This is a genomic window from Methylobacter tundripaludum SV96, from assembly GCF_000190755.2.
Classification (GTDB): domain Bacteria; phylum Pseudomonadota; class Gammaproteobacteria; order Methylococcales; family Methylomonadaceae; genus Methylobacter_A; species Methylobacter_A tundripaludum.
Genome location: NZ_JH109152.1, coordinates 1,156,167 through 1,617,539, shown reverse-complemented (window position 1 = coordinate 1,617,539; position 461,373 = coordinate 1,156,167). Strand labels below are relative to the sequence as shown.

The following is a 461,373-nucleotide window of genomic DNA, read 5'->3' as shown; positions in this document are numbered from 1 at the left end:
CGATATTGATAAAGCCGGTACGGCGTCTGTCGAAGGCGGGCAAATAAAAGCCGAAACGATAGCGGACCATAGTTCGGCGCAGGCCAACATTCTTGCCGAGGGAAGTTGGGTCGTATTCACTTCGGAATCGGGACGGCAATGGGGCAAGTTGCTTTGGAAAAATGCCGAAAATATGCTGTTTGTCGGAAAAAGCGGAGCAAAAATATTTGAAATTCAAGTGGCCGAGTTGGCGGAAAAGCTGCGCTTAGGGCAGGCCGCCCTTGTTAAGGCTAGTGAAGAAAAAATCACCGAAAGAGTACTTTCAAAATTAATGAGCTTATGACAGAACAATCGAAAATGGTAGACATAAAACGCTTCCTCGAAGAAGACATCGGTTCCGGCGATATAACCGCAGCCATCATTCCTGAAGCGATGACGGCTGAAGCCGAAGTCGTTACCCGTGAAGACATGGTGCTTTGCGGTCAGGCATGGTTTGATGCGGTATTCAAATCTCTGGATGGAAGCGTTAAGATCAACTGGCTGGTCGCTGAAGGCGAGTCGGTCGGTAAAAATACGCTTTTATGCACACTCAGCGGAGCGGCGAGAGGATTACTGACCGGCGAACGCACCGCGCTGAATCTGTTGCAAACCTTGTCTGCGACAGCAACGGTTGCCAGACAATATGCCGACGAGGTTTCCGGCACGGGCTGTAAAGTGCTGGATACCCGTAAAACCATTCCGGGTCTCCGAAATGCGCAAAAATATGCGGTCGCCTGCGGCGGTTGTTATAACCATCGGATCGGGTTGTATGACGGGGTCCTGATCAAGGAAAACCACATCATAGCGGCAGGTTCCATAGCCCAGGCAATCCGGTCGGCGCGTGAATTGACCTCGGTTCCTGTGGAGGTGGAGGTCGAATCCATGCAGGAATTTTTGGAGGCTGTCGCGGCAAAGCCTGACCGGATCATGCTCGATAATTTCAGCTTCGATGATATGGTTGCGGCGGTAAAATTGAATGCCGGAGCCATAGAACTTGAGGCTTCCGGCAATATCGGCCTGGACAATATCAGGGTTGTTGCCGAAACAGGCGTCGATTATATTTCCATCGGCGCCTTAACCAAGCATGTCAGGGCGGTCGATTTGTCCATGCGCATCAAGCTGGTTCACTAACATGATTGAAAATGCGGAGACATTGGTTAAACAGATCAATCACGGTGTTTATGTGATCGGTGTCGGCGTTGGCGAGCGGCAAAACGCCTTTACAGCGGCCTGGGTGATGCAGGTGTCTTTCGATCCTCTGTTGCTGGCGATCAGCATTAATCCCGAGCATTACTCCTATCAATTGATGAAGGAAAGCGGCGTTTGTACGGTCAATGTGCTGGGGCGGGAGCAGTATGCGCTGGCGGAGCATTTTGGCCGGTCCGCTCCAGATAAAATGGCAGGATTTCAATGGCAACAAGCCGAAACCGGTGCGCCGGTTTTATCCGAAAGTTTGGCTTATTTCGACTGCCAGGTGAGTCATTACACCGATGCGGGCGACCATAAAATCGCCGTTTGCAAAGTGGTCGCTGCGGCAACGCTTAATCAGGGGCGGCCGTTGCTATACAGCCAGACCGGCGACATGGACGGCAGCAGCGAGTTATATGGATAAACTGTGCGTATTCAGGTCTGTTATTCACCACGAACGACTTGCATGGATGCAGGAGGTAGAGCAATGAAGGAGCAATTGCCGAGACACGAAGAGCACGAAGAAAAAAACATAAACTTCGTGCTCTTCGTGTCTTCGTGGTGAAAATTATTAAACCAGCGGAAACATCTTATCCGGATTGAGTATGCCGTTCGGATCGAATTGGCGCTTGATGTCCCGCATCAGTTCCAGAGAATTCGCATCCAGTTCCCGATCGACAAAATCCCGCTTTTCCAGACCTACGCCATGCTCGCCGGACAGTGTGCCGTTTAGCGCCAGCACCAACGAAAAGATCTCATCCAGGCACGCGTGGGCTTTTTTGCCTTGTTCGGGCTGATCAGGATCGAGCAATAAATTCACATGGATATTGCCGTTGCCCGCATGACCGAAGTTGATAATGGGCAGGTTGTATTTCTTTGAAAGCTCGCCCAATCCCGCTATCAACGCAGGCATTTCGGTAACCGGGACCACCACATCTTCATTGATTTTTTTCGGAGCCACCTTGCGCAACGCCGGAGACAGCGCTTTCCGTGTTTGCCAGAGCGCTTTGACTTCGGCGTCAGTCTGAGCCAGTCTAATATCCAACAGTCCGTCATTTTTGGCGGCAGCGGCCACCTTTTCAGCGGCCCTGTCCAACCCTTCCAGCTGTCCATCGACTTCGATCATTAACATCGCGCCCGCATGTTCGGGCAGATCGGATTCCGAATATTGCCGAATCATGTTGATCGCATTACCGTCGATAAATTCCAGCGCACAGGGAATCACCGGTTGCGACATGATCGCGGAAACCGCTTTGGCTGCATCGAAAACCGAATTGTAGATGGCTCGGAGCGTTTTGGTCGCTTCCGGCAGCGGCGTCAGTTTTAAGGTGGCTTGGGTAATAATCGCCAGCGTTCCTTCCGAACCGAGGATCAGCCGGGTCAGGTCATAACCGACCACGCCTTTGCTGGTATGGACGCCGACGCGGATTTCCTTGCCCGCACCGGTGACGGCGCGCAGTCCTAAGGTATTTTCCCTGGGCGTGCCGTATTTTACCGCTCTGGGACCTGCGGAGTTATAGGCCAGATTGCCGCCGACGCTACAGAAGGCGGCGCTGGTCGGATCGGGCGGCCAGAAAAAGCCCCGCTCTTTGGCGATGTCCTGCACCTGCTGGTTGGTCATGCCCGGTTCCACGATGATGTAGCGATTATCGGGAGAAAATTCGACCAGTTTGTTCATGCGTTCCAGCGACACAATCAGCCCGCCTTTAAGCGGAGTGGTCGCGCCGGTGGTGCCGGTGCCGCGTCCCCTGGCGGTCAGCGCAACATGGAACCGGTTGCAGGCGTTAACGACGCTGACGACCTGTTCATGCGTGGTCGGAAAAACTACGGCTTGAGGCAGCACATGGCGACGGCTGTTGTCATAGCCGTAAGTCCAGCAATCTTCAGGCGCAGTCAGAATATCTTCGGCAGCAAAAATCTCAGCTAACAGATTTAAGAAACCGGCAGGTAAGGGGGCTATATTAGTCAATGTATTCAAAAACCGTAATGATTTGGTTGACGTCGGATTGGTGTCTGGCCGCGTCTATGGCGGCAGCACCCTCGTTTCTATGCACCAGTCCCATCAGGTAAACCGTGCTTTTTTCAGTGATGACTTTTACCCAGGATGCATCGAATCCGGGTATTTGAGTTAACGCGGTTTTGACTCTGCCGGTAATCAGCGTGTCGTTGGCGCGGAAATTAAAAGGGCTGGGCTGGGCAATAGTCAGCTTGTTGTGTACCAGTTTCACGTTGGGAATGACGCGAACGATGTCGATAATCCGGCTGCGAAATTCTTCCTTGGGCGCCTCGCCGGTGACCAGCACCGCGCCGTTGTAGGCGGTTATATTAAAGTGGCATTTGTCGCGCAAGTCGTAATAGGCATTCAGCTTGGCGCCGGCATTATCTTCGATAGCCTCGTCAGCCAAGATGGCATCGCGGCTGCGGCGGTCGTTTAATAACGACAGCCCGGTAATTTCGGCTCCGCCCGCCGTAATCGTTGAACAGCCGGAAATAAAAAGGCTGTGTGCCAGCAGCAGTAATAACAGCGTTTTCATGATTCAGCCGCCAAATAATTGATGGTCGATTAAGTCGCACAAGCAATGGGTAATCAATGCATGTACTTCCTGAATATGTATGCTGGAGTCTGACGGTACGCGAATTTCTATGTCGATTTCATGGAGCAACGGCGCAATCATGCCGCCGTTATTGCCGGTCAGGGCGATGACGGTGATGTCTTTATCGTGGGCTGCGCTAATGGCTTTGGCGATATTGGCCGAATTGTTGCCGTCGGTATAAGCAACCAATATATCGCCGCTTTGCCCCAAGGCTCTCAGCTGCTTGGCGAAAATATCGTCAAAATGATAGTCGTTGGCGATGGCGGTGATGGTGGTTGTGTCGGTGGTCAAGGCAATGGCGGGTAGCGAAGGCCGGTCGCGTTCGTACTGGTTAAGCATGGCCGATGACAGCAACTGGGCGACGGCCGCCGAACGGCCATTGCCGCAAGTGATTATTTTTTTATCATTCAGTAAGGTTGCGACCAGTCGTTGCGAGGCGAACTCGATGAGTTCGCCGAGGCTGGTCATCGTATCCTGCTGGGCTTGAATGCTGTTTGTGAAATGGTTGATTATGCGATTTTGTAGGCTCATGGCGAACGATTATAAAGACTATCATTCGAGCCTGCGATATTTTTTAAGTTCAACAGCTTGAAGGTTTTTTGACTGCTTCAGCAGTTAGAAAAACGGAACGCTGATGACGCAGATGAATATGATGATCACAGATCATTCAATGAAAATCCTATTTCATCATAATTATCAGCGTCATCTGCGATCCAACACAAACACTGTGCCGAATCGATACTAAAAAAAATCAATAAATAGTGTCCAGTTTGGAAATGCTGAAACGTCGTTAGGGAGTCACATTAAAAATTTACCAAGGACTCCCCCAACATGAAACAACTCGCTTTACCGTTAATCGCCGGTCTGTTCTATTGCCAGAATGTACTGGCCGAACAGAAACTGCGCGTCGACATTCCCTCTCAACCGTTGGCAACCGCACTGGAGCAGTTCGAGCAACAAACCGGCGTACAAATTCTCTACGCCGCCGATGCGATGTCGGGAAAAACATCGCCGCCGCTTGCCGGGCAATACACGGCGCAACAGGCGCTGAAAATCCTGCTGGATAAATCGGGGCTTGCCTACCGGTTTACCGACGATCATACCGTTGCGGTCAAGCGTGTCGAACCGGCCGGCGCCAATGACGTTGCCGAGGATAAAAAAAACGCCGTCCATAAATTGGATACGATCGTGGTGACCGCCACCAAAACCGAGCGCCCTATATCGGAGGTGACCGCCACCACGGCGGTTATCGACGAAAAACAGATCGCCAACATGTACAGCCGCGATACCACCGATGTGCTGACGCGGGCGGCCGGCGTCGATATCGCCCGTAGCGGCACGAGCGGCATTGCGACGCTTAATATTCGCGGCACCGGCTCGCGCCGTTCCTCGGTTTTGGTCAACGGCCAATATGCGGAGTTCCTGGACACCGGTATCGGCAACCGCAATACCTTGCAGACTGTCGACTGGGACGATGTCGAACGGGTCGAAGTCGTTCGCGGCGCCGGTTCGGCGCTGTACGGCCCCAATGCGATGGGCGGCATGGTCAACGTCATTACCAAGGAAGCGCCCAAGGAAAAGAATGTGACGCGGCCGTTCTTTGTCTTCGACAGCTTGCCCACTTATGGCGGCGGCGCATCGACGGGCGGCACCTTGGACGACTTCAGTTACCAGCTCAACGTCAAACACCTGAGTTCGGAAGGCTATAAAAGCACACCGGCCCCCGCCTTTTTTCCCGGCTCTACCGGGACGGTATCGCATTCGCTGCAAAACGGCGGCTGGGACAAAACCATGCTCGGCGGACGCCTGGGCTACCGGTTGTCCGAACAATCGAAGCTGAAGTTTGCGTTCAATTATATGGACGAATCCGACCTGGCGTTCGACCGGGTCAATACGCCGCAAAACGGCCAATACGGTCAGTACAGCCTGGAGTTCAAACACGATTTTTCCGACCGCTTCGATGTGACCAGCACGGTCAGCCATCGCAGCCATGTCGCCGACCTGACCTTCGACAATTATTTTTATCCGTCGACGACCACGAATATCACGCCGAGTACGACCTTATTCGAAGATGCGCAGAAGCTCACCGGAGAAGTGCGGGCCCGCTGGATGCCTGCGCAAGGCCATACCCTGCTGTTCGGCTATAACGCAGCCCAGGATTGGACCAAGGTTCGTAACATTACCACCCTGACCGGCGTTGAAACAGATCGCCGCAATGCGGAAATTCAGAACCACGGCTTGTATCTGCAATACGAACTGGAGCTTTCCAAAAAGCTGTTCGTATCGATAGGCGGCCGTTACGACTGGTTCAACTACGACATCAACGCCAATATTGCCACGCCCAACACACAGCGGCTCAGCAAAACCACGTTCGAAACCTTTAATCCCAGGGGCGGCATCCGCTATAAATTCAACGACGATATTTCGGTTCACGGCAGTATCGGCACCGGTTTCCGTGCGCCCGAACCCAGCGCCGTGGTCGGCGGCGTGAACAGCGCATTTGTTGAATTACAACCCAATGCCGGTCTGAAACCGGAAACCTCGGACAGTTACGATCTGGGTATCGATTTTGACACCCCGTTCGGTCTGCATGCCGCCGCGACCGGTTTTTTCAACGATATTTCCGACTATATTCTGTCATCGCGTACCCGCGCCGGCAATAAAACCATCCTTCAATCCCAAAACCTCGCCAAGGTGCATACCTACGGTGCGGAACTGGAGTTGACGCAGCAGATCACCGATCGCTTCAGCCTGTTTACCAACTACACCCACACCATTGCCCGAACCGCAGCGCCGCTGTCGGCCACAGCCAGCGGGCTGCCGCAAGAAGGTTATCAATTGCCCAATGTTCCAGAACATAAAGCGGCTTTCGGCCTGCTGTTCGACTCCTCGCGTATCAGCGGCCGTCTGGAAGGCCGTTATGCGAGCAGGCGTTTCATCAGCGGCGACAGTTTTAATCAATCTAGTTACGCCTTGGGGTCTTATGTCGTGGCCGACATCAACGCCACCTACCGGCATCCGATCGGCAACAAGAAGACGCTGGATTTGACCGCCGGTATTAACAACATCCTCGATCGGCAGTACGAATCTCGCGGCCAAGGCGTCTATAACGAACCGCGGATCGGTTTCATCAAACTAGGGCTTGAGTTCTAAAAACTGTTTGCGGCGCTGGGGTAACCCGGTGCCTCCGATACCCGGACGGTATCGGTTTGTTTCCAAATGTTTCATCGTTTGGAAGTAACGGAGCGTCGGTCAACATAACCGGCGCTCCAGCGGACGGCGTCAAAGAGGATTCTGTCCGCATTTCGCCCTTAAGGGCAGCATTAATAATGAGGTATCAACCATGTTAAATGAAATCAAAATCGACGATCTGAGTGTCGCTATCAAAAACAGCATCCATACGGCAATGTGCTGTCATGGACCTATGTGCGATACGGATTGCGCACACTAACCTTGCCATTCGATCGGGAAGTCTTCGGGTTTCCCGATCCCCTCTTATGTTGGAGTTTGTTGATGGAAAAATTACTGAAGGAATTTCATGTATTAGGCACACGGATCGGTCCTGTCGGCTTCCATGGCCCGTCTGCCAAGTTTTTCGAGCTGTCGCCCGACATTGCCGCGACCGTGTTGTCGTTGGAAAAAGACGAACAATCCTGGTACGCGCTGCCGCCGATGGAACGCGAACGCATTGCGCTGGCTTTGCAGGCGGCGTTACCGGACGAGCCCGACTCAAGAACCAACCTGTTAGGCGAGAGCAGCCGGTTGACCGGTTTTTATTTGTTCGTCAGCCAGGAATGCAACTTGGCTTGCAGCTATTGCTACGGCGACGGCGGCGGCGAATATCGCAAAGGCAAAATGATTATGGACGAACGCACTGCCGACAATTTTATCGATAAATTCATTACCGATCAGAACCCCGGTTACCTGATCAATTTTTTCGGCGGCGAGCCCTTGCTTAACCTGCCGCTGATCCAAAAAATCATCGATCGCGTCCGGGCCAAGACCGAACCGCTCGGCATCCGCACGGTGTTTAACATGACCACCAACGGCACTGTCTGGAGCAGCAAAATTGCCGATTTTGTTAGCAAAAACATCGATACCCTGACCGTCAGCCTCGACGGTCCCAAGGACATTAACGATGCGCAACGGCCTGCATGCGGCAATTTCTCGGCGTACGACAAGACCGTGCGCACTATCGGCGATCTCCAGAAACAAGGCTCGCGTTATACCATCCGCACCATCATGACCAAAAACAGCTTCGGCCGGTTAAAAGAAATCTATAGCCATAATTCCGAACTGGCCGGCAAAGGCGGTGTCGGCTTGAGCACCGTCGATGTCGACGATAATCATGCGCTGGGCTTCACCGATCATGAACACCAAACGCTGGTCGATGAGATCGTCGAAATTAACTCGGAAAGCTTGCGTTCGCTGGCGGATAGCGCCAACCCTCAATTCAACGAATACACCAGCGAACTGTGCAAGTTGCTGTTCGGCCGCCAATACCGGCCGCGGCCCTGCAACGCAGGACAAACCGTGCTGGCGGTCGCCGCCGACGGCGAGCTATATCCCTGCCACCGCTTTGTCGGCTACCAGGAGTTTTGCGTCGGCAACGTCAACGACGACCAGCCGCTCAACGCCAATTACAGCGAACTTTGCCGCTCGTTCAAGGAAACTTCGGTCGATAAAAACCCGCATTGCAGCGGTTGCTGGGCGAAGCAGCTATGCGGCGGCAGCTGCTATGTGATCTCCCATTTGCGCGAAGGCGACGTGTTCAAGCCGCCCGCCCGCTATTGCCACCTGAAAAAAACGGTTTACGACCGCCTGTTGAGCGAGTTTGCCGAGATCATGGCCGATCCGGCCAGAAAAACCCGGTTTGTCGATAATGTTACCAGCTACTTTCACTGAGCAAGGGGCTCTATTATGAAAAAGATACTTTATTGGCTGTCGGCCGCTCTGCTGGCAGTATTGACGCAAAACTGTTTCGCCGCCGCCTGCGGGCCGGTCTATGGCGCGGACAGTATCGCCGAGGATAAGGACGGCAATATCTGGGTTGCCCATTATGAGGATGTCCGGCTGGGCCGGCTTGAGCCGAACAGCGGTCGTTTCGAGGAATATTTGCCCACCACCCAGGCCAATTCGGCGGTATTGAACCGGAATAACCAAGACGGCTTTAGCTACAAATTCGATTTCGGTTTCAACGGCTTGGCGCTGGACGATAAACGCGGCCTGGTTTGGTCGCTGATCTTCAATTCGGACAAGGTTGTCCGTTTTTCGCGTAGCGACCGCCTGTTTACCGAGGTCGAGCTGCCCGGCCGCAGCTTTGGCCGTTTCGTCTTGCCTATCGACGGCGAGGGCAATCTGTGGATATTGGCCGGGCCGTGCTGCGGCCAGGAAGGCGCTATGCAGCTGGTGAAAATCAGCCCGGATGCTTCGAAGCAGATTTTTCCTCTGGAAGTGACGCGCGCCGTTGCACCCAACGTGGCGTTTGCCAACAACGGGCAGGGCTGGGTGTCGCTGACCCAGGACGATGAAAAGCAGGCCGCGCTGTATGCGTTCCGCGATCAGCGTTTCGAGCGCATTACTCTTCCGTCCGAGATAGGCCGAATCATTACCCGCCTGCATGTCGATGCGCAGGGCGATTTGTGGCTGGCCGAGGGCGACGCTATCTGGCTGCTGCACGATAAGGAATTCAAGCGCTATACCATCCCGACTCCCGGCGCTCATCCGTCGGTTCTAGCCGACGACGGCCAAGGCAATCTGTGGTTTACCGAATGGCACGGCAATAAAATCGGCCGGATTGCCGCCAACGGCGAAATCACTGAGTTCCCTATCCCCGCCGAGGAGGAGTCGCCGTTGGCGTTGACCGTTGCGGCTGACGGCAAGGTCTGGTTTTCGACGATGTTCAATTACGAGCTGTTCCGGCTCGATCCGGCTACCGGCAATATCCAGAGCTTTCCGCTGCCGACACCGAGCAACTGGTCGAAAAATGCGGCCGCCGGATTGAGCGCTTGTGTGATCAAGCCTAAGGATGCGTTAACCATAGCTTCAGCTAAAGCGTCCCCTGTTGCCGTGGCACCGGGTGGGACTACTCCGCCGTTACGTCATCCCAAAGGTTACCCGGATGAACCCGGCGCGGCGGCATTCGAGCAGAATTGCCACACCGCTTGCCACAGTTGGTATCGGATGGATAAGGCGGCGAACCGGCGTAGCGATTGGCGGCCGACCGTGGAACGAATGATCGATTTCAACAAGGCCGCTATCCCGGCCGAACAGCGCGATGTGATCGTCGATTACCTGAACCGGCATTACACGATGGTCAAGCATTGATGCTTAGGATTTGGCAAAAAATAACTTCCTCTTATGGTTCCCACGCTCTGCGTGGGAACCCAGTGAGGGACGCTCCGGCGTCCCGAACCCGAACCGCAGAGCGGTTCAGACTGCATTCCCACGCGGAGCGTGGGAACGATAAGTTCAAGTTTCGGGAAGTTATTGTGGCCCAAATCCTTAGACGGATGTTTCGGGCTTGCCTGCTGCTATGTTGCTTGGGGACAGCCTTGGCCGATAACAGCCGGGAAATCATCAGTGCTGCGGAGATCGAGCGGGAAAAACCGGCCAGTCTGATGGAGCTGTTGCGCAAGCGCGGCGGTCTCGGCGACAGCTCCGGGGCGCTGAGTTTGCGCGGCGTACCCAAGATAGCGCTATACGTCGACGGCTTTTCGCGTGGCGGCGCGGTAACTGAACTGGAAAAAATCAAACCGCAGGATGTCGCCACTATCGAAATTATCCGCGGCGCCGCCTCCAACCGCTACGGCGCAGACGCGTTGGGCGGGGCGATCATCATCACCACGTTGCAGGCCAAACCGCAGTGGGAGCTGGGGCTGGTACAAGGCTACGACAGCCTGGACAGTCATTACAGCCGGGCCATTGGCTCAGGCGCTGTCGGCGGCATTGATGTTCGTGCCAGCTTTGAAGACAGCCTCAGCAACCGTTGGATGATCCAGCGCGATAACAGTCCGCTACTGTCGATGGCGCAAACCCAGCATAGCGGGTTCGCCAAGCGCGGCGGCGACATCAAGGCCGGCTATCGCAACGACTGGCTGACCGTCGGCGCGGAACTCAACTACCTGGAACAGACCCGCAATTACGGCCGCCCCAATAATTACAACGAATACACCACGGTGCGGCCGAAATTGTTCTCGGAAATGCGCTTCGGCGAGCTGAAACTGAACGGCAAGCTGATGTACGAAGACAACCGTACCGATGTGTTTCGCGACGTCGGCGGCACGGAAAATTTGGCGCTGTATATGCAAGGCCCCGAAACCGAAAACAGCGTCAACCTGGAAGTGCAGGCCGATTACCGCAATTTCAACGCCGGGCTGGTTTACGCGGTCAATCAGGCCGGTATCGAGCAACGTCTGGCAAGCAACGGCCAGCGTTTATTCGCGATGGACAGCACGGTGAACCGGATCGGCCTGTTCGGCGGCTACGGGCTGGATTTTTGGGACGACTGGCATCTGGATGCCAGCGGCCGCTACGATCAATACGATTATTCCGGCATATCGATTTACGATGCGGGTCTGGACAGCCGCGAGCCCGATGCGTTCAAGAAAGCCTTCAATCCCAAGCTGGCGCTGTCCTGGAAAACCTTGCCCTGGCTGACCTTGCGCAGTTCGGCAGCCACCGGCTTCATGCCGCCCGATCCGGCCACGCTGTATTTCCGGCAGACGCGGCCTAATTACGTCGTTCTGCCGAACCCCACATTGAAGCCCGAGCAATCGACCACGTTGGATTTCGGCACCGAAGCCAGTTGGCAGGGCGGCAAGGCGGAATTAACCTGGTTCTACACCCGCTGGACCGACAAGATGGAAAGCCTGGTGACTTCCGGTACGCCGAACATCAAGCAGACCGTCAATCTCGGCGCATCGGAATCGAAAGGGCTGGAATTGAGCATCAATCAGAGCCTGGTGGATGCTTGGAATCTGGCGCTTAATTACACCTTGACCACGACCAAAATCACCGAGAGTCTGAACAGCGCGATTATCGGCAACGAACTGGCGTTCCAGCCGCGCCACCGGATTAATGCGGTATTGACGTACACCGGCATTCCCGGCCTGACAACCCGGCTTAATCTGCATCACGAATCGGAGCAATACATGGATTTTCGCAATCTGGGCCGCGACGCCAACGGCTATGCCTGGCTTAACAAGGCTTATACGACGCTGGACTTTTTGGTCACCAAGAAAATCGGCATCGACAAGCACAGCGTCAACCTGACGCTGGCGGTCAACAACCTGCTCGACAACCGTTTTGAAAAAAGCCTGTTCCAAAGTGATCCCGGCCGTATCGTGCGCGGCGAAATAGGAGTCAATTTTTGAGAACGTCGACGAGCAGCTGGGACATCGATGCCGACAACATAACCAAGCGCTACCCTAACGGCCATCTCGCCCTCGACGGCATCAATCTGCAAGTGGCTTGCGGCGAAGTGCTGGGATTGCTGGGGCAGAACGGCGCGGGCAAAACCACGTTGCTGAAGATACTCTGCGGACTGCTGCAACCCAGCCGGGGGCGTTTGACGGTGCTGGGCATAGACGGTCGCAGCAAAGCTCATGAGATCAAGCGCTATCTGGGCGTTGTTTCTCAGGACATCAACCTCGATCAGCCGTTGACGGTGCGCAAAAATCTGGAACGCCATTGCAGCTATTTTTCCGTTCCGCGCCGCCAAGCCAAGCGGCGCATCGACGAATGGCTGGCGGTGCTCCAGCTTGAACAAGCCGCGCAGCAAAAGATCCACCAGTTATCCGGCGGCAACAAACGCAAAGTGATGATTGCCAGAGCCTTTATCACCGAACCTAAAGTGTTGATTCTGGACGAGCCGACCAATGCGCTCGATCCGTCGGTTCGAGCCGTGGTTTGGGACAGGATTCGCGCCTTTTCGCTGGCCGGCGGCACGACGCTGTTGTCTACGCATCATTTTGAAGAAGCCGAGCGTCTGTGCGACCGCGTCGAATTAATCCATCAAGGCCGGCTGTTGAAGCTGGACGGCGAGGAATCTTTGGAAAGCCGTTTCCATGCATTGACCTCCGAGGCCGGGCAATGAGCGGCTTTTGGGCGTTTGTCGGCCGCGCCTTGGGCGAATCTTTGGATAACTGGCGTTCTGCGCTGTTCCGGATGTTGTTCCAACCGCTGATTTACCTGCTCGTTTTCGGCAAAATCCTGGGCCGGGCGTTACCGGATAGCGATTATTCGCTGGTTGTCGCGCCCGGCATCGTCTCGATGCTGGTGATGAGCGCGGCGCTGAGCAATATCGGCGGGATCTTGACCCGGGGCTATTATTTTCGCAGCATGGAAGGCTGGCTGCTGGCGCCGTTGACGCTCAGAAGCCTGATGCTGGCGTGGATTACCGGCACGGTGGTGACTGCAACCGCCGCAGGTCTGATCGGCAATCTGCTGATTTACGGACTATTGGGCTACGTGCCGGTATCGTTGTCTGCCGATCTGGTTTGCCTGATTTACGGTGCGACGGTTTTCTCTCTGCTCGGCTGCATCGGATACACGTTGCCGCAGACACCTGCCAAGGCACAGGATTTCATCGCTTTCTTGCTGATGCCGATGATGTTTCTGGGCTGTACTTTCTTCAGTTACGCGATGCTGCCCGAGCCCTGGAATATCGTGGCGTTGCTGCTGCCGACCACCTATCTCAGCGAAGCTTTGCGCATCGTCTACGGCAGCCAGCCGTCCGCTCTCGATCCGGCAAGCATCGCCATCGGCGGGATGTGTGTGCTGCTGTTGTTATTCGCAATTGCCGACTGGTCGTTCAGGCGCAGGTTCCGCAATTTCCTCTGGTAACCGGCAAGAGGTCTGTCTGGCGCTGCTGAAAATAGGCCATATCACCTGTTTTGTGTTTTTTCACGCAACAAAATGCTCAACAAAAACAATAACCAATTGAATTGCAAGGATTGCAATGTTGGCGCGCATCCTGCTTGTCTAGCTTGAATAATATGCTGACAAAGGGCGCCCGATTATGACAGAAAAAATATCCCGCAATATTTTGCAGGGTTGGTTTCAGCATTACTCATCCGATCTGCTGGTATTTTTTTGCCGAAAGGTGGGCGAACCGGACGCCGACGATCTGGTTCAGGAAGTTTATTTGCGTGCGCTGACCTATCCGCTGTCGGCCACCATTATCAAGCCTCGCGCCTTTTTATTCAGGATCGCCACCAATCTGGTCGTCGACCATGTCCGCAAACAAAGTTACCGCCAATGCGACAATTATGAAGAGATTGAAGACAGGACGATTACCAGTCTACTGGGACCGGAGGACAGTTTGTGCGGGACGGAGCGGTTGAAAAAATTTCGCGATGCGCTGGCGCAATTGCCTGCGGATCACCGTCAGGCATTCCTGCTGAATCGTTTCGACGGCCTGTCGCATATGGAAATCGCTCAATTCATGGGGATTTCCGACAAGACAGTACAACGTTATATCGCTAAAGCCTTCGATCATTGCCTGAGCTGTCTTGAGTTTTAATGGTTAGGCGATTTATGGCGCTTGTGCCTGGCATCAAGAACCTGACAAAATAACCGTTGTTTCTTGAAAGCGTCGGGGAACCGCCGTTATAAAGTTTTTTAAACGGTTCCCGGCAAGTATTATGTGGACTTATCGAATAATAATGACAATTTATGATAGAACAACCTCATTCCAGCACCGTCCGGCAGCAGGCCATTGACTGGTTGGTGCGCAAGCAGTCCGGGGCTTTTGCCGTTGCCGAGCGGCAGAGATTTGAGCAGTGGCTTGCCGCCGATCCTAGGCACCGCCGTATCTATGAGCAAGTAGAGCGCGCTTGGGGAGGATTGCCTTGTCCGCAGGCCGAATTGTCCATCGCGCGTAAAAAAACAAGTCGCTTGCGATTGTTGTACCGCCCTTTGATGTTGGCTAGCGCCGCTAGTCTGCTGTTTGCCGTCGGGCTCGGCATCAAGGAAGGTTGGCCTTTAGTCGACGACAGCGTGTTTCAGACCGCAAAAGGCGAGTTGCGGCAAATAACTCTGGCCGACGGTTCGCTGGTTGAACTTAACTCGGATACCGAGCTTGCCGTTCATTACAGTTGGCTAGGCCGGTCGCTGGAGTTGGTGCGCGGCGAAGCCTTGTTCAGTGTGGCTCCCGGCAAGTGGCGTCCTTTTGAAGTATCGGCCGGAGGCGGCAAGCTTCGCGACATCGGCACCCGCTTCGATGTCGCAATCGGCCCGTCGGCAAACCGGATTTCGGTATTGGAAGGCGCGATTGATCTTCGTTTACCGGCGACAGGCGAGCAACGCCAAACCGAGGCCGGGCGGATGATGACCTACAATGCCGCCACCGTCCTTTCCGAACCCGCAGCCGCCGATGTCAAAACCTTTGCCGTTTGGCGAAACCGCAAGCTGATTTTTCGCAATACGCTGTTGTCGGAAGTGGCCAGGGAGCTGGAGCGTTATCATCCGGTGCATGTCCGTCTTGTCGACCCGTCCCTGAACGGTTTGACGCTTGGCGGGGTTTTCGACAATAACGATCTTGAGCGTTTTCTTTCCACCCTGGAAGCGGTTTTACCGGTTGATATTAAGCGCGGCAAAAACGGCGATGTGTTGATCGATCGCCGCCGGTCATGATCCTGCAAGCGCTTGGCTGGTCGCGTGGCGATTTAAAACGCATTTTGTACCCAGTCGATGTTGCCATTGCCGGAAATGGCAACCACGTCAAAGCGGATAGGACCGTCTGTTTTGTGGGATGACAGGTAAATATGCGTTGCCGCTATGATACGGGATTGTTTGGCGCGGGTGATGCTCTCAACGGCGCTGCCGTATTTATCGGTTTTACGAAACCGGACTTCGATGATAACCAGTGTCAGTTTGTCGGTCATTATTAAATCGAGTTCGCCTTGTTTGCAGCGGAAATTCCGGCACACCGGCTTGAGTCCTTTGTCGATCAGGAAATCGTGGGCTTGTTCCTCGGCGCTTTCGCCGCGAAGTAAATGCGCCGCTTTGGTCTTGAGCTTAGTAAACAGCATGGTTGATCGGGGTTTTTGGCTCGGGTATCGCTCCGGTATTTTCGGTGCTAAAGCCGCTTATTTCAGGTTGTCCGTCCATGAACTTGGCGCAGATCAGTTGGCGCTTGATGCGTTGATCGGCGGTCAGCGATAGATTTCCGGTTGCGCCGGGATAGGGATCGGTTTCCAGGTTATCCAATCGTGTAGCCAGATTATAGGCATCGATACCCATTGCAATCAGGCGTAAATAAGCGCTGGGAAATTGCTTCCAGGTTTCTTTTAGTGCGTCCATGTTGAGTTCTCCCTGATAGGCTTTGTTGAATAACCAAGGGGTGTCGCAAAAAGTTATTTTATTGAGGTCGGTATCCAGCGATGCGTTGACTTGTCCGGTGTAAACGGTAGGCATTGCATAAACGGGAAGGTCGCCCGCTTGATAAAATTGGAGTTGGGGATTGATGGAGCGTGCTTCTGCGCTATAGGCGCTTAACAATATGGCATCGGCATCCTGCCGTCTTCTCGGCGTGTATTTTACGCCGGGTATCAACGCAAGGATTTTATTGTAACGTTGTTCGCTTTCATCCAGGTTAAGCAGCTTTTGAATAGGCGCAGAAAAGTCGGTTTCCTTGGGGTTATAGGTTTGTGTTTCCAGGACGGTGCCGCCCCGATCTTGCCAGTCTTCTGTCAGATAGTTGGCGATACGTTTGCCCGGCGCGTTTTCAGGAACAAGCATCAGTGCTCTTTGATGGCCGTCCTCCCACGCTTTATGGGTGATTTGATCGGTATCATCCAGCGGGCTGAGGCTGAACTGGTAGAGCCGGTTTTTTTGCAGGCCCGGAATATGATTTAATGCCAGCACGGGGATGTTAAAGGTAACGGTATCGGCCAGGCTTTGGATCTGTTCTTTGGCCAGAGGGCCGATGATCAGTTGGGCGCCTTCTGCGACAGCTTGGGTATATAAGGTTTGCGGGGACGATTGTTCGCTGTCGTAAAATCGAAGGGTAGGTTTGGTCGAGTTATCCGCATGGTTGTAGGCTGCCATAAACCCAGCACGGATGGCTTTACCGGCTTGGACGAAAGTCCCCGATCCGGGCAACAAGAGCGCGATTGCTTTGGCTTGGGGCGCATTTTTCGGCGAGTCCTGAGGACGATCCAGGAAGCTTAAGTCGGCAGGATGTGTCGGAAAGGTTGCGCGCCATTGGCTTATTTGAGTATCAAAATCAGGCTGGTTTATATTTTTTAAAATGATGGTCAAAGACATCCAACCGGCTAAGGCGTCTGTTTGGTTGGTCTGTAAGGCGGTGTCAGGCAGCAGGCGCAATGTTTCAAGAATGGATGCCTGATTTTTTTCAAGTTCAGCGGGAGGCGTTATTAGCCGGTGCAGCTCAATTCTGGATTTGGCGCTGTCCAGCAGGTTTCCGGTTAATGAGTAGGCAAAGGCCTGCGATTGAAAGTATTTAACCTGATTGTCCCGGTTCAGCTGTTGCGGTTGAATCAGGGCCAAGCTTTCAATGGCTTGTTCAGCCTCGCCAAAGCTGAGCTGGATCTGGGCATAAAGAAGACGCAGCTGAGCATGTTGTTCGGGCGACAGCTCGGTAGGGTTAATGGCGTCGGCACCCTGTTTTGCGGAATTGCCGTCCCCGGCCTGGATTAAGGATTCGACGGACTGTAAGCGCTGCTGATTTTGTTCCAGAGACGATGGCGTTGAGGGATGCTGGTATAATTCAACCATTTGACCCGGCTGGTCGTTCCTTATTAAGGGTTGTGTTACCAATGCTTCGTGCTCAGGCAGTCGCTCCTGCATTGCCATATTTTCTGCATCTGTGGGATTCGTGGCAGCGCAACCGGAAAAAAACAAGAGGCCGGGAAGCAGGGCGCACAATAATGGCGGCTTATATTTTGGTCGCATCTTTTTAGAGATTTTCAAGTGAGTGTATCGAATGTCAAGTGAATGCGGCAAATTATACGTTGTTGCTACTCCGATAGGTAATTTAGCGGATATTAGTTTCAGGGCGGTTGAAATATTAAAACAGGTTGATTTGATTGCTGCGGAAGACACTCGGCATGTAAAAATGCTGCTACAGCATTATGGCATCAGCAATAAACTGATTTCGTTGCATCAACATAATGAAGATAAGGCCTCCGCCGGATTGCTGGAAAAGCTGCGCGAGGGTTTGTCTATTGCGCTGGTTTCTGATGCGGGAACGCCGCTGTTAAGCGATCCGGGTATGCCGCTGGTGAAAATGGTCAAGGATGCGGGTGTCGATGTTGTGCCTGTGCCGGGCGCCTGCGCGTTGATCGCTGCATTGTCCGCTGCGGGATTGCCGGTTACTCAGTTTGTATTTGAAGGCTTTTCGCCGAGAACCTCGTCGGCGCGAAAAGCGTTTTTTAGTGAACGGTTACTGTGTCCGATAACCTGGGTATTTTATGAGTCCAGTCATCGAATTCTGGCTTCATTAAAGGATATGGCGGAGATACTGCCGTTGGATCGGCAGATTGTTATTGCCAGGGAATTGACCAAGCTGCACGAAACTATCGTGAAAACCAGTTTGGGCGAAGCGCTTAAGTTGGTTGAAGATGATGCCAATATGAGGAAAGGTGAGTTTGTGGTTATTGTCGATGGCGCTGCCATCGATAAAAAAGAGCAGATCATTACGCCTGAACAGGAAAAAATATTGAGGGTGTTGCTGGGCGAGTGCTCGATTAAGACCGCAGTTGCACTAGCCGTGGAGATTACCGGCGTCAGGAAGAAATTGTTGTATCAGGCCGCATTGGATATGGAGAAGGCGAAAGAGGCTTAGAAGTTCCGTTAATGCTGAGTGAGGCATATTTCTGGTCTGTTTTTTGCTTATTAATATAGCCATCGCATATCGCATTAATGTGAATGTGTGATACACTAGGCGCTGAAAGAGTCGGCTGGACAGTCGCTGTTTTATCGCAAGATAAGATGGAGGAAAGTCCGGGCTCCATTGGGCAGGGTGCCAGGTAACGCCTGGGAGGCGTGAGCCTACGGAAAGTGCCGCAGAAAATATACCGCCTGTCACTTGTGACCGGTAAGGGTGAAAAGGTGCGGTAAGAGCGCACCGCGCAACTGGTAACAGAAGTGGCATGGTAAACCCCACCCGGAGCAAGATCAAATAGAGGGACAGACGCGTGGCCCGCGCGGTTCCTGGGTAGATTGCTTGAGCTGCAGGGTGACTTGCAGCCTAGATGAATGACTGTTCTCGACAGAACCCGGCTTATAGGCCGACTCTTTCTTCCTTTTTCCGAGCATTTCTGCTCGGGATTCATGGCGCTGCTAAAGGCGCAAAAACTGCCCGATAATTATTGCGGCAGTATCTTTGATTCAGTCCTCATTTTTTATCAAAAAAGCTGGAAATTTTCGATAGCTTTACACTTAAAGTACTTTCTCACCAATATTACACATTTTATTGATAAAGAATGGGAATTATTTTTCCATTTTTTGTGTGGTTATAGTCCATTCTGATGGTGATGTAAGTCATTGTCGAAAAAGAAAGAATCCAACATGAAATCGTCCTTGACTAGGGGTTATTTGAAATCTATAGTGGACACAAGTGGAGAAAAATGGGAAAAAATGGTTTTTTTTGGGTATCCGGGGTAAATCTTGTTTCGAGGCATTAGTTCAATCAACTTAGATGGCAAGGGGCGTCTTGCTATTCCTACCCGTTACCGGGAGGAGTTGCAGGATTGTTGCGAGTGTCAGATGGTTGTTACGGTCGCTGTAAATGAACGATGTGTTGGAGAGAATGGTTGCTTGTGGCTTTATCCGATGCCTGAGTGGGAAAAGCTTGAGCAAACGATCAGTAAATTGCCTACCTTAAATAAAATGGCCGGTAAGTTAAGACGGTTTGTTATCGGTAATGCATCTGAATGTGAAATGGATGGTCAGGGGCGTCTGCTGCTGCCGGAAAAGTTGAGAACATTTGCAAATGTGGACAAGAAAATTGTCCTGGTTGGTCAACTCAATAAATTTGAACTCTGGAATGAAGAAGCCTGGGGTGCAAAGGAAAGTGAATGGCTGGATGGTGACGATAATGAAGGGTTGGAAGATTTAGGTTCATTATCATTTTAATGCGGGAGACTTGTTAGTGGAACATTTGCCCGTTATGTTTGCAGAAGCTTTGCAGCAGTTGGCTATTAAAGAAGACGGCGTTTATCTGGACTGTACTTTTGGTCGGGGTGGTCATAGTCAGGGGATTTTAAATCTACTGGGTCCATCGGGGCGATTGCTGGCTTTTGATCGGGACTTGGATGCGATTAACTCCGATTATGCGCAGGCCATGCTGGAAGATAAACGGTTTAAGCTGAAACACACACATTTTTCTGCGCTGGAAAATATAGTTGTAAGTGAAGGTTTAGCTGGAAAAGTTGACGGTATATTGATGGACCTGGGGGTGTCGTCGCCTCAATTGGATAATCCGGAAAGAGGCTTTAGCTTTTTGCGCGACGGACCCTTGGATATGCGGATGGATGGCAATTCAGGTGTTACGGCGGAACAGTGGCTGGCCGGTGTTGATGAAAAAGCGCTGGTTAAGGTTTTATTTGAATACGGCGAGGAGCGGTTCGCACGGCGCATTGCTCGCGCGATTGTTGAAAAAAGAGCCGTATCGCCAATTACAACAACCAGAGAATTGGCAAAGTTAATTGAAGACGTAGTGCCGGGCAAAGAGAAACACAAGCATCCGGCAACCCGCAGTTTTCAGGCAATCCGTATCGAAATCAATAGCGAGTTGGATGAGTTAAAGGCTGTTTTGCAACAGTCCGCCCGGATTTTGAAACCCGGTGGGCGATTGGTAGTTATCTCTTTCCATTCATTGGAAGACCGAATCGTTAAACGCTTTATCAGGGCCGAGTCCGGAGCTAAATATAACCCCGGCAAATTACCCATTAAAGAAATCGATATAGCTAAGGGTATCTTGAAGATAACAGGTAAAGCCTTAAAAGCAGGCGCGCAAGAAATTGCTCAGAATCCAAGGGCACGAAGCGCAGTCATGCGCGTAGCCGAGAGAGTCTGAGTGGCAACAAGTCGCTATTTAGGGATGGCCGGGTTGATATTGGTGTTGTTGGTATCCGCTTTGGTCGTAATTTACAGCAAATATCAGTCGCGATTAATTTTTATTGAGATCCAAAAGCAAGAAAGAGCGCTGGATCAGTATGAAGTGGAATGGGGGCAGCTGCAATTGGAGCTGACAACCTTGGCAGAACAGAATCGGGTAGAACAAGTGGCGCGGGAACAATTGAAACTGGTTATGCCATTGCGGGAAAAAATCATTTATATAAAACCGTAAATGATACATTTTCAAGGCAGAAACAGGGTAAACAAGCCGGTCGGCAATTTTTCAGGGCGGTCGCATCGGTTCTCTACCGATGGCGATGCTTCCACCATCCATGGCGGTCGCAGGAAAATAGTAGTCGTTTTTATAATGGCTTGTATGGCGGTGCTGGTTGGTCGGGCTGTCGATTTGCAGGTGTTGAATAAACAGTTTCTTAAAGATCAGGGAGATATGCGTCATGTCAGCGATGTGCCGGTTTCGGCATACAGGGGCATGATAAAGGATAGAAATGGAGCGCCGTTGGCAATCAGTACGCCCGTCGAGTCCATTTGGATGAATCCGCAAGAGGTGGAATCGACAAAAGAAAACGAAATCAGGCAAATGGAAAAGTTGTTGAATTTGCCGAAGGGAAAAGTCAATGAACTGGTTAAGGGCGATGCGCACAGGCAGTTTGCGTATATTGCCCGCCAGATCAGTCCGGTGGTTGCTGACCAGGTCAAGGTATTAAAGCTTGCGGGCATTTATTTCGAGCGCGAATTCAAGCGTTTTTATCCGGCAGGAGAGGTTTCCGCGCACTTAGTCGGTTTTACCGATATTGATGATATTGGTCAGGCGGGACTTGAATCGGGATATGAAAAATCATTAAAGGGAATTCCAGGCAGCAAGCGGGTTATCAGGGATGGACAGCGTCGAATTATTGAAGATGTAGAAAATATAAAGGAGCCGGTTGCAGGCCGGAGTCTGGAGCTAAGCATTGATCAACGCATCCAGTACTTGGCGTATCGGGAATTGCAGCTGGCCGTTAACCTTAACAAGGCAAAATCAGCGGCGCTGGTGGTATTGGATGCAAAGAGCGGGGAAATTCTGGCGGCAGTGAATCAGCCGTCATTTAACCCGAATAGCAGGAAGAGTTTAAAGGAAAGCCTGTACAGGAACAGATCGTTAACCGATGTATTCGAACCTGGATCGACGGTCAAGCCATTCGTTGTCGCGGCTGCCCTGGACGGGGGATATGTCAAGCCAAATGAGGTTTTTGAAACCCACGGTTTTTATCAGGTTGGGAATCATCTGGTTAAGGATGTGCATAATTACGGAACGCTGGATTTGACAGGCGTGCTGAAAAAATCCAGCAATGTTGCGGTCAGTCAAATGGCATTGCGAATGCCGCCGGAATATTTTTGGGGGATTTACAATAAGCTCGGTTTTGGCGTTGCCGCCGGTTCCGGCTTTCCCGGAGAAGCCAGCGGAAGCTTGCTTGATTACCAAAGCTGGCACGAATTTGATAGGGCGACTTTGTCATTCGGCTATGGAGTAAGTACCTCTGCACTCCAGTTGGCAAGAGCCTATACGGCATTGGCAGACGACGGCATCTTACACTCGGTTAGCCTGTTAAGGCGGGATGAAGATGTTGATCAACAGCGGGTGTTTTCAGCCAAAACGGCCAAGAGAGTCAGAGCCATGCTGGAAACGGTGCTTATGAAAGACGGTACCGCTTACGAGGGCAGGGTCGATGGCTACAGCGCAGCCGGTAAAACCGGGACGGTAAAAAAAGCCGGTGCGGGCGGGTATGTCGAGAAAAGTTATTTTTCTGTTTTTGCGGGCATGGCACCTGCCAAGAACCCGCGATTGATTATCGTGGTCATGGTTGATGAGCCTTCTGCAGGCCAATACTACGGGGGGATAGTCTCAGCCCCGGTATTTTCCAAAGTGATGGCGGGGGCTTTGAGAGTGTTGGAGGTTGCTCCTGATCAGCAGGACAATATGCCCATCTTGTTGACACGAAAAGGCCAATAATATGACTACAGGGCTGAATGATCAGCGTAGCGGTGTGCTGCGGCTGAAAGACTTATTAACCGGACTGGCCACATTTTTAGATCAGGACGATATACCGGTCGCCGGCTTGGTTTTGGATAGTCGTGAGTTGGTTTGCGGTGATGTCTTTGTTGCGCTGGCCGGTGCCAAACAGCATGGCTTGGCTCATGTTGAACAGGCTGTTAATAATGGCGCCTGTGCAGTCATTTTTGATCCTGCCGGGAATGGTCGGCAGCTGGCGGAAGCTTTTCGGTGCGACAGCTCTACGCCGGTACCGATGATTGCTGTGGAAAATCTGGGTTTAAAACTGGGCGAACTGGCCGCACGTTTTTACTGCGATCCATCGCAGTTTATGACAGTTATCGGCATTACCGGCACTAACGGAAAAACGTCTTGCAGTCAGTTTTTAAGCCAAATGCTGGATGACTGCGGGATTATAGGCACGCTCGGCTGGGGCGAGTGGGACAAGCTTAACAAGACGTTGAACACCACGCCCGACGCTTTGGCAATTCAGAAAATACTGGCTGAATTATTAAAGGATAAAAAGCGCACCGTGGCGATGGAAGTTTCATCGCATGGTTTGGAGCAAGGCCGGGTCAACGGCGTGACATTTAAAGGTGCGGTATTTACCAATATCAGTCGCGATCATCTGGATTATCACGGCACGATGGACGCTTATGTACAAGCCAAGCTGGCGTTATTAAAACAGCCGGGCTTGGCTTTCGCGGCGGTGAATTTGGATGACGGGTACAGCGAGCGGGTTATCGCCGCCGTACCCGAATCGGTGCAGTTATGGCAATTTAGCGTTAAGGGAAAAACAGCGGATTCAGGCGAGTGTGTTAGTGCGGAAAATATACTGCACAAAACGGACGGCATCGAATTTGACGTGCGTTTTCGGGATGAACTTCAGCGGGTGCAAGTGCCTCTGTTCGGCGACTTTAATGTAGAGAACGTCCTGGCCGTTTTGACCGTCATGCTGGCCATGGAGGTTTCGTTGCAGGAGGCCGTTAAAAAACTTGCCGGTATAAAGCCGGTTAATGGCCGCATGGAGCGATTTGGCGCGGAAACCGATCCAATGATTTTTGTGGATTACGCCCATACCCCCGATGCCTTGGACAAGGTTTTATCCAGTTTGCGCAAGCATTGCAAACAGGCTTTATGGGTGGTTTTCGGTTGTGGCGGAAACAGGGATACGGGCAAACGTCCGCAAATGGGAAAAATTGCCGAACAATGGGCGGATCATGTGGTGATTACCGATGACAACCCGCGTTACGAAAACGGACTGGATATAGTTAATGATATTTTGGCTGGTTGCAGTTCGACTGCCAAGGATGGCGGGAGTGTCGCAACCGATATGGAACCGGTGCGACCAGCTAAGGTTGAAGTTATTCAAAACAGAGAACAGGCGATACAAAAAGTGGTGGCAAGCGCGGCTAAAAACGATTGCATAGTGATTGCGGGTAAAGGCCATGAGCAATACCAGGAAAGCAATGGCGTGTGCGTACCTTTTAGCGACAGACAGGTTGTGATCGATGCGTTGGATAGGCGCAAGGTTCTCGGTAATTGCTCCTGCATCCATGCAATCGAAGGCGAACGATGAATATGATGCTGAGTGAAATTGCGGCATGTGTGCAGGGAAAATTGGTCGGGGAGGATGTTGCCATCTCATCGGTCAGTATCGATACAAGAGCGATAAAGCCGGGACAGCTTTACGTGGCGATTAAAGGCCATAACTTCGACGGCAATGAGTTTGTGGCCGAAGCTGAACAGGCAGGGGCTGTGGCGGCCATCGTACATCAAGGCATTACCGCGACCGCCATCGATGGTGGCCACGACTGCTCCCGGCAGTCGTCGGCATTTCCTCCATCCATGGAGGTCAGAAGTGTCGCAATCAGTACGACTGCATGGAAGCAGGACGACTGCAAGGATGCAGGAGGTAGAGCAACGCAGGGAGCGGTTGCCGAGGTAGAGCAACGCATGGAGCAGTTGCCGAGGGAACTGATGCGACCAACGATACCACACATTGTTGTTGACGATACGCGGTTGGCCTTGGCTGAATTGGCAGGCGTTTGGCGGAAAAAAGCGGCAGTGTCTGTCGTCGGCATTACCGGCAGCAACGGCAAAACCACCGTCAAGGAAATGGTGGCGGCAATATTGAGTGTGAATGCTGACACGCTGTTTACACAAGGCAACCTGAATAACGATATTGGTGTGCCCTTAACCTTGTTGCGCTTGAACGAACAACACCGGTATGCAGTCATCGAGATGGGCGCAAACCATCCCGGCGAAATTGAGTACACCAGTCAATATGCACAGGCTGATGTTGCCATTATTACCAATGTGGGAGCCGCGCATATAGAAGGTTTCGGCAGCATTGACGGTGTCGCCAAAGCGAAAGGGGAAATAATCCAGACGCTTAAGCAGGACGGCGTGGCGGTGCTTAATCGCGATGATGCCTATTTCGACTACTGGAAATCGATAGCCGGAACAAGAAAGGTCATTTCGTTTGGGATAGATGAACGGGCCGACGTGACGGCGCATTCCGTTAAAACGGAAATTATAAATCATGCATTCGCCACTACCTTTGAATTGGTGACTGCAAAGGGCGAGTTGACGGTAAAGCTAAAGCTCGCAGGACGGCATAATGTCGTGAACGCATTGGCGGCCGCTACGGCATGCCTGGCGCTGGACACGGATCTGCAACAGATTAAACAGGGGCTGGAAAGCGTAAAACCGGTCACAGGGCGATTGCAGCCGCTGGTAAGTCGCTTAGGCAATATCGTTATAGATGATACCTACAACGCCAATTCGGCCTCACTGAAAGCGGGGCTGGATGTGTTGGCTAACTGTGACGGGAAACGCTGGCTGGTTTTAGGGGCTTTTGGCGAATTGGGGCCGGATAGCCCGAAAATACATGAACAAATGGGTGAACTCATTAAATCAAGCGGTGTCGTGCGTCTTCTGGCTGTAGGTTCCGATGCCGGAAATACGGTAAAGATTTTTGGCGAAGGAGCCACTTTTTTTGACACCCAAAATGATTTAATTGAAATGTTAAAGCAAGAACTCAAAGGTGATGAAGCGATTTTGATCAAGGGGTCAAGGGCTCAGCGCATGGAGAATGTAGTGGCCGCATTGGTTGAGAACTTCAGGAAATAAATAATGTTACTTTATTTTGCAGATTATTTGATGACCTTTGATGGGGGGTTCAGGGTATTTCATTACCTGACCTTTCGCGCCATTCTTGGTGCCTTAACTTCGCTGGTCATCTCTTTTATTATCGGGCCGGTAATGATCAGGAAGCTAAGCCGCAACAAGATCGGGCAAAGCATCCGCGAGTTGGGTCCTCAATCGCATTACGAGAAAGCCGGTACGCCTACCATGGGCGGAGCCTTGATATTGGTTGCAATTGCGATCAGTACGCTGTTGTGGGCTGATCTGGGCAATCGCTATATCTGGGTTATTTTGCTGGTGACTATGGGTTACGGCATTATCGGTTTTGTCGATGATTATAGAAAAGTCATCAAGGGCAACAGTGACGGTTTGTCGGCTAAAGCCAAATATTCCTGGCAATCCGTTATAGGTCTAATGGCGGCTGTTTTTCTGTACAAAACCGCAATACTGCCGGCGGAAACGCAATTGATTGTCCCGTTCTTTAAAGACGTCATGCTGAATATGGGCTGGATATATATCGTTCTGACTTATTTTGTCATTGTTGGAACCAGCAACGCAGTTAACTTGACCGATGGACTGGACGGACTGGCGATTATGCCGACCGTGATGGTTGCAGCCGGCTTGGGGATTTTTGCCTATTTATCAGGCCATGTGACTTTTTCGCAATATCTGGCAATACCCTATTTGCCTAATGCAGGAGAACTCATCGTATTTTGTGCCGCATTGGTCGGTGCCGGGTTGGGTTTTTTGTGGTTTAACGCCTATCCCGCGATGGTATTCATGGGCGATGTCGGCGCGCTGGCGCTGGGCGCAGCTTTAGGCGTATTGGCGGTGCTGGTCAGGCAGGAAATCGTACTGATGATCATGGGCGGTGTATTTGTCATGGAAACGGTATCGGTGATTATTCAGGTGGCCTCGTTCAAAATGACCGGAAAGCGTGTTTTTCGTATGGCGCCGATACATCATCATTTTGAATTGAAAGGCTGGCCGGAACCTCGGGTTATCGTGCGATTCTGGATTATTACCGTCATTCTGGTGCTGATCGGTTTGGCTACCTTGAAGCTGAGATAAGCAATGAATAAAGCTCACGCCTCTGTCCATGATTCTGTAAGCAACGCAGCCATTACCGCATTGTTAAAAAAGAATTTTGCTTTGGACCCGGAAACGGCCAAGGTTTTGGTTGTGGGGCTTGGCAATACGGGAATTTCGGTTGCGCATTATTTGCAAGGTTTAAACTTTAACTTCGCCATCATTGATAGTCGCGGCAAGCCGCCGATGATGGATGAGTTTTTTCAGCAAATGCCCGATACGCCGGTGTTTACCGGCGGATTTGACGAGGCCGCGTTTAAAGTGGCGACGCATCTGGTGGTCAGTCCCGGCGTATCGCTGAATGAGCAAGCGATAATGAAAGCCATTGCCAACGGCTCGAAAATAGTCAGCGACATTGACCTGTTCGCCTGTTCTGTCGATGCCCCCATCGTCGCCATCAGCGGCTCCAATGGTAAAAGCACGGTGACCACCATGCTGGGTGAAATGGCAAAAGCGACGGGGATGAAAGTGGGCGTAGGCGGAAATCTGGGCACGCCGGCCTTGGATTTATTGGCGTTAAATGCCCAACTCTACGTGCTGGAACTGTCAAGCTTTCAACTGGAGCGAACTTCAGCCTTGAATGCCGTTGCAGCGACCGTACTCAATGTCAGTGCCGATCATCTGGACAGGCATGTTGATATGGCCGAATACGCACGGGAAAAACAAAGAGTTTTCAGGGGCGATGGGGTTATGGTCATCAATGCCGATGATCCTGTTGTCTATGCCATGCGGGACGACGGCAGAAAGGTATTTACCTTTTCGATTAACAAAAAAGCCGATTTCTATCTTGGCTACAAGGACGATACTGAATACCTGATGCACGATGAAGCGTGCCTGATGCCGCTGGCCGAATTGCCGCTTGAAGGCAGGCATAACGCGGCCAATGCCCTGGCGGCATTGGCCTTGGGCGTGGCTGTCGGATTGGATGAACAGATTATGTGCGATGCCTTGCGCATATTTAAAGGGCTAAGCCACAGGATGCAGCGGGTTGCGGAAATACGCGGCGTTACCTGGGTTAATGATTCAAAAGCGACCAATATCGGCGCCTGCGTTGCGGCATTACAGGGTTATGCGCGCAAGGTGATTTTGATTGCCGGTGGTGACGCGAAAGGCGCAGACATGAATGAATTGACGCCTGCAATCAAAGAAAAAGCAAAAAGCGTGGTGTTGATGGGTAAGGACGCGGGCCTGATAAAGCAGGCCCTGAATGGTTGCGTCCCTGTTTATTCGGCAGACAATATGGCGCAAGCGGTAGAGATTGCAGCGGGTCTTGCCGATGTCGGCGAAAGCGTCTTACTGTCTCCTGCATGCGCCAGTCTTGATCAATATAAAAATTATCAGGATAGGGGAGAGAAGTTTACCAAAGCAGTATTGGCGTTGGTTGACCGCTCCGGTGGTTTTCCTCCATCCGTGGCAGTCATATGAGCGAGCAGCTATCCGGAGGGTGGTCGCATCTGTTTCTTACCGATTGCGACACTTCCGCTACTCTTGGAGGTCGGTCACATTTGTTCCAGACAAATTGTGACACTTCCTCCATCCATGGAGGTCGGCCGCATTTGTTCCTGACAAATTGCGACACTCCCTCCTTCCTTGGAGGTCGTAAATGAGATTATCGCGAGCACGGATCGGTCGATTTCATTTTGATCCGGTGTTGCTGATCGTGACTACCAGTTTATTGTTGATCGGCTATGTGATGGTGGCATCCGCATCATTGCATCTGGGTATCAAAATGACCGGTAACGGTTTGTATTATCCTGTCAGGCAGTTGCTGCACATAGGTTTGGGACTGGTTTTCGGCGTGATCGTGGCGGCAGTTCCAATGCGGATCTGGGAAGAGAATGGCCCCCGGTTGTTTTTAGCGGGATTGCTGCTGCTGATTATTGTGCTGATCCCCGGTCTCGGCGTAAAGGTTAACGGCAGTGTGCGTTGGCTGTCGATAGGCGGAATGAGGATACAAGTATCCGAAGTGGTCAAGTTTTTTTCCGTCATCTATATGGCCGGGTATGTCACTCGATATCAGGAGTCGGTGCAGAACGCGGCTTTCGGGTTGGTTAAACCGCTGGGACTGTTTTCGGTGGCCAGCTTCTTGTTGTTGCTGGAACCGGATTTCGGTTCAGCCGTCGTTATTATCATGATCGCCATGGGCATCATGTTTTTAGCCGGAGCCAGATTATCGCAATTCATAGTGCTGCTGTTGATCATTGGCATGCTGGCAATGTTGTTGGTTTATTTTTCGCCTTATCGTCTGGTTCGGGTCACCAGTTTTATGGATCCATGGGCTGATCCTTTGAAAACCGGATTTCAATTAGTCCAGGCGCTTATTTCGTTCGGGCGCGGGGAATGGTTGGGGGTGGGCTTGGGTAGCGGTGTGCAAAAATTGTTTTATTTACCCGAAGCGCACACGGATTTTTTGTTCTCAGTGATCGCGGAAGAATTGGGTTTGTTGGGCGTGGTTACTGTGATTGGTCTGTTTTCGTTATTGGTCTGGCGCACTTTTGCAATAGCAGTGGCCGCCGAACAGGCAGGCCTACGGTTTTCCGCATTTATTGCCTATGGATTGGGGATTTGGTTCGGCTTTCAGTCATTCGTCAACATGGGCGTCAATATGGGGATTTTGCCAACTAAGGGCCTGACATTGCCGTTGATGAGTTATGGCGGCGGCAGCATGATGATCATGTGCTGTGCGGTTGCATTGTTATTCCGGGTGCAAAGTGAAGTCGCAGAAATAAATGCCGGTACGCCAAAGAGAAATCGGCATGGCTAAGCGCATCGTAATTATGGCTGGAGGAACCGGCGGACATGTTTTTCCTGCGTTGGCGGTGGCTCAAACGTTGATCGAAAAAGGCTGGCAGGTCAGTTGGTTGGGTACGCAGAAGGGTTTGGAAGGCCGAGTGATTCCCGAACAGGGTATAGAGATCGACTGGTTGTCGGTTGCCGGTGTACGGGGCAAAGGCTGGTTGTCGAAAATAACAGCCGTATTGTTGTTGATAAAGGCCTGCATCCAGGCGGCGAAAATATTACGGAAGCGCAAACCCGATGTGGTATTGGGGATGGGTGGATTTGTAGCGGGGCCTGGCGGATTGATGGCAAAACTATTAGGCATACCGCTGATCATTCATGAGCAGAACCGGGTGCCCGGTACCACTAACCGGTTGCTGGCAGGTATGGCTAATCAGGTATTGGAAGCGTTTCCGGACAGTTTTAATAAAAAGCTGAATGCCAGATTTACCGGCAATCCGTTAAGAAAACAATTTGTAGAATGCGCTTCACGCAGAGAAACGCATCCGGGCATTAACATATTAGTTGTCGGCGGCAGTCAGGGCGCCCAGATATTGAATGAAGTTGTGCCTGACGCTCTGGTCGAATTAAACGGTGTAGAAGTAAGGCACCAAACCGGCACGGCAATGCAGGAGCAAGTCGAGAGCCGGTATAAAGAATTAGGCGTGAAGGCGGAAGTGAATGCCTTTATTGAAGATATGGTGTCGGCCTATCAATGGGCGGATCTGGTGATTTGCAGGTCCGGCGCAATGACCGTCAGTGAAGTGGCCGCAGCAGGGATTCCGGCCATATTTATACCGTTGCCTAACGCAATTGACGATCATCAAACGGCCAATGCCCGGTATTTAGCCGATGCCGGTGCGGGGCTGATATTGAGGCAAAAAGATTTGAATGCAGCAACGCTGGTAGAACATATAACAAAGGTACTTAAGCAATTGGATGTCATGAGTAAAACTGCAAAAGAACACGCACGTTTGGATGCGACGGAAGTTGTTGCCGGTGTCTGCATGACCGAGGCGGGGCTATGAACCTTCCTAACAGTCAGATGCCGACCAAAGCATTAGGCAGCATCGATCGGGTACATTTTGTCGGCATAGGCGGAACCGGCATGAGCGGCATTGCCGAGGTGTTATCGAACCTCGGTTATCAAGTCTCAGGTTCGGACATCAAAGAAAGCGTGGTGACAGAAAGGTTGGCCGGTTTGGGCGTGACCATCAACATCGGGCATAAACGGGAAAATATTGCTGATGTGGATGTCGTGGTGGCTTCCAGCGCGATCGACCGCAGCAATGAAGAAATTGACGAAGCTTATATTCAAAGAATACCGGTAATCCCGCGCGCGGAAATGCTGGCTGAGTTGATGCGTTTCAGGTTCGGCATAGCTGTTGCCGGAACCCATGGCAAAACCACAACCACCAGTTTGACCGCAAGTATTCTGGCCGAAGGTGGGCTTGATCCGACCTTTGTGATCGGCGGACGCTTAAACAGCGCAGGCAGCAATGCCAAATTAGGTTTAGGGCATTATCTGGTTGCCGAAGCCGATGAAAGCGACGCTTCATTTTTATATTTGCAGCCGATGATGGCGATAGTCACCAATATTGACCAGGATCATATGGCGACCTATGAAGGCAGTTATCAGCGCTTAAAAGACACGTTTAAAGAGTTTTTACATCATCTTCCTTTCTACGGGTTGGCGGTGATGTGTCTCGATGACGAAGGCGTCAGGGCGGTCCTGCCGGAAATATCCAAGCCGGTCACGACTTACGGCGTCCATGAAGATGCCGATGTACGTGCGGTCAATATTAAACAAGAAGGCATGCATACTTCTTTTGATGTGATACGAAGAGGCGACTATCCGCCGTTGCAGGTTACGCTGAATATGCCGGGCTGGCATAACATGCTCAATGCGCTGGCGGCTATTAGTGTCGCAACCAAACTGGCGGTGGGTGATGCCGCCATTATCAAGAGTTTGGGGGCATTTAAAGGCATAGGTAGGCGTTTTCAACTTAACGGTGACTTGCCGATGGGTGAGGGCAAACTGACACTGGTTGACGACTATGGACATCATCCGCGCGAGATCGCTGCGACGCTTGAAGCCTTGCGTCAGGCTTGGCCGGATCGGCGCTCAGTCATTGTGTTCCAGCCGCACCGGTATACCCGGACCAGGGACTTATTCGAAGATTTCGTGCAAGTGCTGTCCACCGTTGATGTGTTGATCCTGATGGACGTTTATGCCGCAGGTGAAACGGCGATTCCAGGCGCGGACGGCCGGGCATTAAGCAGGGCCATCCGTGTGCGCGGACAAGTTGATCCGGTCTTTGTCGAAAACTGGGAAGAATTGCCGCAAATATTGGCGGGTATCGTCTTAGCAGATGATGTGATCTTGACCATGGGTGCAGGCAATGTCGGGCAGATTGCCGCACAGTTACCGCAGTTGTTGGCAGCTACTCTCGATTTGGCATGTTAAATAAGTAAAAGCAACTTACTTTTCAATTTGGAAGGCGTTGTTTTGTAATGTCTTCTATTGGGATGTCAGCATGGCCTAGGTGGTTTTGCGTATATATTTCTGCTGGTTAATGCCATACATTAATATCGCTAAATCTTAAAATGGGGGAGTGTTGTCATACATTATTGGCAATCCCCTTAAAAATAGACAGATCGTACTAATATTTTGTCGATATTTACCAATTAAATCGATTACTTAATAAATTATGCAAGTGCTAATAAGTTATTGTTTTAAAATGATGTTTTATGAAATATCAACTACGCCTTGTAGAGGCATTGTAGAGCAGGGTCTCTACAAGAAATGACCATTGAAATGACGACTTCATCGACGCAGGAGCAATTACCGAAAGGCCGTTTGCTAAAGCGTGAAAAACTGGCGAAGTATACCAGTTGGCGAGTCGGTGGCCCGGTGGATCAGCTGTACATCCCGGCAGACCGGCAGGACTTGATCGCATTTATAAAGACGCTGCCTGAATCCGAACCAGTGTTTTGGATGGGGCTAGGCAGTAATTTATTAGTCAGGGATGGCGGTATACGCGGTACGGTGATTAATACCAAGGGACGGTTAAAAGAGATGAGCTTGACCGCTGACGGCTCGGTTTATGTTGAAGCGGGGGTTCCCTGCGCACATGTGGCGCGCTTTTGTGGAGAGCGGGGCTTAACCGGAGCAGAGTTTTTGGCGGGCATACCCGGAACCATGGGCGGAGCCTTAAAAATGAATGCCGGAGCCTTTGGCGGGGAAACCTGGGCTATCGTTAAAAGCGTGGAAATGCTGGGTGCAGTAGGTAACGTAACGTACAGAAAGTCAGAAGATTTCAAGGTAAGTTACAGATCTGTGAAGGGTTTTGACAATGAATGGTTTCTATCCTGTTTGTTGACTTTACAGCAAGGCGATACCGTAGTGAGCCAGCAGAAAATAAAAGGTTTATTGGAAAAACGGGGGGCGACGCAACCGACCAATCAGCCCAGTTGCGGGTCGGTATTTAAAAACCCGGAAGGCGATTATGCGGCAAGGTTGATAGAGCAGACCGGTTTAAAAGGCTACGCAATTGGCGGTGCTTGTGTGTCGGAAAAACATGCGAATTTTATTGTCAATACCGGCAATGCAACGGCAGCGGATATCGAAGCCCTCATTCATTATGTACAGGATAAAGTGGAACAGCAGCAGGGGATAGTCTTGCAGACTGAAGTTTGTATGGTAGGTGACGCAATATGAAAGCATTGGAGTTAAACAAGCCTGAGCAATTCGGCCGTGTCGCGGTAATGATGGGCGGTTCGGCGGCGGAAAGGGAGGTCTCGTTAAGAAGCGGGGCGGCTGTTTACGAAGCTTTGAAACGTAAAGGTGTGGATGCGATTGCCATTGATGTAACGGGCAGCCCGATTGAAGCGTTGGCAGGACAGAAGTTTGACCGGGTATTCAACATTATCCACGGCCGCGGCGGTGAGGATGGTGTGCTGCAAGGGGTTCTGGAAGTATTGGATATTCCCTATACCGGCAGTGGCGTGATGGCATCGGCATTGACCATGGATAAGCTTCGAACCAAGTTGTGCTGGCAGGGTTACGGCTTGGTTACGCCTAAATGGTGTTTATTGATAGACGAATCTGATCTTGACGGCTGCATTGAAAAGCTGGGATTTCCGGTTATCGTCAAACCGGCACAGGAAGGTTCCAGCATCGGCATGAGCAAGGCAAGCAATCGGGATGAGTTGTTGGCGGCCCTGAGCGTTGCGGCGAAATATCGCTGTGATGTCTATGCGGAGGCCTGGGTTACCGGTAAGGAATATACCGTTGCGGTGTTGGATGGCGAGGCATTGCCGGTTATTCGTCTGGAAACGCCCAATACATTTTATGATTACGAAGCAAAATATCAGGCAACGACAACGCAATATCATTGTCCTTGCGGCCTGAGTCAGGACCAGGAACTGTTTATAAGGGATTTGGCGGTAACGGCCTGCAAGGTAGTTGGTGTTAAAGGTTGGGGAAGAGTGGATGTATTTATCGACGACTTGGGGCAATACCAGTTGATTGAAGTTAATACCGTCCCCGGCATGACCGACCACAGCTTGGTGCCGATGGCGGCCAGGCAGGCGGGTATGGATTTTGAAGAATTGGTTTGGCGTATTTTGGAAACCAGTTGCGGGTAATGGGTCATGCATAGCTATTCCCGCCATACCCCCTTACGGGTAAGTGCAAAGCAGCTTCAGGCAGATTTGTGATGGCCGCTGTAAAAATCATGATGGCCGTATTGCTGTTGACAGGTCTGGTTTGGATGACCGGTTACGGCGTTAAGCGCATCCCGATTAAATATGTGCGTACCGAAGGAGTTTTTCAATACCTTAGTAAGGACGAGATAAAGACGGCTTTGCAGCCTTTGGTGATGACCGGTTTTTTCGATGCCGATATGCAGGCTATTCATCAAGCTGTTTCGCAATTGACCTGGGTCGATACCGTTACGGTTAAACGAGTCTGGCCTGATGCGATAGACATAAAGATACGCGAAAAGAAGCCTTATGTGCGGTGGGGGCAACAAAGCCTGGTCAGCGCACGGGGCGAGATAATTACACCGAAGAATATAGACCAATTTAAAACCTTGCCCATATTGCAAGGGCCTGAGCTGCAGCAGGTGAAGACGCTGGAAATAATGAAGGGCGTTAACACGGCATTAGCGGATCAGTCCATGAAAATGGCGGAGTTTACTATTAATGATCGGTGGGCATGGAAGATTAAATTAACAACGGGCTTGGAAATACTGTTGGGACGAAATGAACAGTTAAAGAAATTACAACGGTTTTTGAAAACGCTGGACGTACTGGGGCAAGAACAGGTTGAAAAAATAGCAATAGTGGATTTGAGATATCCCAACGGATATGCGGTTTCATGGAAACCTGGAACTGAAGAAATTGACTGGTCGCATCGGTTCCTTACCGATCGCGACACTTCCGCCATCCTTGGCGGTCGGAAGAAAATTGCCAATCCGCAACATGAAATAGATGGCTAATCTTATAAAAGTGACACAGAGTAAACAAAATGGCGAAAAAAACAGAGCGTAATTTAATAGTCGGGCTGGACATCGGTACGTCAAAGGTCGCGGCTATTGTTGGTGAACTTACCAGTGATGGCAATATAGAAATAATAGGCATTGGGTCAACACCATCGCGCGGTCTGAAAAAAGGGGTTGTGGTAAATCTGGAATCGACGGTGCAATCGATACAGCGCGCTATTGAAGAAGCTGAATTAATGGCGGGATGCCAGATCAGGTCGGTTTATGCGGGCATTGCGGGCAGTCATATCAGAAGCCTTAATTCTCACGGTATCGTGGCCATTAAGGACAAGGAAGTGACCCAGTATGATATAGACAGGGTGATTGATTCCGCTCGCGCGGTGGCAATTCCTGCGGATCAGAAAATCCTGCATATTTTGCCACAGGAGTTTGTGATCGATCTTCAGGAAGGTATCAAGGAGCCTATCGGGATGTCGGGCATTCGTCTGGAGGCCAAGGTTCACATGGTCACCGGCAGTGTCAGCGCTTCGCAAAATATCGTCAAATGCATTCGGCGCTGCGGCCTGGAAGTTGATGACATCGTGTTGGAGCAATTGGCATCCTGCAATTCGGTGCTGACCGATGATGAAAAAGAATTGGGTGTTTGCCTGATCGATATTGGCGGCGGCACCACGGATATTGCGATTTTTGTAGAAGGCGCGATAAAACATACCGCGGTGATCCCCATAGCGGGCGATCAGGTGACCAATGATATTGCTGTCGCGTTGCGTACGCCGACGCTTAATGCCGAGGATATTAAGCGAAAATATGCCTGTGCTTTAACGCAGTTGGCGAATGTGGATGAAATTATCGAGGTGCCTAGTATCGGCGATAGAGCGCCGCGCAAGATCTCAACGCAAAATCTGGCAGAGATTATTGAGCCTCGCTATGAAGAATTAATGCTGCTGGTTCAGTCGGAATTAAGGCGTAGCGGGTATGAAGAATTAATTGCCGCCGGGATAGTGTTAACGGGCGGCAGTTCAAAAGTAATGGGATTGATCGATTTGGCGGAAGAAATTTTCCATATGCCGGTGCGTATGGGCGGTCCGCAAAATGTGACAGGGTTAACCGAGGTGGTAAAAAATCCGATTCACTCTACAGGGGTCGGCTTATTAATGTACGGAAAAGAACACCAGGGTGTTGGCAGGAGCATTGATTCTGACGGCCCCAGCGTGTTCTCAAGAATGAAAAATTGGTTTCAGGGTAATTTCTAATAGTTTTGTAAATAATTAAGGGGCAGCGGCAATGGCAATGAAATATGAATTAATGGATATGAGCAATGAACATGCGGTCATCAAAGTTATTGGTGTCGGCGGTGGCGGTGGCAATGCGGTTAGCCACATGGTTGGCAGTCTTGTGGAGGGCGTTGAGTTTATCTGTGCAAATACCGATGCGCAGGCATTAAGAAAGTTAAATATTGATACGATTATCCAGTTAGGCGTTGAATTAACCAAGGGTCTGGGCGCAGGTACCAATCCGGAAGTTGGAAGAATGGCCGCAGACGAAAACAAAGAACGTATCAGGGAAGTTTTACAGGGCGCCGATATGGTTTTCCTGACTGCGGGTATGGGCGGCGGCACCGGTACCGGTGCGATTCCTGTGATTGCCGAAATTGCCAGAGGTATGGGTATTTTGACGGTTGCCGTGGTGACCAAACCGTTTTCATTTGAAGGCAAAAAGAAATTGGCAACTGCGGAGCAAGGTATAGCGGAGCTTGAACGGTTTGTCGATTCATTGATTATCATTCCAAATCAGAAATTATTGCCGGTACTGGGCAACGATGTATCGTTGGTTAATGCATTTAAAGCAGCTAACGATGTGTTATTGGATGCTGTGCAGGGCATTACCGAGCTTATCGTTCATCCCGGTATGATTAACGTCGATTTTGCGGATGTCAGAACGGTCATGTCCGGTATGGGCGCTGCAATTATGGGTACAGGCTCGGCAAAAGGCGAATATCGGGCGCGTGAAGCGGCTGAGAAAGCTATTGCCTGTCCATTGTTGGAAGACATCAATTTACAAGGTGCGCGCGGCATTTTGGTTAATATTTCCGCCGCCGATATGGGCATTGCAGAGTTCGATGAGGTGGGTAATATTGTTCACGAATTTGCTTCTGAGGACGCGGTTATCAAAATCGGCATGTCGATTAATCCCGAGTTAGGCGATGAGATTAAAGTGACTGTTGTTGCAACAGGAATGGGCTTGCCGTCCCGAGTGGTTAAGCTTGCGCCGAAAGCGACAGCCGGATACGTTAATCAAAATGTGGCTGGTGAAGTCAGTTATGAAGGCCTGGATAAGCCCACGGTGATGCGTCAAAACAAAACTGAAGGCAGAGAAACCCGTTTTGGAGCACAACCTAAAAAAGACATGGATTTAGATTATCTGGATATTCCGGCTTTTTTAAGGCGTCAAGCTGACTAACGAGTGCGGGTAACAATGGAATCAGTCTCCATTTTGGAGGCTGATTGTGATAAGATTTGCGCTTTTTGCCCTCTTTACTTAGCGTTATTGATTTTATGATTAAACAGCGAACTTTAAAAAACACAATCAGGGCAACAGGTGTAGGGCTACACACGGGCGATAAAGTCTATTTAACTTTACGCCCGGCTGAAGCGAATACGGGGATCCGGTTTCGCAGAGTCGATTTGGAAACTCCGGTGACTATTGAAGCAACGCCGGAAAATGTTGGCGAAACTATGCTCTCGACAACCCTGGTTGCGGGCGATGTGAAAATTTCAACCATAGAACATTTGCTTTCGGCTTTTGCCGGATTAGGTATAGACAATGCGATTATCGATGTCAGCGCCGCAGAGGTTCCGATTATGGATGGCAGTGCCGGGCCTTTTGTATTTTTGCTCCAGTCTGCCGGGGTCGAAGAACAGGACAGCCCGAAACAGTATATCCGCATAAAGCGTAGCGTAAGAGTTGAAGACGGTGATAAATGGGCTGCTTTTGAACCATTTGAAGGATTCAAGGTCACTTTTACGATTGATTTTGAACACCCGGCTTTTGAAGAGCATGTGAAAACCGCCACTATGGATTTTTCATCGACTACTTTTGTCAAGGAAGTGAGTCGAGCCAGAACTTTCGGCTTCATGAAAGACATTGAGATGCTGCGGCAAAATAACCTGGCTTTGGGTGGAAGTCTTGATAATGCCATTGTGGTCGATGATGATAAAGTCATCAATGAAGACGGTCTGCGCTATGCAGACGAATTTGTTAAGCATAAAATTCTTGATGCGATAGGCGACTTATACCTTCTGGGGCACAGCTTGATTGGCGAGTTTACCGGTTATAAATCGGGCCACGGCTTGAACAATAAATTACTCCGCGCTTTATTAAATGATAAAGATGCCTGGGAAATGGTTACCTTTGACGATGAAGAAAACGCCCCGATTTCTTTCATGCGTTCTGCAGAGTCACCCAGACCTGCTGCATAAGGCGGCTGCGAGCGCCAAGCGCCTGGCTGATTTATCAGGCCGGGGCTTGATGCTTCGACAGTTTTGCCAGCGTTGTACTTAATCTCAGCAACGCCAACTTCAATTGCTCGTCCGAAACAGTCAGGCTGTGGTTATGGATGAACTCTATTTTTTCTGCCGAAGGAATGTTCGGTTTCCTGCTCGGAGACGCTGTTTGCAACGTCTCTACTCTAACTTTAATCTGCATAATCGAGACCGAATCCCGGGTTACCGGAGCGATAGCGGCGAGAATCGCGCTGTTATAAAAGCGCAGTTGCGACGCCCAGGCAGCCGTATCGGTGTAAACCAGCAGTTTCTTGCCATTAACAACACAGTGCAGTGCATGCTGGGCTATCGTCGCCGGCAATACCTCATGAATACGCTGTAGTACCTGTTTTTGCTGCTCAATCTGGCTGTAAAAGTGAGCGATAGTACGGCTTGGGAATGATAATGCCGCTTTAAAAGAAGTCGGTTTTTTGGCCATGAGTATTCGTCCGTCAATCAGCGTAGAAAAGTCTTCACCGAGTTATTGGTTTATCCAGGATAGTGGGATATAGTTAGACTTTGTAAGGGAATAGCCGCTTTAATGTAATAATCCACTAGTATCATATCCACAAACATCCAGAAAGATAAGGCCAGGGAGATAAAGTGAGACAGTTTATTCAGGGTATAGCAGAAAACAGCCATTATCAGGCAACGCATTTGTTGCAGATTCTAAGACAGATCCAATCCCGTTATCATTATATACCGGAGGCAGCGATAGAACAGCTGTCCGGCTTGCTAAACATTCCCCGGACGCAAATCATCGGCGTCGTTGAATTCTACAGTTTTTTTCATCTGGCCCCCAGAGGGCAATATGAGCTATTGATCAGCGATTCAATAACGGATCATATGTTGGGCAAGAAAGACTTGTTCGACTATCTGGCAAAGAAGTTGGATGTTGCCGTTGGCGAGGTCCGGGAAGATGGCGTGGTCAGCCTGGATAATACCTCATGTACCGGCATGTGCGACCAGGGTCCGGCCGGTTTGGTTAACGGCCTTGCATTGACCCGCCTGGACCAGTCCGGAATTGATAAAATCGCAGAGCTGATTAATCAACAAAAACCCTTGGACGAATGGCCTGAGGAGTTATTTCAGGTAGATGACAATATTTATAAATCCGGCTTACTGCTGAATCAACAGATTGAACAAGGTGCAGCGCTTAGATCGGCTTTTAAACGAGGCATCAAGGAAACGCTGAAAGAAATTGACTACTCGGGTTTGAGAGGCCGGGGCGGCGCCGGATTTAAAACGGCGATCAAGTGGCAATTCTGTTCGGAAGAGCAGCAGACTGAGCGCTACGTGGTTTGCAATGCGGATGAGGGCGAGCCCGGTACGTTTAAGGACAGGGTGTTGCTAAACGCTTATGCAGATCAGGTTTTTGAAGGCATGACGGTGTGTGCCGCGATTATCGGAGCCAAACAGGGATTTTTGTATTTGCGCGGCGAGTATTTACATCTTTACGACAAGCTGCAAAGTATTTTGGAGCAACGTCGTCAGAACAGTTTACTAGGCAACAATATTCTGGACACAGGTTTGGATTTCGATATTGAAATCTGCTTGGGTGCGGGCGCTTATATTTGCGGTGAAGAATCGGCGTTGATCGAGTCGCTGGAAGGCAAAGCCGGTATTCCACGCAATCGCCCGCCTTATCCCGTCACTCAGGGCTATTTGGGTAAACCGACCGTAGTCAATAACGTGGAAACGTTTCTGGCGGCGGCCGGCATTGCGGTCAATGGCAGCGACTGGTTTGCAAATATCGGCACTGAAAAATCTAAAGGCACCAAGATACTCAGTATCAGCGGCGATTGTGCGCGTCCCGGCATCTATGAATATCCGTTTGGCACGACAATCCAAACCATCTTAAATGATTGCGGGGCGGACGATGTGCTCGGTGTGCAGGTCGGCGGACCATCGGGAACCTTTATTTCCAATCAGGAGTTCGACCGCAAGCTGGCTTTTGAAGATTTGGCCACCGGTGGGTCATTCATTATTTTCAACTCCAGTCGTAATATTCTCGACATGGTTCATAACTTCGCGCATTTTTTTGCGCATGAAAGCTGTGGATTTTGTACGCCTTGTCGGGTAGGTACTTCGTTGCTGCAAAAACAGATCGACAAGATAGTCGAAGGTCACGGTTCGGCGGGCGATGTGGTAGCGCTTGAAGAATTGTGCCAGCTGGTCAAAAACTATAGTCATTGCGGTCTCGGCCAAACGGCTGCGAATCCGATATTAACAACACTGGAGCGCTACCCTGATTTGTACCAAAGCCGATTAAAAGAAATCAGCTTTGAACCGGGATTCGATTTGGACGGCGCGCTGGAAACGGCGCGGCGTATGGCAAATCGGAATGATGCCGGCGCGCATTTGGCTCAGACGGACGCATCCGGTTCCCGACCAGTTGCGTCACTTCCACCATCCATGGCAGTCGGAGAATGAACATGAGTAAGACAATTACCATCGACGGAAAAGTCATCCCTTTTGAAGACGGTCAGACCATCATGGATGCCGCGATGGCGGCCGGAGTCTATATTCCGCACTTATGCCATCAGCCGGAATTTACCCCACACGGCAGCTGCAAGCTGTGTACGGTAAAAGTAAACGGGCGCAACTGTTCGGCTTGCACCTATCCGGCAATGGACGGTCAGGAGGTGCTGAATGAAACCCAGGAGCTGATCGACGACCGGAAAAGAATTACCCAGATGCTGTTTGTGGAAGGCAACCATTTGTGCCCAGGCTGCGAAAAAACCGGTAACTGCCAGCTGCAAGCTGTCGCCTATCATTTGAACATGCTCGACAACCACTTTCCGGCGTTTTACCCGGAGCGGGAAGTGGATGCCTCTCATCCCGAGGTGATGATCGACCATAACCGCTGCATTTTTTGCACGCTGTGCGTTCGCGCCAGCCACGAAAAAGACGGCAAGGACGTGTTTGCGATCAGCGGGCGAGGCATCCACAAGCATTTGATCGTAAATGCAGAAAGCGGCTTGTTGAAAGATACCGACATGGCAGCGACGGATCACGCGGCGCACATTTGTCCGACCGGCGCAATTTTGATTAAGCGTACCGGGTATCAGGTGCCGATTGGCGAGCGTATTTATGATCATAAAGAAATCGACCAAGTGAGTTTGGCTACGGAGCATCTTAAACATGGCGAATAAAATTAGAGTAGCAACAACATCGCTGGCAGGCTGCTTCGGTTGTCACATGTCGTTTTTAGATATAGACGAGCGGATGCTGCAACTGGTTGAAGTTGTCGAGTTCGACCGCTCGCCGATTACCGATATAGAACACTGCACGAACTGCGACATAGGCTTGATTGAAGGCGGCGTATGCAATTCCGAAAACGTGCATGTGTTGCGGGAGTTTCGTAATAACTGCAAAATCCTGGTTGCGGTTGGGGCCTGTGCAATTAACGGCGGACTGCCCGCAATGCGTAATCACATTCCGCTCGAAGAATGTCTGAATGAGGCATATTTGGACGGTATTGGCGTGGAAAATCCGCAGATTCCCAGTGATATAGAATTACCGTTGCTGTTGAATCAGGTACACCCGATACATGAAATCGTCAAAATCGATTATTACCTGCCCGGCTGTCCGCCATCAGCGGACGTGTTCTGGAAATTTCTGACCGATTTAATTGAAGGGCGCGAACCATCCTTGCCTTATGAGTTGGTTCATTACGATTGAACGATTTTGATAGTAGGCCGGAATAAGCTGGTTCGAGCGAGAACTGGCGTTTCCGGCAAACACCGTTCGGCTTCGCCGGAAACGCCACCTCGCGCTACTCGCTTGGATGGTCTTATTCCGGCCTACTGGGCTGTGTTCCCATAAAGCCAGCATCTATACAAATACGGGAATTATTATGTACGAACATTTAGAAACAGCTGAAAACAGGGACAGTTTAAAACGTGTTGTCGTAGATCCTGTCTCGCGCGTTGAAGGACACGGCAAAGTCACGTTATTGCTGGATGCAGATAACAAAGTCCAGCAAGCCAGATTGCATATCGTTGAGTTTCGAGGTTTTGAGCGTTTTATTCAAGGCAGGCCGTATTGGGAGTTGCCGGTTTTGGTGCAGCGTTTGTGCGGTATCTGCCCGGTCAGTCATCATTTAGCCGCCGCCAAAGCCATAGACCAACTGGTCGGCATCGATCCTGAAAACTTGCCCGTCTCAGCGGACAAGTTAAGACGCCTGTTGCATTTCGGGCAAGTGCTGCAATCCCACGCCCTGCATTTTTTTCATTTATCCAGCCCGGATTTATTATTCGGTTTTGAAAGCGACATCAGCAAGCGTTCGATTGTTGCGGTATTGAGCGAATATCCCGAAATCGGCGTACAGGGCGTAAAACTGCGCAAATACGGCCAGGAAGTCATCCGCATGGTGTCGGGCAAACGCATTCACGGCACCGGCGCGATTGCCGGGGGCATGAATAAATCACTGACTAAAGCCGAGCGCGATTATCTGTTGGAAGATATAGACCAAATGATAACCTGGGCGGAAGGTTCGGTTGCGCTGATAAAAAAAGTGCATTGCTCCAACCTGCCTTATTACGATGATTTTGCCACTATACGCACCAATTACCTGGGGTTGACCAAACCTGACGGCGCACTGGAGCTTTATCATGGCGGCATCCGCGCCAAGAATGAGCACGGCGAAACCATTATGGATCATATCGATTATTGCAAATATAACGATTATATCCATGAAGAAGTCCGCTCATGGACCTACATGAAATTTCCGTACCTGCTGTCACTGGGGCAGGAACAAGGCTGGTATCGGGTCGGGCCTTTGGCGCGGGTCAATAACTGCGACTATATCGACACGCCGTTGGCGGAAGCCGCCCGCGTCGAGTTTAAAGCGCACAGCGGCGAGGCGATGGTGCATAGCACCCTGGCATTTCACTGGACGCGTTTGATTGAAGTCCTGCATTGCGCCGAAAGCATTAAACAGTTGCTCAATGACCCGGACATCATGGGGTCTGATCTGGTCGCGCAAGGCGAAAAGCGTTATGAAGGCGTGGGTGTGATTGAAGCACCGCGCGGCACCTTGTTCCATCACTATCAAGTTGATGAAAACGACATCGTCACCAAAGCCAACCTGATCGTCTCGACCACCAGTAACAACATGGCGATGAATGAATCGGTGCGGCAAGTGGCGGCGGAATATTTGTCAGGCCGGGAGCTGACCGAACCGTTGTTGAACAACCTGGAAGTGGCGATACGCGCTTACGATCCCTGTTTGTCCTGCGCGACCCATGCTGTCGGTAAAATGCCGCTGCAACTTGAGTTGGTCGATGCCGAAGGCAATTTGATCGATAAATTGGTCAAGCACAGCGACGGTCAAATTGAGCGGAATAATGCTTAAACCGGTATTGCTGTTCGGCTATGGTAACCTCAGTCGCGGCGACGATGCGCTGGGGCCGCTGCTGCTGGAATATGCCGAAAGCCATTGCGGTTTGGGCGAGGTTGAAGTCTTGACCGACTTCCAGTTGCAAATCGAACATGCGCTGGATCTGGAAAATAGGCGCTTGGTGTTGTTTGTCGATGCATCCGTAGCCTGCGTCGACGCGTTTGATTTTACCGTGCTGGAACCCGCCAGGGATAAAAGCTACACAACTCACGCGATGAGTCCTGCCGCGGTTTTAGACGTGTATCAATCGATAAAAAACCAAACGCCGCCGCCGTGTTTTCTGTTGAGCATCAAAGCCGAGCAATTTGAACTGGGCGATGGATTGAGCGCGAATGCCGAAACTAATTTAGTTGAAGCGTGCTCATTTGCAGGGCGGTTATTAAGCAATCCCGACCTTGGTTTCTGGCTGACACAGGCGAATGCAGTATGATGGCAGATTCATACCTGCACGAATGGTACATGTCAATCTGACTACAAACGATTGATTGAATATAGGGGTTTTTTGCTGAGATTGATGGGTGGCTGGTGGGCACTTTTATCGCAAGATGCCTAATTATTAAGATCGTCGGGGCGAATTGCATCCGCCCCGAAAAGTGAGCTCAGAGTGAAATATTATTTTCTTTCCTTGAGCAAGTCCCTGATTTCAGTCAATAGCAGTTCTTCTCTGGATGGTTCTGTCGGTGCTGCCGGAGCCGCGGCTTCTTTTTTCTTAAGGCTGTTGATGAATTTCACCGCCATAAAAATAACAAAGGCGATAATCGTAAAATCAACCAGGGCTTGAATAAAATTGCCATAATTAAGCGTCACGGCAGGCGCGTTTCCAGCTGCTTCTTTTAGGGGGAATGCCAGCTTGGTAAAATCTACACCCCCGATTAATACGCCAATCGGCGGCATGAATACGTCGGCAACAAGGGATGAAATAATTTTGCCGAAAGCGGCGCCGATTATGATGCCCACGGCCATGTCAATAGCATTGCCCTTGACGGCGAATTCTTTAAATTCTTGTAACATGCTCATAATCGGTATCCTTCATTTTTGGGTTGTATTAACGAAGTGACGCTTTGTCTTCGCCCCTGGCAGAAAGCTTAGGGCAAGTGGGCGGATGGACGATTTCGGGTTGAAGCCCCCCGTTTTCTCCTTCCTGATACATTTACTTTTTATGTTCCTGCATCTTTTGTTGGCGATGCTCCATCATTTGAGCATGATGTGCCTTCATAAGCTCCAATTGCTGTTTTTTTAACGCTTCTTTTTTTGCGGCATCTTTCTCTGACAAAATCTGATTTGACAGGTCATGCATCTGTAGCATGTGTTCCTGCATGGAGCGCATATGTTCATTTTTTTGTTCTTCAGACTGGCAACACTTCATGTCCATGCCTCCCATGCCCTGATGCGCGCCCATTTCTTTCATTGGCTCGTCGGCTTTTTGCGGTTCAGCCGCGTAACTGATCATGCTTATGGGTAACAACAGTAATAGGACGGCAGTTGATTTATATAAATGTTTCATCGGGATTACCTTTTGGAGTTGGGTTGATGGGGAGTCAATTGTATGTAAAATCAGAATCCTGCAGAAGTAGAATGTCCGCTATTGGCGGACGAATAAACAACACAGGTCATTTTAGATTTATTTGATTGTACTTCAATAAGTTAAAACACCTAGAAAAACTGTCTCAATAGAATTTTATGACTGAGCAATGTTCATTTTTTTACCAGAAAGCGCTTTGCCAAAGTCCATCACAGCCAGTGAATCAAGCTGAAAAACAGTGAGGTGTCATCGCGATCAAAATCGTGTTGCACCCTAAAGCTGGATTCAATGTTGTCGATGCGTTTGTGATAGCCCAGCAGGCCGCTGACGCCGTTTTGCCCCGGATTCGGGCTGGTTATGCCAACCCCCACAAACAGGGCGCTGATCAGGCTGTCAGTGCCGAGCAATTGGCCGGGATAAAGGGCGGTTTCCAGTGTTTCTTCACGGATGCTGTTAGGCAGGGTTTTGTGAATAAAGCGGAAATTGACAAAATCGCCGACTTCCCACGCGGTAAGGCGACGGTTGAAATTGGGATTCAGGAAGCCCAGCGGATTGGCAAACTCCACGCCGGTCGGTCCCATGGCGCGGCCCAGCCGGGATTCATGCCCCAAAAAACCTTTGCGAAACCCCAGGCTGCCGGTCACCATCATATCTTTGGAGCCGTTAACTTTGCCAATGGTGTTATCAACATAAAACATTTCGATGGCCGGGCGCAGTTTGTTTGCACCTTGGTCGGGCGCGACATAACCCACGGTGCTGCGCCATTGTTCGCCATCGCTTCCCCAACTCGCCATTAATTGCTTGTTGTACAGGGCGAGGTAGCCGCCGGGGGCATCTTGTCCTTGAAAGCTCTGCCATTGCGTGGACACAATATATTTAATGGACTGCCACTCGTTCCGGTAAGAAATTTTGGCGAATTTAATGTCCTGATTGCTGAGATTCCTATCGACAAATCCGCCGCCAAAGCCCAAGCCGGACGGTAAGCGGTATTCGCCTTGTACCTCGGTTTGTTTGCTATCGCCCTGCAGAACTTCCTGTGCGCCCAGAATTAAATCGCCGAGTTCGGGGCGCGTCAGCAAGGGACGGGCAAAGCCGCCAAAGTAGTTAATGTCCTGTCCGCCTGTTTCAGATACCTGTACTCCGTGACCGCCTTTAAAAATCGGAGTCCATAAGATACTGTTGACCTGAAAATCGCCGTTATCCTTACGGTCGTAGAAAGCGTCAAGCTTGCCGCCTTTGAAGTAGGGAGAATCGATGCCGCCTGCGTAAAGGCAAGGCTGAGCGGCCATCAACAAGGTAAAAAGCAGGATCTTGGGCGGCACGGCAAAGTTTTTCCTTGCGCTGAATGGAATGAAGTTATGAGGTTGGTGGCCCCTTATTTATATAGGCATATCGTCCCGAAGCGCCTGCTTTTTGTACCCTACTGCACTCCGTCCAGGGCGTTATGCATTGATGGTTTTTTCGCTTGTCCCACCAATAGGCTCTGTTTGAAGGCGTCCGCAGGAACCGGTCGGCCGAATAAATATCCCTGGAATTTCTGACATCCGTAACGTGTCAGAAGCTCACGTTGAATCGTCGTTTCTACCCCTTCGGCAATGACGTTAATATCAAGATTTTTTCCCAGTGCCAGAATGGTCCGGATGATAGCGGAATCATGGTTGTTAAAAGCCATATTCCTGACGAATGATTGGTCTATTTTTAACTGCTCCAAGGGCAGTTTTTGCAGATAAGACAGCGAGGAATAACCGGTGCCGAAATCATCCATTGAAAAATTGACGCCCAAATCCCTGACAGCATGCATTTTAGCGATAGTGTCATCCACATTATCCAATATCACCGACTCGGTAATTTCCAATTTGAGCAAAGCGGGGTTGGCGCCGGTTTCCGCTAACATGGCACACACGCGCTCAACAAAATCAGCCTGACTAAGCTGTCGGCTACTGATATTTACCGCCAATTTCAGCTCGCGGGTTTCAGGATGTTTTGCCCAGTCGACCAAGGTTTCGCAGCCTTGTTTCAATATCCAATAACCGATAGACAGGATCAGGCCGGTTTCTTCGGCAAGCGGAATAAATTCGGCTGGCGAAATCATGCCGCGCTCGGCCTGATTCCACCGAATCAGCGCCTCCGCACCGACCGGCCGCCCTGATGCATCGACCTGCACCTGGTAATGTAAACTCAATTCGCCGCGATCCAACGCATTGCGTAAATCGGTCTCCAAAGATGCCCGTAAATTTAAAGCTTCCTGCATTTCAGGAATAAAAGCGCGTATCACATTCCGTCCGGCTTGTTTGGCCTGATACATGGCCAAATCGGCGCGTTTAAGCAGTTCTTCGCTGCTGGTTTCGTGGCCCAGGAACAGTACAAAACCGATGCTTCCCGTGGAATAATGTTCGACAAATGGTTGCAGTTTATTGTCGATATTACTCTTCAACAGGTAGAATTCAGCCAGATTGCTGCGGATTTTTTCGGCAACGGTGTGGGCCTGAACGGCCGCCTCAATCTCCTGTTCGTCGAGGCACTCCAGCATCACCACAAACTCATCGCCGCCCAGTCTGGCCACGGTGTCGACTTCCCGTACACAGCTTTGCAAGCGTCGTCCCACTTCAATCAGCAATTGATCGCCGCGATCATGGCCCAATGTATCGTTAAGCGTTTTGAAGTTGTCAAGATCGAGGAACATCAACGCGCCGTGAGTCTTGTTACGGTTGCTGGCGTTGAGCGCCAGGTTGAGTCGATCGAAGAGTAAAGTGCGGTTGGGAAGCTTGGTCAGGGAATCGTAGTAAGCCAGATCCTTGATGCGCTCTTCATCGGCTTTACGCTGACTAATGTCGGTGAAGGTGCCGACATAGTTGGTAACCGCCCCTTCCGGATTGGTAATCGCGGTTATGCACAGCCATTCAGGATAGATGTTGCCATTTTTTCTTTTATTCCAGATTTCGCCTTGCCAGTATTTATCACGGTTGATGCTTTCCCACATGGCCGCATAAAATTCAGGGGCCTGCCGACCGGATTTAAGTATGCCTGCGGATTTGCCGATCACCTCATCAGCACTGTAACCGGTTAACTGGGTAAATGATTTATTGACGCGCAAGATATTATTATCGGCATCGGTAACGAGTATGCCTTCCTGGGATTCAAACGCCGCTGCCGCAATGCGCAGTTCATGCTCGGCTTTGAGTCGCAGCTTTTCGCGGTCGAAATTATCCAGCGCATAGGAAAGATCCTCAGTTAGGCCGCGCATCAGGTCGATCAGGTCGGGGGTAAAATAGTCTTGTTCAGCTGAATAGACGGCAATCGCTCCGATGCAGTGGCCGCCACGCATCAGCGGGAATGCCGCCGACGCGTTAATGTTTTCCGCAGCGGCCATGGGTTGCCAGGGCTTGGTACTGGGCTCATTGAGAAAGTTGTTGAAAATTTTCGGTACGCCTTCCCGGATTGCCGTTCCCATCGGTCCTCGCCCTTCCGGCAATGTCTCATCCACCGAGACTTTGATATTCAGGAGGAGGGGCGAATCGGGATGACTGGCGGCTACTGTACGCACCCAGCCATCCGGTTCAAGCATGCCCACCCAAACCAGCTTAAAGGCGACATGATCGGCTATGATTCGGCATACCTCATTCAGCAACTTAACTTCGTCCGACTCGCGCACAATAATGTCGGCGCTTTGAGTCCATGCTGCATACAGGTGGTTGATTCGCTCTCGCTGCCGTTCGGAATTGCACAGGGCGTCCAGCATTTGATTAAAGCCGTGCGCCAGTATACCAACCTCATCATTGCCCGAGATATGTGCGCGCACGTTAAGGCTTCCTTTCTCGACCTCGGCGGCTACCCGCATCAGGTGATGCAATCTTCTCGTAAGCCTTCGCGCGAGCAGTATTGCTGCGGTCAGTACGGTCAGCGCCGCGAACACTATAAAGTTTACGCCCATGGTCACAACGGAACGAAGATTGGCATTGACCCCGTTCATGGTCATTTCTATCCGCGCCCATCCAACATGGCGCAGTCCGGCCATTACCGGTGCGGCAACATCGATTTGCCGGGTATTGGCCAGCAACACTTGAGTTTGGGGAGGCGCGCTTAACAATTTTTGATTTTGTGCGTCAGTAACGAATAGCCCGGCCTCGTCAGGACGCGAGGAACTCAACACTTCGCCGCTCAACGATAAAATATAGGCCCGTTCGAGATCGGGTAAGTCGACAAAGCCCTGCAACACTTCCTTTAATCCGGCAATATCATTGGCCAATACCCATGAAGAGCTGCTGTTGGCTAGCGATGTCGTCAGCGATTTACTCTGCTGCATGGCGGCGCTATAAAGAAAATTACGTTGCAGCTCGAATAACAGGCCTGCAAGTCCTATCATCATGACCAGCGCAACACCGCCAAATGACCATGCTAATTGATGTCGAATGGAGCCGCTAAAAAGAATCCGCTGCATTTTGCCTCGATCACGGGCGGTCGTTTTTATGTCCATTTATTCTAAAGGCCGTACTGTTTTGATAAAGGTTGCAATAAATGCCTGCACCGGTTCATAACTGTCGTCATTAGCCGGTTCAAAACGGGTAACCGGAATACGTGCCAACATAGCTCGGCCTTGCTCATGTTTGGCAAGATCAAACAGCAGTGCGGCAAATTTGTCTATCACTGCAGTCGGCAGGTCTTTACGCACTACCCAGCCGTTGTTTTGTAACGGCTCGGTTTGCCATTTGACTTCGAGCTGATCGGCTAACTGGGGATTCTCTTTGCTGAATGTTTTCCACGGCACCGGCCAGGTTGCTCCAGCCGCGACATGTCCGCGCAAGACGTTGATGATGGAAGATTCCTGCGAACCGACATAACGGTTTTCGATGTCGCGGTTAATGTCAATGCCGTGGGTATGCAGATAATACTGAGGCATCATGGTTGCAGCCAGCGCAGTCGGCGCAGGGTAGGATACGGCTTTGCCCTTGAGGTCGGCGACGGTGTTAATGCCGCTGTCGCGACGTACCAGAATAATACCGCGAAAATCATCGTCATCGGCCATCTTGCCAAATACGCGGTAGCCATGCTTAAGCGAGTTAACGGTTTGATAAGGATTGGGCATGGCAAAATCAAAATGTCCGCTGTAGAGTTTCCGGTCGAATTCTTCATAATTGCGCGACGCTTCCAGGGTAAAATCCGCTTCAGGCATGTTCGCATTAAGAAAATCGACGATGGGACCGTAAACTTCAAATAGCCGTTTAGGATTATGCAATGGATGGATACCTATTATATATTTGGGCGCCTTGGATTTGCTTTGCGTGCTGAAGCTGGGTTCGTAAATATCGTCGGACTGCTTGTTCCAACCCGCAAGCAACGGTAAATCCAGTAATAATTTCCACCATTTCATGATGACGGTTTCTTGGTGTTGTTCGGAACCCTCTTTCGATATTTGGGCGGTCTTGGCTTTGTCCGTTACGGATTCCAAGGGGGAGGCGGCGGCAGAAACAGTGAAGTTAAAGATCACCAGCAGCGTTATGAGACTATATCGGCGTAAAATTTCAATCATTATATTAAGGTCGAAGCTCTGCGGCAGCGGTCATCAAGTTACGCTACGTTAATCTGCAAAATAGGTATTATTACGTAAGCGAGGCCAATGAAATGATACTCGTAATGAATAAGTTTTGGAATTTTTTTGAACCGCTCTTGTGCAGGGCGGGCCTTAACTTCACCATGACAATAAGCAAATCCTGATTGTCATAAAAGGGTAATATGTAGTTTGTTAAAATGTTCCGTTTATTCTTATTTCAATTTAATTATGCCTAATTTAAATATTCTCGTTGTTGAAGATGAAGATGCCATCAGGGAGATGTTGATGATGGTGCTTGAGCAGGCCGGCTTTAGGTCGATTGCGGCGGCGGATGCCGAAGACGCACAAAAAGCCCTGGACGAGGCCTTGCCGGACTTGATTCTGCTGGACTGGATGTTGCCGGGCGTCAGCGGTGTCGAATGGGCAAGGCGCTTAAAGAAAGATCCCATGTACCGGGAACTGCCTATTATTTTGCTGACGGCGCGAGGCGAGGAAGAGGATAAGGTGAGAGGTCTTGAAATCGGCGCGGACGATTACATGACCAAGCCCTTTTCCCCCAAAGAGCTAGTGGCGCGTATCCGTGCCGTTTTACGCAGAAGCGGAAAAATAAACGACCTGGCGCAGATCACCTTGGGCGACCTGGTGCTGGATACCGAACAGCACCGGCTCAGCATCGGCGATAAACAACTGGAAGTGAGCCCGACCGAGTTCCGTTTAATGCAGTTTTTTATGACCCATCCCGACAAAGTATTCAATCGCACCCAATTACTGGATCAGGTCTGGGGGCGTAGCGTATACATCGAAGAACGCACCGTTGACGTGCATATACGAAGGTTACGAAAAATTCTGGGCGAACACGGCCGGGAGGATTTGGTTCAAACCGTGCGCGGTTTCGGCTACCGGTTTTCAGTAACGGATTCGGCAACCCCTTTTGCATCCCTGTCGTCGTAATCAATATGGATGTTTGGCAAAAAGAACTTATTACCGCATTACTGCTGTTTTTAGCAGTGTCGATAGTCGGTGGAATGACCGGGCTTTTTATGCCCTTGGCGCTGTTGCTGACGCTGGGCATTTTAATGCGCCAGCTGTTCCAGATTAGCCGCTTTGAAAAATGGATACGAACCGGGGGCCGAGCCAAATACCCCAAGACCAGCGGCATCTGGGAAGAAATTTATTACCACGTGTACCGCATCAAAAAGAACGAAAAAAAACGTAAAAAGAAACTGGGCAAAATGGTTGACCAATTTCGCCAGTCCACCGAAGCGTTACCGGATGCAGCCGTCGTTTTAGGCGCCAATGACGAGATTGAGTGGGCGAATAAAGCGGCCAGGGAAGTTTTCGGCTTGCAGCAATCGGATAAAGGCCAGCGCATCCCCAATCTTATTCGATTCCCTGAATTTATCCGCTACCTCAAATCCGGAAATTATAACGAACCGGTCATATTGCCTTCCCCGGTAAACCATCGCATAACGCTGGCGGTGCGGATTATCACTTATGGCGCAGGCTTGCGCCTGTTATTGGCTCAGGACGTTACGGAGCTGAAAAAGATGGAAAGGATGCGCAAGGATTTTGTGGCCAATGTGTCGCATGAACTCAGGACGCCTTTGACCGTACTAAAAGGTTATCTGGAAACCTTGCAGGACATGGATGACGGAGAGTCGCCCTTGTTGACCACCTCGTTTCAGCAAATGCAGGGACAGACTGATCGTATGCAGCATCTGGTCGATGATTTGCTGTTGTTGACACGACTGGAAACCCGGCAGAAGAAAACCGAGTGCGTTAATATCCCCGCTTTATTAATCCAGATCTGCAAGGAAGCGGAGAGGTTGCACGGCAACGTTTCTTCCCGGATCGAATTAACGCTGGAAACGGATAAACATATCGCCGGCGAAGAGCATGAATTGCGTAGCGCTTTCACCAATTTGTTGGGCAATGCACTTAAATATTCGCCGGAAGATTCGGCGGTAAAAGTGCGCTGGTATCGGTCCAACGATAGTATCGTGCTGGATGTTGAGGATCAGGGCGAAGGTATTGCGGCGACCGATATTCCCCGCGTGACCGAACGATTTTACCGGTCTGAAGTCAAGCGCGTTAAGAAAGTGGGCGGCACCGGGTTGGGCTTGGCTATCGTCAAACATGTGTTGATGCGGCATGACGCCAAGTTAAATATAGTCAGTGAATTGGGCAAGGGCAGTTGTTTCAGTTGTTATTTTCCGGTTAAGCGGGTTTGCAATTAACCGAGTCATGCCCGACACGTTATGACAGCAGTGCGCCGCATACCTTACCCGATCGAACTGTAGACATCCTCACGATTCGCTATTTACCCCGCCTAAACAGTCCGCTTGAAAACAAGCGGACTACCCCCCATGTTAGCAGTAACTTAAAAAACTCCCAGATGAGGCAAATATTATGCGTATGGACAAATTAACCAGCATGTTTCAAACGGCATTGGCGGATGCACAGAGTATGGCCTTGGGCAAAGACCATCAATTCATCGAGCCGATTCATCTGATGATGGCCTTGCTGGACCAGCAGGGCGGCAGCATCAGGCCGTTGCTGGCCCAGATGGGCATCAACACGCAATTGCTGCGCACCGAGCTGGTTAGGGAACTGGATCGTCTTGCAACGGTCAGCGGCTCCGGCGGTGACGTGCAGATTTCCAATGAATTATCGCGACTGCTGAATTTAACCGACAAACTGGCCCAAAAGCGCAACGACAAATTCATCTCCAGCGAGCTGTTTTTATTGGCGGCTTTTGATGAAAAAGGCTTGCTCCAGGACTTGCTCAAAAAAGCCGGAGTCACCAAGCAGGCGGTGGAAAAAGCCATCGATGCGATGCGCGGCGGCCAGCCGGTCGATGATCCTAATGCCGAAGAGCAGCGTCAGGCCTTGAAAAAATACACCATTGACCTGACCGAACGCGCGGAACAGGGCAAGCTTGATCCTGTTATTGGACGGGATGATGAAATCCGCCGCACCATTCAGGTTTTGCAGCGGCGCACCAAAAACAATCCGGTGTTAATCGGCGAGCCGGGCGTGGGCAAGACGGCGATTGTTGAAGGTCTGGCGCAACGCATCGTCAACGGCGAAGTGCCTGAAGGCATCAAGGGCAAGCGGGTATTGGCTTTGGATATGGCGGCATTGATTGCCGGCGCCAAGTTTCGCGGTGAATTTGAAGAACGCCTGAAAGCGGTGTTAAACGATCTGGCAAAGCAGGAAGGTCAGGTGATTTTGTTTATCGACGAGTTGCACACCATGGTTGGCGCGGGTAAGGCCGAAGGCGCAATGGATGCGGGCAATATGCTGAAACCGGCGCTGGCGCGCGGCGAATTGCATTGCGTGGGCGCTACGACGCTGGATGAATACCGCAAATACGTCGAAAAAGATGCGGCCTTGGAGCGCCGTTTCCAAAAGGTGCTGGTTGATGAACCGTCAGTTGAAGACACTATCGCCATCCTGCGCGGCTTGAAGGAAAAATACGAAGTGCATCACGGCGTCGATATTACCGACCCGGCCATTATTGCAGCGGCAAACCTGTCCTACCGTTACATCGCCGACCGGCAATTGCCGGACAAGGCTATCGACTTGATCGACGAAGCGGCCAGCCGTATCCGCATGGAAATCGACTCCAAACCGGAGGAAATGGACAAGCTGTACCGGCGATTGATTCAATTAAAGATTGAGCAGGTGGCGCTTAAAAAAGAAAAAGATGCCGCCTCCAAAAAACGCCTGGAAATTTTGGAAGAGGAAATCGCCGATCTGGAAAAAGAATATTCCGATCTGGAAGAAATCTGGAAGGCCGAAAAAGCTTCGTTGCAGGGTTCGGCATCGATCAAGGAAAAGCTGGAGCAGGCCAAAACCGAACTGGAAGCGGCCAGCCGCGCCGGTGATCTGGCCAAGATGTCCGAGTTGCAATACGGCATTATTCCGGCGCTGGAAAAACAGCTGCATTCAGACGTACCGGCTGAAGCACAGAAAATGACCCTGTTGCGTAACAAAGTCACCGAAGAAGAAATCGCCGAAGTGGTGTCGAAATGGACCGGTATTCCGGTGTCGAAAATGATGGAGGGCGAGCGAGACAAACTGTTGCGGATGGAAGAGCAGCTCGGCAAGCGGGTGATCGGTCAGGAAGAAGCGCTGAAAGCGGTCAGCAATGCGATCCGCCGTTCCAGGGCGGGGTTATCCGATCCGAACCGTCCGAATGGCTCGTTCCTGTTTTTGGGGCCGACCGGCGTCGGTAAAACCGAGCTGTGCAAGGCGCTGGCCGAGTTCATGTTCGACACGCCCGATGCGATGGTGCGTATCGACATGTCCGAGTTTATGGAAAAGCATTCGGTGGCGCGTCTGATCGGTGCGCCTCCGGGTTATGTCGGTTATGAAGAAGGCGGTTATCTGACCGAACTGGTTCGGCGCAAACCGTATTCGGTCATCTTGCTGGACGAAATCGAAAAAGCCCATCCCGATGTGTTCAATATCCTGTTGCAGGTGCTGGATGACGGCCGCTTGACCGACGGGCAGGGCAGAACGGTCGATTTCAGGAATACCATCATCGTGATGACTTCTAACCTCGGTTCGGATGTGATTCAATCGCTGTCCGGCGAGGCGCTGTATTCGGTGATGAAAAACGCGGTCATGGACATCGTCAGCACCAAGTTCCGGCCTGAATTTATCAACCGGATCGATGAGGCGGTGGTGTTTCATTCCTTGGGCCGAGGACAGATTCGCGCTATTTCCGGCATTCAAATCGATTACTTGCGTAAACGTTTGCAGGATCGCGAAATCGGCTTTGAGATTTCAGAAGAAGCGCTGGATTTGTTAGGCGAGGCGGGCTTTGATCCGGTTTACGGCGCAAGGCCGATGAAACGCGCTATACAGCAACAGCTTGAAAATCCGCTGGCTCAGAAGATACTGGCAGGCGATTTTGTCGCCGGAGATACCATCAAAGTCGATGTTGAGCATGAGACGTTGCGGTTTTTGAAGGGTTAAGACGTAATGCTTTGATGCGTCGAAGCCGGACGGGGCATGTTACCCCGTCCGAAACCTAAGGCGTTGATTAAGTGTCAGAGTATTGCGGAAACGTTAGGATCGAGGTTGCAAACCCCGCTCCGCTTGAGAAAATAAACTTAAATTACCTTAAAACTTCAAAACACATTGGTACAGGATTCCCTAACTTCCTTAAGCTCTACAGCAATTTCCCGACGCATACGGAAATCCCGCCTCGTATGAGCAATGTTGTAAGGAATATTAGGGTTTTTTTCATACTTTACGGCGGTACGGATAATACCTATCCATTGCCGGTCATTATCTTCCATTTCTTTAAAGCGATTACGAATGCGCTCCAGTTCCTGATTACAATAGGTGATAAAGCCGGCCGCATAAAATACGCTGTTTTTCAGGTAATCCAGCAAAGCCGTCAAATCGCCATTAATTTCGGCAACAACCGCTTCAAAATTGTCCGGCTCATTGACTGACATATTTTCCGGTTCTTCGGCAGCTTTTTTGGCTGGGGGCATCGCTTCAGCAGCAACCGCATTAACAATATCTTGTATCACCTGACTTTTGGCAGGCGGCTTTTCCGCCGCTTTGGCGCGGCTGCCGGCTCCGCTGCTTTGGGTTAATTTTGTCCACAATCCGTAACGTAAATAATGCGTCAGGCCGCCTTCGTGCTTAGCTTTGTCGTCGCCCTGATAAAATGCTTCCAGGGTTTTGATTTCGGCAGCCCGCTCATTTAACAACCGTTCCCTTGCGTGCAAGGGTTTGGCGATAAATGCTTCAACGGCAACTCGGCTAAAGCGTAAAAACAGCACTTGAAAACCGTGACGGATACGCGCTTGCTCAAGGTTTTCATCAACATCGGAATGCAGCAGGGTTTTGCGTACTTCTTCGGTTTCCCATAGCAGGCTTTGAGTTTTAAACGCAATTTGGTCGATAAGCGCCTGTAGCGCTTGCGCCAACTGATCGGTCAGCTCCGTCTCAAATTTTTTCTGGATTTCCCGAAATAATTCCTCGCGAATTTTGTAATTGCCCTCGCGCGGGTCAGGCATGGAGATCGTACCGCCTGCCGTGTAAATACGTTTTAATTCATCCGGCTGGGCTGTGGTCAGATTGGTGAGCAAAAATTCGATTTTTTCATCGTAAGCGACATGCAGAGCGGCCAGTTCAAAATGTTCCGAACCCAACGCATCGGCTTCTTTGCGGCCCTGGATAACCTCGGCATACCAGGTGTCGAAGTCTTTTTTGATGCGTTGCCATTCGCGGCCCCACCACTGATTAAAATCTTTGCCGAGCAAATCGTCTTCTTGGATTTCGGTTTCATCAAATACACCGTAAATCGGTTCAAGCTTAAACAACACTTCGTTGGCAATTTGTCGAATACCGCTAACCAGCGCATCGCAACGCCTTTCCAAAACGCCCGAACGCTCGTGGTCGATGTAGTAATTGATTGATTCTTTTAAAGCAACCATGCCGTCGTTAATGCCAAGCTTTTTCATTTTAGCTTTATCGTCAGCGTTTTTAGTGCGTCTTAGGGTGTCTTCGGAAGGGATACCGAACTCGACCAAATGGGCGCGTGCGCAAACCGGGATCAATCGGCGCTCAGGCACTGATGGCCAATAGCTGCGGTGCTTGGTATAAGTCTCCTTGAAATCGATCTGGTCATCCATGGCGTCGGCTTGGGTCAGCACCACAAACACCTTGTCAGACACTTTTACACTGGGGTCTTCGGAATCGGCAATGACCAGCATTTCTTTTTCAGGGCCGGTGATGGACGGCTGCTTCATTTCCTTGGCGTAAATAATGGCATCGCAGTTTTTTAGCCGCTCGGTCGCTTGCTCGGCATGCATTAAAATGCCTGAGTTAAAGCCCGGCACATCATGGAAAATAATGTCTCGGTCGCTGCGCAAACGCACGGTTTTTAACTGAATGCGCTTAATAGCCAGGGATTGGGCCCGGTTTTTAAACACGGCCGACTGCAATTGCTCGCTGATTTCGCCAATATCGACAAAGTGTTGGCTAAAGCCGCTCTTCTGTTTTGAAAACACCGAAATCTCGCTAAGATGTTTTTCCGTATCATCAAAGTCTTCTTGTATTTCTTTGCGCTCGCGTTCGCTTAAAATGCCTAACAGCGCATCGCGCCGCTGCATTTGAAGTTTGCCGATTTCTTCTTTACTGTAATATTGTATAAACAGCAGTTGATCTTCTTCGGTTTGGGCGGACCATATTTCTGTACTGGTGAAGGTGCAGCGCTCACGCGCAGACGGCAAAATTTCCTGCCCTAACCAAGCATTCAGTAACGCGCTTTTACCTGCCTTTTCTAAGCCAATCACGGCGACCTCGAAACGGTTGGTATGCAGGCGCTCCAATTGCCTGTTTAATCGCGGCCGCTCAATATTGAGTCGTCTTAGCAGATCAGGAGGAATATCCACGCCGGTCTTATTGCTCAAAGTAATCAGTTTATCTGCCAATACCGATGTTTTTTCGAGTCTGGCCAATTGTTTTTGACAGGTTTCTAACCAAGTAGTCATAAATATTCCGAAATTACCAAAGAGATGAGACGAATTAAATTACCATAGTTTACCGCATTGCGAATTGCCTCAAATAAAAAACCGGTAAAACGCAATCTGCAGGGCGTCAATAGCCTAGCGTATGCGGGCTCAAGGCATGACAAGGCTGATTGTTCGGCGCATTGCCCTACACCAACATCAACTCCTGCAACACCTTAATCTCGTCCCTGATCTTCGCCGCCTGCTCGAATTCAAGATTTTTTGCATGCTGATACATGGTGTCTTCCAGTTGTTTCAGTTTTTTGCTCGCCTGCTTGGGGGTCATGGCTGCTTTATAGTCGGCCGGGAATTCAGCTACCTTGTCTAGCAGTTTATTGGCGCTGGTCATGCCTGCACCGGGTATCGAGACTTGCATAATATCGGTGACCGACTTGAAAATGGTCTTCGGTTCTATATGATGCTCGATATTAAACTGGTGCTGTTTCTCGCGGCGGCGGTCGGTTTCGTCTATCGCCTGCTGCATCGATTTGGTGATTTTATCGCCGTACAAAATGGCCTTGCCGTTGACGTTTCTCGCCGCCCGGCCGATGGTTTGCACCAGCGATACGACCGAACGCAGGAAGCCTTCCTTGTCGGCATCGAGTATCGCAACCAGCGACACTTCCGGTATATCAAGCCCTTCGCGCAGCAGGTTGATGCCCACTAGCACATCGAACTGTCCCAGCCGCAAATCCCGGATGATTTCGACCCGTTCCACGGTATCGATGTCGGAATGCAGATAACGCACCCGTACCCCGTGTTCCATCAAATATTCGGTCAAGTCTTCCGACATTCGTTTGGTGAGCGTGGTGACCAGCACCCGCTCTTTTACGACAACGCGTTTGTTGATTTCCGATAACAAATCATCGACCTGGGTGGTGGCCGGGCGCACTTCCACGACCGGGTCAAGCAAGCCGGTCGGCCTGACCACCTGCTCGGCAAACACGCCTGAATGCTCCCTTTCGTAGGGCCCCGGCGTTGCCGATACGTAAATCCGTTGCGGCGCTTTCAGCTCAAACTCATTAAACATCAATGGGCGGTTATCCAGCGCGGAAGGCAGCCTGAAGCCGTATTCGACCAGCGTTTCCTTGCGCGACCGGTCGCCTTTGTACATCGCGCCGATCTGCGGCACGGCGACGTGACTTTCATCAATAATCACCAGCGCATTGTCGCGCAAATAATCGAACATCGTAGGCGGCGATTCGCCCGCGCTTCTGCCGGACAGGTAGCGGGAATAGTTTTCGATGCCGGAGCAATAGCCGACTTCCAGAATCATTTCAATATCGAACAGCGTCCGCTGTTCCAGCCGCTGGGCTTCGACCAGTTTATCCAGCGAGCGTAATTGCTCTAGGCGCTCCTTGAGTTCCACCTTGATGGCTTCAACCGCTTCCAACAGCTGCTCTCGCGGCGTGACGTAATGGCTTTTCGGGTAAATCGTATAGCGCGCCAGCCGCCGGATGATTTCGCCGGTCAGCGGGTCGAATAACGACAGGCGTTCCACTTCGTCATCGAACAACTCTATCCTTAACGCTTCGCTGTCCGACTCGGCCGGGAACACATCGATGACCTCGCCGCGCACCCGATAAGTCGCACGGCGTAGGTCGATGTCGTTGCGGGTGTATTGCATTTCCGCCAGCCGCCGCAGGATGTCGCGCTGGTTAATCATGTCGCCCTTGACCAGATGCAACACCATTTTGAAATACGATTCCGGCTCGCCCAAGCCGTAAATCGCCGAAACCGTGGCGACGACTATGGTATCGTCCCGTTCGATCAGCGCCTTGGTCGCTGACAAGCGCATCTGTTCGATATGCTCATTGATTGCCGCATCTTTGTCGATGAAGGTGTCTGAGGCCGGGACATACGCTTCCGGTTGGTAATAGTCGTAATACGAGACGAAATATTCGACGCTGTTTTCCGGGAAAAACTCCTTCATCTCGCCGTAGAGTTGCGCGGCCAGGGTTTTATTGGGCGCCATAATCATGGCCGGGCGTTGAACCTGGTTAATCACATTGGCGATGGTGAAGGTTTTGCCGGAACCGGTCACGCCCAGCAAAGTTTGGTGTACTTCGCCGTCACTCAAGCCCTCGACCAAGGCTTGTATTGCGGTAGGCTGGTCACCGGCAGGCTGGAATCGGCTGTGGAGTTTGAACTTCTTTTTCACTTGGATTTCTCAATGAACATAACTACTTTAATTGTTCCCATGCCGGAGCGTCACTAGCTGCATTACCGCAGCGGGGCGTGAAACCGAGGTAATTCACAAAAATTGGTTAAAAAAATTAAAAGATTATCACCACGAAGACACGAAGGACACGAAGTTTTATTTCTTCGTGTCTTCGTGGTGAATAATAAACTTTTAACGCCGGATTGTTAGTAAGCCATTATACATAGGGTATAATTCGCTTCACCTTTGACATTGATTTTACACGGGGAAACATGAGCATCAAACTTTCTAACAGAGTCCAGGCAGTAAAACCATCACCTACGTTGGCGATTACCGCCAGAGCCGCGCAAATGCGTGCTGCGGGCAAAGACATTATCGGCCTTGGCGCCGGTGAACCGGATTTTGATACCCCGGATCATATCAAGGCTGCGGCAATTAAGGCTATTGACAGTGGTTACACCAAATACACCGCGGTTGACGGTATACCCAGCCTGAAAAAAGCCATTATCGCCAAGTACAAGAACGATAACGGTCTTGATTACCAGGCCAACCAGATCCTGGTTTCCTGCGGCGGCAAGCAAAGCTCATTCAACCTGACCCAGGCTCTGCTTAACTCCGGTGATGAAGTTATCATTCCCGCGCCATTCTGGGTTTCTTATCCTGATATGGTGTTACTGGCTGACGGCGTACCGGTTATTATTGAAACCACTCAGGCGCAGAATTTTAAAATATCGCCGGAGCAATTGCGCGCCGCCATCACCGATAAAACCCGGTTGATCTTTATCAATAGTCCGTCCAACCCTTCCGGCGTTGCGTATAGTTTGGAAGAGCTTAAAGCGCTGGGCGACGTGTTGAAGGATTTCCCCAACATCATTATCGCAACCGACGATATGTACGAACACATCCTTTGGAAGAAAGGCACATTCGTTAATATCTTAAATGCGCATCCCGAGTTTTATGACCGCACGGTAGTTATGAATGGCGTATCCAAAGCCTATTCGATGACCGGCTGGCGTATCGGTTATGCCGCAGGCCCTGCGGATTTGATTGAAGCGATGACCACTATCCAGTCGCAAAGCACCTCCAATCCGACCTCGATTTCACAACATGCCGCCGAAGCCGCGTTAATCGGCGACCAAAGTTTTATTGACAATATGTGCGTTGAATTTAAAAAGCGCCATGATTATGTCGTTGCCGAACTGAACAGCATTGACGGCGTTGAATGTCTTGAAACCGACGGTACCTTTTACGTGTTCCCTAACGTGGAAAAGCTGATTGCCAGGTTGGACAACATCGATGATGATCTTGGCTTCTCTGAATATTTGATCAAGGAAGCAGGCGTTGCGTTAGTGCCGGGTTCAGCGTTCGGCACACCTGGTCATATCAGAATTTCGATAGCCACCAGCATGGCGAATCTGCAAAATGCTTTGGAGCGGATTAAGAAGGCGATTTAAGCTTTCGTAAAAAAGCAGCTTGGTAGGATGGGTACGACTGCAAGGATGCAGGAGGTGGAGCAACGCATGGAGCAGTTGCCGAGAGGCGTTAGCCGAAACCCATCCTAATCAATCGACGATGCGATGGTTTTCGCGTTGATCTACCCATCCTACGCGCTAAACAAATATAATAGCCCTGTTGAGCAACGAAAAGCTGTTGCCCGATCTACCCTGACCAAATTGGTTCAGAAGAGTTCTTCACAACAAACGAGGTCACATCAATGGCTGGAAAACGACGCTGGAAACTTTGGCCTTCACGCATTGCCAGCAAGCTCAATGGTATTTCAGGTGTAGCAGGTGTTGGCGGTACGGCAATGGGGATTGCAGGTTGGACAGCGTTGGCTGGCACTGCCATAGCAACCTCGTTGATGGCTGGTGGAGCTATTCTGGCTGGCGGTGCGATGGTGCATGCAGTTTACAAAGCAATTCCTCCACGTCTAAAGCGGCCAGAAGACTTTGTAGGTGAAACGATAGATATTTCTGAACTGGAAAATATAGACCCACCGGTTCTCACGCTGGCAATTGTTGGACCTACACGCGCAGGTAAAACCACTTTAAAGAATCGTCTATCGATTAAGAGAAAAGCTGTTGGACGAACCCAGTCCGCGACAGCGTCCATAGTATCTATACCGATGACGCCGCCCAAATATGTGGCAATTCTTGACGGAGGTGGAGAGCAGTTTGTTCAGCAGTTTCGAATATCAGAAGCTGCGAACTGTCTGTGTCTCGTACTCGATCACAATGCTTCCGACATTGAAACGGCAATCGATCAAGAGCGTTTAGACGATCATGCAAATTTCTTAGCCCAAGTCCGTTACCACTTAATAGAGACCAAATGCGCACGTAAGAAATGGATCGAGATCCTCATAAACAAAAGAGATCTATGGGAAAAAACTACTCCGCAAGAAAAAACATATTTCGAAGCCTTCTGTAATAAGGAAGTCGAGAAATGGAAATCTGGAAATTTTGCTGACAGTGTGACGACCACTTCACACTCTAACGAGATCGGCGACGATATTGCCCAACTCATGCCCAAAATAGCAACTGCGGTAAGACCATGACAGATCAATCACAATTCACTCATATGATAATTATAGAAAATTCGCCGATCGAGTTTCTCATCGTAGGTCCTCACGATGGACGTGACAAGGTGATCGTGCGAAGTGCTAATGCTGGCCTTGATCTTTTGGGGCTCGCAGTAGAATCCTCAAGTAGTTCTGCTAAATCGGATATGCCATCATCCACAATATCTAGTTTGATAGGAAGTTCACGTCAGTTAAACGTCGTCAATAGTTACCCTGTTGATGATCTCAAGCCTCGATCGGATGCTCGCAAATCGAAAATGAAATTTGCATGGGTAGGCGATTGCGGATCTATTCGACGAGAACAAATTCAGCAATCATTCGAAAGATCGTTATCTGATTTGCGAAATGCACTTAATGATACCAACGAAACATTAGTAGAATGGAGTATTGCCCCCGTAGTTTTTCAGTGCTCTATGGCAAAAGAACAACGTTTGAGCTTCCGTCGTTTTTTTTACGTAACGTTAGCGATATACGGAATTGCTGGACTATTTGCACTCGGCTATTTGGTTGCCCGCAACTTATTTATTTTTTGACTAAAAAGGTTCTGCGATAAGTTTTGTGGTTGCCTATGGGACTAGGCAAAGGTAAAGAAAACATTACGAACGGGGTGAATATCTCGCCCGGCCTTCGATGTCTAATATGGCATTGGTTTCATCCATGTGTTGCTGCTCGGCAATATCCTGCTCGTTAGTGGAATCCAAACGGTTGAAATCCACTCGACCTTCAGGCAGAGATGCCGGGTTTTCTGGATCAATGCTTATTTTTACTGTTTTCATGGTGATTCATCCCACATTGATTAGTCTTGCTCATTTGAGAGCGCGCAATTTGTGTGTAACGTTTTTTTTCATTTTCTACATTATCAATGCTTACGGCGCTATCGCTTTCAACGTATACGGCAATGGCTTTTTCTTCGGCAGAAAATTTAGCTGTTATGCTTGGCTCCTTCCAAGGATTTCTCTTGGTTTTAGATAAGTCCAAGGCATTTTGAATGTCATCGCCTTCATCAAAATTCTTGTCAAATTCATTAGCTTTCATATAAGGCTACCTTTTCTTTTTGTGATCTGCGGACGGATATAATTCTGAAGCTAAGCAAACGGGCATGAGCCGCTTAGATTCTTACCAACTCCCCGTATTTTCCATAGAACCCCACGGTTCCGCAGGTGCCAGCGCCGCACCTTTTTGCAACAGCTCGATAGAAATCATATCCGGCGAACGTATAAACGCCATATGCCCGTCACGCGGAGGGCGGTTGATGACCACTCCTGCATCCATCAGTTTTTGGCAGGTTTCGTAAATATTATCGACTTCATAAGCCAGGTGCCCGAAGTTGCGGCCGCCCTGATAATCTTCGGTATCCCAGTTATAAGTCAGCTCCAGCAACGGCGCATGCATCTTTTTCGCCTGACCGGCATCCTGCGGCGCATGCAGGTAGACCAGCGTAAAACGCCCGGCTTCGCTGTCCATTCTGTGGCTTTCGGCCAGCCCCAGTTTGTTGCAATAAAAATCGAGGGATTCGTTCAGGTCACGGACCCGAACCATAGTGTGTAAATAACGCATAGCGATGAACTCCTTCAAGATAGAATTAAATAACGCCAGCCGTGCCGGTTAATCCTCCAAGGCATGGCCGCAGTGTTTGCAATAATCGGCATCGAAATCATGCCCGGTCTGGCCGCAAGCGGGACAGGCGTCATTCCTGACTTTTCCCGCCGTGTACGTCCTGATCAACTCGGCGCTATAGATGCCGGTGGGCACCGCGATAATGCCATAGCCCATAATCATGATCGCCGAAGCGAGCAGTTGGCCCAGCGGCGTTTGCGGCGAAATATCGCCATACCCGACCGTGGTCAGCGTCACAATAGCCCAGTAGACCGATCTCGGAATACTGGTAAAACCGGCTTCCCTGCTTTCCACGACATACACTAGCGAGCCGAACACAATCACGAGCATGAATACCGCATAAAGAAACACCATGATTTTACGCGAGCTTTTATGCAATGCCGCCATCATAACCTCAGCTTCGTCCATGTAAGCCGACAGTTTAAGAATACGAAAAACCCGCAGCAGCCGTAAAATGCGTATCGCGAGCATAGCCTGGGTGCCGGGAAACAGCAGAATCAGGTAGCTGGGCAGTATCGAGATCAAATCGACCAGGCCAAAGAAGCTTTTGAAATACAGCCCGGGCCGGCGAACGCTGATCAAGCGCAAGCCGTACTCCAGTGTAAACAGCAGCGTAAATAGCCATTCAATAATATATAAGGCTTGCGCGTACCGGTTTTGAATCGCTTCGACGCTATCGAGCATGATCACAATCACGCTGAGCACGATGCTGATGCTCAAAACGACATCGAACGCCTTGCCCATCGGCGTCTCGGAGCCGAAAATAACGGTATTGAGCGATTCCCGCCACGGCGATAGCGTTTCGCCGTCGTTATAATAAGGGTCTGTCGTTGTTGGCGCTTCTTGTGTACGCATGACTTTTTAGATTTGCCCATATCTGAAACAATCGACCGTATGATCATTAACCATGCCGGTCGCCTGCATGTAAGCATAACAAATGGTGCTGCCGACAAATTTAAAGCCGCGTTGTTTAAGGTCTTTACTCATCGCATCGGATTCCGGCGTAGAGGCGGGAATATCTGCGTGAGTTTTGCGTGCATTGCATAGCGGCTTGCCGCCGACAAACTGCCAGATATAGCTATCGAAATGCGCAAATTCCCGCTGAACTTTTAAAAAAGCCTGTGCGTTGGTGACGGCCGCATTGACCTTCAACTTGTTTCTTACGATGGCCGGATTAGCCAGCAGCGCGTTGATTTTTTGGTCATCGTAACCTGCAACCGTTTCGGCATCAAAATTATCGAAGGCTTGTTTGTAGCCGTCGCGTTTGTTCAAAATGGTTGACCAGCTTAAACCCGCCTGTGCGCCTTCAAGAATAAGGAACTCAAACAGCAGCCGGTCGTCATGCACCGGTACGCCCCATTCAAGATCGTGATATTGCTCTTCAGACGGACTGGACAGCGCCCATGTGCATTTTTTCATTGGTGACTCTGATGTTAAAGTTTAAGTGCTTGTTCCCAATCTCCAGATTGGGAATCCCGAAGACTGCTCCTGCGTTGCTCTACCTCCTGCATCCATGCAGTCGCAGTTTCGCGACACGGGAAGCTGGAGCTTCCCAAACTGAGTTCCCAAGCTTGAGCTTGGGAACTAGCGTAAACTTCGTGGTTTTATGCTTTATGGCCCGTTGATAGCTGCATTGTTGACAATACCCACCTCAAACCGCATCATCAATCCACGTTATCTGCCGACTATTTTAACCTATGAGTAATGACACCCTGCAAATTCGCCGTATCGCTATCGATACCTATCATGAAAACGTCGCTTACCTGCATCGCGAGTGCGGCATTTACCGGGCCGAGGGTTTTCAGGCGCTGTCTAAAATTCTGGTTAGTACCAACGGTTCCAAGGTGCTCGCGGTTCTTAACGTAGTCGATGACAGCTCCATCGTTCAGCCGGGAGAACTGGGCCTGTCCGAACAGGCATTCGCGCAGCTCAATGTCGCTGAAGGCTGTCTGGTCACGGTCAATCATGCGGAAGCGCCGAAGTCGATGGATGCGGTGCGCCGCAAAATCAACGGCGAACGTCTCGATCAGGATGACTTTATCAGTATAACCACCGATATTGTCGAAACCCGTTATTCCAAAATGGAAATGGCTGCGTTTTTGGTCGCGACCGGGCAAAACAATCTGGATCGTGACGAACTGTTTTTTCTTACCCGCGCCATGCTGCAATCTGGCGACACCATGAATTGGCATGAATCGCTGGTCGCCGACAAACATTGCATCGGCGGCATCCCCGGCAACCGTACTTCGATGCTGGTGGTGCCTATCGTTGCCGCGCACGGCATGTTGATACCGAAAACCTCCAGCCGCGCGATCACCTCGCCGGCGGGGACGGCCGACACCATGGAAGTGCTGGCCGAAGTCAATCTGACGCCGGACCGGCTGCACGACATCGTGCGCAAGGAACGCGGTTGTTTGGCCTGGGGCGGCACGGCCAGACTTGCACCGGTCGATGACATGCTGATTTCTGTTGAGCGCCCGCTGGGCATCGATTCGCAGGGGCAAATGGTGGCGTCGATTCTGTCCAAAAAGCTGGCCGCCGGTTCCACGCATCTGCTTATCGATATTCCGGTCGGCCCCACCGCCAAGGTGCGGCACATGAATCAGGCGCTGGCCTTGCGTAAACTGTTTGAGTTTGTCGGCGACCGGCTCAACATTCATCTGGAAGTGATGATTACCGACGGCCGCCAGCCGATAGGGCGGGGCATAGGTCCGATACTGGAAGCTCGGGACATAATGCAGGTATTGCAAAACGATCCTGATGCGCCGTTCGACTTGCGCCAGAAGTCTTTGCAGCTGGCAGGACGAATCATTGAGTTCGATCCCGATGTGCGCGGCGGACAAGGTTATGCCATTGCCCGCGACATACTCGAATCGGGCCGGGCCGGCGCTAAAATGAATGCATTGATTCAGGCGCAAGGCGCAAAAACGATAGACCTGCACCCCGGCAGTCGTTGTCATGAGGTTGTTGCCTGTTGCGACGGCGTAGTTACCAGTATCGACAACTTTCAAATGGCCAGAATAGCCCGGCTTGCCGGTGCGCCGATGATGAAAAAAGCGGGCGTCGATTTGTTAAAGAAGCTGGGCAATCCGGTAAAGAAGGGTGAAATCTTATATCGCATCTATGCCGAATTCCCCGCCGATTTTAAATTCGCCCAGGATTTAGCCGCACAAAATAATGGCTACACGATAGGCAGCGAAGAACAGATTATCAAGTCGCTGATTGCCTTTTAACTTAGTCCATGTTGATACTTGCCTTCCCCGACTATATAAGCCAGGCACAACGCCTGGCGGCCCGGCTTGATGCACCGCTGGCGGAGGTCGTCCTGCATCATTTTCCCGACGGCGAAAGCCTGATCCGCTTGCCGCCATCATTGCCGGAACACGTTATTGTTTGCCGCAGCCTTAATCAACCCAACGACAAATTGATCGAACTGTTGCTGTGCGCCACCACCGCGCGGGAATTAGGCGCTAAACGGCTTACGCTGATTACGCCTTATTTAAGCTATATGCGCCAGGACATCGCCAACCAGCCGGGCGAGGCGGTTAGCCAGCGCATCGTCGGCAAATTGCTCGCCGACCTGTTTGATGACGTACTCACCGTAGATCCGCATTTGCACCGTATCTCGGCATTGACTCAGGCGATTCCGATAAAAAACGCGATCAGCCTGACCGCCGCCGATGAAATCGGAACGTTTCTGAAACAACAATTCAACCATGCGCTACTGTTGGGGCCGGACAGCGAATCGAAACAATGGGTTGCCGCTATCGCCGAAAATATCGGTTTCGATTACGCCATTGCCAAAAAAAACCGGCTCGGCGACAAACAGGTTGAAATGAGTTTGCCGGATGGCGATTACCGAAACAGACCAGTGATCATCATCGATGACATGGCCAGCACCGGCAGGACGCTGGCTAAAGCGGCCGAACTGCTGCAAGCCGCAGGCAGCAAGGACATTTACGCGGTCGTCACCCACGCCCTGTTTTGCGGCGATGCTTACGCCCACATCCTTAAATCCGGCATCAAAACCATCTGGAGCACCGACAGCATCGATCATCCGAGCTCCTGCATCAAGCTCGACGCTCTGCTGGCGGACGCGATTAAGGCAATTACTCGATAAAGCGTTGACTGCTGAGTCGGGCGTGCCGTGCGCGCCTGCTCCGTCTAAATCTAACGCCCTATGGCGCGCGCGGCACGCCCTACATGAAGTAACATGCACGGTACTTTTAATCACAGCTATAAGTTGGATAAAGCGTTGACAGACCTAAGGCCAGTTAATAGACTGAGGCCTTTTTTACAGCAACGATAGACTGCAAGCTTGCCGAACATTGTTCACCCCGATTTAACAACTTTAACAGGATTCATTTATGCGCATTAAAAACTGGCTGATTGCCGCCTTATTTCTCGTATCACCCTCGCTCTATGCTCATACCGGAGGCCATATCGAGCACAGCTTGATGAACGGTTTACTGCATCCTTTAACCGGCATCGACCATTTGCTGGTATTGCTGGCGGTTGGCCTGATCGCGGCCAAGCAGGGCGGTAAGGCCTTGTTTGCATTTCCCGCTGTTTTTCTGGCATTGATGGCTGCCGGAGCCTTGCTTAACGCTTATGCAGTGCAAATTCCGTTTGTTGAATCGTTAATCGCCTTATCGCTGGTGGCGTTTGGCTTGCTGGTCACTATCAGTCAAAAACAACGCGCTAAAATACTCTTTCTGGGCGTATCGTTTTTCGCCGTATTCCACGGCTATGCGCATGCCGCAGAAATTCCGGCCGATTCCAGCGCCGTCATGTACTTCTCGTCGTTAATGTTGATGAGTCTGGCCATTTGCCTGATCGGTTGTGTAATCGGACTGAGCACGGGTAAACGTATGAACACCCTGTTTTCATTGATATGCTTAAGCAGCGGCCTGTATTATTTAGCAGCCGGTTAGTAAGCCGGTTACGAACAAGATTGTGCCCCGCTAAATAAAGAATCCTTTAAAATAGCCAAGCCGGTAAAAAGCTATTTTCCAAATACAGTCGAAAAAACTAACACCGCGTAAAATCGGGGCTACTTGTAGCCCCGCCATTTCCTAAAGCAGGATAAGTCACCTTGTGTAACACCCATAAAGAAGTTGTACCGGCAAGAATCGATTATATTGATGCTTGGCGGTTTCTGGCCGTTGTCATGGTCATTCAGTCGCATATTTTCGTTTACAGCGGCTTAAAAGTCCCCCTATTAACACCTTATTTAGACCAGCTGGACCGGCTCGGCGAGCTGGGGGTTTTGGTGTTTTTTGTGATCAGCGGTTTTGTGATTTGTTCCGGCCTGGTCGCGGAGAAAGGCCGGACGGGGACGATTTGCTTGCCCGCATTCTATGTGCGCCGGTTTTATCGGATTATTCCGCCGCTTTGGCTGTATCTATCCTGTCTTTTGCTGCTTAACGCAACGGACATGATTGAAATATCGCCGCAACAAGCGCTGACCTCAGCCTCGTTTTTATGCAATATGCCGTTTCCTGACGGCTGCTCGTGGTTTGCAGGACACACCTGGACGCTGGCTTACGAGGAGCAGTTCTACCTGATTTTTCCGCTGCTGATCCTGTTCGTACCCCTGATCAATAACAGTTTGCGCTTTGCTTTGGCAATAGCCGGTCTGACTATCGCCTCGGTGTTATTGAACAGGGCAGGGCATCTGTTTTTTGGCGAATATTTCATGTACTTTATTTTTCTGCTCATCGGCTGCTGCTCCGCACTGTTGCCTGAAAATATGATCAGCCGCATTCGTCAGATGCATATTGCCGTCTGGTTAATCGTTATTGCGCTGTTGCTGATTTGTATAGGCTATGTGCCGGATGGCATCGAAAAACAGGTGAAGGTGATTTGTTACCCGGTGTTGATTCTGCTGACGGTGCTGGGTACGCCCACGCAGATTAAAGCGATTACCCTTGTTTTTAAAAACAAACAGTTATGCTATTTAGGGCGGATTTCTTATACGGTGTATTTGTGGCAGGAATTAGTGACGGGGAATTACGTCGGCTGGTTAACTTTTGTTTACATCGCCGTTGTTTTTGGGTTCGCAATGATTTCGTATCGGTATATTGAATCTCCGTTTCAAAAAATGGCCACTTCGATGTCCAATGATTTGAAGGCCGCCGCTGTCGCCGCATCGTTAACCGGGTATAAACAAGATCGACAATACTAAACCCTCGCCCGGAAAGGCCGAGGGTTTTATGCGCTTAGCTACTCCGCTTGAACCGCAAAACTATGCACCCATACCAGAGCGTCGGCTTCCCAGGTCATCCCGGCGTGCATTTTCAAGATAATATCCCGGTACATGTCAAGACTGGGATAGCCTTCCGCCTTGGCATCGGCATCGGTCATGTCACCTAAGCGCTGACGTTTTAAATCGGTAACAACAAAAGTCATCCCGTCCAGGTCGAAAGTTTCGCCGGGCAAGCCATATATGCCATCACGGCGTTGCTGCGTTTTCATTCCGGCTTTTGTCGCTTCTACCAATTTCGCATGAGTGACCAGGCGGTCTATGGAACAGGTTTTCTCTGGGTAAGCTTCCATTGTTGATCCTATCTAAATAAAAAAGTTCTATTGTACACCAAGCAATCCAGGCCTGTAGCGGCGGGCATCCGCCATTGTTCATATTGCCTAAACTAATTTCGGTACGAGCCGATAATAAAATATGAGTAATTTTTATTTCAGGGGCCAAAGCTAATGATCATAAAAAGTTCCGCAATCCAGTTAAATAGCCAACATCAATTGTTGAAGAGTTCTCAGGAGTCCGAGTCGCTTCGATTTTGGAAAACCCAGGCGCAGCCGACAGGCAGAAATGGGACGAGCCAAAAACAGCCGCTGACAGATGCAGTCAGTCTGAGTAAAACGGCCCAAACGCTTAAACCCGAAAAACAATCGCTCGATCTGAGTGAGGCGCCTGATGCCGAGCATGGGGTCATGATGCTGATTATAAAACAGATGGTTAGAGAGTTAACCGGCAAGGAGTTCAAGCTCTTTTCGCCGAGTGAACTGACGGCCAATGCTGATAATGTAGCGGCAACCGACGCTAAAAACGTGGAAATAGCAACAACGCCTCCGCCTGCAAGGCAGCCGCCCTCTGCGGGTTTCGGCCTTGTTTATGAGCATCATGCTTCTTACCAGGAGTCTGAAAGCGCAAGCTTTTCCGCCACAGGTTCGATCAAAACCCAGGACGGAAAAAGCATCGAGTTTTCCGTTCAATTGAATATGAGTCGCGAATTTATGATGGAAACAAATACTTCCATCACGGCCGGCGATCCCGAAAAGAAAGTCGATCCTCTCGTTATCAATTTTGCCGGCAATGCGGCGGAATTATCGCAAACCCACTTTGAATTCGATATTGATGCCAACGGCACCGCTGAACAAATCGCCGCATTAAGGCCGGGCAGCGGTTTTCTGGCGCTGGATAAAAATAAGGATGGCGTTATCAATAATGGCTCTGAGCTGTTCGGGCCGAATTCCGGCAACGGATTTTCAGAACTGGCCCAATATGACAGCGACAGTAACGGTTTTATTGACGAAGCCGACCCCATCTATAAAAGTCTAAGAATCTGGCAACGACACGAGGACGGCAGTCAGCAGCTTATTGCGCTGGGCGATAAAAACATCGGCGCCATCTATCTGGGACACGCCACCACGCCATTTCAATTACGCAGCGCCGATAACCAATCGCTGGGGGAAATTACCGATACCGGCGTTTATTTAACGGAAGACGGCAAAACCGGAACCGTTCAGGAGATTAACTTGACGGTATAACAAGGAAATGCGGGATAGTGATTGTTGATATAGGTATTCGTACCGATAAATTTCATCGGCCTATTTTGTTAATCTATAAGTGACAAAGAAGGGCGGGACGCCCTGTTTTTGTCGCATTATCTCTCTTACAAAGACCACCCCCTTTTCTCTCTGGGGTGGTCTTTTTTTTGATCGGCATTGTAATCTTCCATCGTCCTGAGCGGATGTATCATTCCTGAACAATCCTTAACGACCTGATCCTGTTGATAGCGGCAGCCAGTTCATACTTGCGCGGCATGGAAAGGGTGCCCGGATAATCAGGCTTCAATATGTCTAATCCGTGTTTGTTTATTTGGTCCTCCAGCCAGTCTATCCAGAAACGGATAGTCTCAGGTTTATCGCCCAACCGCTTTAGTTGAGCCCGTAGCGCCAACAGGCAATAGCCGATAGCTAGAATTTGCGGCGCTTCCGCGATTTGCGCCACCGTATCCAGATTGATCAGATCCATGCCGTATTCCAGTTGCCTCGGTGCGTTGCGTAAGTCTTTTATGCGTTTGGCTAGGGTCTTGTTCAGGCGCCGATTGATATAGGCGGGGTCGAAATTATCGATTGCCAGGCGGCGCGACGCGGAAAAATCGGGGAACGGTGTATCTTCCTCCGCTATCGCCCCAAGTTTGTCGCGCACCTTGGCGGTAATATCGTCGCAACGGTAATTGTCCATCAGCAAGCAGGTATCGGCTTTCTGCAAAAAATAACCCAGGCCGCCGACTACAAAAATCATCGAGACACGCTGTTTTTTCCACAGCGACCGCACCGTCGAATAAAGCGGCTTGATGGGCTCTTGCGTCGCATCCAGGATTTTTTTGATCAACTCATCGCGCACCAGAAAATTGGTTGCGCAGGTATCTTCATCAAATAGCAGCAACCGGCTGCCGCTCTCAATGGCTTCGACAATATTGGCCGCTTGCGAGGTGCTGCCGCTGGCGTTGTCGGATGAAAAACAATCGGTTTTAAGGCCATTCGGTAAGTCGCTGATAAAAGGGCTGATGTCGACATCCCGAATGCTGCGCCCCTCTTCGGCCCTGATAAAAAAGGCATCCTCCCGAGTCACTGCATATTCCCGTCCGTCGCCCGGAATATGCGCGTAAACCCCGGCTAAAATCGCCTGCATCAAGGTCGACTTGCCGTGATAGCCGCCGCCGGTAATGCAGGTGATGCCATCTTTAATGCCCATGCCGGTTATGCTGCGGCCATTCGATAAAGGAATTGTTATTTGTAGCGATGCGGGGGATTGAAAGGTTTTAACAAGCCCGGATAGAGAAGGCCGGTCATCGACGCCGCTATGCCGCGGCAGTTTGGCATCATTGGCGATAAAAGCGACCAGAGCCTGCTGCTGTATAAACTGAATGATTTCGGCGCGTGTTTTTTGCACATCGACAAACTGCTGAAGCAGCGCTCTAGTTTGCTCGTCGTAGTGTTGGTAGAAAAATGTCGCGTCAACAATTGCAGTCAGTTCCCGGCTCAACATGATCCACGCCTGCTCGGCATCAAAAACCCCGCCGCCTTGCCCTTTAGCAGGGAGGCTGATGATAAAGCGCAAATAAACGGCATCGTCATCAAACAAAACGCTATCCCTGTTCAGCATCTTTTGGCTCAAGGCAATGGTGTTAAAGGAACCGCTGCCGTCTTTGCCGCGGTTTTGCTGCGCAAATCGGTCAATGCCGTAACGAAAGCGCCGAATCAAAAAATCGGCTACCGCCAGTTTGTACTCGGCGGTCTGCAAAAAATGCTCGGGGAGTTGACTGTCCGATAGCGCTATTTTTACGGATGCAATGGAAGCAGGGTTAGCGCCGGGGCTACCCTGCATTTTGATAAAGCTGAGTTCAAATCGGGGGAAATGATAGGAACCGCGCAGCTTCCGGATGTTCTGGAAAGACTGGTCGGCGAGAGAAGAGAGTAGCGGTTGTAATTTGTTCACATTCCCTCCTGTCTTGTGGTTTTAAAAACCGGAGAAGTTAATGCGCTTTAACATCCTTTACCTGAAAGTCCAAAGCAGCAATCAACTTCATTTTCACTAAATTATCATCGATACCTAATGTTTTAAAAGCGGCTTTTATATTCATGGTTTTTAAGGCATCAACAGAACCGAACCTCAAACTAAACAGCCTGTTTTTCTTGCCTTCAGGAAAGCTACGCATTATTTCATTAATGCGATCATCGATAAGCTTCCTTGCTTTATTCAACTCCGTGGCGACTTCCGGTTTCAGCCCGGCTGATAATTGCTTGCCCGGCAATGCCCCGGCTTCAACCGGAAAATCCGGCTGAAGCTTTTTGCGCATATCCGCCAATTTTTTACTTTGCCCATGAGCCACCAACAGATTACGCTCAGTAATGCTCACTTTTTGCCGGTCTGTTGCAGGGTTATCGGATATTTTTTTCATCGATTAGAACGGGATGTCGTCATCATACGGCGCATCGAAATTGTCATGGCTAGGGCCTTGTGGGGCGGATGGCTGGCCTTGACCGGAAGATTGATAATTTTGTTGCGGCGGCTGGTTGGACTCGTTTCTTTTGCCGACCAAATCGATAATGTTGGCGTTAAGCTCCAGGCTGGTTTTAGTCGAACCGTCTTGCGCCCGATATTCACTTTGGCTCAGTTCGCCGGAGACAAATACCTGTTGGCCTTTTTTCAAATAATTTTGCAACTGTCCTTCTGCGCGCTTGCCCCACACCGCACACCTGATCCATAGCGTTTGCTGCTTATCGCCAAAGCCGATATTGTTGGCTACGGTAACGTTCAATACCGCTTGGCCTGACGGCAAATACCGGACTTCTGCATCGCGGCCCACAGTGCCGGTAAAACTAAATACGTTGCTCATTTTTTTCTCATTGCTAGTTAAATTAATAATGCGGCTATTATCGACTGGTTCCATCAAAAAGAAAAATGCAAAAGCTCGGATCGGTTTTGATTATTCCCCGATAAAGTCCTATTGCTTAATCGAAGCACTGGAAAGCCAGGCTAATTTAAGAGGGTTGATTCAAAGATACTGTAAACGAAACTGGATGCATGCCAGCTAAAGATTGTTTCGGGTTATGACGCAAAATGGCTCAAACCCAGAGTAATGATTTTTTTTGCTAATTTAATCAATGGATTGTCGAGCTATGCTTTCTTTTTTAGAAAGTTAAGCATTACGCACACTCATGCTTTTACAACAATCCAAGCATTGCAGCTTTTATCGTAGCTGAAGTTTTGTTGGCAGCATTCAACTTAGTGACGACATTATTGATATGAAAGTTGACAGTACGCTCCGCAATATTGAGGATGCACGAGATCTCGCTAGATGTTTTGCCATCAGCCGTCCACCGAAGCACCTCTATCTCGCGGTTTGACAATGTCACATTAACTTCCTGCATCAATTTCGGCGTCAAGCACCGCGACATGCCTAAATGCGCTACTTGGGTCAGCCAGGCCATTTTGAATTTGTTGGCATCAAGCTCTATTTCAGTGATCGGCTCATTTGAGCGCGCAAGCGTTAACATGCCGACAAACCCGTTGAAATCACGGCTGGATTGCGCCCAGCCAACGCGCAGTCCAAATGAGCACGCTTCCTCCCATAGATCACTCGCTGGACTGAATAAGTCATCTGTCCATATAATTGGCAAAAGTGAGCGCATGGCGTGTTGCACCGTGGGGTCAATTGCAAGGTAATTTTTGGCTTGATATTGGGCTTGCCAAGCTGTTGGGTAATTATTAAACATCAATGTCTTTGGGTTCGTTAAGGGAAGTGGCATACGCAGGCCATAGGCGCAATGGTCAAAGCCAAGTTCCTTACTAAACGAAAGAATCGTTTGAAAAAGCTGGTGTGCGCATTGAATAGACTGCAATGCCTGAAGTTGAGTTTCTTGCCAAGCCTTCATAGATTCCTTTGCGTACGAATATCGGGTTTTGCTAGTGCGTAGGTTATGTCGCCTTCGGCCGAAAGATGCTCGGCGAAAGCGTAAGTCTGTCAGATTTGACACTATCGACAAGTATTGACTTTGTGTAGTGTGTTTTGTTTTATCTTGTTCTTAGCTTAGTTGAGAAAAACATGCATCCTGAAAATATAACTGGAGTAGATATCATCACTATTTCCCCTGATGGCTATATACGCCTAACTTTTGAAGAGTTTCAGCAAGTTTCACTTGTACATTTAATGTCTGGTCTTGATGAGGGGGATAATCTTCCTTTGGTACAGGAAGGAGCAACCTTTGCTGAGTTTACAGGCTACACGACTGGGTCAGTGCCACCAGTCCAGCCATTAGCATTGGGTGGGACTGGATGAATCAGTTTTCTCAGGTGGGGGGAGTCTACTATAAAAGGGTGAGTAAATCGAGAAGTAATCTCATGCTGGTTGACGCGAAACAACGCGACCTAGGACCTGACAAGACTGCCGCACTGATTGAAACAGTAGTTGATGGGATTGTCTGGCAAATCGTAGTTCAAAACTATATAAGCACACGATACGCGTCATAAGCTGTAAATATTGACAGTTGTTTCTAGCGGCAAAAGTCATTCAAACGTGCCTTAAGAAAAATTTTTTCGGAGAGACGTACGTTGTTACGGGTAGACCGGAAGAACTCTCGCAAGGCTATACTCGAAACTCGCCTGCTACCGCCACAAAGTATTTGTGGCACGATTTGGCCGGCAACTTCAAACATTTAATTATACGGAACAGGACCTATTCGGCCGTTTTGCAGTAACCGTAGTGAGAAAGAAAGTTTTCGTCAAACACCGACGCACATCTTGAGCAGTTGCATGGAAGTGGGTCTGTTGTTGATCGTTGCCGACAGCACGCCCTATACGGCGAAAATACTGCAAGACCTTGGCGATTTGCCTTGGATAACGCGTGTCCCGGAAACGATCGGCGGTACCCGTGAATTAATTCTAGCGGTATCTGATGAGTGGATGAATACTCAGCCGGAACGAGCTTACACCGCTTTAGGGGCTACTTATGCCTGTGTCGCAGATGCCGAGGCTGCCTTGGCGCCGTTGTAAAAAACGCCAAAGGTCACTGCCTTACATGATCCGCGCATCGTCGAAATTGAACATTTCAAAGGCAAGGGGCGACCTTGTAAAGGCCGCACGCCCGATGCCGTCACCTATTGCATTGGCGCAGGCATAGCCCCGTATTTGAAGCGCAGCACCGCAAGATTCAGCAGAAAGCTGCTTTATTCTCGCCGGCAACCAATTGGATAAAGTCCAGCTTAGGATTTGGCTAAAAATAACTTCCCGAAATCAGTAATCTTTAGGGATGGCTCGGTAGTTCCAACGAGGAAGATAGTCATCAAACGCAATAGTCATGGTTTTGAGGAAATCAGTGGCGCATTTTTTACCCGTCGCATAGACCCCTGTCAAAATATCAACCGTCACGTTCAATCCCGTGTTAGTTTTCGCCTTCTCCATAAATTGCTTGGCGATGGTGAGCGAATGAAAAACAACACCCCGACAAGCACGCGTAATATGCGGAAACAACCGATGTTCGATGGGATTGTGTTTCGAGCAGTACGGTGGATAGTGCGCTATACGTATGTCCAGTCCCAGCCGGTCGGCCAGCTTTTGTAACGCTTCCTTGAAGACATGCCGATTACTGGCGTTGCTACCGCCACCATCACAAAGCAGCAACAAACGGCGGGCATTAGGATAATGCGTGCAGCCATGCTGCTGCCACCCATGTGCAACACTGTCACAGCAAAACTCACTGGTGTCGTGGCTGGTATTGAGGTGGACATAGCCCTCGTTTCGCGCCAAATCATAAAGGCCATGCGGAATCACTTTGCCTTCGCCGGCACTGGGAAAATCATGGTCCAGCGTATCCACCTGAGTCTGCGTATAGGTGTGGCCTTCGCGGGCAAAATTTCCGATTAGCTCTTTCTTCTTGGTGTCCATGCTGATGACCGGATCACCTGCATTCTGATACGCCGCCTTGAGTTTGGCAATATTTTGAAACTGCGCATCTCGGTCAGGGTGATTGCCCAGAGACTTTTTCTTACGCGCTTTACGCTGTCCTAAGCCGTGCTTTTTCAATAGCTTGCGAACCGTGTGCCGACTCGCTGGCGACCCCATCTCAGCCAGTCGTCGGCTGATCTCCCGCCGCGACAAGTTCGTCCATAACACGCCTTCACGCATCGGATCGCCCGCTGTGAACTCGCCAAGCAGCTTGAGAAAGTTGCTTTCCAGCGACTCACTTTGCCCGTTTATGCCTTTCCGTCCGCCCCTTTTTTTCGGATCCGGTTGGGTGCGGGATCCTCCGCTACATCCAATTCGGACAATCCACGTCGCACCGTTTTGGGATCAATGCCAAACAGCCCGGACACATATTCAATGCCACCATGCCCTAACTTGACTGACTCAATCGCCGCATAACTTCGCTTATCTTTTTCTGACAGCCTCGCAAACAACCGTTGCATTTTTAGTTCAATGTCCTTTGGGTATGCTGTCACTCTATAACTTTTTTCAGTGTGAATTTTCCAATAATTATCACTTAACTGGTTTCGGTATGCCAACTCGATTTCGGGAAGTAATAGTTAGCCATATCCTAACATCATCAATACGGACAGTAAAAAGCGCCACCATCTTTGACGATTTCCAAAATATCGCAGTGATGAGTAATGCGATCTAAAAAAGCCATCGTCATCTTGGCATCTCCGAAAACCTCAACTCACTCGGCAAAATTGAGACTGGTGGATCGCGGGACGAGATATATTAAAGAATATTCGCCAGAGACATGAGCCTCATGGCCTACATAAAAACGCCACCTGATTTCGGCAATATACGCCACTGAGCCGCCCGAACGTAATATCCACAAAAAGGCACTAACAAACTGCCTACAGATATCCGGTAGACCTATGCGAACTCCAGGCAATTTTTAATTGCCGGCCAAAATACAAGCCCACTCTTTATCGCTTACTTTTATCCGGTTCATTCCCTACAAAACGCTCTATTCTGACTGATTGGTAAAGCGTCAACAGAACCTGGAATTCCTATGAGTCAGGTTAACTTCAGGTATTCGGTGAGGGTGCTTTTTCTCTGTCACGTCTAATATCTAATTTAATACTGTGGCTCATCCGCAATATCAATCCAACAAGCAAAAATCGGATGCCCATCAACAACCATTGGCGGCCCCGCTCGATGTGAGTGAAACCCGGTACGCTTTAGCAACCGCTCGACACCAACCGGGGACACCGTGATTACACGCTTTGCGCCTTGTGAAGCAGCATAGGCGATAGCCTCCTGAAGTAACGTTATTGTAATGGGCGAAGAAAATTGCCCTAATGCGCATGATGTTTTCGCATTAAAATCCACGGCGGCAAAACGTGATAACTCCCAAACATCCGGTGAATTTGGCGGAGGCATTCCATTGAGGAGCTGTGGAAAAACGTCCCCAAGAAGATAAGGTTGAGTGGTAGGCAGTAGGCGAGCACATCCGGAAATATTTCCCCGCTCGTCGCGCGATATAACGTAGACCGTATCGAAACGATCGAATTGGTCTTGTTCCGCATAATTAAATGTTTGAAGTTGCCAACCAAGTCGCTCCACAAACACTTTGTGGCGGTAGTGGGCGACTTTCGAGTAAAGCCCATGTGGGAGTTCTTCTTGTCTACCTGTAACAACGTGAATCATCATGCCTCCTAAAAAGTGTTTCTTAAGGCGTATTTGACTGATTTTGGTTACTAGAAACAACTGTCAACATTGACAGGTCGAGCCTGGTCTTCGTTATCGGTACAGATCGAACCGCACTATCCCGGCACCGATCGCCGCGGTCGACAGCCAATGCCATTCTGCGTATACACTATTCGTAACAGTGATTCAGTTGCTCGGTCGGCAAATAGAAGATGCCTTGCATGAGATCGACAGCGTCTGCCGTTTTGCGGCTTTGGCCGCGTTACCGATCGATGTTTTGCCGGACGAAACCACGATTCTCAAGTTTCGCCATTGGCTCGAAAAACACAACCTGACCGCCATACCGCTCAACACTACAAACATCCGCTCTAAATTTTGAAGGGGCTTTTGCCAATGACTTTAATTTGCGCATCAACGCCCAATGAACTTTCAAGGATTACATCCATAATTAATCCGACCTGTATTTTTTAGTGCGATTTACTGTATAGTTACCGCGTAATTTTGAGGGAACGCTTTTATTCTTCCGGGAACTCGAATATTTCAGTATTTCAGGCCCCATAATCTTGTGGAAAGAAACCGATTAATCATTTCTAATTTAGAGTTAACTGAATGAATACGGTAGCAATTATCGACTACGGAATGGGTAACCTCCATTCTATCTCCAAAGCCATTAAGCATGTCGCTTCTTATTCCGGGCTTGAAAATACAAAAGTACTGGTCACTTCTGATGCGGCAACGATTCGGGAAGCTGACCGGGTTGTTTTGCCTGGCGTCGGAGCAATTCGGGATTGTATGTCCGAGATTCGCCGCTTAGGATTTGAAGAGCTGATAAAAGAAGTTTCCCAAGACCGTCCTTTTCTGGGAATCTGTGTTGGCATGCAGGCGTTGATGACCCATAGTGAAGAAAATAACGGTGTGGATTGCATCGATCTATTCTCCGGTCATGTGCGCTTTTTTGGCACCCCTTTAATGGAGAAAGGCGTAAAGCTAAAGGTTCCTCACATGGGGTGGAATCAGGTCAAACAAACGCGAAATCACCCCTTGTGGCATAGCATAGACGATGAAGAAAGGTTCTATTTCGTACATAGCTTTTTTGTAGAAAAAGAATCTAATGATGATAGCGGCTATGTGATGGGTGAAGCCCATTATGGAAAAGAAATTTCCGCTGCAATCGGCAAAAACAATATCTTTGCTGTGCAGTTTCACCCAGAAAAAAGCCAGCATGCAGGATTGGCGCTACTGAATAACTTTGTCCGATGGGACGGTAAGCCGTAAGATGCTCTTGCCCGGATTTCACGGACACTTAACTAAGCGACTTTTTTAGCTTGAAAAATTTCTGAGCTGACATAGCCCAATTTGGAGTGAAGCCGTTTGCGGTTGCAATAAGTAGTAATGCGAAAGTTATTAGGAAGTAAATTTATTGTGTCAAACTGGAAACGATTGCAATAACAGACAAAAATTAGGAGTCCACCTGAAATTCATCGCCAAACTGACCCCGGAAGAGGAAGTAACGTTAACCGAAGCCTATCGTAACCACCCATTATTCCGGGTTAGACAACGGGCACATGCTATCTTATTGAATAATAGAAGGTATGTAATTGCACGGCTGAGCGAATTGTTTGAGTCCCAGCATGAGACTGTCAGCTCATGGTTAGACAAATGGGAAACAGAGGGATTAATAGGGCTTTACGATTGTCCACGAAGCGGTAGGCCTGTGCGCTTCACGGTTGAGGAACAAGCCGTTTTTCTGGGCTATATTGACAAAAACCCACACCAGCCCAAGGCCGCCGCAGCACGATTGCTGGAGGAGACGGGCAAGGAAGCCAGCCTTGACACCTTTAAACGAATTTTAAAAAAAGTGCCTATGCCTGGAAACGTTGTCGGCAATCAGTGAAGGGAAAGCGTAATGAAGCAGATTTCCAACGTGATAAGGCATATCTGAAGGCCTTGAAACAGCAAGAGGATGATGGGGAATTGAAGCTTTACTACTTTGACGAATCCGGATTTAGCACGACACCCTGTGTACCCTATGGATGGCAACGGATTGGCGAGACCCGACAAATACCCTGCTATCGTAGCAAGCGCATGAATGTGTTAGGTTTTTTGAGTCGCAGCAATGATCTGATTTTCCACAGCTCCGAACAATCGGTGACAACGGATACGGTTGTCAATGCCTTTGATGCGTTTGTCGAAACGTATGCAGGCAAGTACGAAGAAACTAAAGTGCCGTGCTGTGTGGTGTTGGATAATGCTTCCATTCATCGTAGCGGCGTATTCAAAGAAAAGCTGGCGGGCTGGCAACAACGTGGTGTGTACTTACATTTTCTTCCGCCTTACAGCCCGGAGCTGAACCTGATCGAAATACTCTGGCGTAAAGTTAAGTACGAATGGTTGCCGCTTGATGCGTATCAAAGTTACGGACACTTGAAAAAGTGGGTGTTGGAAATCCTGAGTGACATCGGTAAAAAATTCCAAATAACTTTTGCGTAACTACTTACACTTCAAACTATTCGAACACTTGATACTTGGCTTCCGAACGCGTCAAAAACCGTTCGCCATGAACCGCTTCGACCTTAAAGCTATGGTTCCAGCTTTTCATTGCCGCATTATCGTAACAGTCGCCTTTCTTACTCATGCTACAAACCAATTGATGTTGCTTAAAAAGTTTCTGATAAGCGGCAGAACAATACTGGCTATACCCCCGATCTGAATGCACAATGCCCTCCTTCGGTATGGGCCGACGCCACAATGCCATTACACCAAAGCGGCTGTCATACGCTCGCCGATAGCCCAACCAATTATCCTGCGGGAATAAAGCTCAAGCACCACCGCCAAATATAAAGTATTCGTCCAACCCGACCATCTAGATTGAAATATCCAAATCGAACATCCTTATGCTTTTTGACGAGGATAAGAAATGGCGCTAACGATCAAGTGGATAAATCATATTGAAGCCTGGCAGCATAGTGGTCTAAAACAATCTGAGTATTGTCGGCAGCAGGGTTTAAATGACAATACCTTTGGAGCCCGATTAAGTGATTATCGAAAAGAGCAAAAAGGCACGCTGCCGGCGTTGATTTCCGTTCAGTTACAAGCATCAGTGACAGGGAATATCGTCTTGAAACATGCCAAAGGCCATCAAGTCGATATGCCCACATCGACTTCTGCCCCCTGGCTGGCGGAACTGCTGCGATGCCTGGATTAATTGCCAGCCCACCTCAGATTTGGTTAGTTGTTGCCCCCGTTGATATGAGACGCGGTATTGATGGATTATCGTCTATTGTCCAACAAGTGCTAGGTGAATCACCGTGCGCAGGTTCGGCATTCGTGTTTCGCAATCGGGCGGGCAATCGCTTGCGGCTGTTAGTGTGGGATGGCAATGGCGTTTGGTTGTGTCAACGCCGTTTACATCAAGGTGGTTTTGTTTGGCCCAAGGTGCTGGACGCCGGTTTTGCTATCAGTCAGGCGCAATGGGATTGGCTGGTAACCGGCGTGGATTGGCAGCGTTTATCGGCGATGCCCCAAGCACATTGGCAGGTCTAAATAGAGTGATTTTTTCGCCTAAAAAACAGAGAAAAATCAGAGATAAATCCAGTAAACATAAGGCTTTTAGGCGAAATTTCTTGTATAATATCGCCCATGCAATTACTCGCTGAGCTTGATCATTTAGACCTTGATCCGACCGCTAAATCTCAAGTAGCGGCCTTGATTCAATCGCTCCTTGATCAAGCAGAACGCGACGCCGCTCTATTACAAGCCAAAGACGCCATCATCAAAGCCAAAGACTTAAAAATCGAAGCTTTGACGCATGAAGTGGCCTATTACCGGCGTATACGCTTTAGCGTGAAAAGTGAAACGCTATCGCCTTTACAACGCGATGTGTTTGAAGAAACCTGGAATACGGATGTTTCCGCGATTGAAACGGAACTTGAACAGCTCAAAGACAATGAACCCGGCGAGACGGTTGTTAAACCTAAACGCCCACGCGCAGGTCGACAACCCTTGCCGACGCATTTGCCGCGCATCGAACACCATCATGAACCCGAGTCATGCGCTTGTGGGAAATGCGGCCAAGACTTGGTCAGAATCGGTGAAGACGTCACCGAACAATTGGATGTCGAACCTGCTAAGTTTACTGTCCATCGTCACATTCGCCCTCAATATGCATGCAAAAACTGCGAAACCATCACCGCCGCGCCGATTCCACCTGCTGTGATTGATGGCGGCATGGCCGCCGTGGGTTTGCTGACCTGGGTGATCATCAGCAAATACCAGGATCATCTGCCGCTCTATCGCCTGGAGCAGATCGCCGCCCGCGATAATGTTATCCTGTCTCGTTCAACCTTAGCCGAATGGGTGGGGCGAGTGGGCGTGGCGTTACAACCACTTGTGGATCGCCTGGTTTGGCATTTGCTGCAAGGTAATACCTTGCATGCCGATGAAACGCCGGTGGCGCAGCTTGACCCTGGCAAGGGCAAAACCCGCAAAGCCTATTTGTGGGCCTACCGCAGTAATGATCTTCAAGAAGATCAGCCGCGACTCATCGTCTTCGACTACCAACAGGGACGAAGCGGTGAGCATGCCCGCCAATTTCTGGGAAACTGGAGCGGCCATCTGCTCGTGGACGATTATGTCGGCTACAAAGCGTTGTTCACAAACGCCGGCAATCGGCAAGGCTGTATCGAGCTGGCTTGTCTCGCGCATGCGCGGCGTAAGTTCTTCGACCTGCATCAGGCTAATCAAAGCCCAATGGCGCTAGGAGGCTGTCGGATTAATAGAGCGAGCCTCCCCACTTAATCACGATTAAAATTTAAAAAAGTGGTTTATTGGGATTTTTTAATGCCCATAGTTCTGTTTTATGGGCAGCTCAATGCTCTTTTTCCTCTCTCACCCTCTTAATACATGCATTCTTTTTAAATTCCAGCCTATACAGACTAAATTCCATTCACTTTGGACGGATTCCAGGCCTCGAAGCTGGAATTGCCTGAATCCCTGGACGTGTTTAATGATGCCAAACACGGTTTCGACAGTAGATTTTCGCTTGCCGTAGAGTGCTTTGCCCGCTTTGGTTGTTAAGCGATGGGTCATGGCCTCAACCGGCGGTAAGGTGCTTTCGCCTATTTCCGGCTGATGCTGAAACCGGGCGTCAAGGGCTTGGTTATGGCTTTGCCGCTTTTGGGCGATGTACGGTTTTATCTTTGCATCAGCACACGCCTTTACATTGGCTTGGCTGAAGTAGCCGGTGTCGGCCAACAGGTTGTCAACACTCCCCAAGCATTCCGGGAGCTGTTCCAGTTTGGCTAAGGCCGGTTCGATTTCTTGTTTGTCGTTGGTGTGTTGGGTGATGTGATGAGCAACGATCAGGTGGGTGGCAATATCAACACTGGCTTGGGCGTTATAGGCTTGTTCAAAACCATTAGGGGTCGGCATGATGCGGGACTCTTCATCGGTCAGGCTGACTTGATCTTTACCTTGAGGCGCATCGGTAGGCGCTTGGGGGGCTTTGCCGCCCATTTTCTTGCCGGTTTCACTCAGGTGTTGTTCACGCTTAGCCTGCTTTTCGTCATACTCGGCCTTTTCTTGCGCGTAACGCGCCTTGGCACGGGCCTGGATTTCCTGTTTGGCTTTGGCAATCACTGCTAAACGGTCTTGGCGGCGTTTGAGTTCCTTGGGTACATCCATGTCTTCTGGAAGCGGGGAATTGTCGGCGGCTTCAGCCAGTTTCATCAAGGTTTCAACTTCCTGTTTGAACTGGGCTTCCAGTTGATTGGCGTAATCCCAGCTCAAGGCTTTATGCTTGCTGGCATTGGCTTTAATCTTGGTGCCGTCCAGGCTCACCGTACCCAGCTTAAGCAGCCCCAAGGTTTGTGCAAGTACCAATATCTCGACAAATAGGCTTTCGATCTCTTTGCCAAAGCGCTTGCGAAAGCTGTTGATGGTGTCGTGATCTGGGTTTTCGTTGGCGCAGATGTATTTAAAGGCCATCGAGTCATGAGTGGCTTTCTCCAGTTTGCGACTGGAAAATACGCCGGTCGCGTAACCGTAGAACAGCAACGCCAACAGCATCGCCGGATGATAGGGGCGCTTTCCTTTGCCCGCATAGACGGCTGATAGCGTCCGTAAATCCAGTTGATCGACAATCTCGACAACAAAACGGGCCATATGATCTTCAGGCAAATAATCCTGAACACACGGGGGCAGAATGTAGGGGGTATCGCGATCAATCAGGATGAATTGGGTAGCCATTTTTGTTTTTTGATTTGGTGTTTCGATAGGGTTATTTTAACACTTTTTGCACTGCTAAATCCGACAGTCTCCTAGAAGCCTTGCAACGCATTGCGACGCTATATGCCATCGAAGCAGAAAGCCAGGCATTGAGCATCGACGCGCGTCAGCAGCTACGCGCAGAAAAAACCCTGCCACAGCTTCAAGCCTTCCATGGCTGGCTAATCAAAACCCGTGTCGGCATTGCCAACGGCAGCGCGTTGGCCAAGGCTATGGACTATACCCTAAAGCGCTGGCCCGCCATAATCCGCTATGCTGAAACTGGGCATTTACCCATCGATAATAATCCGGTGGAAAACTGTATTCGGCCCATTGCTCTTGGAAAAAAGAACTGGCTATTCGCCGGTTCCGAGCGTGCCGGTAAACGGGCGGCTGCTATACAGACCTTGCTGGGCACGGCTAAGCTCAATGGCATTAATCCAGCCGATTGGTTAAGGGATACGCTCGAAAAACTGCCTACTTGGCCTAATCGACGTATTGATGAATTACTACCCTTGATGCCAGAGTGGATTGATACGGTTAAACAGAACGCTCCTGAAAAATCTACCTGGTAGCGACTGACGCATACAATATAACCAGCCTTCTTCCATCCAAACATAAGTAATGTCCGACACCCACTTTGGGTCATGCATATCCGCCGTAAAATTTTGTTACAACAGGTTGGGCGCGACAGGCAAGGAGTGGTTGCCGTTGGTTGCGGCTTTATATTTCTTGGCCGCTTTCGCACACAAGCCATTGTCCCTCATCAATAGCCACACGATGCCGGCTGGCCGGTTTGCCTTCTTCTTGAAGCCGCCTGGAGATTCTGGGTGAACCCGGCTGGCCTTTTTCGTCATCAAACACACGTTAGATTTCAGCCACCAGCTTTTGGTTGGCTTAATCCCTGCCGGAAAGTGGCCGATTTTTCCAACTGTAGTAACTACTGCGTGAAACCGATAGCATGCGGCACATCATGCCCACGGAAAAATGATCTTCGTTGCCCTTAATCATGGCGCACTTCTCGGCAACTACTCCTGCGTTGCTCTACCTCCTGCATCCATGCAGTCGACTTGGGCATTTTTGCAAAGTACGCTGCCGCCTTTTTTAAAAAGGCCACCTCTGGGCGTTTTCTCGTTTAAGACGCGCCAGTTCAGCTTGTTGGAGCTTTTGCTCTTCAAAAGGCTGACTTGTCTGACGGCGTTTTGACCGCCATGAATAGGGTATTGATTCGGCAAGTCCCAAATCCTGGGCTACCTTGGGAATACCATCACACTCGGCACGAACCAATGCCTGTTCTTTAAACTGAACAGTGTATTTGTTGCGGACAACTGAAGTTGTTGATTCTTTTTTTGGTTTCATCATTGACCTCAGTTTTAGAGATTACTCTCTTAGCCGAGTGTCTGCTGGATCGGGGCAAGATCAGACTACCGCGTTGTTGGATCGCATTACATGCCAGTGCGATATTTTGAAAACTGGCAACGATTCTTATAAATTTAAACAGCGGAAAAAGACAGTAGAAAATCAATAACCTTACAAGCTAACCGGAAACTTTTCGACGATCTTTCCTGGAAAATCATGGAAACTTTTTAAAGCCGTTTGACAGCGAGGTATCGATTCTGACCTTCGATTACCTTTTCCATGTGGAAATGACTATATAAAAATCGATGCGCATCTTGACCTGTCATTGTTGACAGTTGCTTAGAATACCGAAACGATGTGAAATACCTTCAATACAGCAACTTATTTGGAACGTTAATACGTACGTTGTTAAAGGCAGACAAGAAGACCTTCCAGATGAACTCTACTCACAAGCAGCAAACTATCGCCACAAAATCTTTGGTGAGCGACTTGGTTGGCAACTTCAAACATTTAATTATGCGGAACAAGACCAATTCGACCGTTTCAATACGGTCTACGTTATATCACGCGGCGAGCAGGGAAATATTTCCGAATGTGCTCGTTTGTTGACGAGCACTCAGCCTCATCTTCCATGAGAAATCTTTCCTCAATTACTCAACAGTATGCCTATACCAAGTTAATCAGATGTTTGGGAAATATCACGTTTTGCAGCAGTAGACTTCAAGGCGAGAAGCTCCACTGAATCGGGGCAATTCTCTTCACCCATTAGTGTAATGCTGCTTCATGAGGCTATTGCTTTCGCCGCTGAACATGGCGCGAAACGTTTAATTACCGTGTCACCGGTGAGTTGAGCGCTTATTGACGTGTATTGATGGACAGCCGAATTTGCGTGTTGGATTGAAATTTGTGTTCTGTAATTATTTTTTATTAGCCGTAAAAGCGAGTTGTTTTTATGCAAATAAAACGCAATCTGAATTAAAACGCTCAATATTAATAAATTCTAGGCCATATTTAATAAATACAAACAAAGGGACTATATGTGGCGTTTAAAAAATAAAGTTTATGTTAAGTAAGAGTATGGAAGTCTGTGCATTTTTTGATGTAGATGAAACCATTTGGAATGAAAAAAGTGTAATAACATTTTATCAATTTTACTTGGATATTACTAAAGGTGATAAAGCTGATTTTTTTTGGGAACAGTTCAATAAAAATGTAAAAAATACTATTAGTGCAGGTATATCAAGAGAAGAGCTAAATGCATGGTTCTATCTTGAACACTTTAGTGGAGTGTCAGTATCACACTTACGCGAAATTGCAGAACAATGGAGTATAAAAAAGTTTAATCAGCCAAGCTTTTGGCAAGATAAAGTTATTGAAAGAATCGAATATCACAAAAATAAAGGGCACGCAATTGTATTGGTTAGTGGATCCTTCAGAGAAGTTCTAGCGCCTCTTGCAAAGCGTTTGGGCGTAACAGATATTCTTTGTTCGCCCTTGGAAGAAAAGGATGGATGCTATACAGGGAATATGCTTGGCTCTCCTATGATTGGATATGGAAAAGCAAATGCAGTTTCAGATTATCTGCGTGAGCATCATATTGATCCAGTTCATTGCTACGGATATGGAGATGATACTACCGATATCCCTTTTATTGGCACAGTGGGAAACTCTTACATCGTTATAAATAATAACCACGATGAACTAAGTGTCTTAGCTGAGATTATGGGCTATCAAACACTGAACGTTTAAATATATCTATTTTAATTTTGAAATTATGACTAATAGGAGTCACGTAAAATGATGAGTTTAGAAAATCTACTTGGAGATGATAATGCAGCAAGTATTAAAAGACAGCTCGACCATGCCCCATTTAGACGTTTGTCTGAAAAGAATGAGACTTATATTAAGCCAGAGTGGCTTTGCCAAGCTTTTCATATCAATCGACTAACAGGTGAGCCTAAGTTAATACTTGGCGATCAAGTCGGCGGTTATTACATGCACTCGATCGAATCCATTAAGTCAAGCGTTGACAAAATGCTTAATCAGAACATTAAACGAGTATATTTAGGAACCGATGCTGTTATTGGAGAAGAAGGTAGCTACCTTGCCAAGCTAAATGATTTTGCAAACATATTAGTATCCTTGCGTACAATTGTAGGGCCTGATGTAGAAATTATTGTAGATCCTGCGGGACTTTGTTTACGTAAGGATTTGCGCTGGGGAGTTACTGCCGAGGGTGGAGACATCAACGCCCAAGAAACGCTTGCTTTGTTAGCTCAGGCCGCAGTCACATTTGAAGAGACTGGAGCAAATGCGCTTTTGACTATTGGCAGATCAAATTGCGAAGTAGCTGCTGTAAAGCAAGCGTTGCAGTCTAAAAATAAGGACATGAGAGTTCTTTCTTTTTCTACCAATTCAGAAACCACCTCGGCTTATTTTGAAGTAACTCAACATGACATTCTTAGATCAAGAACGGGGCAAAAAATATTTGTTGGTAATATTGAAGAAATGTTGGTTCGGGCAATTTGTGATTTTGGCGAAGGCAGCGATGTTATCGTACAAAAACCGGTCGAGTCGTTTCACTTACCCGCTATTTTACGACTACTATCGGAAGGCCTAATCTCATTTGAGTCCTTAATGGATAACTCAGAAACCATAGATATATTATTGAATAATAATCCTCATATCCGTCCTGCTTTTAATGCCGGTGTAGAACTGCTTAAATCTAAAAAGCGCATTCTTAAAACAGGTACGTACGAGGTTTCCGGTACCTATAGCACTATTCAGCTGATAATTAATCGTTATAGCGAACAATTAGGCTGGTCTATGCTTGACGAAATACTACTTAACGCAGCCAGCGCAGCGGGTAAATCGTTGGATATAATGATTTCGCGTAATGCGACATGGTACCTGGAAAAGCGCGGACTATACAGTATCAAGGAATCTTAACTAAGTTATTTGGGCAACTTAAATTAGGATAAAGGAAAGTTCATGTCTAAAAAAATGATACTCGTAGGCGATCAATTTAAAGAATTTGCTAATGAAGAGAGCGTTCTGACATTAACACACTTCCGATCGGCATACCAACAAGATAAGAACATTAACTCAAGAATAGTTGTGGGACAGGGTCTGAGTCACGATGAGGTCAATCACTGGCGTAATTCAGGGTTGAATGTGGAAGCGCCATCCAACCCTGCATCGCTAAAAGTGACACACAAGCATCATTTAGATCACGTAATGATTAGCGAACCCAAAAAAGGTGGAGCATTTAACTACCAGATGGATTTAATGCTAAATGATGAAACAGATCGTCTCCTTGACCATATCACCAGTTTGCATGTTAGTGGCATGGTTTTGATAGAGGCGGCTAGACAGGCTTCTATAGCATGTACAGAAATTGAGTACGATTTTCTTAATAGGGAAAAACCATCCGGTTATACATGGACAAACATGAATGTTAGGTTTTCACAATTCATATTCCCTGTTCCTACAAGAATTGAATTGGAAATAGTTGAACGGGAGAACAACGAAAAAAGATTCACCTTATCATCAAAAGTAAATTTTATTCAAGGGGATAATGCAGTTTGCGATATGGAAATGATGTTTGATGTATTACCTTTAAAGCTTATTAATCAGATTGAAAGGCGTTCTTCGGCAAAGATAATTAGGAATTTAACTTTAACGGATTAAGATGAAAATAGGCACTCATATTGTGAAAGTTCTAATTGTCGGAGCCGGCCCGACGGGCTTGACTTTAGCGGCATGCTTGGAAAAGTTTGGTATTTCCCCTGATATTGTCGATTTTAAAAATTGTCCTAATAATCAGAGCAAGGCGCTGGCAATCAATCCGGTAGCCCAAGCTCAATTAGGAATTATTTTTGGAAAAAACAATGTTGGCAAAAATTCAAATATAGTCACAAAGCTAAAGGTCATATTTAACACCGATAAACGATTAACGACTATCGATTTAAAGCATCTTGGATGGCCTTGCAACTCTATGTTAGTGCAAAGTCAATATGATACCGAAAAGGACCTTATTGAACTTGCTAAAAATAATAGCGTCAATGTGCGATGGGGAACTCGGGTTGTAGAGGTCATCGAACATGATGATGCGATTCAAGTAGTATTTGAAGGCCCCGACAATCAAACCATCAAGCAACAATATGATTATGTAATTGGCTGCGAAGGCAAGCAAAGCTTGGTGCGCGAAGCTATCGGTGCGACTATGACACCGCTGCCTTATTCAATGTACTTGGCGCTTGCCGATTTCAAGTTAGATATCGATTTGAGCGAAGACAGTGCATATTATTTTGTATATGAGGACACTTTTTTTGTCTTCGTGCCATTAGGTAAAAGTATTTGGCGTATTGTTGTAAAGCATAATGGCGACCCCAAGAGAGGGGAATACATTAATCTTGTAACCGACCCCGTAATGGAAAAATTTGGCCGCAATATTTTTTGCGGCGAATGCCTGTGGTTTTCGCAAGCGCCACTTTATGTAAGTTACGCCAATAAATTACAAAGCAAACGCTTGTTTATTGCAGGCGACTCTGCCCACCTGTTCAGTCCTATTAGTGGAACAGGTATGAACACGGGTATAGTCGATGCCGTAAACCTGGCTTGGAAGATTGCTTTTACTATAAAAGGAAATGCCTGCGGCAATACCCTTATTCAGTCATATCAGGAAGAAAGAATCCCTGCTATTAAAGAAAATGCTATGGCGACGGACCGCTTAACAAAATTGATATCCAGGCAAGAAGAACATACCGATCAATTTATGCCGAAAATGTCTAATAGGGCTTACATACGGAATTTGTTTCCCTTGAGTGTTTCTGGATTCGGTTTTTCCTACCCGTCAAACCCGGTTTTATTTGGCAAGACCGATGATCCTAGTATTGGACGTATGGATTCAAAACTGACTAAGCTGTTGATGTCTTCATCTGAATTTATTCCAGACCTTAGTTTATACATTAGTGTATTGCATTTTTTGGATCAAGACCTTAATAAAACAGCTCTACCGTGTCCAAAACAAACAAGACTCAAAGGTGTGAGGGATGTTGTCGTTCAGTGGATTAATAACGACGAAGTTGCAGATTCTTCTTGTATGCAAGTGCAACAATCACCAAATATCATAAATATTGCGTTACTTAAAAAAGATTGGCAGGAGCTACGCCAGTTAGGCGATCTTCAAGTATTAAGGCCGGATGGAATTGTAGTATTTCGCGGTCCAATTGAAGAGCATGGCGAGGTAGTTATAAATTTGTCGGAATATTTAAATTTACAATAAGGGATATTTAGTAATGAACAATAAAAATATTTTATCTAATGCCATCCGTATAGGTTTAGGATGTATGGGCATGAGCGAATTTTACGGTGAAACAGATGATGACAATTCCTTTGATATATTACATGCAGCTTATGACTTAGGTTATCGTCATTTCGATACAGCAGATATGTATGGTAAAGGTCACAACGAACGTCTAATTGGTACTTTTGTTAAAGAGCTCGGTAGTCGAGGCAAGGATATTTTAATTGCAACAAAAGTTGGTATTAAGCGGGATGTGAATGGACCTGGCACTCTAGTAATTGACTCAACGCCGGAATATATTCTTCAGGCCTGCGAGCAATCCCTGAATCGACTTGGAGTAGAGCAAATCGATTTGTATTATCTTCATCGTCGTAACCCCGATGTTCCTATTGAAGAAACAATGGGAGCAATGAAGCAGTTACTAGATGAAGGAAAAATTGCCGCAGTTGGTTTGAGTGAAGTTTCTACAGAAACGCTCAAACAAGCAAATAGTATAGTGAAAGTTAGCGCACTACAAAGCGAATACAGTTTATGGTCACGCGATATTGAAGACAGTATTTTACCCGCATGTAACGAACTCAATATCAACTTAGTGGCCTATTCTCCGATAGGGAGAGGTTTTTTATCAGGCACACTCAAAAAAGAGCAAGTTCATAATGAGGGAGATTTGCGTGGCAAATTACCCCGATTTCAACAAGAATCCTTCGAAAACAATCAAAAATTATTAGATGCAGTGAAACATGTTGCCGACGAAAAAAATTGCTCGTTGGCTCAAGTCGCTTTGTCATGGTTGTTGGGACAAAATCCATTGGTGACGGTTATTCCTGGCGCTCGAAAATTAAATCATTTAATAGATAATTTTGCCAGCCAGGATATTCATCTCTCAAAAGAACAAATCTCATATTTATCGGAAGCGTTCAAGCCCGATAATGTGTCTGGTTATCGCTACCCTGAACCGCTTTTAAAAACTACCAATACTTAATATATAAAATTAATGTATGCCAAGGCAGAAAACAAATGGTTGGTGGCGGCATCTGTAACTACTGGCGCTGTTATGGCTGCAGTGGACACTTCTATTCTCAACATTGCAACCCCTCATTTACGCGGGGTTTTTTCAGCCACAACAGCAGAAATCAGTTGGATCAGCACTGGATATTTGTTAGCTGTGGTAATTGGTATGCCGCTTACAGGCTGGTTATGCAGTCAATTTGATCGTAAAAATGTATGCCTTGGAGGATTGGCTGTTTTTATTTTTGCGTCGATTTTATGTGGTTTCGCAACGGAGCTTGGTTTGCTTGTCGCTGCACGTGTTTTACAGGGATTGGGAGCGGGCGTGTTATTGCCAGTGGAGCAAGTCATTCTTCGGCAAGCTTTTCCTCCAAAAGAGCATGGCTTGGCTATGGGATTATATGGTGTGACGGTTATGATCGGTCCAACAATAGCTCCATTATTGGGCGGCTTAATTATTGATAATTATCACTGGTCGTTGATTTTTTTTGTCAATGTCCCTGTTGGTCTGGCAGGTGTTTTTATGGTGCATCGATTTGTTCAAAACAAACCGGTGCAGGGTGACCCAGTTGTTTGCATTAAGCCAGACTGGATAGGAATAATTTTGTTGGCTATGGCATTGTTTTTTTGTTATGGCTATTAGAAAGAGGCGAAAGGTTAAATTGGTTTGAAACACGATCCAATGTCTGGTTATTAGTTGTTTCAATTTCCTCATTTACCCTGTTTTGTGCGCACGAATTAATAACGAAAAAACCTGCTGTAGATTTGCGTATTTTGAATAATCGGGCTTTTTCTTCAGCTGTATTTATGAGTTTCGTCCTTGGTTTTGTGGTTTCTGCAACCCTTTTTGTTTTACCGATTTACATGCAAGATGTCCTTGGTTTTTCTGCTACTCATGCAGGCGAGGCTCTTGTCCCTCGTGCTTTGGTTATGATGATTGCATTTCCGCTTATAGGTCGCTTGTATAACCATGTTTCGACAAAGCTATTAATGGGTATCGGACTAGCGCTTGGTTTTTTCAGCGCTATATTGATGAGCAAGTTTACTAAAGTAACCGGCATACACGATATTATCTTGCCTCAAATACTACAAGGAGTCGCAGTATCATGCATTTTAACGCCGTTATCGACAGTTGCTTTACTTCACGTTGCTGCCGACCGCTTAGCCGCAGCAGCCGGTTTAAATGCATTTTCCAGACAACTGGGCAGTAGTATTGGCATTGCTATTTGTTCAAGCTTAATCAGTCACTTTGAGTTAGTCGTCAGAGGGGCTCTTATCCATCATATCAATTGGGCTAATCCAGTTCTCCGCGACAGATTTACGGGGGTAATTAAATATTTTTATACAAAGAGTATTAATGACTATACAACAGCGATGCACCAAGGGTTTTCACAGCTAAATAGCAATGTGACCAAGCAAGTAGTGGTTATTTCCTATCAAAAAACTTTTGAATGGCTGGCCGTTGCCTTTATCGTCATGTTCATTTGTTTGTTTTTTATGAAAACAAAACGTCATGAGTATATATAGATTCTTTCGCATGAGGAAAAAGAGAGATTCTCCTACCTACATACTCAACCCGCTGCTTAAAGAAGCTCTAGTATAGCTATGATTAATAAATTGAAAACGGATTATCGGATCTGGGCAGGGAGTATAGTTATTATTTTCTGCTCTTTGTTAGCTGGCTGGCAGAGTATAAATTTCGACAAAGAGTCCACTGATAATGCAATTGTTAGGTGCGATGTGGTCGATGTGACATCTCAAGTCAGCGGCATAATACAATCAGTTCATTTTCACGATGACCAGCTTGTGAATGTGGACGATGACTTAATTAATATAGATCCTGATTTATATCGTGCCCGCTTAGATAGAGCGGAAGCTCGACTCAATATCGCCGAACTTTCTTATAGTGCTGCGCTTAAAGATGAGTTGCTTTCAGAAATTAATGCCAAAAGCGACTTCGAACGCTCAAAAGATTCTTTAGATGCGGCTTTAGCAAACTTGGAGGTCATAAAGAGTCAAATGGATGAAGCAAAAGCATCCTCTCGTTCAGCCAAAGTAGACTTAAAATTGGCGGAAGCAAATTATCAAAGGGTTCTCAGTATTTTTCAAAAAGGGATGACTTCAAAAGCGAGTTTCGATAACGCAGAAAGTAATATGGATTCGAAAAAAGCACTTCTTGCTGCCTCTCAAGCTAATGTTGAAGCACAAGAAAATCAATTTGGCGCAGAAAAGGCGCGGGTGGCTGAAATTAGAAAACGTTCTAACGTTTATGGGCAATCAGAGGGAAGCCTTATATCAAAAGCTCAGGCTAACACCGAAATTTCCAGCGGTAATGTAAAGGTGGCGCGTGCCGAGCGTGACTTGGCAGCGCTGGATTATTCCAGAACAAAAATAAAGGCTTTTCGGTCTGGAATTATTACCAACCGGAAAGTGGCTCTTGGTCATTTTGTTGAAGCCAACCAGCCGATTGGCAGCATTGTAACATGTACGGAAAAAGCATGGATTGAAGCGAATTATAAAGAAACGCAAGTAGGAAGGATGAAACCTGGGCAGCCTGTTAAGTTTACTGTAGATGCCTATCCTGATGTCGAATTTTTGGGTGAGGTTGAAAGTATATCCGGTGGTTCCGGTGCAATTTTCAGTTTATTGCCTCCTGAAAATGCAACGGGAAACTTCACTAAGGTGGTTCAAAGAATTCCTGTCCGCATAAAAATAAACCAAGAGCAAAATGTGAAAATGCGCGTGGGAATGTCCGTCGTTGCAACTGTCATAACCGAATAACTTCTATAGGATATATGTTTGTGGAAATTGAAAAAAATCTTTTAAATGCGCTTAGACAATCAATGCCTAAGCCAATAGCAGACCGGGTTATTGAAGCGGATTCAAATCTTTCATTTGATTTAGGCATTGATTCTCTTGGCTTGATGACACTATCTGTAAACATTGAAAACGCTTATGCAATAAATTTGGTTGATCATGTGGAAGCATTAATGACGGTCAAATCAGTTTCTGAACTTCAAACGCTTATTCACAGCGTTTTATAGAGTTTGATATGGAAAAAATTCGTGAATTGGGTTTTGGTGAGCTGAGAATGCACTTACTGCATTCCCTAGGGGATGGTACAACCCAAGGGGCCTTGCATGTCAGAATCGAAGGGGAGCTTGATGATAAATATTTAGAATCAGTCGTTGAATCTCTATTAATTAAATTACCGGTATTAAGAGCGACAATTCAAAAAATTGATGGGCGGTATTATTTTTGTTTAGCTGACAGAAATCATCATAGGAATGGTTTTTTAGATATTACCGTAGATAAGAACTCCCCAAACCTTTGGCAAGCTAGGCTTGAGGCGGAAAATAATTTGCTTCTCAATTCTGAAGAGCAGCTTTGGAGGCTGGTAGCGGTGAATTATCAGTCAGTAAATTGTTGGGATCTTATATTGGTTATGCATCATGCGCTCATGGATGCAGCAGGTAGTGAATTTTTGCTTGATCAAATCTTGGGCTGTCTTGGTAATTTATATGAAATTGGATCGCTAGAAAGCACAGATAATGTTTTTCCTTCTCTAGAAGAGGATGCTGTAACAGCTTGCGAATGGGAAAAATATGTTGGTATTCAAAATAATATAAAAATTAAATTGGCATCATTAAATCTGCAAAAGCATCTGAGTTCAGTTGGTCTCAACGAGCGGAATACAAAGTCTCAATACTTCCAGGTCAACCAAGACCTAGTTGCGCAACTAGAGGACTTCTGCGAGATTAATCAGATTTCCCTCAATTCATTATTTTCCGCCGCCCTATTGTCATCAATCGCCTTATGTACGCCAGATAGAAAATCATTTGCACTCTTTTCTGCCGTTTCATTGCGCCCATTGTGTCAGAACGTAAAAGAAAGAAGTTTGGGGTGTTACCTAAATGTTATGCCCACGGTTCATTCATTCTCAGATGACAGTGTTTCTAGCATTATATCCCTTAGCCGTGAACATAAAATTGAAGTTCAGCGAGCGTTTCTTAATACTGGACGTTGGATACCGAGAAATTATGATGTTGCGATAGTCGAGAATATGATTTCAACTCTCGCTAATTCGAATACATTTGGCAATGATATTGGTATCACCTATGCAGAGTCAGGATTAGCTCCACAGTACGGTAAGCTTAAAGTCAAGCATCAATATGTTACCGCAAGACGCAATATAGGCAATGTAGCTTTAATCCTCCATGGTTTAAAGTCCGATCGAGATATATATTTTTCTTTAAGTCATGTTGAGCCTTTGCAATCAAGAGAATGGGCTATTTTGGTAAAAAACAAATTCCTTGACTTGCTACTTATGATTAATAAGTCCTCATTTGATACCGTTAAAATTTAAAGACATATGTTATGGAACAATACACTATTTTAGATTTACATAAACGCATAGCGACAAACTCGACTAACTGCTTAACATTTTTCAATAAGCAGGGCGAACTTATTTCAAAACCTTATACCGAGGTTTTTCGCGACATTCGCAAAACGCTTATCCATATGCGCGAATTTGATATTGCAAATTCAGGGACTAGATTTGTAGTCTGCGGTGAACCTAGTTATCACTGGATTTGCGCTGCTTTAGCTGCCATTTTTAATGGCGCACAGTTAGTCGCTTTGCCCGAGAGTATGTCAGAAGAAGAAATACTTGCCTCTATTGATGGATTAAGTATTGAATCAGCATTGGTAGCAGATAAATATAAGGCCAGTAAAGCATTTGCTTCCGTAAAAACATTCGAATTGTCTAATTTCTGCGCGCAGATAAGCTCTATTGATTGTGATGACGATATAGTACTTAGTTTTATGGTATCTGAAAAAGTAATAGCATTTACTTCCGGCTCTACTGCCGAAGCTAAATTCAAGGCATTTGAGGTGCCATTACAGACCTCCATTGCTTTTACAAACAGATTCCGAAAATTATATTCAATTAATAAAGAAGATAATTGGCTAATTTGCCATTCATTTTCTCATATTGTACATTTCGAGTATTTATTAGGAGGGCTTTATTGGGGATACAACGTAACTATTGCTACGGCTTTTCAGATACTAATGAAGGGGGCTTCTTTTAGTCCTTCCGTATTAGTTACCGTTCCAAGTGTTTACGAGCAGATTGCCAGCCAAATTCGCAATAAATTCCGCTTAGCCGACGACGGGGAAAACAGACTACATGCTTTGGAATCCAGGCCAATATCAAATGAAAATGGAGATGTTATTAGGTATCCTCTTTGCGAGGAAGCAAAGCTCGTTTTAGGCGACAAATTGAAGATGCTATTGATAGGAGCGTCTCCAAGTTCTTTGGAGTTACAAACCTTCTTGCTGCAAACCGGATTGCCATTGTATGAAGGATATGGCATGACAGAGCTTAACATGATAAGTTGCAATACGCCTGAAAAATCAAAACTTTCAACTGTTGGGCCTGCTTGGCCCGGTATAGAAATAAAGTTAGATGATGACAACTGCATACTTGCTCGGGCTACACCGGAGAGAGCTTGTTTTTATTTAAATGCCAATCAAGAAACCAATCAATCAACATTTTTAGATAACGGCTGGGTTAATACTCAGGATCTGGGTAGAATCGACGATGGCGTGTTGCGTATTGTCGGTAGAAAAAAAGATATTATCGTTAACGCCGGCGGTAAAAATATTAGCCCTTCTTCGATAGAAACAAAATTAACTTCTATTCCAACTGTCAATCATGCAGTAGTTTATGGCGATATGAAACCTTATTTAGTCGCTGTCCTTTCCTCAACAGAGAAAGATCGTTTTTTATTAGAAGATATTCGGTGTTCTTTGGACAGGATCAATACGTCGTTACCACTGCATGAAAGGATTATGGGTTTTATTTTATCTGAGGAACCTTTCACTGTAGAGAGTGGAACATTAACGAGGTTAGGTAAAGTTAGAAGGACAAAAGTCATTGAACGATATCAGGCTGAATTAGAAAAACTTTATGCCTAACTATTCAGTTATAAAAAGCGAATTAAACGGACAAGTACTTATTTAAAAGTGCATAACAAACTTGGCTTAATAATCCGCGTAAATCAGTCCAGTCCGCACTCTATTAATCATGGTTAGCATTCACCTTTATGCTTGATAAGGTTTTATTATGAAAAGATCACTTATAGAAATTAATAATTTATTTATTGATGTGGTGATGACTGAAGGCCATGGCGATGCAATTATTTTATTACACGGTAATTCCAGTTCATGGCGCAGTTTTGAATTCTTATTCTCGTCAAAATTAGCGGAAAAGTACCAGATAATAGCTATTAATTTACCTGGACATAGTAACTCAAATTTGCCAATTGACTTTTATTTGTCTATTCCAAGTCTTGCTGATCTTATTGTTGAAGTAGTTCATGCCATTTCGCCCAGGCGTTACTTGTTGGTTGGTCATAGTGTTGGGGGACACATCTTCAGCCATTCCATTCAGCGTATGACGGACTGTAATGGATTGATATTAATTAGCGCCCCGCCTGTTTCCATGAAAACTTTATCTGCTGCCTTCAAAAGCGATCCATGCGAAGGTGCGATTTTTACCTCTGAATTAACATCAGAGAAAAAAGAACTCATGGTGAAGGCTCTGCTGGGTGATATTGCTGGCGATAGCAAAGCATTCAATCAATTATATGAATCTATCACGGGAACGGATGGTCTTTTTAGGCAAAAATTGGGTGAGAGTCTGATGCAAGGAAAATTGCTAGATGAATACGAAGCCATTCAGAGTTCGAAAACACCAACGGCTTTAATGTGGGGTGGGCAGGATTCTTTTATTCAACCTGATTTTTGCACAGGCATAGCATTTAACAATCCCCTTGGTTTAGGCGCCTATTTATTCAAAAATGCAGGACACAGCCCACACTTATCTGACTCATTGATGTTTGAGAAGATATTAGGCGAACTTGCAAAGGAAAGCATGTCTTGAAACAGTGGGGTAATGAAATAGTTGCATTCCGATATCGTAATTGATGTGCGAGGCACCTTGAGTTTCTGGTTTGCACAGTTGAGTTTTTTATAAAATTTATATCACATGAACACAGGTTTAATGCCGTATCAACAGTTAGCTCTTATTATTTCGATTGTTTGTGTAATGACTACATTGACGACTAAAGCATTCGCTGAAGACAAACCACAATCTCTGGTGGAGATCTATAGTAAAGCGCTGGCGTATGACCCAACACTGGCATCTGCGCTAACGGCTAATAAGGCAATACAAGAAATTATCGAACAAGCCAAGGCACTTTATCGACCGATGGTTAATTTTACAGCTGGCGCAAACGTCTCTCGTTCTAATATTAAATTCATCGGAACGGAAATCCCGTTTAATGGTGGCGTACAATCTTTTGAGGGCTACAATTATGGGGTCGAGGTACGTCAGCCCCTATATCGCAAACAAAACCTTGTGCAGATAGATCAAGCCAAAACGCAAGTAAGCCAAGCAGATAAACAATTACACCTAAGCCAGCAAGAGCTTATCTTACGCACTACACAAACTTATTTTGATGTGCTAATTACGCAAGATAAAGTGGATTTAATTGCTGCACAAAAAGAATCTATTTTAAGTCAGTTAAATCAGGCTAAAACGAATTTCGAGGCGGGCACCGTAACGATCACCGATGTGAATGAAGCGCAAGCACGCTACGATTTGATTGTGGCGCAAGAAATAGCCGCCATTAACGAACATCAAATCGCCATGCGTACGATGCAGGCTATTACGGGAGAAACGCCACAACAATTAGCAACGGTAAAAGCCGACATTAAAACCAATGCCTTAGAACAAGGCATGGAAAAATGGCTAGACGTCGCATTACAAAATAATTTGAGCATCAAAGTTCAAGAAGATCTAGTTCAGTTGTCAGATCAGGAGTCTGAACGCGCACAGGCAGGACATTTGCCCACTTTAGATGCGGTGGCTAGCTATAACGATAGCTATGCAAATGGTGGTTTTTATGGTTTTGGCAATGAACTTAAAAATGCCACGATTGGAGTACAGTTACAGATTCCCTTGTATGAAGGCGGTTCCACTAGTTCGCGCGCCAGGCAAGCGGTGCTCGGTAAACAAAAAGCACGAAATGATTTAGATATTGCACGTCGCAAAATTGAGCTGGATACACAACGTGCTTATTTGAACTTGAGCACAAGTATCGCTCAGGTAAAAGCCTATGAACAAGCGTTAACAAGTAGTCAAAGCCAGATTGACTCAACAAAAATAGGCTATGAAGTTGGCGTACGCACCATCGTTGATGTGCTAAATGCACAACAACAGTTCTTTGGAGCCAAACGCGATTTGCTTCAAGCTCGCTACAGTTATTTGGTGAGCATCATCCGCTTAAAGTTTATATCCGGCATTGTAGCGGAGATAGACTTAATTGATATTAATCAACAATTGGCAGTTAATTAACTGAAGGTAAATTGACAGATTTACTGTTGAACTTACAAAGTTTAACGATCACGGAAATCATTGAGAGTCGCCCTATCAGTGAATAGCCCCAGGCTCTGAAGAGAAGGGAACACCACTTTGCACGAAGCCGCCTCAGTAGCACCTTCGTGATTGCATCATAAAGCACACTTAACCTTAGGCATGAACATGACCATAAATTCCCGAAGTTACCGCTTTGCCAGATCAGGTGGAGCAAGCAATCTTGTCCGCTGCAATAATACTATGCTCAGTCCCGGCCCTCGCGAGGTACTGATTCGGGTTAGCGCAGCCAGCCTCAACTACCGAGACCTGCTTACCCTGCAGGACATAAACTCAAATCACGAAGGGCTGATTCCGCTGTCTGATTGTGCGGGCACCATCGTGGACGTGGGTACTGAGGTGGCGCGTTGGAAAGAAGGCGACCGCGTTAGCCTCAATTTTTTCCCCGATTGGCATGACGGTGCTTGCTCGCTCGCATACCTTCAAAGGTCCCTAGGTGGCGGCCAGACCAATGGTGTGCTGAGTGACTTCATCGTTGCCGAAGAAACATCTTTGGTCGAAATTACATCGCACCTGACGCTGTCCGAAGCGGCTACTTTACCCTGTGCAGGCTTGACGGCTTGGCAAGCACTATTCGAGCGTGGTGCGTTGAAAGCCGGTGAAACTGTTCTCGTTCAGGGCACTGGAGGAGTCGCCTTGTTTGGCTTACAGTTGGCCGCAGCACAGGGCGCGCAAGTGATAGTGATCTCATCGTCAGACGCCAAGCTGGAACGAGCGCGAACACTCGGTGCTTGGCAGACCATCAACTACTGCACTCAACCCGAGTGGGACAAAGTCGCACTTGAACTAACCGATGGCAAGGGTATGGATCACATTCTTGAGCTCGGCGGGCCTGAAACCTATGACCGCTCCATCGCTGCGATCGCTGCCGGTGGACGAATCGCTCAAATTGGTGTGCTGACCGGCTTCGCTTCGCAGCCTAATATTTTGCCGCTACAGTTCAAGAACGCCAGTATTAACGGCATCTGCGTGGGCTCAGTCGAGCACTTTAAACGGCTCAATGACTTTCTCTCCGACCAACAGATCCACCCCGTGATCGACCAGGTCTTTGACTTCGATGAGGTGCCGGCGGCCTATGAACGCATGAAGTCCGCCGTACATTTCGGCAAGATTGTGTTCGATCTTGCCTGAGCTGACGTACGGACGCCAGATGGCTTATGCCAATCCACATGACAACACTGTTTCAGCTCACCTGACTCACTGTCAGAGCCGACGAATTAAACAACATTTACTTTTGCCGCTGCGGGTAGTCGACGGCAAATTGGAACAAACGTTTCGGAGTGGCATCCCGGCTTTCGAGCTGCGAATGCTGAAAAACTCAAAAAAGTTGCTTCGCTGCCCCCTGTTTTCAAACTCTCTATTTGCAATAGCTTATAGCGCGTACTACAATACTAGTACATGAATACACAGAAACAATATCGACGGCAATTAGTGAATTTGCTTTGCGGCATATCCGACCCGAAGCTTATGGGGGCTGCATTAGAAGCTATTTTGACGTCCCAAGAACTGGAAGACATCGAGAATCGCTTGCAAATTTTTCAGATGCTTACAGAAAACACCCCTCAGCGACAAATTGCCGCCAAATTAAAAGTTGGTATTGCAACTGTTACTCGAGGAGCTAGAGCATACCGTAACGGCAAATTTTTTGAACTGGAACGGAATGCCTTACAACATATTCGCAGCAATCCTGATATAAATAAATCTAATATGGACAGCCAACACATCCCCAAAATACAACTACCCGGAAAATCCAACTATATAAAGCTTTCCGAAGACGATTGTTTTTTCGAATTATTTAGAAAAATTGAAAAAAAATATCAACACTGTTTTTTATTCGAATCCCTTGGAGAGGAGAGCGGGGTTTCCCGTAATCATATTATAGGATTTGACCCCGCTCAAATTGTATACGCGGAAGACAAGCATACGCTCTGTATTACCGACACCCGCACAGAAAAAACTGAAAAATATCAGTGTGAAAATTCTTATTATGCGCTTAGAGAAATTGTTCCTCAGGACATTATATCGCGCCGGTATGCGGGCGGATTAGTTGGCTATTTAGGATACGACACTATAAATTTTTTTGAGCCGACACTTAATCTTCAAACAAGTGAATCGTTCGAGCCTTTTAAATTTGGAGTATATCTTGATGGGCTAGTTTACGATCAGATGACAGGTGAAATATTTTACTATTACTATAATAAAAACCGTATTGAAGAAATAAAGGCCTTACTTCATCAAGAAGAAGAGGATTTTGGAGAAACCGAATGCACTTGCCTTGGAGACTCGATGTCTCGTGAAGAACATGAACAAGCAGTGTTAAAAGTTAAAGAATATATCCGATCAGGGTTAATTTTTCAATGTGAGGTAGGCTTCAAAACTCGCTACAAGATCATTGGTGATACAACCCATATTTATTCCAAATTACGGGAAGTAAACCCTTCTCCGCACATGTTTTACCTTAAGTTTGATCGGCAAAAAATTATTGGAGCATCGCCCGAACTTTTGTTTCGTTTACGTGATGGCGAAATGGAAACTTTTCCGCTTGCAGGCACCGCAAGACGAGGTGCGGATGCCATTGAAGACATGCAACTGGCAAGGGAATTATTAAACGACCCTAAAGAAATAGCAGAGCACAATATGTTAGTGGATTTGCACCGTAACGACCTAGGTCGGGTAGCGCGCTATGGTACTGTCAAAGTCCGTAGTTTAATGGATATAAAACGCTTCTCTCATGTACAGCATATTTCTTCAGAAATTGTTGGCATTCTGAATGAAAAGGAAGATATGTTTTCTGCCCTGGCTTCAAATTTCCCAGCCGGAACTCTATCCGGGGCACCTAAAATTGAAGCCATTAAAATTATAAACGAGCTAGAATCTGATCCTCGCGGTCCGTATGGTGGCGCCGTTGGCCAATTTGGTTTTAATGGCGATTGCACGTTTGCTATTCCCATTCGCTCGGTGTTTATCAATGGTGAAGACGGCTATGTGCAAACGTGTGGAGGCAATGTCTATGACTCTAACCCGGCTGACGAGTATCAGGAAATTGAACGCAAGCTTTCCGCAATGCGCAGTGTTCTTGCCAGCTTTGAAAAGGAACAATAATCATGCGCGTGTTAATTATAGATAATTACGATTCTTTTACTTATAACCTGTACCAGTACGTTGGCGAAATTCTATCGGCAAAACTGGGGTTCGCTGGTTTTGATGTGAGTGTCAAACGCAACGATGAGATAACTATCAATCAAGTTATTGATTTTAACCCTGACCGTATCATTATCTCACCGGGGCCAGGAACCCCCAGCGATAAACATTATTTTGGGATCTGTAGTGATGTCATATTAGAACTAGGTAAATCAACTCCATTGCTGGGGGTTTGCCTTGGTATGCAAGGTATTGCGTATTGTTTTGGTGGGAAAGTTGTGAGTGCTCCAGTACCCATGCATGGAAAAATATCACTGGTGCAACACGACGAACGTGGATTGTATCGCTCCATGCCACAAAACTTTGAAGTAATGCGTTACCACTCGCTAATGGTAGATGCGGCTAGTTTGCCCAACTGCCTGGAAATTACATCAGTTGTCGCAGATGAAGTAACCGGGCAAAAACAAAACTTAGTCGACGCCGCTTTAAATGGCAGTGTAATTATGGGAGTTCGCCACAAGAAATATCCCATCGAAGGTATTCAATATCATCCCGAATCTTTCGCAACTGAAGGTGGTAAAAAGTTATTAGCAAACTTTCTTCTATAAAACATATTCTTGAAAAATATTTACAACTTTTAGTAACCACCGAAAAAAGCAGTAAATTACAGCATTCTTTTTACTATTACGGAAATCATTATGATTAATTTATGCGGCTTAGCAGTCAGTAATTATTACAGTAAAATAAAACTGGTTCTACTTGAAAAAGGCATTGAATTTAAAGAGGAAATAGTGATTCCTTCTCAAGATTCTGCTCTGCTAAAACGATCTCCATTGGGCAAAATACCATTTATTGAAACCGAACAAGGCAATTTAAGTGAATCGCAAGTAATTCTCGAATATTTGGAAGAGATATATTCTGAGCAGCCGCTCTATCCCGCAGATAACTATCAACGAGCCAAGTGTAGAGAATTAATTCAGCATTTGGAGCTCAATATTGAATTGAATGCTCGCCGATTGTATACAGAATCATTTTTTGGTGGCACTGTCTCTGTAGAAACTAAGGATCAAGTTAAAGATCTATTAGAGCGCGGCTTAAAAGGCTTAGCACGTTTAGCAAAATTCTCCCCGTATATAGCTGGCAATTCTTACACTGCGGCAGATTGTGTTGCCTGGTCTCATTTTTTCGCGGTGAGGTTAGCAACGCAAAAAATTTATGGGGTTGATATGGTTGCTGAATATTTACCCGGTGTGAACGAGTATATGTTGCTTATTGAAACACGTCCTTGTGTACAAAAAGTTATCGCCGACAGGGCGGCAGCAATGACACAGTTTTTAAATGGTTAGTCGTTTCTTCCACGGACGGATAGTAACTTTGATGTGTCAACACTTTTCCGGACACAAAGTTAAGCAGATTTTAGCTGCATTTCGTAGTCCACTGGCGACACATAGTGATTTGCGGAATGAAGTCGCTCACGGTTGTAAAACACCTCGATATATTCAAATATATCCTGCTTAGCCTCAGCTCTGGTTTGATAACGCTGATGATGAACCAGTTCTGTTTTCAAGGTATGAAAGAAGCTTTCTGAGACGGCATTATCCCAGCAGTTGCCTTTGCGACTCATGCTTTGGATAATGCCATGCTCCTGCAATAGCGCTCGATGACTGTCAGAGGCGTACTGACTGCCTCTATCGGTATGCCATCAAGCCTTTACCGGGTTTACGCTGCCAAACGGCCATCAATAACGCATCGTTCACCCGTTTGGCTCGCATGTGCTCAGCCATTGACCAGCCGACCACTTGCCGCGAGTACAGGTCAATCACGACAGCCAAATACAGCCAACCTTCCAGTGTATGAATATAGGTGATGTCGCCGACATAGGTTTGATTCGGTTGCGCCACCGTGAATTGCCGATCCAAGTGATTGGGGGCAATGGGCAAATTATGCTTGGAATTCGTGGTCGCTTTGAATTTGCGCTTGGTTTTACAGGCTAAACCCGCAGCAGCCATTAACCGGCCGATACGACGTCGACTGACCTGCCGATCCCGGTTGATTAAGGCCTCCTTGAGGCGACGCGTACCGTAGTTTTTCCGACTCTTCTGGAACAGGGTCTTTATGACCTCAACCAGCTCGGCATCGTCTTTTTCAATGGCTGTCTGAGGGCGCTCCTGCCAAGCATAGTAAGCGCTACGAGAAACGCTCAGGAACCGGCACATCGATTTAACCGAAAATTCGCTCTCATGTTGTTTGACCCAGGCGTACTTCTCGGCAACTGCTCCTGCGTTGCTCTACCTCCTGCATCCATGCAGTCGACCGTTGCTCCTTGGCAAAGTACGCCGCTGCTTTTTTTAACAGGTCACGTTCCTCTATTAATCGGGCGTTTTCCTTCTTCAGCCGCTTCAATTCTTCGTATAGATGCTCATCGGTTCGCACGGTTTTGCTGTACTCCTTCGGCTGGCTATATTTGTTGATCCAGGTATGGAGCGTATTGGCATTGACTCCTAAATCCCTGGCTGTTTGGGTAATCGGCTTATCAGAACCTATCGCCAGCTTCACCGAGGATTCTCTAAATTCGGCGCTATATATTTTTACTTTTTGTTTTTCTTGATCCATTTTCGACACACTCTCTATTTTCAGATTATTTTAGATTGTGTGTCCGGTTTAGTGTAGCCACTTCAGTTGTTCTATGGAGATCATTATGACGACACCTTCAATCACAACCAACCTTGCTCCTGCCATTGATGTCCTGGCTAAATGTCTGGTGCAAACCTGTGAAAATTATCAGCAGCTGTTGAATCAGCCCGAGTTCTATGATGCCTGTCTTGAGGCGGGTCGCAGTATGCGGCGACTGTCCAAGTGTTATACCGAGGTGGTGCTGGCGGCATTGCCTTACCAGTCGGTATTAGAGGGGGACAGCGAAGAGTGGGATGACGACAACGAGTTACCTTTTGGGGAGGATCTGGATTAAATCGATACCTATTGGCGACTGATTTTCAGTGCTAGTTAGGCTACTGTGTCCAGTTGTTTATCGAATCGTCCTCGTGTTTTTTTGATGTCAAACCCTTTAACCACAGGAGAACCTTATGGAATCTACCATCACAGGCACGTCCACACAGGCCGCACCCCGTTTCGAGCTCGGCCAGTTGTGTTACACGCCAGGAGCACAGGAGGTCATGCAACGCTACCAAGTGAGTCCTTTTCAATTAATCGCCCGCCATGTGACAGGCGACTGGGGCGATGCTTGTCCCGAGGATGCGCAAACCAACGAGGAAGCCCTTCAGCAGGGCTCACGCATTTTTTCGGTATATGTGCTGCCACCGCCGTTGTCCGAAAGCAAAACCTTGGCAGCAGCCAAGGTCTGGATCATCACGGAAGCAGACCGAAGTGTGACCACTATTTTGTTGCCTGAGGAATATTGATCGGGGCAACTCAATAGTTAACCATCGAGCAAGACCGCTCTTGTTCATTCATATTTTATTTAATCCATTTGGAGATGTACCCATGACGCAAAAGAACGAAATCCCAGCCGAATCAAAAGCAGTTACTGAAGCCAAAAACGGTTCGGCAAAACCGACAGAAACCCTGAGTACTTCGCCTGAGCAGGAGAAACCATCAGCCAGCGCTGGTCGAGGCGTCACAGGTAACCTGTCCCCGGAGCTAATGGAATTGGTGACGGAGTTGCGCGATACGGTGAAGCGTATTGATCCTCGTAGACATACAGAAAAGACCTTGCGCCGTTCGTTAGTCAATGTAAGCGATATTCTTGCCGACATCGATAAGCTCTATCCTCAGAATTGATGGGCTTCATTCCCAGTAATTCTTTCTTGTCTATTGTCAGCCTTCGGGTTGATTAATAGGCCTCAATAAAACCAGACGTGACGACTTGATGGGCAATCCTGCTCAGGGTTAGTCACGTCCATTGATTGGAGAATTCCCATGCCTATCATAGGAGTTAAGTTTTTATGATTATTCAAAACGCCGATTACCCCTTAGTGATCAGCGACCAGTTGGCATTGATCCTCATTCATGAAATTGAGCAACACAGCGAGGTCGATATTTCATCAGGTTGCATCATCAATTTTCGAGACCCCGATTTCAGCGTTGAACGTAATGGCTATCACCCGGTAGAGATTCGCCTTAATAAATTAGGCCGAGTTCAATACATCGCAAACTTTGCCTATGTGGGTGATGGACATGAGGATGAATTAGTTAAAGAGTTAGACTTTAATTTTGACTATTGCAAATTTCAACATAGGGGCCGCGAATACCCCATCTCTTTATGTGCAGAGCTGTTCAATGTCTGGCAAAGCAATTTTTGCGCCTATTATCTATGTAAGGTTTTTAACGTCACCATTCAAGCGATAGCAAACTGCCAACATCAGCAAAGGCCTTGTCAGCTTGTCGGCTTAGTTGGGAGTAAGCGCAGCTGCGACCAAGCCTAAGTGAATCGAACAAACCATCGACTGATAACCACCTATAAATCCCAAGGAGCACACTATGAACACAACACATTGCAGACACGCCAAACAACAGATACAAGACAAATTCATCTCTTACTATCGGCAGAATCGCGATCAGAAAACCGGCACAGTTAGCCTATATCTAAGAAGCTTGGCGCCTGTGACTTGTCGTTTAATCAAAAGCGAGTATCACCAGTCGTACAGGCCTAAAACGTTAATATACATTAACATGCCTGCGCTGACGTTGCGGTACTGCGAGGAGACTGCGGTATGAACAACAAATTAACGTCATGCATAACACAACATCAACAGTCACCGTCTTGCGTCGCATTGACGCTCTATCTCGGTAATTTGGCACCCAGTGGTCGCCGGTCAATGCGTTCATTATTGCAACAGGTGGCAACGTTGAACAAATGGTCAGGCCCTTTGGAGCAAATGCCGTGGCTGACATTGCGTTATGAGCACGTGGCTAAAATTCGTGCGGTATTAAGACAGGTCCAAAAATCGCCGAATACCATCAATACCACCCTGGCGGCAATTCGTGGCGTTTTGAAAGCGGGCTTTTTATCAGGCCAGTTTCCGGCGCAGGAATGGCAACGCATTCAGTCTATTGATCGCGTTAATGGTAAACACTTGCCAGCCGGTCGCCAATTACGCGCGGTGGAAATTAGCCGCTTATTCAAAGCTTGTCAGCGCGACCCTGCTCACGGTATCCGCGATGCGGCTATTTTGGCGCTATTGGCATACGCCGGATTAAGGCGCAGCGAGGTCGCTGGCTTGAATGTGAATGATTACACCCGTCGTAACGGCCAGCTCATCGTCCGTGAAGGCAAAGGTCAACGTCAGCGTGAATTGATATTGCCAACGGTCGCCCGTTCATATGTACGGCAATGGTTGCAATGTCGTGGTAATGAGCCGGGAGCGATGTTTTGCCAATTGGCGAAAAATGGCAATTATCTGCCAGCTCAACGAATAAACGCGCAACGCGTCTATGGCATTTTGAAACGTCGGGCCAGGGATGCCGGTATTGAGCATTGTTCACCGCATGATCTTCGTCGAACGTTTGTCACCCGATTACTGGAGCAAGGCGTTGACTTTAACACCGCCCGGCAATTAGCGGGTCATGAGCAGATTCAGACCACTGCGTTGTATGACCGGCGACACATCAAAACACAACGGCAAGCCATGGCGAATTTTTACTTATAAATGTAAATCGTACCGGAAAAGTTTTTATAAAAAAGCATCCGGCAAAATCGGCAAATCGAAATGATTTTTTAAATCAGAACACAAACAAAAATAAGCAAAAAACAATCGGAAAAACACTGCGAAAAATGCAAAACATAACACAGTAAAAACTAAATGTTTTTTATTTGAAAAATAGTTGTTATCAAAAAACACCGTAAAAACGCGGGAAAAATCGCATTTTTAAAAACTGTAAATGAACTGCACCTCAACTTTATGCGGTGCAATTTATGTCAGCAAAAACACCTGAAACATTCAATTACATCCTCCCAAGGATCATCCGTATTCGTGATGCACCTTTCTATCTTGGGATGGATAAAAATCGTTTTAACGCAGAGGTCAGACCTTCGCTAACCGAGATGAAAATCGGTACGCAAGGTATTGCCTTTGATCGCCTCGAATTAGACGCCTGGGTTGATGATTTGAAAAGTCGTATCGGCAAACCCGGCACCAAAAAACTGGAGAAAAAAACATGTCCAAAAAAATCCCCGGCCTCGTCAAAAGGGGCGAGTGTTGGCACATCGACAAAGTTATCAAAGGCAGACGCGTTTGCCAAAGCACTGGCACAAGCGACCTCGAAGAAGCGCAATGCTACCTAGCGCGTTTGATGGAAGAGCATCGTCAAGCAACAGTGTATGGCGTTCGTCCGAAAAGAATTTTTAAGGAGGCAGCGACTAAATATTTATTGGAGTCGCAGAAGGCCAGTCTTAAAGACGCGGCTCTTCATCTCAAATTACTGGATGAGTACATCGGCGACCTGCCGTTAGAATCGATCCATATGGGAACCTTGCAAAGTTACATACAAGATCGGAGAACGCAGGGTGTTAAAAACAGAACGATCAACTATGCCTTACAGACCGTGAGACACATTCTGAATCTTGCCGCCATGGAATGGATTGATGAGCATGGCCTGACTTGGCTGGCAACCGCTCCCAAGATAAAGTTGTTGTCTCAACTGGACGCCAGGAAGCCCAGTCCATTGTCCTGGGAACAGCAGGCGAGGTTATTTGGTGAGCTGCCTGAGCACTTGGCTAAGATGGCACTGTTTAAGGTTAACACCGGTTGCCGGGAGCAAGAGGTCTGTTCATTGCGTTGGGAATGGGAAGAGTATATCCCGGAGCTTAAGGCCAGTGTGTTTGTTATTCCTGCCCATGTTGTCAAAAACCGGATGGCACGGGTGGTGGTTCTAAACAGCGAGGCTAGGGCAGTGATTGATCAGTTGCGAGGTCAGCATTCTGAGTATGTGTTCACTTACAAAGGTAATCGTGTTTTGACCATGAATAACACGGCCTGGCAGAAGGCAAGAAAACGCGTGGGTTTAACGCAGGTGAGGATTCATGATTTAAAGCATACCTTTGGTCGTCGCTTAAGGGCAGCAAGTGTATCGTTCGAGGACAGGCAGGATTTGTTGGGCCACAAATCGAGCAGGATCACAGATCATTATTCGTCAGCCGAATTAGGAAATTTGATTGCGGCTGCCGAAAAGGTCTGCGTAAGTGAGTCACGCAAAAGTCACGCAACGATTTAGAGCGGACATAAAAAAAGGGAATCAAGACGTTATATGTCATTGATTCCCTTTACTTTATTTGGAGCTGGCGATGGGAATCGAACCCGCGACCGGCTGATTACAAATCAGCTGCTCTACCGACTGAGCTACACCAGCAAAGAAGCGCGTATTATACACAACAAATCTTCTTTGGCTAGTGCTTTTGTGGATTATTTTGGCTTTCTTTTCGTTTTATTTTTGTTTGCAGAATACGGTTTGCTTTTTCCGGAACGGGGATTGTCCAGTCCGGTGTATTTGGTTTTAAAGCGTTGAATTTTGTCGGGCGTTTCAACCGTGCCTTTGGGCTGAAAGGTGGGGATCAAATGCTGCTTGCCGTTGCCGATTAAATCGCTGCGACCCATGTCTTTTAAGGCTTCGCGGAGCAATGGCCAGTTCTTGGGGTCGTGATAACGCAGGAAGGCTTTGTGCAGACGACGCTGTTTGAAGCTTTTGGGTATGGCAATGTCTTCAGCAGTTCGGCTGACTTTACGCAAAGTATCTTTGCCGGAGTGATACATGGCGGTGGCGATGGACATTGGTGATGGCAGGAATGCCTGCACCTGGTCGGCCCTGAAACCGTTGCGTTTTAGCCATAATGCCAGATTAAGCATGTCGTTATCGGTGGTGCCGGGATGCGCGGCGATAAAGTACGGGATCAGGTATTGCTCTTTACCGGCTTCCTTGGAGTATTTGTCGAACATCTCTTTAAAGCGGTCATAAGTGCCCATGCCCGGCTTCATCATTTTGGATAATACGCCTTGCTCGGTATGTTCCGGGGCGATTTTAAGGTAGCCGCCGACATGGTGGGTAACCAGTTCCTTGACGTATTCCGGCGATTCCACGGCCAGATCGTAACGCAAACCGGAGGCGATAAAGATTTTCTTGATACCGGGCAAGGCGCGGGCTCTGCGGTAGAGCTTAATCAGCGGCGTATGATCGGTGTTCAGGTTAGGGCAAATACCGGGGTAAACGCAGGACGGCTTACGGCAAGCGGCTTCGATTTCCGGGTCTTTGCAGGCCAGCCTGTACATGTTGGCGGTTGGGCCGCCCAAGTCGGAAATATGGCCGGTAAAGGCGGGCGAGGTGTCGCGGATGGCTTCGATTTCCTTGATGATCGAATCTTCCGAGCGGCTTTGGATGATGCGGCCTTCATGCTCGGTGATCGAGCAGAAGGTACAGCCGCCGAAACAGCCGCGCATGATGTTGACCGAATGCTGGATCATTTCAAAGGCGGGCACGTTGGCGCTGCCGTATTCTTTATGCGGTACGCGGGAGTAGGGCAGGTCGAACACGCCGTCCATTTCTTTGGTGGTCAACGGAATCGGCGGCGGATTGATCCAGACCTGCCGCGTACCGTGCAGTTGAATCAATGCGCGCGCGTTGCCGGGGTTGGTTTCGCCATGCATGACGCGCGAGGCGTGAGCGTACAGTATCGGGTCGTCTTTTACCGCTTCATAAGCGGGCAGGCGGATGACGGTTTGTGAGCGCCGGTTTCTGATCTGCAATTTATCAAAATGAATGACTTTTTCGTCCGCATTGCTCGGTTCCGGTTTTTTATCGCACGCAGGCTGTTCCTGGTACGGGTCGATAGGCGTCATCGTCGCACCCGGTTTATCCACATCGGTGGAATCTTTAACCGCCCAGCCTTCCGGTATTTGTTTGACGAAATGCACCGTGCCGCGTATGCCTTTCAGCTCCGATATGGCTTCGCCGTTAGCCAGGCGATGAGCGATTTCTACGACTTGGCGTTCGGCATTGCCGTAAACCAGCAGGTCGGCTTTGGAGTCCAGCAGCACGGATTTCCTGACCTTGTCCGACCAGTAATCATAATGCGCGATGCGGCGCAAGCTGGCTTCGATGCCGCCGATGATAATCGGCACGTCCTTGTAAGCTTCGCGGCAGCGGTGCGAGTAAACGTTGACGGCGCGATCAGGGCGTTTGCCGGCCGCGCCGTTCGGCGTGTAGGCATCGTTGGAGCGGATTTTCTTGTCCGAAGTATAACGATTGACCATGGAATCCATATTGCCGCCGGTCACGCCGAAAAACAGGTTCGGGCGGCCAAGCTTCATGAAATCTTTGGCGCTGGTCCAGTCGGGCTGGGAGATGATGCCGACCCTGAATCCCTGCGCTTCAAGCAGTCGTCCAATCAGCGCCATGCCGAAGCTGGGGTGATCGATATAGGCATCGCCGGTTACCAGGATCACATCGCAGGCATCCCAGCCCAGTTCGTCCATTTCAGCCTTGCTCATCGGCAAAACAGGGGCAACGCCAAAGCGCTGCGCCCAGTATAAGCGGTAACTAAAAAGGTTGGGTTCGGTTTGTAAGGCGCTAGACATTATTTTTGTATCGAGTTGCTGAGGACGCTGGCATTGTGTTTGGCAATCTCTTTTAAATAAGAGATAAATTCAATCTGGTAAATCTGTTCAAGGATGATGGCTCTGGTTCTCAAGTCTTTCATGGAATGGATAGGGGCTTCTTCATTAAAGGCCAGGCCGATAATATTGCCGCGGTCCGGAACGGGAAGAAACAGGATTCTCCAGTCAAAAGTACGCCCTAGCCACAGGGCAACCTGCTTGAATAGGGGGTTGCCGGCACCGCCCCAAAGATTGATGACCAGCATGCCGTCTTTTTTTAACAGCATTTTGCAGGCATCGAAAAACGCATGGTTACTGATTGATGGGGCCATGCCTTCATGGTCGAACGCATCAACAAACATCAGGCTGTATTGCTCGCTTTGGCTCTCGGTCCGTTGGCGTACATATTTCGCGCCGTCGTCGATAATAACCTTCAGGCGCGGGTCGAGCGGCAGGCCGAAATGACTGCGTGCGATTTTGACCACGCTTTCCCGGTATTCCACGACTTTCAAGCGGCAGTCCGGGAAATGATGCAGTAAATGCTTGGTTAATGAGCCGCCGCCCAAGCCGATAATCAAGGCCTCGTCATCCAGCGTGGGTTTGAATAATAGCCAGCTGGTCATGGCCCGCACATAATTCAGGTACAGCTTATCCGGCTCGGCCAGCAGCATACTGCTCTGCCGGGGAAACGAGCCGAAGTGCAGCGACCTTACGCCGTCACTCTCGACAACTTCTAAAATGCCGTCATCATCGTGGCTTTCGTGGATAACGCGGCCTTCATATCTATACATAAACGCGGTAAGTTCTTAAAAGATTGGCTAAACATTATACAGGAGAATAAGGTTTAACTTGTGAGTGTTGATTCGGTTACTGCGGGAAATCAGCGAATGTAGCGGAATGGAAAGAATTTATTGGCCGTAAAGTCGGACCGGTTTTTAAGCGGGAATACTGATGAGCGAACGCAAAATATGCCCTTTTGACATAGGGCAGGGTGACGATGTTGTCGCGGTCGTTAATATCGATAATGCTATTCTGGACGAAGATAAGGCCGGGGTTCAAGAGATTGAACCCCGGCTTGAGGCTAAAACAATCCGGTGATTTTACCGTTATCATCAATATCGATTCTTTCCGCCGCAGGAACCTTTGGCAAGCCGGGCATCGTCATCATGTCGCCGGCAATCGCGACGATAAAGCCTGCGCCGTTTGCCAGCCGGACATCGCTGATTTCAACGACATGCCCGGAAGGCGCGCCCTTGGCGTTCGGGTTAGTTGTAAACGACATTTGGGTTTTCGCCATGCAAATCGGGAACTTGCCGTAATCCGCATTCCATGCGGCCAGTTGCGCTTTGACTTTAGGATTTGCGGTGACGCTGCCGGCCCCGTACAGCTTGGTAGCGATGGCTTCGATTTTTTCCCAGAGACTCAGGTTTTCGTCGTAGACATAGTTAAACTCAGGTTCGCGGTTGTCAACGATGTCGCTGACTGCGTGGGCCAGTTCTTCCGCACCGGCGCCGCCGTTCGCCCAATGCTTGGAAACCACGCATTTTGCGCCCAAGGCTTCGCATTTGTTCTTCAGCAAGGCGATTTCCGCATCGGTGTCGAACGTAAAGTGGTTGATGCACACGACGCAAGGCAAGCCGTAATGATGGGTGATGTTGTGCAAGTGGCGCTCAAGGTTTTCAAAACCTTGTTCCAGTGCCGCCAGATTCTCCTGGTTTAATTCTTCCTTAACCACGCCCCCATGGAATTTAAGCGCTCTTACCGTAGCCACCAGTACCACGGCAGACGGTTTGAGTCCGGCCATGCGGCATTTGATGTCGATAAACTTTTCAGCGCCCAAGTCGGCCCCGAAACCCGCTTCGGTTACCACATAATCGGCCAGTTTCAGCGCGGTTTTGGTGGCGCTTACGGTGTTGCAGCCGTGAGCGATATTGGCAAACGGCCCGCCGTGGATAATCGCGATATTGTTTTCAAGCGTTTGCACCAGATTCGGTTTGATCGCGTCTTTTAACAGCGCCGCCATCGAGCCTTGCGCGTTCAAGTCGCGGGCGTAAACCGGCGTTACCCGATCGGATTTATAGCCGATCACGATACGGCCCAGACGTTCTTTAAGATCCGCGCGGCTGGTCGCCAGGCATAAAATCGCCATGACTTCGGACGCGACCACGATGTCGTAACCGTCTTCACGCAAATAGCCGTTGGCCGGGCCGCCCATGCCGACCACAATGTTGCGCAAGGCGCGGTCGTTCATGTCGACAACGCGTTTCCATTGGATGCGCCGTGGGTCGATATCCAGATCGTTGCCGTGATTTATATGGTTGTCGATCAACGCCGACAGCAGGTTATGCGCCACGCCGATAGCATGAAAATCGCCGGTAAAATGCAGGTTGATGTCTTCCATCGGCACCACTTGCGAGTACCCGCCGCCCGCCGCACCGCCTTTTACGCCAAAGCACGGGCCTAATGAAGGCTCACGCAGGCACATCATGGTCTTTTTGCCGATGCGGTTCATTGCATCGCCGAGGCCCACCGTGGTGGTGGTCTTGCCTTCGCCGGCCGGAGTAGGGCTGATCGCGGTGACCAGAATCAGCTTGCCGTCTTCCTTATCGGACAGGCTGTTGACGTATTCCAACGACATCTTGGCTTTGTAATGACCGTAAGGGTCAAGGTGTTCGGCGTCGATGCCGTATTGTTCTTTAACCAAGCCGATGATCGGTTTCATGTTGGCTTGTTGGGCGATTTCTATGTCTGACATGTTTATATTTCAAAAAAGGAGTTAGTTGAATTTTTGCTATTGGCCATTTTTGAGCATTTGTAAAATGGCGCTTATTACTTTTTCATGTGAAGCATTTGTAAGCGTGGCTACGTTTTTATTGATCAGCGCTATATTGGCAGTGAATAGTTTGCCGGGTCGAACAAAGCTGACCACGTTCAGGCCACCGTTTTTATAATCGGCCTCATCAATCCGTATAGCCTTGTCGTCGTTATATGAGTTACTGGTGATTTGACACAATATCCAATCGTTTCGTTGAGCATAGGCTAGCACTAACGCAGGTCTTAACTTCGCGTGGCTTAAATCCGAGAATGGGAATGAGACAAAAACAATATCGGCTACTGATAACTCGACCATGCTTCATCCTCTTCAGGCCGATTCCAGTCAGTGGCTAATGCTTGCTCGCTTAACAAGGCAGATTCATACTTGGACTGCAATGCTTGGCGAGCAACTTTGGCCTGTATGAACTCAATAAAATCGAACACTTCTTGTTGCATAGGTTCAGGAAGTGCGCTAATTTTTGCGGTTATTTCTTGGATAGAATGTGTCATCAGTTTATCCCCGTTTAAATCTTTGGACATGGAAGCTTAGGTTAGCGATTGTTGGTTCAATAAACATAAACTTACACACCCTTGTTGGGGTTCGCAAGCTCAACTATAAACCGGAAACCGCGCGCACAGATTGCTGACTTTTTCGCGCACTGCGGCGATTACGCTTTCGTCTTCCATGTTTTCCATCACGTCGCACATCATATTGGCGATTTCGATCATTTCCGGCTCCTTGAAGCCGCGTGTAGTCGGCGCAGGCGTACCGACACGAATGCCGCTGGTGACGAATGGCGATTGCGGGTCGTTAGGCACGGCGTTTTTGTTAACGGTGATGTGCGCTTTGCTCAATGCCGCATCGGCCGCTTTGCCGGTGATGCCTTTGGCAATCAGCGAAACCAGCATTAAATGATCGTCCGTGCCGCCGGAAACCACATCGAAGCCGCGTTTCATGAATACTGCGGCCATAGCTTGGGCATTTTTAATAACCTGTTGCTGATAAATGCGGAATTCAGGCTGCATGGCTTCTTTAAAGGCCACGGCTTTGGCCGCAATCACATGCATCAACGGGCCGCCCTGAATGCCGGGGAAGATGTTGGAGTCGAATTTTTTCTCCAGTTCCGGGTTGCTTTTGCACAAAATCAAACCGCCGCGCGGGCCGCGCAAGGATTTGTGCGTGGTGCTGGTGACTACGTCGGCAATCGGCACGGGGTTGGGGTATAAACCTGCTGCAACCAAACCGGCGACGTGCGCCATGTCGACAAACAGGTAAGCGCCTACTTTATCGGCGATGTCGCGGAATCGTTGCCAGTCCCAGATGCGTGAGTAGGCGGAAAACCCGGCAACAATCACTTTAGGTTTGTGTTCCAGCGCCAAGGCTTCAACTTGTTCATAATCGATTTCGCCGGTTTCAGGGTGCAAACCGTATTGAATTGCGTTGTAGATTTTGCCCGAGAAGTTGGGTTTGGCTCCGTGCGTTAAGTGGCCGCCATCGGCGAGGCTTAAGCCCAGAATGGTGTCGCCCGGTTGAATCAAGGCCATGAACACCGCCATGTTGGCTTGCGAGCCGGAATGCGGTTGGACGTTGGCGTAATCGGCGCCGAACAAGGCTTTGGCGCGGTCGATGGCTAATTGCTCGGCTTTATCGACGAATTCGCAGCCGCCGTAGTAACGTTTGCCGGGGTAGCCTTCGGCGTATTTGTTGGTTAACTGCGAGCCTTGCGCTTCCATAACCCGTGGGCTGCAATAGTTTTCAGAGGCGATCAGTTCGATGTGATCTTCCTGGCGTTGACGTTCTTCTTCGATGGCCTGGAATAATTCGTCATCGAAGCCTTTGATGGTCATTGATTTTTTAAACATGGTGTTCTCCTGGATTAATATTTTTTGTTTAGGGTGCGGGCTGGATCAACAGTATTTGCAGATCGGCGACATTGGTGCCTGTCGTGCCGGTATTCACTAAGTCGTCAGACGTTTTTAAAGCGGTGTACGAATCGTTATTCTCAAGTAGTTCTGTCGGATTTGCGCCTGCTTGAACCATACGTTGTATCGTGTTTCGGTCAACGATGCCTCCGGCCGCATCGGTGGGGCCGTCGCGGCCGTCGGTGCCGCCGCTAAGGAATGCCCAGTTGCCGGTTAGGCCTTGTTGTTCTGCGGCAATCGCAAAAGCCAGCGCCATTTCCTGATTGCGACCGCCGCGTCCATTACCTTTTAAGGTGACCGTGGTTTCGCCGCCCGCCAACAGGGCCATGGGCTTGTTTTGTAGGGTTATTTCGCCTAAAGCACCTGCTTTTTGTAGTCGCCCTTCAATACACTGGGCGACTAAAGTCGGCCCTACAGTTCTGGCCTCGCCGCATAAATGATCGCTGTACAGTTTCGTCTCGTAGCCCAGATTCTTAGCCGCTTGCAGCATTGCGTTGACGCTGATGGCATTGCTGCCGATCAGGGTATGCCCGGTGTTTTTAAATACATCATCGCCCGGCTTGGGTGTTTCTTCAATATTGCCCAGCATACCCTGTTCCAGATGCTGGCGAACATTGATCGGCACCTGATCCCAAACGCCCTTGGCTTTCAAAATATCGATGGCATCAGCATAAGTGGTGCTGTCGGCTACAGTGGGGCCGCTGGCAATGGAGCTTAGATCATCGCCCAACACATCGGACAAAATCAATGCATGCAAACGGGCAGGCGCAGCCATCCGGGCCAGGCCGCCGCCTTTTAGTCGCGACAAATGTTTGCGTACACAGTTAACCTGGTTGATGGTCGCACCGGAGGCCAACAATAAATCGGTGGTGGCAATTTTTTCCTGCAAGGTAATTTGATCGGCAGGGTAGGGGATCAGCGCCGAGCCGCCGCCGCTCACCAGTACCAGAACCAGTTCATTCTGTTGAGCATTACGCACTCGCTCGGCAATGATCTTCGCGGCGTTAAGCCCGGCCGCATCGGGCAGCGGATGCGATGCGCCGATCACGTCAACATTATCGATGCCGGTTACATTCTCGTAATTGGTAACGGCTATGCCTCTGTCCGCCAGCATTCCGGCAGGAATGATTTCCGAAGCGGCCTGCGCCATTGCGCAAGCCGCCTTGCCGAACGCGATAAGATGGACTTTTGAGCAAGAGCCAAACAGCTCCGGGACAAGGTGGCGTTTAACCGCCTGATAAGGATCGGCCGCCGCTATGCCTGCCTGAAAAATGTTGAAGGCATCTTGTCTTATCGATGCCATGTCGGCTTGATCTGCTAAAAGGCTCATGTCAGGTTATATGAAGGCAATGGGTGCTGTTTATGCCATTTCCTTAGCCAGCGCGAAGATATTCTCGGCATCGAAAACCTGTTTATTGTCTTCAAATAGCTTTGCGATACAGGCGCGGTGTAAGGCCAGTTTTAACGATCCAAAACCTATGGCGCCCCAGATGATTTTGCCGTTGCGCAGGTTGCCTTTGTCCATCACGTCAGTGCCGCCTATCCCCAAAGGAGGCGTGGCGTTGGCATCGGCGATCATCTCAATGTTGGCATTATGTTGCCATTGGTCAGCCGAGAGCAGTTCTACCCCAGCCGCACCGGTTGCAAACACGATATTTGCATGTTCGATGGCCTTGGCGCGGGCATCGTTATCGAATGCTTCAACAGGGGTCAGGTCTACGCCAAAGCGCGCTTTCATGTTATCGCAAGCTTGAACGGCGCGCTCCATTTTACGAGCGGTCAATGATACCTCTGCGCCTTCCTTTGCCAGCATCGCCGCAGCGCGTTGACCTACCGGGCCGGTACCGGCCAGTACCACCGCTTTTTTACCGGCCAAAGCGCCGCTGGATGCAAGTTTTGCAACAGCGGCGGCGGCTGTGGTGTTGCTGCCGTTACTGTCGAGCATGACCGACACTTGAAAGCCTGGGAAAAAGTGTTTTTGCACGGCAGTAAATAGCGCCTGACCGGCGATCATGTCGCTGCCGCCAACAAAAATAGCGGTATTTTTCTTGTCTTTGGGCGCACGGGTAAAGATCGTGCCTTCTACCAGAGCCGTGATATTTTCAGGCGTCAATCCTCCGTGTCCGATGACATGATCTGCACCGCCGTCATAGGCTACAACAGTATCGAAAACTGAAGGGTGAGTGTCTGTATCGAATTGGAATAACAGTTTTTTCATTAACTTACTCGTGGTGGGTTTGGCTAGTACGCATGAATACGATTATTAAACCGGCATATTATACTCAATAAACTCAACAGTGCCTTATTTAGCCTGCTTCCTGTTTGGGCGCGGCTTGAATCTCGGGCATGTTTTTTTGATATGCTTGCTTGTAGAGGCTTATCTTCGTTATTATCTGTAAGAATGGATTAATGCTGCGGTTGTTGTGCGTTATCGGGAATGGATTTAGTGGCAATATTTTCCGATTATCTTGGTAGCTTTATCGAATAAGCTTAGGAAAAAATATAAAAATCAAAGGAAAAACAGATGAAAACACCCGTTCACATTGCTGTAACCGGCGCCGCAGGCCAAATCAGTTATTCTTTGTTGTTTCGATTGGCTGCCGGCGCGTTATTGGGCTACGATCAGCCGATCGTATTGCATTTGCTTGAAATAACCCCGGGAATGAGCGCCTTGCAAGGCGTGGTCATGGAGTTAAAAGATTGCGCTTTCCCCTTACTGCATCGCATTGAAGTCACCGACGATCCCAAAGTGGCATTCAAGAATGTTGACTATGCATTTTTGGTTGGCGCGCGGCCAAGAGGGCCGGGCATGGAACGCAAGGATTTATTGGAGGTCAACGCAGAGATTTTTGCGGTTCAAGGTAAAGCCTTGAATGACGTCGCAAGCAGAAAGGTAAAGGTCTTGGTGACCGGTAACCCGGCCAATACCAACGCCCTGATTGCGTTGAGCAATGCACCGGACTTAAAGCCGGAGAATTTTTCCGCAATGACACGGTTGGATCATAATCGGGCGCTAAGCCAATTGGCTGAAAAATGCGGCGTTTTGCCGGTCGATGTAAAGAACATGACAGTTTGGGGCAACCACTCGACGACGCAATATCCCGACATTCATCATGCCAAGGTCAAAGGCCAGGATGCCTTGTCGTTGGTTGATAATGATTGGTATGTCAATGAGTTTATCCCCGTCGTTCAGCAGCGGGGCGCGGAAATCATTAAAGCCAGAGGGCAATCCAGCGCCGCATCGGCTGCCAATGCGGCGATAGGCCAGATGAAAACCTGGGCTTTGGGCACCGAGCCGGGCGACTGGGTGAGCATGGCGGTGTTATCGGACGGCCATTACGGCATTGAATCCGGGTTGGTTTACTCTTTCCCGGTAACGGTAGTTGACGGCGAAGTTAATGTTGTAAGAGGCCTCGAAATTAACGATTTCAGCCGACAAAGAATGCGCATTACCGAGGCTGAATTAAAAGAAGAAAGGGATGCGGTTAAACATTTGTTGAGATAAACAATGGTTTAACTCAAGCCTCTTTTAATGGCTTCGCGGTGGAATAAAAAATCAGATTTGCAGGACTATTATTTACCGGACATGGTCTTGTCAGCTTTTCAGGCAGCCGTCATTAAAGGGCACATGACTGAAGATTGTAGTCATCTGGAAACGTACAATAGCTTCATGGTTTCGCCACGGTGAATTCAATTTTAATGTCCCCTATCATTCGATTCGACCGCGTCTCGGTCATTGTCCACGAAAAAACGATTCTATCCGACATTAGCTTCACGCTATTTCCCGGAGAAAAAGCCGTGTTATGCGGTAAATCCGGCTCCGGTAAAAGCAGTGTGCTGAGAACTTTATTGGGACTCCATCCTATAAAGTCAGGCACGGTTTACTTTCAGGAACAACCGCTAACGCCATCATCCGTTCAGACCGTTCGAAGCTGCACCGCTTACATTGGGCAAGAACCGATGTTGGGCGCTGAAAGCGTGCGAGAAGCACTGCTGCTGCCTTTTCAATTCAAAACGCATCGCGATCATAAACCTACGGAAGCGCAACTGATTGAGGTCTTGCAACGACTGCACTTGCCCGCGGACATTTTACGTCAGGAAAGCAGCCGTATTTCCGGCGGCGAAAAACAGCGGATTGCGCTGGCTCGAGGCCTGTTATTGGGCAAAAAACTGTATCTGCTGGACGAGGTGACCAGCGCATTGGACGCGGAAAGCAAACAAGCCGTGTTCGATGTTTTTTCCGATCCGCAGCTGACGGTCCTTTCAGTGGCTCACGATCCTGAGTGGTTGGAACGTTGCGGCATTGTTTTTGAACTTGAAGCGGGTCGATTGACTCAGGTGAAGCGTAATGGAAACACTTGATATTGCGCTGCCGCGGATGGCGCTGCTCTACGGCCTCTGTTTACTGCCCTGGCTGCTGCTCTGGCTGATCGGTTTGCGCTTGAGCCGGGATATCGGCATCAGCATCCTGCGCATGAGCATCCAGTTAGCGCTGGTTGGGATCTACCTGAAAATGCTGTTCGATCTCAACCATCCCTGGCTCAACGGCTTATGGATATTGGTGATGTTGTTAGTCGCGGATTTAAGCATTCTGCGCCGCGCCGGACTTAAAGCTCGCTATTTCGTACTGGCTACCTTTATGGCCATTGCTTCCAGCATACTGTTCTCCACCGCTTACCTGGTGATTCTGGTCATCCAGCCGACGCACTTTTACGACGCCCGATATATCGTGCCTTTGGCGGGCATGATCCTCGGCAACTGCCTGCAAGGCAACGTCATCGCGTTGGAGCGCTTTTATTCGGCGCTCCGCAAGAACGAAAACGAATACGCGACCTTTCTAATGCTGGGCGCGACGCGATGGGAAGCGGTGCGTCCGTACTTTCGGGATGCCGTCAAAGCCGCGATCAATCCGACCATCGCCGGAATGGCTACCATGGGACTGGTCTCCTTGCCCGGCATGATGACCGGTCAAATACTGGGCGGCAGCGAACCGTGGCTGGCGGTGAAGTACCAAATCGCCATCATGATCTGTATCTTCACCAGTACCACCATCGCCTGCATCATCAACTTGAAACTCAGCCTGAATATTGCCTTCAATGAATTCGATGTGTTGAGGGATGAAGTGATTGATAAGCCTTGATCCTAAAAAACGCAGTTGAAGATTCCAAATGGGTGAGCGCATGTGAAAGCTGCGGTTTTTTAGCTATCCCTTCTGTTTAGCCGTGAAATGAAGCGTGACGACAGTGCCTTGGTTGGGTTCGCTGTTAATGACCACCGATCCGCCATGCAGATCCATGATGGATTTGACGATGGCGAGACCCAGCCCGGTTCCTTCCGCCGAGCGAGCAGGATCGACGCGATAAAACCGGTCGAACAGCTTGGGCAGGTGTTCCGCCGCGATACCGCAGCCTGTGTCCTGCACGCTGACGCTTGCCGAACCGTCGCCAGCCGAATACAGCGATAAGCGAATCTCTCCACCGTGCGGAGTATGCTGGAGGGCATTAAGCAACAGGTTGCTGAGGACGCGTTTGAACAGTTGCGCATCGGCATAAAGAACTCCCTGGCCCTGACAACAGATCAGGCGAACGCCTTTTTCCTCGGCCAAGGCTTCATGGTAACTGCAAACCGCTTCCAATTCCGCTCGGCCGTCCAGACACGTCGTACGCAACGGAATCCCGGTGTTTTCGGCCCGCGCTAGAAACAGCAGGATTCCAACCGTTCGCGACAGTCGTCCGTATTCTTCGAGGTTGGATTCGAGAATCTCACGGTATTCGTCGGCGTTCCGTGGTCTGGACAAGGCTACCTCGGTTTCGCCCATCAGGTTATTGATCGGGGTGCGCAGTTCGTGCGCGAGATCGGCGGAAAACTGGTTCAGTTGCGCAAAGGATTTGGACAGGCGCAGCAGCATCGCATTAAAGGCTGCTGCCAGGTTGGACAGCTCTCTGGGGGTGGCGGCCGGGTCTAGCTGTTCATCCAGTTGAGCTGCGCTGATGCCTTCTATATGCCGCGTCATTTCGGCAACAGGACTCAAGCCGCGTCGGGCGACAAAAATAGCAGTCAGCGTTGAAAACAGCAGGCCGAAAAACAGCGCCCCAATAAGGTTACGTCGGTATTTGGCAAGAAGCGCCGCTTCGTGTGAAATGTCGAGGGCGATTTGAATGGTTTGCTGTGAGGGGGATTTGCTCCGCGCCGTCATCAGCATTAGCGTTCGTCCGTCGGCAATTTTCTGAGCTACCGCATTTTCGGTAACTACCGGAAACTGCGTTGCAGTCGGCAAGGTTTCCATGCCCGGCGTTTCGCTCAAGCTGTGTCCGCTTTCATCCAGAATTCTGGAATAATAACGGCCTGCCGGTAAGTCCATGCCTTCGCTTTGTTCATCCGCCAGTCTTTCCAGATTCGGCGGTTGTTCCAGCAGCACGGTGCGCAATAGCTGAATCTCTTTTAACAGGAACTGCCTGTTGTCCTGCGCCAGGGTTTCGGCCAGCGTCTGATGCAGATACCAGCCGATGGCCAATAGAATCACCGAGGCCGAAACGATGTAAAGCAGCGTGAGCCGGGCGGTAATCGACCAGGGTTTAGCGCTGTTCAAGGACATAGCCGACTCCTCGAACGGTGTGCAACAGTTTTTGCGGAAACGGGTCGTCGATCTTCTGCCGCAGGCGGCGTATCGCCACGTCCACGATATTGGTGTCGCTGTCGAAATGGACGTCCCAAACCTGCTCGGCGATCAGCGTTCGCGACAGCACTTCCGCAGGCCGTTGCAGGAACAGCGACAGCAAGGCGAACTCCTTGGGCGACAAATCCAGCCGCTGACCGTTACGAAACGCCTTGTGCCGAATGGGATCGAGCGCAAGATCGGCTAAAGCCAAATGTTCCGCTTGTCGTGCCGGGCCGCGCCGGAGAATCGAGCGAATGCGGGCCAGCAATTCGACGAAGGCGAAAGGCTTGACCAGATAGTCGTCGGCGCCCAGTTCCAGGCCTTTTACCCGGTCGTCGATAGCATCGCGCGCCGTCAAAAACAGCACCGGGGTCTGCTTGCCGCCGCGCCGCAGTTCCCTAAGTACAGACCAGCCATCGCGCAACGGCACCATCACATCGAGAATGATCAGGTCGTAAGCGATTGTCGTGGCGAGCAGCAAGCCCTCTTCGCCGTCAATGCCGACATCGACGATAAAGCCTTGCTCGGTCAGCCCTTTGTGTAAATAGGCGGCGGTTTTCTTTTCGTCTTCGACAATCAGGATGCGCATGGCAGGACGCTGTTGAGGATGCCAAATAGGACTATGATTTTCATGTTGACTTGCTAGGGTTACAAAAGTGCAGCGGCGAAACCCAAACACGCAGCAACAACGCGGCGAACAAAGCGCAGCCCGCGGAAAATCCGAAAGCGGCCAGCGGACTCGTCGCTTGCCACAGCCAGCCGAAGATGATCGAGGCCGGCAGCAACATGATGCCGGCCGTCAGGTTAAACCAGCCGTAGGCCGTGCCCAACACTTCGTTCGATACCATATCGGCGACCAGCGCCTTCTCCGCACCTTCGGTTGCGGCCATGAATAATCCATAGAAGGCGAACAGCGGCCATACCAGCGAGGGCTGGCCGTTGAGTCCGAGCAACAGGTAAAACACACTATAAACCACCCAGCCGCCGACGATCAGGCGGACGCGTCCGACTTTGTCGGACAGCGCGGACAATGGCGCTGAAAACAGCGCCGCAGTCAATGACACCAACGCCCACAGCAGCGGCACCTGATATTCGGGCAAGCCCATATCTTTTGCCCGCAGCAGCAGGAACATGTTGGAGGCGTTGCCCAGCGTGAACAGCGCCACTACCAGCAGATAACGCTTGAACGGCGCGGGCAGCGCTTTGACGCTCCAGCTGAAACGCTGGACAGGTGTGTCGATGTCGCGTTTAGGCTCCTTTACGGACAAAGCCAGGAGCACCGCTATCACTCCGCCCAAGGAAGCCCAAAGGAAAACGTCTTTCAACGGTACATGCTCGACCAGCAGCCAGGCCGCCAGCAGCGGTCCGACGACGGCACCGGCGTTGTCCATAGCCCGATGCAAGCCGAAAGCCAGCCCGCGATGTTCCTTGGTTACCGTTAGAGCCAGCAGCGCATCCCGTGGCGAAGTACGCAAGCCTTTGCCCACGCGATCGGCAAAGCGCAGCACCAAAACCATCGGCCAAGCTGTGGTAAAAGCCAGTAGCGGGCGAGCGATGGCCGCCACGGTATAGCCGCCGACCACCCAATGCTTGGTGGATTGCAAACGATCCGACATCACGCCGGAAAACAGCTTTAACAGGCTGCCTGTCGCCTCGGCGATGCCCTCGATCAGACCCAAGGCTTTGGGGCCTGCCATCAGCACCGAGGCGAGATAAATGGGCACCAGAGGATAGACCAGCTCGCTGGCGGCATCGTTGAAAAAACTGACCAGTCCAAGCAGCCAGACGGTGCGGGGTAATGCGAAAAGAGGCTTTAACATTGACTCAGCATATTGGACTTAATGGCGGTGCTGTACGGACGCGGTTGCGGTCAGTGAACAGGCATGATTGGTTGTCCCTTGTTCAACTTGCAAGGTGCTGTGATGAACGGAAAACTGTTCTTTCAGTGTTTGCGCGATGTCATCCATGAATGCATCGCCAGGGTAGCCGCCGGGCATGACCAAATGAACCGTTAACGCAGTTTCGGTGGTGCTCAAGCCCCAAATATGTAAATCATGAACGTCCGTTACACCGACCAATTGACGCAGGTACAGGTCGATTGCAGGCGCATTTATCTGCCCGGGCACGGCGGTCAAGGCCAATTGCAGCGCATCACGCAACAAGCTCCAGGTGCCGATCACGATCACGACCACAATCGCTAAACTGATGGCCGGGTCGAGCCAATACCAGCCGAAATGAAACATTGCCAGACCGGTTAGTACCACGGCGAGCGATACCGCAGTATCCGCCACCATGTGCAGGTAAGCGCCTCGAATATTCAAATCATCCTTGCTGCCTCGCCTCAACAGCCACGCGGACAGTCCATTGATGACGATACCAATCGCCGCGACACTCGATACCGTTAGGCTGGCTACCGCGGGCGGTTGTGCAAAGCGTTGACTGGCTTCCAATGCAATCGCTCCGCATGCCACCAAGAGCAATGTGGCATTAGCGAGTGCCGCCAGAATGGAGGTGCTGCGCAGTCCGTAGGTATAGCGTTGACTGGGCTGCTTGCGCGCCAACATAACCGCACCCCATGCCAACAGCAGGCAGAGCACGTCGGATGCATTATGCCCCGCATCGGCCATTAATGCCGTGGAATTGGCGATGAAGCCGTAGGCGAACTCAATCGCTACAAAGACCAGATTCAGCAATATGGTGAAGATGAAAGTGCGGCCTTGGTTGTTGAGGGTGCCGTGATGGTGTGCAGCCGAATGATCGTGCTGGTGATGATGCCCTGATGAATGATCGTCGTGTATGTGATGATGTGCCATTACTTATAAGTCCTCGTTCGAGAAAATAACTGGTGATCTTGGAACGGCATAGCCCTTTCCCGTTTTTCGCTTAGATGTGTCCTAAGTTCGTATCGTATAACTTTATATCTGATGTTACGCATTGTCCGCAAGAACTGCAAAAAGGCGGTTTGATAATAGATAACGGGCTGTGCCCTACAGCGAATATTCCCATGCAGGGGATAACCTATCTGTTAGCTATTTTTTTACGGCTGTAATGGATGGTGCGTAGCATCAGTTTATATCTAAATACCCACCCGGTCGATCATGCTAGTTCTTTGCACCGCCGGTCGTTCCTGCGTTTAGAGGGTGTCATCGAACTTTTTTCCGAGCCTTCGCATCGCAAAATAAACTGTCGGCGTGGCGACCAGGGACAATAACACGGAAAGCGTCAGTGCTCCAATCACCGCAATAGCCAATGGTTTCAGCATGTCCGATCCGGCGCCGATGCCGTAAGCCAAGGGTACAAGCCCCAACGCCGCCGCCAGCGAAGTCATTAATACCGGTCGCAAACGCCGCCGCCCCGATTCTACCAGCGCATTTTCCAGAGTGACACCCTGTGACTCGAACCGGTGTACCGAATCGAGCATCAGGATACCGTTTTTCGCTACCACGCCGATACCGATGATCGCGCCCAGCAAGGAAACAATATTGACCGAAGTGCCGGTCAAGTACCAAGCCAGGACGGTGCCGCACAACGCCAGCACGGAACCGAACACAATGGCGATGGCTTCGTAAAATGAGCCGAACTCGACCAGCAGTACGGTGAACACCAGGAAGATGGAGGCCAACAGCACCAACAGCAAGTTATGGAAAGACTCCTGCTGTTGCTGATAGAGTCCGCCGAATTCCAACACGCCCGGCGGCAGGGTTTGGTCCCGGCCGAGCTTGGCCTTGATTTCCGTTATGGCGCTGCCGAGGTCGCGGTTTTCCAGCCGGGCGGAAACAGCTACCAATTGGCGCAGGTCTTCGCGGTGCAGTTCCAATTGTCCCGGTTCTGTCACCACGTCCGCCACTTGCGATAGTTTTACGGTTCTACCGTCCAAAGACCGTAGCGGTAATTCGCGCAGGCTGGCGATCTGGCCGGTCGTGCCGGTGTTCATCCTGACGCGGATGTTAACGACCCGGTCGCCTTCCAAGACATGGGAGGCTTTTTGTCCGAGCATCGCGGTGCCGACCGCCAAGGCCACATCGTTGACGGTCAGGCCGAAGCGTTGTGCGTCGCTGTCACGCACGTGCAAACTCAACGACGGGCCGGTGGTTTCCAGGCCGTCGAAAGTGTCGACAACGCCGTCGATTTTCTTAAGTTCGGCTTCGACTTGCGGGGCTTTTTGCTTGAGCCATTCGACATCGGTGGAGAAAAGTTTGATCTCGATGGGCCGGGGCGACCAGGTCAGATCGCCGATCAGGTCGTTAAGAATGCCTGCAAATTCCCACTCGATTCCGGGCACGGCAACATGAAGTTGCTTACGCAGATCGGCAACGACCTCGTCGGTTTTCCGTTGCCGGTCCGGTTTTAATTTAACCAAAAAATCGCCCATGTGCGCTTGCGAAATACCCAAGGCCAGCCGCGCGCCGGTGCGCCGCGAATAGCTTTCCAACTCCGGCATGGCGCGCAGGAGGGTTTCGGCCTGACGCAATTGCCGGTCGGTTTCTGCCAAGCTGGTGCCCCACGGCGCGCGGTAATCGAGCACGAAGCCGCCTTCATCCATAAACGGCAGGAATTCGCTTTCCAGTCGTCCGTACAGCCAGACTCCCAACGCCAAAATCAACACGCAGCCGGTCAAAACTTTCCCCGCCTGTTTGAGTGCCGTGCGTAACACCTTTTCGTAGTTTTGAATCAGGCGTTCCAGCCAATTTGCTTTAGCGCTGGACGGTGACTGCCTGTCAGTCGGCATCCACCAAACTGCGAGCGATGGAATCAGCGTGACGGCCAGTACCAGCGAGGTCAGCAGCGACACCACCATCGTCAAGGCCAAAGCCCTGAAAAAGCAGCCTGCAACACCGTCCAGAAACGCCAGCGGTATGAACACCACCACCGGCGTCAGCGTCGAAGCCAGCAACGGCCGGAAAATGTCCGTCAAGGCCTGCTGTACCGCTGCCAGGCGTTGTTCGCCTGCGGTGATTTTGGTATGAACGGCTTCCACCACCACAATGGCGTCATCGATAATCAAGCCGATGGCCGCAGCGATGCCGCCCAGCGTCATTAAGTTAAAACCCAGTCCCATGATGCGTAGCATCAGCAGGGTGATCAAAACCGTGGCTGGAATCACCATGGCGGCAATCAACGTGGCTCCCCAATTTTTCAGGAACACGTAAAGTATGATGACGGAAAGTATCAGCCCCAATAGAATGGCCTCCCAAACGCTCCGGATGGAATCGCCCACCAGTAGCGATTGGTCGTAGAAAACTGACGCCTGCATACCCGGCGGCAAGGCTTTTTTTAGCGATTCCAGTTCTTGTTTCAGTTGCTTGGCGATGTCGAGGGTGCTGCCGTCCGGCTGGCTGTAGACATTGAGCAAGACGGCATTAACGCCGTTCGCGGTGACGATGTTGAAGGCCGGTTCCTGGCTGCGCTCAACCCGTGCAAAATCCTTGATGCGGATAGGATGCGCGCCGCTTGCAACCGCTTGTGCGGCTCCGGCAATCGGCGTGTTGCCGGTAACCGAGACGGTCAGGTTTTGTATGTCTTCGACAGTATGGACGCGACCGTCCACCACCGTCAGATAGAGCTTGTAATCTTCCTCCAGCATGCCGGTCGGTGCGATCAGGTTGTTCCTGACCAATGCATCGGTGACTTGAGCTAAACTCAGATTTACGGCTTGCAAGCGTAACGGATCGACAATAACGTGATATTCCGGCGCCCGTCCGCCGACGATACCGGTGCGGGCCACGCCGGGTATGCGCAGCAAGCGGGGCCCAATAGTGTAACGCGCCGTTTCCCATAGCTCGGTCAGCGAATGTGCGGGGCCGGTCAGGCTCAGGCCGACCACCGGAAAGGCGGCAAAAGTGAGCCGCCAAACCGCCGAGCTTGCGGTCGCCGGTAGCGTTTTTTGCACGACCGCGAGCCGACCCTGCACGAACAGCTCCGCCTGCACCATATCCGTTTGCCAGGTGAAAAATACGTTGATTTCCGCCGAGCCGCGCCCGGTTTTCGAACGCACGGTGCGCACGCCGGGAATGTCCTTCATGGCTTCCTCGACCGGGCGGGTGATGGTCGCCATCATCTCGTTGGCGGGCATCACGCCGTTGTCGATCAGGATGACTACCCGCGGGAAATTGGTCTGGGGGAAGATTGATGAAGGCATGCCCAGCGCCGCGTAGGCACCGGCCAAGCACAGTGCGACACAAAGGAAGGCAATGACTAGGCCGTGGCGAGTCGCAAAGGAGCCGAGGGCAGAGCTACGCATTATTTCAGCACCCGGATGCGCGTCTCAGGCGGCAGGCCGTAAACGCCTTGGGTCACGATAGCCATGCCTTCCTGCAAACCCTCGCCCGATATTTCGATCAGATTGCCGTCGCGCAAACCCGGTTTGATGACCTTTTGTTTGGCCCTGTCGCCGCCAATCACGGCAATCAGACTGACTCCGTCCCTGGTCACTACGCTTTCGACAGGAACCGCCAAGCGCTCAGGACGCTCTTCGACGACGATGCGCACCTTGACGAATTGGCCGGGCCGGAAGCCGGAGGCCTTGCTTAGAGTGGCCCGAACCAATACGGTATCGGTGAGCGGATCGACCTGAGCGCCGATAAAGGCCAGTTTTCCCTGTTGAATCGGGTCGCTTCCTGCCGAGCCGATGCTGATTTCCGCCGCTTGTCCCAAACGAAGCGCAAAGGCTTCCAGGCTGGGCACACGGATAGTGATGTCCAGGCGATCCAGGTCAATCAAGTCCGCTAATACCGTAGTCAAGCTCACCGCCTCGCCGACTTTAAAATGAATGGCCGTCACAGTACCGGACAGAGGCGCTTTGATCTGCAATAACTCGCGTTGGGTCTTGGCGTTGAGCAAATCCTGGCGGGCGGTTTGCAGCAGTAGTTCCGCTTCGTCATAAAGCTTGCGCGAGATGTTATCGGTAACATTCAGTTGCTGTTTGCGCGCAAAATTCTTTTGCGCGAATTCGACGGCCACTTCGGCTTTGGCAATTAGCGCATCGGCGCTACGCGTATCCAGCTCGAATAATAAGGCTCCTTTTTTTACTTGTTGGCCTTCTTCGCAGTAGGTTTGCGTGAGAATGCCTGTCATCGGCGCGGCGATTTTCGAACCGGCCGCCGGTTTGTCATCGATCTCAGGCTCCGGTTCGACCATGCCGTAAGCCATGACATAGCGATGCAAAGTGGCCTTGGTGATTTTGCCTGTCTGCACGGCCACTTCTGTGGCAAGCTCCGGCTCATCAGCCGAAACAGCTGTGTTACTCCAGATGATGCAGGCGGTTAGTATTGCGATTTTGTAACTGTTCATTAATTACAGGTAAATCCACAAAAAAATCGTTTAGAAAATTAAAAGATTATCACCACGAAGACACGAAGAGTACGAAGTTCTATTTCTTCGTGCTCTTCGTGTCTTCGTGGTGAATCGGTTTGATCTGATGCCGCCTGTATGTAATGGGAAGCTACCGCGATTTTCAGCCAATAAGCCGGTTTCATTGGGGCGTTTTCCTGATGGCGGAATCGGAGATTAATGTCGCAGTGAGCGTGGAGGCAATGGGATAGCGCAAGGTATCTTCCAGTGCATTAAGTGCTTGTTGGGCCTCGACCAGCATATCCAGCCGGGCACGTTCGGCGGCAGCGCGTTCCAGTTTCGCGCCGAGCAGAGCCAGAGGGTCGGTTTCCCCCGCTTGAAACAGGGCTTGGGCTGATTGCAGGTTCTCTTGCTGAAGTCGCATTTGCTTTTCGGCGTCGGCCCATTTGGCGAGTACCGCGCCCAAGCCTGCATGAGTGCGGTCAATGTCACCGAGGATGCGCATTTGTAAGGCTTCGAAACGCACAGCAAGCTCACGCCGTTTGGCCTCGGCTTCGGCAATGGGGCCTTGATTTTGATGTAATATCGGTAACTGCAGTGCAGTCGCGCCCAAGGTCCAGTAATTGGCTCCTAGATCAAACGTATAGCCGGGGTTGGCTTGAATATTGGGATACTGGTTGGCAATTTCCAGTTGTAAAGCGGATTGTGCAGCTGCGTAATCTGCCAGCGCAGCCAACACATCGGGGCGCTTCTGCAAGGCGGTTTCTCTCAATTTGGTTACGGGAATAAAGCGTAAATCAGTTGGCTGGACAAACTTGCTAAAATCGAACTCAATCCCTGCCAGCGCATCAACCGGTACACCGACAGCGGTGGCTAGCAACACCCGGCTTTCAGCGTTTCTTTTTCGTGCCGCGCTGACATTGAGTTGCATTTGGTTCAATGCGAGATGTGAGCGCATGACTTCGAGCCGGGTTATTTCGCCGATTGACAGTTGTTGTTCCAGTCGTTCGGTCATCGCCTGTTGAATGACGAGTTGCTGTTGCAGCAATCGCTCGGCTTCTTGTGCCGCGTAAACTTCCAGCATCGCCAGACGCAACCGACCGCGTACCAGCCAAGCCGCATCGGTTATTCGCAAGCGAGCCGCATCGGTGAGGTGCTGAGTTTTGTCTAAACGAAAACCGCGTTTTCCGGCTGTTTCGATGGGAATGCTGATAGAACTCCCGATAATCCAAGGAGCTGCTACCATGGCAATATTTGTTACCCAAGTCGGTGAAAGCGTGATATTGGGATTGGGGCGTTGGCCTGCCGTCGTGATAGCGGCATCCATCGTTTCAGCTTGGGCGCGGGCCAGAGCGAGATCGGGATGGTAGTAAATAGCCGCCAGCGTTAGCCGGTCAATATCCCAGGCTTTGGGAGGCTGTCCGGTTTTGTTTGCGAGCACGCTATCGATATAGTCCCTCAGTCCAACGCTAGACAGCGCGCGGGCTTCGATGCGAGCCGCAGAGTCGACAGGATTTAGCGGACGATCCTCAAAGCGGGCGCAACCGGTGAGCGAAAGGCTCAACAGGGTAAAGAGGAGTGTCGGATGGATGAGTCGTTGCATGTTTGGAATGGTAACAGTCCATTCCAAACAGCAGCATGACAAGCAGATTACAATCTTGTCAGAATTGAAAGGTTATCTGTCAAAATGAACGAAGTCATGCAGGGTAGGCTGCGCATGCCATTTTCATGAGCGGAAAAAACAGGCGGTAGCATTCTAGGCTGCCGGGAAGCCCATTATTCAGATTATGTTTTCCCCTTGTCCTGTTTCGGTTCGGCCTTTTTAACGCGGATTTTGTTGCCCGCGACATCCTTGTCGTTGAGGATATTCATTGCCGCCTTGGCCTCGCCTTGCTTGGGCATTTCAACAAAGCCAAAACCCTTGCTGTCGCCGGTTTCGTTATCCATTACCAGGGTGCAGGACTGCACTGTGCCGTGGGCTTCGAACATAGCCCGAAGCTCTGCTTCTGTTGTGGTGCGGGCTAGATTGCGTATCAGTAGTTTCATAGGATTGCGTAAGTATCTATTAATAGAGGTAGTTATGTAGTGTACGCTATGCGTGCCCTTTCAATATAAACTTAACTAAGGCACATGCAACGCATAGGCTTTTTACGGCCTTGTTAGGCAAAATAACCCATCCAATATGCGATGCCGGTGCCTAAGAATAGACATGAAAGACAGTCGGCTGGCAATACCAGTAAAAAGCTGATGCGAAAAAATCATGAAGGTACAAAGCATCGCAGTTCCTCGCATCCCATGATCATTTATGCTTCAACAGCCAAGCGTGGCTAGAAATAACCACACGCCAGATTGGTTGATGTTTACGTTGTAGATTTTTACTTTATTGAGCAAATTGTTCTGATATTGCCTCAAACTCATTGTATTTAGGCATGGGGATTTCCTTCGTACAGGTAACGATTGAATTCATCGGATTACATGCAGTTTGCAACCCGATATTAATTCGTTCTCAGCAACCTCGGCTCTTAAACAACCCGATCAGGCAGATGGTCCCCGGCAAAGAATGCGGCCAGATTGGCTAACACTTTTTCGCCCATGGCTGTGCGTGTCCCTAAGGTGGCGCTGCCTAAATGCGGCAGCAGCGATACATTATCGAGGGTCAGGAAGCCTTCGTGGACATTAGGTTCCCCTTCATAAACATCAAGACCTGCTCCGGCAATCCGTTTGTTTTTGAGCGCTTCAATCAGCGCGGCGCTGTCAACCACATCGCCTCGGGCGGTGTTGATTAAGTGCGCGGACGGTTTCATCAGGTTGAGCATGTCGGCATTGATTAAATGCCGGGTTGCCTCGCCGCCGGGGCAGTGCAAGGACACGTAGTCGGCTATTTGCAGCAGCTCTTCTATGGACTCGCAACGGGTCGCGTTAAGGTCGTCGGTGACATATTCGTCGGCCGGGCTGGGTTTGAAATAGACGATTTTCATGCCGAAGCCGTGATGGGCTTTTCTTGCCATGGCTTGTGCGATACGGCCGAAGCCGATCAGGCCCAAGGTTGCGCCGGTTACATCGCTGCTCAGCATGTGCGTCGGGCACCAGCCTTGCCATTGTTTGGCGCGAACCAGACGGTCGCCTTCCGCGCCGCGACGCGCGGACATTAACAATAAGGTCATCGCAATATCGGCGGTGCTGTGCGTCAACACGCCGGGGGTGTTGCTCACAACCAAGCCTTGCGCCTTGGCGGCGTTAATGTCGATATGGTTGTAGCCGACGCCGAAGTTGCCGAGGATTTTGCAGCGTTTGTTGTCGACGTTGATCACGTCGGCAGGGAATGAATCGCAAACGGTGGGACAAACGGCGTCGTAATTTTGCAGCGCGGATTTGAATTCGTCTGCGCTTAAAGGCCGGTCATCTTCGTTTAAAGTGACATCGTAAAGGGCTTTGAGTTTGGCTTCGACTGAGGCAGGCCACTTGCGGGTAACAAAGACTTTGGGTTTGCTCATGGGGTATCCTCATAAGGGCAATGCCGTTAAGTAAAGGATTCAGCATTTGTTAAATGTGTAATGGAACGCGGATGACGCGGATAATTATGATTAAATAAGATTTTTTCTTGAATTATCTGCGTTCATCATACTCATCTGCGTCATCAGCGTTCTATTTTTTATCTTTTAATTTGCAGTTGAACGGTAGTATTCAATTGCGGCAGCAACGCCGACGCCCGGCTTGAAATCAAAGCCATTGTCCAACATCGCCATTTCAACGCCTGCGATAGCGCCCAGCATGGAAACGTCGTTCATATCGCCGACATGGCCAATACGGAAAGCTTTACCGGCCAATTCGGATAAACCGGCACCTAAAGAAATGTCGTACCGGCTAAAAGCGGTGCTGATCACATCTCTGGCATCTTTGTCCGCAGGGACAATAATCGCAGTCACGGTGTCCGATGCGAAACCGGGTTGAGCGCAGGTTGTTAATCCCCAAGCGGCAACGGCTTTACGAACGCCTTCGGCCAAACGGTGGTGACGGGCATAAACATTTTCCAAGCCCTCTTCCTGCAACAAGTCTAACGCTTTGCGCAAGCCGTATAGAATAGGCAATGCCGGTGTGTAAGGCGTGTAGCCGTCCTTGTTGGTGTTCATCTGGTCTTTTAAGTCCAGGAAGCAACGCGGATAGGTTGATGTTTCAACGGCGGCTAAGGCTTTCTGGCTGAATGCCAGGAACGCGCCGCCGGCGGGCATCATGAAGCCTTTTTGTGAGCCGCTGATGGCTCCGTCAACGCCCCATTCGTCCATGCGAAAGTCGAGACTTGCAATAGAGCTGACGCCGTCAACGAATAACAGTGCAGGGTGATTGGCCGCGTTCAGGGCTTTACGAACGCCGCCGATGTCGCTGGTAACGCCGGTAGCGGTTTCGTTATGCGTCGCCAAAACGGCCTTGATTTCGTGGTTGGTGTCTTCTTTTAGACGCGCTTCCATTCTGTCCAAAGGAATGCCTTTGCCCCAGACTTCTTGATGAATTTCGACGTCGAAGCCCAGGCGTTTCGCCATTTCAGCCCATAAATGGCTGAATTGACCGAAGCGATAGATTAAAACCTTGTCGCCCGGATTTAAGGTGTTGGTCAAAGCAACTTCCCAGCCTGCGGTGCCGGTCGCGGGGAAAATAAAGGCTTGTCCGGTTTCTGTTTTAAAGATTTTTTTCAGATCTTGTAAAAGAGGTGTCAGCAGTTTTGGGAACACAGGAGAGCGGTGGTCTTCCATGTTGACATGCATAGCGTTAAGAATTTCATTTGGCACATTGGTAGGGCCAGGAATATATAGGTGGTTACGACCAGCCATTGCATTGCCTCTTTGTAGTAGTTGAGTGATTGAAATGCAGCTTGGGCATTGAAAAAGCTAATGTCCAAAAACTGGCAATAATGACATAGCCGCTAAAAATCGGCAAGGTTAGATTAGGGCTTGAGCTGGGAAATAAGCTTTAAAAATTGACTTTGAGACCTCTGAAAGTAAAATGTGCGGTTGATTTAAGATCGGCTTAAGCCGCGTATGTCGGGATTACCTAGCGTAACCGACACTGGCAATGGTAGCCGAAAAATGTCGGGTTATGCCAACCTGAACGGATTTACAACATTGAAATTAGGAAAGCACAAATGAGCCACACCTTATATGCAGCGTCAGTTCAACGAGTTCAACGCTGTGAATTAGCCGTTCCGGGTTCTAGCCCTGAAATGTTTGAAAAAGCGATGAGAAGTGGCGCTGATTTTATTTTTCTGGATCTTGAGGATGCGGTAGCGCCTGATGACAAGTTACAAGCCAGAAAGAACATTATTGAAGCGATTAACGACCTGGACTGGAAAGGACACGGCGTCACCATTTCAGTACGCATCAACGGTCTGGATACCCAGTACATGGTGCGTGACGTGGTGGACCTGGTCGAGCAGTGCGGCGCAAAGCTGGACACGGTTTTGATTCCTAAAGTGGGTGTTTATGCCGATGTTTATATGGTTGAAGCGATGCTGAACCAGCTGGAAATGCAGCAGGGCCTGAAAAACAAGATCGGCATTGAAGCCTTGATTGAAACGGCATTGGGCATGGCGAATGTTGAAGACATTGCACGCAATGGCGCATCGGGTCGTCTTGAGGCCTTGCATTTCGGTGTGGCGGATTACGCCGCAAGCAACCGTGCCAGAACCACTAACATCGGCGGTTTAAATCCTGATTATCCCGGAGACCAATGGCATTTTGCGATCAGCCGAATGACGGTTGCGTGCCGAGCTTATGGCTTGCGTCCTATTGACGGTCCTTTTGGCGATATTAAAGATCCCGAAGGCTACAAAATGGCCGGAAGACGGGCGGCGGCTTTAGGCTGTGAGGGTAAATGGGCGATACATCCGTCACAAGTGGAATTAGCCAACGAAATATTTACCCCGCCTGCGTCTGAAGTTGATAAGGCAAAACGCATACTGGCTGCTTTGAAGGAAGCGGCAGCGCAAGGTAAAGGCGCGGCAGCATTAGACGGTCGTTTAATCGATGCCGCATCGGAAAAAATGGCCAATAACGTGGTCAGAGCTGCCGAAGCTATCGCAGCAAAAAAATAAACAATTTTGTAGATCGGGTTTGCTCTAGGACATAAGAGGGCAACGTAATCCGATAATCGAAGCCGAAAATGCCGGGTTAAGTTGCGTTAACCCGACCTACACAACACACAAATAGGAGATGCTGTGGATATTCATGAGTATCAGGCGAAAGAAATTTTAAGCGGTTACGGCGTTAAAATCGCCGAAGGCGGCATGGCCTACAGCCCGGAAGAAGCCGTGCAACGCGCCAGAGATATTGGCGGGCACATTTGGGCGGTCAAAGCGCAGATTCATTCCGGCGCGCGCGGCAAAGCGGGCGGCATTAAAATCTGCAAGACCCACGATGAAGTTGAAGCGGCGGCGGAAGCGTTGCTGGGCAAAAGACTGGTCACTCATCAAACCGGTCCTGTCGGTAAAGTGTGCGGCAGATTGTATGTCGAAGCAGGAACCGACATCGTCAAAGAAATGTATTTCTGTTTTCTGGTTGACCGCAGCTCGGAGCGCATTGTGATGGTCGGCTCCGCTCAAGGCGGCATGGAAATCGAGGAATTGGCCGAAAACAATCCCGATGCCATTACCAAAATTTACATCGAACCTGCCGTAGGTCTGCAGGATTATCAGGCGCGTGAAATGGCCTTTGCCTTGGGCCTGGAGCCTGAGTTATTGAGCCATGCGGTTAAAACCATCAGGGGCTGTTATCGCGCCCTGCGTGAGCTTGATGCCGGCATGCTGGAAATCAATCCGCTGGTGGTTACTCGCAGTAACGAGTTGGTCGCTTTGGACGCCAAAATGGGCTTTGACGACAACGCCTTGTTCCGTCAGCAAAAAATTTCCGAATTGCGCGATAAAACCCAGGAAGATCCACGCGAAATGGCGGCTGCCGATCGCGGTTTAAGCTATGTCGGCCTGGATGGCGACATCGGCTGCATGATTAACGGCGCCGGTTTGGCGATGGCGACCATGGACATGATTAAACTGGCTGGCGGCGAGCCTGCCAATTTCCTCGACGTAGGCGGCGGCGCATCGGCTGAGCGTACCGAAAAAGCCTTTCGCTTAGTGTTGGCCGACAAGGGCGTCAAAGCCATGCTGGTTAATATTTTTGCCGGTATCAATCGTTGCGATTGGATTGCCGAAGGCGTTGTTGAGGCGGTCAAGAAAATCGATATGAAAATACCGTTGATCGTCAGATTGTCAGGCACCAATGTTGAAGAAGGCCGCCGGATTATCGCAGAAAGCGGTTTGCCTATTATTACCGCAGAGACCTTGGCCGAAGCGGCTGAAAAAGCGGTGCAAGCGCGCAATGAAGCGGTTGCAAAAGAAGCGGCTCAGGGAGCATAAAGATGGCTATTTTAATTGACGAAACAACACGCATTATTGTCCAGGGCTTTACCGGAAAAATCGGCAGTTTTCACGCTCAGGACATGATTAACTATGGTTCTAACGTCGTCGGCGGTATCACTCCCGGCAAAGGCGGCCAAACCCACTTGGGCTTGCCGGTTTTTAATACCGTCAAAGAAGCCGTACGCGAAGTTGGAGCGGAAGCCAGCATTATCTTTGTTCCTCCTGCCTTTGCCGCCGATTCCATCATGGAAGCCGCCGATGCAGGCATTAAATATTGTGTGGCGATTACCGACGGTATTCCTACCCAGGACATGATGACGGTTAAAAACTTCCTGCGTCGTTTTCCCGTAGAGAAAAGAATGATCCTGACCGGTCCCAACTGCGCGGGCACTATCAGTCCGGGCCGCGCCATGCTGGGCATTATGCCTGGGCATATTTACATGCAAGGCAATGTCGGCATCGTCGGTCGGTCAGGCACCTTGGGCTATGAAGCGGCTGACCAGATGAAACGTTTGGGTATCGGCATTTCGACCTCTGTCGGTATCGGCGGCGACCCGATCAACGGCAGTTCGCACCGCGATATTTTGGAAAAATTTGAAGCCGATCCGGAAACCAAAGTGGTTGTCATGATTGGAGAAATCGGTGGTCCGCAAGAAGTTGAAGCCGGGATGTTTGCCAAAGAACACATGACCAAGCCGGTAATCGCTTATATCGCCGGCTTAACGGCGCCGGAAGGTCGGCGCATGGGTCATGCCGGTGCGATTATTTCATCAGCGGGTGAAAGCGCTGCCGAAAAAGTAGCTATACTGAAAGAGTTGGGAGTCACCATCTGTCCGACACCTGCGGCTATGGGTGAAACGGTGGCGGCAGTGCTGGCCCGGTTGTAAGGAAAAGATACGAAAAGGCGAAGGGCGCAAGGTTTTTTACCTTTTGTCTTTCGCCCTTCGCCTGCTTTTATTTTTAATACCCATAGAGCGCAAATGAAAATACTTATTCTTGGAGCCGGTGTTACCGGTTCATCGGTTGCTGGGGCGCTGGCAAGCGAGGAGAACGATATTGTCGTCGTTGATTTCAGGACGGAGTTGCTCGACGCGCTAAAAGAGCGTTTCGATATTGCCACGGTTGCCGGTAACGCGGCGCATCCGAGGGTGCTCGAACAGGCGGGAGCCCGGACTGCCGATATGATTATCGCGGTTACCGACAGCGACGAGACCAATATGCTGGCGTGTGTGATCATCAATGCGCTTTACAGTCGGCCGAAAACGATTGCGCGGGTGCGTGCTGTCGATTATCTGAAAAATCCGCAATTATTCGGCCCCAACGGTATTCCGGTAGATATTGTTATCAGCCCGGAACAAATCGTTATGGAGGCTATCCGTAATTTGATCGAATTCCCCGGCGTTCAGCATATTTCCGATTTTGCCGATGGGTTAGTGCGCCTTTTTTCGGTCAAGGTGGTGGCGGACGGTTCCTTAACGGGTAAAAAAATAAAAAGCCTGAAAGATCGTTTGGTTGGCGGGAAAATTCGCGTGGTGGCTATTTTTCGGCAAGGTATTCCGCTGACAGTGAATGGCGAAGCCGTTATCGAAACGGGCGATGAAGTTTTTTTCGTGGCGCCTCGTGAAGAGGTGCGGCGAATATTGAAAGAATTGAACAAACTGGAAGCTCCGATAAGGCGAATTATCATTGCCGGTGGGGGCCATGTCGGCAAGCGTTTGGAGCTGGCGCTGGAAAAAGATCATCAAGTAAAAATCATTGAAAAAGATCCCATACGAGCCAAAAAAATCTCCAATGATCTTGATCATACCGTGGTGCTTTTAGCTGATTGCGCCGATGAAGCGCTGTTGCTTGACGAGTCTATCGACAGTACTGATTTGTTTTGTGCGATTACCGAAAATGACGGCGTCAACATCGTTTCCGCCTCGTTGGCAAAAAGTTTGGGCGCGCGCAAGGCTATCTGTTTACTCAACCATGTTTCGTATAGCAAACTTTTGCCTGGGACAGGAATTGACGTTGCCGTGCTGCCCAATCAGGAGACGCTCGGCAGTATTCTAAAGCATGTGCGCCGCGGTGACGTGGCGCAAGTCAGTTCGCTATGCGGCGGTACCGCTGAGGCCATCGAGGCTATTGCGCACCAAAGTAACGATCTGAATTCTGTCGTTGGATTTCGGGTGGATTCTATTAATTTTCCTGAAGGCATTGTGATGGGAGCGCTGATTCGCAACCAGCAAGTCATTTCGATTCACCATGAGACAGTGTTTGAAGAAGGCGATCATGTGGTGATGTTTGCGATGGATAAAAAACTGGTCGTAAACATCGAGAAAAAATTCCAGCCTCTTTAATTAAGGGCAGGCAAAAGGCTAAGGGCTAAAAGCAAAAAAATCTTAGCCCTTAATCTTTCGTCTTTAGTCTTGAACCTTTCGCCTTGAATCTAATCCCATGCATGTCATCTTTACTATCATCAATATTTTCGGTTTAGTCACCATAGGGTTCAGCGGCTTAATGGCCACTTGTTGGCTGACCTCTTTCATAGCTAATGACGGCGCCACCAGTGCTTTTTATCAGGGTTCGGTGATTACCGTGTTGATGGGTGCGTTGATGTTTATTCCGACGCTACGCATACCCAAAAAGGTGACGCGGCAAACAGGTTTTTTGTTGGTAGCGATTACTTGGTCGATAACGCCGGTGTTTTGCACCTTGCCGCTGATGATGTATCTACCTGAGCTCAGCTTTATCGACGCTTATTTCGAGACTGTTTCCGGCCTCACTACGACCGGCGCAACCATATTCAGCGGTATTGATCAGTTGCCTATGTCGATTAATTTGTGGAGACATGAATTATGCTGGATAGCGGGGATGGGTATCATTATTTTTGCGGTAGCTATTTTGCCGATTCTGGGCATCGGCGGGATGCAATTATATATTGCGGAATCGCCGGGAACCGTCAAGGAATCGGACTTGCCGCCGCGCATAGCGCAAACCGCGAAAGCATTGTGGCTGGTTTATGCGGGCATTACCTTGGCTTGCATTATTGCCTTGCGCTTGGCCGGTATGGATTGGTTTGATGCCGTTTGCCATGCCTTTTCCGCGATGAGTTTAGGCGGATTTTCCACGCATGACAGTAGTGTCGGATTTTTCAATTCCCTCTCTATCGAGATGGTGTTAACCATCTTTCAATTGCTGGCGGCGATCAATTTCGCCACCCATTTTGTGGTTCTCCGGAAACTCTCATTCAGTCCTTATGTCGATGACAGGGAGGCAAGAGCTTTTCTCGCTTTGGTGCTGGGGAGCTGCGTCATGACAGCTGCGGTGCTGTGGCAAGCAGGCACCTATCCGGATTTTTTTTCCGCGTTACGCCATGCAACGTTTAATTTGGTCACCATCGCTACCGATTGCGGTTTTTCCACGCAGGACTTTAATCAGTGGCCTATTTTTGTGCCGATGTGGATGTTGTTTTTAAGTTGTATTTCAGCTTCTTCCGGTTCCACCGGCGGCGGTATTCGGATGATTCGTACCATCATCCTGATGAAGCAGGCGCGTCTGGAGTTGTTTAAGTTCATTCACCCTTTTGCGGTTAAATCCATGAAAATCGGCGACACCGTGGTGAGTAATAAAATTGTCGCTTCTGTGACCGGATTTATTTTTCTGTATTTCATCAGCATTGTCATTCTGGTATTCATGCTGTTGTTGAGCGGCATGGATTTTATAAGCGCTTTTTCGGCGATTATTGCCTGTTTTAACAACGCAGGACCGGGTCTCAATCAGGTGGGGCCTGCAACCAATTACGCCAGTTTGAGCGATGTTCAAACGGGTATCTGCATCTTTGCAATGCTTCTGGGGCGGGTGCAAATATTTTCCATTGTTATTTTATTTGTACCGGAATTCTGGAGAAAATAATTTACGTCGCTTGTTAAGTAGTAATGCGAAAGTTATTAGGAAGTAAATTTATTGTGTCAAACTGGAAACGATTGCAATAACAGACAAAAATTAGGAGTCCACCTGAAATTCATCGCCAAACTGACCCCGGAAGAGGAAGTAACGTTAACCGAAGCCTATCGTAACCACCCATTATTCCGGGTTAGACAACGGGCACATGCTATCTTATTGAATAATAGAAGGTATGTAATTGCACGGCTGAGCGAATTGTTTGAGTCCCAGCATGAGACTGTCAGCTCATGGTTAGACAAATGGGAAACAGAGGGATTAATAGGGCTTTACGATTGTCCACGAAGCGGTAGGCCTGTGCGCTTCACGGTTGAGGAACAAGCCGTTTTTCTGGGCTATATTGACAAAAACCCACACCAGCCCAAGGCCGCCGCAGCACGATTGCTGGAGGAGACGGGCAAGGAAGCCAGCCTTGACACCTTTAAACGAATTTTAAAAAAAGTGCCTATGCCTGGAAACGTTGTCGGCAATCAGTGAAGGGAAAGCGTAATGAAGCAGATTTCCAACGTGATAAGGCATATCTGAAGGCCTTGAAACAGCAAGAGGATGATGGGGAATTGAAGCTTTACTACTTTGACGAATCCGGATTTAGCACGACACCCTGTGTACCCTATGGATGGCAACGGATTGGCGAGACCCGACAAATACCCTGCTATCGTAGCAAGCGCATGAATGTGTTAGGTTTTTTGAGTCGCAGCAATGATCTGTTTTTCCACAGCTCCGAACAATCGGTGACAACGGATACGGTTGTCAATGCCTTTGATGCGTTTGTCGAAACGTATGCAGGCAAGTACGAAGAAACTAAAGTGCCGTGCTGTGTGGTGTTGGATAATGCTTCCATTCATCGTAGCGGCGTATTCAAAGAAAAGCTGGCGGGCTGGCAACAACGTGGTGTGTGCTTACATTTTCTTCCGCCTTACAGCCCGGAGCTGAACCTGATCGAAATACTCTGGCGTAAAGTTAAGTACGAATGGTTGCCGCTTGATGCCTATCAAAGTTACGGACACTTGAAAAAGTGGGTGTTGGAAATCCTGAGTGACATCGGTAAAAAATTCCAAATAACTTTTGCGTAACTACTTAAGTGCGGCGGAGATTTTTGCTTTAAGGGTAGCAGTGTGAACGCTATAACGAGTTACAGTGAAGACGGTTCGATCAAGGGGAATACGGCGATAAGGCGAGGCTGGTATAGTAATTTCGAGCTTGTCTTTGGCAAGCAAGTTGAAAGCTTGTAAAAACAAAAAGCCCGGCTTATGCCGGGCTTTTTGGTACTGCTAAGCGCTCTATTTACAGTTGAATAGAGCTAGAAACTTTTTGTTTAGAATCATCTGGGTTGTCGATGCAGCCAGTCAATCCAACAATCATTAATGCCATAGCTATAAGAGATAAAATTTTATTCATAAGAATATCCTCCAAAGGGGTTTCAATTATTTTTATTAATTTGCGCCGTTAAATTAAAGCACATGCATTTTATATCATGACTGGAATGATGATGCAATAATAAAAAATCAATAATCATCGGCATAATTAAAGTTCGTTGATATTGTCAGGCAGATCAAAAGAAATTCGGTTGCCAGTCCATTTTGCCGTTCCGATAGTGGTCCACGGAGATGTGAAATTTTTGTGCAATTGGTCTTTAACCCAGTAAGAAGGGGCGCTGATTTTTTTAAGTTTTATGTTGAAAACGACGTTATCAAGGTTCAAGCCGATTTTCTGTCCCCAAAAAGCAGTGACTTTCATAATAAATTTATGCAAGCGTTTGTTGTCAATGTTTGGCGTAACGGCGATGTTGGCCCACATGGAGTGAACTCGACCCCAGTTGGGAGCAAGAAGACGACCTTGTTCATTGACAAAAGGCAGCCAGCGTTCAGCGCCATCTTGGTCGGTGTAAGTGATCGCTAAAATATGATCGTACCCTGCAAAATGATCGTGCAGATAAAGCGCGTGCGGGGTAATGCCTAAGAAGGTCTGTGAGATCATTAAAACAGCGTTACTGGCTTGTGAGATGGGATTTTGAGGGTTATCGGCATTGAGTCTGTAAATAAGCCCGTAATGGATGGAGCTGTTTAATTGCAAAACGAGTAGCGCTAGTAATATTTTTGAAAGCTTTCTGGAAAATGCCTGCGGTTTTTGTGCGGCAACGCTTTCAAAAAATTGATGATAGAGAGTGGTGTCCGGCAAGACTTGTGGTATCGGGCAAGCGGATGAGCAAGGGATGCGATTGCGTGTGTCGGCAATGGAGCGGTATTTTTTTAAGGCAAATTGATGAATTCCCGGAAGGTTCAAAATAATACCGATAGGAAATAAATAACGCATTTTTATAAAGATCCGGGCATAAGTGTCAACGCCCGAATAAATGCGGTTAGTGCGATCCAGTGCGTATAAATCGGTTAAAAGTGTTTCATTATTGATGGAAGCAAGCGCTGGGTAGTGTGCTGCGTGTTCCTGAGCGCTTTTAAAGTCTATGCAGCTGAATAGGTCGAAATGATTAAGGATCAGGACGGTACGATTGCACAAAGGGCATAGCTGGTCATAAAATACTGTAAGAGACGGCTGCTTTGCGGTAACCAGTCGGCCAATGCAACGCCACCACTTAAAAGGGACGAGTAAGGTATAAAAGCTGAGCATCCCCAAGCCAAAAGGGTAAATATTAAAAGATAAGGTAATGCCAAGATGCAGTCCGAGGCCGACTAATAAATAGATTATGCGTAACCGGCGCTGGGTAAAAAAGAAGATAAAGGTAAATTGGAAGATTAAAATCGTGTAGCCGAGAATGTTTTGCAGTAGTGTGTTATTCAGCAAGGACGACATGTCGATGGCTGAAACATAATAAGGCTGTGTCGCGGGTAGCCAAGTACCGAGGCCATTACGCCAGTGTTCGGCAAACATTTTGTGTATGGCTGAGTCAAAGTAGAGAAAGCCGAGGCAAATAGCAACGGGCAGGGTGTAGGCAAGGGTTGAAACGGTTGGTTTCGGATAGGCGCTGTAATGAGTAAAAGGGGTGCTAAGCTTATATCGAAGGTTGTCTATTGAAAATGCCCGATCTCCCGGCATAAACAGCAGGAAAAATCCCGCTCCGATCATGAATAAATCAAAGCCGCCATCAAAATCCCGTTGCATGGGGGTGAAGTTAACAAAAATAATCCAGATAATGTAATTGCAGGTCATTGCAAATTGGTAGCGGTAACCTGCCACAATAAAAGTCGCAATAACGCCCCAAAGGCACAAGAAAAAAGGGATCATCGGGAATTCGACATCTATATAGGGTATAGGGTCGAAAATTAAATGATTAAAATACAGCAGGAAAATAATTTCCTGTAGAGTGATTAGACCGTAAAAAATCCGGAATAAGCCTATGCCAGAGGCAGGAGCCTGCTTGGAATGAAGTTCTAGAATTTTGCTGGATATAAGTTTATACATTTCATGATTCGAAAAATCGAGAGGATGTATAAATTATATAAGAAATGTGGGGTTTATGTATTGAAATGTGCAGACAAAACAAAGGCCGCACTCAACTCGTAAAGAGTTGAAGTGAGCGGCCTAAGTTAAGATTAAATCGGTAAACGACTTATTTTTCGTCGTCTGGGTGCTCGGCGAATACCCACTTTACGAGGAAGTAGCCAGCAGCTATAACTACAACCGCGCCGACCATACCAGCTGGTTCTTTTAACATTTCGGTGATATCTAAGATCGCTCCCATGGGATGTCCTACCTATAATTTTGTATTTTTAGAAATATTGCTAATTACATAGCAAACGGAATGAGCATAATACTTTAGGGAAAGTTAAAGTCAAGGCTTATTGTTGTGTGTTTTTGTTGATGAGATGTAACTATTGTTTCCGGTTGAAATTTATTGCTCGATAGCCAGTGTGGTATAGTTTAAAATCTGTTTTTGAGTGCTGATACATTTTGAGATAAGGAATTATGATGAATAGATGCGTTAAAATATTACCACTGGTCGCAATTTTCTTTACGTTATCGGCGAATGCTGACGTTCAACTAAAAGATAATTCTGAAATTTTAGGGAAATGGAATCTTCATGATGAAGCGGTTTCGTTAACGAGTCCCAAAAAAGCTGTGACTCAGGAATGGGAGTTTAAGGCAGATGGAACTCTTATTTCATCTGCATCCGATGTCGCTGGGCGGATCAGCGCGTTAAAAATTGCGTTAAAATATTCCATCGAAAATGGGGAAATCAGAAAACAATCCTCTCCTGGACGAGAAAAATATGAATCCTGCAAAGTGGTTGAAAAAGAGGGTTCAAACATGATATTAAAGTGTACATACTTTTTCTTTCTAACAAAAAAATAATTTAAAAAAGGATATAGCTATGATAGGTGGCATTGTAATGATTTTGGTAGCCCTCTGGATTTACCAGTCGGCTATGAGAGCAAAGACGAGTAATGTAATGATGTGGGTCGCGATTGGTGCGGTTGCCTTTTTTGTAGTGCAGCTGGGATTTATCGATGTCAATCTTTATATTTTAGAGGCAATACGAGGTGGTGAGGGTGGTAGCGACTACGAGCGCGATTTAACCAGTATTGGCGATAGGAAAAATGAAGGCGGTTTTCAGGGGTTTGGGGGTGTTCTGCTTTCATTGTACTTGGAACTGATGCCGTCAATCGTCGGCGTTTTAGCGGCGGCGCTGATTCGGGTAAAATTTATTACCAAGGAGCCAATTACAGTCGGCAATTTATTTGGCGACATTAAAGAAATGTTTCAAAGCATAAAACAAAGCTTCAAAACGTCGTCTGAAAAGTAAGGCATAAAGCTGGTTATAAAAAAAAGCCCAAGTGATGCTTGGGCTTTTTTTATGGCTGCATTGTTTCCTGGATTAGAGGTTCTGCTATCTAAATGCTATTTACCTAAAATAGTAGAAACAAGAAAGACGAGACCGGAAACGAAAAGCACAGTAAAAATTAATCCTGCAATAACATACGTTACGAGAGATCCCTGTGTGAAGTCCTGTTGCCTGTTATCGTCGCTTTGCACGCCAATGGCTGCAGCTAGAACGCTCTTTATGACTTGAGTAATCGTTGGTTTTGACATGCTCATCTCCGGCAAAAATAGTGAAAAATAATAGTGCTTGATGATGTTTTAAGCAATGATTATATCCAAATTAAATAACCCCCCTGGACCGTTCCTATGAGCAAAACAGAATTATTAAAGCAGCAATTATCCCAGCGCATTTTATTTCTTGATGGTGCGATGGGCACGATGATCCAAAGCTACAAATTGGAAGAAAAAGATTATCGTGGCGAGCGTTTTGCCCAGTGGGAGGTTGATCTTAAGGGAAATAACGATCTTTTATCGCTGACCCAGCCGGACATTATTAAAGCCATTCATAGCGCGTATTTTGAAGTCGGCTCCGACATCGTTGAGACCAATACCTTCAACGCGACCAGCATCGCCATGGCCGATTATAAAATGGAATCGCTGGCCTATGAAATGAATGTCGCGGCGGCGCGTGTGGCTAGAGAAGCGGCTGATGAATACACCCAAAAGACACCGGAAAAGCCGCGTTTTGTTGCCGGCGTTTTAGGCCCTACCAACCGCACGGCCTCCATGTCACCCGATGTTAACGATCCGGGCTTTCGCAATATCTTTTTCGACGACTTGGTTCTTGCCTACACAGAAGCCACTCAAGGCCTGATTGATGGCGGTGCGGATATTATCCTGATTGAAACCGTTTTCGATACCCTGAATGCCAAAGCCGCCATTTTTGCGGTTGAACAATATTTTGAAAAGATCGGCTACAAATTGCCGGTAATGATTTCCGGCACCATTACCGATGCATCGGGCAGGACGCTGTCCGGACAAACTGTTGCCGCTTTCTGGAATTCACTGAAGCATGTAGAGCCGATCTCGTTCGGTTTTAACTGCGCGTTAGGTGCAACAGAATTACGCCAGTATATCGCCGAATTATCGAGTATTGCCGACACGCATATTTCCGCCCACCCCAATGCGGGCTTGCCTAACGAGTTCGGAGAATACGACGAAACGCCCGAAGCGATGGCCGAAGAGCTGGCCGATTGGGCGAAAAACGGCTACCTGAATATTATCGGCGGATGTTGCGGAACCTCGCCTGCGAATATCAAAGCGATCGTTGAAGCTGTGCAACAATACAGTCCAAGAATGGTTCCGGAGATACCCAAACAGTGTCGATTATCAGGACTCGAACCCCTGAACATCGGGCCGGATTCATTATTCGTCAATGTCGGCGAGCGCACCAACGTGACCGGTTCGGCGGCGTTCAAACGACTGGTTATTGAAGGCGATTTTGAAGCGGCGCTGGACGTAGCCGAACAGCAAGTTGAAAACGGCGCGCAAATTATCGACATCAATATGGACGAAGGCATGCTGGAGTCCAAGGAAGCGATGGTACGCTTTTTGATGCTGATCGCGTCCGAGCCTGACATTGCCAAAGTGCCGATCATGCTGGATTCGTCCAAATGGGAAATTCTGGAAGCCGGACTTAAATGCATTCAGGGCAAAGGCGTGGTGAATTCCATCTCGCTGAAAGAAGGCGAAGCGGCGTTTATCGAACATGCCAAACTGGTACGTCGCTATGGTGCGGCGGTTATCGTCATGGCTTTTGATGAAGAAGGGCAGGCGGATACCAAGGCCCGGAAAGTCGAAATATGCCAACGGGCTTACAAGATTCTCACCGAACAAGTCGGTTTTCCGCCCGAAGATATTATTTTCGATCCCAACATATTCGCCGTCGCCACCGGCATTGACGAACACAACAATTACGGCCTGGATTTTATTGAAGCCACCCAAGAGATCAAACGCACCTTGCCTTACGCGCTGATTTCCGGCGGCGTGTCCAACGTATCGTTTTCGTTTCGGGGCAATAATCCGGTACGGGAAGCGATCCATGCGGTGTTTTTATATCATGCCATTCAGGCCGGCATGGATATGGGCATCGTCAATGCCGGTCAATTGGCGATTTATGAAGATATTCCCCGAGATCTGCGCGATGCGGTTGAAGATGTTATTTTAAACCGGCACGACGGCAGCGGTACCGATAAATTGCTGGAACTTGCCGACAAATATCGCGGCGACGGCAGCAGCAGCGCCGGAAAAGAGCAGGACCTGGAATGGCGCAGCTGGCCGGTCACCAAGCGTCTGGAACATGCGCTGGTTAAAGGCATCACCGATTACATCGACGAAGACACCGAACAGGCAAGACTGGAGGCCGAAAGACCGTTGCATGTCATTGAAGGCGCGTTAATGGACGGCATGAATGTAGTCGGCGACTTGTTCGGCGCGGGCAAAATGTTCCTGCCGCAAGTGGTCAAATCGGCGCGGGTCATGAAAAAGGCTGTGGCTTATTTGATGCCGTTTATGGAAGCCGATAAAGCGGCAGGTGAACGGCAAACCAACGGCAAAATCCTGATGGCGACGGTAAAAGGCGATGTGCATGACATCGGCAAGAATATCGTCGGCGTGGTCTTGCAATGTAATAACTATGACGTGATTGATATGGGCGTGATGGTGCCCGCCGAAAATATTTTACAAACCGCGCGTTTGGAAAACGTCGACATTATCGGCTTAAGCGGCCTGATTACGCCGTCGCTCGATGAAATGGTGCATGTCGCCAAAGAAATGCAGCGCCAGGGCTTTACCATTCCGTTAATGATAGGCGGAGCGACAACTTCGCGTGCGCATACCGCAGTCAAAATCGCCCCGAATTACGACGGCCCGATTGTTTACGTGACCGATGCGTCGCGCGGCGTCGGCGTCGCCAGCAACTTGCTCAGCGCCGATTTAAAAGACGAGTTCGTCAACAGCGTCCGGGAAGAATACGAGGAAGTCAGGGAACGGCACAAAGGCCGGGAAGCCAAAACCAAGCAACATCCTTTAGAAGACGCCCGGCGCAATAAATTCAACTGGGGCAACTACGAGCCGGTTAAACCGTCGTTCCTGGGCATAAAAGTCATCGATCATTTTCCGTTGGATACGCTGGTCTGGTACATCGACTGGTCGCCGTTTTTCCAAACCTGGGAAATGGCCGGAAGCTACCCCAAAATACTCGACGACAAAGTCATCGGCGTTGAAGCCAGAAAGCTGTTTCAAGACGCACAGGACATGCTGAAAAAAATCATCAGCGAAGAATGGGTGACCGCCCGCGCCGTAGTCGGATTCTTCCCGGCCAACAGCGACGGCGATGATGTCGTGGTGTACACCGATGATACCCGCAGCCAGAAAAAGGAAACCCTGCATCATTTGCGTCAACAGAACGTCAAAGCGCCGGGCAGACCCAATTATTGCCTGTCCGATTTTATCGCCCCGGTTGACAGCGGCAAAGCCGACTATATCGGCGCTTTTGCGGTCACGACCGGCATCGGCATAGAGCAAAAACTGCAAGAGTTTGAGCAGGACAATGACGATTACAGCTCAATCATGCTCAAAGCGCTGGCCGACAGATTGGCCGAAGCGTTTGCAGAATACATGCACCAAGTGGTCAGAAAAGAGTATTGGGGCTATGCCAAAGATGAAGCTCATGAGGCCGATCAGTTAATCAACGAAGCCTATCAAGGCATACGGCCTGCGCCCGGTTATCCTGCGTGTCCCGATCATACCGAAAAGGGCAAGCTGTTTGAATTACTCAATGTGACCGAACATACCACCATAGAGCTGACCGAGAGTTATGCAATGTACCCCGCCTCAGCGGTAAGCGGCTGGTATTTTTCCCATCCCGAGTCGCAGTATTTTAACGTCGGCAAGATAGATAAAGACCAGCTGCAAGATTACGCCATACGCAAAGGCATCGCCGAAGAAGTCGCCGAACGCTGGCTGGCTGCGCATTTGCATCATTAATATGCGCTTAATGCTGTTTGGCACCTCCGGTTGCCATCTTTGCGAACAGGCGGAGATTATTGTTAATGCCTGTGTGCCGGATGGCGTTGAGACTGTGGATATTGCCGAACAGGAGCAATGGCAGGAGCTATATGCTCTGCGCATTCCGGTTTTATATGATCCCGAGACCAAACAGGAGTTGGGTTGGCCATTTGATCAAGTTGAGGTTGAAGATTTTATTGATCGCGTAGCCTGTATGTAGAGTTGGCTCTATCCGATACAGGCAGCACGGTAGGCCGGAATAAGGCCATCCAAGCGCGTAGCGCGAGGTGGCGTTTCCGGCGAGTTCCGGTGGTATTTGCCGGAAACACCAATTCTCGCTGTCGCTCGAATCGGCTTATTCCGGCCTACAGGACTGAGTTCCAGATAATAACTTGTTAGACAATCATAAGGAAAATCTGTTATGAAAAGAGGAGTAGTTATCGGGAGCCGAATAAACTTAGAAAATGGATTATTTTCAATAAATGGCAATGTTGATACAGAAGATTTAGCAAAATGGCTGCTTTATTGGGATCACATAACTTATGCTGGTGTTGGATTAAACGGTCACTCTTTTTCTGGAACTCCCACTCAAGATATTTTATTTCTCGAATCGGAAGGTTTATTTAAGACTGAGATTATTGACATTCAATCTCTTGATCTTCAGTCTCTACCACCACCAGAGCTAGAAGCTCATTTTTGGGGACTTTCCGGAAATCAATTTCACATTGTATCGTCAGCCGCACGGATTAAGCTTTCTAAACAACTATCAGAAACAACTGGAAATATTTGGAGTGTAGGTCAAGCTGGTGGCGAAAAGCTTTTACTTCCGGGGACACACGAACAAAAAGAATTAATCGATGTACAGCTTGTCAATTGTCTTCCTGTTCCGGCAAAACTAACCCCCTTTGAAGATATTTTAGATTTTAAGGCTAAGTATCAAGGAGAACTGATACGCCTTAGGAGAGCGCTTGATGCATTAAGAGAAAAAATTCTTAGTTCATCAGACGAACGAAGAGCAACAGATGCTGCTATTCATGAAATATCATCATCACTAACGGATATTTATTCAGCTTTAGACGGCTCAGGGATTAAAACCATTAGTGAATCTATTGCTTTATATACTAAAAATCCTGATCTTGTTTTTTGGGCAAGTTTAGGCGAGCAAGCTGCTGATTCACAGGGAATACCTATTGAGTTAGGTAGATACACAGGAGCGGCATTAGCTACAGTGATCAAGTTTTTAAAGAGAAATGTGCCAGGTGGACAAAACCTACCAAATTCTAATTCAGATTTTACATACGCATTTGAAGCTATACAGCAATTGAAATAAAGCTGTAAGGCAAAGGGATGGATCTCTCTAAGCGGGACGGGGTTTGTAACCCCGTCCCTAACGTTTCTGAGATGTTCGAAGTACTGTTACATTGAACCAACGCCAAACGTTTCGATCGGGGCAGCATGCCCCGATCGGCTTTCAGTTATGTTTACCGAGATATAAACAAGAAAAACACCCTATGAAAAACTGTGTATTGCTATTTACTGTCTTGGCCGTAGGATGTGCTGAACACAGTGAAGCGTATCAATCGCGAACGATGCGGTTCCTATCGTCACCACATCCTATCCACTCCGCACATCTTACGGTCTTGATGTATTAGAGGCGGCCTAACCAGTAGTCGGGTCTGCGCCGCTTGTGTGCAATGGCAAGGACTTGAACGACACCCTCGACATCTCGAAAAATAACATTGAATGGAAACCGTTTGAGAAAAATACGCCGAATGTTGGGTTTGCGTTCAATACGGTAACGATGCGGCGCATGGACAACGTTTGCCATAAGTTCCTCTAGCTCAGCAAGATACGCAACGCCAAGACCCGGCTGTCGAGATTCAAAGAACGCGATGGCTTCAAAATGTTCTGCTTCAGCGCCGGGATGAAAGTAATAACTCACCGCAATAATGCCCGCGCTTTGCGGCTAACTTCTTCGGCGGGGATAAGCTGTACAAGCCCCTGATCTATTTCTGCCGCCCTACGCTCCGCCTCGTCAAGCCATGCCTGCTCAATTTCAGGTTCAGACATATCTTCAAGGCTTAACAATAGTTTATGAGCGAGCTTGGCTCTATCCGATACAGGCAGGTGCAAAGCTTCGCGTTCAATTGTGGTTGGGTCCATAGTTCGCAATCGTTTGATTAAGAATGGCACTAAAGCTATCAGAGCTCGGTAAGGTATGCAACTGAAAACAGAAAAGTCGGGCTTATGCCCGACTTTTCTAAGCTTTATTTAACTGCATTCCCCATCTGAGAGCTGGAACAGATTTGTATTAACCCGAAGGGCGTTAGGCGATATAGCCTGACGTGAATCCATGCCGTATTAGTAGCGATAAGCATTGTTCAGTCGTAAATAGCTGTGTCCGTCACTCCTGAATGACAGATTTAGCCTGAAGATCTGCATGGTAGGACGACCGAACCATCGGTGCGCTGGCGACTTGTTTAAACCCCAGGGCCTTGGCAACTGCGCCGTATTCATCGAATTGTTCGGGGGTGATGTAGCTTTGAACCGGCAAATGGGCTTTGCTGGGTTGCAGGTATTGGCCTATGGTCAGCATTGAGCAGCCGTGGGCTAATAAATCTTTCATGACTTGATGGACTTCGTCCTGATGTTCGCCTACGCCGAGCATCAGACCCGATTTGGTGGGGACTTGCGGCTGGGCTTGGTGGAATTGTTGCAACAAATTCAGCGAGCCTTGGTAGTCGGAACCGGGGCGGACTTGTTTGTACAGCCGGGGGACGGTTTCCAGGTTGTGGTTGAATACGTCGCAGGGATGTTCGGCTAATAGGGCTACGGCTTTTTCGATGCGTCCGCGAAAGTCGGGCACCAGAATTTCTATTTTGGTGGAGGGCGTTTGCCGGCGGATTTTTTCGATACACTCGGCAAAATGTCCGGCACCGCCGTCTCTTAAATCATCGCGGTCTACCGAAGTGATGACTACGTACTTCAAGGCCATGACCTGTATCGCATCGGCCAGGTGCTGTGGCTCGTCTTTGTCCAGCGCCAGCGGTTTGCCATGTGCGACATCGCAAAAAGGGCAGCGGCGGGTGCATAAATCGCCCATGATCATGAACGTGGCGGTGCCGTGCTGAAAACACTCTCCCAGATTGGGGCAGGCGGCTTCTTCGCAAACGGTATGCAGGTTGTTTTCGCGCAGCAGTTGTTTGATGCGGGTGACTTCATCGCTGGCCGATATTTTTATGCGTATCCATTCGGGTTTGCGCAAAGTGGTTTCGGCTGGTTCCACTTTGATCGGGATTCTTGCCAGCTTTTCGGTGTTGCGCTGGTGAGATTCGGGCGTGGAACGAGAGGGCGCTTGATAAGTCATTGTTGTAATGCCGTAATGATAGCTTGGGTAACAGGAATGGCGAGTTCAGCATTGCTGACAGTCACGCCCAGATCGGCCAGTTGGGTAACTTCAAGTTCTGAATAACCGCAGGTATTGATATGGTCGAAAGGGCGCAAATCCATGTGGTTGTTGATACTCAGGCCATGATAGCTGCAATTTCTTTTAATGCGCAGGCCGATGGAACCGATTTTTTTGTTATCTACGTAAACGCCGGGGGCGTCGGCTCTGGCTACGGCGATAATGCCGTGTTGCGCCAAGGCGAAGATCATGGCTTGTTCCAGGGTTGTGACCAGTTGGCGGACGCCGAAATTCAGACGTTTAATATCGACCAGGGTGTAAATAATCAGCTGGCCGGGGCCGTGATAGGTCACTTGTCCGCCACGGTCGGAATTAATGACCGGAATCGCGCCGGTATTCAGCAGATGCTCACGCTTGCCGTTTAAGCCCAGCGTATAAACGGGAGGGTGTTCGGTGATCCAGATTTCATCGGCGGTTTCTGCCTCGCGATTTTGGGTAAATCGCTGCATGTCTTGCCAGGTGGATTCATAGGGCTGAATGCCCAGGTTACGGATGGTTATCGGCATGAGGCGACGTTGCGCTGCAACGACTCTACAAAGCCATCAAGACATGCGGATGGTCGGTTAAATCCTGATAAATAGCATCCAGTTGCTGCTTGCTGGATGCTTCTATGATTACGGTGACGGCGATGTAATTGCCGTCTTTGCTGGGGCGTGTGGTCACGGCGTTTTCGTTAATGTCGGTAACATGGCGACGCACGATTTCTATAACCAGCAGGTCGAGTTCCAGATCGGTTTTGCCCATTGCCTTGATCGGGAATTGGCAGGGAAATTCTAATAGGGTTTCTTCGCTCATGGTCGTGATTGCTTGTAAGCCTGGAATAATTGATTCATGATTCGCCATATGGGGCCGGGTTTGCCGTTTGCAATGGTTTCATTATCAAGTTGAACAACCGGTACGATTTCCCGTGTAGAGCTGGTTAACCAAATTTCGCTGGCTGTTTTTAAGGCATCCAGTGAAATGATGTCTTCACTATAGGGGATGTTGTTTTTCCTGGCGATTTCCAGAATGACATCGCGGGTTATGCCCGGCAATATTTCGGAGCCTTGCGGCGGTGTAATCAGGATGCCGTCGATGACGGCAAATATATTACTGGCGGCGCCTTCAGTCACATAGCCGTCTTTAACCAGGATGGCTTCGGCACACCCTTTTTCTACAGCCTGTTGTCTGAGCAAAATATTGGCCAGCAGCGTGGTGGCTTTAACGTTGCACAATTCCCAGCGGCTGTCATCGACGCTGATGGCTTTTACTCCGGAATCCAGATTTGCAAGCGGCACGATGTTTGAGCACATCGCGAACACGGTAGGCGTAACGTTTTCCGGAAAAGAGTGGTCTCTTTTGGAATCGATGCCACGGGTAATTTGCAGGTAAATATATTGATCCAGGCTGGTATCCAGCAAGGGCGTCAGGATTTCCAGCCATTGCGCCCGGTCATGCGGGTTTGCTAAACGTATCGAAGACAGGCTGTTTTCCAGCCGTTCCATGTGTTCCTGAAAGTGAAACAACGAACCCGAGTAGGACGGGATTACTTCATAAATCCCGTCGCCAAACAAAAAGCCGCGATCCATGACCGATACTTTTGCATCGGCTAACGGCAAATACTGGCCGTTTAAATAGACGGTTTTATTGTCCATCCGGTTTCTCCAGCATCATCATGGCACTGTCATAGATCCGCTGGAAAATATTACCTTGTTCTACCGATTTCAGGGCGATCAGGTCTTTGTTGGCGACCACTTCATTTTTAAGTGTGACGTTGACCGTACCCAGTTTTGTGCCTTCTTTAACCGGCGCGGTAATTTTTTTATCAATGTTGATAACGGCTTTTAGGTCGTTGTAATGGCCACGGGGAATCGTGGCATAAAGATCTTCGGCCAAGCCAAGTTGCAGGTTTTTAGTGTCGCCTTTCCAAACTCTCGCTTCGGCCAGGGAGGTTTTTCCTTGATACAGTTTGTGCGCCTCAAAAAAACGAAAGCCGTAGTTGAGCAGGTTCTGGTTTTCGTTAGCTCTGGCGTTGGGGCTGCTGGCGCCCATCACCACGGAAATCAGGCGCATGTCGTTTCTTAACGCGGAAGCGACCAGGCAATAGCCGGCGGCATCGGTAAAACCGGTTTTAATACCATCCACTGTCTCATCACGAGAAAGCAGTTGGTTGCGGTTGTGCTGAACGATGTTGTTGAAGGTGAATTCTTTTTGTGAAAACCAACGATAGTAGTCAGGAAATTCCTTGATTAAAGCCTGGCTGAGTATGGCCAGATCGCGGGCGGTGGTGTAGTGGTTGTCGATGGGTAAGCCATTGCTATCCTGGAAATGGCTGTTTTTCATGCCCAGACGTTCGGCATGTTGATTCATCATGTCGGCAAAAGTGGTTTCATCACCGGCGATATGTTCCGCCAAAGCAACGCTGGCATCGTTGCCGGATTGAATGATGACGCCCTTTAACAGGTCTTCAACTTTAACCTGATTGCCGACTTCAATAAACATACGCGAACCGGGTGTTTCCCAGGCTTTTTGGCTGATAGTGACCAGGTCGTTTAAATGTAGGTGGCCATTGCTGATTTCCCGAAACACCACATAAACAGACATAATCTTGGTGAGACTGGCGGGGGCAAGCTTAACATCGGCGTTGTTTTCTGCCAGTACTTTGCCGGTGTCATAGTTCATTAATATGTAGCCGCTGGCAGCAATGGTGGGCGCTGCCGGGGTCGTGATTTCGGCGTCTTCTGCGTTTGCCGCGGTCGTGGCAATCAACAAACTAAAAAATAATAAAACGGGAAGATTTTTAAAAAGGATCATCGCTCTCTAATGGGGGTGGACTCAGAAAAACATGAGTTTATTGTATCATGGAGATTTGTTTTTGATCGGTTTCAGTAACAAATTGAGTCGCTGTTATACCCAGTTTTGCCAGCTGTATATTCAGTTTGTGGACACTCTCCGGTGATTTGATAGGTCCCATTTGGACCTTGTAGAGCGTAGCGCCTTGGTGTGTTGATGGTAGTATTTCAGGCTGAGGTAATTGATGTGCGGCAATTTTGTTTTGCAATTTCAGCGCCTTATTTTTGTTGCCGAAGGTGCCTACTTGTAAATAGACGCTCTTGTCTTGTTGTTCCGCTGCATTTTGCAGCTGCGCTAACGCTTGTTCGGGGGCTATCGCCTTGATTTCAACGGCTCCTGTTCCCGCCTGTTCAAGGTCCAGTTTTTGGGCGGCAGCGTAAGACAGGTCCATTACGCGGTTACCATGATAAGGGCCCCGGTCATTGATACGGACAATAACGCTACGCTGGTTTTCCAGGTTGGTGACGCGAGCGTAAGATGAAATCGGCAGTGTTTTGTGAGCGGCGGTCATCGCATACATGTCGTATATTTCGCCGGATGCGGTTTTTTTGCCGTGAAAATCGGGGCCGTACCATGAGGCTACGCCTTGTTTCAGGTAACGGACAATGCGGGGTAATAGATTTTCTTCTTCGTCGGAGGTGGGGCTGGTATCGGAACTACCGATGTTTAATCTTGAATGATGCCTGGAGGGGGCAGTTGTAACCGATGTTGGGCTTGAGATGTCGCTGGTTCTTACTTGTTCGGTGGTACAACTGCATAAAACAAAAATTAGGAGTAACGGTATGATCTTGTTCATGGGAATGAGCCTTTTTTATTTAAAATAGATAGGCTTAACTGATAAACGGCCATGGCATATAAAGGACTGTGGTTGTAACGGGTAATGACATAAAAATTGTCTAATGCCGCCCAGAGTTCTTTGCCTTGTTCTTGCTGTTCAAAGCTAAGCAGTTTCACTTTACTGTCTAAAGGTAATTGCCTCGATGTAATTAAGTTGAGTGATTCTAACTCGGCAACCCTTAAATCAGGCTTAAGGTTATTGTTGAGAACTGGTTCATAGTTTTTGTATTTAGCTGTAACGGGAACAGCAATAGCTTGGCCGGTTTGCCAATGATGTTTGGCAAAATAATTGGCGACGCTGGCTATGACGTCGCTGTTGTCGTGCCAGATGTCGCGGCGATTATCGTTGTCGAAATCAACAGCATAAGCCCTGAAACTGCTGGGCATAAATTGCGGCAGCCCCATGGCGCCTGCGTATGAACCTACTGGATCGGCGGGGTTAATATGTTCGTCGCGGCAGAGCAGCAGGAAGCTTTCAAGTTCACCGAGAAAGAATTTGCTGCGCGGCGGATAGGCAAAACCCAGGGTAGACAGGGCGTCGATGACGCGATGGTTGCCGGTGTTTTTTCCGAACAGGGTTTCAACGCCGATAATGGCGACAATGATTTCGGCCGGAACGCCGTATTGTTTTTCCGCAGCCGCCAGCGCGGGGGCATTGTCCCGCCAGAATTGCACGCCTGCGTCGATACGCGCTTCGGTCAGGAATATTTTGCGGTATTTATACCAGGGCAAGCCTTCCGAGGGTGAGGAGATTCTTTTGAGTATGTCTTGCTTAATCTCGACTGTTTCAAACAAATCATCAAGTTCTGCTTCATCGAACTGGTGCTTTGTGACCATTTGCTCGATAAAGGTATGAACTGATTCGGTGTCTTTTATGTTGCCGGTACAGGAGGCGAGTAAGAGGCACAAGGCGAAGGGCGCAAGGCGCAAGGCGCAAGGGATGCTTCTGAGCCGGTATATAAGGTTGTATTTGTGCATCTTTTTAGCCTTGTGTTTGAGCTTGTGTGGGATTCATAAGTGAGACAGAAATGTTAAGGTATCAATCGAAGACACAAAGGCCCACAATTTTTAGCCTTTAGCCTTTAGCCTTTAGCCTTTAGCCTTTAGCCTTTAGCCTTTAGCCTTTAGCCTTTAGCCTTTAGCCCTTCGTCTTTCGCCTGCTTTTCCATTCATGAGTGTGGCAGGAATTTTTTATGGGTATGAATCGACATAAGAATGCCGAAACCGGCCAGCAACGTTACTATCGAGGTGCCGCCGTAACTGACTAAGGGTAACGGAACGCCGACCACAGGCAGTACGCCGATGACCATGCCGATGTTGACAAAAACATAAACAAAAAAGGTAAAAGCCAGGCTGCTGGCTAGTAACCGGCTGTAAGTGTCCTGAGCCTGCGAGGCAATATACAGGCAGCGGCTGATGATAAGCAGGTACAAGGTCAGCAAGCCTAAGCAGCCGAATAGTCCGAACTCTTCAGCGAAGACTGCAAAAATAAAGTCGGTGGAGCTTTCCGGTAAAAAGTCCAGTTCCGACTGGGTGCTGCCCAGCCAGCCTTTGCCATAGATGCCGCCGGAACCGATAGCGATTTTCGATTGGATAATATGGTAGCCCCTGCCCAGCGGGTCAGCTTCCGGGTTTAGAAAGGTGAGCACCCGGTCGCGTTGATAAGGGCGCATAAAATGCCAGAGTATCGGTGTCAGTCCTGCCAGTGTGGCGGAGATTGCCAGTATGAACCGCCAGGAGAGACCGGCAAAAAACAGTACGGCGGCGCCGGAGCTGGCAACCAGTAACGCGGTGCCCAAGTCAGGTTGTTTGGCGATCAATAAGGTCGGAACAACGATCAGTATGCTGGCTATCAGCAATTGTTTGGGTTTGGGCGGCAATGCGTGTTCCGCCAAATACCAGGCGACCATCATCGGCGTGGTGATTTTGATCATTTCCGAGGGCTGGAAACGAAAAACGCCAAGGTCCAGCCAGCGTTGCGCACCTTTTCCGAATTGACCCATAACCAGTACCGCAACGAGCAGCAAGATTCCCAAGCCGAACAGCAGTGCGGAATAGCGCTTAAACTGGTAAGGATCGACATGAGCCAGTACTGTCATCAAAAGAAAAGCCAATCCGACGCGCGCCGCTTGGCGCAGTAGCACGTCCATGTCCTGACTGCCGGCACTGTAAAGAATAATAAAGCTCAATAGGGAAATAAGCGACAAACCGATAAATAAGGGGATGTCTATATGCAGTTTTCTGAGGATATTGCCGAGAACTGACGGCGGATGAAATTGTTCGCTACGGGTTTCAGCTTTCATTGTTGCTCCCTTAAAAATTGCTTGATAACTTGCCCCGCGATGGGTGCCGCGACTGAACCGCCGTGACCGCCGTTCTCAACGATGACGGCAACTGCAATTTTGGGATCATCAGCCGGGGCGAAAGAAATAAATAAGGCATGGTCGCGTAATTTGAAGTCGATGTCGTTTTCGTTGTATTTGGCATCCTGCTTGATATTAAAAACCTGCGCGGTCCCGGTTTTACCGGCGATTTGATAATTAATGTCTTTGCTGATGCCCTTGGCTGTGCCGTGTGGATCATGAATAACATTGACCATGGCTGAGATGATGCTATTAATATTTTCGGGTTTAATCGTAATGTTGCTCGGTGGATTTTCCACGTCAGGCTCGGTGGGGTCGGGGCCGACAGTGTTTTTCACCAGAAAGGGCGTGACGACTTTGCCTTTATTCGCCAAGGTCGCGGTGGCTTTGGCCAGCTGTATCGGCGTAACCTGGAGATACCCTTGGCCTATTCCGGTGATCAGCGTTTCTCCCGGATACCAGGACTGATTGCGTTGACTGCGTTTCCATTCGCGCGAGGGCATTAATCCCGGCTTTTCCCCGGACAGATCAATGCCGGTTTTTTCGCCAAAGCCAAAATGCTGTAAAAAATCATGCATACGGTCTATGCCCAGCATGGATGCCAGACTGTAAAAATACACGTCGCAGGACTGAGTAATGGCCTCGGTCATATTAACCGAACCATGGCCGCCTTTTTTCCAATCCCGATAGTGGTGGCTGACATTCGGCAGCTGATAATAACCGGGACAGAACAGTTTGTGCTCGGCGTTGATCGCATTGTATTCAAGTCCGGCCAGTCCGATGAACGGCTTAATGGTTGATCCCGGCGGATATAAACCGCGCAACGCCCGATTATAGAGCGGTTGATTCTCGGAGGATTGCAGGGCCTGATAGGCGTCGTTGGCGATGCCGATAACAAAAGGATTGGGGTCGAAGCCGGGGCGGCTGGCGAAGACCAGTACGCCGCCGGTTTTAATGTCAATGGCGACCACTGCGCCGTTGAAGCCGTCCAATGCATCATAAGCGGTTTTTTGTAAATCTATATCCAGGGTCAGATAAAGATTTTCACCCGGCGTTGGGGGAACTGAGTTCACCGTATTGATGGCGCGAGCCTGTACATTGGTTTCTATTTCCGCATAGCCGGTCTTGCCGTGCAGTTCGGCTTCATAGGTGTTTTCTATGCCTATTTTGCCGACATGGGTTGAGCCCCGGTATTCGGCGATGGGCAGGGATTTCATTTCCGCTTCGTTGATGCGGCCTACGTAGCCGACCACATGAGAGGCCAGCTCGGCGTAGGGGTAGTGTCGAACCAGGCGGGCCTGAATGTCAACGCCGGGAAAATAAGGCCTGACTACGGCAAATTTGGCGAGTTCTTCGTCGGTCATGCTGATTAACAAAGGCGTGCTGACGAAGCGTTTTTGCCGTTTGCGTTGTTTCTGGTATTGGTCGATTTTTTCGTCAGAGATGTTGAGTAGTTTTTGCAAGCGCAGCAGCGTGTCATCAAGATCAGCGATTTGCTCGGGAATTAACTCAAGGCTGAAAGACTGTGTGTTGTCGGCCAGGACTTTACCGTGCCGGTCGTAAATAATGCCTCTTGTCGGTACCAGGGGTTCGATTTTAATGCTGTTGTCTTTTGCCAGTGTTGCGTAATGTTCGTGCCCGACAATTTGCAGGTAAACCAGTCGCACGATCAGCCCGGAAGTTAATAACAGTATGAGAGCAAAGGCGGAAATAATACGGTTGAGAAAAAGACGACTCTCTACTAACTTATTTTTAATAGTATAGATACGGGACATAACAGCTACGGAGTGTTTTATTTAGTGCGGCGCGACAAACGGACGCGGCGCAGTGCTGTATAAATCAGGGGCCAGCATAGCGTACCGGTAAAAACAGGCAGCCAGAAAGAAGTATGCAGTTGAGCGGGGTGTTGAATGTTTTTTAGCCAGAAAAGCAGTATTTGGGAAAACAGCAGGCAAAAGAAAATAAACAAGCCCTGTTGGGGTAATGGAAATTGGCGCAAACGTTTATGCAGTATCAGGCAAAAATAGATAATTAAAGTATAGGCCAGTGCATATTGGCCGAATACTCTGCCGGTCAATACATCGGTCAGTAACCCGACTGTCCATGCATGAAAGATACCGATACGTTCCGGTACGGCAATGGTCCAATAGATAAGCACCAGAAGCACCCAGTCCGGATTTATACCGGACAAGAAACCCGGCCAAGGTGCAATTCTTAAGCACATCGCCATGACAACGGTCAACATAATGCGGCCAAAGCCGGAATAGCTATTCATCATTGTCCGCCCCTGTCTGTGCCGCGGCGGGCACTTTGCGCGTCAATCCGCTCCCGGCGGATTGGTCATTACGGCCTGTCCCTGCCGGTGCCCCTGTGGATTTATCATCACGGGCTGTTCTTGCCCGTTTCCCTTTGGGTGCTTCGCGTATTAATCCGTTTTCGGTGGCTTGGCCGCTGGGGGGGGGCGTCTCGGGCGCTTTTTCGTGTGATGTGGGCGGTGAGCTGAGTGAAACGGGGGATGAGTCGCTCCAGACGATCAGCAGCTCCCTGTTTCGGTCCAGCATGGCTTTGGGGGTGGCGGTAATGTTGACGAAAGGTTTGTTGGTTATCGGGGTAAAATCATCGACGATGGCAACCGGATAACCCGATGGAAAAGTGCCGCCTAAACCCGATGTGATCAGTAAATCGCCGGGGCGAATGTCCGCATTATTGGGTAAAAAAGGTAAGTTAAGGCGGTTCAACTGGCCGCTGCCTACCGCAATGGTCAGCAGGCCGTTACGATTAACCTGTACCGGGATGGCATGGTTAGGGTCGGTAATTAACATGATTTCGGAGCTGAACGGCAACGCACGAAAGACCTGGCCGACAACTCCGTTCGCATCCAGTACCGGCTGTTGGGGGTGGACGCCGAAGCGGGTGCCTTTGTTGACTACCACGATGTTTTCGTAAGGCGCGGTATTGATCGACAATAATTCCGCGATCAACAGTTGTTCGCCGAGTTTAAAGGAGTTTTCCAATAAGGCTCGCAGACGAATATTTTCTTTTTCCAAAGAGTCGAATTTAAGCAATCGGGTTTTGTCGATGAATTGTTCTTCGCGTAATTGGGTATTTTCTTTTTTTAAGGTCGAGTATGAGCTGACAGAATCGGCGGTTTGCTCGATCAGTACGGTCGGTAAATCGACCAAATATTTCAGCGGGTCGACAATAACTGATAATGTGGCGCGAAGTGCGTCCAGTTGATGGCTTTGGTGTTCAGTGATCAGTAAAGCAACTGAAGCAATTATCGCCACAAGCAGACGGGTATTGATAGAAGGACCAGTAGCAAATAAAAGTTTTATAGCGGGATGCCTCTTTATCCAGTTAAAAAATGTTGGTAACGCGTAGATCGAGTTAGCGTAGCGTAGGTAACTCGACAAACCATTGCCGCATCTGTTGAGTTACGGCGCAAAAAGATGCGCTTCGGGACACCGCTGCGCGGTTCCTGCATAACCCGCAAGGATGCGGGCAATACAGGTTTTGCAGGGAGCAAAACATCTGCCCGTGCCGTTGTAACTCAACCTGCGGACTTTGTTGCTACCAAAATAAATGATTTTAAAGAATAAACATCATTACTCTAAGGAAAAAGTAGAGACTCCTTTTTTATCCAGCATTTCCAGAACCATGCCGCCGCCTCGTGCAACACAGGTTAGCGGGTCGTCAGCGATATAGACCGGCAGACCTGTTTCTTCAGCTATCAGTCTGTCTATATCCTTCAATAATGCGCCGCCGCCGGTTAAGAATATGCCGCGAGTCGCCACATCCGAACCGAGTTCAGGCGGAGTTTGTTCCAAGGCCAATTTTACCGCACCGACAATACCGGATAGCGGCTCTTGCAGCGCTTCCAGGATTTCATTGCTGTTCAAGGAGAAGCTGCGCGGCACGCCTTCGGCCAGATTACGGCCTTTAACTTCTATTTCCCTGACTTCGCTGCCGGGGTAAGCTGTGCCGATTTCATGTTTAATTCTTTCTGCGGTGGCCTCACCAATCAAGGTGCCGTAGTTTCTGCGCACATAATTGATAATGGCTTCGTCAAAGCGATCGCCGCCGATACGGACAGACGAGGAATAGACGATGCCGTTTATTGAGATGACTGCCACTTCAGAGGTGCCGCCGCCAATATCCAAAACCATCGAGCCGCACGCCTCATCAACAGGCAAGCCCGCGCCGATAGCTGCCGACATGGGTTCTTCAATCAAATAAACTTCGCGCGCACCGGCCATTGCTGCTGACTCTCGAATAGCACGACGTTCAACCTGAGTTGAGCCGCAAGGAACACAGATTAAAATGCGTGGGCTGGGGCGCAGTAATTTGCTTTGGTGGACTTTTTCGATAAAAAATCTCAGCATCCGCTCGGTGACGGCAAAATCGGCGATTACTCCGTCTTTTAATGGGCGGATTGCAGTAATATTGCCCGGTGTACGTCCCAGCATGAGTTTTGCATCAAGGCCGACAGCGGCAATGGTTTTATTACCCCTGATTCTGTCTTCTTTGATAGCCACCACCGATGGCTCATTAAGTACAATTCCCTGGCCGGGAATGTAGATCAATGTATTGGCGGTTCCTAAGTCAATAGCGAGATCGTTGGAGAAAAGGCCGCGAATTCTTTTGAACATTTTTAGCTGTATCCTTTGGGGGAATAAAAATTGTATTACTTTATCAATCAAGCGAGTGTTTGAGCAAGATATAAAGTATTATAAACACAATAATATTTAGAATCGCTGAAATTTTATTGGGAGTTAAAAATGTCTTTAACGGCGGATGATGTGAAGAAGATTGCGCATTTAGCGCGACTGGGAATCGAGGAGCAAGATGTTGCTTCTTATGCAAAAGACTTGTCCGGGATGCTGGATTTGATGACGCGGATGAGCGATCTTGACACTGACGGCGTCGAGCCTATGGCTCACCCGATGGATCAAGTGCAAAGATTACGAGCCGATGCGGTCACCGAGCAGGACAATCGCGAAAAATTCCAAGCCATTGCGCCCCAAGTAGAAGCGGGACTTTATCTAGTGCCCAAAGTAATTGAGTAAAGGGAAAGTAATAACTATGCATAACAAAACAATTGCGGAATTAGCCAAGGGCCTGCGTTCCGGCGAGTTTTCAAGCGTGGAATTGACCACGGCTTTTTTAGGCAGACTCAAGCAGCACAGCTCACTTAATTCTTATATCACGGTCACCGAAGACTTGGCCTTGCAGGCAGCCGAAGCAGCCGACGCCAGGTTGGCAAAGGGCGATGCGGAACTGTTAACCGGCATCCCGGTTGCACAAAAAGACATTTTTTGCACAGAGGGCGTTAAAACAACCTGCGGTTCAAAAATCCTGGATAATTTTATTGCACCCTACAATGCAACGGTGGTGGATAAGTTTAATAACGCCGGGGCGGTGATGCTGGGCAAATTGAACATGGACGAGTTTGCGATGGGCTCATCCAACGAAACCAGCTATTACGGCGTAGTCAGAAATCCCTGGGATGTTAATACCGTTCCCGGCGGTTCGTCAGGCGGCACGGCGGCGGCTGTTGCCGCGCGGCTGGCAGTCTGCGCGACCGGCACCGATACCGGCGGTTCGATACGCCAGCCTGCAGCTCTTTGCGGCATTACCGGATTAAAACCGACCTACGGCCGGGTGTCCCGTTACGGCATGATTGCTTATGCCTCCAGTCTGGATCAAGGCGGACCGATGACCCGTAGCGCCGAAGATGCGGCTATCATGCTGCAAACCATGGCCGGTTTCGATGAAAAGGATTCAACCAGCGTCGATTTGCCGGTTCCTGATTATAGGGCCGGGTTAAACAACAGCCTCGAAGGTTTAAAAATCGGCCTGCCCAAAGAGTTTTTCGGCGAAGGACTGAACAGCGATGTGGCGACAGCGCTTGAAGCGGCTATCAACGAATGCCGGAAATTGGGCGCCCAAGTAACGGAAATATCCATGCCCACGCTTAAGCTGGCCATTCCCGCTTATTACGTCATTGCTCCTGCCGAGTGCTCCGCGAACTTGTCGCGTTTTGACGGCGTACGGTTCGGCTACCGCTGCGAAAATCCGGCGGACTTAACCGATCTGTACACCCGTTCGCGCGGCGAAGGCTTCGGCAAGGAAGTTAAGCGTCGCATTTTGATGGGCACCTATGCGCTGTCGGCAGGCTATTACGACGCTTATTATATTAAGGCGCAAAAAATCCGCCGCCTGATCAGCGAAGACTTTAAAAGAGCGCTGTCGGAAGTCGATGTGATTATGGGGCCGGTAACGCCGTCAACCGCGTTCGGTATTGGCGAAAAAATAGGCAATCCGATTGAAATGTATTTATCCGATATTTACACGATTGCGATAAATCTTGCCGGGGTTCCTGCCATGTCGGTTCCCGCAGGGTTTGCAAACGGCATGCCCGTGGGCTTGCAAATCATCGGCAACTACTTTGCGGAAGACCGGTTGTTGAATATCGCCCATCAGTATCAACAAGTCACCGATTGGCACCAACAAACGCCAAAAGGCTTTGAATAAGGAGACGCTCTCATGACGAAAATCACAGAACTCTCGCAATTGGATTTAAACGGTACCTACAGCTATGCCGATTACTTGACGTGGCGGCTGGAAGAAACGGTCGAGCTGATCAAGGGCAAGATTATGGCAATGTCCCCCGCGCCTAGCCTGAAGCATCAGAGCGTTATTACCAATCTGGGTGGCAGTCTTTATCAGTATTTCCACAAAAGACCCTGCAAACTTTTTTACGCGCCATTCGATGTCAAACTCTACAACAGCAAAAAATCAAAACTAACCGACCAGGAGGTTTTCAGTGTCGTCCAGCCCGATTTATGCATAATCTGCGATAAAGAAAAACTCACCGAACAAGGTTGCAATGGCGCGCCGGACTGGATTATCGAAGTACTCTCACCCGGTAACAGCAAGAAAGAAATGCGCCTTAAATACGACCTTTATCAGGAAAACGGCGTCACCGAGTACTGGTTGGTTTATCCCTACGAACAAGCGGTCTATCAGTTTCTGCTGGATAAGGACACCGAAAAATACCAACTATTCGCCATGCATGCCGGTGACGACATCGCAAAACCCTATCTTTTTCCTGGGCTGGATATTGATCTGGCCGATGTTTTTGCCGAATAACACGGAACTACTAAAATGAATACACAATGGGAAACAGTAATCGGCTTGGAAATTCACGCCCAACTCGCCACAAAATCAAAAATCTTTTCCGGGGCGTCCACCGCTTACGGCGCGGAACCCAACACCCAGGCCTGCGCGGTCGATTTAGGCTTGCCGGGCGTGTTGCCGGTATTGAATGAAGAGGCCGTGCGCATGGCGGTCATCTTCGGCATGGCCATCGAAGCGCATATCGCGCCGTATTCGGTTTTCGCCAGGAAAAATTATTTTTACCCGGACTTGCCCAAGGGCTATCAAATCAGCCAGATGGATTTGCCTATCGTCGGTGTCGGCCATCTGGATATTGACGTTGACGGCGTAAGCAAGCGCATCGGCATCACTCGCGCTCATCTGGAAGAAGACGCGGGCAAATCGTTGCATGGCAGTTTTCACGGCTTGACCGGGATCGATTTAAACCGTGCCGGTACGCCGTTGCTGGAGATCGTTTCCGAGCCGGAAATGAGTTCGGCTAAAGAAGCCGTGGCTTACATGAGGAAAATGCACGAACTGGTGCGCTATCTGGGTATTTGCGACGGTAATATGCAGGAAGGCTCGTTCCGCTGCGATGCCAACGTATCGGTGCGTCCCAAAGGCCAAAAAGAATTCGGCACCCGGGCTGAAATCAAAAATATCAACTCGTTCAAGTTTGTCGAAAAAGCCATCAATCACGAAATCGAGCGGCAAATCGAGGTGATAGAAAGCGGCGGTACCGTAGTTCAGGAAACCCGATTGTACGATTCCGACAAGGATGAAACTCGCTCCATGCGCAGCAAGGAAGAGGCCAATGATTACCGGTATTTTCCCGATCCCGATCTGTTGCCGGTATTGATTGATGAAGACTTTAAAGCGCAAATAAAAGCCCAATTGCCGGAATTGCCGCAAGCGAAAAAACAGCGCTTTAAGGATGATTATGTTTTGGATGAAGAGAACGCTACGATCCTGACATCTTCTCGTTCGCTGGCTGATTATTTCGAAACCGTGGTTAAAGAGTCGGGCTGCGAAGCGAAAATGTGCGCCAACTGGGTGACCGGCGATCTCTTAGCCGCGCTTAATAGAGCCGACCTGGAAATTACCGATTCGCCGGTTAGCCACGAGCGTCTGGCGGGATTGTTAAAGCGCATCAGCGACGACACCATTTCCGGCAAGATTGCCAAACAGGTGTTCGAAGAACTGTGGCAGAGCACCGCTACAGCCGATGAAATTATCGAAGCCAAAGGCTTGAAACAAATCACCGATACTGGCGCTATTGAGGCTATTATCGATAAAATCATTGCCGACAACCAGGATCAGGTTGAGCAATACCGTAGCGGTAAAGATAAAGTTTTCGGTTTTTTTGTCGGGCAGGTGATGAAGGAAATGCAGGGCAAGGCAAATCCCGGCGAAGTGAACAAAATGCTTAAGGCTAAGTTACAGTAAGCAGATCTTTTACCGAACAACCGCCCATTGTGGTCAGCGGTTGTTCGGTATCAACAAATCTCAGAATCCCTGAAATAGAAAATCCAACGCCGCAGTAATTTCGAATTGCCTGGATGCAAGTGATGCGATTGGCGTTTTCAGCAAGCGAAGCGGCACGGCTGCTAGGTTGGGTGTTTCCAGCAGGCATTCGACACCTTCTATCTCAAATGTCGGCGTAAGATTGGCGGGAAGATTAACGGCGGCAAAACGATCGCGTCTGCGTAGCGGTATGACGATGCGGGTCTCCAGTCTTTGTAACAAATCACTTTGAACATCCAGAAAATACGGCGTCATTTAAGCCTATTCACCACTGTTGCGAGAGGCATCAAAACGCGGTATGTCAGAACCAGCGCCATGAGTCTAATGGCAAACCTTCATCCGCCACGGTCTGATTATAAGCGGCGATAAAATCGGCGTTATCCTGCTGCCAGCGCCGTTCGCGTTCATTGCGCACCAGTTCGCGTAAGAATTGCTCGCAAGACTGGGAAATGTTGATTCCTAACGCCTTCGCTTCAGTCAATACAGCGGATGAGAGGGTAATGTTGGTTGCTTTCTTGGGGGTGTTGGCTAGAGTCGTCATCGTATGGATCCTTTTGATGCTGTATAGGTATGCTATAGCAATATATAGTATGTTGCACTATGTAAGCCTTTATTTTGTAACTATTCATCAAGTAGCTTGGATGAGGCATCGTGGAATCAATTTGCAGCGAATGACTTGCTGTTCAGCATACTCACGGTACGTACACCGCAACTTTTAAGTCAGGCGTATCGACTGAATCTGCGCGAGCGCTATCGGGTGACCCAGCGAGGCCGCTTTGGCAATCCACATAAGGGCAAGATTATTGTCTTTAGGTAAGCCGTTACCCTCCAAATAACAACAGCCCAGCAAATGCATCGCATCGGTGCAATGTTGCTTTGCCGCCAATTCCAGCCAATACACCGCGCTTTTCAGCTTGTTATGTTCTAAAAAAAGTAACGCCAAATCATTTTGTGCCTTTGCATCGCCGGAATCGGCACTTTTAATCAGTTCAATATCATCGGAATTAAGGGGGAGGCAAATGTCGTGTTTGATCGAATCGAAACAGATCATAGTCTTGTAATAGGCCTCATTATCGGCGGCGCACTGTATGCTGCCGTCGGCAAGGCGGCGTCTTATGGTGCGCTCGCTCCATTCGGTCAAGGTGGTGGCGGCGTGTAGGCTGACGTGTTGCATGTGACATCCCTTGTTATAAATGAGCGCAATGGTTTTGGTTTTGGCAGGGCTTTTTGAAGGGCATTTTATCATGGCAGGGCTTTTTGCCGGGCATTTTTGCCGCAGCCGGTTGTTCGCGCGGCTTGTTTTTGTAATATAAAAACTGTTTCCCTGTTTTAACCGCGATGACAGGCCAAGAGTAACTATTTGGCATGGCTTCTGCTTATGTCTTGTTGTAGTTTATTTTTTCACTTAACGAGGCTTGTCTGATGAACACATTATCTATGAAAAAACCACAACAAGGTTTTACCTTAATCGAATTAATGATCGTGGTTGCGATTATTGGTATTCTAGCGGCGGTGGCGATTCCGGCTTATCAGGATTACATCAAGAAGGCAACTTACACTGAACTCACATCATCAATGGCACCCTTTAAAACAGGTGTTGACGCATGCTGGAGTGATCAGGGCGCACCTACCGGCACCATCACTGGCTGCGGAGCGGGATCAAATGGGGTTCCAAGTGCAATTTCTGGTGTCACTGGAAAATTATTAGCTTCAGTTGCTGTGAGTGATGCAGGGGTTATTTTAGCAACTCCAAATGCTTACAAAGGTATTGCTGCCGCAGATACATGTACTATGACACCAACAGGAAACGCGACTGCACACCGATTAGATTGGGTTTATAGCGGTCAGTGCTTAACCCTGGGTTATGTTAAGAACTAATCATTAAGTGTTTCAAGGGTGGGCGGTGTTTTTATACCCACCTGCATAACGCATAAGCTGATTTAATCATATTCAATTAAACCATCCAATCCTGAACGGGGTTGGGTGGTTTTTTTATGTTTACCGGTCACACCCCAAACGGGATGGGCTTGTGGTAAAAAATTTTCATATCGTTTGATTTTAAACTATAGTTACGATTTTTTAGAAAAATGTGGAGTATATTTTGGAATCAAGAATAGTCATTAGTGTCGTTCTTCTTGGTTTAGTCCTATTGATTAAGTCTATATTTTTTCATCAAAAGGTTCCAGGAAGTAAGACCTTTAGATGTGCACGTTGCTCAACTGTATCTCCACATTCAAAGCGTACGATTAAGGCATGGCGTAGAGGAATAACTAAATTCTACTGTGCAAAGTGTCACTGGCTAGAGATGTTAGCTGAGTCACGTAAGTAACCTTCCTCAGCGGGGCGGGGTTTGCAACCCCGTCCGACGGTGATGGACATTGATCCCCTCCCCCGCGCGGTAACGCACCGGACTTAAGGCAACACCATGAGAACTTTTTTTTCCTTACTCGCTTTATGCTTGCCGGTCACACTGCTCTATGGGCAATTTTTCTGGAATCCCGTCGTCTTTGATGACATCTATTTTTTCGATGGCTCGGTGCATGATCAATATCTGGGTAAGCTATTCAGCTTTGATTTGCGCTGGCTGCCTTATGCTACCTTGGAGTGGACTCGTTCGTTGTTTGGTTTGGATCTGATCGGGTTTCGTCTGGGTAATCTGGCTTTGCATCTTGCCACGACCATCACCCTGTTTTTATTTTTGCGCCGATTGTTTGAACGGGTTCTTCCCAATAGTGACGAAAGTAACGAGGCCCTGTCACCGCACTGGCTGGCCTGGTTTGGCGCATTGATCTTTGCTTTGCACCCGGCCTCTGTTTATGCGGCCGCCTATTTAGTTCAGCGTTCCACGCTGATGGCAACATTGTTCGCCTTGCTAACCTGGCGTTTGTTTCTGGAGGGCTTGATTAGAGATAACTACCGTTGGTTATTGGCTTCCGCCGTTACGTATTTTCTGGCCGTGCTGTCGAAAGAACACGCCATCATGACCCCTGCGGTAACGATAGCCTTGTTGTTGCTGGTCAATAACCAGCCCAACCGTCAACGATTGATGCTGATTTGGCCAGCCTTCATGCTCTATGGCTTGATTGGCGGATTCGTAGTTCTCCAGATCAAGTCGGCACATATTTTGGGACAGGCTTATGAGCTAACAGCCGAAAATTCAATGTCTTTGCTGGGACCGGACTTTGATGTGCATCTAGCTTATCCCTTGTCGATGCTGACACAGTGCTTCCTGTTTTTTAAATACCTGTGGGTATGGATCGCTCCAAGCCCGGCGTGGATGTCTGTCGATATGCCGCAAGCCTTTGCCTTGAGCCTGTGGTCTTGGCCGGAAATTTTCGGGTTGATCGGGTTTATAGTTTACCCGATCATTGCAACTCGCCCGCTGCTGCAAAGAGGGATAAAAGGTTTGCTGGGTTTTGCGCTACTTTGCCCGTGGCTGTTATTTGCCACTGAGCTTTCAACCATCAGGATTCAGGAGTCTTTTGTGCTTTACCGCAGTTATCTGTGGATGGCTGGCGCTTTCGCTGCGTTGCCTTTTTTGTGCCAAAAACTGAACGCAAAACAGGCGGCTATTACCCTGACTTTTGTTGCACTGCTCATGATGCCTTTATCCTGGCTGCGCCTTACAACCTTTTCCCACCCACTACTGCTTTGGGACGATGCGGCTCGACTGGTCGAGAATGCAGATGAAAAACGCTTGGGCATAGATAGAATATTGTACAACCGAGGCACAGAATTAATCAGGGTAAAACACTATGCCGAAGCGATAGCAGATTTAAGCAAAGTAATCGAGCTAAAAGGCTACTACGTCGGCTATGCCTATCAGAATCGCGGTTCGGCCTATTTGGAAAGTCGACAATATCTGCCTGCCCTAAACGACATTAACAAAGCCATCGAACTGCTGCCGACGAATAAAGCAAAACTTTATCTGGGTAAAGCGCGTACCTTGGAAGGGCTTAATGATTCTACGGCCGCCATGCAGGCCTATAAGCAAGCCTGTTTGCTGGGGCTGCCAACTGCCTGCCAAAAAACGGGACAATCCGAGGCCCCGCTCAAGCCATTGACCGAATACCTTTTGAATCCATAGAGCAAAAGGCGATTTTATTTCAGCGGGGTAAGGTGGGCTGCGTTTTTCTGTCCACGCGATTAAACGCATAACCTGTATTTAATCGCACCCCACCAAACACAAACTACCCAATCCTTCACGGAGTTGGATGGTTTTTTGCGGAGTTAAAATATTTTTATGCTATATTCTTTGCATGAAACTAAAATTTGATCGTGAAGTCAGAAAATCAATTGCTGACGAATTAAAAAAGATTTCTAATTTCGGCGGTGTCGGATTGGGTTTCATAGGCTATTCAAGTAACAGCCCGGTAATCCTGTTGGGTGCGTTTATCTGGTGGATAGTTTGCCAAACCATCTCGCATCTGCTCATGTCTATTCAAGACGAAGAAGGGGAATAAAATGACCATTGAAATTGCTGCACTTTTAGGAATGGGGCTTGTTGCTTTATGGGGTTTGATTGCTTTGCTGTTTGCCATCAAGTCAGCCAAAATTAACCATCACATTGATACTGGTGCGATTCATTCTAACTAATCAGGTTTTTCTGCCCAAGCACACAGCTCATGACCTGTATTTAATCGCACCTTAATTCCAACCAAGCCATCCAATCCTTCGCGGGGTTGGGTGGTTTTTTATGGGTGGTCTTTTTGTGTTTTGGGAAGGCAGAAAAATGTCTACTTTTGGAGCCCACCCTGCGAAAGGGATTCATTGCCGGATTCCAGCGCATAATAGTAAATCGCCGGATATTACATCAGCGGAAGCAGTTGGTTAAGAATTTTCCCGTTGGTTACCAGGATCTGCTTTGGAAAGAGGCCTTTATTACCTTGAAAGTCTGTAACTGTAGCGCCAGCTTCGGCAGCAATCAATGCGCCGGCTGCTACGTCATACAGGTTCAACTCCTGTTCCCAAAAAGCGTCAACTTGGCCATCTGCAACCAGGCATAGATCGATTGCCGCAGAGCCAAAACGGCGCTGCCCGGTGGTTATCTCAGCGATCCTGCAAAACCGTTGCAGGTTGTTTTCTTTTAAGTACGAGCGCAAGCAGGCGAATCCGGTTGCAACCATCGCATCGGCAAGGTTGCTTTCATTGGAGACGGTAATGGGGTGGCCGTTTTTCCAGGCTCCCTTGCCCTTTTCGGCGGCATAGTAATCATCCAGTGCGGGCGCGTAGACCGCTCCGAAGATAAGTTCCTGATCAATTTCCAGTGCAACGCTGATGCCCCAAAAGTACTGGCCTCTTGAAAATGAGTGGGTTCCGTCAATCGGATCGACGATCCAGCGGCTGGATTGATTTGCGCTTTGCCCGCTCTCTTCCCCCCAAAAACCGAATTGCGGGTAATGCTTGGCCAGTGATTCCTGTAAAAAAGCTTCAACCGCCACGTCGGCATCGGTGACTAAGTCCCGGGGGCTTTTTTTAGTGACTTCTAAATTTTTCAAGTCCTTAAAATGAGTCATGGCAATCGATCCGGCTTCACGGATCACATTTTCAAGAACGGCAAGCGAAATGGGCATTTATAGTAACCTTGTAGGTAAGAGGGTGGCGTTTGATGGATTTAGGTACATAACCGGACTTCAACGCGAAGCCCGAGTGGTTGTGTGCGCCAAAGAAATCAATTATCCGAAGTCGGGCATGTTAAGGATGCTGTGATCAGGGGATAAGGAACTTGAATGTAATGCGCTGTTATTTCGCGCGAACCATATCTTTTGTTGATGATTTTTTCAAGACATATCTTGATCGGCAAAATAGATTAAGCAGTGATAAAGATTCGTCATCCCTTCGGGGAAATTTTATACGCAATTTTTTTGGGGAGGGGGCATATCGGCATGAGGTCGGTTTCCAATGCTGATTATCTTGAGGCTATTGTCTCTAGCGCTCGGCTGAGGCGTAATGCCAATCTGTGTCTTCACGTCCATGTGGCTGGATACCGGCTATGGTTTGCCGGCTGAGGTTTTTTGCTCATATAGTTAGTTAGCGGGCAAATACGGTCTTATATACGAATAAGAAAAATAATGATGACTACGAATAATAGGGATGTTGCAAATTCCTCCAGTCGTTCAACAAATGGCGGTTTGCCGTCTCCCATAATTATTTCAACTCGATTGGTCACTTGGTCTCGCATGTGTATCCGTTGTTGCAACATGATATTTCTCCTAATGATTTTTAGTATAGCTACGCATTTGGCCCACTAATACGCCTTGAATTTCCACTTGTTCCGGGGTGTAACGCATCGCTTCCATGGTTGAATTAGCGGGGATAAGTAATGTTTCGTGCGGGTATTGCTCGATAAATTTCAACGTGGCTTCGGCTTTATTGATCAAGGCCACCACAATTTCGCCATTACGGGCGTGGCAGCGTTGTTCGATAATTACCCAGTCGCCATCATAGATGCCTTGCTCAAGCATAGAATCGCCTTTTACTTTAAGAACATAGCAGGGGTTTTGTGTTTTCAGTTGCTCGGGGATGGACATATAAGTAATGTTTTCGACGGCTTCGATGGGTTTTCCGGCGGCAATAAATCCGACAAAAGGCAGAGCGCTTTGATCATTGGAATAGCCGATCATTTCTTTGGCGTATTCTGTCAGGCGAATACCTCGCTGCTTGCGTTCCGGTGCTTCGACCAGGTTTTCGTTAATCAAGGCTTTAATGTGGTTATGTAAGGAGCCGCGAGACTTTAAGCCCATGCCCGCGCAAAGCTCTTCCAGCGTGGGCGGATGGGGGAAGTTGTTCTGGTTTTGCAGTAAGAAATCGAAAACCTCCTGCTGCTTTCTGGTAAGTGATTTAATCATAATCCGTTCTCTATTCGTTTTTTAAAAATATAACATCAGAACAAATAAAGAACAAGTGAGAATTAAAGTTATTTTTAGCTTAACTTATGAGGTGTTGCTTGGGGTATGATTCGCCAAACGGGTGAATTGCACATCACCCTAATTACTTTTTGAATTGGAGGAATACCATGCAATTTGCTCCCGCGTTATTACCCAGCCTGATTCAGGTAATAGACAAAACAATCGAAACAAACGCCGAAGAGGTGACGGCTTTGGATCAAGCTATCGGTGATGGCGATCATGTGACTAATCTGCAACGCGGTATTAAAGCGCTGATAGCGCAGAGCGGTGAATTGGCAACGCTCGATTGGGTGGCGGCCTGGCAGAAAATCGGTATGACCATGATGACGGCGGTGGGCGGCGCATCGGGTTCTTTATACGGTACCTTGTTTGTTGCGATGAGCAAAGCGGCTCGCGAACGGCCTTTGGATTTACAGGTTTTTGCCGAGATTTTTACCAGCGGTGTGGATGCAGTAAAACAGCGCGGCAAGGCCGATGCAGGCGAGAAAACGATGCTGGATGTACTGATTCCGGTCGCGGCAAGCTTGCGGCAGGCGGCAGCGGATTCGGTTGCGTTACCTGTAGCATTGGACAATGTCGCGCGGACAGCAATCGCGGGTATGGAGTCTACCCGGGACATGCTGGCGACTAAGGGACGCGCTTCTTTTCTGGAGGAGCGCAGCCGGGGGCATATCGATGCGGGGGCTAAAACCAGTCAGTTAATGATTTGTGCGCTGGTCGATGTGCTGGCGAAGCATTTAACAGCCCCAGCGTAAGGCCGCGGTATGGACGGGCGCATCCCACAGGCGGAGCAGTTCTTCGTCAAGCAGGCTGAGGGTGATCGAGCAGCCCGCCATATCGAGCGAGGTGGTGTAGTTGCCGACCAGGGAGCGGCAGATGTTAACGCCGCGTTTTTCCCAGAACCGGGAAGCCAGCTCATAAATAAGATGCAGTTCCATTAACGGCGTGGCGCCGAAGCCGTTGATATGCAGTAACGCCGATTGACCTTTTTGCGGTTTCAAATCGTCATCAATAATGCCGGACAGGTAGTCGACAATTTCGGTGGCGCTGCGCATGGTTAAACGCTCACGTCCGCGCTCACCATGAATACCTACGCCCATTTCGATTTCATTTTCACCAATGTCGAAAGTGGGTTTACCCAGAGCGGGTACTGTGCAGCTGGTCAAAGCTACGCCCATGGACGCGGTGGCAATGTTGACTCTATCGCCCAAAGCTTTGCAGGCCGCCAAATCTGCGCCCGATTCTGCCGCCGCGCCGATAATTTTTTCCACAATCAGGGTGCCTGCAACGCCGCGTCGCCCGGTGCTGTGGGTTTTGGGGAAGGCAACATCATCGCAGGCCAGGACGGTGTCATGCGGGCAATCGAGCATTTCGGCGGCGATTTCGAAGTTCATCACGTCGCCTGCATAGTTCTTGACGATGAATAACACGCCGCCGCCATTTTCCATAGCTTGCGCCGCAGCCAGCATTTGATCGGGAGTGGGGGAGGTGAATACTTGGCCCGGACAGGCCGCATCCAGCATGCCTGAGCCGACAAAGCCGCTGTGCAAAGGTTCATGGCCTGAGCCGCCGCCTGAAATCAGTGCAACTTTGCCGGGTGCGGTGGGCTTATTGCGCCTCACAAAGTGCGGCTGGGTGTTGAGTTGAATTATATCTGCATGGGCTTTGGCAAAGCCGCTCAGGCTTTCGTCAAGCAGGTTATCAATGCTATTGATGAATTTTTTCATTGCAGCGGCTCCGATGAGGGCAGGTTTTTTAATGATAGCGCGGGCAGTGAGCCTGATCTATTAGCTTTAATGCGTAGCTGTCAGTTTTTTAATGCTTGCGTCACTGCGCGGATGTCCGGCATAACCCAGGTTGGTCGATAGTCTGTTGTTTTAAAATCGTCTTCGGTGGACACGCCCGATAAAACCATAAGGCTGCGTATCCCGGTGCGAACTGCGCCAAGAATATCAGTTTCCAATCGATCGCCGATAGCCACTGTTTGACCCGGATCGACGCACAGCAACGCTAGCGCTTGCTGGTATATGATAGGTTCTGGTTTACCGATGATGATAGGCGTTACGCCGGTGGCTGCCTGTAATGCGGCCAGAATTGCGCCATTGCCGTGGGTGAGTCCTCGTTCTGTCGGTAGCGTGGTGTCGGCATTAGTGCCGATGAATTGGGCGCCGGCGCGAATATTCAGGGTAGCGGTTGCCAGTTTGTCCCAGGATAAGTTTCTATCCATGCCGCAGACAACAATGTCGGCACCCATGTTGGGATTGTCTTTGTCATCATTCAATTCATACAGTTCGGTCAAGGTAAAGCCTCGTTCAATAAGCGGCTGCTTAGCGCCATCTTCGCCGATAACATAGACGCGGCTCTCGGCCGGATTGGTGTGCTCGGTCAAGTATAGCGCCGTTGCCATGCTGGAGGTCAGTATCTCATCACGGCTTACCTCTACGCCCATTTGCGCCAGTTTGATGACATACTGCTCTTGAGTTAGCCGGGCGTTGTTGGTCGCCAGGATGAAAGGAATTTGTTGCTCGCGTATGGTTTGAAAGAAGTCGGTCAAACCGGGCATTGGCTGGTCGCCGTGCCATAAAACGCCATCCATGTCGATGATGAGTGCGCGTATATTGATAAATGGTTCCATCAGGTTATTTCTCTCTTAATTGGGATTGTTATTATAATTTATATCGAATTACAAGATGTATGCATTCCGTTGGGGGGCATAGTTACCGGTTTTGGGTGTAAGGCAACGGATGAGCGAATTGAATGATCAGTTTTGCGTTTTTTGTTGACCCTGTCTTAGTGTTTCTAAGTCACTTGGTTATCGATATGCAAAATTTTGATCGTTAGGTTGTTTAATTACTGGGCCGTAAGGGGGGCGTTGAATTTTGTTCGAAGCTTGACACAAAGAGCTTTATTTTGTCCACATGCACACCATAATGATATATGAACCGATTCAGCGGTGTGGATGGCTGTATTTAAGAGTGGGGTGCTGAAAGCTGCATTGTAAAAGGGAAGGGGGCTGCTGCTGCATAAGTATATGCAGGGCAAAAACACCTTGTTGGTGCTTGCGATTGTTTGAATAAGAAGGTTGGACGTGTTGTTTTGGAGTCGTTAAGAAGTATTTTAATCGGCAGGAAGAGACGGAATGCCTAGCGTTATGGAGGAAGTCGGATTGTCTCGGATGTATAAAATAAAGCTTATAACATTTTGCTTGTATATTTCCCTCATTCAGCTGTTATCGGTGTGCCAACGCAGAACATTGAGCATTGGGCATTGACATCGGTCCCCTTTCTACTTTAAAGTTGCATTCGCATAAAGAGTAAGTAACTAAAATTATAACTATTACTATAACCCATCGGAGCACGCATCATGGCAAAACCATTAATACAAATGGCATTAGATTCATTGGATTTCGACCAAACAGTAGGCCTTGCTACCTTAGTAGCTCCTTACGTTGATATTTTTGAAATCGGAACTCCATGCATCAAATATAATGGACTTAACCTGGTTAAAGAATTAAGAGCAAGATTCCCAGAAAAACTGCTTTTAGTTGACCTTAAAACTATGGACGCAGGCGAGTACGAAGCAACACCTTTCTATGCGGCAGGTGCTGACATTTGTACAGTTTTAGGCGTATCCGGCCTTGCAACTTGCGCAGGCGTTATCAAAGCAGCCAATGCATACGGTGCAGAAGCTCAAATCGATTTAATTAATGTTGAAGATAAAGTTGCATGCGCACGTGCAACTGCCGACATGGGTGCTCATATCATGGGTATTCATACAGGTCTTGATGCTCAAGCTGCAGGTCATACTCCTTTTGCTGATTTGAACGACATCGCAAGACTGGGCTTAAACGTCAGAATTTCTGTTGCCGGTGGTATTAAACCGTCTACTGTTCAAGATGTAGTTCGCGCAGGCGCAAACATCATCGTGGTTGGTGCAGCAATCTATGGTGCAGCTTCACCTGCTGATGCAGCGCGTGAGATTCGCGAATTGGTTGACGCGGTATAATTATGCATCAGCAACTTATCATAGAAAAGATTTCAGGTGTTCTTGAAGCTACAGATGATACGTATGATGTAAAGTTGACCCAATTGCTTGATAACGCCAAGCGTATATTTATTGCAGGCGCGGGGCGATCCAAGCTGGTTGGTAATTTCTTTGCGATGAGGCTGGTTCACGGCGGTTACGATGTCAGTGTCGTAGGTGAAATTGTGACACCGAGCATTAAAAACGGTGATTTGTTGATCATTATTTCCGGATCCGGAGAGACTGAGCAATTAATAGCATTCACTAAAAGTGCAAAAAAAATAGGTGCTAACATCGTTTTGATCTCTGCGAAAAGCAGCTCAACCATCGGCGATCTGGCCGATGCGGTATTTCAAATCGGTAACCCGGAACAATATGGTAAGGTTTTAGGGATGCCCATGGGGACTGTGTTTGAACTGTCTACCTTGTTGTTTTTGGAAGCAACCATTTCCCATATCATTCATGATAAGGGAATTGCTGAAGAAGTAATGAGAGAAAGGCACGCTAATTTAGAATAGCGGCACAGGAACGAGTGGCTATGACCACTCGTTCTGATCCTTGCGCAGGGTAAGCGCCGAAAGAACATGTTGTGACAGAGTCGATCAGGCTGAAAATTCACCATTTAGTAATCTAATAATAGTAAGGAGAAGAATATGACTTCGCGTCGAGAATTAGCGAACGCCATACGCGCTTTGAGCATGGATGCCGTGCAGAAAGCAAACTCTGGGCATCCAGGCGCACCTATGGGCATGGCGGACATTGCCGAGGTGTTGTGGAATGATCACCTGCGCCACAATCCGTCCAATCCGAAATGGTCAGATCGTGACCGTTTTGTTCTTTCCAACGGTCACGGATCAATGCTGATTTATTCGCTATTGCATTTGAGTGGCTATGATTTGCCTATGAGTGAATTAGCTTCTTTCCGTCAACTACATTCAAAATGTGCGGGACATCCTGAATACGGTTATGCACCAGGCGTTGAAACAACGACCGGACCGTTAGGACAAGGTATTGCCAATGGTGTAGGTTTTGCGATGGCTGAAAAGCTGCTTGCAGACCAATTCAACCGTCCAGGTCATAAAATCGTTGATCACCATACCTATGTATTCATGGGCGATGGCTGTTTGATGGAAGGCATTTCTCATGAAGCCTGTGCATTAGCGGGTACTTGGGGTTTAGGCAACTTAATTGCTTTTTGGGATGATAACGGTATTTCTATCGATGGTCATATTGAAGGCTGGTACACGGACGATACGGTAAAACGTTTTGAAGCCTACGGTTGGCACGTTCTGTCAGTAGACGGACATAATCCTGAAGAGATTAATAAGGCAATTGCCACGGCTAAATCAATGACTGATATGCCATCATTAATCTGCTGCAAAACAACTATTGGTTTTGGATCGCCAAACAAAGCGGGTACTCATGAATGTCATGGTGCGGCTTTAGGCGAGCCGGAAATCAATCTGACAAAGGCTGCTCTGGGTTGGGATCATGGCCCGTTTGAGATTCCTGCCGATGTTTATGCTGGCTGGGATGCTAAAGCAAAAGGCGCTAGAACCGAAGCGGCATGGGATACAAAATTCGCAGCCTATGCGGCAGAATACCCAGAATTAGCAGCAGAATTCAAACGTCGTATGGCTGGTGAATTGCCGGCTAATTGGAAGGCAGCGGCTGACGCATTGATTGCAGAAACCAACGCAAAAGCAGAAAATCTTGCCACACGTCAATCTTCACAAAAAGTAATTGGCGGATTAGCTCCCACATTACCTGAATTTTTAGGTGGTTCTGCGGACTTAACAGGCTCTAACTTAACCAGTTGCAGCAGCTTTAAGCATGTCAGCGGTAAAGAAATGGGGAATTACATCTCCTATGGTGTGCGTGAGTTTGGCATGTTCACAATTATGAACGGTATGTCGTTACATGGCGGCTTATTGCCTTTCGGCGGAACATTCCACATGTTCTCTGATTATGCGAAAAGTGCTTTGCGTATGTCAGCGTTAATGAAAATTCGCACCATTGCTGTTTTAACTCATGACTCTATTGGTCAAGGGGAAGACGGTCCAACGCATCAGCCGATTGAGAATACTTCTGCTATGCGTTACATCCCAAATATGGATGTCTGGCGACCTGCCGATACCACAGAAACAGCGGTTTCCTGGGTAATGGCAATTGAACGTATGACAGGGCCTTCAAGCTTGGTGTTAAGTCGTCAAGGTTTGCCTTTCATAGCGCGTACTGATGAACAAATAGCAGCTATCCGTAAAGGGGCATATGTTATTTCAGAAGCAGCAGGCAATGCTCAAGTTATCCTCATTGCAACCGGTTCAGAAGTTGATTTAGCAATAAAATCACAAGCAGCCTTAGCAGAAAAAGGGATCCAAGCGCGTGTTGTTTCAATGCCATCAACAAATGTATTTGATCGTCAAGACCAAGCTTATAAAGACAGCGTATTAACACCCGGTGTAAAACGTGTGGCGATTGAAGCAGGTATTACTGATTTTTGGCGTAAATATGTTGGTTTAGAAGGCGCAGTTGTCGGTATCGATACGTTCGGCGAATCTGCACCTGGCGGCGTGTTGATGAAACACTTCGGCTTTACTGTTGAAAACGTTGTCAAAAACGTAGAAGCGGTACTTTAATTTTAAAGGCCATGTTTGCGTTGTTGCTCATTGAGAAGATTTAAAAACTGACCGAATTGAGTGAGTCCCTGTTTAACTCATTAATTCAGTATTTATAGATCAAAGGCGCAACAACGCTGATATGGCTACTCTAAAAACAACGCATAGAGGGGGATTCACACGTGAAAATGAATAATTTAACGAATGGTTTAGTTGCTACGCTGTTATTAGCCAGTCCCATAGTAGGGGCAGAAACAGAATATCCGGCAGCAGACTTCAAGCCAAAAGTAATTTATCAAGATATTGACAGCAGCAAATCTGCGTCGGCACCGGCCAAACAGACTAAGTCTGTTGAGTCGACTGAGTCGGATTCAAAATACCCAGCGGCAGATTTTGAGCCAAAGGTTCTATACAAGGATGCTGACTATAAGCCTAGCAAGTTTGCCGGAACATCGTCGACGTCCGAACGGGCTACGACAAGTGAAGTGGCGGTAAGCGAAGCGGTAAAGGTCGAAGAAGAGTCAATGATGACTTACTTGCTGGGGTTAGTTGCTTTTGCTGTGGCTGGGTATCTGTTCTTTACTAGGCGCGAAACAAAAGCCAAAGCTAGTGATTCAAGAGCATATTCCAGTCATGCCAGTGGACTTTCCGGTGTCGCTCGATATCTGAGAAAACATAATATGGGAGCGGTAACCGGTGTTGCCAGATATTTGGAAAGCCAAGTTGTAGCTGAGAAAAGTTCAGCGGTAACAAGTAGCGTTGAAAAGTACCTTGAAAAACAAGCTAAATCTGCAAAAGAAAAATCAGCACAAGCGGGAACCGGAGTTGAAAAATACATGCGCGACCGGGGGTGATAAATGGATCAAAACTATTTGATCAATTTAGTGTTCGGACTGTTTGGTTCAAAAAAGGAAGTTGAACCTCGAATCAGTCGTCCTCGCGCACATGTAAGTGAGCTCGGCGGACTTACCGGCGTTGCCAGGTATTTGAAAAGCCAGGAAGTTGTGCCGGTACTAAGTGGAGTTACCAGGTATCTGAAAAACTTGGAAGAATTGTCGGCAGCCAATGAGGTTGCTGATTCTCTTGAAAGTCAGAAAGAAGTATCAACAGCCCAGGAGGTTGTTGATCACCTTGAAAATTATGAAGAAGCGTTAACGGCAGACGTTGGTCAGGAGCAAGAAACAGTATCCAGTGTTACCAAGTACTTGGAAAAACTGGATCAGATTCCTGTGAGCAGCGTCGCCAAGTATATGGCAAGACAGGCCATATTCGCAAAAAATGCGCCGAAAATAAGCAGTGTTGCGAAGTACGTGACAAAGCAGGCTTCTGTTACAAAAAAAGCACCCACAGTAAGCAGCGTTGCGAAATATGTGGAAAAACAAGCGAAGTCGCCTGTTATCAGCAGCGTTTCTAAGTATTTAATTAAGCAGTCTATATCTGCCAGAAATACAGCAGCGGTAACGAAGGTCGGTAAATATCTTGAAGACGAGTCCATCGCCGCGAGAAAGGCCGCCGCCGCCGCTATAGTTGCCAGGTATTTGGAAGAACAGCGCCTACTTGCTAAAGAGCAAGAAAAAGAAGAAGAAAGAGAACAGCAGTTGGCGAGAGAAAAAGAGATGCAAAAGGCACAGGAAAGAGCCGCAGCAGTGGCTGCCGCAGCAACCGGAGTAGCTAGGTATTTGGAAGAGCAGGCAATTTTGGAGAAAGAAAAACCACCAGTAAGTGGTGTTGCCAAGTATGTAGCAAAACAAATTATTTCTAGAAAAGACGCGCCTATTTTAAGTGGAGTTGCAAAGTACGTAGCAAGACAGGCAATTCATGTAAAAGAAGCCCCAATTGTCAGTGGGGTTGCAAAGTATGTGGAAAGAGAGTCGATGACCGCAAAGAAAACGCCTAAAGCGAGCGGAGTTGCCAAATATATGGAAAAGAAGGCTGTATCTCCGGCTGCAAGTAGCGTCTCTAAATACATGGCTAGGCAAAATATTGCTGCAAAAGCAAGCGCCGAAAAAGCGTAATTTGTCTGTAAAGAATTGGGTTTCTGTGTGCGTGAGCGAGAGACCTCTATGCTAGATAGCCACTATCATGTGTGGCTTCCAAAATTATACGGATGTGTAGTCTTGGGCTTCTGAGAAACATGACTCATTAAAAGCAATCGTTTTCTCCCCAGGTTAGGTAGAGCGATTGCTTTTTGATGATTAATCACAGCTACTCACTGTATAATCCTACCCCTGCAATTATATTGGATGTCATACGCGTATATTCTGAATAAATTTGGAAATGGCGAGTGTATGTCTTGAATTTTTTTAAATCTTAAAATAAAGGAGCCTCTAATGGCAAAGACTTTACTTGAACAACTGAGAGAAATGACCGTGGTTGTAGCCGATACTGGTGATATCCAGGCTATTGAAACTTTCAAACCTCGTGATGCGACGACTAATCCTTCGCTGATTACCGCTGCTGCTCAAATGCCGCAATATCAAGGTATCGTTGATGATACCCTAAAAGGCGCCAGAGAGACTTTAGGTAAAGATGCATCTGCAGCACAAGTGGCTACCCTTGCTTTTGAGCGTTTGGCCGTTTCTTTCGGACGCAAGATTCTTGACGTTATTCCAGGGCGTGTTTCAACTGAAGTTGATGCTCGCCTTTCATTTGATACCGATGCCAGCGTCCGCGTAGGCCGTGAACTGATTGCGATGTACGAAGCGCAAGGCGTTTCGCGTGAACGGATTCTGATCAAAATTGCTGCAACTTGGGAAGGTATACAAGCTGCGTCTATTCTTGAAAAAGAAGGCATTCACACTAACCTGACTTTGTTATTTGGCCTGCATCAGGCAATCGCCTGCGCCGAGAACGGAATCACCCTGATTTCACCTTTCGTTGGACGCATTCTGGATTGGTACAAAAAAGATACCGGTCGTGATTCTTATGCTCCAGCTGAAGATCCAGGCGTATTGTCAGTCACCGAAATCTATAACTACTATAAAAAATTCGGCTATAAAACCGAAGTTATGGGTGCCAGCTTCCGTAACGTGGGCGAGATAGTTGAATTGGCAGGTTGCGATTTATTGACTATTGCGCCGTCTTTATTAGCTGAACTTCAGTCTACCGAAGGTGAGCTGGTACGCAAACTGGATCCTGCAAATGCAGCCAACGCTGCAATTGAAAAAATAACCATTGATAAAGCGACTTTTGATCGCATGCATGCTGAAAACCGTATGGCTTCGGATAAGCTTGCAGAAGGTATCGAGGGCTTCACCAAAGCGTTAGAGTCGTTAGAAGGAATTCTCGCGGCACGATTGGCGACTCTGGAAGGTTAAGACGTTTTAGTCACCCGGCGGAGAATCTTCCGTATTTATAAGCCGGGTGGCGACGGCTGTTATCATCTACAAAGTAGCTCGTAGCGGCAGTATCCCCGCTACGTTAAAAAAATTGTGATTATCACGGAATAAACTGTTAATCGCCGGTTGAAGTTATTGTCAATCGACTCTCTAGTGCGATATCAACGGTAAAGCAAGTCTAATCGGACGATTTTTGCTTATACATTTGATAAATCAGAACTGTCAGTTGCTATATTGGATCTCAATATGTCCATGTTTGCCTGATAAGGGATGTTGCGCTATCCTGTTTACCGAAAAGATCCTTGTTTTCCGGACGTAGCTTATGCTCAAACATTGTCTACTCTTTATGGCAACGTCAAGTTTCTATCTGCGTTTAAGGCTCAATAATTTTTAAACTTGATCTCTTATTTGTCGTGAGTGTTCAATTGAGCGGCCTTATGAATCTCCCTGTATTTTAAAATCAATCTAGTAAACAGTGGGTAGATCGCATTGATGAACCAGCGGTGTGGATTTTTTATAACTAAGCCAAATTGTGGCTTTAATTCATACTTGTATTAATTGTGTTTTATGCGGATATTTCTCTGCGGAGCATCAAAAATACTGCATACCTTAATTTATAATGTAATTATCATTGGTAACGTGTTCATTTAGTAGAGCAAGAATTTGTAATAGTATTGTTCCCGGTATTTAAATGAGGCGTATTGATTTAGCCAAGATTAAGAGTTTTGAATGCTGGTGTTTATTGCGAAAATAATATCTGCTAATATTCGAACCGAACTGGTTTTAGTTTGGCTGCCGGTTAACTGAAAGTGTTATGTTTCGTAGAACCACCTCAATGCGAAATCTAACTAAACAATAAGTGAGGTGAATTTTGGAAATATATTATGAACAATCTTACAGCGCTTTCAATAAGCATTGCCGTTTTGGCTGGCTTAGCAACGTTTTTGGCAGTGGGGCCTCTTAGCGGTATATTCTTTATATGGGCTGCAACCATTGCCTGGGCAGCTTACTTTTTTCTGGGCGCCACTCAAGAAGCATTAAAAAACACCATCGTGTGTGGAATTTTCGGCGTATTTATGGCTTGGTTAGCGGCTATTCAAATCACTAATATTCCTTCCTCAGCAATTCTCGGCTTCCCATTTTGGGCCGCTGTTACTGTAACTTGTTCCGTCGTCGTTATGTGTCTTGCTGCGAATATTCCAGCTCTTGCGACTATACCTGCCAGCGTACTTGGATATTCATCCACATTTGCATATTTGCTACAAACTCCCGGCAAGTTGACTAAAGATATTCTCCTGAGCGCTTCTTTGGATAATCCGTTAATTGTGATTTCTATTTCTATTGTAGTCGGAACGTACTTTGGTCTGTGGTCAGGACAGTTGAGTGCAAAATTAACCAAATAATTTAACGGGAGACTGTGAGTTTAAGTCGACTGGTAAGTTGTTTCTAATAGTATTTTGTCTTTCTGGCCGTCTCTCATCATTGTATTTAATGTGTGATCATTTTTTACGGTACGAGGCGGCTAGTCTTCTAACAAGGATAGACCAGATATAAGGGTAATCCGCGTCAAGTGCACTGAAAAAAACATCAGCAAAGTGGTTTTTTGAGTATGCGTCAAACTTCACACCAAAAAATTAAAGCGTTCATAGTATTAGTTTTTTCTTTCGCTTCTATTATCGATTTGGGCTTTGTCACGCATTACGCCCTTGTCCCGCTAACTTCATTTCCTCTTCGCATACTTTTTATCGATAAGAATGTCTACTTATGTGGGGCGTCGATTCAACCTCATTAAGCATTTCATCCTTGGTAGAGCACAAAATTTATCTAAGCTCGGTTAGTCGTTGTTTAATATAGCTCGTAATGGATTCTTTCAGAGTATTTTTGTTTAGCGCTTGCTGGTAGGCTTCGCGGGTAAGTTTTGGATTGTCGAGTTTTTCTTGTGATAGGGCTAGACCCAGCCAGTTTTCGGCTTTTTCCGGGTTGACGGTTACCAGCCTTTGATAGACTTTAGCCGCATTAGCAAAGGATTGCAGCTGTTGATAGGTCGCCGCTAATAAAGATAAATAGGTTTCATTAGAGCTGTTTGTTAAGTCAACGTGCTGTAGCGTTTTAAGCGCACCGTTGGGATTTTTTTGTTGCAGATATAGCTGCGCACGGGTGTTGATAAATTGTAGGTTATCAGGAAACAGCGCTAGGCTTTGATCCAGAAACTCGGCAGTTTTGCCAACTTGTCCTTGATTGTGCAATGTTTTAGCCAATAATAATCGAGCCCTGAGATGTCGCGGATCAAGTTTAAGAGCTTGTTCCAGTTTATAAGTTACCGAGTAATCTTCAGAATTATTTTCTGCCTGACGATAGAGTAAATCCGCTTGTTGTTTAGCGGATGTTGATTCGATCAGCGCCGGTTTAGAGGCGATGGGCATTTTTTTAATAGGTGGTTCGGCGACAATCTGAGGTGCTGCCTGAACTGCTGGAGCCGTCTGGGCCGAGGGTTTTGGTTGAATCGTGGGTGCTGTCTGGACTGCCGGTACGGGTTGAGTAATTGAGACGGGCTGAATTGTTATATTTTCCGATGGCTTAAGTTCGATTTTGGGTGCAGGGGCGGTAATGGCGTTTGGCGCCGCCAATACCTTTTCATAGGGTGCAATAGGCTTCGGATCTTTTTTAATGTTGTCGGCAATAATTCCTGAAGGAGTTTTAGTCAGCGTTTTACTGTATTGGTAAGCCGAATAAGTGCCGCCCGTCGCAATAATAGCCAATAAGCTCCAGAGCAGGATGGGCATTTTCGACGGCGAAGGTTGCGTTGCCTGAATATTGTGTTGCAGTGTTGGTGGTGTATTATTTGAAGTGTTGCGACTTTCCAGGTCGCGCAGCATTTGATTGATCAGGCTCATAATATGGATGCCATGGGTATCCATAGGTAACCGGCAATCGCGAGTAACAATAGCAGTAAGTAACGCTTACGGAAGCCAAAAAGTTTAAATTTTGTATTGGTGTCTTCGGTATCCATAGCGGCTAGATAAACCTGCTTTACGCCTACTGACGAATGGCCTTTGCCATAAGCCGACAGCATCGCTTTATTGGCCAAAATATTAACCAGTCTGGGTATGCCCCGGCTATAGTGGTGCATGGCTTGGATAGCTAATCCGGAGAAAATACTTAGATTGCCCATGCCTGCAATACGCAATCGGTGTCTAATGTAATCGGCAACGTTTTGTGGCGTGAGTGGTTTAAGTGCGTAACTAAAAGTGATGCGCTGTCTGAGTTGCCGGATGGCTTTGTTATGCAGTTGTTCATCAAGTTCAGGTTGGCCGAATAACACGATTTGCAGCAGTTTTTGTTTTTCGGTTTCCAGATTGGTGATAAGCCGTAACGCTTCTAATGTCTCAATCGACATGGACTGAGCTTCATCGATAATCAACACCGGTTTTTTACCGTTAACAGCGCTATTGATTAGAAAGTCATTAATTAGCTTCATCAGACCGTTTTGTCCGATATGCCGGGAGTACTCGATACTCATTTCATCGGCAATTGCCATGAGCAGGCCCACCGGCGGCAAGTGCGGATTGGGAATGTATGCAGTCTCGAAAGGTTCGGGCAATTCATTGAGCAATTTGCGGCAGAGCATGGTTTTACCGGTACCGACATCGCCGGTAATTTTGATAAACCCTTCGCCGTTATGTAAAGCAATCAGCAACACATTGAGTGCTTCTAAATGAGAGGGTAGCTCACAAAAAAACTGTGTGTCCGGCGTTAAACCAAAGGGCTGACTATTGAGGCCAAAGTGTGTTTTATACATAAATAATTTTAAAAATATTTTTTATGAAGATATTGCCGCTATTTTAGCTCGGGTTATATTACGCTTGGCTGGTGTTACTGCATAACGCCATGGGGCGCATGTAGGCAATGCAGGAGCGATATATCTGTCCATGCCGCTTGCCCAGGTTACATAACTTATTTCCAGCGCGGTTGTGAGTCAAGTCTTTCAAAGCGCTGTTTACTGGAATTTATGTCCTTTTGCCAGTCCGCATCGCTGCCGATAAAAGAGGCTTTAAGCAATATAATCAGTTCCGATTTTTGGGTTGTGCCGGTGTTGACTCTAAACAGGTTACCGATATAAGGAATCGCTGCTAACCCGGTGACGCCTTGTTTCTTTTCATTATCATTCTCCTGCATCAGCCCACCCAGCACAATAATCTGGCCGTTTTTAGCCTTGACTATGCTGTCCGATTCCCTGACCGTGGTGAGTGCCAGCGGTAAAGTTATGTCAAGACCGAAATCCTTGGTGTCTTTTTTTACTTGGCTAATGGATGGGTGGATATGCAGGGTGATGTCCTCATTGTCATCTATCTGTGGAGTAACATCCAGCGAAATGCCGGAAAAGAAAACATCGATAAGGACAGTAGGCGCGGTGGGAGCAACGCCTGTCGCACCAGGCGTTCCACCATTAAAACCGGTAGCGAAATATTCATCCTGGCCGACTTTAATGATGGCTGATTGATTATTTAAAGTCGAAATTCTCGGACTGGATAACACGTTGGTTTTCCCTTGAGTTTCCATAAGTTCGACAAAGGCACGAAAATCGCCGGAATGAGCGCCCAAGGTAAAAACAGAAGCAAATGTATTAGGGTCCATGACTCCGCCTATGCCGGTCAACAATGGCGCTTTGTTGATACCTTCTTTGACGATGCTCTCCCAGTTAACGCCATCTTGATGATTATCATCAAGAGTAACTTCCAGTATTTTAGCTTCAAGGATGACTTGTCTGCTGATTTGGGTTTGGGTGGCAGACAGGAAGCTTTCTATTTCCCGTAACTGCATGGGTTTTGCTCGGACAATCACGATGCCCGATTGCTGGTTAATATCCACGGTTGCTTGAGGGTCGACGGCAATAATGTGGGTTAAAGACTCTTTCATTTCTTGCCAGAAGTCTGTTTTTGTAATGGTGCGGACGGAGCTGCTTGATGAGTTGGAATATGATTGGGTATTGTTCCCCGTCGGGTTATTACCCTGCGGATTGCTGCCTTGAGTGGTGTTGCCTTGTTGACCGCTGCTTCCTTGTTGGTTGCTGCTTCCTTGCGAATTATTTTGACCGGCTTGTCTACCGGACGACACCGTGGTATTTGAGTTACCTATCCGCTGCAAATCGAGCCGGTCTATTTTGAAGGTTTTGGTTTGCAAGGTTGCAGGATAGATGATGTACCCCATATCGTTTTTTTTGTAATCATAGCCATAGACTTTTTGTACGGCATCAAGGACCTGCGCAATGGTTACATTCTTTAGTTCCAGTGAAATAGTGCCGGTTACTTCAGGATGTACCAGCATGTTTTCTTCGGTATCTACAACCAGGCCCATAAAAAATTCACGGGCATCGACTTCATTAACGGAAATATTAAGGCGCGTTTGCTGCATCGAGTTTTGTGAGGTGGCCAGGGTTTGATTAAAATCAGGGACCAGGGCATCGGTAATGGCTGTCGGCGTTTTGGTATTACTACGGGCTTGCGGTGCGACACCAGAAAAAGCATTGGCAACATTGGATGACTTGGTCGGTTGAAGCGAGGTGCAGGCTACCAGCAGTAATGTCAATGCTATGGCAATGGCTCGATGGGTGTTATTCATTTTATAAAATGTACTTGGGCTTTATTGTGTTTTATAGGGACGTTGCACCAGTTGCAAGGTCTTGAGTTCGCCATTTTGGTCGACGACGACCGAGTTTTTGTGAATACTGATGATTTTAATCGTACTCGAAGGTGCCGGAATATGGACCGTTTTCGGGCGTTGAGCGGTATTCGCTTGTTGCCGCGTGGTTGGCGGGTTCATGGCGATTTGTTCCTGAAGCTGGGGGATGTCCATGCTTTTGGCCGCGGTTGCAAGTAACGGGGCAAGCTGCATTGGAGCTATTGCTGTCAATTTATCGAGCAACCCAGGATCCATAGCGGTAGGAGTACCGCCGCCACTGCTGTTGCCGCTATTAGAGCGGGTATTCGTCGCAGGGGTATTTGCCGGAGTTGCCGGTTCAGGATTTAAAGGTAAAGCTTGTTCGATGACAATGGTCTGGCCTTGTTTGCCGGAGACGCCGTTGATGGTCGCTCGTCTGGAATGCGATGAAATCCAGATGGCCGATAAAACCAACTCATTGTCGCTGCCAGCGGGATTAGCGGCTGCTGGCAGCGGATAGGCCGGTTGAGTCGGATCGCGGAATTCTGCATGGCATGGCATGGATGCCAGTCCGGTGAACAGTAGTGTTATCATCGATCTAAACACCAAGCCAGCTCTCCTTAAAACTGAGTGTGTACACTTTGATTGTAGTTTCTGCTGTCGGGTAATCTATAACCTGATAATCAATGCTTTCCCAGACAAAATGCCACGGCAATGATTCCAGTGCTTTTAAATAATTGAGCGTGTCTAAATAACTGCCGGAAAAAGTGATCGCCAGGCCGTGTTTGTATATCGAGTTTGGTTGCGGTTGTTTGGATTCCAGTAAGGTGGTTACCGGCAGCGTGTCCAGTTTTATCAAGCTCAATTGGTTATTCCGGTTGAGTATATCGCTTAACGCAACGGCCATTAATTGCGGCGGGACAAGGCTTTTGTCATGCATCATAAGTTCTTGCATCCGGTTATGTTCGGCTTTTAACGCGGCCAGTTTGTTCCGGTTGTTTAGGTTAGGGTCTGTGTGGGGACTGTTTTCGAGTTTGATTGCTATCAGTTGCTGATCGGTTGTCTGCTGTTTAAGGCTGGTTAACTTCTGCTGAAGCACGTGTTGTTTTTTTTGGATCGATTGATAGAAAAAGTTATCCCAGGCGAGCCATATGCCGGCCAATATTGCAAAGACTACGATGATTTTTTCCCGTTGGGTCAGGGCTTCAAATTTTTCTTGAAGGTTATTGGGCATGGCTTTTTTTATCCGGAGCTTCTAGTGTCGTGCTGAGTTTAAAATCTATTTGATTAGGTATCTCTTCTGATTGCTGCATAATGAGTTTTGCGAAGGTGTGCCCGTTGAATATGGGTTCTTTTTGCAGTTGTTGCAGAAAGTAAGGGATTTTTTCGGGTTTAAAGGTGCTGCCCTCGATGTTGATAATCTGCTCTTGCCCGTTAATGTATAGTGCTCTAAGCCAGACATCAGGAATCGACTGGTTGGACAGTGCCTGGAAGTGGTTTGAAAAGCCGGGCGATTGATCGGTAATTTTACCTGATAACAATTGCATGGCATGCGTTAATTCGTCCAGCGTGATTTGCCACTGTGCGACTTCTGCGACAAGTTGCGTGTCGATTTCCTGTTTGGGGATTTTGGACGCGATGAGATTGACCCGTCCGCGTTCAACTTCCAGATTCTGAAGGAGTTGTTGCACATGAGTCTCGGTGTTTTTGGTATTCCACGTTAAGAACACACTGAAGCCGACAAGCAGCAGGATTATCGCCGACAGACCGATCAAGTAGGGATTAATGCCCGATTTCTTCCGCCCTTGATTAAGGATGTCCTGATATAAATTGACTTGTTGTATCATGCGGCTTCTATTGCATAACGCAATGTTGCGCCGATAACCGGAGCGCAAAGCGATTGAGTCCGGGCATCCACTAAAATGTCGCAATCGATAATAGCGGATAGATCTATCATACGTGCGGCAATGCCAAGATTGCGGCTTAGACTATCAAGCAGGTTATGGGTGTTTTCCGCTAAGGGGATGACGGCTAAAGCTGAAATGGGCGGAATTCCGTAATAACTTTCTACATAATCGAGTGAGCGTTGTATTTCAAGGGCCAAGTTGTTATGGGCATTTACGGTCAGGCTCTCGCTGGAAAATTGATCATCTAATCCCAGTTTTTTATAACCTATTTCAAATTTACGGGATACATAAATAGTCGCCTCTTTTTGTATCAACAGGGTGCCGGAAAATTCCAGCAGGTACAAAAGAGCGATGCCGCGTTGGTTTTCCGGTGTATGCGCTGCCAGATTACGCAGGGATGTTTCTTGAATATCGATTACTTTGAGTTGCAGTCCGGCCTTGGCGCATTTTTCGATCTGTTCGCGGAGGACGTCAATAGGGCTGGCGATGACTTCCAGCATTATGCTGCTGTTGGCGCGAACGGGCATGGGAGTCTGGTAATAATCAATGACAGCCTTGTCAATGGGGAAGTCAATGAGTTCATTGATTTTCCAGCGTATGGCTTCAATGAGTTCGTTGTCAGCGACTGCGGGAGTCTCAACGTTGACGCGACGGTAGCTATCGCTAGTCAGTACCAGATGGCAGTCATACTCGGCAAGATCATGCTCGGTAGCCAGTTCGCTAAGCATGTTCTGTTGATTCGCAGGTTTTTCCGCATCAATGAACTCGCAGTGTATGAGTGTTAATTTATTGTTTTCTGTAAATTCGGATACAGCAACAGCGATGCCGTTCTGCAAAAAACTGATGCCGACAATACCTTTGCAAACGGTTTTTTTTCTAAAGAGCTTTTTTAACAGTTGCACGATAGGTAATCCGAATCGATTTTTTGAAAAGTGCTATAAACATCACAGTCTACATAAAATTAACTGATATTTGTTATTTTGTTTTTAAGTTGCCATTTTTTTTAGACAGCGATTAAGCAAGTGAAAGTTACCCCTCTTCGCTCAGAGACAGTACTATTTCCCGGGCCGATTTATGGTCTATTTTAAAACCGCGCATTTCCAGAATACCTTTGGTATTGAGTGAAATGATCAGGTAAAGCGCTTCGGGGTAAGATGCCTGTTCTAGATCGACGGCTGACGGCGTGGCTGGTGCGGTCGGGTGAGAATGGTAGATTGCAAATAGCTTTTCCCCCTGATCGCGCATTTCAGCCATGGCTGAAATTTGTTGGCCGGGATCAAGCTGAAAACGCTGCTGAGGCTGTTCGGCAGTGTTTTTAATGGGGTAGCAACTGCTGGGCAGGTCATTTTTACCGCCGATAAGTCCGCATATTTCAAAGTCCGGCGAGATTTGAGCAAGATGCAGTAGTTGATTGGCTAATCTGCGGGGAATTTGGAAGTGTTCTAGGGTCATGATGTTAAACCTCACGTTGACAAATTTGTCTGGAACTGACTTGCATTAACTCGAAGGGTGTCAGACAGGATAACCTGACATGAATTGTCCATAAGTCACCCGGGGTTGTCCGGATAAGTCTGTATAGGTTTGTACGTTATCATAATGCAAGTCTTTAAATAGGGTTTGGACTTGTTGCTGCTGGTCGTAACCATGTTCAATCAGCAAATGTCCGCGGGGCTCCAAATAGTTGCGTGCGGCGTCGGCGATGATTTTAATATCGCCAAGCCCCTGCTCTGCGGCGCACAGGGCGGTTTGCGGCTCAAACCGGACATCGCCTTGCTGTAGATGGCTGTCATCTTCCGCAATATAAGGCGGATTGCTGATAACAAGGTTGAATTGGGTGGCGGGAACATCGGCAAACCAGTTGCTTTGATAAAACTGAATGGTGTTGATGTGGTGCTTGTCGGCATTGAGTCGGGCGATGCGCAACGCGGCCAAGCTGAAATCGGTGGCGCTGATCTGTGCATGCGGCCGTTCGGCGGCCAGCGTGATGGCAATAATGCCTGAGCCGGTGCCCAGATCAATAATTTTGACGGGGTCATCTGCCGGGATCAATTTTAAGCTGAGCTCGATAAGCAGTTCGGTGTCGGGTCTAGGAATCAGTACGTCAGGGCTGACCTGAAAGTCCCGCGACCAGAACTCCCGGTTGCCGGTGATATAGGCGATAGGTATGCCTTGTTGGCGTTGTTCAAGCAACGCCCTAAAAGCGGCCAAGTGTTCGGGCAGCAGTGGTTTGTCCGGCCAGGCGCGAAGATGGGAGCGCGGTTGGTTAAGCGCCTGGCACAGTAAAATTTCTGCATCCAGTAAAGCAGAGTCGGAGACTAGAGTCAGCGCGTCGCTGGCCTCGGCCAGTATCGATTTTATGCAATGCATTTAACTTAGTCTTCGCCCAATTGGGTCAACAATTCGGCCTGATGCTCGCTGATCAACGGCTGAATGACTTGCTCCAATCCGCCTTGCATGATGTCGTCCAGTTTGTACAAGGTCAGGTTGATGCGGTGGTCGGTTAAGCGGCCTTGCGGATAATTGTAGGTGCGGATGCGCTCGGAACGGTCGCCGCTGCCGACTTGCAGCTTTCGGGTGGCCGATTGTTCGGCATGGTGTTTTTCCTGTTCGGCGGATAGCAGTCGCGAGGCCAATAAAGACATGGCTCTGGCGCGGTTTTTATGTTGCGAGCGCTCGTCCTGGCATTCCACGACCACGCCGGTCGGCACATGGGTAATGCGTATCGCGGATTCGGTTTTATTGATGTGCTGCCCGCCGGCTCCCGAGGCACGGAAGGTGTCGACTTTAAGGTCGGCTGGGTTGATGTCGATGGCGTCAACCTCGTCGACTTCCGGCATGATCGCGACGGTGCAGGCCGAAGTGTGGATACGGCCTTGCGACTCGGTTTCAGGCACGCGTTGCACCCGGTGTGCGCCGGATTCGAATTTTAATTGGGAATAAACATCCTTGCCGGCAACGCGCAGGATGACTTCTTTATAACCGCCGTGGTCGCCGTGACTTTCGTTGATGATTTCTGTTTGCCAGCCTTTGCGCTCGGCATAGCGTTGATACATGCGGGCAAGATCGCCGGAGAAAATCGCCGCTTCATCGCCGCCTGTTCCGGCGCGTATTTCTATGAAAATGTTGCGGTTATCGTTGGGATCTTTGGGCAGTAACAATACTTGCAATTCATGCTCGATTGCTTCGAGTTGATTTTCTGCGTCATTGACTTCTTCCTTGGCCATTTCCCTTAACTCGGGGTCGCTGTCATTGGCCATTTCTTTGGCCGAAGCCAGGCTTTCCAAGGTTTGTTGATAGCGTTTGTAGCAATCAACCAGCGGGTTGATTTGGGCGTACTCCTGGCTCAGGGAACGGAATTTGTTTTGATTGCCTTGTACTTCGGGTTCCGAAAGTAAGGCGGCAATTTCATCATAGCGTTCGCACAGATTTTCGAGTTTATGTTGTATGGATTGTTTCATTGAGAGTTGGTTAATTTAAAAATTTCGCGGGCGGCGGCAATCAAATCGTGGCGTTCGTTTTCGGCGGCGGCTCTGATTTGGGCGCTGGGCGTATGGATGAGTTTGTTGGTCAGGCTGTGGGCCAGTCGGTTAAGGGCTTGTTCTGCGGGAACTCCGCTTTTTAATAAAGCCATGGCCTTTTGCAAGGCTTCGTCACGGGATTGTTCGGCTTGATGGCGATAATCCTGAATAGTCGATTGTGCACCTTGAGCGCGTAGCCACGCTAAAAAATAGTCGACTTGGGTGTCGATTATTTCTTCGGCCTGTTCTGCGGCCAGACGGCGGGAATTCATGTTTTGATCGATGGTATTTTGCAGATCGTCAATGGTGTAAAGATACACGTCCCTGAGTTGCTCGACTTCCGCCTCAATATCCCGAGGTACCGCAAGGTCCACCATGAACATCGGTTTGTGTTTGCGTTTTTTTAGCGCGCTTTCAACGCGACCTTTACCCAGTATCGGCAGTTGGCTGGCGGTTGATGAGATAACGATGTCGGCTTCGGCCAGATGCGCAGGCAGTTCGGACAAGGCGATCGCATAGCCGTTAAACTGCATGGCCAGGGCGTGGGCTTTATCATAAGTACGGTTGGCGATAATGATCCGGCCTATGCCTTGCTGCGACAAATGTCGGGCGGTCAGCTCTATGGTTTCGCCGGCACCTATTAGAAGGGCGGTCTGCTCGCTGAGTTTATCGAAGATTTGCTGCGCCAGCTGAACGGCGGCAAAGGCAACCGATACGGGGCTGGAGCCAATGGCGGTATCGGTGCGTACTTTTTTGGCTGCGGTAAAGGTGTGCTGAAAAAGTTTGCCCAGGCGCTTGCCTAGAGTCCCTGCTTCGTAGGCGGCCTGATAAGCCGTTTTCATTTGTCCCAGAATTTGCGGTTCACCCAGAATCATGGAATCCAGGCCGCAAGCTACTCGAAACATGTGGCGGATGAGGTCGCTATCGGTATGACAGTAAAGATAAGGCGTAAAGTCGGCGGCACTGATTTGTTTGCTTTGAGACACCCAGTCAATCAGGATTTGTTTATTCGCTGTGGTTGCTGTGCAGTAAAACTCGGTGCGGTTACAGGTTGACAGTATGGCGGCTTCATTGATTTCTTTGATGTGCCACAGTTCCTGCAACGAGGATTCCATGATTTCGGCAGGGAATGACAGGCGCTCACGGATCGAGACCGGTGCGGTATTGTAATTAATCCCAACTGCAATAAGTGTCATGTGATTTAGGTTCAAGGTAAAAGGTTTTTTTAAGGTATAAAAGTAAGTGATGCAAGGTAAAAGGCCGTTTTTTTAAATCACGAACCTTGAATCTTGCGCCTTTTACCTTGAACCTTAATGCCTGTATTATGTCAGTGTATTCTAAGAAATATAATGGCTTTATCCAAATGGAATAAATCAGCTATCCGACTCGACTGGTTTTTCTGATAATCTATGGCAACAATATTTGTAGGCAATAAATAGGACGATTGTGTGTTAATTTTTAGATTGTTTTCAGTGATAATCCTCGTTTTTCTTAATGGTTGCGCCAGTTCGCCTGAAAAGCCGAGCGCACAGGAAGAAGTGGTTGAGCCTGTTAAAATAGCCGAACCCAAGAAAAAAACGGAACAAAGCGAAGTAAAAACAGCGATAGATCCGGATGTGATGTATATGCTGATGGCGGCAGAGCTTGCGGGACAAAGAGGGCAATATGCCATTGCTCTGGAGGGTTACATGGAAGCGGCCAAGCGTGTTAGTGATCCCAGATTTGCAGAAAGGGCGGCAAAAATTGCCATGTATATGAGGGATAGCAATAAAACGGACGAGGCTATTTCTTTGTGGTTGAAACAAGATCCTAACAATCCTACGGCAAGAAAAATTGCTGCATTATCAGCATTGAGAGCCGGTAATAAGCAGGCGGCTGTTGATCACTTAAGTGCGGTATTGAAGACAGATCCGGCCGGATTTGAAAAGAGCGCGCTTGAATTGGCGAGTGTGCTGCAAAGGGATGGCAAGTCGGACTTTTTTTATGAGGTGCTGGATTCCGTGGGAGAGAAGAATCCTGATCAAGCGGTGGTTTATTTTGTGCAGTCATTATTGGCTGCGGAAATGAAAAATAATGCGCTGGCGGAAAAGAAAGTGCAGCAGGCTTTGAATATTCAGCCCGACTGGGATAAGGCTTTGGTATTTCAGGCCCAAATAGCAGTGTTTTCTGGGGATTTGAATAAGGCAAAAACGTTGCTGAGAAATGCATCCCTTAAATATCCTGAAAATGACAAGTTTAAAAAACTGCTGGCGCAGGTGTTAATAAAAGCAACGGAATATGAGGCTGCAAGTGAGGTTTATCAGGGCATTATTTTGTCCAATCCGAAAGATGCTGAGAGTCAGATTGCGCTGGCATTGGTCTATTTGCAATTAAATCGTGATGGAAAGGCGGAAGACATCTTTAAGCAATTGCTTGATCAGCCTGAATGGCAAAATCAGGCCAATTTTTATTTAGGGAAAATAGAAGAAAAACGTGAGCATACGCAAAAGGCGTTGGCATGGTTTGATAAGGTAACTGAAGGGCCGTTAGTTTTTGAGTCGGCGATTTCAGCGGTTTCATTGCTGGTAAAAGACAAGAAATTTGATGAGGCCGATGTTAGGTTGAATCTGTTATCGGAGCAATTTCCAAAACAAAAGCTGCGCATTATTCTGATGCGAGCCGGATTGTACGGTCAGCAGGGGCAATATGAAAAAGCTTTTAAGTTGTTGACTGAAGCGATGGCTGGTCAGCCGGATCAAAGAGACTTGTTATACACGCGTGCGTTGATGGCGGAACGGCTTAATAAGCTGGATGTGCTGGAAGCTGACCTGAAAAAAATATTAGCCAAATATCCCGATGACGCAGAGGCTTTAAATGCATTGGGCTATAGCTTGTTGGGTAATGCCGGGCGATATGCCGATGCAGAAAAATACCTGCAACAGGCGCTCAATTTACAGCCGAATGAGGCTGTAATTATGGATAGTTTTGGGTGGCTGCAATATAAGCTGGGCAGGCTTCAGCAAGCCTTGGGTTATCTTGAACGGGCCTATGCAAAACAACAGGAAGGTGAAATAGCGGCTCATCTTGCCGAGGTGTTGTGGGCCTTAGGCAGAAAAGAGGAGGCCAGGAAGGTATTTAGTAAGGCCATTAAAAAGGCTCCAGAAGATGAGTATTTGTTGGATTTCAAAAATCGACTATTGAGCGGCGAAGAATAGAGTGTTGCGTTTTAAAGTAGGGTTGTTGGTCGGGGGGGCGCTGATCCTTTTGTTGTCGGCTTGTTCGGTTGTTCCTGTTGAGCCAAGTGTTCATTATTCAAGGGTTGCAATGCTTCATCTTTATGAGCTGGAGCGCTGGTCGTTTGAAGGTCGATTGGCATTAACGGGGCAAAATGATTCCTGGTCGGCCAATATAAGCTGGGAGCATAGTCCTGATGTCGAGAAGATAAAATTATCCGGCCCCTTAGGTCAGGGGGCGGTTGTTATTTCGCTCAAAGGAAATGTCGTTACTATCGATCGAGGTGGGGATGATGTGCAGTCATCAACACAGCCGGAAGAGTTTATTAATCAGCAACTGGGCATGTTTGTTCCTGTGCGGTCACTGCGGTATTGGGTGGTGGGGTTGCCGGAGCCCTCGCGCTCGTATAAAGATACCGATATCGGCTTTAATCAGGCGGGGTGGCTGAGTGAATACAAGCAAATGCAGTCCGTTGATGATGGCGCTATGCCGCTCAAAATGATGGTTATGAATAAGCAGGTCAAATTAAAGTTAATCATCGATCACTGGGTTTTAAATGACACAAAATCAAATTAATCAGTCCGCATGGGCGGAAAAATGGCCTGCACCGGCAAAATTGAATTTAATGTTACGGATAACCGGGCAAAGAAGCGATGGTTATCATTTGTTGCAGACAGTATTTCAATTCATAGAATTATGCGATTGGATAACATTTCATCCGGTTGATGATGGGCGGGTTAGCTTGCAAAAACCTATTCCTGGCGTTCCTGAAGCGGATGATTTGATTATTAGAGCAGCGAAGCTGTTAAAAGCAGAAACGGGCTGTGAGCAAGGGGTGCGCATTGAGGTCGAAAAAAACCTGCCTATGGGTGGAGGGCTTGGTGGCGGCAGTTCTGATGCGGCAACGACCCTGGTTGTGCTGAACGCGCTATGGGGATTGCAATTATCAATGGAAAAATTGATGGAGTTGGGTTTGACCCTGGGCGCAGACGTGCCCGTGTTCGTATACGGCTATTCATCATGGGCAGAAGGCGTTGGTGAAAAACTTGAGAGAATAGATATTCCAGAACAATGGTTTGTGGTGATAAAGCCGAACTGTCATGTGGATACGAAAGAAGTATTTTTATCTAAAGATTTGACACGGAATAGTAAATCGATCAGAATAGCCGACTTTATAGCGGGTCAACACCAAAACGATTGTCTTGGGGTGGTTCGCGAACGTTACCAGTCTGTTAAAGATGCTTTGGTTGATTTGTCTGAATTTTCTGAGGCAAGGTTAACCGGGACAGGGGCTTGTGTTTTTGCACAGTTTGATTCAGAAGAAGCTGCAGTCAGTGCTTATCGGTCACTTCAGAAGAAGTGGCAGGTGTATCTGGTGAAGGGTGTAAATGAGTCGCCTTTGTTTTCAAAGCTGAAGAGTGGTAATATATCTTGATTATTGGGCCGTCGCCAAGCGGTAAGGCACGGGGTTTTGATCTCCGCATACCAAGGTTCGAATCCTTGCGGCCCAGCCATTTACCTCCGCTAAGTTAAATTCTATTTGGGAGTGCTTGATGAGTGACACCTCTGTGATGGTGTTTTCTGGAAATGCTAACTTGGCTTTGTCAGAGGGTATAGTAAAGAAACTCAATATGCGCCTCGGAATGGCGACCGTCGGCAGATTCAGTGACGGGGAAATCGCTGTAGAGATTGAAGAAAATGTTCGCGGTAAGGATGTTTTCGTTATTCAGCCGACTTGTTCTCCAACAAATGAAAATTTAATGGAGTTGCTGGTGATGATAGATGCTCTTCATCGGGCTTCGGCATCACGAATAACTGCGGTAATGCCATATTATGGATATGCGCGGCAGGACAGGAGGTCACGATCGGCGCGGGTGCCAATTAGCGCGAAGTTGGTTGCGAAAATGATTGAGCAGGCAGGTGCGGATCGAGTTTTGACGGTTGATTTGCATGCGGATCAGATTCAGGGTTTTTTCGATATACCTGTAGATAATGTTTACTCGTCGCCTATTCTTCTCGGAGATGTCTGGCGGCAAAAATATAAAGACTTGATTGTCGTTTCGCCGGATGTTGGCGGTGTTGTAAGGGCTAGGGCTCTTGCAAAGCGTTTGGATGATGCTGATCTTGCGATTATCGATAAGCGCCGGCCCAAGGCTAATGTTGCAGAGATTATGCATATAATTGGGGATGTTGAAGGGCGGAGCTGCGTATTGATCGATGATTTGGTTGATACGGCGGGAACCTTATGTCATGCTGCGGGAGCGCTAAAAAAACATGGTGCGATCAAGGTGGTTGCGTATTGTACTCATGCGGTGTTGTCGGGTTCTGCTTTAAAAAATATAAATAACTCAGAGCTTGATGAGTTGGTTGTTACTGATACCATCCCATTGAGTCATGAAGCTGCTGAATCAGGTAAAATAAGGCAGCTAAGTGTCGCAGAGATGCTAGCTGAAACCATAAGACGTATAGCTGTCGGTGAGTCGGTTAGTTCGCTCTATGTGGATTGATGATTGTGGATTGTAAAATTTAATTTGTTGTGCTTGATAGCACGGGGTTGAGAGGAAAATGTCTAACGTATTTGAGTTTGTTGCCGAAAGTCGTGGGCAATCAGGTAAAAGCGCAGCCAGAAGAGCGCGTCGCGCGGGTAATGTGCCTGCGGTAATATACGGTGGGCATGGTGAGCCTCAAATGCTTTTGCTGAACCACAATGAGGTGATTAAACATCTTGCGCATGAGGCGGTTTATTCGCATGTTTTGGGTGTTAATATTGATGGCAAGACAGAGCGAGTGGTTCTGAAGGGCGTTCAGCGTCATCCTGCTAAATTTCAAGTCCTGCACATGGACTTTCTTCGAGTGACTATGTCGGAAGCATTAAAAGTGCATGTGCCATTGCATTTTGTCAATGAGCAAACATCTGTCGGTGGAAAGAAGGGGGGTATTGTTACCCATGCTATGATCGATGTTGAAGTCTCCTGTTTGCCGGCTGCTTTGCCTGATTATATTGAAGTGGATCTGGGTGGTTTGGATATTGGTGAATCGGCTCATCTTTCGGATATTGTTTTGCCGGCGGGTGTTGAAATCGTAGCTTTGGCTCAAGGTTCTGAGCATGATCATCCTGTTGCGTCAATGATGGCTTCAAAGGCAAGTAAAGACGACGCTGCCTGAGAGTTTAATAAAATAACGCATGATTAAGCTTATAGTTGGCTTGGGTAATCCTGGCCGGCAGTACGAAAAAACCCGGCATAATGCCGGGTTTTTGTTTTTAGATAGATTGGTATCTGATTCGAATTGTGATTGGGTCAGGGAGTCTAGGTTTGATGGGCTGTTGGCTGAGATTGGGGGTGCGGGCGGTAAGGTGCTGCTGTTGAAGCCGGGTACGTTCATGAATCGAAGTGGTCAGGTTGTGGGCAAGGTTGCTCGATACTATAAATTGGCACCGGATGAGATTCTCGTTGTTCATGATGAGCTTGATTTCGATGTTGGTGTGGTAAAGCTAAAAAAAGACGGTGGGCATGCCGGGCATAATGGCTTACGAGATATTATTGCGCATCTGGGGGCGAAAGAGTTTTATCGCTTAAGGATAGGAATTGGCCGGCCTCCGGCTGGAGAGGCTGTTGCAGATTTTGTGTTGTCAGGTCCTTCTAAGAGTGAATGGATCTTGATGTCGTCGGCTTTTGATCTTGCTGCTAGTTATGTGGATCAAGTGATTACAGGTGATATGGCGGCGGTAATGAATAAATTGAATTCGAAGTGAATGATTCGTTGACAATGTGAGTTTGATGATAGATAATAACTGGGTTATCCGATAACGGAGGGGTTCCCGAGCGGCCAAAGGGATCAGACTGTAAATCTGCCGGCTCTGCCTTCGGAGGTTCGAATCCTCCCCCCTCCACCATCCAATTAAAAAATATCCGCGGGTGTAGTTCAATGGTAGAACTCCAGCCTTCCAAGCTGATCACGTGGGTTCGATTCCCATCACCCGCTCCAAATTCAAAAAAAATTAAGCTCATATAGCTCAGTAGGTAGAGCACTTCCTTGGTAAGGAAGAGGTCACCGGTTCAAATCCGGTTATGAGCTCCATGTGTTGTGTTGATTATTAGAGGTGTATTTTAATGGCCAAAGAAAAATTTTCACGTAGCAAGCCCCACGTCAACGTCGGCACAATCGGTCACGTCGATCATGGTAAAACTACTTTAACTGCTGCTTTAACAAAAGTAATGGCTGAGCTCCAAGGTGGAGAAGTTAAAGCCTTTGATCAGATTGATAATGCACCTGAAGAGCGTGCGCGTGGTATCACTATATCAACATCACACGTCGAATATGAATCAGCAACACGCCATTATGCGCACGTTGACTGCCCGGGCCATGCTGATTACGTAAAAAACATGATTACCGGTGCGGCGCAAATGGATGGCGCTATTTTGGTATGTTCGGCAGCTGATGGCCCAATGCCGCAAACAAGAGAGCATATCCTGTTGTCAAGACAGGTGGGCGTGCCTTACGTCGTGGTGTTCCTGAATAAAGCGGACATGGTTGACGATGCAGAGCTGATCGAATTGGTCGAGATGGAAATTCGCGAGCTGCTGGATATGTACGAATTTCCGGGTGATGACACGCCAATTATCGTAGGTTCGGCTTTGCTTGCATTGCAAGGCGATACCAGCGAAATCGGTGTTCCTTCGGTGGTCAGATTGGTGGAGGCTTTGGATACTTACATTCCTTTGCCGGAAAGAGCGGTAGATGGTGCATTCCTGATGCCGATTGAAGACGTATTCTCGATTTCCGGTCGTGGCACCGTAGTGACCGGTCGTATTGAGCGTGGCATTGTTAAAGTTGGGCAGGAAATTGAAATTGTCGGTATTAAGCCTACCGTATCAACAACCTGTACCGGTGTGGAAATGTTCCGTAAATTGCTGGATCAGGGTCAGGCTGGCGACAATGTCGGTATCCTTCTGAGAGGAACAAAAAGAGATGATGTCGAGCGTGGTCAGGTATTGGCGCACAAGGGTACTATTAAGCCGCATTCATACTTCAACTCAGAAATTTATATCTTGTCTAAAGATGAAGGTGGTCGTCATACTCCATTCTTCAATGGCTATCGTCCGCAGTTCTATTTCAGAACAACTGACGTGACCGGTGCTGTCGAGTTGCCGGAAGGCGTTGAAATGGTTATGCCTGGCGATAATATTTCAGTCAAAGTAAAGCTGATTTCACCGATCGCCATGGAAGATGGTTTGCGTTTTGCAATCCGTGAAGGTGGTCGTACAGTAGGTGCGGGCGTTGTTGCATCAATACTTGAATAATAATATTATTTAGTATAATATAGCAGTTTATGTAAGGCTTGTCTGAATAGGTCAGTAGTTCAATTGGTAGAATAGCGGTCTCCAAAACCGCGGGTTGGGGGTTCGAGACCCTCCTGGCCTGCCATTCAGATTAAAGCATATCAAATCTATTTTCATAGTAAATAACACATGAATACTCAAGTAGAAGCATCGACATCGGTTTTTGATGTTGTTAAGCAAGTATTTTCCGTTGTCTTTGTAGTTGCTGGTGTAGCTGCATTCTATTATTTCTCAGAAGTTCCGCTTTTATACCGCGTCCTTGGTTTGGTTGTTGTGGCGCTGATTGTGGTGGGTATGATGCTCACTACGGGAGTAGGGCGAAATATTTGGGGTTTCGTGCTGGAGTCTAAGCAAGAAGTCAGAAAGGTTGTTTGGCCGACTCGAGAAGAGACTTTTCGTACCACATTGTTGGTGTTTGGAATGGTTTTTATCGTTGGCTTGATCCTGTGGTTGCTGGATATGTTCCTGTTTTGGGGTGTGCGTCTTTTGACTGGTCAAGGAGGGTAGGAAGATGGCGCTACGTTGGTATGTTGTGCACGCCTACTCAAATTTCGAGAATAAAGTTAAGCAAGCCTTAGAGGAAAGAATCAAAAGAGAAGGTTTGGAGCAGTATTTCGGCAAGATTTTGGTGCCTACTGAAGAAGTTGTAGAGATGCGCATGGGACAGCAGAGAAAAAGCGAAAGAAAATTCTTTCCTGGATATGTCCTGGTGCAGATGGATTTGACTGATGAAACTTGGCATTTGGTAAAAGATGTGCCGAGGGTGTTGGGTTTTATAGGTGGGACTTCCGATCGTCCTGCGCCAATATCCGAAAAAGAAGCGATGGCTATTCTCAATAGAGTCGAAGATGGAGTGAACAAGCCTCGACCTAAGACGATGTTTGAGGCTGGTGAGGTAATTAGGGTTATTGATGGGCCATTTAAGGATTTTAATGGTGTTGTTGAGGAAGTTAATTACGAGAAAAGTAAAATAAAAATATCAGTGCTCATTTTTGGTCGCTCAACGTCTGTTGAGCTTGGCTTTGGGCAGGTAGAAAAAAGCTAATTAGGTTTAGGTGTTTGGTGTTTTCAAAATCACTGTCTGAATAAGGCAGTGATTTTTTGTGTCTAGGGGAGCTGAAAAGCGTTTGTACCCATATTTGGAGTAAATAATGGCTAAAAAAATAACCGCGTATATTAAATTGCAGGTTAAAGCGGGCGAAGCAAATCCAAGTCCACCGGTAGGTCCAGCATTGGGTCAACGCGGTGTTAATATCATGGAATTTTGTAAAGCGTTTAATGCTAAAACACAAGATACAGAAAAAGGATTGCCTTTGCCTGTGGTTATCACTGTTTATAGTGATCGTAGTTTTACTTTTATTACAAAAACCCCGCCAGCTTCAATTCTTTTGAAGAAAGCAACTGGCATTAAAAGCGGCAGCAGTAATCCTAATACCAAGAAAGTTGGTACGGTAACTCGTGCGCAATTGGAAGAAATTGCTAAAACAAAAATGGAAGATTTGAATGCGGCAAATCTGGAAGCGGCAGTAAAAACGATTGCGGGCAGTGCGTACAGCATGGGTCTGAATGTGGAGGGATTATAATGGCTAAGTTGTCAAAAAAAGCAAAAATTATCAAAGGGAAAGTTGATAAGACTAAGCAATATTCAATTACTGAAGCGGTTCAGTTGTTGAAAGAGCTGGGGACTGCAAAGTTTAGTGAAGCTATTGATGTTAGTGTCAATTTGGGTGTGGACCCTCGCAAGTCCGATCAAAATGTTCGCGGCGCAACGGTGTTGCCAAATGGCACGGGTAAAACAGTTAGAGTTGCGGTTTTTACTCAGGGTCCTAACGCTGATGCGGCGAGAGAAGCCGGAGCAGATATAGTGGGTATGGATGACTTGGGCGAGCTGGTAAAAAAAGGTGAAATGAATTTTGACGTGGTCATTGCCTCTCCAGATGCCATGAGAGTAGTTGGTCAGTTGGGTCAGATATTGGGACCTAGAGGCTTGATGCCTAACCCTAAGGTTGGAACTGTGACTGCTGATGTTGCCACTGCAGTAAAAAATGCAAAATCAGGACAAGTGCGTTACCGGACTGATAAGTCAGGAATTATTCATTGCACGCTTGGTAAAGTTGCATTCGATGCGGCTGCTATTCAAGGTAATTTGGAAGCGTTGCTTGCAGATTTAAGAAAGTTAAAACCGACCGCAGCTAAAGGTATTTACATTAAGAAGATAACCTTATCTTCGACTATGGGCCCTGGTTTGTGGCTGGATCAAAGCAGTATTTCAATTTAACGTTATAAAAGACTTTGGGTTGCCGACCCGTTCGGCAACCGTCAAAGACCGCAGGTGTTGTAAAACTTAATTATTCCTGCGTAGACGGAAGCTGGACCTAAAAGCTGGGGAAAGGGACCGTAAGGGGCGTTCAGCTGAATGCTTTTTATTAATTCTGGGGATAAATTCCGGAGGTAAGCTGTGGCACTAAATTTAGATAGCAAAAAAGCTGTCGTAGAAGAAGTCGCTGTATTCGCCGCTAAAGCTCATTCTGCAATTGCAGCAGAATACCGTGGGTTAACAGTTACGGAATTAACCGAGCTGCGTAAAACTGCGAGAGAGACAGGCGTATATCTGCGTGTGGTAAAAAATACACTGGCAAAACGAGCGATAGCCGGGACTGAATTTGAATGTATGCAAAGTGGACTGGTAGGTCCGTTATTGATCGCATTTTCTATGGAAGATCCAGGTTCTGCAGCGCGATTAATCAGCAATTTTGCCAAAACTCACGACAAGTTAATTACCAAGATAGTTGCTATTGGCGGACAGTCATTTGGTGGATCTGAGCTTGCTCGACTAGCCAGTCTACCTACTCGCGATCAAGGTATTGGTATGTTGATGTCAGTAATGAAGGCGCCTACAGAGAAATTTGTGCGTACTCTTGCTGCAATTAGAGACCAAAAAGAAGCGGCATAGTAGCGAGCGTTGCAGTGTAACGTTTCCACCACAACCAGTTTAAAACTTATTATTTTAGAGGAATACACAATGGCAATTTCGCAAGAAGATATCTTGGAAGCGGTCTCAAACATGACCGTTATGGAAATCGTTGACTTGATTTCAGCGATGGAAGAAAAATTTGGCGTATCTGCAGCGGTTGCTGTAGCAGCTGCGCCAGCGGCTTCAGCGGCTGCTGTTGAAGAACAAACTGAATTTGATGTTATTATGACGTCTTTCGGTGAGAACAAAGTTGCGGTTATTAAAGCAGTTCGCGGCATCACTGGATTGGGCTTGAAAGAAGCTAAGGACGCTGTTGAAGGCGTTCCAACAACCGTGAAAGAAGCTGTTTCTAAAGCCGAAGCAGAAGATGTTAAAAAGCAGCTTGTCGATGCAGGCGCTACTGTCGAAATAAAATAAATTTTGACTCAATTGCAGGGACGTTGAAATAGACGTCCCTGCCAAGTACGGCTGGTGGCAACCTTGTCATCGGCCTTTTACTGTTTGCAATAACCGCACGGTAGAAAATTATCTATGACGAAAAGGTTTGGAAGCGATATGTCCTACTCTTTTACAGAAAAAAAGCGTATTCGAAATAACTTTGGGAAAGGTACTGAGGTACTTGATGTTCCCTATCTTCTGGCAACGCAAATTAATTCATATGCGGGCTTTTTGCAATCAGGTGTTACAGCTGAAAAGCGTGAAGACAGTGGATTGCATGCTGCATTCTCCAGTGTTTTTCCAATTGAAAGCCATTCCGGATATGCGGTGCTGGAGTATGTGAAATATAGATTGGGGGAGCCTGTTTTTGATGTAAGAGAGTGTCAACAAAGAGGCGCGACTTATGCGGCCCCCTTAAGGGTATTGGTTCGCTTGGTTATCTATGATAAAGAAGCCTCTGCGAATGCTAAAGTAGTTAAGGATATCCGTGAGCAGGAAGTTTACATGGGTGAGTTGCCTTTAATGACTGACAATGGAACATTTGTCATTAATGGGACGGAGCGGGTCATTGTCTCCCAGTTACATCGTTCACCAGGTGTTTTCTTTGATCATGATAAAGGAAAGACCCATTCGTCAGGAAAGTTGTTATTTAATGCGCGGGTTATCCCTTATCGTGGTTCGTGGTTAGATTTTGAATTTGATCATAAAGATTGCGTTTTTGTTCGAATTGATCGGCGTAGAAAAATCCCCGCAACTATCTTGCTTAGGGGATTAGGGTACGATAACGAAGAAATGTTAAAGATTTTCTTCGAAATGAATAAATTTACTGTTGATGCTCAAAAATGCATTTTCCATATCGTGCCTGAACGCATGCGTGGAGAAATTGCAGCCTTTGATATTAAGAGTAAAAAAGGTGAAGTATTGGTTGAAGAAGGACGTCGGATTACGGCTAAGCATATCCGTGAAATGATAAAGTCCGGGTTAACCGAAGTAGAAGTGCCCAAGGATTACTTGGTTGGCAAGATATTAGGACATAACCTGATTGACCGATCTACAGGCGAGCTGGTCGCTAATGTGAACGACGAACTGACTGTAGCAATAATAGATCGATGCATTGAAAGCGGCATTACCGATCTGAATACCTTGTTCGTCAATGACTTGGATAAAGGTCCGTACATGTCTAATGCCATGAGACTGGATACCACTACCAATAGTCTTGAAGCATTGGTTGAAATATACCGGATGATGCGTCCTGGCGAACCACCGACTAAAGACTCTGCTGAGAATTTGTTTCAAAACTTGTTCTTTACCGATGAAAGATATGATTTGTCTACGGTTGGACGAATGAAGTTTAATCGTCGTTTAGGTCGCCAAGAAACGACAGGTTCGGGCACTTTAACTAAAGACGACATCATTGATGTACTTAAAGAATTAATAGATATTCGTAACGGCAACGGCAATGTTGACGATATTGATCATCTAGGTAACAGGCGGGTTCGTTCTGTTGGTGAAATGATCGAGAACCAATTCCGTGTAGGCTTGGTTCGCGTTGAAAGAGCGGTTAAAGAACGCTTAACATTGGCTGATTCAGAAGGCTTGATGCCTCAGGAAATTATCAATGCGAAACCAGTTTCTGCCGCGGTAAAGGAATTTTTCGGCTCCAGCCAGCTGTCGCAATTTATGGATCAAAATAATCCATTATCCCAAGTGACGCATAAACGCCGCGTATCGGCTCTAGGGCCTGGCGGTTTGGCAAGAGAACGCGCCGGATTCGAGGTTCGTGACGTACATGCAACGCATTATGGTCGCGTATGTCCAATTGAAACACCTGAAGGACCCAACATCGGCTTGATAAATTCGTTATCGGTCTATGCGCGTACCAATAATTATGGTTTTCTGGAAACGCCTTATAGAAAAGTAATCGATGGCAAGGTAACCGACCATGTCGATTATTTGTCAGCTATTGAAGAAGGCGAGTTTGTTATTGCTCAGGCCAGTGTTGCTGTCGATGCAAGCGGAAAGCTGGTTGAAGGGTTGGTATCATGTCGCCATAAAGATGAATTTACTTTGGCTATGTCAGACACCGTGCAATACATGGATGTGTCATCCAAGCAGATTGTATCGGTGGCGGCTTCCATTATTCCGTTCCTGGAGCATGATGATGCTAACCGTGCGTTGATGGGTTCAAACATGCAGCGTCAGGCTGTTCCTACGCTAAGGGCTGAAAAGCCATTGGTAGGTACAGGCATGGAAAGAACGGTTGCAAAAGATTCAGGCGTAACCGTGGTTGCAGCGCGTGGCGGCAAGATTGAAGCAGTTGACGCGGCCAGAATCGTAGTGCGAGTAAATGATACTGAGACTGAAACAGGTACGCCAGGTGTTGATATTTACAACCTGATTAAATATACCCGTTCGAATCAGAATACCTGCATCAACCAAAAACCATTGGTGAAACCGGGTGACATCGTTAATGCCGGCGACATTATGGCAGACGGTCCATCTACCGATATTGGCGAGTTAGCTTTAGGGCAAAACATGCTGGTTGCGTTTATGCCTTGGAATGGATACAACTTTGAAGATTCGATTCTGGTTTCGGAGCGTGTCGTCAAGGAAGATCGTTTCACTACGATTCATATTGAAGAGAAAACTTGCGTAGCGCGTGATACCAAACATAGCCCGGAAGAAATTACTGCGGATATTCCTAATGTCAGTGAAGAAGCGTTGTCCAAACTCGACGAGTCCGGAATAGTTTATGTCGGCGCCGAAGTAAAAGGCGGTGACATTCTGGTAGGTAAGGTAACGCCAAAAGGCGAGACCCAATTAACACCGGAAGAAAAGCTACTGCGAGCAATTTTCGGCGAGAAAGCGGCCGATGTGAAAGATACATCGTTACGTGTACCTGGAAGCATTGAGGGTACGGTTATTGATGTCCAGGTATTTACCCGTGATGGAGTCAAGAAAGACAAGCGTGCTCTGGATATTGAGCAGGAAGAAATCAAGCGTTACAGAAAAGACCTTGATGATCAGCTGAAAATTCTTGAAGAAGATATTTTTGCTCGTGTTGCCAGGCTTTTGGTTGGAAAAGTTGCCCAATCAGGTCCCGGTCAGTTAAAAGCGGGAACTGAGATAACGCAAGCTTACCTTAATGGCTTGAAGCATTCAGAGTGGCTGAAAATTCGCATGAAGGATGAAGATATCAATCTTCAGCTGGAAACGGTTGTCACCCAGGTAGAGCAGCAAAGAAAAGACTTTGATGAAAAATTCGAAGTCAAGCGCAAGAAAATCACCATGGGTGATGATTTGGCGCCAGGTGTTCTGAAGATGGTCAAGGTTTATTTAGCGGTTAAAAGGCGTATTCAGCCCGGTGATAAAATGGCTGGTCGTCATGGAAATAAAGGTGTTATTTCTATGATTAGGCCGATTGAGGATATGCCGTATACCGCTGATGGCAATCCGGTTGATATTGTCCTTAATCCATTAGGCGTACCTTCGCGGATGAACGTCGGACAGGTGTTGGAGACACATTTAGGCTGGGCAGCAAAAGGTTTAGGCATCAAGATAGGTAAAATGCTTGAGGCTAAATATGATGCTGAGAAAGCTAAAGTTACCGCTATCAGAGAATATCTGGACAAAATTTATAACAGTAGCGGCCATAAAGAAGATTTGGATTCATTTACCGATCAAGAGATCTTGGAAATGGCTGAAAATCTTGTCGGCGGTGTGCCTATGGCGACTCCTGTATTTGACGGTGCAAGCGAAGAAGAAATTCGCACCATGTTGAAGTTGGCTGATTTGCCAGAACATGGACAGGTTACGCTTTATGACGGCTTGACAGGCGAACCGTTTGAGCGTGAAGTTACGGTTGGTTATATGTATATGCTGAAGTTGAACCATTTGGTTGATGACAAGATGCATGCGCGGTCAACAGGGCCTTATAGCTTGGTTACGCAGCAACCATTAGGCGGTAAAGCGCAATTCGGCGGACAGCGTTTCGGGGAAATGGAGGTCTGGGCGCTTGAAGCTTATGGTGCCGCCTATACCTTGCAGGAAATGTTGACGGTTAAATCTGATGACGTGACCGGTAGAACGCGCATGTATAAAAACATTGTCGATGGCGATCATAAAATGGAAGCCGGTATGCCGGAATCATTTAATGTTTTAATTAAAGAAATCCGCTCATTGGCTGTCAATATAGAATTGCAGCGGGATTAGGTGTGTATGTCGGGTCTCCTAAAGCGCCTGCTGTTGGTAGTGAGGCGCAACCCGGCAAAGCAATGCCGTACCCGTTGGGTTGCGATGCAAAAAGACGTGCCTAACCCAACCTATAGCCTGTTCTGGTATACGCCAGAAAGCATTTAAAGAGGACAAGCTCTTGAAAGATTTAATGAATTTCTTAAAACGTCAAGGTCGTGCCGATGATTTTGACGGAATTAGCATTGGTTTGGCATCACCGGATATGATTCGTTCCTGGTCATATGGCGAAGTAAAAAAACCGGAAACGATTAACTATCGGACGTTTAAGCCTGAGCGGGATGGTTTGTTTTGTGCCAAGATTTTTGGCCCGGTCAGTGATTATGAGTGCCTTTGCGGTAAATATAAAAGACTGAAACATCGTGGCGTTATTTGCGAAAAATGTGGCGTTGAAGTTACGTTGTCCAAGGTTCGTCGTGAAAGAATGGGGCATATTGATTTAGCCAGTCCTGTTGCTCATATTTGGTTCTTAAAATCACTGCCTTCCAGAATTGCGTTGTTGTTGGATATGACGCTACGCGAAATTGAACGCGTATTATATTTTGAATCGTTCGTCGTTTTAGATCCAGGCATGACGCCTTTAGATAAAGGCCAGCTGCTTACTGATGATGATTACCTGGATGCGGTTGAATTGCATGGAGATGATTTTGTCGCAAAAATGGGTGCGGAAGCGATCTATGATTTGCTCAAATCAATCGATTTAAAAGAGCAAGTTGAGATTCTGCGCGAAGAAATTAACTCGACCAATTCAGAAACCAAGATCAAGAAGTACTCAAAACGCCTGAAAGTTATGGATGCGTTATTGAGTTCAAAAAATCGCCCGGAATGGATGATTTTGAAAGTGTTGCCGGTATTGCCACCTGAATTACGGCCACTTGTGCCACTGGATGGCGGTCGATTCGCAACCTCTGATTTGAATGATCTTTATCGTCGCGTTATCAACAGAAACAACCGTTTAAATCGGCTGTTGGATTTGAATGCGCCAGACATTATCGTTCGTAACGAAAAACGTATGCTGCAGGAATCTGTTGATGCGTTGCTGGATAACGGTCGTCGTGGTCGTGCGATTACCGGTACTAACAGAAGACCGCTTAAATCATTAGCGGATATGATCAAAGGCAAGCAAGGGCGTTTTAGACAAAACCTCTTGGGCAAGCGCGTTGACTATTCAGGTCGATCAGTCATTGTTGTGGGCCCTACGTTAAGGCTGCATCAATGCGGACTTCCGAAAAAAATGGCATTGGAGTTATTCAAGCCATTTATATTTAGCAAGCTGCAATTTCGCGGTCTGGCCACAACCATTAAAGCTGCGAAAAAAATGGTTGAAAGGGAAGGCGCTGAAGTCTGGGATATTCTTGAAGAAGTTATCCGCGAACATCCTATTTTGTTAAACCGCGCACCTACATTGCACAGACTTGGCATTCAGGCGTTTGAGCCCACGTTGATTGAAGGTAAAGCGATCCAGTTGCACCCGTTGGTCTGTAGCGCGTTTAACGCCGACTTTGACGGCGATCAGATGGCCGTGCATATTCCGTTGTCTATTGAAGCGCAACTGGAAGCCAGAACGTTAATGATGGCGACAAATAACATCTTGTCTCCGGCAAACGGTGAACCTGTTATCAATCCATCTCAAGACGTGGTATTGGGGCTTTATTACATAAGCCGTGAAAAAATTAATGCAAAAGGCGATGGCAATATATTTGTCAGTGTCGGCGAAATTCATAAGGCGCTGTTAACTAAGACGGTTGAATTACAATCTAAAATTCAATTGCGTATCACGGAAAAAGTGGTAAATGAAAATGGCGAAACTGAAGATAAAACTCATCGCGTAGAAACTACCGTGGGCCGTGCGCTAATCTGGGAAGTGGTTCCAGACCGTACGCCATTCGAGTTGGTTAACTGCGATATGACCAAAAAGAACATATCGCGGTTAATTAATTACAGTTATCGCTATTTGGGTAACAAAGACACCGTCATACTTGCCGATCAGTTGATGTATCTGGGTTTTAGATATGCAACGATTTCCGGAGTTTCGTTCGGTATCGAAGATATGGTAATACCGGCCAAAAAAGTCGATATTATTAAGGCTTCCGATGCTGAAGTTAACGAAATTCAAAGTCAGTATGCTTCCGGTTTGGTAACTGATGGTGAACGATACAACAAGGTTGTCGATATCTGGTCGCATGCCAATGACCAAATAGCTAAGGTAATGATGGACGGGCTTGGTGAAGAGTCGGTTGTTAATGCTGAAGGTAAGACGGTAAAACAAAAATCATTCAACTCTATCTTTATGATGGCCGAGTCAGGGGCGCGGGGTTCTGCTGCTCAGATTCGTCAGTTAGCCGGTATGCGTGGTTTGATGGCAAAGCCTGACGGCTCCATTATTGAAACGCCTATCACCGCTAATTTTAGAGAAGGCTTGGACGTATTGCAGTACTTTATTTCTACGCATGGTGCTCGTAAAGGTCTGGCGGATACTGCGTTGAAAACTGCGAACTCCGGGTACTTGACGCGTAGGCTGGTCGACGTGGCGCAGGATCTGGTAATTAATGGTGATGATTGCGGTACATCTAATGGTTTGATCATGACTCCAATTATTGAGGGTGGTGATGTTGTAGAGCCTTTATCGGAGCGCGTATTAGGTCGTGTTGCAGTCAATGACATCATGGATCCTGCCGGTGACATTATAGTAGCACCTAGAGGCACGTTATTAGATGAACACTGGGTGTCTGTCCTCGAAGCGCATAGTATTGATCAGGTTCTGGTCCGTTCAATTATTACCTGTGAAAACAGACACGGTGTTTGTGCCGCCTGTTATGGGCGTGATTTAGGGCGCGGTCATCTGGTTAATATTGGTGAGGCGGTAGGGGTTATTGCTGCGCAATCAATCGGTGAGCCAGGTACGCAGTTGACTATGCGGACTTTCCATATCGGTGGTGCTGCATCCAGATCTGCTGCAATCAGTAATGTTCAGGTTAAATCTGCGGGTACTGTGCGCCTTAATAATCTGAAATCAGTGGTTAATCGCGAAGGTAATCTGGTTGCAGTTTCAAGATCAGGTGAAGTTGGCGTAGTTGATGATTATGGTCGGGAGAAGGAGCGTTATAAAATCCCTTATGGAGCGGTGCTTTCCGTGCAGGAAGGTTCGCGAATTAATGCGGGTGATATAATTGTTAACTGGGATCCGCACACGCATCCTGTTATCACTGAGGTTGATGGTGTGGTCGAGTTAATCGATTTTGTCGATGGCGTTACCGTACAAAAGCAATCCGACGAAGTTACCGGTTTGAGTTCATTAGTTGTCACTGATCCGAAACAGCGGGGAAGTGCGGGTAAGGAATTGCGTCCAATGGTTAGGCTTTTTGATAGCGAAGGAAATGCAATTTATTTGCCGGGGACTGAGATACCAGCGCAATATTTCTTGCCTGCAGGGGCGATTGCCGGAATCAAAGACGGTGGGGAAGTAAAGGTTGGTGACGTTTTAGCGAGAATTCCGCAGGAGTCTAGTAAAACAAGAGATATTACCGGTGGTTTGCCGCGGGTTGCAGATTTATTTGAAGCGCGAAAAACAAAAGATCCGGCAATTCTTGCAGAAACTAGTGGCACCATCTCCTTTGGAAAAGAAACAAAAGGTAAGCAACGGGTCATAATTACAGATCCTGCTGGCGAGCAAATTGAAACATTGATCCCCAAATGGCGCCATATTACGGTCTTTGAGGGGGAGTATGTAGAAAAGGGAGAAACCATAGCAGAAGGTGAGTTAACGCCGCACGATATCCTTAGGTTAAGAGGAATTGAGGAGTTAGCGAACTATTTGGTTAAGGAAATTCAGGATGTATATCGTTTGCAGGGTGTGAAAATTAATGATAAGCATATTGAAGCTATCATTCGTCAAATGCTCAGGAAGGTCGAGATTACTGCATCCGGCGATACAGGATTCCTGAAAGGAGATCAGGTTGAGCGTGCGGCAATGAGGGAAGAAAATGACAAGGTTGAGGCTGAGGGGAAGATTCCTGCGAGCTACAATTCGGTGCTGCTTGGTATTACTAAGGCATCGTTGGCGACAGAGTCATTTATTTCGGCGGCGTCATTCCAGGAAACAACCCGTGTATTGACGGATGCAGCGGTTCGCGGATTAAGCGATAGTTTGCAAGGGTTAAAAGAGAACGTTATCGTTGGTCGGTTAATCCCGGCAGGCACGGGGTTGGCTTATCATGAAAGCAGAAAGAACAGATTTGCTCAGAATGAGATAGTAGAAAACGAAGCGCCTCTAGCTGTAGATGCGGGAGATGTGGAAGAAGCCCTTAAGCAGGCTTTGAATATTTAGGGATTTATTATATAGATCATTTTTAAATATGGACTTGACCTAAGGGGTATTAGCAAGTATTATACTCTGCTCAAATGAGCTAACGTGCTTGGGTCGGGTCGAGTTGCAATTAACCGTCGACGTTTAATATGTGCGACGGTTAATTTATTATCTGACAGTTTAATTGTATATCGGAGTAAACAAGTTATGGCCACGATCAACCAATTGGTTCGTAAGCCTCGTGCTAAAAAAATAGAAAAAAGCAATGTTCCTGCATTGGAGGCTTGTCCTCAGCGTAGGGGTGTATGTACTCGTGTTTATACGACAACACCTAAAAAACCAAACTCCGCGTTACGAAAAGTGGCTAGGGTTAGGTTGACGAATGGAGCTGAGGTTAGTAGCTACATTGGTGGTGAGGGACACAATCTTCAGGAGCATTCCGTGGTTCTGATAAGGGGCGGTCGTGTTAAGGATTTGCCTGGTGTGAGATATCACGTTGTTCGTGGTAGCTTGGATGCCTCAGGTGTGACTAACAGAAAATGTGGTCGCTCTAAATATGGAACAAAACGGCCTAAAGGCTAAACGTTGGTTGGTGAGATAAATGTCTAGAAGAAGAGTCGCTACAAAAAGAGAAATCATTCCAGATCCAAGATTTGGTAGCATAATGCTAACTAAGTTCATGAATATGATCATGGAGAGTGGCAAAAAATCTATCGCGGAAGGAATTGTCTATGGCGCTTTGGATGTGATTGAGAGCAAAGGTCATAGCGAGCCATTGGAAGTACTGTCTAAGGCTTTGGAAAATGTTCAGCCCAGGGTTGAGGTTAAGTCTCGCCGTGTTGGTGGTGCAACATACCAGGTGCCTGTTGAAGTTCGACCTTCAAGGCGTATGGCTTTAGCGATGCGTTGGTTGATTGATGCTTCGCGTAAGAGAAATGAAAGAAATATGCCTGCTAAGTTGGCTGGTGAGTTGATGGATGCTTTTGAAAGCAGAGGTTCTGCGGCCAAAAAACGTGAAGATACTCATAGAATGGCAGAGGCAAATAAGGCTTTCTCTCATTATCGTTGGTAATTAACGAATTGTATAGAAGACTGTATAGTTGTGGCACGTAAAACTCCCATAGGGTTTTATCGAAATATCGGCATCATGGCGCACATTGATGCGGGCAAGACCACGACTACAGAGCGCATTCTTTATTATACCGGCGTTTCTCACAAAATAGGTGAGGTTCATGACGGTGCTGCAACAATGGATTGGATGGAGCAGGAGCAGGAGCGGGGAATAACCATTACCTCGGCCGCAACAACCTGTTTTTGGGCTGGAATGGAAGGTCAATTCCCTTTGCATCGTATAAATATCATAGATACGCCTGGGCATGTGGACTTTACTATAGAGGTTGAGCGCTCATTACGGGTTTTGGATGGGGCGTGTGCGGTGTTTTGCGCTGTTGGTGGGGTTGAGCCGCAATCTGAAACGGTCTGGCGTCAAGCGGATAAGTACGGTGTGCCGCGATTGGTTTTTGTGAATAAAATGGATCGCTCTGGTGCTGACTTTTTTCGGGTAATTGAGCAGATTAAGGCGCGATTGGGTGGCAAGGCTGTTCCAATGCAGTTGCCGATTGGTGCAGAGGATGGTTTTGAGGGTGTTGTTGATCTTATTAAAATGAAGGCCATATATTGGGATGACGCCAATATGGGTATGACTTTTAAAGAAAAGGAAATTCCGGCTGGTATGTTAGGTCTCTGTGAGAAATGGAGAGAGCATATGGTTGAAGCCTCTGCGGAGGCAGGCGAAGATTTATTGGAGAAATACCTTGAAGATGGGTGTTTGTCAGACGAAGAGATTAGGCTGGGAATTCGTTCTCGGACAATAGCGAATGAGATCGTTCCTGCATTTTGTGGTTCAGCCTTTAAGAACAAGGGTGTTCAGGCTATGCTGGATGCGATTGTTGAATATATGCCGGCTCCCACTGATGTCGAAGCTATAAAAGGGCATCTTGAGGATGATGTTATTGAAGCGGTTCGTCCTGCTGATGATGGCGCTCCTTTTTCGGCATTGGCATTTAAGATTGCTACGGATCCTTTTGTAGGGACGTTGACTTTTTTTAGGGTCTACTCAGGTGTGCTTAATTCTGGGGATAGTGTTTATAACCCGGTAAAAAAGAAAAAAGAGCGCATTGGGCGAATAGTGCAAATGCATGCCAATAGTCGCGAAGAAGTTAAGGAGGTATGTGCTGGGGATATAGCGGCTGCAATTGGTCTCAAGGATGTGACGACGGGCGATACACTATGTGATCTCAAAGAAGTTATTGTACTTGAGCGCATGGAGTTTCCTGATCCGGTGATTTCGGTTGCGGTGGAGCCAAAAACGAAAGCCGACCAAGAAAAGATGGGGGTGGCATTGGGTAAATTGGCCCAAGAGGATCCATCTTTTAGGGTGCATACGGATGAGGAGTCAGGTCAGATAATTATTTCCGGAATGGGGGAATTGCATCTCGAGATAATTGTCGATCGCATGAAGAGGGAATTTAATGTTGAGGCTAATATTGGGGCTCCGCAGGTTGCATACAGGGAAACAATCCGAAAGACAGTAGAGCAAGAGAGCAAGTTTATAAGGCAGTCCGGTGGGCGCGGGCAGTATGGGCATGTCTGGTTGCGCATTGAGCCGCAAGAAATTGGTGCCGGTTATGAGTTTGTTAATGAGATTGTTGGTGGGGTTGTTCCAAAAGAATTTATACCCGCTGTAGATAAAGGTATCCAAGAGCAGTTGAAGAGTGGTATCCTAGCTGGCTATCCTGTATTGGATGTAAAGGTGTCTTTATTTGATGGTTCGTATCATGATGTTGATTCGAGTGAAATAGCTTTCAAAATTGCTGGCTCCATGTGTTTTAGGGAGGGGGCTAGGAAAGCAAGCCCCGTATTGCTTGAGCCTATAATGAAAGTTGAAATTGCTACGCCTGAAGAGTACATGGGTGATGTGGTTGGCGATATCAATAGGCGGCGTGGAATAATTCAGGGAATGGAGGATACTCCGTCAGGAAAGGCGCTTAGCTGCGAAGTACCGTTGGCGGAAATGTTTGGTTATGCAACTGATTTGCGTTCGGCAACACAGGGGCGAGCTACATACAGTATGCAGTTTGAAAAATATAATGAAGCACCTGCGAATATTGCAGAAGCGATTATTAAAAAATCTTCATAAAAAAATTGAATATAATTTAAAGGTATTAACTCATGGCCAAAGAAAAATTTTCACGTAGCAAGCCCCACGTAAACGTCGGCACAATCGGTCACGTCGATCATGGTAAAACTACTTTAACTGCTGCTTTAACAAAAGTAATGGCTGAGCTCCAAGGTGGAGAAGTTAAAGCCTTTGATCAGATTGATAATGCACCTGAAGAGCGTGCGCGTGGTATTACTATATCAACATCGCACGTCGAATATGAATCAGCAACACGCCATTATGCGCACGTTGACTGCCCGGGCCATGCTGATTACGTAAAAAATATGATTACCGGTGCGGCGCAAATGGATGGCGCTATTTTGGTATGTTCGGCAGCTGATGGCCCAATGCCGCAAACAAGAGAGCATATCCTGTTATCAAGACAGGTGGGTGTGCCTTACGTTGTGGTGTTCCTGAATAAAGCGGACATGGTTGATGATGCAGAGCTGATCGAATTGGTTGAAATGGAAATTCGTGAGCTGCTGGATATGTATGAATTTCCAGGTGATGATACGCCTATTATTGTTGGTTCGGCTTTAAAAGCATTGGAAGGTGATACCAGTGAAATCGGCGTTCCTTCAGTAATCAGATTGGTTGATGCATTAGATAGTTACATTCCTTTGCCGGAAAGAGCGGTAGATGGTGCATTCCTGATGCCGATTGAAGATGTATTCTCAATTTCCGGTCGTGGCACCGTAGTGACCGGTCGTATTGAGCGAGGCATTGTTAAAGTTGGCCAGGAAATTGAAATTGTCGGCATTAAGCCTACCGTATCAACAACCTGTACCGGTGTAGAAATGTTCCGTAAATTACTGGATCAGGGTCAGGCTGGCGACAATGTCGGTATCCTTCTGAGAGGAACAAAAAGAGATGATGTCGAGCGTGGTCAGGTATTGGCGCACAAGGGCACGATTAAGCCGCATTCATACTTCAACTCAGAAATTTATATCTTGTCTAAAGATGAAGGTGGTCGTCATACTCCATTCTTCAATGGCTATCGTCCGCAGTTCTATTTCAGAACAACTGACGTGACAGGTGCTGTCGAGTTGCCGGAAGGTGTTGAAATGGTTATGCCTGGCGATAATATTTCAGTCAAAGTAAAGCTGATTTCACCGATCGCCATGGAAGATGGTTTGCGTTTTGCAATCCGTGAAGGTGGTCGTACAGTAGGTGCGGGCGTCGTTGCATCAATAATCGAGTAATATATATGTCTAATCAAACTATCAGAATCCGTTTGAAATCATTTGATCATAAATTGATTGATCAATCGGCTGGTGAGATAGTAGAAACAGCAAGAAGAACGGGTGCTCAAGTTAAGGGTCCTATTCCATTGCCTACTAAAAAAGAGCGTTTCACTATTTTGATTTCTCCGCATGTTAATAAAGATGCGAGAGATCAATATGAGTTGAGAACGTATAAAAGATTATTGGATATCGTTGAACCAACAGAAAAAACCGTAGATGCATTGATGAAGTTGGATCTTGCAGCTGGTGTTGATGTTCAAATAAAATTGAATTAAGAAGCAGGGGAATTGGCAGATGTCAATAGGTCTTATAGGTCGTAAATGTGGTATGACCAGAGTTTTTTGTGAAGATGGTTCGTCAGTACCAGTTACTGTACTCCAGATTGACTCAAACAGAGTTACTCAGGTTAAAGGTATTGAAGTTGATGGGTATCGTTCGATTCAAGTAGCAGCGGGCGATAAAAAATCTTCTAGAGTCAATAAAGCAATGGCAGGTCATTACGCAGCAGCTAATGTGACAGCTGGACGTGGCCTGTGGGAGTTTAGGCTCGAAGATGGTGAGGGTGAGGATTTATCTGTTGGCTCTCAATTGTCTTTAGATGTTTTTTCTGCCGGTCAAGTTGTTGATGTTCAGGGTAAAAGTATTGGTAAAGGTTTTGCTGGTGGCATAAAGCGTCACAATTTCAGTATGCAAGATGCAACTCATGGTAACTCACGTTCACATAGGGTTTTGGGTTCTATCGGTATGTGTCAAACGCCTGGACGTGTATTTAAAGGCAAGAAAATGGAGGGTCATATGGGGGCTGAAAAAGTTACAGTTCAGAATCTGACTATTCATTCAATTGATACAGCAAGAAATTTAATTTTAGTAAAAGGCGCTGTGCCTGGTGCTAAAGGCGGTGATGTAGTTATTACGCCCGCTATGAAAATGCGGAATAAAGGTTAGGCTATGAGTTTGCAAATACCTGCTTTAAACGAACAAGACTCTTCTGGAAGCTTAGAAGTAGCAGAGGCTATTTTTGGGCAGTCATTTAATGAAACTTTAGTTCACCAATTAGTTGTTAGGCATCTGGCAGGCGCTCGTGCCGGAACTAAAGCTCAGAAGACGCGCTCTGATGTGAGCGGTGGTGGTGCAAAGCCATGGAGACAAAAAGGAACGGGTCGAGCAAGATCTGGTACAACACGTAGCCCGGTATGGAGAACGGGTGGTGTTGCTTTTGCTGCAAGGCCAAGAAATTATGAGCAAAAGCTAAATAAAAAAATGTTTCGGGTTGGTGTTCGGTCAATTTTGTCTGAGTTACTTAGGCAGAATCGGTTGGTGGTTAGTAATGATATTTTGCCTTCCAGTCCCAAAACCAAAGAATTAAATGCAAGAATAAAAAATATTGACGCAAAACGCATTCTGATTGTAGTCGAGAATGTGGATGCAAATTTAGCTTTGGCGTCAAGAAACATACCTTATGTAGAGGTGATTGAGGCTATTAATTTAAGCCCAGTTTTATTGGTTTCGGCCGATAAAGTTATTGCTACACCTGGTGCGTTGAAGCAAATAGAGGAGCGCTTGGCGTGAGTTTAAATAAATACCACTTAGCAGGTGTGCTACAGGCTCCGATTGTGTCTGAGAAGAGCACTATTGCTGCAGAAAAAAATAATCAATTTGTTTTTAAAGTGCAGAAACATGCAACTAAAAAACAAGTAAAGAGTGCAGTGGAACTAATGTTTAGCGTTGAGGTTGATTCAGTTCAAGTTTTAAACGTTAAAGGCAAACAGAAAAGATTTGGCGGCTCATTGGGACAGCGATCTGATTGGAAAAAGGCTTATGTAAAACTAAAGCCCGGTCATGATATAGATTTCTCTGCTGCTTAATAATTTAAGTTTTAAAAGATCAATAGGAAACGGTAGAAAGCATGGCTATTGTAAAGTCTAAACCGACGTCACCGGGTTCACGGTTTGTAGTGCGGATCAAAAATGATGATTTGCATAAAGGCAAGCCATATGCGCCTTTGCTTAGTAAAAAGAGCAAAAGTGGCGGGCGTAATAATAATGGGCGTATAACAACGCGCCATATAGGTGGTGGTCATAAGCAGCACTACCGGATCATTGATTTTAAAAGAAATAAAGTCGATATTCCTGCTGTTGTTGAGCGTCTTGAATATGACCCAAACAGAACCGCTAATATCGCTTTGATCTTATTTAAAGATGGTGAGAGAAAATACATCATTGCCCCTAAGGGTCTTGAAGTTGGGCAGGAAGTTCTTTCTTCGGAAACTACGGCTATTAAGCCGGGTAACTGTATGCCGTTGAGAAACATACCAATGGGTACGACGGTTCATTGCGTGGAATTGAAACCGGGCAAAGGTGCTCAAGTTGCGCGAAGTGCCGGTACATCTGTACAATTGGTAGCTAAAGATGGCGCTCATGCAACCCTTAGATTACGATCTGGTGAAATGCGTAAAGTTATGGCTGATTGTCGCGCCGTAATTGGTGAGGTTTCAAATTCAGAACATAGCTTGATATCTCTTGGAAAGGCTGGTGCTTCAAGATGGCGAGGTGTTCGACCTACTGTGCGTGGTGTTGTAATGAATCCGGTTGACCATCCGCATGGTGGTGGTGAAGGCCGAACATCTGGCGGTAGACATCCGGTATCACCCTGGGGCATGCCAACCAAAGGCTATAAAACCAGAAATAACAAACGTACTGATAATATGATTATCAGGCGTCGTAAGCTTAAATAGAGAGGAATTAGCGTGCCGCGTTCAATTAAAAAAGGTCCTTTTATTGATCATCATCTGCTGAAAAAAGTTGAAGATGCTGTAAGTACTAATAATCGGAAACCGATTAAAACATGGTCAAGAAGATCAATGATTATTCCTGATATGCTGGGTTTGACTATAGCAATCCATAATGGACGCCTGCACATACCTGTTCTTATTTCTGAGAATATGGTCGGGCATAAATTAGGTGAGTTTTCGCCAACTCGCACATATAAAGGCCACGTGGCTGATAAGAAATCTAGATAGGTTGTGTTATGGAAGTTTCAGCAAAATTAAAAAATGCTCCGCTGTCTGCGCAAAAGGCGCGGTTAGTAGGCGATCAGATTCGTGGCTTGCCAGTTGAAAAGGCGCTAAACTTATTGAAGTTTAGCTCAAAAAAAGCTGCTGCGATTATAAAAAAAATTCTTGAATCTGCTATCGCTAATGCGGAACATAATGAAAGTGCAGATATTGACGAATTAAAAGTGTCAACCGTTTATGTAAATGAAGGGGCGACCATGAAAAGATTCAAGGCAAGAGCTAAAGGACGTGCAAATCATATCCTTAAAAGAACCTGCCATATTACAGTTAAAGTCGCAGAATACGAGTAGGGGCAGAAAATGGGTCAAAAGGTACATCCAACAGGTATACGCCTTGGTATTGTAAAAGATTGGAATTCAAGATGGTATGCGAGTAGTCAGGATTATTCTGTTTTCCTGCACCAAGACTTGACAGTCAGAGACTATATCAAGAAAAAATTAGCTCATGCTTCTGTAAGTCGTATTCAGATTAACCGTCCACCGAATAATGCGCATATTACAATACATACGGCAAGGCCAGGTATTGTAATTGGTAAAAAGGGCGAAGATATTGAAGCGTTAAGACAGGCAGTGTCGAAGATAATGGGCATTCCTGTGCAGCTTAATGTTGAAGAGATTAGAAAGCCTGAGCTGGATGCCCAGTTAGTTGCTGAAGGTGTTGCTCAGCAACTCGAAAAAAGAATTATGTATCGTCGAGCAATGAAGCGCGCTGTAACTAATACAATGCGATTAGGTGCTGAAGGTATAAAGATCAATGTTGGCGGTCGGTTAAATGGCGCTGAAATTGCTAGAAGCGAATGGTATAGGGAGGGACGGGTTCCTCTGCATACATTACGGGCAGACATTGATTACGCAACCGCTGAAGCACATACTACCTACGGAATTATCGGCATTAAGGTGTGGATATTCAAAGGTGAGGTATTCGATATGGATGCTCATATAGCCTCCATTAATTCAGAATCTAAAAAATAGTTGAAGGGATAGAGAAAATGCTTCAACCTAAAAGAACCAAGTTCCGTAAACAACATAAAGGCAGAAATAACGGTACTGCCGTACGTGGCTCATCAGTAAGTTTTGGTGATTTTGGCCTTAAATCAGTCGAGCGTGGCAGACTTACTGCTCGTCAAATTGAATCAGCCCGTAGAACTATTACCCGGCATGTCAAGCGTGGCGGTAAAATATGGATTAGAATCTTCCCAGACAAGCCAATTACCAAAAAACCATTAGAAGTTCGTATGGGAAAAGGAAAAGGTAGTGTAGAATACTGGGTTGCTCAGGTTAAGCCTGGAACTATGTTGTATGAAATACAGGGTGTTTCTGAGGAGTTGGCTCGTGAAGCATTTGCTTTAGGTGCTGCCAAGTTACCTTTGAAAACACTTTTTACTGCTCGGACAATAATGTAATGAAAGTAAGTGAATTACGCCAAAAATCTAAAGACGAATTAGGATCAATGTTGCTCGAATTGTCGCGTGAACAATTTAATCTTAAAATGCAAAAAGGTACAGGTCAGCTGTCTAAACCGGATCAAGTGAAAAAGGTTAGGCGTGATGTGGCACGTATCCATACCATATTAAACGAAATGGCGAGCGCATAAAATGAGTGAAAATGTACCTAAATTGCGGACTATCACTGGTCGGGTTGTTAGTAATAAAATGAACAAAACCATTACAGTTTTGGTTGAGCGAGTTGTAAAGCACCCTGTTTACGGTAAATACATTAAGCGTTCAACTAAAATGATGGCTCATGATGAACAAAATATTTGCCATGAAGGCGACGTAGTATCGATTACATCATGCAGACCTATGTCTAAGAATAAAACCTTCATGTTGGTTCAGGTCTTAGAAAGCGCCAACAAATAGCATCACTAGGCTATTTAATAAACAGATAATTAGGAATAAATCATGATTCAGATGCAAACTAACCTTGACGTCGCCGATAATAGCGGTGCAAAAAGGGTCATGTGTATCAAAGTGTTGGGTGGGTCTCATAGGCGCTATGCAGGCATTGGTGATATCATCAAGGTCAGTATTAAAGACGCTATACCACGAGGAAGGGTTAAAAAAGGCGAAGTTTATAACGCATTGGTTGTTAGGACTCGTAAAGGCGTTCGCAGACCGGATGGTTCAGTTATCCGCTTTGATGGTAACGCAGCAGTTATTCTGAATAATAATTTACAGCCACTTGGTACACGCATTTTCGGCCCTGTAACACGTGAGCTCAGAGGCGAGAGATTTATGAAAATCATCTCGTTAGCTCCTGAAGTTTTATAAGGTAGGGTTTAAAAATGCAAAGAATTAAGCAAGGCGATGAAGTTATCGTTCGTACCGGTAAGGATAAAGGTAAAAGTGGTAGGGTAAGCAAGGTTTTAAAGGATAATAAGGTTTTAGTTGAGGGAATCAACCAGGTTAAAAAGAACCAAAAACCAAATCCAAATGCTGGTGTTTCAGGTGGAATTATTGTCAAGGATATGCCGATTAATATTTCCAATATAGGATTATATAATCCTGAGACCAAGAAAGCGGATCGTGTCGGCTTTAAGTTTCTAGAAGATGGAAAAAAAGTCAGATATTTTAAGTCAACAAATGAAGTTGTTGATGTATAGGTGTAGATAAAAATCATGGCTAGACTAGAAACCGTATATAAAGAAAAAATCCTTCCAGCATTAGTAGAGCAATTTGCTTATAACTCTGTTATGCAGGCGCCGCGAATTACAAAAATAACACTCAATATGGGTGTTGGTGGTGCCGTTGCTGATAAAAAAGTCTTGCAATCCGCAGTTAGCGACATGGAAAAAATTTCCGGTCAAAAACCAGTTGTTACGCTGGCAAGAAAATCAATCGCGGGTTTTAAAATTCGTGACGATATGCCAATAGGTTGCAAGGTTACTTTGCGTAGCGATAGGATGTATGAATTTTTAGATCGTTTAATAAGTATTTCTATTCCTCGAATCCGTGATTTTAGAGGATTGAGCCCTAAAAGCTTTGATGGGCGTGGTAATTATTCTATGGGTGTTAAAGAGCAAATCATTTTCCCGGAAATTGATTATGACAAAATTGACACGTTGCGCGGCATGGATATAACTATCACAACAACGGCTCAAACTAACGAAGAAGGTTTGGCTTTGTTGAAGCTTTTTAATTTTCCATTTAAGAACTAAAGGGCGCGTTAAAATGGCAAAAAAATCAATGATTGCGCGAGAAGACAAGCGTAAAAAATTAGTACAAAAATATGATGTCAAACGTAAATCTTTGAAAGAAATTATCAGAGATCCGAGTGCCACATTTGAAGATAAAGAATCTGCTCATTTACAACTTCAAAAATTACCGAGAGACTCTAGTGCATCAAGAGTTCGTAACCGTTGTAATTTAACCGGACGTCCGCATGGTTATTACCGTAAGTTTGGCCTTAGTCGAAATAAGCTAAGAGAAGCAACAATGCGTGGCGATGTGCCAGGCTTGGTAAAGGCAAGTTGGTAAGATCTTTTAGATCAAGTTTAGAGAGATTATAAGATGAGTATGACAGACCCAGTCGCAGATATGCTGACCCGAATCAGAAACGGTCAATCTGCTGGCAAAAAAATCGTTAAGCAGCCTTCGTCAAAATTGAAAGTGTCTATTGCCAAGGTGTTAAAAGAAGAAGGTTTTATAACAGGTTATTCTATGGAAACAGTCGGCAGTCATACAGAAATGACTATTGAGTTGAAGTACTATAAGGGAGCTCCTGTAATTGAAAATATTAAAAGAATTAGTAAACCTGGTTTACGTATTTATAAATCTAAGGATGAATTGCCAAAAGTTCTTGGCGGGCTAGGGATTGCTATCGTATCAACATCGAATGGTGTTATGACCGATAGAGCTGCTCGTTCAATTGGACATGGCGGTGAAGTCATTTGTACTGTTTGTTAAAGTGTAGGTCAGGTTATGTCAAGAATTGCTAAGGCTCCAGTAATTATCCCAAGTGGTGTGGATATAAAGCTAGAGGGTAATAATGTGACCGTAAAAGGAAGCAATGGTCAATTATCTTATGATATTAATTCAGCTGTTAGTCTTGGTATTACGGATAACGTAATTCAGGTTCAGTGGGATAAAGATGATAAAAAAGCTACTGCTCAAGCTGGAACAGCTAGAGCAATCGTAAGCAACATGGTTATTGGTGTCTCCGCAGGTTTTGAAAAGAAATTAACCCTGATTGGCGTGGGCTATAGAGCGCAGGCTAAGGGAAATATACTCAATCTAGCCCTTGGTTTTTCCCATCCAGTTGATTTTGAAGTTCCGGCTGGCGTTTTTGTTGAAACGCCTAGTCAAACGGAAATATTAATTAAGGGAAGCGACAAGCAGTTGGTAGGTGAAGTTGCTGCGAAAATTAGAGCATATCGTCCACCTGAGCCATACAAAGGTAAGGGTGTCAGATACGCTGATGAACATGTTGCAAGAAAAGAAGCTAAGAAGAAGTAAGGTAGCGAAATGGATAAGAAACAAGCTCGTATGAAGCGCGCATTAAAATTGCGTAGCAAAATTAAGAAATTAAGCACAACACGATTGTCAATTCACAAAACTTCGCAACATATTTACGCTCAAGTTATTAGTGCTGATGGAACGACGACTTTAGCAAGTGCATCAACAACTCAGGCTGAAATTAAATCGACATTAAAAAACACTGGAAATGTAATCGCTGCAGCTGAGGTAGGGAAATTTATTGCACAAAAAGCAATTGCTGCTGGGGTTTCCGAAGTTGCTTTTGATCGTTCAGGATTTAAATATCATGGTCGCGTTAAGGCATTGGCTGATGCGGCACGTGAAGCCGGTTTGAAATTTTAGGGGAATAAAATGTCTACAGCACCTTCTCAGGTTAGTGCAGATGGTTTGCAAGAAAAGTTAGTTAATGTAAGGCGTGTTGCAAAAGTTGTAAAAGGCGGTAGGGTTTTTGGCTTCACAGCGCTAACAGTAGTTGGTGATGGTGAGGGTCGAGTTGGATACGGTGTTAGCAAAGCCCGCGAAGTGCCTATTGCAATCCAGAAGTCTTTGGAGCAAGCGCGTAAAAATATGCGTAAAGTTTCTTTGAAAGGCGACACGTTGCAATATCCTATTATGAATACAACTGGAGCTGCTAAAGTTTATATGCAGCCCGCTTCGGAAGGTACAGGCATTATTGCTGGTGGGGCAATGAGAGCGGTATTTGAAGTAGTTGGAGTTCATAACGTATTAGCTAAATGCATCGGAACTAGTAATCCTATTAATGTCGTTAGGGCAACTATTAATGGTCTTACGGGAATGCATAGTGCTAACCAAATAGCTGCAAAACGCGGCTTATCAGTTGAACAGATTATTGGGTAGTAGTAATGGCTAGCAATGAAATAAGTGTTACGATGATAAAAAGCAGATTTGGACGTTTACCACGTCACCAAGCCTGTCTAAAAGGTTTGGGATTGCGTAAAATCAACCAGACGGTTGTGGTGCTCAATACGCCTGAAAACCGCGGTATGATAAACAAAGTATCGTACATGCTAAAATTCGAGGAAGTGTAATGTTTTTAAATACAATCCGTTCAAGTGAAGGGGCTCGAAAAAAATCTAAACGAGTAGGTCGGGGTATTGGCTGCACGCTTGGTAAGACTTGTGGAAGAGGGCATAAAGGGCAAAAGGCTCGTAGTGGCGGCTTTCATAAAGTTGGTTTCGAAGGTGGTCAGATGCCTTTGCAGCGTCGATTACCTAAGATTGGATTCACTTCATTAATTAGCAAATATTCGGCCGAGGTTAGGCTGAACGAGCTCGATGGTTTAAATGCTGATGTAATTGATCTTAAGACGCTGATTGACGCCAATATTGTTCCTGCGTTTACAAAGAAAGCTAAAATAATAAAGTCTGGTGTGTTGAGTAAGGCTGTTACGATTAAAGGAATAAAAGTAACCGGTGGTGCCAAAGAATCTATTGAAGCTGCTGGCGGCAAAGTAGAGGTTTAAGTGAGTACATCAAGAGCGCAGGTGTCTGGGAAGGTCGGCGGTTTTTCAGAGCTTAAAGCTAGGTTGCTTTTTGTTTTGGGAGCTTTTTTTGTATACAGAGTCGGTGCCCATATTCCTGTGCCTGGAATAGATCCTAAGGCACTTGCTGTAATGTTTGAGCAGCAAAGCGGATCAATCTTGGATATGTTTAACATGTTCTCGGGTGGTGCTTTGATGCGTTTAAGCTTATTTGCATTGGGCATAATGCCTTATATTTCAGCATCAATTATTATGCAATTGATGACAGTTGTTATTCCTGCAATGGAGCAGCTAAAAAAAGAGGGGGAGTCGGGTCGGCGTAAGATTTCACAGTACACTCGATTTGGTACTGTCGTTTTAGCGACTTTTCAGGCGATTGGTATTTCTCTAGCATTGCAAAATCAAACGGCTGGTGGGCTTTCTGTGGTCTTGAGTCCAGGTATGAGTTTTATCGTTATTACAACCGTTACTTTGGTTGCCGGTACTGTTTTTTTGATGTGGCTGGGTGAGCAAGTTACAGAGCGGGGAATTGGTAATGGTATTTCTCTCATCATCTTTGCGGGTATAGTTTCTGGCTTGCCAAAAGCAATTGGCGGTACTTTAGAGTTGGCAAGAACCGGTGAAATGAATGGGGCATTTATCATATTATTGTTTTTGTTATCAATTTCCGTAACCGCGTTGGTGGTTTTTGTTGAGAGAGGGCAGAGAAGGATTCTTATTAATTACCCTAAAAGGCAACAAGGCCGTAAGATGTATGCTGGGCAAAGTAGTTTTTTGCCTTTAAAGCTTAATATGGCTGGTGTAATACCGCCTATCTTTGCATCCAGTATAATTTTATTTCCTGCGACTATTGCCGGATGGTTTGGAAATAGCGAAGGCTTTACTTGGCTTCAGGACGTCGCCACCATGTTGTCTCCTGGTCAGCCTGTTTACGTTATTTTTTATGCGACGGCTATTGTTTTCTTTTGTTTCTTTTATACCGCTTTGGTGTTTAATTCAAAAGAAACTGCTGAAAATTTAAAGAAATCGGGTGCATTTTTACCTGGAATAAGGCCTGGTCTTCAAACGAGTTCTTATATCGATAAAGTGATGACCCGACTAACATTAACTGGCGCATTTTATATTACACTTGTATGTTTATTGCCTGAGTTTTTGATTGTTTACTGGAATGTTCCATTTTATTTTGGAGGAACATCTTTATTGATTATTGTAGTGGTTGTAATGGATTTCATCTCTCAGATGCAAACTCATGTTATGTCCCAGCAGTATGATGGCTTAATGAAAAAAGCCAATCTAAAAAAATAAATTATTGCACAAGAGCAGTCTAGGAGTTAGTTGTGAAAGTTCGTGCCTCTGTAAAAAAGATTTGTAGAAAATGTAAAGTTGTAAAAAGAAATGGTGTTGTCAGGGTTATCTGTGAAGACGGAAAACATAAGCAACGACAAGGATAATAATTGTTGCGTCATTTTTTATACATGTTATAATTTGGCGCTTAACTTTAGAGCAATATCAAGGGGAGTATCTAGATGGCGCGTATTGCCGGGATAAATATACCAGATCATAAACATGCGGTGATTGCGTTGACTGCTATTTATGGTGTTGGTCGTCAAACTGCAAGTGAAATTTGTGTTGAAGTGGGTATAACGCCTTCGATTAAAATAAAAGAGCTGACTGAAGAGCAATTAGAAGCCATTCGTAATGTGGTTTCGAAGATGACAGTGGAAGGTGATCTGCGTCGTGAAGTTTCAATGAATATCAAGCGTTTGATGGATCTGGGTTGCTATCGCGGAATAAGACATCGTAGAGGATTGCCTTTAAGAGGGCAGAGAACGAGAACTAATGCTCGTACTCGAAAAGGCCCGCGTAAGGCAATTAGAAAATAAGATATTCCTTTAAGAGGTTGAAGTAAATGGCGAGTCAAAATCGTTCTAGAAAACGTATAAAAAAAGAAGTTGCTGATGGCATAGTGCATGTACATGCTTCTTTTAATAATACGATCATAACTATCACAGATAGAAAAGGTAATGCTCTTTCTTGGGCAACATCAGGAGGATCTGGTTTTCGTGGGTCCAGAAAAAGCACGCCATTCGCTGCGCAAGTCGCGGCTGAAAAGGCGGGTTCTGTTGCTTTGGAGTTTGGCATGAAAAACCTTGATGTCATGATTAAAGGTCCTGGTCCGGGGCGCGAATCTGCAGTGCGTTCTCTGAATAATTTGGGATTCAAAATAAATAATATTGTTGATGTGACGCCAATTCCTCATAATGGATGTCGTCCGCCGAAAAAACGCCGCGTATAAAAATCTGGAGTAGTTTGTTATGGCAAGATATCTTGGGCCTACCTGTAAATTAAGTCGAAGAGAAGGCACCGATCTGTTTTTAAAAAGCAGAGGGAAGTCTTTAGAAAATAAGTGTAAATTAGATCAGCGCCCTGGTCAGCATGGTACTAAGCGCGCAAGAAGTTCGGATTACGCTATTCAGTTGAGAGCTAAGCAGCGCTTACGCAGAATATACGGCATTTTAGAAAAACAATTCAGAAACTACTATAAAACGGCAGATTTGAAGAAAGGTGCAACAGGTCAGAATTTGTTAAATCTTTTAGAGTCAAGATTAGATAACGTTGTGTACCGTATGGGTTTTGCTTCGACTCGGGCAGAAGCTCGTCAGTTGGTTAGTCATAAATCTATTCAGGTGAATAATGTTTTGATCAACGTCCCTTCTTATCAGGTTTCTCCAGGTGATGTTCTTACCGTTAGAGAGAAAGCGAAAAAGCAACAAAGAATTGTTGATGCTTTAGTTGTAACTGAGCAGTATGGATTCCCTTCTTGGGTTGAAGTTAATTCTAAATCAATGTCAGGTACTTTTAGCTCTCTGCCAGATCGTGTAGATTTGGGTAGTGATATAAATGAGCAGTTGGTAGTTGAGCTTTACTCTAAATAATCGTAGTTTTGAGGGATATAAATGCAGAATTCTATTTCTGGCTTGCTGAAGCCCCGATTAGTTGAGGTTGTAAGCAAAACACCTAATCATTCTAAGATTGTTATTGAACCTCTTGAAAGAGGATTTGGTCATTCTATTGGTAATGCATTGCGCCGAGTGTTGTTGTCTACAATTCCTGGATGCGCAGTTACAGACGTTGAAATTGAAGGCGTTCTTCATGAGTACACCACTATAGAGGGTGTTCAAGAAGATGTGATTGATATTTTGCTGAATCTTAAAAAATTAGCGGTTGTGCTTCATTCTAAAGATGAAGTTGAACTTACTCTTTCAAAGCATGGGGCGGGTTGTGTTACCGCCGCCGATATTATACTTCCGCATGATGTGGAAATTATTAATCCTGATTTGGTAATCGCTAATCTGACACAGGTTGGCGTTTTAAATATGAAGATCAGGGTGCGTCGCGGAAGAGGTTACGAACCAGTAAGTGTTCGTAAATTAAATTCCGAGCATAGCCTTGTTGTTGGAGCGCTTCAGCTTGATGCTTCATATAGCCCGATAGTCAAAGTTGCTTATCAGGTTGAAAGTACTCGTGTTGAGCAGCGTACTAATTTAGACAAATTAGTAATCGAACTGGAAACAAACGGAACAGTTGACCCAGAAGAGACTATTAAGCTTGCTGCCACGATACTTCATGATCAGTTATCTGTATTCGTTGATTTTGAAAAAGTAAATGATCAGCTTGCTGAGGAAGAAGTTGAAGTCGAAGAAATATTCGATCCCGTTCTTCTTCGCCCAGTAGATGATCTTGAGTTAACAGTACGTTCTGCTAACTGCTTAAAAGCCGAGAATATTTTTTATATTGGAGACTTAATTCAACGTACTGAAGTTGAGTTATTAAAAACTCCGAATCTTGGCAAAAAGTCCTTAACAGAAATAAAAGACATTCTTGCTTTAAAAGGTTTATCTTTAGGTATGCGGTTGGAAAACTGGCCTCCTGAAAACCTTGCAGATCAAACTCACGCAATAACACACTAACATTAGGTCTTCTTACAATGAGACATCGTAAATCCGGAAGAAAATTCAATATGAATAGCAGCCATCGCAAGGCGCTATTTAGTAACATGGTTAGTTCATTATTCAAACATGAATTAATAAAAACAACTTTACCAAAAGCCAAAGAATTAAGAAGCTATGCTGAGCCATTAATTACTTTGTCTAAAGAAGATAGCGTCGCTAAAAGACGTCTTGCTTTCGCTCGGTTGCGTGATCGTGACGTAGTCACTAAGCTTTTCAATGAGCTAGGTCCTCGCTACAAGAATAGAGCGGGTGGATATTTGCGTATTATGAAGTGCGGATTTAGACCCGGTGATGATGCGCCGATGGCTTATGTAGAGCTTGTTGATAGACCTACCGCTACGATAGAAGATTAATTCAGTTTTTCGACTGCAAAAAATAATTTTAAATATTATAATCAGCCTCTAAAACCTGAAATATTGCGTTTATGATTAGGGGCTGAATTTATAAAATTCAAATCCTAATCTTAAATACATAACTCCAGATTTTAATCTGGATTATAGTCATTATAAAAAATCATGTAGACTGTGATAGAGAGGCTAAACGTTTTCTTATATCCATCTATTCAATTTGGCGGGCTACTATAAGACCTTGCCAACTCAATGTTTATCGATTTCTCCATTCAGTAACAAAATATTCAGCAATACAACTACTAAAGCCTAGTGGGAGGTATTTTTATGTCTCCATAACTGCGTATTATAGAATATTACTGCGTTATCCATGCCTAATAATCTTTGTATAGTGGCAGTGCTTATGACCTGCGTGTTCTGGGTCGGGTCGGCTAGATTAGTTCTTTTTATGGGCTGTAAGTGACCGCTCATAAAAATCTTTTGATGTGCAGTCAATTTTTTCGGTCATCAAAATAGGTATTTTGCCTGCCATTTTTCGTTCAAAAATATTGGAAGGTAGATAGCGAGTTTGAAAGACAGATGCTGAATGAGGTAAATAATCCTGTTCAATAATTGTTTGGATGGCGATATGGTAAAAAATAGCGGTGGTATGTCTGCTTTTATGTTTTCTACAATGAGTGCGGATAAGTTATCGGGCATTGTATTTTGGAATATGTGATAAATAAACAAGGCTGGTAGTCAATTAAGTCAATGTACAGACCATATCTCCGGGTGAGGATGGATGGACCCACTTTGATGTAACCGGTACTGACAATATCATATATTTGTTCCATGCTAAGCGAGTAACTTGGTCCTATTGCTGTGAGATACATAGGACTGTTAGGTAGTTTGCATGCATCGATACTCAATGGCGCTATGCTGTTTGTCCACAATAAAACTCTTATTCAAATCACTTTTGCGTCAAGCCTGGGTATCCCCCCCTGTCAAAAAACATGCCTTCTATATAGTTTGTCATAATCTGTTCGATGAATAAAGAAACAGGAATGTTGGGTAGTGGCTGGTTGCTTGTATGAGATGATCGGCGCTATATGTTGTCTTTCATCTGAAATGCCATTCCTCTTAGTAATGCGGGGGAAACAGTTTAGCTACTTGGCATTAAAATGTGATCTTGAGGGAAGTAAGGAAACGGCTGGCGGAGTGTTAAAAAAGTGCCGGTCAAGAAGCGCCCCAAAGAGGCGAAAAAAATATTGTTTCGCGCGGTTAATCTTGCTTTTTAATGGTATCAAAAATGGCTTTCTCCTGGTTTGGCAAGTTGGGTGTAAGGCAATCTCGAAAGCTATATTAATCGTATATAAAAATTTAGTAGCCGCCTTCAGCGTTGAATTTGCATGTAAGGTAAGTCTAATGGTTTATGGTTCCAACCAACCGGATACTTTATCATTTGCGTCGAAATCAACCTCGCCACCTTTAGAATTCGGGAAGTACCATGCCTCGCCTGTTTTCCACTTATGAATTTTACCGGGTTTTCCGAGTAGTGAAGTGACCTCAGCTTTTGATATGTTTACTTGTAACGCATGCCATGGATTACCGGTGACTTTTTTTGTTTTTACGTTAGGGGCTTTGACGGGGTTGGTTGATTGTAATTCTTGCACCCGTTTTTTAAGCGCTTCAACTTCCAACCTCAATTCTTGAATTTCAGTTGCCTGAGCCAGTGCATTACCTGAATAGCAAACCAAACTGATTGTAGACATTAAAAAAACGTGGCGAGCTAATCCGGCTACATGGTGATATAAAAAAATATTCATTTAATTCCAGATTCGAAGGTCGTTGCATTTAAAATCAGTAGGTTAGTAGTTTGTCGGTAATAAAAACGAGGAAAAATACGCATTCTACCGTCAACTGGACGCAGTTTGATTCTACTATTGCTGGGAATTTTTGAATAGAGTGAGCCACATCTGATTATGGAATAATCAGATGTGGCTCTTGTAAGGCAAGGCTATCCCACGGCGCGAAAATTAACGGATATTATATTTCCGCTGATTTATTTGTTGATAAGAGTATCGAGATTAGTGGGCGTAAGTTAGTTTATAATCTTACACGGTATTCTATAGTTATTGTGCAACAGGGTTGATGTCGCTCAATAAATGTTGAATCATATTGATTAGATTATAATAATTCGCCTGCATGCAGAGTGCAATCAATTCAGATGCTTGACACCGTTCCTCACATTACTCCCCTTGTGTTGTATCTTCTTTAATAATCTTGCTGGACTTTTTTGGAAGTATTTTATGATTAATGTCTTTATCACTGTGAACTATGTCTGAAAATTATTCGTTTGATCGTGATTATTCGCTGGATTCTTTAAAAATTCCTCCCAACTCCATTCAGGCCGAACAATCGGTTTTGGGCGGATTAATGCTGGATAATCAAACCTGGGATTCCGTGTCAGACAAGGTGGTGGAAAGCGATTTTTATCGAAGAGATCACCGACTGATTTTCAAGACGATTGAGCAACTCGCCGAAAAACAGATTCCTTTCGATGTGATTACCATATCGGAAGCGCTGGAAGCGATAGGGGAGCTGGAAAATTCCGGCGGACTATCTTATTTAGGCATGCTGGCAAAAGACACGCCCAGCGCCGCGAATATCGTCACTTACGCCAATATCGTCAGAGATCGATCGGTGCTGCGGCAATTGATTCATGTCGGCACCGAGATTTCGGATTCTGCGTTCAATACAGAAGGCCGCGAGACCGCCGATTTGCTTGAAAACGCCGAGCGTGAAGTATTTAAAATCGCCGAACAAAGGCAGCGGGGGCAGGGTGGTTTTTCAACCATCAAGTCCCTGCTGGCACGCGCCGTCGATAAGATTGAAACGCTGTTTGAACAGGAGGGCTCTATAACCGGAGCGGCCACAGGATTTACTGATTTTGATGAATTGACCTCCGGCCTGCAACCGGCCGACTTAATTATCGTGGCCGGTCGACCTTCGATGGGCAAAACCACTATTGCGATGAATATGGCGGAAAATATCGCGATTAAAGGCGATAAACCGGTCGCGGTATTCAGTATGGAAATGCCGGGAGACTCGCTGGCGATGCGGATGATGTCGTCGCTAGGTCGTATCGACCAACATAAAATCAGAACCGGCAAGCTGGAGGATGATGAGTGGCCGCGCTTGACCTCGGCCATCAATTTGCTGGCCGAAACCAAATTATTCATCGACGATACCCCGGCATTAACACCGACCGAAGTGCGTTCAAGAGCCCGGCGATTGGCGCGTGAGCACGGCCAGCTGGGCCTGATCGTATTGGATTATTTGCAACTCATGCAATCGCCTTCCAGCGGTGAAAACAGGGTACAGCAGATTTCCGATATTTCCAGGGGCTTAAAGGCGCTGGCCAAGGAGTTGAACGTCCCCGTGGTGGCATTATCCCAGCTTAACCGTAATCTTGAACAACGCCCCAATAAACGCCCGATGATGTCCGACTTACGGGAATCCGGCGCTATCGAGCAGGACGCCGATTTGATCGTGTTCGTGTATCGGGACGAAGTGTATAACGAAGACAGCCCGGACAAAGGCATCGCCGAGGTCATCATCGGCAAGCAGCGTAACGGCCCGCTGGGAACCGTCAGGCTCACCTTTCTGGGGCAATATACCCGGTTTGAGAATTTTGCGGGAACCTATACCGGCGGGGATTATGAATGACCCCGGCAGCTTATGCGGTAGTCAATCTGGATGCGGTTCAGCATAACTTATCCAAAGTACGCAGCTGTGCGCCGGATGCCAAGGTTATGGCGGTCATCAAGGCCAACGGTTACGGACATGGCATGCTGCGTATTGCCGAAGCCTTGCAACAGGCCGATGCCTTTGCCGTCGCCAGAGTTGATGAAGGCATTCGGTTGCGTAAAGCGGGATTCAAACACAGGATTGCCGTGTTAGAAGGATTTACCTGCGCCGAAGAGTTAGACGAATTGCTGCATTACCAACTGGATGCCGTGGTGCACTCCTTAACCCAGTTGGAAATTTTTGAAGCCGAAACAAAATCCGGGACTTGTGCGGTTTGGTTAAAGCTCGACTCCGGCATGAACCGGCTGGGTTTTAAGGCAAAAGAGTTTGATTCTGTCTATCAGCGTTTAACGCAGTGCGCTTTAGTAAAACAGCCGATCAGTCTGATGACGCATTTTGCCAGTGCCGACGACATCAATGACGATAAAACCTTAAGGCAAATCAATCTATTCAATGAAACGATTAGCGGGTATTCCGGTGAGCGGAGCATGGCTAACTCGGCAGGTATATTGGGTTGGGAACAATCGTTAACCGATTGGGTGCGCCCCGGTGTTATGCTGCACGGCATATCGCCATTTCCTGATTCAACAGGCCGACAGCTGGGGCTGAGGCCGGTTATGGAACTGCATTCACGGTTAATTGCGGTCAAGCAAATCGAAGTGGGCGATACAGTCGGTTACGGCGGCAGCTGGATCTGTGAGAAGCCTACAACACTGGGCGTTGTGGCGATAGGTTATGGCGACGGTTATCCCCGTTATGCCAAAGTCGGAACGCCGGTGCTGGTTAATGGCCGCCGCGTCCCGCTTATTGGCAGGGTTTCAATGGATATGATTACAGTCGATCTGGAAACTGAGGGGCATGCAAAGCCCGGTGACTTGGTGACCTTGTGGGGCGAGGGCTTGCCGGTTGAAGAAATTGCCCGATGTGCCGATACCATACCGTATACTTTGGTGTGTGGTGTTACTCAGAGAGTTCAAGTCATTGAAAAAGCATCAGAAAGGTAAGTTTTACGATGTTTCTTTGTAATGAGCAGAGTTTGAAATAAGCAATCAGGCTTCAGTCCTGCATTGACCCGGGTTAGAGACCTATGCCCCGAAAGTAGTGAGAAGTTATGAAGGTTCATTGTAAGAGTTCGATAAAATAAACTTTTTAAATTTAGAGTTACTGAAAACGACAAAAACATGGCAGATAATTACGGCGTAGACAGCCACAAACTGGTGTATCACCCGCAGCGAGTGGCGCAGTGGTTGGACAGTAAGCACGACTGGCAGCACGCCAAAGCCGTGTATCCCATCTATATGGAGGTATCGCCGGTCGGCGCCTGCAATCACCGTTGCACATTTTGCGCGGTCGATTATATCGGCTACAAGGCGCAACGGCTGGACGTAAAAATTCTGGCCGATCGTCTGGCCGAAATGGGCCGGTTGGGCGTTAAGAGCATCATGTACGCCGGTGAAGGCGAACCGATGTTGCATAAGGAGATCAACGAGATCGTCAGGCTGACCGTCGACGCCGGCATTGACGTCTCCTTCACCACTAACGGCACCTTGATGAACTCGCGTTTTGTCGAGCAGTCGCTGCCGTTGGTGTCGTGGATCAAGGTGTCCTTGAATGCCGGCAGCGCCGAGAATTATGCCGCGATTCATCAGACCAAAGCTTCGGACTTCGATTTGGTGCTGAACAATCTGCGCCGGGCCGTCGCTCATAAAAAAGCCGAGCAATTGTCATGCACTCTGGGCGCGCAAATCCTGCTGCTCCCGGAAAACCGGGAGGAAGTGACGGCGCTGGCGGCCATCTGCCGCGACATCGGCCTGGATTATCTGGTGGTCAAACCCTATTCCCAGCATCTGTCCAGCGAAACCCGCCGCTACGAAAGCCTGCGTTACGACAATCTGCTGGGTATGGCCGAAGAGCTGGAAACATTCAACAGCGACAGCTTTAACGTGATTTTTCGCGAACAGAGTATGAAAAACTATTCCACATCCGAGACTGAACGCTATAAAACCTGTCACGCCACCCCGTATTTCTGGGCCTACATTATGGCCGACGGCGAAGTTTACGGTTGCAGCGCCTATCTGACCGATAAACGCTTCGCTTACGGCAATATCCATCAACAGTCGTTCCAAGAAATCTGGGAAGGCGAGAAAAGACAGCAAAACTGGCAATACATCACCCAGGAACTGGACATAGGCCAATGCCGTAAAAATTGCCGGATGGAAGCGGTCAATCAATATCTCGACAAATTAACGGCGCAGCAACCTGCCCATATCAACTTTATCTAGGTGGGGAACATGAAAGTACTGGTTACAGGCGGTGCGGGCTTTATCGGCAGCCATTTAAGTCGCGAATTGTGGCGGCAAGGTCACGAAATAAAGGTGATCGATAATCTTTCAGGAGGCCGCAAGGAGACTATCGCCGACCTGCTCGATCAGCCCAACTTTGAGTTTCACCAACTCGACATCCGCGATGCCGAAGCGATCATGCCGTTATTCGCCGATGTCGATTGGGTGTTTCATCTGGCCGGTTTGGCCGACATCGTGCCGTCTATCGAGCGACCGCGCGCCTATTACGAAACCAATGTCAGCGGCACGTTTAACGTGCTGGAAGCGGCACGGGACGCTAACGTCAAGCGCTTCGTCTATGCCGCATCGTCGTCCTGCTATGGACTGGCCGAGCAATTTCCTACGCCTGAAACCGCCGCCATCAAACCGCAATATCCTTATGCGCTGACCAAATATCTGGGCGAGGAATTGGTGATGCATTGGGCGCAGCTGTATCAACTGCCGGTCGTGTCGCTGCGGTTGTTCAACGTCTATGGCCCTCATGCGCGCACTACCGGGGCTTATGGTGCAGTGTTCGGGGTGTTTTTGGCGCAAAAGATCAACAACAAGCCGTTTACCGTGGTGGGTGACGGCACGCAAACCCGCGACTTTACCTACGTTACCGATGTCGCCAATGCGTTTATCGCAGCGGCCAACTCGGATATTTGCGGCGAAATCATGAACGTCGGCAGCGGCGGCACTTACAGCGTTAACCATCTGGTCGGACTTCTGGGCGGCGCTATCGAATACATTCCCAAGCGGCCAGGCGAGCCGGATTGCACCTTTGCCGATACCGGCAAGATCAAGGAAAAATTGGACTGGCAACCGCAAGTCAGTTTCGAGCAGGGCGTCGCTAACATGATGGCCCATATCGATTACTGGGAAAACGCGCCGCTGTGGACTTCGGCTTCGATCGCCGATGCCACGGCCGATTGGTTTAAATATCTCGACAAATAAGGAGGCGGCAGATGGCTATAGGACAAGCGGCGTCACAATTCGCACAGTTGCTGACGAACAGCATTTTTACCGATCACCAGGGACAAACGCTGGACGGCGAAGCGGTGATTCAACAGATGCTGGCCGAGTTAGCCAGAGTGCGCGAACAGCAGGCCAAGATTATGGTACTGGGTAACGGCGGCAGCGCGGCGATTGCCAGTCATGTGATTACCGACCTGCGCAATGTCGGCGGTTTGTGCGCATTGACCTTGCACGAAGCAGCGCCGTTGACCTGTTTTACCAACGATTTCGGTTACGAGCAGGCCTTCGCCAAACAAATCGCCGCCTTTGCCAATGCCGACGATTTACTGATTGCTATCAGCAGCTCCGGGCAATCGCTGAACATTATCAATGCCGTGCAGGCCGCCAATGCCAAAGGTCTGGCGGTTATGACGCTGAGCGGTTTTAAGGCCGATAATCCGCTCCGCAAGTTGGGGCGTTGGAACTGCTGGCTGGACAGCGACCATTACGGCATGGTCGAGCTGGGGCATTTGTTCGTGTTGCACCATATTACCGATCATCTCATCAGGAACTAATGTTAAATGTCCACGGAAAAAATCGTATCTATTGATCAACTGGCGCAACGTTCCGCCGAGTTAAAAGCCCAAGGCAAAACCGTGGCCTTGTGTCACGGCACTTTCGATCTGTTGCACATCGGCCATATCCGCCATTTGCAAAGCGGATCCAGGCAGGCAGACAGCTTGCTGGTCAGCGTTACCGCCGACGAGTTCGTCAACAAAGGGCCGGGACGACCGGTGTTCAACGAACATCTGCGCGCCGAAAACATCGCCGCGTTGGCCTGTGTCGACCGAGTGGCGATTAATCATGCAGTGACTGCGGTCGAGGTGCTGGATCAGGTCAAACCCGATCTGTATGTGAAAGGCAGCGACTACAAAAGCACCAGCGACGACATCACCGGCAATATCCAGCATGAAAAAGACGCCGTTGAACGTCACGGAGGCCGGATTTTATTTACCGATGAGCTGACCTCCAGCTCGACCCGCCTGCTGAACGAATATTTCGAGGTGTTTTCGCCGGAAATTTCCGCCTATCTCGATCAATTCAAGGGAACGGTTGGGGGTGCGGACATTATCGGCAAGTTGAAAGGCTTAAGCGGACTCAAGGTGCTGGTGGTCGGCGAAGCGATCATCGACGAATATCATTACACCTCGCCGCTGGGCCAGACCGGCAAGGGCAATGTGTTCGCAGTCAAATACAACGATTATGAACGTTTTGCCGGCGGCGCAATTGCGGTGGCCAATCATGTCGCCGAATTTGCCGGTAATGTGACTTTGCTGACCGGCTTGGGTGCGACCCAAAGTCATGAGGATTTTATCCGCAGCAATCTGAACCCGGCCATCGAACCGGTATTTTTCTTCAGCCAGGATCGACCAACCATCGTCAAGCGCCGCTATGTCGATGCCGACATCGCCAAGCTGTTTGAAGTGTATTTCTATAACGATGCGCCGCTACCCGAGGAAACCAACGGCAAGATCGTCGCTTGGCTGGATCGGCATCTTGGCGACTACGACGCGGTGATCGTGCCCGATTTCGGCAACGGCTTCATCTCTAATGAAATGGTGGAGGCGCTGGCTAAAGGCGCGAAATACCTGGCGGTGAATGCCCAGGTCAATAGCGGCAATCGCGGTTACCATCTGATTACCCGTTACCCCAATGCCGATTTCTTATCGCTAAACGAGCCGGAATTACGGCTGGCGGTGCATGACAGAAACGGCGCGATTGAGGAACTTGCCGGGCAATTGGCCGACAAGCTGCAAGCCAAGCATGTCGCGATTACCCGAGGCACCAAAGGCGCATTGATGCTGGATAATGACAAAACCGCTTATAAAATTCCGGCGCTGTCCTCGCAAGTGGTGGACAGAATAGGGGCCGGCGATGCGTTTTTATCGGTAGCCGGACTGTGTCTGGCCGGCGGTTTGGAGCCGGAGCAGGCCTTGTTTGCCGGTAGCGTTGCCGCGGCGCTGGATGTGCAGATTGTCTGCAACCGCGAGCCGGTCAGGGCGGTCGCCTTGTTCAAATACATCACCACCTTGTTGAAATGACTGCCATGAACTCAGCCGGTGCCGATTTAAAGCAACTCTACTACCAAATGCTCCGTATTCGCCGAGTCGAACAGGCGATTGCCGAACGTTATCAGCAGCAGGAAATGCGCTGCCCGACTCATCTTTGTATCGGCGAAGAAGCCATCGCGGTCGGCATCAGCGCGCATTTGACGACGCAAGACAAAGTGTTCAGCAACCATCGGGGGCATGGTCATTATTTGGCCAAGGGCGGCGATTTGCGTCGATTGCTTGCCGAGTTGTACGGTTTTGCCGAGGGTTGCTGCGGCGGTCGCGGAGGCTCGATGCATTTGACCGATTTGGCCGCCGGGTTTATCGCATCCACGCCGATAGTCGGCGGTACCGTGCCATTGGCGGGCGGTTATGCCTGGGCCGAACAGATGAAAAAATCCGGCGCCGCACAGGGATGTGCCAGTGTCGCGGGAGGCACGACTCCATGGATGGAGGAGGTAGAGCGAAGCAGGAGGCCAGAGCCGAGGACGCCGGAAGCGACCAATGTGGTGGTGATTTTTTTCGGCGACGGCTGTTTTGAAGAAGGCGTGATGCACGAAACCATGAATTTTGCAGCGTTGAAAAAATTGCCGTTGCTGTTTGTTTGCGAAAACAATCAATATTCGGTGATGACGCCGTTAGCGGAACGCCAGCCCGAGCGCGACATTTATAAGATAGCGGCCGCTCACGGCTTACAGGCTGCCAGTGGCGACGGCAACAGCGTTGAACAGGTGTATGCACTGGCGCAAGCCGCCGTTGCCAATGCCCGTACCGGGCAAGGGCCGCAGTTCCTGGAATTGCACACGCACCGCTGGCCGGAACATTGCGGACCCAACGAAGACGATGAGCTGGGCTATCGCAGTCCGGGCGAACTGGCGGACTGGAAGCTGCGTTGTCCCTTGTTGCAAACGAGGCAGGCTTTGCTGGATAAGCGGTTAAGCGACGAGTCGGAGCTGACGGCAATGGAAGCGTCGCTTGCCGATGAAATTGAACAGGCTTTTCAGTGGGCGCTGCGAGGCAGTCGTCCATCTATCGACAGCATGGGGCTGCATCTGTATGCGTGATGTTACGGTAATGAGTTATGGCGAGGCGATACGCGAAGCTTTGGATGATGGCTTGACCCAATATCCTGAGATGATCCTGATCGGCGAAGGCGTACCGGACCCGAAAACCATTTTTGCCACCACCCAGGGTTTGCGCGAGAAGTACGGCGCGGAGCGGGTATTGGACATGCCGTTGGCCGAAAACGGCATGACCGGTATCTGCATCGGTGCGGCGCTGGCCGGTATGCGGCCGGTGCTGGTGCATCAGCGCATCGATTTTGCCTTGCTGTCGGTCGATCAATTGGTTAACAACGCCGCCAAGTGGCGTTACATGTTCGACGGACAGCAGCAGGTGCCGCTAGTGATCAGAGTCATCGTCGGTCGCGGTTGGGGGCAGGGACCGCAGCATTCGCAGAGTTTGCAAGCCATGTTTGCGCAAGTGCCGGGCTTAAAAGTGGTGATGCCGACTACAGCGGGCGATGCTTATCACTTCATGCTGGACGCTATCGCCGATAATAATCCGGTACTGTATATTGAGCATCGCTGGTTACACCATATCCAAGGCGAGGTCGATAAAAATAGCCCGCGCACTGCGTTGACCGGCGCGGCGCTGTTGCGGCAAGGCGGCGATATTACCCTGGCGGCGTTTTCGCACATGAGTATAGAAGCGCTGAAAGCGGCGACCGTGTTGGCAAAACACGGCGTCGATGCCGAGGTGGTAGACATGCGCTGTCTGACGCCGCTGGATGTCGATAGCGTTGCCCGGTCAATCAGCAAGACCGGTTTGTTGCTGGTGGCGGATTGTGCGCCGGAAACAGCGTCGATGGCGCATAAGCTGCTCTCCGAACTGTTTCAGTCGCATGGACAACATTTGCGACAACCGCCGCGGTTGATCGCCTATCCCAATCACCCGGTGCCGACCTCACACTTTATGGCCAATCATTATTATCCCGGTGCGGAAGAAATCGCGGCTGCGGTGCTGGAGATGTTGGATAAACAGCCGCTAAAACAGATAGTAACAATGGAATTGCAATCCGATTTGGCAAAAGACTTGCCTGACCGCAGTTTCGCCGGTCCTTTTTAACTAACAGAGAAAAATATTAGATCATGGCTAAAGACGACCCAACCAACCGTTTCGGCAACTCCGTTGTAACCTCAATACCCGATAACGTTCCAATGTTCAGCCAGCCTGGGCACAAGTTACGCACCTCCAACCGGATTGTTGACCGCAGTGCCTTGCCGAACAGCCAATACCAGGTGATCGACACCAGTCAGCTGACTAAGCTGCCGGGTCAGAAGCTGGAAACCGTTGTGCATGATGACCAGCAGGGCATTGTTAGACTGGAAGAAAATAGTGAGTATGATAAATCGGTGCCGAATCAATTTACCGGGCCCAGCTTCCGAACCCAGAAGGAACGTTTCCGTTTCGACGGTCATAAAATGCTTCATCACCTGGATCGAATTCAGGCCTGGCAAAACGGTCAGCGTTTCGCGCCTGTGCATATCGACATGGGGTTGACCAAATTCTGCAATACGGCCTGTCTGTACTGCTATGCAGTCGTGCAGAACATGACCAAAGGCACCATGATCGGCCGCGAAGCGCTACTGCAATTCATTGAGGATTGCGGCAAGCTCGGGGTTAAGTCGCTGGGCTTTATCGGTGATGGCGAACCCACGCTCAATCCCGCTCTTTACGATGCCACGGTGCTGGCCGCCGAGTTCGGTATCGATACCTCGATGGCCACCAACGGCCTGTTGTTGGATATGGACAGGGCGCACGATTTGCTGAAAAACATGAGCTATATTCGTTTCAATCTGTCCGCAGGTACACCGGAAGGCTTTCGCCGCGTGCATCAGTCCAGCGAAAACAACTTCCGCTTGTTGATCGATAACATCCGGGAGCTGGTGAAAATTAAAAAGGCAAATAACTACAAATGCACGCTGGGCTTGCAAATGGTGCTGATCCCCGAATGTTTCGATGAGGTATTGGCGGAAGCCGAATTGGGCGCCGAATTGGGTGTGGATTATTTCGTGATCAAGCAGTGCTCGGATTCCGAATACAAGGAAATAGGCATCGATTATGACGCTTATTTGAAAATCGGCGATGTTTTGAAACAGGCCGAAAAATTCAGCAACGACAATTATGTTGTGCAGGTGAAATGGAACAAAATCAACGCTGCCGGTGAAACCAATCTGTATAAAGACGGTTACCGAAAATACGATCAATGTTTCGGTACGCCGTTTTTATTGCAAATTTCCGGCAATGGCAAAATCTATCCCTGTGGGCCTTTCTTTAATAAAGAACGCTTTTATATCGGCGATTTACATCAGGATTCCTTATACGATTTGATTACCCATGGCGAGCGTTACTGGCAGGTGCATAAGGATGTCTCCGAATCGGTGGATGTGCATAAGGATTGCGCGATTGGCTGTCGGCAGGATTATGTCAACAAATTCCTGTGGGATTTAAAAAACCCGCCTGAGCACATTAATTTCATTTAATGGTTTTAAGCGATGACTCAGGGAAGCGAAGAAAATCGGCAAGTCAACTTAGTTAAGGACATCTTTTTCCTTAATATAGAAGACGCTTATTCGGAAGCGGCAAAACAAAATAAAATCGTCGATGAACAAGGCGGCGAGCGCTTACAGTATTGCTATTATGACGGATTGTTAACCGATATAGTGCTGGATAATTTTATTCAGGTGCCGGCTGACGATTTTATTAAGTTTTTTTCGCATAACCGGTTGCCGGTACCGCAAATCATTGCCATTTCCCAGGATGGTGTAGTGCATTTTAATGAGATGCCTGCCGATGTTATCGAGGAAGTTAAACAATATCGAACTAAATACTTAGCCGGATATATTCATTTCGATACTTATTTTGTCGATCCTTTATTGGCACTTAATGTCGCAAAGCAAAGAAACCGGGTTTATTGCAAGCATCCGACCATAGACGGCCTGCAACTGTGTTATTACCGGGGCGAGTTGCCGGAGCATAGTATCAAAAACTTGGTTCACGTCGAATTACATGATCTGGTCGAGTTTTTTATCCTATCCAAACTTCGGTTGCCTGAAATGCTTGAAATACCCGATGAATTGGAAGACGAGTTAAAACGCGCTGTGCGGGAGGATGTGGCGAATGCCCTGAATGACATCATTAAAAAGCGGGCGGCACTTATTGAGCAATTAACTCAAAAGGCAAAAGCGCAAAAACCGGTTATTGTTGACGGCGAACCGATACGGATAGTTATTCATACCAGCCGTTTCACAACAGTTATGCAGTACTGTTCCCGAGGTGTGGCGAAAGCATTTGAAAAAAGAGGCTGCCAAGTTCTCTTTTATATCGAAGCGAATGACATGGAAATCAATAATCATATTGATTGTCTTAGTCAGTTTATCGACTTCAATCCGCATGCTGTATTTTGTGTTAATGCCTTGTTTAACAATTTTTTTCATGACGATGTTATCAATATTATTTGGTGGCAGGATTCGATGCCGCAAATAAAAAACCAAGTTTTGTTAAACTGGCGGCAGAATGATTTTAATTTTTCTATCTCGCCGATTTATGATCAGTATCTTAAGCAGTGCGGGGCAGGCACGGTGGAACGCCAACTTTTTGTCATTGATGAAGAAGTCTTTTATTCGGATGATAATCGGCAACGGCAACAGAAAATTATTTTTGTCGGTACTTCCTATTTGATGCGGATTGATTTTTCTGATGATTGGGTACAGCAAGTCATTGCAGAATTGGTTGGAATATTAAATCGGGGCGGACGTTTTGATGAGCAGACGGTAACAAGTGTCGCCGAACGTTCATCTTTGACTTATGAGTTTGTGTTTTGGGAGTTGTTGCATTACGTGGTCAGGGATTATTCGATAAAGTGGCTGTGTCGGAATTCCGCCTTGCCGGTGGAGATTTACGGACGTTATTGGGATCAGGATCCGCTAGTTGCACCCTTTTTTAGGGGGGAGCTAGTGCATGGCGTTGAAGTAGCTGAGGCCTATCGTTCTGCGACTTATGCGGTTGTTTCCCACCCGTGTGAAATCAATTCCCAGCGTCTTGCCGAGGTTGCCGCCTGCGGCTGTATTCCGGTGGTTTACGATTGCCGGGATGTCGCGGAAAAGCCGCATTGGGACGATTATTGCCTGTTTTTCAAAACCGAGGATGATTTAAAAAATATTATCGATAACCGCTTGCGGCCCGCTAAATCGCCAATAGTGCTGGCGAAAAATTTTACTTACGATGCCGCTGTCGACCATTTTATTGAGAAATCGGCGCTAAAGGCCTTACTCGGTAAACCAGCGTTCGGCGACTGTCAAGTCTCGGCATGACCCAACAAATCAAAATACCTATTTTTATAGGCGATTACACAATATTTCTTATACGACGAACAGCGGGTGTTAATCTTGAAAAAAGTAGTTATTGAGCATTCCAAAATTCCGTTCGACTTGAGCGTGATCGAAGGACTCCGCACGAACGGTTTTCTGAGGGATGTTAAAAATCCGCCGGAACATATTAATTTTATTTGATGCGGTTGTAACGCGAGACAAGCGATGGTTCAAGCGGACAGAGAAGATCGGCAAGATAATTCAGTTAAGGATATTTTTTTCCTTAATATAGAAGACGCTTATTTGGCAGCGGCAAAACAAAATAAAATCGTCGATAAACAAGGCGGCGAGCGCTTACCGTATTGTTATTACGATGGGCCGTTAACCGATATAGTGCTGGATAATTTTGTCCAGGTGCCGGCTGATGATTTTGTGATGTTTTTTTCGCATAACCGGTTGCCGATACCGCAAGTCATTGCCATTTCCCAGGATGGCATAGTGCATTTCAATGAGATGCCTGCCGATGTTATTGAAGAAATTAAACAATATCGCAGTAAATACAGGATAGACGAATCTATTCATGTCGATACCTATTTTATCGACCCTTTATTGGCGCTCAATGCCGCAAAGCAAAGAAACCGGGTTTATTGCAAGCATCCGACCATAGACGGCCTGCAAGTGTGTTATTACCGGGGCGAGTTGCCGGAGCATGGCATTGAAAATCTGGTTCACGTCGAATTACATGATCTGGTCGAGTTTTTTACCCTATCCAAACTGCGGCTGCCTGAAATGGTTGAAATGCCCGATGATTTGGAAGACGAGTTAAAACGCGCTGTACGAGAGGATATGGCGAATGCTCTGGATGCGATCACTAAAAAGCGGGTCGCGCTTATTGAGCAATTAACTCAAAAGGCAAAAGCGCAAAAACCGGTCGTTGTTGACGGCGAACCGATACGGATAGCCATTCCTAGTCGTCGCTTAACAACTGTCATGCAATATTGTTCCCAGGGTGTGGCGAAAGCATTTGAAAAAAGAGGCTGCCAAGTTCTCTTTTATATCGAAGCGAATGATATGGAAGTCCATAATTACATCGACTTTCTGAATAGATTTATCGATTTCAATCCGCATGTCGTCGTCTATATCAACAGCTTGCGTAACACTTTTTATCATGACGATGTCATCAATATTATTTGGTGGCAGGATCCGATCTCGGAAATAAAAAACCAACAGTTGTTAAACTGGCGGCAGAATGATTTTAATTTTTCTGTTTCGCCGATTTTTGATCGGTATCTTAAGCAGTGCGGCGCCGAAAACGTGGAACGCCAGCACTTTGTTATCGATGAAGACATTTTTTATTCGGATGATAATCGGCAACGGCAGCAGAAAATTGTTTTTGTCGGCACTTCTTATTTGACGCAAGTTGACTTCGATAACAATCAGCAACAGCAAGCCATTGCACAGTTGGTTGAAATATTAAATCGGGGCGGGTGTTTTGATCAACAGACGGTAACGCGTATTGCTGAGCGCTCATCTTTGACTTATGAGTTTGTGTTTTGGAAGTTGCTATTTTATGTGATCAGGGATTATCCGGTAAGGTGGCTTTGTCAGCATTCAACATTGCCGGTAGAAATTTACGGTCGTTATTGGGGGCAGGATTCATTGGTTGCGCTTTTTTTTCGGGGTGAGCTACAACATGGTGATAAAGTTGCCGATGTGTATCGTTCGGCGACTTATGCGATTGTTTCCCATGCGTTTGAAATTAACTCCCAGCGTCTTGCCGAGGTTGCCGCCTGCGGCTGTATTCCGGTGGTTTACGATTGCCGGGATGTCGCGGAAAAGCCGCATTGGGACGATTATTGCCTGTTTTTCAAAACCGAAGACGATTTAAAAAATATTATCGATAACCGTTCGCGGCCCGCTAAATCGCCAATAGCGCTGGCGAAAAATTTTACTTACGACGCGGCTGTCGACCATTTTATTGAGAAATCGGCGCTAAAGTCCTTACTCGGTAAATCAGCGTTCGGCGACTGTCAAGTTTCGGCATGACCAAACTAATCAAAATACCTATTTTTATAGGCGATTACACAATATTTCTTATACGACGAACAGCGGGTGTTAATCTTGAAAAAAGTAGTTATTGAGCATTCCAAAATTCCGTTCGACTTGAGCGTGATCGAAGGACTCCGCACGAACGGTTTTCTGAGGGATGTTAAAAATCCGCAGGAACATATTAATTTTATTTGATGCGGTTGTAACGCGAGACAAGCGATGGTTCAAGCAGGCAGAGAAGATCGGCAAGATAATTCAGTTAAGGACATTTTTTTCCTTAATATAGAAGACGCTTATTCGGCAGCGGCAAAACAAAATAAAATCGTCGATGAACAAGGCGGCGAGCGCTTAGCGTATTGTTATTACGATGGGCCGTTAAGCGATATAGTGCTGGATAATTTTGTTCAGGTACCGGCTGACGATTTTGTGATGTTTTTTTCGCATAACCGGTTGCCGATACCGCAAGTCATTGCCATTTCCCAGGATGGCATAGTGCATTTCAATGAGATGCCTGCCGATGTTATTGAAGAAATTAAACAATATCGCAGTAAATACAGGATAGACGAATCTATTCATGTCGATACCTATTTTATCGACCCTTTATTGGCGCTCAATGCCGCAAAGCAAAAAAACCGGGTTTATTGCAAGCATCCAACCATAGACGGCCTGCAAGTGTGTTATTACCGGGGCGAGTTGCCGGAGCATGGCATTGAAAACCTGGTTCACGTCGAGTTACATGATTTTGTCGACTTTTTTACCCTATCCAAACTGCGGCTGCCTGAAAAGGTTGAAATGCCCTATGATTTGGAAGAAGAGTTGAAACTCGCTTTGCAGGAGGATGTGACCAATGCTATGGATGCCATCAATAAAAAACGGCGGGAGATTACCGAGCTATTAACGCTAAAAGTAAAAGCGCAAAAACCGGTCGTTGTTGATGGCGAACCGATACGGATAGCCATTCCTAGTCGTCGCTTAACAACTGTCATGCAGTATTGTTCCCAGGGCTTGGCGAAAGCATTTGAAAAAAGAGGCTATCAAGTTTTCTTGTATATCGAAGCGAATGATATGGAAGTCCATAATTACATCGACTTCCTGAATAGATTTATCGATTTCAATCCGCATGTCGTCGTCTACATTAATAGCTTGCGTAACACGTTTTATCATGACGATGTCATCAATATTGTTTGGTGGCAGGATCCGATGCCGGAAATAAAAAATCAACAGTTGTTAAGCTGGCGGGAGAATGATTTTAATTTTTCCATTTCGCCGATTTTCGATCAGTATCTTAAGCAGTGCGGCGCCGAAAACGTGGAACGCCAACATTTTGTCATCGACGAAGACATCTTTTATTCGGATGATAATCGGCAACGGCAGCAGAAAATTATTTTTGTCGGCACTTCCTACTTGTCGAATGTTGATGTTGCTGACGATCAGCAACGGCAAGCCATTGCACAGTTGGTTGAAATATTAAATCGGGGCGGATGTTTTGATGAGCAGACGGTAACGCGTATTGCTGAGCGCTCATCTTTGACTTATGAATTTGTATTTTGGAAGCTGTTGCATTATGTGATCAGGGATTATTCGATACAGTGGCTTTGTCAACATTCAACATTGCCGGTGGAGATTTACGGGCGTTATTGGGATCAGGAACCGCTGGTTGCGCCTTTTTTTCGGGGTGAGCTAGTGCATGGCGTCGAGGTTGCCGACGTGTATCGTTCTGCGACCTATGCGATTGTTTCCCATCCGTTTGAAATTAACTCACAGCGTCTTGCCGAGGTTGCTGCATGCGGCTGTATTCCGGTGGTTTACGATTGCCGGGATGTCGCGGAAAAGCCGCATTGGGACGATTATTGCCTGTTCTTCAAAACCGAAGACGATTTAAAAAATATTATCGATAACCGCTTGCGGCCAGCTAAATCGCCAATAGCGCTGGCGCAGCATTTTACCTACGATGCTGCAATCGATCATTTTATTGAGAAATCGGCGATAAAGACGTTAATCAGTTCCCCTGCCGTCGACGCGGTTGCAACCCAAACTGAGTCGGTTTTATTTGAGTTGTTTGGCGATAACGTGATTTTGCATAGTCGAACGCCAAACACAATACAGACATGCCGGGATAGATTACTAAAAAACATGGCGATTTTAAAAAATAATCGTCATGAATTATATAACCGACTAATTGAGGGAATACAAGGTAAAAAGATCGACATTGCGATCGACAAATTAATCGAATCGGAATATTGGGAAGTATCCTTAGTTATAAACGGCAACAATTATTACCAATTGGATAATGTTGCGTTACTGGGTAATTGCTGGCTTATTCGTGATAATTCAACTTACTATCAGCGGGAAAATACCAGTTGTTATGTATTGCTAAGCCTGGGTTCCGGTTATGAATTATTAGCGGCTTTTAACAATACCGAGCGGCCAATCCCGGAGATGGCGGAATTCGAGGTGCCTGTTTATATAATAGAGCAGGAATTCGGACTATTTGTGTTGAATATGCTGCTTCATGATTGGGAACAGATAATCACGTCAAAACGCATTCAGTTTTTTTATGATAACGCTATAGATCGATTTTATCTGGAGCTACAAAAAAACCAAGCGGCATTGCCCACCGTTTTGCTGGATATGAAAGCGCAGGGTGATTTAAAGGCCGGGCAAGTGCTTGAGTTTGTTAATCGGGCCGAGCTGCAGCGCAATCAACGTCATGCCGCCAATTTACAGGAAATCAATAAATATTATGGCCGAATAACCGACTCCGAATGGCGGGATAAATTCAAGGCCGAAAATATTGCTTCGCTACGGGTAATGGGGTTTATATCCCGGTTTTCGAGTTTTCTGAAATATTGTATGCGTGATTTGATGGACGGCTTTGATAGAAGCGGCGCTATGACTACCGTCTGCATTGAAGAAGAAAATTATTACCTGAGTAGTATTGAGCATTTTATCGATGAGATAAATCGTTTTAAACCGGATATTATCTTAACGATTGACCATTTTCGTCATGAATTTGATGGCGTGCCTGAATCTGTTCCTTTTGTAAATTGGATTCAGGATATGTTGCCTAATATAACCGGCAATAAACAAGCTTTAAAGGCTAAAGACTTTACTTTTGTTTTTGCCAAAGCATGGTTGGGTTTGAATGAGTTTCCGACATATAAAAACAGCCCCATCGAGTTTTTGCCGCTTGGCTATAATGACAAAATTTATTTCCCTCTTGAAGAGAAAAATTACGATTGCGATGTGTTGGTGATAACGCATTTGCAAGAACCCGAGAGAACGTTCGATCCAATTAGAAACCCGAAACAGTTTCAATTGCTATTAAATGAAAGCGAGACGAAGCTTATTAATACGGGAGCAATATCTGAAGTCGATCTGGTTGGACTCTATCATATTTTGGATGAGCACTTATCTTCTCTGAATATGAACGAATTTAATAAGTTTTGCACAATGCGCGGTGGAAATTCCGTATATGACGTTAGTGACATCACTGTAGATGACTTTAATGCTGTTTTTTATAAAAAGAACATTGTATTAGAGCCACAGGTTATGGAGGTTTTGTTTCCTTTGACTGGAAGTCGACTGCATTGCGAATGCCTTAGCAAAATGAAAACCTGGCCGGTTTCCTTGCTAATTGAGTCGCAATTGGATATCAATATTCATTTGTATGGAAAAAACTGGGATCGTTACCCTGCGTTTAAAAAATTCGCCAGAGGCGTAGCTGATAATGGGGAATATATTAACAGAATAATGAATAATGCCAGGATATGTTTGAATGTTAGCCCAGGGGTTACTTTGCATATGAGAGCCTTAGAGATCATGGCATCGGGTTCGTTTATATTGTCGCGTAAAAATGAGTATGATTGTTCGCCGCTTTCCAGTTATTTTTCTGACGAACAGGCCGTACTTTACGATGACGAAGATGATTTTCTATATAAAACTAAATTTTATCTTGAGAATGAAAATGAGCGTAATAAGGTTGCTCAAAAAGCACTAAGCCAGTTACAGAAAATATTCTCATATAAAGCCATTTCTACAACCATACTCTCCTCGATCAGGGGGAGGTTATTGGGATAGGCAATGAAAATTACTCATATATCAATTTTTCTACCCAATGATACCAATCTTTATCGCACGTTATTTAGTTGTTTGGAAAAATCGTTTGTTAAGGCGGGTATTAAGGTGTCTGGTTGCCTCAGATTATTGGCCGAATCGGAAATGTATTTATGGATTCAGCAGAATAAACCTGACGCTGTTTTTGAGATGAATCGTGTTAAAGATGAAATTCCAATATTACATGATCTCGGCATTCCACATATTACCTGGGTAGTTGATTTTCAAGGTAGAACCCAAAATCATCTTAAAGGCAGCGACATTACCTATTTTTTTGACCCGAACGCGGATGCAAATTTTGATGCTGGGGGTATACAAGACTGGCTACCGCCAGGCACATGTACTAAGACGTTTTCTCCGCTTCAGTTAAATCTTGGTAATTATACGGAATTTAATTTTATTGGACATATTCCAAAGCCATGGTCTGATGAAGAATTGAACAGGAAGATAGACCTGGAGTCTGAATCGACATTCGAGATGCTGCTGAATGGTTATGAGGAACATTTGGCGAATACGAAATTTGAAATGAAAACGCTTGAAGATCTCGAAAATATTATTAAAAATATTTGTAAAAAAATATCTATTAATGAAAGTTATGTTGAAAGGAATGTATATTACGATTTAATGGAAAAGACAAAACGACTAAACAACAGAGCGGAGTTATTGGGCATTGCATTAAAAAGATCAGATTCCATTGCTATTTATGGCTCTCTAAACTGGAAAGAATGGCCTGCTTATCGAAAATATTATAAATATTTTATAAATTGTCCATCCGAAATGAATATTGCCCATCAATCATCAGCAATTAATTTGCATGATGGTGTTAGTTTTCATTTTCGGGCTATCGATTGCATGGCTTCCGGTGGGGTTATTTTTTGGTATGATAATACTGTCGTCTATAAAGAGCAAAAAAGGGTGAGAGGCTTATATGATTTTTTTGATGATCAATGTCATTTTTATACGTTCCGGGAAGATAACTTTGATGAAGCTTATGAGAATTTTAAACGTAATAGTGGGTCTGTAAATAAAATAAAAAATGACATTATAAGTATAATAAACTCCCATCATACGTGGGATCATAGAGTTAATAAGATTATTAATGATATTAAACTTATTTGAACTTAGATGTTTTTCATAAGTATATTTTATATATTACCCGGTTATTTTTAGGAAGTGAATGTTTTCTATTTTTCGTTAGGTTGGCTTATGTTTATTTCTTTATGATGATATGTATTGCTCAGGGATTTTTATCAAGGAAAAATATTAGGCATTCTGCTGTATGTTGAGTATAAGACATGGCATGACAGGAATGCTAAAAGATCAAGTTTTAATGCCAATGCGGACTGTTTGTCAATGGCATAATAAACAATTTTTTATAAGTAATAGTATTCTAGATCATTTTATTTTACTCAGTAATGAACTTATTAATACCATCCAACAAGGCTTACATTTTATTATTAGAAATAAGCGTTATATAATTATAAAATAAAGGTGAATAGAAATTATGCAAGATAAAGCTCCTTCTCTAATAGAGCCAATACCTGGGTCATTATCCAATTTAGATACGAAACTCTTCTGTGAGCAGGGATTTGTTGCCATTGAAAACTATTTTGATACTAATTTGCTCGCTCGCATAGCAGATGAATGCTTACAGTTTACTCAAAGCACTATAACTTCATTTTTGCCGGAAGATAAGCCCGCAGCTGTGTTTTGGAGGCATGTGCGGGGTGATACGAAGCGTATTAGGCCACTTGAGGAATTCGATACGCTTTCTGAATTTGCTTTGGGTGAGCAAGCAAGTCATCTTGCTAGGCAGTTTGCTCATGTTAGTCTGGGTGAAACAGAACTAAGGCTTCTTGAAACTATTATGTTTTCAAAGCCGCCGGGTGAAGGTGAAATGCTGAGTTGGCATCAAGATGCTGCATTTTTTCCATTTGAGCCTCAAAATCAGATTGCGCTGTGGATTCCGCTTGATGATGTGGATTCTTTGAATGGCGGTCTTGAGTATGCGGTGGGTAGTCATAAGTCTGGTATTATTGGCGGTCCTTATGATCTTCATTCAGGAAAAGATTTGAGTGATGGGAGTAGCTGTTTGTCACCTTTAGATTTTGTTAATAAAAGTTTTGAGGTTTGTGGTATTAAGCTTCGCGTTGGTGGAGTGGCTGCTCATGATGGTCGAACTTGGCATCGTTCATTGCCCAATAATTCGATGGATCGACAACGTCGCGCCATCTCTTTGCGTTACCTTGTGGGGCAGACTCGATATGCGCCTCGGCAAGGTACAGCCTCAAGTATGAATATTCAAGTTGGAGTCGCTCCTGGCGAGATTATTAATAGTCCCTCATTTCCCCTTGTTTAACATTGTATATTTTAAATATGTTTTCATTTATGCGAAAAGAACTATCAGGAAGCTCATAATGGCATCTACACAACCTATACATAAGTGTCACTCATGTGAATTCGAGGGGCTTCGCAGTTTTGAGAAAGCGGGAAATCTTCTGGCAGTGACTTCGGATTGTCGGTCATGGGAAGATAAATTCTTAGTAGGGGTTTGTCCTCAATGCGGTTTAGTTCAAAAAGTCGTAGATGAATCCTGGAGTAAATCCACTAAACGTATTTATTCATCCTATGATCTTTATCACCAAAGTGTAGATCGGAGTGAGCAACTAATATTTGACCAAGATATAGGCGTTGCATTACCTAGATCGGAAGTTATGTTTCGCAATTTTTTCGGGAAATTTACGATACCCGAGAGTGGACGTTTCTTGGATTTAGGTTGTGGGACAGGACCCACATTGAAGGCGTTTTCAGCGCAAGTACAAAATTGGAGTTTATTTGGTTTCGATCCCCATCTTCCCGACCGGGAACGCGTCCTAAAAATTCCGAATGTTTGCGATGTGTATGAAGGGGAGTTGGCTGACATCGAAAATACTTTTGACCTTATAACAGCCGTTCATGTGCTTGAACACGTAACTAACCCGCTTTCTTTTTTGAGAAGTATGCGTGATCGTATGCATGAGAACAGTCTTGCGATACTACAGGTTCCGCATTTTCCAGATTCGCCTTTTGATATTTCCATTTTTGATCATTGCTCTCACTTCTCGAAACAGAGTATTGAAATATTATTGGCGCGTGCAGGCTTGCAAATTGAATACCTGGATACGCAATTACTCCCAAAGGAAATTAGTATTGTTGCGCGTCGAACTGAGGATGTAATACAAAGAAATCAAGATAATAACTTGCTTTCACAGCAAAGTGCCATTGTTGAAGCTAGTATTGCCTGGCTTTCAGCTCTTCAGGAGCAAGCTCTTACCACAAAAACTGATGTACTTGGGGTTTTTGGAACGTCGATAGGTGCTAATTGGCTTTATGGAATCTTACATGATCGTATTGCATTTTTTGTGGATGAAGATCCTTTGCGCTATGGGCGAGAGTATCGAGGGCGTTATGTTTATAGCCCGAAAGATATACCGCAAGGAAGTAAAGTTTTAATGCCGCTCCCTAGAGATATTGCATGTCAAATCCGAGAGCGTTTAAATCCACATCAATGTGAGTTTATATTGCCGCCAGAAGATGCATTAAATAACTAACATGGCTATGCAGTTGACAGCCCAAACCACTAAATGTAGTGCTTTCTCGTATGGAGATATATTTTGTGAGCATGATAGATTTTTCGGACAGAAAAACGCGTATGGAGTATTTAAGCTGATGCGTCAGGTGAAACCTTGAAAAAGGCAGCGTTACAAATGTTCGAGCACGGAACCACGATACGTAAGTACGAAGGGGTTGAAGGCAATGTGTTGACGCAACACGGCTATAGGTATCAGCCTAGCATCCAAATGTCGAATCAGGAGATGCCATCCTGCCGGTATATTGTGTCGTTTATTGCTTGTTGGAATAGTAAAAAGTTATTTGGAGATGGTTTTGGGACAGCATGATTCATTTCAAGTGCCCTACGTTGGATTGAAACAAGAATTTGGGCAGCGACAAGAAGAACTACTGGCCGCGTTCAGCACAGTTGCCGCTAACGCCAGTTACATTTTGCGGGAAGATGTCGAGCTGTTTGAAGAATCGATTGCCAAAATGTTGGGGGTGCGATATGCCATCGGCGTAAATAGCGGCACCGATGCACTGTTTTTAGCGCTGAAAGCCTTGGATATTGGTAAAGGCGACGAAGTAATAACCGTTGCCCATACGTTTGTTGCCACTGTGTCCACGATAGTGCATTGCGGTGCGAAACCGGTTTTAATCGATATAGCCGATGATTTTAATTTGGCGGTTGAAAAACTGGAGCAAGCCGTTACTGCTTCGACACGGGCGATTATTCCGGTACATATGAATGGTCGTTGTTGCAATATGGACGCATTATTGGCAATTGCCGGCAAATATCGTTTACATGTTATTGAAGACGCCGCGCAATCGCTGGGCGCGCATATTAATGGCGTATATGCCGGGAATTTTGGGATTATTAATGCGTTCAGCCTGCATCCAATGAAAAGTCTGCATTGTTATGGCGATGGGGGGCTTGTTACTACCAATGACCGGTGTTTGGCTGAGCAAGTCAGGTTATTAAGAAATCATGGACAGAACCAAAATAAAGAGCTGGTGGCTTTTGGCTTTAATTCCAGGCTGGATAATTTACAGGCGGCTTTATTAAACGTTAATTTAAAATACTTCGAAAGCGATATAAAACGGCGAAGGCAAATTGCCTTGCGCTACCATACAGGCTTAATGAATTGTGTTGATCTAAAATTGCCACAGCCACCGAAAGATAGTGGCTATTTCGATACATTTAGCTCCTATCCGATTCGTTGTCTAAAAAGGGATCAATTACTTCGTCATCTCCGGCAGAAGAATATTGAATGCTTCATTCATTGGGAAAAGCCATTGCACCTCAACGAGTCTATTAAGCTTGGTAATTTTGATTTGCCGGTTACCGAGCAAGTATCGAGAGAGGTATTATCCTTACCGATACACCCGTTTCTTGATGACGAGCAGTGTGAATATGTGATTGCCGCTATTAAGGAGTTTTTTAATGGCTGCTAAGTATTTCATCACCGGCATATCGGGTTTTGTCGGTAGCGAATTGGCAATTGCCTTGGCCAAATTAGGCCATATTGTCGTCGGCGTGGACAGGGTTTATCCGCATGACGATACGGTTGGAGATTTTGCCGAATTGGGCATCGAATATGTCAATCTGGATCTGCTGGATAAAGAACGATTAACTCCGTTATTACATGATGTCGATATCATTATTCATGCGGCTGGGGTTTCACGGGTTAGCGATGCGAGAGCCAACCCCTTAGAGTGTATAAATTCTACGATTTTGGCGACAACCAATCTGATTGAAATTGTGGCTAGCCAAACGGAATCTGCTACGGCAAGAAAACCGCTGTTTATTTATTTGAGTACTAGGGAAGTCTCTTTTTACGACAGATTGGACGACAGTCAAATATCTATCGATCATATTTACGCGATTTCCAAAAAAAGCGCTGAGCAGTTGATACTGGCTTTTTCAAACAGTTTTAATATTCCGTTGGCTATTTGTCGCCTATCCGATGTTTATGGTGGCAAGCGCGACCATGTTAACAAGTTATTGCCGACTTTCGTAAAACGAGCCAAGCAAAACAAGCTGGTTCGGGTTCTTGATAGCGAAACCCGCTTTCACTTTACCCATATTCAAGATGTCATTGTTTCGATACTGGAAATTGCCGAATTATTGAAAAAGTCCGGCAATATGAAGAAATTTTTTGAAATATGGTCCGAAGAATCTTATACCGCCGAAGAGCTGGCGACTTTGGTAGTATCGAGTTTTAAATCGAATTCAATAATTGATTATGTGCCTCGCGAATCCGATGAAACCATGCAGCAAATAAACTTCAGTTATCAGGAGTGGAAGTTCTCGCCTAAAGTCAGTCTCAGGGAGGAATTGTGCAGATTATCGGGAATTTAAGCTTGTAACAAAAAGCTATTTTATTATGAATTAAATCCTTTGTTAGTCTTTCAGACTTTTGAAGTTTAATAATGTATCGGGATTTGTTATCGAACCCAATACTTTACTGGGTTCGATAACAACTTCTAATTGGGTATTTGATAATCGTTGCGTTGCTTTATTCTGTAGATCAATCCGTCTAAACCGCTGACCGCGATGTTTTTAGTGTCGCTGTAAGCTTGCATTTCAGTGAATTTACTGATCAATGTTGCTGGGTCAAACAAGGGGTAAAGAAAAATATTTTCTTCGGGAAACTCACCTTGTAATGCCGCAAAATTTAAATCTACCTTTAGATTTGAAGCTAAATCGATGGCGTCATACATTTCGTCTAGCGTGCAGCTCATTACTACATAATTCCAGCATACCAATATTCGATTTGTCTCGGACTTGGCTTGGATTTCAGCCAGCGTAAATAAGCACTCCATGACTCGTTCATAATTTAATCCGACCCGAATTTTTTCAAAAGTCTGTTTTGTTACGCCGTCTATTGAAACTAAAAAATAGACCGGGTTTTCAACGTTTGTAAGCGCCTTAATTCTCTCTTTAGTTAGTAAGCTGCCATTGGTAATTACATATTTGATTAGGTCAGGATTGATGCTTGAATCGAATTTTTCCAGGTAATTGAAAAACCGTTTACTGCTGAAAATTTCACCGCCTTGCCATCTAAAAACTTTTGCGGTCGCTTTTAAAGGTTCAATTTTATTGAGTACGTCGTCAGAATGTTCTAAATTGCTGAGGTGCTCTTGATTGCACATAAAGCAATCGGAATTGCATCGAAGTATCGGTTGGGAATCCACATAAATAGGGAGGCCGGAAACTTGCAGTTGCTTGTTCTTATATTCACTGATGACGGTTTCAATGTTTTTTGCCAGTGCAGATGAGTCTACGGGAATTGTAAAGTCCAGATTGATACGCTCTTTGGCGGGGGGTTGCACGGCGTCTTCTGATTTTGCGCCACGCAAAAAAGGACACTCGGGTGCGCAACCGGCGGCCATATAATTATTTTCGCCTATGAGTTTTCGAACCGATTGAGCGGCCTCGGAATTCCACATATCCTCCAAGCTGTCTTCGTGAATATTCCCGAGTCGAGTTCTATTTTGAGTGCAGCAAGTCACCTTGCCGACTGCATTGATCAAAACATACGCCCAAGGATGCACACAATGGCTATCAAGTAATTCGGAAAAGTTAGGTGGCTTTTTCATAAAAGTGTCTTTTGTGATTTATTTAAGAATAAATTAGGGGGGCTAAATACCAAGTCAACCGCATTTTTCTCAAGTGCGCGGATTATATCGTGGACACTGTTAACAATAGGTTCTTCATGAATATTGAATGAGGTATTCAGCAGACACAATCCCCCGGTTTTTTCGTGCCAAGCGATTAATAAGTCATAAAAGAAGGGGTTACTTTTTCGGGTAACGATATGCGGTCTGACGGTATTATCAACATGTATCGCTGCCGGCGAGTTTAATGCAAATTCTTCGGTAACAGGGAAACTTAGGGTCATAAAGTTAGCGGATACACAGGACGATTGGTAATTTTTTAGGCAATGCCCGGCAAAATCTTCTGCAATACTGGGAGCAAACGGCATGAAGTCATCGCGTTGCAGTTTACGGTTAATTTGTGCGGTGATGTTTTTATCAAACGCCGAAGCGATAATGCTTCTATTGCCCAGCGCGCGGGGGCCGAACTCGCTCCGGCCTGATACTAAGCCCACAATGGCTTGTTTCTCAAGCAAAGTTATTAATTTATCAATAGGTTGTGATTCGACAGTGGTCTGAATGCAATGCCGTTGAAAATCGTCGGCAGCTGCTGTGTATAATTCGCAGGTCGGTCCAAGATACACATGGTCGATCACAGCAACCTGTTCAGCCTTGCTCAGCTGATAATGATAAACGCTGCCAATACAGATGCCGCCATCGCTCATCGCCGGATAGACAAAAACCTCGTCTACGCAATCAAGCTGACGTATTTTCTGGTTAAGCTTGACGTTGCTGAACACGCCGCCAGCCAAGCAAATCTGGCGCAATCCTGTTTCTGTAGCGTGTTTTTCAATTAAATTGCACACAATATTTTCTAACTGCTGTTGAGCGGCGGCGGATAGATCGTTGCGTGAATAGATTTCGGACTGTTCGGTTAATGCAGTCGAGTAGTTGGTGAAAAATGGGGTATAGAATTCACCAAAGGCCGGGCAAATCAAGCCGTTTTCCAAGTGGATGATTTTCTCGATTAAGGTTTGTGCCGCTTCGGGATTGCCGTAAGCTGCCAATCCGGTGATTTTGCCTTCGTGGCGGTTGGGGGTAAAACCACATAAATGGGTGATGCGACCATAAAAATAACCGAGGCTACGCCAGCTGGGGCTGGCATAAAGTTCTTGAATTCCGGAGGTTTTACCCGCGCGACTGATGGTCAATGATTTGAAATCGCCACGACCGTCTGCGGTGATAATCAGCGCGTCCTGAAAGGGTGAGGGGGCAAAAGCCGCAGCTTGATGCGACTGATGGTGACTGCAATTGTAAATTATCTTGTCTGGAAATCGTTGGCGGATAGCGTCGAAGAACTCCCGGCGTTTTGCGCCGTCAATTTCTCGCTCAGTATCGATGCGCTGTTCAATGATAGCACTGGCTGTCGCATTCAGGGCCGGTTCTGCTGACAATAAGGCGTTGATATAGGCTTGTTCGGCGGCGCTGTCGGTAAAATCCTGACTGAATCCATAGCAGATCAGATCAATATCACCAGCTGATAAATTGCTTTCCTTAAGAATCCAGTTAATCGATTGTGTCGGAAATGCGTCGTCGAATTTTTTCCGGCTTAAACGCTCTTCGCTGACGGCCAGTTTTATTTGGCTGTTTTGAAATAGGCAGGCACCGCTTTCACTGCCGGAGGTAATGCCTAAGATATTCATTGGCTTAACCAGTCGCGGAAATGAATTACCGATTTTCTAAGATGCTCGATACGCCAAGCGGCGAGATTCCGGTTTGGCGTTGCATGTAAAATTTGACCGTTAAATACATCAATGTTGGTATGTTTCCTGACTAAAAAATATAGCGATACGATAACCAGTGCCGCATCGCGGTCAGCATGGTCGTGAAGGCTTTTAAGCAGATCGATTAATTGTCGGCGCAGATCGATTATTTCCGGGGATGTATCAAATATTTCAGCAACATGAGCTTGGCCGGTTGCCAGCGGCTGATGTAGACAATCCAAGTCAACATAATCGGTGATATGCCATTTCACCCGAAAATTTTCATCCTGACTGGAAAAGTCGATTGCAAAAGGTTCTGCCGAGCACTGACATTGCAGTTTGAGCTGTTCGGCATCGGCGATGAATTCGCGAGGATGAAACGCCAGCCACTGAGGGGTCAACAAATCGTCGATCATGTCGCCGACAAACTGATTGTCCAAACCATACGGATGCAGCAGCCGGTAAGCGACGAGCAGTTGCGCCGGGGTTAGTCTATCAATGGTAGCGATTCTTAAAGCTGAAACCAGCCAGCGGCTCCATGTGCCTGAACGATAAACTCTAAATAAAATGTCGCTGTTTGCTGTCATGTTGGGCAGCAAATTTTTAATAAAGTCTTCGCGGTTCTGCAAATGGTGATAAACCCCGGCGATGAAAGCCAGGTCGATGTGCTTGGCGGAGCCCAGAGATTGGCTGATATCAACTTGTTCGCTTTTGATATTGTCAATCTGGTTTTCAGTGATGTAATGATTTAAAAACTCGACATGTTTGCGATTGATGTCCAGATGATAAACCTGTCGACAGCCCAGTTCCTGAAACACGATAGCTTGCCATCCTGAGCCGACGTCAAGAATGGTTTTGTCGTGTAACTGGTTTTCGGAGATACCGAATTTCGCCAGTTCTGCCTGAATTCTGTTGCGATATTTTTGTAAGGTTTGCTGATGGTCGGTGTGAATATGGCTGTGAACATGTTCGGCATAAAACGTGGTCATAGGCAAAGCTTGGGGCGCGATACGGTCAGACGACACTGTAGTAATCCCGAATGATTTTCTCTGCGCGGTGGGCCCAGGTGTGATGGGCGCGCACATGCTCGGCTGCTGTTGTCACGATTTTTTGTCTTACCGTATCATCGCCAAGATATTTGTCGGCAAGTTCTGCAAAATCATTTTCTAAAAATGGAACGTAATGGACGAAAGGTTCAAAAATTTCCAACATACCGCCTTCTGTGTGGTCATCCGGTGTCCGTTTCGCGAATATCAGCCCACCTGCGGACATGGCGTCAAATACCCGAAAGTGCGGGCCGACTCCTTCGTGCAGGTTAAGTTTTGTCGACTGGTAAATCTGTTTCAACTCCTGGGGATGATCTACAAAATGATGGTAATGGGGGCGGTATTGTTCCCAGTTTTTCCAATTTTTGGAGCCGTAGATTCGTAACGAGTCGGAGCTTTCGAGCACCGGAGAAATGAGTTGATGACGGTTCCTCAGTCGCACCATCCGGCAGCCCAGATCGTAGCGTAGCTGCTGGTCTTGGATTTCTATTTTTTGCGCATAACGCTCTTCAATCAGCTCGTAGACCGAGTTAAGGTAGGTAAAGTTTTCAAAATTTTCGAAACTGAAGGCTTTCCAGTAGTCTAACAGTTCGTCATGCAACCGGCCGAAGGTGATTGTCTGGCCTTGGTATTGGCAAATCTCACGAGACAGCTCTTTCTCCGTCCATGGCGCAGGAATATGGCCGACAAAGGAGAAATCAGATATCGCCTGTTGGGATTTGAAGTCATAAGCGGTTTCGCAGGCGCCGGGCGGTAGCCAGTCGACCAGTCCGCCGTTTGCGGTAAAAGCGCGTTTCCAGGGACCCCCGAAAAAATAGGTAATATCGCTGCCGTGATAATAATCGACGGGCTGTCCCAGTGAGTCGACGATCCAGGCGATATGCATAATGTGTTTCGGCAGATTAGGCAGTTGGCTGCGCGAACGGTTCAATTCAAAAATCAGATCGGGTTTGAACTGCTGGCAAAACGCCAGCAGGCAGGTTTCATCGTAGTGACTGACTGAGGCAAATACCTCGACATTGTGTTTTTCAAAGCCTCTTTTTAATCCAAACAGTATAGATAAATAAACTGTGTTGGCGTGTGGCATGAATATCGCGACGCGTAATGGTTGTGAAGTCATAAATGAGGCGTTTCAATCCCTATTTTGATATAGTCGTGTGTAATTTGTATGGCGACCAAAAAAGCAGGCCGTATCTGTTTATCGGTATATATTTGAATAACTATAAATAAAATTCTGTACTAAATTCGGGTGGGAAGTCTAGCACGTTGTTACTTTACAAAGTTGAATTTACTATTTTAAAGAAGATAATGCCAATTCAAACATTAATTATTGTTCCGGCCAGAAGCGGTTCAAAAGGAATACCCGACAAAAACATAAAATTGCTGGGTGATAAGTCTTTGATTGCTTGGACGGCTCAGGCAATACAAAAAGCAGATTTGAATAACTATATTGCTGTTTTATCGACAGATTCCGATCACTATGCAAAAGTTGGATGTGATGCCGGTTTGCGCGTTCCTTTTATTCGTCCAGTTGAATGCTCAAATGACAAGGCTTCAGCGCTTGCTGTTGTAGAACATGCTCTGCACTGGTTTGAGGACGAATATCATTATTTGCCTGAACAAGTGATGTGGTTGCAGCCAACTTCCCCTTTTCGGTCATCTGCTATAATTGAGCAGGCTTTAGAATTGATGGAAAGGCGGCAAGCGGATGGGGTGATCGGTTGTAAAGAAATACACCGGGACCTGACTACCTTGTTTAAAAGTAATGATGGTTTTTTAACGGCTCTTTCCAATGACAAAGCTATTCAAACCCGACGGCAGGAAGTAGAGCCGTTACTGACACCCAATGGCGCCATGTATCTTTGCAAGACATCGGTTTTACAGGAAAAGAAATCGTTTTATTCCGAACGTACCGTACCGCTGGTGATGGATGCTGTTATGAGTCTGGATATTGATACATTAACCGATTGGGCAATGGCCGAAGCTTTTATAAAAGCAAAATTAGTCGAATGATGACACCGTAAAGTTATGGCAAATATATTAGTGACAGGGGCTGATGGTTTTATCGGCTCGCATCTTACAGAAATGCTTGCCAAACAAGGGCATCAAATCAAAGCATTGTCTCAATACAATTCGTTTAACCATTGGGGTTGGCTGGAAGAAGTCGATTGCCTGGATCAGATAGAAGTACTGAATGGCGATGTAAGAGACCCGCATTACTGCAAACATATTACCAAAGGTATCGATGTCATTTATCATCTGGCGGCGCTGATAGCGATTCCGTATTCCTATGTAGCCCCCGACAGCTATGTCGATACCAATATCAAAGGCACCTTAAATATTTGCCAGGCCGCTTTGGATAATCAGGTTCAGCGGGTGATACACACCTCAACCAGCGAAGTCTATGGCACTGCCCAGTATGTGCCTATCGATGAAAAACACCCCATGCAGCCGCAATCGCCGTATAGCGCCAGTAAAATTGCCGCCGATGCGATGGCGATGAGTTTTTACAATGCCTTTGAATTACCGCTGACTATAGCGCGCCCTTTTAATACTTACGGGCCGAGGCAATCGGCAAGAGCCGTCATTCCTACTATCATTACCCAGATTGCCGGCGGCAAAAAACAAATCCAATTAGGCGATGTATCGCCGACGCGGGATTTTAATTATGTGGAAGATACCTGTCGCGGCTTTATTGCGCTTGCCGAGTCGGATAAAACCCTTGGCGAGACGGTGAACATCGGCTCCAATTCTGAAATATCGATAGGCGATACCCTTAATATCATTAAAAACATCATGCATAGCGATGTGGAGTTTATTGTCGATGAGCAGCGTTTACGACCTGAAAAGTCCGAAGTGAACCGGCTCTGGTGTGATAATAAAAAAATTAAAGCGCTAACCGGTTTTGAATCAAGGATTGATATAACAGAGGGCTTGCGGTTAACGGTGGACTGGTTTTTAAATCCGGAAAACCTGAAAAAATACAAATCCGGTATCTACAATGTATGACGACTGCAAGGACGCAGGAGGTAGAACAATGCATGGAGCGATTGTCGAGGATTTCATTCGTTGTGTCAGGGAAATTTATCAGACTGATGAATTAATACCCTTACATGAGCCCCGGTTTCAGGGTAGGGAAAAAGAATACCTGATTGATGCCATAGACAGTACTTTTGTGTCCAGTGTCGGGCAATACGTTGACCGGTTTGAAGCGGATTGCGCCAGATATACCGGGGCAAAATATGCAGTGGCTACGGTTAACGGCACCGCGGCTTTGCATGCGGCATTGTTGCTGGTCGGTGTTAAGCGGGATGAAGAAGTGATTACCCAGGCATTAACCTTTGTCGCAACCTGCAATGCCATTCATTATTGCGGCGCCGAGCCGGTTTTTGTCGATGTGGACAGAACGACCTTGGGGCTTTCCGCTCAGGCTTTGGAAGATTATTTGGGTGAGTTTGCCGAAGACCGCAACGGTGAGGCCTGGAATAAACAAACCGGCAAACGGATTGCCGCCTGTCTGCCCATGCATACGTTCGGGCATCCTGCCGACATGGGCAGGATTGTCGAAGTGTGTGGAAAATATCATATCCCGGTGGTTGAAGATGCCGCAGAAGCGCTGGGCAGCACGTTGAATAAACAGCATTGCGGAACCTTCGGTCGAGTAGGCGTTTTAAGTTTTAACGGTAATAAAATCATGACTACCGGCGGCGGCGGAATGATTTTGACCGACGATGAAACCTTGGCCAAACAGGCCAAGCATTTGACCACGACAGCAAAACAACCGCACTCATGGCAATTCATACATGATCAAGTGGGCTTTAATTACCGGATGCCCAATCTTAATGCCGCATTAGGCGTGGCGCAGCTTGAATGTGTGCCGCTGTTCGTCACCAAAAAGCGCGAGTTGGCGGCACGGTACATTGAGTGGAGTCAACAAAATGGATTTCAGTGCTTTATTGAGCCGGAAGCCGCATATTCGAATTACTGGTTAAATGCGGTAGTGCTTGAGAATCTCTCCGAGCGGGATGCTTTTTTAAAGGCAACCAATGAACAGGGCATAATGACCCGGCCAATTTGGGAACCCATGCACCGATTACCTATGTATCGGCATTGCCGGAAAGGTGCGTTAGTCAACACGGAATGGGCGGCTGAGCGGATTGTGAATATTCCGAGCAGTGTAATCTGATGCAGCAGCAGGCAAAGCGTAAAATTTGCGCAGTCACCGGTTCCCGCGCTGAATATGGTCTGTTGTACTGGCTGATGAAGGAGATCCAGGACGATTCGGCTTTGGAATTGCAGATTATCGTTACCGGTATGCATCTTTCGCCGGAATTCGGCTTAACCTGGAAGCAGGTAGAGCAGGATGGTTTTATTATCCATCGCAAAGTGGAGATGCTGCTGTCATCGGATACGCCGGTCGGCATCAGTAAATCGATAGGCTTGGGCGTCATCGGCTTTGCCGATGCGCTGGAATGTTTGCAGCCGGATGTGCTGGTGGTTTTAGGCGATCGTTTCGAGATTTTTGCGGCGTGTCAGGCGGCTATGACGCATCGCATTCCGATTGCTCATATTCACGGCGGCGAAATAACAGAAGGCGCGGTTGACGATGCCATCCGCCATGCCATTACCAAAATGTCCCATTTGCATTTTACTGCAACGGAAAGTTATCGGCGGCGGGTCATTCAGTTGGGCGAGCAGCCGCAACGTGTTTTTAATGCGGGTGCGCCGGGTCTGGATAATATTTTTCGTTTGCAACTGCTGGATAAACCGCAGCTTGAACAAGCCATTGGTTTCAAGCTGGGCAAGCGTAATTTGCTGGTCACTTTTCATCCTGTCACCTTGGAAAATGCCACGGCGGCATCGCAATTTGGCAATCTTCTGAAAGCCCTGGATTGCTTTGACGATAGCCACATTATTTTTACTCAGCCAAATGCGGATGCTGATGGTCGCGTGATTATCGATATGATTGAACAATACCGGCAGCGCTTTCCCGAACGAATAGCGTCTTTTGTATCGCTAGGGTCGTTACGTTATCTTTCCGCGCTGAAATATATGGATGCTGTCGTAGGCAATTCATCCAGCGGCTTGATAGAAGCCCCGGCTTTCAAAATTGGCACGATCAATATCGGCGACAGGCAAAAAGGGCGGCTTTGCGCGGACAGCGTGATTCATTGCGAGCCTGAAGTTGATGCGATTGTGCAGGCATTCAACCGGCTTTTTTCCGAGAAATTTCAAGAATCATTGAAGACGGTCGAAAACCCTTATGGCAACAGTGGCGCATCGGCAAAAATAAAAGAGCTATTGAAGTCTCAATCTTTGGACGGCTTATTAAAAAAGAGCTTTTATGATCTTGGTAATGGGGAATAAGCGATGAGTACTTTTATTATTGCCGAAGCCGGCGTCAACCATAACGGCAATCTGGAAACAGCGCGCCAACTGATTGACGCCGCTGTTGCAGCGGGCGCGGATGCAGTCAAATTTCAGACGTTTAAGGCTGAAAACCTGGTTACCCAGCATGCCGGGAAAGCGGCGTATCAAAAAATCACCACGGATGCCGATGAAAATCAGCTGACGATGTTAAAGCGGCTGGAATTGAAATATGAGCTGCATTTTCAGTTATTAGCCTATTGCCAGAAGCTGGGGATTGAATTTTTATCGACAGCATTTGACTTTGAAAGTCTTGATTTTCTTGTACGCAAGCTTGGCGTCGAAACGCTTAAAGTTCCTTCAGGGGAGATCACTAACGGACCTTTTTTGTTGGCGCATGCGCAAACCGGTAAACCCATTATTTTATCGACAGGTATGGCGACTTTGGGCGAGGTTGAAACAGCCTTGGGCGTGCTGGCATTCGGCTATCTTGCGATCGCCGGCGATATTGGAAGTGTGGGATCGCTGCAACAGCGGCAACCCTCCAGTAGCGCTTTTCAGCAAGCCTATAGCTCGGCGCAAGGTCAGGCTGTGTTGCGGGAAAAAGTAACTTTATTGCACTGTACTTCCGAATATCCAACGCCTATGGAAAATATTAATCTGAAAGCAATGGATGTTTTACAGCAGGCTTTTGGCCTGAGGGTAGGTTATTCGGATCACAGTGTAGGTTTGGTTGTGCCTGTTGCGGCGGTAGCCCGAGGCGCGACAGTCATCGAAAAGCATTTTACGCTGGATAGAACCCAACAAGGCCCCGATCATAAGGTGTCTCTTGAACCTGATGAGCTTAAAGCGATGGTTCAGGGCATCAGGGATGTTGAAAAAGCTTTGGGGCAAGGGCTTAAAGGTCCTCAGCCGATGGAGCTGGAGAACCAAAAGGTCGTTCGTAAAAGTCTGGTTGCAAGATGCCCTATTTCTTCAGGGGAATGCTTTACTGAAACAAATTTGACCATAAAGCGTCCCGGAACAGGAAAAAGTCCAATGGATTATTGGGTGCTGTTGGGTGAGTCGAGCAATCGTAATTACGATGCAGACGAATTGATTTAAAGGATGTAATGACTAAACCTATCATTATCTTGGGCGGCGGCGGGCATGCTAAAGTCCTGGTAGATATTCTTCATCGGCTAAATTGTCGACTATTGGGTATTGTTGATCCAAATCAATCTATAGGATGCGTGTTGCTGGGACTCAATGTTCTGGGCTCGGATAATGTGGTATTTGATTATTCGGCGGCAGAAATTGAACTGGTTAACGGCGTGGGTTCGCTCCCGAAAGATAAAGGTTTGCGAGCCAGATTATTTAATACGTTTAATGCCAAAGGCTACCGCTTTAAAACCCTGGTTGATCCAACCGCGTTCATCGCGGCCGACGTTGAATTAAGCGATGGTGTGCAGGTGATGGCAGGTGTCATTATTCAGGTAGGCACAAAAATTGCTAAGAATACTATTGTGAATAGCGGCGCAATTGTCGAGCATGATTGTCGAATCGGGCGACATGTTCATATTGCGCCGGGAGCCGTGCTTAGCGGTACCGTTGATGTAGGCGACGCTGTTCATGTTGGAACGGGGGCAACAATTATTCAAGGCATCAGCATTGGCGCAGGCAGCATTATTGGCGCCGGTAGTGTGGTAACGCAGGATATTGCTTGCAACCGGATTGTATATCCGCCTCGTTCGCAAATAAAGTCTATTAATAGAGATTAAGGTATGAAACATAACTGGCGCAATGCACTGATTAATCCCCAAACCAGCTTGCAGGAAGCTATTCGCGTTATAGATGCAGCTGCGCTACAGATTGCATTAGTTAGTGATGACCTTGGGAGACTATCCGGCGTGGTCACTGACGGCGATATAAGGCGGGCCTTGATGCGGGGGCTTTCTTTGGATCATGCTGTCGCGGAAGTCATGAATGCGAATCCTAAAGTCGCTTCGATCAATGATTCCAAAACCAAGATGTGCGCCGTTATGGAGGCGCACAATTTAATTCATTTGCCGATTTTGGATGCCGATCGCAAAGTGGTTGGGCTGGAGACTTTGCAGGGATTGTATAAGCAACCGCATTTCCAAAATCCGGTGTTCTTGATGGCGGGCGGCTTTGGTAGACGCTTGCGGCCTTTGACGGATGTGTGCCCTAAGCCTTTGTTGGAAATCGGCGGTAAGCCGATTCTCGAAACCATTATTGAAAGTTTTGTGAGTTCGGGATTCAGGGATTTTTATATCGCGGTCCATTATTTGGCGGATCAGATTAAAGATTATTTTGGCGATGGGCAGCGTTGGGGAGTGCAAATCAGTTACATTGAGGAACATGAACCGCTAGGAACGGCGGGAGCATTGGGTCTATTGCCCGCTGATCTGCCCGATTTGCCGATGATTGTCATGAACGGCGATATTTTGACACAGATCAATTTTCCCCGTTTGCTGACCTATCATAATGAGCATCAAGGGGTAGCGACGCTGTGTGTTCGTCAATATGAATACCAGATTCCTTATGGTGTTGTAAGTATGAATGGTCAACGTATTACCAATATCGTTGAAAAACCTGTTCACAGCTGTTTTTCCAATGCCGGGGTTTATGTGCTTAATCAATCGTTGGTGCAAACCATTGCCAAGCAGCAACAGATCGATATGCCGGAGTTTTTAAATCAGCAAATTAAGGCGGGGGAATTGGTTTCAATGTTTCCAGTTCATGAATATTGGTTGGATATAGGCAAAGAGTCCGATTTCTTACAGGCTCAAGGAGAGTTTTCCAAATATTTCTGAAAAAATATTAAAGTAATTTAAATGCACGTCGATAACATTATCGAGACGAAGGTTTAACAGGTTTTTTGAATACATAAATTAATTTTTTCTCTTGGGTAAGCCGAGGGATTTTTGGGAGATACGATCATGGTCATGCAAATTAATACAAACCTTGGGGCATTAGGCGTTCAAGGAAGTTTGAATAAAAACTCAATGAGTCTCAGCACTTCAATGGAGCGGCTGTCCACAGGTTTACGGGTCAACTCTGCAAAAGACGACGCAGCCGGTTTGGCGATCGGGGACAGGATGAACTCGCAAATTCGCGGCATGACAGTAGCGATAAGAAATGCTAATGACGGCATATCTATGGCTCAAACAGCTGAATTTGCAATGGGTACGATTACCGACACCCTGCAACGGATGCGTGATTTGGGCGTCCAAGCGGCTAACATGGGGGCAGTGGGTTCTGGTGACAGACAAAAATTGCAACTGGAATTTAAGCAATTGGGCTTGGAAATTAAGCGGATTGTTGATAATACTACATTCAACGATAAGAAAATTTTAGCAGGGTCAATGAAGGGTGCTAATTTTCAGGTCGGTGCGGGAACAGCCACAAACAATCAGATTTCCATTACTGTTTCTAATTTAATGTCAGTCGGTGGTGTAAAAGCCGTGGCGTCAGCTACTCCTGGGGTATCTATCGGGTCAACGGCGGGTTCAGCAAAAATAAGATCAGCAATAGACAGTATTGATTTGGCGATTAAAAATGTCGATAACTTCCGGGCTACTTTGGGTGCGGTTCAGAATCGATTTACTACGACCATTGCAAATTTACAGTCATCTGTTGAAAATCAATCCGCTGCTAAATCACGGATTATGGATGCTGATTTTGCCGCAGAAACGGCTTCTTTAAGTCGCTCTCAGATTCTGCAACAAGCCGGCACAGCCATGTTGGCACAGGCGAACCAATCTGGGCAGGGAGTGCTGAGTTTACTCAGATAAGGTTTTAAGGAAACGGTCAGGGAAGGCTGAGGCTGTAGTGGTACTACAGCCTTTTCCATTTGGAAAATAGGGTTAACTGAAGGTTAGTAATATGAACAGTGAAATTACAAATGTATCGAAGCTTGTTCCGGCTACAGTTGTGAAAAATAAGCGACAAAATGAAGACTCAGCCTCTTTGAAAACGGATGCGGTAATTGATAAGAAAGTTGAATCCGAACCAGCCTTGTCACCTGATGGTTTAAAGGAAAAGGAGTTTGATTCTAACGTAACATCTCTGGATAAGCTAAAGTCAGCAGCAGTTGAGGGTAATTCAATACTTCAAGCTGCAAACCGTAACTTAGAGTTTAAGATTGATGAATCAACAAAAAAAGTTGTGGTTAAAATTGTTGATAATCAGACCGGTGAGACAGTGCGTCAAATTCCGTCGGAAGATATGCTGGCATTCATAAAAAAGATGCAGGAACTGGACGGTAAAAAAGGCTCTGTTATTCAGAGTAGAGCTTAATTTTTTAAGTGACTTTAATTGCGAGGAGGTAAGTTATGTCTATTTCATCCTCAACCGGGATTGGTAGCGGCATGGATATCAATGGCATTGTCAGTCAGCTGGTTCAAGCTGAAGGACAGCCTCAGTTTAATGCTATCACCCGTCAGCAGACGGCTGCTAACGCCCGGTTAAGTGGGCTTGGCTCATTAAAAAGTGCGTTATCAAGTTTCCAAACAGCGGTGCAAAAACTTAAGGATGCAAATTTATTTAAAGCCACTCAGGCCGTTTCTGCGAATACGGCTATCTTTACAACCACAGCCGGGGCTGGCGCGGTGCCGGGAAGCCATACTGTGGAAGTAACTCAGTTGGCTAAGTCGAAGCAATCGATTACAACTACCGAATATGCTAATACTGCTTCAGTTGCTACAGCAACAGGAGGTGCTCTTAATTTTACATATCCGGCAGGTTCCACAAAAACAGCGTTTGCCGTAACTATTGGAGCTGGTGCTACATTGGCGAATGTTCGCGATGCGATTAACGGTGCGACGGGTAATAATGGTGTGACAGCCAGTATTATTAATGTGGATTCTACAGTGACACCCGGTACAACCATTTCAAAATTAGTGCTGACATCCAAAGATGCGGGGACTGCTAATGCGTTTAGCTTGGCGGTTACGGGCGGCGATGCAGGATTGAATGCTCTTGATACGGCAACTCCCGCAAACTACAGTACAGTGGCCGCTACGGATGCCACGATCAAGATTGATGGATTAGCGGCGACTCGCAGCACTAATACAATCACCGATGTGCTTCCCGGTGTGACCTTGAATTTGCAATCCGCTGCAGTTGGAACGGTTGTTAATTTGGGTGTTACTTTGGATACAACGGCGATCAGCAAAACGATTACCGATTTTGTAACGGCATACAATAGCCTTCATTCAACTACCAGTGGATTAGGTAAGTATGCGGGAACTTCAGGTTCGTCAAATGGTTCGCTGCTGGGCGATGCAACATTACGTAACATAAGCAATCAGTTAAGGCAGGATACCAGTAGCACTGTAACCTCAGCGACCAGTAGTTATAATTCATTGGCGATGATTGGTATTTCGATTAATAAAGACGGGGTTATGGCATTGGACAGTACCAAGCTTACTACGGCTTTGACCGCCAATCTTTCGGCTGTGAGCGATGTATTCTCATCGACTGATGGCGTTGCTACCCGATTAGATTCAAAATTGACACAGTATTTGCAGTCGGGTGGGCCTTTGGATTCGCAACAAACATCACTGAACAAACAATTGACGTCTTTTACTGCAAAGAGAGCTGATGTCCAGAGCCGTATGGACAGCTTGCAGGCAAGCATGATCAAGCAGTTTACAGCAATGGATGTAATCGTCGGCAAATTGAAGTCGACATCCACGTACCTTGCTCAGGCATTGGCATAATAAAGGAAGGCTGATATGTACCCAAGTGCTTACAAAAGAGGCGTAAATCAATACGCTAATGTGCATAATGAAAGCGGGTTAGCGGATGCTTCGCCGCATTATTTGATACAAATGTTAATGGATGGTTTTTTGGCTAGGGTGAATGCCGCGAAAGGGGCGATGGATCGCTCCGATTTAGAGTTAAAGAGCGTTTATATATCTAGAGCGGTAGCAATAGTCGGCGGCTTAAACGAAGCAGTTGATTTAGAAAAAGGCGGCGAAATTGCAGCCAATCTTAGTCGATTATATAACTATATGACTACTCGTTTATTGCAAGCCAGTCGCGAAAATGACGAAGCAATACTTGATGAAGTCGCTTCGTTAATGAGGGAAATAAAAGGAGCCTGGGATGCCATCAAAAACTGAGGAGTGCTCTGCTGACCAGCATCCTCAGTTTCAATTGGAAGAGTTGGCGGCACTGTCTAATCAAGTGTCTGAATGTGCTGCCGCAGAGGCATGGGAGCAATTAGCCGTAGTGCTGGATTTGCGGCAGCACTGTTTGGAAAAATTGTTTTCAGAAGCTGTTATGGCGTCCGAGGCTCTAAAATCGTTGGCAAGCTCAATTATTGAGGAAGATGCGGTTTTAATTGAAAGAATACAAGAGCAAAAAAAAATACTGGAAAAACAAATAGTCGCTTTCGATAAGGGGCGACAAGCTACACAGGCATACACATCTGTCGGATAACCCTGCTTTCCCTTTCACATAAAGTTATAAATTTCAATTTAAAGTCTTCAAATAAGTCAGTTGCTTTTTTAAGTCGATTGCCGCTTTCGAATCCGGCGTTTTTGTCAGGATATAATCAAACATCAGCTCTGCGGCGTCATAAATCTTATTTTCCATATAAAGTGTTGCTAGTTTTATTTGCCCCAAAGTGTCTTCAGGAAACTGGCTGATATAGTGGTTATAAACATCTATGGCCGCGAATGCGTCGCCTCGTAGGCGGACTATTTCCGCATAGAAGGGCAGATAAACGGGATTGATCTGAGATAAGCATTGTAGAGACAGGTAAGCGTTAGTATTGTCAACGTTGTTTGTGTTGATGCTGATGGACGCTATTCTTAACAATGCTTCTTGCAGTAATGGAGAGTCTTCGCTATCTATAATATTGTGGTAGGCGGTTATGGCTGTTTCAGTGTCATTTTGCAATTCAGCCAAGTAGCCATTAAGTAAATAGACATAGGGAACCGCAGCAGTTTGATCTTGATGCTTATGTAACCCCGATAGCAGGTCTTTTAATTCCTGTGTTTTTTGATGTTTGAATAGTAGACCTGAGCGTTTTTTCAACATGGGAAAGCTGGCGTGATTTTTTGCTTGCGCCATGTGCCCAGTGTTTTTATTGGATAAGATGGAAGTAAACAGGTCTTCCAGTTCATTAAACTCTGTTTGTACCGACTCCGGAATATTGGCATGGGGATGGTTTTGTCGCCATAATCCGGCTCGACCGAAGCTACGATCTTTGCGCCATTGACCGAATAGTTGAGAGAAGTCCGGTTCGTCGCGAGTTTCCTCGTGGCGTGACTGAGCCCGCTCTATGGCATCGCTGATTAATTTAAGTAGTGCGATTGCGCCGTCACGATAGGCCTCGTAATAGGCATTGCCCATTTCTTTAGCTTCTTCCGCGCTCCAATCCTCATCAGTAAAGGGTTTAGTGATTTTTATAAAGTTACGAATACCGAATCGTTTAACAAGCTTGCTGTATTGGCGATGGTCTCGGTTGAGCTTTTTTTCAATTTTGTCGAGTTTTCTTTTGTCTTTGTAGTTTTCGATGGCGCCCTGAGCGCTATACATACTCTCGTTTATTGTTAAAGCGTCTTTAGCCAGACGCAAGATAGCGTTTATTTGAAACTGAGCGCGCTTAAGTTCGCCGATGATTACCGGGTCGTTATAAGAACGATGGCTTGACGCTGCTATTTGTTTGGCAACAATGGCCGTGACATCGATCGGATTATCGTCCAGCTGAATATCTGCCAGAGGCATGTAGGTTACATTGTCGACTTTGGCGGCATTGGCGGAAGGATTGATTATTTGACAACCTGTTGCGGTAATGGCCTTGGCCTGTATTGCCAGCGTATTGATTGCGGCGACCAAATCGCAGCTGGTTGGCGCCATGAAATCGCCATTGGTTTCTGTTTGTAAGGAGGTCAAGTTAAAGCGGGGGCCGGCAATATGTTCATCGCTGCCGGCGGCATGGGTGTAGCCGTCCCGTGTAAAGCAAAGATCGACACCGGCCAGGATAATGCGATTAAAGCCGAATTTATGCGCTACGCTCAAAGCGGTATTGGTGACGGTTGGACCTACCCCGTCAAAATTGGCCTGGTTTAACGTTGATTTCCAGGGAACTTGGCTGCCCAAATAGAGACCGGTTCCTCGCCACTGGCTGACTAGGGTCGGAACGGTGTGATAAGAGTAAATAAAAATGGGGCGGTCGCTGAAAGTGAGCATTTCTTTGCTGATGTCGAAGCTTAATTCGGTGGGATCGACGGAGAAAATAAAATCAGGTTCAAGGTTGATATTTTTTAGCTGTCTGGAAATGCGCGAGACTGCAAAAATAATGAGCTGTTGGCGGTGTTTCTGCACCCAGGGCAACGCTTCGTCCAGAGACGGCCCTCCTGCCAGTAACACTGCGGTCTTTCCCTGAAAGGCGTTAGTAAGTAATTTAGCCGGTAATATGTTGTCCGCTAAATTGGCAAGCTGACGTATGGTAAACGCTTCGTTGCCGAGAGACACATTGTAATGCCAATGGCCTTGGGCCAACATTTCGGTAATGTGCCAGCTGAGCTCTGCATAGGCATTGTAATTATCGTCTTCAGCGCAAAGTGAATTAAAGGATCGAACTGAGTTAATATAAAAATAGTCTTGTATTTTAAATAACTTAGCCGATTCTTCCCATTCGTCGAGCGTTACGCAGACTATAGCCGGATCTAATTCTTCAAGCAGTTGATGGTTTATCAGCTGTTCAAGCACAGACTCAGGTTCGATAAAAATATATCGGGAGCCGTTAGGCAAGCCTTTTTGTTGCAGGTATAGGGGTAATAAACCGGAATCGGTACCGATAATGATATTTAGCGAATTAGATTGAAAGAGTGTGTTGCCGAATTTTGCCTCGAATAGCGCCTGGGAACTGATTTTGCCGAAGCTATCCCTATTAAGGTTGTAAAAGAATTTTTCCCCAAAAACATTGGTTTTAATAGGGCCGACATCATTCGTGGCTATGAAGCTGCTGTTTTCATCCATTGATCTATCGCTAATTCAGTATTTTGATGTTTTTGTAAGGCAATGCGGGCGCAGCCAATAAGTCTTCTGCGGTACACAAAGCGGGGATTTTTATAATATACACTTTATATAGTCTAACTAAAATTAACTTAATGTGAAGTAATTGATGAAGACTTAATTTTGTCCAAGTAGAATGCAATGGCGCATTGAAGTTATTCAGCTTCAGGATTTAATAACGTAGTGAAATATTTTCATCCGTTGCGTGAATGGTAATAATCAATAATTATGTCTATGCTTCACGGCAATGGCTTGATGCGTAGTTATTTGCAATGAACTTGATAGTTAACCTTAAGAGGATAAAGATGAGCGAATTAATGAAAGGAAATTTTGAAGTCAAGCGCAAACTCGATGTGCCCGATGTGAGCGACGATTCTGCCGATTTCAAAAATGAATTTAAGAAAAAAGCGCTCGAATCTATCGGGGGCAGCATGGTGTTCGTTGAGCGTGAAATGCTCTTCTGGGAAAGCACTGAAAGCGCTGACGGTGAATAATGATGAGTCATCATGGCGTTAGTCCGGAATTTCAGGGAATTATGGATGAGATCACCTCGATTGGGCTCGATTGGCACTCGGAAACATTAGTCGAAAACTCAAAGAGAAATAAGCCGTTTATCGCAAAGTCGATCAAGGATATTGCATCGCCTCAGCAGAAAAAAGCGGAGTCCGCGATTATTATCAGTGCGGGTCCCAGCTTGTATAAAAACAATATATTGGCCCGTATTAAAGACTCTGGATACGAGGGAAGTATCGTTGCGATTGACGGTTCTTATGTGCGTTGTCTCAAGGCCGGATTGATACCTGATTACGTGTTGACGCTGGATCCCCATCCCACAAGAATCGTACGCTGGTTTGGCGATCCCGATTTTGAAAGTAACCTGAAAGGGGATGATTATTTTTCAAGACAGGATCTGGATATTGCCTTCCGCAACAATTCAAACGAGGAGAATCGTCGCAATATCGAATTGGTCAACCGGCATGGTAAAGACCAGAAACTGGTTATTTGTTCCTCGGCCCCGATGAATGTGGTTGAGCGCACTGAAGCGGTCGGCTTTGATGCCTATTGGTGGGCGCCGTTGGTGGATAACCCGGGAAGTCCTGGAAGTTTGACCAGAGCCATGGTTAACGAAACAAAGCTGCCTGCGATGAATACCGGGGGCACTGTAGGGACGGCGGCATGGGTGTTTGCCTTGACGGCGCTGAAAATCCCCAGAATCGCCGTTGTGGGCATGGATCTTGGTTATTACAAGGCCGATACCGGTTATCAATTAACCCAAACCTACGGCCCTCTTAAAGACAAGGTAGGCGAAGATAATCTCAAAGACGTTTTCCCCGAATTTACCTACCCGGATACCGATGAGGTTTTTTATACCGATCCGACCTATTATTGGTATCGATGCAATATTTTGGACTTGCTCGCCGCCTCTAAATCCACGCTGTACAACTGCACCGGGGGAGGTACTTTGTTCGGGGATGGGGTGGTATGTGTTGGAATTGATGAGTTCTGTGCGGGCTTTTAGAGATAGAGTTGATGGCGAAAATACTTTTTGTAAATCCAGTGGTGCGTGAAGAAGATGTCCCACGGCATATCCCTTACGGCATCGCGTTGCTGGCGGCTATTGCCATGAACAACGGCCATTTGGTTCAAATTTATGATGCCAATGCGTGGCGCAAGGGTTTTGGCGTTTTGCCGGATGTCTACCTGGCCGATGACTGGGATGTGATTGCCATCGGTGGTCTTACAACGACCTACAGTTTTATCAAAGAAGCCTGCCGGATTGCCAAGGAGGTTGCTCCCGATGCCTTCCTGGTTGCGGGCGGCGGCTTCCTGACGAGCATGCCTCAGGATATTATGGAATGGATACCGCAGATCGATCTTGGCATTGTCGGCGAAGCGTTCGTCACATGGCCGGAAGTTCTGGAAAAGATCGACAACAAAGATACCGATTTTAGCGCCACGTTAGGCGTGATATGCCGGGATGGCGACGGCAAGCCGATCCTGAATAATACACGACCGATTATTCGTGACCTGAATACACTACCCGCTCCTGCGTGGGATTTGTTTCCTCTTGAAGAGGTGTATTTCAAGAATTCCGCGTCACTTTTTAGTGAGGATGCCTACCGTATCAAACGGCGCATCGATATTAACGCGAGTTACGGATGCAGCTTGATATGTCGCTATTGCTGGCACTTGGGTACGACAGGCGACATGCTTATTGAAAAGGACAGTAACGGCAACAACGATGTCGTGTTCACCTACGGGCGCAATATTCGCTATCACTCGCCCGACTATATTATCGATATGGTCAAGGAGCTGAAAAAAAACTTCAACATTGATTTCGTCAATTTTCTGGACGAAAACCTGATGACAATGGATGCCTCAAGCAAGCGTACATGGCTGAAGGAGATTTGCGAGAAATGGATCGCAGCAGGTCTTCAGCCATCCTCGCGGCGTCCGGGCGGGAAAGCCGCTGCTCCGGGAGAAGAACCCGGCGTTTATTGGAGCGGAACCAGTCATGCGTCACTGCACCGGCCTGAAATCCTGAAGCTTATGTACGAAGCCGGTTGTACGCATCTGGTTTACGGTTTGGAGTCATTCGATCCCGGCATTCTTAAAAATCTTGGCAAGGGCACGACAGCGCAAAAGAATATCGATTCCGTGGGGGAATGCATGCGCTCTGGAATTATGCCGATTCCCAATATTATTATCGGCTTCCCGGAGGAGGATTTTCAGAGTGTTCGTAACACGATCAACGCATTGATCAAGCTTGGCATTCATGCGCGCCCGCATTTTGCCACGGCCTATCCTGGCTCGGAGTGGTATTACACCTATAAGGAGTCGATAAAAGAACAGTATGATGGCGATTTGGAGCGGTATGTCGCCGACTTGGGCGACGCCACGAAGATAACCGCAGTTATTTCCCATAATTTTACCGGCTTGGAGTTGCTAGGCTTACAAGAAATTGTCGCGCAAAGAAATCTTCGGGTACTTGATCAAGCCGAGAAGTACTGGGGGCGCCCTGGAGTAACCAATGTCGCTGCTCCCCAAGAGTCCTTCAACTTTCGGCGTAAGAAAATAGACGGTCCCATTGACGGTTCCAAATAAAATTTAGGCAGGCCGAGGATAAGTTTTTTGGCATTTTTGACGCACTGGATTGCCGGAGAACATTAAAAATCCATTGGGCGATGAGCATACGTATCTATACAAGTGCCGGCCCCTTCTCCCTTGAGGGAGAAAGTTGGGATGAGGGGGATATAAATGGTTGTTTTTATTCTCCTCTCCCCAACCCTCTCCAACAGGAGAGGGGGCTAGATAGACTTGCAACCCATTGTATTTATAATACAAAAAATTGTGTAGATACCTATGGCTATGAGGGTAAGCAGGCCCTACAACGAGCGTTACCCGCTTGACTGGATTAGTAACGCTGTTTTGTCTAAAGCCATCAGCGCGTTTTTAATTATTGCCATACCCTTGTCGTCGCTCACTGTGGCTTCGACAATCAGCCGTGAGCTGATGCATAAACGCAAGGCGCTTACCGCTATGCCGTTACGGGTGCCGCAGGCAACGGGCTGGCCAAGTTGGCAGCGTATTGACGACTGCATGGATGCAGGAGGTAGAGCAATGCATGGAGCGATTGCCGACGACTGCATGGATGCATCCGGCAGTCGTTGATAAACATGCCGGGTCTCTTCGCGACTTAACGGTATCCGTCCGACAGACTGGGGATGATAAAGCAGAAAAGGAAAGATGGTTTGGAGATGATCCCAGCTATTTGCCTCTACTAAGGGGCGACGGTCGAGCAGAGGTACGGGCAAGGGTTCGAAGTGCGGGTCGGATAGCAGGCGTTGATGGATCGCTCCCGCAAAGTTTAGCAGGAAGTCGATGGTGGCTGTTTGCGGCGCCATCCGAAATCTGCGCAGTTCTTCCAAAGCCACTTCACAGCGCAACAGCAGTCCGAAATTGGCGTCATGATTTAGAGATCCAGCCCCGGCCCAGTTGATCGGCCAATTTGCTCTGGCTGGACACGTCAACAAACCGCGTGGCAATGCGCGCTTTTGCAGGCGCTCCGCTACTGTCGAAGGCAGCAGTAGTGCAGCGGAAAAAGACGGGGCGGTAAGAAATTTCGATCCGGTCAGCGCGACCATGAAGCCCTGCTCCAGATAGGCACGTAACGTCGGCATCGCGATGCGGAACTGGCAGGCGTCGACCAGTACCTCAATGTTATCGGGAAAGCGATGGTGTAGCGCCATGACGCAGGCGGGGCTCGGCGCGATTAATCCGGTTTTGGATTGATCGACAAGAATCAGCAGGACTCGCCGATCCGATGCAGCGGCTTTGCTTGCCAAGGCTTCTACCTCGGCATCGATTTTAGCCAACGGTCTGGACGTCCCATCCTCCAGTCGAATGGGTACTTGCACCACTTCGACGGCATTATTGACGGTGAATGAGTTTTCGTCACGATCTTGCTTATCCGCTAGGGCTGAGGCCACTCCGCTTCCGGTTTCATTAGCCTCCACCATTATTATCAACGCCGGTATCGACACGCCGCTGCCCGTATATTGAGCGGCAATGGCATGTGCGTCGGTACCTGAGGCGGCGAATATAAGCTCCAGCCCGGTAATGTCGGACAGCCCGCATAATTGCAGCCATTCCAAGCGAATCCGCTGGATTTCGAGGGCATAGGCGGCAGAGTGTGATTCGGCGCTGATGGCTTCCAGTAATTTCTGGCGTAGCCGATTTGCGGCGGCGAATCCTTCCGTGGAAATAACGGAAGCCGTAGAGGAGCCGAATGCCAGTATCTGGGCGTCGGGAAGCGGTTGGCAGCCGTATTTGTTCAGTCCGCTGAGCGGATCGAGCGCGAGGCGGGCATCGCCGCCTGCCAGCAGGAGTTGCTCGGTGGAGGGCAGGCTGTCGGGTATTGGGGGATGTTTTTCCACAATATTTAAGCAGAGTCGCGTTGCATGGCGTCCTGTAACATCTGGCGAAAGGCGTCGAATACTTTGTTCATTTGCGGTTGTTTGTAGGGAAAGACATCGACCGGATCGATGGCATGGACAATCATGCAGCTGTCAACTTCGAAAATCAGCAACTTGCCGTCAGCGGTTTCGCCGCAATCGATGCCCAGATAGTCCAGTCCAACCCGTTCGTTGATGGCGTGGAAGGCTTCGGCGTGTTTACGGGCAAAGGCGTTGTCGAAATCGATCATAAAGCGCTCTTCTTCGGCGCGTTTTTCGGCGCTTTCGGTCATGCCGGCATTCAGGTAATGGATCATCCAGTGCTCGGATATGCCTACATGACAGACAAAGGGCTTGCCATTGATCAGGACGATGCGATATTTTCTGAACAAGCCATCCTGCCGACGATAGTCGACAAAACGGGATACATAGAATTCATTGTTGGGCATGTTTTGCAGATAGCTAACCAGAGCGCCAGTATTATCTATTTTGTCCAAGTCTTTCCCGGCGTGGGAGTCGACGGGACGGATAATGATCGGGAATGCGCCGTCTTCAAGAATGTCGGTGAGTGGCCGCTTTTTATCGGCGACTTGTTCCAGCGTCTGCCGGGCTATGCGCACCGTGATCGGCATTTCCACGCCCGGAGCGGATTTTAGCAATGTGCAAGCCTCATTGCGCGACAGCAATGCAATGCGATCCGGTCTGTTAAGTACCGGGCGCGGCCATGATGCTATGGCGGTATCGATCTCTTTCAATAACGGCATATTCAGGTCGGATTGGGCAATGGCAACGAATAGCACATCGTGATCCGGGAGATTGGCCGGTAACGGCAAGTCCTGGGTCACATAGACTATATCGAGGGCAACATCGGAGTCTTCCAGCAGAAATTCCAGAGGCGTATTTGCCATTAAATCGCCCGGTCCCATGATTGCAAGCAGCCGAATATTAACTTGGCTGGTCGCAGTGGGCGGAGCGTATATTTGCTGACTTTCGATGGCCTGGGCTTGCATGGTCAAGGCTAATTCGCGATTACCCCTGAGTTGTAAAACCGTGGATAAATCCATTAAGGCATGTCCACCGGTATCGGTTTCGGCGCGTTCGATTAATTGCGTGCCCAGGGGGGTAAGGTCGCAGTCGGAGTAGGCCATTCGCATCAGCTTTGCCAGGCCGATCAGCGGTTCGGTAAGTTTGTTGGTGTGCATTGGTTTTTCCTAAGGTTGCGCCTGTGGGGTATTTTTGGAGGCAATTTTACCCAGTTCTAGCGCGGCATTGATCAAGGCGTCAATGTCGTTTGCGGTGGTGCGATGATTAACGATGGCGGCTCGAATGGCTAGCTGTCCATTGAGAGTCGTCGTTGAGGGTGCGGCAATTCCTGATTCCTGTAGTGCGATCACAATGTCGGCATTGATCCGGTTGGCGTCGGCGCTACGATAGCGGAAGCAGACGATATTCAAGGCAACGGGCGCAAGCAGTTCCAGCAGCGGTTCGGCTTCGATACGCCGCTTCATGTGTTGGGCCAGGGTGCAGGTATTTGAGATAACTTGGCCTAATTTTTCCGCGCCGTAAACTTTTAGGGTGAACCATGTTTTGAGCGCCCTAAACCCGCGTGAAAGATCGGGGCCGAAGTCGCACGGCCACGGCGAACCTGCCGCCATGCCCCGGGATTCGCGTTTCAGGTAATCGGCGGGCGAGGCGAATGCGCTTTGATGCAGCTCACCGTCTCGCACTAATATAAATCCCGCATCGTAAGGAACTTGTCCCCATTTATGGAAATCAAAGGCAATGGAATCGGCGCGTTCGATGCCTTGCAAGCGCGGTGCAATATCCGGCGCCAGCATGGCCAGCGCGCCGTATGCGCCGTCGACGTGGAACCAGATGTTTTCTCGTTCGCAAAGCTCGGCAATAGAATGAAGGTTATCAATGGCGCCTACGCCTACGGTACCTACCGTTCCGGCAATGAAAAACGGCGTCATTCCTGCCTTTCGGTCTTCGGCGACGGCAAGCTCAAGCGCCGCTATATCCATTTGGTATCGCTCATCGACGGGTATCGTGCGTAGGGCGTTGCTGCCGAAACCGGCAATATCCATGGCCTGGACAATGCTGACATGGGCGTTGGCCGAGGTGTAGGCAATCAACTGCCGATTGCCGGCAGTAATGCCCTCATGGCGGACGCCGACGCCTAACAGGGCGGTGCGTGCGATCAATACGCCAATCAGGTTGGCCATTGACGTTCCGGTTACAAACAGGCCGCTGGCGGTTTCCGGGAACTTAAACAATTCCCGAGTCCACTGCACGACCTGTCGTTCGATTTCTATCGGAGCCTGATCGCGTCCGCCAAGATTGGCGTTTAGTCCTGCCGCCAACATTTCAGCCAGCATTCCGATCGGGGTTCCTCCGCCATGAACCCAACCCATAAAACCGGGATGGACGTTGCCTAAGGCGTAGGGGAGCACATCTTTCATGAATAGTTGATGCGCGCTTTCGAGATCATGTTGTCCGTCATCCAATGCTTGCCGAAATGAAAGTCGTACTTCTTCAGGCATCGGCTGCCAGACCGGTTGGTCGCGCTGATGTTCAAGGTAGTCCATCATGTCGTCCAGCATTCGATGGCCTTGCAACCGAAAGGCATTCCAATCGGACGGATCCAGTGTGTTTTTAGAGGTTTCCAGCATCGTTATTCAGGACCAAAATACGGCAAAGCTTTGCTGAAAAATTACGTAAGTATCGGGAGTTGCGTGTAAATAGCGTAATAATGGATTCAAGGGTGAGCTAGTCCTGATTTTGATTTAATATGTGAAGAAGTGTTTTATGGTTTGATAAAAAGACAATTAATCACTTGGGTTTATATTAAGTTAAAGTATTGTATACACAGGACGATAATACCTTAGGACGTTTAAATTTTGGAGGTTTTTATGATAAGTTCAGTAGGTGGTTCAAACGCGCCGGGATTAGCAACGGCTCTTATGAAAGAGAAGACCGCGATGCAAGATGTGGCGGTGGCTGTCGTTAAGAAAGGTCAGGATATTGAAAGAGCTCAAGGGGAGTCGGCTTTAAAATTAATAGATTCGGCTACTGGCGTAGCAGGTCCCGGTCGAATTGATGTGCATGCATAAGGCACAGGTTCGAGTCGATAAAACTTCATAATAATGAAGTTGATAAAAAAAGAGCGACTTGGAGTCGCTCTTTTTTTATCAGGTCTTCTTTAAAATTAATTCAAGCACCAGTTTGCTGCCAAAGTAAGCCAGCAGCAGCAAAACAAAGCCGGTTAAAGTCCAGCGGACTGCGGTTTTTCCTCGCCATCCGTAACGCAATCGGCCTATTAACAGGCTGGAAAAAATGATCCAGGCGATAATCGATAAAACAGTTTTGTGCGCTAAATGCTGTGCAAATAAATCTTCAATAAAAATAAAGCCGCTGATCAATGAAATGGTCAGGAAAAAAAGCCCTGTGCCAAGCATTTGAAATAACAATGATTCCATGGTTTGCAAGGAAGGTAATGACTGGATCAAGCGTTTGGGCGGATGGCTTTTAAGTTGCTGGTCTTGAATGGCGAGCAACACGGCTTGCAGGGCGGCAATGTTTAGCAGGCTGAACGCGATAATCGAGGTTAATATGTGGACACTCATCTGCCAATTGTGGGTGTGCAGTAGATGCGGTTTTTCGGGCAGGTTCAGCTCCAGCGCCAGCATGATGGCGGCAATGGGGAAAATGACGACGCCCAGTTTTTCGACAGGTTTGGTCAGTGTCGCCATGAGTAGCAGCAGGGCGACAATCAGTGAAATCAGGGATGCTGTGCTGATAAAGCTAAAGTTGAAGCTGTTGTTTTGCTGGAAAGCGATGGCGGTATATAAAAGGTGGGCGCATGCTGCTGCCCAGGCCAGATAAAGCGGTGTGTGCTGTCTCCTGTTCTGATGCGTGTCTCGGGCAATAAACAGCGTGCTTGCCAGATAAGTACAAATTGAAAAGGTAGCGAGAGTGGTGTTCATTAGAATCGTTTTATTGGTATGTGAACAATAGATAATGTGTGGACTTATTGCCGGTATGGATGTGGGTGGGCGGCATCAGCTTCCGCATAGGGCGATAAGTCGCTTCCCCAGCGCACCACAAATTCCCTTGAGTTTAATGCAAAGGCCTTAATGGCTATGTTAATATATCCTATTAAATAGTCCTAACGCATTTGCGTTAGTGAATGGTTTCCTTAAGATTTAATAAAGACACTGATATGTTTGATAATTTAACCGATCGATTAAGTAGCACGCTTAAAAAAATTAAAGGTCAGGGGCGCTTGACTGAAGACAATATCAAGGACACCCTGCGCGAAGTGCGTATGGCTTTACTTGAGGCTGATGTCGCTTTGCCGGTGGTTACGGACTTTATTGAGCGTATCAAAATAGGCGCGTTAGGTCAGGAAGTTCAGTCCAGTCTTTCGCCCGGCCAGTCGCTGATTAAGCTGGTTCAGGCTGAGCTGGTTGCCGTGATGGGCGAGGCAAACGAAAAGCTGAATCTTAATGCTGTTCCGCCGGCGATCATCTTAATGGCCGGTTTGCAGGGGGCAGGTAAAACCACGACGGTCGCCAAATTAGGTCGCTGGCTGAAAGAAAATCAAAAGAAAAAAGTCGGTGTAGTCAGTGCCGACGTTTATCGTCCGGCGGCTATTAAGCAGTTGCAGATGCTTGCAAATGAGCTTTCTTTGGATTTTTTTGAAAGCGACATTTCACAAAAGCCAGTTGATATTGCTAAAAATGCCATTGAAGCGGCGAAGAAAAAATTTCTTGATGTCATTATTATCGATACCGCCGGTCGTCTTCATATTGATGATGAAATGATGGGCGAGATTAAAGAATTGCATGCGGCAATCAATCCTGTCGAAACCTTGTTTGTTGTTGACAGCATGACCGGGCAGGATGCCGCGATTACTGCAAAAGCCTTTAATGATGCCTTGCCGTTGACCGGGATTATCCTGACCAAGGCAGATGGCGATGCGCGAGGTGGTGCGGCGTTGTCTATACGTCACATTACCGGCAAGCCGATCAAGTTCATCGGTATGGGCGAGAAAACCGATGCTTTGGAACCCTTCTATCCCGACCGTATCGCGTCCCGTATTTTGGGTATGGGCGATGTGCTGGGCTTGATTGAAGAGATCGAGCAGAAAGTTGATAAGGAGAAGGCCGAGAAGCTTGTCAAAAAACTGCAAAAAGGCAAGGCTTTTGATCTGGAGGATTTTCGTGAGCAATTGCAGCAAATGCAAAATATGGGTGGAGTCGGCTCTATGCTGGATAAATTGCCGGGTATGAGCAGCATTCCCCAGGAAATGAAAGATAAGGTTAATGACAAGGAATTATCGCGTCAGATTGCGGTGATTAATTCCATGACCATGAAAGAAAGGCGCTATCCTGATTTGATTAAAGGCAACCGGAAGAAGCGTATCGCTGACGGTTGCGGGCAGCAGTTATCGGATGTTAATCGCATCTTGAAGCAGTTTATGATGATGCAGAAGATGATGAAACGCTTCAAAGCGGGCAATATGGCGAATATGATGCGGGGCATAAAAAATAATGTGCGCGGCATGGGTATGAGAAGGTAATTATTGTTGCGTTAATGACGACTTATTCGATGGCTAAAGTGAATGAACTTGATGGGATGTGCGTTGTTCTTTACTTATAGAAAAAATTGAGTAAAATAAGTCGATTAAATTTTGACTAAATGTTTTTGAGGAACTTAGATGGTAACTATTCGTCTTTCTAGAGGCGGCGCGAAAAATCGTCCTTTCTATCACGTTGTTGTAACCGATAGCAGAAGCGGCCGTGACGGTCGATATATTGAACGTCTTGGTTTTTTTAACCCCTTGGCGCGCGGCAATGAAGAAAAATTGCGTTTAGATTGTGATCGTGTCGATCATTGGAAAGCCAATGGCGCACAACCTTCTGATCGCGTTGCAAAATTGATTAAAGACGCACGTAAAGCGGCGGCATAAACTGAGTTGTCAGAGCAACAGCATATAAGCGTTGGAAAGATTTCCGGCGTTTTTGGCATAAAAGGATGGGTTAAGGTATTTTCCTTCACTGATCCGAGGGAAAATATTTTAACCTATTCTCCTTGGTTGTTGAAAAAAGGCGACGAGACAAAAACAGTTAATGTTGTTGATGGGCAGCTACAAGGTAAGACGATAGTCGCTCAGCTGACCGACGTTAATGATAGGGATCAAGCAGCAAGCCTGATGGGCTGGGATATTTTTATAACCCAGGATCAATTGCCGAAAGCGGCTAAAGGTGAGTATTACTGGTCCGATTTGATCGGTTTGAATGTTGAAACCATTGATGGCGTTCAGTTAGGCGTGGTTGATAGCCTTTTGGAAACAGGCGCTAATGATGTGATCATTGTTCAGGGCGAGCGAGAGCGGGTCATTCCGTTTTTACAGGGACAAACGATAATTAATGTTGATCTGGATGCCGGTAAAATTGTTGTCGATTGGGATCCTGAGTTTTAATTAACAGCATGCGTTTTGACGTTGTAACATTATTCCCGGAAATGGTGGCAGCGGCTGCGAGTTACGGTGTAACGGGAAGAGCAATCGAACGCAAGATAGTCAGTTTGTCGGTATGGAACCCTCGGGATTATACCCACGACAGACATAGAACTGTTGACGATCGTCCTTATGGCGGCGGCCCAGGCATGGTCATGAAGTATCAGCCGTTGCATGATGCGGTTAGTGATGCCAAGAAGGCAGGCGCTGGGACCAGCAAAGTGGTTTATTTGAGTCCGCAAGGCAAACCGATTACACAGGCTTTGTTAGCCGAAGCTTGTAAAGTATCGCAATTGATTTTAGTTGCGGGGCGTTACGAGGGCATTGATGAGCGCTTTGTCGAGTTGGATTGCGATGATGAATGGTCTATCGGTGACTATGTTATCAGTGGCGGCGAGCTTGCAGCATTGGTCGTCATTGATGCGGTGACCCGGTTGCTGCCGGGTGTGCTTGGTGATGAGGATTCAGCCCAGCAGGACTCTCACAGCGATGGTTTACTGGATTGTCCGCACTTTACCAGGCCTGAACAGATTGAAGGACATTCGGTGCCGGAGGTTTTATTAGGCGGCAATCATGCGGATATAGACCGCTGGCGAATGAAGCAGGCTTTGGGAAGAACCTGGCAGAGACGACCGGATTTGTTGGAAAAAAAGAATTTGAGTGCAGAGCAGGAAAATTTGCTTAGAGAATTTATTGTGGAGTTGGTTTAAATTAAGGTGTGGTAATGAGCAATATTATTGATGAATTGGAAGCGGAACAACTGAGACAGATTCCTGACTTTGGTCCAGGTGACACAGTTGTTGTACAAGTTAAGGTAAAAGAAGGCGAGCGTGAAAGAATTCAGGCTTTTGAAGGTATCGTAATTGCAAAACGTAATCGCGGATTAAACTCAGCTTTCACAGTAAGAAAAATTTCTCACGGTACTGGTGTTGAGCGTGTTTTTCAGACTCACAGCCCTATCATTAGCGAGATCAACGTTAAGCGTCGCGGCGATGTACGTCGTGCCAAGTTGTATTACTTGCGTGACCTGACTGGTAAAGCAGCGCGTATTAAAGAAAAACTTTAATCAAGCTGATTTACGTGAAATAAAAAAGGCAGCTTAAGCTGCCTTTTTTTATGGCTAATGATTTAGCTTTACTTTGCCAGATTATGCGTGGGCTCGTCATACCCGCCGGGAGCGGGTATCCAGTGCCGTGGATGGTAAGCCGGAATCTATCCATGGAGCCTAAGATTCCGGCAATCCCTGCCGGAATGACGACCTGGATGTGTAATCATGAAATCTGACAAAGTAGAGTTAGTCTGGTTGCATTTTTATACTTAGAATTGTAAATTTCTTTATTGCTTGTCTTTTTGTCAATAATTAACATCAGTTAGGACTTGTTTAATGCCATTTATAATAGAGTGGGTGGAAAACTGCTCGGGAGCCGAGGACGCTGTAAGGGTTCAGACTCCTGCTGGACAGTTTGTTTTAACTAGCCGGCAAGGCGTGATTAGCAAAACAGACTGGGAGCCGGGTGCTGGCTCGAGTTCGCCTGCAGAACACGAATTAAACCTCTATTGGCAGAATCCCGATAAACTTATTAACATCAAGCTGCTAAAACAAGGCAGTATTTACAGAAACCAGGTCTGGACTGCGCTTTGCCAGATACCCTTTGGCGAAACCATGACTTATTCTGCATTGGCCAAGAAAATAGGTTCATCAGCGCGAGCAGTCGGCAATGCGTGCAGGGATAATCCTTATGCTTTATTTATTCCCTGTCACCGGGTGGTTTCCGTTTCCGGCATGGGCGGTTATTGCGGGCAAACCGAAGGTGATTTAATGGCAATAAAATACAAATTACTGGAATTTGAAGCCAGCCATAAGAAATGAATGCAACCGTTTTAATCGACCAATTTCTCGATGCAGTTTGGGTAGAGCAGGGCTTGAGCGAAAATACACTTTCGGCTTACGGCAGCGATTTGAGGATTTTTGCCAAATGGCTGAAGGATAAGCCGATACTGGAAGTGGACGGGGGGCAGCTGTCAGACTTTCTTGAGGGACGCCATAAAGAAGGCATTGGCAACCGGTCTACTGCGCGTATTTTGTCCAGTCTGCGTCGCTTCTACGGTTATTACATCCGGGAAAACAGCATCAAAATCGATCCGACCGCCTTGATAGAATCGCCCCATATCGGCCAGCCGTTGCCCAAATCGTTATCTGAATTAGATGTCGAGTTGTTGCTGGACGCGCCTGAAGTCACCAATGCTCTGGGTTTCAGGGATAGAACCATGCTGGAAATGCTCTATGCCACAGGGCTTAGGGTGTCGGAACTGGTCAATTTAAAATTTGAGCAGATCAGCTTTAGGCAAGGCGTGGTCAGGATTATCGGCAAAGGCAACAAAGAACGCTTGGTGCCGGTTGGCGAAGTAGCCATGGGCTGGCTGGAAGAATATATGGTCCAGGCCAGAAAGACTATTCTTGGTGAGCGGCAATGCGATTACCTGTTTGTTACCAACCGGGCGGACAGCATGACAAGGCAGGCTTTTTGGCATATTATCAAGCGTCACGCGAAAAAAGCTCAAATTAACAAGGAGTTGTCGCCGCATACCTTAAGACACGCGTTCGCCACGCATTTGTTAAACCATGGCGCGGATTTGCGGGTCGTGCAGTTATTGCTCGGGCATTCGGATTTATCGACCACGCAAATCTACACCCATATTGCCCGCGAAAGACTCAAAGAATTACACTCAAAATATCATCCAAGAGGATAAAAGATGGCTCAAAATATTCACCCGACCGCCTATATAGCAGAGGATGTATCGCTGGGAGACAATGTTACGGTAGGGCCTTTTGCCGTTATTGAAACAGGTGCACAATTGGGGGCTAACTGTCAGGTGGGCGCTCATGCCGTGGTGCATAGCCATGTGAAAATGGGTGACGGCAATATTTTACACCCGCACGCCGTATTGGGCGGATTGCCGCAAGACACCGGTTTTAAAGCCGAAACGGTTTCCTGGCTGATTTGCGGCGATAACAATGTCTTTAGAGAGGGCTTTACGGCGCACCGAGCCTCTAAGGAAAACGGCGAAACGCGCATCGGCTCAGGTTGTTTTTTTATGAACAACAGTCATGTCGCGCACGATTGCACGGTCGGGAATAACACCATATTTGCCAATAATGTCGCCATTGGCGGTCATGTTGAAGTCGGCAATAATGTTTTCATCGGCGGTGCGGTGGTTGCGCACCAGTTTTGCAGAATCGGCTCGTATGCGATAGTGCAGGGCACAACCGGTCTTAATATGGATGTCATTCCCTTTATGCTGATTGGCGGGCGCCCCGCCCGGCATTACAAGTTAAACACCGTAGGTTTAAGACGCGCAGGGATTACCGGCGAGCGCTATAAAGTGTTGTCGGCGGCATTTCGCCTGTTAAAAAACAAACAAAGCCTGGATGGATTGGAAGAAACCGAAGAATTAAAACAATTGAAAGACTGGTTGGCTGTTAAGTCTAAACGCGGCTTGCACGGGTTTGTTGATGTGTCGAGCTAGCTTGGTATCATTAAAGTAATTGTTGTGTTTTGTTCCCATGCTTCGGCCTCATCTTTATACATAAATAGTTAAACGCGCGTCATCCCGGCAGGGATTGCCGGGATCCAGGGCGTAGGGATGTGAAACTTTGCGTTACTCAAGTATTTGTGGAACCGCCAAGCTACCCTGACTTATTTATAAAGATGAGTGCTTCGGAGTGGGAGCGTCGATCATTGCGTCCGCAGATTGAATTTATACTGAAAAATCAACCTTGTCCGGCTTAACCCTCCGGTATCTGGTATCATTACCATTCGAATTACGGCACTTCGCCGCCATTCACGTCAATATAAAGAGTCCTTAGTGAGTACTGCCAAATTTTCATCCCTAGCTTTAAAACCCGCCTTGCTTGAAAACATTGAATCCCTGGGTTATACCCACTTAACGCCCATTCAAGCGGAGAGTCTGCCGCATATTCTTGAGGGCAGGGATGTGATTGCGCAGGCTAAAACCGGCAGCGGTAAAACCGCCGCGTTTGGTATCGGCCTGTTATCCAAGTTGGACCTGAACAGTTTTAGAGTCCAGGCGATGGTTGTTTGTCCAACTCGGGAGCTTGCCGATCAGGTCTGCAAGGAGATTCGGCGCTTGGCCCGATTTACGCAAAATATCAAGGTGCTGACCTTGTGCGGCGGCGTGCCTTTTGGGCCGCAGCGGGCTTCGCTGGAGCATGGCGTTCATGTGGTGGTCGGTACGCCGGGACGGTTGCAGGAACATCTGGGTAAACGCAGTTTACGTTTGAGCAACCTCAAGGTGCTGGTGTTGGATGAGGCCGACCGGATGCTGGATATGGGCTTTGAAGAGGCCATTACTGACGTGATTTCATATGCACCGACGCATCGGCAAACGCTGCTTTTTTCAGCAACTTATACCGATCCTATTCGGGAAATAAGCCAGAAATTCCAGTTTAAGCCGGTTTCCGTCAGTATTGAAACCAGTCATCACGACAGCGATATTGAACAGCGTTTTTATCAGGTGGAAAAGTCGAAAAGGACGAACGCACTGGGTTATCTTTTATCGTACTATCGGCCTGAATCGACCGTGGTTTTTTGCAACACCAAAAGAGATTGTCAGGATGTGGCGAGTTCGCTTGAAAACAGCGGTTTTACCGTTCAGGCACTGCATGGCGATTTGGAGCAAAAGGATCGGGACCAGGTATTAGTGCGATTTTCCAATAAGAGCTGCTCCGTTCTGGTTGCCACCGACGTCGCTGCGCGGGGTCTGGATATCAAGGATATGCAGGCGGTGATTAATTATGACTTACCGTGGGACCCCGAAATCTACGTACACAGAATCGGGCGTACCGGTCGCGCCGGTAAAAAAGGCCTGGCGTTAAGTTTATGCACGGAGCAGGAATTAAACCGGGTTAAAGCTATTGAGGAGTATCAAAATACTCCCGCCAAATGGGACGAAGTGGCGCCTTTTCAAATGAGCCACGAGCAGCGCTTCGAGCCGCCGATGGTGACCTTGTGGATAGATGGCGGGCGCAAAAATAAAGTGCGTCCTGGGGATATACTGGGCGCTTTAACCGGTGACGCAGGAATCGCAGGTAGTGAAGTAGGCAAAATTGATATTTTTGATGCTCATGCTTACGTGGCTATCAAGCGCGACAGTGTTGATAAAGCCCTGGCTTGCTTGAGAAACGGCAAAATAAAAGGTCGCAATTTTAATGTCCGTAAATCCCAATGGGGATGAGGGGGCGGGTAACCTCAGAGGCATTAATTTAAGAACATATCACCACGAAGAGCACGAAGTTATTACCTTGGTTTTTCTTCGTGAACTTCGTGTCTTCGTGGTGAATTAATCAATCTGCTTAAGTTGGTGCGAATGAGGTTTAGCGCAACGTAATCCGACCTGAAAAGCTAAACGCTTTTTGCTCTAGGCTTGTTTCTTGGCTGGTTGGCGCTGGGCTTGCGGGCCTGATTTGAGTTTCTGGCGGGGCGCGGGCCTCGTGGCGGCTCTGGTGGCATTGGCGGAGCAACTGCGGCGGCCTCAAAGCCGGTAATTTGTTCTCGTTTAATCTCCTTGCCGATCAACTTTTCAACCAAGCGCAAAAAACTGTATTCATCATGGGAGACCAGCGATATGGCTTGGCCTTCCTCGCCTGCACGTCCGGTGCGGCCTATTCTATGAACATAATCTTCAGGTGCGCGGGGTAGTTCAAAATTGACCACGTGCGGCAACAGGTTGATATCAATGCCGCGCGCCGCCACATCGGTTGCTACCAGCACTCTGATTTCACCGGCTTTAAAACCTGACAATGCGCTGGTTCTGGCGCCCTGGCTTTTGTTGCCGTGTATCGCGGCGGCCTTGATGTCAACCTTGTTGAGTTTTTCGGTGAGCCGATTCGCGCCGTGTTTGGTGGTCGTGAATACCAGAACCTGCTGCCAATCATGTTCTTTTATCAGGTGGCAGAGTAGTTCTGTTTTATTCGCTTTATTCACCAGATAAGCAACTTGTTCAACCAATTCTGCAGCGGTATTGCGCGGAGCGACTTCTATTTTTATAGGATTAACCAGAAGTCCGGTTGTGAGTTTGCGGATATCTTCTGAAAAGGTCGCCGAAAATAACAGGTTTTGACGCTTCTTTGGGAGAAAGGCGATAATTTTTCGAATATCCCGTATAAATCCCATATCCAGCATGCGGTCCGCTTCGTCAAGTATCAGTGTTTCTACTTGATCGAGTTTTACCGCATTCTGATTGACTAGGTCTAAAAGACGGCCTGGTGTGGCGACCAATATATCTACGCCGCCTCTTAATCTCATCATTTGCGGGTTGATTTTTACTCCGCCAAAGACAACTTCGGATTTTAAACGCGGATGCAGGTGCGCCCCATACTTGTTTACCGATTCGCCTATTTGCGCTGCAAGTTCTCTGGTTGGGGTTAGGATTAATACCCTGACCGGCCGGTTATTGCCGTAAGCCTTTTGTGATAAGCGGTGCAAGATGGGTAGGGTAAATCCTGCCGTTTTACCTGTTCCGGTCTGCGCGGCAGCCAGAACATCATGGCCGCCTAAAACGGCTGGAATAGCTTGTGACTGGATGGGGGACGGCGTGGTATAGCCGGCATCAGCAATGGCGCGCAGAAGTGGGTCAGATAAACCGAGGGTGGTAAATGGCATATTAGTTAGAGTCTCAATAAAAGGTTGCTGTTGACAAGCGTCTTACAGCATTGTGAAAAGGGTGTAGAAAGTTAAATAAAAAACGCGGCAAGGAACGGGGGTAGTTGATTGCAGTAATATGGCGTTTTGACAGGTGTGGACTCTTGTCGCGGGTAGGCGGGGAGCAAGAGTGTTGTAAGTTGTTGATATAAATGGTGCCCCGAGGCGGATTTGAACCACCGGCCTGTCCCTTAGGAGGGGACCGCTCTATCCAGCTGAGCTATCGGGGCAGAAACAAAAAAAATTGTACCACAGATAGGTATTTAATTCATTCGTTCTCTTCGGAGTGCAGTCAATCGAAAGAAAGTATTTTTGCTGTCTGATAATGAGGACGGAAAGATTTATTTGAATTAATGCGCGTAGCTGAACGCAAGAGCGGCTGTTCCATGCAAAATCAGCGCTATCAAAAGTATGAGCTTTATTGCTAATAACGGATAACCGTGGGGATGAAAAGAATGCTATGAATGTTACCGAGTGTGAAACGTAACTATACCGAAATCAGGGTATGGCTATGTCGGTCGCTTTGGGTTGAACCGTCAGCGCCGTATGTGTTTGCAAACGCCGGCTTGCCTTTTAAAATGTCCAGCGAGCGTTTGGTGTGGCGAGACAAAAGATCGATGCCTGCGCCGTTTTGTTCATTCAGGTTTCTGCATTCTGCGCAGACGAGCATGAGCTGCGCCCAGTTACCTATCGATTCGTCGGTTAACAGGCCGGCTGTTTCAGCCCGTTTAAAATATTCCCTGATACTGTCCTGATCGTTAGGCAGTTTTTCGGTTGCCAATACTTGAGTGATTTGCGTGTTGAACTGCTCCAGCTGTACAACCAGCTGCTTTTTATTGGCGGCGATATTGTTGATCAGTTCAGTTTGCTGCGTTTTTTTTAAGGCGTCCGCTTCTTGGGAGAGTTCCTGATGAAGCTGCTGCGCCAATTTTAGTGCGTTGAGGATCAACTGTTCTGTAATCGGAAATGTTTTTATTATCATAGCTATGGACTATTTTTTTGGGGCATTAACTGTTCAAATTGGATCATTTTCTGCGCAACATTTTCAGTATTTATCTGATAACTTCCGTCAGCAATCGCTTTTTTAACGGAGTTAACCCGGTCAATATCCACGGGCGATGCAGAGGATGAGCCAAAGGTCTTTTTTATTTCCTGCGCTGTGCTTGTAAGGGCAACGCTGTCGGCTTCTTCTGTATTTTTAGCAACAACTTTACTTCCACCATCGACTTCAGCTTTTGGGCTCGTTTTGATGGGCGTTGGACTATTTGTTCTGCCGGTTATTTCGATAGCCATGTCAAATTCCTCAATATCTTTTTCATTTGAAATATTTATCGGCAGTACGACGAAAAGCTTTAACTGTTTATTTAACGGGTGTGTGGGTGAGTTTAATAATTAACGGAGACCAATCCAGGTTCGATAACTGTAGCGTTAATGATGCGTCCCGAGTTCTGGTTTTTAACACTGATAAGCTGTCCTTTAGTGCCATCCATCATGGCCACCCCGTTCATTTTGATAGAAAAGTCCGATTTTGTCGTACTGATCACAACTTTATCTCCTCTTTTGATAAGTTTGGGTTCGGCAATATTTCTCAGGCTAAGAATGGTTCCGGCATCCAGCTGACGCGTGACCTGTTTATTTTCAACTTGTTCCATTTGAATGACAAAATCTTCCCTGAGTTTAGATACCTCTCTTTTCTCAATAGCAAGATGTTGCCGGGTAATGATTTCACCGCGGCGTATCGGTTGAGATAAGACGACGACCATTTGATAAGTCTTGATGATGACTGAAGTAAAAATCGACCATTTCTTTTCCGCATTACAGCGCACACCTATCGTCGTTCTGCCGGCCTTAATTAAATCGGTTGTTGTGAAGACCTCCAGCGGTTCGGCGCATTGAGGTAGATTTAAGCGGCTGTCCAATGGAGTTAGGCTCATTTCGTATTCGCCCGACAGGTTTATATTCTGCTCAACATAATTTTTTACGGCCTCAGCGATAGATTCGTGCGATTGCGAATTTTGTTCCGCATGAGCCGTGGTGAAAAAAACAAAGGCCAATGCCAAAATGAGTGGGGTGTTTTTTATCATCGTTAAGGTCTGCTTTATGACGCGTGCAAATAACCAAGCATGATTGATGCCAGTCAATTTATTGACATGTGATCTTTGTTTGCCTGCGGATCTATTTATTGGCGGCTGATTTTTGCCGAATTATTAGGAACATTCTAAGCATAATCAACGGTAGAGTAGAGGTAAAAAATCATAAAATAAATATCTAATTGATTTAAATGGATTTATAGGTCTATGGCATATGCCGTGCTTTTGTTTTTGTACAAGTAATCAGGAGGCAACTATCATGGCTATTAATTTTGACACAGCACTTGGCATCGAGCCTAAAGCTCTGGCCTTTCGAGAAAAACGGGGCGAGATACTGGCGGCTAATTTAGCAAACGCAGATACACCGAACTTTAAAGCGCGAGACGTGGACTTTAAGTCGGTTCTTAAGCAGAGCATGACTTCAGGCGTGGCTATGGAACGCACTCATGCGGGACATATTGCGCCACAGCAGCAAGTCGTTGGCGCTAACGTCATGTATCGGAATCCCTATCAGGTTTCATTGGATGGCAACACCGTCGAAGCTCATGTCGAACAAGCTAAATACGCTGAAAACGCGGTGCAGTATCAGGCCAGTTTACAGTTCATTAGTAACAAGTTTTCCGGTCTGATGACCGCAGTGAGAGGACAATAGTCATGGCTTCTTCAAGTATATTCGATATTGCCGGCAGCGGCATGAATGCCCAGTCGTTAAGACTTAATCTGGTCGCGAGTAATATCTCCAACGCGAACAGCGTCAGCAGCAGTGCCGCCGATGTTTACAAATCCAGACAGCCGGTGTTCGCTGCTGAATTGGATAAGGTCATAAATAAGCAGAATGCGACCAGTAAGGTCAATGTGCTGGGCGTGGTTGAAGGTCAAGACGCTCCTGTTATGGAATATGCGCCGAATCATCCTATGGCCAATAGTGACGGTTACATCTTTAAATCGAACGTTAATACGGTTGAAGAAATGGCCAATATGATGTCTGCATCACGCTCTTATCAAAATAATGTAGACGTATTGAATACGGCAAAGCAGATGATGCTTCAGACTTTAAAAATGGGACAGTAAGGAGATAAAGATGGCTATTCAAGGCGCAACAAATGATTACAGCTACTTAACCGCTACAACCAAAAACGACTCGGCGGCAACAACCAAAAAAACGTCATTAGGGCAGGATGATTTTTTAAAGTTAATGACCACACAAATGACTCATCAAGATCCGACAAAGCCCATGGAAAACGGCCAGTTTATAACGCAAATAGCGCAGTTCGGGACCGTATCGGGAATTCAGGACTTGCAAAAGTCATTTGGCGATTTTGCCGGTTCAATTAACTCCAGTCAGGCATTGCAGGCAACCAGCCTGGTCGGGCGGTACGTATCTGCACCGGGAACGAAAGGGGTGTTGGAGGCCGGAGGCGATATAACGGGGAATATTAATTTAACCGCCAGCGCACCCAGCGTTAAGGTTGCAGTAACCGATGCGACTACGGGTGAAGTTGTCCAAAGTTTAGATCTGGGCGAGCACGGTGCGGGGAAAGTAGCCTTTTCCTGGGACGGTATGAATTCGAACGGCACCATGGCCAGTCCGGGCGTATATAAAATTGAAGCGACGGCCTATGTCGATGGAGAAAATACCGTATTGGAAACGGACATTAATTCGAAAGTTGATAGCGTCAGTATGGGCACTGGCGCCAACGGGGTAAAAGTCAATTTGACCGGGTTAGACAGTGTCGACTTTAGTAAGATTAAACAAATTCTTGGGGGTGTACTATGAGTTTTGCAACGGCATTAAGCGGCTTACAAGCGGCGTCAACAAATTTACAAGTGACCGGTAATAATATTGCCAATTCGCAAACCGTCGGATTTAAAGAATCGCGGGCGGAATTTGCGGATGTCTATGCCAGCAGTATCGGCGGCGTCAGCAAGACTCAGCCAGGTTCGGGTGTGAAAGTCACGGAAGTGGCGCAGCAATTCAAGGATGGCACTATCGATCCTACCTCAAACAGTCTCGATCTTGCGCTCAGCGGCAATGGTTTTTTTGTCTTGGCTGATACCGTGAATCTTCCCGATCCGGCTAATCCAACAGCGCCGGTAGATCCTTCGGTACCCACCTCATATACCCGCAATGGCGCTTTCAAGTTAGACAGCTCGGGTAATGTTGTTAACAGTCAGGGAAAGTATTTACTGGCTTTTGCCGCTAACGGCACGACCGTCGCGGAGGGTTTTAGTGTCGGTGTTTTTCGGCCGTTGACGATCGATACCTCCCAAGGCTTGCCCAACTCTACCGAAAATATCAATCTGGCATTGACTATCAACGGGGGAGCCACCGCACCGACAACTACAGTGTTTGATCCTACCAACGCTTTATCCTATAACAATACGACATCAATCACTACCTATGACAGTCAAGGCAATGCGCATATCGCATCAACCTATTATGTAAAAACACCGGTGGCTAATGTCTGGGACGCTTATTTATTTCTCGATGATTATGGCATCACAACGGGGGGGCAGGCTGTGCCGCCCGCTGCGGCGGCAGCATCGACGGTGTCTGCAACAGTCAATACGCCCGGATTGCCCATACCGATGTCTTTCACCTCGTCAGGATTGCTCTCTGAAGTGGGTACTCGTGCAGCGGCCGTTATTTCTGCGGCGACCGTAACGGCGGCGAATACGGCGGTGACCGATACTACGGCTGCGGATACTGCAGCTACGGCGACCGCCGGTGGCTCATATACCGCCGCTCTTGCCGCAACCGCCCTTACCAAGGCCCAGACGGCAGCTGCATCCGCCGCTACTTTGGCTGCGGATGCAGCTGCCGCTAATAGTACTCTCGGCGCCGCTGTCGCAGCTCTTGCCGCTACCGCTAAAACAACTGCCGCCACCGCCGCAACAGCTGCTGCGGCTTATGCTACATCTGCCGCTCTTGTTGTTGACGGCGCTACGGGTACTACGGCGGCGGCTCTTGCCGCTACGGCTAAAACAGCTGCCGCTACTGCGCAAACTGCGGTTGTTGCTTATAACACGGCTGTTGCCGCTGCCGCTGCGGGCGCTACGCAAGCGACCAAAGTGGATTTTGGATCGATTGATCTATCGCTTATTAATCCTAATATAAGCGTCGATCCGATGGCGTTTGATATAGATTTTGCAAAGACAGCTCAGACCACCGCAACTTTTAGTGTTAATAACTCAAGTCAAGATGGTTTGCCCGCCGGTAATTTAACCGGCATTGATGTTGACGACGCCGGGGTGGTGTTTGCAAGGTACAGTAATGGTGGTTCCAAGACGTTAGGGCAGGTGGCGTTGGCGCGGTTTCAAAGCAATCAATCTTTGGCTAAATTAGGGGATACGGCTTGGGCCAAGACTTCAAGCTCTGGAGCGCCTATTTACGGTGCGGCCGGCGATAATAATTTTGGGACTATTCAATCGTCAGCCCTGGAAAGTTCTACGGTGGATTTATCCGCGCAGTTGGTTAAATTGATTATTGCGCAGCAAGCTTATCAGGCTAATTCCCAAACCATCACCACCGAAAAAACCTTGGTGGAAACTATCCTGCGTGCGTAGTTTACTATTTTGAGATAATTGGAACGATGTTTGCTTGTATTTTGATTTAAGATGCTGGTTTAAAGGTAAAGGGGAGCTGTTATGGATCGTAGTTTATATATCGCAATGAGCGGGGCCAAGCAGACGCTGTTGGCTCAAACGGCAAATGCCAATAATTTGGCGAATACCCAGACTAGCGGTTTTAAATCAGACTTGGAGCAATTTCGCAGCCGACCGGTGTCCGGTGCCGGTTTTCCTACCCGGGTTTATGCGATGAACGAAAAGCCCGGGGTCGATCTTTCCACCGGCGCCATGCAGACGACAGGCGGTGACCTGGATGTGGCTATTAACGGCGAGGGGTATCTCGCCGTTCAGGGGGCTGACGGTAAGGAGGCTTATACGCGTGCCGGTGATTTGCGCGTGACCCCGGAAGGTTTCTTGCAGACCGGTGCGGGTTTGAAAGTGTTGGGACAGGATGGGCCGATCAATATTCCCCCTTCAGAAAAACTGAGCATAGGCAGTGACGGTACTATCAGCATTATTCCGCTGGGTTCCGGTAATGCGACAACTCAGGTCGAGATTGGCCGAATTAAAATGGTGAAACTGGAAGCTGGTAATCTGGAAAAATCCAATGACGGGTTGCTGCATGCAAAAGATGGCAAACCGGTGGTCGCCAATGCTGACGTCAAGCTGGCGCAAGGCGTTTTGGAAGGTAGTAATGTGAATGCGATTTCCGCCATGGTGGACATGATTGAGCTGGCAAGAAATTTCGAGCTGCAAACCAAGGTGATGAAAAGTTTCGATGAAAACGCAGCAGTGGGCGCCAAGCTGATGCAAATGTAATAGGAAGTACGCAGCAGGATTTATTTTCAAGAATGCCGAGCCTAGCTCGGCTTTTTTTTGGGTAATCGAATTGGAATTTGAGGGCTCACGTAGATATGGCATGGATCATGCTGCGAGTTTAAGTAAGACAATAAATTGGCACTAAGGAGTTTATCATGACAGAACGCGCATTATGGGTAGCTAAATCCGGTCTGGATGCCCAGCAAACAAGAATGGCGGTTATTTCCAATAACTTGGCCAACGTCAATACCACAGGGTTTAAAAGAGGCCGGGCTGTTTTTGAAGACCTTATGTATCAGAATATTCGTCAGGTCGGCGCACAATCCACGCAAAATACCCAATTACCGACGGGCTTGCAGTTAGGAACCGGGGTAAGAACGGTTGCCACCGAAAAGTTGCATACGCAGGGCAATGTTCAGCCGACCGAGAATGCCTTGGACGTGGCAATAAATGGCCGGGGGTTCCTGCAAATTTTAATGCCGAATGGCGATACCAATTATACCCGTGACGGTTCCTTAAAATTAGACGCAACGGGCCAGTTGGTCACCTCAGGCGGGTTAACGTTGAATCCGGCGATCACCGTGCCTCAAGATGCGCTGAGCGTCACTATCGGCACTGACGGCACGGTATCTGCGTTGCAACCGGGGGTTGCTGCGCCGACTGTGTTGGGGCAAATCCAGACCGCCAATTTCATCAATCCTACCGGCTTGGAAGCGGTTGGCGAAAACCTCTATCGGGAATCCGCCGCCAGTGGCGCGCCAATAGTGGGAACGCCGGGACAAGCAGAATACGGGACTTTGACTCAAGGTTCATTGGAAACCTCCAATGTCAATGTCGTCGAGGAGTTGGTCAATATGATTGAAACGCAACGGGCTTACGAGATGAATTCCAAGGCGATTTCAACAACCGATCAGATGCTGTCCTTTGTGACGCAGCAATTATAAGTTAGGAGCGATGGCATGATGACTCAAAAACTTGGTTTTACGGTGAAGACTATCAGCCGTTCAATTACCTGTATCCTTGTAGTCGAGCTGTCGCTGTTACAGGCTTGTACGCCTATACCGCAAAGGGATCCTGCATTTGCTCCGGTTGCACCGGCCGATTTAAGACCGCCGGTACAAAACAGCGGATCCATCTATCAGTCCGGCTACGATACCCGCCTGTTTGAAGATCAAACGGCAAAAAGGGTTGGGGATATCCTGACCATTACGCTGTTGGAGAAAACCCAGGCGAAAAAGGCTGACGATCTTAATACGAAAAAAGAAAACAAGATGACCGCTGAGGTTCCTTCGATGTTTGGCATTGCGGCATCTGCCTTGACGGGGCAGAGTCTTCAAACCTCATTGCAATCATCAAAAGAATTTAAAGGGACGGGCGCTGCCGATCAAAGCAATAGTTTAAGCGGCAATATTTCCGTTACGGTTGTCGACGTGTTACCGAACGGCAATCTAAATGTACGGGGCGAGAAAAGAGTGACCTTAAATCAGGGCGATGAATTCATCAGGTTATCCGGCATCGTCAGGCCGGTCGATATAACCTCATCGAATATTATCACTTCAGACAAGGTGGCCGATGTAACCATTATGTATGTAGGCGAGGGGGCGATGGCCGATGCCAGTAAAATGGGCTGGTTGGCAAGAATTCTTAATAGCCCATGGTTCCCATTTTAAAATAAGGATAAGGATATGAACACAATACATAAGAACGTTATTTTGTTATTGCTGCTGGGTATTGCCGTCAGCGGGCCGGTGTGTGCCGAGCGTATCAAGGATATTGCCTCCATTGAAGGCGTACGCAGTAACCAGCTGGTAGGCTACGGCCTGGTCGTCGGTTTGGATAAATCCGGCGATAAAACGACATTTACCGGACAAAGCTTACGCAGTATGTTGACGCGCCTTGGCATTACCTTACCTCCCGGTCTTGATCCTAAATCAAAAAACATTGCGGCGGTTTCCGTTCAAGCCGAACTGCCGCCCTTTGCCAAATCGGGTCAGGCGATTGATGTCACCGTCTCTTCGCTTGGCGATGCCAAAAGTTTACGGGGCGGATCATTATTGATGAGTCCGTTGAAAGGGGCTGACGGACAGGTTTATGCCATTGCTCAAGGTAGTCTGGTGGTGAGCGGACTGAGTGCTTCAGGTCAGGACGGTTCAAGCGTTACCGTCAATAATCCCAACGTGGGCCGTATTCCCAACGGCGCCATCGTCGAGCGCACTGTTAGCACGTCTTTTTCTGAAGGCGATGCGTTGGTTTTTAATCTGCACAGTCCGGATTTCACTACCGCCAATCGCATGGCGGAATCTATTAATAGGGTGTTGGGAACGAATACGGCAAAGGCGATCGATGCGACTTCGGTCAGGGTTAATGCGCCTGTTGATCCCAATCAAAAAGTGACTTTTGCCTCAGTGGTAGAAAACATGATGGTGACCCCGGATGATGCGCCTGCGCGTGTCATTGTCAACTCCCGCACCGGAACTGTCGTTGTTAACGGTAAGGTCAGGGTGCAGCCTGCGGCGGTGTCTCATGGCAGTTTAACAGTCACTATTACCGAAAACCCCCAGGTTAGTCAGCCAAACGCATTATCCAACGGTCAGACGGTGGTTACGCCGAAATCCAACATAAAGGTTGAAGAAGAAAAAAATCACATGTTTGTGTTTAATCCCGGCGTCTCTCTGGATGAAATTGTTCAGGCGGTCAACAACGTAGGCGCCGCACCCAGCGATTTGGTGGCTATTCTTGAAGCACTGAAATCAGCTGGCTCTTTACATGCCGAATTAATTGTTATTTAAAGTTGTAGGGTGGATTCGCGGAGGTTGTTATGTTAACGGGTACTCAAAATGCCGATGTTTATACCGACTTTAACGGTTTGGCCAAACTAAAAGGCCAAGCCAGAAAAGAGTCGCCGGAAGCGTTGAAAGAAGTTGCCAAGCAATTTGAATCAATTTTTCTCAATAACGTGCTTAAAAGTATGCGTGCCGCCAAGCTGGCAGATGGCGCTATGGATAACGATCAAAGTAAATTTTATAACGATATGTATGATCAGCAGTTGGCTGTGCATTTGTCGGGTTCTCCCGGCGTTGGTTTGGCTGACTTAATCGTTAAGCAACTGAGCCCCGATAAGCCTAAAAATGAGAAGCAGGATGTTGAAGATTACCTGAATAAATCGGGCGGCATATCACGCGGTTCTGAACCGGCTCATGCCGTTAACCGGCAGGTAAGCGGCAAAACCGACAGCCCTGCCGCCAGCTTTGCAGACGGCCAAGTTAGTGTCACTCCTTATGTTCAGGATACGACTGCAAGGATGCAGGAGGTAGAGCAACGCATGGAGCGGTTGCCGAGAAGTCCGTTGGATGAGATGACTGAATTCCCGTTCAATAGCGGCAACACTTTGCCGATGCTAAAGGATGGTCAGGCGCAGCCGATACAGTCGGCAGAAGAGTTTGTCAGGCGCTTGCATCCTTATGCCGAGCAGGCCGCTAAGGAATTGGGCGTGGAGCCTAAAGTTATTTTGGCGCAAGCCGCTTTGGAAACTGGCTGGGGGCGCTCTTTAATAAAAAACAGCAACGGCAGCAACAGTTTCAACTTATTTAACATTAAAGCCGATAAGGCTTGGCAGGGTAAACAAGCGCAAGTAGCTACACTGGAATTTGATCAGGGTATTCCTAAAAAAGTTAATGCAGGCTTTAGATCCTATGATTCATTCAAGGAAAGTTTCAGGGATTATGTCGACTTTATTAAAAGTAATCCACGTTATGGCGATGCCTTAAAAAAAGCGGGCAATGCGGAACAATATATGCATGAATTACAACGGGCGGGTTATGCAACCGACCCGAAATATGCCGACAAGGTAATGAGCATTTATCAAGGCAATACGATGGCCGAATTTGAGCCTGATGTCATTATGGCGATGAATCAATGATCAAAATAAGTCCGGCACCTAATTCTCGTAACAGGACGCTATCATGAGTGGATTATTAGCAACATCATTGTCAGGTCTGCTGGTTGCTCAGCGCTCATTGGAAACTACGCAGAATAATATTTCCAATATACATACAGAGGGTTATAGTCGTCAGCGGGTGGAGCAGGGCACTAAGCCCGCACAATTTACCGGTGACGGCTATGTCGGTCAGGGCGTAAACGTCACTAATATTACGCGCAGTTACGACCAGTTTATTAATAAGCAATTGAGCTCCAGTCTTTCAGCATTCGGGGACGCGGATCGTTATCATCAACTTGCTACCAGCGTTGATAATATAATGGCCGACTCCAGTACGGGTATGGCTCCTGTACTGAATCGTTTTTTTAATGCCTTGAGTAGCGTGTCGTCTGATCCTTCATCCATTCCTTCCCGGCAGGTATTATTGTCCGAGGCGGACGCTTTAGCGCAAAACTTCAATACGATAGGCGGTAAATTTGAAGAGATACGTAACCTGAATAATAGCGATATAGGCGCCAAGGTTAACGAGATTAATACCCTAGCTGCGGCAATAGCCGATCTTAATGTAAAAATCATCGCAAACGTAGGTAAAACACAAGGCTTGAAGCAGCCGAATGACTTGCTGGATAAACAGGATGCTTTGCTTTCAAGGTTGTCCGAAATGGTCAATGTCTCCGTTGTCCCTCAGAAAAACGGTACATCAAGCGTTTTTATCGGCAACGGGCAGGCGCTGGTCCTTAATGGCGGGGCGGCAACATTTACCACCCTTGAGTCTGAACTTGCTCCAGGTAAACTGGAAATTGGGATTCAGACAGCTAATGGCACTATCGATGTAACCAATCAGATCAGCGGCGGTTCGTTAGGGGGGGCTTTAAGATTTCGGGATGAAGTGCTGGATCCTGCACAGCAAAAGTTGGGTCAGGTTGCCGCCAGTCTGGCAATGGAGTTTAATGCCATGCATCAAAAGGGATTTGACCTGAATGGCACGGCAGGATCGGACTTATTTAAGTTTGCCGGTGATGAGGTTCCTGTTATTCAAAGTTCGCTTAATACGGGCAATGCCGCCGTAACGGCTTCATTTCAGGATGTCAATGTCAATCCATCGGCAACTGCAAACCTGGATTTTAGCGATTATAAATTGAAGTATGTTGGCGGAACTGATTACACCCTGACCAGGACCCGGGATAATCAGGTGATTAATCTTACGGCCACCGATACTGTTCCGGCTACGGGCGTTTTTACCCTGTCGTTTGCAGCGACTCAACCGGCAAAAACCGATGTCACTGCTTTGCCGGGCATCGACATAAAAGTCGATGCCAGCGGAGGGAAAACCATCGCAGTGGGGGATGAATCTGTCATCAGACCGACCTACAATGCGGCCCAGAAAATTGGGGTCAATATTACCGACCCGAAAAAAATTGCGGCAGCCACTAATATTGAAGTCGACCCTGTGACCAAATTACCCGTACAAAAACTTGCCGGAGGGGTTCCGGTTGTAGACGCATTGGGTAATCCCGTTTATGTCACTATCAACGGCGCGATGCCCGGCGATAATAGAAATGCATTACAGCTGGCAGATCTTAAGGATAAATTGAGTATGTTAGGGGGGAAGGCCTCATTTAATGATGCCTATGCTCAAATTGTTTCCGGTGTCGGAACGTTGACGCAGTCGGCTCAATTCAGTTCTTCAGCACAAGAGACATTATTAAATCAGGCAAAGGGAGCCAGAGAGAGTCTGGCAGGTGTGAATTTAGATGAAGAAGCCGCTAACTTAATAAAGTTTCAACAAGCTTATCAGGCATCGGCTCAGTCGATTTCGGTGGCCAGATCCTTATTTGATACTTTGTTAGGCGCAGTTAGATAGGAGCGATAGCGATGAGAATTTCAACAGCTTGGGCACAACAGCTTAGTGTTACCGCGATGTCCAATCAGCAAAGCAAATTGGCTAATCTGCAACAACAATTAAGCACCGGAGTTAAAGTGTCGGTGCCTGCGGACGACCCCGGGGCGGCGGCAAGGATACTGGATTTAGATAAAACAATCGATAAAACAAAGCAGTATCAAAATAATATTGCTACTACGCGAGGACGTTTGAATATCGAGGAGTCTGCGTTGGCAACTTCAGGCGGTATATTAGATCGCGCCAGAGACCTGACTATTCAAGCTATGAACGACACTTTAAATAGCAATGACAGGCTGGGGATCAAGACTGAAGTGGATCAGTTGATTCAACAATTGGCCGGCGTAGCAAATACCCAAAATGCCAATGGCGAGTTTATTTTTTCAGGCGATCTTTCGAATGTCCCCGCTTTTACGAAAAATGCTACAACCGGCAACTATGTTTATCAAGGCGGTCCGGAGCAGAGGGCTTTGCAAATCGGTCCTACAAGGCAGGTTGCCGATGGCGACTTAGGCGTCAATGTATTTGAGAATGTAAAATCGAGCAGTCCGGCGGCTGACGAGAATGGTAACCGTAGCATTTTTAATATCTTAAAGGCGTTGTCTGACGGGTTGAGCTCCACTTTCAATGCTACCCCCGCTGAAATTACCGGCGACAGGTTTTTACGATATGGTTTGGATTATACTGCGGCTACAACTAAATTCGATTTGGTTGCCAATGGCCCTGTTACAGCGCCAATAGACTTGACGGGCAAAACGTTTGCAGGCGTGGATAGTCTTGTCACCGAGATTAATACGCAACTTGGGGCAGGCGGTTTTAGCGGCGCTATTCAAGCACGAAGCAATGGTAATAGAGTCGAGTTTGTTTCAGTAGCCACAGGCGCCGCCTCCAGCATACAAATTAATAATACTTCAGGTACATTTTTAACGGATGCCGGTTTTACTAACGGGCAAAACAAGACAGGGACTGCTGCACAGGCCTTGCAAGGCCAACTTACCGATGTTTTAAGCGATCTTGATGCGGCCAAGAATAGTGTTTTGGAGGCGAGAACCAGTGTCGGAGGGAGGTTGAACGCTTTGAGCGATCAAGAAACTCAAAATGAGAAATTTATATTAGACACCAAGACAACGCTTTCTCAGACTCAAGATCTTGACTATGCCGATGCATACAGCAAGTTTCAAATGCAAACTACTGCTTTACAAGCTGCTCAACAGGCTTTTTCCAAGGTAAAAGGATTATCGTTGTTTAATTATCTCTAAGGTAGGGATTGCGTCCAACCAGTATTGAGACTTTAAAGCGGGGATTGATTGCATATCAGTCCCCTTTTTTTGCCTGAAAGCCGGGGCAGGTCGGTGCCGGTAAGAGGTGAACCCGGATTAAGGCTCACCTTTTAAAAAGCCGGGTTATGGATAAATGACTTTGGGGGTAAAGTTGGCGGCCGGATATTTAGGGTCAAACTCGGTTGCCTTTTCTGCGGTTTTTTGGTCCGGACATTTGGGTGAAGATTTGACTGCCTCTTTGTCGATATAAACGACTTTAGGCTGAAAATTTGCAGCAGGGTATTGGGCATCACTGCCGGCCGACGCAGTAAACGAAGCTAATGCAATAACGGCAGTCGTCAATCCTAAGATAATTATTTTTTTCATATGATAGTAACCTTGGGTAGTTTGTGCAGCAAGCCCCGCTGGACAAATCGGCAGGATAGCCTGACGTGAATCCCCTATAACAAGGCTTGACGGCCCAAGAGTATCGGGTATTTTGGGCGAATCCGCAACTGTTTTCCGAGCTAAAAAGCTGTCACAAAAGCTGTTTGATTTCGGGATGATTTTGCAACAACTGTTGTCTGAATGATTCAATAGCCAACTCGTTTCCGCGATCGCTTCGAGCGATAGGTACAATGATTTCGCTAACGGCCTGCATCGGCGATGCCGACAAAAATATCAGCCGGTCGGCCAGCGCAATGGCCTCGCGCAGATCATGGGTGACAAATAAAACCGTGTGCGGACGTTGTTGCCACAGTTTAACTAACAGTTCCCTGACTTGCCTTGCGGTCGGGGCATCCAGCGACACAAACGGTTCATCCATCAGCAACACCTCAGGATCGATGGCAAACGCCCGGATGATGGAGACTCGGCGGCTCATGCCTAATGACAGCCGTTCAGGATAAACCTGTTGCGCTTGCGTTAATTGCATGACCTCAAGCAAGGCATCAATAACATCGGGCGACTGATGCTCACCCAGTACCAGCTCAATATTTTCCCTAACCGTCCGCCAAGGCAGCAGGCGCGGATTCTGGAAAATGTAGCCGATCTTGGGATGCGTGTGTTGCTGTCCGACTAGAATTTCGCCGTCGTAGTCATTATCCAAACCGGCAATAATATTTAACAGCGTGGTTTTGCCGCAGCCGGACGGACCGACTAGGCAAATAAATTCATTCGAATTCAGCGACAGCTTAAGATTGGCGATACTCGGCTGCGTCGCTGTCGGATAGGTTTTGTTGTTGATATTGATTTGGATGTCGGTCATCTGCGCCACCGCAAGGCTTTCTTATCCAGCGGTTTTAAAATCAGCAGTTCTATCAGCTGAATGACGGCAACAAAAGCGACGGTATAAGCCAGAATACTTGCGACATCGAACAGTTGAAAGAACAAATGCAGTTGATAACCCATGCCGTTGCTGCGGCCTAATAGCTCAACCACCAGAATGATTTTCCAGATCAAGGCCAAGCCCGAGCGAGTTGCGCCCATCACAAACGGATGCAGTTGCGGCCAGATCACATGAATCAGGGTTTTACGCTTGCCGAAATGGTAACAGCGCGCCATGTCCAGTAAATCCTGATCCAGCGCACGCGTGCCTTCGCGGATGGTGACAATGACATTGGGCAGTTTGTTGATAACCACGGCGAGTATTGCCGCCGATTCGACCAGACCGAACCAGACATAGCACAGGATAATGGTGACCAGCGCCGGGATATTCAAGAAAATAACCAACCAGTTGTCGAAGAACGCATCAAGCTTTTTATTGCGCCCCAGCACGATGCCGATCGCGCAACCCAGCAGCATCGCAACGCTAAAACTGACCACCAGTCGGAGCAAGGTAACGCCGAGGTGAAAAGGCAGTTGCCCCGACACGCAGCCCAGCCAAAAAACCTTGGCTACCGCCTCGGGAGTCGGCAAGGTGTTGCTGTTTAAATAAACAGCAACACCTTGCCATATGCCTAAAAAAACCAGCAATGATAAGGTCGATAAAAAACGCTTAAGATTAATCAAAACGAATCTTTGTTATTCAGCTGACCAGAATGTACCGGGTTGCAGGGCATCGGCATTGCCGGTTAACTGCTTGTTGCTCAGGGTATGGAGTATCGCATAAATGCGCCCGGCCGCTTGTTGCTCCTGCTTTCCCCAGTGCTCAATATTACCCTCGCAATAACGCTGGCGAAGTTTGGATTGGGTGGGTAAATCATCTACCTTGGTCAAAGGGATTATTTTTTGCCAAGCCGCATCCGATGTACACAGTTGGTTTTTGGCTTGCTTGCTGGCCTTGAAGAAATCGTTAAGCGCTTGTTTGTGGCTGTTTGCCCAACTTTCTTTAAAAACATAACCCAGGCTGGGAACAGCCTCTTGAATGCCTAAACCTTTTAAGATGCCTCTGCCGTCAATTATCTGGCGATAGCCTTGAGCCTCGAGCCTGGCGGCAAAATGCCAATAGGTGAGTGCCGCATCGACGCGGTTTTGCTTGATTTGCTCGTTGATCAGCGGGGGTGCCCCGAAGACTTTTTCCACCGAGGCATTCAGGTCCAGTTGTTCTTGCTGTGCCAAAGCCTGTAGCAACAGCCAGTTTTTGTCCAGTTCGCCTCCGGCAATCCCCAAGCGTTTGCCGTTGAGATCTTTTATGGAATGGATAGGACTGTTTTCTGCTACAACCAGAGCGCCAGAGGTATCCGAATAGGGATAAAAAGTAAAATCGGAGCCGGTGGCGCGCAGGCTGGAAACCCAGATCCAGTCAGACACAATCATATCGACAGCGCCGGACTGTAGCGCAATCTTGCCGGCTTCCGCATTGGCTAAATGCTGTATTTCCAGTTGAAAATCAGTCTGCGGATTTTCCTGAAAAGCCGACAATTCCCAATCGACGGTGCCCGAAGCCTGAACGCCAATGCGAATAACCGTTTTTTCCGCAGCATAACTGTTGTATGAGGCAAACAGGCACAGGCTGATAACAAGAAGGGTACTCAATTTCATGAAAGCTATCTCAATGGCTGGGGTGAAAACTGCCTATTCTATCCGTACGCAGGGTTTGGTGCGAGGATGATTGTATCTTTAGCCGATCTATGTGACGACTTTCCGCTTATGCAGGCGCGAATTCGGTTATTTGAAGCTGGTGAGTGTTTGGTTGCTGATAGTCGAAATGAAGTAACGGTACTGTCAATTTAATGCCATTGCAGGTTTTGCGATTCACTGGCGCGGAGCATTGCCGATTGTTCGGTCGGAGCGACTGACGATCAACTCTTGATGTCTGGGATCTTTGTCGTCTAGCCATTTAACTTGCAATGGCCTATCCTTATAAGGAATTTCTACTGGGTCTATTAAATAGGTTATGAATTTGTGAACACGTTCGACACTAAACACTATAGCTGTTTTTTTATCCGAGGTGTTTTACTCACTGCGATCGTTTTGTTTTCCGGTTGCGCCAGCGTCCCGGAAACCAGGCCCACTGCGAATTATTCGCCAATGGTCAGTTATGCGCTGAGCTTGCAGGGTGTGCCTTATCATTACGGTAAAAGTTCGCCCGAGGAAGGTTTCGATTGCAGCGGATTTGTTAAACATGTTTACGAGCGGCAGGGTATATCGTTACCGCGTACGGTTCAGGGGATGGCCCAGTCGCTGACGCAAGTCCCGAAAAATGATCTTCATTCCGGTGATTTGGTTTTTTTCAATACCAACGGCAAGCCGTTCTCCCATGTCGGTATTTATGTCAGTAATGATGAGTTTGTTCACGCGCCTAGTCAGCGCACGGGGAAGGTGCTGGTCTCCAGTCTCAAAAATCGTTATTGGGGAGAACGGTTCAGTTGCGCACGCCGTCCGTAACGGTATTGCTGTAGTTATAAATTCGGGGGGATAGGCATCAACTTAAGACATATGGACACGAAGAAAAACTTCGCGTTCTTCGTGTCTTCGTGGTGAATGAATCAATATGTTTAAGTTGATGTCTATGAAGATAGTATTTTTAGGCCGCAAGCTTGGTGATGGCCGCTTTAACCAAGCCGCTTAATTCAGAACCGTCTTCCTGGCAATAGGCGATAATCGCTTTACGCATCCTTGGGTCCCATGATCTTAAAATGTGATTTTTTATGCCTTCCGCTGCGATTTCTTTGTCGGTTTCCGAGTTAAAGAAATTACCTATATCGTTGGCCATTTTGACGAGTCGTTCTATTTTCATTATTAATCACACAGATAGTTGCTATGGGTTAAGCGTTGCGGATGGGTATAAATCACATGCTGATCATCACGGGCAAAACCGATTAAGGTGAGACCGGCCTCATTAGCCAGGCGTATGGCTAATCCGGTAGGTGCTGAAATGGCCGCAAGTAGCGTAATGCCGACCCATGCGGTTTTTTGTACCATTTCATAGCTGGCGCGGCTGGTAACGATGACAAAACCGGCGGATAAATCTTTGCCGGTGCGCAGTAAAAAACCGATCAATTTGTCCAGCGCGTTATGCCGTCCTACATCTTCCCTGATGTCTAAAATGCCTTGGCCGGGGACGGCCCAAGCGGCTGCATGAACGGCACCGGTTAATTGATTTAGTTTCTGGTGCTGTTTGATGTCGGTTAAAGCGGAACGCAACTCGGCAGCAGACAGGGTCAAGCCACCGTTAACCGGGTTGGGTTGGCGGATGGCTTGTTTTAAGGTACTTGCTCCGCATAGACCGCAACCGGTGCGTCCGGTTAAATTGCGGCCTTTATCGGACATACATTGAAAACGTTGCTCCGGAATTTTTATCTGGACTTCAATGCCGTTTGATCGGTTATAAACCCGAGCCGATAACAACTCTTTCGGGCTTTTAATAATGCCTTCGGTAATGCTGAAACCCAGCGCAAATTCTTCAAGATTGGTCGGGGTTGCCAGCATGACGACATGCGGCACCCCGTTGTAAATCAGGGAAATAGGCACTTCTTCGGCAATATAGTCTTGTACCTGAGAATACTGCTCACCTCGCCAGCGATCAACGGTGGTTTGTTGATAGCTGGGCCAACCTAATTCTAATGATAACGGCAGCGTAGCGGCACTGCCGTTAGTCATGGCTTATTCCCTGCTCCAGAAGATCGAGTTGTTTTTCTGAAAATGCGTGGTATTCCTGTTGCCATTCCGAAGGTTGACTGACTTTGGTGATCTGCACGGCCGTCACCTTGTATTCCGGGCAGTTGGTCGCCCAATCGGAGTTGTCGGTCGTGATCACGTTGGCGCCGGACTCAGGGAAATGGAACGTGGTGTAGACCACGCCTGGCTGCACACGATCACTTACCAAGGCGCGTAACACAGTCTCACCGGCACGGCTTTTAATGCCCACCCAGTCGCCGGTTTTTACGCCACGGTCTTCGGCATCGTGCGGATGAATTTCCAGACGATCTTCCGAATGCCAAGCGACATTTTCAGTGCGGCGTGTTTGCGCGCCGACATTGTATTGCGACAAAATACGCCCGGTGGTCAGGATTAGCGGATATTTGCCGGTTACGCGCTCTGCCGTTGGGACAAATTCGGTCAGCATGAACAAGCCTTTGCCGTTATCGCGCAGGAAATGCTCGGTATGCATAATAGGCGTGCCTTCCGGCGCTTCGTCATTACAAGGCCATTGCACGCTGCCGAGGCGGTCGATCTTTTCATAGCTGACGCCGGAAAAGCTGGGCGTCAGTCGCGCAATTTCATCCATGATTTCTGACGGATGGCTGTAGCTCATCGGGTAACCCATCGCGTTGGCCAGCATCTGGGTAACTTCCCAATCCTGATAGCCGGCTAACGGCGACATGACTTTGCGCACCGGTGAAATACGCCGTTCGGCATTGGTAAAGGTGCCGTTCTTTTCCAGGAAGGACGAGCCTGGGAGGAAGACATGGGCAAACTTGGCGGTTTCGTTGAGGAATATATCCTGAACGATTACGCATTCCATGGCCCGTAATGCGGCATGAACGTGTTTAATATCCGGATCGGATTGGGCAATGTCCTCGCCTTCGCAGTACAGACCCATAAAGCTTTTGTCCAGCGCTGCCTCGAACATGTTGGGAATGCGCAGGCCCGGTTCGGCACTGAGTTCGGCTTGCCATGCATTTTCAAACAGCTGGTGCGTTACAGGATCGGATACATGGCGATAACCGGGGAACTCATGCGGAAATGAACCCATGTCGCAAGAACCTTGTACGTTATTTTGCCCGCGTAACGGATTCACGCCGACACCGTCATGACCCAGGTTGCCGGTCGCCATGGCCAGATTGGCAATGCCGATGACCATGGTGGAACCTTGGCTGTGTTCCGTGACCCCTAAACCATAATAAATAGCGGCATTGTCAGCCGTGGCGTAAAGCCGTGCGGCGGCTCTAAGCTCGGCTGCCGGCACGCCGGTAATGGACTCGGAAGCTTCCGGCGAATTATGCTCCTGCGCAACAAAGGTTTTCCATTTGGCGAAAGAGGCTACATCGCAACGCTCATTAACAAAGGCTTCGTCAAGCAGATTTTCGGTAACAACGACATGCCCGAGCGCATTGATCAAAGCGACATTAGTGCTGGGGCGCAACTTTAAATGATGGCTGGCTTTGACGTGCGGCGATTTGATCAGGTCGATTTCGCGCGGATCAATCACGATCAGCTTTGCGCCCTGACGCAGGCGTTTTTTCATTTGCGAACCGAATACGGGATGCCCGTCAGTAGGATTCGCGCCGATCACCATAATGACATCGGCTTTCATGACCGAGTCAAAATCCTGGGTGCCGGATGACTCACCAAAGGTTTGTTTCAATCCGTAACCGGTAGGCGAATGGCAAACCCGTGCGCAGGTATCGACATTATTATTGCCGAAACCGGCGCGGATCAGTTTTTGCATGATGTAGACTTCTTCATTGGTGCAACGAGAAGAAGTGATGCCGCCGATCGAGTCTTTGCCGTATTTTGCCTGGATGCGTTTTAATTCCGACGCGGCATGGTTAATGGCTTCTTCCCAGCTGACTTCCCGCCATGCATCTTTAATGCTGGCGCGGATCATCGGTTTGGTGATGCGGTCTTTGTGCGTGGCGTAACCGAATGCAAAACGGCCCTTTACGCAGGAATGGCCGTGGTTGGCTTTGCCGTCTTTATGCGGCACCATGCGGATGACTTGTTCGCCTTTCATTTCCGCCCTGAATGAACAGCCGACGCCGCAATAAGCGCAGGTTGTTACGATCGCATGTTCCGGCTGGCCGTTGTCGATGACCGATTTTTCCATCAGCGTTGCGGTTGGGCAGGCTTGTACGCAAGCGCCGCAGGATACGCATTCCGAATCCATGAACGGCTGGTTCTGGCTGGGCGATACTTTGGAATCAAAACCGCGACCGTCAATGGTTAACGCAAAGGTGCCTTGGGTTTCTTCACAGGCCCGTACGCAACGCGAGCAAACGATACATTTACTGGGATCGAAACTGAAGTAGGGGTTGCTGTGGTCTTTTTCGGCGTTCAGGTGCGTCTCAATCGGGTTGTAACGCACTTCGCGCAAACCGACGACGCCTGCCATGTCTTGCAGTTCGCAATCGCCATTGGCCGAACAGGTCAAACAGTCCAGCGGATGATCGGAAATATACAGTTCCATGATGCCGCGGCGCACATCGGCCAGCTTTTTATTCTGGGTGACGATTTTCAAGCCTTCCGCGACCGGCGTCGTACATGAAGCCGGCATGCCTCTGCCGCCTTCGATCTGCACCACGCAAAGCCGACAGGAACCGAAGGGTTCTATGCTGTCGGTTGCGCATAATTTGGGAATTTCAATACCGATGCTTGCTGCCGCTCGCATGACTGAAGTTCCTGCCGGTGCCGTTACCTGAAAACCATCAATCTCCAGTGTGACTAAGTTATCGCTGGTGCTGGCTGGTGTGCCAAAATCTTTTTCTTTATTGATCGACATTGTAATATCCTCTAAATCATTATCAGGCGGCAGTAGCTTTTGCATTTATCCCGAAATCTTCGGGGAAATGATTTAAAGCGCTCAGTACAGGGTAGGGCGTCATACCGCCTAATGCACAGAGGGAGCCGTTGAGTAAGGTGTCGCAAAGATCACGTAACAAGGGGATGTTTTTATCGAGGTTGCGACCATTAATAATGTCGTCCATGACTTCTACGCCACGGGTGGAGCCAATGCGGCAAGGTGTGCATTTGCCGCAAGATTCAATTTTACAAAATTCCATGCTATAGCGCGCCATTTCGGCCATATTGACCGTGTCATCAAAAACGACAATGCCGCCATGTCCCACTACCGCCCAGATGGCGGCAAAGGCTTCGTAATCCAGAGGGGTATCGAATTGCGATTCGGGCAGATAAGCGCCGAGCGGGCCGCCTACCTGAACGGCACGAATCGGTCTGCCGGAAGCTGCGCCGCCGCCGAAATCATAAAGCAATTCGCGTAAGGTCAAGCCAAAACCCAGTTCGACTAAACCGGGACGCTTGATGTTGCCGGCCAATTGCACCGGCAGGGTGCCGCGCGAGCGTCCCATGCCGAAATCGCGGTAATAATCGCCGCCTTTATTCAGAATGACCGGGATTGAAGCCAGGGAAATAACGTTGTTGACTACAGTAGGTTGACCGAACAAGCCGCTGATGGCTGGTAAGGGGGGTTTAAAACGCACCAAGCCGCGTTTTCCTTCCAGGCTTTCCATTAATGACGTTTCTTCGCCGCAGACATAAGCGCCCGCGCCCAGCCTTACTTCCAGGTTAAAGGTTTTGCCGCTGCCCTGAATGTTCTCACCCAGGTAACCTTCCTGATAAGCGGTTGCAATCGCGGCATTAAGCACTTCAAAAGCGTGAGGGTATTCTATGCGCAGATAGATATAGCCTTGTGTCGCATCGACGGCCAAACCCGCAATCGTCATGCCTTCGATCAATACGAACGGGTCGCCTTCCATAACCATGCGGTCGGAAAATGTGCCGGAATCGCCTTCGTCGGCATTGCAGATAATGTATTTTTGCAGCGATGCGGTGTTGAGCACCGTTTTCCATTTAATGCCGGTTGGAAAGGCAGCGCCGCCGCGACCGCGTAAACCCGAGTCGGTTACCGCTTGGACGATTTGCTCCTGAGTCATGGCTAGCGCATTTTTCAAGCCGCGATAGCCGTCATTGTCGATATAGTCAGTCAAGCTGGAGGGATCGGTTTTGCCGATGCGGGCAAAGGTCAGACGTTGCTGTTTTTTGAAGTAATCAAGTTCTTCAGTTAGGCCCAAACCTAAAGTATGCGCGCCGCCTTCCGTAAAACCTGCATCGAACAAGCCGGATACGTCGCCGGTCTGAACAGGTCCATAGGCTATGCGTCCTTTAGCCGTTGCCACTTCAACCAGCGGTTCCAGCCAGTACATGCCTCTTGAACCGTTGCGGATCAGATTAATATCAAGGCCGCGTTTTGCCGCTTCCTGAGCGATAGCTGTAGCAACGCGATCTGCACCCAATGAAACGGCGCTGGAATCGCATGGCACATAAATAGTGATACTCATGCTGATGCCTCTGTATTGTTGATGACCGCATCAAAACTGTCCGCTGACACGCGACCGTAAATCTCCTTGCCGATTTGCATGGCCGGTGAACAGGCGCAATTACCCAAGCAGTAAACAGGCTCAAGGGAGAATTTGCCGTCTGCGGTCGTTTCATGGAAATCAATACCGAGCTTGCTTTTAACGTGTTCTTCCAGTTTTCTTCCGCCCATGGATTGGCAGGATTCCGCCCGGCAAAGATGAATGGTTTGTACGCCCGGCGGTGTGTCCCTGAAATAGTGGTAAAAGCTGATGACGCCGTGTACTTCGGCACGAGACAGGCTAAGAGCCGTTGCAATGTAGGGAACGCTTTCGGCAGGGATATATCCCATAGCATCTTGTATGCCATGCAGAATAGGTAAAAGTGCGCCGGGCTTGTCTTTGAGTGCGGCGATTATTTCTTGCACGGTTGATTGCGTGGAGCCTGATTCTGTCATGGTCGTCTCAATATGGAGAATCCATCCTGATTAAAACAACGGCTGTTCCTGACTGTTGCATATTTAAGTGTGCCGGGTAGCATAGCACAAGATATTTTGGGTGTAAAAATGCTATAAAATAGACAAAAATATAAGTGTTTTGAAAGTATCGGTTATGTCTCTATTTATAATGGATATTTTTTGAACACAGTACGCTAAAAAGATTTATCCGTTTTTAAGCAATGCACTGTTCACGCATAGACGCATATTGATGATATTTTTCGATAGGTTTTTTTGCGGAATATAATTAAGGGTGACCGAGGTCACCCTTTTTATCGTCTCGGCACAACCGCTATGCAGATTTCGCATGGAGTAAAAAAATCTGTCCATGCCGTCGTAAAGCGAGTCTTTCTATTTCACAAAGCAGGTTTTTTCCGCATATTGCTCAGCTTCTTTAAGCCGTTTTCTCAAATCTTTGGATTGAGCCGGGTCGCGCATGGCCGCCGCGGCATCGCCGGTTTGGCCTTTGGTTAAATAGGTAAAGGTTTTCGCGGCTTCGTATTCGGCGAAGTTCAGTTTTTCAGCTATTTTGTCGATTTTACAGCCGCAGGCATATTGGGTGATATAAGTCAGGCCTCCATGTTGTGCAACGCAATTTAAAACATATTCAACGCGGTCGCGGGTAGGGTAGTCGCTGACAAACGGTGCAGGCTCGGCTTGTTCAACCGGTTTTTCCGGTGCCGTGGCGCAGCCTGGAATAACGACAACTAACGCAAAACCGAGAATGGCGGGTGTGTATTTAATTTTCATTGATGATTTTTTAGTCCCATAAGTCAGTAAAGTGAAAAAGGTTGCGTAGCTTGCAATAAACAACAGGCTTGCGAGAATAGCCGTTCGGTTGAACGATTTTGACCATTACCCACGATATTCAAAGCTTACCATTATGAACAGTCAAACAAAAGTAGCAGGCGTGATTCTTGCCGGAGGCCGTGCCCGGCGCATGAATAATCAGGATAAAGGCCTGATGAACTTTAATGGCCGCCCGATGGTCAGTTACGCCATTGCCGCGCTGGCTCCCGCTGTGGACGGTGTGTTTATAAATGCCAACCGGAATATTGATCAATACCGGCAATTCGGGTGGCCGGTTATTAGCGATCAAACCGACAGTTTTGACGGTCCTTTGGCGGGCATATTAACTGCAATGATTCATGCCGATGCCGATGCCGATGCCGATGTCTTGGTGGTTATTCCTTGTGATTCGCCGTTAATTAAAACGGAACACCTGCAGAAACTGTTATTAACCCGTGCGGAACATAATGCTGATGTTGCCGTCGCTTTTGATGGAACAAGGTTGCATCCGGTTTTCTTGGCGATAAAGACCGCATTGCAAACCAGCCTGCAAGAGTATTTAGCGGATGGTCAGCGTAAAGTCGAGGTTTGGCTGGCTCAGCAGAACTTGGTTCGGGTGGATTTTAGTAACGAAACGGAAATATTCAGCAACATTAATACCATGACGGAGTTATCTGTGCTGGAGGAAACTAAGCGTTTCAGTTAGAATCGGGCATCGTTATCCTGCGTAAGTGCTCGATAAAAATATTTGCTCACCGACTCAATTTAAAACAGTAACGGGATGTTCAATCAGGAAGAATGTGTCATCAGTCCCATGTTTACAATGGATTTGGCTTTTTGCCGCCATATCATGTTCAGATGTCGTGAATTAAGGAAATAAAGAACAATGAATAAGTTGTTTTCCCCTGCTATTGCCCTGATGAACCGGCTGGATTACACCAGAAAATTCATGGTGCTGGGGCTGATATATCTCGTCGCGATTACCGTGGTCGTGTACAGTCTTTACGCGAGCCTTAATCAGGTTGCCCGTACCTCGCAACGACAATTGGAAGGCCTTGAATTGATCAAGCCCATTTCCAGCAGCGTGCAATTTATGCAACAGCACCGTGGGTTGTCGACAGGCGTTCTCGGCGGCAATGAAGCGATGCGCAATCAATGCGATGCCAAGGAAATTGAAACAGCTGCGGCTTTTGACGCGATAGAACGGGGGCTATCTACCAGCCTGGTTTTAAGCGAAGACTGGGTGCGACTTAAAGCCGATTGGAATAGTTTACAAAAAGGTTGGTCTCACTGGACGGTGGACGAAAACTTCAGCACACATACCGACTTGATCGACCGGATGCTGGTATTTGAGGTGCGCGTCGCTGATGACTATGCGCTGACCTTTGACTCGGATGCCGATGCGTTTTACTTGATCGATACGACCATCAATAAACTGCCGCTGGCACTTGAGAGGCTCGGACGGATACGCGCCTTCGGCACCGGTATTTTGACCCAAAAGCAAATCTCGGCCTATCAGCAAGCCGAGATGATTGCCCTGATTGCCGAACTTCGTCACGCGCTTAAGTTTCTTGCGATCAATCTTGAGAAGACCGGTCAATTCAATCCTGAAATACAAAATCCGCTGCTGGCGGCAACCGAAGATATAGTCGATTCGGCGCGTCAGATTGTCGATCTTGTGCAGTCGGATATTATCACCGAGCATTTTGTCACGAGTCCTGAAGACTTCTTTAAGATGGCCACGGCAGCTATCGACAAAGGTTATCGGCAGATGGATCAGACCTTGCTGCCAAAGACGGAAGCGTTGATTACTGCGCGCATTCAACATACAAAAAATAAATTGCACGTTAGTATCGGTATTGCCGTCCTGTTGTTACTGGTGGTGCATTATTTTCTGATAGGTATTTATTACGCCATGATCGGCAGTATTCAGTCGCTTACCCGTTCGGCGCGCGTGTTCGCCGGTGGTGATATGCGCGAACGTATTAATCTGGGTACGCGCGACGAACTTCGTCAGGTTGGCGACAGCTTCAACGAAATGGCCGATGGTTTTAATGCGCTGCTTGCGGCTCGCCTTGAAGACAAGGCCAGCGAAACAAGGCTGCGCTCAATCATTGATGCTTCTCCGGTTCCTATGGTGCTGAATGACGACCAGCAAAACATCACCTTCCTGAATCCTGCGTTTATTCAAACCTTCGGTTACACGTTGGAGGATATTCCAACCCTGACTGATTGGTGGGCAAAGGCAAGCCCGGATCCGGAATACCGGGAATGGATGGCGGCTACCTGGCAAACAACGCTGGAAACAGTGTTGCATGATGACAGTCAATTCAATCCTGTAGAGCTCAATATACGGTGTCATAGCGGATCGACTAAAACCGTGCTGGCGAATGCCTCGTCCATCAAGCAGTCCTTGGGGAGCGTTCATCTGGTTGTGTTATATGACATCAATGAGCGCAAGAAGGCCGAGCAGAAGGTGCTGGAGCGCGAGGCGCGATACCGGGCGGTGACCTATTCCGCCAGCGATGCCATTATTACAACTAATAGTGCGGGAAATATTACCGGCTGGAACCGGGGCGCAGAGACTATTTTTGGTTATACGGAAACCGAAGTTAGCGGTCAGCCGTTGACCTTACTGATGCCGCCTCGATACCATGATCCGCATCTTATCGGTATGGAGCGGGTGTTATCGGGCGGAGTGTCGCACATTAACGACAAGACAGTCGAATTGGCAGGGCTGCGTAAGGATGGGAGCGAATTTCCGCTGGAACTTTCGCTGGCAAAGTGGGAGGCTTCTGAAGGTTGGTTCGTCACTGGTATCATTCGCGACATAACCGAGCGCAAACAAGCTGAAGCCGATCTTCGTATTGCCGCTATCGCCTTCGAGACTCAGGAGGCCATGATGATCACTGATACCCATCAGGTTATTCTCAAGGTCAATCAGGCATTTGTCCGGATCACCGGGTACAGCGCCGAAGAAGCCATCGGCCAGACGCCTGCATTGCTCAAGTCCGGTTATCAGGATGCGAAGTTTTATCAAACCATGTGGGAAAGCTTGGTTCGTGACGGATACTGGCAGTCCGAAATCTGGAACCGACGCAAGTGCGGTGATGTCTATCCCGAACGGATTACCATTACCGCCGTGACCAATGCTGAGGGCAATGTGGTCAATTACGTTGGGACTTTTGATGACATTTCCCAGCATAAAAAGGCGGAGGAAACTATTCACGACCTGGTTTTCTATGACTCGCTGACCAAGTTGCCTAACCGCCGTCTGCTGCTGGAGCGATTGAAACACAGCATCGAAGTGGAGCGACGCGACGGCAAACAACTTGCGTTGATGATGCTGGATTTGGATCGATTCAAAGTGATTAACGACAGTTTGGGGTATCTGGCCGGTGACGAACTGCTGCAGCAAGTCGCTACACGAATAGCGACCCGGTTGCGTAAAGTAGACATAGTTGCCAGATTACGTAAAGTGGACTTGCTTGCCCACCTGGGTGGCGATGAGTTTATCATGCTGCTGGAAGACATTACGCACACGGAAGATGCTGCGCGGGTGGCTGAACAGGTTATCGCTATTTTGAGCAAGCCTTTCTATTTAAGCCAAGGCGATGAGATACACATTACTGCCAGCGTTGGTATAAGCCTGTATCCTCAGCACGGCGACAACCCCGACACGTTGATCAGTTACGCCGATGCGGCGCTGAATAAAGCCAAGGCGGAAGGACGCGGCTGTTTTGCCTATTATTCCGAAGACCTGACCTTGGCGGCCCGTCAGCGCATCGCGCTGGAAGCCCGGTTACGCAAAGCCATTGAGCAGCAGGAATTGCGGGTTTTCTACCAGCCGCAGGTTGATATTGTCACAGGACGCATCATCGGAGCGGAAGCGTTAGTGCGCTGGCTGGACCCGATTGAGGGACTGATTGCGCCGATCCACTTTATTCCCCTGGCCGAAGAAACCGGCCTGATTCTGGAGATTGGCGCATGGGTATTACGGGAAACCTGTCGCCAAGGCAGGCAATGGCTGGATGCGGGTTTACCGCCGTTAACCTTGGCAGTCAATGTATCCGCTCACCAATTCCGTCGGTCTGATATTGGTGCTTTGGTTACTACGGTACTGAATGAAACCGGTTTTCCGGCAGAGCAGCTGGAGCTGGAAATGACCGAAAGCGGACTGATGGAGAGCCAAAGTAAGGTTATGGGACTCCTGAATGATTTACGTTCCCAGGGTGTGCGTTTCGCTATTGACGACTTCGGCACCGGTTATTCGTCATTGGCTTATCTCAAGCATTTTCCTTTGGACTCGTTGAAAATAGACAAGAGCTTTATCGATGATATTCCCCATCTTCAAGATGATATGGAAATTGCCGCCACTATTATCGCTATGGGACATATGCTGGGCTTTAAAGTCCTGGCGGAAGGCGTGGAGACGGTCGAGCAATTGGCATTCTTGCAGGACAAAGGCTGCGACGCTTACCAAGGCTATCTCAAAAGCAAACCTGTACCGGCTGACGAGTTTGTCAGGTTATTGCTGGAATAATAGTTCGAATAAGGCGCAGATTGTTGATGCAAATTTTTTTGCATCAGTTGCAATGAACTCCCCGTACTTTTAATCACGCCTGTGTTACTGCCGAAACCTGTATTTTCAGGTATAATTTGCAACATTTTTAACTCAGGGTATAGGTGTTATGTCGGAAATCAATAAAGTTGTATTAGCTTATTCCGGAGGTCTGGATACTTCCGTTATTCTTAAGTGGTTGCAGGATGTTTATGACTGTGAAGTGGTTACTTTTACAGCTGATTTGGGGCAGGGCGAAGAAGTGGAACCTGCGCGAGCCAAAGCGCAAGCGATGGGTATTAAAGATATTTACATTGAAGATTTGCGCGAAGACTTTGCGCGCGATTATGTTTTTCCGATGTTTCGCGCCAATACGGTTTACGAGGGCGAATATTTACTGGGCACATCAATTGCCCGTCCTTTAATCGCCAAGCGGCTCATCGAAATCGCCAATGAAACCGGTGCGAATGCCATTTCTCACGGCGCAACAGGCAAAGGTAACGACCAGGTACGCTTTGAGCTGGGCGCTTACGCACTGCGTCCCGATATACAGATTATTGCGCCTTGGCGGGAATGGGATTTAACCTCCCGTCAAACGTTGCTGGACTATGCCGAAAAACATAAAATTCCGGTGGAAATGAAGAAAGGTAAAACCTCGCCTTATTCGATGGATGCCAATTTACTGCATATTTCTTACGAGGGCCGGGTTCTGGAAGATCCTTGGGCGGAGCCTGAAGAGGATATGTGGCGCTGGACGGTTTCGCCTGAATCCGCACCCGACAAACCGACTTACATTGAGCTGACTTACCGTCAGGGCGATATTGTCGCCATTGATGACGTACCTTGCTCGCCTGCGACAGTGATGGAGCAATTAAACAAGGTTGCCGGCGCAAACGGCATCGGTCGATTGGATATCGTGGAAAACCGCTATGTCGGCATGAAATCGCGCGGCTGTTATGAAACACCGGCCGGTACGGTGATGCTCAAAGCGCATCGTGCGATTGAATCATTAACGCTGGACAGGGAAGTGGCGCATTTAAAGGACGAGCTGATGCCGCGCTATGCTTCTTTAGTCTATAACGGTTACTGGTGGAGTCCTGAGCGGGAAATGATGCAAACCATGATAGATGCGTCTCAGGCGAACGTTAACGGCAAAGTCAGGCTCAAGCTTTATAAGGGCAATGTAGTCGTTGTCGGTCGCGCTTCCGATACCGACAGCCTGTTTGATGAAAGTATTGCGACGTTTGAAGATGATGGCGGCGCATATAATCAAAAAGATGCCGAGGGCTTTATCAAGTTAAACGCGCTGAGAATGAGAATAGCCGCTGCCAAGCGATTACGTTAATGCGACAGGCAGCATAAGGTTTGAAATCTTATGCTGCCTTTGTATTTAAATAAAATGCAGAATTTGTCGATTAAACTTGTATAATCGCGAGTCAGGTAAGCACTACTGCCGACAGGGTTTGTTATAAAAATAATAATTGTTCGGGCAGGATGGTTGGTTGCCATGGGTTCCTGGTTCGAGAGGAAGTAATTAATGAGTGATAAAGATAAGATAAATTCAGTCGTAGAGGGATTGCCAGGCAATGCTTCTACGGTTCTGCAAAGAATACCTTCGCATCATGCATTAATGAAAGTTAACAGATTGTTGCTGACTATAATCTGTTCCTTGATGGTTGTTGTTTTGATAGGGGGCTTTTTATTGTTCCCAACCGATAACTTCTTAAATCGCTATAAAAACGCCACGGCTACCGAGACCTATGCGGCTGAGATGAATCCCGTGATGTCAGCGGAAGTTAACGCCCTGAAAGGACAGCTTGTCGGCTTGGTCAGCGGTTCAATTGAAAGTAAATTGAACGCGTTGGAAGAGAGTCTCCGGGTGGGTTCCGTTTCCAGTTCTATAGGGACCATAGAAGATTTGAAGAATGACCTTAAAGTTCTCCGTTCCTATTCAGAGTCCACCAAGAAGGGAAAGGCGGTCGTTTCCAATGAGCAGCTAATGCAGGAAATGTCCCAATTAAAACGTCTGATCTATTTGACTATTGCTTCTTGCGGGTTGATGCTGGCGGCAGTTGCGGGTATCTGGATTAAAAATCGTAACCGGTTACCTTATAAAGAAAGCAAAACAAGTTATTTGGGTAAGGATTGATTTTCGGTTTTTCGGACACAAAAAAAAGCCGCCCCGGTTTGTATATTGGGGCGGCTTTTTTATGGTCTGTCGATCCGGGTTTTAGTTGCCGCCCAGATATTTGTACAGAGCATCAACAGCTTGGTCTTCGCCGTATCCAGCTTTAACAACGGCTGGATTTTTCATGATTTCAGCGATAGCTTTCGGCATGCCGCCTTTACCTTCTTTCAGAACGGTTTCGAATTTCGCTCTGTCCAATTGGCCGGCTTTAATTAAAGCAGTTAACTGTGGATTTGAAGCGATATCGTGGCAAGTGCCGCAACCGCGACCGAAAGCGCGTTCATAAATTTTCTTACCCACATCGCTAGCTTCGTCGGCAAATACTTGTCCACTTAAAGCGAGTAAAGCGATACCAGCTAGTGTACCTAATGTTTTTTTCATGTTGACCTCTCCTCTTGGTAGTAAAAAAAGAACTGCTGTTTATTGTTGAAGAAAATAACAGTTCGATTAAAAGTTAAACCGTGAAAGCATAGGGAATTTGGCGGGAAAATTCAATTGTTTTATTTATTTATTTTCCCTGAGTTATATTATCGACAACGGCTATGAATGATAACTGAATCGTTTAATCGGCCTTTAAGTTAAGGTATGACAAACAATAGTTAATCAAGTCGGCGGGTCTGAAACCAGCTCAGCTTGTCATGAAGGGTTACTACCGTGCCGATAATAATCAAAGTGGGCGGCTTGATGTCCTGACCGGCAACTTTGTCCGGTAATGTCTCCAGGGTGCCGGTAATCACCCGCTGGTTGGACGTGGTGCCTTGTTGAACAAGGGCAATAGGTAAATCTTTGGGGCTGCCGTGCGCAATTAAAGACTGGCAGATTTTTTCCAGACCAGCCAGCCCCATATAGATGACGATGGTTTGATTAGGCGCTGCAAGTTGCGTCCAGTTTAAATTGACGGAATTATCCTTCAGGTGGCCGGTGACAAAGGTGCAGGATTGGGCATGATCCCGATGGGTTAGCGGGATGCCCGAGTAGGTTGCACAGCCGGAAGCGGCGGTAATGCCGGGAACGACCTGAAAATTAATGCCTTGCTGCATCAAGGTTTCAATTTCTTCGCCGCCGCGGCCGAATATGAACGGATCGCCGCCTTTTAAGCGCACCACCCGTTTTCCTGCTTTAGCCAAATCAGCCAGCAGGGTATTGATGGATTCCTGCGGAAGCGCATGATATTGCCGTTGTTTGCCGACATAAATCTTTTCGGCATCCCGGCGGGCCAAATCGAGAATTTCCGGCGAAACCAGTCGGTCATAGACAACGACATCGGCCTGTTGCATCAACCGTAGTGCGCGGAAAGTCAACAAGTCAGGTGCGCCGGGGCCGGCGCCAACCAGATAGACTTCGCCGAGGTTTGGGTTTTCTTTTTGCTTGAGCAGGGTCTGCTCTAATTGCTGTTCGGCCTCCTGTTCCTTGCCGGAGAAGACCAGTTCAGCGATCGAACCCTGCAAGACATTTTCCCAGAAGATCCTGCGTTGTGCGGGTTGCTTAATATGCTGTTTGACCTTATCCCTGAACTTGTCAGCCAGACCGGCAAGCCGACCATAGGCGGGAGGAATCACGGTTTCTATTTTAGCCCTGAGCAAACGGGCTAATACCGGTGCGGCACCGCCGGAGGATACCGCGGCAATAATCGGCGAGCGGTCGATAATGGCCGGAAAAATGAAGCTGCACAGCTCGGGATTATCGACCACGTTGACAGGGATATTTTGGTCCGTCGCCGTTTTGGCAACCAGGCAATTGGTCTCCGTATTATCGGTTGCCGATACCACCAGCCTGAATTCGCCAAGATCGGCAGGGGAGAATGACTTTTGCAGCAGCGTTAAGTTATGCGTCGCTTGCAGGCTTAATACCGTGGGACTTATCTCCCTGGCTATCACGGTGATTTTTGCGCCGGCTCGTGCCAACAATTCAATTTTCCGGGCGGCGATTTCGCCCGCACCAACAACCAGGCAAGGCTGGTCTTTAAGCTTTAAAAATACAGGGAAATAATCCATTTAGTTATGATGATTCTTGGATTTAAAAGAGGATGGTATTATAAGCGCACCAAACTTAGTTGAGAAAACTTAAAATAAACCTATGATCGAATTTAACCTGGAAGTAGATGCCAGCGGTTTGACTTGTCCATTACCCTTGTTGCGCCTGAAAAAAGCCTTGATGGACATGGCCAGCGGCGATGTCGTCAAAGTGATCGCAACCGATCCGGCTGCGCACTTGGATTTTGGCGTTTATGCCGACCAGACCGGGCATCAAATTATTCAATTGATAAGAGAATCCAATAAGCAGGTTTTTTATTTCAAAAAGAAATAGCATAGGCCGGGGATAAGTTCATTCACTTCGCGCTGCCGCTTAAACAGGCTTATTCCGGTCGACAGCGTTCAACGCTGTCCTCCATACATGAAGCTTTTGTTCATAGGAAAGAGAGGCATGCGCCGGGCTGGTCGATGGGAGACGCATGTAGCTGACTGAAGCGGTGCTGACGGTAGGCAAAACATACTGCCGGTACGCCGACTCCGCCTTTGCCCCGTTGAAGAACACCGCACGGATCTTGTCGTGCGTATGAAAGAAGCTCTGAAAGTCATTTACAGTGATGGAGCCGCTGTCAATTTTTGCGTCCAAGCTGCCGACTCGCGTACAGGATTGCATCACATCCCAGAGTGCGATGCGGGCTGTTTTCAGCGCGTGTAGCCGATCTTCATATGTAGCGTCCGGATCAAACCCAAGCAATTGCGCCATGATTTTCCAGAAGGCATTGCGTCGATTCGCATAATACTGACTCGCCGCCAAAGACTCCTGTCCCGGCATGCTGCCCAGAATCAATATCTCGGCATTGGAATCTGCGATCGGTTCGAAGCACAATAAAAGTGGTTTTGTCATTTCGGTCTACGGGGCTTAAAGCATAAAACCACGAAGCATGCGAAGAAAAATCAAGATAAAAACTTCGTGTCTTCGAGAGATTTATTAAATGGCTGACAGAATAACCGAAACGGTGCAATTAATCAGGCTGCTTTTAAAGTTGGATTTATAATGCCGTCAGAAGTAAGCGCAAGTAATCAAAATAAATCCCCCCAATACAATCTTGAGTTTAAGCAAAATGGTTAAACGTAGTATTTTTAGAAAGCTGCTCGTTACGATGGTGGGTTTAATTATCGCCTTATTGATGCTGTTAACCTTCATTCAGATTGAGTTTCAAAAAGATGTGTTCGAGAAGGAACTGGAAAAGCGCATTACGCTGATGAAAGGACGGCTAATCGATAGAGGGCAGATTTTATCCGGTAATTTATCCGGTCAAGTTAAGAATGGCATCGCTTCCGTCAACCTTTCCCTGGTTGCCGACCAGTTAAGAAATGCGGTGCAGGAAAATAAAGAGCTTCGTTACATCATATTAATGCAAGCCTCAGGGAGGGCGTATATTCATACGCTAAAGCCGCAGTTGGAAATGGGGATTTTATCCGAAAAAGAGGACTTGTTTGCGGCGGGTCAAAAGACGGCAACGGTTAATGAGTATGTAAGCAACGGTGAATCCTTTATGGAATTTATCATGCCGATTCAAGTGAGTGCGAGGCCTTGGGGCGTTCTCCGGTTGGGTTTTTCCCTGGATCTTCTTAATCAGGAGATTGTTAATTCCCGAGAGGAGAGTATTAGTCAAATCGGCGAAATGATAACGCGGTTATTAATAACCGCAGCCATTTTTATCCTGATTGGCGCGTGTATCGTATTGTTCGTGTCTGAACGTCTTTCCAGGCCGCTAATGCACTTGACCCGATTGGCAAATGAGTTGGCTCAAGGTAATTTTGCGGTCAGCGACAATGTTAAAAAGATTCACCCGGATGGCGAAATCGGGGCGCTAACGACAGCGTTTTCTCAAATGGCCCGGAACCTGAAGATTTCTTACGATAAGCTTGAAGAATACAGTCGGACGTTAGAGCAAAAAGTAATAAACCGCACCTCCGAATTGGCCGAGGCGCGAGATCAGGCCATTGCGGCCGATAAAAGCAAATCAGAGTTTCTTTCGATGATGAGTCATGAAATCCGGACGCCGATGAATGCGATCATCGGTATGACCCGGTTAGCTTTGCAGACGGACCTGACTGCAAAACAGCAGGATTATTTGACTAAGGTTCAGATTTCTTCACGCGCATTACTCGGGATCATTAACGATATTCTGGATTTCTCCAAAATCGAAGCCGGGAAGCTGGAGCTGGAAACGATCGCATTTAATCTGGATGACGTGCTGAACGATCTTTTCAGTTTGATGAGTGGCAAAGCGGAAGAAAAAGGCCTGAAGATACGATTTATTACCGCCGACGATGTGCCTTCGGATTTGATAGGCGATCCGCTAAGGCTGGGCCAAGTGTTACTTAATTTAGTCAACAACGCGGTAAAATTTACCAGCCGCGGCGGCGATGTCGATATTAAAGTCGCGTTAGCGGAAGGCGCCGAACAAGTAAAAAGTGCGGATCAAATTAGGCTTGAGTTTTCTGTTAAGGATACCGGCATAGGCTTGACCACAGAACAAATAGGCGGGCTATTTCAGTCCTTTAATCAAGCCGATAAATCTACCACCCGCAAATACGGCGGAACCGGTCTGGGCCTGGCCATTTGCAAGCGAATGGTGGATATGATGGGTGGTGTCATTACGGTAAACAGTGAAATAGGGCAGGGGAGTACTTTTATTTTTACCGCCATCTTTGAGCAACCCTATGAGGTAAGTCAAAAATACTCGGCATCGCACGATGCTTTTCGCGGCGTAAAAGCATTAGTGGTGGATAGCGACGAGACATCGCGGAATGCCTTGTGCTTGCATTTGAAAAGCCTTTTTTTTCAAGTGACGTCCGTCAGCACGGGTGAGCAAGCCATTCAGCTGTTGGAAAACGCCTGCGCTGAAGATCCTTATCGGCTTGTACTCATGGACTGGAATTTACCCAAAATGGACGGTATTTCGGTTGCGCGGCATATTAAAAATAGTCTTGAAATCGCCTGTATTCCTCACATTATCATAGTAACCACGCATAGCAGGGAGGATGTTGTACATGTACAGCGATCAAAAGATCTTAATCTGGATGGCTTTCTTGCTAAACCGGTGCATGCGTCGGCGCTGTTCAGCGCGGTTGTTGAAGCGTTTAATCAAACTGATTTTGACGAATATCCGCCCTCGCAAGTCCGCCGTCCAGGGACGGGAAACGAAAAGCTGCATCAAATTAAAGGGGCAAAGTTGCTGTTGGTGGAAGATAATCATATTAATCAGCAGATTGCGAAAGAAACGCTGGAGCAGGAAGGTTTTGAGGTCAGCATTGCCTCGGATGGTCGGGATGCGGTGCAAAAAATACGAACATGCTATTTTGATGCGGTATTAATGGACTTGGAAATGCCGATCATGGATGGCTATGAGGCAACCCGCATCATACGTTCTGAAGCGCAATTTAGTGATTTGCCGATTATTGCGATGACGGCCCACGCCATGAACGATGTTAGGGAAAAGTGTCTGCACATAGGTATGAACGGGTATGTGACCAAGCCTATAGACGTTGATGAGCTATTGGCAAACTTGATTGATTTAATCAAGCCGGAATTACGGAAGACACCGGCTTCCTGTTTGGCGAAGGCAAGCCAACAAAAAACAGCATTACTGCCGGAATGTTTGCCCGGCATTGATATACAACAGGGCTTAAAAAATGTTGTAGGAAACGAGCGACTGCTGCATGACTTACTGCTGAAGTTTTATGAGGGCTTTAGCGATGCACAGATCCGTGTGGATGCTTTTTTACAAGCGGGCGATGTGGATTCGGCATTGAGATTTCTCCATGCAATGAAAGGTGTGGCGGCCAATCTAGCCATGTCGGAATTGAAAGTATGCATAGAAGCGTTGGAGCAGACGCTTAATAAATCATGGGAATATGGGCCTGAATTATTAACTGACTTTGCGAGCGCACAGAGCAGGGTGCTTGAGTCTGTGGGGCGGTTACGCAGTAATAATAACCGCCTTCATCAGTAACTGAAATGATAATGACGCTCTATTCTTTTTTCTGGACTAGCCAGTAAGTGATACCTAGCGCCACCAAAACCAAGGCCGATGCGCTCACATATTCCGCCGGTAAGTGCTTGTAATCGAACACGATGACTTTCCGGGAAATAGCCATCAGCGCGGTAGCTACAACCAGTTTTACGGGGATTACGTCACTTCGGATATACAAGGTAATGTTCAGGAAAATTTCAATGGCGATTAACACTGCCAAAAAAGCCCCAAATGTTTCCAGCATGTCATTAATAGTCAATAGCATAAACGGCGGTTGGGTGATTTTTTCAAAGATCACATAAACGACGTCAATAATGCCGAATAAAATAACCATTACCATCAGTAACGCGAGAAACTTGACCCCCAAGCGAATGGTGCGGTGCAGAAGTTGGATGAACGGGTCTTCGTGCTGCATGGGCAGTTCTTCGTGACTTTCCACGGTGACCTGTTTTACCAGCTTGCTACGAAGATGGGCTAATAACGGGCCGATAATATGTTTATGTGCGGCAAAACCGGCGGGCGTAAAGTCGTTTTCAAAAAAATTATTCAAGCCTTCCATTTCACTCAGCTCTTTGCTCCCCAGCTTTTCAAAGCCCATGCTCCAGTAGGGAAATGCCCGTTCTGTTATGGGCAGCTTTTCGATCAAGGTTACGTCCTTGTGGCGTTTATCTTTTTTTATGCTTTCAAATGTACTTTCAACGGTCGCTTCGTCGCCCTCCAATACCTGAAAAAAAGTGTCGTGCGAATAAAGCAGTATTCCGGTTATATTTTTGACGCCGTTATTTGTTCGACAGGTTTTTAACAGCGCTAACAGATTTTCCGGACTAAATTCCTTGATTGCTGTGCTGGCGTAACTCAGTCTGATCATTGTGGCCTTCCTCGTAGTTGATTACTGAATTTGCATGTATTCATTACTGGGGTTGATAAAAGGCAGTATAAGTCTGCAATACTGTGAAACTATTGTTTAGACTTAGATACATCGGGTAACAGCTTATACCAATAATCCAAAATTTGGCATCTTTGAGGGTGGCATTGGAAGTCGGCTTAAGCAATTTTAAGGATTTGTCGTCTTCCCGCTTGTGCTATCGCTTTATTTAATTGGCGAGCAATGCTAAAGTAATTGTTTATAAAAACACTTGGTATTTTTTTGTTGCCGGCTGTTTGCACTCAACACCTTATGACAACTTTGATTTAGGAGAATCCCATGGCTTTCGAACTTCCTGCTTTACCTTATGCTAAAGATGCATTAGCGCCCCATATTTCTGCAGAAACCCTGGAGTATCATTATGGCAAGCATCATCAAACTTATGTAACAAACCTGAATAACCTGGTCCCAGGAACTGAATTTGAAGGTTTGTCGCTGGAAGAAATCATCATGAAATCTTCAGGCGGTATTTTTAATAACGCTGCGCAAGTCTGGAATCACACTTTTTACTGGAATAGCTTGGCGCCCAATGCGGGTGGCGAACCTAGCGGCGCTTTAGCCGATGCGATCAACACAACTTTCGGTTCATTTGCAAAATTTAAAGAAGAATTCACCAAATGCGCGGTCACCACATTCGGTTCAGGCTGGGCTTGGCTGGTGCAAAACGCCGACGGCAGTTTGGCGTTGGTTAGCACCAGCAATGCAGGTTGCCCGTTAACGACCGGTCAAAAGCCTTTGTTGACTTGCGATGTTTGGGAACACGCTTACTACATCGATTACCGTAATGCGCGTCCGGCCTATCTGGAAGCATTTTGGGCATTGGTTAACTGGGATTTTGCTGCAAAAAACTTTTCAGCTTGATTTTGTAGGCTGGGTTAGCGGCTTCGCATAACCCAACATTTATGCTGATTTCGTGTGTTCGTAGTGAGGTTTTTTACCTATTGCGTAACATCAGTTTTTAAGTAGTATAAGAAACCTCCTGCATCTACCGATACAGGAGGTTTTTTTATGGGAGAAATAAAATGGCTACAGTTTTAATTACCGGCGCTAATCGCGGCTTGGGTCTGGAGTTTTGCCGTCAATATGCTGAACAGGACTGGCATGTCATTGCTTGCTCCCGTAATCCGGATGATGCGTTTGATTTAAATAATCTCGCCACGCATCATAATGTTCAGATAGAAGCGTTGGATGTTGCAGAGTTTGAACAAATTGATGCGCTATCCAAAAAATTAGCGGATCTGCCGATTGATGTTTTGATTAACAATGCCGGCGTTTATACGGATAACAGCACTAACGGTTTTGGTCATCTTGATTATCAAGCATGGACTAAATCGCTGGTGGTTAATACCGAAGCGCCGTTAAAAATGACTGAAGCGTTTTTACCGCAAATCAAGCGAGGCAATAAAAAACTGATTGTTAATATCAGCAGTCTGATGGGCAGTATTGCGGATAATGACAGTGGCGGCAGTATTTTTTACCGGTCCAGCAAAGCGGCGCTGAATGCTGCAATGAAGAGTCTGGCGATAGCGCTTAAAGATCAGTCTGTCGGTGTGCTTATTTTTCATCCCGGCTGGGTTAAGACCGATATGGGCGGGCCTAACGGGCTGATTAATGCCGATCAAAGCATTACCGGCATGCGGGCTTTGATAGAGAACTTTTCATTGGATCAATCCGGCAGTTTCGTTAAGTACGACGGAACGCCAATGCCATGGTGAATGCTATGATTAAAAAGATATTGATTTTATGGGTGATGTCGCAAGGCGCGGCTTATGCAGAGGTTTCAATTCCCGAGCAGATTAAAGTGCCTGCGGGCTATAGTCCTGTTCTGACCGTGCATGCTAAGGGTGACCAGATTTACCAATGCTCAGCCAATAAAGGCGAGTACGCATGGGAAACGCAAGCGCCCGATGCCAAGTTGTTCGATGCGCAGGGTAAGATCGTCGGGAATCATACGGCCGGTCCCCTTTGGGAATATAAAGAGGGCAGTCGCGTAGTCGGGCGGGTGGTCAAGAAAATCGATATGGCACCGGGTTCGGCTATTGCCTGGTTGCTGGTCGAGGTGGTCTCCCATAAGGGCGACGGTCTGTTTTCGAACGTCAGCTATATTAACCGGATTAATACGCACGGCGGCCTGCCGCCTTCGTCGGGATGCGATGCTAATCATTTGGGTGGTGAAAAGCGGATTGCCTATACGGCGGATTATGTTTTTTATGCCAAATAACGTAAATTCTCGACAATAGTTGATGTTACGCAATGGCTAAAAAATTTTCACCACGAACGACTGCATGGACAGATATTTGCTCCTGCAATATCTGCATTCACCACATCCCTGTGGATTATGCAGGAGGTAGAGCAATGCAGGAGCAATTGCCGAGACACGAAGAGCACGAAGAAAAAATATAAAACTTCGTGCCCTTCGTGTCTTCGTGGTGAATAAAAGTCTTTTGTTTTGATGTCGCTTGTAGTTACTAAATAATCTAGTGCTGCACTAGCTTCAATTCCCTGAGCTTCATTAACGCGTAGACCGATTCCAGATGAGGCGCGGCTACGCCTAGCCGCTGAGCGGCGCGCAGTGCATTGCCCAGGATGGCTTCCGTCTCCATCGGCTGGCCGCTTTCATAATCCAGCAGCATGCTGGTTTTATAAGGCGGCATGGCATAAGTGTTTTCGATATTGATGTTAACAATATCGTCGGGCAGCGGATGCCCGGAGGCCGCCGCAATGTCGCAAATTTCCTGCATAATGCTGCGCACGAAAAACTCCTGGGTTTGCAGGATATCCAGCGTCAGCAAACCTCCTGACAATACCGATAGCGGATTAAACGGCGCGTTCCAGACGCATTTTTGCCAGCGTCCGGTCACAATGTTGTCGACTGCCCCGCAGTCAATGCCGGATTGATTAAAGAGTTCGCAAAGCTGTACGGTTTTGCGGCTGATGCCGTTCGGCAAATTACCTAAAGCCAGGCGACCGTAAGCCAGATGCAATATCTCGCCGGGCCCTGTCCGATTGCAGCAAATAAACGCCAGACCGCTGATCAGTTCATTATGGGGGAAGGCATTCAGCATTTCCTGCTCGATTTCTACGCCATTCTGGATAAAGACTATCGCGGTATTTCGACCGACAGCGGGACGAATCAGGGCGACTCGGTCCAATGTCGGGATGACTTTGGTGCAGAGTAAAATATAGTCAGGCGTTCCTTTAAAATCGGCAACATTTTTTAACACCTGCGCCGGGGTAAAATTCCAGCGGCCGAGCGCTTGGCTGTTGATGATAAAGTCGTGTTGCTTGACCTGATCGTAATCGGAACGGCACACGACCGAAACCTCGGCCCCGGCCTGTGCCAATAGCGAGCCGTAAAAAGCGCCGACGGCCCCCGCTCCAATAACAAGCACTTTAATCATGGCTATCTTCGTTCAGAATCTGCTTTAAAAAAGGGAGGGTTAACTTACGTTTGGCGGCCAATGATGCCCTGTCCAGTTTTTCCAGTAAAGCCCATAGAGAGGCCAGATCCCTGTCGTAATGCGTCAGCAGAAAACGTCCGGCTTGCGGGGCGATTTCGAAACCCATTTGATCGGCTTTAAAGATTAATGCCGCAATGCGGTCGCTATCGGTTAAGGGCTGTATTTTTAAGCTCAGTCCCCAATTAAGGCGGGTTTTTAGGTCGGGTAGTTGAATGGCAATCTCATTGGGCGCAGAGGAGGCCGAGACGATCAGTTTGTGGCCGCGATCGCGATGCTGATTAAAGAAATTAAAAAAAGCCAGTTCCCAGGTCGCGTTACCGGCTATGCGCTCGATATTGTCGAAACAAACGACATCGTACTCGTCAAGCCCGTTTAGCAGAGAGGGATCAGGTAATTCGGCTTGCGACAAATCAAAATAGAATGAACTGAGATTTTGATTCTGTGCCCGATGACAGCAGGCTTGCAGCAGATGCGTTTTACCTTGCCCCGATTTACCCCAGAGGAAAATTTGCTGTTCGCCCAGACCCGCGATGCATTGTTGTAAGTGAGTGATGATTTCGTGATTGGCGCCGGGGAAAAAATCGTCGAAAGTTTGATTGGCCCTGAATTCAAAATGTAATGGAAGTTGCTCCGCCATTGTCAGTTCTGTTTTCCCGCAAGGCGTACATAAAATGCGGTGCCGAAAAAAAGCATCAGGCTCAGCATGACTTCAAGCGATGCATAGAGTCGTTCGTCAGGGTTGACGTAGGCTTCGGCAGTGCCGTGGAGAAAATAGATCAGGCTGACGTAGGCTGCCCACGCGCAACTTCTAGGGTTGCGATCCAGCAAGCCGCGCATCGGCAGCAATAACGGCGTGACGGCGACCAGCAACACCAGTGCCACCGGAAAGCGGGTGGATGGTGAGAGTATGGTATTCCACAGCATCAACAAGGCGAACAGCCCGAAAAAACCGGCCAGGGCAGTGATGTAACAATAAATCGGTTTTATGGTCATGCAGCTTTTTTCAGTTGAAGTGCGGTTTTAGCCAAGCGTGTGCCGAGCGCTTTACATAAGGCTTTTTCGTGATCGCTCAGCCCTGAGTGATCGGTCGATACGTGACTGGGGCCGTAAGGAGTGCCACCTGAGGTGGTTTCGCGCAATGCATGTTCGGTGCTGGGCAAGCCCAGTATCAGCATGCCGTGGTGCAACAGCGGCAACATCATCGATAACAAGGTGCTTTCCTGTCCGCCGTGCATGCTGCCGGTTGAGGTAAACACGCCTGCGGGCTTGCCGGACAGTGCGCCTGAAAACCAGATTTCGGTGGTGCTGTCGATGAAGTATTTTAGCGGAGCGGCCATATTGCCGAAATGGGTCGGGCTGCCCAAAGCCAAGCCGTCGCAGGATTTTAAGTCGTCAATCGTAGCGTAAAGCGCGCCGTGGGCCGGGATGCTTTCTGCGGTTTTTTCACAGACGGTTGACACATCGGGGACGGTTCTAAGCACCGCTTCAACGCCGTCAACCGATGCTACGCCGCGAGCGATATGATTGGCCATGTCTGCGGTGGTCCCATTACGGGAGAAATACAGAACCAGAATCTTTGTCATAAGCCGGGTAATTATAAAATAGCCAGCACAGCTTCAGGCGGGCGACCAATCGCCGCCTTGCCATTAGCGATAACAATAGGCCGCTCAATTAAAATAGGGCTGTTTACCATGCCGGTTATCAGCGCCTGCCGATCCAGTGATGCATCGTCAAGACCGTTGGCTTTATATTCGGCTTCTTTTTTGCGCATTAACTCGCGCGGCTCCATGCCCAGCTTTTGCAAAATATCATCCAGCTCCTGAGCGCTGGGAGGCGTTTTAAGATACTCGATAACCTCCGGCTCGATACCTTGCTCTTTTAACAGCTGCAAGGTTTGACGCGATTTGCCGCAACGCGGATTGTGATAAATCTTTACGCTCATGGTTCGCCCGCCCATTAAAATAAAAAAGCTATAATAGCATTTTTAACAAAATTAACGCTTTGAAAAAGGCAATAACGATGATGAACACAGCAATGGATCGAATTAAGCAGTATTGGTTATTAGCGCGATTTGATAAGCCTATCGGCATCCTGATTTTATTGTGGCCCGCACTATGGGCGCTGTGGGTTGCCAGTGACGGCAAACCGGACTTGCTGGTTTTAACCGTTATTTGTCTGGGCGTCGTGTTGATGCGAGCCGCCGGTTGCGTGATTAACGATTACGCCGACCGCGACTTCGATCCGCATGTGGAACGCACCAAGCAGCGGCCTATCGCCGCAGGCAAGGTAAGCCCCAAGGAAGCGCTGACGGTTTTTGTGGTGTTGTGTTTGTGTTCTTTCGGCCTGGTGTTATTGCTGAATATTTACACCATCATGCTGTCGTTTATCGCCGCATTTCTGGCCGCCAGCTATCCGTTCATGAAGCGTTATACCCAGTTGCCCCAAGCCTATTTGGGCATCGCTTTTGGCTGGGCGGTGCCGATGGCTTTTTCCGCGCAGATCAACAGCATGCCGCCCGTGGCCTGGGTGATGTATTTGGCCGTCGTATTATGGGCGCTGGTTTATGACACCATGTATGCGATGGTCGATAAGGATGATGATTTGAAAATAGGCGTTAAATCGACTGCGATATTGTTCGGCGCTTACGACCGCCAGATTATGGGCGGATTGCAGATCGTCATACTGGGCCTGCTGATTACCGTAGGGCAAATGGCGCATGCCGGTTGGCCTTATTACGACGGTATTTTAATTGCGGCAGGCTTGTCGGTTTATCAGCAAAAGTTGATTTTTCACCGGGAAAAAGCGCTTTGCTTTAAGGCGTTTTTAAACAATAACTGGTTCGGCTTGGCCGTATTTGCAGGCTTGGTAGCGGATTATTGGCTTCGGTGAATAAATGCCTTGGCAGGGTTATTGCCTTGTTAACGGCTTACCTATCGTTTTTATATTCAAGTGCGTCAAATTCTTGCAAGAAAGTGATGCTTCCTTTATAAATATAATATCAGGCTGATGCTAATCAGCGTCATAACAGGCTTTAACGCGGACTTCAACCTAAAAGACCGCAAACTGAATTCACCCCGGCCCATGCAAAATACTTTTGTATTTTCTTTAGCATTGTTAGTAATATCACTTACCTTTGTAAGATATTTTGTATCGAAACATTCTAGCTAAGCATTGAGGAATAATCATGACAACCATAGCAGACCCGATCATCGGCAGTTGGTACAAGGACGTAGAAAACAACCTGAAATTTAAAGTCATCGCCATTGACGATAGCGATGACTCCATTGAAGTCCAATACCTTAACGGCGATATTGGCGAATACGATCATGACAGTTGGTATACCTCAACCTTCGACTATATCGAGGATCCTGAAGACTGGACCGCGCCTTTTGACGATCTTGAAACCGATGATCTGGGCTATACCGACCCCGACGAACACCGGCCAAATCCTGAAGACATGGACATCGAAGATTATCTGGATTAATTAGGAAGTATCACATGAAAATGAGTCCTCAGGAATTTCTGGACTGGAAAACAAAACGCATTACCCTGTTGGCTATGTCCGGTGCGGGAAAAACCACGCTGGCCAATAAATTGCCTAAAGCCAATTGGTTTCACTATTCAGGCGATTACCGGATAGGTACAAAATACCTGGAAGAGCCTATTCTGGATAATATTAAGCGCCAGGCCATGCGCGTTCCTTTTTTGCGCGAGTTGCTGCTTTCCGACTCCATCCATATCAGCAATAAAATAACCGTTGATAATCTGGCCCCGGTTTCCAGCTTTCTTGGCAAACTCGGCAATCCTGAGTTGGGCGGACTGTCTTTGCAGGAATTCAAGCGCCGTCAAAAGCTGCATCATCAGGCTGAAATTGCCGCGATGAATGATGTGCCGGATTTTATTGATAAAGCGGTGGATATTTATGGCTATAAGTATTTTGTCAATGATGCGGGCGGCAGCGTTTGCGAGCTGGACAGTCCCGAGGTGTTGGAAACACTGGCACAGAACACGCTGATTGTTTATATCAAAATACCGCCGGCGCTGGAGCAAACCATTATTGAACGTGCTAAATCCGATCCCAAGCCGCTTTATTATCGGGAAGCGTTTCTTGATGAAAAACTTGCTGAATTCATGCAGCTTAAAAATTACGCTTCCACGAATGTTATGCCGCCGGATGATTTTGTCTCCTGGGTTTTTCCCGAACTATTCAAATCCCGACTGCCCCGCTACCAAGCTATCGCCGATCAATACGGCTATACGGTCGATGCGAATGATGTGGCCACTGTTAAAGGCGAGGATGACTTTATCCGGCTGATCGCTGATGCGCTGGGTTCCCAGCAATAATATGGACGGAGTCCGGTTATGCCTTTAGTTGCTCATACTGATTTACCCACTTTTCAACGTCTTCGTGAAGAAGGGGAGGAAATACTAGACCCTGATCGCGCCAGTAATCAGGATATACGGGAAATGCATATCGGGCTGCTCAACATGATGCCCGATGCGGCGCTGGAAGCGACAGAAAGACAGTTTTTCCGGCTGGTGGGGGCGTGTAATCAGATTGTGCAATTCCATGTGCATCCTTTTACCATTGAAGGACTGAAAAGAAGCCCGGAAGCGCAAGCCCATATCGCTAAATATTACGAATCCTTTGAGCAAATCAAACGGGACGGGCTGGACGCGCTGATTATCAGCGGCGCTAATGTCAGCCATCCTCGGTTGCCCGAAGAAGACTTTTGGCAACCGCTGAGTGAGGTTTTTTTCTGGGCCAAGGAAAATGTCACTTCGATACTGTGTTCGTGCCTTGCTACTCATGCCCTCATTCAATACTGTTACGGCATTGAACGCACCCGTTTACCGGCCAAACGTTGGGGCGTGTTTTCGCATAAGTTAACCGACCGCACTCATCCGTTGGTTGCGGAAATCAACACCCGTTTCGATGTGCCCCATTCCCGTTTTAATGAAATATTTCAAAGCGATATGGAGCGACACGGACTCAAGGTTTTGGCGGTCAGCAAAGAAGCCGGTGTGCATCTTGCAGTTAGCCCGGATGGGTTTCGCATTGTGTTTTTTCAGGGGCATCCTGAATATGATGACATCAGCCTGTTGAAAGAATACAAGCGTGAAATCTTGCGCTTTTATCGCGCCGAACGGGATGACTATCCGCCGTTCCCCGAAAATTATTTTAACGATGTCGTTCAGCAGATTCTGGTCGATTATGAACAGCGGGTCAGATCAGCCAAACAGAGCGGACAAAGGCTGGAAGAATTCCCGGAAAGCCTGATTCTGGAGCATATTGACAATACCTGGAGCGACACCGCAAAAGCGGTATTCAACAACTGGTTGGGCAAGATATATCAACTGACTCATCAGGAGCGAGGTCTGCCTTTTATGGATGGCGTAGACCCCAACAATCCGTTAGGTTTATAGATGCATAAGGTGTTTTTGCAGCAGGCTGTCGATCTGGCGGCGGAGAATGCCAGGTCAGGGCAGGGCGGCCCTTATGGGGCGATTATCGTAAAAGATAATCAACTTGTTGCCGCGAGCGGCAACAAGGTCACCAGTACTATCGACCCTACCGCTCATGCGGAAGTGATGGCGATACGCTTGGCCTGCAAGAAGCTGAATGACTTCCAGTTGCAGGGCTGCATTCTCTACTCCAGCTGCGAGCCCTGTCCTATGTGCCTCGGTGCAATCTACTGGGCGAGGCTTGCAAAAGTCTATTTTGCCTGTAGTCGGCATGATGCGGCTGCCGCCAATTTTGACGACAGCTTCATTTACGATGAGATTTCTGTTTTGCCGCATGAGCGCCGCATCGCCATGCTGCATTTAAACCTGCCGAGTGCCATGGAGCCCTTTAATATTTGGGCTGAAAAGAGCGATAAGGTGCTTTATTAGAAAAGCACAGGCAAAAGGCGAAAGGCGAAGAACGATCCTGTATAGCGTAGGTTTTTTCGCCTTTCGCCCTTAGTCTTTCACCTATGTCATTTATCAGCGATTTTAATCAACCAGCCATTTTTATCGTAGCATCCCAACTCGGCTTTGGCCGTGACATTGATCCTGACATATTGACCATTGAAAGCCGCGGGCAACTTTGCTTTAACCCGGTGAAAACTGCTGTTGCTTTCAACGGTAAATTCGAGATTTTGATTTTTGGCGGTCAATTTGATGGTGTCTGGCTTGGCCCAAGGCGAGACCATGAAAGAAAGCGTTGATTCAGGCGGAACCTCGGTTTTCTCGGGTTCTTGATAGACAGGAAGATTGAAGTCTCTAAATTGAGGCTTTTTGCAAACCTCTTCAGTCATACCCGGATCGTAGGCACTTGCCGTGCCGCTAAATAATACCGCGGCAATAAATAGTAGGGGGCTAAACATTTTTGTTACTTTCATATCCACTCCTCAAAAAAGCGTTGTGTTGCCATTGATAGTTTTAGTCGGATCCACTGTATTTAACAGGGCGCCACGTTAATTATTCTTTTAATAAAATTCAACTTGCCGCAACATTCATACAAGCGCTACGCGAATACCTGATAAAAAAATACGCATTCATATCCTTCAGACAAAACCGATGATGTCTTGTACAATATCGGAAGTTTAAATTTTAGCAAGAGAACACCACATTGAGCGAACAAAATCAAGAAAGCTTGAATTATAAAAGTGCCGGCGTTGACATTGAGGCCGGTAATGCATTAGTTGAGCGCATCAAGCCTATTGCTGCCAGAACCCGGACGGCAGGCGTCATGGCAGGTTTAGGCGGTTTCGGTTCGATGTTTGAACTGCCGTTGGATCGTTATCAGCAGCCGATTCTGGTTTCCGGTACCGATGGCGTAGGCACCAAGCTGAAACTGGCCAATGAACTGAATATTCATGACACCATCGGCATCGATCTGGTTGCGATGTGCGTTAATGATATTATCGTTCAAGGCGCCGAGCCTTTGTTTTTTCTTGATTATTTTGCTACCGGCAAGCTGGATGTCGATACTGCCGCAGCGGTCGTAGACGGCATTGGCAAAGGCTGCGAACTGGCAGGCGCGGCGCTGGTCGGCGGCGAAACAGCGGAAATGCCGGGCATGTATGCGGACGGCGAGTATGATCTGGCGGGTTTTTGCGTCGGTATCGTGGAAAAAAGCAAAGTGCTCGACGGCAGCAAAGTCAAAGTGGGCGACAAGCTGATTGGTATCGCATCATCCGGTCCGCACTCCAATGGCTACTCATTAATCAGGAAAATCATTACCCATAGTAATGCAGCGCTCACCGATGCCTTCAACGGCAAAACCTTGGGTGAGGCCTTACTGGAACCGACCCGAATCTACGTTAAGTCGTTGTTGGCGTTGCTGGATAAAGTGCCGGTACACGCGTTTGCGCATATTACCGGCGGCGGCTTGACCGAGAATCTGCCGCGCGTACTTCCGCAAGGCGCCAACGCCCATATCGATCTTGCTTCCTGGGAGTTTCCCGAGATCTTCAAGTGGTTGCAGGAAAAGGGTAATGTCGCTCAAGCAGATATGCTGATCACCTTTAATTGCGGCATCGGCATGATAGTTTGTGTTGCCGCCGAAGATGAGCGTGCGACGCTGCAAGCCCTCAGCCAACTGGGCGAGAAGGCTTTTACTATCGGCGAACTGGTTAAGTCTGATGGCAAGCCCGAAGTTATTTATCTGTAACTTGGCAGCACCACACACGAGAGAAATAGAACGCTGATGACGCTGATATTCATGATTGAATAAGATTTCTTGAATAATTAGCCATGTAGGCCGGAATAAGCCGGTTCGGGCGATAGCGAGAACGGGTGTTTCCGGCACATTATCTAAATTCGCCGGAAACGCCACCTCGCGCTACGCGCCCTTCGGCTTCGCTCAGGAGAGCCTTGGATGGCCTTATTCCGGCCTACACCTAGGGTTTATTCCTAATGGGATTTAGCTTTTTAAATAATCCGTTTAATCAGTGTTGTCCGCGTTTATCATAATCATCTGCGTTCCATTGTCTTTGAGTTACTCAAATCCTTGCTCCCGTAACAACAGGGCAAACGCTTCCGCCGGTACCGGCGGGCTTTTGATGTAACCTTGGTACGAATCGCACTTTTTTTCCCGCAAGAACGCCAGTTGCTCAGGTGTTTCAACACCTTCCGCCAGTACTTTAAACCCCAGAATATGTCCCATGGCGATAATAGTGGCGGCAATTTCCATATCGTCTTGCAAGTTAGGAATATCGTCGATAAAACTTTTGTCGATTTTTAGCACATCCAGCGGAAAGTGCTTGAGATAAGCCAGCGACGAAAAACCGGTGCCGAAGTCGTCAATGGCAAGTCGGATGCCCTGAGAACGTAGCTTGTTCAGGAGCGCCATCACATTATCCTGATTTTCCAGCAGTCCGCTTTCAGTCATTTCCAACTCCAGGTATTCGGCCGGAAAGCCTGTTTCATTCAGCGCCGTAGCTACTAACGCGCTAATATCGCCGCGACGAAACTGTTGTGGGGAAACGTTGACCGCCAAGGTGAGCGGAGGCAAACCCGCATCCAGCCAAAGACGGCCTTGTCGGCAGGTTTCCCGCAATACCCAGGCGCCAATTTCCAGGATCAGTCCCGTTTCTTCGGCGATGGGGATAAAACGTAGCGGTGGAATCAATTCTTCTATCGGGTCTTGCCAGCGTACCAACGCTTCGGCGCCGACTATGCGGCCACTTTCAATATCCATCTGCGGCTGGTAGAAAACACGCAGCTCCCCTTGCTCGATGGCCCGGCGCAGCCGCGTTTCCAATGCAATCCGCTCGCGGGCGGCGAGCGTCTGGTCTTCGGAAAAATAGGCATAACAGCCGCGGCCTTGATCCTTGGCTTGATACAGTGCGGCATCGGCATGATCCATGAGCATTTCATAGCTCGCGCCGTGTTCAGGATACAGGCTGATGCCGATGCTGGCGCCAATCTGTACATCGCTGCTTTGAGTTAGCTGAAAAGGTTTGCCTAACACGAAGATGATTTCTGCCGCCACCCGTGCGGCATCTTCGGCATGGGCAATATCTTCCAGCAACACGACAAACTCATCGCCGCCCAGACGCGCCACCATGTCTACGTCACGCAACCTGGCCGAGATACGCACAGCGACCTGTTGCAGCAACTCGTCGCCCGCTAAATGCCCCAAGCTGTCGTTGACCGCTTTAAAGCGATCAAGATCAAGCATCAGTAATGCCAGGCGCTTGCCATCGCGTCGTTCCACGTCGATGCTGTGTTTAAGCCGTTCCTGCAACAGTCGGCGATTGGGCAGTTGGGTGAGCGGGTCATAAAAGGCCAGTTGCTTGATTTCCTCTTCGGCGGCCTTGCGCGAGGTAATATCGGAGAAGGATGCAACATAATTATTGACGTGTTCATTCTTTTCGTCAGGCTCCTTCACCGCTGTGATAATGAGCCATTCGGGGAACATCTCGCCGTTTTTGCGCCGATTCCATATTTCGCCCTGCCAGGCGTCGGTGCGATTGATGCTCTCCCACATTGAACTATAAAAAGTTTTGTCATGCTGTCCCGAGCTGAGTAAATTGGGCGTTTTACCAATGACTTCCTCGGCGCTGTAACCAGTGATCCGGGTAAATGCCTGATTAACTTTGAGGATGACATTATTGGCATCGGTGACCAGCATGGCGTCTTGTAATTCAAAAGCGGTGGCGGCGATACGCAGTTCTACTTCAGTCTGCTTGTGCTTGGTGATGTCGGTAATGAAGCCGTGCCAAAGTACGGAACCGTCCGCCTGCCGCTGCGGTAACGCATTGCCGAATAGCCAACAGACGGGGGCGTCGTCAAACTTCAAGCGATATTCCTGACGCCAGGGTGTTAAGTCCCGCGCCGATACCTTAAAGGAAGTTTTGAAGTTTTCCAGGTCATCAGGATGCAAGGCAGCAAGCACCTTGGCCGCATCTTCGCTGACCTCCTCCGGGCTAACCCGATAGAGGCTGCGAATGGCTTCGTTGGCGTAAGGAATGCGGGAGCTGCCGTCAGGAAACAGCTGAAACTGGAACACCAGCCCAGGTACTTGGCTGGCGATTTTCTGGAGACGGTCCAGGGCATCCTGGCTGGCCTGCTCGGCCTTCTGGCGTTCAACAACCTCCTTGGCCAGCTGCATGGTGCGCGAAGAGAGCGCGTCGAACATGGACAGCATGGTCTCTATCAGCACTTTCATCGCCCCGCTCATTTCCTGATCGGCTTGCTCCTTGGCTTGGTTTAACGGTACGCCCGACTGTACGGCCAGCACAACCTTGGCCATGCGCATGTCGGTATCCAGAATATGAAAGGCCAGCCATTGGGTCAGAAAGGTGAGAATCTCCTCAATCACTTCATCCAACGGCCTGGCGGTTTTTCCGGCCATTATCCTGTTGACTGTAGTCAGAAAGCGCCTGTGATCATCTTTATGCTTTGTTTCCCAGGCATCTTCCGGGAAGAATGAATGCCATATACGTTCTTCCGCCTGAAAATGGTAAATAGCGTATTCCGCCAAGTCATTGAAAACATTGTTCAAGGTGGGTATATCGGATTGATAGGCTAGATGTCCGGCCAGTACATTCAATAGTTCGACCAGCTTTTGGTGCTGTTCGTCAATCAGCGGCACTCCAACTTCGAAATTTTTATTCCATGGAAAAACTTCAACTGAATACATAGTGCTCTCGTCCAACCTAAAGATTTAGTTGGGGATTTGGTGATAAGGATTAGAAATATTGTACGCTTATAAAACTGTTTAATGAGTATGGTTTTAAGGGGGTGCTGTTTTTGAAGTCGCTTTATTTAATAAACGGGGCAAGTGCTTTTGCGCGCATTGCCGGTATAGCTTTGTTTTCTGACGTGATTGAGTTTAGTGATAAAATAAGAAATATAAATAACAGATTATTTTTGTCGCCCAGAAAGAGCGAATGCTTTTAGTGGATGCAAAAAGCTATGGGCGGCAGCAAAAACTAAACGTTATCTCAATCATCACAGCAACGGAAACTCAGAGCCATGAACACCCATCCAGTCGATGCAGCCTCTTCTACCGACATCTTTTCTTCGACCTTTTTACTTGGCAATGTCGGCGCACCGTTTGCTATCGGACTGGCGGTCGGTTATTTCGCCAAGAAAATGTTGCGTACAGCGTTATTCATGGGAGGGGCTGCAATCACACTGCTGTTTGTCGCGGAATATTACGACATCATCGATATAACCGATGAAAAGCTGCAACATGCCGCCAGCGCCGCCACGGAAGCCGCAAAAAATTCCGGCGGGTTTCTGGTTGACCGCCTGACCAGTATTACCAGCAAGGGCGCCAGCGGGGTTGGCGGTTTTTTTGTCGGGTTCAAGCTCGGCTAATTTTCCTGACGCACTCATCATGATGACGCCCACCACACTATTTAAATGCCTGGCCGATGAGACCCGCTTGCGCTGCGTGGTTTTGCTGCATAAAGAAGGCAGGCTCTGCGTTTGCGAGTTAACCCATGCGCTGGATTTATTGCAGCCCAAAATCTCGCGCCACCTCGCGCAATTGCGGCAAAGCAACCTGCTGCTGGACAGCCGCGAAGGGCAGTGGGTGTATTATCAAATTAACCCTGAATTACCGGCCTGGGTTGTTGAGATTCTGGACATTACCGTCAAACAGTTTGCTGTCAATGCCAAGCAGCAAAAAGACAGCGGCCGGTTGCAGGCCATGGACGGTCGTCCCGAGATGACGAAGTATTGCGGCTGAGTTTTTTTGCCTTATAATATTCGTTTATTCGAATATATAAATATCAGGGGAAAGCCATGTTAAAAGTTTTGATTTTGTGTACCGGAAATTCTTGCCGAAGCGTGTTGGGCGAGGCGCTTATTAATCATTTGGGCGGCGACCGGTTTCAGGCTTTTTCAGCCGGCAGTCATCCGACCGGCAAGGTAAACGCCAACGCGCTGGCGACATTGGCGCGTCACGGCATCTCAACCGAGGGATTTTCCAGTCAATCCTGGGATGAATTCGACGATAAAGACATCGATATTGCCATTACCGTTTGCGACAGCGCTGCCGGAGAAGTCTGCCCCGTCTATCTTAATAATGTGGTCCGGGCGCATTGGGGCTTGCCCGACCCAGCCCATGTCACCGGCAGCCCTGAAGTGATTGAGTCGGCTTTCGAAGCGACCTACGCAGCCCTGGAAAAGCGAATACATCAGCTATTGGCGCTGCCGGTTGAGACAATGTCCAAGCCGGAATTGACCGAGGCGTTGAACAAGATCGGCGCAGAAACCCTTTAAGGCTGCTTCCATCCAAGATCATCCTACTGTTACGCATTGTTTCTCACCACGAAGAACACGAAGAAAAAATATAGACTTCGTGCTCTTCGTGCCTTCGTGGTGAATAAAAGAATCGGATATACAGGGTCTATTTTTTACTGACATTCCCCCCAACTATTGGGAAGAGACAACTATGAATACACAATTCGACCACGCTCCAAAGCGTTTGGGCTTCGTAGAGCGGTTTCTGACGCTATGGATATTTACGGCTATGGCGGGCGGGATCGCGCTGGGCTATTTCATTCCCAGTTTCACCCAATGGCTGACCCGCTTCCAGGTGGGGACTACTTCCATGCCCATCGCTATCGGCCTGATCCTGATGATGTACCCGCCGTTGGCCAAGGTGCGCTACGAGGAATTACCCCAGGTTTTCAAAAATACCAAGGTTTTGTTGCTGTCGCTGGTCCAGAACTGGATTATCGGCCCGGTGCTGATGTTTACGCTGGCCATCATCTTTCTTCGGGACTACCCGGAGTATATGGTCGGCCTGATCATCATCGGACTGGCTCGCTGCATCGCCATGGTGCTGGTCTGGAACGAGTTAGGCGAGGGCGATAGCGAATACTGCGCAGGCTTGGTAGCGTTCAACTCCATCTTCCAGATGCTGTTCTTTTCCGTGTATGCCTACGTTTTCGTCACCGTCCTGCCGGACTGGCTGGGCATCGCTTCCGGCCTTGAAGTTCAGGTGACCATGATCCAGGTCGCCAAAAGCGTGCTGATTTATCTGGGTATCCCCTTTTTCGGCGGCATGTTCACGCGTTTTTTCCTGGTGCGACGCAAGGGTTTGCAGTGGTATGAGGAAACGTTCATGCCCAAAATCAGCCCTATTACCCTGATTGCGCTGCTGTTCACGATTCTGGTCATGTTCTCCCTCAAGGGCGAATATATCGTGCAACTGCCGATGGATGTGGCGCGCATCGCCGTACCGTTGATCATTTACTTCCTGATCATGTTTCTGGTCACGTTTTATATGTCGGCCAAGGCGGGGGCAGGCTATCGCATCAGCGCCACGCTGTCGTTTACCGCCGCCGGCAATAATTTCGAATTGGCCATCGCGGTCGCCGTAGCGGTTTTCGGGCTGCAATCCGGGCAAGCTTTTGCAGCAGTCATCGGGCCGTTAGTCGAAGTTCCGGTGCTGATCGGGTTGGTCAAGGTGGCGCTTTACTTCAGGCAAAAATTCTTTTCGCCTTCGGAGGCGATTAGTGGCGAAATTCCGGAGTAGATGCCCGGATGATGTCTGTCCATGCGCCCTTTAAGCCCATTTCCATGAAAGAACATACTTAAGTTACGCATTTTTCTCACCACGAAGACACGAAGAGCGCGAAGAAAAAACATAAACTTCGTGTCTTCGTGGTAAATAAGAGGGGCAAATGTTTTTTATTTTGGTTACTTACGATTCATGCAGGCAAAAAAAATGCGGCTGATTAGGCCGCATTAGATAAGGATATAAAACTCTGAATTCCGAGGAGGAAGTTTGCATCTCAAGAGTTGCAGCTATATTAGCGATAAATGATAGATAATGGAATGTGACATATTGTCGCGTGTCGGAATGTCGCAGAGGTTTGGGCGGAACAAACCATCCATGCTTTTCGATGTACTCAGAAGCAGTCAAGTCCTGGAAAACTGCTTTTATACTCCCCAAGACCGTGCCAATTGTCATCATTCCCACGACGGAGCGCGGGAATGATAATATGACCGATTTGGCGACTCGCCCCAAGCCAACAAAATAACAATACCAACCTGTACTCAGTCGACGGAGATTATTTGCCTTATTTCCCTGCAACTGAATACAGTCTGTAATCAATCGATAGAAAATAAAATGTACTCATTAAACCGCTTGATCCTCATTGATTCATACAAACCCGGTGAATTGGTGGAAGTTCGCCTGGATGGACATACCAATCTTAATGGTGTTAATGGCGCCGGTAAAACCACATTATTGCGCTTAGTGCCGCTGTTTTTCGGCGAACGGCCAGGGCGGTTAGTTCCGAAAAGCCGGGTTACCGACAGTTTCGCCAAGCATTACCTGCCTAACGAGTCTTCTTATATTATTTTTGAATATCAGCGACATGAGCAAACCTGTATGGCGCTGATGTATGCCTCCCCCAATGAAGAAGGGCTGTGTTATCGCTTTGTCGATAAGGGATTCGATAAGGACGACTTTATTGAAACCCACCGGGATGGATCGCATTATCCGGTTTCTTGCCGGGGTCTGCGTACGCATTTCCTTAAGCGGCATATCAATTGTAGCGACCAGATTACCGCCTGCAGCGATTACCGCACGGTGATCCAGAATTTGCCGCACAAGAAAGGCCAGGAATTACGCCAATTGGTCGCGCGCTACAGTTTCTGTAACGGCAGTGCCGGGCATAGGCTGAAAGATATAGAAAAAATCGTTACCGGAATGTTTATGCGTTCCACCGATTTTGCCGACTTGCGCGAAATGCTGGTGAACTGTATTGATGAAAACCGCGATTCCCTGGCTTTGGAATTGAAAATGGAAACGCTGGATGATTGGTATAAGGAATACCGCGCTTATCAGGAAACCGAATTGGAGCGGGATAAAATAGAGCGGCTCAACCGGTTGGAGAATGAGTTACTTCACATTGAGCAAAGCTTGGGCGAACTTCAATATCGCTTGCAGCGTTTACGCAATCAAAACGAACAAAACCTGCAACAAGAGCAGGATGCCGGGAACGCGTGCAATAAGCAATTGGAGCAGCTCAAAAAAGACTGGGAAGCTCGGGAGCAGACGCTTGCAACCGAGTTAGCGGCGATCAGGGCCGATTTGGCGCAGACGCAGCGACAACAAAAATCGTTGGAGGATGAAAAAGCCGACTGGGAAAAACAGGACGTACAGGGTAAAAAACAGTTGGTTGTCCGCCTTACGCAAATAAAGAATAGCCTGGATAGAGAGCGGGATAATCATAAGCAGTTGATGTCAGATGTGCAGGACATCGAAGCCGAGTTTAAACGCTTGAAGGCGGAAAAAGAACGGTATTTTGCCGAGCAACAGCATGGCTATGAAATCGGCATAAAAGACATACAAAATAAAGCGGCTGAAAGTAAGTCCGTTGCTAATAAAGATGTTGAGCAGCAAAAAGAATCGCTTAGGCTGGAAAATCAAAAGCAACAAGATAACCTGCATGTTGAGCAATTAAAATTGCAGGGCGAGTTGGGCGCGTTGAACAGTCAGATTGCCCAAATTCAACCGGATCCCGCCTTGATTGAAAACAGGGAAGCTAAGTTGGAACTGCTTCATGCCATTCAGCAGCAAAAGGAGGAGGCGGGAAAGACGGTTAAAGCAATTGAAGCGGAATCCAAGAAAAATCAGGCGCAGATCGATACGGTTGTTAGCGAAAAGCGTAAACAGGATGAAGATAAACAGCGCATACAGCATGCGAGCGAACAACTGCAAAAACAACTGGATGCCAACCCGGACACCTTGCTGGGCTTTTTGCGCGAACATCAGCCGGATTGGATAAGCAACATAGCCAAAGTGATTAACCCGGATCTGTTATTAAGAGACGATTTGGAGCCGGCATCGCAAGCATTGGAACAGAGCTTTTATGGCCTGAGCTTGAATCTGGATAATTTGCAGGCCGACTATACCGCCGATGAAGAACAAATCCGCGCACTGCTGAGCGATGCCCGGAGTCAATTAAGTCAACTGAAAGCCGCCGAGGCCAACAGCGATGAACAGTTGCAGGCGTTAAAAAAGGTCGCATCCGGCCTGGAAAAACAAGGCAAAGACGCTGCTTTTAGCGCCGGGCAATTGCAAACGCAGTTAAATGGGCTCAATGAAGAATTAAACTCGTTAAAACAGCAAATTGAACGCAGCAAGAAAGAGCGCAAGGCCAAACTGGAGCAGGAAAAAACCAATCTGGACGAGCAAATCAAGTTAAGCAATAGTCGCCTGCAAGCGTTCAAACAACAGCTGGAAACCGAAATACAGCGATTAAACCAGGAACTGGCTGCCAAAATCCGGCAGATTACCGAGGATGCGTTGTTACAAGTCGAGCAAATGCAACAGCTTATTAATAACGTCAATCAACAAAAAGACAGCGAGTTGGCGCAATTGGAGCGGCAACGGATTCAGAGCTTGCAGGACAGAAAAGTCGATACCGCCACCTTAAAGGATCTTGAAACCAAAATCGGCCAATTGGCAGATGAACTAAAAGCCGCAGAACAGGCGGAACAACTGGTTAAGGAATATCAACGCTGGCTGGATAAAGACTGGTCTTTATATGATAGCCAGGTGGTTAAAGCCAGGGAAACGGAGGCGGAACTCAAGCAGCAACAAGCGCGATACGAGACGGAAACAGCAGACATGCAGCAAAGGCGCGCTGCCTTAAAAAAGGAACTGGAGCAAATAGCCGCCAAGCTGCAAAGGCTTGACAAGGAAATCAAAGCGATTAATAACCTGCTGGCTGAATTAGCGGGTTATGTTAAGCGCATCCCGGAACCCGTCGGTTTTGATAATGCCCATACCTTATCGTTACTGCAGACCGATTGCCGCAAGTTAACCGAGCAACACAAGACGCTACGCAAGGATTTAGCCGGTCTGATCCGTCATTTGAAACAGGTGTTGGCGCGTTTTCCAGGCACACATCCGGGCCGCTATTATGCGCGTGTCGAAGATGAATTAGGCTTTGATAGCGATGAAATGGCTTGGCTGAGTCGAATTCAGGCTTGGTATGCGACAGAATCCGGTTCTGCCAGAAGTTGGTTAATGAGTCAGGCAAAACTTTTTGGCTACGCGATCAAAAATTATCAGCAGGCATTGGAGTGTTTTGACCGCGGCATTGATTCCTTGTCGCGTCGCTTGGCGGCGCATATCGACGGCAATATCCGTTTTGAAAAAATCGAGCGCATCGAAGGGCGGTTAACGTCCAAGGTTACGACACTGGGTTACTGGGAGCAAATAGTCCGCTTCACCAAAAATTATGATGACTGGAGTCGAACTAATGACGAACAGTTGCCGTCCCCGGAATTTGCCGACATCGTCAGACTGGTGTCTGAACAATTGAAAGGTAAAGGCCGGGTAGAAATGAAGCTGGTTAATTTGCTGGAGCTGGAAATCATTGTGACCGAAAATGGTCGCAGCAAACGGGCGACCCATGCCGAGGAATTGCGGCAGATTTCCAGCCATGGCTTATCGTACCTGATTTTATGCGTATTTTTTATTGCGCTGGTGAATATGATTCGTAAAGATCAGCCCTTGAATATCATCTGGCCGATGGATGAGCTCAAGGAATTGCATCAGATGAATATTGAAGTGTTGGTGGAAATGCTGACTAAAAACCGGATTACTTTATTCTCGGCTTTTCCCGATCCTGATCCCGAAGTTTTAAGGCTGTTTAAAAACCGTTATCAGGTATTCGGCTATCGGGAGCTGATCGAAATGGACGTGGACGAGGATTATTTATCAGCACTTGAACCTCTGATAACGGCGGATGAACATGTTTGATCAATTATTAAAACGTTTGCTGCAAGGTGAATTTATTTGCGAAGTCAGTGATGAAGCCGGTTTTCGTTATTTGCAAGACCCTGAAAATGCGGCGCAGGTGGATGAGTTTTTAACCCGCCTTGATTATCGCTTGTCCAGTACTCAGAACCGGCTGGCCTTTTTTGCGGCTTACCGGACGATAGACAGCAGCGCACGTAGCGACATCCGTAAAGTTTTTTATCAATTTCGCATCGAGTTGCAGCCGGTGGTTGAGTGGCTGGATATGATGATGTCCTGCTTAAACCAGGATACCGCCTTATCGCCCGGCGACACGCTGAGTTTTTCCGGTTTGTTGCAAGTCATCGAACACAATCAGGCCCTGGCTGATCGTTTGCAGACCTTTGCAAAATTCAAGGACTTTACCAGCGGCGATGATTCGGTAAAAGGGCGGCTGGAGAAGCTGTTGCTTACACTGTGCAAATGGGGATATTTGACTTTAGCCAATAAAGATACGCTTATTTATCAGGTGAACGGCAAGCTGGATTATTTTTATCAGGCCTTGCAGTTTATTCAGGAGCACGAACAAATCCCGGTCGAGCAGGGCGAAACCGATACGATTCAGGGGAGTCTGTTTTGAGCCAGTCGCAACAAGGCTTGGAGCGCTTACTGAGAACATTAGCCGGCCATAGCGAGTTGATTGCGGAGGCTTATTTTACCGGCGTGGTCTACAAGGACAATCAAAACCAGCGCGCGCTAAACCAGCTCAAACAATTGAAGGTGCTGGTTAATCATGACGCGGAGGGCTACCGTATCGCCGGGCGTTTGACTCAGTTTTTAGACAGCGCCTTGAGCAGCGACCGGGTTCGGCGACTGGATACCGATCTAGCCGACTGGATTGATACGTTGAAGCTGCAAATCAGCCTGTATCAGGATGCCGAAGTTGAAAACCGGCTGGGCGATTGCGACAATTATTTTGCCGAAATCGAACGTCTGGTTTTCGATTTGTCCGATACCCTGGAAGAAAACACCCGCTATTTATCGATGCTGGTTAACAGCCGCTTCGCCAATGTGCGCACCCTGGCGGAAAAACAAAAACAGAATACCTTTTACATTTCCAGGCTGGAAAAACTGGTGAATGCCATCACCGCGCTGCAACCTGAATCTTTATTGGAAATGGTTGAAGATCAGCCGCTTATTTACGACTTACTGGATCATCAGCTGATTCGTAAGCTGCCTATCTACCAGCAGCGTTTGCAGGATATTCTCGACAAGTTAAAAGTCTTTTTATTTGAGCTCAGGCAAATAGAGGCTAGAGCGCAATTAGTGCAAGGCTTTGCCTTTTTTCTACAGCAAAACCAGAATTATCAACCGCAGGACTGGAGCGAGCGCGACAGCATTCCCGAGCACTGGAACCAGATCAAGCCTTTGGCATTGTTTGCCTATGCCGATCCGCTGGATCATGCGTTGGAAGAAGACTTAATCGAGATTGCGCAAAAAATCCGTATCGATACGGAAGTCATGTTGGCAAAACAAAAACAGCGCTCGTTAAGCGCGGTGTCTTTAAGTCCGCAAAACAAAACAACCTTGGATTTGCCGCTGTATCGAAAACAGTTAAGAGTGTATTTCGACAGGGTGCTGAAAAATGAGGGGCAGTCCATTTCAGCCGTAGCTTTTCAACAGGCTTTCGTGGATGACATCGAACCTTCAATCTGGTTGAGTTGCGTGCTGAATGAATGGTTAAGGCGGCAGCAACGCAATAAACGCTTGCAGATGGAATTGATTCAGGCCGATGTCGGTCGGCATTTTTCCGGTAACAAAAAGGTGAGGGATATTGTTCTTCAGTTTCGGAGCGCTGACAATTGAACAAGCAATTGTTAAGCGTTATAGAGCGGGCGATCCGGTCTGACAACCAGCTTTTTCCGCTTAATCAGAGCTGGGAATATCTGCATCGGCAATACAATATCGGTCAAACACAAGGCAATAAGCTGAAAGTCACGCAGCAGGATAAGGATGACTTGATTGCGGTGGTTAGACATGAAGACGGCATCGATCTTGAGCAAATCTCGGTTGCTGATTTTGCGGCAATGAATCGCGAAGCGGCTTTAGCTTTTGCGTTGGATGAGAAAATAGCCGGGCAGTCCGTTAAAAAAGACCGGTTAGCGATTAAAGCGTTAACCGGCAGGGCGTTGAAAATCAACGGACTATCGTATTCATTACCGGGCAGCGGTTATCTGGATATGGCGTTGGCGGATATAACCGGCACCGCGCATAACTGCATCCTGCTGATTGAAAACTATCGCTGTTTTGATCGTCTGGAAAACATGCAGCTAAATTTACCGGCTCAATATGTCGATCCATTGGTGTTATATCGAGGCGATAACGACTACAGTGAAAAGACGGTACGGCAACTGTTAGCGCAGCTCAACTTACCGGTACTGGCTATGGCTGATCTTGACCCCCAAGGCTTGAGAATTGCCCAATCCTTTCCTCACATTGTCGGTTTAATAGCGCCTTGTTTGGCCGATTTGGAGGCTTTGCTTGAAGATAAGCAAAAAGCCAATTCCAAGCTATATGACAAGCAGCTGGCGGGTTGCCAAAACTTATCAACCAGCCCCCATAGCTTGATTAGACAGCTTTGGGGAATGATGAAAAAACATCAGGCGGGCATAGTGCAGGAATATTGGTTACAGGCGGGCTGTGCGCTGGTCGTGCATGGTTTGGATTCAGCAGAGCATCGGTAATCCTTGCCGGGGGAGAAACGAACTGCATCGACGGAATACCGGATTTAACCGGGTGCCGGTTTAAAGGCTGGTTTGTCAAAACGACACTCAAATATCTGTCCATGCAGAATCCTGCAGGCAAAAAAAATGCGGCCGGTTAGGCCGCATTAGAGAAGGATATAAAACTCTGAATTCCGAGGAGGAAGTTTGCATCTCAAGAGTTGCATATATCTTAGTAAAAATACCTAGACGATGGAATGTGGCAAATTGACGCGTGTCAGAATGTCGCAGAGTCATGGTTGTTTAACCTAACGAATCAAGCGCCGTATTCGAGCTAAAAATCATCTCGGCGTAAAAATGCATTCACCATAATGATTGTTACTGATAGGCGGATTTAACTCGGAAGTTATAAAAAGCTTATGCGCCCTTGGCAGGCCGGTGAAATGGCGAATTTATTTAACAGATCAGCGCGCCAAGGTTTTCGCGAAAGCTAAAATAGATCCATCCGATTTTAGCAGCGATAAATCCTAGCACACATGCCTTCCGCACCGTGCATTCGTCCTCCGCCAGTCCACGACGCACAATTTCGTCAAAACGCCCGGCCGCTACGGCTACGCGGGGGGGCATCGTACACAGCTCCACTGGCGTTACGCTTCCCGCACTCCTTTCGATGGATTGACTAACAACAAGGTTCTTGCAAAGACGACAGGGAGGTACACCTGCCTGATTCGCAACCGATAATAATGTGGCCACATTATGTGCATTAAATTTCCTCATTAACGTGGCACGATGCGTCTCTACAGTTTTTAAACTGATGCAAAGGCTGTCGGCGATTTCTTTATTCTTGTAGCCTGCGGCAATCAGTTTCAACAGCTGCGCCTCCCTGCTGGTCAGATTCCAGTTTAAGTTATTATCGAGGCATGATTTTTCTACCTTAAGATAGCCATTGATAATCTGCGGCAAGATCTCGGGACAAACATAATACTGGCCTGCCAAAATGCTTTTTATAGCCACAATCAATTCAGAAAGCGTCGTGCCTTTGAGTATATAACCATCGGCACCGGCACGAAATGCAGCGCAGATATTCTCTTCGGTATCCTTCAGAGTAAAAATCAGAATCTTGGTCGGTAGCCAGCGTTTTTTTATTTCTTTTATAACTTCGATGCCGTAGTTTTTCGGCATCATCATGTCCAATAAAATCAGGTTAGGAGGGGTAATCCAAGCCTGCCGAAAAAGCGCCGCTGGGGCGGAAGACTGGAAATCGACAGTAAAACCGGATTCCTTGGATATAAGAACACTCAGCCCTTCCCTGATAATCGATTCACTCTCAATTATTGCAATTTTGTACATAATTAATCCCCCACATAGCCTCGCTGAATGTTTTCTTAAACAGCCTGAGAGCTCTTCACGCTTTTTTCGACGCAAATTCTGGTCGATCAAAACCACCTCAGGCAGATGACCCGTTTTCATAATTAAGGGTTATTTAAGGCATGCACACTATAATATGTTTGCATTAAAATATAATCGGGTTCCGGCTGCGCAACCCATGACTACACTTGCCTTTCGTGCCTGATGGTAGCTTCAATAGATTGATAAATATATAAGTATCAGTACTAGTTCTCGCAAAAATGAGGGGACGATAACTGGACTATTTGCCTACTTTGTTCAGACAAAAAAAAGACTGGCCCGGAAGGTGTTTCCGGGCCAGTCCAAATAGCGTCCTACCCATCAGATATTGCACTTACAGCTGCCGATATACCGGCATCAACCGTTTAGTTTAACCATCGCGGAGGGTATGGCACCGGTTTCCATATAGTTAACCAGGGCCTCTACATCAACGTCGGTTAGCCTGAGGTTCGGCATCGACAGTTTCCTGTATCGGTTAAAAAGCCCGGTAGCGACGGGGTCTTTTTCCGCCGGCATTTGATCCGGCGCTTTATCCATGGCGCTAAACCGACGTCTTCTCTGTTATTGCGGATTTCAGCCCATCATTTCTGACAACTTCGGTCTCTGCCCACTAGGTTCCATCCAGTAAACATATTCGGCGATGTATTTGGGGTTACCCAAGGCGGGACACGTTCCCCATCGCTCCAACGGCTCGATGCCGTATTTGACGACGCCGATGTGCTGGGTCTTGTCCTGATCCAGCACCGGATCCGAGAAAGTAAAACCCAGTTGCCTGCGCAGCAGCTCGATGTCACTTTTTTTGCCTGTCAGAAACTTCCAGCCCGTCCTGACTCTAAAGAGATCGGCATAAGCTTTCAGCGCCGCCGGCGTGTCGTATTCCGGCTCAAGCGTGATCGAATACATAAATATGTCGCGCCCCATTCGCTCACCCAGCTCTTTTTGCACCCGCTTCAGATTCGCCGTCATGCCAGGGCAAATATCGGCGCAACGCGCATACATAAAATTGATGAGCACGGTCTTGTCTTTGATCAGGTCATCATAGAACCGCACGGTCTCGCCCTCATGCGTTACCAGCGGGACATTCGGGAAGGATTTTTTGCGGCGCTCGTCCCGATTGCTCGGCTTGATTAAAAGGGAACGCTCCCCTGCAGTTGATATGGAGGGCATTGCACCCAATACCACTGCGCCAAGAGAAGCAGCGGTTGCGCTTTTGATAAACTCTCTTTTGTTCATGGCTGTATCCTCGTTCGATTGATTACTTGCCGGCTTTCGAGTCATCGGGCGGCACGATGCGGAAGCGGATCATCATGGCGTGGTCTTCATGCACGACATTGTGGCAGTGCAATGGATAGTCCCCATACCAGTCGCGGTATTGCATGTAGTAGCTGACCGACCCCGTTCCCGACGTGCCAACGGCCCCATCGCCGATCCGGACCACGTCCTTGCGCGATTTGTCATCGATCGCCAGATTCTCGGCTTTGCCGTTGCGGGTGAGCAGTTGGAATTCCTCGTGATGCGAATGCACCGGATGCGACCAGCCGCCGCCCGACTCCAGCGTCCATTGTTCCGCCGACCCCTCTGCCGGATAAGCGCTGATTTTGGAGGGATCGAATAACTGGCCATTGACCGTCCAGGCCCCATTGCTGGTATCGAACTTGAACCGGCGCTGGACCTTGATCGGATTGGTCCGAGCAGGCATCGGCACCATGACCTGGGACTGGAGCGTGCTCAACGATGCACTGTCATCTGCAACCGGATCGCCGGATACGACGAATTTGAGCAATTGGGTCTTGCTGCTGGAAGGAAGAATCTTGCCCGTGGTGCCCTTGCCGGTGAGCTGCTCCAGCCGGTTTTCCAGGTAAATCACAGTGCCTGGCGCGTATTGGCTGAAATCGATGATCACATCCGCTCTTTCGGCCACGCCCAGCCGTACACTGGAGACAACTTGCGCCCTAGGCAACAGATTACCGCAATTGGCGATGCGCGTGAACTTGGCGCCGTTACTCATAAATAATTCGATAAACCGCGAGGGTCCGCCATCCAGGAAGCGGAAACGGTATTTACGCCGCTTGACATCCATAACGGGCTTGATCTTGAAGTTGACCGTTTGCTGGTCGCCGACGATGCCTTCCAGGTTGAAGGTGTCGAAGAACATCTGTCCGCTTTGGTCGAACACCTTGTCGGTGAATAGCAGCGGGACATCGTATTCACCGCTGGGCAACCTGAGGCCGGTCGCTTCATCACCGGTATCGAGGTTAATATCGTTGCTGAACAACGTATAGAACGAGGCCATGCCTTTGTAGACATTGGCGGCGGTGAAGTCGAACCGATGGTCGTGAAACCACAGCGTGCTTTGGGTTTCCTGCCAGTCGCCCGGACACCATGATCCGTTGTACCAAGTTCCGTTCTTGTGCGTGCTGGCAAAGCCTGCCCGAACATTGGGATACCAGTAGTCCCACCACTTGCCGGAGTCGTAGAACCGGGTCGGTCCGCCATCGGATTCCGGGGGGTTATGGGCATTATGCAGGTGCGGCGTGCACTGGTTGATGCCAAACCCTTGGTTGTCCTTACTATCCTTGGGCAAGCCGTTATACATGCGCATGAGGACCGGCGCACCGTAATGGGCATTGATACGCAGTACGCCGACGGCATCCGAGTTCATATCGACATAGGTCCAGACCTTGGAGTTGAAGGACGGATATTCTTCCGTCGAGTAAAAATTCCAGTCAATTTCCCTGGCCATCAGCTCATATTTCGTGCAGGCATCCAGGCCGCCCAGTTCGGTCCAGCGCTGATGATTCTCGTCGCGCGCTTCCTCGAAGTCGTCAAAAGCATTTGCGCCCGGATTCCAAAGCGTCTGCTTTTCGCCGCATTGGCCTTCTTCCGGCGTAGGGCCGGTGTAAAATCCGACCGATTGGCAGGATTTGGGAATCGGCAGCGGCTCCGTCCAGGGCTTGTTGCAGGGCGGACTGATCAAACCAGTATCCGCCGCTTCAGCCAGATTGGGCAGAAAGTTACGACCGCCAATCGCGGTCAGGCCGCCAACACCGGCTGTCAAACCCATTTTGAATAATTCGCGCCGGGTGATGCCGGCCTTTTGAATGTCGTTAACTTCCTGCATATAGCGAGCTATGGTTTTCTCGCGTTGGCTGAAGTTCGTTACCTTGATTATTTTCTTAAACATGGCACACCTCTGTTTTTAGAGGATTTAGAGAAGCACCGGTCCCTTGCGGAACCGGTGTGTTGTTTTCCAACGCTTTCTCTGCGTTTACTTACCTGATGGTAATGGCGATATTTGCCCTCGTTGCGCCCGTCGCTGATGACCGCAAGCTGATCGGCGTCTTGCAGGCAGGTCCTGGTTTTGCCCTGAAGTCCCACGCACCGGCGACGACTGGAGTTGCCGCGCCCAGTTTATTGGTATTCAGGTCGGTCGGCACAGAGGCTGTCAGGTACAACTGGATATTGTTGTTGGTTTGCACTGTACTGGTTCCAGCGACCCGCCATTCGCCCGAAGTGGCATTGATGGGTTTACACTGCGTACTGGTTATCTGGATAACTTCAGCATTAACGACCGTTACCGTGACATGCGCAAGCGGTGAAACCTGACCATTGTCATTGGTTACGGTGTAATCGAAGCCGAAAGTGCCTGCCGTGGCGCCAGCCGCGAAAGTCACCTTGCCGGTCGCATCAGGCGTTGCCGTGCCGCCGGTGACGTTGGATACCAATACCGACGCCGGATTCAGCGCAGCGCCATTGCCAGAGTCGTTGGCCAGCACATCAATCACTACCGACTGGCTGACGGCCACATTGACCGGCCCATCGGGGTTAACAATCGGTGCAGGCCCTGCTGCGGACGGCGCGACCGTGACGATCACTGTCGCCACATTGGACTGACCGATGCTGTTGGATGCCGTATATTGGAAAGTCACATCGCCGTTTACGGAACCCGGCGTGTACGTGATGGCAACGCCATTAACGGATGCCGAGCCGGAACCCGCCGGAATCGCCTGTCCGACCAATTGCACAGAGGTGATCAGAGCCGCCGGGTTAGCGACATCGTTAGCGGTAACCGGAATATCGACGGCCAAACCTCCCGCTTCTGCGACTGCGCTATCATCCAGGGCAAGCGGTACGCCAGCTCCGGGCGCACCGGCCCCTGTTACCTGATTGCGCGCCACGGGGAATGTCCCGCTGCCGCCGGCAGTCGATTTCACGGTAACGGTATCCGGCGGCGTGACGACACCGGCCACCTTTAGGGTCACTTCAGCCGGATCGTTGGCGTTATTGGTTGACACGGCTGTGTCGCCGTAGCCCTCCAGCGTCAATGTAGGCGGTAGTTGGTCGACTCCGAAGCCCCCCTTATCGCTGCTGGTCGCAACTACGGTCAGCGTTTGGTTAGCGTAATTTGCCGAAGCCGCGGTCACGACATCGACCGCATGCATCGTAAATAGGCTGGGCGGAGTATCGGCGCTGTTGATGACCGATATGGGGCCCGGCAAATTGCCGAGAGGATCCACCATGCCCTGGGTATAGTACTGCCCGAGCGCGGCGGGGCCGAACGGGATCATCTTGACAGGCGCTATGTTTGTTGCAGCCGCCGTCAACGAAGGATTAGGCTGTGAGGCCAGTACCTTAATGTCTTTGGCATACACATCAACCTGCGTGCCGGCAGCATCGCGTTTGTAGAAGCCGTTGTAGATCTCCAGCGGACTGGGGATCGGGCTGGCCACAAAATCGTGCAGGCGGCCCATCAGGCTGAATTGCTCGGAGCGAATACAGGTACCGTTGGCCCCTTGGGTTCCGAGTAAAATGGGAGCGCCGGCGGCTGTTTCACCGCAGATCTCGAGGTAGTTGGTGCCGAAGGGGCTGCCGGTAACGAATTCCGTAGCAACTCCGTCCGACAGGAATTGAGCGCCATTAAGGGTGACCGGTGCGAGTGGAACCCCGCCGCTGCTGGCGGAACGTTGCAGGAAAGGGCCTACACGGCTATGAAGCGCGCCGTCAAACACGCCGCGCGCCACGCCGACGTCTTCGCTGAACACGATATCGCGGTTGCCGGTGGCAGAAACCGCATCAACCGGGAATGTCTCGACGCCGTAAGGATGCGTCACGGTGTAAGTTCCCGGTTCCGGCACGCCCGCAAACAAGCGGATGCGCGTGAATGTGATTTGATCGCCCACAACTACAGGCCCTACAGAGAAGGCCGCTTCCAGCGCCAGAACCAGCGTGGCCTTCTTGCCTGCCGGCATGTCCATCACGGACGTGGCATTAAAGTAAAAGGCTTCATCGGGGAAGTTGGTTGGGAAGCTGTAAGGCGGATCGGGCAAGCCGGGCCCGACCAGCAAACAGGCATTCTGTTGCAAGGCGCCGGTATCGCTGGCATTAGGCAAGCATAAATCGAAGACGGTTCCGTTCAAATCCTGATACCAGTTCGGAAAACCGTGCCCCGCCGGTGAAGGTAAGTTAGTCGGTCCGACCCGTGCCAGGTCGGCATGTACGGATAGACTCAACGCTGTAAGTGCTATCGCAGCTAATGTATGTTTGGTTTTCATTTGAAGTACCTCATTTTCTTTTTTCAAAGAACAAAAGCCCGATATGTCTTGATGTTGACAGCAACATCAAGACATATCGGTCAAGTACTTGCATCCATTCCTCGACTGGAAATACATCTGGATTTTTGGCATGAATGCCTATGATTCGACATCTCTTTGACATCCCTTTGCGTGGGACGAAACGAACTGAACTATATCGGCAGCCAGTCTGAGGGTTTACTCCGTTGAGACTGAATGTATCGGAAAGGTAGAGTAAATGAACTCGGGTGAAACCCTGATTCGGACTCAGGTTAAAACCTGATTTAGGGGGAACTTAACGGGCAAACCTTGGTATCCACCCTATAGGCAAAGCTTCCGCTTATCTACAGGCAAAAAAAATGCGGCCGAGTGGGCCGCATTAGAGAAGGATATAAAACTCTGAATTCCGAGGAGGAAATTTGCATCTCAAGAGTTGTATATATATTAGTAAAAATACGTAGGCGATGGAATGTGACATATTGTCGCAGAATTTTAGTAGGTTTTTCTTGGCGATTATTCCCTCGCTGTGAAGCGCTACTTCAACGCACTGCGTAACGACCCATCATATCCCCAACTCCTGAATTTTTCGGGTCAAGGTGTTTCGACCGTAGCCCAATAAAATAGCCGCTTCATGCCGTTTTCCGTGGGTAAAGTTTAACGCCGCCTTTATTAAAATGCTTTCAACGGTGGGGATGATTTGTTTGGCGATTTCGGCCTCGTTCCCACGCAACAGCTGCTGGTCTATCCAGTTCCTCAGCAATGCTTCCCAGCCGGTTTCGGCCGCGTTTTTTTCTGATGTGGTATTAAGCAACTCGGGCGGCAGATCGTGCAGATGAATTTCCCGGCCCGACGCCATTACGGTCAGCCAGCGACAGCTGTTTTCCAACTGTCTTACATTGCCCGGCCAGTCCAGCGTGCTTAAAAAAGCCTCAGCCTCGGGTTTTAAGACTTTAATTTCGGTATTGAGTTCGACAGCCGCCTGATTTAAAAAGTGGCGCAGCAGCAAGGGGATGTCCTGTTTGCGTTCGCGCAGGGGCGGGATGTGGATGCGGATCACGTTTAAGCGGTGGAATAAATCTTCCCGAAAGCGGCCTTGCTCTACCAGCGTTTCAAGGTTCTGATGGGTGGCGGCGATAATGCGCACATCGACTTTAACCGATGAGTACGAGCCGACCGGATAGAACTCGCCATCGGCCAGCACCCGTAATAAACGGGTTTGCAGTTCGGCGGGCATGTCGCCGATTTCATCAAGAAACAGGGTGCCGCCATCGGCTTGTTCAAAGCGTCCGGCGCGGCGCGATTGTGCGCCGGTAAAGGCGCCTTTTTCATGACCGAATAGTTCCGATTCCATCAGGTCTTTGGGAATGGCGGCCATATTCAGGGCGATGAACGGGCTGGCGGCTCTGGGGCTGTGGCGATGCAAGGCTTTGGCCACCAACTCCTTGCCGGTTCCCGATTCGCCGTTGATGAGCACGGTGATATGCGACCTTGCCAGTCTGCCTATAGCGCGGAATACCTCTTGCATCGAAGGCGCTTCGCCGATAATTTCCGGCGTAGATTCATCGGCCGTGTGGGCATCTGAAGCCGATCCCTCAAGTTGCTGCTGTCGGCTATGAATGCAGGCTCTATGAGCCAGATCGACGACTTCTTTAATGTCAAAGGGCTTGGGCAAGTACTCAAAAGCGCCGCCGTGGAACGCCGAGACCGCGCTTTCCAGGTCGGAATGCGCAGTCATCACAATAACCGGCAGGTTCGGGTGGCTCAATTGAATTTTGTTCAAAAGTTCCAGCCCGTCCATGCCGGGCATGCGAATATCGGTAATCAGGGCGTCGGGTAAATCGTTCTGCAATGCGTTTATCAAATCGGCCGCACCGGAAAAACTGCGGGTGTTGATGTCTGCTTTTTGCAGCGCTTTTTCTACGACCCAGCGTATGGATTTGTCGTCGTCGATGATCCAGACAGTTTCGGACTTAGTCATTGCCGGTCTCCCGTAGCGCAATAATGGGTAAGAAGATTGAAAACACCGTGTTTCCAGGTTCGCTGCTACATTCAATCAAGCCGTTATGCTGATTGATCAGCGCTTGAGCTATCGACAAACCCAGTCCCGTGCCGTCCGCGCGCCCGGTAATCATCGGATAAAATATTTGATTCATCATGTCGGCGTCGATTCCCGGTCCGTTATCGATAATGTCGCACTTCACCGCCAATTTATAGCGCTTGCGGCCAATGGTCACTTGCCGGTGAATTCGGGTTTTGATGGTGATGTTGCCTTCGCCGTTCAGCGCCTGAACGGCATTCTTGGCGATATTTAAAATAGCCTGAATGAGCTGGTCTTTATCCGCCAGTATGTTAGGGATACTGGGGTCGTAGTCGGATTTAATGGTCAGGCTGGACTCGGCTTGAACCAGCTGCCTGACTCGCTCCAGCACTTCATGAATATTGATGGCTTTTTTATTGGGCAGCTTGTTGGGGCCCAGCATTTTATCCATCAAGCCTTGCAGGCGGTCGGATTCGGCAATGATAATCCGGGTGTACTCCTTGAGTTCCGGGTCATTCAATTCCAGGTCCAGTAACTGTGCCGCGCCGCGCAAGCCGCCCAACGGGTTTTTGATTTCATGCGCCAAGCCTCGGACCAGTAATCTGGCGGTGTTCTGCTGGGTTAATAAGCGCTCTTCCTTGGATATGCGCAGGTGATTGTCCACTTGTTGGAATTCAACCAGAATCTCGTTGACCCGCTCATTTTTCAATAACGGCGTTGCGCTAAAGTTGATGGTGACGCTGTGGCTCATACGATCCAGGATAAGCTCCCGGTCTACCAGGGGTTCCGCCATGGTTAAGCATTGCTGTAAATTCATCAGCAGGGCGGGATCGGAAGATTTGAACAACTCCTGAGCGCCGAGACCTACCAAGTGGCGCGAGCTGTCGGCAAGCAGGATTTCTCCGGCAGAATTAATGTAAGTGAGGGCTAGATTGCGATCGAATAACAAGATTGCGGCGTTGAGGTGGTCAAGTATACGTTTATGCATAGTTTGCTTTAAAGTCTTTTAAAGTAAGGGCGTTATAGTTTTCATAGCAATTTGCAGGCCGACAATGGGAACAGGCGCAAGCTTGGATGTTTATCGGTTACTGCGCACTGTTATTGTTCGATTAACTGAGGCTTTAGATTATTTACGCACCATTTTAGCGCATAAATTTTTTATTTTTAGGGATTATCTTCGGGAAAGCACCAACGCCGGTATGCGGCATGTAGTTTGCTATTGAATTGCAAACAGCGTGTAAGCGAATACCCACCGGGTGCCCGTAAATTTGCGTACATAGCTTGATTTGATAGCTTTAACCATAAGGAATACCGGATGAAACAACGCTTGGTCGTCATCGGCAACGGCATGGCGGGTATGCGAACCGTAGAGGAACTGCTAACCGCCGCGCCGGATAAATACGACATTACCGTGTTCGGCGCTGAGCCTTACGGCAACTACAATCGCATCATGCTGTCCTCGGTGCTGTGCGGCGAAAAAACCATTGAGGACATTGTCATCAATAACCGTCAATGGTACATCGACAACGGCATAACGCTCTATGCGGGCGAAGATAAAGCCGTGGCGCGGATAGACCGGATAAACAAAAAAATCTATGCGCTGGACGGCACATTTGCCGGGTATGACCGGCTGTTGATCGCTACCGGCTCCAAAGCCGTCATACCGCCGATTTCGGGCAATGACCTGGAAGGCGTAATCAGCTTTCGGGACATCGTCGATGTCAACAAAATGCTGGCTTACAGCCGTAGCTATAACAAGGCCGTGGTCTTGGGCGGCGGGCTGTTAGGTTTGGAAGCCGCCAACGGTCTGGTTTCAAGAGGCATGGACGTCACGGTGATTCATAATCATGAAGTATTGCTGAACCGGCAAATGGACAGGCCTGCAGCAAAAATGCTGCAAACGGAACTGGAGCAACGCGGCCTGAAATTTAAAATGGCCGCCAAACTCAAGCAATTGTCGGGCGATGAACAGGGGCATATTACGACGGTAAGTTTCGAAGACGGCAGCCAACTCGAATGCGATCTGTTTATTACGGCAATCGGCGTACGTCCCAACATGGCGCTGGCCCAGGAAGCGGGGATTTACTGCGAGCGCGGCATCGTCGTTAACGATACCTTGCAAAGTTACGACCCCAGCATTTATGCGGTCGGAGAATGTATCCAGCATCGCGGCGCTACCTTCGGCCTGGTTGCTCCGCTGTTTGAGCAGGCCAAAGTCTGCGCCAATCATCTCAGTGCGCATGGCGCGGCGGAATATATCACCTTGCCGACTGCGACCAAGCTTAAAGTAACGGGTATCAACCTGTTTTCGATCGGCGATTTTCAAGGTGATGTAAACTGTGAATACATCCATTTTACCGATCCCGCTGTAGGCATTTACAAGAAGTTGGTCATTAAGGCCAATAAGCTGATTGGCGCGGTGCTGTACGGTGATACGGCCGATGGCAGCTGGTATCAGGAATTGCTGGAGAAGGAAGACAATATTTCCGACATAAGAGATATGCTGATTTTCGGTAAAGCTTATGCCGTCGCGTAGGGTACGCTGTGCGTATCTTTACTTGAATTTCGTGGCGGTTGATAAGGTACGCACAGCGTACCCTACGCGATTTCATGGCGAATTAACCTACTTACTTCAAACTGTTTTTAATGAATAAAACGATACAAACCACTTGCCCCTATTGCGGCGTAGGCTGCGGAATCAGCGCGAAGGTCGATGATGCGCATCATCGCCTTAAAATCAGCGGCGACACTTCGCATCCGGCTAATTTCGGTCGGCTTTGCTCTAAAGGCTCGGCGCTCGGCGAAACCATCGAACTCAAAGGCAGGCTATTGCAGCCCAAAGTCTATGGGCGTGAAACCAGCTGGACGGAAGCGCTGGATCTGGTGGCCGATTCCTTTATCAGCGTTATCGATAAATACGGCGCGGATGCGGTGGCGATTTACGGCTCCGGGCAATTGTTGACTGAAGATTATTATGTCGCCAACAAGCTGATGAAAGGTTTTATCGGCAGCGGCAATATGGATACCAACAGCCGTTTGTGCATGTCGTCGTCGGTCGCCGGGCATAAGCGCGCCTTCGGCTCCGATACCGTGCCGGGCTGTTATGAGGATTTCGAGCAGGCCGAGATGATCGTACTGATCGGCTCGAATGCGGCGTGGTGTCATCCGGTCAGTTTCCAGCGGATACGCGCGGCCAAGGAAGCCAATCCGGCCTTGAAAATCGTGGTGATCGACCCGCGCCGCACCGTCAGTTGCGACATCGCCGATTTGCATTTACCGCTGGCGAGCGGCACTGATGCCGTCTTGTTTAACGGTCTGCTGCATTTTTTGAGCGAGCAAAACGCGCTGGATTCGGCTTATATCGAAGCGCATACCGAAGGTTTTGTTGAAGCCCTGAATACTGCCAATGTCGATATTGAACAGGTCGCAAAGGCGTGTCGGCTAAATAAAGACGACCTGCACCGTTTTTATCAATGGTTTGCCGGACATGAAAAAGTCATGAGCCTGTATAGCCAGGGCATCAATCAATCGTCATCCGGCACCGACAAGGTTAATGCCATTATCAACTGCCACTTGGCGACCGGCAGCATCGGCAAGCCGGGGATGGGGCCGTTTTCGCTAACCGGACAACCCAATGCGATGGGCGGGCGCGAAGTCGGCGGCTTGTCGCATCAGCTGGCTGCGCACATGGATTTTTCCAGCGCCGACGATATAGAGCGGGTCGCACGGTTTTGGAATACCTCAAACATTGCCCAAAAGCCGGGTTATCCGGCCGTGGAATTATTCGACGCCATTTACGACGGCAAAGTCAAAGCCGTGTGGATTATGGGCACCAACCCCGTGGTCAGCTTGCCCAATGCCGATAAAGTCAAACAAGCCTTGCAGGGCTGCGAGTTTGTGGTGGTGTCCGATTGCATCGCCGACACCGATACCACCGCCTTGGCGCATGTGCTGTTACCCGCGCAAGGCTGGAGCGAAAAAGACGGCACGGTCACCAATTCCGAGCGGCGCATTTCGCGGCAACGGGCGTTATTTAAACCGGCGGGCGGCGCAAAACCCGATTGGTGGATTATCACCCAAGTGGCGCGGCGCATGGGTTTTGAACAGGCGTTCCATTATCAAAGTCCGGTAGAGATTTTTCGCGAACACGCCGCGCTGTCCGGCTTTGAAAATAACGGCCTGCGCGATTTCGACATATCGGCGTTTGCGAATATGTCCCGGCATGATTACGACCGATTGCAACCGACCCAATGGCCGGTTAATCAGGCTTATCCGCAGGGCAGGGCAAGGCTGTTTGATGATGGGAAGTTTTTTACCGAGTCGGGCAAAGCCAAGTTTATTGCGGTCACGCCGCGATTGCCGGTCAATCCGCCGGATCAGGATTATCCATTAATTTTAAATACCGGCCGATTGCGCGACCAGTGGCATACCATGACCCGCACGGCTATTGCGGCGAAATTAAACCAGCACAAAGCCGAGCCTTTTGTGGAGGTGCATCCGGTTGATGCCCAAAGTTACGGCTTGGTGGGAAACAGTCTGGCAACCATTGAAAGCCATTGGGGATCAATGATTGCACGGGTGCAGATTACCGACAGCCAACTTCCAGGCAACGTTTTTGTGCCGATGCACTGGACCGAACAATACGCCAGCCGTGGACGGATGGGCGCGTTGGTCAACTCGATAGTCGACCCGATTTCCAACCAACCGGAAAGCAAGCATACGCCGGTGCGCATCAAAGCGTATCAACCCGCCTGGCAAGGTTTTATCCTGTCCCGCGGCGAGTTAAGCATGGTTGCACCGGACTATTGGGTGAAAGTTAAAGGCGAACAGGTTTATCGTTATGAACTGGCCGGGCTTAGCTTGCCTGAAAACTGGCAGGAATGGGCGCAAAAAAACCTCAGCGATAATGACGGCGCAACGCCGCAGTGGCAGGAATATCAAGATCCCGCTCAAGGTAATTACAGAGCCGCGCGTATCGTGAACAATCAGCTGGAAAGCGTGGTTTTTATCGCCGCCGCCGGGTCCGCGTTGCCGGCGACTGCATGGATGCAGGAGGTAGAGCAACGCAGGGAGCGGTTGCCGGAGCGTAACTGGTTGACCGGCCTGTTTGCAAAAACAGAATTGGAAAAAGCCGAGCGCATGGCGTTATTGACCGGCAAGCCGCCCGTAGGCGTCGCCGATGTCGGCACCATCGTCTGCGCCTGCTTTAATGTCGGGGAAAAAACCATCCAAGCCGCGATCAGGGAAAAAGGACTCAAAACCCATCAGGAAGTCGGTCGTTGCCTTAAAGCCGGAACCAACTGCGGCTCCTGTGTGCCGGAGATTAAAGCGCTGTTGTGAACGAAACGGATGAGGCGGTGTAGGGCGTGCCGTGCGCGCCTTTGAAACCCAGGCGCGCACGGCACGTCCTACAGAGGATAGTTCCGGGCAGTGATAAGGAAAATCAAATCCGAGTCATCTGCGGCCTATCTTTTCCGCGGCGGTAATGGACAACGCGTAGTAACATCAGCGCTTAAATCGGAATACACGCTCGGCAATCGCTCTACTTCCCCCATCTTGGAGTTGCATACCTTCTCCCGAATGCGCATCAGATAAATACACTTCCGTGGACTACATGGCTTACTATGCAAGCCGTTTATTAGCGGTTATCATGGCGACCGGCACCTGTCGACATATTATGGAAATTTAAAGTCGTAGCTCACAGTGGTACTCAGGCGGATTGGCGGCTTTGACTTGCCGATACGGGATTAATTCCAGCGTATAACAAAAAACTTCCATTAGTCGCTGAGCGGCTTTAACGGTGGTAATCCACTATAAACTTCAATAACAATCAGGAGAGAATCATGGCAGTATCACTTACGAAAGGCGGTAACGTTAATCTCAGTAAAGAATCCCCAGGATTGAATAAAATCGCAGTGGGATTAGGCTGGGACGCCCGTGCAACCGATGGCGCGGCGTTTGATTTAGATGCGAGTGCCTTTCTGGTTAAAATGGACGGTAAAGTCCGCTCAGACAGCGATTTTTGTTTTTACAATAACAAAGTGGTCGGCGATGGCGCGGTTCAGCACATGGGTGACAATACCACCGGCGCAGGCGACGGCGATGATGAAACCGTCAAGGTTGAATTATCCAAAGTCCCCGCCGACCTCGACAAAATCGTGTTTGCCGTAACCATTCATGAGGCCGACGCGCGTAAGCAGAATTTCGGTCAAGTTAACCATGCCTATATTCGTATTACCAACCAGGACGGCGGCGCAGAAATTGCCCGTTACGATTTGAGTGAAGACGCCTCAATCGAGACTGCGATGATTTTCGGCGAAATCTACCGCGTCGGCGCAGACTGGAAGTTTAAAGCCGTCGGCCAAGGTTTTGCCGGTGGACTTGGACCTTTAGCCGCTTCTTTTGGGGTTAATGTTTAATTGCTCCATATTGGTAAATAAGCAATTAAAGAATTTATTCACCACGAAGACACGAAGACACGAAGAACACGAAGATATAAAGCTTCGTGTTCTTCGTGTCTTCGTGGTGATTTATTAATATCTACTGCAAAAAAAACATGGGGCAATGTATATGGCTATTAATCTACAAAAAGGACAAAAAATTTCCTTGTCCAAAGAATCCGGCGGCGCGCTGAGCAAGGTCGTCATGGGCTTGGGCTGGGACGCTAAAAAAGTCCCCGTCAGCATGTTAAAAGGCTTGTTTGGCGGCGGAAAAAGCGAAGACTCCATTGATTTGGATGCTTCTTGCGTATTGTTTGACGATCAAAACAAGGTCGTCGATATTATTTATTTCGGTCAGCTGAAAAGCAAAGACGGCAGCATTGTGCATACCGGCGACAACCGTTCCGGCGCAGGCGACGGCGATGACGAGCAAATCAAGGTTGATCTGGATAAAGTGCCTGCCAATGTTAAATCGCTGGTGTTTACCGTTAACTCCTTTTCAGGCCAGACTTTCGATGAAGTTGAAAATGCGTATTGCCGCATCGTCGACAGCAGCAATAATGCGGAAGTTGCCCGTTATACCTTGAGTTCGCAAGGCCCCCATACCGCACAAATCATGGCGAAAGTGTACCGGCATAACGGCGAATGGAAAATGCATGCGATAGGCGAAAATGGCGTAGGTCGAACCATTGACGCGTTGTTGCCGCAAATTATCATTCATTTGTAGGCATCAATGAGAATTTGGTTTAACAAGACATTTTCGACCATACACGCCGTATTTAGAAATCTTCGCCAGTCGGTTCCGGCCGGCGAAATCACCCTGATTTGCACTCACACCCATGCCCATGCCGCCGCCTTTCTGGCTGCGGATGAAAGTTATCTTGAACCCACAGAGCTCACCGGGCAAGAGTATCTTGAGTGGTGCGTGGGTTTTTGTCGGCAACACAATATCCGGTTATTTTGGCCCGGCAAAGAAGCGGCGTTTATCAGCAAGCACCATGAATTTTTTCAGGCGATTGGCGTGCAGGTGCTGTCGGTTGCCGATGTCGACACGCTGACTTTATTGCATAACAAAGCGGATTTTTATTCCGAGTTGAGTGCAGAGGTTGCACAGACCATGGATTTTATCGCCGTTAATGACCGTGATGCGTTCGATAGCGCGGTTGCTGAATTATCGACAAGGCATCAAAGACTGTGCGTTAAGCCTGCGGTTTCGGTGTTCGGCCTGGGCTTTCGGGTTTTGGATACTGAGCGCGACAGTATCACCCAGATACTTAAAGGCGTTGAATACCAGATTCCGATGCAAGAATTGCGCTCGGGCATGGTTAACACCCCGGAATTTGCCACCCTGTTGGTCATGGAACATCTGGGCGGCCCCGAATGGAGCGTCGATTGCGCCGGGCGGCACGGCGAATTGCTGTGCGCCGTACAACGCAAAAAATCGCAACTGGCAGGCGGCGGGCAAATGATCGATAACAATGTCGAGATTGACGGCATGGTGACAAGATTAACCGCCCACTATCGGCTCAACGGTTTGTTCAATATCCAGTTCAAGGAAGGCGTTCACGGCGTGCGTTTGTTGGAAATCAACCCGCGTCCTTCGGGCGGTTTCGGCATGGCGTGTTTATCCGGCGCAAACCTGGCGCATATTGCGTTGCAGGGTATTAAAGGCGAACCCTTCCAGCCGCCGACCATTCGATATGGACTCAGGGTGACCGAGATTAATACGCCGGTGGTGATGCAGGAATTGTTGTGAGCTTTTGGTTGATTTACCGTTCCCGCGCTCCAGCGACTGTGAAACTATTATCCTAATCCGTTTAAAAGCATATTCACCACGAAGGCACGAAGAGCACGGAGAAAAAATAATTGTTTAATTCAATGTCTTGAAAACTTCGCATCCTTCGTGCCTTCGTGGTGAAGTCTTTGATTTTGTTTTAAAACGAATACTTTCACAGTCTCCAGAGCGCAGGAACGATGCAACTTACGAAATGATTCCACAACAAACTATGTCAAAAACAGTAACCGTAACATTAGACACCGGAACCCTGCATCTCGATCTGGAACCCGGACACATCCCGCTTAACCGATTGCTGGGTTTTGCAGCCAGGGTCAGCAGCAAGCGCAAGTTTTTGCTGGTCAGCAAGGTATTGGGCAAGCATTACCCGGTATCGCCGAAGTTCATGAGTTGGTCGTATCGCTCCTTGGCACGGGCGGTATTAAAAAGCGATATAGGGGCGGGATCGCTGTGGATCGGCATGGCGGAAACCGCAACCGGCTTGGGTTACGGCGTATTTGAGGCGGCCTGCCGCGAAGGTGCGGAGCAAGCCTTGTTTATCCAAACGACCCGTTATCATCTGGACGGCATCGAACGGCTTGAGTTTGAAGAAGCCCATAGTCATGCTACTGACTTCTTCTTGTATTATCCTGAGCAGACGAAACACCGTGAGCAGTTTTTAACGGCCGAAACGCTGGTCTTAATCGACGACGAAATCAGTACCGGGCTTACCTTTTTACGCCTGATTAAAGCCTATCAACGGGTTAACCCCGGTTTGCGTAAAGTGTTTATTGTCAGTCTGGTCAATTTCGCCCATCCCGATGATCGCGCCGCTTTGGAAGATCAAGCCGGTGTGGCGGTGGAATGGGTGTGTTTCAGGCAGGGACGTTTGCGTTTTGAGGACAAGCGAAACGCCGCCATCGACAGCATCACCGTCAATGTCTCGGGCAATGGCGCGTGTAAAAAAGCGCTGTTGGCCTGGCCGGGCCGGTTGGGTTTGGATGCCCCGATCAGCTTGGAAAAGGATGTGCTCGAGCAGCTATGCCGAAGCGGATTTAGCCGCGATGAGCGCCCGATTCTGGTCTTGGGCACCGGCGAATGCAACGCCCCCGCCTATTTGTTGGGGCGGGAATTGGAAAGCCAGGGCTTTAAGGTCAAGGTGCAAAGCACCACGCGCTCGCCGATTCATCAGGGTAACGATATTGGCCGGGTGTGCCGATTTGAAGATAACTACGACGACGGCATTCCCAATTTTATTTACAACCTGAACCCGGACGATTACGGCGACATTATTCTTTGCCATGAAACGCCGCTGTGCGACGCATTAAATGACCGGCTGCACGCATGGCGAGCCATCAGCGCAAGATTCGAACTTCAACCAGACAGCCCAAACCATGCAAAGCTACATTTTTTTAGACCTTGACGACACGTTGTTCCAGACCTTGAGGAAATGCGCTCCAGGTGTGGATGATCGCACCTTGCAAGTACGGGCCTTTTTGCCCGACGGTTCGGCCAATTCGTTCGCCACGCAAAAGCAGCAATGGCTATGGCACTGGCTAGCCAAAGGCTTCAAAATCGTACCGGTGACGGCGCGCGATGTACATGCCTTTGAACGCGTCAACCTGCCTTTTCAGGAAGAAGTGGTGTTGAACCACGGCGCGGTGATTTTGGACAAACAGCGCGCTGTCGATAAGGTGTGGATGGACAACATCATGCAAGCCTTGCCCGCGTACCATGGAAAGTTGCTGGAAGTGTGGGCGGAAGTCGAGCTTTATGCCAAACGCCGGCCCGGTTTTAAGCCCCGGCTGGTCGACGATTTCGGCATAACCTGGTATGGCGTGATCAAACACAGCGACGGCACCGAAGCGATCTTGAAAACGCTGCTGGATGAGGTGATCAAGTCGCATCCGCACGTTGTCGACGGCAGTTTGTATTGGCATTTGAACGGCAACAATCTCGCGGTATTACCGAAAATCATCAACAAGGAAAGCGCGGTGAGCTATTTGCTGGAAGGCTATAGACGGCAGCATCCCCAATTATTAACCTTTGGCGCGGGCGACAGCAAGACCGATGCGGCGTTTATGGCGTTGTGCGATTACGCGTTAATTCCCAAGAATACCCAGCTGTTTCAAACGCTGGCTTGTGTTGAGACACTATAAATGATGTTATTCGAGTCGTATAAAAATACCTCGAATAGTGCAAGGAAAAAACTTTTCACCACGAAGACACGAAGAACACGAAGTTATGCTAGTTCCCAAGCTCCAGCTTGGGAATTCGGTGTGGGAAGTTCCAGCTTCCCGTTTCGCGAAGCTGGAACTTCGTCATCCGGGTTCCCAAGCTGGATTGGGAACCCGCGTAAATACGTGTGTGCATCAATAAATTGCCGAGAAATCACTAAATGACAATTCCTTTCACCGGCAGTTATAGCTTAGACGACGTACAGTTCCTGTTAAAACCGATGGCGATGCAGGATACGCCGGTTCATATTAAGGAAGCCCTGATTCAATCCGGCAAAAAACATTATTCCCAGATGCTGACGCATGAGTCCTTGCCGCCGGAACATTATTTGCCGCTGTTTTATCAGGCGATGGACTTGAATCAACAGCGCATGGCCGGACATTTGCTGGCCTTGGCGAAGCGCATCTTGGCCACCCGTCCGCACGGCATTACCCTGGTTTCACTGGCGAGAGCCGGAACACCGGTCGGCGTGCTGCTCAAGCATGTGCTCAAACGCCATTTCAACACCGAAGCAAACCATTATTCCATTTCCATACTGCGGGATGTCGGTATCGATCAAAATGCCTTGCGCCGTATTTTGCAAAATCATGCGCCGGAATCGTTGGTTTTTGTCGACGGTTGGACCGGGAAGGGCGTTATTGCGCGACAATTGGCCGCCAGCTTACAGGCTTTTGCGGTCACCGATGGCGTGACTATTCCGGCTGAATTGTATGTGCTGACCGATTTGTCAGGCAGCGCAACGGTTGCCGCTGCTTCGGAGGATTATCTGATCCCTTCGTGCATCCTGAATGCCACCGTATCCGGATTGGTCAGCCGTTCGGTTTACGACCCGAATACAGCCGCCCCAGCCGATTTCCATGGTTGCGTTTATTACCGGCAGTTTGAGCAACACGATTTATCCCGTTATTTCATTGACACGATGCTGGCTTGCGTTGACCATGCGCGGCAAGAATGCGCGAGCGACTTTGAAATCGGCTCTCATGACCGGCTACAATTACAAAGTGTTTCCCAAGCGCTATTGAGCTGGATTAGCGAACGTTACGGCGTTAAACAGCATAATTACATCAAGCCCGGTATCGGTGAGGCGACGCGGGTTTTATTGCGCCGCGAAGCACAGGTGTTGATATTACAGGATTCGGATTGCGAGGCTACCCGGCATTTGCGCTGGCTGGCCGAATCCCTGTCTATTCCGATAGATATTGTTACCGACCTGCCGTATCGGGCGGTGGCGCTAATCAGAGAGATGCAATGATGAATACACCGCCAAAATCTTTTTCACCGTGGTGTTTAGGTGCCTCACTGTATATGCCCGCGCATCGCCTGGACCTGATGGATTGCGCCAATGGCGAAAAATTGGAAGCCTTGCGGTCGATGATTTTTTGCACCGAAGACGCCGTCTCTCATGCCGAGGTCGACAGCAGCCTACGTCATTTAGGGCTTTGCTTGCAGGGCTTCAGGGACACGCCGACCCGGTTCCGTTTTATTCGCGCCAGAAATCCGGAAATCCTGGCCCGCCTGCTGGATCTGCCCGATATTGACAAAGTCGACGGCTTTGTGTTGCCGAAATTTAACGAGGCTAATTTTCACGCTTATTTCGATCAATTGCAGGGCACGCCGTTTAAGGTTATGCCGACGCTGGAAACCAAGGAGGTTTTCGATGTCGGCGCGATGAACGAATTGCGTCAGGGCTTACTACAGGACGCTGTTTTTGCGCGGATATTAATGCTGCGCATTGGCGGCAACGACTTGATGAATCTTTTAGGTATCAGGCGGCCAAGGGCTATGACCGTGTATGAAACGCCGCTGGGTCATGTGATAGCGCAGCTGGTTACGGTGTTTAAGCCTTACGGCTTTTCGTTGGCCGCGCCGGTGTTCGAATACCTGGATGATGCCGTTACCCTACAAAAAGAGATTCGACTGGATTTGGCGCATGGCTTGATCGGTAAAACCGCCATTCATCCAACCCAGGTGCCTGTCATCGAAGCCATGTACAGCGTCGATAGCGGAGATTACGAAATGGCGTTGGCCTTGAGTCAAAGTTCTTCGCCCGCGGTGTTCAGGATGCACGACGCGATGTGCGAAGTGGAGACGCATAAGCAATGGGGACGGGATATTATAGACAGACAGCTGTACTATGGTGACAGGGAGTCAGTTGCTTTGCCGGAGTATACTGAGCTGTCTGTTAAATAACCGAACAGTATTTAAGAAATTTTTCACCACGAAGACACGAAGGACGGCTTTGTTGGGTTACATCTTTTCGCAGCTAGAGCACCCAGACCTGGCAGGTTTTAAAAACCTGCCAGGTCTAACTTGTGAAGTTATTTCATGCACACACCCCTAAGCTGACTTTATGCTTTAAATCTTCGTGTCCTTCGTGTCTTCGTGGTAAAAGCTTTACAGTCGTAACCCGCTACATGTCTACATAACCAACAACCTATTTAACATCAGGAGAAAACAATGAGTTTCGATAATTTTCTAAGTCAATTAAAAAGCAAAGCCAACGAGTTAAAAACAGAGGCTTTAAAATTCAAGAACAAGGATTTTTTGAATGCAGCGATGGCAGGCTCCGCATTGGTTGCGATGGCCGATGGCAGCATCAGTTCTGACGAAAAGCAAAAAATGGTCAAATTTATCGAAAGCCATGATGCGCTGTCGATTTTTACCACCAGCGATGTGATCAAGGCCTTTCAGGACTTTGTAGGCCAGCTTGAATTCGATAAGGACATCGGCGAAGCCAAAGCTTATGAAGCGCTAGGCAAGATGAAGTCGAATGCCCAAGCCTCGCGCCTGTTGGTTCGCATGATTATAGCCATTGCTTCTTCAGACGGAGTTTTTGATTTCGATGAAAAAAAGGTGGCTACCAGAATAGCCAAGGAATTAGGGATCGATCCCGCGGAATTTGAATTGTAAGCGCGTAATAAAGCCGTCATAAGTTTCGATGGGCGACCGACCGGTCGCCTGTTATTACCCTCGTTAACTGCCATGCACCAACAAATACATCAAGACCAGATTGGTAAACAGCAGCATTATCGACAAGCCTTTCCAGAATAATAACGGATTGCGCTGTATTAACGGTATGGCTTCTTCAGCGCTCAAAAACTTGCGGTTGGGTGTCGACAGGTCATAGAGAAACTCCGATAAATCGTCATAGCGAAATTGCGGGGTGATTGCGGTGGCTTTTTTTAATGCGCCGTCAATCCAGATAGGAACCATGGCATTGTGATGAAAACTGGGCACATAATGGAGCTTTCCCAGATTCATTTTGTTGGGTTTTTCAGGCATGTCCTGGCCGAAAGGCAAGGCACTGTTAAGCATTTCATAGGTGATGACGCCCAGTGAGAACAGGTCGGATTTTACCGTGCCGTGCTGTCCCAGATGATATTCAGGCGCCGTGTAATTCAAGGTGCCGAGTATGTTGTCCGCCCCGCTGTGTTCCAGCGGCGTAATTTCCGCGATACCGGCGATTTTAACCGAGCCGAAATCGATGATTTTAACGATGCCGTTGTTATCGAACATGATGTTTTCGGGTTTCAAGTCCTGATGCAGCATTTCCATACGATGAAAAGCACGCAAGCCCTTGGCAATCTGTTCGACTATTTTCCTGGCTTGTTTAATTTCAGGCTTGGGATTAGCGGTTATCCATTGCCTCAGCGTCGGCCCTTCGAGAAATTCGGTGACGTAATAAAGGCAGCTTTTTTCCCGGTTAGTGCTGAGGACTTTTAGCACATTTTCGTGACGAATGCGTTTTCCGGCCCATTCTTCATGCAGAAAATGTTCTATGTAATGGGGATCGTCATCATAAAGGATAGACGGGGTCTTCAAAATAACCTGGGTATCGGTTTTGGTATCGAAGGCCCGATAAATCTGGGTGCGCTTGCTGGCATGCAACTCCGCTTCAATCCGGTAACCGTCGATGATCATGCCGGGTTCCAACGGTGGCGGGAAGGGCAGCTTGGTGTGACGACGAATAATCTCGTCTTCTTTGGCTTCGGGCAGTTCATCGACCCTGACCAGCTGGCAGGTCAGATTGTCATCGCTGTGATTATCTGCGGCTTGCTGCATGATTTTTTCGGCAAGCAGGGTTAAATCCGCATTATCCTGGACCAGCAGTTTTTTCAGGGTTTTTTCATCGATAAAGTCGTGTACCCCGTCAGTGGTCATTAAAAACAGGTCGCCTGTTTCTAAAGACAGAGTCCGGTAATCGACTTCCAGATGCGGTTCTATGCCCATTGCCCGGTTAAGGTAGTTTTTTTCCTTAACCCAGATGCGATGATCGCGGGTTATCTGCTCAAAATTACCTTGGCGTAAACGATAAATGCGTGAATCGCCGATATGAAAAATATGCGCAGTGGTTGATTTCAGGACAATAATGCTGAGCGTGCTGACCATGCCCTTGGTCGATTCATAGCGGCTTTGTCCCTGACTGTATAACCAGGAATTGGTCGCGGAAAGAATTTTTTGTCCGGCATGTTTGACTGACCAGGAGTCGGGGGTGCTGTAATAATCGCTTAGAAAGCTGATGACGCAGCAGTGACTGGCCTGTTTCCCGGCGTCGCTGCCGCTCATGCCGTCGGCAATGGCAACGGCTATGCCTTTATGAGTCAGTTGCGGGCCTTCCGGTATTAACGAACCGAAAAAGTCCTCATTATCCGGCTTGATCCCTTTATCGCTGGCATAGCCAATGCTGACTTTGAGTGTTGGTTTGGACATGGTTAGTATCTAGGAATGGTTTATTTTAGCAGTTAAAAATAGAACGCTGATGACGCAGATGAATATGATGAGCACAGAGTGTTCAAGAAAAATCTTATTGCATCATAACTATCGGCGTCATCTGCGTTCCATTTTATTTGTTGGTGCTGAGGCTTTTTTGTCTTTCGCCTTTTACCCTTCGCCTGATTTCATTCAATTCAACTCAATCATTTCCACGGTACCGTCTTCCTGAACTTCGGCCATGTGACCTTTGGGTTCATCGATAAACTGTACGGCAATCAACACCGATAACGCCACCGCCGCGATAACCACAAAAAATACCGCCGGTGTAACAAACGATAATATGGTCAGGAACAACACGCCGCCGACATTGCCGTAAGCGCCGACCATGCCTGCGATCTGTCCGGTCATGCGCCGTTTAATCAACGGAACGATTGCATATACCGCACCGCAGCCGCCGGATACAAAGCAAGAGCAGGACATTGTTACTAAAACCGCCAACGCAATAGGCCATTCCGAATCAATCATCGACATGCAGAAATAACCTACCGACAGGCCCAGGACAAAAATGCTTAAGGACAATTTACGGCCGAATTTATCGCTAATCCAGCCGCCGATTGGCCGCGCAACCAGGTTAATAAAGGCAAAACTGCCGCCCAGCAAACCGGCTTCGACCATGGTAATGCCATGCGACTCATGGAAGGTGTCGAAGAAAAACAGCGGCAACATCGAAACTACGGCTAATTCCGAACCGAAGGTAATGAAATACGCCAGGTCCAGAATGGCAACCTGTTTGAATTTGTATTTATGGATTTCCTCTATCGGGTGTTGCAGATGCTCTTCATTGACGTGGATAATTTTATAGACGTTATAAAGGAATAAAACCCAAATGCCGGTATAAATACTAAGGGCTGCACCATTCGATAACAGGTTGGCGCCGGTTGGCGATAATTTCCAGGTTAGCAGGCTCAAGGTGGCATACAAAGGGACGCTCATCAGAATATAGAAGAACAAGTCCCAGATACTGGTGACTTCCATCGCCCCGGCTTTTTTAGGCTTAAAGTAAGTCGAACCTTTGGGGGTGTCGGACACACTGAAGAAATAAACGACTGAATAAATCAGGGCAATAACGCCTGTGGTTGCAATCGCATAGCGCCAGCCTTCGTCACCGCCATAGATCAGCGCGAGAGCGGGCAAAGCACCGGCCGCCGCAGCTGAGCCGAAGTTTCCCCAGCCGCCGTAAATACCTTCGGCAATACCCACTTGTTTGGCCGGAAACCATTCTCCGACCATGCGGATGCCGATCACAAAACCGGCGCCTATGAAGCCCAATAAGAAACGGGCCAGGGCCAGTTGCTCAAAACTGGTGGCAAAGGCGAACATAAAACAGGGAACGCTGCCTGCCGCGAGCAGTGTTGAATACGTGCGCTTAGGACCGAACTTATCGACCAGAATACCGATCACAATGCGTGCCGGAATGGTCAGGGCGACGTTTAAGATCAGGATGGTTTTTATTTCCGAGTTGTTCATGCCCAGTGTTTTAGCGATCACCATCATTAACGGTGCATGGTTAAACCACACCACAAAGCTGATAAAAAAAGCCATCCACGTCATGTGGAGAATTTTGGTTTTTCCCGAAAAGGAGAGCAGGTTAAGGCGTTGAGAGGACATGATAGATTTCCAGTTATAAAGATGACTGGATTAGCAAAAGCATGTTGCATGCCACATATACTGGGACAGTTGTAATGCTGGTTTATTTAAGGTGCGGACCGCCGAAAATGCAGGAAATAGAGCACCAAAAGCGGGCGCTTTAGACAAGCTTTCGTTCCCCGGTATTTACTCACCTACTGTATTCCTGTCGTCGTGCTCATATTTATTGCCTGAATCCATATCGGTAATATAGAGAGTAGAACAGCAATGTGTCGAACGATATAAAGTTGAAGGGGAAGGGCGAATAGGCACCATAATAATGCGTCGCGCATTATCATGGTGCAATAGAAGGTGCATTATTTTGGTGCAGAGAAATCAATAACTGATGTTACGCACGAATGGTATTTCTCCCGTTTGCCGCGCCGAGCACCGGAGCTTTTATCGAGAACAGCCCGTTAGGGGGGCGGCAGGGATGCCGCACGTCAGCAGAGGGGCAGGAGCCCCTTCTGCTGACCCTCGATAAAAGCGAGGAGCGCAGGAAGTAAGCGGCAACCGGGTCGCCTTTTCTTTGGTTACTTTCTTTTGGCGAAGCAAAAGAAAGTAACTCGCCTTCGGGTGCGACAACCCGATTTAATCAAGTGTCGCGCTAGCGACTCCTTAATGTTAAAGCGGCCGAAATTCGACTAACTGCGTAACATCAGTCAATAAGTTTTAGAAACTTATATTCCCTTGTAACCAGATTTTTTGGGTATCCGTATTAGTAAAGGTATCGGCGGCATTATAGTTGTCTGCGCTGTAATACGCATATTTCGCTAATACCGAATAATGCTTGCCGAATTTCTTAAGCGCCGAAAAATCCCACTCATCGCCATACTTAAGTTGCCCGGTATCGTCGGTAAAATTATGGTAAGTGCCGGTTAATATGACTTCGCCACGGTCAAAAGTGGAAATCATCGTGCCGAATACGTCGCGAATACCGTTTCTGGGCGTAACCAGGAATATATCCGCCCAGCCCTGGAAGGCATGGTTGGTGCCCAGCGGCGTATCAAACGTTTTATTGAGGCCTTTGCCGTCAAGCTGCTCTATGGCGCCTTGAAAGGTGAGGTTATAGGCTGTTAAGCCGCCCATCAGGTTAAGGCGGTCAACCGAGTACTTGGTCGGGCCGTGTCCGTAATCTTCCTGATGTCCCCATTCGGCGGTATAAACCACGCCGTAGTTGTCGCTCAGTTTCAGTGTGTCTCCCGGCTTTTGAAAATTGGTCATACGCAAGCCATAGGTTTCGCTGGACTTTTCATAGTTTTCCCGCTCGGTATAATTCAGCCAGTAGCCGTAACCGACCAGATTGCCGTAATCGCCGACTTTGTAATTGACGTTTAGAATAGGAGCTTCGATACGCTCGTTGGTGGCTGTAAATGTTTGTACATTACCGATATAGCCCGCATTAACGGTCAGGCCGAAAAGCTGTTGATTGTTGTGGGTGACCAGTACCGAGTCAAAGGTGGTTTCCATCTGCCGCCAGCCGACATTGCCGATAAACCGGTCGTCATCAAACTTGATGCGTTGCCGTCCGCCTTTAATCAAGGTATCGGGAATGCCGGCATAACTGAGCCATAATTGGTTGAGTTCGCTTTTTTCAGGGTCGGCAATCGTTGAGTAACGGGTATTATTGTTGCGGGTACTATTGTAATCATCCACCATCGCCAAGTTGCCCTCATATTCGGCATAACCTTGAATACCATGAAATACCGGCGACAGTAAACCGGCGCGTAAGCGGCTGGTGACAGCATTGGCTGTTTTTTGCGTGCCTCGGTCTTGATCTACGTTTTCCCAGCGCGTGTTTAGGTCGAACTTGACCGCACCGTTTTTGCCGTAATGATAGAAATTAAGCGCATCCTCAACATCCTGTGTAACGCCCGCCAAGGCTGAGCCGCTCACTACCGATAGGGCCAGTAGTGATGCAGATAAGGGGGTTTTTCTTTGTTGCTGCGGCATAAAGCCTCCTAATTGTATTTAATGTGTGGTGTTGCAAGTTGTCCGCGAAAAGCACGAAAGGGACGAAATAAAGTAGGCCGAAATGAGATCACCCAAGCGTAGCGCGGGGTGGCGTTTCCGGCTTGCCGGTTGTTCGCTGGTTGCAAAGCTGGAGCTTGGGAACTCGCATAAGTTGCCCAACGAAGCGCTTATTAATGCGTATGATCGCACTCGGTTAGAAAGCTCAAGATGCTTTCCCGGTATTTGTAATAGTCGGGATGTTCCAGCAGGGCTTTGCGGCTACGCGGCCTGGGCAAATCGATGTCTTCTATCTTGCCGATTTTAGCGTGCGGGCCGTTGGTCATCATGACCACCCGGTCTGCCAGCAGGATGGCCTCGTCGACATCATGAGTGACCACAATGGCGGTAACGTGGGTTCTTTCCCAGACTTCCATCAACACTTCCTGCAATTCCCAGCGGGTCAGCGAATCCAGCATGCCGAACGGTTCATCCAGTAACAGCAGTTTGGGCGACAAGGCAAAGGCGCGGGCAATGCCGACACGCTGACGCATGCCGTTGGACAGGTCGGCGGCTTTTTTACGGAGCGAGTCGCCCAAACCGACGCGGGTCAGATAATATTCAACAATATCGTCGCGTTCCGATTTGGAGGCGTGCGGGTAGACTTTATCTACGCCCAGCATGACGTTTTCAAACGCGGTCAACCAGGGAAACAGGCTGGGCGCCTGAAATACTACGCCACGATCAGGGCCCGCACTATCAATTTCTTTGTTGTCCAGAATAATAACGCCTTCGGAAACGCTGTTCAGACCGGCGGTCATCGATAATACGGTTGATTTACCGCAGCCGGAATGGCCGATGATCGATATGAATTCGCCTTTTTTCATTTTCAGGTCGAAGCCGTCCACGACTTTAACCGAGCTGTTGCCGTCGGGCGTCGGGTAGATTTTTGACAGCTGTGAAAACTCCAGGTAACGGGGACGGCCTAAATCGCCCAGCGCGGGTTTTATCGCCAGGGATGGTGTGTATGCCGCAGGTCCGTCGGGAACGGACGCGGCGATCGCCAGGGAGGGTGTGGATGCCGCAGGCCTGCCGGGAGCAGGCGCGGCAAAGGCCGAGTGATCACGATCCCAGTCATTGCTGGTATTGGGTTTAACATTGGGCAGGACGATTTGATCGGCGCTTGAACCCAGGTTTTTTTCGATGCCGATGTCCATTAAATAACGGGTTATTTCGGCGCGTAATCGTTTAAATTCGGCGTTATGGTTTAACGCAGTCCGGTCTCTGGGACGGTCGATATTGATATGAAAATCCGGGCCGAAGGTCGCATCGGGGCCGGGGTTAAGCGGGATAACCCGGTCCGCCATGTAAATCGCTTCATCGACATCGTTGGTAATCAGGATGACGGTTTTCTTTTCCTGTGCCCAGATTTGCAAAATCTCATCCTGCAAGTTGCCGCGTGTCAACGCATCCAGCGCGCTGAGCGGTTCGTCGAGCAGCAAAATATCGGGGTTGGCGGCCAAAGCTCTGGCGACATTGACCCGTTGCCGCATGCCGCCGGACAGTTCGGCGGGTTTTTTATCCATGGCCGCGCCGAGATTGACCATCCTGACGTATTTTTCGGTATGCGCTTTACGTTGTTCGGCAGACCAGTCTTTAAAAATCTCATCGACCGCCAACGCCACGTTTTCAAACACCGTCAGCCACGGCATCAGCGAGTAGTTTTGGAACACGACGCCGCGGTCCGGTCCCGGTGCGGTAATCGGCCGGCCTTGTTTTAGCACTTCGCCGCTATCGGCCTGAATTAACCCCGCAATAGCTGAAATCAGCGTGGTTTTTCCGCTGCCGGAAAAACCGACAATGGCAACGAATTCGCCTTCTTTAATGCTCAGGTTGATGTTGTTGAGTATGGATGTCGCTCCATAGCTCTTGCACACGGCCTTTAATTCCAACAAAGGCTGGTGGGCGTCATTCGATGGCGCAGGCGACTTGCTCTGGGTGCGCTTAGCCTGTCCTGAGCTTGTCGAAGGGTTCACAATATTAAGATTTACGACGGACATCACCGACTCCTTGATTAAAGCGCTCTACCGAAAGAGAATATGTTTTGTAAAGACTGCATGATGCGGTCCAAGGCAAAGCCGATCAGGCCGATGGTAAATACCGCAACCATGATTCTGCCCAGGGAGTTGGAACTGCCGTTCTGGAATTCATCCCAGACGAATTTGCCCAGCCCCGGATTTTGCGCCAGCATTTCCGCAGCGATCAGCACCATCCAGCCCACGCCCAGCGACAAACGCATGCCGGTGAAAATGTAAGGCAACGCAGACGGCAAAATGATTTTCTTGATTTGGGTGCTCCAGCTAAGACGCAATACTTTGCCGACATTGATCAGATCCTTGTCTATCGATGACACGCCAACGGCGGTATTGATAAGGGTCGGCCACAGCGAACACAGCGTGACGGTAATCGCGGACGTCAGGAACGATTTTTCAAACCAGGAATCATCGGTAGTCACATACACGGCACTGACCACCAGCGTGACGATGGGCAGCCAGGCCAATGGCGATACCGGCTTGAAAATCTGCACCAGCGGGTTGATCGCGGAGTTAAAGATCGGACTCATGCCGCAGAACAGGCCGAGCGGCACGGCGATCAGCGTGGCAATCACAAAGCCTGCAAAAACCGTGTAAAGGCTGGTGAAAATCTTGTCCAGGTAAGTGGCCTGGCCGTTATAGGGGCGGACTTTGATTTCAGCGGCCGGATCTTCCGCGTGTTTTTGATCGTTGCGGGTTTGCTGGCGTTGGTAGTACTCGGCTTCTTTGGCCCGTTCGGCGTAATGATCGTCCAGTAATCCGGCGGCTTCGTGCCATACCGCGACCGGGCCGGGAATTGCGCCCAGGCTGGTGTTGACTTTGGATGCGGAAAAGCTCCACAGTCCAAGGAAGACCATGAACGCGAGTATGGGGACGCCCATAATCAGCCAAAGTTGCCGGATTTGCAGGGATGGATTTTCTCCGGCGGCTATTTTTACCAAAGGGACAAACCAGGTGAGCCCGGTTATGTTTAAAAACTTTATCAGTTGGTTGTGCATTGTCGGTACCTCTAAAAGCAGGTGAAAGGCAAAAGGTTAAAGGCAAAAAAGGCGCGTCCCTGCACTAAGTCAACGTCCATTGTTTAGGTCGGCACTCACACTTTTTTTCGGGCGGGTTCCCAAGCTCTAGCTTGGGAACCCCGTGTTGGAAGCTCCAGCTTCCCGTTTCGCGACGCTGGAGCGTCTCTACTGCGTTCCCATTTATGCCCCAGAGGGTACGCCGTAGCGTGGGAACGATGGCGTTACTCAACAACCTTGCCGCTCACTACTTTTTGTTTGCCTTTAAGCCCGATAGGAAACTTGCTCAGATAATCATTGGGCTTGGTGGCGTCGAAACTGATGCCGTCAATGAAGTCGGCGCTGGGCGGCTTGATACCGGTTTCGCTGTCGGCAGGAAAATCGCCTGCTTTCGCTTTGCCTTCGGCAACCAGCGCCTTGGCCGCGGCCATGTATATATCCGGGCGATACACTTTTTTAGCGGTTTCCAGGTACCAGGCATCGGTTTTGTATTCGTTGATTTGTCCCCAACGGCGCATTTGCGTCAGACTCCAGACTGCATCGCTGTAATAAGGGTAAGAACCGTTATGACGGAAGAAGACGTTGAAATCGGGCAAGTCGCGTTTGTCGCCTTTTTCATACTCGAACGTGCCGTTCATGCTGTTGGCAAGAACCTCGTAATCAGCCCCGACATATTGTTTTTGCGACAACATTTCCACGCCTTCATTACGATTTTTATTGTTTTCCGCATCCAGCCACATCGATGCGCGAATCAAGGCTTTTATCACTGCTTTATGGGTATTGGGGTTTTTATCCGCCCATTCTTTGTTTACGCCGAAGATTTTTTCTGCGCTGTTTTTCATCAGTTCGTAATCGCTGATGACCGGTACGCCGATGCCTTTGAACACCGCTTGCTGGTTCCACGGTTCGCCGACGCAGTAGCCGACAATCGTGCCTGAATCCATGGTGGCCGGCATTTGCGGCGGCGGCGTTACAGACAGCATGGCTTCGGCGTCGATCTGGCCGGATGTGTCTTCAGGCGGCGCGTAAAAACCGGGCTTAATGCCACCGGCCGCCAGCCAGTAACGCAGTTTCATATTGTGCGTGCCGACCGGGAAAGTCATCGCCATGTTGAAAGGTTTGCCCGCGGCTTTGTATTTTTCCAGCACCGGTTTCAAGGTATCGGCCTTGATAGGATGTACCGGCTTGCCGTCTTTCATCGGAATCTGCGGCTTCATTTGTTTCCAGACATCGTTGGATACGGTAATCGCATCGCCGTTTAAGGTCAGGGTGAAGGCGCTGACTATATCGGCTTTGGTGCCATAGCCGATGGCGGTGCCAAAGGGTAGGGTTGCCAGCATGTGCGCGCCGTCCAGTTCGCCGCTGACGACACGGTCTAATAATACTTTCCAGTTGGCTTGTGCTTCCAATTGCACGGAAAGACCTTCATCTTCGAAATAGCCTTTTTCCAGGGCAACCGCCAACGGCGCCATATCGGTCAGTTTGATGAAACCGAGTTTTAAGCTTTCCTTTTCCAGCTTTTCAGCTGCGTAGGCACTGGTTGCAAAGGAAAAGGTTGATACCGCAGCCACGGCAACCAGCGCCGTAACCAGTTTTTTGATAGTAAATCGTCCGGTTTGTTTCATATTGACCTCAGCAGGTTTGAAAAAATCAGCAAAAAAAAAGCGTCACCTAACGGAATACGTACTGTATTCAGTCTGGTAGACGCCTTTGTCTGTTTGGGTTCGCCGTTGAACCCGTATTTTTTAGTGCCCCGTCGTTGGAGCTCCTGTAATGTTTAAAGCAATCGTTGTGCCAAAATGGGTGGATGCTTATTTTATGGATTTAAGTTAATGAATATCAGCGGTTATAGTTCGTATTGAGGAGGGCAAGGTGAGAGGGGTGTATGTCTGTAATGCATCAATTTTGTGCATTCACCTATTCGTTTGCACCAACTATGACGAATGCGCTTCCATATCTTCCAACTCGATATTGAGCGCTTTTGTTGAAAGCAATAACTCGCTTATTGATGCTAACAACGATAAAACAATAAACACCATGCTGAAGCCGAAAGTCATGTTGCCGTAATACTGTAGTCCGTAAAAGATCAGCCCCATAGCGAGTGTGCAGCAGATAATGCCAACGACGCCCAGCACTTGCATCGCCACAATAAAGCGGATGCGGAGCCTTAAGCTGTCGATCTGTTTTTTGGCAACCGGGCTTTGGGTTTTGTTAAACAGGTTATGCTGTTCTCTAATCCGGCTGGCAATCGCCAGAAAACGGTTGGAATAGGCCAAAAATAAAACTGAAATGGCGGGAAATAACAGGGCGGGTGTGGTGATGGTGATGTCCATGGCTATTGATAGGGCGAATAAGGGGCAAAATAGATCGTTTTTAGATAATAAAGGGGGATTAAAACTCATCCCACTCATCATTACCAGCAAGTTGTAACTGTAACTTCCTACCGGCAACTGCTCTGGGTAGCGCTATTTCTTTTTTCGCAGGCGGTAAATGAAAGTAGCTGTTTGACGTGCCCGAGCTATCTACCACTTTAAAACTGCTCACTGTGATCACCAGGTTTTGCGCTTGTTCTTCCAGCAATTCCGCGGCCGCAGCGGCTTGTTCTACCAGAGCGGCATTTTGTTGGGTTACGTCATCCATTTGGGTGATGGCCTGATTGACTTGTTCGATGCCGGCGCTTTGTTCGGCGGAGGCGGCGGTGATTTCAGACATCATGTCGGTAACGCCGCGGATGGAGGTGACAATGTCTTCCATGGTCAGCCCGGCTTGGGCAACCAGCTTACTGCCGTCCGAGACTTTATCGACCGAATCGCTAATCAGCTCTTTAATTTCCCCGGCAGCCGTCGCGGCGCGTTGCGCGAGGTTGCGCACTTCTACGGCAACAACGGCAAAGCCCCGGCCTTGTTCACCGGCGCGGGCGGCTTCTACCGCAGCGTTGAGGGCAAGAATGTTGGTCTGGAAAGCAATATCGTCGATCACCGAGATAATGTCCCCGATTTTACGTGACGATTCATTGATTTCATTCATGGTCATGACGACCTGGCCGACCACTTCAACGCCTTTGCCCGCGATGTCGGATGCGTCAACGGCGAGCCGGTTGGCCTGTTGGGCGTTGACGGCATTATGCTGCACGGCGGAGGTCAGCTCTTCCATGCTGGCGGCGGTTTGTTCCAGGCTGGCGGCTTGCTCCTCGGTGCGATGCGATAAGTCATTGTTACCGGTGGCGATTTCGTTAGCCGCTGTGTGAATGTTGTCGGTGGAATCCTTGATATTGCCGACCAGGCCTTTGAGGTTTCCTACAATACTATTCATGCCGACAATCACTTCGCCAAAGGTGCCGGGATAGTCTTTGTCGATGGTTTGGGTCAAGTCGCCTTGAGCCAGGGCATCGGCGACATGCAGCACGTCGTTGAAGCCGACATCGCAGGTTTCCATCAGGTGATTGAGATTGGCCAAAATCCCCTTGAACATGAACTCAAATTTATCCGGATCGCTACGCTTTGAGAAATCGCCTTGAGCGCCTGCTTCCGCAAGCATTTTGATTTCGTTGTTAACGGCGAGAAAGGTCTTTTTGGCATTGTCCATAATCTCGGTAATGACAATGGTTTCTCCCGGCAAAACGTCCATGTCGAGAGAGAAATCACCTTTTGAATATTGGGAGACGATGCCGATCAGCTTTCTGTTGATCAGGATACGCGATTGAATCAAGTCATTAACTTCATAGGCTATCTTGCCGTAGATACCGGAGAATGTTGAACTGTCGAGTTGCTCTTTGACCCAGCCCTGTGCGTGCTTTTGCGCCATATCGTCCAGGCCGGTAACGAAGAAGTTGATCGAATCCTGCATGGTTTTCATGGAGCGCAACAGATCCCCGATTTCATCTTTTTGATGCGTGTCAATGCTGGAGTGCAGGTCTCCATTGGCAATGGCTCCTGCAACCTGTTGGACGGTCTTGAGCGATCGTATGATGCTGCGACTGATCAGTACGGTCAACACGACTGCCATAGCAACGCTGAAGATAAAAATGCCGACCAGGAGGATTTCGTACCCGTGTATTGTATTTTGCGCGTGTGCCTCATCTTCCAGGTTGCGGGCTGTTGTAAGTTTCACTACGTCATTAATAGCATTACGATGCTCTTCATAAGCGCGACGCATTTTCAGGAGGCTGGCGAGTGAGCCGTCACGGTCGCCCGCCTGGATGCTCGGCAAAAACCGCTGGCCGGCTTCATTGTAAAAGGTTTGCGCCGCCCGGTAAGAACGTTCAAGTAAAGAAACCTGGAGTCCCTGTTCCAAAGATTGGCCTGTCCAATAACGATGACGGGACTCGTATTCCGTTTTTAGCGATTGAAAGTGCGTCACCAAGGTGCTGATTTCAGCCGGGTCGGTGGTTTGGGTTAATTGCAGCGTCACCAGATAGGATTCGATAATGTATTCAGGCGGAGGCAGGACATCGGCAATAATATCTTTACCCTGAACTATGCGTTGATAAATGGGGCCATTAACATTCAGTGTATTCATGGCCTTGAATGTTGCGAAACCGAACAGTGAAAAACCGATGACCAACGTACTTACAATGATCGTAAAACGCATTTTGATAGTTAACTGTCCGGAGTTTTTCAAGTTATTTAGCATGATGCAATCTCCTGTTTCTATAGTTATGATTGGGATTGTTAAATAGTAAATATTTTCGATTAGATCCATGTTCCGGCCGATCGTTACGATTGATGTGCCGACGCTATTAAATCCAGAATGTATCGAATGCTTGCAATGTAATGGGAGCTTAAATTGCTGCGGACATTTATTAATCCATTGTTAGGTTTTTCTATCCTTAAAGAAGGACAAAAAAAAGCGTCTTCAAGCGGAATGCTACTGCATTCAGTCTGTTAGACGCCTTTGTCAATATGGTTCGCCGTTAAACCAAGATCTTTCAGTGCCCCGCTATCAGGGCTTCTGTCGTGTTTAACGCAAGCGTTGTGCCAAAATGGTTATATGATATTTTTCCATAGATCTTATTTAATAATTACAATTGGTTACCGATTACCTTTCATATCGCAAGGATAATGAGGGTTTCGAGAACAATGCATCGAATGAGTGCAATCTTTCGATGTGGTGCACCAATTGAGTTCTCTTGAGATGCGGTATAGGAATGGCTGCACCAAAAGCAGGCGTTTTACGGCAGCATGGACAGATATAGGCTCCTCGGTACACCGCTATACGGCTCCTGCATTGATGCTGTTGTCCAAGCCGTTTCTCCAATTCGGCATAAAATCTGCTACTACTTGGAGAATCATTATTAATTCTCAGGTATTCCGATTATGTCCAAGATAAGCCATCTTAATGTTTTTGAAAAATATGAAGAACATCGATCGGCGACTCATAAGCGGCTTTCTTCCATAAAGCAAACGGCTTGATATGAAAACATTTATTAAGGTAACGGAAATATGGATACCCACAAAAGATCGTACCCGCTTGGGCTTTAGCGCCGGACTGTATGGTTCTTTGCATGAATTCCGGGTTGCCAGTGAAAAGGAATCCTTCGCTTATGATGAAGGTTTGCCCGGTAAAGCATGGGCAGCCGGTCATCCTGTCGTGTTAACCGAATTTGACCACTCTTATTTCAAGCGGACAAAATCAGCCAAAAAAGCAGGGTTAACCTGCGGTATTGCGATACCTGTTTTTTCAGGTGAATTTATAATGGCCGTGGTGGTTTTTTTGTGTGGGGACGATCAGCATCATGCCGGCGCGATAGAAGTATGGAGCAACAGCGCGGAGAAAAATACTGAGCTGGCGGTTATTGACGGATATTACGGTACGTTGGATGAATTTGAAAACATCTCCAGAGGAACGAGCTTCATCAAGGGTTCCGGTTTACCCGGACAGGTATGGGCAACAGGCATGCCCGTACTCATAGAGGATCTGGGGCAAGCCTCCGCTTTTATCAGAAGTTCGGATGCCAGAAAAGCCGGGATAACGACGGCGCTGGGTATTCCGGTTTCGGTGGTTGCAAACCAGGTTTATATCATGACATTTCTGTCGGCTAAAGCGACGCCGATTGCCAAACGCATACAGATCTGGGTGCCGGATGAACGCGGTCAACGGCTGGTGTGTCAGTCGGGATACAGTAAACAAAATGATGAGCTGGCAGAAATGTTTGAAACCATCTCCGTGCGCAAAGGCGAGGGACTATTGGGCAGGGTATGGCTAACCGGCGTTCCGGCCATCAGAAATAACGCGGAAGTTGTGCCGGTAGAAGGACGCTTGAATTCCATGCTTGCAATGCCCGTCATCGATGACGGAAAGTTGAAAGCGGTGGTCACTTTTCTGTTTTAGTTGGCTATTGCGTCCGCCTCAAAGTGGTGCGAGACACAAAAAAGCCTTCCTTGTTTGGCGATTGCATCGTTATGTACGAATCTCAGGATATAGTGAATGTCTAAAGGCGACGGACGATTAAATCGCTTCGAAGGTTAAACATCATAGCCATTCGGCAGCAATATCGATTAATAAAATACGCTCGTCGTCCAGTCTGAGCGATAGGGTTTTGCACAGCATATCGTTATTAAAATCCCGATAGCGTTCAGAAGTTACCAGGCGGTAACTGTCTTTTGCCGACTCAAGCGCCAGCAATTGATAAAAATAAGGTCGCCATGCCCAGTTAAAGCCGATTTGAGTCGGGTCCTCGAACCAGTTGCCATCGGCAAAATTAAAATTCGATGAGATCTGATCGCCTTCGTTATTGCATAAATAGAACCGTAAAATGCCGCTCGTTTCAAACGGGTGCGCGGATAATTTTTTGAGGTTGAAGTCGGTTTCCAGCGCTATTTTCAGGCATTCGATCAAGCCCTTAATATTGGCGATAAACTGTATCTTGTGTTCTTCTTTGGCCAAGGTTTTTTTCAGGAAGGTCTTTCTCAGTGAACTGATTTGTTTTTGATAATGCAGCGGTTCTTTAAATTCCGCTGTGGCGGGTGAAAACAGATAGCCCTGCATATATTGAGCGCCGCAACTTAAGCCGAAATGGAAGTCGTCAATGGTTTCCACTCCCTCGCAAACGATACGGCAACCGGTGCGTTTCGCCAGGCGGGATATTAAATGCACCACATCGCTGGCTATGCCGCCTTTGGCGGCATTCTGGAATAATTGCATGTCCAGTTTGATGATGTCGGGTTGTATGGCCATGACTCTTTCCAGCTGAGAAAACCCGGCGCCAAAATCATCAATCGCTATTTTTAAGCCGTGTTGGCGATACAGGTCGGCAATTTCAACAAGTTTATCCAAGTCGCCTTTTGATTCGGTTATTTCAATAATGACGCGGTTTCTGTCAACATTAAACTCGTCCAGCATGAGCAGTGTCGGCAATGAAGTAAAGTCAGCGAGGTGGTCGATCCAGGCGGCTGAAATATTGATGGTTAAATATCCCTTGTAATTTGATCGACTGAATTGCTCCAGAGCTTGACGTCGAACCATGCGATCCCAGGCTATCAGTTGGTCGGGGGCAATGTCCGGCGAAGAGAATAATTCACCGGCCGAAATAACCCGGCCATTGGCGTCATGTTGCCGGGCTAATGCTTCGTAACCGATGATAGTGCCGCTGGCAGCGCCAATAATAGGTTGGAAATAGGGGAATAGTATCTTTTCTTGATTCATAGGTTTGTTTTGTTTGGCTAATGCTTCATGGCTGCTGATAGAGCCGCCGACAGTGCTAACAATAGGTTCAAAATAAGAGAATAGTTTTTTTTCCGTATTCATAATAGAAATGTTTGTTTAATGAGTTCAGCCATGGAAATAACATTTTTTGCCATTTCCCCGATTACTAGAGTGCTGTTCATCCCGGTTTTTTGGAGGGTAAATGTCGTCTTTAGTTGATCTACCCGTTTCCATTGTTCAAATTCGTCTTAATTCGTTTTTTACATGCCCGCAAGAAACTGCTGTTGTTCAGTTCTAAGGTGTCTCAGAAATAGCCCTGTTTATGTTTGATGCGCAAATATCAAAATATCGGCAAATACATAAAGTGATTTAACTCATGGAAATAGCGGCCTGGATCAGGCAAAAAAAAGCGTCTCTCAGCGGAATGCTCAATGCATTCAGTCTGATAGACGCCTTTGTCAATAGAGTTCGCCATTAAACCAATATTTCTTTAATGCTCCGCCATTGGAGTCTCTGCAGTGTTAAAAGCAATCGTTGTGCCAAAATTTCTATATGGGTTATTTATGTTAATTATTTAACAAATATAAGTGCTATAAGCGACCTGTTGTAGAACAAGAGTGGTCGGAGCCCTTAAAATAACGCACTTAATAGGTGCAAATTCCCTGTGCATTGCACCAATTAGGTTGTTTTGGTGTGTGATTTCTGCGCACAGGAAGGGTTGTTGACTGTTTTGATCGTCTGGCACAAAACCTGCTGGAGCCTGGAGAGTTATCATGAATTCTCGGGATCGAAAGCATGTCTAAAATGAGTCATATCAATGTTATTGAGAAATACGAGGAACATCGCGTCGCTATTCATAACCTGCTTTCTTCCATTTTGAGTTGTTTTGCCGATGACAAAATGTTCGAGAAAAGTGATGAGGAACTTGCCGAGTTTCTCAATTCCCTGTGTTCTTATTACCCGTTTGTCAGTCTTCTTTACCTGCTTGACGCAAAAGGCAAGCAAATCTGCATGAACGTGCCGGGCAGTCAGTTTAAGCATCATCCTAAAATCGGCCTGGATGCGGACCGTAGTAACCGGCCCTACTATTTGGCGGCGATGAAGGCTGACGGGGTAGCGGTAACTGAGCCTTATTTGTCCAGCGTCAGACGGGAGCTATGCCTGTCCGCCAGCATGAAAGTTAACAATGATGACAGCACCATAAAGGGTGTCGTTGTGCTGGATATTGATCTTAGCTCCATGCTGGCGATATTGACCGGCGATAGCAGGCGCATTCATTTCGAACCCTATTTTAAAGCCATGTATACGCTGATCGTGCTCGGTTTGTTTACGGTCGCGTTGATGTTGCTTTATGCGGCCGGGGTTGAGTGTTTGGATGTGATATATGCGATGATGACGCCGGAAAAGCGGCTGGAGATGCCGTTGGGCGTGGTTATTTACCTGACCTTGAGCCTGGCTATTTTTGATCTGGGCAAGACAACGCTGGAAGAAGAAGTGCTGTTGTACAAGGATGTGCTCAGGCATAGCTCGACCCGGCGCACGATTACCCGTTTTATTGCGGTGATTATTATCGCAGTGTCCATTGAGTCGCTGTTGATGATTTTTAAATTCGCATTAAAGGGCGATGGCGAACATATCATTGAAGCGGTCTGGATCATTATTGCGGTGGCGTCGCTGCTGGTGTCGCTGGGTATTTATGTTTACTTGGGCAGCAAGGCGGAGGGGATGCTGCTGAATAACCGCGATAAGCAGAAAGCGGGTTGAAGAATGGCAATAATAACGTAATCAAGACAACGTATAATCTTGTTGAGCGCTGTAGTTCGGTCATTGACTCGTGCCGGGCGCTAGACATGAAATCATGGGTTCATGATTGGACCTGGAACGCAACACATTATCAATCGACATTATGACAACAAAATATACTCCCCTAAAAGATCACGATACCCCTATCAAGGTACTGTTTACCGGTTATCTGTGTACGGTTGGCATAGGCTATCTCTTTGCATTAATTCAAATATTGTTTACCCACGGTATGGCGGACGGTAAATTCGGCTTGTCCGTTGATGATATTGTTTACAGTTATTACGGCAATCGGTCAGGCACGGTTTTGGAGCAGAAACTGAATGGTTCGATGAAGGATAATGCCCCGGAACAGGAACGATTTAAGATCATGGAATGGGTTAGGGATGGCGCGAACAGCGATGATTATAAGGCGGACGGCATCGACAAAATAATCGAGAGCCGTTGCGTGATGTGCCATAACAAGGAAGCGTCCGGGATACCGGATTTTACCCAATTCGAGGCGCTAAAAGCCTTAACCACAGAGGATACGGGGGCTACATTCGCGTCATTAACGCGGGTTTCGCATGTGCATATGTTCGGCATCAGCTTCATCTTTATGTTCGTGGGGCTTATCTTTAGTTTTGCGGAGACCACGACAACGCAATATAAGTGCATTGCTATCGGCATGCCTTATGCGTTTCTTGTAGCCGATATATTGTCATGGTGGCTGACCAAGATTCACCCGATGTTTGCCTGGTTGGTTATTTTTGCCGGTATGGGCATGGGCGTTTCATTCATGTTTATGTGGGTAACGTCTATTCTGGAAATGTGGCTGTTTAAACCGGTGTTTATTGATGGCTTGGGTTCGCGTTATTTACAGATGCGCGATAGTACTGACGCGTCATTTGCGGACAGGTTATGGTTTTATGCCAAGACGCTAGGGAAGAAGATTAAACCTGCGGCGGCTTTTGTAACAGAACAATGGCTCACACGCGGCTGGCCTGTTGTTAAAGAGTGGTTGAAAAAAATAGCATAGCCAGGTGGAGTTACGGGCTGCCGCAGTGCAGTTCGGGTGCCTGTTTAGACAAACAACCGACTGATTATCGTCGTATCTACATTTCAGGTTCAGCCTGATTCTTCATTGACCGCGCCGTTTTTATCGTCACGATAGAAACGGCCGCGTCTTCAATTTCCCGGCTAATGCCGGTCAAGACTTTGCCACTTACGACAGGGAACGCGAAAGGACGCTGGTTTTTTCTGTCGCGTTAAAGTCCCGTGATTTGATAAGTCAAAGGCGAGGGCAATACAGAGTCAGTGCTGTATGCCGGTCGGATAACGTTCTCCATTCGTGCAGAGTTTGTCGAAGCGCCGGATGTTCATGAGTTCTCTTGAATACTCGTCTTACTACTTAAGTGTTTATACCTATCTTACTGATTTTTAATGTTTTGTTGATTTTGTCTCTATGGAAATTTAAGGGGCTGTTAAGGATACTGTAATTGTGATAACCGGCTAGCTCACAGAAATGGCGAGAGAGGCGGTTGTTGCAATTGCATCAGATATTTTTAGTGAACGACATCTGATTATATTTAAATATATTCATGGAGTAATAACAATGAAACAATTTAACAAAAAAATATTAACTGCAAGTATTCTTCTTGCACTGGGCGTAGCTTCTAGTGCATGGGCACAGGACCCAATAACTGTAGCAGCAAGCTTAGGTCAAGGAAACTCTTCAATTGAGGGGGGCGGTACTTCTACAATCGGTGCTATTACTGATACCAATACTAAAACCCTCACCGATACAAACAACAGCGTAAAAACGGTGGATAGTAATAACACCAGCACCAAAACTAATACCGACACTACAACGCTCACAAAAACTGATAACAGTATTGGTTCCGATAGCAAAGTGAAGGTTGACGATCAAGGTGCTTCTTCAATCGGTAGCGGTTCTGCAAGTACTACTGATACCAAGACTACAACTATCACAAAAACTGATAGCAGTAGTGGTCAAGATGGCTATGCCAAAGCTAAAGATAACAGCGCGGCTGTCAATGGCACTGGCAATGCTTCTACTACCAAAACTGTCACTCAAACCGATAACAGTACTGGTGCCGACGGCAAAGTAAAGGCTCAGGATCAAGCTGCTGCTGTAAACGGTACTGGAGATGCCACTTCTACTAACAATAAATCATATGCAAAAGATGGTTCAGCGTCATCCGATACAGGAACCGCTACTGCTACTAACAATAAATCAGATGCGAAAGATGGTTCAGCATCATCCAATACAGGAACCGCTACGGCTACTAACAACAAATCAGACGCCAAGGGCGACGGTTCAGCATCAGCCAATGTCGGAAACGCCACCTCGCAATATTTCGAGTTGAAAGCTCATGGCAATGGCAATGCAGTTGCCGGTATCGGTAACGCCACCAGCACTTACAAAGCCAACAATCAAGATTTGTACGGTTCAGTCACTGGTAGCCCTGCCGGTTTACCATCCGATACTACGGTATTGGCTTCTATACCATTCGGCAATCATATCGATCATTCGATTGTCGGCAACGCCGGTATTACCCAAACCTTTCAAAACTCAGGTAGCGGTTTAGCGCAACAATCGGTATTGGTTGACGGCACTGTAACGGTTACCCAAGGCACTGCAACTGTTGCACCTTAAGGTTTATTAACGGTATTGGTTAATAAACTGCAGTTTGCCGGTGAGTGAGCAATCGCTCACCGGTTCTTAACTGGCATATCGTCAAATATGTGAGGAGGGTGCTATGGGAACTATTGTAAAGAACTGCGTTTTAACGCTACTTGTAGTTATTGCGCAAAGTCAGGCGGCGCAAGCCGGAGCTGATCAAAATCAGGACAAGTTACTTTTTTCTTCGACCGAAACAGCGTTATTGGAAGAGCTGGATAATGCGCGGGGGCGCGAAGGAGTCGATATATTTACCCTTAATAACATGAACGTACGCGCTACGCTGGCGGACAACCAGGCAAACAATAATGTGAATGGCGCCAACATAATTGACGGCGGTTCATTTACACAGGCAAGCGGTTTTACCAGTGTTATTCAAAACAGCGGTAACAACGTCATCATTCAGGATTCGACTATCGTGAATGTAACGATCGCCCCTTAATAAATTTTTATTTAGTGGAAGTGCGACATGATGCGATTTTTTGTTAAATGTGTTCTTCTCATGCTACCCACATTGTGTAGCAATGCGGGCGATATTAATTTTAATGGCGTTGCGGGCGCCGGAAACTATGACGTTCCCGTGACCAGTTTTTTAGAACGGCGATTCAAGACCGTATACAAGCAACAGTACGACTTCAGTTGCGGTTCGGCCACTTTGGCCAGCTTGCTGACCTACCATTATGACGATGCGGTAGACGAGCAAAGCGTATTTGTTGATATGTATCAAAACGGTGATCGGCAGAAGATTCAAAAACAGGGTTTTTCGTTACTGGATATAAAACTTTATCTGGAAAGGCACGGCTACCGCTCCGATGGTTTCAAGATCAAATTGGATCAATTGGTTACAGCCAATGTTCCGGCAATCACCATTATCAATAATAACGGTTACTTGCATTTCGTTATTATTAAAGGCGTTAGTGACCAGGAAGTTCTGGTGGGAGATCCCGCTGTAGGCATAAAGGTAATACCCCGCGATGAGTTTGAAGAAATGTGGGGGAACCGTATTTTATTTTTAATCCATGATAAACAGGATGTCGCGGCAGGGCATTTTCAGGATCAGCAAGAGTGGGCGCTTCGGGTCAAGGCGCCGCTGGGTTCCGCCGCCGATCGAGCCAGTTTAGGGGCATTCAATATGTTGCAACCCGGACGTTGGGATTTTTAATTAAGCGGAGTGTTTAAGATGAAAACATATAAATTTAACGTCTACCGAAAACTCATGAAGGTTGCACTCTGGATAGCGGTTTTGGGCGGTTTCGCCTGTCAGGTATCAGCGGATGAGATGTCAAGCATTGCCGCTCAACGGTTTGATAATTGGGATCGTGCGTCCGACAGTGAGTTGGATCAACTAAGAGGCGGGTTTGCGCTGCCAAACGGAACGAACATCGATTTTAGTTTGGATAGAATCACTTCGTTGAACGGTTCGGTAGTTTCTTCCTCATTTTTTCAATTACCGGAGAATGCATCACTGTTTCAGAACGGAACCCTGAATCAAGCTCCGGAGTTGGCAATGACGGGGTTGGGTTCGGTTATTCAGAATAACGTTGACAACCAGGTTATTAGAACTGTTACCGATATTAATATAGCGGTTAGTAACTTAAAAGGTTTGGATTTGAATAATAACGGTGCGGTCTTTAATAACCTGATTATGCCCAATGTGCATTAATCCAATTAAAGGGTGTCGTGGTCGATCATTATCCACTCTGTAGCGGTGTTAAATAAATCCCGATAGTCGCTGAGTCGTTTTGGACTAAAACGAGCATCTTAAAACGAGCATCTTAAAACGTATAGCCTTACAACCAACCTGCGTTCCGGTTTTTATGGAACTGATGGGTACCGCTGTGTATGGAGTAATGATGTAGAAAATGCCATCATTCACCCAATTAATAACCTATCTGCTACGTATTCATACTAATTGTCCTGATGGGCTTAATAATTTATAAAGTTAACGGGATGGCTTGTTTATCCGCGCTTATCTTTTTCCGGAGCTTTTATTTATCTATAAAAGTCCAAGTAATAAATACTAAAATTGATGTTTAAAAAACAATTAATAAGTCCGTTATGCTTATTAATTGCTACAGCTAAATTCAATTCTAAATGACAACGTAGGGAATTTAATTGCTGCTAATCTAATACCTAAAAAATGGAAATAATAATATGAAGATGAAATTTAGGAGCGGAAAATTTCCTCTATTTTTGGCTATTAAGGGGGGTATCTTTATCTGTTGTGTTTTTTTTGTAAACAGGAGTTATGCAGAAACAGCTAAGCAAAATAATTCTGCGGCGCAATACAAGAAATTAATTGCCGAACAGCAAAAAGAATTCCAAATACAACGGCAGATCATTGCCGAGCAAGGCAAAGAACTGGAGCAACTTAAGTTGCGTCTTGATGCCTTGACCAATCAAGCCGTAGAGAATAAAGCGGCACCGGTTCAGCAGGCAGCAAACAAGCCTCAAATCGTTGCGGCAAAAGATAATAATGAGCCGTCAATATCGCCTAATAAACTTCCGTCCAAGCCTGTCGGTCAAGCGCCTCCCGGAGCAACGGAAAAACCAAGGCCGCCCGAAATACCCAGATTAAGCGAAACCGTAGGCGGCGTGTTAACCAGAAAAGGGAAAATTGTTGTCGAACCGTCGATGTATTACGCTTACACCAGTAATGACCGGGTGTTTCTTGATGCATTTACCTTTCTTCCCGCTATTGCTATCGGCCTTATCGATCTTCGCTCAGTTAAACGACACAGTTTTATCGGCGCTCTGGGAGCCCGTTACGGCATAACGGATAGGCTGGAGGTGGAGTTCAGGGTTCCTTACGTCTATCGTGATGATACTCAACGCTCACGACCGGTCAGTATTGGTGCGGGCGTTGATGAAACCTTTAATGCAACCGGAAGCGGCATTGGCGACCTTGAATTTGCCAGTCGTTATCAGCTTAACAGTGGAGCCGGCGGTTGGCCGATTTTTGTCGGCAATATCGTTGCAACGGCACCCACAGGAAAAAGCCCTTTCGACGTTGTGTCTGTACAAGCTCAAGGCGTTCCCGGAGCAACATTTCCAACCGAATTGCCGACGGGTGCCGGATACTACAGTTTTCAGCCCAGTGTTACAGCGCTTTATCCAACCGATCCAGCGGTTTTTTTCGGCAATCTTAGCTACAGTTATAATGCCGAAACCAGTACGAACTTCGGGAAGATTGATCCGGGTGATACGCTAGGATTAAGTTTTGGTATGGGGTTCGGCATTAATGAACGGTCATCGTACAGTTTAGGGTACTCGCACAAGCATGTTTTAGATTCTCAAATTGATGGAAGAACGATTCCGGGAAGTACGCTGGATATAGGGCAGCTTTTAGTTGGCTATTCCTTCAAATATTCCAAACGAACTACCTTCAATTTATCTTTAGGCATCGGCACTACGACAGATTCGCAAGACGTTACGCTTAATTTCAGGCTGCCAATGACGTTTGGTTTATTCGATAGCTAAGGCGTTTTACCACGAAGTTTTATCCGGCTTCGTGGTATTTTTGATGCCGGCTACTTAAGCAGTTCAGCCATGGCGATAATGTTTTTCGCCATTTCGCCGATCGCTATATTGCGATCCATCGCCAGTTTTCTCAGGGTGTGATAAGCATCGTCTTCGGTAAAGCCGCGGGTTTTGATTAAGATGCCTTTTGCCCGGTCGATCAGTTTCCTTTCTTCAAGCCTGGATTTCGTTTTTTCCAACTCATTGGTAAGCCGTTGTTGTTCCTTAAATCTCGCCACGGCGATATTGATAATGCTGTTAATGCGGCTGGTTTCCAAACCGTTGACAACATAAGCGCTGACTCCGGCCTTAACGATTTGCTTGATGGTGTCGGAGGTATCGTCAGCTGCAAAGATAATGATGGGGAGGGGCTGGTTCCGGTTGAGGTAATGGATGTGCGGAAAATACTTTTTGGGACTGTCGATATTAAAAATAACAAGGTCGGTTTTGTTGGTCATCGCTAAGGATGGAATGTTTGTTTCAGAGGGTACCGTGTTGGTGACTGAATAGCCTTTAGCAATCAGTGTCTTTTCTAATAACTGATCTGTCGTTTCATCTTCAATAAGTAATATATTTAAGGTGTTCATTCTCAAACGATTAGCACAAACTACGCCATTTATTGACGGTGATTGTATTAATCGCCTAAGTCGCCAGCCCAATAAATAAAGTCCCATTGATTTCTATAGTTGTGCCGAATAATGCGGAGGCGTGTCGGGTCGCTAGTAAACGCGCCTGCGGCAATGAAAATGTAATTGTTGTTGCACTTATAATGAGCGTTACTTGTTTACACGCACCATCTTGGCTCATTGCAGTACTTTATTTTTCAGGCTGATGGTTCAATAAGTAATTAAAATCACTGGCTTGTTTATTGTGGCACAGGCATTGCTCTACAACTCCAAACAGGAAACATCGTTATCGAGGTTGTATATGAGCGTCAAACAAACATTAGTCGTCATTGGTAATGGCATGGTCGGACAGTCTTTTTTGGCAAGTCTGGTTGAAAGCCCCATTAAAGAACACTATGAAATTATTACTTTCTGCGAAGAACCCAGAGCAGCCTATGACCGGGTGCATTTATCGGCATTTTTTACCGGCACAACGGCGCAAGAACTGTCTTTAGTCGAAGACGGCTTTTTTGAACAGCATGGCATTACCATTCATCTAGGCGACAAAGTCGCAACGATTAACAGAGCCGACAAAACCGTCACTTCGGCAAAAGGCTTGACCATAGCTTACGACAAGTTGGTTTTGGCGACAGGTTCGTATCCATTCGTGCCGCCCGTTCCCGGGCATGATCGCGCGCAATGTCTGGTTTATCGGACGATTGAAGATCTTGAAGCCATTGCCGCCGCTGCCAAAACAGGCAAGGTCGGCACCGTCGTCGGCGGTGGCTTGTTGGGTTTGGAGGCGGCCAAGGCGTTAATGGATCTAGGCTTGGAAACCCATGTGGTCGAGTTCGCTCCGCGCTTGATGGCGGTGCAGCTCGATGACGCGGGCGGTGCGATGTTAAGGCTGAAAATTGAGAATTTAGGCGTCATCGTGCATACCGGCAAAAACACCAGCATCATTACCGATGGCGAACAATGCATTAATAAAATGTGTTTTGCCGACGGCGAAGAGCTGGAAACCGACATCGTGCTGTTTTCGGCAGGGATTCGCCCGCGAGACGATCTTGCCAGAGCTTCCGGGCTGGAAGTCGGCCAGCGCGGCGGCATCGTCATCGATAACCAATGCCGCACCTCCGATCCTAGCATTTATGCGATTGGCGAGTGCGCGTTGTGGAATGGCATGATTTACGGATTGGTCGCTCCGGGGTATGCGATGGCGCGCACGGTGGTGGCCGATTTGGCGGGCGATGCCGCCAGCTTTACCGGCGCGGATATGAGCACCAAGTTGAAACTGATGGGTGTTGATGTCGCCAGTATCGGTGACGCTCATGCCAAAACCCAAGGCGCGATGGTTTACACTTACCAAAATGGTGCAAGCGAAGTTTATAAACGCCTGGTGGTCAGTCAGGATAAAAAACAATTGCTGGGCGCGGTGCTGGTCGGCGATGCGTCGGGTTACGGAACCTTATTGCAATATTGCCTGAACGGTATCGAACTGCCGGAGAATCCCGATGCGCTGATTTTACCGCACCGCTCCGACGAGTCGGTCGGTTTGGGCCCGGATGCGTTGCCGGCTTCGGCGCAAATCTGCTCCTGCTACGACGTGACCAAAGGCACGATTTGCTCGGCGATTGAGGGCGGCTGCATGACGATGGGCGCGTTAAAAGCGGAAACCAAAGCCGCGACCGGTTGCGGCGGCTGTTCTGCGTTGCTTAAATCGGTTCTGGATTCGGAATTGTCGAAACAGGGATTTGAAGTCAATACCGATCTTTGCGAGCATTTTGCCTATACCCGGCAGGATCTCCACAACCTGATTCGGGTCGAACAAATCAAAACCTTTGCCGATTTGCTGCATAAACACGGCAAGGGCAAAGGCTGTGAAATTTGCAGGCCGACTGTCGGCAATATTTTGGCTTCGCAGTGGAATGAGCATATCCTGGAAAAAGATCATTTGGGGCTACAGGACACCAACGACACCTTTTTAGCCAACATGCAAAAAGACGGCACTTATTCGGTGGTGCCGCGCATCACCGGCGGCGAAATCAGCCCCGACATGCTGATTGCGTTAGGGCAGGTCGGTAAAAAATACAAACTCTATACCAAAATCACCGGCGGGCAGCGCGTGGATATGTTCGGCGCGCGGGTCGATCAATTGCCGCATATCTGGAAAGAATTGATCGATGCCGGTTTTGAATCGGGGCACGCTTACGGAAAGTCCTTACGTACGGTTAAATCCTGCGTCGGCAGCACCTGGTGTCGTTACGGCGTCGATGACAGCGTGGGGCTGGCGATAGAATTGGAAAACCGCTACAAAGGCTTGCGTTCACCGCATAAAATCAAATTCGCGGTGTCCGGCTGTACCCGAGAATGCGCCGAAGCGCAGGGCAAAGATGTCGGCATTATTGCCACCGAAAACGGCTGGAACCTGTATGTCTGCGGAAACGGCGGCATGAAACCGCGCCATGCGGATTTATTCGCCACCGGTTTGGACAAGGAAACCCTGATTAAATACATCGACCGCTTCTTGAGTTTTTATGTGCGCACCGCCGACCGTCTGCAACGCACCTCGGTGTGGATGGAAAACATGGAAGGCGGTCTGGATTACCTGAAATCGGTAGTGCTTGAAGACAAGCTGGGACTGTGCGATCAACTGGAGCAGCAAATGCAGTATGTGATCGATACTTATCAATGCGAGTGGAAAGCCGCGATTGAAGATGAAGCCAAGCTCAAACGCTTCCGGCATTTCATCAACAGCGACCAGTCCGATGATAATGTCATCTTTGTTGAAGAACGCGGCCAGATTCGTCCTGCCGATGAAAACGAGCGCAAGCATTTTAAATTGGTGGAGGTAGCCTAATGGTTCAGTGGATAGATGTTTGCAGTGTTGATGACTTGCAGCCTGATTCGGGGGTTTGCGCACTGGTTGAAGGGGAGCAAGTGGCGATTTTCTGGATGCCGGAGCCCGATGCAAAAGTTTATGCGGTTGGCAATTACGACCCGTTCGGCAACGCCAATGTCCTGTCGCGCGGCTTAATCGGCGATATTGGCGGGCAACCGGTGGTCGCTTCGCCCTTATACAAACAACACTTTAACCTGCAAACCGGCGTTTGTCTGGAAGATGAAACCGTGAAAATCCCCGTTTATGCGATCCGCATTGAAAACGGCAGCGTTCAAGTCAACCTTTCAGCATTGCCGCATGACGGAGAGCCAGCGTTATGAAATACAACTATTACATCGCCGATGTATTTACCAAACAGATTTTCAGCGGCGCGCAAATAGCCGTTTTCCCCAATGCCGAAGGCTTAAGCAAAGAGCAAATGCAGCTGGTGGCCAGGGAGTTGAACCTATCGGAAACGGTGTTTGTATTTCATCCCGATAAACAAATCACCAACCGCGTGATGCGGATTTTTTCACCGCTGGGCGAAGTCGATTTTGCCGGACATCCGATTATCGCCACCGCTTTTGTGCTGGCAAGTTGCGGCGACATTCAGTTGAATGCAGTGGTTACGCCGATGGTTTTCGAGCAAAATACCGGCCCGGTCAACGTCAATATTTCTGCTGAAGACGGCAAACCCAGTTTTGTGCAGTTCACCCGTAAAGTGACATCGGTCATTGATTACTTCACGCCCAGCGATGACGAGTTGGCGAGTTTTTTGACCATACAGCCGTCGGAACTTGACCATAAAAAATACGCTATGCGTCTGGTGTCTTGCGGCGTTCCGTATCTGATCGTTCCGGTTTGGCGCTACGAAAGCGTAAGAAACGCAAAATTCAATTATGCGGCCTGGAGCCAATCGATTGCTCCGCAAACCGCCGCCCAGGAAATCCTGCTGTTTTCCCCGAAAACGCCGTATGCGGATGCCGATTTTAATGCCCGTCTGCTGGGGCCAAGAATCGGCATTCACGACGATCCGCCGGTCGGTAGCGCTATGCCTGCGTTTGCTTCGTATCTGTGCTCGTTTGATTTTATGCAGAAAGGGACTTATACATTTACCGTGGATCGGGGGGAGCAGAGTAATCGGCGTAGTGTGTTGAATTTGGAGATGGATCATAAGGGGGAGAGTATGTTGACTATTCGGGTTGGTGGTGCGGCGGTTATGGTGGCTGAGGGGGTTATGAATATTCCGGGTTAGGAATACGCATGGGATTCGCGAGTTTTGTAGGTGTGTTTTTGAGTTGCCGAAACGGGACGCTATCAATCATTCAATAGTTATAGTATCTTGTCTAACGGATTGCAGGAGTTGCGTTATGCGCCTGCGATTGAAAAAATTAATATACGCCTGAAAAAGTGTCTACTTCACTTTAGGACTTCCATTACTAACAATCTGATTAACCTTAGGGGATATTTGTGACATCCGATGAAAAAAACAATCCATTCAGTCCATCATCCATTGATGCTGCATATTCATTTCTACAGAGCATAATCAATTTCGATGTTAGTAAGATCCTATCGACAATTCTTCTCTTGTGTGCATCAGCGGCGTACACATTCTCTGCTATGCCATCAACAGTCAATTTTTATAGAACTATTATTCCGCCGCTGGAAACGCTATCTAAACCCAATATTGCTCTGAGTCAGAACTCTGCCACCGCTGATGCTGTTCGAAAAACAAGTGAGTTAATAAACGTATCTCAAGTGTACGCGGTTCCCTCATTACTGTTGATACTGGAGGTTATTAGTATATTTCTTTCGATTGAATTCTGGCGTCTGAACTCCCTGAACAAATCCCCGCTTCCAGTCTTAATACTATTCTGCATTTGTCAATCGTATCCATTTATCTCTGTGGTATTTCAAATTGCAGATACCCACAGAGCCGCTCAACTGCACTCCCATGAAGCCACTTCTAAAAGCGAATCGACCGGAATTACAAATTTACAAGAGGACGCAAAATTAGAAAATGAACAACTCAAGGAGCTATACAAGTCCAATACTGACTTACTTAAACTTAAGTCTACGGCAGAGCGACGGAAAGCCATCGAGGCTAACAATGCTCGGATTTTGATACTGGTAAACAAGATTGATAAAACACAAGAGAAGCGCAACACTACTCAAGAATCAGTCACAGCAAGGAATTCATCAGTAGGTGACCATTCGGGCATTGCGTATTGGTTAGATAACGCGCTTTCTCGTGAAATGTTGATCGCCTATTTTCTTGCAGCCATATTTCCAGTCATGCTCATGTCTCTTGGCTACTATAGAGTAAGAATTGCCCCCATATGATACTTGGTGCCATACAAAAACGCTGTACGGTGGATCATATGTAGCCAGGGCCGTAGGCTGGGTAGAGCAACGCGAACCCCAGCTTCTGATGTCGACCAATGCTGGGTTTCATTGCATTCAACCCAGCCTACGACCCGGTGTCACACGCTACTTTCAGGATTGATCAAGAAAATAACTGGGGTCAGGGTAAAATTAAATCTCTGTATCCCAGCCTCTCAAGAAGCTCATTTTAACTAGTTGATATAATTTGTATTTTTAAACGCCTTCGGGTACAGGAATCAATTGAAAACCAAATTTCTCTGCGTGTTTGGTTAAGTTTTTAATGACCCGTTGACGATATTTTTCTTCATAATGTTCTTGTCCTTGATCCACATAGTCTTCCCCTTTGGTGAGCATCGCATAAATCAACCGAGCCAGTTTATGGGCGCAAGCGGTGACGGCTTTGGCTTTGTCCATGCGGCCACAAAGTCTTCGGTAGTACGCGCCTAAAGCCGATTGGCTGGCGCGTAAATTTACCGCAGCCATTTTGAGTGCTTGCGCAGCACGGTTGGTGGTGCGACTCGTTGCGGCCGAGATTTTTTTACCCCCGGATATTTTTGTTCCAGGACACAATCCCAACCACGGGGCAAAATGCTTGGCATCTTTAAATCGTGATAAGTCAGCACCGATTTCTGCCAATACTTTAAACGCGGTCGTCACTTTCAAGCGGGACGGGGTTTGCAACCCCGTCCCTAATGTTTTGGCGATGTCTGAACACTGTAAGGTGGATCATTCGTAGGGTTTCGCCGTTAGGCAATCCGCCATGATCGGGATGATCTATTTAATCCCCGTTTGGACTTTTCCAAGCGGGGATTTTTTATGTCCGATTGTATTGGATATTGTGCGTCGATTGGCGGTTTGCTGGCGCGAAACCGCCCTAAAACGTTACAATTAAAACTTATCGTTTGGAGGGAATGTCATGTCAACACAATTTGAAATTCTGGAAGCTGAGGTATTAAAACTTGTACCCGCTGAGCGTGCGTTGTTAGCGGAACACATCATCGCCAGTCTTGATGAAGATAACGAAATCGAATCCGCTTGGGCCGTTGAAGTTTAAAGGCGTGTTGCCGAGATCGAGAGTGGAGCGGTTGCCGGCATGGCGTTCGAAGAAGTGATCGCACAAGCTCGTGCAACTTTGAAGTGAAAATAATCGTTCACCCGTCTGCTACGGCCGACCTGAATAATGCGGCGGCTTTTTATTCTGAGCAGGCAAATAAACAGCTTGGCTTGGCATTCATCACAGAGTTTGAAAAAGCAACCTCGCTTTTGTCGGGAAATCCGGAGTTAGGTACACCATGGGTTTCCGGTACACGTCGCTTTGTTTTGCGTTGGTTCCCTTTTAACATTGTGTAAGTAGTAATGCGAAAGTTATTAGGAAGTAAATTTATTGTGTCAAACTGGAAACGATTGCAATAACAGACAAAAATTAGGAGTCCACCTGAAATTCATCGCCAAACTGACCCCGGAAGAGGAAGTAACGTTAACCGAAGCCTATCGTAACCACCCCTTATTCCGGGTTAGACAACGGGCACATGCTATCTTATTGAATAATAGAAGGTATGTAATTGCACGGCTGAGCGAATTGTTTGAGTCCCAGCATGAGACTGTCAGCTCATGGTTAGACAAATGGGAAACAGAGGGATTAATAGGGCTTTACGATTGTCCACGAAGCGGTAGGCCTGTGCGCTTCACGGTTGAGGAACAAGCCGTTTTTCTGGGCTATATTGACAAAAACCCCCACCAGCCCAAGGCCGCCGCAGCACGATTGCTGGAGGAGACGGGCAAGGAAGCCAGCCTTGACACCTTTAAACGAATTTTAAAAAAAGTGCCTATGCCTGGAAACGTTGTCGGCAATCAGTGAAGGGAAAGCGTAATGAAGCAGATTTCCAACGTGATAAGGCATATCTGAAGGCCTTGAAACAGCAAGAGGATGATGGGGAATTGAAGCTTTACTACTTTGACGAAAACGGATTTAGCACGACACCCTGTGTACCCTATGGATGGCAACGGATTGGCGAGACCCGACAAATACCCTGCTATCGTAGCAAGCGCATGAATGTGTTAGGTTTTTTGAGTCGCAGCAATGATCTGTTTTTCCACAGCTCCGAACAATCGGTGACAACGGATACGGTTGTCAATGCCTTTGATGCGTTTGTCGAAACGTATGCCGGCAAGTACGAAGAAACTAAAGTGCCGTGCTGTGTGGTGTTGGATAATGCTTCCATTCATCGTAGCGGCGTATTCAAAGAAAAGCTGGCGGGCTGGCAACAACGTGGTGTGTGCTTACATTTTCTTCCGCCTTACAGCCCGGAGCTGAACCTGATCGAAATACTCTGGCGTAAAGTTAAGTACGAATGGTTGCCGCTTGATGCCTATCAAAGTTACGGACACTTGAAAAAGTGGGTGTTGGAAATCCTGAGTGACATCGGCGAAAGCCGGGGTCAGGCCTTACATTTGACATTGATAGCAAAACACGGGGTCAAGTCTTACATTGTGCATTAGATAGAGACGCGCCTACTTTTGGCGCCCTGCCTTCGAAACTATCCCAACCCATCCTGTTCGAACCCTCCTCATTGCTTTTACAAATTCTCTGGCGAATTGATCTCGCCAAGGCTTGTCATTTGTTTTGAAGCCGATTCAGGCGATAATGCCGGTCGCTATAAGACACGCGAGCTCTTATGTTCACTCAAAGTAAGGAATAACGGTTATGAAATCCAGAGATAGACGACGGGGACTGGTTTTGGTCAATACCGGTTCGGGCAAGGGAAAATCTTCCAGCGCCTTGGGCATGGTTTTTCGTGCTGCAGGCTGGGATATGAAGGTTTGCGTCATCCAATATATTAAGGGGAAATGGCAAACCGGCGAACAAAAAGCCGCCGAACGTTTTGACAATATCGAATGGCATGTTTTGGGTGATGGCTTTACCTGGGATACTAAAAATCCCGAACAGGATATTAAAACCAGCCGGGAAATTTGGGAATTCAGTAAGGCCAAGATTATGTCTGAAGAATTCGATGTAGTGCTGCTGGATGAGATCAATTACTGCTGTGGCTATAATTGGATTTCCGGTCAGGAAATAGCCGATTTTATCCGCGATGAAAAACCGGCTTGGCTGCATTTAATCTTGACCGGCCGCAATGCTGCACCCGAAGTGATAGACGTTGCCGATACCGTGACCGAGATGACTAAAATAAAACACGCTTATGAACAGGGAATCAAGGCTGAGCAAGGTATTGAATTTTAAAAAGTATTGCGTTTAATGGATGATGTAGGGCTCAGGATTTTTAACTCGTGCGACATAAGTTGTTGAGGATAAATGGAGCGTAGAGAATTTTAAGGTAAATACCTTGACCAACCTGTAAAATGGTTAGCGATTGTCACAACGAGGAGAAGAAAATGTCTGAAGTACAAAAAATCATGTTAGCTGTTGCTGCCGTTTTTGTAATGGGCTTTGTTTTGGTCGGCCTAAGTAAAGAAGACCAGCCTGTTGAACAAGTGGAAGCCGCCGCAAGGATTAGAAACAATGTTGCTATGCAAACCATGGCAAGTGAAAAATGTCCGCCGAAAATCAAGGAAGAAACAGGAGAGCAAGTATTTTTTCCTAGTGCAGTCGAGAGTGACAAGGAAACTTATGTCACTTTGAAGTGGGTGGGTGAAAATGCCAATAAGGGCGGATTCAAAAATGCGTCGTGTACATTGCACGCCTCTCTGGGCGGAATCTCGGAGCTGATTATTGATGATAAGGTCATCATAAAGAAAAAAATCTAGGTTAATGGGATTCTCTGGCCGGATCATCTGTTTTGCAAGCCACTAGATTGATCCGGCGATAGGACGGTTTTTTATTGCGTGATTATCATCACTCTGGAATACGCCTTGTTTATTTAACCTGAAAACTTAGACGCCACAAGGCTAACGCCCCTTAATCTGCATTCGCGCAGGTAAGGTTAAAATAACAAAAAAGAAATTTTTATGACAAAAACAATGATTAAAGGAGTTTTAAAAACATGGAAAGAAGATCGGGGATTCGGCTTCATCAGTCCTGATGACGGTGGAAAAGATATTTTTATACATATCTCGGCGCTCAAGGGAACGAGTCGCCGCCCGGTAACTGGCGATGTTATTTATTACCAGGTTGCAAGAGATAATCGGGGCAAGTACAAAGCGATTAATGCGCATATCGAAGGCGTGGAAATTCTGGAAGACAAAGCCCCGGGCTTTCTTAACACCAGGCAGGGCATTGTACTGGTAGCACTGGCTTTGGTGGCTATTGTCGCAGCGATTATTGCACTCAACTTGGCGCCTTAATCGTAGCGGACGTTTTTTATAAGCCGATGTGACGCCGCTTACTATGGGTGCGCTACATCGGCTTGTTTATAGACGGTGGGATACACCGTGATGCGGTAAATGAGCTTATACCTTCTTCTTATCTGTCTTGCTACCCAGGGTCTTATTGTTTTCCGATCAAGACCCATAAAGTCAGGTGACTTAACTATTCAAATAATTACTTTCAATAAAGGCATAGCAACGGTTCGGGCGATTCGTCAGACTACAGCGGCGATGACTGAGCGGTAACTAATCCACTACCATAGATATAAATCACATTAAGGATTCGTAATGACCGATTCACAAAAATGGCTGGTCTTTGCTTTTATCTCAGGTTCAGCCTGGCTGGTTTATCTGTTAGCGCCGGTGTTGATGCCGTTTGCATTTGCGGCGATGCTGGCTTACCTCGGCGATCCGCTAACCGATAAGCTGGAAACCTATCAATTATCCAGAACCAAGGCCGTGCTGGTAGTTTTTTCTGTGATGACGCTGGTTTTTGTGCTGGTTTTACTGCTGCTCGTCCCCCTTTTGGAGTATCAGGTCGAGCATTTTGTGAGCAATCTGCCTGCCTATGTCGCGTGGTTGAATGAGACCGTCATTCCCTGGACGCAGCGGCGATTTCATCTGGGCATCAGGCCGGTTAATCTCAATCAGATTATTAATCTTGTTAAAAGTCACTGGGAGCAAGCGGGCGGCATTGCTGCAACGTTAATGAGCTCGGTTTCGCATTCCGGCGGAGTGATAGCCGAATGGCTGATGAATCTGCTGTTAATTCCCGTGGTCACTTTCTATTTATTGCGCGATTGGGATGGCCTGATTGCCAAAGTCCATGATTTATTGCCCCGCCGTGTAGCGCCGACCGCTACCAAACTTGCCGGTGAAGTTGATACGGTATTGGCGGCTTTTGTCCGGGGGCAGTTCTATGTCATGCTGGCCTTGGGCGGTATTTACAGTATTGGTTTGTGGATGACCGGTCTCGATGTGGCTTTGTTGATAGGCATGCTGGCCGGGCTGGTCAGTTTTGTACCTTATCTGGGGTCAATCGTCGGCATTGTTATGGCCTGTGTGGCGGCGCTGGTGCAATTTCATGAATTAATACAACTGGTGCCGGTCGCTATCGTTTTTATCATCGGCCAATCTCTGGAAGGCATGGTGCTAACGCCGATGCTGGTAGGCGATAAAATCGGCTTGCATCCGGTTGCGGTCATGTTTGCGGTATTGGCCGGTGGCCAATTATTCGGCTTTCTGGGTATCCTGCTGGCATTGCCTGTCGCTTCGGTCATTATGGTGTTGTTGCGGCATGTGCATGATTTATATCGATACAGCGATTTTTACGGTCGGCAATGAGCCTCAGGTTTATCGTTTTCGTGCTTTGCCTGGCGGGTGGCGTTTGCTTGGCCGGCGATGAAAAGCGGGAAGCCGATTTTGCCGACGGCATTAACAAAACCCTGACGATAGGCAAGGCGGTCTGGCTGGAGGCTGAAGGGAGAAAATTTCTCGGCCTTTATACGGAAACGGAAAAAGCCGCCGGCAAGGGCGTCGTTATTATTCTTCATGACATGGATGGGCATCCCGATCAGAAACAACTGATTTACGATTTGAGAGTCTTTTTACCCGAACATAACTGGACAACGCTTTCGCTGCAAATGCCGCTCAGAGAAGTAGGTGTTGAAAAGGAAGACTATTATGCGTTGTTTCCTGAGGCGGCGGCGCGGATTCAGTCCGGAATTGGCTATGCAAAGAGCAATGGTGCAGAAAATATTGTTGTGGTCGGTTATGGTTTAGGAGGCTTGATGGGCATTTATGCCCTGAGTGAGCAGGTGGCGGATATTAAAGCATTGGTGACCATTAGTTTGCCGGTGCCGACCACCGAGAACAAAACGGCCCAAACGCTGGAACTTATCAAGAAAATCAAGATGCCGATGCTGGATATTTATGGTGCAGTAGACGTACCTGATGTTACGGAAAGCGCCAGGGATCGGCGCTTGGCGGCAAAAGAAAATACGGGCTACCGGCAGGTTAAAATCAATGATGAAGGCCACGCTTACCTGCATGATGAAGGCTTGCTGGTTAAGCGGATATACAGTTGGCTGGGGGTAACGGTGGAGGCGGCTCCCGTTGCCCAATGACTTGATTTGTCGAATGGGGCTGAATCAAGAAAGCTTCACGGCGAGCAATCATCCCCTTGAGATTGATGGTGAAAGTAGGCTTTGAGTAGGTCTAGATCTGTTACAATGTCCAGCTAAATTTAAGGTGTGCAAATACGGATAAAGGCAAGGCTTAAGTCTTGGCAATGTTAGGCACAATGCGTTAACACTATACATAACAAGTTGAAATACAAGTGGATTTAAAACATATAAGAAATTTTTCCATTATCGCGCATATCGATCATGGTAAATCGACGCTGGCGGATCGTTTTATTCAAATCTGCGGCGGCTTAAGCGCCAGGGAAATGTCCGCGCAAGTGCTTGATTCGATGGATATTGAGAAAGAGCGCGGCATCACCATTAAAGCGCAGAGCGTCACGCTGGATTTTAAGGCGAAAGACGGCGAGACTTACCAGCTTAATTTCATCGATACCCCCGGGCATGTTGATTTTTCTTATGAAGTTTCCAGGTCGTTAGCGGCTTGCGAAGGCGCGCTGCTGGTTGTCGATGCGGCTCAGGGCGTTGAGGCGCAAAGCGTCGCCAACTGCTATACGGCGATAGAGCAGGGTCTGGAAGTGGTGCCGGTGCTGAACAAAATCGATTTGCCTTCTGCCGAACCGGAGCGGGTGCAGGCTGAGATTGAAGAAGTGATCGGTATCCCTGCCGACGAGGCGCTGATGATCAGCGCTAAAACAGGTTTGGGCGTTGAAGATGTGCTGGAACAACTGGTGCTTAAAGTTCCGCCGCCTGAAGGCAATACTGCCGGTCCGTTACAGGCGTTAATTATCGATTCCTGGTTTGACAGCTATCTGGGCGTGGTGTCGCTGGTCAGGATTATGCATGGCAGTATCCGCAGAAAGCAAAAGATCACCATCATGTCCACCGGCAAGTCGTTTATCGCCGAGAAAGTCGGGGTTTTTACGCCAAAACGGCTGGAAAAAGAAATTTTAAATACCGGCGAAGTCGGCTATGTCGTGGCCGGTATTAAAGATATTTTCGGCGCGCCGGTCGGCGATACTATTACCTGGACGGATAATCCGGCTGCCGAACAGCTTACTGGATTTCAAAAAGTTCAACCGCGCGTTTTTGCCGGGTTGTATCCGGTCAGTTCGGATCATTACGAAGATTTGCGCGAGGCGCTCAACAAGTTGAATCTCAATGATGCTTCCTTGCACTTTGAGCCGGAAACGTCGCAGGCTTTGGGTTTTGGTTTCCGTTGCGGTTTTCTCGGTATGCTACACATGGAGATCGTGCAGGAGCGTTTGGAAAGGGAATACGATGTTGACCTGATTACCACAGCGCCTACCGTTATCTACGAAGTCATTACCCATAACGATCAGGTTCTGATGATTGATAATCCGGCCAAATTGCCGGATATGGGCACCATCAAGGAAGTCAGAGAACCTATTATTCGCGCTAATATTCTGGTTCCGCAAGCTTATCTGGGCGGGGTCATCACGCTGTGTATAGAAAAGCGCGGCGTGCAGAAAGATATGCAATATGTCGGCAGACAGGTATCGTTGCATTATGAAATGCCGTTGAGCGAAGTGGTACTGGATTTCTTCGATCGCTTGAAGTCGGTGAGTCGGGGCTTTGCATCGTTTGATTATGAGTTCCTGCGTTTTCAACCGGCCGAGCTGGTCAAGCTGGATGTGTTGATTAATGCCGAAAAGGTGGATGCTTTATCGATCATCGTGCATCGCGACCTGAGTAACAACCGGGGGCGGGATTTGGTGGAAAAGATGAAAGACCTGATCCCGCGGCAAATGTACGAGGTTGCGATACAGGCGGCCATCGGCTCCAAGGTCATTGCCCGCTCCACCGTTAAAGCGATGCGGAAAAACGTGATTGCCAAATGTTACGGCGGCGATATTAGCCGTAAGAAAAAATTGCTGGAAAAACAAAAAGCCGGTAAAAAACGCATGAAACAGGTCGGTAATATTGAGATTCCTCAAGAGGCATTCCTGGCCGTTTTGCAGCTTAACAAGGAATAATCGTAACTATTCAGCAGTTAAAAAAATAGAACGCAGATGACGCTGATGTTTATGATGAAATAAGATTTTTCTTGAATTATCTGTGTTGATCATATTCATCAGCGTCATCAGCGTTCCATTGTGTTTGGTGGCGCTGGGCAGTTACGAATAATCTTACAGTTTTTAATCTTTCATTTGACTATATAACCATGGACTACGATTTTTCCTTTTTTCTTGCCGTCGCCACGCTGGTTACCGGTGTAATCTGGGGCGGGTATTTGCTGGTACTCAAATCAACAGGGGAGGTTTTTGATGAAGAAAAAGAACCCTTACTGGTCGAGTATGCGCGTTCTTTTTTCCCGGTCGTGTTGATTGTGTTATTGCTGCGCTCATTCATAGCCGAGCCTTTTCGCATACCTTCCGCATCGATGATGCCGACTTTGCTGATAGGCGATTTTATTCTGGTTAATAAATTTACCTACGGAATACGGTTGCCGGTTATCAATAAAAAAGTCATTGAGTTGAATGAGCCTCAGCGCGGGGATATTGTCGTTTTTCGTTATCCTAAAGATCCGGCTGTCGATTATATCAAGCGCGTGATTGGCTTGCCGGGCGACCGGGTCGCTTATCACGATAAAAAACTGCATATCAATGGCGTTCCCATCAATCAGGTTTCTTTAGGTCGCTATCAGGGCGTGGGGCAAGGCGAGGATATGACCGGGAATGAGCATTTGTCGGAAGATTTGACCGGCGTTGAACACAGTATTCTGATCAGAAATGGCGCAGCTTCCGCCGAAGGTGTTTATATCGTGCCGAAAGGGAGCTATTTTGTGATGGGCGATAACCGCGACAACAGCAACGATAGTCGTTACTGGGGTACGGTTCCTGAAGAAAATCTGGTTGGAAAAGCATTTTTTATCTGGATGAGTTGGGACTGGCAACATGAAGGTGTAGGTCTTGATCGGATTGGCACCGTGTTGAAATAACTGCTCTATACTTATTTCTTTTAATAAATCATCTGGAGAAAAAATGAATTTATCGCCTAAACGTCAGCAAGGTTTGACCTTGATTTCGATTATTTTTATCCTGGGACTCATCGGATTTTTTGTCTTATTGACACTTAAGATAGTTCCTATTTATTTGGATCACGGCAAGGTAAAGAGTGCGTTGGAGGCGTTAAAAGCAACCCCTGAGCTTGCGACGAAAAGCGAATTCGAGATCAGGGACAGCTTAACCAAGCGTTTTAGCATTAATTATGTTTATGACGTCAAACAAGAGGATATTAAAGTTATCAAGCATGGCAATTATGTGAAAGTGGACATCGAGTATGAGACGGTCGTGAAATTGGTCGGTAACCTGAGTGCATTAGCCGAGTTTCATGACACTATCGAGGCCGGTCAAGAGTGATAAGGAAGCCTGAAGAATTATGTAAAAAGCTGGGTTTGAAATTTAATAATCCTCAGCTTTTTACCATGGCTTTAACGCATCGAAGCGCAAGTTCGAACAATAATGAACGGTTGGAGTTTTTGGGGGATTCTATTTTGGGTTTTGTTATCGCCCAGAAGTTGTTTGAGTTATTTCCCGGCGCCTGTGAAGGCGTTTTAAGCCGGTTAAGAGCGAGTTTGGTCAATCAGGGGTCGCTGGCAGAGCTGGCCAGGAAACATCAGTTGGGCGATTATTTGTTGCTGGGTTCGGGGGAGTTGAAGAGCGGCGGCTTTCGTCGCGATTCCATTCTGTCCGATGCAGTGGAAGCCATTATAGGCGCGTTGTACAACGATCAGGGCATGGATGCTAGTCAGCAATGGATCTTGCAGCTATTTGCGGAAAAACTGAAAAGTTTGTCGCTGGATAATTGGCAGAAAGATCCTAAAACTCAATTGCAGGAGTTAATGCAGTCCAGAAAAATGGAGCTGCCGGATTATACCTTAATGACCATGTCCGGACTTGCGCATGAACAAACTTTCAAAGTGAAATGTACGACGCCGTTAACAGCGGAGCCTTGCATCGGCACCGGAAATTCCAGAAAAAAAGCCGAGCAGTCGGCGGCAGAGCTTATGCTCGAATTATTAAATAAGGACACTAAATGAATTGTGGTTTCGTCGCCCTGATTGGGCGCCCCAATGTTGGCAAATCAACATTGATGAATCATTTGTTGAAGCAAAAAATCAGCATTACTTCGCGCAAGCCGCAAACAACCCGGCATCGCATTCTCGGCATTAACACCACTGACGCGGGGCAGGCCATTTATATGGATACGCCGGGCATGCATAACAGTGAAAAGCGGGCGTTGAATCGTTATTTAAACCGGACGGCGGAGACAACCTTGCTGGGTGTCGATGTGATCGTCTGGTTGATTGACGGCTTGTCCTGGCATGAATATGACGAGGTTATCTTCAAAAAGCTGGAACAGGCGGGTTTGCCGGTTATTCTGGCGGTTAACAAGGTTGATAAGGTAGCGGACAAGGAAGCCATTTTGACTTTCTTTAACGACGCCCAACATCGTTTTCCGTTCAAGCATCTGGTGCCCATTTCCGCGTTAAAAAGAACCAATCTCGACCAGCTGGAAGATTTGATCATGGCGCTGTTGCCTGAACGGGATTTGATTTATCCAGAGGACCAGGTGACCGACCGGTCCGAGCGGTTTTTAGCGGCTGAAATTGTCCGGGAAAAGCTGACCCGGCGCTTAGGCGATGAGTTGCCTTATGCGCTTACGGTAGAAATTGAGCGCTACGAAGAGAAGCCCGGCATCACCAAAATATATGCGATTATCTGGGTGGAACGGTTGACCCAGAAGAACATCGTTATCGGCAAGGACGGCGACATGCTGAAAAAAGTCGGTACCGACGCCCGGATGGATATAGAAAAACTGCTCGGGCAGAAAGTTTATTTGCAGCTTTGGGTGAAAGTTAAAAAAGGCTGGTCGGATAGTGAACGAGCCTTGCAAAGCCTGGGCTTTAATGACTGAATCCGCAGTTTATTTGCAACCTGCCTTTATCCTGCGGCATCGCAAATACCGGGAAACCAGCCTGATTATTGATGTGTTGACCCGGGATTTCGGCCGGATTTCCCTGCTGGCCAAAGGCGTAAGAAAAGCCAAGTCAAAAACAGCAGGGATGCTGCAACCCTTTATCCCGTTACTCGTTTCCTATTTTGGCAAGGCAGAGTTAAAAACGCTGACCGATGTCGAAATGATTCAGCCGTTTAGCGAAATAAAGGGACTTGCACTTTATTGCGGTTTTTACATTAATGAGTTGGTCGGATATTTTTTACACAAATACGACCCTCATCCTGAAGTGTTCGGTCATTACGGCGAATGTTTATCGTGTCTCTCGGACGGGCCTAACGTGGAAGCCGCATTGCGGCAATTTGAGCTTAACCTGATGGAGTGCGCAGGTTATGGTTTGCAGCTGGAATACGATGACAATGAAAGCCCCATTGAGTCATTAAAAAAATATGAATTCAATGCCGGCAAGGGGGCGGTTGAGGTCGTTGATGGTCCGTTTTCAGGTAAAACTTTACTGGCACTCAGTTCCGGGGAGTTGACTGACCCGCAAGTTTTAAGCGAAGCAAAAACACTGATGAGGACGGTCATTGATGTTTATTTGCAGGGCAGGCAACTTAAAAGCCGGGCGGTAATTAATAAAGTCTTCGCAACTGCTCAGCGTTTAGATCAATAGAACGCGGATTAGGCCGATAAACGCGGATAAATCTAAATAAATTGTGTAACTATCCAGCTATCAAATACAACAGCACGCAGATGTTGCAGATGACTATGATGAATGCCATTTAGAATGGCGAGCAACTGATTTTTCCGCGATAATCCAAAAATCTTATTCAATCATAAATATCAGCGTCATCCGCGTTCCATTACAGTTCATTATAAAATATCAAACACTAAAATGAATAAAACACAGATCCTATTAGGCGTGAATATCGATCACGTCGCTACCTTGAGGCAGGCCAGAGGCACGCTTTATCCTGAACCGGTTCAAGCAGCATTAGTTGCAGAGCAGGCCGGCGCTGATGGCATTACCGCGCATTTGCGGGAAGACCGTCGGCATATCCAGGACCGGGACATCTATTTATTAAAAGAGATGCTGCACACCCGGCTGAATATGGAAATGGCGGTGACCGATGAGATGGTCGGTATTGCTGTGAAAGTACAGCCTTATGCTTGCTGTTTGGTGCCGGAGAAACGCGAAGAATTGACCACCGAGGGCGGGTTGGATGTCGCCGGCAACTTGCATCGCTTGCAATGGGCTTGCGATAAATTGGCTGGCGCAGGTGCTGAAGTGTCGCTGTTTATCGATCCCGATGAAATGCAGATTGATGCGGCGGTAAAAGCCGGTGCGCCGGTTGTCGAATTGCACACCGGGTGTTATGCCGAAGCGGGCAATCGCTTACAGCAAGCCGAAGAGCTGGCGCGTATCAGGAGAGCCGCCGTTTATGCGCACAGTGCGGGACTGCAAGTTAATGCCGGGCATGGTTTGAATTTTTATAATGTTGAGGCAATATGCGCGATACCGGAGATAGTGGAGCTTAATATCGGTCATTCGATTATCGCGCAGGCAGTGTTTTCCGGTTTGGCCCAGACGGTTAAGGATTTGAAACAGATCATGCGGAATGCAAGATTGCAGAGCGTATAGCTCAAGGAAAATCAGTGGCGCTGGAGTTTTATCAATTAACTTCGAGAGGCGATCGGGAGATTAACCAGGACTTCATGGCGCATGTTATTAATGATAGCTATGCGTTGTTTGTCGTTGCCGATGGTTTGGGCGGTCATCATGCCGGAGAAAAAGCGTCCTGTTTTTTCTGTCAGGGCTTGCTCAGGTTTGCAGATACTTACGCTAAACAGATGGTGCGGAATCCAGTCGATACCTTTTCGATCTGGATTGCTGCGGCTGTCAACGAAATGAGAAGGCTGTTTGCCTTCGATAAATTCGGTGATGATGCGCATACCACCTGCGCCATTCTTTACCTGGATGAGCAGCGGGTATTGACCGCACATTGCGGCGATTCGCGGATATACAGGATGAATCCGCAACAGGTCTTGTGGCGAACCAGGGATCATTCCATCCCGCAGCAATTATTGAATGAAGGCATGATTACCGAGCAGGAGATGGCGCGGCATCCGGAGCAAAATAAGTTAACACGCAGCATCAATATCTTGAAAGCGGATGAGGTAGAGATTAATTTGTATCCCGCCATGAAAAAAGGCGAGACTTTTATGCTTTGCAGCGATGGTTTCTGGGAGTATGTAAAACAAGCGGAACTTTTGCAGTTGGCTCAGCCTGACGGCGGCAAGGATGAGCTAGCCAAATTGGTGCAATTAGCGATATTTCGCGCTCACGGGAAAAGTGACAACGTTACCGCTCAGTGGGTAAGAAGACCCTAAATAATATTAGCTTGCAAAGCCGTGTTTCTGCATACGGTAAAGCAAGGTGTCACGAGAAATGCCCAGTAGTTTTGCGGACTTGCTGCGATTGCCTTTGGTGCGGTTCAGGGCCTGATGGATTAAATCGGCTTCTAGCGTATCCAGCTGTAGACCGTTTTCAGGCAGGGTGAAATCGGTTGTTGCAGGCGTATTGCTGATGTATTTGGTTGTGAATTCAGACGGGAGATTTTCCGGCTCGATGACTCTGCCGGCCAATAAAATGCTGAGTCTTTCGCATAAGTTACGCAATTCGCGGATATTGCCCGGCCATGAGTAGGCTTTCAGCGCTTTTAAAGCCTGCTTGCTGAATTTGGGCGCGGTCAGTGTATGGGCATTTTCAAATAAGGCCAGAAAGTGCTTGATCAGCGATTCAATGTCTTCTGTGCGTTGGGCCAACGGCGGTAGTTCTAAAGGCACAACATTCAAGCGGAAATACAAATCCGACCTGAATTGGCCGGTTTCGATTTGCTTGTTCAGATCGGCGTTAGTTGCAGAAATAACGCGGACATCGACTTTGTAAGGCTTGATTTCGCCGACGGCAAGACATTCACCGGATTCAAGAAAACGCAATAACTTTGCCTGAATCGACAGCGGCAAGGAATTGATCTCATCGAGAAACAAGGTGCCGCCATCAGCTGCCTGGAAAAGGCCTTGCTTATCGGTTGTCGCACCAGTAAACGAACCCTTTTTGTGACCGAACAATTCCGATTCGATCAGGCTTTCAGGTAATGCCGCACAATTCAAGGTAATAAAGGCCTTGTTGGCACGAGCGCCGGCTTGCTGAATGGCCGTAGCAAGTACTTCCTTGCCGGTGCCCGTTTCACCCTTAAGCAATACAGTAACATCGGTAGCGGCAACGATTCTGGCGCTACGGATTAAGGAATCCAATGCAGGAGATTGACCAATGATCGCGTTAAAATGATCCATAGAAGCCTCTTAATGTAGTGCCGAATGTGATGTGATCGCCATGGGATTAAGCCAGGGCAGGGCGGCCAGCAGAGCCAGTGCAATCATGAACAGGCCGATAGCCTGCTTGAAGCGTTGCATTCTGGATAACCTTGTTAATATGCCGGTCATTATACCGACTCCCATGACCGCAGGTAAAGTTCCCAATCCGAAAAACAACATGGTCAGTGCGCTTTGGCTGATGTCGCCTGCGGTTGCGGCGAGCGCCAACGCTGAATAAACCAAGCCGCACGGCAGCCATCCCCACACCATGCCGAAAAGATAAGCTTGGCTGCGATTTTTTACCGGGATCAGTTTGCGGCCGAAAGGTTCGATCATCTTCCAGAAACGCAGGCCGATTTTTTCAATATAGGCAAAACGGGGGAACCATCCGGCTATATAAAGCCCCGCGCCGGTCATAATCGCAGCGGAAAGCAATTGCAACAGTCTATGACCGCTGATTTCGCCCATCGGCATGGTGATCAATGCTTCAATAACGCCCGCCAATGCACCGGCTATTGTGTAGCTGGTAATGCGGCCGATGTTGTAATTAAGTACAAAAGGGAATAGCCGGTTTTTTTGGTTCCGTATTTCCGGGCTGAGGCTTAAGGTCAAGGTTCCGATAATGGAACCGCACATGCCGATACAATGCATGCTGCTGAACAATCCCATCGTAAAGGCGACCAGATATGAGGTGGTAAAGGCTAGATCAAATTCCATAGTCGCAAGGCATTATTATAAAAAAGGGTAGGGCGAGCGGACGGTCGCCCTTTTTTGATTCGAATTTATTGAAACTGCGAAAGAATTTGCCCCTGAATCTTCTCAGCCATCGCTTTGCGATTTTCAGCGTCGCGTATAGGTCTGCCGACGACGATATAATCAGCGCCATTCTGGAAAGCCATTTCCACACTGACAACCCGTTTTTGATCGTCCTCTTCGCGGTTATCGACAGGCCGGATGCCCGGCGTGATGACCAGCAGCTTATGATCCAGCTCTTTTCTCAGCATGGCGACTTCAAGCCCGGATGAGACAATACCGTCGCAGCCGATTTGCAGGGCGCGTTTGGCGCGGGATAAAACCAACTCGCGCACATCGCAGGCAAAGCCTAAATCATCAAGATCGCCTCGATCCAGACTGGTTAACGCAGTTACGGCCAACACTTTAAGGTCGCCTTTTTCCTTGGCGGCGGCTTCCATAATCGCATCGTTGCCGTGAATGGTGGCAAGATCGACGCCTTTGCTGCTCAAGGCTTTAATGGCCCGGCCCACGGTGGCGGGAACATCGAAAAACTTCAGATCGACAAAGATTTTTTTATCGCGCTGTTTTAACCATTCAATAAAATCGAAATAATCGCCGGACATAAACAGTTCCATGCCGACTTTGTAAAAGATCACCGAATCGCCGAGCTCCTCCACTAAAGCTTGCGCTTCGGGAATGCTGGGGACATCCAGCGCCATGATTAAACGTTCACGGACGGGGATGGGTTTGGTTGAGATAAATGATTGAGGCATATTAGATATTAAGGTCAAAAATAAAAAAATTCTATAGGATGAGGGGCGCGTAAGCCCATCGATGATTGATGGGCTACGGCTTATTCAGTCACCAAGCCTTGTTCATGCCAAGCCTGAATTCCGCCGTTCATTAAGTAAGTCTTGGCAAATCCGGCCGATTTCAATATCAGCTGGGCTTGTGCGGAACGTAGGCCGGCTTGGCATTGGGTGATGACCGGGCGGTTTTTATAAGGTTCAAGTTCCTGTAGCCGTTCATTTAGTTGGCTCAGCGGAATATGAATGGCGCCGTGAATACGGTGTTCATTCCAGTCGCCATTTTCACGTACATCGACAATGATTGCCTGGCGCTTGGCATACATCGCTGCGGCTTCTTTAGGCGAGACAACATCGGTTTCCCCCATCGCAAAAGGGCTGGCGATCAATAAAAAAACACCGAGTCGGCAATACTTTGAAAACAGGCGCATGCAAACGCTCCCAAATAATAAGTCGATATATATTACCGGAACTTGTTTTAACGGTGAATGTTAAAATTCACTATTGCCACAATAGACCTTAAATTATGAACTTAACATTGATACAAATGACCTTGATAATGGCTTGCGGCGCAGTTTGGCGTTTTGCAAGACCGGCGGGGTTGCCCGCTGAGCAAACCCGGTTGGTGTTGACCACGGTGGTCTATTATTTGCTGTTACCGGCTATGGTCCTGGAGGTCTTGTGGTCTGCGGATCTAGGCTTGCATTCGTTTCAGTACGCCTTGCTGGGGATGAGTAGCATTGCTTTTGCGATGTTTTGTATCTGGACAGTAGGCGCATTGTTTAAGTTTGAAGACAGGCGTTTGGGGGCGATGATACTGGCGGCAGCCTTTCCCAATGTGACTTATCTGGGCTTGCCTGTTTTGGAGCAAGCCTTTGGCGGCTGGGCCAGGTCGGTGGTTATACAGCTGGATTTGTTTGCAGTCTCACCGTTATTGTTTACCGTCGGTATTATGGTGGCGCGGTATTACGGCGAAGAGGTCGTAGAAAAACCGAGGCCGCTTTGGCTGTTTTTTAATGCACCGCCGTTCTGGGCGGCGGTCATTGCGGTTATTCTTAACGTTAACGGCTTCGTTGCCCCGGTTTGGCTTCTCGGCGTATTGCAAAAATTATCCGTCGCAGTCGTGCCGTTGATGTTGTTTTCTCTGGGGTTGGCCTTGAGTTGGAAGGCGCTAACCGTCCGTAATATCCCCTACGTTATCCCCGTTATCGTTATCAAAATGGTACTGATGCCATTGTTTGCCATGGCTATGATCGGATTTTTACCGATAAACGGCGAATACCGGGCGGCGGCAGTGCTTGATCTGGCCATGCCGTGCATGGTGCTGGGTATTGTTGTTTGCGATCGTTACCGGCTGGATAGTTCGCTGTATGCGATGGCGGTAACGGTAACGACGGCAATAAGCCTGATTACATTGCCGTTCTGGCATAGCGTGCTGATGAACTAAAGTCGACATGCTGAAAATTATTAAATCGATCTTTTAACCGAAGAATTTTTCAATATGAATCCAACGCTAGAAATCTTTTCGCAAGGCGAAGAAGTTGTTACCGGTCAAACCGTCGATACCAATGCGGCTTGGCTGTCGGAGCACGTCGTCGCTATGGGCTTTACCGTAACCCGGCATACCGCGGTGGGCGACAAGCTTGATGATCTGGTAACCTTGTTGCGGGAAATTTCAGTGCGCGCAGATTGCTGTATTTGCACCGGCGGACTGGGACCTACCAGCGACGATTTGACCGCTGAGGCCGTCGCCAAAGCGTTCGACCTGCCGCTGGAATTCGACGACGTTGCCTTTGAGCAGATCAAACGGTTTTTTATGCTCAGAAACCGGTCCATGCCTGAGTCAAACCGCAAGCAGGCGATGTTTCCGAAGGGCGCCGAGCGCATTGACAATGCCTGGGGCACTGCTCCGGGTTTTTCCCTGCAAGTCGGCCGCTGCTGGTTTGCCTTTGTACCCGGTGTGCCTTTTGAAATGCGGCATTTATTTTCGGAATCCATTCAGACAACGTTGGCAAGCCGGTTTTTATTGCGACCCGGAAAGTTAATCACCATCAAAACGCTAGGCATAGGCGAGTCGGCCATTCAGGAGCGCATCAGTGCGATTGAAATCCCGCCCCAAGTGCAGCTGGGATTTCGTGCCAGCCCGGATGATGTGCAGACCAAATTGCTGTTTCCGCATGATTATCCTGAAACAGCGGTGGCCGCGTTGGCGTCCAAAGTTGCGGAAGAGCTGGGCGATTCTGTTTTCGCCATTGACGGTTTCGGGCGGGCAAGCGGCGATCTGGTGTTTGTGATTGATCAGCTGATGACCGTCGGCGGGCACACCTTGGCCGTCGTGGAAACAGCCAGCCAAGGCTTGCTGGCGGCCAAGTGCATAGGCTTGCCATGGCTGCTGGAAACGCGCTATGAGCAATCTCTGGAAAGGCTGAGGCAAAAACTCGCGGTTACGGTTAACGGCAACGATTTGATCGCAACTGCACAGGCCGTCGCCGGCGCAATAAAAAAGACCGGTGCCGCCGATTTTGTACTGGTTCAGCTCTATGCCGGGGACAATAAAACATTTCACGATAAAGACCAGTCCATTATTCTATATAATACGCTGCTGACTGGAGATGGATTTCATCAAACCACCCATTCAGTGGCAGGCCCTATCAAACGCAAGCAAAATCAGGCGGCGTTACTGGCACTGGATTTATTACGACGCTATTTACAACATAAAGAACTTTAAAATGCCCTTATTACGATTGACCAACGTTTCCATCGCTTTTGGAACTCACGCTTTATTGAAAAATTCCGACTTTCAGCTGGATGCCGGGGAACGGGTAGGCTTGTTAGGCCGCAACGGCGAGGGTAAATCAACCTTAATGAAGATCATTGCCGGGAATATTCAGCCCGATCACGGCGACATCTGGCGGCAACCGGAATTAAAGCTGGCATGGCTGGAGCAAACGCCCGATTTGCCGGATGATGCGACCATCTACGACGCGGTTGCCGGTGGCTTGGGCGAGCTGGGCGAGTGGATTACCCGTTATCACGCGCTGTCTTTAACCATGGATTACGATGACGACAAAGCCTTGAATGAGTTGGGCGATTTGCAGCACAAACTCGAAGTGCATAACGGCTGGCATTTTCAACAACGGGTTGAAACCACCTTAAGCAAGCTGGATTTGCCCGGCGAATTAAAGATCAGCGGCTTGTCAGGCGGCTGGAAGCGGCGCGTAGCCTTGGCCAGAGCCTTGGTGATAGAGCCGGAAGTGTTATTGCTGGATGAACCGACCAACCATCTGGATTTTGAAAGCATTACCTGGTTGGAAGACCAGCTGCTGAATTTTCAGGGGGCCGTGTTATTTGTGACCCATGACCGGTCGTTTTTGCAAAAACTGGCGACCCGGATTATCGATCTGGATCGCGGCAATCTGGTGTCCTGGCAGGGCAGTTATGACGATTATCTGGCCCGCAAAGCCGCCGCTCTGGAAGACGAAGCCAATCAAAATGCCGAGTTCGACAAGAAACTGGCCGATGAAGAAGTCTGGATCAGACAGGGCGTAAAAGCCAGGCGCACACGCAATGAAGGCCGGGTCAGGGCGCTGGAGAAGTTGCGTAACGAACGCTCCCAACGCCGCAACACCCAAGGCACCAGCAAGATGTCTCTGGATAGGGGCGATGCTTCCGGTAAAAAAGTAATCGAAGTTAACGATATTAGCTTTGGTTACGAGGACAGGCCGATTGTTAAGCATTTTTCCACGCTGATTCAGCGCGGCGATAAAATCGGCCTGATCGGCCCTAACGGCGCCGGTAAATCGACCTTGTTAAAATTGCTGTTAAAGCAGTTGGAGCCTGACAGCGGCACGGTAGAGCAGGGCACCCGGCTCGAAATCGCCTACTTTGACCAGTTGCGTGATCAACTCGACCCGAACATGACCGTTGCCGATACCGTCGCCGACGGTAATGATTTTGTCGAAATCGCCGGTAACCAGCGGCATGTCATGTCGTATCTGGGCGACTTCCTGTTTGCTCCGGCCAGGGCTCGTTCTCCGGTAAAGAGTTTATCGGGCGGCGAGAAAAACCGCTTGTTACTGGCGAGGTTATTTACCAAGCCTTCCAACCTGATCATTATGGATGAACCGACCAATGACCTGGATTTGGAAACCCTGGAACTGTTGGAAGAAAAACTGGTCGACTTTGACGGCACTTTGCTGCTGGTGAGTCATGATAGGGCTTTTCTGGACAACGTAGTGACCAGTGTCTTTGTGCTTGACGGCTCAGGCGAAGTCGATGAATTTGTCGGCGGCTATACCGATTGGATGGATCATGTTAAGCAGGTGAAGCAGGCCGAAACTGTCAAGGTAACCAAGCAGGAAAAGCCGGCGGCCCAAGCTCCCGCGCGCGCCGTAACGAAAAAAAAACTAAGCTTTAAGGAACAGCAGGAGCTGGATAAACTGCCGGAACTGATCGGTGAGCTTGAAACCGAACAAGCGGAATTAAACCGCCAAATCAGTGCGCCTGAGTTCTACAAAAAAGATCAAGCCGTCGTTGCCAAGACCCTGGATGAACTGAAGCAGGTCGATGCAAAGCTGGAGCAAGTTTACAAGCGATGGGATGAACTGGAAGCGCAGACCGAAGAGAGTGGTGGCGGTCACCAAAAATAAACGCTTCCGGCAACGGGCTCCGTATGTCGCCTAAAGCGCCTGCTGTTGATGCTCTATCTCCTGCATCTGTGCGATCGTAAGCAAAGGGCATTGCGCTAAAACGCAATATCGATTATTCTAATTGGCTTCCCGTGATCTACGGGAAGCAAAATAATAGGAGAGATGGCCGAGTGGTCGAAGGCGCACGCCTGGAAAGTGTGTATACGGCAACGTATCGAGGGTTCGAACCCCTCTCTCTCCGCCAAACAACGATTTACTGAGGTTCAGTAAAGTACAAAAACCCGCAAGTCACAAGGCTTAGCGGGTTTTTTATTGCCCAACGAAGTGCAGTAAGATACATTGACATACCGCCACAAATGGCGGTATAAGTGGCGGTATACCGTTAAACCTTGGAGCATATACCGCCATGTCGCTATCAGATACCGCCATAAAGAACGCCAAACCAGCCGCCAAGCCTTATAAAATGCAGGATGAAAAGGGCATGTACTTGCTTGTACATCCCAACGGCGGCAAATACTTTCGGTACAACTACAGATTCAACAATAAGCGTTTAACCTTATCCCTTGGTGTTTATCCGGCAACTTCACTTAAAGAAGCCAGAGATAAACGAGATACCGCCATAAAACAAATTGCTGGCGGTATAAATCCAGGCATTACCCGCAAAATAGAAAAAGCTGGTAGCATTGAAAATACCTTTAAGGCGATTGCCGAAGATTTTTTAATGACCAAGCAGCAAGAATGGAGCGCATCTCACCATAAGCATATTAAAGAATGTTTCGAGCGTGATGTGTATCCCTGGATAGGTAGCAGGCCGCTAAAGGAATTATCAGCAGTCGAAGTTTTAACAACATTAAGACGGATTACAGCGCGTGGAGCTATAGAAACAGCAACAAGAACCAAGCAGTTTATAGGGCAAGCTATTCGGTACGGTATCGCCACAGGCCGAGCAGAGCGAGACGTAACGCAAGATTTGCGCGGCGCTTTACCTTCACCCGTTAAAGGACATTACCCCGCCATTACCGAGCCTAAGCCATTGGGGCAACTATTAAGAGACATTGAAGCTTATGGCGGTAATTTTGTAGTGAGAACAGCGCTACAGCTCCAGCCGTTGATATTTGCCAGACCTGCAAACCTTGCACAAGCCGAATGGGACGAATTCGACCTTGACGCGGCAGAGTGGCGCATTGCCGCCGACAAAATGAAAATGAAGGACGCGCACATAGTCCCGCTTAGCACACAGGCTGTGGCATTGCTTAGGGATATTCACCCGCTCACCGGCAATCAAAGGTATGTATTTGCCAGCAACCAAGGTAAAAACGGCGAGAAACATATCAGCCGTGAATCTATCGGCGCAGCAATCCGGCGTATGGGTTACCAGGGCCAGCACACCGCGCATGGATTCAGAACCACCGCCAGCACCCTTCTACATGAGCACGGTTTTCATTCGGATATGATCGAGCGACAGCTTTCACACGCCTAACGCAATCAAGTTAAAGCTGCCTATAACCGGGCGCAACACTTACCGGAACGGCGGCAGATGATGCAACAATGGTCTGATTACCTGGATGGCTTGAAGAATGGGGCGCAAGTGATACCGTTTAAGAAGATCGGGTAAAACATGCTGACATTGGCGCAATGCTAAAACAAACACCTGATATAATTCTAACAACCGGATAGGCTTAGCGGCTAAAAAGTGGAACTCGTCCTTTCATTTCCGGTTATCCCCTTTCAGGACTGCTTACACTTTGACGAGGTGTTATTAGTGACAATTTCTAGTTATTGGAAAAATCGAGATAAATATTCGCTGCTTGCAGTTGCCTATATCGCAATTGGAGAAGAGCCGCAACTTTCTGAAAAAGCAAGGCAAAGTGAGTCAGCAAAACTTACAAACATTTTTGAGGAATTGAACGGCCTCTATATAGATTTAGGTCATGCAAAGGAAGGCGAATTTTTCCCGGTTTCGGATTTTTACGTTGAGTGGCAGGGGGCTACTGAAATAATTGACTGGCTTAACGTGCCTGGTGTGCCTAATTTCCTCACAGAGCCTGACGAACAGCTAACCATTTTGACCAATACGCCGCCGGCATATCTTGACCCAAAGCACCCCGCGTTTAGTGATGAATTAAGCATTGCAATTCAAGCGTGGAATGCGGTTCTTGACCACAACCCCGACAGGCCAAAGCAGGGCAGCCGAAAGAAGTTGATAGAAGAATGGCTAGAAACCCATTACCAGAAGACATTAAGCAGAGAAGCGAGGATTCGTATTGCTACCTTGTTGAATCCAGATAAAAATGGTGGCGCTCCTTCTTCGGATTAAAAAACCTACCCACCCCATAAAGCTATATGACACGCGGCCTGTAGAGAACCTACCCACCCTTAAAGCTGCAATTCCCTAGAACTGTTCTACCTGCACAAGGCTGTTTTCTGTCTGTCTAATACAACCTCGCTTAATTATCAATCAACGAGGCTCTACCAATGACAACCGAAACCGCCCCGCGCAAACCGCGTAAAAAAATAACTTACATTCCTGCACCATTACCCGCTGAGGGGTATGTCCGCTTACTTTCCATTCTTGCAGTTCTGGGTATATCTAAAACCAGCTTTCTTAACGGCGTAAAAGCCGGAAAGTATCCAGCAGGAAAACTATTATCCCCACGCTGTAGAGTTTGGCCTGTTGCTGAGATTCGCGCTTTGCTGGATTCACCTGAAAAGCCTGATGAAGCCGCTGGGGGTGTTAAATGATCGATTCAACAACTAACCAGTCCATAAAAACCACAATGCGAGTCGACATAAGCGAGCCTGTGATTTCACGAGAAATGCAGCTCGACCTTTTGGGTGTTGTGAGTACTCAAATTATGGTGACTGGAAGAGCGTTGTCTCGTGCAACTGCTCTAATATCAAGTGACACACTGGCTGGTGAAGCAAACAAAAAAGCACTGGAGGTTTTATTGGCAGACACACATAAACAAATTATGGGAATTGGCGAGCTGGTCGGAGTTGTGTTGATTTGTTCAGATCAGCATATTGTTGAGAGTTTGATAGAGTCATCACGGACGCGCCTTAAAGCTATTTGCCGCCTCGCGATAGAATCCAGCAAAAAGTCAGGTGGTGAATAATGAGCGTTCAATCTATTGAAGGTGCTTGCCGTACTGCCTGCGAAGCCATTGGCGTTGATTACAAGTCCGTTCCGGCTGACGGTGCTTGGCACCGTGCCGACCTGGCCGACGACCACCGGGGCAAAAATGATGCAGTGATTAAGATTTTCACAGATCGGCAAGGCGGTCTGGTTGAAAACCACAAGAGCGGTGAAAGGCAAACCTTTTTTGTTAATGACAGTCGCGGCGGGTCGGGCGAACCTATATCACAAGCCGAGCGCGAACGTATTCAACGTGAACAGCAGCGGCGCCAAGCCGAGCAGCAGCGAAAACAAGACAAAGCAGCAGGTAAGGCGCGGACAATCTGGCAGACAGTCAAACCTGCGCCGCCGGATCATCCGTATTTAGCGCGTAAGCAGATCAAACCGCACGGCTTGAGGGAGGGGCGTTGGGAGCGAAGCATTGAGACCGGACCCGGCAAGTTTAAAAAAATCGTGGTCGAAAATTGCCTAATTCTGCCGATGTAAGTAGTAATGCGAAAGTTATTAGGAAGTAAATTTATTGTGTCAAACTGGAAACGATTGCAATAACAGACAAAAATTAGGAGTCCACCTGAAATTCATCGCCAAACTGACCCCGGAAGAGGAAGTAACGTTAACCGAAGCCTATCGTAACCACCCCTTATTCCGGGTTAGACAACGGGCACATGCTATCTTATTGAATAATAGAAGGTATGTAATTGCACGGCTGAGCGAATTGTTTGAGTCCCAGCATGAGACTGTCAGCTCATGGTTAGACAAATGGGAAACAGAGGGATTAATAGGGCTTTACGATTGTCCACGAAGCGGTAGGCCTGTGCGCTTCACGGTTGAGGAACAAGCCGTTTTTCTGGGCTATATTGACAAAAACCCACACCAGCCCAAGGCCGCCGCAGCACGATTGCTGGAGGAGACGGGCAAGGAAGCCAGCCTTGACACCTTTAAACGAATTTTAAAAAAAGTGCCTATGCCTGGAAACGTTGTCGGCAATCAGTGAAGGGAAAGCGTAATGAAGCAGATTTCCAACGTGATAAGGCATATCTGAAGGCCTTGAAACAGCAAGAGGATGATGGGGAATTGAAGCTTTACTACTTTGACGAAAACGGATTTAGCACGACACCCTGTGTACCCTATGGATGGCAACGGATTGGCGAGACCCGACAAATACCCTGCTATCGTAGCAAGCGCATGAATGTGTTAGGTTTTTTGAGTCGCAGCAATGATCTGTTTTTCCACAGCTCCGAACAATCGGTGACAACGGATACGGTTGTCAATGCCTTTGATGCGTTTGTCGAAACGTATGCCGGCAAGTACGAAGAAACTAAAGTGCCGTGCTGTGTGGTGTTGGATAATGCTTCCATTCATCGTAGCGGCGTATTCAAAGAAAAGCTGGCGGGCTGGCAACAACGTGGTGTGTGCTTACATTTTCTTCCGCCTTACAGCCCGGAGCTGAACCTGATCGAAATACTCTGGCGTAAAGTTAAGTACGAATGGTTGCCGCTCGATGCCTATCAAAGTTACGGACACTTGAAAAAGTGGGTGTTGGAAATCCTGAGTGACATCGGTAAAAAATTCCAAATAACTTTTGCGTAACTACTTATGACCAAACCGGCGTAATCAGAAGCCTTCAGGGCATACTTGCCGAGAAGCACCCGGAGCTGGAGCGGGACAAGGACTTTTTGCCGGGTGGCGGTCTGGCCGGTTTGTTTTGGTGGATCGGGGCGAAAACTGAAAAGGTACTGATTGCTGAAGGCTTCGCCACTGCCGCAACACTCCACGAAGAAAGCGGCTACCGCGTCTATGTGGCTTTCACAGCGAATAACCTAATGGCGGTCGGGCGCATCGTTCGAGAGAAACTCCCTGATGCAGAGATTGTTTTTTGTGCAGACAATGACACTCAAACGCCAGGCAATCCCGGCCTGACCAAAGCCACCGGAGCGGCGGAAGCTGTAGGCGGTAGTGTCACGGTGCCGCCGATTCATGGCGACTTTAACGACTACAGCGCTTACTTGAAGGGGTTGGATCATGACGCAGAAGAATAACCGTCACGTTTTGGAAGTGGTCAATTCAGCCCAAAAACCGACCGGCAAGAATACCGGCAACACGGGCGGCAGTGGGGGCAATGGTTCCAGTAAAACGCAGAAGTTCGGAGAATACGTCATCAAGAATGGCGCGTTTCATCGGGTCAAAACCGTTAAGGCCGGGCCGGATGGAAGTAGCGGAGTTATTGAATTTCCCTTGTGTGATTTTACTTGCCGGATTGTAGAAGAGGTTACTCAAGACGATGGTTTGGCCGATGCCACCTTTTTACGCATTGAAGGCCGCCGGGCTAGTGGGTCGCTGTTGCCGTTGGTCGATGTTCCGGCCAAAAGCTTCTATTCTTCGCAAGGCAATTGGGCAAATGAGCATTGGGGGACGTTGCCCTTTATTTACCCTGGAGCCGCCAAAAAGGATAATTTACGCGCCGCCATTCATTTATTTTCAGCACTTAGCGGGGATGTGCCGCGCCGTACCGTCTTTAAGTTTACCGGATGGAAAAAGATAGGTGATCGGTGGCATTATCTGACCGGATCGGGCGCTATTGCTGGCAGTGGTTTAGTTGATGGCGTTGAGGTTGATTTGGGCGCTGGACACATGAGCCGTTACCAATTACCCGCGCCATTGACCGGCGAACAGATGAAAATAGCTGTAACTGATACCCTGGCGTTGTTGGATGTTTGCCCGAGTAAGCCTCATATTGGCGTGGCGTTATTAGCAGCTGTCGCCCGTGCGCCGTTGGGAGAGTGCCACCCCACGGATTTTGCAATCTGGATGCACGGTTTAACCGGATCGAAAAAAAGTGCTGTCGCCGCTATTGCCTTAGCCTTTTACGGCAACTTCACCGCCCGTAGCTTTCCGGGTAACTGGTCTGATTCCGTCAACGATGCCGAAGCCAAGAGTCACCAAGCCAAGGATGCAATATTCGTGATGGATGACTTTAAGCCGAGCGTAAGCCAAACCGAGGCCGCCAAGTTACACGCAATGGCCGAACGCTTGATAAGGAACACCGGCAACCAAGCCGGACGCGGCAGGCGCGATTCCACCATGCAAGCCAAAGCCGCGCCTTATAACCGGTCGATGATGCTGGTAACAGCCGAAGACTTACCACGCGGGCAATCCCTGCTTGGCCGCCTATTGATTTTGGAATTAACCAGGACAGATGTTGATAACACTGTATTAACCCGATTACAGGAGGCGGCACAGGCTGGAAGCCTAGCCGGGTTAATGTCGGCTTACCTGCAATGGTTAGCGCCACGTCTTGATCAACTTAAAAAAGAGTTTCCCAAAAATGTAGAGGTCTTTCGCAATGCGGCCTTGCGTGACGGTCTTGCTTCCTCGCACCCCAGAGCGCCCGAGATTTACGCCAATTTGGCAGCAGGTGCGGAAACCTTTTTAGAGTTCTTGGAAGATTCCTGCATGATTACCAGCGAACAAAGCAACGTGCTGTTATCGACTGTCGAGACAGAGCTACAACAGGCATTTAGTGAACAAGGCGCTTATCAGACCGACCAAGACGAAACCGAGCGCTTCCTTCAACTGTTACGCGCGGCGTTCAGCTCAGGTACTGCCCATATAGCCTGCCGACTGAATCAAGGGCCACCGCCTTCAAGGCCGTTTTCTTGGGGTTGGCGTGATGCTGGAGCGGTTAATCTGGCAGGGAATAAAGACTACAGCCCAATGGGTGATTGCATGGGCTGGTTTTGCGATGCCAGCGGCACCACTCCCGCCGAGGTTTGGCTACAGCAGGACACCGCCTTTAAGATCGTTCAACAATTCGCCCGTAATCAGGGCGATTCATTCTTGATAAGCGCATCAAGCCTTTGGCGGCGGATGCATGAAAAGGGTTTGATAGTGAAGACCGAGCCGGATAAAGAGCGCAACAGGCCGCGCTTAGCTGTAAAAAGGATAGTGGCCGGACAAAATAAGCGCGTCATGGTCTTGTCTGCCGATTTGATCGAGTCTGGCTAAAACATTTAATGGTCGCTTATCCCCGCGCCCCAATGGACACGCCAATAAGGTAGTTATGACCGCTTATTTTCCGCCTCGTGATTTTGGCAGCCGGTCTGGTTGAAATAATATATAAGGGGTATGTATATTTTTTGTGGGGAATGAGGGGAGATATAACTGTAAGCCTTATACAGCATGGCTTTCAAGCTCCCCACAGGGATATTTTTCGTGGGGATATTCCCCGCAAATATGGGGAGCTGTAGAACACCAGACCAAGCGAAAAGCATCCGCCGATTGATCGAAAAACCCCAAAAAAGGCCATTTTGTGGGGATATTGAGAGGTGTTTGTGGGAGGAATCCCCGCTTTTTTGGAAGTCGTGGGGAGCTTGAAAGCCTCGCCCCGCATGGGCTAAAGGCCTATCTTCCCACGTTCCCCACGTTTTCCAAGCATAGGGGCGTATATGTTTTTATTTGTGGCAATAAATGAGTGATCGGCAACGACCGAAATCAAGGCAAAATTGATCGTATGCCGAGACGATGAAACCACCATCAGCACATGCAATCAAAACGACATGATGCCCGCGGTCCGGTTTTGTGGTCTTGGTCGCCTTGGCATTTGTTCAAGTCGTGGCGATAGGCTACCCGGCCATACATTGGGCAAGGTGGGTAGGGGGGGGGGTGAATTCCCTGGAGCGTCCAAGCCCTAGACCGCTTGCAGTTACTTTCTTGCAAGCGAGGGAATTTCGGAGGGGGGGTATAGCGCAGGGATAGGGGTGTGTAAATCCTCCAGCAAGCCCTTTTCGTGACCGTGTTCAGAGCTAAACTTTTAATTGATAAGTTTTTCAAATACAAAAAACCACCGGGTACATGTGGCGCAGGCGCACATGACGGATGCTTACAAGGTCAACACTTGCCCGCTACCTTATGGCGTGTTTGTCTTGGGGCAAGGGGGAGGAAGTATTATTGATGCTACAGGCTCCATCAAATTCTAATTAGCCGGCAATGAAGTGAGATTATCCCGCATCACTTCCGCCGCCTTACCCATAGCCGCTATCATTTTTGCCCCGGTTATCTTCCACCACTGGTGGCTCTCGAAGTGGAGTTTTTCCACTATGGGAATTCCCATAGCGAGATTTGCACACTTGGCTTTTAAAGATGGACCACCAAGCGCTTATCTCAGACGTACACGGCATTGCTTGAATTTCTTTATGATGCTCCATTGGAGGAAGACCTACCTTCAGACGAACACAACATAAAACATTGAAACATGCCACCACCTCATGGTGTCTCGGTTCGGGGCGCGGGGGGAGATAGTAAGTTTAGAGGTAATGGCAATCGAATACAGACAAGCAACAAGCGCAAGGCATTAAACTATTGACCTCCATTACTATCGGGCTTATGCTTTCCACGCCCTGCAACAGCAAGGCCGGGATTGGCGTTCCGAAATTTCAAGGCGCACCGCCGCTTTATGCGGTTTTTTTGTGCGCAGCATTCAGCGCTTCATTATGTCGGGCTGGGCAGGCAGTCGCAAGACTGGCCGGTTTCTTGAATCCGGTACGCCAACCTGTTCAGTCCGGCACCAGCTTAAAATCATGGTGTCGGCTTATAAATTTATAAGCGAGAGATAATATGAACGCAACTACCGAGCAAACCGACACCCAAGCCACACCCAAAATCATTAGCGCCTTTGATACGAAGTTTCCCCACCGCGTTAATGCTGGTATCGATAATACGTTTTTTAATTTGATCGACACGGTAAACCCATCACTGGCACGTGCCAGAGCATTGGCTGATTTGCTTGAAATTGCCGGTGAAGTAGCAGACAAGGACAGTTTTGAGGATGGGACAATTTGGCATGTGGCTCAAACCATCCGCTTTGAAATCTTGGATGCTCAAACCTTGCTTAAAGCCTATGTTGACGAGAAACGCGTTTAAGACATTAGATCGATATTAACTATATATGCAAGGGATCACCGCCATGAATCACAATAAACTAGGGCAGTTAAGAGAAAAACAGCAATACAAACCACCAATAGTACACATACATCGTGGGGACGTGAGCGAAGACCACGAGAGTTATGTGCTGGATATTAACGAATATTTGTTTAAGGGGAGCGTTCGACCAGGACAAAGCTTGATGATGAAAAAACGCAATCATTCAGCGACTAGGGCTGGTTGTATCGTAATGCTTGAACATGATGGGTCTGATTACGTGCGGCTTGACCTATACGAAGATGGGATGCAATACATAGCGGTTGGTACAAGCATCAGCATGCCAATCGAAACGGAAAATCGACAGCCGAGGGACTATTATCATGTCGTGTACATATTGAACGATGTTGAACACTATAGCCCTTGGTTCAGATCATTCGGCCGCGCATCTATAGCTAAGAATATCTTGGTTTCTAAATACGGTTGTAAAGCCGGTGTTTTTCACCGCAACGAGTTCAGCTCACCAGACCCTAATCAAAACCGATTTGTTTTTTCTTAACTCTCAGACAAAACGTTTGTGCCAACGTAAAATAATAAGCCTAACGAACTCGTAATAGTGAGTAAGCGGTTATTTGCTCGCCCATTTGGGCGGGCAAACCTATCGAATTTGTACGCACTAAGCAAGCCTGATTGATCGTGTTATAAGCACCGGCTAACCGTGCCGGTTTTTTGCTTCCCCAAATGGGGGAGCAAAGTTATAAGGGCACTCAAATCGGGAATTCCCGACTTAAGGCTTTAATCTTTGGCGTTAGCGGTTGTTCGGCCTAGACCACAAATAAACCGCACCCCTTGCGCTTAATAGTGTAATACATTATTTAACATAATGTCCGTTATTCGAAGTTATTAATGTATTACAATAATAACTTGACTTCTTGAATCCTACGCACAGCGCGGGCTGTAGCGTGTTTTGCCTTATTGCCCATAAAGTTGACATTATTTGTTATTTATGTATTACAATATTATTCAATACAGCCCGCAGCGCTTGCGGCGGGGTATCGATGCATTACTTTTAATGCTTTTCTGAGGGACACCGACAATGGAACAAAAGAAAACACGCGCCAAAGGGGCAGGCCGTAAACCTTTACCGCCTGAAGATCGAGCCAAGGTTATATCTTGCCGTTTAACCGAGGCTCAGCATAAAAGATTTATCGAACTGGGCGGCGTTGTTTGGCTAAGGCAGCAGATCGATAAAGCTTAGTTCGTCTACTGGGAATTTATGAGGGCTATTTGATGTGGGTTTTTGCGGCAAAAACAGGGGCAGCATTGGCCGCGTGGCGGTATATTTGGCGGTATATTTAAAAAACAACAATCTTAATGTCTTTAAAATAGTGGCCTGTAGAGAATCGTTCTATTGCCTCTCTCAAAAATAAAATTTGGTGATAATTGGCGGTTGATAGGCGGTATAAGTCGCCGGATCAATTCAATGCTCGCCATTTCTAATCTCAGGTTCTACGAGTTCGACGCTTAGCAATTTTGCTACTTCAGCACAAATCCTTGTTTCAATATTTATTTCACTGCAAATTTTTTCGCAAAAGCCGGGCGGGTGAAGATGAAGGGTTTTGGGTGGGGACTTGGCTATAGGTCTGAAATAGTCGACATTGAATAGCGGGATGATTTCTGCGGCAGTTACCGTGGAAAACAAACTATTTACTGGTAACGGTCAAGCTGATTATGTGGCTTTTCAGGTCTATAAAGGTATTCCAGTCGGCGATTATCATCCTGGCTATGGACGACGAATGATCAAGACTGATTTTAGTTTTGGTTGAAGCTGATGGTGATGTAACGGAGTAAATTCTAACTGTAGTGGCAATAATTCGGTGCCAGCGTCTTTAATCGAGACATCCAAAAAAAGAAGCATAAAAAACTTCCAAGGCCGTTAAGCCTTGAAAGTCTTCAAATTGCGTGGTTAAAGTCATTCGCATGATAATTGTCCAGCTTTACCTCTTTTACGGTTCAGGTTAACGTTACTGGCAATAGCGGCAGCGGCGAATAGGGCGGATGAGATGATGAATTCACCGGAAATAAAGCCCAGCAGGCCGATTATAAATACCGTTCCGGTTAAAATGTCTTTGTAAAAGTCGTTCATGAGTAAATCCTCTTATAACGTTGAAAGGTTTTTTAGACTACGGCTCAACTATAGTAAAGGCCTCTATTGTTGACAATAATACTAGGAGTAGATGGATTGTTTCCTTATTTGATGCATTAAATTCATAAAGTATTCATATAAGTAATGTAAAAGGTTAGAAATTTAGAGTTGAGCCGTCATTAGGTGTCCAGAGAACAGCGTTAATTCTGAATAGGACGTGTTGCTCATAAACTTGGGTTCTTAAAATCATATGGCATTCATGCCAAGACATCGGGAAACTGAAAGAGCAGGCTTGACATTGTCGGGGGGCGACTATAGAATGCGCTCAGCTTGAAATAGTTTTACCGTTATGCTTATCTCTACGAAGTTCTTCATGTAATTGTTCGTCCTGTTATCATTAAGTAATTCTCTAATTTCCCAGCTCCATTAGTCTTTATAAGGCTTCAATTACTACAAATAGGATTACACTAAATGACTACAGGTACAGTTAAATGGTTTAACGCTGAAAAAGGCTTCGGTTTCATTCAGCAAGAAAACGGCCCAGATGTTTTTGTTCACTTTCGTAACATTAACAGCTCAGGCTTTAAATCTCTTGATGAAGGGCAGAAAGTACAGTTTACTGTCACTCAAGGACAAAAAGGCCCGCAAGCAGAAGAAGTAACAATCATCTAATTGCGGACAAAGAAACCGTAGCTCTTTCGGGAGCTACGGTTTTTTTATGCCTGTCAATAAGTAAAGCCGCTAACTTTTTCCGTTATATTTCAAGAGGAGTTATTGATGATGCCATCGCTAAAACATGTTACCCCGTCACCAAACAATCAGGATATAGAAAACCTCAACAGGATTGCGCAAGATATTCTCGATCCTGAGAAAACGATAGTGGACTTAATTCCGCATATTGGCGACTTAAGAGCTTTGCTTGAGCGGCATACTCTTTTAAAGTTGACGACGGAGGTAAATTTGGCCGAGGACAGGACCATGCTCGATAGCGGCATGGCGGTTTCGCCTCTGATGGCAGCTTTCTGCGCGCGCGAAGTATTACGCAGCGCTGCTTTTATTAAAGGTGCTGGAGCAGCAGTGCAGGATGCGGCGCGCGAAGATCGTCCGGTACAAGTCCTGTATGCCGGTTGCGGTCCTTTTGCATTGTTGGCTTTACCGTTGATGGCGGTATTTTCAGCGCAACAGGTGGTATTCACACTGATTGATATTCACCCGGAATCTTTGCGTTGTGCGCAACATTTGATTGATGCTTTTGGCTTTTCCAGTCATGTGCTTGAGCATGTGTGCGCAGACGCAACCCGCTACCAAATCCCTCTTGATTCGATACCCGATGTGATCGTCAGTGAAACGATGAATGTCTGTTTGGGCAAAGAACCGCAAGTATCTATTGCCCGCCATTTGCTGGCGCAGGCGCCGGATGCGCTGATGGTGCCGCAAGCCGTCAGCGTTGAGGCCTGTCTGCTGGACCGGTCGAAAGAGTATGTGCCGGTCGCGGAGCAGCAAGACAAGCTTGTTGAGCCGGTGCGCGACAGGATTTATCTGGGTAAAATTTTTGAACTGAATGCAGAAAATATCAGGCAGTGGGCTGATATAACCGAGGAGCGGCTGCCTGCCGGAAGCATCACAATTCCAACGCCTCTGCTGCAACGTTATCAGCTGCGCCTTCTGACCCGGATCACGGTCTATGGCCAAACCTGTTTGCAAGATTACGACAGTAGCCTGAACTTACCGCAAGCCTTGCCTGGAAAACCGACGTTTGCGGGCGGCGAAACTTTGCAATTCCATTATCAGTTGGGAGTGCGTCCGGGTTTGTGTTATGAAACAATAGGCTAAGGGTTGGCTGGCTACATTCGGCGGCGCTCGCTACGCGCTCCTACGGAGTGTCCAATGGAAATAACGGTTTGCTTGACAGGTTTATCGCGTCGTCTAAGCGCAACTGTTCAAGCAGTCGGTACGGTTTATCCAGCCAACGGTCAGTCAGCTCCAAAATATGCGTATCGGCGACGGCGCGTTTTTCGGCGGCATCGGGTTTAAACTCGGCATGGCGATGTTTTGAGTGCCGCCCGGCTACCGCGCGGAGAGTTTCGGCGTCCTGAGTGCTTAAATCCAGGCCGAAATGAATGGCCAGCTTATTTTCCAGCGCTTCCGGCAGTTCCGAATAGTTTAACAACAGGCCGTTGCTGTGGCGCTTCGTGGCTTGTCCGGCTTGGTCCAGAATAGCAGATAAAATCCATGCGCCGTTGCCTAGAGGATTATTCCATAGTTCATCGGGTGGATGCAGGCCGTGGCCGGTCATGGTGCCGGGCACCATGTGCCAGCCGGGCATTCGCTGTTGTGACACCAGTACTTCCACCGGATTGCGGTACAGGAATACCCACGGCGTATCGGGGAAGGCTGTCAGCAAGCGGTCGATGTGGGCCGTATGCCAGCAGTCGGTTTTCAGGAAAAGACGGCGGTCGCTTTCCCGGCGCGGCTGGCCCAAGGCGGCGAGCAATGTTTGTATCGTTTCTGTATTGCTATAGGGGCCGGGCCACTGCAATAAAGTGTCTAACGGTTCCGGCTCCGACAGCACCACGCTGTCCGGCAAGGCTGCCAGCCACTGAGCGGCCAACGTGGAGCCGCAACGGCTCATGTGGAATACGATGCCTTTCAGCGGTAAGCCGGGGTGGGATTGCGCCCGTTCCAGCAGTAAATCCAGTCCGCTTTGTTGGCGGAATAAATGATTGAATTGCCGGTATAGCAGGCGTTGCAAGGTATCCAGAAAGAACGGCTCGGTAAACCGTTCCCGGCCCATGTAGCCCCATTCCACTTGCCTTTGGCCGTTATGGGCTGTGAGAAAAAAGGGCAGCCAACCGGCCATGGCATCCGTATTGTTCATTACCGGTTCCTGTTATGCCAAGCGCGGCGTCCGGCCAATGTGGCTTCAAACAGGTCGGCTTTTTCCAACGTATATCCTAACTCTTCGGCCAATGCCTGGACAGCGGCAAGAAAATCCTTGGGATCGGTTAATTCAAACAAACGCGCTTGCAAAGCGTGGTCTCCATGCATTCGCTGCCGTAGCAAGTGAAATAAATGCGTATCCATAATAAAAGACTTTCGGTAAATATTTTATTTAGACGGCCGATTCACGGGCGATACCCGCTTCCAAATAAGCCAGAACCCGGTCGCGTATCGAACCGATTTGTTTCACATAGGCGCCGTGCTGTATGTCTATGGCTGCGATTTGTTCGGACGCGGCCAAAAGCGCAGCTTCGGAGGGTTGCATGGCAGGGTTGTTCAGCTGTTCGTGCAAGATTGCATAATGTTTTTCCGCGGTGCCTTTGCGATGATCCATGAATTGGATTTCATTGCCCGCCGAATCCAATAACTGCTCCAATGACGTAGAATCTTCTGCTGTCATTATGTCGCTGTTGCCCAATGCCCGGATAATATCCTGTAACTGGTAGCGCACCATCGTATGCGCACATCCAAGTTGATGATCGCGGATTTCCCGGCTGCAGAACCCGATGCGGCAGAAACCGTCTTCCGCGCTGGTGTTGCGAGCGGGTACGCCGTTTTCCGATTTAATGCGTTCGTGAGCAAGACAGCATTTTTCCGCCCGCATCAGCGCAACACGCTCTTTCAACATAATCCAATCGTCTAACGTTTCGATTTGCTTGGGTATGGTTAAAGGGGCGGGCTTGATCAGCGGCATCCTGGGTAGCGACGCTTCCCCTAGTTGTGTCAGCAGCCCCCGTAACCAATCGTTCACCTTGCAATCCAATACCATATGGACACGTTCGGTATCGCCCCGATTGACGAAACTGTGCGTACAACTGAAATCGGCATACCAGCATTCCCCGGCCGCCCAATGATAGGGCCGTCCTTGAAGGCGGCATTCGACATTCGGGTTGGTGGCGATAACCACATGAATGCGTACCTCGCCGTAATCCACCCCCAGCATGGGATCGCGGTGCTCCTCGATAATAGCGCCCGGCCCCAGCCGCAATAGTCGAACGGACGTCAGTGGACAAGCGAAACTTTCCAGAACCTCCTTGAAAGCGGGGCATTGCTCCAGCAAAGCCGTATCCGCCCAAGTATCCGCGGCGGGGTCCGAATAAAGAGCCATATGGCCGCCAGGTGCGGCGCGCAAGGCTACTCCGCTCCAATCCCCCCGGTAAATGCTGTTGTTGAAATGGGCTTGCCAATCTGCGCTATTGATGCGGGCAAGATCTTCCTCAAGCCGGGCCGGATCGAATTGAAAAGGCAGGCGAAGGGCGGTTTCGATGATAGCATCGGGATGAGATGCGGTTGACGGCATGAGAGCGGCTCCTTGCTTGGTGAAAAGACTGGATTTGTAGGTTTATCGGGAAAACAGTTTTAAAATGGCGATATTTTTACCAAAGCGCTTTTTGATTGTAATCGGTAACGCCCCTGCAACTCAATACTGCGATTAAGTTAGGAGTATGCATGAAATAACTTGAACAACTCGCGCCGATAAACTTTCAGCGGGAGTGCAGGCTTCGCTTGCGCTTGCAGGCGAAGCCTACACTCCGGCTATTAGCAACTTGCCCAAGTTATTTCGTATACATTCCCTAATGGCAGTGCAGCAACTCAAGGAAACATCATGCCGCCAAATACTATACCCGTTCCCGACGGCTTGAACCTGCGTCCGGCTCAGCCGGAGGACCGCGATTTTTTGGAAGCGCTGTACAGCTCGACCCGGGATGACCTTAGGCAGATCGATGCCGAAAACGACTTTATCGAAGAGCTGATCAGAATGCAGCACGCTTTGCAAATGCAAGGGAACGCGGCTCATTATCCCAACGCCCTCCAACTGGTGGTGGAGAAACTTGGCGAGCGTATCGGCCGGATCATAGTGGATTTTGGCTGCAACGAAGTTAAAATATTGAGCATTGCCTTTATGGGCGCGGCGCGCGGCAACGGTTACGGCAGCGGCATCCTGCGTGGGTTGCAGCAGGCGGCAGCCGGCATGCAAACTCCGTTGGTATTGGACGTGATGCGCAGCAATTTAAAGGCGAAGCAACTTTACCAGCGGCTGGGGTTCAGCGTAGAGCAAACCGGCCCGATAGAGGATCGTATGGTTTGGCGTCCCGGCACAGATTTTTTACGTTAACGTTTAGGTTTAAGAGGAAATAGTATGGAAATGATGGCAATAGACGATTTCGCCCCGAATAAGGACAAAGTTTACACGGCTCCTTTGATCGACGGTTCCGCACTGGAGTTGCGTTTGACTGCCGTGGAAGCGTTACCCGCTGTGGAAAAACCGGGCAATTGGCCGCAATCGCTGCCGTTCCGCGATGCACCGTTTCGCCTTACTTTTGTAGGGCCTGCGGAGATCCGCTTAGCCGATGGCATGGTGTCGATGTTGGACGGCAATGGCGGAGTATTGCAAATCGGCTTGGCGGCGTTCGCCCAAGACGAAAACGGTATTTATTACCGCGCTACCTTCAATTGACGGGGCGATTTTACTTACCGTTTGCCATAAAAAAAGCCCCGTCCCGGACAGCGGGGCAGGGCTTTAGTCTCAGCAGTCTATGGACGGCCTAGTTGCGCGGCGGAAACAGCCCCTCGATGGCGATGATAAAATTTAATGCTTGATACGGAGGGTGCATATCGAAAGCTAGGCCCGAGCCGGTGTTGCCGATGGCGACAGAGCCGCCGGTGATGCCGCCAGTGCCGCCGGTGACCGTGGTATTGGCGGGGATTTTGGCAATGCTGCCGGTCGCTGGAGCGGTCGTTGTGTAAAGGCCTTTAAGACTAGCTGCGGCTGTTCCTGCCGCAGCATTGGCAAGATAAGCCGTATTGCCGTTAGCAAGTGTCGGCGTGGCGGTTGAGGCTGTCGCAGTACTCACCGATAGGTCTGTGGTTACGCTAAGCGGTGTCACTGTCCCGCCGCCCGTTGGGGTAAAAACTGCCGTATGGCTATGCGCCGGTAGGTTGTTTGCTGATAATGCGGTTGCTGCATTTCCGCCAACTTGGCCAGGTTGGGCAATAGGATATGTGGCGTTAGTTGTATTTACACCGAGCGGAAACCGCCCGCGCAAATCCGGCAGATTGAAAGTGGTCGAGCCATTGCCTCCGTAGTATGTTCCCAGTATGGCAAAGAGCGCTGCGTTCTGTTGAACCTGCATGACTGACCCATCGCAGAAACGGTAGCCCTGTGGTGCAAAGCTTCCTGCCCAGATAAAAATAGCTCCAATAAATGGTGCATCCATAAATCGTTACTCCTAAGTTTTATTATTAATGATGTGAATGTGGATCGCGATAGTGTGAAAAGAATGTGGCTTCATTCCCTGGTCGCAAGCCCCGCTTGCCCGTATAGCCGAGTTCATGGATATGTACTTTGATCATTCGGTAAACATCCACGACATCAGGTCGTGATTAAACCTCTTGATGGCTCGTCTAACGGCAAGACAGTGTATAACGAAATAACCGGTAGCGACAACCCAAGGTCGACGCTTGGTTGAAAAACGATTATTGCGGTTCTATCCGACCGGCGTCTATTTGGGGTTATTGGTCTATTGTTTAGGAAAGCCGTTGTGGGCTAAGTAATATGTAGAGCGATAGATCTTAAAATGCCCGTTTGCGGTATTCATCCATATGTTTTTTACGAGTATGCCGGAATAATGCAGTTTTTTAATTGGGTGGTAATGAGCATGTAGAGCGGGATAAGCATGCCTCATCCATCCGGGTTGCATCAGGTTTAAGCGGGGTATATCCAATAGCAACAACGTTAAAATCCAAAATCTATGGTGTAGATTGCAAGTGTTAGACTAATAAATTGCGTTGATATATTGAACTAGGTATTATTACTTATCTTAGGATGGGTATTCATAATTCAATTATGCGTTTTTAAGGTCTTACCATGCATAGGAGGACGTTAAATTGCAGGTTTTTTCTTGGATTGATTGTTTTCCCAAAAAGTAATACCATTAAAGTATTACCAATAAATCCGAGGGCAACCATGCGTGTAACCAGCAAAGGTCAAGTGACCATTCCACAAAATGTACGGGAGAATATGGGCATTCTACCCTCTGAAACCGAGATCGAGTTTATGCAGGACGAAAGCGGTCGTTGGTACATCGTCAAGGCCAAAACAGCTAAAAAGCGGGACAGCCGTTTTCGCACTGCCCATCAGACGGGCAAATTAACCATGAGCACCGATGACATCATGGCATTGACACGGGGCGAATCGTGGCGGTCATCCTAGTCGACAGTTGCATTATCACTGATCTGGCCTCTCCTGAAAGTGATTGGTTCGAATGGAGCGCTGGAACCTTGGAGAGACTGGACCCAATCCACACCCTGGTTATTAACCCGATCATTTACACAGAGTGCTCGGTCGGCTATGAGCGCATAGAAGAGGTGGAGGCATTATTCGAACATCTGGGCTTTACAATGAAGCTCATCCCTAAAGAAGCGTTATTCTTGGCGGGAAAAGCGTTTTTGCAGTACAGGAAGAATCAAGGACAAAAAGGCAATGTGTTGCCGGATTTTTTTATCGGCGCTCATGCGGCAGTGTCCGGGTATCAACTCATCACCCGAGACCGGGGCCGGTTCAGTAGCTATTTTCCGAGCGTTGAGTTGATTATGCCTAACTCAACCAGTGGATTAAATTGAAGGTTATTCACAGCTGATTTGTTTGCTACTCCTAAAATACGTAATTATACTTAGCTAATAGCCCCTTATCATTAATGCAGAGAGTACCCATGAACTTTATCAAATCACTGTTCAAAGAAAAATCAGGCCAAACAAACCTGTCCGCCTCCTTTGGTTCCCAAGCTGGAGCTTGGGAACCAGCAAGCTGTCTTCCATAATTGAATCACGCCCATTACCCGTAAAATTTCAAGCTAGACCTACGCGCTAGCTCATTACCATCAATGCAGGGAGTATCGACATGCAATTTATCAAAACCATGCTTAAAGAAAAAACCGGCAAAGTAAATTCAAGCTTGTCGGCTCCCGCATTATCTAAACATCGCCGGACCATGATAGCGCTGGAGCCGCGCATCATGTTCGACGGCGCGGCGGTGGAAACAGCCGTAGATGCCACGGCAGATTCCAGCCCTGTTGCACAGGATACTGCTGCTATTGATGCCGACAAACTTGTCCAAGCAGCAGCCGATGTGGCGCCGCCTGCGGTTCAAGTTGATCCGACGTCGCAACTGCAACGCATAGAGGTCGTCTTTATCGAAAGCAACGTGAGCGATTATCAGACCCTGATCAACGGCGTCAGTCCTAATGCGGAAGTACACGTGCTGGATGCCTCACAGGACGGCTTGACGCAGATGGCGGAAATCCTCAATGGGCGTAGCGGTATCGACGCTATCCATATCGTTTCCCACGGCTATGATGCGTCGGTGGGTTTGGGGTCGCTACAATTGACCGCGCAAAACCTGCAAGACCATACTGCCGATTTGGCAACCATTGGCAATGCGTTAACCCAGAATGGCGATATTTTACTGTACGGCTGCGATGTGGCGGCGGGCTCGAGTGGTGCGGCGTTGGTAGCTGCATTGTCGAAATCGACCGGCGCAGACGTGGCGGCGTCTACCGATGCTACAGGTTCCGCGGCATTGGGGGGCGACTGGACGTTTGAGTCGGTTACCGGTTCGGTGGAAACCTCGCTTGCGTTCCGTGACGGATCTCTGGCTTCCTACGATCATTTACTCGCGGCACTGGGATCTACGGTTACGTCAAACTTCAATGCACAGGCTGCTAATAGTGATCTTGGCTCCACATCAATCACTGACAATGGCTTTACCTTTACCTATGGGGGGGCTGGGGCAGTAAATATTTGGACGCAGGCCAGCGGACCTACGGGAAGTCAGAGTATCGACTTGGGCGGTGCGAATGGTGCAAATGTCGACACTCTTACGATAGTTAGTTCAACCGCAGGTACTACATTCAAGTTTTCCAGTGTTTATGTAAATGGTGATGGCTGGGGACATGGTACGTTGACGGTCGAAGGATTTTTAAACAGTGTTTCAACAGGTACCCAGACTATCAATACAGGAGCCAACGGCGTTGCTGGTGGAATAAATGCCAACCAAGTTCTAAGTGCCAGCACCAACTTGCAAAATGTTGACACCATTGTTATTTCGTCTGTTGCGGGTGGCTTCAATACTATCGATTTCGACAATTTTGTTTTCGATCCGCCGGTTCTTCCCGGCCCTACCGTCACCTCCGCCACTTACGACGCCAGTAGCAACTCTCTCGTAGTAACCGGCACGCTCATGACCGTTACAGGTGGTGTTACCAACGATATCAACGTCAGCAAACTGACCCTGACCGGCCAGGGGGGCGCAACCTACACTCTGACCTCGTCGAACGTTGAAATCGATTCGGCAACCCAGTTTACCGTTGCGCTGAACGCCGCCGACCAGATTAACGTGGAAGGCTTGCTGAACAAGAACGGCACCTCTTCCGTTGGCGGAACGACTTTTAATATCGCCGCCGCTGCCGATTGGAATGTTGCCAATACCGGTAACGCCGACCTGACCGGTAACGCAATCACTGTTAGCAACGTACAGACGCCGACCATCACTTCGTCCACTTACGATGCCAACACCGGCAGTCTGGTGGTGACCGGTACCCATCTGGTGAAAGCCGACGGCGCGACCAACGATATTACTGCCAATAAACTCACGTTTACCGGTGAAGGCGGTGCGACCTATACACTGACCGATACCTCGAACGTCGAAATTACCTCCGGCACTGAGTTTACGATCACCTTGAGTGCGACCGACAAAGCGGCGATCAACCAGATGCTCAACAAGGACGGCACCAGTTCCACCGGCGCCACCACTTACAATCTCGCCGCAGCCGATGACTGGAATACCGTCATTACCAATGGCGACATTTCCGATGCCACCGGCAACGGCATCACCGCCAGCAATGTCGCGGTGCCGGCCATTACCTCGTCCACCTACGATGCCAACACCGGCGCATTGGTGGTGACCGGCACCGGCTTCCTGAAATTGAATGGCGCGACCAACGACATCGTCGCGAACAAATTCACCTTCACCGGCGAAGGCGGCGCGACCTATACCCTGACCGATACCTCGAACGTCGAAATCACTTCCGGCACCGCGTTCACGATCACCTTGAGCGCGACCGACAAAGCCGCGATCAACCAGATGATCAACAAAAACGGCACGGCCTCAACCAGCGGCACCACCTATAACCTCGCCGCGGCCGAAGACTGGACCGCCGGGGCGGCGGCCGGGGTTACCGATGCCGACCTGACCGGCAACGGCATTACCGTCAGTAACGTCGCGGTACCGGCCATTACCTCGTCCACCTACGATGCCAACACCGGCGCATTGGTGGTGACCGGCACCGGCTTCCTGAAATTGAACGGCGCGACCAACGACATCGTCGCGAACAAATTCACTTTTACCGGCGAAGGCGGCGCGACCTATACCCTGACCGATACCTCGAACGTTGAGATTACCTCCGGCACCGCGTTCACTATTACCTTGAGCGCGACCGACAAGGCCGCGATCAACCAGATGATCAACAAAAACGGCACGGCCTCAACCAGCGGCACCACTTACAACCTGGCTGCGGCAGAAGACTGGACCGCCGGAGCGGCGGCCGGGGTTACCGATGCCGACCTGACCGGCAACGGCATCACCGTCAGCAATGTCGCGGTACCGGCCATTACCTCGTCCACCTACGATGCGACCACCGGCGCATTGGTGGTGACCGGCACCGGCTTCCTGTCGAAGTCCGGCGCAACCAATGACATCGTCGCGAACAAATTCACTTTTACCGGCGAAGGCGGCGCGACCTATACCCTGACCGATACCTCGAACATCGAAATTACCTCCGGCACCGCGTTCACGATCACCTTGAGCGCGACCGACAAGGCCGCGATCAACCAGATCGTTAACAAAAACGGCACGTCGTCGACCGGCGCCACCACCTATAACCTCGCCGCGGCCGAGGACTGGACCGCCGGGGCGGCGGCCGGGGTCACCGATGCCGACCTGACCGGCAACGGCATCACCGTCAGCAACGTGGCGGTGCCGGCCATTACCTCGTCCACCTACGATGCCACCACCGGCGCGTTGGTCGTGACCGGCACCGGCTTCCTGAAATTGAACGGCGCGAGCAACGACATCGTCGCCAATAAATTCACCTTTAAGGGGGAGGGCAACGCAACTTACACCTTGACCGATACCGCCAACGTCGAGATCACCTCGGGCACCTCGTTCACCATCACCCTGAGCGCCACCGACAAGGCGGCAGTCAACCAGTTCATTAACAAAAACGGCACGTCGTCGACCAGCGGCACCACGTATAACCTGGCCGCGGCCGAAGACTGGACCGCCGGAGCAGCGGCCGGGGTCACCGATGCCGACCTGACCGGCAACGGCATCACCGCCAGCAACGTGGCGGTGCCGGCGATTACCTCGTCCACCTACGATGCCACCACCGGCGCGTTAGTGGTGACCGGTACCGGCTTCCTGTCGAAGTCCGGCGCGACCAACGACATCGTCGCGAACAAATTTACCTTCACCGGCGAAGGTGGCGCGACCTATACCCTGACCGATACCTCGAACGTCGAAATTACCTCCGGCACCGCGTTCACGATCACCTTGAGCGCGACCGACAAAGCGGCAATCAACCAGATCATTAACAAAAACGGCACCTCGTCAACCGGCGCTACGACCTATAACTTGGCCGCGGCTGAAGACTGGACCGCCGGAGCGGCGGCCGGGGTCACCGATGCCGACCTGACCGGCAACGGCATCACCGTGAGTAACGTGGCGGTGCCGGCCATCACCAGCGCCACCTACGATTACAATACCAACATCCTGGTGGTCACCGGTACGGACTTCCTGTCAAGGTCCGGTGCGACCAACGATATTGATCTCACTAAACTGACGTTTACCGGCGAAGGCGGAGCGACTTATACGCTCACCAATGCCACCGGCGTGGAGATTACTTCGGCAACCTCGTTCTCGGTGACGCTCAGCGGAGCCGACCTGACTAATGTGGAAGCCCTGCTGAACAAGGACGGAACCTCAGCGGTGAGTACCGCGACGTATAACCTGTCGGCGGCG

441 protein-coding genes, 8 tRNA genes, 1 other RNA gene and 6 pseudogenes (1 of these 456 cut by a window edge) are annotated in these 461,373 nt (G+C 48.1%); 307 read left to right on the top strand and 149 right to left on the bottom strand.

Translation table 11 applies throughout. The annotated features are described in order from the left end of the window. The 3 genes in view from METTU_RS07445 to METTU_RS07435 are tightly spaced (at most 1 nt apart) and all read left to right on the top strand, a layout consistent with a single transcriptional unit that may run on beyond the window. Positions 1-322 carry the final stretch of a DUF1631 family protein gene (locus METTU_RS07445; protein ID WP_006890694.1) on the top strand. Its footprint begins 1,832 nt before the window's first position, so the window shows 322 of its 2,154 coding nt (coding positions 1,833-2,154); the start codon falls outside the window, past its left edge; it ends in the stop codon at positions 320-322. Further along, complete coding sequence (nadC, locus tag METTU_RS07440) at positions 319-1,149, top strand: carboxylating nicotinate-nucleotide diphosphorylase (RefSeq protein ID WP_006890693.1); 831 nt, start codon at positions 319-321, stop codon at positions 1,147-1,149. Before METTU_RS07445 ends, nadC begins: the two co-directional genes overlap by 4 nt. Position 1,150: 1 nt before the next feature. Further along, the gene (locus METTU_RS07435) at positions 1,151-1,630 is read left to right on the top strand and encodes a flavin reductase family protein (RefSeq protein ID WP_006890692.1); all 480 of its coding nucleotides are present in this window, start codon (positions 1,151-1,153) and stop codon (positions 1,628-1,630) included. Positions 1,631-1,777: 147 nt separating this feature from the next. Here METTU_RS07435 and METTU_RS07430 read toward each other — a convergent pair whose 3' ends face one another. From METTU_RS07430 to METTU_RS07420, 3 genes are read right to left on the bottom strand one after another with little or no spacing between them, the layout of a single operon-like run. Further along, a complete protein-coding gene (locus METTU_RS07430) occupies positions 1,778-3,175 on the bottom strand; it encodes an FAD-binding oxidoreductase (protein WP_006890691.1) in 1,398 nt (465 codons plus the stop codon). After that, positions 3,168-3,740, bottom strand: coding sequence for a BON domain-containing protein (locus METTU_RS07425; protein ID WP_006890690.1), 573 nt, complete (start codon positions 3,738-3,740; stop codon positions 3,168-3,170). Before METTU_RS07425 ends, METTU_RS07430 begins: the two co-directional genes overlap by 8 nt. Before the next feature lie 3 nt (positions 3,741-3,743). Continuing rightward, positions 3,744-4,331, bottom strand: coding sequence for an SIS domain-containing protein (locus METTU_RS07420; RefSeq protein ID WP_006890689.1), 588 nt, complete (start codon positions 4,329-4,331; stop codon positions 3,744-3,746). A gap of 300 nt (positions 4,332-4,631) precedes the next feature. On the opposite strand from METTU_RS07420, the gene METTU_RS07415 reads away from it, so the two are divergent. The 8 genes from METTU_RS07415 (at position 4,632) to METTU_RS07380 (ending at position 15,437) form a co-directional block, all read left to right on the top strand. Then, positions 4,632-6,953: a TonB-dependent receptor gene (locus tag METTU_RS07415; protein WP_006890688.1), complete on the top strand. Its 2,322-nt coding sequence runs from the start codon at positions 4,632-4,634 to the stop codon at positions 6,951-6,953. A 360-nt stretch (positions 6,954-7,313) separates the two neighbouring features. Then, complete coding sequence (locus METTU_RS07410; protein WP_006890686.1) at positions 7,314-8,705, top strand: radical SAM/SPASM domain-containing protein; 1,392 nt, start codon at positions 7,314-7,316, stop codon at positions 8,703-8,705. A 15-nt stretch (positions 8,706-8,720) separates the two neighbouring features. Further along, positions 8,721-10,127: a Vgb family protein gene (locus METTU_RS07405; protein WP_006890685.1), complete on the top strand. Its 1,407-nt coding sequence runs from the start codon at positions 8,721-8,723 to the stop codon at positions 10,125-10,127. A 164-nt stretch (positions 10,128-10,291) separates the two neighbouring features. Then, on the top strand, positions 10,292-12,175 hold the full coding sequence (locus tag METTU_RS07400) for a TonB-dependent receptor (protein ID WP_254257836.1): 1,884 nt from the start codon (positions 10,292-10,294) through the stop codon (positions 12,173-12,175). Further along, complete coding sequence (locus METTU_RS07395; RefSeq protein WP_006890683.1) at positions 12,172-12,897, top strand: ABC transporter ATP-binding protein; 726 nt, start codon at positions 12,172-12,174, stop codon at positions 12,895-12,897. The genes METTU_RS07400 and METTU_RS07395 overlap by 4 nt, the downstream gene beginning before the upstream one ends. Further along, positions 12,894-13,646 carry an ABC transporter permease gene (locus METTU_RS07390; protein WP_006890682.1) on the top strand — a complete coding sequence of 251 codons (753 nt, stop codon included), beginning with the start codon at positions 12,894-12,896 and terminating at the stop codon, positions 13,644-13,646. The genes METTU_RS07395 and METTU_RS07390 overlap by 4 nt, the downstream gene beginning before the upstream one ends. Positions 13,647-13,821: 175 nt before the next feature. After that, positions 13,822-14,325: an RNA polymerase sigma factor gene (locus tag METTU_RS07385; protein WP_006890681.1), complete on the top strand. Its 504-nt coding sequence runs from the start codon at positions 13,822-13,824 to the stop codon at positions 14,323-14,325. A gap of 152 nt (positions 14,326-14,477) precedes the next feature. Beyond that, positions 14,478-15,437: a FecR family protein gene (locus METTU_RS07380; protein ID WP_006890680.1), complete on the top strand. Its 960-nt coding sequence runs from the start codon at positions 14,478-14,480 to the stop codon at positions 15,435-15,437. Positions 15,438-15,469: 32 nt separating this feature from the next. On the opposite strand, the gene METTU_RS07375 is transcribed toward METTU_RS07380, so the two are convergent. Together METTU_RS07375 and METTU_RS07370 are read right to left on the bottom strand one after the other, a co-directional pair. After that, on the bottom strand, positions 15,470-15,835 hold the full coding sequence (locus tag METTU_RS07375; RefSeq protein WP_006890679.1) for a YraN family protein: 366 nt from the start codon (positions 15,833-15,835) through the stop codon (positions 15,470-15,472). After that, entirely contained in the window at positions 15,822-17,543 is a 1,722-nt protein-coding gene (locus METTU_RS07370; RefSeq protein ID WP_254257835.1) for a penicillin-binding protein activator, read from the bottom strand. Before METTU_RS07370 ends, METTU_RS07375 begins: the two co-directional genes overlap by 14 nt. 208 nt (positions 17,544-17,751) lie before the next feature. On the opposite strand from METTU_RS07370, the gene rsmI reads away from it, so the two are divergent. From rsmI to lpxC, 19 genes are all read left to right on the top strand, one after another. Then, positions 17,752-18,612 carry a 16S rRNA (cytidine(1402)-2'-O)-methyltransferase gene (gene rsmI / locus METTU_RS07365; RefSeq protein WP_006890677.1) on the top strand — a complete coding sequence of 287 codons (861 nt, stop codon included), beginning with the start codon at positions 17,752-17,754 and terminating at the stop codon, positions 18,610-18,612. A gap of 107 nt (positions 18,613-18,719) precedes the next feature. After that, an RNA gene (rnpB, locus tag METTU_RS21810) (RNase P RNA component class A) lies at positions 18,720-19,069 on the top strand. Between the two features lie 367 nt (positions 19,070-19,436). Then, positions 19,437-19,904: a division/cell wall cluster transcriptional repressor MraZ gene (gene mraZ / locus METTU_RS07355; RefSeq protein ID WP_006890676.1), complete on the top strand. Its 468-nt coding sequence runs from the start codon at positions 19,437-19,439 to the stop codon at positions 19,902-19,904. A gap of 16 nt (positions 19,905-19,920) precedes the next feature. Continuing rightward, the gene (rsmH, locus tag METTU_RS07350; protein WP_006890675.1) at positions 19,921-20,847 is read left to right on the top strand and encodes a 16S rRNA (cytosine(1402)-N(4))-methyltransferase RsmH; all 927 of its coding nucleotides are present in this window, start codon (positions 19,921-19,923) and stop codon (positions 20,845-20,847) included. Between the two features lie 24 nt (positions 20,848-20,871). Next, entirely contained in the window at positions 20,872-21,120 is a 249-nt protein-coding gene (gene ftsL / locus METTU_RS07345; protein WP_006890674.1) for a cell division protein FtsL, read from the top strand. Then, on the top strand, positions 21,121-22,899 hold the full coding sequence (locus tag METTU_RS07340) for a peptidoglycan D,D-transpeptidase FtsI family protein (RefSeq protein WP_006890673.1): 1,779 nt from the start codon (positions 21,121-21,123) through the stop codon (positions 22,897-22,899). A gap of 1 nt (position 22,900) precedes the next feature. After that, the gene (locus METTU_RS07335; protein ID WP_006890672.1) at positions 22,901-24,517 is read left to right on the top strand and encodes a UDP-N-acetylmuramoyl-L-alanyl-D-glutamate--2,6-diaminopimelate ligase; all 1,617 of its coding nucleotides are present in this window, start codon (positions 22,901-22,903) and stop codon (positions 24,515-24,517) included. Further along, the gene (locus METTU_RS07330) at positions 24,514-26,073 is read left to right on the top strand and encodes a UDP-N-acetylmuramoyl-tripeptide--D-alanyl-D-alanine ligase (RefSeq protein ID WP_006890671.1); all 1,560 of its coding nucleotides are present in this window, start codon (positions 24,514-24,516) and stop codon (positions 26,071-26,073) included. The genes METTU_RS07335 and METTU_RS07330 overlap by 4 nt, the downstream gene beginning before the upstream one ends. Positions 26,074-26,076: 3 nt before the next feature. After that, positions 26,077-27,159 (top strand): phospho-N-acetylmuramoyl-pentapeptide-transferase, encoded by a 1,083-nt coding sequence (gene mraY, locus METTU_RS07325; protein WP_006890670.1) that lies wholly within the window; start codon positions 26,077-26,079, stop codon positions 27,157-27,159. A gap of 3 nt (positions 27,160-27,162) precedes the next feature. Beyond that, a complete protein-coding gene (gene murD, locus METTU_RS07320) occupies positions 27,163-28,602 on the top strand; it encodes a UDP-N-acetylmuramoyl-L-alanine--D-glutamate ligase (protein ID WP_006890669.1) in 1,440 nt (479 codons plus the stop codon). A 178-nt stretch (positions 28,603-28,780) separates the two neighbouring features. Then, entirely contained in the window at positions 28,781-29,941 is a 1,161-nt protein-coding gene (gene ftsW / locus METTU_RS07315) for a putative lipid II flippase FtsW (protein ID WP_006890668.1), read from the top strand. Next, positions 29,934-30,983, top strand: a complete 1,050-nt coding sequence (gene murG / locus METTU_RS07310) for an undecaprenyldiphospho-muramoylpentapeptide beta-N-acetylglucosaminyltransferase (protein ID WP_006890667.1) — start codon at positions 29,934-29,936, stop codon at positions 30,981-30,983. Before ftsW ends, murG begins: the two co-directional genes overlap by 8 nt. After that, a complete protein-coding gene (gene murC, locus METTU_RS07305; RefSeq protein WP_006890666.1) occupies positions 30,980-32,422 on the top strand; it encodes a UDP-N-acetylmuramate--L-alanine ligase in 1,443 nt (480 codons plus the stop codon). The genes murG and murC overlap by 4 nt, the downstream gene beginning before the upstream one ends. 339 nt (positions 32,423-32,761) lie before the next feature. After that, complete coding sequence (gene murB, locus METTU_RS07300; RefSeq protein ID WP_006890665.1) at positions 32,762-33,676, top strand: UDP-N-acetylmuramate dehydrogenase; 915 nt, start codon at positions 32,762-32,764, stop codon at positions 33,674-33,676. Beyond that, entirely contained in the window at positions 33,673-34,605 is a 933-nt protein-coding gene (locus tag METTU_RS07295; RefSeq protein WP_006890664.1) for a D-alanine--D-alanine ligase, read from the top strand. The genes murB and METTU_RS07295 overlap by 4 nt, the downstream gene beginning before the upstream one ends. Before the next feature lie 71 nt (positions 34,606-34,676). Then, positions 34,677-35,459: a cell division protein FtsQ/DivIB gene (locus METTU_RS07290; RefSeq protein ID WP_006890663.1), complete on the top strand. Its 783-nt coding sequence runs from the start codon at positions 34,677-34,679 to the stop codon at positions 35,457-35,459. Between the two features lie 29 nt (positions 35,460-35,488). After that, positions 35,489-36,715, top strand: coding sequence for a cell division protein FtsA (ftsA, locus tag METTU_RS07285; RefSeq protein ID WP_006890662.1), 1,227 nt, complete (start codon positions 35,489-35,491; stop codon positions 36,713-36,715). Between the two features lie 37 nt (positions 36,716-36,752). Next, entirely contained in the window at positions 36,753-37,922 is a 1,170-nt protein-coding gene (ftsZ, locus tag METTU_RS07280; protein ID WP_040580173.1) for a cell division protein FtsZ, read from the top strand. A gap of 95 nt (positions 37,923-38,017) precedes the next feature. Then, positions 38,018-38,941 carry a UDP-3-O-acyl-N-acetylglucosamine deacetylase gene (gene lpxC, locus METTU_RS07275; protein ID WP_006890660.1) on the top strand — a complete coding sequence of 308 codons (924 nt, stop codon included), beginning with the start codon at positions 38,018-38,020 and terminating at the stop codon, positions 38,939-38,941. Between the two features lie 34 nt (positions 38,942-38,975). On the opposite strand, the gene METTU_RS07270 is transcribed toward lpxC, so the two are convergent. Further along, positions 38,976-39,443, bottom strand: coding sequence for a DciA family protein (locus tag METTU_RS07270; RefSeq protein ID WP_006890659.1), 468 nt, complete (start codon positions 39,441-39,443; stop codon positions 38,976-38,978). A 164-nt stretch (positions 39,444-39,607) separates the two neighbouring features. Between METTU_RS07270 and METTU_RS07265 the strand changes: the two genes are divergently transcribed. The 5 genes from METTU_RS07265 to METTU_RS07245 all read left to right on the top strand — a co-directional run bounded on the left by METTU_RS07265 (position 39,608) and on the right by METTU_RS07245 (position 44,838). Then, positions 39,608-41,437: an NAD(P)H-dependent oxidoreductase subunit E gene (locus tag METTU_RS07265; protein ID WP_006890658.1), complete on the top strand. Its 1,830-nt coding sequence runs from the start codon at positions 39,608-39,610 to the stop codon at positions 41,435-41,437. A 2-nt stretch (positions 41,438-41,439) separates the two neighbouring features. Further along, entirely contained in the window at positions 41,440-42,159 is a 720-nt protein-coding gene (locus tag METTU_RS07260) for a 2Fe-2S iron-sulfur cluster-binding protein (RefSeq protein ID WP_006890657.1), read from the top strand. Beyond that, entirely contained in the window at positions 42,149-42,688 is a 540-nt protein-coding gene (locus METTU_RS07255) for an NADH-quinone oxidoreductase subunit B family protein (protein ID WP_006890656.1), read from the top strand. Before METTU_RS07260 ends, METTU_RS07255 begins: the two co-directional genes overlap by 11 nt. Positions 42,689-42,863: 175 nt before the next feature. Then, positions 42,864-44,363: a Ni/Fe hydrogenase subunit alpha gene (locus METTU_RS07250; RefSeq protein ID WP_006890655.1), complete on the top strand. Its 1,500-nt coding sequence runs from the start codon at positions 42,864-42,866 to the stop codon at positions 44,361-44,363. Next, a complete protein-coding gene (locus METTU_RS07245; protein WP_006890654.1) occupies positions 44,356-44,838 on the top strand; it encodes a hydrogenase maturation protease in 483 nt (160 codons plus the stop codon). The genes METTU_RS07250 and METTU_RS07245 overlap by 8 nt, the downstream gene beginning before the upstream one ends. A gap of 182 nt (positions 44,839-45,020) precedes the next feature. Here METTU_RS07245 and mscL read toward each other — a convergent pair whose 3' ends face one another. The 5 genes from mscL to METTU_RS07220 form a co-directional block, all read right to left on the bottom strand. Next, complete coding sequence (gene mscL, locus METTU_RS07240) at positions 45,021-45,425, bottom strand: large-conductance mechanosensitive channel protein MscL (RefSeq protein ID WP_006890653.1); 405 nt, start codon at positions 45,423-45,425, stop codon at positions 45,021-45,023. A gap of 133 nt (positions 45,426-45,558) precedes the next feature. Further along, positions 45,559-45,912 carry a hypothetical protein gene (locus METTU_RS23860; protein WP_006890652.1) on the bottom strand — a complete coding sequence of 118 codons (354 nt, stop codon included), beginning with the start codon at positions 45,910-45,912 and terminating at the stop codon, positions 45,559-45,561. A gap of 227 nt (positions 45,913-46,139) precedes the next feature. Continuing rightward, entirely contained in the window at positions 46,140-47,252 is a 1,113-nt protein-coding gene (locus METTU_RS07230) for a hypothetical protein (protein WP_006890651.1), read from the bottom strand. 98 nt (positions 47,253-47,350) lie between these two features. Beyond that, positions 47,351-50,404: an EAL domain-containing protein gene (locus tag METTU_RS21670; RefSeq protein ID WP_006890650.1), complete on the bottom strand. Its 3,054-nt coding sequence runs from the start codon at positions 50,402-50,404 to the stop codon at positions 47,351-47,353. Then, positions 50,405-51,457, bottom strand: a complete 1,053-nt coding sequence (locus METTU_RS07220; RefSeq protein WP_006890649.1) for a phosphate/phosphite/phosphonate ABC transporter substrate-binding protein — start codon at positions 51,455-51,457, stop codon at positions 50,405-50,407. 249 nt (positions 51,458-51,706) lie between these two features. Here METTU_RS07220 and phoB point away from each other — a divergent pair, with 249 nt between their 5' ends. The 3 genes from phoB to clpB all read left to right on the top strand — a co-directional run bounded on the left by phoB (position 51,707) and on the right by clpB (position 56,464). Continuing rightward, positions 51,707-52,429 (top strand): phosphate regulon transcriptional regulator PhoB, encoded by a 723-nt coding sequence (gene phoB, locus METTU_RS07215; RefSeq protein ID WP_006890647.1) that lies wholly within the window; start codon positions 51,707-51,709, stop codon positions 52,427-52,429. Positions 52,430-52,434: 5 nt separating this feature from the next. Next, complete coding sequence (phoR, locus tag METTU_RS07210; RefSeq protein WP_006890646.1) at positions 52,435-53,715, top strand: phosphate regulon sensor histidine kinase PhoR; 1,281 nt, start codon at positions 52,435-52,437, stop codon at positions 53,713-53,715. A 172-nt stretch (positions 53,716-53,887) separates the two neighbouring features. Beyond that, on the top strand, positions 53,888-56,464 hold the full coding sequence (gene clpB / locus METTU_RS07205; protein WP_006890645.1) for an ATP-dependent chaperone ClpB: 2,577 nt from the start codon (positions 53,888-53,890) through the stop codon (positions 56,462-56,464). Positions 56,465-56,619: 155 nt separating this feature from the next. Here clpB and METTU_RS07200 read toward each other — a convergent pair whose 3' ends face one another. Together METTU_RS07200 and uvrB are read right to left on the bottom strand one after the other, a co-directional pair. Continuing rightward, on the bottom strand, positions 56,620-59,001 hold the full coding sequence (locus tag METTU_RS07200) for a dynamin family protein (RefSeq protein WP_006890644.1): 2,382 nt from the start codon (positions 58,999-59,001) through the stop codon (positions 56,620-56,622). A gap of 166 nt (positions 59,002-59,167) precedes the next feature. Beyond that, entirely contained in the window at positions 59,168-61,180 is a 2,013-nt protein-coding gene (gene uvrB / locus METTU_RS07195) for an excinuclease ABC subunit UvrB (protein ID WP_006890643.1), read from the bottom strand. Between the two features lie 272 nt (positions 61,181-61,452). Here uvrB and METTU_RS07190 point away from each other — a divergent pair, with 272 nt between their 5' ends. The 3 genes from METTU_RS07190 (at position 61,453) to METTU_RS07180 (ending at position 64,291) form a co-directional block, all read left to right on the top strand. Then, positions 61,453-62,634 carry a pyridoxal phosphate-dependent aminotransferase gene (locus tag METTU_RS07190; protein ID WP_006890642.1) on the top strand — a complete coding sequence of 394 codons (1,182 nt, stop codon included), beginning with the start codon at positions 61,453-61,455 and terminating at the stop codon, positions 62,632-62,634. A 260-nt stretch (positions 62,635-62,894) separates the two neighbouring features. Continuing rightward, positions 62,895-63,734 carry a GTPase domain-containing protein gene (locus METTU_RS07185; protein WP_006890641.1) on the top strand — a complete coding sequence of 280 codons (840 nt, stop codon included), beginning with the start codon at positions 62,895-62,897 and terminating at the stop codon, positions 63,732-63,734. Further along, a complete protein-coding gene (locus METTU_RS07180; RefSeq protein ID WP_006890640.1) occupies positions 63,731-64,291 on the top strand; it encodes a hypothetical protein in 561 nt (186 codons plus the stop codon). The genes METTU_RS07185 and METTU_RS07180 overlap by 4 nt, the downstream gene beginning before the upstream one ends. 63 nt (positions 64,292-64,354) lie before the next feature. Here METTU_RS07180 and METTU_RS07175 read toward each other — a convergent pair whose 3' ends face one another. The 5 genes from METTU_RS07175 to METTU_RS07155 all read right to left on the bottom strand — a co-directional run bounded on the left by METTU_RS07175 (position 64,355) and on the right by METTU_RS07155 (position 66,794). Next, positions 64,355-64,534 carry a hypothetical protein gene (locus tag METTU_RS07175; RefSeq protein ID WP_006890639.1) on the bottom strand — a complete coding sequence of 60 codons (180 nt, stop codon included), beginning with the start codon at positions 64,532-64,534 and terminating at the stop codon, positions 64,355-64,357. Further along, positions 64,509-64,793, bottom strand: a complete 285-nt coding sequence (locus METTU_RS24000) for a hypothetical protein (protein ID WP_006890638.1) — start codon at positions 64,791-64,793, stop codon at positions 64,509-64,511. Before METTU_RS24000 ends, METTU_RS07175 begins: the two co-directional genes overlap by 26 nt. Before the next feature lie 81 nt (positions 64,794-64,874). Continuing rightward, on the bottom strand, positions 64,875-65,315 hold the full coding sequence (locus tag METTU_RS07165; protein WP_006890637.1) for a VOC family protein: 441 nt from the start codon (positions 65,313-65,315) through the stop codon (positions 64,875-64,877). 48 nt (positions 65,316-65,363) lie between these two features. Next, positions 65,364-66,230, bottom strand: coding sequence for an ion transporter (locus METTU_RS07160; RefSeq protein WP_006890636.1), 867 nt, complete (start codon positions 66,228-66,230; stop codon positions 65,364-65,366). A 6-nt stretch (positions 66,231-66,236) separates the two neighbouring features. Beyond that, positions 66,237-66,794 (bottom strand): DNA-3-methyladenine glycosylase I, encoded by a 558-nt coding sequence (locus tag METTU_RS07155; RefSeq protein ID WP_006890635.1) that lies wholly within the window; start codon positions 66,792-66,794, stop codon positions 66,237-66,239. 278 nt (positions 66,795-67,072) lie between these two features. On the opposite strand from METTU_RS07155, the gene METTU_RS07150 reads away from it, so the two are divergent. The 4 genes from METTU_RS07150 to METTU_RS21665 all read left to right on the top strand — a co-directional run bounded on the left by METTU_RS07150 (position 67,073) and on the right by METTU_RS21665 (position 71,562). Continuing rightward, entirely contained in the window at positions 67,073-68,608 is a 1,536-nt protein-coding gene (locus METTU_RS07150; RefSeq protein WP_006890634.1) for a thymidine phosphorylase family protein, read from the top strand. An 8-nt stretch (positions 68,609-68,616) separates the two neighbouring features. Next, positions 68,617-69,495, top strand: a complete 879-nt coding sequence (locus METTU_RS07145; protein ID WP_006890633.1) for a ribose-phosphate diphosphokinase — start codon at positions 68,617-68,619, stop codon at positions 69,493-69,495. 247 nt (positions 69,496-69,742) lie between these two features. Then, complete coding sequence (locus METTU_RS07140) at positions 69,743-70,309, top strand: HupE/UreJ family protein (protein ID WP_006890632.1); 567 nt, start codon at positions 69,743-69,745, stop codon at positions 70,307-70,309. Between the two features lie 161 nt (positions 70,310-70,470). Next, entirely contained in the window at positions 70,471-71,562 is a 1,092-nt protein-coding gene (locus METTU_RS21665; protein WP_006890631.1) for an acyltransferase family protein, read from the top strand. 38 nt (positions 71,563-71,600) lie between these two features. Here METTU_RS21665 and METTU_RS07130 read toward each other — a convergent pair whose 3' ends face one another. Beyond that, entirely contained in the window at positions 71,601-71,933 is a 333-nt protein-coding gene (locus METTU_RS07130) for an ASCH domain-containing protein (protein ID WP_006890630.1), read from the bottom strand. A gap of 153 nt (positions 71,934-72,086) precedes the next feature. On the opposite strand from METTU_RS07130, the gene METTU_RS07125 reads away from it, so the two are divergent. Further along, positions 72,087-73,160 (top strand): SPM autocatalytic domain-containing protein, encoded by a 1,074-nt coding sequence (locus tag METTU_RS07125; RefSeq protein WP_006890629.1) that lies wholly within the window; start codon positions 72,087-72,089, stop codon positions 73,158-73,160. A gap of 208 nt (positions 73,161-73,368) precedes the next feature. On the opposite strand, the gene METTU_RS07120 is transcribed toward METTU_RS07125, so the two are convergent. The 4 genes from METTU_RS07120 to METTU_RS07105 all read right to left on the bottom strand — a co-directional run bounded on the left by METTU_RS07120 (position 73,369) and on the right by METTU_RS07105 (position 77,057). Beyond that, complete coding sequence (locus METTU_RS07120; protein WP_006890628.1) at positions 73,369-75,117, bottom strand: ABC-ATPase domain-containing protein; 1,749 nt, start codon at positions 75,115-75,117, stop codon at positions 73,369-73,371. A gap of 37 nt (positions 75,118-75,154) precedes the next feature. Then, complete coding sequence (locus METTU_RS07115; protein ID WP_006890627.1) at positions 75,155-75,580, bottom strand: hypothetical protein; 426 nt, start codon at positions 75,578-75,580, stop codon at positions 75,155-75,157. Between the two features lie 3 nt (positions 75,581-75,583). Next, on the bottom strand, positions 75,584-76,018 hold the full coding sequence (locus METTU_RS07110) for a single-stranded DNA-binding protein (protein ID WP_006890626.1): 435 nt from the start codon (positions 76,016-76,018) through the stop codon (positions 75,584-75,586). A 328-nt stretch (positions 76,019-76,346) separates the two neighbouring features. Next, entirely contained in the window at positions 76,347-77,057 is a 711-nt protein-coding gene (locus tag METTU_RS07105; RefSeq protein WP_006890625.1) for an autoinducer binding domain-containing protein, read from the bottom strand. A 170-nt stretch (positions 77,058-77,227) separates the two neighbouring features. Here METTU_RS07105 and METTU_RS24935 point away from each other — a divergent pair. Together METTU_RS24935 and METTU_RS07095 are read left to right on the top strand one after the other, a co-directional pair. Beyond that, positions 77,228-77,652, top strand: a pseudogene (locus METTU_RS24935) (DUF4902 domain-containing protein). Between the two features lie 270 nt (positions 77,653-77,922). Next, positions 77,923-78,174, top strand: a complete 252-nt coding sequence (locus tag METTU_RS07095; protein ID WP_150107753.1) for a hypothetical protein — start codon at positions 77,923-77,925, stop codon at positions 78,172-78,174. A gap of 240 nt (positions 78,175-78,414) precedes the next feature. On the opposite strand, the gene METTU_RS07090 is transcribed toward METTU_RS07095, so the two are convergent. The 4 genes and pseudogenes from METTU_RS07090 to METTU_RS07080 all read right to left on the bottom strand — a co-directional run bounded on the left by METTU_RS07090 (position 78,415) and on the right by METTU_RS07080 (position 80,802). Continuing rightward, positions 78,415-79,356: an ISAzo13 family transposase gene (locus tag METTU_RS07090; protein WP_254257938.1), complete on the bottom strand. Its 942-nt coding sequence runs from the start codon at positions 79,354-79,356 to the stop codon at positions 78,415-78,417. Positions 79,357-79,373: 17 nt separating this feature from the next. Continuing rightward, complete coding sequence (locus METTU_RS24390) at positions 79,374-79,586, bottom strand: hypothetical protein (protein ID WP_040579624.1); 213 nt, start codon at positions 79,584-79,586, stop codon at positions 79,374-79,376. Positions 79,587-79,723: 137 nt separating this feature from the next. After that, a pseudogene (locus tag METTU_RS23995) lies at positions 79,724-79,822 on the bottom strand (ATP-binding protein); the annotation flags it as partial. A gap of 404 nt (positions 79,823-80,226) precedes the next feature. Then, on the bottom strand, positions 80,227-80,802 hold the full coding sequence (locus METTU_RS07080; protein WP_302050577.1) for an acyl-homoserine-lactone synthase: 576 nt from the start codon (positions 80,800-80,802) through the stop codon (positions 80,227-80,229). Between the two features lie 178 nt (positions 80,803-80,980). On the opposite strand from METTU_RS07080, the gene METTU_RS07075 reads away from it, so the two are divergent. From METTU_RS07075 to METTU_RS24380, 4 genes are all read left to right on the top strand, one after another. Beyond that, positions 80,981-81,178, top strand: a complete 198-nt coding sequence (locus tag METTU_RS07075) for an IS5 family transposase (RefSeq protein ID WP_040579687.1) — start codon at positions 80,981-80,983, stop codon at positions 81,176-81,178. Between the two features lie 230 nt (positions 81,179-81,408). Beyond that, positions 81,409-82,074, top strand: a complete 666-nt coding sequence (gene hisH, locus METTU_RS07070) for an imidazole glycerol phosphate synthase subunit HisH (RefSeq protein ID WP_006890622.1) — start codon at positions 81,409-81,411, stop codon at positions 82,072-82,074. Positions 82,075-82,219: 145 nt separating this feature from the next. Beyond that, positions 82,220-82,693 (top strand): helix-turn-helix domain-containing protein, encoded by a 474-nt coding sequence (locus METTU_RS24385; RefSeq protein ID WP_006893918.1) that lies wholly within the window; start codon positions 82,220-82,222, stop codon positions 82,691-82,693. Then, positions 82,690-83,289 carry an IS630 family transposase gene (locus METTU_RS24380; protein ID WP_050897727.1) on the top strand — a complete coding sequence of 200 codons (600 nt, stop codon included), beginning with the start codon at positions 82,690-82,692 and terminating at the stop codon, positions 83,287-83,289. Before METTU_RS24385 ends, METTU_RS24380 begins: the two co-directional genes overlap by 4 nt. 19 nt (positions 83,290-83,308) lie before the next feature. On the opposite strand, the pseudogene METTU_RS24375 reads toward METTU_RS24380, so the two are convergent. Beyond that, a pseudogene (locus METTU_RS24375) lies at positions 83,309-83,655 on the bottom strand (DDE-type integrase/transposase/recombinase); the annotation flags it as partial. Positions 83,656-83,716: 61 nt separating this feature from the next. Here METTU_RS24375 and tnpA point away from each other — a divergent pair. The 3 genes and pseudogenes from tnpA to tnpC all read left to right on the top strand — a co-directional run. Beyond that, positions 83,717-84,004, top strand: coding sequence for an IS66 family insertion sequence element accessory protein TnpA (gene tnpA, locus METTU_RS07050; RefSeq protein ID WP_006890620.1), 288 nt, complete (start codon positions 83,717-83,719; stop codon positions 84,002-84,004). Continuing rightward, complete coding sequence (tnpB, locus tag METTU_RS07045; protein WP_006890619.1) at positions 83,992-84,342, top strand: IS66 family insertion sequence element accessory protein TnpB; 351 nt, start codon at positions 83,992-83,994, stop codon at positions 84,340-84,342. The genes tnpA and tnpB overlap by 13 nt, the downstream gene beginning before the upstream one ends. A gap of 96 nt (positions 84,343-84,438) precedes the next feature. Then, positions 84,439-85,569, top strand: a pseudogene (tnpC, locus tag METTU_RS07040) (IS66 family transposase); the annotation flags it as partial. 117 nt (positions 85,570-85,686) lie between these two features. On the opposite strand, the gene METTU_RS07035 reads toward tnpC, so the two are convergent. Next, positions 85,687-87,045, bottom strand: coding sequence for an IS1182 family transposase (locus tag METTU_RS07035; RefSeq protein ID WP_006889238.1), 1,359 nt, complete (start codon positions 87,043-87,045; stop codon positions 85,687-85,689). Between the two features lie 32 nt (positions 87,046-87,077). On the opposite strand from METTU_RS07035, the pseudogene METTU_RS07030 reads away from it, so the two are divergent. Beyond that, positions 87,078-87,638, top strand: a pseudogene (locus tag METTU_RS07030) (IS66 family transposase); the annotation flags it as partial. Between the two features lie 96 nt (positions 87,639-87,734). Here METTU_RS07030 and METTU_RS23095 read toward each other — a convergent pair. Both METTU_RS23095 and METTU_RS07025 read right to left on the bottom strand, forming a co-directional pair. After that, positions 87,735-87,920 (bottom strand): hypothetical protein, encoded by a 186-nt coding sequence (locus METTU_RS23095; RefSeq protein WP_150107750.1) that lies wholly within the window; start codon positions 87,918-87,920, stop codon positions 87,735-87,737. A 247-nt stretch (positions 87,921-88,167) separates the two neighbouring features. Beyond that, positions 88,168-88,425: a transposase gene (locus tag METTU_RS07025; protein ID WP_081466883.1), complete on the bottom strand. Its 258-nt coding sequence runs from the start codon at positions 88,423-88,425 to the stop codon at positions 88,168-88,170. Between METTU_RS07025 and METTU_RS24930 the strand changes: the two genes are divergently transcribed. The 19 genes from METTU_RS24930 to METTU_RS06945 all read left to right on the top strand — a co-directional run bounded on the left by METTU_RS24930 (position 88,373) and on the right by METTU_RS06945 (position 107,725). Then, positions 88,373-88,591 carry an ATP-binding protein gene (locus METTU_RS24930; protein WP_367301495.1) on the top strand — a complete coding sequence of 73 codons (219 nt, stop codon included), beginning with the start codon at positions 88,373-88,375 and terminating at the stop codon, positions 88,589-88,591. The two genes, METTU_RS07025 and METTU_RS24930, sit on opposite strands and share 53 nt — an antisense overlap. A 166-nt stretch (positions 88,592-88,757) precedes the next feature. Next, positions 88,758-89,057 carry an acyl-homoserine-lactone synthase gene (locus tag METTU_RS24925; RefSeq protein ID WP_217182799.1) on the top strand — a complete coding sequence of 100 codons (300 nt, stop codon included), beginning with the start codon at positions 88,758-88,760 and terminating at the stop codon, positions 89,055-89,057. A gap of 427 nt (positions 89,058-89,484) precedes the next feature. After that, positions 89,485-90,171, top strand: a complete 687-nt coding sequence (locus METTU_RS07020) for an HAD family hydrolase (protein WP_081466882.1) — start codon at positions 89,485-89,487, stop codon at positions 90,169-90,171. Positions 90,172-90,219: 48 nt separating this feature from the next. Then, positions 90,220-91,371 (top strand): porphobilinogen synthase, encoded by a 1,152-nt coding sequence (locus tag METTU_RS07015; protein ID WP_006890616.1) that lies wholly within the window; start codon positions 90,220-90,222, stop codon positions 91,369-91,371. Positions 91,372-91,413: 42 nt separating this feature from the next. Then, positions 91,414-92,112 carry an AfsA-related hotdog domain-containing protein gene (locus METTU_RS07010; protein ID WP_006890615.1) on the top strand — a complete coding sequence of 233 codons (699 nt, stop codon included), beginning with the start codon at positions 91,414-91,416 and terminating at the stop codon, positions 92,110-92,112. 1 nt (position 92,113) lies between these two features. Continuing rightward, positions 92,114-93,709: an FAD-dependent oxidoreductase gene (locus METTU_RS07005; RefSeq protein ID WP_006890614.1), complete on the top strand. Its 1,596-nt coding sequence runs from the start codon at positions 92,114-92,116 to the stop codon at positions 93,707-93,709. 13 nt (positions 93,710-93,722) lie between these two features. Continuing rightward, positions 93,723-94,712, top strand: a complete 990-nt coding sequence (locus METTU_RS07000) for an aldo/keto reductase (protein WP_006890613.1) — start codon at positions 93,723-93,725, stop codon at positions 94,710-94,712. Between the two features lie 12 nt (positions 94,713-94,724). Next, the gene (locus tag METTU_RS21650) at positions 94,725-95,381 is read left to right on the top strand and encodes an MFS transporter (protein ID WP_050897726.1); all 657 of its coding nucleotides are present in this window, start codon (positions 94,725-94,727) and stop codon (positions 95,379-95,381) included. Continuing rightward, a complete protein-coding gene (locus tag METTU_RS21645) occupies positions 95,366-96,265 on the top strand; it encodes an MFS transporter (RefSeq protein WP_169624862.1) in 900 nt (299 codons plus the stop codon). The genes METTU_RS21650 and METTU_RS21645 overlap by 16 nt, the downstream gene beginning before the upstream one ends. Positions 96,266-96,343: 78 nt before the next feature. Then, positions 96,344-97,519 carry an HlyD family secretion protein gene (locus tag METTU_RS06990; RefSeq protein WP_006890611.1) on the top strand — a complete coding sequence of 392 codons (1,176 nt, stop codon included), beginning with the start codon at positions 96,344-96,346 and terminating at the stop codon, positions 97,517-97,519. A 20-nt stretch (positions 97,520-97,539) separates the two neighbouring features. Beyond that, positions 97,540-97,782, top strand: coding sequence for an acyl carrier protein (locus METTU_RS06985; protein WP_006890610.1), 243 nt, complete (start codon positions 97,540-97,542; stop codon positions 97,780-97,782). Between the two features lie 8 nt (positions 97,783-97,790). After that, entirely contained in the window at positions 97,791-99,104 is a 1,314-nt protein-coding gene (locus METTU_RS06980; RefSeq protein ID WP_006890609.1) for a condensation domain protein, read from the top strand. 11 nt (positions 99,105-99,115) lie between these two features. Continuing rightward, complete coding sequence (locus tag METTU_RS21640; RefSeq protein WP_006890608.1) at positions 99,116-100,717, top strand: AMP-binding protein; 1,602 nt, start codon at positions 99,116-99,118, stop codon at positions 100,715-100,717. Positions 100,718-100,865: 148 nt separating this feature from the next. After that, positions 100,866-101,684 (top strand): alpha/beta fold hydrolase, encoded by an 819-nt coding sequence (locus tag METTU_RS06970; RefSeq protein WP_006890607.1) that lies wholly within the window; start codon positions 100,866-100,868, stop codon positions 101,682-101,684. Positions 101,685-101,789: 105 nt separating this feature from the next. Further along, a complete protein-coding gene (locus METTU_RS06965) occupies positions 101,790-103,160 on the top strand; it encodes a TolC family outer membrane protein (RefSeq protein ID WP_254257834.1) in 1,371 nt (456 codons plus the stop codon). Between the two features lie 261 nt (positions 103,161-103,421). After that, entirely contained in the window at positions 103,422-104,369 is a 948-nt protein-coding gene (locus METTU_RS06960) for a zinc-dependent alcohol dehydrogenase family protein (RefSeq protein WP_217182797.1), read from the top strand. A gap of 267 nt (positions 104,370-104,636) precedes the next feature. Continuing rightward, a complete protein-coding gene (locus METTU_RS06955; protein ID WP_006890604.1) occupies positions 104,637-106,340 on the top strand; it encodes a chorismate-binding protein in 1,704 nt (567 codons plus the stop codon). A gap of 2 nt (positions 106,341-106,342) precedes the next feature. Beyond that, on the top strand, positions 106,343-106,987 hold the full coding sequence (locus METTU_RS06950) for an anthranilate synthase component II (protein ID WP_006890603.1): 645 nt from the start codon (positions 106,343-106,345) through the stop codon (positions 106,985-106,987). A gap of 90 nt (positions 106,988-107,077) precedes the next feature. Continuing rightward, positions 107,078-107,725 (top strand): glutathione S-transferase family protein, encoded by a 648-nt coding sequence (locus tag METTU_RS06945; RefSeq protein ID WP_006890602.1) that lies wholly within the window; start codon positions 107,078-107,080, stop codon positions 107,723-107,725. Between the two features lie 59 nt (positions 107,726-107,784). Here the strand turns inward: METTU_RS06945 and METTU_RS06940 are convergent. Then, positions 107,785-108,992 (bottom strand): annotated as a pseudogene (locus tag METTU_RS06940) (IS3 family transposase). 85 nt (positions 108,993-109,077) lie between these two features. Here METTU_RS06940 and METTU_RS06930 point away from each other — a divergent pair. From METTU_RS06930 to METTU_RS06895, 7 genes are all read left to right on the top strand, one after another. Next, positions 109,078-109,347: a hypothetical protein gene (locus METTU_RS06930; protein WP_006890601.1), complete on the top strand. Its 270-nt coding sequence runs from the start codon at positions 109,078-109,080 to the stop codon at positions 109,345-109,347. Between the two features lie 115 nt (positions 109,348-109,462). After that, the gene (locus METTU_RS06925) at positions 109,463-109,798 is read left to right on the top strand and encodes a hypothetical protein (protein WP_006890600.1); all 336 of its coding nucleotides are present in this window, start codon (positions 109,463-109,465) and stop codon (positions 109,796-109,798) included. Between the two features lie 82 nt (positions 109,799-109,880). Then, the gene (locus METTU_RS06920; protein WP_006890599.1) at positions 109,881-110,177 is read left to right on the top strand and encodes a hypothetical protein; all 297 of its coding nucleotides are present in this window, start codon (positions 109,881-109,883) and stop codon (positions 110,175-110,177) included. Positions 110,178-110,341: 164 nt separating this feature from the next. Next, entirely contained in the window at positions 110,342-110,821 is a 480-nt protein-coding gene (locus METTU_RS06915; protein ID WP_006890598.1) for a DUF2787 family protein, read from the top strand. A 288-nt stretch (positions 110,822-111,109) separates the two neighbouring features. Beyond that, positions 111,110-112,045: a tyrosine-type recombinase/integrase gene (locus METTU_RS06905; protein WP_006890596.1), complete on the top strand. Its 936-nt coding sequence runs from the start codon at positions 111,110-111,112 to the stop codon at positions 112,043-112,045. Between the two features lie 266 nt (positions 112,046-112,311). Beyond that, a complete protein-coding gene (locus METTU_RS24370) occupies positions 112,312-112,680 on the top strand; it encodes a hypothetical protein (protein ID WP_040579684.1) in 369 nt (122 codons plus the stop codon). Beyond that, on the top strand, positions 112,566-113,609 hold the full coding sequence (locus METTU_RS06895) for a tyrosine-type recombinase/integrase (protein WP_496109394.1): 1,044 nt from the start codon (positions 112,566-112,568) through the stop codon (positions 113,607-113,609). Before METTU_RS24370 ends, METTU_RS06895 begins: the two co-directional genes overlap by 115 nt. Before the next feature lie 59 nt (positions 113,610-113,668). On the opposite strand, the gene METTU_RS06890 is transcribed toward METTU_RS06895, so the two are convergent. From METTU_RS06890 to METTU_RS06880, 3 genes are all read right to left on the bottom strand, one after another. Beyond that, positions 113,669-113,744: transfer RNA gene (locus METTU_RS06890), tRNA-Thr, on the bottom strand. A 53-nt stretch (positions 113,745-113,797) separates the two neighbouring features. Further along, entirely contained in the window at positions 113,798-115,963 is a 2,166-nt protein-coding gene (locus METTU_RS06885) for a YgiQ family radical SAM protein (RefSeq protein WP_006890594.1), read from the bottom strand. Beyond that, positions 115,963-116,772: a spermine/spermidine synthase domain-containing protein gene (locus METTU_RS06880; RefSeq protein ID WP_006890593.1), complete on the bottom strand. Its 810-nt coding sequence runs from the start codon at positions 116,770-116,772 to the stop codon at positions 115,963-115,965. Before METTU_RS06880 ends, METTU_RS06885 begins: the two co-directional genes overlap by 1 nt. Positions 116,773-116,932: 160 nt before the next feature. Between METTU_RS06880 and METTU_RS23610 the strand changes: the two genes are divergently transcribed. Next, positions 116,933-117,079 carry a hypothetical protein gene (locus tag METTU_RS23610; RefSeq protein WP_006890592.1) on the top strand — a complete coding sequence of 49 codons (147 nt, stop codon included), beginning with the start codon at positions 116,933-116,935 and terminating at the stop codon, positions 117,077-117,079. On the opposite strand, the gene METTU_RS06875 is transcribed toward METTU_RS23610, so the two are convergent. The 6 genes from METTU_RS06875 to METTU_RS06850 all read right to left on the bottom strand — a co-directional run bounded on the left by METTU_RS06875 (position 117,063) and on the right by METTU_RS06850 (position 122,936). Further along, complete coding sequence (locus METTU_RS06875) at positions 117,063-118,736, bottom strand: formate--tetrahydrofolate ligase (protein WP_006890591.1); 1,674 nt, start codon at positions 118,734-118,736, stop codon at positions 117,063-117,065. The two genes, METTU_RS23610 and METTU_RS06875, sit on opposite strands and share 17 nt — an antisense overlap. Before the next feature lie 36 nt (positions 118,737-118,772). Continuing rightward, positions 118,773-119,111: a type II toxin-antitoxin system PemK/MazF family toxin gene (locus METTU_RS06870; protein WP_006890590.1), complete on the bottom strand. Its 339-nt coding sequence runs from the start codon at positions 119,109-119,111 to the stop codon at positions 118,773-118,775. Next, the gene (locus tag METTU_RS06865) at positions 119,093-119,335 is read right to left on the bottom strand and encodes a DUF2281 domain-containing protein (RefSeq protein WP_006890589.1); all 243 of its coding nucleotides are present in this window, start codon (positions 119,333-119,335) and stop codon (positions 119,093-119,095) included. Before METTU_RS06865 ends, METTU_RS06870 begins: the two co-directional genes overlap by 19 nt. Before the next feature lie 69 nt (positions 119,336-119,404). Beyond that, complete coding sequence (glyA, locus tag METTU_RS06860; protein WP_006890588.1) at positions 119,405-120,658, bottom strand: serine hydroxymethyltransferase; 1,254 nt, start codon at positions 120,656-120,658, stop codon at positions 119,405-119,407. A 28-nt stretch (positions 120,659-120,686) separates the two neighbouring features. Continuing rightward, positions 120,687-122,048 (bottom strand): glycerate kinase type-2 family protein, encoded by a 1,362-nt coding sequence (locus tag METTU_RS06855; RefSeq protein WP_006890587.1) that lies wholly within the window; start codon positions 122,046-122,048, stop codon positions 120,687-120,689. Positions 122,049-122,078: 30 nt separating this feature from the next. Further along, the gene (locus METTU_RS06850) at positions 122,079-122,936 is read right to left on the bottom strand and encodes an NADP-dependent methylenetetrahydromethanopterin/methylenetetrahydrofolate dehydrogenase (RefSeq protein WP_006890586.1); all 858 of its coding nucleotides are present in this window, start codon (positions 122,934-122,936) and stop codon (positions 122,079-122,081) included. Between the two features lie 306 nt (positions 122,937-123,242). Between METTU_RS06850 and METTU_RS06845 the strand changes: the two genes are divergently transcribed. From METTU_RS06845 to METTU_RS06835, 3 genes are all read left to right on the top strand, one after another. Beyond that, the gene (locus METTU_RS06845) at positions 123,243-124,223 is read left to right on the top strand and encodes a malate dehydrogenase (protein WP_006890585.1); all 981 of its coding nucleotides are present in this window, start codon (positions 123,243-123,245) and stop codon (positions 124,221-124,223) included. Positions 124,224-124,417: 194 nt separating this feature from the next. Beyond that, positions 124,418-125,080, top strand: a complete 663-nt coding sequence (locus tag METTU_RS06840; protein ID WP_006890584.1) for an ABC transporter ATP-binding protein — start codon at positions 124,418-124,420, stop codon at positions 125,078-125,080. Further along, on the top strand, positions 125,067-125,858 hold the full coding sequence (locus METTU_RS06835; protein WP_006890583.1) for an ABC transporter permease: 792 nt from the start codon (positions 125,067-125,069) through the stop codon (positions 125,856-125,858). The genes METTU_RS06840 and METTU_RS06835 overlap by 14 nt, the downstream gene beginning before the upstream one ends. Before the next feature lie 63 nt (positions 125,859-125,921). Here METTU_RS06835 and METTU_RS06830 read toward each other — a convergent pair whose 3' ends face one another. The 10 genes from METTU_RS06830 to METTU_RS06785 all read right to left on the bottom strand — a co-directional run bounded on the left by METTU_RS06830 (position 125,922) and on the right by METTU_RS06785 (position 139,492). Then, a complete protein-coding gene (locus METTU_RS06830) occupies positions 125,922-127,313 on the bottom strand; it encodes a heavy metal sensor histidine kinase (RefSeq protein WP_006890582.1) in 1,392 nt (463 codons plus the stop codon). Continuing rightward, on the bottom strand, positions 127,294-128,055 hold the full coding sequence (locus METTU_RS06825; RefSeq protein WP_436969940.1) for a heavy metal response regulator transcription factor: 762 nt from the start codon (positions 128,053-128,055) through the stop codon (positions 127,294-127,296). Before METTU_RS06825 ends, METTU_RS06830 begins: the two co-directional genes overlap by 20 nt. After that, the gene (locus METTU_RS06820) at positions 128,006-129,196 is read right to left on the bottom strand and encodes an MFS transporter (protein WP_006890580.1); all 1,191 of its coding nucleotides are present in this window, start codon (positions 129,194-129,196) and stop codon (positions 128,006-128,008) included. Before METTU_RS06820 ends, METTU_RS06825 begins: the two co-directional genes overlap by 50 nt. A gap of 18 nt (positions 129,197-129,214) precedes the next feature. Continuing rightward, complete coding sequence (locus METTU_RS06815) at positions 129,215-130,189, bottom strand: cation diffusion facilitator family transporter (protein WP_006890579.1); 975 nt, start codon at positions 130,187-130,189, stop codon at positions 129,215-129,217. A gap of 320 nt (positions 130,190-130,509) precedes the next feature. After that, positions 130,510-133,617, bottom strand: coding sequence for an efflux RND transporter permease subunit (locus tag METTU_RS06810; RefSeq protein WP_006890578.1), 3,108 nt, complete (start codon positions 133,615-133,617; stop codon positions 130,510-130,512). After that, on the bottom strand, positions 133,617-134,666 hold the full coding sequence (locus METTU_RS06805) for an efflux RND transporter periplasmic adaptor subunit (protein ID WP_006890577.1): 1,050 nt from the start codon (positions 134,664-134,666) through the stop codon (positions 133,617-133,619). Before METTU_RS06805 ends, METTU_RS06810 begins: the two co-directional genes overlap by 1 nt. A gap of 181 nt (positions 134,667-134,847) precedes the next feature. After that, positions 134,848-136,269 (bottom strand): TolC family protein, encoded by a 1,422-nt coding sequence (locus tag METTU_RS06800; RefSeq protein WP_006890575.1) that lies wholly within the window; start codon positions 136,267-136,269, stop codon positions 134,848-134,850. A gap of 182 nt (positions 136,270-136,451) precedes the next feature. Next, positions 136,452-136,712, bottom strand: a complete 261-nt coding sequence (locus METTU_RS06795; RefSeq protein WP_006890574.1) for an RNA recognition motif domain-containing protein — start codon at positions 136,710-136,712, stop codon at positions 136,452-136,454. 476 nt (positions 136,713-137,188) lie between these two features. Then, positions 137,189-138,160: a 2-hydroxyacid dehydrogenase gene (locus METTU_RS06790; protein ID WP_006890573.1), complete on the bottom strand. Its 972-nt coding sequence runs from the start codon at positions 138,158-138,160 to the stop codon at positions 137,189-137,191. 165 nt (positions 138,161-138,325) lie between these two features. Further along, positions 138,326-139,492: an aminotransferase class V-fold PLP-dependent enzyme gene (locus METTU_RS06785; RefSeq protein WP_006890572.1), complete on the bottom strand. Its 1,167-nt coding sequence runs from the start codon at positions 139,490-139,492 to the stop codon at positions 138,326-138,328. Between the two features lie 311 nt (positions 139,493-139,803). Here METTU_RS06785 and METTU_RS06780 point away from each other — a divergent pair, with 311 nt between their 5' ends. From METTU_RS06780 to METTU_RS24360, 7 genes are all read left to right on the top strand, one after another. After that, positions 139,804-140,751: an HpcH/HpaI aldolase/citrate lyase family protein gene (locus METTU_RS06780; RefSeq protein ID WP_006890571.1), complete on the top strand. Its 948-nt coding sequence runs from the start codon at positions 139,804-139,806 to the stop codon at positions 140,749-140,751. A 123-nt stretch (positions 140,752-140,874) separates the two neighbouring features. Continuing rightward, positions 140,875-142,068 carry a malate--CoA ligase subunit beta gene (locus METTU_RS06775; RefSeq protein ID WP_006890570.1) on the top strand — a complete coding sequence of 398 codons (1,194 nt, stop codon included), beginning with the start codon at positions 140,875-140,877 and terminating at the stop codon, positions 142,066-142,068. A 2-nt stretch (positions 142,069-142,070) separates the two neighbouring features. Further along, on the top strand, positions 142,071-142,958 hold the full coding sequence (sucD, locus tag METTU_RS06770) for a succinate--CoA ligase subunit alpha (RefSeq protein WP_006890569.1): 888 nt from the start codon (positions 142,071-142,073) through the stop codon (positions 142,956-142,958). 93 nt (positions 142,959-143,051) lie between these two features. Then, positions 143,052-144,413 carry a Trk system potassium transporter TrkA gene (gene trkA / locus METTU_RS06765; RefSeq protein ID WP_006890568.1) on the top strand — a complete coding sequence of 454 codons (1,362 nt, stop codon included), beginning with the start codon at positions 143,052-143,054 and terminating at the stop codon, positions 144,411-144,413. Positions 144,414-144,510: 97 nt separating this feature from the next. After that, the gene (locus METTU_RS06760) at positions 144,511-145,968 is read left to right on the top strand and encodes a TrkH family potassium uptake protein (RefSeq protein WP_006890567.1); all 1,458 of its coding nucleotides are present in this window, start codon (positions 144,511-144,513) and stop codon (positions 145,966-145,968) included. Positions 145,969-146,019: 51 nt separating this feature from the next. Continuing rightward, positions 146,020-146,493 carry a helix-turn-helix domain-containing protein gene (locus METTU_RS24365; protein WP_006893918.1) on the top strand — a complete coding sequence of 158 codons (474 nt, stop codon included), beginning with the start codon at positions 146,020-146,022 and terminating at the stop codon, positions 146,491-146,493. Next, complete coding sequence (locus tag METTU_RS24360) at positions 146,490-147,089, top strand: IS630 family transposase (protein ID WP_050897707.1); 600 nt, start codon at positions 146,490-146,492, stop codon at positions 147,087-147,089. Before METTU_RS24365 ends, METTU_RS24360 begins: the two co-directional genes overlap by 4 nt. Before the next feature lie 451 nt (positions 147,090-147,540). Here the strand turns inward: METTU_RS24360 and METTU_RS06745 are convergent, their stop codons facing one another. After that, positions 147,541-149,433, bottom strand: coding sequence for a DCC1-like thiol-disulfide oxidoreductase family protein (locus METTU_RS06745; RefSeq protein ID WP_006890566.1), 1,893 nt, complete (start codon positions 149,431-149,433; stop codon positions 147,541-147,543). 504 nt (positions 149,434-149,937) lie between these two features. On the opposite strand from METTU_RS06745, the gene METTU_RS06740 reads away from it, so the two are divergent. Together METTU_RS06740 and METTU_RS06735 are read left to right on the top strand one after the other, a co-directional pair. Beyond that, positions 149,938-150,324: a hypothetical protein gene (locus tag METTU_RS06740; RefSeq protein WP_150107748.1), complete on the top strand. Its 387-nt coding sequence runs from the start codon at positions 149,938-149,940 to the stop codon at positions 150,322-150,324. 19 nt (positions 150,325-150,343) lie between these two features. Further along, entirely contained in the window at positions 150,344-150,775 is a 432-nt protein-coding gene (locus METTU_RS06735; protein WP_006890563.1) for a hypothetical protein, read from the top strand. Positions 150,776-150,870: 95 nt separating this feature from the next. Here METTU_RS06735 and METTU_RS06730 read toward each other — a convergent pair whose 3' ends face one another. Further along, a complete protein-coding gene (locus tag METTU_RS06730; RefSeq protein WP_006890562.1) occupies positions 150,871-151,062 on the bottom strand; it encodes a DUF2970 domain-containing protein in 192 nt (63 codons plus the stop codon). 96 nt (positions 151,063-151,158) lie between these two features. Here METTU_RS06730 and metH point away from each other — a divergent pair, with 96 nt between their 5' ends. The 3 genes from metH (at position 151,159) to METTU_RS06715 (ending at position 156,190) form a co-directional block, all read left to right on the top strand. Continuing rightward, positions 151,159-154,839 (top strand): methionine synthase, encoded by a 3,681-nt coding sequence (gene metH / locus METTU_RS06725; RefSeq protein ID WP_006890561.1) that lies wholly within the window; start codon positions 151,159-151,161, stop codon positions 154,837-154,839. Between the two features lies 1 nt (position 154,840). Further along, the gene (locus METTU_RS06720; protein WP_006890560.1) at positions 154,841-155,080 is read left to right on the top strand and encodes a glutaredoxin family protein; all 240 of its coding nucleotides are present in this window, start codon (positions 154,841-154,843) and stop codon (positions 155,078-155,080) included. A 201-nt stretch (positions 155,081-155,281) separates the two neighbouring features. Further along, entirely contained in the window at positions 155,282-156,190 is a 909-nt protein-coding gene (locus tag METTU_RS06715) for a DUF6236 family protein (RefSeq protein WP_006890559.1), read from the top strand. Between the two features lie 318 nt (positions 156,191-156,508). Here METTU_RS06715 and METTU_RS06710 read toward each other — a convergent pair whose 3' ends face one another. The 14 genes from METTU_RS06710 to METTU_RS06645 all read right to left on the bottom strand — a co-directional run bounded on the left by METTU_RS06710 (position 156,509) and on the right by METTU_RS06645 (position 169,007). Continuing rightward, entirely contained in the window at positions 156,509-156,802 is a 294-nt protein-coding gene (locus METTU_RS06710; RefSeq protein ID WP_040579680.1) for a type II toxin-antitoxin system RelE/ParE family toxin, read from the bottom strand. Then, positions 156,799-157,023 carry an addiction module protein gene (locus tag METTU_RS06705; RefSeq protein WP_006890558.1) on the bottom strand — a complete coding sequence of 75 codons (225 nt, stop codon included), beginning with the start codon at positions 157,021-157,023 and terminating at the stop codon, positions 156,799-156,801. The genes METTU_RS06710 and METTU_RS06705 overlap by 4 nt, the downstream gene beginning before the upstream one ends. Before the next feature lie 241 nt (positions 157,024-157,264). After that, entirely contained in the window at positions 157,265-158,227 is a 963-nt protein-coding gene (lipA, locus tag METTU_RS06700) for a lipoyl synthase (protein ID WP_006890557.1), read from the bottom strand. Next, positions 158,224-158,832 (bottom strand): lipoyl(octanoyl) transferase LipB, encoded by a 609-nt coding sequence (gene lipB / locus METTU_RS06695; RefSeq protein ID WP_006890556.1) that lies wholly within the window; start codon positions 158,830-158,832, stop codon positions 158,224-158,226. Before lipB ends, lipA begins: the two co-directional genes overlap by 4 nt. A 25-nt stretch (positions 158,833-158,857) precedes the next feature. After that, positions 158,858-159,121, bottom strand: a complete 264-nt coding sequence (locus METTU_RS06690) for a YbeD family protein (RefSeq protein WP_006890555.1) — start codon at positions 159,119-159,121, stop codon at positions 158,858-158,860. Further along, positions 159,118-159,960, bottom strand: a complete 843-nt coding sequence (locus METTU_RS06685) for a D-amino acid aminotransferase (RefSeq protein WP_006890554.1) — start codon at positions 159,958-159,960, stop codon at positions 159,118-159,120. Before METTU_RS06685 ends, METTU_RS06690 begins: the two co-directional genes overlap by 4 nt. After that, positions 159,950-161,119 (bottom strand): D-alanyl-D-alanine carboxypeptidase family protein, encoded by a 1,170-nt coding sequence (locus METTU_RS06680; RefSeq protein ID WP_006890553.1) that lies wholly within the window; start codon positions 161,117-161,119, stop codon positions 159,950-159,952. Before METTU_RS06680 ends, METTU_RS06685 begins: the two co-directional genes overlap by 11 nt. Before the next feature lie 37 nt (positions 161,120-161,156). Continuing rightward, positions 161,157-161,954, bottom strand: a complete 798-nt coding sequence (locus METTU_RS06675) for a septal ring lytic transglycosylase RlpA family protein (protein ID WP_006890552.1) — start codon at positions 161,952-161,954, stop codon at positions 161,157-161,159. Continuing rightward, positions 161,951-162,973, bottom strand: a complete 1,023-nt coding sequence (gene mltB / locus METTU_RS06670; protein ID WP_006890551.1) for a lytic murein transglycosylase B — start codon at positions 162,971-162,973, stop codon at positions 161,951-161,953. The genes METTU_RS06675 and mltB overlap by 4 nt, the downstream gene beginning before the upstream one ends. 191 nt (positions 162,974-163,164) lie before the next feature. Then, the gene (gene rodA / locus METTU_RS06665) at positions 163,165-164,298 is read right to left on the bottom strand and encodes a rod shape-determining protein RodA (protein ID WP_006890550.1); all 1,134 of its coding nucleotides are present in this window, start codon (positions 164,296-164,298) and stop codon (positions 163,165-163,167) included. Continuing rightward, on the bottom strand, positions 164,295-166,133 hold the full coding sequence (gene mrdA, locus METTU_RS06660; RefSeq protein ID WP_006890549.1) for a penicillin-binding protein 2: 1,839 nt from the start codon (positions 166,131-166,133) through the stop codon (positions 164,295-164,297). The genes rodA and mrdA overlap by 4 nt, the downstream gene beginning before the upstream one ends. A 17-nt stretch (positions 166,134-166,150) precedes the next feature. Continuing rightward, complete coding sequence (gene mreD, locus METTU_RS06655) at positions 166,151-166,633, bottom strand: rod shape-determining protein MreD (protein WP_150107812.1); 483 nt, start codon at positions 166,631-166,633, stop codon at positions 166,151-166,153. Further along, positions 166,626-167,771 carry a rod shape-determining protein MreC gene (gene mreC / locus METTU_RS06650; protein WP_302050575.1) on the bottom strand — a complete coding sequence of 382 codons (1,146 nt, stop codon included), beginning with the start codon at positions 167,769-167,771 and terminating at the stop codon, positions 166,626-166,628. Before mreC ends, mreD begins: the two co-directional genes overlap by 8 nt. A 192-nt stretch (positions 167,772-167,963) precedes the next feature. After that, positions 167,964-169,007: a rod shape-determining protein gene (locus METTU_RS06645; protein WP_006890546.1), complete on the bottom strand. Its 1,044-nt coding sequence runs from the start codon at positions 169,005-169,007 to the stop codon at positions 167,964-167,966. A 129-nt stretch (positions 169,008-169,136) separates the two neighbouring features. On the opposite strand from METTU_RS06645, the gene gatC reads away from it, so the two are divergent. Genes gatC through gatB form a run of 4 tightly spaced genes read left to right on the top strand, consistent with a single transcriptional unit; the run spans position 169,137 to position 172,962 of the window. Beyond that, positions 169,137-169,424, top strand: a complete 288-nt coding sequence (gatC, locus tag METTU_RS06640; RefSeq protein WP_006890545.1) for an Asp-tRNA(Asn)/Glu-tRNA(Gln) amidotransferase subunit GatC — start codon at positions 169,137-169,139, stop codon at positions 169,422-169,424. 16 nt (positions 169,425-169,440) lie between these two features. Then, positions 169,441-170,892, top strand: a complete 1,452-nt coding sequence (gatA, locus tag METTU_RS06635; protein ID WP_006890544.1) for an Asp-tRNA(Asn)/Glu-tRNA(Gln) amidotransferase subunit GatA — start codon at positions 169,441-169,443, stop codon at positions 170,890-170,892. A gap of 12 nt (positions 170,893-170,904) precedes the next feature. Beyond that, the gene (locus METTU_RS06630; RefSeq protein WP_006890543.1) at positions 170,905-171,510 is read left to right on the top strand and encodes a Uma2 family endonuclease; all 606 of its coding nucleotides are present in this window, start codon (positions 170,905-170,907) and stop codon (positions 171,508-171,510) included. Between the two features lie 15 nt (positions 171,511-171,525). Further along, on the top strand, positions 171,526-172,962 hold the full coding sequence (gatB, locus tag METTU_RS06625) for an Asp-tRNA(Asn)/Glu-tRNA(Gln) amidotransferase subunit GatB (RefSeq protein ID WP_006890542.1): 1,437 nt from the start codon (positions 171,526-171,528) through the stop codon (positions 172,960-172,962). A gap of 60 nt (positions 172,963-173,022) precedes the next feature. Here the strand turns inward: gatB and METTU_RS06620 are convergent, their stop codons facing one another. From METTU_RS06620 to METTU_RS06610, 3 genes are all read right to left on the bottom strand, one after another. Then, positions 173,023-173,295, bottom strand: coding sequence for a CcdB family protein (locus METTU_RS06620; protein ID WP_006890541.1), 273 nt, complete (start codon positions 173,293-173,295; stop codon positions 173,023-173,025). A 46-nt stretch (positions 173,296-173,341) separates the two neighbouring features. Then, a complete protein-coding gene (locus tag METTU_RS06615) occupies positions 173,342-173,581 on the bottom strand; it encodes a type II toxin-antitoxin system CcdA family antitoxin (RefSeq protein ID WP_006890540.1) in 240 nt (79 codons plus the stop codon). A gap of 174 nt (positions 173,582-173,755) precedes the next feature. Beyond that, positions 173,756-174,214 carry a tetratricopeptide repeat protein gene (locus METTU_RS06610; RefSeq protein WP_006890539.1) on the bottom strand — a complete coding sequence of 153 codons (459 nt, stop codon included), beginning with the start codon at positions 174,212-174,214 and terminating at the stop codon, positions 173,756-173,758. A gap of 248 nt (positions 174,215-174,462) precedes the next feature. Here METTU_RS06610 and METTU_RS24810 point away from each other — a divergent pair, with 248 nt between their 5' ends. The 4 genes from METTU_RS24810 (at position 174,463) to METTU_RS24805 (ending at position 177,636) form a co-directional block, all read left to right on the top strand. Continuing rightward, positions 174,463-174,918, top strand: a complete 456-nt coding sequence (locus METTU_RS24810) for a pilin (protein WP_006890538.1) — start codon at positions 174,463-174,465, stop codon at positions 174,916-174,918. 547 nt (positions 174,919-175,465) lie between these two features. Further along, entirely contained in the window at positions 175,466-177,127 is a 1,662-nt protein-coding gene (locus METTU_RS06595; RefSeq protein WP_006890537.1) for a tetratricopeptide repeat protein, read from the top strand. Between the two features lie 172 nt (positions 177,128-177,299). Continuing rightward, positions 177,300-177,503: a hypothetical protein gene (locus METTU_RS06590; protein WP_150107747.1), complete on the top strand. Its 204-nt coding sequence runs from the start codon at positions 177,300-177,302 to the stop codon at positions 177,501-177,503. Between the two features lies 1 nt (position 177,504). Next, positions 177,505-177,636, top strand: coding sequence for a hypothetical protein (locus METTU_RS24805; protein ID WP_006890535.1), 132 nt, complete (start codon positions 177,505-177,507; stop codon positions 177,634-177,636). A 212-nt stretch (positions 177,637-177,848) separates the two neighbouring features. On the opposite strand, the gene METTU_RS06585 is transcribed toward METTU_RS24805, so the two are convergent. Together METTU_RS06585 and lexA are read right to left on the bottom strand one after the other, a co-directional pair. Next, positions 177,849-178,613, bottom strand: a complete 765-nt coding sequence (locus METTU_RS06585; protein ID WP_006890534.1) for an inositol monophosphatase family protein — start codon at positions 178,611-178,613, stop codon at positions 177,849-177,851. A gap of 639 nt (positions 178,614-179,252) precedes the next feature. After that, positions 179,253-179,888 carry a transcriptional repressor LexA gene (gene lexA / locus METTU_RS06580; protein ID WP_006890532.1) on the bottom strand — a complete coding sequence of 212 codons (636 nt, stop codon included), beginning with the start codon at positions 179,886-179,888 and terminating at the stop codon, positions 179,253-179,255. A 167-nt stretch (positions 179,889-180,055) separates the two neighbouring features. Between lexA and dhaL the strand changes: the two genes are divergently transcribed. Further along, a complete protein-coding gene (gene dhaL / locus METTU_RS06575; RefSeq protein WP_006890531.1) occupies positions 180,056-180,703 on the top strand; it encodes a dihydroxyacetone kinase subunit DhaL in 648 nt (215 codons plus the stop codon). On the opposite strand, the gene dhaK is transcribed toward dhaL, so the two are convergent. Further along, positions 180,686-181,675, bottom strand: coding sequence for a dihydroxyacetone kinase subunit DhaK (dhaK, locus tag METTU_RS06570; protein ID WP_006890530.1), 990 nt, complete (start codon positions 181,673-181,675; stop codon positions 180,686-180,688). The genes dhaL and dhaK overlap by 18 nt on opposite strands. An 80-nt stretch (positions 181,676-181,755) precedes the next feature. After that, positions 181,756-182,583, bottom strand: a complete 828-nt coding sequence (locus tag METTU_RS06565) for an HAD-IIA family hydrolase (protein WP_006890529.1) — start codon at positions 182,581-182,583, stop codon at positions 181,756-181,758. A gap of 728 nt (positions 182,584-183,311) precedes the next feature. Here METTU_RS06565 and hxlA point away from each other — a divergent pair. From hxlA to METTU_RS06530, 7 genes are all read left to right on the top strand, one after another. Next, positions 183,312-183,953, top strand: a complete 642-nt coding sequence (hxlA, locus tag METTU_RS06560; protein WP_006890528.1) for a 3-hexulose-6-phosphate synthase — start codon at positions 183,312-183,314, stop codon at positions 183,951-183,953. A 2-nt stretch (positions 183,954-183,955) separates the two neighbouring features. Next, complete coding sequence (hxlB, locus tag METTU_RS06555) at positions 183,956-184,489, top strand: 6-phospho-3-hexuloisomerase (RefSeq protein ID WP_006890527.1); 534 nt, start codon at positions 183,956-183,958, stop codon at positions 184,487-184,489. A 135-nt stretch (positions 184,490-184,624) separates the two neighbouring features. Beyond that, positions 184,625-186,610, top strand: a complete 1,986-nt coding sequence (tkt, locus tag METTU_RS06550) for a transketolase (protein ID WP_006890526.1) — start codon at positions 184,625-184,627, stop codon at positions 186,608-186,610. A 167-nt stretch (positions 186,611-186,777) separates the two neighbouring features. Then, the gene (locus METTU_RS06545; RefSeq protein WP_006890525.1) at positions 186,778-187,443 is read left to right on the top strand and encodes a hypothetical protein; all 666 of its coding nucleotides are present in this window, start codon (positions 186,778-186,780) and stop codon (positions 187,441-187,443) included. Positions 187,444-187,446: 3 nt separating this feature from the next. Further along, positions 187,447-188,604 carry a hypothetical protein gene (locus tag METTU_RS06540; RefSeq protein WP_006890524.1) on the top strand — a complete coding sequence of 386 codons (1,158 nt, stop codon included), beginning with the start codon at positions 187,447-187,449 and terminating at the stop codon, positions 188,602-188,604. A 315-nt stretch (positions 188,605-188,919) separates the two neighbouring features. Continuing rightward, entirely contained in the window at positions 188,920-189,906 is a 987-nt protein-coding gene (locus tag METTU_RS06535) for a transaldolase (RefSeq protein ID WP_006890523.1), read from the top strand. Between the two features lie 905 nt (positions 189,907-190,811). Beyond that, positions 190,812-191,330: a DUF1097 domain-containing protein gene (locus METTU_RS06530; RefSeq protein WP_006890522.1), complete on the top strand. Its 519-nt coding sequence runs from the start codon at positions 190,812-190,814 to the stop codon at positions 191,328-191,330. Positions 191,331-191,747: 417 nt separating this feature from the next. Here the strand turns inward: METTU_RS06530 and METTU_RS06525 are convergent, their stop codons facing one another. From METTU_RS06525 to hemA, 11 genes are all read right to left on the bottom strand, one after another. Continuing rightward, positions 191,748-192,845: a tetratricopeptide repeat protein gene (locus METTU_RS06525; RefSeq protein ID WP_006890521.1), complete on the bottom strand. Its 1,098-nt coding sequence runs from the start codon at positions 192,843-192,845 to the stop codon at positions 191,748-191,750. Further along, on the bottom strand, positions 192,818-193,726 hold the full coding sequence (locus METTU_RS06520; protein ID WP_006890520.1) for an ExeA family protein: 909 nt from the start codon (positions 193,724-193,726) through the stop codon (positions 192,818-192,820). Before METTU_RS06520 ends, METTU_RS06525 begins: the two co-directional genes overlap by 28 nt. 155 nt (positions 193,727-193,881) lie before the next feature. After that, positions 193,882-195,546: a secretin GspD/PilQ domain-containing protein gene (locus tag METTU_RS06515; RefSeq protein WP_006890519.1), complete on the bottom strand. Its 1,665-nt coding sequence runs from the start codon at positions 195,544-195,546 to the stop codon at positions 193,882-193,884. A 21-nt stretch (positions 195,547-195,567) separates the two neighbouring features. Next, positions 195,568-196,179: a hypothetical protein gene (locus tag METTU_RS06510; protein ID WP_040579675.1), complete on the bottom strand. Its 612-nt coding sequence runs from the start codon at positions 196,177-196,179 to the stop codon at positions 195,568-195,570. Positions 196,180-196,183: 4 nt separating this feature from the next. Continuing rightward, on the bottom strand, positions 196,184-196,819 hold the full coding sequence (locus METTU_RS21635; RefSeq protein WP_006890517.1) for a hypothetical protein: 636 nt from the start codon (positions 196,817-196,819) through the stop codon (positions 196,184-196,186). Beyond that, complete coding sequence (locus METTU_RS06500; RefSeq protein WP_006890516.1) at positions 196,809-197,432, bottom strand: PilN domain-containing protein; 624 nt, start codon at positions 197,430-197,432, stop codon at positions 196,809-196,811. Before METTU_RS06500 ends, METTU_RS21635 begins: the two co-directional genes overlap by 11 nt. Beyond that, complete coding sequence (locus METTU_RS06495) at positions 197,429-198,394, bottom strand: type IV pilus biogenesis protein PilM (protein WP_006890515.1); 966 nt, start codon at positions 198,392-198,394, stop codon at positions 197,429-197,431. The genes METTU_RS06500 and METTU_RS06495 overlap by 4 nt, the downstream gene beginning before the upstream one ends. A 127-nt stretch (positions 198,395-198,521) precedes the next feature. Continuing rightward, positions 198,522-198,944 (bottom strand): M67 family metallopeptidase, encoded by a 423-nt coding sequence (locus METTU_RS06490; protein WP_006890514.1) that lies wholly within the window; start codon positions 198,942-198,944, stop codon positions 198,522-198,524. A gap of 60 nt (positions 198,945-199,004) precedes the next feature. Next, positions 199,005-199,859 carry a peptide chain release factor N(5)-glutamine methyltransferase gene (gene prmC, locus METTU_RS06485; protein WP_006890513.1) on the bottom strand — a complete coding sequence of 285 codons (855 nt, stop codon included), beginning with the start codon at positions 199,857-199,859 and terminating at the stop codon, positions 199,005-199,007. Between the two features lie 5 nt (positions 199,860-199,864). Further along, positions 199,865-200,950, bottom strand: coding sequence for a peptide chain release factor 1 (prfA, locus tag METTU_RS06480; RefSeq protein WP_006890512.1), 1,086 nt, complete (start codon positions 200,948-200,950; stop codon positions 199,865-199,867). Further along, positions 200,947-202,206, bottom strand: coding sequence for a glutamyl-tRNA reductase (hemA, locus tag METTU_RS06475; RefSeq protein WP_006890511.1), 1,260 nt, complete (start codon positions 202,204-202,206; stop codon positions 200,947-200,949). Before hemA ends, prfA begins: the two co-directional genes overlap by 4 nt. Positions 202,207-202,458: 252 nt before the next feature. Between hemA and METTU_RS06470 the strand changes: the two genes are divergently transcribed. The 53 genes from METTU_RS06470 (at position 202,459) to rplQ (ending at position 239,412) form a co-directional block, all read left to right on the top strand. Next, positions 202,459-204,204, top strand: a complete 1,746-nt coding sequence (locus METTU_RS06470) for a tetratricopeptide repeat protein (RefSeq protein WP_006890510.1) — start codon at positions 202,459-202,461, stop codon at positions 204,202-204,204. A gap of 1 nt (position 204,205) precedes the next feature. Beyond that, a complete protein-coding gene (gene lolB / locus METTU_RS06465; RefSeq protein WP_050897724.1) occupies positions 204,206-204,799 on the top strand; it encodes a lipoprotein insertase outer membrane protein LolB in 594 nt (197 codons plus the stop codon). After that, positions 204,780-205,658, top strand: coding sequence for a 4-(cytidine 5'-diphospho)-2-C-methyl-D-erythritol kinase (ispE, locus tag METTU_RS06460; RefSeq protein WP_006890508.1), 879 nt, complete (start codon positions 204,780-204,782; stop codon positions 205,656-205,658). The genes lolB and ispE overlap by 20 nt, the downstream gene beginning before the upstream one ends. 4 nt (positions 205,659-205,662) lie before the next feature. Next, a tRNA-Gln gene (locus METTU_RS06455) sits at positions 205,663-205,737 on the top strand. Positions 205,738-205,776: 39 nt separating this feature from the next. After that, on the top strand, positions 205,777-206,730 hold the full coding sequence (locus METTU_RS06450) for a ribose-phosphate diphosphokinase (RefSeq protein ID WP_006890507.1): 954 nt from the start codon (positions 205,777-205,779) through the stop codon (positions 206,728-206,730). 58 nt (positions 206,731-206,788) lie between these two features. After that, positions 206,789-207,388 (top strand): 50S ribosomal protein L25/general stress protein Ctc, encoded by a 600-nt coding sequence (locus METTU_RS06445; protein WP_006890506.1) that lies wholly within the window; start codon positions 206,789-206,791, stop codon positions 207,386-207,388. 19 nt (positions 207,389-207,407) lie between these two features. Next, the gene (gene pth, locus METTU_RS06440; RefSeq protein ID WP_006890505.1) at positions 207,408-207,977 is read left to right on the top strand and encodes an aminoacyl-tRNA hydrolase; all 570 of its coding nucleotides are present in this window, start codon (positions 207,408-207,410) and stop codon (positions 207,975-207,977) included. Positions 207,978-208,033: 56 nt separating this feature from the next. Next, positions 208,034-208,118 (top strand) — tRNA-Tyr (locus METTU_RS06435). Between the two features lie 18 nt (positions 208,119-208,136). Further along, a tRNA-Gly gene (locus METTU_RS06430) sits at positions 208,137-208,210 on the top strand. Between the two features lie 17 nt (positions 208,211-208,227). Next, positions 208,228-208,303: transfer RNA gene (locus METTU_RS06425), tRNA-Thr, on the top strand. A 32-nt stretch (positions 208,304-208,335) separates the two neighbouring features. Then, positions 208,336-209,526 (top strand): elongation factor Tu, encoded by a 1,191-nt coding sequence (gene tuf, locus METTU_RS06420; RefSeq protein WP_006890504.1) that lies wholly within the window; start codon positions 208,336-208,338, stop codon positions 209,524-209,526. Positions 209,527-209,574: 48 nt separating this feature from the next. Next, positions 209,575-209,650 (top strand) — tRNA-Trp (locus tag METTU_RS06415). A 44-nt stretch (positions 209,651-209,694) separates the two neighbouring features. Beyond that, complete coding sequence (secE, locus tag METTU_RS06410) at positions 209,695-210,072, top strand: preprotein translocase subunit SecE (RefSeq protein WP_006890503.1); 378 nt, start codon at positions 209,695-209,697, stop codon at positions 210,070-210,072. A gap of 4 nt (positions 210,073-210,076) precedes the next feature. Next, a complete protein-coding gene (gene nusG / locus METTU_RS06405) occupies positions 210,077-210,610 on the top strand; it encodes a transcription termination/antitermination protein NusG (protein WP_006890502.1) in 534 nt (177 codons plus the stop codon). Between the two features lie 106 nt (positions 210,611-210,716). Beyond that, the gene (rplK, locus tag METTU_RS06400; protein WP_006890501.1) at positions 210,717-211,148 is read left to right on the top strand and encodes a 50S ribosomal protein L11; all 432 of its coding nucleotides are present in this window, start codon (positions 210,717-210,719) and stop codon (positions 211,146-211,148) included. Next, entirely contained in the window at positions 211,148-211,843 is a 696-nt protein-coding gene (gene rplA / locus METTU_RS06395) for a 50S ribosomal protein L1 (protein WP_006890500.1), read from the top strand. The genes rplK and rplA overlap by 1 nt, the downstream gene beginning before the upstream one ends. A gap of 180 nt (positions 211,844-212,023) precedes the next feature. Further along, entirely contained in the window at positions 212,024-212,518 is a 495-nt protein-coding gene (gene rplJ, locus METTU_RS06390; protein ID WP_006890499.1) for a 50S ribosomal protein L10, read from the top strand. A 69-nt stretch (positions 212,519-212,587) separates the two neighbouring features. Continuing rightward, on the top strand, positions 212,588-212,956 hold the full coding sequence (gene rplL / locus METTU_RS06385; protein WP_006890498.1) for a 50S ribosomal protein L7/L12: 369 nt from the start codon (positions 212,588-212,590) through the stop codon (positions 212,954-212,956). Between the two features lie 138 nt (positions 212,957-213,094). Continuing rightward, positions 213,095-217,189 carry a DNA-directed RNA polymerase subunit beta gene (gene rpoB / locus METTU_RS06380; RefSeq protein WP_006890497.1) on the top strand — a complete coding sequence of 1,365 codons (4,095 nt, stop codon included), beginning with the start codon at positions 213,095-213,097 and terminating at the stop codon, positions 217,187-217,189. A gap of 6 nt (positions 217,190-217,195) precedes the next feature. Next, on the top strand, positions 217,196-217,336 hold the full coding sequence (locus METTU_RS23605) for a hypothetical protein (protein WP_006890496.1): 141 nt from the start codon (positions 217,196-217,198) through the stop codon (positions 217,334-217,336). 13 nt (positions 217,337-217,349) lie between these two features. Continuing rightward, positions 217,350-221,555: a DNA-directed RNA polymerase subunit beta' gene (gene rpoC / locus METTU_RS06375; protein WP_302050574.1), complete on the top strand. Its 4,206-nt coding sequence runs from the start codon at positions 217,350-217,352 to the stop codon at positions 221,553-221,555. A gap of 186 nt (positions 221,556-221,741) precedes the next feature. Then, positions 221,742-222,116 carry a 30S ribosomal protein S12 gene (rpsL, locus tag METTU_RS22275; protein ID WP_006890494.1) on the top strand — a complete coding sequence of 125 codons (375 nt, stop codon included), beginning with the start codon at positions 221,742-221,744 and terminating at the stop codon, positions 222,114-222,116. A 19-nt stretch (positions 222,117-222,135) separates the two neighbouring features. Then, on the top strand, positions 222,136-222,606 hold the full coding sequence (rpsG, locus tag METTU_RS06370) for a 30S ribosomal protein S7 (RefSeq protein ID WP_006890493.1): 471 nt from the start codon (positions 222,136-222,138) through the stop codon (positions 222,604-222,606). A 30-nt stretch (positions 222,607-222,636) separates the two neighbouring features. Further along, complete coding sequence (gene fusA / locus METTU_RS06365; RefSeq protein WP_006890492.1) at positions 222,637-224,733, top strand: elongation factor G; 2,097 nt, start codon at positions 222,637-222,639, stop codon at positions 224,731-224,733. A gap of 32 nt (positions 224,734-224,765) precedes the next feature. Beyond that, positions 224,766-225,956, top strand: coding sequence for an elongation factor Tu (tuf, locus tag METTU_RS06360; protein WP_006890491.1), 1,191 nt, complete (start codon positions 224,766-224,768; stop codon positions 225,954-225,956). 5 nt (positions 225,957-225,961) lie between these two features. Continuing rightward, positions 225,962-226,273, top strand: a complete 312-nt coding sequence (rpsJ, locus tag METTU_RS06355) for a 30S ribosomal protein S10 (protein WP_006890490.1) — start codon at positions 225,962-225,964, stop codon at positions 226,271-226,273. A 19-nt stretch (positions 226,274-226,292) separates the two neighbouring features. Beyond that, positions 226,293-226,943, top strand: a complete 651-nt coding sequence (rplC, locus tag METTU_RS06350) for a 50S ribosomal protein L3 (protein WP_006890489.1) — start codon at positions 226,293-226,295, stop codon at positions 226,941-226,943. 3 nt (positions 226,944-226,946) lie between these two features. Beyond that, positions 226,947-227,567 (top strand): 50S ribosomal protein L4, encoded by a 621-nt coding sequence (rplD, locus tag METTU_RS06345; protein ID WP_006890488.1) that lies wholly within the window; start codon positions 226,947-226,949, stop codon positions 227,565-227,567. After that, the gene (gene rplW / locus METTU_RS06340) at positions 227,564-227,863 is read left to right on the top strand and encodes a 50S ribosomal protein L23 (RefSeq protein ID WP_006890487.1); all 300 of its coding nucleotides are present in this window, start codon (positions 227,564-227,566) and stop codon (positions 227,861-227,863) included. The genes rplD and rplW overlap by 4 nt, the downstream gene beginning before the upstream one ends. 41 nt (positions 227,864-227,904) lie before the next feature. Then, the gene (rplB, locus tag METTU_RS06335) at positions 227,905-228,732 is read left to right on the top strand and encodes a 50S ribosomal protein L2 (RefSeq protein ID WP_006890486.1); all 828 of its coding nucleotides are present in this window, start codon (positions 227,905-227,907) and stop codon (positions 228,730-228,732) included. Positions 228,733-228,744: 12 nt separating this feature from the next. Continuing rightward, a complete protein-coding gene (gene rpsS, locus METTU_RS22270) occupies positions 228,745-229,017 on the top strand; it encodes a 30S ribosomal protein S19 (RefSeq protein ID WP_006890485.1) in 273 nt (90 codons plus the stop codon). Between the two features lie 8 nt (positions 229,018-229,025). After that, positions 229,026-229,361, top strand: coding sequence for a 50S ribosomal protein L22 (gene rplV, locus METTU_RS06330; RefSeq protein ID WP_006890484.1), 336 nt, complete (start codon positions 229,026-229,028; stop codon positions 229,359-229,361). 9 nt (positions 229,362-229,370) lie between these two features. Continuing rightward, complete coding sequence (rpsC, locus tag METTU_RS06325) at positions 229,371-230,042, top strand: 30S ribosomal protein S3 (RefSeq protein ID WP_006890483.1); 672 nt, start codon at positions 229,371-229,373, stop codon at positions 230,040-230,042. A 17-nt stretch (positions 230,043-230,059) separates the two neighbouring features. Then, on the top strand, positions 230,060-230,473 hold the full coding sequence (rplP, locus tag METTU_RS06320) for a 50S ribosomal protein L16 (RefSeq protein WP_006890482.1): 414 nt from the start codon (positions 230,060-230,062) through the stop codon (positions 230,471-230,473). Then, positions 230,473-230,664, top strand: a complete 192-nt coding sequence (gene rpmC / locus METTU_RS06315) for a 50S ribosomal protein L29 (RefSeq protein ID WP_006890481.1) — start codon at positions 230,473-230,475, stop codon at positions 230,662-230,664. The genes rplP and rpmC overlap by 1 nt, the downstream gene beginning before the upstream one ends. Before the next feature lies 1 nt (position 230,665). Further along, on the top strand, positions 230,666-230,929 hold the full coding sequence (gene rpsQ / locus METTU_RS06310; protein ID WP_006890480.1) for a 30S ribosomal protein S17: 264 nt from the start codon (positions 230,666-230,668) through the stop codon (positions 230,927-230,929). 42 nt (positions 230,930-230,971) lie between these two features. Next, positions 230,972-231,340 carry a 50S ribosomal protein L14 gene (gene rplN, locus METTU_RS06305; protein WP_006890479.1) on the top strand — a complete coding sequence of 123 codons (369 nt, stop codon included), beginning with the start codon at positions 230,972-230,974 and terminating at the stop codon, positions 231,338-231,340. 14 nt (positions 231,341-231,354) lie between these two features. Continuing rightward, positions 231,355-231,672, top strand: coding sequence for a 50S ribosomal protein L24 (gene rplX / locus METTU_RS06300; RefSeq protein ID WP_006890478.1), 318 nt, complete (start codon positions 231,355-231,357; stop codon positions 231,670-231,672). Between the two features lie 15 nt (positions 231,673-231,687). Further along, positions 231,688-232,227 carry a 50S ribosomal protein L5 gene (gene rplE, locus METTU_RS06295; protein WP_006890477.1) on the top strand — a complete coding sequence of 180 codons (540 nt, stop codon included), beginning with the start codon at positions 231,688-231,690 and terminating at the stop codon, positions 232,225-232,227. A 13-nt stretch (positions 232,228-232,240) separates the two neighbouring features. Next, positions 232,241-232,546 carry a 30S ribosomal protein S14 gene (gene rpsN, locus METTU_RS22265; protein WP_006890476.1) on the top strand — a complete coding sequence of 102 codons (306 nt, stop codon included), beginning with the start codon at positions 232,241-232,243 and terminating at the stop codon, positions 232,544-232,546. 33 nt (positions 232,547-232,579) lie between these two features. Beyond that, positions 232,580-232,975 carry a 30S ribosomal protein S8 gene (gene rpsH, locus METTU_RS06290; RefSeq protein WP_006890475.1) on the top strand — a complete coding sequence of 132 codons (396 nt, stop codon included), beginning with the start codon at positions 232,580-232,582 and terminating at the stop codon, positions 232,973-232,975. Between the two features lie 15 nt (positions 232,976-232,990). Next, complete coding sequence (rplF, locus tag METTU_RS06285) at positions 232,991-233,524, top strand: 50S ribosomal protein L6 (RefSeq protein WP_006890474.1); 534 nt, start codon at positions 232,991-232,993, stop codon at positions 233,522-233,524. A 9-nt stretch (positions 233,525-233,533) separates the two neighbouring features. Next, positions 233,534-233,887 (top strand): 50S ribosomal protein L18, encoded by a 354-nt coding sequence (gene rplR, locus METTU_RS06280; protein WP_006890473.1) that lies wholly within the window; start codon positions 233,534-233,536, stop codon positions 233,885-233,887. A 9-nt stretch (positions 233,888-233,896) separates the two neighbouring features. After that, positions 233,897-234,403, top strand: coding sequence for a 30S ribosomal protein S5 (gene rpsE, locus METTU_RS06275; protein WP_006890472.1), 507 nt, complete (start codon positions 233,897-233,899; stop codon positions 234,401-234,403). Between the two features lie 5 nt (positions 234,404-234,408). Next, a complete protein-coding gene (rpmD, locus tag METTU_RS06270; RefSeq protein WP_006890471.1) occupies positions 234,409-234,594 on the top strand; it encodes a 50S ribosomal protein L30 in 186 nt (61 codons plus the stop codon). Next, positions 234,594-235,028, top strand: coding sequence for a 50S ribosomal protein L15 (gene rplO / locus METTU_RS06265; protein ID WP_006890470.1), 435 nt, complete (start codon positions 234,594-234,596; stop codon positions 235,026-235,028). The genes rpmD and rplO overlap by 1 nt, the downstream gene beginning before the upstream one ends. Continuing rightward, positions 235,029-236,351, top strand: coding sequence for a preprotein translocase subunit SecY (gene secY, locus METTU_RS06260; protein ID WP_006890469.1), 1,323 nt, complete (start codon positions 235,029-235,031; stop codon positions 236,349-236,351). Between the two features lie 32 nt (positions 236,352-236,383). Then, positions 236,384-236,497, top strand: coding sequence for a 50S ribosomal protein L36 (gene rpmJ, locus METTU_RS22260; RefSeq protein WP_081466878.1), 114 nt, complete (start codon positions 236,384-236,386; stop codon positions 236,495-236,497). A gap of 75 nt (positions 236,498-236,572) precedes the next feature. Continuing rightward, positions 236,573-236,929: a 30S ribosomal protein S13 gene (gene rpsM, locus METTU_RS06255; protein ID WP_006890468.1), complete on the top strand. Its 357-nt coding sequence runs from the start codon at positions 236,573-236,575 to the stop codon at positions 236,927-236,929. Positions 236,930-236,955: 26 nt separating this feature from the next. Continuing rightward, a complete protein-coding gene (gene rpsK / locus METTU_RS06250) occupies positions 236,956-237,342 on the top strand; it encodes a 30S ribosomal protein S11 (RefSeq protein WP_006890467.1) in 387 nt (128 codons plus the stop codon). Between the two features lie 19 nt (positions 237,343-237,361). Continuing rightward, positions 237,362-237,982, top strand: a complete 621-nt coding sequence (rpsD, locus tag METTU_RS06245; protein WP_006890466.1) for a 30S ribosomal protein S4 — start codon at positions 237,362-237,364, stop codon at positions 237,980-237,982. Positions 237,983-238,003: 21 nt separating this feature from the next. Then, a complete protein-coding gene (locus tag METTU_RS06240; RefSeq protein ID WP_006890465.1) occupies positions 238,004-239,017 on the top strand; it encodes a DNA-directed RNA polymerase subunit alpha in 1,014 nt (337 codons plus the stop codon). 17 nt (positions 239,018-239,034) lie between these two features. Then, the gene (gene rplQ / locus METTU_RS06235; RefSeq protein WP_006890464.1) at positions 239,035-239,412 is read left to right on the top strand and encodes a 50S ribosomal protein L17; all 378 of its coding nucleotides are present in this window, start codon (positions 239,035-239,037) and stop codon (positions 239,410-239,412) included. Positions 239,413-240,815: 1,403 nt separating this feature from the next. On the opposite strand, the gene METTU_RS06225 is transcribed toward rplQ, so the two are convergent. Then, on the bottom strand, positions 240,816-241,211 hold the full coding sequence (locus METTU_RS06225) for a coiled-coil domain-containing protein (protein WP_006890462.1): 396 nt from the start codon (positions 241,209-241,211) through the stop codon (positions 240,816-240,818). Between the two features lie 511 nt (positions 241,212-241,722). Between METTU_RS06225 and dnaB the strand changes: the two genes are divergently transcribed. The 17 genes from dnaB (at position 241,723) to METTU_RS06135 (ending at position 266,074) form a co-directional block, all read left to right on the top strand. After that, positions 241,723-243,114 (top strand): replicative DNA helicase, encoded by a 1,392-nt coding sequence (dnaB, locus tag METTU_RS06220; RefSeq protein WP_006890461.1) that lies wholly within the window; start codon positions 241,723-241,725, stop codon positions 243,112-243,114. Continuing rightward, positions 243,111-244,199, top strand: coding sequence for an alanine racemase (gene alr, locus METTU_RS06215; protein WP_006890460.1), 1,089 nt, complete (start codon positions 243,111-243,113; stop codon positions 244,197-244,199). The genes dnaB and alr overlap by 4 nt, the downstream gene beginning before the upstream one ends. Positions 244,200-244,376: 177 nt before the next feature. Then, a complete protein-coding gene (locus METTU_RS06210) occupies positions 244,377-245,477 on the top strand; it encodes a radical SAM/SPASM domain-containing protein (protein WP_006890459.1) in 1,101 nt (366 codons plus the stop codon). A 9-nt stretch (positions 245,478-245,486) separates the two neighbouring features. Continuing rightward, complete coding sequence (locus METTU_RS06205; protein WP_006890458.1) at positions 245,487-246,473, top strand: SDR family oxidoreductase; 987 nt, start codon at positions 245,487-245,489, stop codon at positions 246,471-246,473. A gap of 11 nt (positions 246,474-246,484) precedes the next feature. Further along, entirely contained in the window at positions 246,485-247,048 is a 564-nt protein-coding gene (locus METTU_RS06200; protein ID WP_006890457.1) for an SIS domain-containing protein, read from the top strand. 6 nt (positions 247,049-247,054) lie between these two features. After that, positions 247,055-248,575, top strand: coding sequence for a PfkB family carbohydrate kinase (locus METTU_RS06195; protein WP_006890456.1), 1,521 nt, complete (start codon positions 247,055-247,057; stop codon positions 248,573-248,575). Further along, the gene (locus METTU_RS06190; protein ID WP_006890455.1) at positions 248,572-249,648 is read left to right on the top strand and encodes a thiamine pyrophosphate-dependent dehydrogenase E1 component subunit alpha; all 1,077 of its coding nucleotides are present in this window, start codon (positions 248,572-248,574) and stop codon (positions 249,646-249,648) included. The genes METTU_RS06195 and METTU_RS06190 overlap by 4 nt, the downstream gene beginning before the upstream one ends. Continuing rightward, a complete protein-coding gene (locus METTU_RS06185; RefSeq protein WP_006890454.1) occupies positions 249,641-250,711 on the top strand; it encodes an alpha-ketoacid dehydrogenase subunit beta in 1,071 nt (356 codons plus the stop codon). Before METTU_RS06190 ends, METTU_RS06185 begins: the two co-directional genes overlap by 8 nt. A gap of 23 nt (positions 250,712-250,734) precedes the next feature. Then, positions 250,735-252,129 (top strand): radical SAM/SPASM domain-containing protein, encoded by a 1,395-nt coding sequence (locus METTU_RS06180; protein WP_006890453.1) that lies wholly within the window; start codon positions 250,735-250,737, stop codon positions 252,127-252,129. A gap of 12 nt (positions 252,130-252,141) precedes the next feature. Then, positions 252,142-253,959: a glycosyltransferase family protein gene (locus tag METTU_RS06175; protein WP_006890452.1), complete on the top strand. Its 1,818-nt coding sequence runs from the start codon at positions 252,142-252,144 to the stop codon at positions 253,957-253,959. A gap of 222 nt (positions 253,960-254,181) precedes the next feature. Continuing rightward, complete coding sequence (locus METTU_RS06170; protein WP_006890451.1) at positions 254,182-256,002, top strand: glycosyltransferase family protein; 1,821 nt, start codon at positions 254,182-254,184, stop codon at positions 256,000-256,002. Positions 256,003-256,224: 222 nt separating this feature from the next. After that, positions 256,225-260,085, top strand: a complete 3,861-nt coding sequence (locus METTU_RS06165; protein WP_006890450.1) for a glycosyltransferase family protein — start codon at positions 256,225-256,227, stop codon at positions 260,083-260,085. A gap of 3 nt (positions 260,086-260,088) precedes the next feature. After that, positions 260,089-261,240 (top strand): glycosyltransferase, encoded by a 1,152-nt coding sequence (locus METTU_RS06160; protein WP_006890449.1) that lies wholly within the window; start codon positions 260,089-260,091, stop codon positions 261,238-261,240. A gap of 385 nt (positions 261,241-261,625) precedes the next feature. Next, positions 261,626-262,480: a phytanoyl-CoA dioxygenase family protein gene (locus tag METTU_RS06150; protein ID WP_006890447.1), complete on the top strand. Its 855-nt coding sequence runs from the start codon at positions 261,626-261,628 to the stop codon at positions 262,478-262,480. Between the two features lie 58 nt (positions 262,481-262,538). Continuing rightward, positions 262,539-263,711, top strand: coding sequence for a class I SAM-dependent methyltransferase (locus tag METTU_RS06145; RefSeq protein WP_006890446.1), 1,173 nt, complete (start codon positions 262,539-262,541; stop codon positions 263,709-263,711). Between the two features lie 373 nt (positions 263,712-264,084). Next, positions 264,085-265,167, top strand: a complete 1,083-nt coding sequence (locus METTU_RS06140) for a DegT/DnrJ/EryC1/StrS family aminotransferase (protein WP_169624859.1) — start codon at positions 264,085-264,087, stop codon at positions 265,165-265,167. Beyond that, positions 265,157-266,074: an NAD-dependent epimerase/dehydratase family protein gene (locus METTU_RS06135; protein ID WP_006890443.1), complete on the top strand. Its 918-nt coding sequence runs from the start codon at positions 265,157-265,159 to the stop codon at positions 266,072-266,074. The genes METTU_RS06140 and METTU_RS06135 overlap by 11 nt, the downstream gene beginning before the upstream one ends. A 125-nt stretch (positions 266,075-266,199) precedes the next feature. Here METTU_RS06135 and METTU_RS06130 read toward each other — a convergent pair whose 3' ends face one another. From METTU_RS06130 to METTU_RS06115, 4 genes are read right to left on the bottom strand one after another with little or no spacing between them, the layout of a single operon-like run. Then, entirely contained in the window at positions 266,200-267,315 is a 1,116-nt protein-coding gene (locus tag METTU_RS06130; RefSeq protein WP_006890442.1) for an SPASM domain-containing protein, read from the bottom strand. Continuing rightward, positions 267,312-269,015 (bottom strand): carbamoyltransferase C-terminal domain-containing protein, encoded by a 1,704-nt coding sequence (locus tag METTU_RS06125; RefSeq protein WP_006890441.1) that lies wholly within the window; start codon positions 269,013-269,015, stop codon positions 267,312-267,314. The genes METTU_RS06130 and METTU_RS06125 overlap by 4 nt, the downstream gene beginning before the upstream one ends. Then, positions 269,012-270,064: a methyltransferase domain-containing protein gene (locus tag METTU_RS06120; RefSeq protein ID WP_040579668.1), complete on the bottom strand. Its 1,053-nt coding sequence runs from the start codon at positions 270,062-270,064 to the stop codon at positions 269,012-269,014. Before METTU_RS06120 ends, METTU_RS06125 begins: the two co-directional genes overlap by 4 nt. Before the next feature lie 25 nt (positions 270,065-270,089). Next, a complete protein-coding gene (locus tag METTU_RS06115; protein WP_081466876.1) occupies positions 270,090-271,241 on the bottom strand; it encodes a glycosyltransferase in 1,152 nt (383 codons plus the stop codon). Positions 271,242-271,429: 188 nt separating this feature from the next. Between METTU_RS06115 and METTU_RS06110 the strand changes: the two genes are divergently transcribed. From METTU_RS06110 to fliT, 12 genes are all read left to right on the top strand, one after another. Continuing rightward, a complete protein-coding gene (locus tag METTU_RS06110; protein ID WP_006890438.1) occupies positions 271,430-272,134 on the top strand; it encodes an acylneuraminate cytidylyltransferase family protein in 705 nt (234 codons plus the stop codon). A 15-nt stretch (positions 272,135-272,149) separates the two neighbouring features. Then, on the top strand, positions 272,150-273,130 hold the full coding sequence (locus METTU_RS06105; protein ID WP_006890437.1) for an NAD-dependent 4,6-dehydratase LegB: 981 nt from the start codon (positions 272,150-272,152) through the stop codon (positions 273,128-273,130). Positions 273,131-273,158: 28 nt separating this feature from the next. Beyond that, positions 273,159-274,307 carry a LegC family aminotransferase gene (locus METTU_RS06100; RefSeq protein ID WP_006890436.1) on the top strand — a complete coding sequence of 383 codons (1,149 nt, stop codon included), beginning with the start codon at positions 273,159-273,161 and terminating at the stop codon, positions 274,305-274,307. Next, positions 274,307-275,488: a UDP-N-acetylglucosamine 2-epimerase gene (gene neuC, locus METTU_RS06095; RefSeq protein WP_006890435.1), complete on the top strand. Its 1,182-nt coding sequence runs from the start codon at positions 274,307-274,309 to the stop codon at positions 275,486-275,488. Before METTU_RS06100 ends, neuC begins: the two co-directional genes overlap by 1 nt. Positions 275,489-275,491: 3 nt before the next feature. Continuing rightward, positions 275,492-276,592, top strand: a complete 1,101-nt coding sequence (neuB, locus tag METTU_RS06090; protein WP_006890434.1) for an N-acetylneuraminate synthase — start codon at positions 275,492-275,494, stop codon at positions 276,590-276,592. 8 nt (positions 276,593-276,600) lie between these two features. Then, complete coding sequence (locus METTU_RS06085) at positions 276,601-277,248, top strand: acetyltransferase (RefSeq protein WP_006890433.1); 648 nt, start codon at positions 276,601-276,603, stop codon at positions 277,246-277,248. 3 nt (positions 277,249-277,251) lie between these two features. After that, positions 277,252-278,304: a nucleotidyltransferase family protein gene (locus METTU_RS06080; RefSeq protein ID WP_006890432.1), complete on the top strand. Its 1,053-nt coding sequence runs from the start codon at positions 277,252-277,254 to the stop codon at positions 278,302-278,304. A gap of 126 nt (positions 278,305-278,430) precedes the next feature. After that, the gene (locus tag METTU_RS06075; protein ID WP_006890431.1) at positions 278,431-279,285 is read left to right on the top strand and encodes a flagellin N-terminal helical domain-containing protein; all 855 of its coding nucleotides are present in this window, start codon (positions 278,431-278,433) and stop codon (positions 279,283-279,285) included. Positions 279,286-279,376: 91 nt separating this feature from the next. Further along, positions 279,377-279,790 (top strand): flagellar protein FlaG, encoded by a 414-nt coding sequence (locus METTU_RS06070; protein ID WP_006890430.1) that lies wholly within the window; start codon positions 279,377-279,379, stop codon positions 279,788-279,790. 35 nt (positions 279,791-279,825) lie between these two features. Further along, the gene (fliD, locus tag METTU_RS06065) at positions 279,826-281,214 is read left to right on the top strand and encodes a flagellar filament capping protein FliD (RefSeq protein WP_006890429.1); all 1,389 of its coding nucleotides are present in this window, start codon (positions 279,826-279,828) and stop codon (positions 281,212-281,214) included. Positions 281,215-281,229: 15 nt separating this feature from the next. Beyond that, entirely contained in the window at positions 281,230-281,619 is a 390-nt protein-coding gene (fliS, locus tag METTU_RS06060; RefSeq protein ID WP_006890428.1) for a flagellar export chaperone FliS, read from the top strand. Continuing rightward, positions 281,603-281,938, top strand: coding sequence for a flagellar protein FliT (gene fliT, locus METTU_RS06055; protein ID WP_006890427.1), 336 nt, complete (start codon positions 281,603-281,605; stop codon positions 281,936-281,938). Before fliS ends, fliT begins: the two co-directional genes overlap by 17 nt. A 33-nt stretch (positions 281,939-281,971) precedes the next feature. Here the strand turns inward: fliT and METTU_RS06050 are convergent, their stop codons facing one another. Then, a complete protein-coding gene (locus METTU_RS06050; RefSeq protein ID WP_006890426.1) occupies positions 281,972-284,488 on the bottom strand; it encodes a motility associated factor glycosyltransferase family protein in 2,517 nt (838 codons plus the stop codon). Positions 284,489-284,829: 341 nt separating this feature from the next. Here METTU_RS06050 and METTU_RS06045 point away from each other — a divergent pair, with 341 nt between their 5' ends. From METTU_RS06045 to METTU_RS06035, 3 genes are read left to right on the top strand one after another with little or no spacing between them, the layout of a single operon-like run. Beyond that, complete coding sequence (locus tag METTU_RS06045; protein WP_006890425.1) at positions 284,830-285,018, top strand: hypothetical protein; 189 nt, start codon at positions 284,830-284,832, stop codon at positions 285,016-285,018. Beyond that, on the top strand, positions 285,018-286,043 hold the full coding sequence (locus METTU_RS06040) for a 6-hydroxymethylpterin diphosphokinase MptE-like protein (protein WP_006890424.1): 1,026 nt from the start codon (positions 285,018-285,020) through the stop codon (positions 286,041-286,043). The genes METTU_RS06045 and METTU_RS06040 overlap by 1 nt, the downstream gene beginning before the upstream one ends. An 11-nt stretch (positions 286,044-286,054) precedes the next feature. Next, entirely contained in the window at positions 286,055-287,629 is a 1,575-nt protein-coding gene (locus METTU_RS06035) for a B12-binding domain-containing radical SAM protein (RefSeq protein WP_006890423.1), read from the top strand. Between the two features lie 293 nt (positions 287,630-287,922). On the opposite strand, the gene METTU_RS06030 is transcribed toward METTU_RS06035, so the two are convergent. Genes METTU_RS06030 through METTU_RS06020 form a run of 3 tightly spaced genes read right to left on the bottom strand, consistent with a single transcriptional unit; the run spans position 287,923 to position 292,151 of the window. Beyond that, a complete protein-coding gene (locus METTU_RS06030; protein ID WP_006890422.1) occupies positions 287,923-289,461 on the bottom strand; it encodes a hypothetical protein in 1,539 nt (512 codons plus the stop codon). A 5-nt stretch (positions 289,462-289,466) separates the two neighbouring features. Beyond that, entirely contained in the window at positions 289,467-290,681 is a 1,215-nt protein-coding gene (locus tag METTU_RS06025) for an ATP-grasp domain-containing protein (protein WP_006890421.1), read from the bottom strand. Between the two features lie 9 nt (positions 290,682-290,690). After that, entirely contained in the window at positions 290,691-292,151 is a 1,461-nt protein-coding gene (locus METTU_RS06020; protein ID WP_006890420.1) for a pyridoxal phosphate-dependent decarboxylase family protein, read from the bottom strand. A gap of 240 nt (positions 292,152-292,391) precedes the next feature. On the opposite strand from METTU_RS06020, the gene METTU_RS06015 reads away from it, so the two are divergent. After that, positions 292,392-292,592, top strand: a complete 201-nt coding sequence (locus METTU_RS06015; RefSeq protein WP_006890419.1) for a hypothetical protein — start codon at positions 292,392-292,394, stop codon at positions 292,590-292,592. A 78-nt stretch (positions 292,593-292,670) separates the two neighbouring features. Here the strand turns inward: METTU_RS06015 and METTU_RS06010 are convergent, their stop codons facing one another. Next, the gene (locus METTU_RS06010) at positions 292,671-293,465 is read right to left on the bottom strand and encodes a cytochrome C assembly family protein (protein ID WP_006890418.1); all 795 of its coding nucleotides are present in this window, start codon (positions 293,463-293,465) and stop codon (positions 292,671-292,673) included. A 236-nt stretch (positions 293,466-293,701) separates the two neighbouring features. On the opposite strand from METTU_RS06010, the gene ffh reads away from it, so the two are divergent. From ffh to dbpA, 9 genes are all read left to right on the top strand, one after another. Next, entirely contained in the window at positions 293,702-295,063 is a 1,362-nt protein-coding gene (gene ffh / locus METTU_RS06005; RefSeq protein ID WP_031436938.1) for a signal recognition particle protein, read from the top strand. Between the two features lie 138 nt (positions 295,064-295,201). Next, positions 295,202-295,453 carry a 30S ribosomal protein S16 gene (rpsP, locus tag METTU_RS06000; RefSeq protein WP_006890416.1) on the top strand — a complete coding sequence of 84 codons (252 nt, stop codon included), beginning with the start codon at positions 295,202-295,204 and terminating at the stop codon, positions 295,451-295,453. A gap of 6 nt (positions 295,454-295,459) precedes the next feature. Continuing rightward, entirely contained in the window at positions 295,460-295,966 is a 507-nt protein-coding gene (gene rimM, locus METTU_RS05995) for a ribosome maturation factor RimM (protein ID WP_006890415.1), read from the top strand. An 8-nt stretch (positions 295,967-295,974) separates the two neighbouring features. Then, positions 295,975-296,712, top strand: a complete 738-nt coding sequence (gene trmD, locus METTU_RS05990; protein WP_006890414.1) for a tRNA (guanosine(37)-N1)-methyltransferase TrmD — start codon at positions 295,975-295,977, stop codon at positions 296,710-296,712. 14 nt (positions 296,713-296,726) lie between these two features. Continuing rightward, positions 296,727-297,068 carry a 50S ribosomal protein L19 gene (rplS, locus tag METTU_RS05985; protein WP_006890413.1) on the top strand — a complete coding sequence of 114 codons (342 nt, stop codon included), beginning with the start codon at positions 296,727-296,729 and terminating at the stop codon, positions 297,066-297,068. Positions 297,069-297,386: 318 nt separating this feature from the next. Further along, a complete protein-coding gene (locus METTU_RS05980; protein WP_006890412.1) occupies positions 297,387-297,872 on the top strand; it encodes a methylated-DNA--[protein]-cysteine S-methyltransferase in 486 nt (161 codons plus the stop codon). Next, entirely contained in the window at positions 297,869-298,753 is an 885-nt protein-coding gene (xerD, locus tag METTU_RS05975) for a site-specific tyrosine recombinase XerD (protein ID WP_006890411.1), read from the top strand. Before METTU_RS05980 ends, xerD begins: the two co-directional genes overlap by 4 nt. Before the next feature lie 3 nt (positions 298,754-298,756). Beyond that, on the top strand, positions 298,757-299,530 hold the full coding sequence (gene lpxA, locus METTU_RS05970) for an acyl-ACP--UDP-N-acetylglucosamine O-acyltransferase (RefSeq protein WP_006890410.1): 774 nt from the start codon (positions 298,757-298,759) through the stop codon (positions 299,528-299,530). Between the two features lie 339 nt (positions 299,531-299,869). Beyond that, positions 299,870-301,258 carry an ATP-dependent RNA helicase DbpA gene (dbpA, locus tag METTU_RS05965; RefSeq protein ID WP_006890409.1) on the top strand — a complete coding sequence of 463 codons (1,389 nt, stop codon included), beginning with the start codon at positions 299,870-299,872 and terminating at the stop codon, positions 301,256-301,258. 167 nt (positions 301,259-301,425) lie between these two features. Here the strand turns inward: dbpA and METTU_RS05960 are convergent, their stop codons facing one another. The 5 genes from METTU_RS05960 to flgA all read right to left on the bottom strand — a co-directional run bounded on the left by METTU_RS05960 (position 301,426) and on the right by flgA (position 304,865). Further along, entirely contained in the window at positions 301,426-302,685 is a 1,260-nt protein-coding gene (locus tag METTU_RS05960) for a DEAD/DEAH box helicase (protein ID WP_006890407.1), read from the bottom strand. 192 nt (positions 302,686-302,877) lie between these two features. After that, a tRNA-Arg gene (locus METTU_RS05955) sits at positions 302,878-302,954 on the bottom strand. Positions 302,955-303,211: 257 nt separating this feature from the next. Further along, a complete protein-coding gene (locus METTU_RS05950) occupies positions 303,212-303,706 on the bottom strand; it encodes a flagella synthesis protein FlgN (protein WP_006890406.1) in 495 nt (164 codons plus the stop codon). A gap of 2 nt (positions 303,707-303,708) precedes the next feature. Continuing rightward, complete coding sequence (gene flgM, locus METTU_RS05945; RefSeq protein WP_006890405.1) at positions 303,709-304,017, bottom strand: flagellar biosynthesis anti-sigma factor FlgM; 309 nt, start codon at positions 304,015-304,017, stop codon at positions 303,709-303,711. 92 nt (positions 304,018-304,109) lie between these two features. Continuing rightward, positions 304,110-304,865, bottom strand: coding sequence for a flagellar basal body P-ring formation chaperone FlgA (flgA, locus tag METTU_RS05940; RefSeq protein ID WP_254257833.1), 756 nt, complete (start codon positions 304,863-304,865; stop codon positions 304,110-304,112). Positions 304,866-305,073: 208 nt separating this feature from the next. On the opposite strand from flgA, the gene flgB reads away from it, so the two are divergent. From flgB to flgL, 11 genes are all read left to right on the top strand, one after another. Continuing rightward, entirely contained in the window at positions 305,074-305,466 is a 393-nt protein-coding gene (gene flgB / locus METTU_RS05935) for a flagellar basal body rod protein FlgB (protein WP_006890403.1), read from the top strand. A 2-nt stretch (positions 305,467-305,468) separates the two neighbouring features. Next, positions 305,469-305,885 (top strand): flagellar basal body rod protein FlgC, encoded by a 417-nt coding sequence (gene flgC / locus METTU_RS05930; protein WP_006890402.1) that lies wholly within the window; start codon positions 305,469-305,471, stop codon positions 305,883-305,885. A gap of 10 nt (positions 305,886-305,895) precedes the next feature. After that, a complete protein-coding gene (locus METTU_RS05925) occupies positions 305,896-306,591 on the top strand; it encodes a flagellar hook assembly protein FlgD (RefSeq protein ID WP_006890401.1) in 696 nt (231 codons plus the stop codon). Beyond that, positions 306,588-308,381, top strand: coding sequence for a flagellar hook protein FlgE (locus METTU_RS21630; protein WP_006890400.1), 1,794 nt, complete (start codon positions 306,588-306,590; stop codon positions 308,379-308,381). Before METTU_RS05925 ends, METTU_RS21630 begins: the two co-directional genes overlap by 4 nt. A gap of 81 nt (positions 308,382-308,462) precedes the next feature. Beyond that, positions 308,463-309,203 carry a flagellar basal-body rod protein FlgF gene (flgF, locus tag METTU_RS05915; protein ID WP_006890399.1) on the top strand — a complete coding sequence of 247 codons (741 nt, stop codon included), beginning with the start codon at positions 308,463-308,465 and terminating at the stop codon, positions 309,201-309,203. Positions 309,204-309,358: 155 nt separating this feature from the next. After that, positions 309,359-310,147: a flagellar basal-body rod protein FlgG gene (gene flgG, locus METTU_RS05910; protein WP_006890398.1), complete on the top strand. Its 789-nt coding sequence runs from the start codon at positions 309,359-309,361 to the stop codon at positions 310,145-310,147. A gap of 18 nt (positions 310,148-310,165) precedes the next feature. Next, positions 310,166-310,873: a flagellar basal body L-ring protein FlgH gene (gene flgH, locus METTU_RS05905; RefSeq protein ID WP_006890397.1), complete on the top strand. Its 708-nt coding sequence runs from the start codon at positions 310,166-310,168 to the stop codon at positions 310,871-310,873. A 15-nt stretch (positions 310,874-310,888) separates the two neighbouring features. Beyond that, complete coding sequence (locus tag METTU_RS05900; RefSeq protein ID WP_006890396.1) at positions 310,889-311,992, top strand: flagellar basal body P-ring protein FlgI; 1,104 nt, start codon at positions 310,889-310,891, stop codon at positions 311,990-311,992. Positions 311,993-312,021: 29 nt separating this feature from the next. Continuing rightward, positions 312,022-313,122, top strand: a complete 1,101-nt coding sequence (gene flgJ / locus METTU_RS05895) for a flagellar assembly peptidoglycan hydrolase FlgJ (protein WP_006890395.1) — start codon at positions 312,022-312,024, stop codon at positions 313,120-313,122. Between the two features lie 43 nt (positions 313,123-313,165). Then, a complete protein-coding gene (flgK, locus tag METTU_RS05890) occupies positions 313,166-315,004 on the top strand; it encodes a flagellar hook-associated protein FlgK (RefSeq protein ID WP_006890394.1) in 1,839 nt (612 codons plus the stop codon). Between the two features lie 11 nt (positions 315,005-315,015). Further along, positions 315,016-316,299, top strand: coding sequence for a flagellar hook-associated protein FlgL (gene flgL, locus METTU_RS05885; protein WP_006890393.1), 1,284 nt, complete (start codon positions 315,016-315,018; stop codon positions 316,297-316,299). Between the two features lie 144 nt (positions 316,300-316,443). On the opposite strand, the gene METTU_RS24350 is transcribed toward flgL, so the two are convergent. The 4 genes from METTU_RS24350 to METTU_RS05865 are packed head-to-tail and all read right to left on the bottom strand — an operon-like array spanning position 316,444 to position 319,281. Beyond that, positions 316,444-316,896, bottom strand: a complete 453-nt coding sequence (locus METTU_RS24350) for a hypothetical protein (protein WP_254257832.1) — start codon at positions 316,894-316,896, stop codon at positions 316,444-316,446. Next, positions 316,838-317,566 carry an ABC transporter ATP-binding protein gene (locus tag METTU_RS05875; RefSeq protein ID WP_006890391.1) on the bottom strand — a complete coding sequence of 243 codons (729 nt, stop codon included), beginning with the start codon at positions 317,564-317,566 and terminating at the stop codon, positions 316,838-316,840. Before METTU_RS05875 ends, METTU_RS24350 begins: the two co-directional genes overlap by 59 nt. After that, complete coding sequence (locus tag METTU_RS05870) at positions 317,563-318,309, bottom strand: ABC transporter permease (RefSeq protein ID WP_006890390.1); 747 nt, start codon at positions 318,307-318,309, stop codon at positions 317,563-317,565. The genes METTU_RS05875 and METTU_RS05870 overlap by 4 nt, the downstream gene beginning before the upstream one ends. 12 nt (positions 318,310-318,321) lie before the next feature. Beyond that, complete coding sequence (locus METTU_RS05865) at positions 318,322-319,281, bottom strand: ABC transporter substrate-binding protein (RefSeq protein ID WP_006890389.1); 960 nt, start codon at positions 319,279-319,281, stop codon at positions 318,322-318,324. A 363-nt stretch (positions 319,282-319,644) separates the two neighbouring features. On the opposite strand from METTU_RS05865, the gene METTU_RS05860 reads away from it, so the two are divergent. After that, positions 319,645-320,127, top strand: a complete 483-nt coding sequence (locus METTU_RS05860) for a C40 family peptidase (protein WP_006890388.1) — start codon at positions 319,645-319,647, stop codon at positions 320,125-320,127. Between the two features lie 139 nt (positions 320,128-320,266). On the opposite strand, the gene METTU_RS05855 is transcribed toward METTU_RS05860, so the two are convergent. The 6 genes from METTU_RS05855 to METTU_RS05830 form a co-directional block, all read right to left on the bottom strand. After that, positions 320,267-320,479 carry a formate dehydrogenase subunit delta gene (locus METTU_RS05855; RefSeq protein ID WP_006890387.1) on the bottom strand — a complete coding sequence of 71 codons (213 nt, stop codon included), beginning with the start codon at positions 320,477-320,479 and terminating at the stop codon, positions 320,267-320,269. Between the two features lie 2 nt (positions 320,480-320,481). Further along, on the bottom strand, positions 320,482-321,342 hold the full coding sequence (gene fdhD / locus METTU_RS05850; protein ID WP_006890386.1) for a formate dehydrogenase accessory sulfurtransferase FdhD: 861 nt from the start codon (positions 321,340-321,342) through the stop codon (positions 320,482-320,484). Further along, entirely contained in the window at positions 321,335-324,184 is a 2,850-nt protein-coding gene (fdhF, locus tag METTU_RS05845) for a formate dehydrogenase subunit alpha (protein WP_006890385.1), read from the bottom strand. Before fdhF ends, fdhD begins: the two co-directional genes overlap by 8 nt. A gap of 22 nt (positions 324,185-324,206) precedes the next feature. Beyond that, complete coding sequence (locus METTU_RS05840) at positions 324,207-325,760, bottom strand: formate dehydrogenase beta subunit (protein WP_006890384.1); 1,554 nt, start codon at positions 325,758-325,760, stop codon at positions 324,207-324,209. Beyond that, positions 325,757-326,233 carry a formate dehydrogenase subunit gamma gene (locus METTU_RS05835; RefSeq protein WP_006890383.1) on the bottom strand — a complete coding sequence of 159 codons (477 nt, stop codon included), beginning with the start codon at positions 326,231-326,233 and terminating at the stop codon, positions 325,757-325,759. The genes METTU_RS05840 and METTU_RS05835 overlap by 4 nt, the downstream gene beginning before the upstream one ends. Positions 326,234-326,623: 390 nt before the next feature. Next, positions 326,624-327,022: a hypothetical protein gene (locus tag METTU_RS05830; RefSeq protein ID WP_006890382.1), complete on the bottom strand. Its 399-nt coding sequence runs from the start codon at positions 327,020-327,022 to the stop codon at positions 326,624-326,626. Positions 327,023-327,155: 133 nt separating this feature from the next. Here METTU_RS05830 and mobA point away from each other — a divergent pair, with 133 nt between their 5' ends. From mobA to METTU_RS05810, 4 genes are all read left to right on the top strand, one after another. After that, on the top strand, positions 327,156-327,767 hold the full coding sequence (mobA, locus tag METTU_RS05825) for a molybdenum cofactor guanylyltransferase MobA (RefSeq protein WP_006890381.1): 612 nt from the start codon (positions 327,156-327,158) through the stop codon (positions 327,765-327,767). A gap of 180 nt (positions 327,768-327,947) precedes the next feature. After that, entirely contained in the window at positions 327,948-331,604 is a 3,657-nt protein-coding gene (locus METTU_RS21625; protein ID WP_006890380.1) for a bifunctional diguanylate cyclase/phosphodiesterase, read from the top strand. Positions 331,605-331,752: 148 nt separating this feature from the next. Next, on the top strand, positions 331,753-332,967 hold the full coding sequence (locus tag METTU_RS05815) for an argininosuccinate synthase (protein ID WP_006890378.1): 1,215 nt from the start codon (positions 331,753-331,755) through the stop codon (positions 332,965-332,967). A 192-nt stretch (positions 332,968-333,159) separates the two neighbouring features. After that, entirely contained in the window at positions 333,160-333,771 is a 612-nt protein-coding gene (locus METTU_RS05810; RefSeq protein ID WP_006890376.1) for a hypothetical protein, read from the top strand. Positions 333,772-333,852: 81 nt separating this feature from the next. Here the strand turns inward: METTU_RS05810 and METTU_RS05805 are convergent, their stop codons facing one another. Next, entirely contained in the window at positions 333,853-334,191 is a 339-nt protein-coding gene (locus tag METTU_RS05805) for a hypothetical protein (protein WP_006890375.1), read from the bottom strand. 218 nt (positions 334,192-334,409) lie between these two features. Further along, complete coding sequence (gene cysG / locus METTU_RS05800; RefSeq protein WP_006890374.1) at positions 334,410-335,804, bottom strand: siroheme synthase CysG; 1,395 nt, start codon at positions 335,802-335,804, stop codon at positions 334,410-334,412. 82 nt (positions 335,805-335,886) lie between these two features. Here cysG and METTU_RS05795 point away from each other — a divergent pair, with 82 nt between their 5' ends. Then, positions 335,887-336,117, top strand: coding sequence for a sulfurtransferase TusA family protein (locus METTU_RS05795; protein WP_006890373.1), 231 nt, complete (start codon positions 335,887-335,889; stop codon positions 336,115-336,117). 39 nt (positions 336,118-336,156) lie between these two features. Here the strand turns inward: METTU_RS05795 and METTU_RS05790 are convergent, their stop codons facing one another. Further along, positions 336,157-336,684, bottom strand: coding sequence for a DNA-deoxyinosine glycosylase (locus METTU_RS05790; RefSeq protein ID WP_006890372.1), 528 nt, complete (start codon positions 336,682-336,684; stop codon positions 336,157-336,159). Between the two features lie 217 nt (positions 336,685-336,901). Between METTU_RS05790 and METTU_RS05785 the strand changes: the two genes are divergently transcribed. After that, a complete protein-coding gene (locus tag METTU_RS05785; protein WP_006890371.1) occupies positions 336,902-339,802 on the top strand; it encodes a response regulator in 2,901 nt (966 codons plus the stop codon). 19 nt (positions 339,803-339,821) lie between these two features. Here the strand turns inward: METTU_RS05785 and METTU_RS05780 are convergent, their stop codons facing one another. Continuing rightward, positions 339,822-340,691 (bottom strand): phosphate-starvation-inducible PsiE family protein, encoded by an 870-nt coding sequence (locus METTU_RS05780; protein WP_006890370.1) that lies wholly within the window; start codon positions 340,689-340,691, stop codon positions 339,822-339,824. A gap of 336 nt (positions 340,692-341,027) precedes the next feature. On the opposite strand from METTU_RS05780, the gene sodB reads away from it, so the two are divergent. The 3 genes from sodB to METTU_RS05765 all read left to right on the top strand — a co-directional run bounded on the left by sodB (position 341,028) and on the right by METTU_RS05765 (position 342,969). After that, positions 341,028-341,609, top strand: coding sequence for a superoxide dismutase [Fe] (gene sodB, locus METTU_RS05775; protein ID WP_006890369.1), 582 nt, complete (start codon positions 341,028-341,030; stop codon positions 341,607-341,609). Positions 341,610-341,770: 161 nt separating this feature from the next. Next, on the top strand, positions 341,771-342,463 hold the full coding sequence (locus METTU_RS05770) for an SDR family oxidoreductase (RefSeq protein ID WP_006890368.1): 693 nt from the start codon (positions 341,771-341,773) through the stop codon (positions 342,461-342,463). Between the two features lie 5 nt (positions 342,464-342,468). After that, positions 342,469-342,969 (top strand): DUF3455 domain-containing protein, encoded by a 501-nt coding sequence (locus METTU_RS05765; protein ID WP_050897771.1) that lies wholly within the window; start codon positions 342,469-342,471, stop codon positions 342,967-342,969. A 256-nt stretch (positions 342,970-343,225) separates the two neighbouring features. Here the strand turns inward: METTU_RS05765 and METTU_RS05760 are convergent, their stop codons facing one another. The 5 genes from METTU_RS05760 to arsC are packed head-to-tail and all read right to left on the bottom strand — an operon-like array spanning position 343,226 to position 346,151. Continuing rightward, on the bottom strand, positions 343,226-344,149 hold the full coding sequence (locus METTU_RS05760) for a ketopantoate reductase family protein (protein WP_006890366.1): 924 nt from the start codon (positions 344,147-344,149) through the stop codon (positions 343,226-343,228). After that, positions 344,142-344,846, bottom strand: coding sequence for a DnaA regulatory inactivator Hda (gene hda / locus METTU_RS05755; RefSeq protein ID WP_006890365.1), 705 nt, complete (start codon positions 344,844-344,846; stop codon positions 344,142-344,144). Before hda ends, METTU_RS05760 begins: the two co-directional genes overlap by 8 nt. A gap of 2 nt (positions 344,847-344,848) precedes the next feature. Continuing rightward, the gene (locus METTU_RS05750; RefSeq protein WP_006890364.1) at positions 344,849-345,202 is read right to left on the bottom strand and encodes a DUF2069 domain-containing protein; all 354 of its coding nucleotides are present in this window, start codon (positions 345,200-345,202) and stop codon (positions 344,849-344,851) included. Further along, a complete protein-coding gene (gene wrbA / locus METTU_RS05745; protein WP_006890363.1) occupies positions 345,199-345,792 on the bottom strand; it encodes an NAD(P)H:quinone oxidoreductase in 594 nt (197 codons plus the stop codon). The genes METTU_RS05750 and wrbA overlap by 4 nt, the downstream gene beginning before the upstream one ends. Positions 345,793-345,803: 11 nt before the next feature. Further along, positions 345,804-346,151, bottom strand: coding sequence for an arsenate reductase (glutaredoxin) (gene arsC, locus METTU_RS05740; protein ID WP_040579661.1), 348 nt, complete (start codon positions 346,149-346,151; stop codon positions 345,804-345,806). A 77-nt stretch (positions 346,152-346,228) separates the two neighbouring features. Between arsC and ubiA the strand changes: the two genes are divergently transcribed. The 5 genes from ubiA (at position 346,229) to METTU_RS05715 (ending at position 350,104) form a co-directional block, all read left to right on the top strand. Beyond that, on the top strand, positions 346,229-347,098 hold the full coding sequence (gene ubiA / locus METTU_RS05735; protein WP_006890361.1) for a 4-hydroxybenzoate octaprenyltransferase: 870 nt from the start codon (positions 346,229-346,231) through the stop codon (positions 347,096-347,098). Between the two features lie 295 nt (positions 347,099-347,393). Then, the gene (locus METTU_RS05730) at positions 347,394-347,693 is read left to right on the top strand and encodes a DUF6763 family protein (protein ID WP_006890360.1); all 300 of its coding nucleotides are present in this window, start codon (positions 347,394-347,396) and stop codon (positions 347,691-347,693) included. A 14-nt stretch (positions 347,694-347,707) separates the two neighbouring features. Beyond that, positions 347,708-348,553 carry a hypothetical protein gene (locus METTU_RS05725; RefSeq protein ID WP_006890359.1) on the top strand — a complete coding sequence of 282 codons (846 nt, stop codon included), beginning with the start codon at positions 347,708-347,710 and terminating at the stop codon, positions 348,551-348,553. A gap of 18 nt (positions 348,554-348,571) precedes the next feature. After that, positions 348,572-349,636 (top strand): homoserine O-succinyltransferase MetA, encoded by a 1,065-nt coding sequence (metA, locus tag METTU_RS05720; protein WP_006890358.1) that lies wholly within the window; start codon positions 348,572-348,574, stop codon positions 349,634-349,636. Next, positions 349,637-350,104 carry a nucleoside deaminase gene (locus tag METTU_RS05715; RefSeq protein ID WP_006890357.1) on the top strand — a complete coding sequence of 156 codons (468 nt, stop codon included), beginning with the start codon at positions 349,637-349,639 and terminating at the stop codon, positions 350,102-350,104. It begins immediately after the preceding gene. 86 nt (positions 350,105-350,190) lie between these two features. Here the strand turns inward: METTU_RS05715 and METTU_RS05710 are convergent, their stop codons facing one another. Continuing rightward, complete coding sequence (locus METTU_RS05710; protein WP_006890356.1) at positions 350,191-350,595, bottom strand: hypothetical protein; 405 nt, start codon at positions 350,593-350,595, stop codon at positions 350,191-350,193. Between the two features lie 230 nt (positions 350,596-350,825). On the opposite strand from METTU_RS05710, the gene purM reads away from it, so the two are divergent. After that, the gene (gene purM / locus METTU_RS05705; RefSeq protein WP_006890355.1) at positions 350,826-351,869 is read left to right on the top strand and encodes a phosphoribosylformylglycinamidine cyclo-ligase; all 1,044 of its coding nucleotides are present in this window, start codon (positions 350,826-350,828) and stop codon (positions 351,867-351,869) included. Between the two features lie 327 nt (positions 351,870-352,196). Here the strand turns inward: purM and METTU_RS05700 are convergent, their stop codons facing one another. Next, the gene (locus METTU_RS05700; RefSeq protein ID WP_006890354.1) at positions 352,197-354,845 is read right to left on the bottom strand and encodes a bacteriohemerythrin; all 2,649 of its coding nucleotides are present in this window, start codon (positions 354,843-354,845) and stop codon (positions 352,197-352,199) included. Between the two features lie 335 nt (positions 354,846-355,180). Here METTU_RS05700 and METTU_RS05695 point away from each other — a divergent pair, with 335 nt between their 5' ends. The 8 genes from METTU_RS05695 to METTU_RS05660 all read left to right on the top strand — a co-directional run bounded on the left by METTU_RS05695 (position 355,181) and on the right by METTU_RS05660 (position 364,666). Then, the gene (locus METTU_RS05695; protein ID WP_006890353.1) at positions 355,181-355,528 is read left to right on the top strand and encodes an FUN14 domain-containing protein; all 348 of its coding nucleotides are present in this window, start codon (positions 355,181-355,183) and stop codon (positions 355,526-355,528) included. Positions 355,529-355,547: 19 nt separating this feature from the next. Then, on the top strand, positions 355,548-355,901 hold the full coding sequence (locus tag METTU_RS05690; protein WP_006890352.1) for a metalloregulator ArsR/SmtB family transcription factor: 354 nt from the start codon (positions 355,548-355,550) through the stop codon (positions 355,899-355,901). A 56-nt stretch (positions 355,902-355,957) separates the two neighbouring features. Continuing rightward, positions 355,958-356,437, top strand: coding sequence for an arsenate reductase ArsC (locus METTU_RS05685; protein ID WP_006890351.1), 480 nt, complete (start codon positions 355,958-355,960; stop codon positions 356,435-356,437). Positions 356,438-356,609: 172 nt separating this feature from the next. Beyond that, complete coding sequence (gene arsB / locus METTU_RS05680) at positions 356,610-357,698, top strand: ACR3 family arsenite efflux transporter (protein ID WP_006890350.1); 1,089 nt, start codon at positions 356,610-356,612, stop codon at positions 357,696-357,698. Between the two features lie 597 nt (positions 357,699-358,295). Continuing rightward, a complete protein-coding gene (locus METTU_RS05675) occupies positions 358,296-361,946 on the top strand; it encodes an ATP-binding protein (RefSeq protein WP_006890349.1) in 3,651 nt (1,216 codons plus the stop codon). Further along, on the top strand, positions 361,939-362,562 hold the full coding sequence (locus tag METTU_RS05670; RefSeq protein WP_006890348.1) for a condensin complex protein MksE: 624 nt from the start codon (positions 361,939-361,941) through the stop codon (positions 362,560-362,562). The genes METTU_RS05675 and METTU_RS05670 overlap by 8 nt, the downstream gene beginning before the upstream one ends. Next, on the top strand, positions 362,559-363,788 hold the full coding sequence (locus METTU_RS05665) for a hypothetical protein (protein ID WP_006890347.1): 1,230 nt from the start codon (positions 362,559-362,561) through the stop codon (positions 363,786-363,788). Before METTU_RS05670 ends, METTU_RS05665 begins: the two co-directional genes overlap by 4 nt. Next, positions 363,785-364,666, top strand: coding sequence for a DUF7281 domain-containing protein (locus METTU_RS05660; protein ID WP_006890346.1), 882 nt, complete (start codon positions 363,785-363,787; stop codon positions 364,664-364,666). The genes METTU_RS05665 and METTU_RS05660 overlap by 4 nt, the downstream gene beginning before the upstream one ends. Before the next feature lie 435 nt (positions 364,667-365,101). On the opposite strand, the gene METTU_RS05655 is transcribed toward METTU_RS05660, so the two are convergent. The 7 genes from METTU_RS05655 to glnL all read right to left on the bottom strand — a co-directional run bounded on the left by METTU_RS05655 (position 365,102) and on the right by glnL (position 374,648). Then, positions 365,102-366,115: a response regulator transcription factor gene (locus METTU_RS05655; RefSeq protein WP_081466875.1), complete on the bottom strand. Its 1,014-nt coding sequence runs from the start codon at positions 366,113-366,115 to the stop codon at positions 365,102-365,104. A gap of 294 nt (positions 366,116-366,409) precedes the next feature. Next, positions 366,410-366,589: a hypothetical protein gene (locus METTU_RS05650; RefSeq protein ID WP_040579659.1), complete on the bottom strand. Its 180-nt coding sequence runs from the start codon at positions 366,587-366,589 to the stop codon at positions 366,410-366,412. 36 nt (positions 366,590-366,625) lie between these two features. Further along, positions 366,626-367,285 carry an SCO family protein gene (locus tag METTU_RS05645; protein ID WP_006890344.1) on the bottom strand — a complete coding sequence of 220 codons (660 nt, stop codon included), beginning with the start codon at positions 367,283-367,285 and terminating at the stop codon, positions 366,626-366,628. A gap of 22 nt (positions 367,286-367,307) precedes the next feature. Next, on the bottom strand, positions 367,308-369,236 hold the full coding sequence (locus METTU_RS05640) for a multicopper oxidase family protein (RefSeq protein ID WP_006890343.1): 1,929 nt from the start codon (positions 369,234-369,236) through the stop codon (positions 367,308-367,310). Positions 369,237-369,324: 88 nt separating this feature from the next. Further along, positions 369,325-371,604 (bottom strand): Ig-like domain-containing protein, encoded by a 2,280-nt coding sequence (locus METTU_RS05635; RefSeq protein ID WP_006890342.1) that lies wholly within the window; start codon positions 371,602-371,604, stop codon positions 369,325-369,327. A 580-nt stretch (positions 371,605-372,184) separates the two neighbouring features. Beyond that, a complete protein-coding gene (ntrC, locus tag METTU_RS05630) occupies positions 372,185-373,600 on the bottom strand; it encodes a nitrogen regulation protein NR(I) (protein WP_006890341.1) in 1,416 nt (471 codons plus the stop codon). Next, positions 373,593-374,648 (bottom strand): nitrogen regulation protein NR(II), encoded by a 1,056-nt coding sequence (gene glnL / locus METTU_RS05625; RefSeq protein WP_006890340.1) that lies wholly within the window; start codon positions 374,646-374,648, stop codon positions 373,593-373,595. Before glnL ends, ntrC begins: the two co-directional genes overlap by 8 nt. Before the next feature lie 327 nt (positions 374,649-374,975). Here glnL and METTU_RS05620 point away from each other — a divergent pair, with 327 nt between their 5' ends. The 10 genes from METTU_RS05620 (at position 374,976) to METTU_RS05575 (ending at position 387,022) form a co-directional block, all read left to right on the top strand. Then, on the top strand, positions 374,976-376,196 hold the full coding sequence (locus tag METTU_RS05620; protein WP_006890338.1) for an NAD(P)/FAD-dependent oxidoreductase: 1,221 nt from the start codon (positions 374,976-374,978) through the stop codon (positions 376,194-376,196). A gap of 110 nt (positions 376,197-376,306) precedes the next feature. Continuing rightward, entirely contained in the window at positions 376,307-379,000 is a 2,694-nt protein-coding gene (locus METTU_RS05615) for a nitrate reductase (RefSeq protein WP_006890337.1), read from the top strand. Positions 379,001-379,503: 503 nt separating this feature from the next. Continuing rightward, the gene (locus tag METTU_RS05610) at positions 379,504-380,079 is read left to right on the top strand and encodes a TerD family protein (protein WP_006890336.1); all 576 of its coding nucleotides are present in this window, start codon (positions 379,504-379,506) and stop codon (positions 380,077-380,079) included. A 151-nt stretch (positions 380,080-380,230) separates the two neighbouring features. Beyond that, positions 380,231-380,827 carry a TerD family protein gene (locus METTU_RS05605; RefSeq protein ID WP_006890335.1) on the top strand — a complete coding sequence of 199 codons (597 nt, stop codon included), beginning with the start codon at positions 380,231-380,233 and terminating at the stop codon, positions 380,825-380,827. 6 nt (positions 380,828-380,833) lie between these two features. After that, positions 380,834-381,856, top strand: coding sequence for an ATP-grasp domain-containing protein (locus METTU_RS05600; RefSeq protein ID WP_006890334.1), 1,023 nt, complete (start codon positions 380,834-380,836; stop codon positions 381,854-381,856). A 250-nt stretch (positions 381,857-382,106) separates the two neighbouring features. Further along, entirely contained in the window at positions 382,107-383,297 is a 1,191-nt protein-coding gene (locus tag METTU_RS05595) for a phosphoribosyltransferase domain-containing protein (RefSeq protein WP_006890333.1), read from the top strand. Next, a complete protein-coding gene (locus METTU_RS05590) occupies positions 383,269-384,033 on the top strand; it encodes an HAD family hydrolase (RefSeq protein ID WP_006890332.1) in 765 nt (254 codons plus the stop codon). The genes METTU_RS05595 and METTU_RS05590 overlap by 29 nt, the downstream gene beginning before the upstream one ends. A 239-nt stretch (positions 384,034-384,272) precedes the next feature. Further along, positions 384,273-385,364 carry a cysteine protease StiP domain-containing protein gene (locus METTU_RS05585; protein ID WP_006890331.1) on the top strand — a complete coding sequence of 364 codons (1,092 nt, stop codon included), beginning with the start codon at positions 384,273-384,275 and terminating at the stop codon, positions 385,362-385,364. Continuing rightward, positions 385,361-386,302, top strand: a complete 942-nt coding sequence (locus METTU_RS05580) for an HpcH/HpaI aldolase/citrate lyase family protein (protein WP_006890330.1) — start codon at positions 385,361-385,363, stop codon at positions 386,300-386,302. The genes METTU_RS05585 and METTU_RS05580 overlap by 4 nt, the downstream gene beginning before the upstream one ends. A gap of 267 nt (positions 386,303-386,569) precedes the next feature. Then, positions 386,570-387,022, top strand: a complete 453-nt coding sequence (locus METTU_RS05575) for a tellurite resistance TerB family protein (protein ID WP_006890329.1) — start codon at positions 386,570-386,572, stop codon at positions 387,020-387,022. Positions 387,023-387,085: 63 nt separating this feature from the next. Here the strand turns inward: METTU_RS05575 and METTU_RS05570 are convergent, their stop codons facing one another. From METTU_RS05570 to METTU_RS05535, 8 genes are all read right to left on the bottom strand, one after another. After that, a complete protein-coding gene (locus tag METTU_RS05570) occupies positions 387,086-388,822 on the bottom strand; it encodes a bifunctional protein-serine/threonine kinase/phosphatase (protein ID WP_006890328.1) in 1,737 nt (578 codons plus the stop codon). A 192-nt stretch (positions 388,823-389,014) separates the two neighbouring features. Beyond that, a complete protein-coding gene (locus tag METTU_RS05565; protein WP_006890327.1) occupies positions 389,015-390,493 on the bottom strand; it encodes a NarK family nitrate/nitrite MFS transporter in 1,479 nt (492 codons plus the stop codon). Between the two features lie 690 nt (positions 390,494-391,183). Then, positions 391,184-392,464, bottom strand: coding sequence for an alginate export family protein (locus tag METTU_RS05560; RefSeq protein WP_006890326.1), 1,281 nt, complete (start codon positions 392,462-392,464; stop codon positions 391,184-391,186). Between the two features lie 191 nt (positions 392,465-392,655). Further along, positions 392,656-394,521: an ABC transporter ATP-binding protein gene (locus METTU_RS24345; RefSeq protein WP_006890325.1), complete on the bottom strand. Its 1,866-nt coding sequence runs from the start codon at positions 394,519-394,521 to the stop codon at positions 392,656-392,658. A 14-nt stretch (positions 394,522-394,535) separates the two neighbouring features. Next, positions 394,536-395,552: an ABC transporter permease gene (locus METTU_RS05550; RefSeq protein WP_006890324.1), complete on the bottom strand. Its 1,017-nt coding sequence runs from the start codon at positions 395,550-395,552 to the stop codon at positions 394,536-394,538. Between the two features lie 242 nt (positions 395,553-395,794). After that, positions 395,795-397,195, bottom strand: a complete 1,401-nt coding sequence (locus tag METTU_RS05545; protein ID WP_006890323.1) for a CmpA/NrtA family ABC transporter substrate-binding protein — start codon at positions 397,193-397,195, stop codon at positions 395,795-395,797. Positions 397,196-397,504: 309 nt separating this feature from the next. Continuing rightward, positions 397,505-397,972 carry a DUF2721 domain-containing protein gene (locus tag METTU_RS05540; RefSeq protein WP_254257830.1) on the bottom strand — a complete coding sequence of 156 codons (468 nt, stop codon included), beginning with the start codon at positions 397,970-397,972 and terminating at the stop codon, positions 397,505-397,507. Next, entirely contained in the window at positions 397,962-400,202 is a 2,241-nt protein-coding gene (locus METTU_RS05535) for a methyl-accepting chemotaxis protein (RefSeq protein ID WP_006890321.1), read from the bottom strand. The genes METTU_RS05540 and METTU_RS05535 overlap by 11 nt, the downstream gene beginning before the upstream one ends. A 780-nt stretch (positions 400,203-400,982) precedes the next feature. Between METTU_RS05535 and METTU_RS05530 the strand changes: the two genes are divergently transcribed. Beyond that, entirely contained in the window at positions 400,983-401,900 is a 918-nt protein-coding gene (locus METTU_RS05530; RefSeq protein WP_006890320.1) for a hypothetical protein, read from the top strand. A gap of 141 nt (positions 401,901-402,041) precedes the next feature. Here METTU_RS05530 and METTU_RS05525 read toward each other — a convergent pair whose 3' ends face one another. Further along, positions 402,042-403,316, bottom strand: coding sequence for an EAL domain-containing protein (locus tag METTU_RS05525; RefSeq protein WP_006890319.1), 1,275 nt, complete (start codon positions 403,314-403,316; stop codon positions 402,042-402,044). 693 nt (positions 403,317-404,009) lie between these two features. On the opposite strand from METTU_RS05525, the gene METTU_RS05520 reads away from it, so the two are divergent. The 7 genes from METTU_RS05520 to METTU_RS05485 all read left to right on the top strand — a co-directional run bounded on the left by METTU_RS05520 (position 404,010) and on the right by METTU_RS05485 (position 411,177). Next, the gene (locus tag METTU_RS05520; RefSeq protein WP_006890317.1) at positions 404,010-404,978 is read left to right on the top strand and encodes a PDC sensor domain-containing protein; all 969 of its coding nucleotides are present in this window, start codon (positions 404,010-404,012) and stop codon (positions 404,976-404,978) included. 142 nt (positions 404,979-405,120) lie between these two features. Continuing rightward, complete coding sequence (locus tag METTU_RS05515; protein ID WP_006890316.1) at positions 405,121-406,032, top strand: Aq_1264-related membrane protein; 912 nt, start codon at positions 405,121-405,123, stop codon at positions 406,030-406,032. A gap of 486 nt (positions 406,033-406,518) precedes the next feature. Then, positions 406,519-407,673 carry a hypothetical protein gene (locus tag METTU_RS05505; RefSeq protein WP_150107743.1) on the top strand — a complete coding sequence of 385 codons (1,155 nt, stop codon included), beginning with the start codon at positions 406,519-406,521 and terminating at the stop codon, positions 407,671-407,673. Positions 407,674-407,776: 103 nt separating this feature from the next. Next, complete coding sequence (locus tag METTU_RS05500) at positions 407,777-408,139, top strand: hypothetical protein (RefSeq protein WP_006890314.1); 363 nt, start codon at positions 407,777-407,779, stop codon at positions 408,137-408,139. Between the two features lie 60 nt (positions 408,140-408,199). Continuing rightward, positions 408,200-408,859, top strand: a complete 660-nt coding sequence (locus METTU_RS05495) for a C39 family peptidase (RefSeq protein WP_254257829.1) — start codon at positions 408,200-408,202, stop codon at positions 408,857-408,859. Positions 408,860-408,877: 18 nt separating this feature from the next. Beyond that, positions 408,878-409,360 carry a hypothetical protein gene (locus METTU_RS05490; RefSeq protein WP_006890312.1) on the top strand — a complete coding sequence of 161 codons (483 nt, stop codon included), beginning with the start codon at positions 408,878-408,880 and terminating at the stop codon, positions 409,358-409,360. A gap of 491 nt (positions 409,361-409,851) precedes the next feature. After that, complete coding sequence (locus tag METTU_RS05485; RefSeq protein ID WP_006890311.1) at positions 409,852-411,177, top strand: hypothetical protein; 1,326 nt, start codon at positions 409,852-409,854, stop codon at positions 411,175-411,177. Between the two features lie 50 nt (positions 411,178-411,227). Here the strand turns inward: METTU_RS05485 and METTU_RS05480 are convergent, their stop codons facing one another. Then, entirely contained in the window at positions 411,228-411,803 is a 576-nt protein-coding gene (locus METTU_RS05480) for an ANTAR domain-containing response regulator (protein WP_006890310.1), read from the bottom strand. Between the two features lie 340 nt (positions 411,804-412,143). On the opposite strand from METTU_RS05480, the gene nirB reads away from it, so the two are divergent. The 4 genes from nirB (at position 412,144) to METTU_RS05460 (ending at position 417,045) form a co-directional block, all read left to right on the top strand. Next, entirely contained in the window at positions 412,144-414,681 is a 2,538-nt protein-coding gene (gene nirB, locus METTU_RS05475) for a nitrite reductase large subunit NirB (protein ID WP_006890309.1), read from the top strand. After that, positions 414,681-415,043: a nitrite reductase small subunit NirD gene (gene nirD / locus METTU_RS05470; protein ID WP_006890308.1), complete on the top strand. Its 363-nt coding sequence runs from the start codon at positions 414,681-414,683 to the stop codon at positions 415,041-415,043. Before nirB ends, nirD begins: the two co-directional genes overlap by 1 nt. Beyond that, positions 415,040-415,957, top strand: a complete 918-nt coding sequence (locus METTU_RS05465) for a PhzF family phenazine biosynthesis protein (protein ID WP_006890307.1) — start codon at positions 415,040-415,042, stop codon at positions 415,955-415,957. Before nirD ends, METTU_RS05465 begins: the two co-directional genes overlap by 4 nt. Positions 415,958-416,172: 215 nt before the next feature. After that, positions 416,173-417,045, top strand: a complete 873-nt coding sequence (locus METTU_RS05460) for a hypothetical protein (protein ID WP_006890306.1) — start codon at positions 416,173-416,175, stop codon at positions 417,043-417,045. Between the two features lie 255 nt (positions 417,046-417,300). On the opposite strand, the gene METTU_RS05455 is transcribed toward METTU_RS05460, so the two are convergent. Beyond that, positions 417,301-417,768 (bottom strand): transposase, encoded by a 468-nt coding sequence (locus tag METTU_RS05455; protein WP_169624857.1) that lies wholly within the window; start codon positions 417,766-417,768, stop codon positions 417,301-417,303. 235 nt (positions 417,769-418,003) lie between these two features. On the opposite strand from METTU_RS05455, the gene METTU_RS22245 reads away from it, so the two are divergent. The 17 genes from METTU_RS22245 (at position 418,004) to METTU_RS05375 (ending at position 430,922) form a co-directional block, all read left to right on the top strand. Further along, positions 418,004-418,141: an addiction module protein gene (locus METTU_RS22245; protein ID WP_081466873.1), complete on the top strand. Its 138-nt coding sequence runs from the start codon at positions 418,004-418,006 to the stop codon at positions 418,139-418,141. Positions 418,142-418,224: 83 nt separating this feature from the next. Then, the gene (locus METTU_RS05450) at positions 418,225-418,437 is read left to right on the top strand and encodes a type II toxin-antitoxin system RelE/ParE family toxin (protein ID WP_040580088.1); all 213 of its coding nucleotides are present in this window, start codon (positions 418,225-418,227) and stop codon (positions 418,435-418,437) included. Positions 418,438-418,471: 34 nt separating this feature from the next. After that, entirely contained in the window at positions 418,472-418,945 is a 474-nt protein-coding gene (locus tag METTU_RS24340) for a helix-turn-helix domain-containing protein (protein ID WP_006893918.1), read from the top strand. Further along, entirely contained in the window at positions 418,942-419,586 is a 645-nt protein-coding gene (locus METTU_RS24335; RefSeq protein ID WP_254257828.1) for an IS630 family transposase, read from the top strand. The genes METTU_RS24340 and METTU_RS24335 overlap by 4 nt, the downstream gene beginning before the upstream one ends. Before the next feature lie 205 nt (positions 419,587-419,791). Further along, complete coding sequence (gene cobO / locus METTU_RS05435; protein ID WP_006890304.1) at positions 419,792-420,328, top strand: cob(I)yrinic acid a,c-diamide adenosyltransferase; 537 nt, start codon at positions 419,792-419,794, stop codon at positions 420,326-420,328. Between the two features lie 152 nt (positions 420,329-420,480). Then, the gene (locus tag METTU_RS05430; protein ID WP_006890303.1) at positions 420,481-420,852 is read left to right on the top strand and encodes a hypothetical protein; all 372 of its coding nucleotides are present in this window, start codon (positions 420,481-420,483) and stop codon (positions 420,850-420,852) included. Between the two features lie 213 nt (positions 420,853-421,065). After that, positions 421,066-421,389 carry a cold shock domain-containing protein gene (locus METTU_RS05425; protein WP_006890302.1) on the top strand — a complete coding sequence of 108 codons (324 nt, stop codon included), beginning with the start codon at positions 421,066-421,068 and terminating at the stop codon, positions 421,387-421,389. A 309-nt stretch (positions 421,390-421,698) separates the two neighbouring features. Continuing rightward, positions 421,699-422,754: an AI-2E family transporter gene (locus METTU_RS05420; protein ID WP_006890301.1), complete on the top strand. Its 1,056-nt coding sequence runs from the start codon at positions 421,699-421,701 to the stop codon at positions 422,752-422,754. Then, the gene (locus METTU_RS05415) at positions 422,751-423,536 is read left to right on the top strand and encodes a DUF3530 family protein (protein WP_006890300.1); all 786 of its coding nucleotides are present in this window, start codon (positions 422,751-422,753) and stop codon (positions 423,534-423,536) included. Before METTU_RS05420 ends, METTU_RS05415 begins: the two co-directional genes overlap by 4 nt. A 212-nt stretch (positions 423,537-423,748) precedes the next feature. Then, positions 423,749-425,548 (top strand): translation elongation factor 4, encoded by a 1,800-nt coding sequence (gene lepA / locus METTU_RS05410; protein ID WP_006890299.1) that lies wholly within the window; start codon positions 423,749-423,751, stop codon positions 425,546-425,548. A 188-nt stretch (positions 425,549-425,736) separates the two neighbouring features. After that, positions 425,737-426,513, top strand: a complete 777-nt coding sequence (lepB, locus tag METTU_RS05405) for a signal peptidase I (protein WP_006890298.1) — start codon at positions 425,737-425,739, stop codon at positions 426,511-426,513. A gap of 43 nt (positions 426,514-426,556) precedes the next feature. Next, entirely contained in the window at positions 426,557-426,934 is a 378-nt protein-coding gene (locus METTU_RS05400; RefSeq protein WP_006890297.1) for a DUF4845 domain-containing protein, read from the top strand. Then, the gene (rnc, locus tag METTU_RS05395; protein WP_006890296.1) at positions 426,931-427,614 is read left to right on the top strand and encodes a ribonuclease III; all 684 of its coding nucleotides are present in this window, start codon (positions 426,931-426,933) and stop codon (positions 427,612-427,614) included. Before METTU_RS05400 ends, rnc begins: the two co-directional genes overlap by 4 nt. After that, positions 427,611-428,492 (top strand): GTPase Era, encoded by an 882-nt coding sequence (era, locus tag METTU_RS05390; protein WP_006890295.1) that lies wholly within the window; start codon positions 427,611-427,613, stop codon positions 428,490-428,492. The genes rnc and era overlap by 4 nt, the downstream gene beginning before the upstream one ends. Beyond that, a complete protein-coding gene (gene recO, locus METTU_RS05385) occupies positions 428,485-429,204 on the top strand; it encodes a DNA repair protein RecO (protein ID WP_040579641.1) in 720 nt (239 codons plus the stop codon). Before era ends, recO begins: the two co-directional genes overlap by 8 nt. Before the next feature lie 222 nt (positions 429,205-429,426). Beyond that, complete coding sequence (gene pdxJ, locus METTU_RS05380; RefSeq protein WP_006890293.1) at positions 429,427-430,173, top strand: pyridoxine 5'-phosphate synthase; 747 nt, start codon at positions 429,427-429,429, stop codon at positions 430,171-430,173. A gap of 14 nt (positions 430,174-430,187) precedes the next feature. Then, positions 430,188-430,922: a PP2C family protein-serine/threonine phosphatase gene (locus METTU_RS05375; protein ID WP_006890292.1), complete on the top strand. Its 735-nt coding sequence runs from the start codon at positions 430,188-430,190 to the stop codon at positions 430,920-430,922. 6 nt (positions 430,923-430,928) lie between these two features. On the opposite strand, the gene METTU_RS05370 is transcribed toward METTU_RS05375, so the two are convergent. The 4 genes from METTU_RS05370 to METTU_RS05355 form a co-directional block, all read right to left on the bottom strand. Beyond that, positions 430,929-431,888, bottom strand: a complete 960-nt coding sequence (locus tag METTU_RS05370; protein WP_006890291.1) for a sigma-54 interaction domain-containing protein — start codon at positions 431,886-431,888, stop codon at positions 430,929-430,931. 9 nt (positions 431,889-431,897) lie between these two features. Beyond that, on the bottom strand, positions 431,898-432,626 hold the full coding sequence (locus METTU_RS05365) for a sulfite exporter TauE/SafE family protein (protein WP_006890290.1): 729 nt from the start codon (positions 432,624-432,626) through the stop codon (positions 431,898-431,900). Positions 432,627-432,691: 65 nt separating this feature from the next. Further along, positions 432,692-433,417: an orotidine-5'-phosphate decarboxylase gene (gene pyrF, locus METTU_RS05360; RefSeq protein ID WP_006890289.1), complete on the bottom strand. Its 726-nt coding sequence runs from the start codon at positions 433,415-433,417 to the stop codon at positions 432,692-432,694. 80 nt (positions 433,418-433,497) lie between these two features. Further along, positions 433,498-433,881 (bottom strand): rhodanese-like domain-containing protein, encoded by a 384-nt coding sequence (locus METTU_RS05355; RefSeq protein ID WP_006890288.1) that lies wholly within the window; start codon positions 433,879-433,881, stop codon positions 433,498-433,500. 95 nt (positions 433,882-433,976) lie between these two features. Here METTU_RS05355 and METTU_RS05350 point away from each other — a divergent pair, with 95 nt between their 5' ends. From METTU_RS05350 to METTU_RS05290, 13 genes are all read left to right on the top strand, one after another. Next, positions 433,977-434,897, top strand: a complete 921-nt coding sequence (locus METTU_RS05350) for an AEC family transporter (RefSeq protein WP_006890287.1) — start codon at positions 433,977-433,979, stop codon at positions 434,895-434,897. Positions 434,898-434,951: 54 nt separating this feature from the next. Then, positions 434,952-436,178 carry a competence/damage-inducible protein A gene (locus METTU_RS05345; protein WP_006890286.1) on the top strand — a complete coding sequence of 409 codons (1,227 nt, stop codon included), beginning with the start codon at positions 434,952-434,954 and terminating at the stop codon, positions 436,176-436,178. Between the two features lies 1 nt (position 436,179). Next, positions 436,180-438,099: an ATP-binding cassette domain-containing protein gene (locus METTU_RS05340; RefSeq protein ID WP_006890285.1), complete on the top strand. Its 1,920-nt coding sequence runs from the start codon at positions 436,180-436,182 to the stop codon at positions 438,097-438,099. Between the two features lie 156 nt (positions 438,100-438,255). Then, positions 438,256-438,343, top strand: a tRNA-Ser gene (locus METTU_RS05335). Positions 438,344-438,505: 162 nt separating this feature from the next. After that, positions 438,506-439,579 (top strand): tyrosine-type recombinase/integrase, encoded by a 1,074-nt coding sequence (locus METTU_RS05330; protein ID WP_254257827.1) that lies wholly within the window; start codon positions 438,506-438,508, stop codon positions 439,577-439,579. Positions 439,580-439,861: 282 nt separating this feature from the next. Continuing rightward, positions 439,862-440,416, top strand: a complete 555-nt coding sequence (locus tag METTU_RS05325; RefSeq protein ID WP_006890284.1) for a hypothetical protein — start codon at positions 439,862-439,864, stop codon at positions 440,414-440,416. 158 nt (positions 440,417-440,574) lie between these two features. Further along, positions 440,575-440,841, top strand: coding sequence for a helix-turn-helix transcriptional regulator (locus METTU_RS05320; protein ID WP_006890283.1), 267 nt, complete (start codon positions 440,575-440,577; stop codon positions 440,839-440,841). Continuing rightward, positions 440,838-441,215 (top strand): hypothetical protein, encoded by a 378-nt coding sequence (locus tag METTU_RS05315; RefSeq protein WP_006890282.1) that lies wholly within the window; start codon positions 440,838-440,840, stop codon positions 441,213-441,215. The genes METTU_RS05320 and METTU_RS05315 overlap by 4 nt, the downstream gene beginning before the upstream one ends. Beyond that, complete coding sequence (locus tag METTU_RS05310) at positions 441,215-441,721, top strand: hypothetical protein (RefSeq protein ID WP_040580082.1); 507 nt, start codon at positions 441,215-441,217, stop codon at positions 441,719-441,721. Before METTU_RS05315 ends, METTU_RS05310 begins: the two co-directional genes overlap by 1 nt. Positions 441,722-441,755: 34 nt before the next feature. Beyond that, positions 441,756-442,229 carry a helix-turn-helix domain-containing protein gene (locus METTU_RS24330; protein ID WP_006893918.1) on the top strand — a complete coding sequence of 158 codons (474 nt, stop codon included), beginning with the start codon at positions 441,756-441,758 and terminating at the stop codon, positions 442,227-442,229. Further along, positions 442,226-442,825 (top strand): IS630 family transposase, encoded by a 600-nt coding sequence (locus METTU_RS24325; protein ID WP_050897721.1) that lies wholly within the window; start codon positions 442,226-442,228, stop codon positions 442,823-442,825. The genes METTU_RS24330 and METTU_RS24325 overlap by 4 nt, the downstream gene beginning before the upstream one ends. A gap of 86 nt (positions 442,826-442,911) precedes the next feature. Further along, on the top strand, positions 442,912-443,274 hold the full coding sequence (locus METTU_RS05295; RefSeq protein WP_254257826.1) for a toprim domain-containing protein: 363 nt from the start codon (positions 442,912-442,914) through the stop codon (positions 443,272-443,274). Further along, positions 443,258-445,240 carry a hypothetical protein gene (locus tag METTU_RS05290; RefSeq protein ID WP_006890280.1) on the top strand — a complete coding sequence of 661 codons (1,983 nt, stop codon included), beginning with the start codon at positions 443,258-443,260 and terminating at the stop codon, positions 445,238-445,240. The genes METTU_RS05295 and METTU_RS05290 overlap by 17 nt, the downstream gene beginning before the upstream one ends. A 967-nt stretch (positions 445,241-446,207) precedes the next feature. Here METTU_RS05290 and METTU_RS23970 read toward each other — a convergent pair. After that, complete coding sequence (locus METTU_RS23970; protein WP_217182794.1) at positions 446,208-446,345, bottom strand: hypothetical protein; 138 nt, start codon at positions 446,343-446,345, stop codon at positions 446,208-446,210. A 503-nt stretch (positions 446,346-446,848) separates the two neighbouring features. Here METTU_RS23970 and METTU_RS05275 point away from each other — a divergent pair. The 4 genes from METTU_RS05275 (at position 446,849) to METTU_RS23595 (ending at position 448,977) form a co-directional block, all read left to right on the top strand. Next, complete coding sequence (locus METTU_RS05275; RefSeq protein WP_006890279.1) at positions 446,849-447,154, top strand: hypothetical protein; 306 nt, start codon at positions 446,849-446,851, stop codon at positions 447,152-447,154. A gap of 43 nt (positions 447,155-447,197) precedes the next feature. Next, on the top strand, positions 447,198-447,710 hold the full coding sequence (locus METTU_RS05270) for a hypothetical protein (protein ID WP_006890278.1): 513 nt from the start codon (positions 447,198-447,200) through the stop codon (positions 447,708-447,710). A gap of 537 nt (positions 447,711-448,247) precedes the next feature. After that, a complete protein-coding gene (locus tag METTU_RS23600; protein WP_006890277.1) occupies positions 448,248-448,409 on the top strand; it encodes a hypothetical protein in 162 nt (53 codons plus the stop codon). Between the two features lie 412 nt (positions 448,410-448,821). Beyond that, a complete protein-coding gene (locus METTU_RS23595) occupies positions 448,822-448,977 on the top strand; it encodes a hypothetical protein (RefSeq protein WP_169624855.1) in 156 nt (51 codons plus the stop codon). 146 nt (positions 448,978-449,123) lie between these two features. Here METTU_RS23595 and METTU_RS23590 read toward each other — a convergent pair whose 3' ends face one another. Further along, positions 449,124-449,297 (bottom strand): hypothetical protein, encoded by a 174-nt coding sequence (locus METTU_RS23590; protein WP_006890276.1) that lies wholly within the window; start codon positions 449,295-449,297, stop codon positions 449,124-449,126. A 471-nt stretch (positions 449,298-449,768) separates the two neighbouring features. On the opposite strand from METTU_RS23590, the gene METTU_RS05265 reads away from it, so the two are divergent. Together METTU_RS05265 and METTU_RS05260 are read left to right on the top strand one after the other, a co-directional pair. Further along, the gene (locus tag METTU_RS05265) at positions 449,769-449,969 is read left to right on the top strand and encodes a cold-shock protein (protein WP_006890275.1); all 201 of its coding nucleotides are present in this window, start codon (positions 449,769-449,771) and stop codon (positions 449,967-449,969) included. 105 nt (positions 449,970-450,074) lie between these two features. After that, a complete protein-coding gene (locus METTU_RS05260; RefSeq protein WP_050897720.1) occupies positions 450,075-451,130 on the top strand; it encodes an SAM-dependent methyltransferase in 1,056 nt (351 codons plus the stop codon). 40 nt (positions 451,131-451,170) lie between these two features. Here METTU_RS05260 and METTU_RS05255 read toward each other — a convergent pair whose 3' ends face one another. From METTU_RS05255 to METTU_RS21620, 3 genes are read right to left on the bottom strand one after another with little or no spacing between them, the layout of a single operon-like run. Next, on the bottom strand, positions 451,171-452,175 hold the full coding sequence (locus METTU_RS05255) for a sulfotransferase family protein (protein ID WP_006890273.1): 1,005 nt from the start codon (positions 452,173-452,175) through the stop codon (positions 451,171-451,173). After that, positions 452,175-452,381 (bottom strand): hypothetical protein, encoded by a 207-nt coding sequence (locus METTU_RS05250; protein ID WP_006890272.1) that lies wholly within the window; start codon positions 452,379-452,381, stop codon positions 452,175-452,177. Before METTU_RS05250 ends, METTU_RS05255 begins: the two co-directional genes overlap by 1 nt. A 28-nt stretch (positions 452,382-452,409) precedes the next feature. Then, positions 452,410-453,597: an aspartyl/asparaginyl beta-hydroxylase domain-containing protein gene (locus METTU_RS21620; RefSeq protein WP_006890271.1), complete on the bottom strand. Its 1,188-nt coding sequence runs from the start codon at positions 453,595-453,597 to the stop codon at positions 452,410-452,412. 306 nt (positions 453,598-453,903) lie between these two features. On the opposite strand from METTU_RS21620, the gene METTU_RS05240 reads away from it, so the two are divergent. Both METTU_RS05240 and METTU_RS05235 read left to right on the top strand, forming a co-directional pair. Beyond that, entirely contained in the window at positions 453,904-454,413 is a 510-nt protein-coding gene (locus METTU_RS05240) for a GNAT family N-acetyltransferase (RefSeq protein WP_006890270.1), read from the top strand. Between the two features lie 30 nt (positions 454,414-454,443). Further along, entirely contained in the window at positions 454,444-454,755 is a 312-nt protein-coding gene (locus tag METTU_RS05235) for a DUF6916 family protein (protein ID WP_254257825.1), read from the top strand. A gap of 88 nt (positions 454,756-454,843) precedes the next feature. On the opposite strand, the gene METTU_RS05230 is transcribed toward METTU_RS05235, so the two are convergent. Continuing rightward, positions 454,844-455,515 carry a phage tail protein gene (locus tag METTU_RS05230; protein WP_006890268.1) on the bottom strand — a complete coding sequence of 224 codons (672 nt, stop codon included), beginning with the start codon at positions 455,513-455,515 and terminating at the stop codon, positions 454,844-454,846. A gap of 773 nt (positions 455,516-456,288) precedes the next feature. Here METTU_RS05230 and METTU_RS05225 point away from each other — a divergent pair. The 3 genes from METTU_RS05225 to METTU_RS05215 all read left to right on the top strand — a co-directional run. Then, positions 456,289-456,510 carry an AbrB/MazE/SpoVT family DNA-binding domain-containing protein gene (locus tag METTU_RS05225; RefSeq protein WP_254257824.1) on the top strand — a complete coding sequence of 74 codons (222 nt, stop codon included), beginning with the start codon at positions 456,289-456,291 and terminating at the stop codon, positions 456,508-456,510. Beyond that, positions 456,495-456,920, top strand: coding sequence for a type II toxin-antitoxin system VapC family toxin (locus tag METTU_RS05220; RefSeq protein WP_006890266.1), 426 nt, complete (start codon positions 456,495-456,497; stop codon positions 456,918-456,920). Before METTU_RS05225 ends, METTU_RS05220 begins: the two co-directional genes overlap by 16 nt. 277 nt (positions 456,921-457,197) lie before the next feature. After that, a partial coding sequence (locus METTU_RS05215; RefSeq protein WP_006890265.1) for a DUF4347 domain-containing protein occupies positions 457,198-461,373 on the top strand: 4,176 nt, incomplete at its 3' end.

What these genes read in the sequence shown, in the direction of transcription:
- rplQ (WP_006890464.1), top strand. Translation starts at nt 239,035, where the DNA reads ATGAGACATCGTAAATCCGGAAGAAAATTCAATATGAATAGCAGCCAT.
- rpsE (WP_006890472.1), top strand. Translation starts at nt 233,897, where the DNA reads ATGTCTACAGCACCTTCTCAGGTTAGTGCAGATGGTTTGCAAGAAAAG.
- METTU_RS07270 (WP_006890659.1), bottom strand. Translation starts at nt 39,443, where the DNA reads ATGGCCAAAAAACCGACTTCTTTTAAAGCGGCATTATCATTCCCAAGC.
- METTU_RS06930 (WP_006890601.1), top strand. Translation starts at nt 109,078, where the DNA reads ATGACGACACCTTCAATCACAACCAACCTTGCTCCTGCCATTGATGTC.
- hda (WP_006890365.1), bottom strand. Translation starts at nt 344,846, where the DNA reads ATGGCGGAGCAACTTCCATTACATTTTGAATTCAGGGCCAATCAAACT.
- rplE (WP_006890477.1), top strand. Translation starts at nt 231,688, where the DNA reads ATGGCTAGACTAGAAACCGTATATAAAGAAAAAATCCTTCCAGCATTA.
- era (WP_006890295.1), top strand. Translation starts at nt 427,611, where the DNA reads ATGAATTGTGGTTTCGTCGCCCTGATTGGGCGCCCCAATGTTGGCAAA.
- fdhF (WP_006890385.1), bottom strand. Translation starts at nt 324,184, where the DNA reads ATGTCGATCAATAAAGAAAAAGATTTTGGCACACCAGCCAGCACCAGC.
- METTU_RS06760 (WP_006890567.1), top strand. Translation starts at nt 144,511, where the DNA reads ATGCATGTCATCTTTACTATCATCAATATTTTCGGTTTAGTCACCATA.
- METTU_RS23610 (WP_006890592.1), top strand. Translation starts at nt 116,933, where the DNA reads ATGAGCGAACGCAAAATATGCCCTTTTGACATAGGGCAGGGTGACGAT.
- flgJ (WP_006890395.1), top strand. Translation starts at nt 312,022, where the DNA reads ATGTTAACGGGTACTCAAAATGCCGATGTTTATACCGACTTTAACGGT.
- METTU_RS06240 (WP_006890465.1), top strand. Translation starts at nt 238,004, where the DNA reads ATGCAGAATTCTATTTCTGGCTTGCTGAAGCCCCGATTAGTTGAGGTT.
- METTU_RS05495 (WP_254257829.1), top strand. Translation starts at nt 408,200, where the DNA reads ATGCTACCCACATTGTGTAGCAATGCGGGCGATATTAATTTTAATGGC.
- METTU_RS06110 (WP_006890438.1), top strand. Translation starts at nt 271,430, where the DNA reads ATGCCAATTCAAACATTAATTATTGTTCCGGCCAGAAGCGGTTCAAAA.
- METTU_RS05715 (WP_006890357.1), top strand. Translation starts at nt 349,637, where the DNA reads ATGCATAAGGTGTTTTTGCAGCAGGCTGTCGATCTGGCGGCGGAGAAT.
- METTU_RS05320 (WP_006890283.1), top strand. Translation starts at nt 440,575, where the DNA reads ATGACAACCGAAACCGCCCCGCGCAAACCGCGTAAAAAAATAACTTAC.
- METTU_RS06645 (WP_006890546.1), bottom strand. Translation starts at nt 169,007, where the DNA reads ATGTTCAAAAGAATTCGCGGCCTTTTCTCCAACGATCTCGCTATTGAC.
- METTU_RS06970 (WP_006890607.1), top strand. Translation starts at nt 100,866, where the DNA reads ATGAAAAGATCACTTATAGAAATTAATAATTTATTTATTGATGTGGTG.
- METTU_RS07080 (WP_302050577.1), bottom strand. Translation starts at nt 80,802, where the DNA reads ATGATGATTCACGTTGTTACAGGTAGACAAGAAGAACTCCCACATGGG.
- METTU_RS06850 (WP_006890586.1), bottom strand. Translation starts at nt 122,936, where the DNA reads ATGAAAAAACTGTTATTCCAATTCGATACAGACACTCACCCTTCAGTT.
- METTU_RS06120 (WP_040579668.1), bottom strand. Translation starts at nt 270,064, where the DNA reads ATGACCACGTTTTATGCCGAACATGTTCACAGCCATATTCACACCGAC.
- rplK (WP_006890501.1), top strand. Translation starts at nt 210,717, where the DNA reads ATGGCTAAAAAAATAACCGCGTATATTAAATTGCAGGTTAAAGCGGGC.
- murD (WP_006890669.1), top strand. Translation starts at nt 27,163, where the DNA reads ATGAATAAAGCTCACGCCTCTGTCCATGATTCTGTAAGCAACGCAGCC.
- METTU_RS06870 (WP_006890590.1), bottom strand. Translation starts at nt 119,111, where the DNA reads ATGGTCGAGTTATCAGTAGCCGATATTGTTTTTGTCTCATTCCCATTC.
- tuf (WP_006890491.1), top strand. Translation starts at nt 224,766, where the DNA reads ATGGCCAAAGAAAAATTTTCACGTAGCAAGCCCCACGTAAACGTCGGC.
- METTU_RS05980 (WP_006890412.1), top strand. Translation starts at nt 297,387, where the DNA reads ATGCCATTTATAATAGAGTGGGTGGAAAACTGCTCGGGAGCCGAGGAC.
- METTU_RS07220 (WP_006890649.1), bottom strand. Translation starts at nt 51,457, where the DNA reads ATGATTGAAATTTTACGCCGATATAGTCTCATAACGCTGCTGGTGATC.
- METTU_RS07165 (WP_006890637.1), bottom strand. Translation starts at nt 65,315, where the DNA reads ATGCGTTATTTACACACTATGGTTCGGGTCCGTGACCTGAACGAATCC.
- METTU_RS06565 (WP_006890529.1), bottom strand. Translation starts at nt 182,583, where the DNA reads ATGGAACCATTTATCAATATACGCGCACTCATCATCGACATGGATGGC.
- METTU_RS07290 (WP_006890663.1), top strand. Translation starts at nt 34,677, where the DNA reads ATGGCCGCTGTAAAAATCATGATGGCCGTATTGCTGTTGACAGGTCTG.
- METTU_RS05540 (WP_254257830.1), bottom strand. Translation starts at nt 397,972, where the DNA reads ATGAGTTTTAATCCCCCTTTATTATCTAAAAACGATCTATTTTGCCCC.
- tnpB (WP_006890619.1), top strand. Translation starts at nt 83,992, where the DNA reads ATGCCTGGATTAATTGCCAGCCCACCTCAGATTTGGTTAGTTGTTGCC.
- METTU_RS07255 (WP_006890656.1), top strand. Translation starts at nt 42,149, where the DNA reads ATGGCGAATAAAATTAGAGTAGCAACAACATCGCTGGCAGGCTGCTTC.
- METTU_RS07385 (WP_006890681.1), top strand. Translation starts at nt 13,822, where the DNA reads ATGACAGAAAAAATATCCCGCAATATTTTGCAGGGTTGGTTTCAGCAT.
- METTU_RS07420 (WP_006890689.1), bottom strand. Translation starts at nt 4,331, where the DNA reads ATGAGCCTACAAAATCGCATAATCAACCATTTCACAAACAGCATTCAA.
- METTU_RS06945 (WP_006890602.1), top strand. Translation starts at nt 107,078, where the DNA reads ATGATTAATTTATGCGGCTTAGCAGTCAGTAATTATTACAGTAAAATA.
- METTU_RS07035 (WP_006889238.1), bottom strand. Translation starts at nt 87,045, where the DNA reads ATGGCTACCCAATTCATCCTGATTGATCGCGATACCCCCTACATTCTG.
- METTU_RS05315 (WP_006890282.1), top strand. Translation starts at nt 440,838, where the DNA reads ATGATCGATTCAACAACTAACCAGTCCATAAAAACCACAATGCGAGTC.
- rpsL (WP_006890494.1), top strand. Translation starts at nt 221,742, where the DNA reads ATGGCCACGATCAACCAATTGGTTCGTAAGCCTCGTGCTAAAAAAATA.
- rplC (WP_006890489.1), top strand. Translation starts at nt 226,293, where the DNA reads ATGTCAATAGGTCTTATAGGTCGTAAATGTGGTATGACCAGAGTTTTT.
- METTU_RS05900 (WP_006890396.1), top strand. Translation starts at nt 310,889, where the DNA reads ATGAACACAATACATAAGAACGTTATTTTGTTATTGCTGCTGGGTATT.
- METTU_RS07405 (WP_006890685.1), top strand. Translation starts at nt 8,721, where the DNA reads ATGAAAAAGATACTTTATTGGCTGTCGGCCGCTCTGCTGGCAGTATTG.
- xerD (WP_006890411.1), top strand. Translation starts at nt 297,869, where the DNA reads ATGAATGCAACCGTTTTAATCGACCAATTTCTCGATGCAGTTTGGGTA.
- METTU_RS06595 (WP_006890537.1), top strand. Translation starts at nt 175,466, where the DNA reads ATGAGAACTTTTTTTTCCTTACTCGCTTTATGCTTGCCGGTCACACTG.
- mobA (WP_006890381.1), top strand. Translation starts at nt 327,156, where the DNA reads ATGAACAGTCAAACAAAAGTAGCAGGCGTGATTCTTGCCGGAGGCCGT.
- METTU_RS06520 (WP_006890520.1), bottom strand. Translation starts at nt 193,726, where the DNA reads ATGTATAAAACACACTTTGGCCTCAATAGTCAGCCCTTTGGTTTAACG.
- METTU_RS06810 (WP_006890578.1), bottom strand. Translation starts at nt 133,617, where the DNA reads ATGCGTAGCTCTGCCCTCGGCTCCTTTGCGACTCGCCACGGCCTAGTC.
- METTU_RS05620 (WP_006890338.1), top strand. Translation starts at nt 374,976, where the DNA reads ATGAAACAACGCTTGGTCGTCATCGGCAACGGCATGGCGGGTATGCGA.
- METTU_RS07330 (WP_006890671.1), top strand. Translation starts at nt 24,514, where the DNA reads ATGAATATGATGCTGAGTGAAATTGCGGCATGTGTGCAGGGAAAATTG.
- pyrF (WP_006890289.1), bottom strand. Translation starts at nt 433,417, where the DNA reads ATGCCTCAATCATTTATCTCAACCAAACCCATCCCCGTCCGTGAACGT.
- METTU_RS05815 (WP_006890378.1), top strand. Translation starts at nt 331,753, where the DNA reads ATGTCGGAAATCAATAAAGTTGTATTAGCTTATTCCGGAGGTCTGGAT.
- rplL (WP_006890498.1), top strand. Translation starts at nt 212,588, where the DNA reads ATGGCAATTTCGCAAGAAGATATCTTGGAAGCGGTCTCAAACATGACC.
- METTU_RS06165 (WP_006890450.1), top strand. Translation starts at nt 256,225, where the DNA reads ATGGTTCAAGCAGGCAGAGAAGATCGGCAAGATAATTCAGTTAAGGAC.
- METTU_RS05685 (WP_006890351.1), top strand. Translation starts at nt 355,958, where the DNA reads ATGTTAAAAGTTTTGATTTTGTGTACCGGAAATTCTTGCCGAAGCGTG.
- METTU_RS06925 (WP_006890600.1), top strand. Translation starts at nt 109,463, where the DNA reads ATGGAATCTACCATCACAGGCACGTCCACACAGGCCGCACCCCGTTTC.
- METTU_RS06980 (WP_006890609.1), top strand. Translation starts at nt 97,791, where the DNA reads ATGGAAAAAATTCGTGAATTGGGTTTTGGTGAGCTGAGAATGCACTTA.
- METTU_RS05710 (WP_006890356.1), bottom strand. Translation starts at nt 350,595, where the DNA reads ATGAAAGTAACAAAAATGTTTAGCCCCCTACTATTTATTGCCGCGGTA.
- METTU_RS07155 (WP_006890635.1), bottom strand. Translation starts at nt 66,794, where the DNA reads ATGAAAAAATGCACATGGGCGCTGTCCAGTCCGTCTGAAGAGCAATAT.
- flgH (WP_006890397.1), top strand. Translation starts at nt 310,166, where the DNA reads ATGACTCAAAAACTTGGTTTTACGGTGAAGACTATCAGCCGTTCAATT.
- neuB (WP_006890434.1), top strand. Translation starts at nt 275,492, where the DNA reads ATGAGTACTTTTATTATTGCCGAAGCCGGCGTCAACCATAACGGCAAT.
- METTU_RS06190 (WP_006890455.1), top strand. Translation starts at nt 248,572, where the DNA reads ATGACTGCCATGAACTCAGCCGGTGCCGATTTAAAGCAACTCTACTAC.
- lepB (WP_006890298.1), top strand. Translation starts at nt 425,737, where the DNA reads ATGGACTACGATTTTTCCTTTTTTCTTGCCGTCGCCACGCTGGTTACC.
- METTU_RS05420 (WP_006890301.1), top strand. Translation starts at nt 421,699, where the DNA reads ATGACCGATTCACAAAAATGGCTGGTCTTTGCTTTTATCTCAGGTTCA.
- fliS (WP_006890428.1), top strand. Translation starts at nt 281,230, where the DNA reads ATGTACCCAAGTGCTTACAAAAGAGGCGTAAATCAATACGCTAATGTG.
- ispE (WP_006890508.1), top strand. Translation starts at nt 204,780, where the DNA reads ATGACACAAAATCAAATTAATCAGTCCGCATGGGCGGAAAAATGGCCT.
- METTU_RS05960 (WP_006890407.1), bottom strand. Translation starts at nt 302,685, where the DNA reads ATGCCATTTACCACCCTCGGTTTATCTGACCCACTTCTGCGCGCCATT.
- METTU_RS06855 (WP_006890587.1), bottom strand. Translation starts at nt 122,048, where the DNA reads ATGAGCCTTTTAGCAGATCAAGCCGACATGGCATCGATAAGACAAGAT.
- METTU_RS06620 (WP_006890541.1), bottom strand. Translation starts at nt 173,295, where the DNA reads ATGACGCCGTATTTTCTGGATGTTCAAAGTGATTTGTTACAAAGACTG.
- mscL (WP_006890653.1), bottom strand. Translation starts at nt 45,425, where the DNA reads ATGAGCATGTTACAAGAATTTAAAGAATTCGCCGTCAAGGGCAATGCT.
- secE (WP_006890503.1), top strand. Translation starts at nt 209,695, where the DNA reads ATGAATACTCAAGTAGAAGCATCGACATCGGTTTTTGATGTTGTTAAG.
- METTU_RS05530 (WP_006890320.1), top strand. Translation starts at nt 400,983, where the DNA reads ATGAAAACATTTATTAAGGTAACGGAAATATGGATACCCACAAAAGAT.
- METTU_RS05695 (WP_006890353.1), top strand. Translation starts at nt 355,181, where the DNA reads ATGAACACCCATCCAGTCGATGCAGCCTCTTCTACCGACATCTTTTCT.
- METTU_RS05780 (WP_006890370.1), bottom strand. Translation starts at nt 340,691, where the DNA reads ATGATCAGACTGAGTTACGCCAGCACAGCAATCAAGGAATTTAGTCCG.
- METTU_RS06865 (WP_006890589.1), bottom strand. Translation starts at nt 119,335, where the DNA reads ATGTCCAAAGATTTAAACGGGGATAAACTGATGACACATTCTATCCAA.
- METTU_RS05480 (WP_006890310.1), bottom strand. Translation starts at nt 411,803, where the DNA reads ATGAACACCTTAAATATATTACTTATTGAAGATGAAACGACAGATCAG.
- METTU_RS07025 (WP_081466883.1), bottom strand. Translation starts at nt 88,425, where the DNA reads ATGATGAAACCAAAAAAAGAATCAACAACTTCAGTTGTCCGCAACAAA.
- METTU_RS07005 (WP_006890614.1), top strand. Translation starts at nt 92,114, where the DNA reads ATGAAAATAGGCACTCATATTGTGAAAGTTCTAATTGTCGGAGCCGGC.
- ftsA (WP_006890662.1), top strand. Translation starts at nt 35,489, where the DNA reads ATGGCGAAAAAAACAGAGCGTAATTTAATAGTCGGGCTGGACATCGGT.
- METTU_RS07000 (WP_006890613.1), top strand. Translation starts at nt 93,723, where the DNA reads ATGAACAATAAAAATATTTTATCTAATGCCATCCGTATAGGTTTAGGA.
- ntrC (WP_006890341.1), bottom strand. Translation starts at nt 373,600, where the DNA reads ATGACTAAGTCCGAAACTGTCTGGATCATCGACGACGACAAATCCATA.
- METTU_RS07010 (WP_006890615.1), top strand. Translation starts at nt 91,414, where the DNA reads ATGTCTAAAAAAATGATACTCGTAGGCGATCAATTTAAAGAATTTGCT.
- METTU_RS21620 (WP_006890271.1), bottom strand. Translation starts at nt 453,597, where the DNA reads ATGCCGTCAACCGCATCTCATCCCGATGCTATCATCGAAACCGCCCTT.
- METTU_RS06080 (WP_006890432.1), top strand. Translation starts at nt 277,252, where the DNA reads ATGAAACATAACTGGCGCAATGCACTGATTAATCCCCAAACCAGCTTG.
- rpsP (WP_006890416.1), top strand. Translation starts at nt 295,202, where the DNA reads ATGGTAACTATTCGTCTTTCTAGAGGCGGCGCGAAAAATCGTCCTTTC.
- METTU_RS07150 (WP_006890634.1), top strand. Translation starts at nt 67,073, where the DNA reads ATGAGTAATGACACCCTGCAAATTCGCCGTATCGCTATCGATACCTAT.
- METTU_RS06225 (WP_006890462.1), bottom strand. Translation starts at nt 241,211, where the DNA reads ATGAATATTTTTTTATATCACCATGTAGCCGGATTAGCTCGCCACGTT.
- METTU_RS06535 (WP_006890523.1), top strand. Translation starts at nt 188,920, where the DNA reads ATGGCAAAGACTTTACTTGAACAACTGAGAGAAATGACCGTGGTTGTA.
- hisH (WP_006890622.1), top strand. Translation starts at nt 81,409, where the DNA reads ATGAATACGGTAGCAATTATCGACTACGGAATGGGTAACCTCCATTCT.
- rsmI (WP_006890677.1), top strand. Translation starts at nt 17,752, where the DNA reads ATGTCAAGTGAATGCGGCAAATTATACGTTGTTGCTACTCCGATAGGT.
- METTU_RS07115 (WP_006890627.1), bottom strand. Translation starts at nt 75,580, where the DNA reads ATGAAAAAAATATCCGATAACCCTGCAACAGACCGGCAAAAAGTGAGC.
- METTU_RS06955 (WP_006890604.1), top strand. Translation starts at nt 104,637, where the DNA reads ATGAATACACAGAAACAATATCGACGGCAATTAGTGAATTTGCTTTGC.
- lipA (WP_006890557.1), bottom strand. Translation starts at nt 158,227, where the DNA reads ATGACTTATCAAGCGCCCTCTCGTTCCACGCCCGAATCTCACCAGCGC.
- rpsC (WP_006890483.1), top strand. Translation starts at nt 229,371, where the DNA reads ATGGGTCAAAAGGTACATCCAACAGGTATACGCCTTGGTATTGTAAAA.
- tnpA (WP_006890620.1), top strand. Translation starts at nt 83,717, where the DNA reads ATGGCGCTAACGATCAAGTGGATAAATCATATTGAAGCCTGGCAGCAT.
- rpmC (WP_006890481.1), top strand. Translation starts at nt 230,473, where the DNA reads ATGAAAGTAAGTGAATTACGCCAAAAATCTAAAGACGAATTAGGATCA.
- METTU_RS23970 (WP_217182794.1), bottom strand. Translation starts at nt 446,345, where the DNA reads ATGGGAATTCCCATAGTGGAAAAACTCCACTTCGAGAGCCACCAGTGG.
- METTU_RS06965 (WP_254257834.1), top strand. Translation starts at nt 101,790, where the DNA reads ATGAACACAGGTTTAATGCCGTATCAACAGTTAGCTCTTATTATTTCG.
- METTU_RS05490 (WP_006890312.1), top strand. Translation starts at nt 408,878, where the DNA reads ATGAAAACATATAAATTTAACGTCTACCGAAAACTCATGAAGGTTGCA.
- tkt (WP_006890526.1), top strand. Translation starts at nt 184,625, where the DNA reads ATGACTTCGCGTCGAGAATTAGCGAACGCCATACGCGCTTTGAGCATG.
- METTU_RS06125 (WP_006890441.1), bottom strand. Translation starts at nt 269,015, where the DNA reads ATGAATATCTTAGGCATTACCTCCGGCAGTGAAAGCGGTGCCTGCCTA.
- METTU_RS07335 (WP_006890672.1), top strand. Translation starts at nt 22,901, where the DNA reads ATGACTACAGGGCTGAATGATCAGCGTAGCGGTGTGCTGCGGCTGAAA.
- METTU_RS07105 (WP_006890625.1), bottom strand. Translation starts at nt 77,057, where the DNA reads ATGAAGGCTTGGCAAGAAACTCAACTTCAGGCATTGCAGTCTATTCAA.
- METTU_RS07110 (WP_006890626.1), bottom strand. Translation starts at nt 76,018, where the DNA reads ATGAGCAACGTATTTAGTTTTACCGGCACTGTGGGCCGCGATGCAGAA.
- METTU_RS24390 (WP_040579624.1), bottom strand. Translation starts at nt 79,586, where the DNA reads ATGCAACGGTTGTTTGCGAGGCTGTCAGAAAAAGATAAGCGAAGTTAT.
- METTU_RS07415 (WP_006890688.1), top strand. Translation starts at nt 4,632, where the DNA reads ATGAAACAACTCGCTTTACCGTTAATCGCCGGTCTGTTCTATTGCCAG.
- METTU_RS05925 (WP_006890401.1), top strand. Translation starts at nt 305,896, where the DNA reads ATGGCTATTCAAGGCGCAACAAATGATTACAGCTACTTAACCGCTACA.
- METTU_RS05485 (WP_006890311.1), top strand. Translation starts at nt 409,852, where the DNA reads ATGAAGATGAAATTTAGGAGCGGAAAATTTCCTCTATTTTTGGCTATT.
- METTU_RS05655 (WP_081466875.1), bottom strand. Translation starts at nt 366,115, where the DNA reads ATGAAAACGGGTCATCTGCCTGAGGTGGTTTTGATCGACCAGAATTTG.
- nadC (WP_006890693.1), top strand. Translation starts at nt 319, where the DNA reads ATGACAGAACAATCGAAAATGGTAGACATAAAACGCTTCCTCGAAGAA.
- cobO (WP_006890304.1), top strand. Translation starts at nt 419,792, where the DNA reads ATGAAATCCAGAGATAGACGACGGGGACTGGTTTTGGTCAATACCGGT.
- METTU_RS05365 (WP_006890290.1), bottom strand. Translation starts at nt 432,626, where the DNA reads ATGGAATTTGATCTAGCCTTTACCACCTCATATCTGGTCGCCTTTACG.
- METTU_RS06735 (WP_006890563.1), top strand. Translation starts at nt 150,344, where the DNA reads ATGATAGGTGGCATTGTAATGATTTTGGTAGCCCTCTGGATTTACCAG.
- rpmD (WP_006890471.1), top strand. Translation starts at nt 234,409, where the DNA reads ATGGCTAGCAATGAAATAAGTGTTACGATGATAAAAAGCAGATTTGGA.
- mraY (WP_006890670.1), top strand. Translation starts at nt 26,077, where the DNA reads ATGTTACTTTATTTTGCAGATTATTTGATGACCTTTGATGGGGGGTTC.
- METTU_RS07145 (WP_006890633.1), top strand. Translation starts at nt 68,617, where the DNA reads ATGTTGATACTTGCCTTCCCCGACTATATAAGCCAGGCACAACGCCTG.
- METTU_RS05785 (WP_006890371.1), top strand. Translation starts at nt 336,902, where the DNA reads ATGGTTAAACGTAGTATTTTTAGAAAGCTGCTCGTTACGATGGTGGGT.
- trkA (WP_006890568.1), top strand. Translation starts at nt 143,052, where the DNA reads ATGAAAATACTTATTCTTGGAGCCGGTGTTACCGGTTCATCGGTTGCT.
- METTU_RS06035 (WP_006890423.1), top strand. Translation starts at nt 286,055, where the DNA reads ATGGCGAAAATACTTTTTGTAAATCCAGTGGTGCGTGAAGAAGATGTC.
- METTU_RS06530 (WP_006890522.1), top strand. Translation starts at nt 190,812, where the DNA reads ATGAACAATCTTACAGCGCTTTCAATAAGCATTGCCGTTTTGGCTGGC.
- neuC (WP_006890435.1), top strand. Translation starts at nt 274,307, where the DNA reads ATGCAGCAGCAGGCAAAGCGTAAAATTTGCGCAGTCACCGGTTCCCGC.
- METTU_RS06740 (WP_150107748.1), top strand. Translation starts at nt 149,938, where the DNA reads ATGATGAATAGATGCGTTAAAATATTACCACTGGTCGCAATTTTCTTT.
- glnL (WP_006890340.1), bottom strand. Translation starts at nt 374,648, where the DNA reads ATGCATAAACGTATACTTGACCACCTCAACGCCGCAATCTTGTTATTC.
- METTU_RS06150 (WP_006890447.1), top strand. Translation starts at nt 261,626, where the DNA reads ATGCAAGATAAAGCTCCTTCTCTAATAGAGCCAATACCTGGGTCATTA.
- METTU_RS07185 (WP_006890641.1), top strand. Translation starts at nt 62,895, where the DNA reads ATGGCTGGAAAACGACGCTGGAAACTTTGGCCTTCACGCATTGCCAGC.
- METTU_RS05270 (WP_006890278.1), top strand. Translation starts at nt 447,198, where the DNA reads ATGAATCACAATAAACTAGGGCAGTTAAGAGAAAAACAGCAATACAAA.
- METTU_RS06085 (WP_006890433.1), top strand. Translation starts at nt 276,601, where the DNA reads ATGACTAAACCTATCATTATCTTGGGCGGCGGCGGGCATGCTAAAGTC.
- METTU_RS06920 (WP_006890599.1), top strand. Translation starts at nt 109,881, where the DNA reads ATGACGCAAAAGAACGAAATCCCAGCCGAATCAAAAGCAGTTACTGAA.
- rpsK (WP_006890467.1), top strand. Translation starts at nt 236,956, where the DNA reads ATGGCGAGTCAAAATCGTTCTAGAAAACGTATAAAAAAAGAAGTTGCT.
- METTU_RS05580 (WP_006890330.1), top strand. Translation starts at nt 385,361, where the DNA reads ATGATGAATACACCGCCAAAATCTTTTTCACCGTGGTGTTTAGGTGCC.
- METTU_RS05700 (WP_006890354.1), bottom strand. Translation starts at nt 354,845, where the DNA reads ATGTATTCAGTTGAAGTTTTTCCATGGAATAAAAATTTCGAAGTTGGA.
- METTU_RS07020 (WP_081466882.1), top strand. Translation starts at nt 89,485, where the DNA reads ATGTTAAGTAAGAGTATGGAAGTCTGTGCATTTTTTGATGTAGATGAA.
- METTU_RS06990 (WP_006890611.1), top strand. Translation starts at nt 96,344, where the DNA reads ATGATTAATAAATTGAAAACGGATTATCGGATCTGGGCAGGGAGTATA.
- rodA (WP_006890550.1), bottom strand. Translation starts at nt 164,298, where the DNA reads ATGAAAGCTGAAACCCGTAGCGAACAATTTCATCCGCCGTCAGTTCTC.
- METTU_RS05760 (WP_006890366.1), bottom strand. Translation starts at nt 344,149, where the DNA reads ATGATTAAAGTGCTTGTTATTGGAGCGGGGGCCGTCGGCGCTTTTTAC.
- flgF (WP_006890399.1), top strand. Translation starts at nt 308,463, where the DNA reads ATGGATCGTAGTTTATATATCGCAATGAGCGGGGCCAAGCAGACGCTG.
- fliD (WP_006890429.1), top strand. Translation starts at nt 279,826, where the DNA reads ATGTCTATTTCATCCTCAACCGGGATTGGTAGCGGCATGGATATCAAT.
- gatA (WP_006890544.1), top strand. Translation starts at nt 169,441, where the DNA reads ATGCATAACAAAACAATTGCGGAATTAGCCAAGGGCCTGCGTTCCGGC.
- METTU_RS05855 (WP_006890387.1), bottom strand. Translation starts at nt 320,479, where the DNA reads ATGAAAATAGAACGACTCGTCAAAATGGCCAACGATATAGGTAATTTC.
- METTU_RS05810 (WP_006890376.1), top strand. Translation starts at nt 333,160, where the DNA reads ATGAGTGATAAAGATAAGATAAATTCAGTCGTAGAGGGATTGCCAGGC.
- METTU_RS06885 (WP_006890594.1), bottom strand. Translation starts at nt 115,963, where the DNA reads ATGTCTAGCGCCTTACAAACCGAACCCAACCTTTTTAGTTACCGCTTA.
- prmC (WP_006890513.1), bottom strand. Translation starts at nt 199,859, where the DNA reads ATGCATTGCATAAAATCGATACTGGCCGAGGCCAGCGACGCGCTGACT.
- METTU_RS07295 (WP_006890664.1), top strand. Translation starts at nt 33,673, where the DNA reads ATGAAAGCATTGGAGTTAAACAAGCCTGAGCAATTCGGCCGTGTCGCG.
- METTU_RS05345 (WP_006890286.1), top strand. Translation starts at nt 434,952, where the DNA reads ATGAATCCAACGCTAGAAATCTTTTCGCAAGGCGAAGAAGTTGTTACC.
- rpsQ (WP_006890480.1), top strand. Translation starts at nt 230,666, where the DNA reads ATGAGTGAAAATGTACCTAAATTGCGGACTATCACTGGTCGGGTTGTT.
- pth (WP_006890505.1), top strand. Translation starts at nt 207,408, where the DNA reads ATGATTAAGCTTATAGTTGGCTTGGGTAATCCTGGCCGGCAGTACGAA.
- METTU_RS07015 (WP_006890616.1), top strand. Translation starts at nt 90,220, where the DNA reads ATGATGAGTTTAGAAAATCTACTTGGAGATGATAATGCAGCAAGTATT.
- phoB (WP_006890647.1), top strand. Translation starts at nt 51,707, where the DNA reads ATGCCTAATTTAAATATTCTCGTTGTTGAAGATGAAGATGCCATCAGG.
- hemA (WP_006890511.1), bottom strand. Translation starts at nt 202,206, where the DNA reads ATGACACTTATTGCAGTTGGGATTAATTACAATACCGCACCGGTCTCG.
- METTU_RS06590 (WP_150107747.1), top strand. Translation starts at nt 177,300, where the DNA reads ATGAAACTAAAATTTGATCGTGAAGTCAGAAAATCAATTGCTGACGAA.
- METTU_RS06045 (WP_006890425.1), top strand. Translation starts at nt 284,830, where the DNA reads ATGAGCGAATTAATGAAAGGAAATTTTGAAGTCAAGCGCAAACTCGAT.
- METTU_RS21650 (WP_050897726.1), top strand. Translation starts at nt 94,725, where the DNA reads ATGTATGCCAAGGCAGAAAACAAATGGTTGGTGGCGGCATCTGTAACT.
- rplP (WP_006890482.1), top strand. Translation starts at nt 230,060, where the DNA reads ATGCTTCAACCTAAAAGAACCAAGTTCCGTAAACAACATAAAGGCAGA.
- rpsH (WP_006890475.1), top strand. Translation starts at nt 232,580, where the DNA reads ATGAGTATGACAGACCCAGTCGCAGATATGCTGACCCGAATCAGAAAC.
- METTU_RS05500 (WP_006890314.1), top strand. Translation starts at nt 407,777, where the DNA reads ATGGGAACTATTGTAAAGAACTGCGTTTTAACGCTACTTGTAGTTATT.
- METTU_RS05670 (WP_006890348.1), top strand. Translation starts at nt 361,939, where the DNA reads ATGTTTGATCAATTATTAAAACGTTTGCTGCAAGGTGAATTTATTTGC.
- METTU_RS05805 (WP_006890375.1), bottom strand. Translation starts at nt 334,191, where the DNA reads ATGAAAAAAACATTAGGTACACTAGCTGGTATCGCTTTACTCGCTTTA.
- METTU_RS06800 (WP_006890575.1), bottom strand. Translation starts at nt 136,269, where the DNA reads ATGCAACGACTCATCCATCCGACACTCCTCTTTACCCTGTTGAGCCTT.
- METTU_RS06160 (WP_006890449.1), top strand. Translation starts at nt 260,089, where the DNA reads ATGAAAATTACTCATATATCAATTTTTCTACCCAATGATACCAATCTT.
- METTU_RS07175 (WP_006890639.1), bottom strand. Translation starts at nt 64,534, where the DNA reads ATGAAAACAGTAAAAATAAGCATTGATCCAGAAAACCCGGCATCTCTG.
- METTU_RS06790 (WP_006890573.1), bottom strand. Translation starts at nt 138,160, where the DNA reads ATGAGCAAACCCAAAGTCTTTGTTACCCGCAAGTGGCCTGCCTCAGTC.
- clpB (WP_006890645.1), top strand. Translation starts at nt 53,888, where the DNA reads ATGCGTATGGACAAATTAACCAGCATGTTTCAAACGGCATTGGCGGAT.
- METTU_RS05830 (WP_006890382.1), bottom strand. Translation starts at nt 327,022, where the DNA reads ATGAAAATTAAATACACACCCGCCATTCTCGGTTTTGCGTTAGTTGTC.
- METTU_RS07180 (WP_006890640.1), top strand. Translation starts at nt 63,731, where the DNA reads ATGACAGATCAATCACAATTCACTCATATGATAATTATAGAAAATTCG.
- rplV (WP_006890484.1), top strand. Translation starts at nt 229,026, where the DNA reads ATGGAAGTTTCAGCAAAATTAAAAAATGCTCCGCTGTCTGCGCAAAAG.
- METTU_RS06115 (WP_081466876.1), bottom strand. Translation starts at nt 271,241, where the DNA reads ATGACTTCACAACCATTACGCGTCGCGATATTCATGCCACACGCCAAC.
- METTU_RS05615 (WP_006890337.1), top strand. Translation starts at nt 376,307, where the DNA reads ATGAATAAAACGATACAAACCACTTGCCCCTATTGCGGCGTAGGCTGC.
- METTU_RS06950 (WP_006890603.1), top strand. Translation starts at nt 106,343, where the DNA reads ATGCGCGTGTTAATTATAGATAATTACGATTCTTTTACTTATAACCTG.
- nirB (WP_006890309.1), top strand. Translation starts at nt 412,144, where the DNA reads ATGAGCGTCAAACAAACATTAGTCGTCATTGGTAATGGCATGGTCGGA.
- METTU_RS24810 (WP_006890538.1), top strand. Translation starts at nt 174,463, where the DNA reads ATGAACACATTATCTATGAAAAAACCACAACAAGGTTTTACCTTAATC.
- METTU_RS23860 (WP_006890652.1), bottom strand. Translation starts at nt 45,912, where the DNA reads ATGAAACATTTATATAAATCAACTGCCGTCCTATTACTGTTGTTACCC.
- METTU_RS06135 (WP_006890443.1), top strand. Translation starts at nt 265,157, where the DNA reads ATGGCTGCTAAGTATTTCATCACCGGCATATCGGGTTTTGTCGGTAGC.
- gatC (WP_006890545.1), top strand. Translation starts at nt 169,137, where the DNA reads ATGTCTTTAACGGCGGATGATGTGAAGAAGATTGCGCATTTAGCGCGA.
- METTU_RS05535 (WP_006890321.1), bottom strand. Translation starts at nt 400,202, where the DNA reads ATGCTAAATAACTTGAAAAACTCCGGACAGTTAACTATCAAAATGCGT.
- pdxJ (WP_006890293.1), top strand. Translation starts at nt 429,427, where the DNA reads ATGAATAAAACACAGATCCTATTAGGCGTGAATATCGATCACGTCGCT.
- murG (WP_006890667.1), top strand. Translation starts at nt 29,934, where the DNA reads ATGGCTAAGCGCATCGTAATTATGGCTGGAGGAACCGGCGGACATGTT.
- METTU_RS05520 (WP_006890317.1), top strand. Translation starts at nt 404,010, where the DNA reads ATGTCTAAAATGAGTCATATCAATGTTATTGAGAAATACGAGGAACAT.
- METTU_RS05575 (WP_006890329.1), top strand. Translation starts at nt 386,570, where the DNA reads ATGAGTTTCGATAATTTTCTAAGTCAATTAAAAAGCAAAGCCAACGAG.
- METTU_RS06715 (WP_006890559.1), top strand. Translation starts at nt 155,282, where the DNA reads ATGAAAAGAGGAGTAGTTATCGGGAGCCGAATAAACTTAGAAAATGGA.
- lpxA (WP_006890410.1), top strand. Translation starts at nt 298,757, where the DNA reads ATGGCTCAAAATATTCACCCGACCGCCTATATAGCAGAGGATGTATCG.
- METTU_RS06040 (WP_006890424.1), top strand. Translation starts at nt 285,018, where the DNA reads ATGATGAGTCATCATGGCGTTAGTCCGGAATTTCAGGGAATTATGGAT.
- METTU_RS07140 (WP_006890632.1), top strand. Translation starts at nt 69,743, where the DNA reads ATGCGCATTAAAAACTGGCTGATTGCCGCCTTATTTCTCGTATCACCC.
- dhaL (WP_006890531.1), top strand. Translation starts at nt 180,056, where the DNA reads ATGCAATTTGCTCCCGCGTTATTACCCAGCCTGATTCAGGTAATAGAC.
- METTU_RS06100 (WP_006890436.1), top strand. Translation starts at nt 273,159, where the DNA reads ATGCATGGAGCGATTGTCGAGGATTTCATTCGTTGTGTCAGGGAAATT.
- METTU_RS06720 (WP_006890560.1), top strand. Translation starts at nt 154,841, where the DNA reads ATGCGCTTAATGCTGTTTGGCACCTCCGGTTGCCATCTTTGCGAACAG.
- METTU_RS05250 (WP_006890272.1), bottom strand. Translation starts at nt 452,381, where the DNA reads ATGGATACGCATTTATTTCACTTGCTACGGCAGCGAATGCATGGAGAC.
- METTU_RS06745 (WP_006890566.1), bottom strand. Translation starts at nt 149,433, where the DNA reads ATGTATAAACTTATATCCAGCAAAATTCTAGAACTTCATTCCAAGCAG.
- rpsN (WP_006890476.1), top strand. Translation starts at nt 232,241, where the DNA reads ATGGCAAAAAAATCAATGATTGCGCGAGAAGACAAGCGTAAAAAATTA.
- METTU_RS05260 (WP_050897720.1), top strand. Translation starts at nt 450,075, where the DNA reads ATGATGCCATCGCTAAAACATGTTACCCCGTCACCAAACAATCAGGAT.
- glyA (WP_006890588.1), bottom strand. Translation starts at nt 120,658, where the DNA reads ATGTTTAAAAAATCAATGACCATCAAAGGCTTCGATGACGAATTATTC.
- METTU_RS06210 (WP_006890459.1), top strand. Translation starts at nt 244,377, where the DNA reads ATGGCAGATAATTACGGCGTAGACAGCCACAAACTGGTGTATCACCCG.
- dnaB (WP_006890461.1), top strand. Translation starts at nt 241,723, where the DNA reads ATGTCTGAAAATTATTCGTTTGATCGTGATTATTCGCTGGATTCTTTA.
- METTU_RS06880 (WP_006890593.1), bottom strand. Translation starts at nt 116,772, where the DNA reads ATGTATAGATATGAAGGCCGCGTTATCCACGAAAGCCACGATGATGAC.
- METTU_RS06200 (WP_006890457.1), top strand. Translation starts at nt 246,485, where the DNA reads ATGGCTATAGGACAAGCGGCGTCACAATTCGCACAGTTGCTGACGAAC.
- lipB (WP_006890556.1), bottom strand. Translation starts at nt 158,832, where the DNA reads ATGCCGATAACCATCCGTAACCTGGGCATTCAGCCCTATGAATCCACC.
- sucD (WP_006890569.1), top strand. Translation starts at nt 142,071, where the DNA reads ATGGCTATTTTAATTGACGAAACAACACGCATTATTGTCCAGGGCTTT.
- METTU_RS07390 (WP_006890682.1), top strand. Translation starts at nt 12,894, where the DNA reads ATGAGCGGCTTTTGGGCGTTTGTCGGCCGCGCCTTGGGCGAATCTTTG.
- METTU_RS05590 (WP_006890332.1), top strand. Translation starts at nt 383,269, where the DNA reads ATGCAAAGCTACATTTTTTTAGACCTTGACGACACGTTGTTCCAGACC.
- METTU_RS07160 (WP_006890636.1), bottom strand. Translation starts at nt 66,230, where the DNA reads ATGCGTACACAAGAAGCGCCAACAACGACAGACCCTTATTATAACGAC.
- flgK (WP_006890394.1), top strand. Translation starts at nt 313,166, where the DNA reads ATGAGTGGATTATTAGCAACATCATTGTCAGGTCTGCTGGTTGCTCAG.
- METTU_RS05310 (WP_040580082.1), top strand. Translation starts at nt 441,215, where the DNA reads ATGAGCGTTCAATCTATTGAAGGTGCTTGCCGTACTGCCTGCGAAGCC.
- nusG (WP_006890502.1), top strand. Translation starts at nt 210,077, where the DNA reads ATGGCGCTACGTTGGTATGTTGTGCACGCCTACTCAAATTTCGAGAAT.
- ubiA (WP_006890361.1), top strand. Translation starts at nt 346,229, where the DNA reads ATGATGAACACAGCAATGGATCGAATTAAGCAGTATTGGTTATTAGCG.
- METTU_RS24345 (WP_006890325.1), bottom strand. Translation starts at nt 394,521, where the DNA reads ATGTCCGTCGTAAATCTTAATATTGTGAACCCTTCGACAAGCTCAGGA.
- METTU_RS06960 (WP_217182797.1), top strand. Translation starts at nt 103,422, where the DNA reads ATGCTCAGTCCCGGCCCTCGCGAGGTACTGATTCGGGTTAGCGCAGCC.
- rplA (WP_006890500.1), top strand. Translation starts at nt 211,148, where the DNA reads ATGGCTAAGTTGTCAAAAAAAGCAAAAATTATCAAAGGGAAAGTTGAT.
- ftsW (WP_006890668.1), top strand. Translation starts at nt 28,781, where the DNA reads ATGAGATTATCGCGAGCACGGATCGGTCGATTTCATTTTGATCCGGTG.
- rplS (WP_006890413.1), top strand. Translation starts at nt 296,727, where the DNA reads ATGAGCAATATTATTGATGAATTGGAAGCGGAACAACTGAGACAGATT.
- ffh (WP_031436938.1), top strand. Translation starts at nt 293,702, where the DNA reads ATGTTTGATAATTTAACCGATCGATTAAGTAGCACGCTTAAAAAAATT.
- mreD (WP_150107812.1), bottom strand. Translation starts at nt 166,633, where the DNA reads ATGAATAGCTATTCCGGCTTTGGCCGCATTATGTTGACCGTTGTCATG.
- METTU_RS05595 (WP_006890333.1), top strand. Translation starts at nt 382,107, where the DNA reads ATGTCAAAAACAGTAACCGTAACATTAGACACCGGAACCCTGCATCTC.
- metA (WP_006890358.1), top strand. Translation starts at nt 348,572, where the DNA reads ATGCCTTTAGTTGCTCATACTGATTTACCCACTTTTCAACGTCTTCGT.
- METTU_RS06075 (WP_006890431.1), top strand. Translation starts at nt 278,431, where the DNA reads ATGGTCATGCAAATTAATACAAACCTTGGGGCATTAGGCGTTCAAGGA.
- nirD (WP_006890308.1), top strand. Translation starts at nt 414,681, where the DNA reads ATGGTTCAGTGGATAGATGTTTGCAGTGTTGATGACTTGCAGCCTGAT.
- rpsM (WP_006890468.1), top strand. Translation starts at nt 236,573, where the DNA reads ATGGCGCGTATTGCCGGGATAAATATACCAGATCATAAACATGCGGTG.
- METTU_RS06020 (WP_006890420.1), bottom strand. Translation starts at nt 292,151, where the DNA reads ATGCTGGAAACCTCTAAAAACACACTGGATCCGTCCGATTGGAATGCC.
- METTU_RS06170 (WP_006890451.1), top strand. Translation starts at nt 254,182, where the DNA reads ATGGTTCAAGCGGACAGAGAAGATCGGCAAGATAATTCAGTTAAGGAT.
- METTU_RS06830 (WP_006890582.1), bottom strand. Translation starts at nt 127,313, where the DNA reads ATGTCCTTGAACAGCGCTAAACCCTGGTCGATTACCGCCCGGCTCACG.
- recO (WP_040579641.1), top strand. Translation starts at nt 428,485, where the DNA reads ATGACTGAATCCGCAGTTTATTTGCAACCTGCCTTTATCCTGCGGCAT.
- METTU_RS06845 (WP_006890585.1), top strand. Translation starts at nt 123,243, where the DNA reads ATGAAAACACCCGTTCACATTGCTGTAACCGGCGCCGCAGGCCAAATC.
- hxlB (WP_006890527.1), top strand. Translation starts at nt 183,956, where the DNA reads ATGCATCAGCAACTTATCATAGAAAAGATTTCAGGTGTTCTTGAAGCT.
- METTU_RS06025 (WP_006890421.1), bottom strand. Translation starts at nt 290,681, where the DNA reads ATGCACACCAACAAACTTACCGAACCGCTGATCGGCCTGGCAAAGCTG.
- METTU_RS07370 (WP_254257835.1), bottom strand. Translation starts at nt 17,543, where the DNA reads ATGGTTGAATTATACCAGCATCCCTCAACGCCATCGTCTCTGGAACAA.
- METTU_RS05415 (WP_006890300.1), top strand. Translation starts at nt 422,751, where the DNA reads ATGAGCCTCAGGTTTATCGTTTTCGTGCTTTGCCTGGCGGGTGGCGTT.
- METTU_RS05675 (WP_006890349.1), top strand. Translation starts at nt 358,296, where the DNA reads ATGTACTCATTAAACCGCTTGATCCTCATTGATTCATACAAACCCGGT.
- METTU_RS05645 (WP_006890344.1), bottom strand. Translation starts at nt 367,285, where the DNA reads ATGAACAAAAGAGAGTTTATCAAAAGCGCAACCGCTGCTTCTCTTGGC.
- METTU_RS06445 (WP_006890506.1), top strand. Translation starts at nt 206,789, where the DNA reads ATGTCTAACGTATTTGAGTTTGTTGCCGAAAGTCGTGGGCAATCAGGT.
- METTU_RS06785 (WP_006890572.1), bottom strand. Translation starts at nt 139,492, where the DNA reads ATGGCTGGTCGTAACCACCTATATATTCCTGGCCCTACCAATGTGCCA.
- METTU_RS06515 (WP_006890519.1), bottom strand. Translation starts at nt 195,546, where the DNA reads ATGAATAACACCCATCGAGCCATTGCCATAGCATTGACATTACTGCTG.
- rpsJ (WP_006890490.1), top strand. Translation starts at nt 225,962, where the DNA reads ATGTCTAATCAAACTATCAGAATCCGTTTGAAATCATTTGATCATAAA.
- METTU_RS06050 (WP_006890426.1), bottom strand. Translation starts at nt 284,488, where the DNA reads ATGGATGAAAACAGCAGCTTCATAGCCACGAATGATGTCGGCCCTATT.
- lexA (WP_006890532.1), bottom strand. Translation starts at nt 179,888, where the DNA reads ATGATTAAATCACTTACCAGAAAGCAGCAGGAGGTTTTCGATTTCTTA.
- METTU_RS05610 (WP_006890336.1), top strand. Translation starts at nt 379,504, where the DNA reads ATGGCAGTATCACTTACGAAAGGCGGTAACGTTAATCTCAGTAAAGAA.
- cysG (WP_006890374.1), bottom strand. Translation starts at nt 335,804, where the DNA reads ATGGATTATTTCCCTGTATTTTTAAAGCTTAAAGACCAGCCTTGCCTG.
- METTU_RS05640 (WP_006890343.1), bottom strand. Translation starts at nt 369,236, where the DNA reads ATGTTTAAGAAAATAATCAAGGTAACGAACTTCAGCCAACGCGAGAAA.
- METTU_RS05750 (WP_006890364.1), bottom strand. Translation starts at nt 345,202, where the DNA reads ATGACCATAAAACCGATTTATTGTTACATCACTGCCCTGGCCGGTTTT.
- METTU_RS05255 (WP_006890273.1), bottom strand. Translation starts at nt 452,175, where the DNA reads ATGAACAATACGGATGCCATGGCCGGTTGGCTGCCCTTTTTTCTCACA.
- METTU_RS05240 (WP_006890270.1), top strand. Translation starts at nt 453,904, where the DNA reads ATGCCGCCAAATACTATACCCGTTCCCGACGGCTTGAACCTGCGTCCG.
- METTU_RS05400 (WP_006890297.1), top strand. Translation starts at nt 426,557, where the DNA reads ATGAATTTATCGCCTAAACGTCAGCAAGGTTTGACCTTGATTTCGATT.
- METTU_RS06615 (WP_006890540.1), bottom strand. Translation starts at nt 173,581, where the DNA reads ATGACGACTCTAGCCAACACCCCCAAGAAAGCAACCAACATTACCCTC.
- METTU_RS05790 (WP_006890372.1), bottom strand. Translation starts at nt 336,684, where the DNA reads ATGACAAAACCACTTTTATTGTGCTTCGAACCGATCGCAGATTCCAAT.
- METTU_RS23590 (WP_006890276.1), bottom strand. Translation starts at nt 449,297, where the DNA reads ATGAACGACTTTTACAAAGACATTTTAACCGGAACGGTATTTATAATC.
- METTU_RS05875 (WP_006890391.1), bottom strand. Translation starts at nt 317,566, where the DNA reads ATGACCGACATCCAAATCAATATCAACAACAAAACCTATCCGACAGCG.
- METTU_RS06585 (WP_006890534.1), bottom strand. Translation starts at nt 178,613, where the DNA reads ATGCCCATTTCGCTTGCCGTTCTTGAAAATGTGATCCGTGAAGCCGGA.
- tuf (WP_006890504.1), top strand. Translation starts at nt 208,336, where the DNA reads ATGGCCAAAGAAAAATTTTCACGTAGCAAGCCCCACGTCAACGTCGGC.
- METTU_RS05635 (WP_006890342.1), bottom strand. Translation starts at nt 371,604, where the DNA reads ATGAAAACCAAACATACATTAGCTGCGATAGCACTTACAGCGTTGAGT.
- METTU_RS07130 (WP_006890630.1), bottom strand. Translation starts at nt 71,933, where the DNA reads ATGGAAGCTTACCCAGAGAAAACCTGTTCCATAGACCGCCTGGTCACT.
- METTU_RS07200 (WP_006890644.1), bottom strand. Translation starts at nt 59,001, where the DNA reads ATGACTACTTGGTTAGAAACCTGTCAAAAACAATTGGCCAGACTCGAA.
- alr (WP_006890460.1), top strand. Translation starts at nt 243,111, where the DNA reads ATGACCCCGGCAGCTTATGCGGTAGTCAATCTGGATGCGGTTCAGCAT.
- METTU_RS05430 (WP_006890303.1), top strand. Translation starts at nt 420,481, where the DNA reads ATGTCTGAAGTACAAAAAATCATGTTAGCTGTTGCTGCCGTTTTTGTA.
- METTU_RS05730 (WP_006890360.1), top strand. Translation starts at nt 347,394, where the DNA reads ATGACAACCATAGCAGACCCGATCATCGGCAGTTGGTACAAGGACGTA.
- rplX (WP_006890478.1), top strand. Translation starts at nt 231,355, where the DNA reads ATGCAAAGAATTAAGCAAGGCGATGAAGTTATCGTTCGTACCGGTAAG.
- flgB (WP_006890403.1), top strand. Translation starts at nt 305,074, where the DNA reads ATGGCTATTAATTTTGACACAGCACTTGGCATCGAGCCTAAAGCTCTG.
- METTU_RS05600 (WP_006890334.1), top strand. Translation starts at nt 380,834, where the DNA reads ATGAGAATTTGGTTTAACAAGACATTTTCGACCATACACGCCGTATTT.
- METTU_RS06915 (WP_006890598.1), top strand. Translation starts at nt 110,342, where the DNA reads ATGATTATTCAAAACGCCGATTACCCCTTAGTGATCAGCGACCAGTTG.
- METTU_RS05235 (WP_254257825.1), top strand. Translation starts at nt 454,444, where the DNA reads ATGATGGCAATAGACGATTTCGCCCCGAATAAGGACAAAGTTTACACG.
- METTU_RS07435 (WP_006890692.1), top strand. Translation starts at nt 1,151, where the DNA reads ATGATTGAAAATGCGGAGACATTGGTTAAACAGATCAATCACGGTGTT.
- fdhD (WP_006890386.1), bottom strand. Translation starts at nt 321,342, where the DNA reads ATGACTAACGGCAGTGCCGCTACGCTGCCGTTATCATTAGAATTAGGT.
- METTU_RS06540 (WP_006890524.1), top strand. Translation starts at nt 187,447, where the DNA reads ATGGATCAAAACTATTTGATCAATTTAGTGTTCGGACTGTTTGGTTCA.
- METTU_RS05560 (WP_006890326.1), bottom strand. Translation starts at nt 392,464, where the DNA reads ATGCCGCAGCAACAAAGAAAAACCCCCTTATCTGCATCACTACTGGCC.
- ftsL (WP_006890674.1), top strand. Translation starts at nt 20,872, where the DNA reads ATGGCCGGGTTGATATTGGTGTTGTTGGTATCCGCTTTGGTCGTAATT.
- METTU_RS24370 (WP_040579684.1), top strand. Translation starts at nt 112,312, where the DNA reads ATGTCAGCAAAAACACCTGAAACATTCAATTACATCCTCCCAAGGATC.
- METTU_RS23095 (WP_150107750.1), bottom strand. Translation starts at nt 87,920, where the DNA reads ATGACGAAAAAGGCCAGCCGGGTTCACCCAGAATCTCCAGGCGGCTTC.
- METTU_RS05330 (WP_254257827.1), top strand. Translation starts at nt 438,506, where the DNA reads ATGTCGCTATCAGATACCGCCATAAAGAACGCCAAACCAGCCGCCAAG.
- METTU_RS05505 (WP_150107743.1), top strand. Translation starts at nt 406,519, where the DNA reads ATGGCGAGAGAGGCGGTTGTTGCAATTGCATCAGATATTTTTAGTGAA.
- METTU_RS06205 (WP_006890458.1), top strand. Translation starts at nt 245,487, where the DNA reads ATGAAAGTACTGGTTACAGGCGGTGCGGGCTTTATCGGCAGCCATTTA.
- wrbA (WP_006890363.1), bottom strand. Translation starts at nt 345,792, where the DNA reads ATGACAAAGATTCTGGTTCTGTATTTCTCCCGTAATGGGACCACCGCA.
- METTU_RS06675 (WP_006890552.1), bottom strand. Translation starts at nt 161,954, where the DNA reads ATGAACAAGATCATACCGTTACTCCTAATTTTTGTTTTATGCAGTTGT.
- METTU_RS06630 (WP_006890543.1), top strand. Translation starts at nt 170,905, where the DNA reads ATGACGAAAATCACAGAACTCTCGCAATTGGATTTAAACGGTACCTAC.
- METTU_RS06545 (WP_006890525.1), top strand. Translation starts at nt 186,778, where the DNA reads ATGAATAATTTAACGAATGGTTTAGTTGCTACGCTGTTATTAGCCAGT.
- rpsD (WP_006890466.1), top strand. Translation starts at nt 237,362, where the DNA reads ATGGCAAGATATCTTGGGCCTACCTGTAAATTAAGTCGAAGAGAAGGC.
- METTU_RS24805 (WP_006890535.1), top strand. Translation starts at nt 177,505, where the DNA reads ATGACCATTGAAATTGCTGCACTTTTAGGAATGGGGCTTGTTGCTTTA.
- METTU_RS22245 (WP_081466873.1), top strand. Translation starts at nt 418,004, where the DNA reads ATGTCAACACAATTTGAAATTCTGGAAGCTGAGGTATTAAAACTTGTA.
- METTU_RS06705 (WP_006890558.1), bottom strand. Translation starts at nt 157,023, where the DNA reads ATGGACCCAACCACAATTGAACGCGAAGCTTTGCACCTGCCTGTATCG.
- METTU_RS07410 (WP_006890686.1), top strand. Translation starts at nt 7,314, where the DNA reads ATGGAAAAATTACTGAAGGAATTTCATGTATTAGGCACACGGATCGGT.
- METTU_RS05230 (WP_006890268.1), bottom strand. Translation starts at nt 455,515, where the DNA reads ATGGATGCACCATTTATTGGAGCTATTTTTATCTGGGCAGGAAGCTTT.
- METTU_RS05550 (WP_006890324.1), bottom strand. Translation starts at nt 395,552, where the DNA reads ATGCACAACCAACTGATAAAGTTTTTAAACATAACCGGGCTCACCTGG.
- METTU_RS05795 (WP_006890373.1), top strand. Translation starts at nt 335,887, where the DNA reads ATGATCGAATTTAACCTGGAAGTAGATGCCAGCGGTTTGACTTGTCCA.
- METTU_RS05290 (WP_006890280.1), top strand. Translation starts at nt 443,258, where the DNA reads ATGACGCAGAAGAATAACCGTCACGTTTTGGAAGTGGTCAATTCAGCC.
- METTU_RS21640 (WP_006890608.1), top strand. Translation starts at nt 99,116, where the DNA reads ATGGAACAATACACTATTTTAGATTTACATAAACGCATAGCGACAAAC.
- METTU_RS06195 (WP_006890456.1), top strand. Translation starts at nt 247,055, where the DNA reads ATGTCCACGGAAAAAATCGTATCTATTGATCAACTGGCGCAACGTTCC.
- METTU_RS06500 (WP_006890516.1), bottom strand. Translation starts at nt 197,432, where the DNA reads ATGATACAACAAGTCAATTTATATCAGGACATCCTTAATCAAGGGCGG.
- rplF (WP_006890474.1), top strand. Translation starts at nt 232,991, where the DNA reads ATGTCAAGAATTGCTAAGGCTCCAGTAATTATCCCAAGTGGTGTGGAT.
- METTU_RS07260 (WP_006890657.1), top strand. Translation starts at nt 41,440, where the DNA reads ATGAGTAAGACAATTACCATCGACGGAAAAGTCATCCCTTTTGAAGAC.
- METTU_RS06525 (WP_006890521.1), bottom strand. Translation starts at nt 192,845, where the DNA reads ATGGATACCCATGGCATCCATATTATGAGCCTGATCAATCAAATGCTG.
- METTU_RS06840 (WP_006890584.1), top strand. Translation starts at nt 124,418, where the DNA reads ATGTCCCCTATCATTCGATTCGACCGCGTCTCGGTCATTGTCCACGAA.
- METTU_RS06510 (WP_040579675.1), bottom strand. Translation starts at nt 196,179, where the DNA reads ATGATAACACTACTGTTCACCGGACTGGCATCCATGCCATGCCATGCA.
- METTU_RS07340 (WP_006890673.1), top strand. Translation starts at nt 21,121, where the DNA reads ATGATACATTTTCAAGGCAGAAACAGGGTAAACAAGCCGGTCGGCAAT.
- mrdA (WP_006890549.1), bottom strand. Translation starts at nt 166,133, where the DNA reads ATGTCCCGTATCTATACTATTAAAAATAAGTTAGTAGAGAGTCGTCTT.
- METTU_RS05355 (WP_006890288.1), bottom strand. Translation starts at nt 433,881, where the DNA reads ATGCGCCTGTTTTCAAAGTATTGCCGACTCGGTGTTTTTTTATTGATC.
- METTU_RS05650 (WP_040579659.1), bottom strand. Translation starts at nt 366,589, where the DNA reads ATGGATAAAGCGCCGGATCAAATGCCGGCGGAAAAAGACCCCGTCGCT.
- METTU_RS06685 (WP_006890554.1), bottom strand. Translation starts at nt 159,960, where the DNA reads ATGGACAATAAAACCGTCTATTTAAACGGCCAGTATTTGCCGTTAGCC.
- METTU_RS06690 (WP_006890555.1), bottom strand. Translation starts at nt 159,121, where the DNA reads ATGAGCGAAGAAACCCTATTAGAATTTCCCTGCCAATTCCCGATCAAG.
- rpoB (WP_006890497.1), top strand. Translation starts at nt 213,095, where the DNA reads ATGTCCTACTCTTTTACAGAAAAAAAGCGTATTCGAAATAACTTTGGG.
- METTU_RS06185 (WP_006890454.1), top strand. Translation starts at nt 249,641, where the DNA reads ATGCGTGATGTTACGGTAATGAGTTATGGCGAGGCGATACGCGAAGCT.
- metH (WP_006890561.1), top strand. Translation starts at nt 151,159, where the DNA reads ATGAGCAAAACAGAATTATTAAAGCAGCAATTATCCCAGCGCATTTTA.
- fliT (WP_006890427.1), top strand. Translation starts at nt 281,603, where the DNA reads ATGCCATCAAAAACTGAGGAGTGCTCTGCTGACCAGCATCCTCAGTTT.
- rplD (WP_006890488.1), top strand. Translation starts at nt 226,947, where the DNA reads ATGAGTTTGCAAATACCTGCTTTAAACGAACAAGACTCTTCTGGAAGC.
- mltB (WP_006890551.1), bottom strand. Translation starts at nt 162,973, where the DNA reads ATGCACAAATACAACCTTATATACCGGCTCAGAAGCATCCCTTGCGCC.
- METTU_RS06105 (WP_006890437.1), top strand. Translation starts at nt 272,150, where the DNA reads ATGGCAAATATATTAGTGACAGGGGCTGATGGTTTTATCGGCTCGCAT.
- METTU_RS05515 (WP_006890316.1), top strand. Translation starts at nt 405,121, where the DNA reads ATGACAACAAAATATACTCCCCTAAAAGATCACGATACCCCTATCAAG.
- METTU_RS07250 (WP_006890655.1), top strand. Translation starts at nt 42,864, where the DNA reads ATGTACGAACATTTAGAAACAGCTGAAAACAGGGACAGTTTAAAACGT.
- METTU_RS05840 (WP_006890384.1), bottom strand. Translation starts at nt 325,760, where the DNA reads ATGAGTATCACTATTTATGTGCCATGCGATTCCAGCGCCGTTTCATTG.
- METTU_RS05585 (WP_006890331.1), top strand. Translation starts at nt 384,273, where the DNA reads ATGACAATTCCTTTCACCGGCAGTTATAGCTTAGACGACGTACAGTTC.
- METTU_RS23600 (WP_006890277.1), top strand. Translation starts at nt 448,248, where the DNA reads ATGGAACAAAAGAAAACACGCGCCAAAGGGGCAGGCCGTAAACCTTTA.
- hxlA (WP_006890528.1), top strand. Translation starts at nt 183,312, where the DNA reads ATGGCAAAACCATTAATACAAATGGCATTAGATTCATTGGATTTCGAC.
- METTU_RS05950 (WP_006890406.1), bottom strand. Translation starts at nt 303,706, where the DNA reads ATGATAATAAAAACATTTCCGATTACAGAACAGTTGATCCTCAACGCA.
- flgM (WP_006890405.1), bottom strand. Translation starts at nt 304,017, where the DNA reads ATGGCTATCGAAATAACCGGCAGAACAAATAGTCCAACGCCCATCAAA.
- METTU_RS21630 (WP_006890400.1), top strand. Translation starts at nt 306,588, where the DNA reads ATGAGTTTTGCAACGGCATTAAGCGGCTTACAAGCGGCGTCAACAAAT.
- METTU_RS07190 (WP_006890642.1), top strand. Translation starts at nt 61,453, where the DNA reads ATGAGCATCAAACTTTCTAACAGAGTCCAGGCAGTAAAACCATCACCT.
- METTU_RS06780 (WP_006890571.1), top strand. Translation starts at nt 139,804, where the DNA reads ATGAGCCACACCTTATATGCAGCGTCAGTTCAACGAGTTCAACGCTGT.
- METTU_RS06145 (WP_006890446.1), top strand. Translation starts at nt 262,539, where the DNA reads ATGGCATCTACACAACCTATACATAAGTGTCACTCATGTGAATTCGAG.
- METTU_RS23605 (WP_006890496.1), top strand. Translation starts at nt 217,196, where the DNA reads ATGTCGGGTCTCCTAAAGCGCCTGCTGTTGGTAGTGAGGCGCAACCCG.
- METTU_RS07125 (WP_006890629.1), top strand. Translation starts at nt 72,087, where the DNA reads ATGATCATAAAAAGTTCCGCAATCCAGTTAAATAGCCAACATCAATTG.
- METTU_RS06875 (WP_006890591.1), bottom strand. Translation starts at nt 118,736, where the DNA reads ATGTCAGACATAGAAATCGCCCAACAAGCCAACATGAAACCGATCATC.
- METTU_RS05835 (WP_006890383.1), bottom strand. Translation starts at nt 326,233, where the DNA reads ATGACAGAATCAGGCTCCACGCAATCAACCGTGCAAGAAATAATCGCC.
- METTU_RS24000 (WP_006890638.1), bottom strand. Translation starts at nt 64,793, where the DNA reads ATGAAAGCTAATGAATTTGACAAGAATTTTGATGAAGGCGATGACATT.
- trmD (WP_006890414.1), top strand. Translation starts at nt 295,975, where the DNA reads ATGCGTTTTGACGTTGTAACATTATTCCCGGAAATGGTGGCAGCGGCT.
- rplO (WP_006890470.1), top strand. Translation starts at nt 234,594, where the DNA reads ATGTTTTTAAATACAATCCGTTCAAGTGAAGGGGCTCGAAAAAAATCT.
- rplR (WP_006890473.1), top strand. Translation starts at nt 233,534, where the DNA reads ATGGATAAGAAACAAGCTCGTATGAAGCGCGCATTAAAATTGCGTAGC.
- lpxC (WP_006890660.1), top strand. Translation starts at nt 38,018, where the DNA reads ATGATTAAACAGCGAACTTTAAAAAACACAATCAGGGCAACAGGTGTA.
- METTU_RS07245 (WP_006890654.1), top strand. Translation starts at nt 44,356, where the DNA reads ATGCTTAAACCGGTATTGCTGTTCGGCTATGGTAACCTCAGTCGCGGC.
- METTU_RS06010 (WP_006890418.1), bottom strand. Translation starts at nt 293,465, where the DNA reads ATGAACACCACTCTCGCTACCTTTTCAATTTGTACTTATCTGGCAAGC.
- METTU_RS07375 (WP_006890679.1), bottom strand. Translation starts at nt 15,835, where the DNA reads ATGCTGTTTACTAAGCTCAAGACCAAAGCGGCGCATTTACTTCGCGGC.
- prfA (WP_006890512.1), bottom strand. Translation starts at nt 200,950, where the DNA reads ATGAAACAATCCATACAACATAAACTCGAAAATCTGTGCGAACGCTAT.
- METTU_RS06820 (WP_006890580.1), bottom strand. Translation starts at nt 129,196, where the DNA reads ATGTTAAAGCCTCTTTTCGCATTACCCCGCACCGTCTGGCTGCTTGGA.
- phoR (WP_006890646.1), top strand. Translation starts at nt 52,435, where the DNA reads ATGGATGTTTGGCAAAAAGAACTTATTACCGCATTACTGCTGTTTTTA.
- METTU_RS05605 (WP_006890335.1), top strand. Translation starts at nt 380,231, where the DNA reads ATGGCTATTAATCTACAAAAAGGACAAAAAATTTCCTTGTCCAAAGAA.
- rplB (WP_006890486.1), top strand. Translation starts at nt 227,905, where the DNA reads ATGGCTATTGTAAAGTCTAAACCGACGTCACCGGGTTCACGGTTTGTA.
- METTU_RS05865 (WP_006890389.1), bottom strand. Translation starts at nt 319,281, where the DNA reads ATGAAATTGAGTACCCTTCTTGTTATCAGCCTGTGCCTGTTTGCCTCA.
- murB (WP_006890665.1), top strand. Translation starts at nt 32,762, where the DNA reads ATGACCATTGAAATGACGACTTCATCGACGCAGGAGCAATTACCGAAA.
- METTU_RS06070 (WP_006890430.1), top strand. Translation starts at nt 279,377, where the DNA reads ATGAACAGTGAAATTACAAATGTATCGAAGCTTGTTCCGGCTACAGTT.
- METTU_RS06610 (WP_006890539.1), bottom strand. Translation starts at nt 174,214, where the DNA reads ATGCAACACGTCAGCCTACACGCCGCCACCACCTTGACCGAATGGAGC.
- METTU_RS05350 (WP_006890287.1), top strand. Translation starts at nt 433,977, where the DNA reads ATGAACTTAACATTGATACAAATGACCTTGATAATGGCTTGCGGCGCA.
- arsB (WP_006890350.1), top strand. Translation starts at nt 356,610, where the DNA reads ATGAATACACAATTCGACCACGCTCCAAAGCGTTTGGGCTTCGTAGAG.
- flgG (WP_006890398.1), top strand. Translation starts at nt 309,359, where the DNA reads ATGACAGAACGCGCATTATGGGTAGCTAAATCCGGTCTGGATGCCCAG.
- METTU_RS05565 (WP_006890327.1), bottom strand. Translation starts at nt 390,493, where the DNA reads ATGTCCTCTCAACGCCTTAACCTGCTCTCCTTTTCGGGAAAAACCAAA.
- METTU_RS06130 (WP_006890442.1), bottom strand. Translation starts at nt 267,315, where the DNA reads ATGAAAAAGCCACCTAACTTTTCCGAATTACTTGATAGCCATTGTGTG.
- METTU_RS06835 (WP_006890583.1), top strand. Translation starts at nt 125,067, where the DNA reads ATGGAAACACTTGATATTGCGCTGCCGCGGATGGCGCTGCTCTACGGC.
- METTU_RS06815 (WP_006890579.1), bottom strand. Translation starts at nt 130,189, where the DNA reads ATGGCACATCATCACATACACGACGATCATTCATCAGGGCATCATCAC.
- METTU_RS05275 (WP_006890279.1), top strand. Translation starts at nt 446,849, where the DNA reads ATGAACGCAACTACCGAGCAAACCGACACCCAAGCCACACCCAAAATC.
- flgC (WP_006890402.1), top strand. Translation starts at nt 305,469, where the DNA reads ATGGCTTCTTCAAGTATATTCGATATTGCCGGCAGCGGCATGAATGCC.
- METTU_RS07380 (WP_006890680.1), top strand. Translation starts at nt 14,478, where the DNA reads ATGATAGAACAACCTCATTCCAGCACCGTCCGGCAGCAGGCCATTGAC.
- METTU_RS06180 (WP_006890453.1), top strand. Translation starts at nt 250,735, where the DNA reads ATGGCTAAAGACGACCCAACCAACCGTTTCGGCAACTCCGTTGTAACC.
- rplN (WP_006890479.1), top strand. Translation starts at nt 230,972, where the DNA reads ATGATTCAGATGCAAACTAACCTTGACGTCGCCGATAATAGCGGTGCA.
- rpsG (WP_006890493.1), top strand. Translation starts at nt 222,136, where the DNA reads ATGTCTAGAAGAAGAGTCGCTACAAAAAGAGAAATCATTCCAGATCCA.
- METTU_RS21625 (WP_006890380.1), top strand. Translation starts at nt 327,948, where the DNA reads ATGAATAAGTTGTTTTCCCCTGCTATTGCCCTGATGAACCGGCTGGAT.
- METTU_RS23595 (WP_169624855.1), top strand. Translation starts at nt 448,822, where the DNA reads ATGATTTCTGCGGCAGTTACCGTGGAAAACAAACTATTTACTGGTAAC.
- dhaK (WP_006890530.1), bottom strand. Translation starts at nt 181,675, where the DNA reads ATGAAAAAATTCATCAATAGCATTGATAACCTGCTTGACGAAAGCCTG.
- METTU_RS06680 (WP_006890553.1), bottom strand. Translation starts at nt 161,119, where the DNA reads ATGATCCTTTTTAAAAATCTTCCCGTTTTATTATTTTTTAGTTTGTTG.
- METTU_RS06490 (WP_006890514.1), bottom strand. Translation starts at nt 198,944, where the DNA reads ATGACCCTAGAACACTTCCAAATTCCCCGCAGATTAGCCAATCAACTA.
- METTU_RS06175 (WP_006890452.1), top strand. Translation starts at nt 252,142, where the DNA reads ATGACTCAGGGAAGCGAAGAAAATCGGCAAGTCAACTTAGTTAAGGAC.
- METTU_RS05425 (WP_006890302.1), top strand. Translation starts at nt 421,066, where the DNA reads ATGATTAAAGGAGTTTTAAAAACATGGAAAGAAGATCGGGGATTCGGC.
- METTU_RS05370 (WP_006890291.1), bottom strand. Translation starts at nt 431,888, where the DNA reads ATGGATCATTTTAACGCGATCATTGGTCAATCTCCTGCATTGGATTCC.
- METTU_RS06905 (WP_006890596.1), top strand. Translation starts at nt 111,110, where the DNA reads ATGAACAACAAATTAACGTCATGCATAACACAACATCAACAGTCACCG.
- METTU_RS05765 (WP_050897771.1), top strand. Translation starts at nt 342,469, where the DNA reads ATGATTAAAAAGATATTGATTTTATGGGTGATGTCGCAAGGCGCGGCT.
- gatB (WP_006890542.1), top strand. Translation starts at nt 171,526, where the DNA reads ATGAATACACAATGGGAAACAGTAATCGGCTTGGAAATTCACGCCCAA.
- flgL (WP_006890393.1), top strand. Translation starts at nt 315,016, where the DNA reads ATGAGAATTTCAACAGCTTGGGCACAACAGCTTAGTGTTACCGCGATG.
- METTU_RS05545 (WP_006890323.1), bottom strand. Translation starts at nt 397,195, where the DNA reads ATGAAACAAACCGGACGATTTACTATCAAAAAACTGGTTACGGCGCTG.
- METTU_RS05265 (WP_006890275.1), top strand. Translation starts at nt 449,769, where the DNA reads ATGACTACAGGTACAGTTAAATGGTTTAACGCTGAAAAAGGCTTCGGT.
- METTU_RS07425 (WP_006890690.1), bottom strand. Translation starts at nt 3,740, where the DNA reads ATGAAAACGCTGTTATTACTGCTGCTGGCACACAGCCTTTTTATTTCC.
- METTU_RS06805 (WP_006890577.1), bottom strand. Translation starts at nt 134,666, where the DNA reads ATGAACAGTTACAAAATCGCAATACTAACCGCCTGCATCATCTGGAGT.
- METTU_RS06795 (WP_006890574.1), bottom strand. Translation starts at nt 136,712, where the DNA reads ATGAAACTACTGATACGCAATCTAGCCCGCACCACAACAGAAGCAGAG.
- METTU_RS05340 (WP_006890285.1), top strand. Translation starts at nt 436,180, where the DNA reads ATGCCCTTATTACGATTGACCAACGTTTCCATCGCTTTTGGAACTCAC.
- METTU_RS05525 (WP_006890319.1), bottom strand. Translation starts at nt 403,316, where the DNA reads ATGAATACGGAAAAAAAACTATTCTCTTATTTTGAACCTATTGTTAGC.
- ftsZ (WP_040580173.1), top strand. Translation starts at nt 36,753, where the DNA reads ATGAAATATGAATTAATGGATATGAGCAATGAACATGCGGTCATCAAA.
- METTU_RS05690 (WP_006890352.1), top strand. Translation starts at nt 355,548, where the DNA reads ATGATGACGCCCACCACACTATTTAAATGCCTGGCCGATGAGACCCGC.
- METTU_RS06015 (WP_006890419.1), top strand. Translation starts at nt 292,392, where the DNA reads ATGATAAGTTCAGTAGGTGGTTCAAACGCGCCGGGATTAGCAACGGCT.
- METTU_RS05770 (WP_006890368.1), top strand. Translation starts at nt 341,771, where the DNA reads ATGGCTACAGTTTTAATTACCGGCGCTAATCGCGGCTTGGGTCTGGAG.
- METTU_RS21670 (WP_006890650.1), bottom strand. Translation starts at nt 50,404, where the DNA reads ATGGACATAAAAACGACCGCCCGTGATCGAGGCAAAATGCAGCGGATT.
- METTU_RS05725 (WP_006890359.1), top strand. Translation starts at nt 347,708, where the DNA reads ATGAAAATGAGTCCTCAGGAATTTCTGGACTGGAAAACAAAACGCATT.
- arsC (WP_040579661.1), bottom strand. Translation starts at nt 346,151, where the DNA reads ATGAGCGTAAAGATTTATCACAATCCGCGTTGCGGCAAATCGCGTCAA.
- METTU_RS06730 (WP_006890562.1), bottom strand. Translation starts at nt 151,062, where the DNA reads ATGTCAAAACCAACGATTACTCAAGTCATAAAGAGCGTTCTAGCTGCA.
- murC (WP_006890666.1), top strand. Translation starts at nt 30,980, where the DNA reads ATGAACCTTCCTAACAGTCAGATGCCGACCAAAGCATTAGGCAGCATC.
- METTU_RS21635 (WP_006890517.1), bottom strand. Translation starts at nt 196,819, where the DNA reads ATGCCCAATAACCTTCAAGAAAAATTTGAAGCCCTGACCCAACGGGAA.
- METTU_RS05570 (WP_006890328.1), bottom strand. Translation starts at nt 388,822, where the DNA reads ATGTCCAAACCAACACTCAAAGTCAGCATTGGCTATGCCAGCGATAAA.
- METTU_RS05465 (WP_006890307.1), top strand. Translation starts at nt 415,040, where the DNA reads ATGAAATACAACTATTACATCGCCGATGTATTTACCAAACAGATTTTC.
- METTU_RS06450 (WP_006890507.1), top strand. Translation starts at nt 205,777, where the DNA reads ATGAGTGACACCTCTGTGATGGTGTTTTCTGGAAATGCTAACTTGGCT.
- sodB (WP_006890369.1), top strand. Translation starts at nt 341,028, where the DNA reads ATGGCTTTCGAACTTCCTGCTTTACCTTATGCTAAAGATGCATTAGCG.